Genomic DNA, 452,717 nt, shown 5'->3' on the forward strand with positions numbered 1-452,717 from the left:
CAGCCGCGAGCTTTGAGGGTGATGGCGCGAAGAGCTCGCGGCTGAAGCCGCTCCTACAGCACCGACAGCCGCGGCTGGGACATCGGCTGAAATAGTGTCCGCCCGCGCCCGATGGCAGCATGCCGCCCCATGCACGGCCACTCCCATTCGCATGCCCATGGCTCCTCGACGCGCGCGTTCGCGGCGATCACGCTGATCAATCTCGCGTACACGGCGCTGGAAGCCGGCTATGGCTTCGCCACCGACTCGCTGGCGCTGCTGTCGGATGCGCTGCACAACTTCGGCGACGTGCTCGGGCTCGGCCTGGCCTGGGGGGCGGCGGCGCTGGCCAAACGCCGGCCCACCGAACGCCACACCTATGGCTGGCGGCGCGCGACGCTGCTGTCGCCGCTGGCCAATGCCACCCTGCTGATCGCCTTTTCCGGCGCGCTGACCTGGGAGGCGCTGCGTCGGCTCGGCGCACCGCCGCAGATCCCGGGAATGCCGGTGATCGTGGTCGCGGCGATCGGCATCGCCGTCAACCTCGGCGCGGCCTGGTTCGTGCGCGACGGCCACGCCAACGACCTCAACCGCCGCGGCGCCTTCCTGCACCTGGTGGCCGATGCCGCGGTGTCGCTTGCCGCGGTGCTGGCCGGCATGGGCATGTTGTGGCTGGGCTGGTCCTGGCTCGACCCGGTGACCGCGCTGCTGGTCGGCGCGGTGGTCGCCATCGGCGCCTTCGCCCTGCTGCGCGACAGTTTCAACGCGACGATGGACGCGGTGCCCGACAGCATCGACCGGGCCGCGGTGCAGGCCTTCCTTGCCGGACAGCCGGGGGTGGCGGCGGTTCATCACCTGCACATCTGGGCGCTGGGGTCGGACGAGATCGCGATGACCGCGCACCTGGTCCGGGAAGAAGGCGACGACCACGATGCATTCCTCGCCGGTGTCGTGCACGAACTCGACCAGCGCTTCGGCATCCAGCACCCGACCCTGCAGATCGAGCGCGGCGGAGCGTGTGGGCAAGGTGTGCATGCGGAGGCTGGGCATCGTCATTGAGAGCGCCCACCCGCCTGTCTCCGCGCGGTGGCTTTTGCAGGAGCGGCTTCAGCCGCGAGTTCTTGCCTTTGTCCGGGGATATGCCTGAAAGCTCGCGGCTGAAGCCGCTCCTGCAAGAGCTTCTCCGACAAATTGCCGGAATGCGCGGGAACCAAGGATAGGAGGCGAGGGTTCGCCACGCTGCGAATCGGAATTTCGTTGCCGCCATCCATGGCGCAACAACGTTGGCCCCTGATCGCCCCTCCCGGCCCTCCTTGGCCGGGCGCCCAGCAGCGCACGAACCAATGGTTCGTGGGCGCGCCGCTTCACCCCTTATAATCCCGCGATTAAGCAATCGACCCGGAGCCGGCCATGATCGACGACATCAAGAAGGATGCGCAGACCCGCATGCACAAGAGCGTGGAGGCGCTGCGCCACGACCTGACCAAGGTCCGCACCGGCCGCGCGTCCACCGCCCTGGTCGACCACCTGAAGGTCAATTACTACGGCTCGGACATGCCACTGACCCAGGTGGCCAGCGTCGCCGTCGCCGATGCGCGCTCGCTGGTCATCACGCCGTGGGAGAAGCAGATGGTCGGCCCGGTCGAGAAGGCCATCCTGGCTTCCGACCTCGGCCTGAACCCGACCACCGCCGGCACTGTCATCCGCATCAACCTGCCCGCCCTCACCGAGGAGCGCCGCAGGGAACTGAGCAAACTGGTCCACAACGAGGGCGAGAACGCCAAGATCGCGATCCGCAACATCCGCCGCGACGCGATCCAGCAGGTCAAGGACCTGCTCAAGGAAAAGCTCATTTCCGAGGACGACGAGCGCCGCGGCGGCGACGAGATCCAGAAGCTCACCGACAAGGGCATCAAGGACGTCGACGACGTGGTCAAGGCCAAGGAACAGGAATTGATGGCGGTATGAGGACCCGGGATTCGGGATTCCCGGCCTCCCCATGACCACCCCCCGCCACCTCGCCGTCATCATGGACGGCAACGGCCGCTGGGCGGCGCGGCGCAGGCGGCCGCGCATCATCGGCCACCGCGCCGGCGCGCGCGCGGTCAACCTGTGCATCGATTTCTGCCTTGAGCGCGGCATCGCGGCGCTGACCCTGTTCGCCTTCTCCAGCGAGAACTGGGGTCGGCCGGAGGAGGAAGTCGGCGCACTCATGAAGCTGTTCCTCAATGCGCTCGAACGCGAGGTGGTCGAACTGCACCGCCGCGGCGTGCGCGTGCGTTTCATCGGCGAGCGCGAGCGCTTCAACGCGCAGATCCGCGAGCGCATGCAGGCCGCCGAGGCGCAGACCGCGGGCAACACGCGCCTGGCGCTCAACATCGCCGCCAGCTACGGCGGCCGCCAGGACATCGCCGCCGCCGCGCGGGCGCTGGCGCGCGACGTCGCCGAAGGCCGGCTGAAGCCCGAGGACATCGACGAGGCCGCCTTCGCGTCGCGCGTGGCCCTGGCCGATCTGCCGCCGCCGGACCTGTTCATCCGCACCGGCGGCGACATGCGGATCAGCAATTTCCTGTTGTGGCAGCTCGCCTATACCGAGCTGTGGTTCACCGATACCCTGTGGCCGGAGCTCGACGCCGCCACCCTTGCACGCGCGCTCGACGATTTCGCCCGGCGCGAGCGCCGCTTCGGCCTGACCGGCGAACAGGCCGCCGCACTGGAGACGTCAGAATGACCCGCACCCGAGTGATCGCCGCCCTGCTGATGGCACCGCTGGCGATCCTGGCGATCCTGTTCCTGCCCACGCCGTGGATGGCGGCGCTCGCGGCGGTGGTGTTCCTGACCGGGCTGTGGGAATGGTTGAAACTGGCCGAGGTCGACGACACCCTGCATCGCACCATCCTGCTGCTGCTGAACCTGCTGCTGATGGTGCTGATGGTGTGGGCGGCACAGGGATCGTTCGTGCTGCTGCAGATCATCGCGGTGCTCGGCGTCGGCTGGTGGCTGCTGGCGCTGCTGTGGCTGCGCTTCTACGGTTTCGCGTCCGACCACGACACCCATGCCCGCGCGTTCAAGATCGCCGCGGGCACGCTGGCGACGCTGGCGGCGTGGTGCGCGCTGGTGCTGATCCACGGCGACCAGCCCGTGCAGGCCGACCCGCCGATGGGCCACCGCTGGCTGCTGACCGCGCTGGCAATTGTCTGGGCCGCCGATTCCGGTGCCTATTTCGCCGGCCGCCGCTTCGGCGGCAAGCTGTTCAAGGGCCGCAAGCTGGCGCCGCGGATCAGCCCCAACAAGACGGTCGAAGGCCTGCTGGGCGGCCTGGTCGCCGGCGTCGCCACCGGCCTGCTGTTCGGCTGGCTGGCCGGCGCCGCGACAGCCCAACTGCCGGCGGTGGCGCTGGTCGCGGTGGCGACCGTGCTGTTCTCGGTGGTCGGCGACCTGTTCGAGAGCCTGCTCAAGCGCCACGTCGGCGCCAAGGATTCGGGCAACGTGATCCCCGGGCACGGCGGCGTGCTCGACCGTCTCGACGGCGTGCTCGCGGCTTTGCCGGTGTTCCTGCTCGGCAAGGAACTGTTGGGCTTCTGACATGCCCAGCCTGCAATCCGTCACCGTCCTCGGAGCCACCGGTTCGATCGGCACGTCAGCGCTGGACGTGATCGCCCGCCACCCGGGCCGCCTGCGCGCCTCGGTGCTGGCCGCCGGCCGCAACGTCGATGCGCTGCTCGCGCTGTGCCGCGCGCACCGCCCCGATCACGCCGCCATCGCCGATCCGGACGGCTATCCGGCGCTGCGCGACGGCCTCGCCGCCGCCGGCCTGCCCACGCAGGCCCACGCCGGCATGGACGCCATCACCGACCTCGCCGCTGGCGACGCCTGCCAGACCGTGGTCGCGGCCATCGTCGGCGCGGCCGGGCTGGATTCGACCCTGGCCGCGGCGCGCGCGGGCAAGCGCCTGCTGCTGGCCAACAAGGAATCGCTGGTGCTGGCCGGCGAACTGCTGATGGCGGCCGCCCGCGACGGCGGCGCCTGCATCGTCCCGATCGACAGCGAGCACAACGCGATCTTCCAGTGTTTGCCGGCGGAAGCCACCGCCGACCTGCGCCGCATCGTGCTGACCGCTTCCGGCGGCCCGTTCCGCGGCCACGACCGCACGCAGTTGGCCGACGTCACCCCGGCCCAGGCGATCGCGCATCCCAAGTGGTCGATGGGGCCGAAGATCTCGGTCGATTCGGCCACGCTGATGAACAAGGGCCTGGAAGTCATCGAGGCCCACCACCTGTTCGGCCTGCCGGGCGAGCGCATCGACGTGCTGGTGCACCCGCAGAGCCTGGTGCATTCGCTGGTGGAGTTCATCGACGGCTCGACCCTGGCCCAGCTGGGCCTGCCGGACATGCGCACCGCGCTGGCGGTGGGCTTCGGCTGGCCGCGGCGGATCGAGTCCGGGGTCGCGGGGCTCGACCTGCTGGCGCACGGGCGGCTGGACTTCGAGCCACCGGACACCGTCGCCTTCCCCTGCCTGCGCCTGGCGTATGCGGCGCTGGAAGCCGGCGGGACCGCGCCGGCGACCCTCAACGCCGCCAATGAAGTCGCGGTTTCATCGTTTCTTCAGGGACGGATCGGTTTCCTGTCCATTCCGGCGCTCGTCGAACAGACGCTTGCGGCGCTGCCGGCGGCGCCGGCGGCTTCGCTCGACGCGCTGCGCGACGCGGACATCCGCGCCCGCGAGTGCGCCACCCAGCTGTCTTCCCGCATCACTGCCACATGACCCAGCCCGCATGAGCCCACCCGCATGAGCACCCTTGTTGGATCCCTGTGGTGGTTCGTCATCAGCCTGGGCCTGCTGGTGACCTTCCACGAGTTCGGCCACTACTGGGTCGCGCGCCGCAACGGGGTCAAGGTGCTGCGCTTCTCGGTCGGCTTCGGCAGGCCGCTGTGGTCGCGCCGCGGCCGCGACGGCACCGAATACGTGATCGCCGCGATCCCGCTGGGCGGCTACGTCAAGATGCTCGACGAACGCGAGGCTGATGTCGACCCGGCGGAACTCGACCAGGCGTTCAACCGCAAGTCGGTCTGGCGCCGGATCGCGATCGTCGTCGCCGGCCCGGCCGCCAACCTGCTGCTGTGCGTGCTGCTGCTGTGGGCGATGTTCGTGGTCGGCCGCCCCGGCTACGCACCGGTGATCGGCCATGTCGACGGCATTGCCGCGGCCGCCGGCCTGCAGCGCGACGACACCGTGCTGGCGGTCGGCGAACGCGTCACCCAGACCTGGGATGGCGTGCAGATGGCATTGCTGCCGCACGCGCTGGACCGCCAGGACGTGGTCGTGCGCGTGCGCGATGCCGGCGGCCATGAACGCGTCCGCGACCTGAAGCTGTCCGCCCTGCCCGAGGGCCTGGACGAGCGCAGCGTGCTGCCGGGCATCGGCCTGACCGCGCGCCAGGCGCTGCTGCCGCCGGTGGTGGGCAAGGTTCGGCCCGACACCCCGGCCTGGGGCATGCTGGCCGAAAACGACCGCATCACCGCCATTGACGGCGAGCCGGTGCGCGCCTTCGACGACATCGGCCCGATGATCCAGGCCCTCGGCCGCCAGGGCGGGGAGGCGATGGTCGAGGTCGAGCGCGAAGGCCAGCGCCTGGCCCTGCCGATCACGCCCCGGCTGGCGTCGGAAGCCGGTCGCGGCGACTTCTGGATGCTCGGCATCGAACCGGTCCGGCGCAGCGAGCTGCCGCCGAAGGATGCGGTCGAGCATTACGGCCCGCTGGCGGCAGTTCCGGCCGCCCTGCGCGAGATGCGCTACCAGACCGTGCAGCTGTTCGAAATGGTCGGCCGCGTGTTCTCCGGCCGCGTTTCGGTGCAAAACTCGGTGGCCGGGCCGATCACCATCGCCCGCGCGGCGAATGCCTACGCCCAGCAGGGCGTCGCCTGGTACCTGACCATCCTCGCGCTGCTGTCGCTGAGCCTCGGCATCCTCAACCTGCTGCCGATCCCGCTCTTGGACGGGGGTCACCTGTTGTATTACCTTATCGAGTTGGTCAAGGGCAGCCCGTTAAGCGAGCGTGCGATGGCCGCAGGGCAGTATGTCGGCCTCGCCCTGCTGGCAGGACTCATGGGTCTGGCGTTCTACAACGACATCCTGAACAACTTCGTGCGGTAGCTGTCCAACCCGGCCTTGCCCTGCTTTCGCGGGGCGCCGACCCCCACCTGGATCCGATTTGATGACGCGTACCCCTACCCGCCGCCTGCTTGTCCTTGCCCTCGCCACGGCCGTCACCGCGCCTGCCGCCTGGGCCCAGCAGGCGGTCGATCCGCAGGCCGCCTTCGGTATCGCGCCCCCGCCCGCCCCCCCCACCAGCGACCTCGCACCGGCGTCCAGGCCAGACAGCAGCTTCACCGTCAGTGACATCCGCGTCGACGGCCTGCAGCGCATCGGCGCAGGCACCGTCTTCACCTACCTGCCGATCGAGCGCGGCGACAACATCGACCAGTCGCGCATCGCGCAGGCGATCCGCGCGCTGTACAAGACCGGCTTCTTCGAAGACGTGCGGATGGGGCGCCAGGGCGACATCCTGGTGATCACCGTGGTCGAGCGCCCGGCGATCAACAAGCTCACCGTCACCGGCAACAAGGACATCAAGAGCGAGGAACTGCTCAAGGGCCTGTCCGACATCGGCCTGTCCGAGGGCCAGACCTTCGACCGCCTCAGCCTGGACCGGGTCACCCAGGAGCTCACCAAGCAGTACAACAACCGCGGCAAGTACAACGTCGAGATCGCCCCCACGGTCACCAAGCTCGACCGCAACCGCGTCGACGTCACCCTGGCGATCAAGGAAGGCAAGGCGGCCAAGATCCGCCACATCAACCTGATCGGCAACGAGAAGTTCGAACAGGAAGACCTCACCGATTCGTGGGAATCGGCCGAGAGCAACTGGCTGAGCTGGTACCGGCGCGACGACCAGTACTCGCGCGAGAAGCTGTCCGGCGACCTGGAGAAGCTCAACAACTACTACCTCGACCGCGGCTACGTCGATTTCAGCGTCGACAGCACCCAGGTCGCGATCAGCCCCGACAAGAGCGACATGTTCCTGACCATGGGCCTCACCGAGGGCGACATCTACAAGGTGTCCACGGTGGAGGTCACCGGCGACACCGTGCTGCCGAAGGAAAGCATCGAGCGCATGGTGATGGTCAAGGAGGGCCAGACCTTCTCCCGCGCGTTGCTCGAAATCACGTCCAACGCAATCGTCGCCACCCTGGGCAACATCGGCTACGCCTTCGCGCAGGTGAACCCGATCCCCGACATCGACCGCGAGAACCGCACCGTCGCGATCAAGCTGCAGGTGGTGCCCGGCCCGCGCGTCAACGTGCGCCGCATCGTCTTCAAGGGCAACACCCGCACCTCCGACGAGGTCATGCGCCGCGAGATGCGCCAGTTCGAAGGCGCCTGGTACTCGCAGGTCGCGATCGACCGCTCCAAGGTGCGCCTGCAGCGCCTGGGCTTCTTCGAGCCGGGCAGCGTCGATGTCCAGACCGAACCGGTCGCGGGCACCGCCGATCAGGTCGACGTGGTCTTCAACGTCAAGGAAACCACGTCCGGCAGCTTCGTCTTCGGCCTGGGCTATTCACAGCTCTCCGGCGTCACCACCTCGATCCAGCTGTCGCAGAACAACTTCCTCGGCAGCGGCAACCGGGTCTCGGTGGAAGCCCAGCGCAACGTCTACCTGCAGCGCTACTCGTTCTCGTTCCTCAACCCCTACTTCACCGACGGCGGCCTGTCGCTGGGCTACAACCTGTGGTGGCGCGAGTTCGATAACTCCGAGTTCAACACCGCGCAGTACTCGTCGACCAGCGCCGCCGGGCAGATGGTGCTCGGCATCCCGATCACCGAATCGGACACCGTCAGCGCGGTGATCGGCATCGACCGCAACCAGATCAACACCTTCCGCGGTTCGACCCCGGACAGCATCGTCGACTACATCGACGCGCTGGACACCCGGACGTTCCACTCCTGGCGCAGCGAGCTGGCGTGGGCGCGCGATACCCGCAACGACTACCTGCAGCCGACCCGCGGCACGCTGCAACGCGTATCGCTGGAAACCACGCTGCCCGGCTCGACGGTGCAGTTCTACAAGCTCAACTACGAGTTCTCGAAGTACTGGCCGATCTCGCGGGCGCTGGTGCTCAACACCCGCATCGACCTGGGCTATGGCGACAGCTACGGCTCCGACGCGGTGCGCGTGTTCTGCCAGACCAATCCGGGCCAGCCGCCCGTCCCGTCCGCCGACGGCGTGAACATGGCAGCCGCGCAGGCCGACTGCGCGCCGGGTTCGACCTACGACAAGACCCTGGTCGCCACCGGCCTGCCATTCTTCGAGAACTTCTACGCCGGCGGCGCGCGCTCGGTGCGCGGCTTCCGCGACAACACCCTCGGCCCGCGCGAAGCGGCGTCCGGCAGCACCTACCTGCAGCCCCTGGGCGGCGCGGTGAAGACGGTCGGTTCGCTGGAAATGTTCTTCCCCACCCTGTTCGACAGCCCGGCGGCGCGCATTTCCGCGTTCGTCGACTTCGGCAACGTGTTCAAGAACGTCGACAGCGTGGAAGCCAGCGAGATGCGCGTCTCCACGGGCGTTGCGTTGATGTGGCGCGCGCCGGTGGGCCCGATCTCGATCAGCTACGCCTTCCCGCTGCGCAAGGGCGACGACGACGAGCTCGAGCGCCTGCAGTTCACCTTCGGCGGCGCGTTCTAGCGCCGCGCGGGGGCTACTGCCCATGACCGGCCCGTCCTACTCGGTGGCCGAGATCGCCGCGCGCTTCGGGCTCGAACTGCACGGCGAAGGCGACACCCGGATTTCCTCCGTGGCCACGCTCGCCCTTGCCGGCGCGGGCCAGCTCGCGTTCCTGGCCAACCCGCGCTATCGCAGCCAGCTGGCCGACTCGGCGGCATCGGCCGTGGTCATGCGCGCGGCCGACGCCGAAGGCCATGACGGCACGGCGCTGATCGCCGCCGACCCCTACGTCGCGTTCGCGAAGATCGCGGCGCTTTTCGATCCGCCACCGCCGCTGCAGCCGGGCATCCATGCCAGCGCCGTGGTCGACGCCAGCGCCCGGATCGACCCGCAGGCGCAGGTCGGCCCGTTCACCAGCATCGGTGCGCGTTCGCGCATCGCCGCCGGCGCGGTGATCGGCCCGGGCTGCGTGATCGGCGACGATTGCGTGGTCGGCGAGGGCAGCGTGCTGGTCGCGCGCGTGACCCTGGTGCGCCGCGTGCGCCTGGGCCAGCGCGTGCTGATCCACCCCGGCGCGGTGCTCGGCGCCGACGGCTTTGGCCTGGCGATGGACGCCGGCCACTGGATCAAGGTGCCGCAGCAGGGCGGCGTGGTGGTCGGCGACGACTGCGAGATCGGCGCCAACACCACCATCGACCGCGGTGCGATCGAGGACACTGTGCTTGGCGAGGACGTGCGCCTCGACAACCAGATCCAGATCGGACACAACGTGCGCATCGGCGCGCATACCGCGATGGCCGGCTGCGCGGCGGTGGCCGGCAGCGCCACCATCGGCAGCTACTGCCTGGTCGGCGGCGCCGCCGGCATCCTCGGTCATCTCGAAGTCTGCGACCGGGTGATGATCACCGCGATGAGCCTGGTTACCAGCTCGATCCGCGAGCCGGGGGAGTATTCTTCCGGCACCCCGTTGATGCCCAACCGCGAGTGGCGCAAGAACGCCGCGCGCTTCAGGCAACTCGATACCCTGGCGCGCAGGGTCAACACCCAGGGCAAACCTGCGCGCGACAAGGAGGATTGATGTCCGCACCCGTGACCATGCCGATCGACATCGCCGAAATCTGGCGCATGTTGCCGCACCGCTACCCGTTCCTGCTGATCGACCGCGTGGTCGAGTTCGAATCGGGCAAGCGCGTGCTCGGCTACAAGAACGTCAGCGCCAACGAGGCCTTTTTCCAGGGCCACTTCCCCGACAAGCCGGTCATGCCCGGCGTGCTGGTGATCGAGGCGCTGGCGCAGGCCGGCGGCATCCTGACCCAGCTCACCCGTGGTACCAGTGCCGAAGGACGGCTGTCTTACCTGGTCAAGATCGACAACGCCAAGTTCTCGCGCATGGTGGTGCCCGGCGATCGCCTCGACCTGGAAGTGACGATCAGGCGCGAGATCCGCAACATGACCCAGTATTGCGGCATCGCCAGCGTCGACGGCCAGCAGGTCGCCAGCGCCGACATCCTCTGCGCCGAGGTCCAGACCTGACATGGCCGACGCATCCATCCACGCCAGCGCGGTAGTCGATCCGTCGGCGCGGATCGGCAGCGACGTCGAGATCGGCGCCTTCACCATCATCGGCGCCGACGTCGAGATCGGCGACGGCACCCGCATCGGCCCGCATTGCAGCATCCACGGCCCCACCCGCATCGGCCGCGACAACCGCATCCACGGCCACGCCGCGATCGGCGGCGACCCGCAGGACAAGAAGTACGCCGGCGAACGCGTCGAACTGGTGATCGGCGATGGCAATGTGATCCGCGAGTTCGTTACCATCAATCGCGGCACCGGCGGCGGCGGCGGGGTGACCCGGATCGGCGACGACAACTGGCTGCTGGCCTATACCCATGTCGCCCACGACTGCCAGATCGGCAGCCACTGCGTGTTCTCCAACAACTCCACGCTTGCCGGGCACGTGGAGATCGGCGACTGGGTGATCATGAGCGGCTTCGCCGGCATCCACCAGTTCTGCCGCATCGGCGCGCACGCCTTCATCGGCATGGGCGCGTTGGTCAACGGCGACGTGCCGCCCTACCTGCTGGTCGCGTCCGACGACTACGGTCGCCCGCGCGGGATCAACAGCGAGGGCCTGAAGCGACGTGGCTTCGACGGCGACCGCATTGCGGCGATCAAGCGCGCCTACCGTGCCGTGTACGTGGCCGGTGGCAGCCTCGCCGATGCCAGGCAACGGCTCGCGGAGATGGCCGCCGAAAGCACCGACGTGCGCGACTTCCTCGATTTCATCGAGCGCGGCGAGCGGCCGTTGGCGCGGTGAGAAACCGTGGTGCGTGATTCGCCATCGACGGAAAGAGATCGCGGTGAAACAACCGCCGCTGCTGTTCCGAACCCCCAATCGCCAGGCACCGATCCCGGCTCCCCGCGTTTTGCACTGTGCGCCGGCGAGGCGTCCGGCGACCTGCTCGGCGCAGGCCTGATCGAACAACTTCGCGCACGTTTCCCGGACGCGCAGTTCGCCGGCATCGGCGGCGACGCGATGCGCGCGGCCGGCTTCGAGGCCTGGCACGACGCGCAGGAACTGGCGGTGATGGGCTTCGCCGAAGTCCTGGCGCACCTGCCGCGGCTGTTGAAGCTGCGCCGTCGTTTCCGCCAGCAGGTGCTGGACTGGAAGCCGGATGCGTTCATCGGCATCGACGCGCCGGACTTCAACCTCGGCGTCGAGAAGTGGCTCAAACAGCGCGGCGTGCGCACCGTGCACTACGTCAGTCCATCGGTCTGGGCCTGGCGCGAGAAGCGTGCGGAAAAGATCGGCCAGAGTGCGGATCGCGTGCTGTGCCTGTTCCCGATGGAGCCGCCGATCTACGCCCGCCACGGCGTCGACGCGCGTTTCGTTGGCCACCCGCTCGCCGACACGATGCCGCTGGATCCCGATTGCGCAGCCGCACGCGCCGAACTCGATCTGCCCGCAGACGCACCGGTGCTGGCGCTGCTGCCCGGTTCGCGACTGGGCGAGATCGCACGCCTGGGCGAACCGTTCCTCGAAGCCGCCGCCCGCGTCGCGCGGGAGATCCCGACGCTGCAGGTGCTGGTGCCCGCGGCCAATGCCGCCTGCCGGCAGGCGATCGAGCGCCTGCTCGCCGACCCACGCCTGTCCGCGGCCCGGTTCCGTCTCCTCGACGGCCGCGCACGCACGGCCATGGCCGCCGCCGACGTGGTGCTGCTCGCTTCGGGTACCGCGACGCTCGAGGCGATGCTGGCCAAGCGCCCGATGGTGGTCGGCTACCGCATCGCCCCGCTCACCTACGCGATCGTCAAGGGGCTGGGGATGTTGAAGGTCGATCGCTACGCATTGCCGAACGTGCTAGCCGGCGCCGACCTGGCGCCGGAACTGATGCAGGCCGACTGCACGCCCGACAAGCTCGCCGAGGCCGTGCTGGGCTGGTTCCGCAATCCGGATTCGGTGGCTTCGCTGCAGGCACGCTACCGGGAGATCCACCAGGAACTGCGGCAGGATGCCTCGTCCCGCGCCGCCGATGCGGTGGCGGAGTTGATCGGGGGCGTGCCGCGCGCCGGGCATGCCGCTGCGACAACTCCAACGCCCCGGTAACGCAGCAGCGCTGCGGACCGTGCCGCGCGGGCCCACGCGCGTTTGTGGGAGCGGCCATGGCCGCTCGCACCGGTGCCATGGATTGCCAGTGCACCCGCATTTCACTTGCGCGGCTGAAACCGGTGCCGTGCCCGCGGCATAATCGCGCCATGCTCGCGCCACCCGACTGCAACCCCGCCTCTGACCGCGCTGCCCTGCCCGGGCCGCACATCGCCGGCGTCGACGAGGCCGGCCGCGGCCCGCTCGCCGGTCCGGTGGTGGTCGCGGCCGTCGTGTTCGCACCCGGGCGCACGCCGGTCAACGGGCTGGACGACTCCAAGCAGCTCACCGCCGCACGCCGTGAAGCGCTGTATCCGCGCATCGTCGAACGCGCGCTGGCATGGAAGATCGTCTTCGTCGAAGTCGATGAGATCGACCGGGTCAACATCTTCCAGGCCACGATGCTCGGCATGCAGCGCGCGCTCGAAGGCGTGCTGCCGGCGCTGGGCGGCCAGGACTGCCTGGCCCGCATCGACGGCAATCACCTGCCGCGCCCGCTGCCCTGCCCGGCCGAGGCCTGGATCGGCGGCGACGCGCGCGACCGTTCGATCATGGCCGCGTCGATCCTCGCCAAGGTCGCGCGCGACCGCTTCATGCGCGAGTTGCACGACGCCTGGCCGCACTACGGCTTCGACCTGCACAAGGGCTACTCGACGCCGGCGCACCTGGCGGCGCTGCGCAGCCATGGCCCCTGCCCGCAGCACCGGCGCAGCTTCGCTCCGGTTCGCGATTGCGCCCAAGGCATGCTGCTTCCCGATCCGGCCTGAACGCCGGCGCGCGCGACTGCCCGGGGGCGAGCCACGCCATGTCAAGCCTTGTCCCTGCCCGGCCCGCAGCCTAACCTGCTGTTCTCATTCGCATGAATGCCGTCCATGGCGCAACGCAGCCTGCTCCGGTTCGACCGGCCCGTCCATCCATGGCCAGGCGTTCGTGGGCGCAGCAGACGCCTTGATGGCGTCCGCTAGCAGCGTCCACCCACAGATGTCCTCCCGCTTCGTCCATCTCCACCTGCACAGCGAGTATTCGCTCGCCGACTCGACGATCCGCATCCCGGAGCTCGTCGCGCGTTGCGTTGCGCTCGGGCAACCCGCAGTGGCGATCACCGACCGCAACAACCTGTTCGCGCTGGTCAAGTTCTACCGCGCCGCGGAGGCCGCCGGAATCAAGCCGATCGCCGGTGCAGACGTGTTCATCGCCGAAGGCGACGAAGCGCCCTCGCGGCTGACCCTCCTGTGCCGCGACCACGCCGGCTACCTGACCTTGTCGCGACTGCTGACGCAGGCGTGGATGGAGGGCCAGCGCCACGACGGCGTGGTGCTGCGCCCGCAGTGGCTGGCGGCGAACAACGGCGGCCTGTTCGCCATCGCCGGGCGGCACGCGCAGCCGGGGCAGCTCGCCGGCGGCGGCCGCCACGACCTCGCCGAGCAGGCGCTGACGGATCTGCAGCGCCAGTTTGGCGACCGCATGCACCTCGAGCTCACCCGCTGCGGACTCGATGGCGAAGATGCGTTCAACGATTTCGCCCTGCACGCATCGAGCAAGCTCGGCATCCCGGTGGTAGCCAGCAACGACGTGCGCTTCCTCGCGTCGGAAGGCTTTGATGCGCACGAGGCGCGCGTGTGCATCGCCTCCGGGCGCGTGCTCGACGACCCGCGCCGGCCGCACGACTACGGCAACCAGCAATACCTGAAGTCCAGCGACGAGATGGCGGCGCTATTCGACGACTCGCCCGACGCGATCGGCAATGCGCTGGCGCTGGCGCAGCGCTGCAACCTCGAACTGCGGCTGGGCACCTACTACCTGCCGGCGTTCCCGGTGCCGTCGGACCACACGCTCGACTCGTGGATCCGCAGCGAGGCGCGCGATGGCCTGGCCAAACGGCTGGAAACGCAGCCGCTGGCCGAGGGACACGACCGCGCCAGCTATGCCGCGCGCCTGGAAACCGAGCTCGACGTCATCATCAAGATGGGCTTCCCGGGCTACTTCCTGATCGTCGCCGACTTCATCAACTGGGCGAAGGACCACGGTATCCCCGTCGGGCCCGGCCGCGGTTCCGGCGCCGGTTCGCTGGTGGCCTGGGCGCTGGGCATCACCGACCTCGACCCGCTGCCGTACGACCTGCTGTTCGAGCGCTTCCTCAATCCCGAACGCGTGTCGATGCCCGACTTCGACATCGACTTCTGCATGGATCGCCGCGACGAGGTAATCGACTACGTCGCCGCCAAGTACGGCCGCGACCGCGTCAGCCAGATCATCACCTACGGCACCATGGCGGCGAAGGCGGTGGTGCGCGACACGGGCCGCGTGCTGGGCTTCCCGTACGGCTTCGTCGACGGCATCGCCAAGCTGATCCCGCTGACCCTCGGCATTTCGCTCGACGACGCGCTCGGGCGCTCGGAGGCGGCACGCAAGAATTCCGAACTCGCCAGCAGCGAGCTGATCGCGCGCTACAACGACGAGGACGACGTCCGCGACCTGCTCGACCTCGCCCTGCAGCTCGAGGACCTCACCCGCAACGCCGGCAAGCACGCCGGCGGCGTGGTGATCGCGCCCACCCCGCTCAGCGATTTCTGCCCGCTGTTCGCCGAACACGACGGCGAGGGCCACGGCCGCAACCCGGTCACCCAGTTCGACAAGGACGACGTGGAAGCGGTGGGCCTGGTGAAGTTCGACTTCCTCGGCCTGCGCACGCTGACGATCATCGACTGGGCGGTGAAGGCCATCAACCACCGGGCGGCGGGCGCCGGGAGCCGGGAGCCGGAAAAACCGGCGCTGCTCGACATCGCAACGATCCCGCTCGACGACGCCAGGACCTATGAGCTGTTCGCCCGCGGCGACACCGTGGCGGTATTCCAGTTCGAATCGCGCGGCATGCGCGAACTGCTCAAGCGCGCCAAGCCCGACCGCTTCGACGACCTGATCGCCCTGGTCTCGCTGTACCGCCCGGGACCGATGGACCTGATCCCCGACTTCATCGAGCGCAAGCACGGCCGCGCCGAGGTGCAATACCCGCACCCGCTGCTCGAACCCGTGCTGGCACCCACCTACGGCGTGGTGGTGTACCAGGAACAGGTGATGCAGACCGCGCAGATCCTGGCGGGCTATTCGCTCGGCGGCGCCGACCTGCTGCGCCGCGCGATGGGCAAGAAGAAAGTCGAGGAGATGGCCAAGGAGCGCGCCAAGTTCGAGGCCGGCGCGCTCGAGCACCACGGCATCGAGCCGCGCGTGGCCGGGCCGATCTTCGACCTGCTGGAAAAGTTCGCCGGCTACGGCTTCAACAAGTCGCACGCCGCCGCCTACGCGCTGGTGTCCTACCAGACCGCGTGGCTGAAGGCGCACCACCCGGCCGACTTCCTCGCCGCGGTGCTGTCGTCCGACATGGACAACACCGACAAGGTCGTGATGTTCCTCGACGAGGCGCGCGCGCTCGGGCTGACCGTGCTGCCGCCGGACGTCAACGCGTCGAACTACATGTTCGAGGCGATCGACGGAAGCACGATCCGTTACGGCCTGGGCGCGGTGAAGGGCGTGGGCCGCGGCGCCTGCGAGGCGATCGCCGGCGAACGCAGCGCGAACGGCACCTACGAGGACCTGCTCGACTTCTGCCAGCGCGTGGAAACGACCAAGTTGAACCGGCGCACGCTCGAGGCCCTGGTCAACGCGGGCGCACTCGACGCCCTCGGCACCAACCGGGCCACGCTGATGCTGCAGCTGCCGGAGGTGCTCAAGGCGACCGAGCAGATGGCACGCGAGCGCGAGGCCGGGCAGGTGTCGCTGTTCGGCGGCTTCGCCGAGCCGGCCTCGCCGGGCCGCATCGAACTGCCCGAGGCCAACGAATGGCCGCTGGCGCAGAAACTCGCCGGCGAGCGCGACACGCTCGGCCACTATCTCAGCGGCCATCCGCTCGACCCCTACCGCGACGAACTGGTCGCGCTGGTCGGCAGCGACCTCGGCCAGCTCGACGCGCTGTGGGCCGCGGGCCAGGGCAATGGCCCGCAGAAGGAAGGCCGCAGCTGGCGCCCGGAGACCACCGCGATCATCGCCGGCCAGGTGACGGGCATGCGCAAGCGCGGCGATTCGCAGGCGTTCGTGCAGCTCGAGGACGGGCGCGGGCGCATCGAGTGCGCGTTCTTCGCCGAGGCGTATTTCGAGTACGCGCAGTTGCTGACCCGCGACCGGATCCTGGTCGTCGAGGGCGGCCTGCGCGAGGACGAATTCAGCGGTGGCTTCTCGCTGCGCGCGCGGCGCTGCTGGGACTTCCAGCAGGCCTGCCAGCAAAGCGCGAAACGCCTCGCCCTGCGCCTGGACCTGCGCGTGCCCGGCGTGCTCGATCGCGTCGACGCATTGCTGGCGCTGCACCGCCCCGGCGGCACGCCGCTGCGCTTCGACCTGCTGCTGCCCGACGGCGCCGCCGGCACGCTCGACCTCAACGGCGGCCAGTCCGTGCGCGTCGACGCCGACCTGCCCGGCAACCTGCGCGCGCAACCCGGCGTGCGCACGGTGAAAGTGGCGATGGGCAGCCGGCCCTGGACCAACTGACGCGCGATTCGCGGCGACGTCAGTACGCGGTTTGCAGCGCGCCGGTTTCCACGGCGCAACGCCCGGCCTCCGGCACGACCCGCGCGGCGCCTGCCGCGGCGTCGAGTTCAGCGCGCGCCGCCTCCATCGCGGCGCGGAACTCCGGCGATCCATGCAACGCAGCGACCAGCGAAGCCGCATTCGCCAGCCCGGCATCGATCGCGCTCTGGTTGTGCGCGCCGCAGACCACGCGACTCTCGGCGTAACCCCGCGCGCGTGCCAGGATCTGCGTCGAGCGCGCGGGCGCCAACTCCGCCAGCAGCAGACCGATCGTCCATCCCCACGTCGCATGGCCCGAGGGATAGTCGAAGCTCGTCAACGCCTCCTTCGGCTGGCAAAGCGGCCCTTCGTCGAGGGCAAACGGCCGCGGATGGCGGTTCGCGGCCTTGGCCGGCTCGATGGCCCGCTCCGCGTCGGCCGAGACACGGACGAGCATCCCGGCCAACATCGGCGTCTTCACCGGGGTCAGCGCAACCCCCGCGGCACAGCTGAAATTCCCGAGCATCGCCGGCACTGCCATGTCGACATCGCGCTTGGCCAGCGTCCAGCGCGGCGTGTCCTGCAGGGCACGGGTTTCGCGGAAAACCCGTCGATCGGCTTCGTGTCGCCATGTCCCCGGCGCCGGCGCCGACGGCAGGATATCCACCGCCTGCGGGCGGCTTGCCGGATCGAGCAGGAACGGCACCGGCTCCTCGGCCCGCGACAGGTCGGGTTCGCGGTATCCGTCCGCGGCCCTGGCGGGGGTCGCACAGGCGATGGCGGCCACGCAGGCCATCAGCGTCATCGTTCGCATCACGTGCTCCTGCAGGGGACGGTTCGACCTTAGCCACCATGACGGCGTCGATCCATTGCAAATTCCGCCGCCCATGGCCTCGGATTTCGAACGATCCGCGCGCGCCGTCGCCGGACGCCACCGTACGGCCGGAAACGTCCATTCGGCTAGACTGGCGCCCTCTCGCGGGCCACAGACCACCGATGAACCCGAACTACCTCGATTTCGAACAACCCATCGCCGACCTTGAGGCGAAGATCCAGGACCTGCGCCACGCCAGCACCGGGCCGGCGGTCAACATCGACGCCGAACTGCATACGCTGCAGGACAAGCTGCGCCTGCGCACCGCGCAGATCTTCCGCGACCTCTCGCCCTGGCAGGTCTCGCAGCTGGCGCGCCATCCCGCGCGGCCCTACACCAACGACTACATCCGGGTGATCTGCGACGAGTTCCAGGAACTGGCCGGCGACCGCGCCTATTCCGACGACGCCGCCATCGTCGGCGGCCTCGGCCGCATCAACGGCCGCGCCGTGATGATCATCGGCCACCAGAAGGGCCGCGACACCAAGGCCAAGGTGCGCCGCAACTTCGGCATGCCGCGCCCCGAGGGCTACCGCAAGGCGCTGCGCCTGATGAAGATGGCCGAGCGCTTCAGGCTGCCGCTGCTGACCTTCATCGACACCCCCGGCGCATATCCGGGCATCGGGGCCGAGGAGCGCGGCCAGTCCGAGGCGATCGCGCGCAACCTGATGGAAATGTCGGAGCTGAAGATCCCGATCGTGTGCACGGTGATCGGCGAAGGCGGCTCCGGTGGCGCGCTGGCGATCGGCGTTGGCGACCGCACGGTGATGCTCGAATACAGCACCTACTCCGTCATCTCGCCCGAAGGCTGCGCCTCGATCCTGTGGAAGGACGCGGCCAAGGCGCGCGACGCCGCAGAGCAGCTGGGCCTGACCGCCAAGCGCCTGCTGGAACTGGGCCTGATCGACAAGCTGGTACGCGAGCCGATCGGCGGCGCGCACCGCAACCCGAAGCAGACCGCCACGCGACTGAAGGCCGTACTGCTCAACGAACTAGACGCGCTCGAGGCGCTGCCGGTGCAGGACCTGCTGGAAAAACGCTACCAGCGTCTGCGCGGATACGGAGCCTACGAGGCGGCCTGAGCCTCGCCCGCAGGAGCGCCCATGGGAGGAGCTCCTGCAGATCGTGGATCGGGACTAGCTTCCCCACGCTCGCAGGTACTGCGCAGGCGCCTGCAGCGACACGCCGAGTTTCGCCGCCGCACGCACCGGGAAATACGGATCGCGCAGGAACTCCCGCGCCAGCAGCACCACGTCCGCATCACCGCCGGCGACGATGGCCTCGGCCTGCGCCGGCTCGGTGATCAACCCGACCGCGCCGGTGGCGACACCGGCCTCGCGGCGGATGCGCGCGGCAAACGGCACCTGGTAACCGGGGCCGGTCGCGATGGCCTGTCGCGGGTCGAGCCCGCCGCTGGAGACATCGACGAGGTCGACGCCTAGCTGCCCGGCGAGGCGCGCCAGCTCGACGCTCTGCGCCACGTCCCAGCCGCCGTCAACCCAGTCGGTCGCTGAAATGCGCAGCCACAGCGGAAGCTCCTCCGGCCATGCACCGCGCACCGCGGCGATCACTTCGCGCACCAGGCGCGTGCGGCCTTCGAAATCGCCGCCGTAGCCGTCGTCGCGCCGGTTCGACAGCGGCGACAGGAATTCATGCAGCAGGTAGCCGTGCGCGGCGTGGATCTCGATGATGCGGAAACCCGCCGCATGCGCGCGCATCGCGGCGGCGCGATAGTCGGCAATGACCTTGGCGATGCCATCCGCGTCCAGCGCGACCGGCAGCGGATAGGCCTCGTCGAACCGCAGCGCCGACGGCGCTACCGTCTCCCAGCCACCGGCCCGCACCGGCACCTCGCCCGAACCGCGCCAGGGCGCGAACGTGCTGGCCTTGCGCCCGGCATGCGCCAACTGCATCGCCGGAATTGCGCCCTGCGAGGCAATGAAAGCGGCGATGCGCGCCCACGCTTCGGCCTGCGCGTCGTTCCAGATGCCCGCGTCCTCCGGCGAGATGCGCCCTTCCGGCGACACCGCACTGGCTTCGGTGAACACCACCGCAGCACCACCGACCGCGCGGCTGCCCAGGTGCACCAGGTGCCAGTCGTCCGGCATGCCATCGACGCAGGAGTACTGGCACATCGGCGACACCACGATGCGGTTGCGCAGCTGCAGGCCGCGCTGCTGCAGGAGCTGGAACAGTTGGCTCATGGGATCGCGCCGTCCGGGAGGGCGCCCCACTCTAGCCGCCAATGCCGCGCAGCCAAGCCACGCCGGCGGATCACTGCATTGCGGCGACGTGGCACCATCGCGCCATGAGCGACGTCCTGCCGGCCGGTTTCATCGCGATGCCATGTGCGGACGGCGCAGCGCGCGCGGTGCTGGTCGGCCTCAGCGGCGGGCTCGATTCGGTCGTGCTGCTGCACCTGCTCGCGGCGCAACCGTCGATCCGCGCGGCGGGATTGCGCGCGATCCACGTCCATCACGGCCTGCAGGCCGCCGCCGGCGAATGGGCGGCGCATTGCCGCGCGTTGTGCGATGCGCTTGGCATCCCATTGCAGGCGGTGCAGGTGGAAGTCGTGCGCGATGCGGGCAGCGGCTTGGAAGCCGCAGCCCGCGAAGCCCGGCGGCATGCGTTCGCCGAAGCGCTGGGCGACGACGAAGTGCTGGCTCTCGCCCATCACCGCGACGACCAGGCCGAAACCTTCCTGCTGCGAGCGCTGCGCGCGTCCGGCCCGGACGGGCTTGCGGCAATGCAGCCCTGGCAGCGGTTCGCCACCGGCTGGCTGTGGCGGCCGCTGCTTGGCGTGCCACGCACACAGCTGCTGGCCCACGCGCACGAACACGACCTGCGCTGGATCGACGATCCGAGCAACGACGACACCGCGCACGACCGCAACTTCCTGCGCCACCGCGTGCTGCCGCTGCTGCGCGAACGCTGGCCGGCAGCGGATGCCGCGCTGGCACGCAGCGCAGCGCTCGCCGCCGAGGCCAGCATGCTGCTTGCCGACGGCGACGACGACGCGCTCGCCACAGTGCGCACGCTCGATCCGCAGGTGCTTTCGGTCGCTGCACTCGCCTCCTTGCCACGCGCCCGCCGCGCGCGCGCGCTGCGGCGCTGGGTCGCAACACTCGGGCTGCCGCCATTGCCTGCCCAGGGCATCGAGCGGATCGAGGCGGACCTGATGGCCGCGGCCGCGGACAGCGATGCATCGTTCGAATGGCACGGTGCGGTCGTACGCCGCTGGCGCGACCTGCTGCACGCGGGTCCGCGCCGCGAGCCGATGCCGTCGTCGTGGCGGGCGCACTGGAATGGCCGCGGGCCACTGATGTTGCCCACCGGCATGCAGCTGCGGCTGGAAGGCACCGATGCCTTCGATGCCCCGCTGCAGGTGCACGCGCGCCAGGGGGGCGAGCGCATCCGCCTGCCCGGCCGCACCCATTCGCATGCGCTCAAGCACGTGCTGCAGGCCCTCGGCGTGCCGCCGTGGCAGCGCGAGCAGTTGCCGTTGCTGTCCGACGCCGCGGGGACTCTTCTGGCCGCGGGCGACCTCGTCCTCTCCGCGCAACTGGACGCCTGGCTGCGCACGCATGGCGCGCGGCTGACCTGGCAATCCGCGCCGGCGTCAGACCGTGCCCGGGCCGTCGACGATGCCGGCCCGGCGCCGCACCATCGCCCTTGAAACCGGCCTTGTCGTAAACTCCACACATGCCCCGAAAAGCCACCCCCGAAGCCGCCGCCGACACCTCGCCCGTCGCCAATTTCGAGGCCTCGCTCGACGCCCTCGAGCAACTGGTCGAAAAGATGGAGCACGGCGAGCTCAGCCTCGAGGAATCGCTGGCCGCCTACGAGCGCGGCGTCGGCCTGTACCGGCGCTGCCAGCAGGCGCTGGAACAGGCCGAGCTGCGGGTCAAGCTGCTCAGCGACCCGGACAACCCGGCCGCGGCCGAACCGTTCGGCCCTGCGCCCGACGCCTAGCGCGTGGACCGCATTCCAACGCAGGCGCCGGTGACCTCGCAGTGGCGCCTGCGCATCGACACCGCGCTCGAACGCACCCTGCCCCCGGCCAACGAAGCGCCGCAGCGACTGCACGCCGCGATGCGCCACGCCGTACTGCTCGGCGGCAAGCGCATGCGGCCACTGCTGGTTTACGCCACCGGCGCCGCGTTCGGCGCCGAGACCGCGCTACTCGATGCGCCCGCGCTGGCGGTCGAACTGATCCACGCCTACTCGCTGGTGCACGACGACCTGCCGGCGATGGACGACGATGCCCTGCGCCGCGGCCAGCCCACCGTGCATGTCGCCTTCGACGAAGCCACCGCGATCCTCGCCGGCGACGCGCTGCAGTCGCTGGCCTTCGCCACGCTCGCTCAGGCGCCCGGCGGCGCGGAGGCGCGCATCGCCATGCTGCAGGAGCTCGCCCTTGCCGCCGGCTCGCGCGGCATGTGCGGCGGGCAGGCGCTGGATATCGACGCCACCGGCGCCGCGCAGCGCCTGCACGTCGACGAACTCGAACGCCTGCACGCCCTCAAGACCGGCGCACTGCTGCGTGCATCGGTGCGCCTGGGCGCGATCGCGGCGGACATCGACGCGGCTGCCCGCACATCGCTCGACCGCTTCGCCGATGCGCTCGGGCTCGCCTTCCAGGTCCGCGACGACCTGCTCGACGTCGAAGGCGACAGCGCCACGCTGGGCAAGACCGCGGGCAAGGACGCGGCACAGGACAAGGCCACGTTCCCGGCGCTGATCGGCGTGGCGGCTTCGCGCGCGCGGCTGGAATCCCTGCGCGCGGAGATGCACGATGCACTGGCGCCATTCGGGGATCGCGCCGCCGTGCTCGCGGAACTGGGAAGGCAGGCGATCGAACGCAACCGCTAGGGAAAGGTCTGAACAACCCGGATTTTGCCCGCCATGGATGCGGCCGCGTGACGAGGCACCAGGAACAGGCGTAGCGGGGCTAGGGTGACGGCGGGCGGCGCAGGATCGGGGACAAAGACCAAGCGGGTCCGGCAAGTGGCTTGCAGGACGCCACACCAGGGGAGCGGCGGCATTGGGGAAGCGGATGCCTTGGCACAAACGCGTCGAGCGCTGGTTCGAGGCCACGATGGCCGCGGCGAGTTACACCTTCATCACCCGCTGGGGCGCGCTCGAGCGCGGTTACCGGCGGCCGTACGCGAAGGTGGCGCTGCGGCTGAAGTTCGCCTTCTATCCGCTGCTCGCGGTGGCCGCGCTGGGCTGGCTGGCCTGGGACTGGCACGACGACCGTGACCTCGCCGCCGCCGAGGACGCGATCTTCGACACCGTGATCGGGCTGCGCCCGGCCGAGCCCCGGCCGTCGGGCAAGGTGGTGGTGGTCGAGATCGATGATTGTTCGATCGAGTTCTACCGCAACCTCGGCCAGGGCGGCTGGCCGTGGAGCCGGCAGCGCCATGCCGACCTGCTCGATGCGCTGGACCGCAGCGGCGTGGGCACGGTCGGCTACGACATCCAGTTCATCGAACGCGCGCAGGCCGACCCGGCCGGCGACATGGTGCTGGAGGCCATGGCCGAGGGCGGCGATGGCCGCTTCGTGTTCGGATCGGCGCGGGTGCCCGCGGCATTCGCCAATGCCGGCAACACCACGCCGGTGCCGGAAGCGCCCAACGCGTTCGCGCTTTCGCCGCAGGCGGCAACGCCGGGGCCGGGGGTCGTGCTGCTGCTGCCGTATGGCAAGGCCATGCAGCGCCACAGCGCGCTGCTCGACATCCAGCGCAGCAGCGACGGCGTGCTGCGCGATGTCCGGCTGCGGCAGGCGTTCGGCGACTGGGCCCTGCCCTCGCTTGCGCTGCAGGTCGCCAGCCAGGCCAGCGGCAAGCCGGCCGCCAGCTTCCCGGCGTCGGTGCGCGTGAACTGGCGCGAGCATTCCAGGCTGCCCTATGCCAGTGCGGCCGACCTGATCGAAGGCCGCCCCGTCTGCGGCGACGGCCCGCTGCCGGCGCTTGCCGGCACTGCCGTGCTGGTCGGCTACACCGCGTCCGGGCTCAACGACGCCAAGCCCACGCCGGTCAACCCCGCCACGCCAGGCGTGGAGGTGCACGCGGAAGCGGTCGAAGCGCTGCTGGCCGGCACCGCGATCTGGATGCCACCGGCGGGCTTCAAGTACCTGTTCGCCGCGTTCCTGGTCGTGTTCAGCTGCTTCGTGTTCTGGCGCGGCGAACCGTCGTGGGACATGGACGCGGTGTTCTTCGCCAGCAACCTCGCGCTGCTCGGTGCCGCCTTCGTCGGGCTGAGCCTGTACGGCGTGTTCTTCGACATCTTCGCGGCGCTGGCCTTCGTCAGCCTGGTCTTCGGCCTGTGCCGCAGCTACGCCGCCACCCTGCGCGGACGCGCGGTGGGCAACGACGACTACCGCCCGCAGTTCGACCCCGCGCGGGACCGCTGGCTCGCCATGGTGCGCCTGCGTTTCGTGCCGCACGACGACGACATCGACCGCAGGGAAACCAAGCGCCGCGTGCGCGAGTACCGCCGCCGCCTGCGCGGCTGGCTCTACCGCGGCCCGCGGGCGGTGGCCATCGAGGGCATCGTCGAATACAAGCACTTCCTGTACGAGTCGCTGATGGACATCACCGTGCTGATGTGGGGCGGGCCGGACCGCGAAACCGTGGCCGCCACCGCACGACGCGAACTGCAGGCGCTGTGCGACCACCTCGCCGGGCACGACGACGTGCTGTCCGACGACGGCAGCGTCCGGGTGGCCAGCCTGGTGAGCGTGGCGGCCGCACAGGACGAGCCGATCGCGCAGACCCGCGCCCGCGTGTGCTCGGTGCTCGGCCAGCTGCTGGCCAGCACCGACGAACGCGCGCTGTCGGCGCGGCACACGTTCTTTCCCGGCGACGTCCCGGACGAACCTGCCGGCATCGCGCCAGCCCCTCTCCCGCCAGGCTGAACGGGGCCGCCATCGCCTTGCCCGCGCACCGCCGGCGCGATCGGGGCAACGGTGGCATTTCCCGGGCAGGAATCTCGTTGTATCGGGCTACCGACCTCGTTTCTGTCCGGAGCATCCGCATGCACTCCACCGCCCTTCGCCTTGCTGCCCTGCTGCTGATGCTTGCCGTGTCAGCCGGCGCTTCGCAGTCCGCGTTCGCCGCGACCATGTCGGCCGTGGTCCACAAGGCTTCCGTGGACGTGCGCGGAGCGCCCGACTTCAAGGCGCCCACCGTGGCCACCCTCAAGCGCAACGCGGCCGTCACCGTCGCGGGCCAGCAGGGGATGTGGTTCCGGATCGAACTCCCCGCGGGCCAGCCCGGTTTCGTGCGCGTCAACGACGTGCGCGTGTCCCATGCCGGCAAGCAGGCATCCTCGTCCGGCGTGCGCGCCCTGTTCGGCGGCAAGGCCGGCAAGGGCCGCACCACCGAGACCGCGGGCGTGCGCGGCCTGGACGAAAGCACGTTGCGATCAGCCAGCTACAACGCCGCGCAGATGGCGAAACTGGCGTCGTACCAGGCCACCCCGGAAGCCGCCGCCAGGCAGGCGCGCAGCCACGGCTGGAGCGCCACCCGCGTGGCATTCGCTTCCGAAGCCCGTCCCGGCGAGCGCGGCGGAAGCACCCAGGCGCAGAAGCGCGGTGCCCTGTCGGGCGCGCGCGGCTTGCTGTCGCAGATCGGTGGCGGCCTGCTGGGCGGCCGGGCCGGCGATGCAATGGAGGTCGCCGATGCCGCCGCCGGCAAGTCCGAGGACGAACTGTCCGCGGAGGAGCTGGCGCTCGGCCCGGAGATCACCGGCCGGATCCTCGGCGCCGCGCCGCTGGTCGACGACCCGGACGCGCAGCGCCGGGTCAACCTCATCGGGCGCTGGATGGCGTCGCAGACCACTCGCCCGGAGCTGCCCTGGAGCTTCGGCGTGATCGAGTCGGACGACGTCAACGCCTTCGCCGCGCCCGGCGGCTACGTGCTGGTGACCCGCGGCCTGTACGAACTGCTGGCCGACGACACCGAAGTGGCCGCCGTGCTGGGCCATGAGATCAGCCACGTCGTGCAGCGTGACCACTACAACGTCATCCGCAAGCAGGCGATCACCGAAACCGCCCAGGACATCGCCGCCGGGCAGATCCGCGTCGGCGGCGACATCGCGGTCGGCATGGCCAAAGACTACGTGCGTCGCCACGGCGCGACGGTAATGCTGACGCGGCTGGACCGCGACGCGGAATTCCAGGCCGACGAGGCGTCCGAGATCTACCTCGCGCGCTCCGGGTTCAACCCGCTGGGGCTTTACGCCGTGCTGCAGAAGATGACCGCGCTCGGCACGCAGTCGCCCAGCCTCGAGCAGTTGTACAAGACCCATCCGGCGCTGGACGACCGCCTCGACCGGATCGATCGCCGCAGCCTCGCCGGCCTGCAGCAGTACACGCAGCGCAACTGAGCGGTGCGGACGATCCAACCGGCCACGCGGCATCGGGCCGCGTGGCCGGGTCGTCCGTGATGCATGTGCTCAGCCGAACAGACGCAGCGTCAGCGGATAGCGGTAGCGCTCGCCGTTCCACGCCTTGACGGTGGCGATGATGCTGCACACCAGCCAGGTCACCGCGATCGCACCGATCGCCAGCACGAGCACCAGGCCGGCGGGAATGGTGACGAGCAGGCCGATGCCCAGCGTCAGCACGGTGACGCCGACCAGCGCGATGCCGATCGCGAACGCCACGCAGGCGTAGATGAACATGCTGAGGTTGAAGTTGATCGCCTCGCGCGCGTGCTCGCTGGCGAACGGCGAGTCGTTGCGCTTGATCAGGTAGACCACGGCCGCGGCAAGCACGCCGGCGGCGCCGGCGATCCAGCTGGTCATCAACGCCAGCACCAGGGCGGACAGGTGCGCCAGCGCGGCCCATTGGCGCTCGCTGGCGGTCGGGGACAGGGTCTGCGGCAGGCTGCCGTCGGCGGTGTGTTCCATCGTGCGCTCCCGGCCGGAAAACAGGTCCGGCACGGAACAGAGAATGGGGCCTGGTGCGGCGCGCGCAACCCAACCGATGGCCTATGCGCGCGGCGTATGCGCGCGACCTATGCGCGGGGCCAGCCCCCTCGGAAAGGCGCGGGAGAAGTGGCACGCCTTCCCGGTCGCGGCCATGGCCGCTCCCGCATGCCCGCCGCCTCCCCGCGCTTGCCGGTGGCCTACTTCACCAGCCGCAGCGTGAACGGATAGCGGTAGGCAACGCCTTCGTTGGCCTTGATCGCCGCGATGATGGTGAACACCAGCCAGGCGATGCCGATGACGATCCACAGCGGCACCGCGACCACCAGCCCGATGCCAAAGGTGAACAGCGCCAGCAGGAACAGGGCGAAGAACGCGATCCCCACCGTGATGTTGAAGTTGAGTGCTTCCTTGGCCTGGTCGTCGACGAAGGGCATGGCGTCCTTCTTCAGCAGCCAGATGACCAGCGGGCCGATGAAGCAGCCGATGCTGCCGGCCCAGCCCGACGTGAGGATGCCGCCGACCAGCGCCGACAGGTGCGCGAACATGGCCCACTGGCGCTCTTCCGCGCCCGGCACGCCCGGAGGCGGGGGTGGAGGCGTTACGGCTTCATTGAAATCGGTCATCGTCATTCCCCGTGAGGCCGGCTGAACCGGCGATTTCCCGAGGATACGTCAACCCGCGCCGGCGGAGGTCAGCCACGCCGTCTCGCACCCGAGTGGCGGGCCTCTGCTCTCCGGGTATCGTCATTTTTCCAACCGCGCCACGCCGGACCCGACCTGCCGCAGCGCGCCGCGATGGCGAACTGACGGTGCTTCTACTGCCCTCCAGCCACCGTCATCTTCCCGACGAGGATCGAACCCGTATGCACATGCGAACGCGGATCGACATCGCTGCCCACCGCTTCGATCGCCCGGAAGATGGCCCGCAGGTTACCGGCTATCGTGATGCCATCCACCGCATGCGAGATCGCGCCGTCCTCGATCCAGAACCCGGCGGCGCCGCGCGAATAATCGCCGGTGATGTTGTTCACGCCCTGCCCCATCAGTTCGGTGACCAGCAGGCCGCGGCCCATACCGCGCAGCATCGCGTCGAGATCGCCGGCGTTGGCCGCGACTTCGAGGTTGTGCACGCCGCCTGCATTGGCGGTCGTCGCCAGGCCGAGCTTGCGCGCCGAGTAGCTGCCGAGCACGTAGCGTTGCAGCACGCCGGCCTCGACCAGCGCCGACTCGCGGGTGGCCACCCCTTCGGCATCGAACGCCGCCGAGCGCAGGCCGCGCGGCAGGAACGGCCGTTCGTGGATCGAGAACCAGTCCGGAAACAGCTGCGTGCCGGCGCTGTCGACCAGGAAACTCGCGCGCCGGTATAGCGCGCCGCCGGAGACCGCACCGAGCAGGTGGCCGATGAGCGAACGCGCCATCTCGCTGGCGAACAGCACCGGATATTCGCCGGTGGCGACCTGCCGCGGCGCCAGCCGCGACAACGCGCGCTGCGCCGCGTGGCGGCCGATCGCAGCCGGTGATTCGAGGTCGGACTCGGCGAGCGCCAGGCTGTACCAGCCGTCGCGCTGCATGTCCGCGCCCTGCCCGGCGATCAGCGCGCAGCCGATGCTGTGCTGGGTGCTGCGGTCGCGGCCGAAGAAGCCGTGCGAGTTGGCGTACACGCTCAGCGATTCGCCGCTGCCGACCGAGGCGCCGTCGGAGTTCGCGATCCGCGCGTCGGACTCGCGGCCGGCGGTTTCGCAGGCCAGCGCGAGGTCGACCGCACGATCGGCGTCCAGCACCCAGGGATGCCAGCCGTCGAACTCGCGCAGGTCGGTCGCCATGAGGCCCGCGTCCGCGAGGCCGGCGGCCGGGTCGTCCTCGGTGAACTTCGCGATGGCGCAGGCCTGGTCGACCGTGGCCTGCAGGCTCTCCTCGCGCAGGTCGGCGGTGCTGGCGCTGCCCTTGCGCTGGCCGAAGTAGACGGTCACGGCGATGCCGCGGTCGCGCGTGGACTCGACCGTTTCGACGCTGCCCATGCGCACGTTGACGTTGAGGCCGCGTTCCTCCGAGCACGAGACCTCGGCCTGGCTGGCGCCAGCGGCGCGGCAGCGCTCGATCAGTCGCGCGGAGATGGCTTCGAGGTGGTCGAGCCGCTGCAGGCTGTCGTCGCCGGCTGCCGGATTCGGGGAGAGATCGGTGGTCAATGGACTATCCTAGCGGTGGAATTTCGGGTGGAGCGGCCGTGGCCGCGGCAAGCATCATCCGCGTGATCCGCGGCAGAAAACACCAGATCCCATCCATCACGCAGCAAAGCGACAACCACCATGCGCGGCAGAGACGAAGACACCGGCGAATTCCTCGGCACCAGCCGCAGCCAGCAGCGGCGCGAGGCGCTGGACGTGCTCGCGCTGGCCCAGCAGCTGGCCGCGCTGAGCGCGACCCAGCTGTCGAAGCTGCCGATCCCCGAGGCCCTGCACCCGCACATCGTCGATGTGCAGCGCATCGGGTCGCACATCGCGCGCAAGCGGCAGATGGCGTTCCTGGCCAAGCAGATGCGGCGCGAGGACGACGAGGTGCTGGATGCGATCCGCGACGCGCTCGACGCCGGCGGCGAAGCCGCGCGCCAGGAAACCGCGCTGCTGCACCGCGCCGAACACTGGCGCGAACGGCTGCTGGAAGAGGGCGACGCCGCGCTGGCCGAACTGATCGAATCGCATCCGTCGGCCGATCGCCAGCAACTGCGCCAGCTGGTCCGCAACACGCTCGACGAACGCAAGCGCAACAAGCCGCCGCACGCGTTCCGCGAGCTGTTCCGTGCGGTGAAGGAGTTGCTGGCAGCGGGCGAAACCCACCCGGGCGACATCGCCTGACCCTACCGCTCTTGCAGGAGCGGCTTCAGCCGTGAGCTTTTGCGCTTGCATCGCCGCGGGGAAGAACTCGCGGCTGAAGCCGCTCCTACAGGGGCGCATCGCAAGCATCAGGCCTGCGTGCCGCCGACGGTCAATCCCTCGATCAGCAGCGAAGGCTGGCCGACGCCCACCGGCACGCTCTGGCCATCCTTGCCGCACACGCCGACGCCGTCGTCGAGTGCGAGGTCGTGGCCAATCATCTTCACCTTCTGCATCGTCTCCGGACCGTTGCCGATCAGGGTCGCGCCCTTCACCGGCGCGGTGATCTTGCCGTCCTCGATCAGGTAGGCCTCGGTGGCCGAGAACACGTACTTGCCGTTGGTGATGTCGACCTGGCCGCCGCCGAAATTGACCGCGTACAGGCCACGTTTGACCGAACGGATCATGTCTTCCGGGTCGTGCGTGCCGGCGAGCATGTAGGTGTTGGTCATGCGCGGCATCACCAGGTGAGCGAAGGACTCGCGGCGACCGTTGCCGGTCGGCTTCGCTCCCATCAGGCGCGCGTTGAGCGTGTCCTGCATGTAGCCGGTGAGCACGCCGTCCTCGATCAGCGGGGTGCACTGGGTCGGCGTGCCCTCGTCGTCGATGTTGAGCGAGCCGCGGCGACCGTCGAGGGTGCCGTCGTCGACGATGGTCACGCCGGGCGATGCGACGCGCTGGCCCATGCGGCCGGCGTAGGTGGACGTGCCCTTGCGGTTGAAATCGCCTTCCAGGCCGTGGCCGACCGCCTCATGCAGCAGCACGCCGGGCCAGCCGGCGCCGAGCACTACCGGCATCACGCCGGCTGGCGCATCGACTGCTTCAAGATTGACCAGCGCCTGTCGCAGCGCCTCGCGCGCGAATTTCTCGGGCTTGCCGTCGCCCAGCAGTTCGGCATACGAGTAGCGCCCGCCGTAACCGGCGAAGCCCGACTCGCGGCGCCCACCCTGCTCCACGATCACCTGGATGTTCATGCGCACCAGCGGGCGCACGTCGCCGGCGAGCACGCCGTCGCTGCGCGCCACCAGGATCGTGTCGACCCCGCCGGTCAGGCCCACCATCACCTGCTTCACCCGCGGGTCGGCGGCGCGCAGCAACTGGTCGACACGGCGCAGCGCCTCGACCTTGGCTTCGTTGCCCATCGCGTCGATCGGATCGTGCGGCGCGTACAGCTGCCGGCCGTGACCCGCGACCAGCGTGCGCGCAACGTGGCCGTCGCCATCGCGGGCGATCGCGCGCGCCGATTGCGCCGAAGCCAGCAGCGCATCGGCATTGATGTCGTCGGAATAGGCGAAGCCGGTCTTCTCGCCGGAGATCGCGCGCACGCCCACGCCCTGTTCGATCGAATGCGCGCCGTCCTTGACGATGCCGTCCTCCACCGTCCAGCCCTCGCGCCGCGCGTGCTGGAAGTACAGGTCGCCGAAATCGATGCCGGGGCCCAGCAGCGCGCCGAAAGTACGTTCGAGCTCCCCGGGATCGAGGCCGGCGGGCGTCAGCAGGCGGGCCTGGGCGAGTGCGAGCGGTGAATCCGCTGGATCTGAACCGGTTGTCGTCGTCATGGCTTCGAGTTTGGGGCTGCGGTGTCGTTTGGCAAGCCGGGCGCGGGCTGCGCGGCGCTGGTCGCCTCTGGAGCCACCGGCGCGGCGCCCTGCGCTTCCCGCGTATCGCCCGGCGGCGGTGCCGGTGCGGTCGGTGTGGGCGGCTGCGCGGGAGCCTGCTCGCGCCCGGACACTTCCACCTTGGGATCCTTCCACGGCCCGGTCACGCGGTAGCTCTTCGCACCCATCTCGCCGAGCGGCTTTCTCAGCACCGCGTTGGTCAACGCGCCGACCGCGGCGCCGACCGGGCCGCCTGCAAGCGCGCCCGCCACCGTCAGCAGGTTGCCGGACCTGGGCAGCACCTCGATGTGCTGGTCGAAGGTCTGCGCGCGCAGGTCGGCGCTGCCGCGGATGCGGATCTCGGCGGCCGGGCCGTCGATGTTCATGTCGTCGCTGCGCGCCTGCCCGTTGCCGAACTCGACGCTGCCGCCGATGCGGTTGAAGGCGAAACCCTTGGAGAAGAAGTCGCGGAAATCCAGCATCAGCCGGCGCGGCAGCTCGGCCACGCTGAGCAGGCCGAGCACGCGCCCGGCGCCGGGCTCGACTTCCACCAGCCGCCCGTCCTTGGCCGCAAGCGTGAGCCTGCCCTGCAGGTCGGCCAGCCGGAATCCGGCGGGACTGCCCGGCCATGTCGCATCGAGGTGCGCATCGCCGTCGCCGCCGGCCACCCGGCCGCCGTATCCGAACCCGGCGAGCAATGCGCCGAAATCCTCGCTGTGCACGTCGACCTTCAGGCGCGTGCGCGCACTGGCGCCGCGGCCCAGCCAGTCGCCGCTGACGTCGATGCGCTGCTCCGGCGAGCGCGTCTGCAGGCGTTCGATGCGCAACCCGCCCGCCACCGGACGCGTGTGCACCTCGGCCTTGCCGAGCACCGCGTCGCCGAAGCGCAGTTCATCGATGCCGATGTCCAGCGGCGGCACGCTGGCCGGATCGATCTCGTCGCTGCCCGCGGGCGCTGCGGCCTGCGCGCGTGCCACCACAGTGGGCGGCGCAGTCCCGTCCGACGCGCCGGCCGCGGATGCCGCGCGGGATGCCGAACGCCAGAACACGCGCGCGAAATTGCCGCTGATCGCCGCGCGTTCGCCACGCGGGATCGACAGGCTGCCGGCAAGGCGCGGACCGTCGACGTGGACCTCGGTGCCGGTCGTCGATGGCTGCGCGCGCAGGCGCGTATCGGGAAAACTGCCGCCGAGCAGCAGCAGGCGATCGGCAACGATATCGATGCGGCGCAACGGCAGCGACTGCCCGCTGCCGCCGGTGGTCAGCGCCATCCAGTCGATCGCATCCAGCGTTGGGGTCCGCCCGGTGGCGACCAGCCCCGATGCGGGCGGTGCTTGGTCGACCCGGCCGCTGCCGAGCGCCACGCGCACGCCGGTCTGGCCACCGGCACTGCGCGCGCGCAGTGCAAGGCGCTGGCCGAAGGCCACCGCGATGTCCCCGCTTCCCAGCGGCAGCATCGTTTCGACCGTTGTCGGCAGCGCGGTCGCCGCCGGTTTGTCCATGGGCTCCGGCAACCCGAGCCGGGTGCCTTCCAGGTTCGACTGCAGGCGCAGGCGCATCGGCGGCTCGGCGCCCGGCGCGGCCGCTGCGCTGGCAATCGACAGCGCCACCGTCCACGGCGAACGGCCGCTGACGTACGGCTTGAGCCAGGCCATTTCCGGCGCATGGTCGAGCAGTTCGTGCGCATCGAGCGAGGCCGCGACCTCGGCCTCGAACGCCTGGTTGCGGTCGCGCACGTGGCCCTCGCCGGCGCGCAGCGCCAGCCGACCCGGTTGGCCGAGGTGGGTGGCGCGAAGTTCGCCGGCGGTGAATCCTTCGTGGTCGTAAGTCGCGGCGCCGCGCACGTCGTCGAAGGACAGCTTCCAGCGCTTCTCGCCGAGGCTGACGCCCGCCAGTTCCACGCGGCCATCGATCTTCGGCGCGGGCGCATCGTGGTGCAGCGGCAGGTCGAGCGCGAGGCTGGCCATGGTCGGCCCGCTCGCAGTGAGGTTGTCGAGCGTCTCCGCGTGCTGCTGGTGCAGCGGGCTGCGCTGCAGCAGCGCGAGCAGCTTCGCCGCATCGGTCTTCGCATCCGCCCCGACCTTGAGATCGGCGGCGTGGAAATCGGCGATGCCGGCTTCCAGCCGCGGGATGGCGACGCCGGCGATCGCGCCGCGTCCCTTCACGGTGAAGCCGTTGCCGATGAAGCTCACGTCGCCGTCCAGATGGTCGGCCGCGGGCCAGTCGGGCTGGAACTTCACCACCGCGCCCGCGAGCCGCGCGGTGGCCTCGAAGCGTCCCTTCGCCGCCTGCCCCTGCGTGCCGGCCTGGAACGGCCAGTCGTCGAGGTCGCCGGACACCACCGCGCGCCCGTCGAGCACGCGGCCGCCCACCAGTGCGGTGTCGAGCCAGTGCAGCGTGCCCGGCGACATCAGGTGGCGCACCCAGAAGCGCTTGGCGACAGGTACCTGGGTGTCGTCCAGCCGCGCCACCACATCGATTCGCGGACGCGTGCCATCGCCTTCGAACGTCATCCCGCCGCGCACGTCGGCGCCGTAGCCGGTGCCGTCGATGCGCAGTGCAGGAGTCTCCACGCGCCAGTCGCCACCATCGCGCCAGCCCGCGACACGCCCGGCCAGGTGCACGTCGTGCGGCGCGCCGAACCCGCTCGGCCAGTCGAAGCGCAGCGTGGCGGCCGGATCGAAGTCGAACACCAGCCCGTCGGCGTCGCCGTCGAGGGTGCCGCCCAGGCCGCTGATCCCGGGCGCATCGCCATGGGTCGAGAACCGCAGGCCTTCGACGCGCACATGCGCACTGAGCGCGCCGCCGCGAACGCCGGCCAGCGCCACGTCATGCAGTACCGCATCGGGCTTGCCATCGAGCAGCCATTGCCGCAGGCCCGGCGCTACCCGATCGCTGAGCGCAACCAGCGCCAGCAGCGGGCCCGCATCGATGCGCGAGGCCAGCAGCGCCTGCCGCCTTCCACCGGCGACGACCAGCCCGTCCAGCGCCTGCGCGTCGTCGCCATCGCCGATGCGCAGGCGCAGGGCATCGAAACGCCAACCGCCGTCGACCACCTGCCAGCGGCCGCGCAGCTGCACGCGGCCGAAAGCCGCCTGCGGCGGGGCGTCGGACGGCGCCATCCGCGTTCCGCGCAGTTGCAGCGCCTGCAGGTCGGCGTCGACCGTGGCTACCGCGATCCGGTTTCCGCGCAGCGTGGTCCACGCCTCGATCTTGCCGTTGCCGTCGGCGACGGTGACGCCCGCGGCGTGCAGCAGCGGCGACCACGCCGAGAGCCTGGCCTGCTTCGCGGCGACGTAGCCATGGCCGTTGCCATCGTCGCGGCGGAAGTCGGCGCGCGCCTCCACGGGCGCGGCATCGGCGCGCATCCACGCCCGCGCGCCGATGCGCACGCGCTGCCCGTCCACGCGCAGGCGCAGGTCGATCCGCGGCACCTGCGCATCGATGCCGAGCCCGGGCGCCTGGATGCGCAGCTTGCCGCCGATCACCTGCAGCTCGCCCAGGCCTTCCAGCGAAGAGAACGGATCGCCTTTCGATCGCTGGTCGCCGGGCAGGCCGCGCACCTGCCAGCGGCCGTCGTCGTCGCGCTGCAGGGTCAGTTCCAGCCCCCGCAGCCGCAGTTCGGTGAACGAGCTGCCCGGCAGCAGGCCCGCGTACTGCGACACCAGCACTTCCGCCGCGCCGATCGGGACCGCGTCGGCACCGTCGCCGATGCGCAGGCCGTCGAGGCGCAGCAGCGGGCCGCGCCGGGTCCATTGCGTTTGCACGCGGTCGAAACGCACGCTGCGGTTGGCCTGCGCGCTGAGCCAGCTTTCGATCCGTTCGGGATGCTGCTCGGCCCAGGGCAGCAGCACCTGGCTGACGATGCCGGCCACCAGCGCCATCACCACCAGCACGACGGCGACCGCGTACCAGGCACCGCGACGCACGCGGCGCAGGTGCCGATGCAGGGTCGGCGACATCAGCGGTGCGCTCCGCGCCTGGAAGGCAGGGGCCGGGAGCTGGCGACGGTGGACTGGAGGCCGGAAGCGAAGCGAGGATCACCCTTGTGGGAGCGCCGATGGCCGCGATTCGCCGCGGGAGATCGCGGCCATGGCCGCTCCCTCAACCCTTCCCAGCCTCCGGTCCCTGGCCCGCGGTCCCCGGTCCGTGCCTCAAAGCAGCACGACATCGAACTGCTCCTGCAGGTACTGCTCGTCGGCCTGGAAGCGGATCGATTTGCCGAGGAACTCCTCCAGCTCCGCCACCGCCGCCGATTCCTCGTCGGTGATGCGCCCGACCACCTTGGGCGATGCGATCACCAGCAACCGCGCGGCCTCGAACTGGCGCACGGCACGGACGATCTCGCGGAAGATCTCGTAGGTCACCGTTTCCGCGGTCTTGAGCATGCCGCGGCCGCCGCACTCGTGGCAGGGCTCGCTGAGCTGCCGCTGCAGGCTCTCGACCGTGCGCTTGCGGGTCATCTCCACCAGGCCCAGCGGCGAGAAGTCGTACACGGTGGTCTTTGCGTGGTCGCGCGCCAGGGATTTTTCCAGCGTGCGCAGCACCTGGCGCCGGTGCTCGGCGTCGGTCATGTCGATGAAGTCGATGATGATGATGCCGCCGAGGTTGCGCAGCCGCAGCTGCCGCGCCACCGCCTGCGCGGCCTCGAGGTTGGTGCGGTACACCGTCTCCTCGAGGTTGCGCTGGCCGAGGAACGACCCGGTGTTCACGTCGACCGTCGTCATCGCCTCGGTCTGGTCGATGACGAGGTATCCGCCTGACTTGAGCGGCACTTCCTTCTCCAGCGCGCGCTGGATCTCGTCCTCGACGCCATACAGGTCGAACACCGGGCGCGTGCCGGAATAATGCTCGATCTTCTCGGCCAGCCCCGGCATGTACTGCGCGGCGAACGTGCGCAGGCGGTCGCAGGTCTCGCGCGAATCGACCTTCACCTTTTCCACGTCGCGCCGCATCAGGTCGCGCACCGCGCGCATCGGCAGGGTCAGGTCCTCGTAGATGCGTGCGCCCACGGGCGCCTCGCGCACCTGTCGTTCGATCAGCGCCCAGGCGCGGCCGAGGTAGGCGATGTCCTCGGCCAGCGCTTCGGAGGGCTGGCCTTCGGCGTTGGTGCGCACGATGTAGCCGTGCTGGTGGCCATCGGCGACCAGTTCGCCGACCAGCGACTTCAAGCGCGCGCGCTCGGCCTCGTCCTCGATCCGCGCCGACACGCCGACGGTGCGCGACTGCGGCAGCAGCACCAGGTAGCGCGACGGGATACTGATCTGCGTGGTCAGGCGCGCGCCCTTGGTGCCGATCGGGTCCTTGACCACCTGCACCACGATGTCCTGGCCGTCGCGCAGCAGTTCGCTGATCGGCGGCACCGGCAGCGGCGGTTGCGGCGCGGCGGCCGCATCGCCGGCGATTTCCGGCGTCGGCAGCGAACGCATCACGTCGCTGGCGTGCAGGAACGCGGCGCGATCCAGGCCGATCTCGACGAATGCCGCCTGCATGCCCGGCATCACCCGCTGCACCCGGCCCTTGTAGATGTTGCCGACCACGCCGCGCGACCAGCCGCGCTCGATGTGCAGCTCCTGCAGCATGCCGTTCTCGACCACGGCCACGCGGGTCTCGCGCGGCGTGACGTTGACCAGGATCTCTTCAGTCATGGCGCCACCGCGCGCGGCCGATCAGCGCCTGCGCCGCGACCCGGGCCAGCGCTCGAAACACATCCATGCATGTTCATCCCTGGGTTTCCATGGCGGCCACGGTCCTGTCGCCGATGCCGAATCCTGCCAGCAATCGCGCGGTCTCGTACATCGGCAATCCCATCACCCCGGAATGGCTGCCGGACAGGTGCGTGATGAACGCTTCGGCCCCACCCTGGATCGCATAGGCGCCGGCCTTTCCCATCGGCTCGCCGGTAGCGACATAGGCGGCGATCCGGTCGTCGGAAAGCTCGGCGAACGTCACCTGCGACAGCGACACCGCCTGCGCCTCGCGCCCGGCCGAGACCAGCGATACCGCCGAGATCACCTCGTGCGTGCGGCCGGACAGCCGGCGCAGCATCGCCGCGGCATCGCGTTCGTCGCGCGGCTTGCCGAAGACTTCGTCCCCCAGCACCACTTCGGTATCGGCCCCGAGCACCACCGCGCCCGGCACCCCGACCACCCGCAGCAGGCCGGCACCGGCCTTCTCGCGCGCCACCCGGCGCACGTAGTCGGCAGGCGCTTCACCGGGGCCGCGCCGCTCGGGGATGTCGATGTCGAGTACGCCGAATTCGAGGCCGAGACGGCCCAGGAGTTCGCGGCGGCGGGGGGATTGCGAGGCAAGATGCAGCATCGTGAAAGGATAACCTGCAGGCCCCGATCGACTCCGTTCCAGCGAGCGCCAACCCCATTCAGGCTCACGGCCCGTTCACTGGACGGTACCGACCCTGACCCACATCCACGATGGAGATCACCATGCTTCGCACCCCCCTCCGCCCCCTCGCGCTCGCCAGCGCCCTTGCCCTGAGCTGCCTGACCATGACCGCCTGTGCCCAGAACGCCGCCCCCGCCTCCGCCGCGACCAGCGACGGCACCCTGCTCTCGGTCTCCGCACAGGCCGAGGCCAGCCGCGTACCGGACGTGGCCTCGCTGTCGACCGGCGTGGTGACCCAAGCCGTCGACGCCAACGCCGCGCTGGCGGCCAACGCCAAGCAGATGAACCAGGTGATGGCGGCGATCAAGGCCGCCGGCATCGCCGAGAAGGACATCCAGACCAGCGGCATCAACGTCAACCCGCAATACAAGTACACCGACAACCAGCCGCCGACGATCACCGGCTACCAGGCCAGCAACACGGTCAGCATCAAGGTGCGCGAGATCGGCAAGCTGGGCGAAGTGCTCGACGCGCTGGTCGCCAGCGGCGCCAACCAGGTCAACGGCCCCAGCTTCGAGATCGACCAGCCCGAAGCCGTCTACGACGAGGCCCGCCGCGCCGCGCTGGAGAAGGCGCAGCAGCGCGCGCAGATGTATGCCAAGTCGCTGGGCATGAAGGTCCACCGCATCGTCAGCATCAGCGAGGGCGGCGGCTTCCAGCCCCCGCGCCCGATGATGATGGCCAAGGCCTCTTTCGACCGTGCCGAATCCTCGCCCGTGTCGCCGGGCGAGACCACGCTGACGGCGAACCTCGACGTGGTGTTCGAACTCGGGCGCTGAACCGCAGGTCCGGCCATTGCATGCGCGAAGAAGGCGGGCCCAAGGGCCCGCCTTCTTCATGTCCGGCTACCGCATGTCCGGCTACTGGAAGCTGTACTTCACGCCCAGGGTATAGAAGCGTCCGAGCGCGCCGCTGAAGTGCAGCGGGTTGTAGTTCAGTGCGCCGTAGGTGGTCGGGTCGAGCGGCGCCACCCGGTCGGTCGCGTTCTGCACCGAGCCGAAGATCTCCCACGCGTCGCTGGGCTGCCAGGTGGCCGACAGGTCGACGGTGTAGAACGAAGGGATCTCGCAGCCATCGGGCGCGGGCTCGCCGGTCTCCGGGTCGGGGCCAAACCAGGCCGCGCAGTCGCCGCCTTCCTCGAACGTGTTGTCCATCGCGCCGATGTAATTCACCACGCCGCTCACGCTCCAGCGGTCCATCTCCCAGGTCGCGCCGAAGTTGATCCGGTCCTTGGGGGTGCCGATGCAGTTGGTGACGTTGCAGTTGCCGTGGGTGCCGGCGTATTCGGTGGTGACGCCGTCGGTTTCCTCCAGTTCGTACGAATCCATCCGGCTCCACTGCAGGTCGAAGCGCAGCTTGCCCCACGCCTCCAGGTCCACCGACTGGCGTACGTCGAGGTCGAGCCCACGCACGGTGGTCGAGGTCGCGTTGATGTACGGCGTATAGGCCAGCAGCAGCGTGCCGGTGCCGGGCTGGCCGTCGACCAGGTCGTCGCCGCGCACGACGTTGCCCTTCTCGATCGCGGTATCCAGCGACTCGGTGGTGATCTCGTTGCTGCGCTTGATCTCCCACGCGTCGAGGGTCAGCGTGGTCGAATCGGTCGGCTGCAGCACCAGGCCCAGCGTGTAGCTCTTCGATTCCTCGGCCTCGAGGTCCGGGTTGGGCTGGTTGATGAAGCCGACGGTGAGCGAGCAGTTGGTGGCGTTCAACGCGCAGCGCACCGGGTCCTGCGTCGTCGCGAAGCCGACCGATGACCCCGCCGTCTCGGCTGGATTCGGCGCGCGGAAACCCTCCGCATAGGTGCCGCGGATCGCGATCCAGTCGGCAGGCTTGAGCTTGAAGCCGACCTTCGGCGTGGTCGCGGTCTCGCCGCCTTCATAGCTGTCCACGCGCACCGCGCCCGACAGTTCCAGCCAGGTCGCCACCGGCGCAAGCAGCTCGGCATAGGCCGCGGCCACGTTCTGGTCACCGTCGTAGGCCGAATAGCCCAGGCCGATGATGTCGCCGGCGTCGGTGTAGGTCACCGGCTTGAGCTCGGCGCTCTGGCGGCGGTACTCCGCTCCCAGCGCCAGCCCCAGCGAACCGCCTGGCAGGTCCATCAGTGAACGCGACGCCTTCATGTCGATCGCGTCGAGCTTGGAGCTGGCCGATGCGCTGATCGTCGGCGAGATGAAGTCGTACAGCGCCTGGCTGTTGGCCTCGGCGCCCTGGCCGATGTTCCAGTAGCCCACCGGGCTGTCCGGATCGGAAAGCACGGTCTGCACCGCGCTGTAGCGCAGGAAGCCGTTGCGATCCTGGACCAGGTCGGTCTGCGAGTGCAGGTAGCCGATGTCGTAGTCCCATTCGCCGAGCTGGCCCTTGACGCCCGCCAGGAAGCGGAAGAATTCGTTGTCCGTATCCACGGTGCGCGGGCCGACGTCGCCGGCGACGTAGCGGATCCGGCTGGGGACGCCATAGGGGTTGTCCGGATGACCCACGCCGAGGCGGATGGCGCCCTCGCCGGTGCGCGAATTGACCGCACCTCCGGGATATCCCCAGCTGCTGTCGATGCGGGTTGGCGTGGTCTGGAAGAAGCTGCTCTTCTTCGCGAACCCGAACTCGGTGTACAGCTCGGAGGCATCCGACAGCGCGAACGTGCCGCGGGCGAAGAAGTTGAGCGACTGGTCCTCGGGCGTCAGGGTGGTGAAATCCGAGGTGTCGTAGAAGCAGCCCCCGTTGGCATCCTGCGCGCCGCCGCCGGGCAGTGGCGCACACCCGGGCAGCGAGGTGAAGGTGCCGTCGGGGCGTTCGATGTTGCCGACCAGCGAACCGGTCGCGCCTCCACTGCCGTCGATGCCGCCGGCCAGGCCGCCGAACGTGTACGGGTCGTAGCCCCAGCGGCGGATGTCGCCGGTGCCGATCCACTTGCGGTTCCTGCGGTCGCTGACCGCAACGCGGTCGGACTTGCTGCCTTCGATGTTGACGAAGAAGTTGAAGCCGTCCTCGGCGAGGTCGCCGGTGCCCAGCGTCAGCGAAGCCTTGCGGGTGTCGCCGTCGCTGTCGCCGGAAATGCCATAGGACGCCTTGGCCACCGCGCCGGTGAAATCCTTGCGCAGGATGATGTTGACCACGCCGGCGATGGCATCGGAGCCGTAGATCGACGATGCCCCGTCCTTGAGCACCTCGACCCGCTCCACCGCCTCCATCGGGATCGTGCTCAGGTCGGTGAAGACCTTCTGGCCATCGTCGGCCAGGCCGAACGGCGCCATCCGCCGGCCATTGAGCAGCACCAGGGTGGAGCCGGCGCCGAGCCCACGCAGCGAGATCGCCGCGCTGCCACCAGCGAAACCGGCGCCGAAGGTCTTCGGCACCGAGCCGGACCCGTCGGCGGTGAGCGTCTGCAGGTACTCGGCGACCGTCGCCTTGCCGGTGCGCTCGATCTCTTGGCGGGTGACGACCTGCACCGGCGATGCGGTTTCGGTATCGGTCCGGCGGATGTTGGAGCCGGTGACCTCGATGCGGTCTAGGGTGGTGGTGGTCGGCTGTTGCCCGGGCGCCTGGGGCTCGGGCTCGGGTTCAGCGGGCGGAGCCTGCTGTGCCAGTGCGAAAGGCGCTGTGCCGGCCAGGGCAACGGCGAGCAGGACACGCCGGATGGCGTGGCAGAGGGGGGAGCGGGACATGGTTCGGGGTCCTCTTCGTCAGTGACGGATCCCCCAGCGCCGCGTTGCTAGTCGTACCCAAATAGAACAGAAACAACCAAATGACAACGGCTCTTCAAGTATCCCGTGACTTTCATCGCAGTCAGTAACTCAAGGGCCTGCGACGTGAAGAAACGTGTGAACACGGCCCGGGTCTTCACCAGACTGAACCACCCGCCGGCGCCAGCCTTGGCAAGCCCGCACGAAATCCTGTGCATGGATTGCGCTTTAGAAATTAATTCTTTTTTTACATCCAAAGCCGTGATTTACTCGGAAGTGGCGGTTTCATGACGGGGGGCCAACGTGCAACCGCCATCACCCCCGGCCCATGCCGGCCGGGCACTTCCACTGCTTTACCGAGGGGAGAGAGACCTTGAAGCAGCATCGCTATCGCAAGAGCTACCAACGCACCGCGCTGTGCGCAGCACTGGGGCTGTGCTTCAGCACCGCGGCCTTCGCGCAATCGAATACGTCCGGCGCCATTTTCGGCCAGGCCGATGCCGGATCCACGGTGCAGATCACCAACCCGGCCACCGGGTTTTCCCGTTCCGTGGTCGTCGGCAATGACGGCGCCTATCGTTTCTCGTCGCTGGCAACCGGTACGTATACCGTCACCCTGAAGGGAGCAGACGGTTCCGCGGCTTCGGTAAGGGAAGGCGTCAACGTCAACGTGGGCACCGGTACCCCGGTGAACTTCGCCGCCGCGAGCAGCAGCGGTACGGCCACGCTGAGTACCGTGCAGGTCGTCGGCAGCCGCGTCGTCAATCCGATCGACGTGTCGTCCGTGGAATCGACATCCATCCTGACTGCCGAACAACTCGCGAAGATTCCGGTCGCGCGCGACACCACGTCCGTGGCGCTGCTCGCGCCCGGCACGGTCCGCGGCGACAGCGCGTTCGGCAACCTGGCTTCGTTCGGCGGTTCGTCCGTGGCCGAAAACCAGTATTACGTCAACGGCTTCAACATCACCAACACGTTCCGCAACCTCAACTTCTCGAAGATCCCGTTCGAAGCCATCGCCGAACAGCAGATCAAGACCGGCGGCTACGGCGCCGAGTTCGGCCGCTCCACCGGCGGCGTGGTCAACCAGATCACCAAGCGCGGCACCAACGAGTTCCATGCCGGCGCCAACGTCTTCTGGCTTCCGGATCAGCTGCGCGCGAAGGAACGCGACATCTACTACGCCAACCCGCTGACGGACGAATACAAGCAACTGCGGGAAGACAATTCCAACGATTCGCGCGATGAGCTGATCGGCTCGATCTGGGCCAGCGGTGCGCTGATCCAGGACACGCTGTTCGCCTACGGCCTGGTGTCGTACGGCAAGCGCGACGAGGACACCTGGTTCGACACGGAGTCGAGCAGCAACAGCGCCAGCACGATCAAGAACCCGACCTGGCTCTTGAAGATGGACTGGAACATCAACGACAGCAACAAGCTCGAATTCACCGCCTTCAGCGACAAGCAGAAGACCGAGGACTCGACCTACCTGAACACCGCCGGCGAAACCAACCGCACCGACCTCGTGGGCACCCAGTTCTCCGAGACCGGCGGCGAAAACTACATCGCCAAGTACACCGGTTACTTCACCGACAACTTCACCCTGTCGGCGTTGTATGGCCATGGCGAGTATTCGCGTTCCACCTACCTGAAGACCGCGGACGGCCAGCGGGTGGAATACGGCGGCGACCTCTCCGAGCCCGCGACCGGCTGCCCGATCATCACCGATGCACGCACGGCGTTCCGCAAGGACATCACCGGCCTGTATTCGAGCAACTGCAACATCACCGGCGGCAACATCGATCGCAAGGACTCCAAGGACACCCGCGACCAGTACCGCATCGATGCCGAATGGTCGCTCGGCGATCACCTGATCCGCTTCGGCTACGACCGCGACGATTATTCATCGGTGGCCGGCACGGCGCCCGAAGGCGGCCGCATCTGGCGCTACTCCACCAGCGTGGGCCCTGACGGCATCCGCGACACCGCCGACGACTTCGACACCGTCCGCGAGCAGATCACGCAGCAGGGTTCGGTCGTCGAACTCGAGCAGTCCGCGTATTACATCGAGGACAGCTGGAACATCACCGACCGTTTCATGGCCTACATCGGCGGCCGCTGGGATACCTTCAAGAACCTCAACGGCGACGGCGACGCCTACGTCGAGATCAAGAACCAGTTCGGCCCCCGCCTGGGCTTCTCCTGGGACGTCAACGGCGACTCCACGCTGAAGATCTACGGCAACGCGGGCCGCTATGCGCTGCCGCTGACCCCGAGCGTGGCCGTGCGTGGCGCGAGCGCCTCGATCTTCACCCGCCAGACGTTCGACTTCATCAGCGTCGATCCCGACACCGGCGCCCCGATCGGCCTGACGCCGAGGGGCCCGTTGACGTACATCAACGCGGAAACCGGCGAATCCAAGAACCCGGCCACCATCGCGGCGACCAACCTCGACCCGATGTATCAGGACGAGTACATCCTCGGCTTCCAGAAGCAGATCACCGACCAGCAGGCCATCGGTGCGCGCGCCATCTACCGCAAGCTGAAGGCGGCCATCGACGACAACTGCGACTACACGCCGATCTTCAACCAGGCCATCGCGGACGGTTTCGACCCGGTGCTGCCCAGCACCGGCTTCCCGTACTGCCGCATGTTCAACCCGGGCGAGGACGCGACGTTCCTGACCGATATCGAGGACAACGGCACGCTGACCAAGTACACGGTCGACGGCGACCTGCTCTCGCCGGCGGCCAAGCGCACCTACAAGGCGCTGGAACTGTTCTGGGACGGCAGCTGGGACAAGTTCTTCTTCCAGGCCTCGTGGACCATCGCCTGGAACAAGGGCAACACCGAGGGCGGCGTGAAGTCCGACATCGGCCAGGGCGACACCAGCGTCACCCAGGACTTCGACTACAAGGAACTGATGGTCGACTCCTATGGCTACCTGCCCAACGACCGCCGCCACAGCCTCAAGGTGTTCGGCAACTACGAGCTGACCGACGAATGGTCGATCGGCGCCAACCTGCTGGTGCAGTCCGGCCGTCCGAAGAACTGCTTCGGCGACCTCGACACGGATCCTTTGCCGCCGGAAGCAGGCGACGACCACTTCAGCCCGCATCCGTATGGCTCCAGCTTCTTCCGCTGCGGCACGACGGAACTGGGCGCCTCGGGACCGGTCGCCGTCACGCCACGCGGCAAGGCCGGACGCCTGCCGTGGACGAACTCCATCGACCTGAACATCGCCTACTTCCCCAACTGGGCGGAAGGACTGCAGTTCAAGATGGACGTGTTTAACATCCTCAACAACCAGAAGCCGACGTCCGTGGTCGAGGTTGCCGAGAACGGGGCTGGTACCACCGGCCTGCCGCTGGCGACGTACGGCCTCGTGCGTGCCTACCAGGCACCGCGCAGCGTGCGGTTCCTGGTGCAGTACGACTTCTAGTTCGCAACCGCAACACGTCTCTCTCCATTGCCGGCCACCGCGAGGTGGCCGGCATTTTATTTGGCCCCGACACGGGTGGCGGCAGCCGCTATGCTTGATCATCGGAAACCCGCCATCGGCATACCCCGCATGCAGCAGCAACTCGAACACCACTGGAAACGCGGCCAGCAGTTCGAGGCGGCGCGTGACCTGAACGCCGCGCGCAGCGAGTACGAAGCACTGATCGGAGTGGAAGCGCAGCACGTACCCGCCCTGCTGCGGCTTTCACGTTTCGCGCAGATTGATGGCCGCTACGGTGCCGCGCACCGGTACGCATTGCGCGCCGCCGATGCCATCCGGCTGGGCGCCAGCACGCGCAACCTCGGCTATGTCACGCTCCGCCTGCTCGATTTTTCCGAGGATGTCGAAGTCGCATCCGTGATCCTGTCGGCAGACTGGCAGGATCCGGCCGTCCTCTCGCAATCGGCGGTGCTCGCGCAGCATCTATGGCTGGTGGGCCGTTACGAAGATGCGCTCCGCTTCCTCGACGCCGTCGGCGCGCACGTGCCCGCCAACCACCTGCTGTCGTTCACCCGCGCAAACGTACTGCGCTACCTCGGCCAGCTCGAAGCGGCCAGCGCGGGCTACGAGCAATGCCTCCGGCTCCGGCCCGATTTCGCCGACGCCCACTGGGCGATCGCGACGCTGCGACAGCCCGATCCCGCAGCGCGCCTTGCGCGGCTGCGTGCTGCCCGCGACCACCATCCCGACGGGAGCCTCGAACAGGCGCACATCGAGTACGCGCTGTTCCATGAGCTCGATGCACTGGGTGATACGGACGATGCATGGGAGGCGCTGGCCCGGGGCGCGGCCATCATGCATGCGGGCATCCGCCACGACGTGGCTGCGCGACAGGCGCGGATCTCGAACCTGATGCACCCAGGCTGGCATCCCGCGGATGCGGGAGAGGCGGCCGAGTCACAGCCGTTGCCGGTGTTCCTGGTGGGACTGCCACGCACTGGCACCACATTGCTCGACCGCATCATCGGCAACCATGGCTGGGTGACCTCGGTCGGCGAACGCAACGACCTGGCCGCGTCGGTCAGCGAGGCCTGCGACCGTTTCTTCACCGGCATGCCGGACGAAACCGATCCGGAGTGGATCAAGGACATCGATCATCGTCGCGTGGGCCAGCTGTACCTGGAAAGGTTGCGACGCCACTCTTCGGCGACCGCGCTTGCCGTCGACAAGAACCCGTCCAACCTCTTCAACATCCCGCTCATCCTGCGCAGCCTGCCGCAGGCGAAGATCCTGGTGATGCGGCGCGACGCAATGGACAGCGCGTTTTCCAACCTGAAGGAACTCTTCCAGGGCAACGCCTATCCCTACAGCTATGGATTCGCTGACCTCGCCGCCCACGTCGGCATGGCGCAACAATGGATCCGGTACTGGGCCGAAGCGGCGCCGGCGAACATCAGGGTGGTGGATTACGAGTCGCTGGTCGGCGACACCGAAGCGACGATGGCTTCGGTGCTCGATTTCCTCGGCATTCCCGGGCAACCGGGCCTTGCTGACATCACACGTAACGAAGCGCCGGTCGCCACCGCAAGCAGTGCCCAGGTCCGCGCCCCCATTCACGGGCGAGGCATCGGCGCATGGAAGCGTTACGCGCGGCAGCTCGAACCGCTGCGCGCGGCGCTGGAAGGGCAGCTCAGGTGAAGGCTGCGAGCCCGGGCGCCGCGGGCTTCGAGGCGTTGCTGGCGTCCGCCCAGGCGCACGCCAGCCGGCGTGAGTTCCCGCAGGCGATTGCCGCCTGCGAGGCCGCGCTGAAGTTGCGCCCCAACGACGCCGACTCGCTCGTGCAATTGTCCTACCTGCACTCGCTGTCCGGGCATTACCGGCTGGGGCGTGACTGCGCCCTGCAGGCCTCGCGCTCGGGCACCACGTCGCCGAAGGTCCTGGCCGAGCTCGTGCAGCGGCTGCGCACGTTCAACGCGCTTCCGGAACTGCAGGAGTGCATCGCAAGGCTGCGGCCCCTTTCGAACATCCCCATTCCCCTGCTGATCGCGATCGCAGCGCAACTGAGCTACGTGAACATGTCCGGGCAGGCGATCGAGTATCTCGACGAAGCACGGCGCGGCGACCCGGACTACCCGGCCACCCTGCTGGCTCGCGCCCAGGTCCTGATCTACCTCGGCCGTTTCGACGAAGCGGCGCGGGATATCGATCGTGCGCTTCGGCGTGCCCCGCAGATCGCGCATGGCTACTGGCTGCGTTCGATGCTGGGTGCCGGCTTCGCGCGGCCCGGGGATGCGGCGGCGATTCGCTCGCAGCTCGCTCGCCCGGACAGGACGCCAGCGGATGTCGCCCTGCTCGGGTTCGCGCTGCACAGGACGCTCGACGAGCGCGGCGAACATGCCGAGGCCTGGCAGGCTTTGTCGCTGGCATGTCGAGCCAAGCGTTCTTCAATGCAATACGGCATTGCCGAAACCATCGCGCTCGCCGACGCCCTCGTCTCCTTGCCGACGCACCCGGGCACGGCATGCGCCGTTCCCGACGGCACGGCCACTCCGATTTTCATCGTCGGGATGCATCGATCGGGCACGACGCTGCTGGAACAATTGCTCGACGGCTCGCCGCAGGTGCGCGGCATCGGGGAACTCTACGACTTCACCAGCGCGATGCGCGAAGCAACGGACCACCATTGCCGTGGCGTCATCGACGCAACCATCGTGGAACGCGCGGCCGGCGCAGACCTGGCGGATGCCGGGCGACGCTACCTGCAGGGCATCGCGTGGCGACTGGAAGGCGAACCGTTCTTCACCGACAAGCTGCCCTCCAACTTCCTCAACCTCGACTTCATCTGCCGCGCCCTGCCGCAGGCGCGGATCCTGCACATGGTGCGCGACCCGGTGGAGACGTGCTTCTCCAACCTGCGCGAGCTGTTCTCCGACGCCAATCCCTGGTCCTACGACCAGCTCGAGCTGGCGGCCTATTACCGCCAGTACCGGCGGCTGATGGCGCACTGGCATACCGTCTGGCCGGGGCGGATCCTCGACGTGGACTATGCGCGCCTGACCCGCGAACCGGAGGCCGTGATGCGCGAGGTCGCCGCGTTCTGCGGCATCGCCTTCGACCCGGCCATGCTCGAGCACCGGTCGCGGTCGCGCGGCGTGGCCACCGCCAGCGCGGTGCAGGTGCGCGACCGGGTCACGGTGCGCGGACAACCCAAGTGGGCGCCCTATCGCGAGTACCTGCAGCCGCTGATCGGGGCGCTCGCGGACTGACCCGGCGCCACGACGGCGCCTTGTCCGTCGCGTTCCACCTGCGTGGATTGCGGGCCAGGCGACCAACGATCGGATCGCCGCCGGTCCCGTTGCCGGTACCGCCCATCCCTTCCTCACTTGTCGTGCACGCGTGTGGGGCGCAGTTTTGAAGTCGCTGTCGAGTCGGGTGCCGTGTGCGCCGGTTGGCTCAACCCCGCACCCGTTGCCCGCGCGTTATGGATCGTGTCACGCAACCGATGGAGGTGGGTCATGGTGCTGCAACACGCGCATTCGTTCTCTGGTGCTTCCTTCCCGCGGCTGGACGTCGCCCGCATCGCCGCCGGTGCCGGCGCCATCGCGCTGAACGTCACTGTTCTCCTGTTGCTGCTGGTCCCGGCGGGCATGCCGGCGCTGGCGCCGCCGTCCAATCCCGGGATCGTCGTGGTCCCGATCATCGACAGGATCGTCCCGCCGACCCCGCCGGTGCCGGTGCCGGTCACAAGACCCGTCACGCCCGTGGCGCCGGCCGTCCCGACGCCTGTGCATCGCGACGTGCGTCCGGTGATCGACCAGGTCGTCGTCGACCAGGGCACGCTGCCTGCGGACGACGTCGTGGTGCCGTCGACCGATACCGCCGTCAATGACATCGCGCCGCCGTCCGGCCCCGTCACCGGCATGCGCCTGGAATACGCGAAGGCCCCTTCGCCGCCCTATCCGCGCGATGCGCTGATCGCCGGGCTGCAGGGCACCGTGCTGCTGCAGGTGCTGGTGGATGTCGACGGCCGGCCATTGCAGGTCGATGTGGAGCGCAGCAGCGGCCATCGCGTGCTTGACGACGCCGCGCGCAGGTACGTGCTCCGGCACTGGACGTTCCGGCCGGCGACGAAGGACGGCCGGCCGGTGCAGGCGGTGGGACTGGTGCCGATCGCCTACAGCCTCGACTGAGGCCGTCGCGGTCGCCGATGGACAAAGCCCGCGTCGCGAGGCGCGGGCTTTGGTTTCTGGGTGAGCACGTAGCCCGCGCAATCCGGGGTTATCCGAACCCTGCATAAGCGGCTTCAGCCGCGAGCTCTTGTGCTCGCCAGACAATCCCCGAAAGCTCGCGGCTGAAGCCGCTCCTACAGATCCTGCCCTTGCTTTTGACTGCTGCCCTTGACCTTCAGGGCCCCTCCGAAGCGGCGGGGGCGGCGGGCCAAACCCCGCAGGGGCGACGCGCATGGATGCGCGGCGTGCTTTCTTTGCGCCAGGTTTCTTTGCACAAGCATGAAAGGTAGCTCGCGCCGTCACGGCGCGAAACGCTTTTGATCTCCCGCAAGCAGGAGAAAGGCTTGCAGGAGATCGCCCCCCTAGGCGCGGTGATAGGGGTGGTTGGCCAGCAGCGCGCAGGCACGGTAGAGCTGTTCGGCCAGCACCAGCCGCACCAGCATGTGCGGCAGCGTCAATGGCCCCAGCGACCACTGTTCGTCGGCGCGCGCGATCACATCAACGGCGTGGCCTTCGGGGCCGCCGACCAGAAAGGCCAGGTCGCGGCCAAGGCCGCGCCAGTGTTCCATGCGCACGGCGAGCTGTTCGGAAGAATGCTGCCGGCCGCGGCCGTCGAGCGCGATGACGTGGGCGTTCTTCGGCAGCGCCGCGAGCACGCGCGCGCCTTCATCCTGGGTGGCGCGCGCGGCGTCGCGGTGCTTGCCGCGCAGGCCCGGCGCGATTTCCACCAGCTCCAGCGGCAGCCAGTGCGACAGGCGCTTTTCGTATTCGGCGTAGCCTTCGGCGACCCAGTGCGGGGCGCGCTCGCCGACGGCGACCAACCTGGCTTTCATCGTTGCGTGATCCACGGCTGCGGAGCCGATGCCGGTGCACGTCGCGGCACGACGCCACATGTAGGAGCGGCTTCAGCCGCGCGCTCTTGGAGTTGCCGTGCAGATGCCTGGAAGCGCTCGCGGCTGAAGCCGCTCCTGCAAAAACTGTGGACGGGCAATCTCAGCGACGCTCGTCGGCGTCGGCCTCGAGTTCATGCTCGGCCGGCGGCTCGTCGCCGACCGTCCACAGGCGCTCGAGCGCATAGAACTCGCGCACGCGCGGCAGCATCACGTGGACGACGACGTCGCCCAGGTCCACCAGCACCCACTCGGCCTCGCGCTCGCCTTCCACGCCCAGCGGCTGGCAGTCGAGTTTCTTGGCGAAACGCACGACCTCGTCGGCGATCGCCTTGACGTGCCGGGTCGAGGTGCCCGAGGCGATGACCATGTAGTCGCAGACGCTGGTCTTGCCGCGGACGTCGATCTCGACGACATCGTTGGCTTTCAGTTCGGTGACCGCTGCGCGGACGGTTTCAAGCAGGGCGTCGACGGACGGCGGCGGATTGGGGAGGCGGGTCTTGATGACTTGCGCGGTACTGGTCAAGTGGGCGTGGCTCTGGGTGCGTGCGTGGGTCGATTATAGGGGAGGTCGCGGGGCTGGCCCGGGACGCTCGCCCCCATTCAGGTACAAGCCGTGGCGCTGGATGTAGTCGGCGACGGGCTCGGACACCTCGTCGCGCCAGGGCAGGCCGGCGGCGATGCGCTGGCGGATCGTGGTCGCAGACTCGCCGTGCAACGCCTGGTGCAGCCGAAAGACGAGGCCGGCCGGCGCGTCCCGCAGCGCCTGCGGCGCGTGGCACCAGCGCCCGGCGAGCATGGTGGCCAGTTCCGGGCGCAGGCCCTGATCGAGCGGGCTGCCCGGGCGCTCGGCGACGATGAAGTGGGTCTGGTCAAAGAGCTCGCGCCAGCGGTGCCAGTCCGGCAGGTCGACGAAGCTGTCGGCGCCGACCAGCAGCGCGATTGGCGCCTCGATGCCGTACTCGGCGCGCAGCGCGTGCAGGGTGTCGATGCTGTAGCTGCGGCCTTCGCGGCGCAATTCGCGCCGGTCCACGCACAAGCCATCCTCGTCGGCGACTGCCAGGTCGAGCATCTCCGCGCGCTGCGCCGCGGTCGCGCCCGGCGCGCTGCGGTGCGGCGGATCCGCGGCCGGCATCATCCGGATCGTGGTGTCCAGCGCGTCGCGCGCCGCGCGTGCAATGGCGAGGTGGCCGTCGTGGACGGGGTCGAAGGTGCCACCGTAGTAGACGCGCAGGCCGGTCACGCCGTCAGGCCAGCAGCGGCCGGGCCTTGGCATCGGCGACCACCAGCAGCAGCCGTTCCAGCACCTGCCAGGCGTCGCCCTGCCCGCGACCCTTGGCGATCCGGTCGACCCGGCCGGCCTCGGCGACGAAGCGTTCCCAGTACGGCGCCGCGTGGCGCTGCAGCGCGCGGCGATAGGTCGCCTGCTTCGAATCCCACACCCGCTGCGCCTTGAATTCGGCCGCGAGGTTGCCGCCGCGGGCCTGCACCCGCGCCAGCGCCGCGACCGTGAGCAGTTCCTTGACCACCATGCCCATCAGCGCGTGGATCGCCTCGCCCTCGGCGCGCAGCCCGGCGAGCATGCGCGAGGCGCGCGCGCCCTGCCCGTTCATCGCCGCGTCGAGCATCCGGAACACGTCGAAGCGCGCCGCATCAGCCACCAGCGATTCCATCCGCGCGGCGTCGATCGGCTTGCCGTCGGCGAGCAGCACCAGCTTGTCGATTTCCTGTGCGGCGGCGAGCAGGTTGCCTTCGACCCGCTCGACCAGCCGCTGCACTGCGCCGCGATCGGCCTGCACGCCGCGCTTGCGCAGCCGGGCCTCCACCCAGCCGGGCATCTGGTCGGGCCGGATCTGCTTGGCCACGGCCAGGCAGCCGGTGCGGGCGATGGCCTCGCTCCACTTGCCGCCGTGCTTCTTGCTCCACTCGCCACCGGTGACCAGCAGCGCGATGTCGCCGGGAGGCTGGCTGCAGTAGTCGACGATGAGCTCGCCGCCCTCCTTGCCCGGCCTGGCGGTGGGCAGGCGCAATTCGATCAACCGCCTGGCCGAGAACAGGCTGGGTGCGCGGAAGGTCATCGCCAGCGCGTTCCAGTCGAAGTCGCGGCCGTCGGCGTCGAAGACCTCGCGCTCGGCGTACCCCTGCTCGCGCGCATGGGCGCGGACGGCGTCGGCAGCCTCGAGCACCAGTAGCGGCTCCGGGCCCGTGATCATGTAGACCGGACGCAGCGGCTCGCCGGCAAGCCGCGAAACCAGGCTTTCCGGGGTCAGTTCCATGGCGAATTCACCGCTGGCCGCTGCGACACGCCGCTCAGGGCGTGGGCGCCTGCTCTACGGCGGGATGCTCCGCGGCGGGCTCTTCGAACAACACGGGCTCGTCGGCCGGTGCAGTTTCGTCGACCGGTGCCGGCGACTCCTCGGCCGGCATCCCGATCGGCTGCGGCGCGCGCGACGCGGCGTCGATGCGGCGCAGGATCGACGCGGTCATTTCCTTCTGCATCTCGCGGGCCAGCACTTCGCGCTCACCCTCGGTACCGGTCGAACGCGTCGGCACCGACACGTAGTCGCGCGCCAGCTCCACCGTCTGCTGCGGCACCACATTGGTGCCGTCGGCCTTGTCGAGGCTGAACATCACCGCGTAGCGCAGCGTGTACTCCTGCGCGCGGCCGAACTGGTCGATGCTGATCGGCGTCGAGCCCCACTTCTCGAGGCGGATGCGCAGCGTGGCCACGTCGCCGGGCGCGTCCTCGGGCGCCGGGGTTGCGCCGGCCTGCTCCAGGGCCACGGCCAGCGACTCGGCCAGCGGGCTGTAGGGATCCTTGGCCACCACGCGCACCGGACCCAGGTCCGGCGGCAGGGTCAGCGCGCTGCGCAGGTGGAAGCCGCAGGCGGTCAGGCCCAGTGCCAGGACGAGGAGCGCGATCAGTCGGGTCATGCGCGCAAGTCTGTACGACGGGACAAGGCCCGGCAAGCGGAACGTCCGCACCGTTCAGCCAGCAACGACGATATTCACGATCTTGCCGGGCACCACGATCACCTTGCGCACCTGGCTGTCGCCGATGAACTTCGCCACGTGCGGCTCGGCCAGCGCGGCGGCCTCGACCGCCTCCCGCGGCAGGTCGGGCGCCACCTCGATGGTGCCGCGCAGCTTGCCGTTGACCTGCACCGCCAGCGTGACCATGTCGCGCACCAGTGCGGAGGGGTCCAGCTGCGGGAACGCCTGGTCCTCGAGCAGCATCTCCGGGTGCCCCAGCGCCTGCCACAGCGCGTGGCAGACGTGCGGCGTGACCGGGTTGAGCAGCAGCACCATCGCCTGCAGCACCTCGTGGCGCACCGCGCGGCCCTGGTCGGACATGTCGTCGAACTTCGCGACATGGTTGAGCAGTTCCATCAGCGCGGCAATCGCGGTGTTGAAGCTGTGGCGGCGGCCGTAGTCGTCGCCGACCTTCTGGATCGTCTCGTGCAGCTGCCGGCGCAGCGCCTTCTGCCCGGCATCGAGCGTGGCGCCGGCTTCGAGCAACTCGCGCACTTCCGGATGATCCGGCTGGCCGGCGTGCTGCTGCACTTCGCGCCAGAAACGGCGCAGGAAGCGCGCCATGCCCTCGACCCCGGCCTCGTTCCATTCCAGCGACAGCGTCGGCGGCGAGGCGAACATCGAGAACAGGCGCACCGTGTCGGCGCCGTAGCGGTCAACCATGGCCTGCGGGTCGACGCCGTTGTTCTTCGACTTCGACATCTTCTCGGTGCCGCCGATCTTCACCGGCTTGCCGTCGGCCTTGAGCGTCGCGCCGGTGACGTGGCCGCGCTCGTCGCGCTGCACGTGCACGTCGGCCGGATTGATCCACTCGCGCCGGCCGTCACCGGACTCGCGGTAGTAGGTCTCGGCCACCACCATGCCCTGGGTGAGCAGGTTCACCGCCGGCTCGTCGCTCTTCACCAGCCCTTCGTCGCGCAGCAGCTTGTGGAAGAAACGGAAGTACAGCAGGTGCAGGATCGCGTGTTCGATGCCGCCGATGTACTGGTCGACCGGCAGCCAGTGGTCGGCGCGCGCGTCGACTATGTCCTTCGCGCCCGGCGAGGTGTAGCGGGCGTAGTACCAGCTCGACTCCATGAAGGTGTCGAAGGTGTCGGTCTCGCGTTCGGCCGCGCCACCGCACTGCGGGCAGGTCGTCTTGCGCCACTCGGGATCGGACTTGATCGGCGAATGCACCACGCCGGCCTTCGAGAAGGCGTCGGCGACGTCCTCGGGCAGCACCACCGGCAACTGGTCCTCGGGCACCGGCACTGCGCCGCACTTGCCGCAGTAGATCACCGGGATCGGGCAGCCCCAGTAGCGCTGGCGGCTCACGCCCCAGTCGCGCAGGCGGAAGTTGACCCGGCGCGCGCCACGGCCGTCGGCCTCGAACTTTGCAGCCAGGGCATCGAACGACTGCTGGAAGTCCATGCCGTCGAACTCGTCGGAGTTCACCAGCCAGCCGCGTTCGGTGTATGCGGATTCCTCGGCGATGCGACGCTCGAACTCCTGCACCACCTGCACCGCCGCGCCGGTGTCGTAGACGTCGATCGCGCCGCTGCCGCCGAGCGCGGCCTGCATCGGGTCGCTGGGCTTTCCGGCGTCGGCACCGATTTCGCGCAGCGCGTCGCGCACCGGCGCCGGCACCACCACCATGCGGATCGGCAGGTCGTACTTCTGCGCAAACTCCCAGTCGCGCTGGTCGTGCCCGGGCACCGCCATCACCGCGCCGGTGCCGTAGCCCATCAGCACGAAGTTGGCGACCCACACCGGGATCTCGTCCCCGCTGATGGGATGCACCGCGCGCAGCCCGGTATCGATGCCGCGCTTCTCCTGCGTCTCCAGCTCGGCTTCCGAAGTGCCGCCCTGTCGCAGCGATGCGATCCGTGCGGCCAGGTCCGGATCGTCGGCACCGGCCTTCAGCGCCAGCGGATGCTCGGCCGCGATCGACAGGAAGGTCACGCCCATCAGCGTGTCCGGGCGGGTGGTGAATACCGTCAGCGGCGCGTCTTCGCCTTCGACCCGGAACTGGATTTCCAGCCCCTCGCTGCGGCCGATCCAGTTGCGCTGCATGGTCTTGACCGAATCCGGCCAACCCGGCAGGCGGTCGAGGCCGTCGAGCAGTTCCTGCGCGTAGTCGGTGATCTTCAGGAACCACTGCGGGATCTCGCGCTTTTCCACCAGCGCGCCGGTGCGCCAGCCGCGGCCATCGATGACCTGTTCGTTGGCCAGCACGGTCTGGTCGACCGGATCCCAGTTCACCACCGAGTTGCGGCGGTAGGCCATGCCCTTCTTCATCAGGTGCACGAACATGCGCTGCTCGTGCACGTAGTAGTCCGGCGAACAGGTGGCGAATTCGCGCGACCAGTCGATCGCGTAGCCCATGGTCCGCAGCTGCGTGCGCATGTGCTCGATGTTGGCGTAGGTCCACTTCGCCGGCGCGGTGGCGTTCTTGATCGCGGCGTTCTCGGCCGGCAGGCCGAAGGCATCCCAGCCCATCGGCTGCAGCACGTTCTTGCCGGTCATCCGCTGGTAGCGGCTGATGACGTCGCCGATGGTGTAGTTGCGCACGTGGCCGACGTGCAGCGCCCCTGACGGATACGGCAGCATCGACAGGCAGTAGAAGGTCGGCTTCGACGAATCCTCGGTCACCTCGAATGCGCGGGTGTCGTTCCAGTAACGCTGGGCGGCGGATTCGACGGTTCTGGGATCGTAGCTGGCGGGGTCGGCGGACACGGCGGGCGCATTTCAGGGGCGGCCAGCAAGCCTACCGCAGTGCACAATTTGCCGCCATCGACCCGGAATATGATGGCTTCGGCTTCCGGGGAACCCACGATGAAACGACTCGCGCCCACCGCGCTGATCGCGCTCGCCTGCACCGCCGCAGCTGTCGCCGACGAACCGGCGCCCGCGGCCCCGGCCGCTGCGGCGGCCGTCCAGGTCCTGCACTGCGGCCGGATGTTCGACGCCCCCGCCGGCCGCATGCGCGGCGAAACCAGCATCGTGGTGCGCGGTGACCGGATCGAATCGCTGCAGGCCGGCACCATCGCCACGCCCGCCGGCGCCGCCACCATCGATCTTGGCGACGCCACCTGCCTGCCGGGTCTGATCGACACCCACACCCACCTGACCTTCGAGACCAGCCCCACCGGCTATACCGACCAGTTCCGCTGGAACGTCGCCGACTACGCGCTGCGCTCCACCGTCTACGCGCGGCGCACGCTGCAGGCAGGCTTCACCACGGTGCGCAACCTCGGCGACGGCTCTGGCGAATCGATCGCGCTGCGCAACGCGATCAACGCCGGTATCGTGCCCGGCCCGCGCATCTTCACCGCCGGCACGGCCATCGGTTCCACCGGCGGCCACGCCGACGGCAGCGACGGCTACCGCAAGGACCTCGCCGGCGATCCCGGGCCGAAGGACGGCATCATCAACGGCCCCGACGACGCCTGGAAGGCGGTGCGCCAGCATTACAAGGACGGCGTCGACGCGATCAAGATCATGCCGTCGGGCGGCGTGCTCGACGAAAGCGCGAGCGCCGACAACCCGCAGATGACGCTCGAGGAAATCGAAGCCATGGTCGCCGCCGCGCACGACTACGGCTATACCGTGGCCGCGCACGCGCATGGCGCCGAGGGCATCCGCCGCGCGGTGGTGGGCGGGGTCGACTCGATCGAGCACGGCACCTTCATGGACGACGCCGACATGAAGCTGATGAAGCAGCACGGCACCTGGTACGTGCCCACCATCATCGCCGGCCGCTACGTGGCCGAGAAGGCGGCCGTGCCTGGCTACTACCCGCCTCAGATCGCGGCGAAGGCGCGCCAGGTCGGGCCGGTGATCCAGGGCACCGCCGGCCGCGCCTACAAGGCCGGGGTGAAGATCGCCTTCGGCACCGACGCCGCAGTGTATCCGCACGGGCAGAACGCGAAGGAGTTCGCCTACATGGTCGAAGCCGGCATGCCGCCCGCCTACACCCTGCAGGCCGCGACCACGCACGCGGCCGAACTGCTGAAACAGGCGAAGGACCTGGGCAGCATCGAGGCCGGCAAGTTCGCCGACATCGTCGCGGTTGCCGGCAACCCGCTCGAGGACATCACCGTGATGCAGAAGGTCGGATTCGTGATGAAGGCCGGGCAGGTCTGGCGCCGCGACGACCATGAAGTCGCGCCGTGAATTCCGGATGCCCTGGTGCCCACTTCGCCAACCTCTCGCAATTGTCCAAAAGCTCGCGGCTGAAGCCGCTCCTACAATGGATACGCGATCTGTAGGAGCGGCTTCAGCCGCGAGCTTTGCCTGACGCAACACCCCTTGCCGCCGGAGCCGCACCATGACTGAGCCGACGAACCCACCCGCCGCGCCGGACTGGACCGTCTCGCGCTGGTTCAACACCGATGGCGCGCCGTCGCTGGAGTCACTGCGCGGGCGCGTGGTGTTCCTGCACGCCTTCCAGATGCTGTGCCCGGCCTGCGTGCAGCATGCGGTACCGCAGAGCCTGAAAGTCGCAGCCGCGTTCGCCTCCACCGACCTGGCCGTGGTCGGCCTGCACACGGTGTTCGAGCACCACCACGCGATGGGGCCGGAGGCGCTGCAGGTCTACCTGCACGAAAACCGGATCGCCTATCCGGTTGGCGTCGACGCGTATCGCGACGACGACCCCACGCGGGCTCCCCTGCCGCTGACCATGCAGGCCTACGCAATGCGGGGCACGCCGACATTGCTGCTGATCGATCGCAAGGGCCGGCTACGGCAACAGCATTTCGGCCTGCTCGACGACCTGCGCCTGGGCGCCGGAATCGCCACGCTGCTCGCCGAACCGGCGTAAGCCGGGGCGACGCACCGACGGGCCTTCTCTGCCCCAAAGAACTCGCGCTTGAAGCCGCTCCTGCAAGGGCGGTTCGATAACGTCGGAGCATCTCCGGCGCGTGGGAAATCCCGGGGAATATCGCTCGAAATCGTCGGGGACGTCGCCCCGACCTACGGCGTTCCGGCTTTGCCGTGTCCGCTTGCCGCCATCAGTGTCCACGCCAGCCACGCCGCGAACACCACCCGCTGCGCCGCCGCCGGCGCCAGCAGGTCCAGCGGCAACATCGCCAGGGCCACCACGACCACGGCGGCGGCGACGCTCGCCAGCAGCAGCGCACGCGAAGCCGGCTCGCCCCGCAACCCGATCGCCAGCAGCAGCGTCGCCGGCAGCAGTGCCACCCACCACAGCGTCCACGCGGTCGCATGCGCCCGGCTGGCGCTGGATTCCAGGTCGCCCGGATCCAGCGGCAACAGTCCCTGCGCCGCGAACGCGATCGCCGACAGCAACGCCAGCCAAGCCCCGATGCGCGCGGCCCACGGAGCCTCGTCGCCCACGGCTGAGCGCAGGCGCCAGGCGACGAACGCGGCGAGCACGCCGGGCAGCACGAAACCGATCACGTTGAACGCCAGCGCATGCGGCACGCCGCTCGCCCCCAGCAGCCCGACCGGATGCCTCGCCTGCGAATAGCCATCCAGCGCGGCGCCAAAGCCGGCGACCGCCGCCACGAACAGGAGTGCGGCGGCGATCGCGGCAATCCACGGCAAACGCTTCATGCCGATTTCCATCGAAACACCTCCTCCACCCCGACCCCGAACGCGCGCGCAATCCGGAACGCCAGCTCCAGCGACGGCGCGTAGCGGCCCGCCTCCAGCGCGATGATCGTCTGCCGCGTCACGCTGCAGGCCTGCGCCAGCGCTTCCTGGGTCATCTCCCCATGCTCGAAGCGCAGGCGGCGGATCTCGTTGGCGATCGGCGTGCCGCTCACCTGCGTTCGGCCCGGTAACCGGCGATCTCGAACGCGTACCCGCACAACGCGGCCGCAATCACGAGCAGCACCAGGACGCCGGGCAGGACCAGTTCGCCTGCCGACAAGGCCTGCCTCGCGGCCGGGATGCACAGGGCCACGGCCAGCACGCCCACGCCGGCGACCAGCACCGTACGCGCCCGCGACGCCGCACGCAGGCGGATGTCCCGGTCCCGCTCGTCATCCATCACTTCATTGCGGCGCTGCTCGTCGTACATGTGCCGCTTGCGGAACCATGGCAGGCAGGCCAGCACGAACACCGACGCGAAGAACAGCGTTCGGCTCGGTGAATGGCCGAACGCCGCCATCGCGACCACCAGCGCCAGCAATGCCAGCATCACGCACGTGCGGCGGGCATGGCGCTCGCCGAAAGACATGGTTGCGCGCGCCAACGCTCCCTGGTCGCGCCGCGGTCGCGACGCGTTCAATGCCGGTCTCTCCAGTACGCCACCGCGGTAGCGGCGTACTCGAACAGGCAGCCCCACATCAGCGCGAGCACCAGCAGGTTGGCGATCATCATGTGGCTCGCCCACAGCAGCCGATCCGGCGGCGAGAACGCCAGCGTCACCGCCATGCCGATCACGCATGCGATCAGCGCACCGCGGCCCCAGCCGCTGGCCTGCCGTGCGATTTCGCGGTCGCGCTCGTCCTCCTGCACCTCGTCCTTCCAGCGCGACGCGACCACGCGCGACAGCACCGACCACGCCACCAGCAACAGCACCAGATTGCGGCCCACCGCCGTGGCTTCGGGATTGAACGGCACCCCGGCGCCCTGGAAGACCTCCACCTTTGCCAGGAAATAGGCGACGGCGACGGCCATGAACACCACCCCGATCCAGGCCTTCCATTCGCCCGGCGAGGCCGTGCGCTCCAGTTCGCCACGCGGCAGCGAGTGCACCGCGAACAGCGAGACCCAGGCCGCCGTGATCAGCAGCGCCATCCCGGCCTTGCCTGTGTCAAAGCCCAGCAGCCGCGACGGGCCGGCGAGCAGCAGCCACAGCGCCAGGCCTGCCAGCAGCAGCAGGGCCGGAAATCCCCAGCGAGGCAACTTCGTCATGTAATACCCTTCTTACGAAATGTAAGCTACAAGTTACATTCGCCCAGCTCGATGTCAAGTTCTTTTTACATCCGGTTGGAAACGGAGCCAGCTGGCACAATCTCCGGCTGAACACGCTAAGGAAGTCCCCATGTCCCCCGACCCTGCCGCCCGGCCACACGTTTTCGACGCCACCACCGCCACGTTCGAGGCCGAGGTCCTGCAAAAATCGCTGCAGACGCCGGTCCTGGTCGATTTCTGGGCCGAATGGTGCGGGCCGTGCAAGGCGCTGGGGCCGATCCTCGAGAAGCTGGCGGCCGAGTACCACGGCGCCTTCGAACTGGCCAAGGTCGATACCGAAGCCGAGCCGCAGATCGCGCAGGCCTTCCAGATCCGCTCCATCCCCACCGTGTTCCTGGTCAAGGACGGGCAGATCGTCGATGGCTTCCAGGGCGCGCTGCCCGAGGGCCAGGTGCGCGAGTTCCTGACCCACCACGGCGTCGCGCCGGCCGAGGCGGCCGCGGAAGAAGCACCCCTCGAACAGCCTGCGCCGCCCGCCGACCCGCATGCCGACGTGATGCGGCTGCGCAAGGAGATCGAGGCCGAGCCCGACAAGGCCGAACTGAAGCTCGACCTCGCCCTGGCGCTGCTGCAGACGGGCGCCGCCGCCGAGGCCGGGCAACTGCTCGACGCCCTGCCCGCGAACCTGTCCACCGACGACCGCGCGATCCGCGCACGCGCGCGGCTGGGTTTCGCGACCCTGCTCAAGGACGCGCCGCCACCGCAGGTGCTCGAGGCGGCCATCGCGGCCAACCCCGACGACCTCAAGGCGCGCCACCTGCTGGGCGTGCACCACATCGTCGCCGGCGACGCCGAGGCCGGGTTCGAGCAGTTCCTCGAGATGCTGCGCCGCAATCGCGATTTCGAGGACGCGTTGCCGAAGAAGGCGTTGATCGACGCCTTCCGCGTGGTCGAGGACGAGGACATGGTCGGCCGCTATCGGCGGAAGATGTCGTCGCTGTTGCTGGTGTGAGCGCCCGCAAGATCACCGCATCCTCGCTGCGCCGCGTCCTCAACATCTGGCCGCCGTTCCTGTTCGCCGGCATCCGCGTGCGCACGCTGTCCGCCGACTTCCGCCACGCCCGCGTGGAGCTGCGGCAGCACTGGTACAACCGCAACTTCGTCGGCACCCACTTCGGCGGCAGCCTGTTCGCGATGACCGATCCGTTCTGGATGATCATGACGATGCAGGCACTGGGCGGCGGCTACATCGTCTGGGACAAGGCGGCGGAAATCGAATTCGTCAAACCCGGGCGCGGTGCGGTGGCGGCGGAGTTCCAGCTCGACGACAGCGTGCTCGAGCGCATCCGCGACGCCACCGCCGACGGCGGGAAATATCTGCACTGGTTCGAAACCGACGTCGTCGACGATGAGGGCGACGTCGTCGCACGCGTGCGCAAGCAGGTCTACGTGCGCCGCAAGCGGCCGCGCGACGCGACGGCCTGACCCGACCCCGGCCGCACCTCGGCGCAGCCGGCACCGCTGCAGCGGCAATCGTCCCGGGCCGGTGAAACAGCGCCCGCGATCACGGTTGCAGGTCACCACAACGCATCTGTTCCACTCATTCATCCCTTGCCCGCGCGCAGGACGTATCCTTGGGCCGCCACGGGGGGAACCATGCGCAACACGCTGTCTGACGAGAGCGGAAAGGCATCATTGCCGGAGATCACCGGTTACGCGCTGTTGCGCGCGATCGGTCACGGCGGGATGTCGACCGTTTACCTGGGGGAACAGGTGTCGCTGTCGCGCCAGGTCGCGATCAAGGTGATGCTGCCCGAGGCGCTGGCCGACGAAGTCAGCCGCCGCCGATTCGAGAACGAGGCCCGCACCATCGCCCGGCTCGAGCACCCGCACATCGTGGGCATCTACGACGTCGGCCGTACCCGCGACGGCCTGCCCTACTACTCGATGCCCTACCTCACCCGCGGCCACCTGGGCCAGCGCATCGCCGAAAGCAACGGCGGCATGGAGCAGGCGCGCGTGCGCGAGATCCTGCACGCGTTGCTGTCCGCGCTGGGCTACGCCCACGCGCGCGGCACCATCCATCGCGACGTCAAGGCCGAGAACGTGCTGTTCGACGAAACCGAGCGGCCGCTGCTGGCCGACTTCGGCATCGCCCTGCGCCGCGGTTACGGCACCCGCGTCACCACCGCCGGGCTCGCGGTCGGCAGCACCGCCTACATGGCGCCGGAACAGGCGCGCGGCGAGGAAGTCGACCATCGCACCGACCTGTACGCGGTCGGCGTACTGGCCTGGGAAATGCTGACCGGCAAGCTGCCCTACGAGGCCGGCGATGCGGTGTCGATGGCGATCATGCACGTCAAGGATCCGATCCCGCGCCTGCCGCCGCGGCTGCGCCACTGGCAGCGCTTCATGGACCGCGCGCTGGCCAAGGGCCCGATCAAGCGCTTCCACGACGCGGCGCACATGCTCGCCGCGCTCGACCGCGTGCCGCAACGCAGCGGCACGCACGAGATGCTGGCGCTGCCGGCGCTGCGCGAGCAGGTGGCGAAGGTGGGCAGGATGCCGGTGTGGGCCTGGCTGGGCGTGGTGCTCGTGGTGGCTGCCGGCATCGGCCTGTTCCTGCGCCAGGGCAACGGCGGCGACGACTACTTCCGCGCGGCGAGGCCGCCGGTGGTCGCCATGACGGACAGCGAAGCCACGTTCGCGCTGCCGGCCCCGCCGGACCCGAACGGCCAGCCGGTCGCGGGCGATCCCGCCAGCGCATTGCTGCGCGCCGCCCCAACCTCCGATGCCGAGCAATGGGTCGCCAGGGCCGATGCGCAGATCCGGCGCGGACGCCTCGGCGCGCCGGCCAACGACAACGCCCGCGACAGCCTGCTCGCCGCGCAACACAGCGATGCCAGCTACCTCGGCCTGGCGGCGGCCGTCGACAGGTTCGTCAATGCCAGCGCGGACGCGGCCGTGCGCGGCATCCGCGAGGGGGATGACAAGCAGGCCGCCGCGCGGGTCGGCGACGCGGTCAAGGTCGCCGAAGCGACGCGACAGGTCGACGGCGACGCCGTCGGCAAGCTGCGCAAGCGCGTGATGCAGGCGCTGCTGGCACGCGTCGACGTGGCGGCCGCCGCATTCGATCGTGGCAGCGCGCAGCAGGTGGTGGAAAGCGCGCGCGCCTTCGGCCTGTCGCGTGCGCAGCTGCGGCAGCTGTCCGCCCGCGCCAATGACATCCCGCAGCCGGGCGAGCGCCTGGACAAGATCGCCGGGGACATGGTGCTGGTGCGCAACGACGGCACCGTGTTCGCCGCATCACGGCGCCCGGTCACGCGCGACGAATATGCGCGCTTCGCCAACGCCACCGGCCGCCAGCCCGCGCGATGCCGCGCCAGTGCATCGCTGCTGCGCGTGCTCGCGCCGCGGGACTGGACGTCGCCCGGGTTCGAGCAGTCCGGCGACCAGCCGGTGGTCTGCGTGTCATGGGACGACGCCAATGCCTATGCGCGCTGGCTCGGCCAGCGCAACGGCCATGCCTATCGCCTGCCGCATGCGCGCGAAGCGGCGCTGCTGCCGGCAGCCGGTGCGGGCAAGCAGGTGTCGGAGTGGAACAGCGACTGCAGCGGCAACTGCAGCCAACGGATCGGAAGCGGTGCCAGCTGGCGCGGCGGCAGCGGCGCACGGGCACTGGAATCCACGCGCGGCTACGACGACGTCGGCATCCGCCTGGTCAGCGACCTGCCACACGCGGTCGCGAAGCGCTGACAACCCCGACGCGCGGTTCGCGTCCCGGTAGAATCGCGCCATGTCCACGCCCCCGCAGCGCACGCCTCCACAGAGCACGCCTTCCCAGGGCGTGCCTCCACAAAGCACGCCGCCCCGGCACGGCTTCAAGAAGACCCTGCTCACCGGCCTGCTCACCCTGCTGCCGATCTGGCTGACCTGGGTGGTGGTGAAGTTCGTGTTCGTGCTGCTGTCCGACACCAGCCGCCCGCTGGTGCAGCCGCTGCTGCACAACGCGGCACTGGCCGATCCGCGCACGCTGGGTTGGCTCGAGGACCCGTGGGTGCAGACCGCCATCGCGCTGGTCGCGACGCTGCTGGTGATCCTGCTGTCGGGGATGATGGCGCGGCGGATGTTCGGGCAGCGCATGCTGCGGTGGTTCGAGGCGCTGATCGGGCGCATTCCGTTCGCCAGCACCATCTACGGCAGCGCGCGACAGCTGCTGGACATCCTGCAGACCAAGCCCGACGGCACCCAGCGCGTGGTCCTGATCGACTTCCCGCACAGCCAGATGAAGTCGGTGGGTTTCGTCACCCGCGTGATCCGCGAGCAGGGCACGGGGCGCGAACTGGCGGCGGTTTACGTGCCGACCACGCCGAACCCGACGTCCGGTTATCTCGAGATCGTGCCGGTGGAAAAGATCACGCCCACCGACTGGACCGTCGACCAGGCGATGAGCTTCATCATCTCCGGCGGCGCGGTGTCGCCGGACACGATCCCGTTCTCGCCGCCCGGCGCGGCCACGCCGACGCCGCACGGGTGAGCGCGCGCGACCCGGCACCAGCCGCATTGCGCCTGGTCGACGACCGCACCACGCGGTTGTTCATCGCGCTGGCCGCGTTTTTCTGCGTCAACGCGGTGCTGGCCGAGTTCATCGGCGTCAAGATCTTCGCGCTCGAGGACACGCTCGGCATCCGGCCGCTGGAATGGAACCTGTTCGGCCAGACCGGATCGCTGAACTTCACCGCCGGCACCCTGTTGTGGCCGATCGTGTTCATCATGACCGACACGATCAACGAGTACTTCGGACGCCGCGGTGTGCGCTTCATCAGCTGGCTGGCGGCGGCGCTGATCGTCTACGGCTTCGCGTTCGCGTTCATCGCCATCCACCTCGCGCCGGCATCGTGGTGGATGGGCGTGGCTGCCGACCAGGGCGTGCCCGATTACCAGGCCGCGTTCGCCGCGGTGTTCGGGCAGGGACTGTGGACGATCTGGGGCTCGCTGGTGGCCTTCATGCTCGGCCAGCTGATCGACGTGAACATCTACCACCGCATCCGCCGCCGCACCGGCGATCGCCAGGCGTGGCTGCGTGCGACCGGTTCGACCGCGGTGTCGCAGCTGATCGACAGCTTCGTGGTGCTGTACATCGCGTTCGTGCTCGGGCCGCAGCACTGGGAGATGTCGCTGTTCCTCGCCGTCGGCACGCTTAACTACCTCTACAAGATGCTTGCCGCGATCGCCCTGATCCCGCTGCTGTACCTCGCCCGCGCCGGAATCCGTCGCTATCTCGGCGATGCCCGCGCAACCGAACTGCAGGTGCACGCGGCCGAGGGCTGACCGAGCTGCCCTCCTGTCGCAATGGCTCCTGTGGCGCTGTTGTGGAAGCGGCGGCCATGGCCACGATGGACTCCCCAGCAAGGCCATCGCGGCCATGGCCGCTCCCACAGACAGTCGACAGGCAATCGGGTTACCGCGGTGACCTTTGGCCCATGCCCGCACCCCGTTGGCCGGCGACAGTGCACGATTGCCGCATTCCACCCGGGGAAACCGCCATGACCGCACGCCCGCTGCTGCTCAGCCTCGCCATCGCCGCCACGATTACCGGCGGGCTGGCCCTGCCCTCGCCCGCCTTCGCGCAGGACACCGCGGCCACGGCCGCCCCGGCCAGCGACAAGGCCGCCAGGCTTAACGCGCTGTACGACGAATACTGGGAAGAGCTGCTCAAGCTCAATCCGCTGCAGGCTACCTTCCAGGGCGACAACCGCTACAACGACCAGTTGCCCGACTTCTACAGCGCGCAATTCCGCGAGAAGTCGCATGACCTCACCGATAAATGGCTCAAGCGCATCGAAGCGGTCGGTTCCGACGGCCTCGCCGGCCAGGACCTGCTGAGCTACGAGATCTTCGTGCGCGACGCGAAGGATGAGCTCGAGTCGGAGAAGTATCCGGGCTGGATGCTGCCGGTGAACCAGATGGGCAGCATCGCCAGCTACGCCATCATGCTGGGGTCGGGTACCGGCGCGCAGCCATTCAAGACGGTGAAGGACTACGACAACTGGCTGGCGCGCGGCAACCGCCTGCCGGTGCTGTTCGACAGCGCGATCGACAACATGCGACAGGGCATGCAGGCCGGCGTGGTGCAACCGCGTGCGCTGATGGAGAAAGTAGGGCCGCAGCTCGACGCGCTGATCAAGGACAAGCCCGAGGACACGCTGCTGTGGGGGCCGATCACGTCGATGCCCAAGGACTTCAGCGAAGCCGACAAGGCGCGCCTGACCGCGGCCTACCGCGAGATGATCGGCACGCAGGTCATGCCGGCGTTCCGCAAGCTGCGCAGCTTCATCGCCGACGAGTACCTGCCCGCCACCCGCAACAGCGTGGGCCTGGACAAGCTGCCCAACGGCGCGCAGTGGTATGCCTTCAACGCGCACCAGTCGACCACCACCGACATGACGCCGGCGGAAATCCACCAGCTGGGCCTGGATGAGGTCGCGCGCATCCATGGTGAGATCCGCAAGGTGATGGCCGAGGCCGGTTTCAAGGGCTCGCTGCAGGAATTCTTCGAATTCATGAAGACCGATCCGCAGTTCAGCTTCAAGAGCGAGGATGCGTTGCTGGCCTACTACCGTTCGCTCGAGGACCGCATCAACAAGCGCATCCCGGAACAGTTCTCGCTGTTGCCGAAGGCGCCGTTCGAGATCCGCCCGGTCGAGCCGTATCGCGCCAAGTCCGCCGCCGGCGGCAGCTACATGACGCCCAGCGAGGATGGTTCGCGCCCGGGCATCTTCTACGTCAACACCTACGACCTGCCCACGCGCAAAACGTGGGATGCCGAGGACTTGTTCCTGCACGAGGCGATCCCCGGCCACCACTTCCAGCTGGCGCTGCAGCAGGAGCTGACCGACCTGCCGAAGTTCCGCCGCTTCGGCGGCGAAACCGCCTTCATCGAAGGCTGGGGCCTGTACGCCGAGTCGCTGGGCAAGTCGCTGGGCGTGTACGAGACGCCGTATGACTACTTCGGCTACCTGCAAAATGAACTGTGGCGCGCGATCCGCCTGGTCACCGACACCGGCCTGCACAGCAAGGGCTGGACCCGCGAGCAGGTGATCAGGTACATGCTCGACAACTCCGCCGAAAGCGAAACCCAGTCGACCGCCGAGGCCGAGCGCTACATCGCATGGCCCGGACAGGCGCTGGCCTACAAGATCGGCGCGCTGAAGATCCAGTCGCTGCGCAGCAAGGCGGAAAAGGCGCTGGGATCTAAATTCGACGTGCGCGAATTCCATGCCGAGGTGCTCAAGGACGGCGCCGTGCCGCTGCAGATCCTCGAAGACAAGATCGACCGCTGGATCGCGGAAAAGCAGCAGGGCTGATCCACCGCGTGCCCTTGTGGGAGCGGCCGTGGCCGCTCCCACAACACTCACGGCCCGTGACTTCCGGCGCGGTACACGCGCCGGTGCAGCGTTTAGGATGTCCGCTGCACTCAGGGGACCGAAACCATGCTCAAGATCCGAGATCTTTCGAAGACCTATGCCAACGGCGTGCAGGCGCTGAAGGGCATCACCCTCGACATCCCGACCGGCATGTTCGGCCTGCTCGGCCCCAACGGCGCCGGCAAGTCCACGCTGATGCGCACCATCGCCACCTTGCAGGACGCCGACGGCGGCAGCGTGCACCTGGGCGACCTCGACGTGCTCGCCGACAAGACCGAGGCGCGGCGCAGGCTCGGCTACCTGCCACAGGAATTCGGCGTCTATCCGAAGGTCTCGGCAATGGCGATGCTCGACCACTTCGCGATCCTCAAGGGCGTGGTCGACGGCCGCCAGCGCAAGGACCTGGTCAAGGCGCTGCTGCAGCAGGTCAACCTGTGGCCGGTGCGGCACCGCAAGCTCGGCACCTTCTCCGGCGGCATGCGCCAGCGCTTCGGCATCGCCCAGGCGCTGATCGGGCAACCGCAGCTGATCATCGTCGACGAGCCCACCGCGGGCCTCGACCCTCAGGAGCGCAACCGTTTCCTCAACCTGCTGGCCGAGGTCGGCGAGCAGGTGGTGGTGATCCTGTCGACGCACATCGTCGAGGATGTCACCGACCTGTGCCCGCGCATGGCGATCATCGCCCAGGGCGAACTGCGCCTGACCGGCGAGCCGCGCGAGGTGATCGCCTCGCTCGACGGCCGGGTCTGGAAGAAGACCGTGGACAAGGCCGCGCTGGACGAGCACCTCAAGGCACACAACGTGCTGTCGACGCGGCTGGTCGCCGGGCAACCGGTGATCCACGTGCTTAGCGACGGCAACCCGGGCGAAGGCTTCGGCGCGGTGGCGCCGGACCTGGAGGACGTGTACTTCGGTGAACTGCGGCGCGCCGCAGCCACCGACGCCGCCACCGCGAAGGCGGCCTGACCATGCTGCGCCACCTGTTGGGTTTCGAGCTCGGCCAACTACTGAAGAACGGGGTGTTCTGGATCGTCGTCGCGGTGTACGCGCTGATGGGATTCGGCACCATGGCATCGGACAACGTCAGCATCGGCGGCGGTGTCGGCAACACCATGCGCAACGCGCCGGCGGTGGTCATTTCGATCCTCGGCTCGTTCAGCGTCATCAGCGTGCTGCTGGCGACCATCTTCGTGGCCGGCATCGCGATCCGCGACTTCGAGCAGCGCACCGCCGAGCTGTTCTTCGCCACGCCGATGAAGAAGCGCGACTACCTGCTCGGTCGCTTCGGTGGCGGGCTGATCGCCACCTTCGCGATCATGCTGGCGATGGCGATCGGCCTGTATGCCGGCAGCCTGATGCCATGGCTCGACAGCTCACGCCTGGGACCGACGCCGTGGCTGGCCTACGCCTGGGCGTTCGGGGTCCTGGTGCTGCCAAACCTGCTGTTCGTGGCGTCGCTGATGTTCCTGCTGGCCACGCTCACCCGGTCGATGCTCTACACGTACCTGGGCGTGATCGCGTTCTTCGTGCTGTGGTCGATGTCCGGCTCGTTCACCAGCGACCTCGACAACCGCTGGATCGGCGCCCTGGTCGATCCGTCCGGCGGCGCCGCCATCGGCGAGCACATCCGCTACTGGTCCAGTGCCCAGCTCAACAGCCAGCTGCCGGAACTCACCGGCCTGTTGCTGGGCAACCGCGCGCTGTGGCTGGCCATCGCCATCGTGATGCTGGTGGCCGCCTTCAGCCTGTTCCGCGCCGACCGCGAAGGCATCGTGCTGCGCCGGCGCAGGGCGGTTGCCGAAGCCGCCGACGATGAAGCGGGCACCGCATCGGCGCTGCCGCAGGTCGCGCTGCGCAGCGACTGGCGCGCGCAGTGGCGCCAGTACCTGCACCAGTCCTGGTTCGACCTGCGCAACACCCTGCGCGGCGCGCCGTTCATCGTGATGGTGCTGCTGGGGCTGCTGCTGACCTTCACCGTGGTCAAGTTCAGCGGCCTGATCTACGGCACCGAGACCTGGCCGGTGACCGCGCAGATGCTGGACATGATCGGCGGCGGCATGAGCCTGTTCCTGATCATCATCGTCACCTTCTACGCCGGCGAGATGGTCTGGCGCGAGCGCAGCATGCGCGTGGCCGAGGCGACCGACGCCTACGCCGCGCCCGACTGGGTGCCGCTGGCGGCGAAGATGACCGCGCTGTCTGGCGTCGTCGCGGTGGTGCTGGCCGCCTGCGCGGTGTTCACCATCGGCTACCAGCTGGTCGACGGCTATACCCACATCGAGCCGCTGCTGTATGCCAAGGGCCTGGGGATACAGCTGGTCTCGTTCGTGCTGATGGCCGCGCTGGCGGTGTTCTTCCAGGTCATCACCGGCAACATGTTCGTCGGCTACGTGCTGATGATTGCCTACCTGGTCGTGCGCGTCGTGATCCGCATGTACGACTTCGACCACCTGCTCTACAACTACGGCGCCGCGTCGCGGACGCCGTACTCGGACATGAACGGCTACGGCCATTTCATCGGTCCGTGGCTGTGGTCGCGCGCCTACTGGGGCGCGTTCGCGCTGCTGCTGCTCGGCATCGCCACCGCGCTGTGGCCGCGAGGCACCTCGCTGGCGTGGAAGGACCGCCTGAAAACCGCGAAGCTGCGCCTGCGCAGCATACCGCTGCGTGCGACGCTGGCGGCGGCCCTGCTGGCCTTCGTCGGCACGGGTGGCTGGATCTTCTACAACACCAACGTGCTCAACGAGTACGTCCCCGGCGACCTGGCCAAGCAGCGCCAGGCCGACTACGAGAAGGCGTACCGCAAGTACATCGACCTGCCGCAACCACGCATCACCGACATCCGCGCCGACGTGGACATCTTCCCAGAAGCGCGCAACGTCAGGATCAACGGCCATTACCGCTTGAAGAACATCACCTCCAAGCCGATCGCCGACCTGCACGTCACCCTCAACCCGGAGCTGGACGACATCCGGTACGACTTCCCCGCGCACACGCTGGTCCAGTCCGATCCCGTGTCCGGCTACCGCATCTACCGGCTCGAAGCGCCGCTGGCGCCCGGCGCGGCGATGGACTTCAACTTCAGCTACACATCCCGACCACACGGGTTTCCGCTCAACGGCGGCGACACCTCGGTGGTCTACAACGGGACGTTCTTCAACAACGGCGCGGCGCTGCCGCAGCTTGGCTACCAGGCCGGCTACCAGCTGCAGGACCGCAACGACCGCAAGAAGTACGGCCTGCCCGAACTGCCGCGGATGCCGCCGATCGACGACCGCGCCGAGTGGAACAACAACTACATCTCGGGCAACGCAGACTGGGTGAACTTCGAGACCACGATCTCGACCTCGTCCGGGCAGGTCGCGCTGGCTCCCGGCTACCTGCAGCGCGAGTGGACCAAGGACGGCCGCCGCTACTTCCACTACAAGTCCGAGACCCGGCTGCTGCCCTTCTTCTCGTGGCTGTCGGCGGACTGGAAGGTGAAGCGCGACCGCTGGAACGACGTCGCGCTCGAGGTCTACTACGACGCCAAGCACCCGTACAACGTCGACCGCATGGTCGAATCGGCGAAGAAGTCGCTGGACTACTACACGCGCGAGTTCTCGCCCTACCAGTTCCGCCAGCTGCGCATCCTGGAGTTCCCGGGCTACTCCACGTTCGCCCAGGCCTTCGCCGGCACCGTGCCGTACTCCGAGTCGATCGGCTTCATCGCCGACCTGCGCGACGCGAAGAAAATCGACTACGTGTTCTACGTCACCGCGCACGAGGTCGCGCACCAGTGGTGGGCGCACCAGGTGGTGGGCGCCAACGTGCAGGGCGCGACCATGCTGTCCGAATCGCTGGCGCAGTATTCGGCGCTGATGGTGATGGAACACGAGTACGGGCCGCAGAAGATGCGCAAGTTCCTCAAGCACGAGCTCGACAGCTACCTGATGAGCCGCGCCACCGAGCGGGTGCAGGAGCTGCCGCTGGCACTCAACGAGAACCAGCAGTACATCCACTACAACAAGGGCTCGGTGGTGTTCTACGCGCTCAGGGACGCGATCGGCGAAGACACGCTCAACCACATCCTGGCCGGCTTCCTCGACAAGTGGGCGTTCAAGGGCCCGCCCTACCCGACCACGCGCGACTTCATGGCGGACCTGTACGCGGGCACGGACGAGAAGTTCCATCCGCTGATCCGCGACCTGTTCGAGCGCATCGTGTTCTTCGACAACCGCGCGGTCGAGGCAACCGCGAAGAAGCGGCCCGACGGCAAGTACGCGCTGACGCTGAAGGTGCATTCGGCCAAGCTGGTCGCCGGCGGCAAGGGCAAGGAGACCAAGGAGAAGATGGACGAACTGGTCGACATCGGCGTGTTCACGCGCCCGCCGGGCGGCGAGGAGGCCGACGAAAAGGTGCTGTACCTGCAAAAGCACCACATCACCGGCACCGACAACACCATCGAACTGGTGGTGGACGAGGAGCCCTACGAGGCTGGCATCGATCCCTACAACAAGCTGGTCGACCGCAGTTCCGGGGACAACCGCAAGCGGGTGACGGTGCAGTAGCCACCGACGCTCGTGGGAGCGGATTCAGCCGCGAGCTTTTGATCCATTTTTGCCGCCGGATGGCTTAAGAACTCGCGGCTGAAGCCGCTCCCACAAAAGCTGTTTCCGTGTCGCACCGATGTTCTCCCATGAAAAAGGGCCGGCAATGCCGGCCCTTTCTATTTCCATTTCCGCGACGCGTCGCTTATCCGGCGCGCGTATCGCGGCGACCCGCATACGCACCCTGCCCGCCCTTGCGCTTCGGACCGGCGTGCGCCGGCGCGCCGCTGCGGGCGCCCGGCTTGCCATGCGCGCGATGCGCCGGCTTGCCCGGCGGACGCTGGCCGCCCTGGCGCTGGCCGCCACCGTTCTTCGGGATCGGCGTATCGAGGCGGATCGGCTTGCTCGGCGCATAGCCTTCGACCGTCTCCATCACGATCTCCGCATTGAGCATGCGCTGGATCTGCCGCAGCAGCCCGCCCTCTTCCGGCGACACCAGCGACAGCGCCTCGCCCGTGGCGCCGTTGCGGCCGGTGCGGCCGATGCGGTGCACGTAGTCCTCGGCCACCATCGGCAGGTCGTGGTTGATCACCAGCGGCAGGTCGGGGATGTCGAGCCCGCGCGCGGCCACGTCGGTGGCCACCAGCACGCGTGCCTTGCCGGCCTTGAACAGGTTCAGCGCCTTCTGCCGCTGCGCCTGGCTCTTGTTGCCGTGGATCGCGACGGCCTTCAGGCCGGCGGTCTCCAGCTGTTCGGCCAGGCGGTTGCAGCCGTGCTTGGTCTTGCCGAACACCAGCACCTGGTCGGTGTGGCGGCGGGTGAGGATGTCGATCAGCAGGTCGCGCTTGCGCGAGCCGTCGACCGGATGCGCGCGGTGGGTGATGGTCTCGACGATGGTGTTGTTCGCCGCCACCTGCACCTGCTGCGGGTTGCGCATGAACTCCATCGCCAGCCCCTTGATGCGCGTCTCGAACGTGGCCGAGAACAGCAGCGTCTGGCGCTCCTTCGGCACCCGGTTGACGATGCGCTTGATCGCCGGCAGGAAGCCCATGTCGAGCATCCGGTCGGCTTCGTCGAGCACCAGGATCTCGATCGCGTCGAGCTTGGCGCTGCCGCGCTCGAGGTGGTCGATCAGGCGGCCCGGGGTGGCGACGAGGATGTCGACGCCGCGGCGCAGGTTGTCGACCTGCGGCCCCATGCCGGCGCCACCGAAGATGGTGGTGACATTCATGCGCAGGTGGCGGCCGTAGGTCTTGATGCTGTCGGCGACCTGCACGGCGAGCTCGCGCGTGGGCACCAGCACCAGTGCACGCGGCTTGCGCGCGCCGTTGGGCGGGGTGAGCTTGGACAGGCGCTGCAGCAGCGGCAGGCCGAAGGCGGCGGTCTTGCCGGTGCCGGTCTGTGCGCCGCCCAGCAGGTCGTGGCCGGCGAGCGCCAGCGGGATGGCTTCGAGCTGGATAGCGGTCGGCGTGGTGTAGCCGGTTTCGGACAGCGCGCGCAGCAGTGCGGGCGAAAGCCCGAGGGTTTCAAACGTCATTGGTGTGTTGCTCCTGGGAATCGACGCCCGCCGGCAACGAGTCCGCGCATGGCGCGCGGGCTCCCGGTCAGGAGATCGATGGTTTGCCCGGAGCTATCCGTAAGCCGCGCTGCGGGCAAGGGTTTGACGGTTGCCGGATGTTCCGGACCGTGTCTGCGCGACGAAAGACGTGCGGGATAAGACCGCGGGGAGCCGAAGTTTCGGCCGTCGCGGAGGCGTACCAGGATCGTATCTGTCCGGGAAGACCAGTCTTGAGAACCAGCCCGGGACAGGGGCAGCCGTGTTGCAGGACCGGGCAAGTCTACGTGAATGCGGCCGGCGCGAACAGCCGGCACGGGCCGCCGTTCAGGCTCGAAGGCGCGGCGGGATCATTTCGCGGCCAGCACGTCCACGCTGGTGACCTGCGGCGGTCGCGCCAGAAGTGCCTTCGTCCGTGCCAGCAGCGCATCGGCCACCGCGCCTTGCAGATAGGCGCGCCGGCCGGCTTCGTCGTCGAAGGTGCCGAAGATGCCGAACGTCGATGGCCCCGACTTGAAGGCCTGCCAATCGCGCGTGCCCGCCCCGGCCCGCGCCAGCGGCAGGGCGTCGCGCAGCAGCGCCTCCACCTCGGCCTCCTTGCCGGACCTGGCCTCGATGTTCACCAGGATCGCCAGCTTCGCCATCGCTTCGTCTCCTCGACCATGCTTCATGCACCATGGCAGCCGCGCGGTGAGCATGGGGTGTGCGGCCGAGGTGATGGCCTCATGGAGGTGCTTTCGGGGAAATGCTCCCGGGAGTGAGCGGCCCTGGCCACGATGCCGCACCGGCGCCCCATCGCGGCCAGGACCGCCCCGCAAGTGCCCGCTCCTGCATGGATCGCCCCGGGCGCCGCCATGACCTTCGACACCCCCGAGCCACCGGGCGCGCGAGTATCGTGCTCCGGTGCCCGGAACCGCCCGGCGGGACGGCATGCTTCTTTCCATCCAACGCCCGATCCGGGCCGGAGATCCAAGTGACCGTGAACAATCCGAAAGTCCTGCTTCTTTCGCTGGCCGTGACCCTGGCGCTGACCGCATGCAACGGCGACAAGGCCAACACCGCCGCCGGCGATGCTGCTGCCCCGAATGCCGACGCGACGGCCGCCAAGGCGCTGACGCTGGACGAGAGCAAGCTGCCCCCGGTCAACCGTTTCCTGAAGTCCGACATCGACGACAGCAAGAATGCCTGCGTGGACCTCAACGCCTACGCCAACGGCAAGTGGCTGGCCGCCAACCCGGTGCCGGGCGACCGCACCAGCTGGGGCGCGTTCGAGATGCTCGACGAGCGCTCGGTCGGCGTGCAGCACCAACTCGCCGAACAGGCCGCCGCCGACGCCAACGCCACCGGCGTGGAAAAGATCGTCGGCGACTTCTGGTCCACCGGCATGGACGAGGCGAAGATCAACGCGCAGGGCATCGCGCCGATCCAGGACCGCCTCGATGCGATCGCCAAGCTCGACGGCAAGGACGCCATCGCCGACTACCTGCGCACCACCGCCGCGAAGGGCGAGAACTTCCTGTTCGGCTTCGGCGCCGAGGCCGACTTCAAGGATTCGGCGATGAACATGGCCTATGCCATGCAGGGCGGCCTGGGCCTGCCCGACAAGGGCTACTACCTCGACAAGGACAAGAAGGACAAGCTCGACGCCTACGAGAAGCACGTGGCGAAGACGCTGGAGCTGTCCGGCGTGCCCGCCGCGGACGCCGCGGAGCAGGCCAAGTCCGTGATCGCGTTCGAGACCCGCCTGGCGAAGGCGTCGAAGTCGAGCGAGGAAATGTCGCGCGACGTGTCGCTGTACTACAACCCCGTCACCCCGGCCGAAGCCGACAAGCTCACGCCCAACTTCCCGTGGACCAAGTTCTTCGAGTCGCAGGGCATCGCGCCGCAGGAGAAGTTCTCGCTGGCCATCCCCGCCTTCCACGAGGAAGTCAGCAAGGCGCTGGAAGACACCGCGCCTGCCACGTGGCAGGCCTACCTGCGCTTCCATACCGTCGACGGCGCCGCGCCCTACCTGAGCGATGCCTTCGTCGAGGAGAACTACAACTTCTACGGCAAGGCGCTGCGCGGCCAGCAGGAAATCAAGCCGCGCTGGAAGCGCGTGCTCGGCACGATCGAGAACGGCGCCGGCGAAGCCTTCGGCCAGATGTACGTCAAGGTCGCGTTCTCGCCCGAGTCCAAGGCCAAGATGGAGACGCTGGTCAAGAACCTCAGCGCCGCGCTCAAGACCCGCATCGAGAACCTCGAGTGGATGAGCGACGAGACCAAGCAGAAGGCCATCGCCAAGTGGGAGACCTTCACGCCCAAGATCGGCTACCCCGACAAGTGGCGCGACTGGAGCGGCCTGACCACCAGCCGCGACAGCTACATCGGCAACGTGCTGGCGGCCAACGAGTTCAACTACAAGTGGAACCTGTCGAAGATCGGCAAGCCGGTCGACAAGACCGAGTGGGGCATGACCCCGCAGACGGTCAACGCCTACTACAACCCGCTGCAGAACGAGATCGTGTTCCCGGCCGCGATCCTGCAGCCGCCGTTCTTCGACGCCAATGCCGACGACGCCACCAACTACGGCGGCATCGGCGCGGTGATCGGCCATGAAATGACCCACGGCTACGACGACCAGGGCGCGCGCTTCGGGCCCACCGGCAACTTCGAGCAGTGGTGGACCGACGCCGACGGCAAGGCCTTCGCCTCGCGCACCGGCAAGCTGGTCGACCAGTTCAACGGCTACACCACCGCCGACGGCGGCAAGGTCAACGGCAAGCTGACGCTGGGCGAGAACATCGCCGACCTCGGCGGCCTGGCCACCGCCTACGACGCGATGAAGAAGGCCGTCGGCGATACCCCGGACCCGATGACCGACGGCCTGAGCCGCGACCAGCGCTTCTTCCTCAACTGGGCCACGGTGTGGCGCCGCAACTTCACGCCCGACGAGCTGAAGGTGCGCCTGACCACCGATCCGCACGCGCCGGCCAACTTCCGCGCGATCGGCACGCCGTCGAACATGCCGGCGTTCGCCGCGGCATTCCAGTGCAAGGCTGGCGATCCGATGGTGCGCGGCGACGACAAGAAGGTCGTGATCTGGTGATGCCCGCCGCGCGCGGTCGAATACGATCGCGCGCGGCCTAAAGCCGCTGTACGAACGGCCGTCGGGGTTCGCCGCGACGGCCGCTTTTATTTCCGCCTCCTGCTTCCACTTCCGTCACCGCAAGGAAAACCCCATGCCCGCTTCCGCGCTCAAGCCGCTCGTCCTCGCCACCGCGTTCGCGCTGGCCGCAACGCAGTCGCCGCTGCACGCCGCCCAGCCGTCGGCGGAATCGTCGGCGCGACCTGCGCCGGTATTCGACGTGGGTGAACTCGACCCGTCTATCTCCGCCTGCCAGGATTTCAACGCCTACGCCAACGGCAAGTGGGTCGCGGCCAACCCGATTCCCGCCGACCGTACGCGCTGGGGCGCGTTCGACCAGCTGCGCGAGCAGAGCCTGGAAGCGCAGCACCGGATCGTCGACGCTGCAGACGCGGGTGCCGACAAGGCCGCCGCCGGTTCGATCGGGCAGAAGATTGGCTGGCTGTACCGTTCGGGCATGGACGAGGCCGCGATCGACACGGCCGGCTTCGATCCGATCAAGCCGGACCTTGCGGCGATCGCGAAGCTCGACGGCACCGCCGACATCGTCGCCTGGCTGGGCCAGGCGTTTGCCGCGGGCGAAGGCCAGGGCTTTCGCTTCCGCTCCGGTGCCGATTTCAGGGACGCATCGCAACAGATCGCCTTCGCCGGACAGGGCGGCCTCGGCCTGCCGACGCCGGACTACTACACCAGGGACGAACACAAGGACCTCCGCGCCGCCTACCTGGCCCACATCACCAAAGTGTTCGAGCTGACCGGCGTGCCGGCAGCTGATGCGGCGAAGAAGGCCGATGGCATCCTCGCCTTCGAGACCCGGCTGGCCGAGGCCTCGCTGTCGCGCGTGGAACTGCGCGACCCGAAGAACCAGTACCACTTCATGACCATCGACGAGGCCAACCGGGTCACGCCGCACTTCGATTGGGCCGCGTTCTTCAAGGCCATCGACGTACCGGTGGGCAAGGGCTTCTCGCTGTCGCAGCCGAAGTTCTTCGCCCGATTCGACGCCATGCTGGCCGATGTGCCGGCAGCGCAGTGGCGCGATTACCTCGCCTTCCACACCATCGATGATGCATCGCAGTTCCTGTCCAGGCCGTTCCAGGATGCGAACTTCGCCTTCTATGGCCAGACCCTCAACGGCCAGCCCGAGCAGCGCGCGCGCTGGAAGCGCGTGCTCGAGGCGGTCAATGGCGGCATGGGCCAGGCGCTGGGCCAGCTGTACGTGAAGGATCATTTCCCGCCCGAGGCAAAGGCGCGCGCGCAGCAGCTGGTCGACAACGTGCGCAACGCACTCAAAGCGCGCATCGAAGGCCTGGCCTGGATGAGCGACGAAACCAAGGCCAAGGCCCTGGAGAAGTGGAGCACCTTCCTGCCCAAGATCGGCTACCCGGACAAGTGGCGCAGCTGGGACGGGCTCACGATCGTGGCGGACGACTACTTCGCCAACGTGCGCGCGGCCAACGCGTTCAACGCACGCTACGACCTCGCCAAGATCGGCACCCCCACCGATCGCTACGAATGGAGCATGACGCCGCAGACGGTGAACGCGTACTACAGTTCCGGCACCAACACGATCAACTTCCCGGCCGCGATCCTGCAGCCGCCGTTCTTCTACGCCGACGGCGACGACGCGATCAACTACGGCGGCATCGGCGCGGTGATCGGCCACGAGGCCGGGCACGGTTTCGACGACAAGGGCAGCCAGTTCGACGGTGCCGGCAACAACGTCAACTGGTGGACCAAGGCCGACCGCGACCGCTTCGACGAACGCACCGCCAGGCTCGCCGCGCAGTTCGACGCCTACGTGCCGCTGCCCAGCCATCCGGACAACCACGTCAACGGCAAGCTGACGATGGGCGAGAACATCGGCGACCTCGGCGGCCTGAGCTTCGCCTACGACGCGTTGCAGGCGGCCGACGGCGACAAGCCCGACCCGATGATCGACGGCCTCAGCCGCGACCAGCGCTTCTTCCTGAGCTGGGCGCGGGTCTGGCGCGGCAACATCCGCGACAAGGCGCAGCTGGTGCTGCTCAACACCGATCCGCACGCGCCGGCGAAGTTCCGCGCGATCGGCGCGCCGTCGAACATGCCTGCGTTCGCCGAAGCGTTCCAGTGCAAGGCGGGCGATCCGATGGTGCGGCCAGACGACCAGCGAGTGCAGATCTGGTAGAAGAGAGCCTCGCAAGCAGGCATCCCTGCGCGCTGCGGCGCGTTCGACACCCCGGTTTGCGCGTGCCACGGTGGCGCGGTGCGGCCAGACGACCAGCGGGTGCAGATCTGGTAAGCCCGGGACGGACAAGCCCGCTACCCTCGCTGGCAGGATCGCCGGCCAGGTCCAGCGGGGTGCCGGTGGGAGCGGCCATGCCCGCTCCCACCGGACATCCGCCGATCCCGTGATGCCGGTTCAGAGAGCCACCAGCGCGCCTTGATAAACTCGCGCGGACTTTTCGCCTGGAATCCGCAATGCCCAACGCACGCTCCGTCTTCCTCAGGCCTTCGGCCCTGGCCCTCGCCCTAGTCCTGGTCAGCGGGCTGTCCGTGCATGACGCCGACGCAGCCAAAAAGAAGCGCGCGTCGAAGAAGGCCGCCCCGGCCGTCACCGCCTGCACCGACTTCTACAGCTTCACCAACAAGGACTGGCTGGCCGCCAACCTGCTGGTCGATGGCTCGGGAACAGTGTCCTCGCTCGGCCAGCTGCGCGACCGCGCGCAGCAGCAGCAGCGCGACCTGCTCGCCGCGGCGATGCAGTCGCCGCAGAACAACGTGCAGAAGCTGCTCGGCGACTTCTGGGCCAGCGGTCTGGACGTGGCCGCGGTGGAGGCCGACGGCGCGCAGCCGATCGCGCCGCTGCTGTCGCGCATCGACGGCATCCGCCGCAGCAAGGACATCCCGCCGGCGATCGCCGCGCTGCACCAGGTCGGTATTCCGGTGCTGTTCCAGTTCACGCCCGACGTCGACCTGGCCAACCTCGAGCGCCACATCGGCTACTTCACCCAGGGCGGCCTCGGCCTCACCGATCCCACCTACTACACCCGCGCCGATGCCGACACCCTGGCCCTGCTCGGCCGCTACAAGGACTACGTGCAGAAGATCCTCGTGCTGACCGGCACCCCGGCCGACAAGGCCGCGGCGCAGGCGCAACAGGTCATCGACATCGAGACCCGCATCGCGAAGGCCTCCAAGCCGATGTCGCTGATGCGTGACCCGCGCACCAATTACGCGCTGGTCCAGTCGGCGACGCTCGGCAAGTCGTACAAGCACCTGCAGCTCGATGACTTCCTCACCGCGCAGGGCGTGAAGGACGACGTGGTCTCGCTCGCCAACCCCACGCTGTTCGCCGAGCTCGATGCCATGGTCGACAAGATCAAGGCCGACCAGTGGAAGGCCTACCTGCGCTTCCAGGTCGGCAACGCAATGGCGCCCTACCTGTCGAAGAGTTTCCGCGACGCCGATTTCGAGTTCCGCGGCCGCGTGCTGCGCGGCGAGACCACGCCGCCGCCGCGCGACCAGCTGGTGCTCGACGCGATCAACCTCGCTGCCGGGCCGATGCTCGCACGCGAGTACGTCGCCAGCCATCTGCCGGCGACGACCGCGTCGCGCGCCGAGGCGATCGCCGGCGAGGTGCGCGACGCGCTCGGCCGCGCCGTCGACCGCAACACCTGGATGAGCGAGCCGACCAAGGCCGAGGCCAAGGCCAAGCTGGCGAAGCTGAAGATCGAGATCGGCGCGCCGAAGCGCGACCTCGACTACAGCGTGCAGCCGATGGGGCGCGGCAGCTTTGGCGGCAACATGCTGATCGCCTCCACCTGGCGCCACCGCGAGGAGATGAAGCGCATCGGCAACGCCAACGCGAACCGGCGCTGGGACGTGCTGCCGCAGCAGCCGGCACTGGCCTACGACATGGCCCAGAACCGCCTGATCGTCAGCGCCGCGGTGCTGCAGCCGCCGGTGCTGGACATGACCAGGAACGCCGCCAGCCATTACGGCAGCTTCGGCGCGCTGGTCGGGCACGAGCTTGGCCGCAGCATCGACGCCAAGGGCAAGTTCGTCGACGCCGCCGGCGAGCTGAAGACCTGGTGGACGCCCGCCGACGACACCGCCTGGGGCCTGCGCACCGCACCGCTGGTGGCGCAGTACTCGGCGTACCCCTATCCGGGGCTGCGCGAGGTCAAGGTCAACGGCAACCAGACGCTCGAGGAGAACGCCGCGGACCTGGCCGGCGTCGAGCTCGCCTGGGATGCGCTGGCGACTTCGCAGCCCGAACTGCCGAAGGAATCGAAGCAGGCCTTCTTCGAAGGCTGGGCGCAGCTGTGGCCGCAGCAGATGTCGAGCGACGAGGCCACCCGCCGCGCCGCCGTCGACGTGCACGCGCCGGGCCAGTGGCGCGCCAACGGGCCGCTGGTCAACCTGCCGGCCTTCGGCGACGCCTACGGCTGCAAGGCCGGCACGGCGATGCAGGCCAAGCCGGAGCAGCAGGTGTCGATCTGGCGGTAGCCATCGCCGTCGCTCGGCGGTAGCCGGATACGGAGCAGGCGCGGGAAACCGCGCCTGTTTTCGTTTCATGGGCCAGTGCCGCCAGCCCTTCCTCCGCTTGCGGGGTGAGGAGAACGCTTGCAAGCCACAGTCTCGCGTCCCGATGAACGCCCTCGCGGCCGGGACGCGCATCGAGGTACCCGAAGAGCCTGTCCCCGAATGCTTTAGTCGGGGCGGATGGGGAAGCGAGCATCGCGAGCTGCTTTCCTCGCCGACATCAGGATCAAAAGCTTTCGCGCCGTGACGGCGCGAGCCACCTTTCTTTGCTTGTGCAAAGAAACCTGGCGCAAAGAAACACACCCCGCCTGCGCGCCCGGCGCGTTGCACCGGGTTCGCGGAGCCGGCGGGAATTTTTCGAAGGGGCATCCTGCCCCTGCGAAAAACGCCGCACATCCCTGTGCGGCGCCCTGCGGGTTTTGCCCGCCGCCTCCGCCGCTTCGGAGGGGCCCCAAAGATCAAAAGCGGGAGCAACAGCACCGCGCAAGGGCAAGGACACCCTTGTAGGAGCGGCGGAAGCCGCGAGCTTTGATCATCGGGATTCCGGCGTCGCGGCGATCCCCGCTCCCACTGGTTTTCGGCACCGGTCTAGAACGACGCCAACCCTGTCCTAGAACCGCCGCACCCGCGACCCGCTGCGGCTGAAAGGCGGCTTGCCGCGCCAGTAATTGATCAGCAGCCAGCCGAACAGCATCCCGCCCAGGTGCGCGAAGTGGGCCACGCCCGGCTGCAGGCCCGTGAAGCCCAGCAGCAGCTCGATCGCGCCGTAGATGATCACCAGCGTGCGCGCCTTCATCGGGATCGGCGGGATCAGCAGCATCACCCGCTGGTTCGGGAACAGCATGCCGTACGCCAGCAGCAGGCCGAACACGCCACCCGACGCACCCAGCGTCGGTCCCACCGGCGCGCCCTGCGACGCCATCCATGTGGTGACCACCAGCTGGCACAGCCCGGCACCGGCCACGCAGACCAGGTAGTAGGCCAGGAAACGGCGGTTGCCCCAGGTGTATTCGAGCGGCGCGCCGAACATCAGCAGCGCCAGCATGTTGAACAGTAGGTGGGCGAAGTTGGTGGGGTCGTGCAGGAAGCCGTAGGTCAGCAGCTGCCACGGCATGAAGCCAATGCCGGACGAGAACACGTCGCCGCCGGCCTGCAGCGGCCAGAGCATGAAGATCGACAGCGCGGGTGCGCCCACGACCATTTCGAGCAGGAACACCAGGCCGTTGGCGATCAGCAGGGCCTTGGTGACGGGAGGAAGATTGGTGAACATCGGGATCCTTGTGCTTGCCGGCACATGATAACGGCAGCCCGGCCGATCCCCGGCAGCCCCCTTGCGGGAGCGGTTATCCCGGCCCCCAGATCATCGCGTCGAGGCTGGTATCCGCGGCCGGCATGCGCACCCGGCCGCGCTCGACCACCACGCCCTCGGCGCGCAACCGCTGCGACTGCTCGCGCCAGCCGCGCGAGCCCTCGGGAAAGGCGATGCGCCCGTCGCTGCGCAGGATGCGGTGCCAGGGCAGGCCGGGATCCTCGTTGCCGGCCAGGATCCTCGCAACAAGCCTGGCGCGGCCCGGCAGGCCGGCGCGGCGGGCGATATGGCCGTAGCCGGCCACCTGCCCGCGCGGCACGGCGCGGATCACGGCGAGGATGCGCTCTTCGGCGGAGGCGTCGGCCATTGGGCTAGCATAGCCTCCAGACCGCGAACGGGCACCACGACCATGCAGAACTTCGAGCAGATCCGCCGTCACGTCAACGCCGGCGATTACCGCGTCACCATGCAGGAGCCGTACGTGATGTGCGTGGAGCTCTCGCTCGACAGCGGCCGCCGCCACCAGGCGATCTTCCTGTCCGAGCTGCACGACGACGACGGCCGCAACTACCTGCGCGTGAACACCGTGATCGCACCGACCACCGGCGTCGACTGCCGCCGCGCGCTGGCGTTCAACTGGCAGAGCCGGATCGGCTACCTGGCCATCGACGACCTCGACGGCGTGCCCTACCTGCAACTGTGCGAGAACCGTCCCTACGAGGCGCTGACCGCTTCCGAAGTCGATCGCCTGTTGCTGGAGATCGGCGGCATGGGCGACAACCTCGAGCGCGCCCTTTCCGCGGAAGGCGACCTGCTTTAGGAGCCGGATTTCCACAGGTCGGGGGCTTAGCCCCGACCTGCGGCACTCACGCCCAGCCCATCAGCTCGAACAGCCGGAACATTCCGTAGGCGACGCCGGCGGCGGCCGGGATGGTGAGGATCCACGCCCACACGATGCGTTCGATCACGCCGAACCGCAGCGCGCGCGGGTTCTTGGCGAAACCCACGCCCATGATCGCGGTGGAGATGCTGTGCGTGGTCGACACCGGCATGCCGAAGTGGGCAGCGAGGGTGAGGATGGTGGCCGAGCTGGTTTCTGCCGCGAAGCCGTGGATCGGATGCAGCTTGACCATCTTGTGGCCCATCGTCTTGATGATCTTCCAGCCGCCCGAGGCGGTCCCGAGCGCCATCACCACGGCGCAGGAAATCACGATCCAGGTCGCGATGTCCTGGTCGCCTGCGCTCGCCGGATGCAGGAAGCCCGCCCACGCCGGCAGGTCGTTGAGCGCCCCGGACGCTTCGGCGCCGAACAGCGTCAGCGCAATGATGCCCATGGTCTTCTGTGCGTCGTTGTGGCCGTGCGCGTAGCCCATGTAGGCCGCAGAGAACAGCTGCGCCTTGCCGAAGAACGCATTGACCCAGCGCGGCCGCGCCAGGCGCCGCAGCACGCCGCCCGCGCGCACCATCGCGGTGATGATCCCCCACAGCAGCAGCATCACCAGGATGCCGAGCAGGAAGCCCGCCAGCGGCGAGGTGATCATCGGCAGCAGCACCTTCCACAGCAGGCCCTTGTTCTGCGCCCAGTTGCCGACCGGCTCGGACCAGACCAGCGCGGCCCAGTCGTTGTGCGCGGCGGCGAACGCGGCGCCGCACAGGCCACCGATCAATGCGTGCGAAGACGACGACGGCAACCCGCGCCACCAGGTGATCAGGTTCCAGATGATGCCGCCGCCCAGCGCGCACAGGATCACCTGCGAGGTGACCACGACCACATCGGTGTCGATCAGGCCCGAGGCGATGGTCTTGGCCACCGCGGTGCCGGTCAGCGCACCGAACAGGTTGGTCACCGCGGCCAGGATCACCGCCTGCCCGGGGGTCAGCACCTTGGTGGCGACGACGGTGGCGATGGAGTTGGCGGTATCGTGGAAACCGTTGATGAACTCGAACACGAGCGCGGCGAAGATCACCACCAGCACGAGGGTCAGCATCAGGCGTCCCCGGGTCAGCTGTTCTTGAGCACGATCTGGTAGGCGACCACGCCGGCCTCCCGGCAGCGATCGATGGCCTTCTCCAGGATCTCGAAGAACTCCTTGAGCAGGAACATCTGCAGGTGGTCGAGCTTGCCCGAGTAGATGTCGCGGTACAGCTCGAGCATCAGCCGGTCGGCCTCGTTCTCGATCGAGCGCAGCTTCTCGTTCAGCGCGGTCATGCGGTCGATGTGCATGTTCTTCAGGTCGTGGACCATCTCCACGACCACGCCCGCGGCCTGCTCCAGCATCGCCGCGCGCGGCGCGAAATCGATGCCTTCCAGGTGCTGCAGGGCCAGCGAGTAACGGTCGGCGAACTTCTCGATCTGCTTGGGGATCTTGTACAGCGCCGAGCCGAGCGCCTCGATGTCCTCGCGCTCGATCGGGGTCATGAAGCTGTCGACCAGGGCCTGGCTGATCTTGTCGGACGCGCTGCGCTCGCGCAGGCGCGCCAGCTTGAAGGCATCCAGCGCAGGCTCGCGATCGGCAGGCTCGCGCATCATCGTGTGGAGGGCCTTGGCGGCCTCGTAGGCCGCGTCCGCCGACTCGTCGAGCAGCTGGAAGAACTGCTTGCCGGAGCCGAAGATCGTCTGCAGTGAGAACATCGTGTGGAGTCCCGTCGCGGGCTTGCGATCGAAGCGAAGGCGCGATTATGACCGGAAAATGACATCTTCCGAAGCCGCGCGTGCCGGGATTGCATGCCGGCGCGCGAAATGATTCCCGCGCGGCATCTGCCCTGCCCCGCCCACGAGCAGGGAGTCCGGGAACAGAGCCACCGCCGCCATGCGACCCCGCAGCCCGCCGGCGCGGCCCTGCTATCATGCCGCGGCGCCCCGGGCGCCCCTATGGACGAACCACCGCCTCCCCCGCGCACTCTGCTCCCAGGCACCGGCAAACCGGCTGCCGCGCGTCGCCTTGCCTCCGGCGAGGTGGGATCGTGATCGAGCTGCTGGTCGTCGCCGCACTGATCGTCCTGAATGCCTTCTTCGCACTGTCGGAGATGGCGCTGATGACCTCGCGCAAGATCCGCCTGAAGCAGATGGGCGAAGCTCCCGGCACGCTCGGCCGCGGTGCGCTCAAGGCGCTGGCGCTGGCCGAGCAACCCGACAACCTGCTGTCGACCGTGCAGGTCGGCATCACCCTGATCGGGGTGCTCACCGGCCTGGTCGGCGGCGACGCCATCGGCTTGGCCATCGCCGCGTGGCTCCATGGCACGCTGCCCGCGGCCGCGGACTACGCGCGCCCGATCGGCATCAGCACCGCGGTCGGCCTGATCACCGCCGGCCAGGTGATTTTCGGCGAGCTGATCCCCAAGCGGTTGGCCCTGACCAATGCCGAGGGCATCGCCGCGGTGGTCGCGTTCCCGCTGGACATGCTGGCCCGCGCCGCCAAGCCGGTGGTCTTCACACTGGGCGCGATCAACCGCCTGGTGCTGCGCGTGCTCGGCATCCGCGACGACGCCCGCAACGCGATCACCGAGGAGGAGATCCGCCTGCTGGTCAGCGAGGGCCACGAGCAGGGCGTGATCGACGCCGACGAACGCAACATGATGAACCGGGTGATGCGCCTGGGCGACCGCGACGCCGAGAGCCTGATGACGCCGCGCACCCGCGTCGCCTGGCTCGACGCCTCCGAGAGCTACGAGGAGAACCTGGCGACCATGCGCGCCACGCCGTTCTCGCGCTATCCCGTCTACCGCAACAGCGACGAGGAAGTGCTCGGCGTGCTCGAGGTCAAGTCGCTGCTCGACCGCCTCGACCAGCGCGAGCAGGACCTGTTCCGCGACCTGCGCGAGGCGCTGTTCGTCTCCGAGTCGACGCCGGCGCTGAAGCTGCTGGAGATCCTGCGCGAGGACCAGCAGTCGCTGGCGCTGGTGGTCGACGAATACGGCGACATCACCGGTCTGGTCACGATCAACGACGTGGTCGAAGCCGTGATCGGCCGCACCCAGGCCAGCGGCGGCGGCGATGCCGCGCCGTTGGTGGTGGCCCGCGACGACGGCTCGCTGCTGGTCGATGGCGGACTCACGGTCGACAACCTGCGGGAGATCCTCGGCAGCGGCCAGCTTCCGCTGGAGGACGAGTACGACTACCACACCGCCGCCGGCATGGTCATCGCCCAGTTCGGCCGCATTCCCAACGTCGGCGAACACTTCGAATGGAGCGGCTGGCGGATCGAGATCGTCGACCTCGACGGCCCGCGCGTCGACAAGCTCCTGCTGCAGCGACTCGCCACGGGCGGCGGGCATGATGTCGCCGACTGACAGGCCCGGGGGCGACGACGACGGGCGCCATCATGCGCCTCGCCCGCCCGGGACACGCGCACTGCTGGCCGCGCTCGCCGTCGGCGACCCCGAAGAGACGATCCGCTTCAGCGACGTGTTCGCCGGGCTCGGCGAACGCGCCTTCGGCATGCTGCTGTTCGTAGCCACATTGCCGGCCTTCATTCCGATTCCGGGCGTCGGCGGCGCGGTCAGCGGGCCGCTGGCGATCCTGATCGGCCTGCAGTTGCTGGTCGGCCGGCACACGCCGTGGCTGCCGCGGTTCATCGCCCGCCGCGGCCCGCGCCGGCATGCCATGTCGCGCTTCGAGCAGCGGCTTTCGCCCTGGCTCGGGCGCCTGGAGCACCTGGTCAAGCCGCGGCTCGCGGTCCTGCTCGACCACCGCATCGCCGGCATGTTCAGCGGCCTGCTGCTGGTGTTGCTCGGCCTGCTGCTGGCACTGCCGATACCCTTCACCAACTACGTCTTCGGCGGCCTGCTGCTGCTGTTCGCGCTGGCGCTGCTCGAGCGCGATGGCGCGCTGATGTGCGTGGCCTGGGGGCTGGGCGCGGTGGCGGTGGCGGTGTTCGGCGTGCTCAGCGGCACCCTGGCGGCGGCAGCGGCGCAGTGGCTCGACCGCCTGACGTGACGCGCTGCCCGGGGCCGGCGCGGGTCAGTCCAGCAACGCCATGAAATCCTGGATCACCATCGGGTACCCCAGCCAGTAGCCCTGGGCGAGGTCGCAACCGCGCTCGCGCAGGATGTCGTACTGGCCTTCCTTCTCCACGCCTTCGGCGACCACCGTGATCCCCAGCGAATGCGCCATCGCGATGATCGCGGTGGTCAGGGCCAGGTCGTCCGGGTCGCGCAGCACGTCGGCGACGAAGCTGCGATCGATCTTCACCCCGTCCACCGGCACCCGGCGCAGATGGCTCAGGCCCGAGAAGCCGGTGCCGAAATCGTCGAGCCAGACCTTGACGCCGGTGCTGCGCAGGCGCCCCAACAGGGTGCTGGCGCGGATCTCGTCGCCGATCACCGCGGTCTCGGTGAGTTCGACGTGGAGCCGCGACGGCGACAGGCCGGTGTCCGCCAGCGCCTGCGCGACCTGTTCGGAAAGATCGCCATTGCGCAGCTGCCGCGGCGACACGTTGACCGCGACGAACAGGTCCTCAGCGCCCTTGCGTTCGCGGGTCCAGCGCATCGCGTCGAAGCAGGCCGCGCGCAGCACCGCCGGGCCGATGGTCTCGATCAGGCCGCTCTGCTCGGCAACGTCGATGAACACCGACGGCGCGATCGGGCCGTGTTCGGGATGCTGCCAGCGCAACAGTGCCTCGGCGCCGGTGAGCGCGTTGTCCGAGAGCCGGTAGACGGGCTGGTAGACCAGGCTCAGCTCGCCGCGCTCCCACGCGCCGCGCAGGTCCTGCTCCATGTGCACGCGCCGCTCCACCGCCTGGTCCATGGCACGGCTGTAGAAGCGGTGGCAGTTCTTGCCGGCGACCTTGGCCTGGTACATGGCGATGTCGCCGTTCTTCATCAGCATCGCGGCGTTGGACGCATCGTCCGGGAACAGCGTGATGCCGATCGAGGTGCCGAGGAACACCTGGCGCCCGCGCACCATGATCGGCCTGCCCAGCTCCTCCACGAGGGCATCGGCCAGGCGGCTGGCCCGGGTCCGGATGTCGACGCCGCCGATCTCGGAAAATTCGAGCAGGATCACGAACTCGTCGCCGCCGAAGCGCGCCAGCATGGTGTGCCCGTCCCTGTCGCGCTCGATCACCTCGCGGATGCGGTTGGAGAACTGCACCAGCACTTCGTCGCCGGCATCGTGGCCAAGGGTGTCGTTGACGCGCTTGAAGTCGTCGATGTCTGCGAACAGCAGCGCCATCTGCCGCGCCGCGCCGCGCACCAGCATCAGCCGCTGGTCGAGGTGTTCGCGGAACGCCAGCCGGTTCGACAGCCCGGTCAGCGCGTCGGTATAGGCCATGCGGCGGATGTCGCGGTCGTGGCGCACGATGCTGTCGCCCATCCGCGAGAACGCGCGCGTCAGGTCGCCGACCTCGTCGTCGCGCGGCGTCGCCGGCACCTCGGCCGCGAAGTTGCCGGCCTCGATTTCGCGCGCGGCATTGGCCAGCTGCCGGATCGGGCGCACCAGCGACCGCTGCACCACCAGGCTCACCATCACCCCGATCGCCATCAGCACCAGCATCATCAGCAGCACCCACAGCGCATGCTGGTAACCGATCTCGTCCATCCGCTCGCGCATCGCGGCGGTGGCCCGGTGCTCGTCGGCAACGACCGAGTCGAGCGAATAACCGATGCGCACGCCGCCGATGCGCTGGCCACCGATCCGCACCGGCGCCGACACGTCCAGGACCTTGTCGGTCACCTGTACGTGCATGTCCTGTGCGGTGACCACCTCGTAGGCCAGCGGGTCGTGCATCGCCTGGCCGTAGGTGGCGATGTCGTCGGAGCCGTCGTGGATCACCGCGCCGCTGTTGTCGTAGACGATGACGTAGCTGACATCGGACTGCCGCAGCACGTTGCGCAGCACCTCGCCGATCGCGTCAAGATCGAAGTAGTACAGCGGGTTGACCAGGGAATCGGCAAGCTGGCCGGCCACCGCCTTGCCGCGCTCGCGCACGCGGTCGAACAGCAGCGCATGGATCGACTCCTGGCTGAGCTTGACGACTTCGCGCTGCATCGTCGCCTGCCGGTGCAGCATCACTCCGACCACCGCCAGCACCACCACCAGCACGCCGGTGGCGAGCAGCAGGAAGCGCGGGTAGAGGCCGTGGCGCAACTTCATTCGATCTCTTTCCCGACCCGCGCGATGCCCTCGCCCAGCGCCTCGAGCGCCTGCCTGCCCTCGGCATCGATCGGCAGGAACCGGGTGGTCTTGAAGAAGCGCAGCAGCGGCTCGCGTGCATCGGGGTCGGAGGCGGCCTCGGCCAGCACCTGCTGCAGGCGCTCGCGCACGCGCGCATCCAAGTCGCCACGCACCATTTCAAGCGCACGCGGATATTCCCCGGTCTGGTAGAAGATCTTCATGTCGCGGCGGTAGGCGGGCGGCATCCGCTTCGGGTTGTCCCAGTCCAGGTTGCTCATCGCCCCGGCATCGACCAGGCGCTTGTCCACCCAGGTCGAGATGTTGAGCTCCGAGCGCGCGAACAGGTAGCCCACCGACCCGGCCGCCGGGCGGTCCATCGGCGACAGCAGGATCTCCATCGGAAGGTCGCGTTGCAGCAGTTCGGTCGCCGGCACGAAGTAGGCGCTGGTCGAAGCGGCGTTCTGGAACGCGATGCTGTGCCCGCGCAGGTCGGGCAGCGAGCCGATGTTGCTGTCGCGGCGGGCGAAGAACACCGTGTGGTAATGGCTGACGCCGTCGCGTTCGGTGATCAGCAGGGGCTGGGCGTGGGCCTGCCGCTGCAGCTGAACCGCGGTCGCCGCGGTTTCGGTGACCCAGTCGACGCGGCCCCGGCGCAGGTAGCTGGCCATCTGGCGGGCGTCGCGCGCCATCAGGATCCGGCCCTCGGTGATGCCGACGTCGTGCATCCGCGGCACCACGTAGTCGAGCAGCGGCTTGAGCTGTTCGTAATGCGCCTGCGGGTTGTCGCTGATGCGGCCGAGGACCAGGATGTGCGCATCGTCGTCGGCCAGCACGCCCGACGGGAACGCAAGCGCGAGCAGGCCGATCGCCAGCACCTTGCCAATACGATGAAGCATTTCGATCAACGTCGCCGCGCCGGAGTGCAGGGTTGGGCGAGCCTAGCGGAAATGCCACCCGCTGGCACGCACGTCTGGTGGCCCGGCATCCTCACTGCCGTTCGGCCGCCAACCGCGCCATGCGCTGTGCGTCGGCGAGGATCCCGCGCAGCAGCCGCACCTCACGCTCCCCCAGCTCGCTGCGCAGGAACAGCCGCCGCAGCTTGCGCATCGCCGACGCCGGCGCCCTGCCCTTGTGGAAGTCGATGTCGTCCAGGGTCTGCGCCAGCTGCGCGAACAGGCCCTCCATCTGGGCGTGGCTCGCGGGCCGGTCCGAAGGATGGCCGCCCTCGTGCGCCGGTCCATCGGCGGCCTGCGCGGTGCCGGCCGCCAGCAACACCATGCGCAGTTCATAGCTCAGCACCTGCACCGCCGCGGCGAGGTTGAGCGAGCTGTAGTCCGGGTTGGCCGGGATGTGGACCGCGGCGTGGCACAGCTGCAGTTCCTCGTTTTCCAGCCCGGTGCGCTCGCGGCCGAACACCACCGCCACCTCGCCACCGGCCAGCGCCATGTCGCACGCCCGCGCCGCGGCGACCCGCGGCGACAGTTCTTCCAGCTGCACCCGGCGGCTGCGCGCGGTGCAGCCCAGCACCAGCCGGCAGTCGGCCACGGCCTCGGCCAGGGTGTCCACGCACACCGCGGAGGCGAGCACGTCGTCGGCGCCGGCGGCCATCATGTCGGCCTCGTTGTGCGGATAGCGCTGCGGCGCGACCAGCACCAGGCGGTCCAGCCCCATGGTCTTGATCGCCCGTGCCGCCGAGCCGATGTTGCCGGGATGCTGGGTGCCGACCAGCACGATGCGGATGCGGTCGGCGGTGGAAACGTCGTGGTTCATTCGCGAATGGTAAACTCCGCGCCCGGCCTTGGCGCCGGAACGTTCTTTTCCCCTTACGATCACTGCCTGCGCCCGGAGCTGTCCGCGATGCAACAACCCGCTGTCAATGTCATGGTCAAGGCGGCGCGCGCCGGCGGCAACATCCTGCTGCGCCACATGCACCGGCTCGATGCCCTGAACGTGGTCGAGAAGGAACGGATGGATTACGCCAGCGAGGTCGACGGCCTCGCCGAAGAGGCGATCGTCAAGGAGCTGCGCCGGGCCAACCCCGACTACGCCATCCTCGGCGAGGAAGGCGGTCCGCAGAAGGGCAACCGCGGCCCCAGCCGCCATACCTGGGTGATCGATCCGCTCGACGGGACCAGCAACTACCTGCGCGGCCTGCCGCACTGGTGCGTGTCGATCGCGCTGTGCGAGGGCCCCGAGCCGATCCACGCGGTGATCTTCGACCCGCTGCGCAACGAACTGTTCACCGCCAGCCGAGGCAGCGGCATGCAGGTCAACGAGCGCCGGATCCGCGTCGCCGAGCGCAAGGAACTGGCCGGCGCATTGCTCGCCACCGGCTTCCCGCCGCGCGAGCGCAAGCGCGCCGGCGCCCAGCTCAAATGCGTCGGCGAGTTGCTGGCCACGGCCGAGGACATCCGCCGCACCGGTTCGGCCGCGCTCGACCTGGCCTACGTCGCCTGCGGCCGCACCGATGCCTACTTCGAGGCCGGGGTGCAGCCCTGGGACATCGCCGCGGGCATCCTGATGGTGCGCGAAGCCGGCGGCCGGGTCTGCGATTTCCGCGGCGCCGCCACCGGGCCGGTGCACATCGAGACCGGCCCGCGCCACCTCGTCGCCGGCAACGTCAGGATCGTCGACCCGCTGTTGAAGACCATCGTCTCCTCGGGTTACCTGCAGGCGTTTTCCTGACATCTGCCTTATAAGCCCTTGCGGGAGCGGCCATGGCCGCTCCCGCAACAGGGATCCGGACAAAAAAAGGCCGCGCATTGCGCGGCCTTTTCGCATCCGGCGAAACCGGGCCTTACGGCCGGCGCGCCAGCGCCTCCAGGTCCTTGGCCTTCGGCATCAGGTCCTGCTTGCTCACCTTGAGCGCGCCGATGGTCAGCAGCGGGCAGGCGATGAAGATCGACGAGATCGTGCCGATCACGATGCCCATCATCTGCGACAGCGCCATGCCCTCCAGCGAGCCGCCGCCATAGAGGTACAGCGCCAGCGCGCTGAGGAAGGCGACGAAGGAGGTGATGATCGTGCGCGACAGGGTCTGGTTGATCGAGCGGTTGAGCAGCTCGACCGGCTCCACCCGCAGGTTGCGGAAGTTCTCGCGCACGCGGTCGAACACCACGATGGTGTCGTTGATCGAGAAGCCCATCACCGACAGCAGGCCGGCCAGCACGGTCAGGTCGAACTCGCGCCCGGTGAAGGCGAAGAAGCCGGCGACGATCAGCACGTCGTGCAGCGTGGTCAGGATCGCGGCGATCGCGAACTTCCATTCGAAGCGGAACGCGATGTAGATCAGGAAGCCGATGATCACGAACAGCAGCGCCCAGACCGCGTTGCGCGCCAGGTCCTTGCCCACCTGCGGGCCGACGAACTCGGAACGGGTGATGTGCGCCGGGTTGGCAGTCGAATCGACCGCGGCCAGCACGGCCTTGGCTGCGGCGGCGCTGGCCGCGGCGTTGTCCTGCCCGCTTTCGTTCTGCAGCCGCACCAGCAGGTCGCTGCCGCTGCCGTAGGTCTGCACTTGCGCGCCTTCGTAGCCGGCGGTCGCCAGCTGCTCGCGGACGTGGTCGACATCCGCAGGACGATCGAACCGCAGCTCGACCAGGGTGCCACCGGTGAAGTCGAGCGCGTAGTTGAAGCCCTTGATGCCCATCGCGGCGGACGCGGCCACGGCCAGCAGGATGGCCACGCCGATGGAGATCCAGCGCAGGCGCATGAAGTTGACGTTCGGGCTGGCCGGGATGAGATGCAGCGGGAAAAGTTTCATGGCGTTATGCGTCCGGTCAGATGGCGATCGTCTTGAGCTTCTTGCGCCGCGCGTAGATCAAAGTGGCCAGGCCACGCGAGACGGTGACCGCGGTGTACAGCGAGGCCAGGATGCCGACGATCATGGTGATCGCGAAGCCCTTGAGCGGCCCGGTACCGAAGGCGAACAGCGCCACGCCGGCCAGCAGCGCGGTCATGTTGGAGTCGAAGATGGTGCCCGACGCGCGGTCGTAGCCGGTGGCGATCGCGGCCTTGGCCGGCATGCCCGCGCGCAATTCCTCGCGGATGCGCTCGTTGATCAGCACGTTGGCGTCGACCGACATGCCCACCGACAGCGCCAGGCCGGCGAAGCCGGGCAGCGTCATCGTGGCGGTGAACAGCGACATCACCGCGATCACGATCAGCAGGTTCAGCAGCAGCGCAACGCAGGTGAGGATGCCGAACATCCGGTAGTAGATGAGGAAGAACGCCAGCGCGAACAGGAACGAGTACAGCACCGCGCGGGTACCACGCTCGACGTTGTCCTTGCCCAGGCTCGGGCCGACCACGCGTTCCTCGACGAAGTCCATGGGCGCGGCCAGCGAGCCGGCACGCAGCTGCAGCGCGAGGTCCTGGGCGAACTGCGGGCTCTCGAGGCCCGTGGTCTGGAAGTTCTTGCCGAACACGCCCTGGATGGTGGCGACGTTGATCACCTGCTCGGTGGTACGCGTGCTACGCACTTCCTTGCCGTCGACTTCCTTCACTTCCTGGATCCGCTCGATGTACACCACCGCCATCGGCTTGCCGACGTTCTGGCTGGTGAAGTCGAACATGCGCTGGCCGCCGGGGCCGTTAAGCGTCACCGACACCGCCGGCGTGCCGCTCTGCGGGTCGGGCTGGTACTTGGCGTCGACCAGCTGCTCGCCGGTCGCGATCACGCGCTTGCTCAGCAGGATCGGCGTCGGCTTGCCGTCCGGGCCGAGTTCCTTGCGGTAGTACACGCGCGCATCGGGCGGCACGCTGCCGCTGGCGACCGCGTCGTAGGCGTTGCCCTCGACCACGGCGCGGTATTCGAGCGTCGCGGTGGCGCCGATGATGCGCTTGGCCTGGGCGGTGTCCTGCACGCCCGGCAGCTCCACCACCACGCGGTCGGTGCCCTGGCGCTGGATGATCGGCTCGGCCACGCCGAGCTCGTTGATGCGGTTGCGCAGCGTGCCGACGTTCTGCTCGATCGCGCCGGTCACGATCTGGTTGACCTCGGCTTCCGGCACCGTGATGGTGACGACGTTGCGATCGGCCGACAGTTGCATCGTCGGCATCGCCTTGAGGATCGCGCTGGTGGCCTTGTCGGCATCGACGCCCTCGCCAAGGGTCGCGCGAATGACACCGCCGCTGCCCTGGCGTTCGACCGACTCATAGCCGACGCGGGCGTCGCGCAGCGCCACGCGGACGTCTTCCGCGTACGCCTCGAAGCGCTTTTCCAGCGCCGCCTTCTGGTCGACCTGGAGCAGGAAGTGCACGCCACCCTGCAGGTCGAGGCCGAGCAGCATCGGGCGCGCACGCAGCGCCTCCAGCCACGAGGGCACCGTCGAGGCCAGGTTCAGCGCCACCACGTAGTTGTCGCCCAGCTCCGGGCGCAGCGTGTCGGCCGCGCGGGTCTGCTCGTCCAGGCCCGGCAGGCGGACCAGCATGTTGCCGTTGTCGATCTCGACCGACTTGGTCGCGATGCCCTCCTTGGACAGCGTCGCCTCGATCTTCTGGCGCAGCGCGTCGTCGATCGCGGCACCGCGGTTGGCGGTGATCTGCACGGAGGGATCCTGCGGATAGATGTTGGGCAGCGCGTACAGCGTGCTCAGCAGCACCACCAGCAGGATGACGACGTACTTCCAGCGCGGGAATTCAAGCATCGTTGCGTTTCCAGGGCATCACGCGGTCCGTCCGGAAAGCCCGGGGCACGACGTGGCTGTCGAGTCCGGGCGCGGCAGGCGCCGCGCCGGACGGGAGGCGGGGGGTCAGGCGGACTTGAGCGTGCCCTTGGGCAGCACGTTGCCGATGGCGGCCTTCTGCACGCGCACGCGGACGTTGTCGGCGATCTCGATGGTGATGAAGCTGTCGCCGATCTCGCGCACCACGCCGGCGATGCCGCCGTTGGTGATGACCTCGTCGCCGTTGCCGAGCTTCTCCAGCATCGAACGGTGTTCCTTGGCGCGCTTCATCTGCGGGCGGATCATCAGGAAGTACATCACCGCGATCAGCACGATCGGCATGATCAGGAAGCTCAGGCCACCGCCCGCGGGCGCTTGCCCGGCGGCTTGGGCATAGGCGGGAGAAATCAGCAGGTCGAGCGGATTGAACGAGTTCATCGGGAAGGGTTCCACGGGCAAAATAGCGGGGAATTATGCCACGGCCACGCCCCGGGGGCCGCCGGGGCGGCGTCCGGGCCGGGTTGTCGCCGTGAATCCGGCCGCGAAGCGCCGCCGGGGCCAGCAATGGACTCCGGCCGGTCGGGAAGGTTCCTTCGGCGCCATGACCGGGTGGCTCGGGCCACGTCCACCGGACTTTGCGGATCCCGCAGGGTGCCGGGTCGTAGCCCCGGCCTAGCGCGTGGCGTGGAAGGACTCGCGGAAGCTGGCGAAGCTGCCCTGCTCGATCGCCCGGCGCATCCCCGCCATCAGCCACTGGTAGTACCAGAGGTTGTGCAGGGTGCCCAGGATCGGGGCCAGCATCTCGTTGCAGCGGTCGAGGTGGCGCAGGTAGGCGCGGCTGAAGCCATTGCTGCAGGAGTAGCAGCCGCAGCCCTCCTCGATCGGCCGGGTATCGTTCTCGTACTTCGCATTGCGGATCCGCACGGTGCCGGTACGGGTGAAGTAGTGGCCGTTGCGCGCGTTGCGGGTGGGCATCACGCAGTCGAACATGTCGACGCCGCGCGCCACCGACTCCACCAGGTCCTCCGGCCGCCCCACGCCCATCAGGTAGCGCGGGCGGTCTCCGGGCAGCTGCGGGCAGGTGTGGTCGAGCATGGCGTTGCGCTCGGCTTCGGTCTCGCCCACCGCGAGTCCGCCGATGGCGTAGCCGTCGAAGCCGATCTGCTTCAGGCCCTCGGCCGAGCGCGTGCGCAGGTCATGGTGCACGCCGCCCTGGACGATGCCGAACAGCGCCGCGTCGTTGCCTTCGTGCGCGCGCTTCGACCGCTCCGCCCAGCGCAGCGAGAGCTGCATCGAGCGATCCACCACGTCCACGCCGACCGGCTTGCCGTCGACATGCACCGGCGGGCATTCGTCGAAGATCATCACGATGTCCGAATCCAGCACCTTCTGGATCCGCATGCTCTCCTCGGGGCCGAGGAACACCGTCGAACCATCCGTCGGCGCCTGGAAGGTGACGCCCTGCTCGGTGATCTTGCGGCGGTGCGCCAGCGAGAACACCTGGAAGCCGCCCGAGTCGGTGAGGATCGGCCCATCCCAGCGCGCGAAACCGTGCAGCCCGCCGTGGGCCTCGATCACCTCCAGGCCCGGCCGCAGGTACAGGTGGAAGGTGTTGCCGAGGATGATCTGCGCGCCCAGCGCGCGCACCTGGTCGGGCAGCACGCCCTTCACCGAACCATAGGTGCCCACCGGCATGAACGCCGGCGTTTCAACCGTGCCACGGGGAAACACCAGGCGACCGCGGCGGGCGGCGCCGTCGCGGGCGGACAACTCGAACTGCATGCGTGACATCGGCAAGGGCTGCGCTTGGCGGGCCGGCCATTGTCGCGGAACGCGTGGCCGCGCGCAGGCCGTGTGCACCTCAGCGGTCGAACACCACCAGGTCGCGCGTGTCCAGGCGCAGGCGCAGGCGCTCGCCCGGCGCATGCCGGTGGCCGTCCAGGTCGATCTCGACCACGGACCCGTCCGCGAGGCGCAGGCGGCCGACGTGGCCCGGGCCGCTGAAGGCCAGCGCCAGCAGTTCGCCTTCGACGCTGCCCGCGGGGTCGGGTACCAGCGCATGCGGGCGCAGCAGCACCTCGCCCTGCCCTACCAGGCCCAGCGCCGCCGCCGGCACCAGCGCGCCACGGCCGATGAAGCCGGCGACGAAGCGGTGCGCGGGCCGCGCGTACAGCCCGGCCGGCGTGTCCCACTGCAGGATGCGCCCGCCGTCCATGACCCCGACGTGGTCGGCCATCGCGAAGGCCTCGCCCTGGTCGTGGGTCACCATCAGCACCGTGGCGCCGCTGGCCTTGAGCAGGTCGCGCAGTTCGCCGGCCAGGTGCTGGCGGGTTTCGGTGTCGAGATTGGAGAACGGCTCGTCGAGCAGCAGCAGTGCCGGTCCCGGCGCCAGCGCGCGCGCCAGCGCCACGCGCTGCTGCTGGCCGCCGGAGAGCTCGTGCGGAAAGGCGCGCGCCGAGCCTTCCAGTCCGACCAGCGCCAGCATCTCCGCCACCCGGGCGTCGCGCGTCGCGCGCGGCTGCCCGCGCAGGCCGAAGGCGACGTTGTCGCCGGCGTCGAGGTGCGGGAACAGCGCGTAATCCTGGAACATCATGCCGACGCTGCGCTTCTCCGGCGGTAGCGAGAAGCCCGCTTCTGCCACCCGCCGGCCCTGCACCTCGATGCGGCCGGCCTGCACCGGCTCGAAGCCGGCGACCGCGCGCAGCGCCGTGGTCTTGCCGCAGCCCGAGGCACCGAGCAGGCAGCCGATTCCGCCTTCTTCCAGCGCCAGCGACAGCGCGTCGACCACCACGCGCATGCCCCCGCGCGCCGGGTAGCCGACGCAGATGCCGTCGATGTCGAGCAGCGTCGCGCTCACGCCGCCGGCTCCCCGCCATATCGCAGCCCGGTGCGTGCCAGCAGCACCACCGGCAGCAAGCCCACCAGCACGATCATCAGCGCGGCCACCGCGCCCTCCTCATAGGTGCCGCGCGAAGCCTCGGCGTACAGCCAGGTCGCCAGCGTCTCGAAATTCAGCGGCCGCAGCAGCAGGGTCGCCGGCAGCTCCTTCATCGTATCGACGAACACCAGCAACGCGGCCGCCGCCAACGCCGGGCGCAGCAGCGGCAGGTGCACGCGGCGCAAGGTGGCGCCCGGGGCGTGGCCGAGGCTGGCTGCGGCCTGGTCCAGGCTCGGCGCGATGCGCGCGAGCCCGGCTTCGATGCCGCCAGTGGCGATCGCCAGGAAGCGCAGCAGGTAGGCCAGCACCAGCGCCGTGGCCGAGCCCATCAGCAACAGCCGCGGCTCGAGGCCGAACGCGCCGCGCAGGGCGTTGCCACCTGCGTCGAACCACGCCAGCGGCAGCAGCAGCCCGACCGCCAGCACCGTCCCCGGCACCGCGTAGCCCAGGCTGGCCAGGCGCAGCGCCAGGGTCGCGCCTGCGGCGCGGCGGCGGACCTGCGCCAGCCGCAGCGCCCAGGCCAGCACCAGGCCCACGGCCACGGTCGCGACGGTGGCGGCCAGCGCCACCACCACGGTGTTGCCGGCGCTGGCCAGCAACCGCGGCGACACGCCGGCGCCCACCAGGCGCTCGACCGTCTCCCAGGCCAGGTACGACGCCGGCACCACGAAGCCCACCAGCACCGGCAACACGCCCAGTGCGAGCGCCAGCGCCGCGGCCAAGCCCTGCAGCCGCTGCGCACGCATCGGCCGCGGCCGCTCGCCGGTGGCATAGCGCTGGCGTCGCCGCGCGTAACGTTCCACGGCCAGCAGCGCGACCACGATCGTCAGCATCGACAGCGCAATCTGCGCAGCGCCAGCCAGGTCGGCGCGCGTCACCCAGGTCGTGTAGATCGCGACGGTCAGGGTCTGCACGCCGAGGAATTCCGAAGCGCCGATGTCGTTCAGGGTTTCCATCAGCGCCAGCGCCGCGCCAACGGCGATCGCCGGCCGCGCCAGCGGCAGCGCCACGCGCCGAAACACCACCGCCGGCGAGGCGCCGAGCGTGCGCGCCGCCTCCAGCAGCCCCGCGGCTTGGGTCATGAACATCGCCCGCGTGGTCAGATAGACATAGGGATAGAGCACGAAACCGAGCAGCACGATGCAGCCGGCGAGGCCGCGGATGTCGGGCAGGCGGAAGTCGCGCGGGCTGTCGTAGCCGAGCAGTTCGCGCACCACGCCCTGCACCGGGCCGAGCGGATGCAGCAGGTCGAGGTAAGCGAAGGCGACGATGTAGGTCGGCACCGCCAGCGGCAGCAGCAGCGCCCAGGCCAGCACGCGCCGCGCGGGAAAGTCGTACGCGGTGACCAGCCAGGCTGCGCCGGTGCCGATCGCGACCACCAGCACGCCGACGCCGGCCAGCAGCAGCGCGGTGTTGCGTGCCGCCGGCGGCAGCACGTAGCGCGCCATGTGCGTCCACAGCCCGTCCTGCCCGCCCTGCAGCGCCGTCCACGCCAGCGCCAGCAGCGGCGCCAGCACCAGCGCGGCGATCACGACCGCCGCCCACTGCCACGGCCCTTCCGGCAGCAGCGACGACAGGCGCATGCGCACGCCGCCGGACAAGGGCGCGCGCATGCCGGCGACCCGCGCGTCCGGCATCATCGCCAAGGCGGCATCAGTGGTCGAAGCCGACCTTGTCGACCAGGACGCTGGCCTCGCGGCGATGGCGCACCACCTCCGTCAAGGGCAGCGGGTCGACCTTCAGGTCGCCGAAGCTTGCGACCACCGGATCGAGCTCGACCCCGGCCTTCACCGGGTACTCGTAGTTGGCGCGCGCATACAGGCTCTGCGCCTGGTCCGACACCAGGTACTCCATCAGCGCCACCGCGTTGTCGCGGTTCGGCGCATGGCGCGCGACCGCCGCGCCGCTGATGTTGACGTGGGTGCCGCCGTCGGCGGCGCTGGCGAACACCGGTCGGATGACCTTGATCGCCTCGCCCCACTGGTGCTGCTCGGAGCCGGGTTCGGCGTTCTTCATCCGCCCGACGTAGTAGGCGTTGGCGATGCCGATGTCGCAGATGCCGGCGAGGATGTCGCGGGCCACGTCGCGGTCGCCACCGGCGGCCTTGCGCGCCAGGTTGGCCTTGACCCCGCGCAGCCACTGCTCGGTGGCCTCGGCGCCGCCGTGCGCGATCATCGCCGCGAACAAGCTGGTGTTGTACGGATGCTGGCCGGAGCGGATGCAGACCCTGCCCTTCCACTTCGGGTCGGCGAGGTCCTCGTAGGCGAACGATTCCAGCGCGAGGTCCTTGTGCGCGTACAGCACGCGATCGCGCAGCGACAGCGCGAACCACTGGCCGTCGGCGCCGCGCAGGTGGGCCGGGATCGCAGCCTCCAGCACGTCGGAATCCACCGCCTGGGTGTACCCGGCCTCGACCACGTCGAGCAGGTTGCCGGTGTCGACCGTCATCAGCACGTCGGCCCGGGAGTTCGCGCCTTCGGCGCCCAGGCGTTCCATCAGCCCGTCCTTGAGGAACACCGTGTTGACCTCGATGCCGCTCTGCGCGGTGAACGCGTCGAGCAGCGGCTGGATCAGGCCGGGCTCGCGCGTGGTGTAGAGGTTGACCTCGCCGGCGGCGGCAGGTGCGGTGCCGGCGTCGGCAGCGGCCGGATCGGCGGGCGTCTGTTCGCTGCCGCAGGCGGCAAGCAGCAGGGCGGCGCAGGCGGCCAGGACGGCGCGCGGCGCGCGGAAGGCGGGGGACATGCGGAACTCCTCGGGAAGCGGTGTGCCGTTGCGATGCAACGCCGTTGCAAATGAGAATTGTATGCGTTTGCAACCACCGCCTCCAGCCGGGATTCGATCCTCAGCGTTGCGGATACAGCAACATCGCGTCCCCGTAGGAGAAGAACCGGTAGCGCTCGCGCACCGCGTGCCGATAGGCATCGAACATCCTGTCCTTGCCCGCGAACGCCGAGACCAGCATCAGCAGGGTCGATTCCGGCAGGTGGAAGTTGGTCAGCAACGCATCCACCGAGCGGATCCGGTAGCCGGGGAAGATGAAAATCCGCGTATCGCCGGCGAACGGCTGCAGTTCGCCATCGACCAGCGCACTCTCCAGCGCGCGCACCACCGTGGTGCCCACCGCCACCACGCGCCCGCCGGCGGCGCGCGTGCGCCGTACCTGTTCGACCAGCCCGGCGCCGACGTTGAGCCATTCGCTGTGCATGCGGTGCTCGGCGATGTCGTCCACGCGCACCGGCTGGAAGGTGCCGGCGCCCACGTGCAGGGTGACGTGGCCGAACTGCACGCCACCCGCGCGCAGCGCTTCGAGCAGCGCCTCGTCGAAATGCAGGCCCGCGGTCGGCGCGGCGACAGCACCGACGCGCCGCGCGAACACGGTCTGGTAGCGCTCGTCGTCGTCGGCCCCGGGCTCGCGGCGGATGTACGGCGGCAACGGCAGACGGCCGGCGTGCAGCAGCCAGGATTCCAACGCGCCGTCGACCGCGAACCGCAGGTGGTAGAACTCGCCATCGCGGCCGAGCACCTCGGCTTCGCCGCCGGCATCGAGTTCGATGCGCCCACCCGGCTTCAGCGGTTTGCTGGCGCCGACCTGCGCCCGCGCCTCGTTGCCGGGCAGCAGCCGCTCGATCAGGATCTCCACCCGCCCGCCGCTGCCGGCCTTGTGGCCGAACAATCGCGCCGGGATCACCCGGGTGTCGTTGAACACCAGCAGGTCGCCGGCGCGCAGCAGGCCCGGCAGGTCGCGCACGTGCCGGTCTTCGAACGTCGCCTCGCCCGGCGGCACCACCAGCAGGCGGCTGGCCGAGCGCTCGGGCAGCGGCGCCTGCGCGATCAGCTCCGCGGGCAGTTCGTAATGGAAGTCGGATTTCTTCAAGGCCGGATGTTCAAGGACGGTACGCGCTGCAACGAGGCGCGCATTGTAAGCGGCGCGATTCCGGAGACCCGGGAGGGACTGTCGAAGAAAGCGTGGGAGCGGCCATGACCACGATCCGGGATACCCGATGGCTGGGAGCATCGCGGTCATGGCCGCTCCCACAAGGCTTCCGCGACTGGTCAGCGCTCGAACTTGGTCGACAGGATGATCGAGGAGGTGGTCCGCTCGACGCCGTCGATCGCGCCGATCCGGTCGGTCAGCACGTCCATGTCCTGCACGCTGGCGGCCACGCCCATCGCCACCAGGTCGTGGGTGCCGCTGACCGAATGCAGGCTGCGCACCTCGGGCATCTCGTGCAGCGCCTTGACCACGGCCGCCATCTGCTTGGGCAACACCGTGACCAGGATGTGCGCGCGGATCCGGCCCTGCTCTACCTCGTCGCCCACGCGCACGGTGTAGCCGCGGATCACGCCTTCGCGTTCCAGCCGCTCGATCCGGCTCTGCACGGTGGTGCGCGACAGCTGCAGCCGGCGCGCGATCTCGGCGGTGGAGGCACGCGCGTTCTCGCGCAGGATGGACAGCAGCAGCTCATCGGCCTGGGTCAGCTTCATTCGGATCACCCGCTTCGTCTAATCGACGAAATTATCTGTTGAATTGCGCAAATCGACCCTACCAATCGCCGATATTATCGCGATAATAGAGGATTGCCGCAGGAAAGCGCGGGCCACGCGCCCGATCCGGACCGCCTTTCCGCCCGCACCGGGCCTGGCAACGCACCCAGGAGGAAACCGCCGATGTCCACGACCAATCCGCTTGCCGACAAGCTCGCCCCGCTCCGCGCCCACAAGGGGCAGCGCCGTACCCCCGGCCTGGACGATGCGACCATCGCGCAGTTCGCCGCCACCCATCCCGAACTCGAAGCCGCGATCGATGCCGCCGTCGCCGAGTACGCCAACGTCAAGGACACCTTCGCCGACCTGCTCGACCTCGACGAGGACGCGCAGTTGCAGGCAGTGCAGGCCGGCTTCGTCAATTTCTACCCCGCCGATGGCGTGAACCCCTACGTCGCGCTGGCCGCGCGGGGCCCGTGGATCGTCACCCTCAACGGCGCGGTGCTGTACGACACCGGCGGCTACGGCATGCTCGGCTTCGGCCACGCGCCGCAGGCGATCATCGACGCGATGGCCAAGCCGCAGGCGATGGCCAACATCATGACCCCGAGCCTGTCGCAGCTGCGCGCCGAGCGCGCCCTGCGCAAGGAAATCGGCCACAGCATCGGCGGTTGCCCGTTCGCCAGCTTCATGTGCCTGAACTCCGGCTCCGAGTCGGTGTCGCTGGCCGCGCGCATCGCCGACACCAACGCCAAGACCATGACCGATGCCGGCGCCCGCCACGCCGGGCGCACGATCAAGCGCCTGGTGGTCAAGGGCGCCTTCCACGGCCGCACCGAGGCCCCGGCGCTGTATTCCAACTCCACCCGCAAGGCCTACGAGAACGCGCTGGCCAGCTATCGCCACGAGGACAGCGTGCTGGTGGTGGCCCCCTACGACCTGGCCGCGCTGAAGCAGGTCTTCACTGACGCCGATGCCAACGGCTGGTTCATCGAGGCGATGTTCCTGGAGCCGGTGATGGGCGAAGGCGACCCGGGCCGCGCGGTGCCGGTGGACTTCTACGCCGCCGCGCGCGAACTCACCAAGACGCACGGTTCGCTGCTGCTGGTCGACTCGATCCAGGCCGGCCTGCGCGCCACCGGCACGCTGTCGATCGTCGACTACCCCGGCTTCGAGGGCCAGGAAGCGCCGGACATGGAGACCTACTCCAAGGCGCTCAACGCCGGCCAGTACCCGCTGTCGGTGCTCGCCGTGAACGAACGCGCCGCCGGCATCTACAAGCGCGGCACCTACGGCAACACCATGACCGCCAACCCGCGCGCGCTCGACGTCGCCTGCGCGGTGCTGGGCATGCTCACCCCCGAACTGCGCACGAACATCCGCAAGCGCGGCGAGCAGGCCGTGGCATCGCTGGAGAAGCTCAAGGGCGAACTCGGCGGCCTGATCACCAAGGTCCAGGGCACCGGGCTGCTGTTCTCGTGCGAACTCGACCCGCGCTTCAAGGGTTACGGCGCGGGTTCCACCGAGGAATGGCTGCGCGAGCGCGGCCTGGGCGTGATCCACGGCGGCGAGAACTCGCTGCGCTTCACCCCGCGCTTCGAGGCCGACAGCGACGAGATCGAGCTGATCGTGTCGATGGTCAAGCGCGCGCTGCTCGAAGGCCCGCGGCAGAAGCAGGCCGACGCGGCCTGATCGCTCGCGTCGCGCCGCGGGGCTCAGCCCTGCGGCGCGACGAACCGGCGCGCGGCTGCGCGCGTCACTCCCAGCATCGGTCCTTGCGTCCCTTGAGCGTCGCCGCCCGGATGCAGTCGCGCTGGCTGATGCGGCCTTCGGTCTGCTCGACGATGCGGCGGCCGCCGCTGCCGTCGGGCTGCAGCGAGAACGCGTCGTACAGCCGACCGGTGGCGGTGCGCGCTTCATAACGCAGCGTGTCACCGTCGATGCGCACCACCTGGAACAGCTGCGTGTCCTCGGCCACCGGCGCCATCGTCCGGCGCGCCTCGTCCGAAAGCCGGTACTGCTTGGCGCCCGCCACCGACACCACGTACTGCGGCGTTCCATGCCCCGCCTCCGGACCGCCGCGACGGCCGTAGACGTGATCGTGCCCCTGCAACACCAGGTCGACACGGTGGCGCTCCAGCACCGGCAGCACGTGCTCGCGCAGCAGCGCGTTGTCGCGGTCCTGGCGCGGCGAGAACATCGGCTGGTGGATCACTACAAGCGACCAGGCGCGCGGGCTGCCGGCAAGCACGCCGTCCAGCCACTGCGCCTGCGCGCGCGCAGTACCGAGGTCGAGCGCCGAGGTGCCATCGAGCACCACCACGCGCGCGTCCTGCACGTCGAACCAGTAGCTGGTCCGTTCGGCGCCCGGCGCACCATTGCGGGGCAGCGCGAAACTCACCGGCCAATGCGCGCCAAGCACGCGCCGTTCGCGCGGCGTGTCCTCGAATTCCTCGAAGTACTCGTGGTTGCCCGCCGCCGGTGCGACCAGCATCCCCGATGCCACGGGCCGCGCGGCGTCGAACCACTCGCCCCACTCGTTGTCGTCCTCGCCATCGCCGCCACTGACCAGGTCGCCGGCGTACAGCGCCAGGCGCGCGTCCGGCGCGTGGCGCAGGGCCTCGCGCGCGACGCGCGAGGTGAGGCTGGCGTTCTTGTTCTGGGTGTCGCCGAAGTACAGCAGCGTCAGCGGCGTGCCGGGCGGTGCGGCGGTGCGCAGCTGCCGCCACGGGCTCCACCAGCCACCAGCGCCCTGCACGCGCCAGGCGTAAAGGGTGTCGGGCGCGAGGCCGTCGATGTCGACGCGATGATGATGGGCGAGGCCGTTCTCCGTGCGCAGCGCCTGCGTCGCGGCCTGCATCCGGCGCGGCGCGCCCACGTCCGGCGAATCGCCGGCGACCACGATCTCCAGCAGCGGCGCCTCGATCGCGGCATCGGTGCGCCACGACACCGAAAACCCGGTGGCAGCGTCCTGCGCGGGCGTGGCCACGATCCGGTCCGGGAACGCGGTCACCACGTAGTGCGTATCGCCGGCCGGCACCAGCGTGTTCGGCTCGGGCACGCGGGATGCGTCCAGCGCGAACGCGGGCAGCGCGACAATCGTGCCCAGCAGCGCAGCGGCCGCCAACGCCAGCCGTGCCTCACGCGAGGCGTGCATTCCGGCCCTCACTTGCGCGGGCACGCGTGCAGCGACAGCGTGCCGGCGATGTCGCGCCAGTCGAGTGCCACCACGCCCTGGTCGTCGTGCACCGCGTACAGCGCGCCTTCGGGGAAGCGCTGCGAGGACACGTCGTGCAACCAGATGCCATCGGTGTTGGCGACCGTCTTGCCCGCCACGGCGCCGACGTGCGCCAGCGTCGCGCGGTCGAACAGATGGAACACGGTGCGACCCTTGCCCTGCTCGGTGGTCAGCCACCAGCCGCTGCCGTCGGCGCAGGCCTTGAGTGCGATGCCTTCGGCCTGGGCCTTGAACACGTCGCGGCCAACGGTGCGGCCGGCAAAGCGCCCTTCGAGGTCGTAGACCTTGAGCTCGTTGGCGTAGGCCTCGTCCTCTTCGGCCACCAGCAGGCGGTCGTTGGCCGGGTCGCCCCAGACCGACTCGACCACGCGCAGCGCGCCATCGGCCGTGGTGTCGCCGAACGCCGCGACATGGCGCGTGGAATAGCCATCCGCAGCGGCGGAAACCGCGTAGCGATGCACGCGGTGGTCGAGTTCGGCCAGCGGCGGCAGGATGTCCTCGCCCGCGGCATCCTCGCCGGCCATGTAGGCGTCGGTGACGTAGACGTCGAAACCGGCGTCGGTACGGTTCACCCAGAGGCCGTAAGGCTGCCTGAGCTCGCCGGCGCCGAAGGTCGCCAGCGGCGTGAACCCGGGCAGGCGCATCAGTTGCACGCGCCGGTTGTCGCGCTCGACCACGAACAACAGGTCGTCGACCACGGCCACGCCGTTGGGACGGTCGAACTCGCCCTCGGCCTTGCCCGGCTTGCCCACGCGCTGCAGTGTTTTACCGGTGGTGCCGTCGTAAACCAGCAGCTGGTCGGTGGACTTCGCGGTCGCGATCACCCACACCTTGCCGTCGGGCGCGGTCCAGGCGGTCGGCGAATCGATGTTGTCCGCCGGAATCATCGCCGACAGCCATGCCTCGGCAACGGTCGTCGCCTCGGAGCCGGCCCCGGTCCGTGCGGCTTCGCGGCTGCGATCGGCGCGGTCCTCGGCATCCTCGATGGCGGGCACGCCGGCGCAGGCGGCGAGCAGCAACGCGATGGCGGCGGCGGGGATCAGATGTTTCGGGCTTTTCGGCATCACGGGTCGGCCCTCGGGCTGGCGACGGGGTGTCGTCAAACCGAAAGATCATCCGCCCGCTTTGTGACCATCAAGTTGCACGCCAACGCACGGCAGCGTGGCACATGACGCGTGCACGACGTTGCGCGCGGCGACGGTCACATTCCTGCCATGCGGGTGCCATCCAATGCCCGGATCACTTCGCACCGGGATCCACCTCGCATGAACCACGTCTTCAAGGCCACCGTCCTGTCACGGGCATTGCTGCTCGCGCTGGTGGCGCCGACCGCCTTCGCCCAGGTCGCCACGCCCGACGGCTCGGCCGATGCGTTGCCCGAACCGAAGCAGCTCGACACCGTCGTCGTGCAGGCCGAGATCGCCTACCGCAACCGCACCCCCGACATCGCGCCGGTACTGAGCTACGACCTGGAATACTTCCAGCGCTTCGAGCCGGCCACCGTCGGCGACATGGTCAAGCGCCTGCCTGGCGCCGCTTTCGTCGGCTCCGACATCATGGAGTACGACGGCGTGCAGCTGCGCGGCCTCGGCGGCGGCTATACCCAGGTGCTGATCAACGGCAAGCAGGTGCCGGGCGCAGGCGACGACCGCTCGTTCTGGGTGGACCGCATCCCGGCGGAGATGGTCGACCGCATCGAAGTCCTGCGCAGCAACAGCGCAAACCGCTCGGGCGATGCCGTCGCCGGCGCGATCAACATCATCCTGCGCGACGCCTACGAGTTCGACGGCGGCTATCTGCGCATCGGCGCGAACCGCTGGGACGACGGCGAGGTGAACCCGACCCTGGGCGCCGTGGCCAGCGGCGAAGCGCTGGGTGGCCGCATCCTCGGCGGCATCAACGTGCAGGACCGCTACCGCGGCAAGACCAAGCGCTCGGACCGCTTCTCGGATCCGTCGATGGAAGAGCTGGTCAGCTGGGAGGACCAGGCCGAAGTGAAGGACGGCCGCGACTACTCGGGCAATGTCTCCTGGACCGCCGACGTCGGCGAGACCGGGCGCCTGAGCATCGACGGCTTCTACGTCAAGACCGACCGCGACGTCACCGAAGTCTCCTTCGAGGAGGAGTACGACGACGGCGAGGTGATCACCGCCAACGTCCCGGGCCTGGCCACCGTCGACCAGCAGAACTGGGGCATCGGCGTCGAGTACAAATTCGACATGGCCGGTGGCACCACCGAGATCGACCTCGACCATGCCCGCTTCGAGGACAAGAGCATGGAGTCCGAGGAAGCGCACGCCTACGTCGACGGCGCGTGGGACGAGTCCGAGGCCGAGCGCCTGGACATCGACGCCAGCGACGCCGAAAGCAGCCTGAAGCTGGCGCACAAGCGCTCGCTCGGCGCCGCCGAAATGGAGTTGGGCATCGACTACCGCAGCAAGAAGCGCGAGATCGACCACGCCTACTACGAGTTCGCGGCCGAAAACGAGGGCGACCCGGTGGTGTACGAACCCGACACCATGGTTGGCAGCCTGATCGAGGAAACCCGCATCGATCCCTACCTGATGTTCTCCGGCGGCGCCGGCGCGCTGGCCTGGGAAGCCGGCCTGCGCTACGAGACCACCGACTCGGACATCGAATCCAGCCAGGACGGCGACACCATCCGCGTGTCCAAGGACTACGGCGAGCTGCTGCCGTCGCTGCACCTGAAGTGGGACCTGACCGACGCCGACCGCATCAGCCTGTCGCTGGCCAGGAGCATCAAGCGCCCGAACTTCAACGAACTGATCCCGGCCCTGCTCGACGGCGAATACGGCGACAACGACTACATCGGCAACCCGGAGCTCGACCCGGAAACCGCGAACGGCCTCGACCTGGGCTACGAGCGCCGCCTCGGCAAGCGCGGCGTGGTCGGCATCAACTTCTTCTACCGCGATGTCAAAAGCCTGATCGAACTGGTCAACACCGGCGAACCCAGCGAGGAGATGCAGGACGCCTGGGAGGACATGGTCGAGGACGGCGAGTACGCCACCGTCGAGGAAGCCATGGCCGCGGAACCGGCCGACAGCTGGCTGTTCACCTCGGCCAACGTCGGCGACGGCAAGGTCTACGGGGTCGAGTTCGACCTGTCCACCCCGCTGACCGCCTTCGGCATGGACAACACCGGCGTGTTCATGAACTACGCCTACATCAAGTCCGACGTCGACGACTTCATGGGCGAGCGCCGCTTCAACAACCAGGCCAGGTCGGCCTTCAACGTCGGCTTCATCCAGGACCTGCCGACGCTGGCCGCCAGCTTCGGCGTGTCGTACCGCAAGCAGGGCGACGCGTATGAGCGCATCGTCGGCGAGGAAGTCACCATCAGGTACGGCAAGGACCTGGAGGCCTTCGTCGAGAAGCGCTTCGGCGACAACGTGTCGCTGCGCCTGACGGCGTCCAACCTGCTGGACGCCTCGAAGGACGAGGTCTTCCACAAGTTCGACACCATCGACGATCAGCTCGCGCGCAACCACGACGAGTACGAGCTGGAGACCGAAGAGGCCGGCCCGAGCTACCAGCTGGTCATGCGCTGGGCGTTCTGACCGCGTCGCATGCCAGGGAGCAGCAGGAGAAGCCGGCACAAGCCGGCTTCTTCTTTGTGGGACCCGTGGGTTTGATGCAGACTTCCGGCAACTTCCCGCCTCGGCCCGCCATGAAAATCGTCGAAGTCCGCCACCCGCTGGTGCAGCACAAGCTTGGCCTGATGCGCCGCGCCGACAACAGCACCAAGACCTTCCGCGAACTCGCCGCCGAGGTCGCCACGCTGCTGACCTACGAAGCCACGTCGGACCTGGAGACCGAGGACGCGGACGTCGAAGGCTGGGCCGGCACCGTGCGCGTGCGCCGGATCAAGGGCCGCAAGATCACCCTGGTGCCGATCCTCCGGGCCGGCATCGGCATGCTGCCCGGGGTGCTGGAACTGATCCCGGCGGCGAAAGTGAGCGTGGTCGGGATCAAGCGCGACGAGGCCTCGCTGGCCGCGATGCCCTATTACGAAAACCTTGTCGGCGACATGGCCGACCGCACCGCGCTGATCCTCGACCCGATGCTCGCCACCGGCGGCACCCTGGTCGCCACCGTCGACATGCTCAAGGCCGCGGGCGCGGCGCGCATCAAGGGCCTGTTTCTCGTCGCGGCGCCGGAAGGGCTCAAGGCGCTGGAAGCCGCGCACCCGGACGTCGAGGTCTATACCGCCTCGATCGACGAGCGCCTCAACGAGAAGGGCTACATCCTGCCCGGCCTCGGCGACGCCGGCGACAAGATCTTCGGCACCCGCGTCGGCTAACCATGGCCCACGGGTCGGGGCTGCGCTCCGACGGCTCGCGGAGGATCCGATCGCGCGTCGCTACGCCTGCGACCTGCGGCGTCGCACCACGACGGCCACCACCAGCAACACGATGAAGATCGGCGCGACGACGAACGGCCAGCGTGGCCGGTCGCGGGCTTCGTCGCGCTGCGATGTTTTCCCACCGGCCGCCGCGTCCGCGGCAACGGGTTCAACCGCAGGCGTCCGCAATGTCCACTTGCCGTCGCGCAGCGCCAGCCGGTCGGCCAGCGGCGGCAACACCAGGGCCCGCCAGGTCACGCGCAGGTCGCCGACCCGCGGCGCCAGCGGGTTTTCGGCGCTGCCCAGGCCATCGCCCTCGGGCTGGAAGGTCGCCGACATGTTGCCGGGCAATGCGGAAAAACCCGGCCGGAACGGCTGCCACTTGCCGAGCGCAGCAACGACGTCCTCCGGCACCGGCAGTCCGTCGACGCTGACCGGCGCGCGCCACTCGCGCTCGCGCAGCGGCATCTCGCGCGGATTCTCGTGCCCCGGCGCGAAACCGGACGAATCCACGCGCGCCCCGCGCCATTCCAGCGCGTAGCCGCCGCCGGCGCGCGTCCACTGGTACATCTCGACGTGGCGCTGCAGGCCGGCATGACGCGTGGTGACGCCGAAGTCCGCGTCGCGCAGCGCCTTGCCCACCTGTGCTTCGCCTTGCGGCGCAGCACCCTCGCCCGCCGGCTTTACCTGCGCGGGAACCGCCGCCGGCAACCAGGCCAGTGCACATGCGAGCAGCGCCGCGCATCGCAGCCGCGCACGTGCGTGGCCATCGGTCGGCATGCGCATGCAGCCACCACGCGCCTGCATCAGCCCAGCACCCTCGCCTGCAGTTCCGCGGTCTCGTGGGTGGTGCCGAAGCGGCCCTTGTCGTCGCGCACCAGCTGCGCCAGCGCGACCGCCGGGTCGTGGGTGAAGAACAGATGCACGTTGCGCGCGAACTTGTCTTCGAGGAACGCCCGCTTCTCGTCGATCAGCAGCTCGGGGTTGCGGTCGTAGCCCATCGTGATCGGCACATGCACCCACGGCTTGCCCGGCACCAGGTCGGCGCAGAACACGACGCCGCCGTGGGCCTGCCCGTCGACGCGTTCCGGGCCGATGATCTCGGCCAGCATCAGGCCCGGCGTATGCCCATCGCTGTAGTGGAAGCGCACCGCGTCGCCCAGCGTGCGCGAGCGGTCGCCCTCGACGATCTCCAGCCGGCCGCTGTCTTCGAGCAGCTGCGGCAGCTCCGGGATGTAGCTGGCGCGGTCGCGCGGATGCGGGTGCCGCGCGCGTTGCCACTGCTCGGCGCCGACCAGGAACGTGGCGTTGGGGAACAGCAGCTCCGGCGCCCGGCCTTCCGACCACGCCGCCAGCAGGCCGCCGGCATGGTCGAAGTGCAGGTGCGACAGCACCACCACGTCGATGTCGCCATGTTCGAAGCCGGCCGCGCGCAGCGATTCGAGCAGCACGTGGCGGTCCTCCACCACGCCGTAGCGCTCGCGCAGCTTCGGTTCGAAGAACGCGCCGATGCCGGTCTCGAACAGCACGGTCTTCCCCGCCAGCGGGCTGGCGAGCAGCGCGCGGCAGGCCAGCGGGATGCGGTTCGCATCGTCGGGCGCCATCCACTTGGCCCACATCGCGCGCGGCGCGTTGCCGAACATCGCGCCGCCGTCGAGTTGCTGGCTGTTACCGAGGATTGACCAGAGTTTCATGGCTACTGCGCCCGTGATCGCATGCCGGCATGTTACCGCGCCGTTGCTTAAACGGATGTCAGCCGCGCTCATCGAGCTGTGGGAGCGGCCATGGCCGCGATTGTTTTCGTCGGCAGCCCGATCGTGGTCATGGTCGCTCCGACGAGCGACCCTGGCCTATTCGGAAGCCGCCGAAAAATACAGGACGAACGCGCCCTTCTCCGGCTTCGTCGCGGCCACGGCCAGCGGCGCAAGTGCACCGGTGCCTGCCAGCATTCCCTCGCCCTGCGCATCGGGTTCGCCTTCCACCAGGCGCAGGCGGCTGCCGCGCCAGGCCTTGACGACGAGGCGGGCCGGCTTGCCGGGCGCGATGTCGACGTTGCTGCCAACGTCCTTCGGCAGCACCACGTTGCGCCCGCCGGTATCGTCCAGGCCATCTTGCTGGAACACGAACAGCGGCTGGTCGTCGAGTTCGACCGCGAAGCGCCAGTCGGTGGTGCCCATCGAACCATCGTGCTGCACGGCGATGCGGTCCAGGCGCAGGTGTGCGGTGCGCGGCACCGACGCCGCCGCGGCAAGCGCAGGCGCGGAAGCGACCACCTGCGGCGCCGACGATGCCGAAACCTGCTGCGGCGCGGCTTGCCGGTCACCGCGCGTGTTGACGTAAACCGCGGTCAACGACGCAATCAACGCCGCGGCCCCGGTCAGGATCGCCGGCAGCACGTGCAACAGGGGCTTCTTCTCTTGGTCCGGCATGCGGATGCTCGTTGTTCGGTTGCGCGTGCTGTCAGCGTTGGGGCGACGACAGCTCCACCTTCGCGGCGCCTACCGGATTGCGCGGGTCGGTTCCGCCGGACAGCTTGCCGGTGGCCTTGTCCCATTCCACGGTCTGCAGGTTGCCCCAGACGTGGCTGGAACGGCGTCCGTCGTCGCCGGCTTCCTCGTCCGGCACATCCACCGTGTGTCCCATCGCACGCAGTCCCTTCACCACGTCCGGCGTGAATGCATCGGACTCCGCCTCGATCACGTCCGGCATCCACTGGTGGTGGTAGCGCGGCAGCGCGGCGACCTGCTGCGCGTCCAGGCCGTCGTCGTAGCCGAGGATGCCCAGCAGCACCATGGTGATGATGCGGCTGCCGCCGGGCGTGCCGAGCACGGCGACCTTGTTGTCCGATTCCATGAAGGTCGGCGTCATCGAACTGAGCATGCGCTTGCCGGGCTTCGGCGCGTTGGCGTCATAGCCCATCACGCCGAAGGCGTTGGGCGTGCCGGGCTTGAGCGCGAAGTCGTCCATCTCGTCGTTGAGCAGCACGCCGGTGCCCGGCGGGATCAGCCCCGAGCCATACAGCAGGTTGACCGTCTGCGTGGCGGCCACGCGGTTGCCGTCGGCGTCGATGATCGAGAAGTGCGTGGTCTCGTCGTCCTCCAGCGGCGTCTGCTTGCCCGAGAGCATGTCGCTGGGGGTGGCCTTGTCGGGATTGATCGTCGCGCGCAGGCCGGCGGCGTAGTCGCGGCTTGTCAGCGTGCGCTGCGGGATCTTCACGAAATCCGGGTCGCCCAGGTAGAAGGTGCGGTCGCGGTAGGCGCGGCGCATCGCCTCGACGACCAGGTGGGCGCGCTGCGTCTGGTCGAGCTTGGCGAGGTTCCAGCCCTCGAGGATCTGCAGCATTTCGGCCAGCGCGATGCCGCCCGAGGACGGCGGCGGCGCGGTGGTGATCTTCCAGCCGTGGTAGTCGAACACGATCGGCGCGCGTTCGCGCACCCGGTAGCCGGCCAGTTCCTCGGCCGTCCACTTGCCGCCTTCGTCGTTGACGCCCTTGAGCAGCAGGTCCGCGGTTTCGCCGCGATAGAAGCCGTCGAAGCCCTGCTCGGCCAGCCGTTCCAGCGTGCGCGCGAGATCCGGCTGCCGGAAGGTGTCGCCTTCCGCGATCGGCTTGCCGCTGGCCAGGTACACCGCGCGGGTACCGGGATAGCGGTCCATCACGTCGCGGCGCGACGCATAACCCCGGGCCATGCGCGCGTACACCGGGAAGCCCTCGTTGGCGATCCGGATCGCAGGCGCCAGCGTGGTTTTCAGCGGCAGCTTCCCGTACTTCTCGGCCAGGTGCACGAACGCCGCCGGCAGGCCCGGGATACCGGCCGACCATGGGCCGTTCATCGCCCGGTCGCGGTTGAAGTCACCGTTCTCCAGCAGGTATTCGGCCTCGGTCGCCGCGGCGGGCGCGGTCTCGCGCGCGTCGATGAAGACGTCCTGGCCGGTCTTCGCATCGTGCAGCAGGAAGAAGCCACCGCCGCCGAGGCCGGAACTGATCGGCTCGACCACCGACAGCGTCGACGACACCGCCACCGCAGCGTCGAACGCGTTGCCGCCTTCGCGCAGGATCTGCAGCCCGGCATCGGTGGCCAGGGCATGGCCGGAAGCAATGGCGGCGCCGGGCGGATGCGCTGCTGGCGTTGTCGGCGTTGCGGCATCCCGCGGCGCGGCCATGGCCGGCGCCAGGGCGAAGAGCGAGACGAACAGCAGGCGGATGATGGATTTCATGCGAACTCCGGTCAGACGGTTTCTGGTGTGCATTCCGATGCCTCCCTGGCGCAGTTGGAGCGGCTCCGGATCATGCGGCTAATCCGATCATGGCCGTTCGTCCCGTGCCATGGCGATTGCCGACGGGCCGCCGCTCACGCACCGGCCTCGCCAAGCTGCAGCCGCTGCATCTTGGCCAGCAGGCTTTCGCGGCTTTCCGGATGATCCGGGTCCGGGTCGATGCATTCGACCGGGCAGACCACCACGCACTGCGGTTCGTCGAAATGGCCGACGCACTCGGTGCAGCGTGCCGGATCGATCACGTAGATCGCTTCGCCCTGCGAGATCGCCTGGTTGGGACAGGCCGGCTCGCAGACATCGCAGTTGACGCAGAGTTCGTTGATCTTGAGGGACATGACCGGCGTCGGGGGATCTGCTGAGCAAAGCTGGCTTTGCTCTTCTCCTTCCCCATCAAGGGCAAGGCCGGGATGGGGATGGTGTTGTTGCCGGCATCTGGTTGCCCGCACCACCATCCCCACCCGAACCCTCCCCTTGAAGGGGAGGGCTTCAGTGCATCACTTCGCTTCGATGAAGACGTAGGTCACGCCAGCAGGGCTCACCGCGGCCTTGACCCGTTCGTTGTCGGCGGCGTCGCCGATGAACAACACGCGCACGCCTTTCATGGTGTCCGCCGGCACGTCCTTGAACGAGGCGACCACGATGTCGGCCATCTTGGCCGAGGCCGGCGAAGCGTAGGCCAGCATGTTGCCGCCGATGATGCCGCGGGCAACGTCGGTCTCGGCCTTTTCGGCGAGGCGCTCGTACGAGCCCTCGAAGCCCTCGGAGTTCTCGCCCGGCAGCAGGTAGACATAGGGCTGGTTGCTGATGCCGCCCATGTTGCGGGTCACCGCGTCGGACACGTACGCACGCCAGGCGTTGATGTCGTCGTCGGCCGGGGCGGTCAGTGGCGCCGCCACGGCTTCCTTCGGCGCCTCCTCCTTCTTGCATGCCGCGAACGGCACCACGAGACAGGCGACGAGGAAGACTTGCAGCGCGCGGTGGCTGAGGATGTTCATGGAGAAGGTTTTCATGGTGGTCCCCTGGACGGGTGGTTGGAGGGTGGTGCTCATGCGCGGGTCCGCTTCCATTCGGCCTGCAGCGCACGCGCCACGGCCGGTGGAACGAAATCGGTGACGTCGCCGCCCAGTCGCGAGATCTCGCGCACCAGCGAGGACGAGATGAAGCCGTACTGCTCGGCGGGGGTCAGGAACAGGGTCTCGACCTCGGGGATCAGGTGGCGGTTCATGCTGGCCAGCTGGAACTCGTATTCGAAATCCGACACCGCGCGCAGGCCGCGCAGCAGCACACCGCCGCCGACTTCCTTGACGAAGTGCGCCAGCAGCGAGTCGAAGCCGCGCACCTCGACGTTGTCGTGGCGTGCCAGCGCCTCGCGCGCCAAGTCCACGCGCAGCGCCAGCGGCAGCGCCGGGCCCTTGCCGGGACTCTCGGCCACGCCGACGATCAGGCGCTCGAACAGCGGCGCGGCGCGATCGACCAGGTCGACATGGCCGCTGGTGATCGGATCGAAGGTGCCGGGATAGACCGCGATGCGGTTGCGGGCCACGCTCATGGGGTGCTCGTCGCGCTGTCGTCGGGAACCTGCTCCAGTGTAGCAGCGCCCCCGCCGGATCGACGGTACAGGGCGTGGCGCGCGTCGCGGCTGCGGCCCTCACGGTGCAGGCGCCAGCCGGCGCCGGGTTCGACCGGGCGGTCGGCGGGCGATTCCAAGTAAAGCCATGCGTCGTCGGACAGCCACGGCGGCAACGCCGCCAGCACCGCGCCCCAGAGCCCGTCGTCGAACGGCGGATCGACGAACACGATGTCGAACCGTCCCTGCAGCGGCGCGCGTAGCAGCGACAGCGCATCGGCGCGCACCGGTTTGGCCTCGTCGCCGGCGTGCAGGCGTTCGATCGTGGCCCGCAGCGATTCGGCCAGCCCCGGATCGCGCTCCACCAGCAGCGCCTCGCGGGCGCCGCGCGACAGCGCTTCCAGCCCGAGCGCGCCACTGCCGGCGAACAGGTCCAGCACCCGCGCGCCCGGCAGCGCGGGCTGCAGCCAGTTGAACAGGGTTTCTCGCGCGCGGTCGGACGTGGGCCGCAGCCCGGGCAGGTCGGGAACCGGCAGGCGGGTGCCGCGCCAGCGTCCACCGATGATGCGCACGCTGCCTTCGCGGCCGCGCGGCGCGGCTTTCGCACTGCGTTGTTTCATGCGGTTGCCTGGATGCCGGGTGCTACCATGATCGGCCATTTTTCCGCGCTTGCGCGGACAAAACCATTCCCCCACGGCATTGGCGACACATGGTCAGTTTTTTCCGCCGCAGGAAGGACAAGGATGCGGCCGCCGGCGCGACCGGCGAACCCCGCAAAAGCGGCCTCGACATCGACGCGCTGGCCGCGGCATTCCCGAAGCCCGCCGGCACCATGGAATCCGGCGACCACGCCAGGCCCGATGCCGATACCACAACCGCCACCGATGAGGCGAACGCCGCGCCGGCGCTTCCGCCCCCATCCGACGCCCGGCCCGAATCCGTGGAACTGGTTGCACCCGCACGGGCTGCAACGCCGGTTCCGGCACTGCCCGACGCCCCTGCCCCGGCGCAGGTGCAGGAAAAACCCGCCGCCGCGCCCGGCAAGCCCGGCTGGCGCGAGCGCCTGCGCGGCAGCGGCATCGCCCGCGGGCTCGGCGGCCTGTTCTCGCGCAACCCGAAACTCGACGACGACCTGCTCGACGAGATCGAGACGGCCCTGATCACCGCCGACGTCGGCGTCACCGCCACCACGCAACTGGTCGAACACCTGCGCAAGCGCATGAAGGCGCGCGAGTTCGCCGATGCGCGCGCGTTGCTCGTGGCGCTGCGGGCGGAACTGGTGGCGCTGCTCGAACCGGTCGCCAGGCCACTGGTGATCGACGAGGGCGCCAGGCCGTTCGTCATCCTCACTGTCGGCGTCAACGGCGTCGGCAAGACCACCACCATCGGCAAGCTGGCGCGGCGCTACAAGGACGAGGGCCGCAGCCTGATGCTGGCCGCAGGCGACACGTTCCGCGCTGCTGCCGTGGCCCAGTTGCAAGCCTGGGGCGAGCGCAACGGCGTGCCCGTGGTGGCGCAGGGCCAGAACGCGGACGCCGCCTCGGTGGCGTTCGACGCGTTGCAGGCGGCGAAGGCGCGCGGCGTTGGCGTGCTGATCGCCGACACTGCCGGCCGCCTGCACACCCAGCAGGGGCTGATGGCCGAACTGGGCAAGATCAAGCGCGTGCTCGGCAAGCTCGACCCCGCGGCGCCGCACGAAGTGCTGATGGTGATCGACGGCACCACGGGCCAGAACGCGCTGTCGCAGCTGCGCCAGTTCCACGCCGCGGCCGGCGTCACCGGGCTGGTGGTGACCAAGCTCGACGGCAGCGCCAAGGGCGGCGTGGTGTTCGCGCTGGCGCGCGAGTTCGGCATCCCGATCCGCTACGCCGGCATCGGTGAACGCCCCGAGGACCTGCGCGTGTTCGACGCCGAGGCCTTTGTCGACGCGCTGCTGCCCGGTGAACTGGGCAACGCCTAGCACGGCAGCGGCGCGTCGTTCGCGGACGCCGCCACCGGAGCCTTGCAGGAGCGGCTTCAGCCGCGAGCTTCTGGTTTCGCCGGGCGCCCTTGCAAAAAGCTCGCGGCTGAAGCCGCTCCCACGAGATTCGGGTTCGGGCTTTGCTGTTGACCTTGACCTACCGGGGCCCCTCCGTAGCGGCGGAGACGGCGGGCCAAACCCCGCAGGGGCGACATGCATGGATGCATGGCGTTTTCGGCAGGGGCAGGATGCCCCTTCCGAAAATTCCCGCCGGCGCCGCGAACCCGATGCGCAGCATCGGGCGCGCAGGCGGGGTGTGCTTTCTTTGCGCCAGGTTTCTTTGCACAAGCAAAGAAAGGTGGCTCGCGCCGTCACGGCGCGAAACGCTTCTTCCTTGATGCCATGGCAGGCCATGCATCGAGCGCAAAGACCGACCCCGGCGATGCCATCGGACGCCACCGATGCGTAACCGCCCTATCATTCTCCTCGCCGCCGCAGCCGTGCTCCTGGTGCTGCTTGCGCTGGGCCTGTACCTGCTCCTGCAACCACAACGCGTCGCCGGCTTCGTGCTCGACACGCTCGGCAAGTCGCTTGGACTGGAGATCACCGCCACCGGCACCAGCGAATACCGCCTGCGCGGCACGCCGCTGCTGGTCGTTCGCAACGTGGTCGCGCGCGAACCCGGTGCAGCCACCCCACTGCTGCGCGCGCAGCGCATGTATGTCTCGGTGCCCTGGTCGACGGTCCGCAGTCGCGGCGCGCAACTCGACATCACCCGCGTCGAACTCGATGCGCCGGTGCTCGACCTGCCGGCGCTGCAGCACTGGCTGGCAACCCGTCCGCCCGGCAAGACGCGCATGCCGACGCTCAGCGACGGCCTGCAGGTCAGCGACGGGCGCATCGACGGCGACGGCTGGCGCGTCGACGGTCTCTCGATTTCGCTGCCACGACTGCATCGGGACCAACGCATCGACGGACGCGCCGCGGGGCGTTTTGCATCGGGCGAGCTTGCGTTGCACTTTGACTTGGCGCTGGCCATGTCGCGACCGGCCAACGACGCCGGCATCGCCATCGTCGGCCCGCTGACAGCGTCCTCCGGCAACTGGCGCCTGCCGGCAAGGCTGCAGCTGTCGGCACCCCTGCACTTCGGCGACAACGGCATCCGCAGCGCACGCCTGCGCGCGCGCATGAGCGGCCGCTACGAATCCGGCGACACCCGGCTGCCGTTCGCCTTCGCCATCACTTCGCCGCTGCTGGTTCGCGACGGCACCCTCGCGCTCGCCCCGGCCGGCATCGCGCTGCGCGGCGACGGCACGGTCCCGAACCTCGACGCCGGCGGCGCGCTGGCCTACGGCAAGCGCCTGCTGCTCGACCTGGAAGGCAGACTCGCCGACTGGCCCGACGCCTGGCCGGCATTGCCGCCGCCGATCGGGGAATCGCACGCACCGCTGCCATTCGCCCTGGGCTACCTCGGCCGCGGCGATCTCGACGACGTGGTGGCCCTCGGAATCCAGCGCGGCGCGGCGCGTTTCGATGCAAGCTTCCGCATGCCCGCCATCGCCAAATGGATAACGTCGCCGGCCGGGGGCTCGCCGCTGCCTCCGCTCACGGGGCACCTGGTGGTGCCGCAACTGGACGTTTCGGGTGCCCGTCTGGAAGGGGTCGAAGTGGAATTCCAGGACGTGCCGGCACCCCGGGCCATGCAGGATCGCTAGCACCGCAGCAAGCCGTCTTATCCACGCGGCGCGGCAAGCGGCCGCCGGCTGGCGCACCATCCACTGGCTAGAATCATCCGGTCGCCGGCAATCGCGCCGCCCGCAGCGAGACACTTGGATCCATGCAAGCGAACACCGATCTGACCCGGCAAGCGTATGACAACCAGCCATACCTGTCGCTTCCGTTCCCGCACTGCGCGCCGGAGCGCATCGCAGCCATCGCGCACCTGTTCGGCCTGTCCACCCCGGACCCGGCGACAGCCAGGGTGCTGGAACTCGGGTGTGCGGCAGGCGGCAACCTGATTCCCTACGCCGCGCGCAACCGCGGCGCGACGGCGTTGGGCGTGGACCTGTCCGGGCGCCAGGTCGCCGACGGCCAACGCATGGTCCAGGCGCTCGGGCTGGACAACATCCAGCTCAAGCAGGGCGACATTGCCAGGCTCGCCGACTCTCCCGGCACGTTCGACTACGTGATCTGCCACGGCGTCTACAGCTGGGTGCCGGCGCATGTGCGCGACGCCATCATGCATATCTGCGAGCGCCAGCTGAGTTCCAATGGGGTCGCCTACATCAGCTACAACACCTACCCCGGCTGGAAAGCCAAGGAAGTCATTCGCGACGCGATGCTGTTCCGGAGCGTCCGCCAGCAGGATCCGCAGCTGCGCCTGCAGGCAGGGAGGTCGATGATCGATTTCCTTGGTCGGAGCGTCGCCCCCGACAGCGTCATTGCGCGGATCGTCGGCCAGTACGCGCCCACCGTGCGGGATGGCCGCGACGACTACGTGGCGCACGAATTCCTCGAGCCCAACAACCTGCCCTGCTATTTCCACGATTTCCTTGCCCACGCTGCGGACCATGGGCTGGCCTACCTCGCCGATGCCGAGGTCGCAACAATGTTCGCCACGAACCTGCCGCCCGACGTGGCCGAGCCGCTCCTGAAGGAGTACGGCGGCGACCAACGCCAGCTCGAACAGTGCATGGACTTCATCGGCAATCGCGAGTTCCGGCAGACACTGCTGTTTCGCGAAGGCCTGAAACGCAGTGCAGGCTACCGGCTCGACGACCAGCGGCTGCGCGGATTGCACTACACGGCTGACCTGCCGTGCCTGGACGGAGCGGTCAGCTACGACACGCGCCCCCAGCGATTCGGCAGCATGTCCGCGCATGTGGCAACCCTCGCCACCCCGGTCTTCAAAGCCGCCGCCGTCCTGCTGACGGAGGCCTGGCCGGGAACGCTGTCAGTCAAGGCGATGGCCGCCGGCATCCAGGACAGGATCGGCGCGCCCGAGCAGGTCGAGCCGCAGTTGTTGCAGTTCCTCGCCATGCTGGTCAGGCGCGGGATCGGTACTTTCCGGCTCCAGCCCGTCGCAGGATCCCGCAAGGCCAGCCCACGACCGTTGGTTCCCGCCATCACGCGGCGACACGCTGCGCTCCTGGCCGCTTCCGGCAACGGCGGCCATGTCTTCAACGACTGGCACGAACCCATCATGCTCGACGCCGCGTCGATGGAAATCCTGGCGCTGCTCGACGGCGCGCATGGCATCGACGACATGCTCGCCGTGCTGCGGCAGGCAGCAGGAACGGGCGGCCTCCCCGGTCCGGCCGCCCCCGCGCCGGCAGCCGCGGCATCGGATGCCGAACTGCGACGCCGAATCGACGACTTCCTCGTCCGGCTCGAGGACATGAAGTTGCTGCAATGACTCGCCGGACTTCGCCGTCCACCCGCAAGCAGCCGCCGGCCGCGTCGGCTGCGGCTTCGCCGGTGGACGATGGTTTCGCCTCGCGGCTGCTCGCGTGGTTCAGTGTCTCCGGCCGCCACGACCTGCCCTGGCAGCACCCGCGCTCGCCGTACCGCGTGTGGCTGTCGGAAATCATGTTGCAGCAGACCCAGGTGCGGGTGGTGGTGCCCTACTTCGAGCGTTTCGTCGCCGCGCTGCCGGATGTCGCATCGCTGGCCGCGGCGCCACTCGACGAAGTGCTCGCGCTCTGGTCGGGGCTGGGCTACTACGCCCGCGCACGCAACCTGCATGCCGCTGCGCGCGCCTGCGTCGAACTCCATGGCAGTGAGCTGCCGCGCGATTTCGATGCGCTGCTTGCCCTGCCCGGCATCGGCCGCAGCACCGCGGGCGCGATCCTGTCGCAGGCCTGGGGCGACCGCTTCGCGATCCTCGACGGCAACGTCAAGCGCGTGCTGTGCCGCTACCACGGCGTCGAGGGCTGGCCCGGCCTGCCGAAGGTGGAGAAGGCGCTGTGGGAGGTCGCGCAATCGCACCTGCCGGCAGGGCGGATGGCCGACTACACCCAGGCGCAGATGGATTTCGGCGCCACCCTGTGCACCCGCCACGACCCCGCATGCGTGCTGTGCCCGCTGCAGGGCGATTGCGCCGCGCTGGCGGCCGGCCGCGTCGCCATGCTACCCACGCCCAAGCCCGGCAAGCCGCTGCCCGAGCGCAGCGCCCACGTGCTGCTGCTGCGCGACGCGGGCGGACGCGTGCTGCTGCAACGGCGCCCGCCCACCGGCATATGGGCCGCGCTGTGGTCGCTGCCCGAGACCGAAACGCACGAGGCCGCGCGCGACTGGTTCGGCGCGCATGTCAGCGGCGACTACGACCATGGCGAACCGCTCGACGCGATCGCCCACGGCTTCACCCATTACCGGCTCACACTGCAGCCGCTGCGATGGCGCGAAGTCGCGATGCGCGACGCGGTGGGCGACAATGACGACCTGCGCTGGGTGGCACGCGACGAACTCCCGGCGCTTGGCATCCCGGCCCCGATCAGGACGCTGCTCGAAACGCAGCTCCACCCCGACCACGAGGATCCACCGACATGACGCGCATGGTGCACTGCCAGTACGAGAACAAGGACGCCGAGGGCCTGGATTTCGTGCCGTGGCCCGGTGAACTGGGCAAGCGCGTGTTCGCCAACATCGGCAAGGCCGGCTGGGCGGCGTGGCTCGCGCACCAGACCATGCTCATCAACGAGAACCGGCTCTCGCCGCTGGACCCGAAGCACCGCGCCTTCCTCGAGGTCGAGATGGAGAAATTCCTGTTCGGCGGCGGCGCCGAGAAGCCGGCCGGCTACGTGCCGTCGGACTCCCCGGCCGGCTGATCGCGCGCGGTCTTCTCAGCCTGCTTGATCGCCTTGACGTCGAGCGGACGGATCTCGCTGATCTGGCACGGGATGGCCATCGCGTTCGAACCGCGCGCCACGACCTTGTCGAACTTGGCGCTGACCCGGTTGAACTGGCTGGTCACGGTGATCACGGGCGCGTACTCGATGTCCGGGCAACGGCCGGACAGTTCGAGCAGCCAGGCTTCGTTGGGCTTGGTCCATACCGCGACGGCGCTGTCGCCCAGCGACGTCCAGCCGTTGATCTGGCCGAAGTACTGGAAACTGCGCACCGGCGCGCCGGCGTGCGCGCGATAGGTGGCCAGCTTGTCGGCGTCGCTCATGCCGGTGCTGGCACAGGACGCGGTCGCGGCAGCCAGCAACAGCGATGCAATGGCAGGGAAGGTTTTCATCGCGGCTCCTTTTCGCAGTGCGATTATCTAGTGGACCCCGATCATGCGCCCCGCCCGCGAGGAGCCGGGTCAAGCCGGCGCCACCCATTCAGCCCCGATGCGGATTGGCTTGCCGCCCGCCGCCCGGGCCCGTATCATCTCGCCCTCGCACGGCCCAGCGCCGAAGCGTTCCGGCCGGGTAGCTCAGTTGGTAGAGCAGGGGATTGAAAATCCCCGTGTCGGGGGTTCGATTCCCTCCCCGGCCACCACAAATCATGTGGTTTTTGCAAAAGGGCCCTCGCGGCCCTTTTTCGTGGCCAGTGGATGGCTACCCGGGGACACGCGACGCCACGCTACCGCGCCAGCCCCTTGCGATAGTCCAGCGACGGCGCGTCGCGTTCAAGCAACGGGACATAGTGGAAGCTGGCGCCACGGCGCCTGTCGAACTCCGCCTTCGCCTGCAGGATCGTGTCCGGCGACTCGTACAGCGCGATCGCCGACAACGCCAGCGCGCTGGCGGCATTGAGCGCGCCCTTGTTGCCGATCGCATGGCCGGATGCCGCGACCGCCTGCCAGCTGTGCGCGGGCGTGCCGGGAACCCAGGTCGCGGTACTCAACCCCGCGGTCGGCACGGTCCAGCTGACGTCGCCGACGTCGGTGGACGCAAAACCCGGGCCGTCCACGCCATAGGCCTGTACCTGTTGCGCATCGGCCAGCGGCGGACGCCGGTCGAGGCTCTCCTGCAGGCGGGTGGCGAATGCGATGTCCCGTGCGTCGTAGGGCACGCCACCGACGCGCCGCAGCGCGGCATCGACCACCTGGCCGAGGGCGTCGTTGGGCAACAGCGAGTAGACGCCGCCGGTGGGCTCGAATTCGACCGTGGTGCCGGTGCCGGCCGCGGCGCCGTCGGCGGCCTTGCGCAGCCGGGCGAACACGTCGCGCACGACGGCCGGATCGGCGTGGCGCACGTAGTAGTAGACCTCGGCGGTTTCCGGCACCACGTTCGGCGCTTCGCCGCCGTCGGTGATGACGTAATGGATGCGGGTGCCGTGGGGCACGTGCTCGCGCATCATGTTGGCCATGAAGTCCAGCGCTTCCACGCCATCGAGCGCGGAACGGCCGCGGTCTGGCGCAAGTGCGGCGTGCGCGGCGATGCCGTGGAAGCGGAACTTGCCGCTGATGTTGGCGAGGCTGCCGTCCTGGCGTGCCGAGTTCGTGGATGCAGGATGCCAGTGCAGCGCAAGGTCGACGTCGTCGAACAGACCGGCCTTGACCATGAACACCTTGCCCGAGCCGCCCTCCTCCGCCGGCGTGCCGTACACGCGGATCTCGCCATCGTGGCCGCTGGTATCGAGCCAGGCCTTGATCGCACGCGCGGCGACCACTGCCGCCGGGCCAAACAGGTTGTGGCCGCAGGCCTGGCCGGCATCCTGTCCCGGAATCGGCTGGCGGACTGGAACCGCCGCCTGCGACATGCCCGGCAATGCATCCATTTCCGCGAGCAGCGCGATGACCGGGCCGTTGCCGCGCCGGCCGGCGCGGGCAACGAAGGCGGTCGGCATGCCGGCCACGCCGGCCTGCACGTCAAAGCCCGCTTGCCGCAACTCGTCCTGCAGCCGTCGCGACGATTCGACTTCGAGATAGCCAAGCTCGGGATGCGCCCACAGCGCATGCGCCAGCCCATCGAGCCGCGACGCGTCGCGCTGCACGGCTTGCAGGACCTGGTCTTCGGCAGCGCCGGCCTGCTGCGCGATTGCAGGCGTGGCGATGCAGGCCAACAACATCCACGGCAGCCAGCGATGAGACAACAAGGCCTTCCTGTTCATTAGTCCTGGTCCAGGTGCGGGCGGATGGTCAATAGAACCGGATGTTGTCCAGTTCGAACCATACCTTGCTGCCAAGCTCGCCCCTGGCCATGAAGCCGACCTGGAGCACGTCGTCGCCGGACCATGCGGGCACCGGCCCTTCACGCCGGTACGGCGGCAGGCCCTGCAGCTGCGAGAACGGCACTTCGACCGTCGTCCATCGCGGCCCTGCCGCGATGTCGCGCGCCCAGCGTGCATCGGACAGGCCGCGGTACTCGACCTGCAGCGCACCGCGGCCGCGGATCTCGAAGCGCAGGCCGCGGTATCCACGCAGGTCGACCGGCGCCACCGCGCCGAGGCTGAGCGGAAACAACACGCCCGCGCGGGCCCAGTCCTGGTGCGACAGCCACGCCTGCATCGACAACGCATGGCCCTGGTCCTCGCGCGCGACGACTTCGGTGACCTGCACGGTGCGGTCGTTGCCGCCGTCGGCCTCGTCGGTGCGCAGCGTGTCCAGCGCGGTGCGCCCGGAGACCTGCTCGAAATCGTCGACCAGCGGCGCGATGCGCAGCGCCGGCAGCACGGTGCGCGCGTTGCCTGGCGGAAGCCGGGTGCCGGGGCCGGCAACTTGGCGACCGGCGATGAAGACGCGCTCGACATGATGGATATCGCCGATCGTCTCCCACGGCCGGCCCGAGACGAGGACCAGGTCGGCGCGCTTGCCCACGGCGACGGTGCCGCGGTCGTCGAGGCCTAGCGCCGCGGCGCTGGCGGACGTGCCGGCGCGCAGCGCGTCGGCGGGCGACAGCCCGGCGCGCACCAGCAATTCGAGTTCGTGCAGGGTCGCGGCGCCGTGCGGCGTCCCCGGCATGCCTGCATCCGTGCCCACTACGACCGGAACCCCGGCCTCGTGCAGCACGCGCACGTTGGCGAGCGCGTTGTCGAAGTTCCGTGCGCGCTGCGCGACCACCTTGTCCGCGGGATCGGCGGGGCGCTTGCTCCCCATCTTCACCGGCTCGTAGACCGCCAGCGTCGGCGCGTAGCGGGTGCCGTGCTCGCGCATGAGGTCGATCAGTTCCTGGTCAACGGGCTGGTCCTGCAGGCTGTGCGCGATCACGTCCACGCCGGCGCGCGCGGCCTGCTTGCCCCGTTCGACGGTGACGGTGTGGGTCAGGACTTCGAGTCCCTTGGCATGCGCCTCCTGCACCAGCGCCGCGAGCGTGTCCTCGCCCATGCTGGTGTTGTCCGCCGCGTTGGCGTAACGCCAGCCGTCGGTGAAGGCCTTGATGAAGTCCGGCTTGTAGGCGGCGACGCCGTCGACCGCCGCGCGCGCGGACTCCGCCGAGTTGACCCAGCGCGTGGTGGCCTGGTCGGCCCAGTCGGCGCCGTGGCCCAACGGCGTACTGATGCGCGCGGCGAAACGCACGTCTGGCGCGGCCAGGGTCTGCAGCCATGCCCGCCGCGGCGCGTAGGATTCCGGCGCCTCGTGGAAGTCGTTCACCGTGGTCACGCCGGCTGCGATGTAGGCGTTGGCGATTTCCGGAAACGTCGCCGGGCTGCCATTGGGCGTCCAGTGCGTGTGCACGTCGAACAGGCCCGGCAGCAGCGCCTTCCCCTGCGCATCGATCAGGGTCGCGCCAGCCGGTACCGGCAGCTCCGGCCCAAGGGACGCAATCCGGCCATCCACGATCAACACGTCCGCGCCGAATGGCGGCCGATCGGTGCCATCGAAGACAGTCGCGTCCCGGATCAGCGTCGCGGCCGGTTGCGCCGCAACGGACAATGCCGGCGAGGCGCACAACGCCAGCAGCAGGCATGCGGCGACCGCATGCATCCTCACACCGTTTCGAACAGCCATCGTTGCCATGAAGCTCCTCATTCCTTGCGACGCGCGAAAGCGCCGGATCCGGTTCCGCCATCCCGATCTTGCCTGCCCTTCACCGGCGAGGCGACCTCCGGCTTCGCCCTCGACCCCATACGCCGTGGTATTTTCCGGTCCTCTGCGCACATCAAGGGGGTCAGGCATGCATCGTCGCTGGTTGTCGTTCCTGTTTCTCGCTGCAGCCACGGCATTGCTGCTCGGCGCCTGCGGCGGCGGCCCGGTGCGGCGCGTGTCCGAGCCCAGTGCCAGCATCCAGCAACTGACCGTGCGCGCCGACGGCAGCTGGTCGGTGGACCTGCGCCTGCAGAACTACAGCAGCATCCCGATGCGCTTCGACGCGATCAGCCTGGCAATGACACTCGGCGACCAGCCGGCCGGCACGCTGCAGGGCAACGCAGGCATCTCGATCGGGCCGGAATCGGCCGACGTGGTGACCCTGACCCACGCGCCGACATCGGCCGCGCGCATCGCGATCGCCGACGCGCTCGGCGGCAACCACGGCATCGGTTACGCGCTCGAAGGCACGCTGCAGGTGGTGCCCGAAGACAAGGGCGCGCGCAGTTTCGACATCAAGCGCACCAGCGGCCTGAACCCGGTCCCCGGGCTGCCCGGCGTGCTGCGGTAGAACCAGCCCGGCCGCTTCGCTGCGGCCGCGCGCGCGAACTCCCCCGACCCGAACCTGGAACACGATCCCCGCATGAGCACCTACAAGGCACCGCTGCACGACATCCGCTTCGCCCTCCACGACGTCCTCGGCGCCGAGGCGCTGTTCGCGCGACTGGGGTTCGCCGAGGCCACCGGCGACATCATCGACGCGGTCCTCGACGAGTCCGCGCGCTTCACCGAAACCGTGCTGGCGCCGCTCAACCGGGTCGGCGACGAAGTGGGTTGCGGCTACGACAAGGCCACCGGCGCGGTCACCACGCCGCCGGGCTTCAAGGAAGCGTACGCGCAGTTCGTCGACGGCGGCTGGTCGGGGCTGGCGTCGCCGGCCGAGTTCGGCGGACAGGGCATGCCGCACCTCGCCGCGGTGCCGATGAAGGAAATGATCGACGCCGCCAACCTGGCCTGGGGCAACTTCCCGCTGCTCTCGCACGGCGCCACCGAGGCGCTGCTGCACCACGGCGAAGCCTGGCAGCAGGAGGTGTTCCTCAAGCCGCTGGTGGACGGCCGCTGGACCGGCACCATGTGCCTGACCGAGCCGCATTGCGGCACCGATCTGGGCCTGCTCAAGACGCGCGCCGTGCCGCAGGCGGACGGCAGCCACGCGATCACCGGCACCAAGATCTTCATCACCGCCGGCGACCACGACTTCACCGACAACATCGTGCACCTGGTGCTCGCGCGGCTGCCGGACGCCCCCGCCGGCAGCAAGGGCATCTCGCTGTTCATCGTGCCCAAGCTGCGCGTGGACCGCGACGGCAACATCGGCGAGCGCAACGCGGTGCGCTGCGGCGCGCTCGAACACAAGATGGGCATCCACGGCTCGGCGACCTGTGTGATCAATTTCGACGACGCGCAGGGCTGGCTGATCGGCGAGCCGAACAAGGGCCTGATGGCGATGTTCACCATGATGAACACCGCGCGCCTGGCGGTGGGGCTGCAGGGGCTGGGGCTGGCGGATCGCGCGTACCAGAACGCGCTGCGCTATGCCCGCGAACGGTTGCAGATGCGCTCGCTCACCGGGCCGAAGTTCCCCGACAAACCGGCCGATCCGATCATCGTCCACCCCGACGTGCGCCGCATGCTGCTGACGCAGAAGGCGCTGGTCGAAGGCGGTCGCGTGCTCGGCTACCACGCCGCGTCGCTGGTGGACATCGTCGGCCATGGCGACGATGCCGGCGAACGCGAGCGCGCCGACGCCCTGCTCGGCTTCCTCACCCCGATCGTCAAGGCCTGCCTGACCGAATGGGGCGTGGAGTGCACCTACCACGCGCTGCAGTGCTTCGGCGGCCACGGTTACATCGCCGAGCACGGCATGGAGCAGCTCGCGCGTGATGCCCGCATCACCACGCTGTACGAGGGCACCACCGGCATCCAGGCGCTGGACCTGATGGGGCGCAAGACGATGCAGCTGCAGGGCGCCGGGCTGCGCGTATTCCTCGGCATGGTGGAGGAGTTCTGCAAGGCGCATGAAGGCGACGAGGCGTTGCGCGAGTTCGTCGAACCGCTGCGCGCCAGGGCCGGCGAGTGGCAGGCGCTGACGCTGGCGATCGGCAAGCGCGCGATGGCGGACGCCGACGAGGTGGGCGCGGCGGCATACGACTACCTGTTCTATTCGGGTTACATGGCGCTGGCCTACTGGTGGGCGCGCAGCGTGGCCGCCGCGGATGCCTCGTCGCAGTCGCAGGCGTTCAAGGATGCCAAGCGCGAGACCGCGCGCTTCTACTTCGCCCGCATCCTGCCGCGCACGCTCGCGCACAAGGCTGCGATCGACAGCGGCGCGGCGCCGCTGATGGCGATGGACGCCGACCGGTTCGACGCGTAGGCCGGACTGCGCCCGCGACACCCCGCACTCTGCGAACGCCGCAGGTCGGGGCCATGTCTCCGACGTTCCGTGGCAACCCGGCAGCCCTGCGAAAGGCATCGCGCAAGGCGTCGGGGGCGTTGCCTCGACCTGCGGTTGCAGCGGTCGCCGGTTACCAAAACGTAAACAATTGGGTATAAGCTGGGTGCCCGATGGAGACCGACAGAGCGAACCTTCGCCTGATCCGGACCGGGGACCTCGCGGACCCGGCTGCCGCCGCTTCGACCCATCGCATCCCGGACACACGCCCCGCACGACTCGATGCCGTGCGCCTGCTCTCGCTCGACGCGCACGGCCGCGTGCTCGACTGGATGAGCTGGCAGGACGCCACCTGCCTGTATGCGCGCGACGCGGTGGCATGGACACTCGGCGAGCCCTGCCTGGTCGTGCACGGCGGCACCAACCGCTTCAGCGGTGAACGCAGCGTCCAGCCATTGCACCCGATCATCGCAGCGCGCGGCCACGCCCGTTCACACGCCCTCGCCCCCACCCCGGCACTTACCAACACCGCATTGTTCGCGCGCGACCAGCACCTGTGCCTGTACTGTGGACGCGACTGCGGCCGGCAGCAGCTCACGCGCGACCACGTCAAGCCGCTGTCGCAGGGCGGGCGCGACATCTGGGAGAACGTCGTCTCCGCCTGCTTCCACTGCAACTCCCGCAAGGGCGGGCGCACGCCGCAGCAGGCGTCGATGCCGCTGCTCGCGGTGCCGTACCGGCCAAGCTGGATCGAGCACCTGATCCTGAGCAACCGCAACATCCTCGCCGACCAGATGGCTTTCCTGAAGAACCATCTCCCCAGGCGCTCGCGCCGCTTCAGCGCCTGACGACACCACGCCCGGATGCCCGGCGCCGGCCACCCCGGCCCGCAGAGGTCGCCAGACCCATGTCCGGTGCGGGCCTGCGTCTCATTTTTTTCGGCTGCCGAGCCGATTCGGCCACACCCGCGGCAGCAACTGACGCGCACGGGCAACAAGTTGCCGCTGCACGCGCGTTGACGCGCGCCGCGCACTTGGCAACACTCGTGGGCTGCTAAACGCCGGACTGCGACGATGCCACTGACCCTTGGCCTGACCGGGATGGATCCGGCCACCGAAACCGCATTGAAGGCCTCCTTCATCCACGCCAACGCGCGGGTCGGCGGACTGTGGCAACTGGTGCCGGAGACCGAGGCCGAGCACATCATGGTCGACATGGACAGTATGTATGGCCCGATGAGCTGGCTGCGCCTGCATGCCGCCGGCAAGCATGTGATCGGGCTGACCACGGCGCAGCGCACGCAAACCGATTTCCGGCTCGGACGCCCCTTCGACAGCGATTCGTTCTCGGCGCTGTTGCGCGATATCGCGATCCAGCGTGGCGTCTCCGTCCCCGAGTCCGCTGCCGAAACCGCGCCTGCCGTGGCACCGCCTCCCGCGCCCGCCGAAATCGCGCTGGTCGCGACGCCCGTTGCCACGGCGCCGGCGGAGCACGCCGCCAATGCGCCCGCGCTTGCCGAGCCCGAACCGGTCGTGGCTGCCGAACCCGCCCCGAAGCCCGCCACGCCGGAGGCGGTCGCAGTCGCGGCGCAGGCCACGCCGCACGAACAGCGCCTGGGCGATTGGCTCGCCCCTGGCGCCCTCGATCGCCGCGTGCGCTATCGCAGTGGCGGCGGCGCCGCCCTGTTGATCGACCCGTCCGCACGCAGCTACCACGGCCCGGCGGCACTCAAGTCCTTGGCCGCGGCCTTCAAGGCGACGGTACGGCGCGAAGACTTCGAGGACGTCGACGACGCAACCTGGAGTCGCGAAAGCGCCGCCGCCGGCGCCGCGCAACCGCTGCAGCGCCTGCAATGGCTCGATGCCCTGCTGGCCGGCAAGGGCGCGCTGCTGCCCGGCCATGACCCCGAGGGCCGCTACCGGCTCAACAAGTGGCCGCAGACCGAACGCGAGTACCCGAAGCATTTCCGCATCGCCACCGCGATGATGAAAGGGCCTGCGACGCTGCCGGAGATCGCCGAGGCCAGCGGCATGCCGGTGGCCGACGTGGCCGACTTCGTCAACGCCAGCCTCGCCACCGGGTTCGCCGACCTCGCTCCCGACGTGCCTGCCGAACCGGTCGAACCGGCCAGGCCGACCGGCCTGTTCGGGCGCCTGCGCGGCAAATAGGGCCGCGCAATCGCCCCGGCGGCCGCTTCCGGGACGCCGGTTCATGCTTTCCACGGCGCGGCCTTTCCGCGCAATTCCGACGCGCCCGCCGCCCGGGCCGCGACGCCGACACACACCATTGCGCGCCGCAGCCTGCGCAAAAGCCGGTTTGCCTTGCCCGTCACGACGGTGGAGGGGAAAATGACGCACATGATCGACTCTTCGCGCTATCCGCGCCTTTCGCGCATCGACTCCCCCACCGACCTGCGCCAGTTCGACGAAGCCGAGCTGCCCGCGATCGCCGATGAACTGCGCGCCTACCTGATCGAGTCGGTCGGCAAGTCCGGGGGCCACTTCGGCGCCGGCCTCGGCGTGATCGAACTGACCGTCGCCCTGCACGCGCTGTACGACACGCCCGACGACCGCATCGTCTGGGACGTCGGCCACCAGACCTATCCGCACAAGATCCTGACCGGGCGACGCGACGCGATCCACACCGTCAAACAATCGGGCGGCGTGGCGCCGTTCCCGAAGCGCGAGGAAAGCAAATACGACACCTTCGGCGTCGGCCATTCCTCGACCTCGATCTCCGCCGCGCTCGGCATGGCCATCGCCAATGCGCGCGCCGGCAACGACCGCAAGGTGGTGGCGGTGATCGGCGACGGCGCGATGACCGCGGGCATGGCCTTCGAGGCGCTGAATCATGCCGGCGGCATGGACCCGGAACCGGACCTGCTGGTGGTCCTCAACGACAACCGCATGTCGATCAGCGAGAACGTCGGCGGCCTGACCAAGATGCTCGGCCGCGCCACCGGCAGCCACACCCTCAACGCGCTGCGCGAAGGCGGCAAGAAGCTGCTCGGCGACAAGCGCAAGCCGGCGGCCAAGTTCGTGCGCCGCTGGGAAGAGCACTGGAAGGGCATGTTCGTGCCGTCCACGCTGTTCGAGGAAATGGGCTTCCACTACACCGGCCCGATCGACGGCCACGACGTCAAGGCGCTGGTCGCTGCGCTGAAGATGCTGAAGAAGCTCAAGGGCCCGCAGCTGCTGCACGTGATCACCACCAAGGGCAAGGGCTACGAGCTCGCCGAGGGCGACCAGATCGGTTACCACGCGGTGTCGCCGTTCGATCCCGACAAGGGCGTGGTTGCGAAGGCCGGCGCGAAGAAGCCGAGCTACACCGACGTATTCGGCGACTGGCTGTGCGACATGGCAGCCGCCGATGACACGCTGATGGGCATCACCCCGGCGATGCGCGAAGGCTCCGGCCTGGTGCGTTTCAGCAAGGAGTATCCCGATCGCTACTTCGACGTCGCCATCGCCGAGCAGCACGCGGTGACGCTCGCCGCGGGCATGGCCTGCGAGGGCGCCAAGCCGGTGGTGGCGATCTATTCGACGTTCCTGCAGCGCGGCTACGACCAGCTGGTGCACGACGTCGCGATCCAGAATCTCGACGTGCTGTTCGCGATCGACCGCGGCGGCGTGGTCGGCCCGGACGGCGCGACCCATGCCGGCAACCTCGACCTGTCGTACCTGCGCTGCGTGCCGAACATGGTGGTGATGGCGCCCGCCGACGAGAACGAATGCCGGCAGATGCTCTCCACCGGCTTCCGCTTCGACGGCCCGGCCGCCGTGCGCTACCCGCGCGGCAGCGGCCCTGGCGTCGCGGTGCAGCCGGCGCTCGACACCCTGCCGATCGGCAAGGCGCAGCTGCGTCGCCGCGGCTCGCGCATCGCCTTACTCGCGTTCGGCGCGATGGTCCCGGCCGCGGAACAGCTCGGCGAGGAACTCGACCTGACGGTCGTCAACATGCGCTTCGTCAAGCCGCTCGACCGCGAGCTGGTGCTCGAACTCGCGCAGTCGCACGACGGCTTCGCGACGCTCGAGGACAACGTGGTCGCCGGCGGCGCGGGCAGCGGCGTGGCCGAATTGCTCGCGGCCGAAGGCGCCACCCTGCCGATCCTGCATCTCGGCCTGCCCGATGCATTCCAGCACCACGCCAGCCGCGAGGACCTGCTGGCCGAAGCCGGGCTCGACGTCGCCGGCATCCGCGCCTCGCTGCTCGCGCGTTGGCCTGGACTCGCCAAACCAGCGGCATCGGCGCGCGCGATCGGCTGATCGGCAGCGCCACGTTCCGGCGCCTGGGACTCAGGGCGCCTGTACCTCGTAGCCCATTGCGCGCAGCCGTTCGAGGAAGCCGTCCGGTGCCATGATCCCGGCCACTGGCAGCATCGCGAAGGTCGTCTGGTTGTCCGCCAGCGCGCGCTCTGCCGCGGCGATCCAGGCGTCGCCCGCACGTTTTGGCAGATCGGCGATGCCGAGCCGTTTCGCCAGCCCGGTTTCGGTGATCGCATCGACGCAGGCAGCGTACTGGTTGTGGGACGGCAACGTGCGCAGCGCCTCAATGTCCCCCGTGGCCCAGGCGTTGGCCCTGGCGCGCATGTTGTCCAGATCCGTCTCGATCCGCGCCATCGTGCGCGCGAAGCATTCGGTGTCGTCGAGCGTGCTCTTGTTGAATTCCTTGAGCGCTGCTTTCGGATCATCGATCACCAGCGTCGCCTCGACCGGCACCACCGGCACGTCGGCGAGCTTCGCCGCCTTCCTTGCCGCCTTGCCCACGACATCGTCGAGCGTCAGTCCGGACTTGCGCATGGCCGCCTCGTAGAGCTCCTGCGCGGCCAGGATCGGGCGCCGCTTCTCGACGCCGCGGTCACGCCCCATGTAGCGCGCCTTGAGCACCTCCCAGCGCATGTACAGTTTCGGCGACACCACCTCCCGCAGTTTCTTCCCGTCCGGGTTGTTGCGCGCCCTGAGCAACGCCGGCACCAGCATCAGACCGCGGAAGAAACCGACGTCGGCCTTCATCACCACCGACGGCGGCGCGATCACCGCCTGCGATCGGGCGATGGTGTCCTCGACCTCGCGCGACATCCACTCCATGCGCTTTGGCAGCGGTGACAGCGTGCCGAGGATGTAGAGCACATGGTCGCCCTTCGACACTTTCCACATGCTTGGCCCGGGCTGCGCGCCGGAGACGACGACGGTGTCCATGTCGACGATCGCTGCCGGATCCTGCGCAGCGGCTGCCGGCGACGTCGCTTTGCCATCGGGCTCGGGGGACGTGGCCTGCAGCGGGCTTGCGGACTGCGCATGCGCCGGCCACACCGCAAGGCAGGCGAGCAATGCGAGATGGCGAAAGATCAAACGCATGGCAGCTCCCGCGGCGGAATGCGTCATTGTATGAACGTAACCGGCTGGCGTCGTTTGACGGGACCCAGGGAAGAAAGATTGTTCTCCCGACTGATGGGAGCGGCTCATGCTTCTTGTTCGATTGCACGCTCTGCCGCCATCTGATGGGCCCCGACGCGGCCGGCAGGCCTTCGGAGCGAATGTCCTCCGGCATCCGCCTGACGGCGAACGCCTCCTCCTTGATTTAGCCCCGAAGGCCTGCCGGCACAACGGGCCTACCGAATCGCAGGCATGCCGAAAAAGGCCAAGTTCCTGCCTTGCGCTTGTGAAACCACCGGCCAAGTCGGAACGCCGGGTGCGAATGCCCTTGGGTGCGAAATCAAGGAGGAGGCGTCGGCCGCAGGCCGAGGCCGGAGGACATTCGCACCCAAGGGCAGTCGCACACGGCGCCCAGCCAGCTTGCGAACCCAGCGCTTTTCCCCAATAGGGTGGCGATAGGGTGTAAACAAGAAACGGCCTGCGAGGGATGCTCACAAGCCGCTGATTTCAAAACCAGATTTGGTCGGGGTAGCCGGATTCGAACCGACGACCACTTGTCCCCCAGACAAGTGCGCTACCAGGCTGCGCTATACCCCGGTTGGGTGCGGATTATACCGGCTTCGCGGACTGCGCCGCGCGTTCCGGGTTCAGCGGCGCAGCAGCTGCAGGATTTCCTCCAGCTCCATCCGCACCTGCTTGATGATCTGGGTGCTCAGCGCCGATTCCTGCTTGGCGCCCTCGCCTTCCAGGCGCTGGCGGGCGCCGCCGATGGTGTAGCCCTGCTCGTACAGCAGGCCGCGGATCTGGCGCACCATCAGCACGTCGTGACGCTGGTAGTAGCGGCGGTTGCCGCGGCGTTTGACCGGGCTCAGGCTCGGGAATTCGGTCTCCCAGTAGCGCAGCACGTGCGGCTTGACGTCGCACAGCTCGCTAACTTCACCGATGGTGAAGTAGCGCTTGGCCGGGATCGGCGGCAGTTCGCGGTTGCTGCCCGGGTCAAGCATGGGCACCTCCCGCATACGCTTCCACGCGCTCTTTGAGCTTCTGCCCGGGGCGGAAGGTGACCACGGTGCGCGCGGAGATCGGGATCTCCTCGCCGGTCTTGGGATTGCGGCCGGGGCGCTGGTTCTTGCGGCGCAGGTCGAAGTTGCCAAAACCCGACAGCTTGACCTGGCGGCCGGCCTGCAGGCCCTCGCGCAGGGCGTCGAAGAACGCATCGACGAATTCCTTGGCCTCGCGCTTGTTCAGCCCGACTTCCTCGTACAACCGCTCGGCCATTTCCGCCTTGGTCAACGCCATTTCAGCTCCCCAAAACCTGACCGGTGCTCATCCACGTATCCGTGCCCCGTGGGCGGACTCGAGTGCGGCCGTGACATCGGCTACCACCGCATCCACCTCGGGGTCGGTCAGAGTGCGTGAATCCTCCTGCAGAATCAAGCCCATGGCGAGACTCTTGAAACCCGATTCGACCCCCTTGCCCACGTAGCGGTCGAATAGCTGCAGGTCGCGCAGAGCCGCGCCCGCGGCGCCGCGCACGGTGCCCGCGACCGCCTCCCACGGCACCTCCTGGGCGACGACGAACGCGAGATCGCGGCGGACGGACGGGAACCTGGACAAGCCCCGCGCGGCGGGCACGGCGCGCTGGCGCAGCGGCGCCAGGTCGACCTCGAACGCCACCACCGCATGGTCGAGTCCCAGCGCCTGCTGCAGGCGGGGATGCAGTTCGCCGATCGCGCCGACGACCACGCCATCGCGCAGCACTTGGGCCGCACGTCCCGGATGCGCCCACGCCGGCTGCGCCGCCCGGTACTCGAGCTTCGCCCCGGACAACGCGGCCAGGCTGTCGAGATCGCCCTTCAGATCATGGAAATCCACCCGCCGCGCCGGCACGCCCCACTGTTCCGCCGAGGCGTCGCCGCAGGCCACCGCAGCTATCCGCAAGGTTTCCGCCGGTGCCTGCCCTGCCCGCGCTTCGAAGACCTTGCCAAGCTCGAACAGTCGCACCCGCGCCTGTTGGCGCGCTTCGTTGCGCGCCAGCGCGTCGACCAGCCCCGGCAGCAGTTGCGTGCGCATCACGCCCAACTCGGCGCTGAGCGGGTTGGCCAGCGGCACGGCGCCGGCGTTCGCCTGCCAGGCATCGAGCAGGCCGGCGTCGACGAAGGCGTAGTTGATCGCCTCCAGGTAATCGCGCGCGACCACCTGGCGGCGCACGTCCTGCTCGGCCACCTGAGTTTCGGTGGGTGCGGCGAGGCGCGTGGCGCCGCCGGGGAGCGTGGTCGGGATTGCGTCATAGCCGTGGATGCGCGCGACCTCTTCGACCAGGTCCTCCTCGATCGCCAGGTCGAAGCGGCGCGTCGGCGCGGTGACGTTCCAGCCCTCCGCGCTCGCCGCGACCTCCAGGCCGAGCGCGCTCAGGATCCGTTCGACCTCGGCGTCGGCAATGTCCAGGCCCAGCACGCGCGCCAGCCGCGCACGGCGCAGCGGAATCGGATGCGGCTGCGGCAGGTGCTCGGGCAGCACGGCCTCGGTTACCGGACCCGGTGTGCCGCCGGCGATGTCGATGACCAGGCGCGTGGCGACCTCGATCGCGGTCCGTGGCAGCTCGGGGTCGACGCCACGTTCGAAACGGTGCCCGGCATCGGTGTGCAGGCCGAGCTTGCGGCCGCGGCCGATGATCGCCGCCGGCGCGAAGTGCGCGGCTTCGAGGAAGATGTTCTTCGTCGCCCCGGTGACGCGGGTATCGAAGCCACCCATCACGCCGGCCAGCGCGACCGCGCGATCGGCGTCGGTGATGACGAGGAAGCCGGGATCGGCGACGACGTCGCGTCCATCGAGCAGCTTCAGCGCTTCTCCGGCGCGCGCGTGACGCACCCCGACTGGGCCGTGCAGGAGGTCGCGGTCGAAGGCGTGCATCGGCTGGCCGAGTTCGAGCATCACGTACTGGGTCACGTCGACCAGCAGCGACACTGGGCGGATGCCGCTGCGGCGCAGGCGCTCGGCCATCCAGACCGGCGTGGGCCGGCTGGCGTCGACGCCGCTGATGACGCGGCCGACATAGCGCGGCGCGTCGGCGCCGGCGCCGGCGTCGAGCCGCACTTCGAGCGCGGCGTCGCCTTGCGCAGGCACTGGCGCGGCGTCGAACGCCGTAACTTCGCTGCCGCAGGCCGCGGCCACGTCGAAGGCGATCCCGCGCACGCTGAAGCAGTCGGCGCGATTGGGCGTGAGCTTGAGTTCGATGCTGGCGTCGGGCAGGCCGAGGTAGCCGGCCAGCGGCGCGCCAATCGGGGCGTCGTCGGGGAGTTCGAGCAGGCCCGAGGCGTCGGCGTCGATGCCCAGTTCCTTCGCCGAGCACAGCATGCCGTTGGATTCGACGCCACGCAGTTTCGCGGCCTTGATGGTGATGTCGCCGACCTGCGTACCGATGGTGGCCAGCGGCGCCAGCAGGCCTGCACGCGCATTCGGCGCGCCGCAGACGATCTGCAGCATCGCGCCGGTGCCGGCATCGACCTGGCAGACCTGCAGGCGATCCGCCTCGGGATGCTTCTCCGCGGACACGATGCGTGCGACCACGACGCCGTCGAGAGCTTCGCCCAGCGGCGTCAGCTCCTCGACCTCCAGGCCGATCGCGGTCAGCGTCGCGGCGAGTTCGTCGCGCGTGGCATCGGTATTGACGTGCTGGCGAAGCCAGTTTTCTGAGAATTTCATGTCAACTATCCCGTGTCATCCCGAGCGCAGCGAGGGATCTGCTCCTCGATCAGCGACAACAGATCCCTCGCTGCGCTCGGGATGACAGCTTGTGGTTACGCGAACTGTTTAAGGAATCGCACGTTGTTGTCGAAGAAGCTGCGCAGGTCGTCGACGCCGTAGCGCAGCATCGCGAAGCGCTCCACGCCCAAGCCGAAGGCGAAGCCGGTGTAGCGCTCCGGATCGATGCCGACGCTGCGCAGCACGTTCGGATGCACCATGCCGCAGCCGAGCACTTCCAGCCAGCGCGTCGAACCGTCCGGTTGCTGCCAGGCGATGTCGACCTCGGCCGACGGCTCGGTGAAGGGGAAGTAGCTGGGGCGGAAGCGCATCTCGAAATCGCGCTCGAAAAACGCGCGCACGAATTCGGACAACGTGCCCTTGAGGTCGGCGAAGCTGGCGTGCTCGTCGACCAGCAGGCCCTCGCACTGGTGGAACATCGGCGTGTGGGTCTGGTCGGAATCGCTGCGGTAGACCTTGCCCAGCGCGATCATCCGCAACGGCGGCGCACCACCGCCCTCCAGCAGGTCCTGCATGTAGCGCACCTGCACGCCGGAGGTGTGGGTGCGCAGCAGGCGGGCGACGCCGCTGCCGTCCGGGCGCATGTAGAAAGTGTCGTGCATCGCACGCGCCGGATGGTGCGGCGGGAAGTTCAGCGCTTCGAAGTTGTGCCAGTCGTCCTCGATCTCCGGGCCATCGGACAGCTCGTAGCCCAGGCGCCCGAAGATGTCGGCGATACGTTCCATCGTGCGGCTGACCGGGTGCAGGCCGCCGCGCGCGGCATCGCGCCCCGGCAACGTGATGTCGATGGTCTCGGTCGCCAGCCGCGCGTCGAGCGCCGCCTCGTCGAGCGCCGCCTTGCGTGCCGAAAGCGCGGCACCGATCGCATCGCGCGCGCGGTTGATCGCCTCGCCGGCGGCCTTGCGCTGGTCGCCGGGCAGCGCGCCCAGCGACTTGAGCTGCGCGGTGATGCTGCCGCTCTTGCCCAGCAGCGCGACGCGCAGTGCCTCCAGCGCGTCAGGAGTATCGGCCGCGGCGATGTCGGCGATGGCCTTGGAACTGAGTTGGTCGATGTCACTCATCGAAATGGATCCCCGGAACTACATGACGTCATCCGCGGCTTTCGACAGACGCATGTCTGGTCAAGCCGGGATCCAGCGACTTTAGCTCATGCACTCCAGACACCATCCGGCGAACACGAGGCCACTGGATTCCCGCCTTCGCGGGAATGACGGGCGAGAACAACCGTCCAGAACGAAACATGGGGAAGGACTTGCGCCCTTCCCCATGCGTGTACCGTGTTTGTCCGTGGGAGCGGCCATGGCGGCTCCCACGAAACCAACTTACGCTGCGAGCGCGCCCTTCGCCTTCTCCGCCAGGGCGGTAAAGCCGGCCGCGTCGTGCACGGCGATGTCTGCCAGCACCTTGCGGTCGAGGGTGATGCCGGCCTTCATCAGGCCGTTCATGAAGCGGCTGTAGCTGATGCCGTTCGCGCGGGACGCCGCGTTGATGCGGGCGATCCACAGCGAGCGGAAATTGCGCTTCTTCTGCTTGCGGCCGATGTAGGCGTACTGCAGCGCCTTCGTCACCGCCTGCTTGGCGACGCGGAAGACCTTGCGGCGGGCGTGGTAGTAGCCCTTGGCCTGCTTCAGGATTTTCTTGTGCCGACGGCGGGCCGTCACACCACGTTTGACTCGTGCCATTGTTCAGCCCTCCTCAGAGATATGGAAGCATGCGATCGAGACGGCCTGCGTCCTCGGCACGAACGTGGTTCGTCTGCCGGAGGTTGCGCTTCCGCTTGGTCGCTTTCTTGGTGAGGATGTGGCTGCGGTTGGCGTGGCCTGCCTTGTACTTGCCGGAAGCGGTCTTCCGAAAGCGCTTGGCCGCGCCCCGATGCGTCTTGATCTTGGGCATTGCGTTGTCCTTGAGGGTTTTCTTCGACTGGCCCGGGCGGTGGCGATGGCACCCGGAGGTACCGCCACGCTTTCCATCCTGCCCTTGCCGGCTTGTAAGTCCTTGATCCAGAAGCGGATCCGGACGGGTCCTGTTGCCGCACACACAACCCGGAAAACCGGGCCGCACATTATGCAGGGTCCGGGATTGCCTTGCAAATCATCTGGTTAGGGGCTTGCGAAGGTCGCCCCGTGGCCCGCCCGCAGGAACGGCGGAAGCCGCTACCGCGAACCCGATGGCAGGGCGGTCGCGGCTTCCGCCGCTCCTACACGGCCGGATCAGGCGCAAGGACCAAGAAGCCCCTCACCCTTTGCCCCGCTCCGCCCCCCGGCCCTGGGCAGCGCGCAGGGCGTTCATCGGCACGTGGGCCAATGGCCCACAAGCATGCCTCTCTACCCCGCTTCGCAGGAGAGGGGAACGGTTGGCGTCTGCGGCCTGTGGCCGCCGACATCATTTCTTCTTGGGGGCAATCATCATGACCATCTGCCGGCCTTCCAGGCGCGGGCGCGATTCGATCACGATGTCTTCGCCAAGGTCGGCCTCGATCCGGTTGGCCATCTCGCGGCCGAGCTCCTGGTGGCTCATCTCGCGGCCACGGAAACGGATGTTGACCTTGATCTTGTCGCCTTCCTCAAGGAAACGGCGCATGTTGCGCAGCTTGATCTGGTAGTCGCCCTCGTCGGTGACCGGCCGGAACTTCATTTCCTTGATTTCGACCTGCTTGGTCTTCTTCTTGGCTTCGTTGGCCTTCTTCTGCTGCTCGAAGCGGAACTTGCCGAAGTCCATAACCTTGCAGACCGGCGGATCGGCGTTGGGCTGGATCTCGACCAGGTCGAGCCCGGCGTCCTCGGCCAATTGCAGCGCTTCTTCGCGCGAGAGCACGCCGACCATTTCGCCGTCCGCACCGATCACGCGCACCCGCGGTACGCGGATGTCCTGGTTCCTGCGATTTTGCTTGTTGTCAGGGATACTGATATGTGGATCTCCAAGGAAACTCGTGCCGGACACCATGGTGTCCGGGCCTGCCGATGCACGGCTGCGAGCCATGCATCGGGTACAACCTCACGCTGCTGCGTGCCCGTCATCCAGGCGCGCGGCAAAGTCTGCGACGGACATCGTCCCCAGATCTTCCCCTGACCGCGTGCGCACTGCGACAGCCCCGTTTTCCTTCTCGCGGTCCCCCACCACGAGCAGGTACGGCACGCGCTGCAGCGTATGTTCGCGGATCTTATAGCCGATTTTCTCGTTCCGCAAATCCTCCGTGACCCGGAAGCCTTGATTTGCAAGGGTTTTCCGGACCTCGCGGACCCAGTCGGCCTGGGCGTCGGTAATGTTCATCACCACCGCCTGCACCGGCGCCAGCCAGACCGGCAAATTGCCGGCGTGGTGCTCGATCAGGATGCCGATGAAACGCTCCATCGAGCCCACGATGGCGCGGTGCAGCATGACCGGGTGCCGCTTCTGGCTGTGTTCGTCCACGTACTCGGCGCCGAGACGGCCGGGCATCATGAAATCGACCTGCATCGTGCCCAACTGCCAGGTCCGGCCGATGGCGTCGCGCAGGTGATATTCGATCTTGGGGCCGTAGAAGGCGCCCTCGCCCGGCAGCTCGGTCCACTCCACCCCGGCGGCGCGCAGGGCGCCGCGCAGGGCTTCCTCGGCCTTGTCCCAGGTGGCGTCGTCGCCCAGTCGCGGTTCGGGGCGCAGGGCCAGCTTGACCTGGACGTCGCTGAAGCCGAAGTCTTCGTAGACCCGCATGGCCTGGGCGTGGAAGTCGGTGACCTCGGCCTCGATCTGGTCCTCGGTGCAGAACACGTGGCCGTCGTCCTGGGTGAAACCGCGCACGCGCAGGATGCCGTGCAGCGCGCCGGACGGCTCGTTGCGATGGCAACTGCCGAACTCGCCGTAGCGGATCGGCAGGTCGCGGTAGCTGTGCAGGCCCTGGTTGAACACCTGCACGTGGCCGGGGCAATTCATGGGCTTCACCGCGTAGGTCCGCTTCTCGGACTCGGTGAAGAACATGTTGTCCTTGTAGTTGTCCCAGTGGCCGGACTTCTTCCACAGCTCGACGTCGAGGATCTGCGGGCAACGGACCTCGCCGTAACCGGTGTCGCGGTACACCTTGCGCATGTGCTGTTCGACCGCCTGCCACACGCTCCAGCCCTTCGGGTGCCAGAACACCAGCCCCGGCGCTTCTTCCTGCAGGTGGAACAGGTCCTGCTGCTTGCCGATGCGGCGGTGGTCGCGCTTCTCGGCTTCCTCGATGCGCTGGATGTAGGCGGCCAACTGCTTCTTGTCGGCCCACGCGGTGCCATAGATGCGCTGCAGCTGCTCGTTCTTCGAGTCGCCGCGCCAGTACGCGCCGGAAATTCGGGTGAGCTTGAACGCCTTGAGGAAGCGCGTGTTCGGCACGTGCGGGCCGCGGCACATGTCGACGTATTCCTGGTGGTGGTACAAGCCCATCTGGGTGACGTCGTCGTCCATGTCGGCGATCAGGCGCAGCTTGTAGTCCTCGCCTCGGGCCTTGAACGTCTCGATCACCTCCGCGCGCGGCGTCATCTTCTTGACCACGTCGTACTCGGTGCCGATCAGCTCGGCCATGCGCTGCTCGATCGCGGCCAGGTCCTCGGGCGTGAACGGGCGCTCGTGCCAGATGTCGTAGTAGAAGCCCTCGTCGATCACCGGGCCGATCACCATCTTAGCGTCCGGGTACAGCTGCTTGACCGCGTGGCCGACGAGGTGCGCGGTGGAGTGGCGGATGATCTCGACGCCGTCGTCGTCCTTCGGCGTGATGATCTGCAGCGTGGCGTCGTGGTCGATGACGTCACTGGCGTCGACCAGGCGCCCGTCGACCCTGCCGGCCACGGTGGCCTTGGCCAGGCCTGCGCCAATGGACTGCGCGACATCCATGACAGAGACGGGGTGGTCGAACTCGCGGCGGCTGCCGTCGGGAAGGGTGATGTTGATCATGTCGGTTTCTTGGGAAACACCGCGGCGGGCGCGGCTGCTGGTTCGGGTCGGATGCGGGACAACAAAAAAGGCGCCAAGGCGCCTGTCGTCATCGTGGCGATGATGGCCTTGGGTCAGTCAACGATGATCGCGGGTAGTGTCCATGTCGCACGCTCGGCCGGCGTTTCCGCGGGCCACCCTTGCATCGGCTCGGTCCGTGATTCTAGACGAAAAACGCACGCACCGGCGCGGGACCGGCGGGCGTCGGACAAGGTACGCGCACCCCCGCCGGCCGCGGGAAGGTGCTGGCGATCGGCGGCGAACCGGCCTCCCGCCCACGGCGCCGGTTGCGCGGTCCTTACGGGCAGACAACGCAACGCTGGCGCCCGGGCGTGGCCCGCCCTGCGCACCGATTGCCGACGCAGGACGGCGACGGCTCGCCAGCAATGCACTCCGGCATGCCGGCACGACCCGTTCGAAACATTCATGCGTGGATCTGACAGCAGGTAGCGCCAGTCGGCTGCGACCGTTGCACCTGCGGTAGCCGATAAATTAGAATCATTCTCATCCACAAAGACGACCGTCCCCGCGACCATGGAGGGCGCCAGGCCGATGCCAGGCGCCCTTTTCGCGTGCGGAACCGGCACCTCGCCCCTCCTTCCACCTGCAAGAGCCGTTCGATGTCCCGCGAGCCGCGATTCCTTCCCCGCCTTCCCCTCACCGCGCGCCACCCGATGGCCCTGGCGCTGCAAGTCGCCCTGCTCGCCTGCCTCGCGGCGCCAGCCGGCGCCCAGGACCTGGCCGCCGCAGAAGCCGACACCGACGCCACCACCCTCGACACCATCGAGGTCACCGCACCGATCGTGAAGAACACCGGGACGGCGACCAAGACCGACACGCCGCTGATCGAGATCCCGCAGTCGATCTCGGTGATCACCGACCGGCAGATGCGCGACCGCGGCATCCACGGCGTCGAGGAGGCGCTGTGGTACACCGCCGGCACCCAGGGCGGGCAGTACGGCGACGACTCGCGCAGCGACTGGACCCTGATCCGTGGCTTCAAGCCCGCGCGCTACCTCGACGGGCTGGCGGTGGTGGACGGTGCATGGACCGGCGATTCGCGCATCGAACCCTACGGGCTGGAGCGCATGGACGTGCTCAAGGGCCCCGCGTCGGTGAACTACGGCGCGATGCCGCCCGGCGGCATGCTCAACTTCGTCAGCAAGCGGCCCACTGTCGATCCGCTGCGCGAGGTTGAGCTGCAGGTCGGCAGCTACGACCTGCGCCAGGCCGCGTTCGACCTCGGCGGCCCGCTCAACGACAGCGGCACCCTGCTCTACCGCCTCACCGGCCTGGCGCGCAACAGCGACAACGTCGTCGACCACGTGCACGACGACCGCTACTACTTCGCCCCGGCGATCACGTGGACGCCGGACGAGCGCAACTCGCTCACCGTGCTGGCGCGCTGGCAGAAGGCCGACACGGTGGAGGGCGGCGGCTTCCTGCCGGCGGAAGGCTCGCTGTACCCGGGTCCCAACGGCAGCATCCCGCGCAGTTTCTTCGCCGGCGAGCCGGGCGGCAACGATTACATCAAGACCAACAAGTCGCTGGGCTACGAGTTCAGCCACGACTTCGGCGACGGCACCCGCTTCCGCCAGAACCTGCGCTACATGCGCGCCGACGTCGACGCCACCGCCGGCGGTATCGGTGCGTTCGGGCTGCAGGACGATTTCATCCCCGGCAGCGATCCGGGCCGCACGCTGCTGACGCGCTACTACTATCCGCGGCTGGACGAATCGTCGAGCTTCACCGTCGACAACAGCCTTGCGTTTGCATTCGAGACCGGACGCGTGCATCACGAAATGCTGGCCGGCGTGGACTACCGCCGCAGCCGCGACGACATGGCGCAGGCATTCGCGTTCGGCGTGCCGCCGCTGGACATCTACAACCCGGTCTACGGCGCCGAGCTCACCGTGCCGGACTTCACCTCGCACACGCTGCAGACCCAGGGCCAGGTCGGCATGTACGTGCAGGACCAGGCGAAGTTCGACCGCTGGGTGTTCACGCTCGGCGGGCGCCACGACTGGGTTGGTACCGACACCCATGACCGCATCGGCGGCGGCCGCCAGCACCAGAGCGACGCGCGCTTCTCCGGGCGCGTGGGCGTGAACTACCTGTTCGACAACGGGCTGGCGCCGTACGTGGGCTATTCGCAGTCGTTCCAGCCCACGGTGGGAACGGACTTCGACGGCCATGCGTTCGTGCCGACCACTGGCGAGCAAGTCGAGGCCGGCCTGAAGTACCAGCCGGCCGGCGGCCACCTGCTGGCGACGCTGGCTGTCTACGAGCTGACCCAGCAGAACACCCTCACCGTCGATCCCGATCACACATTGTTCTCGGTGCAGCAGGGCGAGACGCGGGTGCGTGGCGTCGAGCTGGAGGGCCGCTGGAACGTCGGCCCGGGCTTCAGCGTCTACGGCGCCTACACCCACACCGATTCGGAAGTGACCAAAAGCACCGCGCTGGAGACGCTGGGCAAGGAACTGGCGCTGCAGCCGCGCAACCAGGCCTCGCTGGGCACCGATTACACCATCACCACCGGGTCGCTGGCCGGGCTCGGGTTCTCTGCCGGCGTGCGCTACACCGGCGGTTTGTACGGCGACATCAACAACCTCTGGCACACGCCGTCGTACACGCTCTACGATGCCGCCGTGCACTACGACGTCGGCCATTGGCGCCTGCAGCTCAACGCCGCCAACCTCACCGACGAAAAGTACATCGCGGTCTGCAACAGCGGCACGTGGTGCTACTACGGCTATCCGCGCACGGTAACCGCGACCGCGCGCTTCCAGTGGTGAACGTAGCGATCGCGACCATTCCCGCATTCGACCGGCGAGGCCGCGCGTGACGCTCATCGGCGTGCTCACTGCCCTGCTGTCGGCATTGGCGCTGTTCGCGGGCTCGGGGCACTGCCGCTGGCGACTGCCGGCGGCGTTGCGCCGGTACGGCAACGTGGCAGGTGCATTGCTTGCGCTCGCGTCGCTTGCGGCATGGATCGCCGCGCTTGGCGTCGGCGCAGGACTGTGCGCGATGCTCGGCTGCTGGATGCTGGCGATGGTGGCGCTGCCGTACCTGGCCGTGCTCACGCAGACTTCGCCGCGATGATGTGGAGCCGCGCCAGCGCCGGCCTCGTCGCCGGGTTCTTCCTCGCGGCCGCGCTGGTCGGGCTGGTGGGTTGGGCATTGCCGGGCCCTTGGCAATCGACCATCGTGCCGGGGCTAGTCGTGTTCTTCCCGCTGTGGATCGGCGCTGCCGGTGTGGCATTCGGCTTCTCCAGCGGTCGCCGCGCATGGGGCTGGCTGGGCGGCCTGGCGCTGGTCGGTTTCGGCGCGCTGTGGGCGCTGCGCGCGCTCGGCTGGGTGCAATGACATGAAGCTGAAATCCACGACCCTGCGCACCTTCACCGCCGTGCACACCTGGACCGGGCTGGTCGCCGGTTTCGCCCTGTTCGTCGCCTTCTACGCCGGTGCGATCACCGTGTTCCACCACGACCTGCCGGCGTGGCAGTCGCGCGCCGCGGCCGAACAGCCGCTGCAGTCGCTGGACGAAGCGCAGCGGTTGCTCGACGGCGTGCTGCAGCGCCATCCCGCGGCACGCGTACACGTGGGCATGCTGTTTCCCGGCGCGGAGTGGCCGCAGTCGTCGGCCTACTGGCAGGACGCGCGGGGCACGTGGTTGTTCGCCACCCTCGAAAACCTCGATGGCAGCCCGAAGCCGCCGCAGGCCGGGCTGCCCGAGCTGCTCAACGAACTGCACTACTCGCTCGGCCTGCCGATCGTGGGCACCTGGCTGATGGGCATCGTCAGCCTGCTCTACGGGCTGGCGCTGGTGTCGGGCGTCGTGATCCACCTGCCGAAGCTGGTGCAGAACCTGTTCGCGCTGCGCCCGGGGCGCAACCTCAAGCAGTTCTGGCAGGACGCGCACAACGTCATCGGCGTGCTCAGCCTGCCGATGCACGTGATGTTCGCGATCACAGGCGCGCTGCTGTGCCTGCTGATGGTGCTGATGATGGCGCTCAACCCGCTGGTGTACGGCGGCAAGTTGATGGAAGCGCTGCCGATGGCGATGGACACCGCTCCGGTGCGCGCGGCGGCAGGCGTCGACGCGCCGGCGGGTTCGTCGCTGGCGATGTGGCGCGCGCGTTCGATCGAGGTCGCACGCGCGCAGGGCATCGATGATTTCGAGCCCGCCTACCTGAAGCTTGCCAACGCCGGGGACCGCAATGCGGTGGTGGAAGTCACCGGCGAATCGTCGCGCTCGCTCGGGCCGCTGGGCTCGGTGGCGCTGGACGCCAACACCGGCGAACTGCTGGCCACGCAACTGCCCGGCCGCCGCGACGCCAACCACGCCACGCTGGCGGCCACCTACGCACTGCACTTCGGCGAATACGGCAACGCGCTGGTGGCGTGGCTGTACTTCGTGCTCGGCGTCGGCGGCGCGTTCCTGTTCTACTCCGGCAACCTGCTGTGGATCGAGGCGCGCCGCAAGCGACGCCAGCAGGCCCAGGGCCGCGCGCAGGTGAACATGGCGCGGGCGACGGTGGGCATCTGCATCGGGTTCTGCGTGGCGGTGTCGGCGGCGTTCGTGGCCGCGCAGGCGTTCGAGGCGTGGGCGCCGGCACGGGTGGACGCCGGCATCCGCTGGACCTGCTTCCTCGCGTGGGCCGGCTGCGCCGCGTGGGCCGCGCTGCGCACGCCTGCCAGGGCAGCGCGCGAACTGCTCTGGCTGGCCGCGATCGTGACCGCAGCGGTACCCGTGGCGCACGGCTTGGCCAGCGGCCTGTGGCCTTGGCGCAGCGCGGCGTCGGGATACTGGGCGCCGTTCTGGGTCGACGGCGTGGCGATGGCGATGGCGTTCGCCTTCGCGATGCTGGCGCGCGCGACCGCGCGCCGCGCGCGTAGCGGCGACCCCAACAGCGTGTGGGCGGATTCCACCGCGGCCGGATAATCGTCGAGCGCCCAAGGGAGCGCCCTCAGTCGCGGGCCTCTTCCGGCCGATCATCCAGGCGCCCCGAGACAGGTTCCGCTTGTCTGGAGCAGGCCCAGCCGCTAGAATTCGCGTCCCTTCGGGCGGTTAGCTCAGCGGTAGAGCACTACCTTGACATGGTAGGGGTCACAGGTTCGAACCCTGTACCGCCCACCACTCGCGAGAGTGGACCTGATCACGGCGCGGCCAGATGGCTGCGCCGTTTGTGTTTTTGGGCGGCGGATTCCGGGCCGGACCCTGATTCGTGTAGGTGCGGCTTCAGGCGCGAGCTTTGCTCTCCGGTCAGGCAAGAAAGGCAGAAGCTCGCGGCTGAAGCCGCTCCTACAAGGTTTCTGTGGCGTCAGCCCGCCAGCATGGCGTCCTTCAGCCGCCGGATCTGGTCGCGTACCTGCGCGGCCTGCTCGAACTCCAGGTCGCGGGCGTGCTGGTACATCTGCTGCTCCAGCGCCTTGAGCTTCGCCGTGGCCTGGGCGGGATCGAGCGCGGCGTAATCCTCGCTCGCCTCGGCGACCTGGCGCTGCCGGCCACGACCCTTCTTCTCCATCGAAGGATCGGGGCGCGCGCCCTCCATGATGTCGACGATGTTCTTTTGCACCGACTGCGGGGTGATGCCGTGCTCGGTGTTGTACTCGACCTGCTTGGCGCGGCGCCGGTCGGTCTCGTCGATCGCGCGCTTCATCGAATCGGTGACCCGATCGGCATACAGGATCGCCTTGCCGCGCAGGTTGCGCGCGGCACGGCCGATGGTCTGGATCAGCGAGCCGGTCGAACGCAGGAAGCCTTCCTTGTCGGCGTCGAGGATCGCCACCAGCGAGACCTCGGGCATGTCCAGGCCCTCGCGCAGCAGGTTGATGCCGACCAGCACGTCGAACTTGCCCAGCCGCAGGTCGCGGATGATCTCCACGCGCTCAACCGTATCGATGTCTGAATGCAGGTAACGCACGCGGATATCGTGCTCGGCAAGATACTCGGTGAGGTTCTCGGCCATGCGCTTGGTCAGCGTGGTGATCAGCACGCGGTCGCCCATCGCCACGCGCAGGTTGATCTCGCCGAGCACGTCGTCGACCTGGGTCGCGACCGGTCGGATCTCGACCTCCGGATCGATCAGCCCGGTCGGCCGCACCACCAGTTCGACCACCTGCCCCTGCGATTTCTCCAGCTCGTACTCGCGCGGCGTGGCCGAGACGAAGATCGTGCGCGGCGAGCGGCCTTCCCACTCCATGAACTGCAGCGGCCGGTTGTCCAGCGCCGACGGCAGCCGGAAGCCGAATTCCACCAGCGTTTCCTTGCGCGAACGGTCGCCCTTGTACATCGCGCCGATCTGCGGGACGGTGACGTGCGACTCGTCGACCACCAGCAGCGCATCGGGCGGCAGGTAGTCGAACAGGCACGGCGGCGCCTCGCCCTGCATGCGCCCGGTCAGGTGCCGCGAGTAGTTCTCGATGCCGTTGCAGTAGCCGACCTCGGCCATCATCTCCAGGTCGAACTGGGTGCGCTGTTGCAGGCGCTGCGCCTCGACCAGCTTGTTCTGCGCGTAGAACTGCTCGAGCCGCTGCGGCAGCTCTTCCTTGATCGCGTTGATCGCGTCGAGCACGGTGCGGCGCGTGGTGACGTAGTGCGATTTCGGATAGATCGTGTAGCGCGGCAGCGTGCGCAGGGTTTCGCCGGTGAGCGGATCGAACAGGGTCAGCTTCTCGATCTCGCCGTCGAACAGCTCCATGCGCAGCGCCTCGGAATCCGATTCCGCCGGATGCACGTCGATCACCTCGCCGCGCACGCGATAGGTGCCGCGGCGCAGCTCGGTGTCGTTGCGGCTGTACTGCATCTCGGTCAGGCGCCGGATCAGCTCGCGCTGGTCGATACGCTCGCCGCGCACCATGTGCAGCACCATCTTGAAGTATTCGTTGGGATCGCCAAGGCCATAGATCGCCGACACCGTGCAGACGATGATCGCATCACGGCGTTCCAGCAGCGCCTTGGTCGCCGACAGCCGCATCTGCTCGATGTGCTCGTTGATCGAACTGTCCTTGTCGATGAACGTGTCCGACGACGGGATATAGGCTTCCGGCTGGTAGTAGTCGTAATAGCTGACGAAGTACTCGACCGCGTTGTGCGGGAAGAACGCCTTGAACTCGCCGTACAGCTGCGCCGCCAGGGTCTTGTTCGGCGCCATTACCAGGGTCGGCTTCTGCACCTGCTGGATGACGTTGGCGATGGTGTAGGTCTTGCCGGACCCGGTGACGCCCAGCAGCGTCTGCTTCGCCAGCCCGCTCTCGAAACCCTCGACCAGCTTCTCGATCGCCTGCGGCTGGTCGCCCGCCGGTTCGTAGGGGGCGACGAGCTGGAAGCTTGCGGGGTGGACGGTGTCGGACATGGGATCGGGGGATGGGAAGCGGATCGGTCAGTCTAGCGAACCCCGGAGATGGGGCCGCGCAGCCCGATGGGCAACCGCCTTTGCCAACTGTCGCGCCCCATGCTGCGGAGTGGGAGCGGCCATGGCCCCAATGCCCTTGAAAAGGGTCGGCGCATCACTTCGCGGAAGGTGAATTGCTCATCAAGTGCCAGGGTCGAGCGATCGCGGCCATGACCGCTCCCACAGGAGCCGGCTCGCTGGAACATCGAACCAGCCACCCGGCAACAGGGAATTCCGACGCGAATTCCGGAATTCTCCGACAGAAGCCCACCAGCGATACCGATACCCGGCCTTCGACACGCCCCCTAACCTGTCCCTTCCACTGGCATGGAGCCGAACATGAACCGCAAGGAAGCGGGCTTTTCCCTCGTCGAACTGGTTATCACGCTGGCCGTGCTGGCCATCATCATGGCCATCGCGCTGCCCGCCTTCGGCGGGATGCTGCAGCGGACGCGGGAGGCGAGCACCTACCACCTGCTCACCGCATCGCTCGCCACCGCGCGGCTGCGGGCAGTCAAGGACGGCGCCCCCGTGACCGTCTGCCCGAGCCGGGACGGGCGTACCTGCCGCGGCGACGAGGTCTGGAGCGACGGCTGGATCCTCTACCGGGATCCCGACCGCGACGATCAGCCGCAAGCGGACGACGCGGTGCTGCAGCACCTCGACGGCGTTCGCGGGAACCTGGCGCTCAGGAGCACGACCGGCCGCCGGCGCGTGCGCTTCCTGCCCAGCGGCTGGGCCTCCGGCAACAACCTCAGCATCCGCCTGTGTCGCCCTGGCGAGGACGGATTCCTCGGCAGCGTGATCGTCAACAACGCCGGAAGGCCGCGGACGGAGCGCTATTCCACTCCCAAGCGCTGCCCTTTCCAACCCTGACCCCAAAAAAAGGCCCGCAGCGAGGCGGGCCTTCTTCCTGGAGTGTCTGGCGCCCGAAGTTGGACTCGAACCAACGACCCCCTGATTAACAGTCAAGTGCTCTAACCAGCTGAGCTATTCGGGCAGGGATGCGCATTGTAATGCGCATGCCCTCCGGGTCAAGTCGGGCCGCCGGCTCACCAGCACTCGGCTGCGCTGGCTGCCGACCCCATCTCGCCCTTGGTCCCCGCCTGGTTGATCGACAGCGTCTTGCACTTGGTATCACGCGAAGCCTGGGAACCCTTCGGCACGGCCTGGATGGTATAGGCAGACGCAGTTGCCGCTCCTGAGAGCTGGATCGTGTAGTGGTCGCCGACCTCGTTCATGCATTGGGTATTCGGAAGCGCTGCGTTGAGATAGGTCAGGTGGGTCGTGTAATAACGCTCCATGAACTGAGCCGCCTCCATCGCACACGCCGCTCCAGCCGCACGCCGGGTCTTGGTGATGTGGTTCGTATAGCTCGGATAGGCGATCGCGGCGAGAATCGCCACGATCGCGACCACGATCATCAGTTCGATGAGGGTAAAGCCGGAAATCCGTCGCTGAATAGTCATCGTCAATTCCTGTTGTACAACTCGCGCCAGCCCAAGCGCCTGGCACCGGAGCCATCCGGCGGAGTCTTGACGAGCCCGCACTCGGCTTCGCTGCCGCATGCGTAGATCGCACCACCGACGCCAGTTCCCTGCCCGACCATGCCAACGCCCAGATCGACTGACGTAATGAACCCGTCCTCGCCATCTTCTCCGGCGTTTGTCAGCTTGTCCGTCCCTTCTCCGTCGCCATCAACGTCGATGTAGCTTCCACTGCCTCCATTTCGTTTCGGGTTGGTTCCGGTAAAGGCGTCGAGTGCATTCAAATATCCGGTACCACCCGAATCACAACCAGTTCCGGCCTGCGGAATGATGCTGGAGAACCACAGAGCGCGCCCGCGCATGAAGGGCGCTGTCACCACTCGCTCGCCTGCAGTGGGAATGCCCAAGTCCACGAACCAGCCCTTTGCGTCATCCGGAAGCGTCGAGTACTTCTCCCAGGAACGCGCGGCGCGCCCCAGCTCATCCACCCCCGTGAAAGGAATCGTCCGCTTATGCAGTGCACTGCGTCCAGAGATCGCTGAGCCAGCATCGATCAGCGCGTACAGCGTCTGCGTCGTCTTGCTTTCCAAGTCACCACTGGAGATGTACTTGCCGGTGCCGAACATGACGAAAATGCGTTCGGTGACCGGTTCACGCGCAATCGATACCGCAGCAGTGATGGGTTGAACGCCATCGGGACCAACCGCGGTGAAGAACTTTACGAAGCTCCACTTAGAAGGGTCCTTGTTACGAATGTCGAACTTCCAAAGATTACCCTTGAGATCACCCGCATACAGGAAGTCAGCCACGCCATCCACATTGGTATCTGCTGCACGGGGGGGCGCCAGACCGTTGCCTCCGGCGGTCCCCAGCGGGAACTTGCGGACCACGGCACCCGTTTCCGCGTTGTACACATACAGCACTGCGCTACCGGTATCGCTATCGACTCCGTTGCCCACGAATGCGAGCGTCATGCCGTTTTGACCCTTGCGGACGAGCGGCGCACCAAGTACATACCCCATGTCGGAATCGACGACGGTGCTGCCGTTGAAGGTGTGATCCCACAGCACCTTCGTCTCATCGAAGGTGGCCGGATCGGTCACATCCAGCGCAAAGACGCCTTTGCCACCCCGGCCCAACGATCCAACCAGAATGTTCTTCGTGTTCCCTTGCGCACGGGTAGTTACGTCGATACCACCATCGACGAAGAACTTGTGCTGATATTCCGGGTCACTCAGGGTTGCCAGCGCTGAGAAATTCAACCCTGCCGGAACGTATGAGAACTCAACATGTCCATCGGCGCTATTGATGGCATGCAACATGCCGTCGTTTGCACCAATGAACAGCGCCGCGGTTTCTTCGGAATAGAAGGGGGAAGAATTGACGATGTCGCCGATCGGTGTGGTTCGCTGACGCAGGTCGCCGAGGCTACCGCCTTCGCCTGAGCGCTCGCCCTTGATATAGGCGGCGTTGTCCGCACCGCTCACGGGTGCATCGCCTCCCGTGCGTTCAAGCTTTGCCTGCTGCGCGCTGGTTGGAAACGCAACTCCGTCCAGAATAGAACTGTTCCAGGTGTAAACGCCGCGCGCCAGAAAATTGGCAGGCTCTTCCTTCGCAACTTCCGCCGCGCTCCAGCTGGACGAACCAGCAATATCGCCACCCGCGATGCTGATGCTCTCGACGTCGCCGGACCAGTCACCCGAGGTAAACGTCGCCTGGAAGATCTTGGAGCCCGCGTTCAACTGGGGGCCGTTGGAGGTAACGTTGGAACCGGAGGCCCTGCGCTTGGTAATGTTCCCCAGCGCACCTTTGAGTGCCCTGGCGAAGTCTTCGGCATTGGCAGCTGCGATGAAGTTGCCGTGGCCGTTGACCGCTGCATGCCACAAGTCGTCGATACGTTCAGCATCCTCCCGGTCCATCGGATCGGGCCAGATGGAGGAATTGGATGCCGGTGGCTGATCGGTCTGGGGCAGCGTACCGCTAAGGCCAATCGAGATGCCAAAGGTCACCATGTGCTGCCAACTGGCCTTGTCGGAAGCTGAGTTCGGCACGTTGTCGGTCAGATCGCGGAGATCAGAGTTGTAGTAATGCGCGGCAATGTCGGCGAGCGTGACCGAATAACCATCACCATCCTCGTCTCCCAGCCCGAACCTCGAATCCTTGCTGTCGTTCCAGTAGCCATCTGTCGTCAGAATCGCGAAGTTCTGCCTGCAGGACAACTGATCCTCGTCCGACTGCGGGCCCCAAGGACCGTTGGCATCCGAACGCGTGTAGTACCTGCCTACATCGTTAAGAGCCCCGCGCAATGGCGTCGAACCAGCTGCAGTTTGCGCTCTATGGATACTGTCAAACCAAGAGGTCTTGTTCGTACCGGAAAACAAGCCGTCGTTGGTGCCAACTGGAATGACCTGGTTGGTGCCAGTAGCGCTGAGATCCGACGAACGTCCATTGATGGGCGTATAGCCTACGCGGTTGTTCTCGCTCAAGGCAGCAAAAGCTTCCGAAGCACCTGCCTTAGCCGTTTTCATTCGGCTACGGAAGTAGGAGTACCAAGTGGCGATATTCTTGAGTTCCTCTGCTTGCAAACGCCCAGTGGGAGTCCCTTCGATTTCTAGAGTGGAGTAGGCATCAAGCGTCACATTGGAGAAGTCGCCGTTGTCTCGATAGACCTGAACTGTCCAGCTCCCGGCCCGCGGATTGCTCACCGAGCAAGCCTCACCGCCATTCCCGCCATTGGACTGGCATTGCCTATTGCCGCTGGGATCGACAAGGTTCAGCTCAACGTTCCTACCGCCGCCGCTGGTAGAAATTCCGAGACTGCCGGTGCCCGCGGACACAGCAATGCTGAAAGTGCGTTGCGTGTCGTAAGGCATGGACGAGTCCAGCGGACCTTTCGGAAATCCCGATACCCGCACCGGAGATCCGGTCACGACCTTTCCAGAGGCATTGACCCAATAACGGACAAAGTCCGACGGGTCAGTAGAGGCCGTAACACCACTCTTCGGCATGTAGAAGATTGATTCACTACTGCCACGCAGATCGCGCGTACCGGACGCGGCATCGGCAAGGTTCCAGTTGCTGTATGCGGCATCTACCGTGATACCACCGCTGAGGCGGGTAACCCCATCAGCTGTCAGCCAGGGGCGATAGTCAATATTGGGGTTGTAATAAACCCCATTGTTCAGATAAGAACGGTCATGCGGGTTGTCGCGCAGCCCAACCTGAGTTCGCCCAGTGCTAGTTCCGGAGTAGTCAACCGGCTCGGCATCGAAGGCCTCGTCCGTAGTCGGCATGGAAATCAGGCCCATTGACCCCGAGTTGTCGAGGATGAACATGATGTTCGGCGGTATCGAACCCACTCCCGTCTGCAGCGGGTAGTCCGGGAAACTCGTCGCCGCGCTGGCCGGAAACGCCAGCATGGTTACCGCAAAGCCGGCGAGGATCGCGCGCAAACCGGACGCACGGCTGAAAGATGGTTGGTGCTTCATGGAAAGTGTCCTCATGGCACTGGCACTGCATAAGTGGATTGCAGCATTACCTTGGCCCCGTTCTGTGGCGCCTGGCTCAGCACGGTGATGCGATAGACCTGCTTGGCATTAGTGCAGGGCGAAGAGGACATGTCCACGCTTGCAGTACAGTCCTCAGACTCGGACTGCCCATAATCCTCGACAACATACTTGAGCTCGGAATCAGTGCTGCTTCCGCTGGCGGCTCGGTAGTTCGCCGCGTTGTTCCAGAATCCATTTGCCTGCCATACCGGCGCAGCGCCTGCCTTGGGCATAGCACATACTCCGTCTACACAGCCGGAGCCCGGGGGGATTGGCTTCGTTGCAGCATATATTTCCGCTTCACGCAGCGCCGCTTCCGCCGCCTGAAAGACCTGACCACGCGCGAGCACGTTGCCCGCCATGCGCTCCTGCAGCAACGTCCCCCGCATAGCGGCCAAGCCAAGCAGTGTCACCACTAGCAACAGGAGAAGCACGACCACGAGCGAAACACCGCGCTGGGTACGCGACCGACCAGAAATCGCGATCTGTCGACTCACAGCACACCTTCCTTGTTGCGAATGGCGACGATATGGGTCAGCTGACGATTCAGAACATCGCCGTCAGTATTCTCGATATAGCTGCCCCGCAACGCACCCTCAGCACCCTCTACAGTCAGGCCAACCTGCACTGCGTTCACGTCGCCCCAGCTGCCTGCGGCGGTAATAGTAGATGCATCAACAAAATTGGCGGTGCCACTGGTGCGATACCGAAGATTCATGCCGCTGACACCTTCCGCGATCTCGACCACCTCTTCTGCGGTGGGAACCACCCCGCCGGCCTCATTGACCAACGTCGCACGATACAGCGACCGCCCACCCGGCCGGCCATTATTGCCGATGAACCATCTGAAGCTCTGTACCTGCACCACAGTGGCCGGCGAGCGGCTGTGCTTGGCACAGTTGGGGTTGACCGACTTTCCGTCCGGCACCAGGAAGCAATAACCCTTGTCACCACTGGCCCCACCGGTGCAGTTGCGCTCGTACTGGAACTCGTTGCCGCAGTTTCCCGCAGTACCACTGCCGCTACCGCCGTTGTGCCCGATCTTCACGCCGCTACCGGTGATGCCTGTGGCCTGGAAGACGAACGCGAAGGAATTATTGCAGACCATCAGGATGTCGTTGTCCGAGATGCCCGTGGTACTGGTGACATCCAGAACGGCGGCCGGATTGTCATGCTGCGTCACCCGGATATCGCCATTGTTCGCCATGTGCAAATCGATGGCATCGGTACCAGCGACGCGCTGCGCCGCGGCAGATCCCGTCGTGGTGCCTGGCGCGACTTCACTGCCGGCATAGCCGTGCAGGCCATCGGCATACTGCCCCCACCAGCCGTTATCGCCCGACTTCAGCTGGCTGACGATGGGAAGCGCACCGCCGCATGGATTGCCACCTGCCTCGCGCAGATCCCGGGACATGATCTCGAACGCCACCCGGGTGTTTTCCTGGATGCGATTGAGAGTCTCTGTCGACGCGTAGACCCGCTTGTTGGCAAGGAACATCCCGCCGGCGGCGGCAGTCACCACCAAGCCGAGAAGCAGTGCAATCATCAGCTCGATCAGTGAAAGACCACGGACTAGATGGGGATTAACGTGTCCGGAGCGTCGTTGGTTTCGGATAGCCGCCATGTCACAGTCCAGTGGTGGTTTCGATTTCGAGGGGCTCGGTGTCTTCCACGTCTCCCGTCGCGCGAGTGTCATCCCAGCGCACTCCAACGGTGCATTGGTTCGCACCACATTGAATGCGACCGCAGGCGTCGGCACCGAGAACGCCCTGCACATTGGCAAGCCAGCCATTGAACGCCGAGTAATCCGTGTGGTCGTCGTCATCAGCGGCGACGGCGGCGGTGCAGGTCCACGTGCCGACATTGAAGCCACCCTTCATGGCCAGATCACGATTCAGGCGCAGCCGATCAAGCATCGAATAGGTCTGCATCACTGCCTGCGAGCGCGCAGCCGAACTGTTGCTGTTCTTCAGCGTGACAGCCTGCAGCGCCGCCATGCCGAGCATGCCGATCCCCAGCACCAGCACGGCGATCAGCACCTCCAGCAGTGAACTACCCGATTGTTTCCACGCGCTGGTGGGACTCATGTTTCGAGGTTTCATGGAATTCCTCAGTTCGCTCTGGCGGTGCATGCCGACGATCCATCCCTTGAGGACACGCTGATGCGACTCACGGCAACAGCGACATCCCTCGTATTCGTGGCGCTCGGCAGTTTGGCGTTGCACACAGAAAGCGCGCCCTCGCGTGCGCTTCCGCTTCCGATCCGCGCAAGGCCATCGGCCGAAAAGCGGATTCGGTTATTCGTCGCGACATTGGCGCTCGGCTTGACTTGCGTGTTGCCAGTCGAAACCGCGATATCGCGAATGATCGCGTCAACTCCCGCATCGACGGCGTTGTCTCCGTCCGCGTCAGAGAACACGATCAATCGCTTCCAATCGCCGCCGGAGCACGTAGCCCCATCGACGCTGGGGCACAGCACGACGCTGCTGTTCCGGCGGATCGCTTCCATCCTCGCCGTCTGCAGCGCGGCCACGACTTCGTTTGCCGATGCGGTCAGGCGATTGCTGTTGATGAGGTTCGAGAAGCTTGGTGCCGCGATGGCAGACAGGATGGCCAGAACCGCAACCGTCACCATCAGCTCCACCAACGTGAAGCCGGCCGACAGGCGCTGGCACCCGGGTCGTCGCCCAGATCGATCTCGTACGGACTGCATCTCCCCTCCCCGGGAAATCGACGCCTGAACACCCTAGTGCCGGCAGTCTCCACGTGCCAGCCGCGCCCGACCAACGGCCGCGGGGACAGCGCGAGTGGCATCCAGAGCCTGCCGGCGCCTAGCCTGGGCATCGCAAGCACGTCATCATCGGATTTTCCCTTGCGCACCCCATGGCCAAGACCGACCCACATCCGCTGGACGCCCTGTGGCAGCCGCAGGCCCTTATCTGGGTTCTCCTGGCGGGGGAATGCCTGGCTGCCGTGCTGGCCTTGGCGCCCGGGGACAACGGCGGCCGCTGGATCTATTTCGGACTCGCCTCTTTCCTGATCCAGTGGGTTGCGCTGTTGACGCTCGGCACGCTTTACATGTTCCGGCGCCTTCTTGCGGGAATGCGCCCACCGCGCGTGGCATGGCTGGCGCTGGCGTTGCTCCTGGCCAACACCTGGCTTGTCACGGGCCTGGCGTGGCTCCTGCTCGGGGCATCATGGCCGGCTGCCGAAGACGGCTGGCTGACACTGATGCTGCAGCTGACGGGCGTCGTCATTGCGGTGGGCCTCCTCGGCCTGGCCGCCTTCCAGAACCACTGGCGTGCCCGCCAGCTCGCGGTGCGGGCGAAGCAATCGGAGCTGGAGGCGCTGCAGGCGCGGGTTCGGCCGCACTTCCTGTTCAACACGTTGAACAGCGGGGTGGCGCTGGTGCGGCAGCGGCCGGAGCAGGCGGAGGAACTGCTGCTGGGGTTGTCGGACCTGTTCCGCGCGGCGTTGGCGCGGCCGCATGACGTGCCGTTGGCCGAGGAACTGGCCCTGGTGCGGCGCTACCTGGAGATCGAGGCGGTGCGGTTCGGGCCGCGGTTGCGGGTGGCGTGGCGGTTGCCGGAATCCCTGCCCGAGGTCGCGGTGCCGGCGCTGTCGGTGCAGGCGCTGGTGGAGAACGCGGTGCGGCACGGGATCGAGCGGCTGCCGGAAGGCGGGGAAGTCAGCATCGAAGTCGTCCCGGATGACGATTGGGTGGTGGTGGCGATCCGCAACGCGGTGCCCGCGGGGGCGGACGACGGCAACGGCGGGCATTCGATCGGGCTTGAGGCGACGCGGGCGCGGCTGCAGGCCAGCACCGCGGGGCGTGGCAGCCTTGAGTCGGGACGCGAAAGTGGGGGATTCGTGGCGCGGATGCGTTTGCCGCTGGGGTGAGTCATCTCAACCGCATGACAGTTGCCTGCGGCGCTGTCGAAGGAGATATGTCAGGGGCGTAGCCCCGGCCTACGACGGAATTGACCCGAGGCTTAGTCGATCAAGGCCGCGATGGGGTTGCCGGACCTGGCCGCACCGGAATCGTCGGGAGTGTAGCCCCCACCCGCGACGGTCGGGGCGGATGGGCGTGCTCACGAACCCGGCGTGGGCCCTACGCGATGACTTCGTAGCAGGGCTTGTAGTCGCCGGCGATCTTCATGCGGCGCTGCTCGACGAACGCGCGCAGCAGCGCGTCGAGCGATTCCATCATGTCCTTGTCGCCGTGGATCTGGAACGGGCCATGCTGCTCGATCCGGCGCATGCCGTCTTCCTTGACGTTGCCGGCGACGATGCCGGAGAACGCGCGGCGCAGGTCGGCAGCCAGCTCGTGCGGCTTGCGGCCGTGGTGGAGATCGAGCGCGGCCATGGCCTCATGCGTGGGCTGGAACGGCTGCTGGAATTCGAGCGGCACGTCCAGCGACCAGTTGAAATAGAACGAGTCCTTCTGCTCCAGTCGATACTCGCGCACCTTGTGGATGCCAGCAGTCATTCGCTTGGCCACCTTCGTGGGCTCGCCAATGATGATTTCGTAGCGCCCGGTCGCCGCCTCGCCCAGGGTGAGACGGATGAACTTGTCGATCTGCTCGAAGTACGGCGCCGAAGCCACCGGGCCGGTGAGGATCAGCGGGAACGGCAACTGCGCGTTCTCCTCGCGCAACAGGATGCCGAGCAGATAGAGGATCTCCTCGGCGGTGCCGACGCCGCCGGGAAACACGACGATGCCGTGGCCGAGCCGAACGAAGGACTCGAGACGCTTCTCGATGTCCGGCATGATCACCAGCTGGTTGACGATCGGGTTGGGAGACTCGGCGGCGATGATGCCCGGCTCGGTGATGCCGATGTAGCGCGGGCGGCGCTGGCGCTGCTTGGCGTGGGCGATGTTGGCGCCCTTCATCGGGCCCTTCATCGCACCCGGGCCGCAGCCGGTGCAGATGTCCAGGCCACGCAGGCCGAGTTCGTAGCCTACGTCCTTGGTGTACTCGTACTCGTCGCGGCCGATGGAGTGGCCGCCCCAGCACACGACGAGGTTGGGGTCGGCCGGCTGCAGCACGCTGGCGTTGCGCAGCAGGCGGAACACGGCGTCGGTGACGCCCGCCGAGGTGCCGAGCTCGTCGGCGTATTCGGGCGCCAGCTCGATCGCGGTGTAGACCAGGTCGCGCACCACTGCGGCCAGCAGTTCAGCGACGCCGCGGATGATCTCGCCGTCGACGAAGGCGATGGCGGGCGCATTCTTCAGGTCGATGCGTACGCCACGGTCCTGCTGGCGCACTTCGATGTCGAAATCCGGATACAGCTCCTGCGCCGCGCGCGGATCGTCCGACGTGCTGCCGGTGGTCAACACGGCCAGGGTGCAGCGCCGCAGCAAGCCGTGCATGCCGCCGCGCGAGGCATCGCGCAGGCGCGCGACTTCCTCGCGGGACAGGATATCGAGGCCGCCGCGCGGATAGATGCGGGCGTTGACGGTGGGCAGGGCGATGGCCCGGGCGGATGCGTGATCGGAGTTGTTTTTATTCATGGGGAGACTTTAGCGCAGCAGCGGGGTTTGCAGGAGCCGGCAAGTCGGGCCACACCCCTGGAATACGGGGATGGCAGCAGAAAGAATGTCGCGGGCCCGGCCCCGACTTGCGAGGCTGCCCACGAACGAAAACGGCCGGGTTGCCCCGGCCGTTTCCGATATTGCATCGGGACTGCGATCAGAAGCGGTACTTGAAGCTCGCCATGACCGACCAGCGGGACACGCCGGTGTTGCCCTTGTCGTTGTTGTTTTCCTGAATCCCGGGCTTGTCGGTGCTGCCGGAGAAGTTGTAGACGTACTTGCCGGTGGTCGGGTCGATGCCCGCGTAGTTGGCAACGCGCGCGGTGGAGAAGAAGCCGTAGTCGTCGATCAGGCCCCACTCCTTGTTCAGCAGGTTGCCGATATTCATGATGTCCAGTGCCAGCTCGGCCTTGTGGCCCTTCATGAAGCCCGGGATCTCCTGGCTGATGCGCACGTCGAAGCTGTTGACCCACTTGGCGTTGAACTCGTTGGCCGGGGCGATCTGGCCCTGGTAGCGCTTCAACTCCGGGTGATCCTCGAGCCACGCGAAGAACGACTGCTCCATCGCCGCGCCGCCGGTGAACAGCACGTCGCCAGGACCATTGGGGACATAGAACAGGTCGTTGGTGCCTGCGCCGTCGCCGTTGACGTCGTTGTAGAAGATGTAGCTGTACGGACGGCCCGAACGACCTTCGTAGAACACGCCGATGCTGGTCTTGTTGTCGCCGAAGAAGTTGTGCTGCCAATTCAGGGTCGCGGTGAGGCGGTCCTGGATCGCGTAACGCGAGTTGTAGGAGATCTCTTCGTTCGAGGTGCCGATCAGCGTGTTGCCCCAGTTCGAGGTGTTCTGCGAGCTGGTGAGCGGGCTGACTTCCTTCGCGGACGTATGGGTATAGGCGGCCGACCACGCCCAGTTGTTGATCATCGGCTTGCTCAGGCTGACGGTCAGCTGGTTGGTCTTGCCCTTGCTGGTGTTGCGCAGCAGGATCACGTCGCCGATGCCGTTGGGGCGGTAGTTCTTCGGCTGCACGGCGCCACCGGCCGACATGCCGAACCTGCCTGCGTTCGCCGGGTCGAGGCCTTCCGGCGTCCAGAAGATCGGACGGCCGTCCTGGCCGATCGCGGTGGCGGCGTTGCCGTTGCCGTCGGACAGGTCGAGACGCTCGAAGTAGAACGCGTCGTTGACGTCCGTCAGCAGCAGTTCGGCCGACGCAACGATGCCGTACCACGGCAGTTCATGGTCGATGGCCAGGTTGGCCTTCCACACCGACGGCAGCTTGGTGCCGGGCTCGACGAGGTCGACGTTCGCTCGCGGGCAGCTGTCGAGGGTCGGCACCGGGGTGCATGCCGGGTTCGCGCCGGTCGGCGGAATGTACGGCGGATTGACGTTGGGGGTGAAGATACCTGCCAGCTCGGCCGGGTCGCGCACGGTGTACTCGACGTAGTTCAGGCCGGTGTTCTGGTAGGCGCCAGCCAGCCAGACGTTGGGAGCCGCGCCGCCGAACAGGCCGATGCCGCCGCGCAGCTGGGTCGGGCGATCGCTGTCGAAGGTGTAGTTGAAGCCGAAGCGCGGCTGCACGAGCTTGTCGTCGATCAGCTGCGTGTTGTCATAGCCGTAGGTCTGCTCGATCAGCGGGTTGTACAGCGTCTGGTCGCTGAAGTCGGGCATGTCGACGCGGACGCCGAACGTCAGGTTGAGGTTGTAGTTGACCGCCCAGGTGTCCTGCAGGAACAGGCCGGTGTTCTTCAGCGTGTACTCGGCGGGAATGTCGCTGTAGCTGCCGCCATCGGGACGCGGTGCGCGCACCTGGTATTCGGCCGGCGCGTTGTTCTCGAAATCCTCGATGCTGTCGAAGGTGTAGACGCCGTTGAGGTTGCGGCCGTAGTAATTGAGGATGTCCTGCTTGGAGTAGTCGACGCCACCCTTGATGGTGTGGTTGCCGACGTACCAGGTCGCGGCGCCGAAGAAGCTGTCTTCCTTGGTGCCGATGATGTTGACATGGGTGTTCTGCTCGGTGCCGAGATAGACCGAATCATTGTTCGGGCCGTAACCCTCGATCTCGATCTGCGGCAGGTTGGAGAACGGGCTGCGAACCGCGTCGTATTCCTTGTGCGCCACCTTGAACTCGGTGGAGAAGTTGTCGCTCCAGTCGCTGAACAGTTCGCCGACCACGGTTTCGTAGGTCTTCGGCAAGGCATACCACGACGAGCTCAGCGACACGCGGCCACTGCCGATCAGCGGGAAGCGCAGCACGCTCTGCTCGAACTTGTTGTAGCGCAACGCGGCGCGATGATTCTCGCTGATGTTCCAGTCGAGCTTGATCGCCTTTTCCTCGGTCTCCGTCTTGCTCGCTGCGGGCAACTGGAACGAACCTGCGTCGAAACCATAAAGGTTGGTCGCGGCATCCTGGATGCGGGCGATGTCGGCGTCGGTCACGGTGCCGTTGCCGTACGGCGTTCCGGTCAGGCTGGTGCCCGGCGCAGTGCGCTCGTACTTCTCGTAGTTGGCGAAGAAGAACAGCTTGTCCTTGATGATCGGGCCGCCGAGGGTGGCGCCGTAGGTCTGCTCGTCGTCGAAGCCGTTGAACTCGACGTCGCGCAGGTCCTTGCGCACCATGTCCTTGTCGCGGTAGCTGTAATACACGCTGCCGTGGAATTCGTTGGTGCCGGACTTGGTCACCGCGTCGATGACCGCGCCGGTGCCGCCGGTGATGGTGGTGTCGTAGTTGGCCAGGTCGATGTTGATCGCCTCGATGGCGTCCATCGACACCGGCTGGCGCTCGGTCGGCAGGTTGTTCGGCTCCAGGCCAAACGGGTCGCCGGCGCTGACGCCGTCGATGCGGATGGCGTTGTAGCGGGTGTTCTGGCCGCCGGCGGAGATCGCGCCGTCAGCCTTGCTGACCTGCGAGATGCGGGGATCGAGACGGATGTAATCCTGGATGTTGCGGTTGGCCGACGGCAGGGCCTCGATGGTCTGGCGGTCGACGTTGGTGCCGGTACCCATCTTGTTGGCGCTGAACACCTCGGAGCCGGCGACGCCGATCGCCTCGACGGTGCCCAGCGTGGTCACGTCGTTCTGCAACTCGGCATTGACCGTGTTGACCTGGTTCAACGCCAGGTAGACGTTCTCTTCGGTATCCGTGCCGGCACCGGCCTTGTTGATCGTGATGCTGTACGGACCGCCGACGCGCAGGCCGCGGGCGTTGTAGCGGCCGCTGGCATCGGTGGTGGCGCGGCTGACCGTGCCCGATTCGACGTGGGTGATCGTCACTTCCGCGCCCGCGACCGGCTGGCCATCGGCGCTGGTGACGAGACCGCCGACACCGGCGGATGTGCTCTGCGCGAATGCGGGCGCAGCAGCGAGTGCGACGATCAGCCCGAGCGACAGCTTGGAAAGTCGAAGACGGGATTGGTTCATGTCTGGTTGGCCTCGATACGATTGACGGTGTTGCGCACGCGTGCGCAAGTCCTTGGGAAGTGCAAAAACCGGGAGATCCCCACCCCACGCGAGCTCGTCGCCCGTCTTCGGGGTTAACAACAGATTAACACGATAGGGTGCACGGATGACAGCGGGATGACAGTTCCCGGCGCGCGCGTTCCGACCGTAATTTCGGCCAAAATCGCCTGATTCCGGCGTACTTCAGCAATCCGCGCTAAGTGCTTGTCGCCCCGTCCGGTTCAGGCCGTGGAAGCGATTCCAAGATAGGCACCGATGCCGTCGAGGAACATCTGCACCGAGATCGCCACCAGCAGCATGCCCATCAGCCGCTCGACCGCGGTCAGCGCGCGGGCGCCGAGCAGCTTGTACAGGATCGTGGCCGACATCAGGATCACCGCGGTCGCGACCCAGGCGATCATCAGCGCCAGGCTCCAGGTGCCGAGGCGGTCGGGCTCCTGGCTGCCCATCAGCATCACCGCGGCCATTCCGGACGGGCCGGCGATCATCGGGATCGCGATCGGCACGATGAATGGCTCGCCGCCCGGCAGCGCGCCCATCAGGCCTTCCGGCGGCGGGAAGATCATGCGGATGCCGATCAGGAACAGCACGATGCCGCCGGCGATCGACACCGATTCCTGGCGCAGGTGCATCAGTTCCAGGGCGTATTTGCCGAACCACAGGAATGCCAGCAGTACCACCAGCGCGATCAGCAACTCGCGGATCATGACGATGCGTTGACGCTTTGGTGTCAGCGGGCGCAGCAGGCTCAGCACCACCGGCACGTTGCCGAGCGGGTCGAGGATGAGGAACAGCAGCAGGGCGGCGGAGACGATGGTCATGGGCGTGGCCGCAACTTCAAATCGTCATTCCCGCGCAAGCGGGAACCCAGTGATTTTGCATCCTCGGGATCGACGCTCTCAAGCAAACCCAAAGTCGCTGAGTTCCCGTCTGCGCGGGAATGACGACGAGAGTTCGACATGGCATCGAGCGCCCAGATCCCGCTCACGCCAGCGGATTCCACACCTGCCCGCGGTGGGCGGCGCCCGCCGCCGACAGCAGCGTCACGCAGTCGTCCGCGTAGCGCGCGGGCTCGACGGCTTCGCGATCATCTTCCTCGACATAGGCCTGCGCGCGCAGGCCGGTGCGCATCGGGCCCGGCTGCAGCCCGCTCACGCGCACCGGCGAGTTGGCCAACTCCGCATGCAGCATGCCGACCAGTGCCACGCTGGCGTGCTGGGCCAGGCCATAGCCGCCCCAGTAGGCGCCACCGACACGCTGCGGATCGTCGACCACGAACACCACTGCGCTGTCCTGCGCCTTGCGCAGCAGCGGCAGGCAGGCCTGGGTGAGCCACGCGCGGGCGGTGAGGTTGACGTGGACGGCGCGCGCGAATGTCGCGGGGTCGCTGCGTTCGAGCGAAGTCAGACCCTTGAAGTCGGCCGCGCAGTGCAGCATGCCGTCCAGGCGCCCGAAGCTGTCGCTGATGCGGCTTGCAAGTTCGGCGTGGTCGTCGGGCGATGCGCCTTCGAGGTCGAACGGGTAGTTCACCGGTTCCGGCAGCGCTTCGCCGGACTTGGCGATGGCGTCGTAGACGCGATTCAACTTCGGCACCTTGCGGCCGAGCAGGACCACGGTCGCGCCCGCGCGCGCGCAGGCGATCGACGCCGCGCGCCCGAGCCCGCCATGCGCGCCGCTGACCAGGATTACCCGGTCGCGCAGGGCGCCGGGCTGCACGCCCGACTCCGTCGCCGCCACACTCACGCCTTCTGCACTTCCGCGATCATGCGTGCCAGTTCGCCGGATTCGTACAGTTCCATGGTGATGTCGCAGCCGCCGATCAGTTCACCGTGGATGAACAGCTGCGGGAAGGTCGGCCAGTTGGAGTAACGCGGCAGGTTGGCGCGGATCTCCGGCTCCTCCAGCACGTTGACGCTGTGCAGCTCGCCGACGCCGGCGGCCTTGAGCGCCTGCACGGTGCGGCTGGAAAAACCGCACATCGGGAACTGTGGCGTGCCCTTCATGAAAAGGACGATGGGATGGCCTTCGACTTCGGCCTTGATCCGCTCGAGAACGGGCATTGCACTCTCCTGCATGGCACGGCGCCGCGACGGACAATGCCGCGGCCGTGCGTGGGGTTTCGGAAGGCCGTATTGTAAGCCCACGCACGGCGCCGGCACCCGGGCCGCGCCTTCCCGACCGCCCCAGGACTCCATGGCCATCGAACTGCCCCCCCTGCCCTACGAGCACAGCGCGCTGGAACCGCATATTTCCGCGGAAACCGTCGACTTCCACCACGGCAAGCACCAGCGCGCCTACGTGGAGCGGCTCAACGCCCTGGTTGCCGGCACCGGGTTCGCCGAGGCCACGCTGGAGGAGATCGTCCGCAAGGCCCAGGGCGAGATGTTCAACAACGCCGCCCAGGCCTGGAACCACGCCTTCTACTGGCAATGCCTGCGGCCGTCGGCGGGCGGTGGCGGGGGCGCGCCGTCCGGGGCGCTGGCCGAGGCGGTCGACCGGGCGTTCGGCGGCTTCGAGGCGTTCCGCAAGCAGTTCGACGCACTGGCCCTGAGGACCTTCGGTTCGGGCTGGGTCTGGCTGGTGCAGCGCGCCGACGGTGGCCTTGCGCTGGCGGCGACCGCGAACGCGGCCACGCCGCTGACCGGCAGCGACACCCCGCTGCTCACCTGCGACGTGTGGGAGCACGCGTATTACATCGACTACCGCAACGCGCGGGCAAAGTACCTCGAGGCGTTCTGGAATGTCGTCAACTGGGACTTCGTGGCTGCGAACCTGAAATAGCGCGACGCGCCGCCCGCGCCGCCGGCCCGTGCGACTCCTCGCCGAATGCCGACGGCCCGCTATTCGTGCGCGGCCACCGCGTCCATGACCCGCGCCGAATACACCAAAGCGGCGCCGGCGTTGAGTGCGACTGCGACACCCAGCGCCTCGGCGATCTCGTCGCGGGTGGCACCGTTTCGCAACGCCGCGTCGACGTGCACGGTGATGCAGCCATCGCAGCGCGTGGTCACCGCCACCGCGAGCGCGATCAGCTCGCGCGTCTTGGCATCGAGATGCCCGGTGCGCTCGCCGGCGTTGCTGAGCGTCGCGTAACCCCGGACCGTGTCCGGCGACAGCTGATGCACCCCTTGAGTTCCTCGCGATACTGGTTCCAGTCGAGCATGATCGTCTCCGACGCAGTGGGAAATCGAGGGTATCGCTCAGGAAACCGCGCCCGCCAGTGCTTCGACGACCGGCGCCACCTGCGCCTCGCGGCCCAGCGCCTCGCCCACCCGCCGCAGCGCCTGCGCCAGCCCGGTGGGCGAATCGGCGCGCACGGTGGCATGGCCGACCTTGCGCCCGGGTCGCGGCGACTTGCCGTAGTCGTGCCAGTGCGCGCCGGCCACGCGCAGCACGGCGTCGGCATCGGGCAACTCGCCGATCCAGTTGAGCATGCAGGCGTGCCCGCGCATCGTCGTCGCGCCCAGCGGGCGACCGAGCACGGCGCGCAGGTGGTTCTGGAACTGCGAGGTCTCGGCGCCCTCGAAACTCCAGTGGCCGGAGTTGTGCACGCGCGGCGCGAGCTCGTTGGCCAGCAGCGCGCCGTCGCGGCAGAACAGCTCCAGCGCGAACACGCCGACGTAATCCAGTTCCTCGGCAAGCCGCCGGGCATGATCGAACGCGGTTGCGACCAGCGCATCGTCGGCGCGGGCCGGCGCAAGGCTGGCCGAGAGCACGCCGTCGACATGCCAGTTTTCGGTCAGCGGCCAGGTGCGGAACTCGCCGTCGCGGCCGCGCACGGCCACCACGCTGAGCTCGCGCTCGAACGGCACGAAGGCCTCGAGGATCAGCCCCACCGTCTGCGCCTGCGCGCCGAGCGCATCCCACGCCGCATCCGCCGCGGCCCTTGCATCCGTTTCCCCGCTTCCCGGCTTGATCCGGAACTGCCCCTTGCCGTCGTAGCCCAGCCGCCGGGTCTTGAGGATGCACGGCATGCCGATCTTCGCGATCGCCGCATCGAGGTCTTCGCGCGAGCCGACATCGGCGAACTCCGGCACCGGCACGCCGACCTCGCGGAACAGCGTCTTCTCCGCCAGCCGGTCCTGGATCACCGCCAGTGCGCGCGGATTCGGGAACACCGGCACGCGTTCGCTAAGCCACTGCGCGGACTCGGCCGGCACGTTCTCGAAATCGAACGTGGCCACGTCGATCTTCGAGGCGAACTCGGCCAATGCGCCCTGGTCGCGGTAGTCGCCGACCAGCAGCGGCGCGAACTGCCCGGCGCAGGCGTCGGGTTCGGTGTCCATGACCAGGAAGCGCAAGCCCAGCGGCGCGCCCGACAGGGCAAGCATGCGGGCGAGCTGGCCGCCGCCAAGTATTCCGACGGTGGTCATGTCAGCCCTGAATCGGGACGCGCGGGTCGTCATTGCCGGCAACCTCGTCGCTCTGGCGCTGGCGGAACGCGGCGAGCGCGTCCGCGACGTCGGCATGGTCGGCCGCGAGCATCGCGGCGGCGAACAGCGCCGCATTCGCAGCGCCGGCGTTGCCGATCGCGAACGTCGCCACCGGAATGCCCGCGGGCATCTGCACGATCGACAGCAACGAGTCCATGCCGTTGAGCGCCTTCGACTGCACCGGCACGCCCAGCACCGGCACCACGGTCTTCGCCGCCAGCATGCCCGGCAGGTGCGCGGCGCCGCCGGCACCGGCGATGATCGCGCGCAGGCCGCGCGACTGCGCCGTGGCGGCGTAGTCGAACAGCACGTCCGGCGTACGGTGCGCGGACACCACGCGGATCTCGTGCGGCACGCCGAGCGCTTCCAGCCTCGAAGCGGCGTGCTGCATCGTCTCCCAGTCGGAACGCGAACCCATCACGATGCCGACCAGCGCTTGCTTCGGATTGGCTGACATGGCCGCCCCCGGTGACAAAGACGTATTCTAGGGCCTGCCGGGCAAGTCCCGCGAATCCCATCCCCACGGTACCGCCATGGATCGCAAGCTGCTCGATCTCCTCGTCTGTCCCGCCAGCCGCCAGCCGCTGGCCCTGCTCGAAAAGGCCGGCCTTGATGCGTTGAACGGCGCCATCGCCGCAGGCACCGTCAAGCGCGGCGATGACACGCCGCAATCCGAACCGCTGCGCGAGGCACTGGTCACGCGCGACCGCAAGACCGTCTACCGCATCGACGACGGCATCCCGGTGCTGCTGGTCGAGGAAGGCCTGGCCACCGCGCAGGTCCCGGGCTTCCCGCAGGCATGAACGCGGTGGACCGGGCCCCGCCGCAGGACGTGGTCGAATCCGACGTCGCGCGCGCGCTGGCCGAGGACATCGGCAGCGGCGACGTGACCGCGATGCTGCTGCCCGACCACGACGACATCGCCTACCTGCTGTGCAAGGAGCCGGCGGTGGTCTGCGGGCGCCCCTGGTTCGACGCCTGCCACCGCGCGCTGGACCCCGGCGTGGACATCGACTGGCGGGTGGCCGAAGGCGACCGCGTCGAAGCGGGCACCGTGCTGGCCACCCTGGCCGGAAGCGCACGCGCGCTGGTCAGCGCCGAACGCACGGCGCTGAATTTCATGCAGACGCTCAGCGGCACCGCCACCATCACCGCGGCGCATGTCGACGCGGTGCGCGGCGCCCGCGCGCCCGCACCCGATCCGCAGATCCTCGATACCCGCAAGACCATTCCCGGCATGCGCGTGGCGCAGAAGTACGCGGTGCGCATCGGGGGCGGCGTCAACCACCGCATGGGTCTGTTCGACGCGGTGATGCTGAAGGAAAACCACGTCCGCGCCGCCGGCTCGCTCACCGCGGCGATCCGCGCCGCGCGCACGCAGCAGCCGGCGCTGCCGCTGATCGTGGAGGTCGAAACGCTGGCCCAACTCCAAGAGGCGCTGGCCGAGGGCTGCGAGCGGATCCTGATCGACGACTTCGACGCGGAAACCCGGCGCGAGGCAGTGCGCATCGCCGCTGGCAGGATCCCGCTGGAAGTCTCCGGCGGCGTCGACCTGCCCGGCCTGCGCGCGATCGCCGAGGACGGCGTCGATTGCATCTCGATCGGTGCGCTGACCAAGCACGTGCACGCGATCGACCTGTCGATGAAGCTGGGACCGCCGCCGGACGACTCGAAGGCAAGACTTAAGGAATAGGGCAGCCTACGCCTGCGGCGCCTCCACCGTGGGCACAAGGCCCTGCTCCCGCCTGCGGGAGAAGGGCTGGATCGGTCGCAAGCGCGATTGCCTGGCCGGCCTCGACCTACCCGGACGCATTGCGAACCTAGCGCCGGCCCGCCACCATTGGTGCCATGCCCAGTCTCGTGATCCTGATGATCGTCGGCGCCATCGCCGCGGCCCTGTGGAGTTCGGCGCGCGCGGCCGCGGAGCGCGCCGAAGTCGTCGGCCGCAATGCCTGCCGCGCCGCCAACGTGCAGTTGCTCGACCAGACCGTGCACGCGACCGGCGTGCGCCTGCATCGCGGCGCGGACGGGCGGCTGGGCTTCGAGCGCGCCTTCCGCTTCGAATACTCGGAGGGCGGCGACGACCGCAACGTCGGCCGGCTGGTGCTGCGCGGCGACGAACTGGTCTACTTCAGCGGGCCGGCGCAGGCAGCGAGCGTGGTGCAATTGCATTGATGCGCGACCGCCTCCTGTCTCGCCTGCAGGAAGCTGTCGGCACATGCTTCGTGGCTTCGGGCGATCCGGCTGGAGGAATTTGATCGACCCCAGCGCTTCCGTGACTGCACGGCAGTCGGGACGGCTACTTGACCACGCGCAGGTGCCCGCCGCGGCGAGGCGGCGTGGGATCGTCGTCCGGCCCTTCATCCGGTGAAGAAGCATCCGCCCCCGCTTCCGCGTCGGTACCCGCGGGCTCGCCGCTGGCGCCGATGTCGTCCGGCAGCGCCATGCCCTGCCCGGTTTCGCGGGCGTAGATCGCCAGCACCGCCGCGATCGGCACGACCACCGGCTGGCTGACCCCGCCGAAGCGCGCCGTGAACCGGATGCTGTCGTTGTCCATCTCCAGCTTGGCCACCGCGCGGTCGGCGATGTTGAGCACCACGCGACCGTCCTTGACCGTGTGCGGCGGCACGCGGACGCCGCCGTGCGTGGCATCGACCAGCACGTGCGGGGTCATGCCGTTGTCGGCGATCCATTCGTAAAGCGCCCGCAGCAGATACGGGCGATGGCTGGTCATGGCATGCGGCGCGTCGCTCATCGCTGCAGTTTAAAGCAAGCCATGCGAAGGAATGGCCGTGCGTGCGCGCAACGAATGCAGGCCAGCCCGCGGCGCCGGCCGGAAACGCTGAACCGCCACACGCCGGCCGGCACCAGGCCTAGACCGGCATTTCGCGCAGGTTCTTTTCCTGCGTGGTCAGGCTGCGCACGAAGCCGGGATTGCGGAAGATGCGGTTGCCGTAGTCCTCGATCGCCTTGCCGTCCTTCGGCAGCGACACCTCGAGCGCATCGAGGCGCCACACGATCGGCGCCATGGCGCAATCGGCCAGGCTCATCTCGGGGTTGAGGAAGAACTTGCTGGCCTTGAACAGTGGCACCGAGGCGGTCAGCAGTTCCTTGAGCCGCTTGCGGGCGGCATCGGCCTGCTGCTTGGTGCCGAACTGGATCGCCTGCACCTGCGGCACCCAGTCGTGTTCGATGCGCAGCATCGCCAGACGCAGCCGGGCCCTGGACAGCGGGTCGACCGGCATCAGCGGCGGGTGCGGATAGCGCTCGTCGAGGTATTCGCTGACCACGCTGGCCGCGTACAGCACCAGGTCGCGCTCGACCAGCGTCGGCACCGAGTGGTACGGGTTGAGGTCGATCAGGTCCTCGGGCGGATTCTGCGGGTCGACCGCGATCAGGTCGTATGTCACGCCCTTGGCCGCCAACACCAGGCGGACGCGATGGCACAGGACGTCGTCGACGGAGGAAAACAGGGTCAGTGCATTTCGCATACGCGGACTCGCAGCCATCATGGGCTTCTCCAACGACCGGAATCCGCCGGTCGCATCGACGCCGCCCGCGCATCGCGGACGGTCGCCCGGTTCCCCCGAGCCATTCCTCCTGCGCAGGCATGGCCGGCGCGAAACCGGGCCACGCCGGGGATCGCACGTGCGTGCGGTCCCGCGGTCGCCTGCGTGGAATTACTTCACGTCGCGCCAGTATTCCTTCTTCAGGAGGAAGGCGAGGAACGTGAAGAACGCCAGGAACAGGATCACCCAGACGCCAAGGCTCTGGCGCTTGAGCGCGGCCGGTTCACCGGCGTACTCCAGGAAAGTGGTGATATCACGGACGGTCTGGTCGAACTCGACCTTGTTCTGGGTGCCCGGTTGCGCGATCTCGAGGCGCTCCACGGGCGCTTCGCCCGTGCCCGGGTCCTTCTTGCCGTAGACCGGACGCTGCAGCCCCTGCATTTCCCACAACGGATTGGGCATCGAGGCGTTGGCGAACAGCGTGTTGTTCCAGCCCAGCGGGCGCGACTCGTCCTGATAGAAGGACGTGAGGTAGGTGAAGATCCAGTCGCTGGTGCGGACGCGCGAGATCACGCTCAGGTCCGGCGGCATCTTGCCGAACCACTGCGTGCCGTGCTCCGCGGTCATGGCGACCTGGATCTGCTCGCCGAACTTGGCGCCGGTGAAGTTGAGGTTGTCCATCACCTCTTCCTCGCTCAGGCCAAGGTCCTCGGCCATGCGCGAGTAGCGCAGGTACTTGAGCGAATGGCAGCCGGAGCAGTAGTTCATGTACAGCTTGGCGCCGCGTTGCAGCGAGGCGATGTCGCCGATATCGGTGCCCGATTGCCGCAGGTTGCCGCCGCCGGCGGCAACCGCCGACAGCGAAAGAAGCAGTCCGCCGGCAAACAGGGCCGCACGCGTGGCCAGGCCAGGCATCTTGAAGATCTTAGTCATGCATCGTCACCCGTTCCGGCACCGGCTTGGTCTTGTCGAACTTGGTCCACAGCGGCATCGTGATGAAGAACACGAAGTAGAGGAAGGTCAGCACGCGGCCGATGATGGTCTCCACCGGGTCGGTGCCCGGGCCGGCGCCGATCTTGCCCAGCCACAGGAAGCACACCGTGAACATCGCCAGCATCGCCCACGACAGCTTGCCACGGTAGCGGTACGACTTGACCGGGCTCTTGTCCAGCCATGGCACCAGGAACAGCACCACGATCGCGCCGAACATCACCAGCACGCCCCACAGCTTGATCGCGAAGAACGACGGCACCACGCGCAACATCGCGTAGTACGGGGTGAAGTACCACACCGGCTTGATGTGCTCCGGCGTCACCAGGCGGTTGGCCTCGGTGAAGTTGTCGTGCTCGAGGAACCAGCCGCCGAAAGTCGGGGCGAAGAAGATGATGAAGGCGGCCAGCATCAGGAAGAAGCCGACGCCGACCAGGTCCTTGACCGTGTAGTACGGGTGGAACGGGATGCCGTCGGCCGGCTTGTTCGCATCCCAGCGGTTGCCCTTCGGGCCATGCTTGATGTCGACGCCGTCGGGGTTGTTGGAACCCACTTCATGCAGCGCGCCCAGGTGCAGCACTACCAGCAGCAGCAATACCAGCGGCAGCGCGATCACGTGCAGAGCGAAGAAGCGGTTGAGGGTGGCGTCGGCGGGCAGGTAGTCGCCCATGATCCACTCGGTCAGGCCGTTGCCGATCACCGGGATCGCGCCGAACAGCGAGATGATCACCTTGGCGCCCCAGAACGACATCTGGCCCCACGGCAGCACGTAGCCCATGAAGGCCTCGGCCATCAGCACCAGGTAGATCAGCATGCCCAGGATCCACACCAGTTCGCGCGGCTTCTGGTACGAGCCGTACATCAGGCCGCGGAACATGTGCAGGTAGACGACGATGAAGAACAGCGAGGCGCCGGTGCTGTGCATGTAGCGGATCAGCCAGCCCCACTCCACGTCGCGCATGATGTACTCGACCGACGAGAACGCTTCGGCCGCGGACGGCTTGAAGTGCATCGTCAGGAAGATGCCGGTCAGGATCTGGTTGACCAGCACCAGCAGGGCCAGCGAGCCCATGTAGTACCAGAAGTTGAAGTTCTTCGGCGCGTAGTACTCGGTCATGTGCTTGCGGTAGACCGGCATCATGCCGGGCGCGCGCTGGTTGACCCAGTCCCACAGGTTGTTGGCGGTTCGCGAGATCACGTTCGACATGGCTTACGCAGCTCCCTTGCCGTTCGTCGGATCGACACCGATGACGAGGGTGGCGTCGTTCTCGTAGTGGTGCGGCGGCACCAGCAGGTTGATCGGTGCGGGCACGCCCTGGAAGACGCGGCCGGCCATGTCGAAGCGCGACTTGTGGCAGGGGCAGAAGTAGCCACCCTTCCACTCCGGGTCGAACGGCTCGGGCTTGATCTCGGCGACCATCTCCGGCGCGCAGCCCAGGTGGGTGCACAGGCCGACCAGCACGGAAATCTCCGGCTTGATCGAGCGCAGTTCGTTTCGGGCGTAATCGGGCTGCTGGTCGGTGGTCGACTCGGGGTCGGCCAGCCGCGGGTCGAGCGTCGGCAGGATGTCGAGCATCTGCTTGGTGCGCTTGACGATCCAGATCGGCTGGCCGCGCCATTCGTCGACCAGGCGTTGCCCTTCGGCAAGCGCGCTGATGTCGACGGTCACCGGCGCGCCGGCCAGCTTGGCGCGGGCGCTGGGGTTCCACGACTTGATGAAGGGCACCGCGGCGAATCCCGCGCCGACCGCACCGACCACGGCCGTGGTGGCGGTCAGGAAGCGGCGGCGGCCGAGATCGACCGTTCCTCCGCCTTCGACAGGATCAAGCACTCGTTCATTGGCCATCCGGCACTCCGCAAATCTTTCGGTCGCTAGTCATTGGCTGCCACGACCGTCCCGAGGGGATCGGCCGCAAAAGACGACAAAGTGTAACGGAACGCTGAATCGCCCGACAATGCTCAAAAGCGGGAGATTCCATCGGCGGGCCGCCGGGCCCCTGCCAAAACCCCGGAAAATCGCCGCGCCAGAGTTAGTTTGCGGCCGCCAGCGAGCTGCGGTAACGCGCAGCCAGGACGCCCACGCGCTGCACGTAGCGCTGGGTTTCGCTGTAGGGCGGCACGCCCTTGTACTTGTCGACGGCCCCTTCGCCGGCGTTGTAGCCGGCCGCGGCCAGGGTCAGGTCGCCGTTGAAGCGCTTCAGCAGCCAGGCCAGGTATTGCACCCCGCCCTGGATGTTCTGGCCCGCGTCGAACGGGTTGCCGACCCCGAAACGGCGCGCGGTGGCCGGCATCAGCTGCATCAGGCCCTGGGCACCGACGCGCGACAGCGCATTGGGGTTGAAGGCCGATTCGGCGTGGATGATCGCGCGCACCACGGCCTCGTCCACGCCGTACTGCTTCGCCGCCCTGCTGATTTCCGAAGAATAGGCGGAAGTGTTGAGGCGCAGCGTGCCGAAGTTCACGCCCGGGGCGCTGGCACAAGCGAAACAGGTTTCGAGGAAGCTGTAGCGGATCGTGCGCAGCGCAGTGGCGCCGGCCACGCCCTTGGGCGGCTTGCTGGCGTAGTGGCGCACGCCGTCCTTGATGTAGGAATAGACCTGCCCCTGCACCAGCCGCGTCGGCTTGCGCGCGGGCGCGACAGAGGCCACCACGGGTGTCGCCGGCGTCGCCGAACCAGAATCAGGGCTGGAGCCGGAGCCGGAGCCGGAATCAGAACCAGACCCCATGAAAGTGGCCGGCGCATTGGCATTCACGCTGGCCGTCGCGGCGGATGGCGTCGACCGGCGCTGCGGTGCCGCGCTGGAGTGGGCGATCGCGACGCACTTGGCGCCCGCGACCCGCTTGCTGACGTAGCTGCGGGCGCCGTCGGGGCTGTCGCAGCGATAGAGCGTGCCAGCCACGGCCGGGGCGGCCAGCAGCAGGCAGGCTATCGTCAGTAGTCCCCTCACCCCCTTCATCGCGCGGAGTGTCACCTGTACGTTCCTTCTTGCCAAGTCCTTGATTGGCAAACGCGGGCCGGTGCCGTGGCAGGACGTGACCGATTACACTAATTGGCCCTGAAGCCAGCCATCCGGCGCGGATTAACCACCGCCCTCCGGACCCGCCATGACCGAACACCAGCTCCCGGCCGACGCCCTCCCTGTCCCGACTTCCACCAGCCCCGTCCGCGGCAAGCCCGCGGCAGGTTTGCCGGCCGGGAAGCTCTACATCCAGACCCACGGCTGCCAGATGAACGAGTACGACTCGGCGCGCATGGCCGACGTGCTGGCCGCCGCCGACGGCCTGGAACTCACCGACGACGTGACCGAGGCCGACGTGGTCCTGGTCAACACCTGCTCGATCCGCGAAAAGGCGCAGGAGAAGGTGTTCAGCCAGCTCGGCCGCTGGAAGTCGCTCAAGGCCGACGGCAAGCCGGTGATCATCGGCGTCGGCGGCTGCGTGGCGTCGCAGGAGGGCGCAGCGATCGTCAAGCGCGCACCCTACGTGGACCTGGTGTTCGGCCCGCAGACCCTGCACCGCCTGCCGGAACTGATTCGCGCCCGCCGCGAGACCGGCACACCGCAGGTCGACATCAGCTTCCCGGAGATCGAGAAGTTCGACCGCCTGCCCGAACCGCGCGCCGAAGGCCCCAGCGCCTTCGTCTCGATCATGGAAGGCTGCTCGAAGTACTGCTCGTTCTGCGTGGTGCCCTACACCCGCGGCGAGGAGGTGAGCCGGCCGTTCGAGGACGTACTGGTGGAAGTCGCGCAGCTCGCCGCGCAGGGCGTGCGCGAGGTCAACCTGCTGGGCCAGAACGTCAACGCGTATCGCGGACCGATGGCTTCGGCCGAAGGTGGCGCGGCGGACGAGTTCGCCGACCTCGGCCTGCTGATCCGCACCATCGCCGAAATCGACGGCATCGACCGCATCCGCTTCACCACCTCGCACCCGCTGGAGTTCTCGGATTCGCTGATCGAGGCCTACCGCGATGTGCCCCAGCTGGCCAACTACCTGCACCTGCCGGTGCAGTCGGGCTCCGACCGCATCCTGGCGGCGATGAAGCGCGGCTACACCGCGCTGGAGTTCAAGCAGAAGATCCGCAGGCTGCGCGCGGTGCGGCCGGACATCTCGATCTCGTCCGACTTCATCGTCGGCTTCCCCGGCGAGACCGATGCCGACTTCGAGAAGACCATGAAGCTGATCGAGGACGTCGGCTTCGACCAGTCGTTCTCCTTCATCTACTCGCGCCGCCCCGGCACGCCGGCCGCGGATCTCGAGGACCACGTGTCCAGCGAGGAAAAGCACGCGCGGCTGTCGCGGCTGCAGGCGCACATCAACGCCCACTCGGCCGGCATCTCGCAGGCGATGGTCGGCAGCGTGCAGTCGGTGCTGGTCGAAGGGCCGTCGAGAAAGGACGCCAGCGAGTTGACCGGCAAGACCGAGAACATGCGCTCGGTGAACTTCGCCGGCCATCCGCGCCTGGTCGGCCAGTTCGTCGACGTGGTGATCACCGAGGCGCGCACCAACTCGCTGCGGGGGCGCGTCGTGCTTGCCAGCGACGAAGTGGCGGCTTGAGCCGCGCGCTGGATAGCCGGCTTTCGAGGCGGAAGACACGATGAGCAGGCGATTGCCCGACGAAGCCGACCAGCCGGCGGCCCCTGCGCCGCCCTCCTTGCTGCGTCGCTGCGCACTGGGCATCTGGCTGTGCGGGATCGCGTTGCTGGGCGTGGTCGAGTTCCGCCGCTACGCGCTGGCAGGCGAAGACCTGTCGATGACACCCGTCGCGTGGATGTGGCTGGTCGGGTCGACCGTTACCGGCGTGGTCGGCGTCGTCTTGTTGCTGCGCGAACTGCGTCGCAATCGGCAGCCATAGCCCGGCTTCCGGCAGACGGCCGGCTCAATCCAGCCGCTTGCGGAAGCGCAGGATCGCCGCGGCCATCATCACCGTGGTGAACGCGAGCAGCGCTGCCACTTCGGGCCACAGCTCCATCAGTCCGGCACCGCGCAGCATCACGCCGCGGATCAGGCGCAGGAAATGGGTGAGCGGCAACACCTCGGCCAGCCACTGCACCACGCGCGGCATGCCGGCGAACGGGAACATGAAGCCCGATAGCAGGATCGACGGCAGGAACACGAAGAAGGTCATCTGCATCGCCTGGAACTGCGATTGCGCGCGGGTGCTGATCAGCAGGCCGAGGGTCAGGTTGGCGACGATCAGCAGCGACGCGGCCACATAGACATCCAGCACGCTGCCGCGCACCGGCACGTCGAACAGCCACATCCCCAGCGCAAGCACCACCGTGGTCTGCAACAGCCCGATCGCGATGTAGGGCAGCACCTTGCCGATCATCAGTTCCGAGCGGCTGAGCGGCGTGGCGATCAGCAGTTCCATGTTGCCACGCTCGCGCTCGCGCACGATCGCAACCGCGGTGAACAGCACCATCGTCATGGTCAGGATCACGCCGATCAGGCCGGGCACGATGTTGACCGCCGAGCGACGCTCCGGGTTGTAGAAACTGACCACGCTGACCTGGCCGATGCCGCCGCGTTCACTCTTCGCGTTGCTGGTCGGCCGGGTGTCGAGCGGCAACTGCGCGAGCTGGATCGCCGCGCTCTGCACCACCGTGTCGCTGCCGTCCACCAGCACCTGCACCGCTTCGCGGCCATCGAAGCGGCGGCGCTCGAAGTCCGGCGGGATCACCACGCCAACGCTGATCTCGCCGCGTCGCAGCGCCTCCATCAACTGCTGCGGCGACGTCGCGCTCAAGGTTGGGGTGATGACGCCCGTGGCCACCATGTCCATGACCAGTGCGCGCGAGGCGGCGGTGTTGGCCTGGTCGGAAATGCCGGTGTCCAGGCCGCGCAGATTGAGGTTGATCGCGTAGCCGAACAGCACCAGCTGCATCACCGGGATGCCGAGGATCATCGCCAGGGTGACGCGGTCGCGGCGCAGCTGGCGCAGTTCCTTGACCACGATCGCGAGCATGCGGCGCAGGTTCATGGCGCTGGCCGCCCATACAGGACGCCGCCGCGCGCATGGCTGCGCGACATCGGCGCCACGAGCATCCCTGCGTGCGGGCGGCAGGAACGGTTCACGCGGCTGCCTCCTTCCTCTCCCGATCTTCGTCCGACTTGCCTCCAGTGGCGGAGACGAACACGTCCTCGAGGTTCGGTTCCGAGGCCGACACGCCGGCCTGCAGGCCCGCCTTCCCGAGCACGTCGCGGATCCGCGCCGCCGCATCGCCGTTGCGATCGGTCAGCACCCGCAGGCTGTTGCCGATCTGCGCGACGCTGAGCACGCCGGGCACGTCGACCAGCGCCTTCTGCGCCCGCCGCGGCTCGCCGGCGTCGACCAGCACCGTGCGCCCTTCGAGCGCGGCGGTCAGTTCGCCCGGCGTGCCGTCGGCTACCAGCGCGCCGTGGTCGAGGATCGCGATGCGGTGGCAGCGTTCGGCCTCGTCCATGTAGTGCGTGGACACGAGCAGCGTGGTGCCGGCGTCGGCAAGGTCGAAGAGCTTTTCCCAGAAGTCGCGGCGCGATTCGGGATCGACCGCGCTGGTGGGTTCGTCGAGGAACAGCAGTTCGGGTTCCTGGATCACCGCACCGGCCAGCGCGAGGCGCTGTTTCTGGCCGCCGCTCAGGGTACCCGCCAGCTGTTTTTCGCGACCACCGAAATGGTACTGCTCGACCAGCGTGTCGATGCGCGCGCGCGCCTTCGCCTTCGGCACGTCCTGCACGGCGGCGAGGAACTCGAGGTTCTCGCGCACCGTCAGGTCGTCGAACAGCGAAAACTTCTGGGTCATGTAGCCGATGCGGCTGCGCAGCTGTTCCGATTGCTCGGGGATGCGCAGGCCCAGCACCTCGATCTCGCCCTCGGTCGGCGTCAACAGGCCGCAGAGCATGCGGATGGTGGTGGACTTGCCGGAGCCGTTCGGGCCGAGGAAACCGTACACGCAGGCCTTCGGCACCGACAGGTCGACATGGTCCACCGCGAGCAGGTCGCCGAAGCGCTTGCTCAGGCCACGGGCGCGTATGGCGAGGTCGGCGGCGGCTCGCGGGACGGCATTCATGGGATGAGGTGGTCGCGCTCCGCTGCAACCCTTTCCGCGACTCTTTCCGCGGTCATTCCCGCAAAAGCGGGGTTTTCAACAGACGAACGTCTGGTCACCCAGTGACTTCGGCGAAAGGCTCCGGATACGTTCGTTGCCTGACAACGAAAAGTCACTGGGTTCCCGCTTTTGCGGGAATGACGACGCTTGTTGTCTCGGGCAACCGGCAGGCGGGCGCTCATTGCCCGTCTCCAGCCTCGAATTCCACCCTCACGGGCAAACCCGCCGGCAGCGTGCCGGCCGCCGCGTCCAGCTGGATCTCGGCCAGGTAGCTCAGTCGCGCGGCGTCCTCGCCGGTCAGCGCGTAGTACGGGGTGAAACTGGGCTCGCTGCGGATCATGCGCACCGCGCCCGCCAGCGCCGCTTCACGGCCATCGACGAACACCTGCGCGCGCTGGCCGACGGCAACGCCGGCGCGGATCGGTTCGGGCACGTACACCCGCGCATACGGCGCGTCGCCGACCAGCATCACCACCAGCGGCGCGCCGACCGGCGCCTGGTCACCGAGCTTGTAGGGAATGCTGTCGATGCGGCCGGCGCGCGGCGCCACCAGGTCCAGCTTCTGCAGGGTGGCCTGTTCGGCTTCGGCCTGGGCCTGCGCGGCCTGCAATGCCGCCTCGCCCTGGGCGACCTGCTCCCGGCGGGTACCGTGCTCGAGTTCGTCCAGCGCGGCCTGCGCGGCACGCACCTGCGCTTGCGCATTGCCGGCTGCCGCTCGCGCGCGATCGACCTCGGCCGCGGCGACAAGCTGGCGCTTTCCCAGCGGCTGCAGGCGTGCGTAGTACGCGCTGGCGTCGCGGGCCTGCGCCTGCGCAGCGTTGAGGTTGGCGCGCGCCTGGGCGATGTCCTCGCTGCGCGGGCCGGCCTGCAGCTCGGCCAGCACCTCGCGCTGCCGCTGCACTTCGGCCAATGCCGCCTGGGCCTGCGCACCGGTGCGGGTGCGCTCCAGCGTCAACAGCTTCGTACCGACCTCGACCTGCTGCCCTTCGCGCACGTCGATCGAAACGATGCGTTCGGCCACCGGTGCCGGCAGGGTGACGCGGTCGAATTCCAGCGTGCCCAGCGCCTGCGGCGCGTCGTCGCGGCAGCCCGGCAGCAGCGCAAGCCACAGCATCAGCATCAGCGGGACGAATCGGTTGCGCATGGCCGTCATGGGAACCTCGGGGCGTCAGAGCATGCAGGTGTCGCCGCAGTTGCCGGCGACATCACGTTCGATCGCGCGGCGCACTGCGGGGATCACCATCAGCGGCAGCAACGGCCAGTACGCCGGGACCTGCCGCGCCAGGAGGGCGATGCCGTCGGCACCCGCGTGCAGGCAGCCGTCGCGCAGGTCGCGCACCGCCACCTCGCCCATCCGCATCGGCCGCTCGAACGGCGACTGCGCGGAGTCCTCGACCCGGCCCAGCCAGTCCAGGCGCTGGTGCATGCGCGCGTAGCGCGCGCAGCGGCGGCAGCCGGGATTGCGGTGGACGCGCACGGTCTTCATTTTCCTGGGCCTTTCAGTTCGAGGCCACGATCCAGCAGCGCGATGGCATGTCGGCGCACGTCGTCGAGGCCGAGGTCATCGGCTTCGAACAGCGCGCGCCAGATCGGCGCGCCGGCCGCGGGCAGCAGGGTCAGGCCGACCAGCGAGGTCATGAGCAGGCGCGGGTCGAGGTCGGCGTTGAGTTCGCCGCGCGCCTGCGCCGCGGCGAAACGGCCCGCGATCGTGCGCGCAAGCTCAGGCGCGATCCGCGTCAGCAGCAGGTCGCGCAACGCCCCGCCCTCGCACAGCACTTCGCGTACCCAGAGCTGCGGCCACCAGGGATGGGCCTTCATCGCCTCGGTCAGGCCGCAGACGAAGGCGGCCACGGTGTCGGCGATGTCGTCGCCGGCCGCGGCCACGCGATCGCGCACGACGCCGAACGCCGGCAGCATCCGGTCTTCCACCAGCGCCTCGACCAGCTGCGCCTTGTCGCCGTAGTAGTAGTGCAGCAGCGCCGGGGTGACATGCGCCTGGGTGGCGATTTCCCGCAGCGATGCCGCGGCGATGCCCTTGGTGGTGAAGCAGACGATGGCGGCATCCAGCAGCGCCTCGCGGACGTCGCCATGCCCCTGCTTGCGCACCGGCCGCCCCGGTGCGCGCCTCGCGGCGGGTTGCGCGGCACGAGCGGGCTTGGCGGGCGGTACAGGCGGAGCGCCCGCCGCACCGGTGCCCTTGCGTGGCGACCTGGGCCTGCTTGCGGAAGCGGGGACCGCTTCCGGCTTCGCTGCTCGTTTCGCGGGGGCGACGGGCGCCCTGGATTTCGTTCCAACTGGCATGGCGCCAGAATTTAATTTCTTGATTAATTAATTGCAAGTGGCCTGGATGCTGCCCCGCCTCGTGGCCACGCCCGCCTGCGGGGCGCTACCCTTGCCCTCCCCCGTCGACTGCCGCTTTCCGCGCGCCCGCATGCCCAACCCCCACCAGCGCGACTTCACCCTCGAACCCGACAACGCCGAACGCCTGGCCAACCTGGCTGGCCCGTTCGACGGCCACCTGCGCCAGATCGAACTGCGGCTCGGGGTGGAGATCGCCAATCGCGGCAACGTCTTCCGCGTCACCGGGCCGGAAGAGGCACCGGTCGCGCAGGCCGAACGCCTGCTGCGCACGCTGTACGCCGAGGCCGCGGAGGAGACGTTCGATGGCCAGTCGATCAATCTGCGCATGAACGCAGCCGGCGTGGACGCCGGCATCGATGCACGCATCGACGACGACGGCTATGTTCCGCAGGACGTCGCGATCCGCGTGCGCCGCGGCACCATCCGCGGGCGCGGGCCGAACCAGCAGAAATACCTGCACGCGATCGCCACCCACGACATCAACTTCGGCGTCGGCCCCGCCGGCACCGGCAAGACCTTCCTCGCCGTGGCCAGCGCGGTCGAGGCCCTGAACGAATCGCGGGTGCAGCGGCTCGTGCTGGTGCGCCCGGCGGTGGAGGCCGGCGAGAAGCTCGGCTTCCTGCCCGGCGACCTGTCGCAGAAGGTCGACCCGTACCTGCGGCCCCTGTACGACGCGCTGTACGAGATGCTGGGCGTGGAGAAGGTGCTCAAGCTGCTGGAGAAGAACGTCATCGAGATCGCGCCGCTGGCCTACATGCGCGGGCGCACGCTCAACGACGCCTACGTGATCCTGGACGAGGCGCAGAACACCACGATCGAGCAGATGAAGATGTTCCTGACCCGACTGGGGTTCGGCAGCACCGCGGTGGTGACCGGCGACCTGACCCAGATCGACCTGCCCAAGCACGTGAAGTCCGGGTTGCGCGACGCGGTCGAGGTGCTGCACGAAGTGGAGGGCGTGAGCTTTACCTTCTTCGAGGCCCGCGACGTGGTCCGGCACCCGCTGGTGGCGCGCATCGTCGGCGCCTACGAGCGCCGCGACGCACAGGATGCGTCGACCGGACCGGCGTAGACTGCGCGCATGACCCGTGGCCCGGTCCGCCTCGATGTTTCCGTCGGTTACGCCCTGCCCCGCGCCGGCCTGCCGGCGGCGGTGAGTTTCCGCAAGTGGGTGGCCGCGGCGCTGGCCGGGCGCATCCGCGAAGCCGATCTGGCCGTCCGTCTGGTGGATGCACGCGAAGGCCGCGCCCTCAACCGCCACTACCGCGGCAAGGACTACGCCACCAACGTGCTCAGCTTCCCGGCCGACATGGCCGAGGGCGTCAAGCTGCCCAAGGGCGTGAAGATGCCGCTGCTCGGCGACCTGGTGCTGTGCGCGCCGGTGATCGCCCGCGAAGCGCGCGAGCAGAAGAAGCCGCTGGCCGCGCACTACGCGCATCTCACCGTGCACGGCGCCCTGCACCTGCTGGGCTGGAACCACGAGGACGCGCGCGAGGCCGACTGCATGGAGGCCCTGGAGCGCGAAATCCTCGCCGGCCTCGGCATCGCGGATCCATACCGGGACGATCTGGACGCCTGAAGCGGGCGGTCGCGGCAATTGACATGTGACCCGATCAAGCGCGTAATTACGTTCGTAATAACACCCGGAGCCAGCCATGACCTCCCTCAAGCTCACCCGCATCGGCAATTCCGTCGGCGTCGTCCTGCCCAAGGACGTGCTCGCCCGGCTGCGGCTGGGCGAAGGCGATGCGGTGTACCTGACCGAATCGCCCGACGGGTATCGGCTGACGCCCTATGACGCCGAGTTCGAGCGGCAGATGGAAGCCGCGCGCCGGGTCATGAAACGTCGCCGCGCTGCCCTGCGCGAACTGGCCAGGTGAGGTAACGCCAAGTGGGCCAATGGACCTGGCTCGGCGAAGCCGTCGTGCTCGCCATGCACGAAGACCAGTTGAGCGAGCACGGCGGGGGCGTCGGCATCCGCGATAGGGCCTTGCTGCAGACCGCGCTCGCCAAACCGATGCAGGCTGCCAGCTATGGCGACCCTTCTCCGGATCTCGCGGCGTTGGCTGCGGCATACGCATATGGCATCGCCCACCTGCATCCGTTCATCGATGGCAACAAGCGCACTTCTCTGGTCGCCGCAGAAACCTTCATCGACCTGCATGGATTCCGGCTGGACGCGACGGACATCGAGTGCGTGCCGGTCTGGCTTGCCCTCGCCGCCGGCGAACTCGACGAAGCCGCGCTCGCAGCCTGGTTGCGCGCGCGCCTGCAGCCGGCTGACTGATCGGCGCCAGCCGCCCGGCTCGCCGGCTCGGCCCGCTCCGTTTCACCAGCCCGCCGCCGGGCCGCGCTAGACTCCCCCCGTGGCCCATCCGGGCGCTGACAAGACTGCAATGCCAGAGGACGACAGTAGTACCCCCCACGCCACCGAGATCCCGGAAAAACGGCGTTCTTGGCTGGACCGCATCGGCTCGATGCTGTCCGGCGAACCTTCCACCCGCGATGACCTGATCGAACTCCTGCGCGACGTGCAGGCCGACGGCCTGATCGCCGCGGACACGCTGAAGATGATGGAGGGCGCGCTGACCGTGTCCGAACTCAGCGTGGGCGACGTGATGATCCCGCGCTCGCAGATGGTGATGCTGTCGGCCGACGAGAAGTTCATCGACCTGATGAAGCACGTCGTCGAGTCGGGGCATTCGCGCTTCCCTGTGCACGGCGACGACAAGGACGAAATCCTCGGCGTGCTGCTGGCCAAGGACCTGCTGCGCGGCGTGGTCGCCGACAACGGCCCGGGCACCATCCACGAACTGCTGCGGCCGGCGGTGCTGATCCCCGAGTCCAAGCGCCTGGACGTGCTGCTGCGCGAGTTCCGCCAGTCGCGCAACCACATGGCGATCGTCATCGACGAATACGGCGGCGTTGCCGGGCTGCTCACGATCGAGGACGTGCTCGAGCAGATCGTCGGCGAGATCGACGACGAGCACGACGACGCCGAGGACCCCGGCGCGCTGATCGCCGCCCAGGCCGACGGCCAGTACGTGGTCGATGCGCTGACGCCGATTTCCGATTTCAACGAACGCTTCGGCGCCGACTTCGACGACGACGAGTACGACACCATCGGCGGCCTGATCACCGCGGCGATCGGCCACCTGCCCGAGGCCGGCGAGGAACTGGTCCTGGACCGCTTCGGCTTCCGGGTTGCGCGGGCGGACTCGCGACGCCTGCACGCGCTGCTGGTGAGCATCCACGGCAATGACGGCTGACCAGCGACGGTTGAAGCCGGTGGGCCGCTTTCCCGCGTCCCGCATTCCCGCGGCGGCAGGCAACGGTTGCCGCCTGTTGCTCGCGCTGATGCTGTGGATGCTGGCCTGCGGCGTCGCATTGGCTGCCCCCGCGCCGCGCATCGGCGTGGCGACGATGCAGCCGGGCACGGTGTTCTTCGAGCGCTTTGGCCACGACGCGATCGTGGTCGTCGATCCGGCGACGGGCGCGGCCACTTCGTACAACTTCGGTTTCTTCGATCCCGACGAATCGGACTTCATCTCGAACTTCGTCTACGGCCGCATGCGCTACCGGCTGCAGGCGCTGCCGTTTGCCGACGACATGGCCTACTACCGCGACGTCGGCCGCGGCGTCTCGATCCAGTGGCTGAACCTCAACGAGGGCGAAGCCAATCGCCTGGCCGCAGCGCTGGCCGAGAACGCAAAGCCCGAGAACGCGCGCTACGGCTACGACTATTTCACCGACAACTGCGCCTCCCGCGTGCGCGACGCCGTCGACCGGGCCCTGGGCGGATCGCTCAGGCGCCAGATCGAAGGCCGTTCGCATGGCAGCACCTATCGCAGCGAGTCGGTGCGCCTGGCCTCGCCGGCATTGTGGATGTGGCTGGGTTTCGACATCGGCCTCGGGCCGGCCGCGGACCAGCCGCTGTCGGTGTGGCAGGAATCCTTCGTGCCGATGCGCCTGGCCGATGCGCTGCGCGAGGCCGACGGCAGCAACGGCCAGCCACTGGTGCTGGCCGAGGAACGGATCCTGCCGCACCACATCGCCCCCGAACCCGCCGAAGCACCGCGGCCGTGGTGGCCGTGGGCGCTGGCCGGCCTCGCGATTGCTGCGGTTACCGTGCTGGCCGCGCGTCGCGCGCCGCGTGCCGTCGCCGCGTGCGCGTTGCCGTTTTGGAGCCTGTGCGTCGTGCTCGGCGCATTGATGCTGTTCCTGTGGATCTTCACCGCGCACCGCTTCGCCTGGGCCAACCACAACCTGCTGCTGTTCAATCCGCTGTGCCTGCTGCTGCTCCCGGGCGGCTGGCGCATCGTGCGGGGACGCGCGGCGGGGCCGTGGTTCGGGCGCTGGCTGGTGGTGGTCGCGGCCTGCACCGTCGTCGCGCTGTTCCTGCTGTGGCTGCCGGTGGTTCCGCAGCGCAACGCGCCCTGGATCGCGCTGCTGCTGCCGGTGCATGCCGGGTTGTGGCTGGCGTTGGGCCGGATAGAGCCATTTCTCCAGCGCGAATCCGGCGCGTCGGGGACGTAGCCCCGACCTGCGCCGGCGCTGACTTGTCGGCCCGGCGCCCCGGGGGCAGGATGCCCGGATGAAACCCACCGCCCCTGCCAGCAACGCGGCCTCGCGCCCCGACGTTCCCGCCTGCGTGGTCAACGCGGCCGTCTACAACACCAGCGGCAAGCTGCGCGACATCTCGCTCGACGAGATCAGCGACGTGCTGGCCGACGACGACGGCAGCTTCGTCTGGGTCGGCGTCTACGAGCCGGAAGACAGCGTGCTCGACAAGCTGCAGGAAGAGTTCGACCTGCACGACCTGGCGATCGAGGACGCACGCAACGCGCACCAGCGGCCGAAGCTCGAGGCCTACGGCGACTGCCTGTTCATCGTGGTCAACACCGCACAGGTGGTGGACGAACGCATCCGCTACGGCGAGACCCATGCCTTCCTCGGCCCGCGCTACCTGGTGACCGTGCGCCACGGCGCTTCGCTGTCATATGCACCGGTGCGGGCGCGGGTCGAACGCGAGCCGGAACTGCTGGAACTCGGCCCGTCGTACGCGCTGTATGCAGTGCTCGACGCGGTGGTCGACAACTACCTGCCAATCGTCGACGAATTCAAGCAGACGCTGCTGGTGCTGGAGAAGGACATCTTTACCGAGGATTTCCATCGCGGCACCGTGGTGCGCCTGTACGACCTCAAGCGCGAGCTCACCTACATGCGGCTGGCGGTGACGCCGCTGCAGGACGTGCTGTCGCAGCTGGTGCGCTCGCCCAGCACATTGCTCGTGCCCGAGGTGCGGCTGTACTTCCGCGACGTGCTGGACCACTCGGTGCGCAGCAACGAGACCGTCGACGCGCTGCGCGACATGCTCAGCACCGCGCTGGGCGTGAACCAGGCACTGGTCACCCTGTCGCAGGGCGAAGTGGTCAAGCGCCTGGCCGGCTGGGCCGCCCTGCTGGCCGCACCCACCCTGGTCACCAGCTGGTACGGCATGAACTTCAGGCACATGCCCGAACTGGCCGGGCGCTACAGCTACCCCATCCTGATCGGCGCCCTGGCATTGGGCTGCTTCGGCCTGTACCGCTACCTGAAAAAGGTGCGCTGGCTGTAGGTCGGGGCTACGTCCCCCGACCTACAGACCATTCCGGCGACGCCCTGGAGTGGCCGTGTCCGCTCCACATGGGCCCCGGATTGACCCGCGTCAAGGCGCGCGCCCCCACCTGCGCCTACCTTGGCCCCATGCTCGCCAACCCCACTTTCGACGCCAACCTGCTGCGCCGCTACGACCGGCCCGGCCCGCGCTACACCTCGTATCCGACCGCGCCGCAGTTCGCGCCCGGCTTCGGCGAGGCCGAACTGCGCGAGGCGGCGCTGGCCAGCAACGGCGACCCGATTCCGCGCCGGCTGTCGCTGTACGTGCACGTGCCGTTCTGCCTGAGCCCCTGCTTCTACTGCGGCTGCAACCGCATCATCACCCGCGACAAGTCGCGCGCCGGCACCTATCTCGCGCGCCTGTACCGCGAGATCGGCCTGATGGCAGAACTGTTCGACCGCGATCGCGAGGTGATCCAGGTGCACCTGGGCGGCGGCACGCCCAACTTCCTCGACGCCGGGCAGTTGCAGGAGCTGATGGAAACGCTGGCCAGCCAGTTCCGGTTCTCGCATTCGCCGGCACGCGACATCTCGATCGAGCTCGACCCGCGCTTCGTCTCGCCCGCCGACATCGCCGGCATGGCGCAACTCGGCTTCAACCGCGCCAGCTTCGGCGTGCAGGATTTCGACCCGGCGGTGCAGGAAGCTGTCAACCGCATCCAGTCGGTGGAGGAAACCCGCGCGGTGGTCGATGCCTGCCGCACGAACGGCTTCCGCTCGGTCAACATCGATTTGATCTACGGATTGCCGAAGCAGAACCTCGAAGGCTTCGCGCGCACGATCGATACCGTGCTGGAGATGCGCCCGGACCGGCTCGCGGTCTACGGCTATGCGCACCTGCCGGAGATATTCAAGGCGCAGCGGCAGATCCACGCCGAGGACCTGCCCTCGCCGCAGGACAAGCTCGGCCTGCTGCAGCTGGCAATCGGGAAGCTCACCGCCGCCGGCTACGCCTACATCGGCATGGACCACTTCGCCCTGCCCGACGACGACCTGGCGCAGGCGCAGGCGCGCGGTGGCCTGCACCGCAACTTCATGGGCTACACCACCCACGCCGACAGCGACCTGGTGGGCCTGGGCGTCAGCGCGATCAGCCATATCGGCGACAGCTTCAGCCAGAATCCGCGCGATCTGCCGTCCTGGCAGTTCGCGATCGACGAAGGCCGGCTGCCGGTGTTCCGCGGCATGCGGCTGAGCGAGGACGACCTGCTGCGCGCGGACCTGATCCAGCAGCTGATGTGCCAGGCGCAGATCCCGATCGGCGCGCTGGAACGGCGCTACGCGATCGATTTCCAGGACTACTTCGCCGACGCGCTCGAGCGGCTGCGCCCGCTGCAGGACGACGGGCTGGTGCGGATCGAGCCCGGTCGCATCGTTGCAACCACGCAAGGCCGGCTGTTGTTGCGTAATATTGCCATGTGCTTCGACCACTACCTGCCCCCCGCCGACGCCGCCAGCGCCACGCCGCGCTTCTCCCGCGCCATCTGATCGCGCAAGGAGTCCGCGCGTGAGCGATACCGCGTTTCCGCGGGTGGACCCCAGCATCCTCGCCGACGACGGCGATGCGCTGACCTTCTGTTCCACCTGCGCGTTCTCCCAGGCCTGCCTGTCGCAGGGCATGGACAAGGCCTCGTTGCAGGACCTGCACATGCTGGTCGAACACGTCGGCCCGCTGCACGCGGGCGAACACGTGTTCCGCGTCGGCGATCCGTTCGAGGCGATCGCCGCGGTGCGCGCCGGCACGGTCAAGACCTACGTCATCGACCGCGAAGGGCGCGAGCACGTGCTGGGCTTCCACTTCCCGGGCGAGGTGATCGGCCTGGACGCGATCGACGGCGACACCTACCCATGCAACGCGATTGCACTGGACACGGTGATGCTGTGCCGGTTCTCGTTCCCGAAGATCTCGGTGCTGGCCGCGCGCCTGCCGGGGCTGCAGCAGCACCTGTTCCGGCTGCTGAGCCGCAGCATCGGCCGCGCCGCGCTGCTGGCAGGCGACTTCAGCGCCGACGAGCGCATGGCGGCGTTCCTGATCGGCATGTCCGAGCGCCTCGCCGCGCGCGGCTTCTCGCCCAACCGCTTCGCGTTGACCATGCCGCGCACCGACATCGCCAACTACCTGCGGCTGGCGCCGGAAACGGTCAGCCGCGTGCTCAAGCGCTTCCAGGACGACGGCCTGCTGCAGGTCGACCGACGCGAGCTGGAACTGGTCGACCGCGATCGGCTCGAAGCGCTGGCCGCGCCGGTGCTGCGGCACTAGGCGCACGCGGCCGGGAACCCTCACCAGGGCGGCTGTGGGAGCGGCTTCAGCCGCGAGCCCTTGATCCTTTCCGATGGTGCGAAAAGCCCGCGGTTGAAGCCGCTCCCACGGGGAATGCGCGGCGGGACGTGCCCGCTTGATTCAAGTCAACGTGCCACTACCGGCAACTGGCGAAGATGGCGCCCATCTGTCCGGGAGTACGAAACATGGAATCGAAAAGCGTGCAAATCACCAGGCGACTCTGGCTGGGGCTGGGGGCCCTGCTGATCGCCAGCTTCGGCATCATGCTGTGGCTCGGCAAGGACATCTACCAGACCGCGCCGCCGATGCCTGAGCAGGTGGTGACGCAAAGCGGGCAGGTGGTGTACTCGCGCGCCGACATCGAGACCGGGCGGCACGTCTGGCAGAGCATCGGCGGCCAGCAAAACGGTTCGATCTGGGGCCACGGTGCGCTGATCGCGCCGGACTGGTCGGCCGAATGGCTGCATCGTGAGGTGATGGCGCTGCTGGAGTTGCGCGCGCGCGCGGAGTACGGCATGGCCTACGACGCGCTGGACGCCAGCGAGCAGGCCAAGCTCCAGGCCGAGATCCGGCCGGAGATCCGACGCAACTCCTACGATCCCGACACCGGTTCGATCGTCATTTCCGACGAACGCGCGCAGGCGATCTCGCAGGTGGCCGCGCACTACATGAGCGTGTTCTCCAACGATCCGGCGACCGCCGAGCTGCGCGAGGCCTACGCGCTGCGCGAGAACCCGGTGCCTGACCTGGAGCATCGCCGGATGATGACCGGCTTCTTCTTCTGGGCGTCATGGGCAACGGTGACCAACCGGCCCGATGACGTGAAGTCGTACACCAACAACTTCCCGCACGAGCCGCTGGTGGGCAACGTGCCGACGTCCAGCAGCTTCATGTGGTCGATGTTCTCGATCCTGTTCATGATCGCCGGCATCGCGCTGCTGGCCTGGCACTACGCGGTCTACCACGGCAAGGAAAAACCGCTGGTGCCGCCCACGCGGGACCCGGGACGCGCGATCGTGGTGACGCCATCGATGCGCGCCACCGGCAAGTACTTCTGGCTGGTGATGGCGCTGTTCCTGGTGCAGATCCTGCTCGGCGCGACCACCGCGCACTACCAGATCGAAGGCCAGGAGGCCTACGGCTTCGCGCTTGCCGACTACCTGCCGTATGCGGTGACCCGCAGCTGGCACACCCAACTGGCCATCCTCTGGATCGCGACCGCATGGCTGGCGACCGGCCTGTACCTGGGTCCGGCGATTTCCGGGCATGAGCCGAAGTACCAGAAGCTCGGCGTCAACTTCCTGTTCATCAGCCTGATCGTCATCGTGGTCGGTTCGTTCGCCGGCCAGTGGTTCGCGGTGATGCAGAAGCTGGGCCTGGCCAAGAACTTCTGGTTCGGCCACCAGGGCTGGGAATACACCGACATCGGCCGCTTCTGGCAGATCTACCTGTTCATCGGCCTGATGCTGTGGCTGACGCTGGTCGGCCGCGCGCTGTGGCCGGCGATGCGCCGCCGCGACCAGACCTCGTCGATCGCGGGCCTGCTGTTCCTGTCCACGGTGGCGATCGGGCTGCTGTACGCGGCTGGCCTGATGTGGCGCGAGGACACCCACATCTCGATCATCACCTACTGGCGCTTCTGGATCGTGCACCTGTGGGTGGAAGGCTTCTTCGAGGTGTTCGCGGTCGCGGTGATCAGCTTCATCTTCGTCAAGCTCGGGCTGGTGCGCGGCAAGTCGGCGACGATCAACGTGCTGTTCGCCACCATCGTGTTCATGGCCGGCGGCGTGCTGGGCATGTTCCACCACCTGTACTTCGCCGGCGTCACCACCGGCGTGGTCGCGCTGGGCGCGAGCATCTCGGCGCTGGAAGTGGTGCCGTTGGCGCTGATCGGGCTGGAGGCCCATGAAACCTGGAAGAGCAGCCGCGCCACGCCATGGATGGACCGCTACAAGTGGCCGATCATGTTCTTCCTCGCGGTCAGCTTCTGGAACCTGGTCGGCGCGGGCCTGCTCGGCTTCCTGATCAACACCCCGCTGGCGCTGTTCTACATGCAGGGCACCAACATCACCGCGGCCCACGGCCACACCGCGCTGTTCGGCGTGTACGGGATGCTCGGCATCGGCCTGATGCTGTACTGCCTGCGCGGCCTGCGGCCGGACGTGGTGTGGAAGGAAGGCCTGCTGCGCAGCGGCTTCTGGACCTTGAACATCGGCCTTGGGCTGATGGCGATCCTGACCCTGCTGCCGATGGGCGTGCTGCAGCTGGAAGCGAACCTGGAGCGCGGCTACTGGTTCGCGCGGTCGGCGGAGTTCATGAACCGCCCGATCATCGACCTGCTGGTGTGGATGCGCGTGCCGGGCGACACGGTGTTCGCGGTCGGCGCGCTGCTGGTGGCGCTGTTCGTGCTCCGGCTCTGGATCGCGCCCAAGCGCGCACGGGTGCCGGCGGGCGCGGCGGAAGCCGCGGGCGCCGAGTAGCGGAGACCACCCCGGGCCGCAGCGAATGCGGCGGCCCGGGCGATACCCGATCCGCCCCGGGATCCCTTCGCGGAGATCCCGGGGCGGTTCACGTTTCCGGGCCGGCAAATGCGCGGCCGGCGACGCCAACGCAGGGGTTGGGGCATGCCGGCTGGCGCCCGTGCAACCCGCGGACGCCGCTGACCTGGATCAAGGCAGCGGCGTCGCCGTCCGCGCACACTGCGCGCCATGGACAAGCATTCCGCATCTTCCCCGCAGCACGCCCTCTCGCCGGCGATGCTCGCCCGCGCGCCGCATCGGCTGCTGTTCTTCATCGGTGCGGCCAACGTGCTGCTGGCGATGGCGTGGTGGACGCTGTGGCTGGTGGCCGCCCGCTGGCCCGCGGTCGGCCTGCCGCAGCCGCAGGTCTACGGCGGCTGGATCCACGCGATCGTGATGCAGTACCACGTGCTCGCGCCCTTCATGTTCGGCTTCCTGCTGACCGTGTTCCCGCGCTGGATGGGCCAGGACGAACTTACCCGCTGGCACTACGTGCCGGTCGGGCTGGGCCTGTTCGGCGGCCAGCTGCTGACCCTGGCCGGCGCGCTGGGGCCGGCGCACCTGCTGCACCTGGGCGCGATCTTCACCCTCGTGGGCTGGGGCACGGGCCTGTTCTACCTGCTGCGCCTGCTGTGGCGCGACGGCGCCAAGACCTGGCACGCGGTGTCGTGCGGGGCCGCGATCTTCCTTGGCTTCGTGGGCCTGCTGGCGTACGCGGCGTTCCTGCACGTGGAGGACGCTCGGCTGATGTTCGCGGCGATCAAGATCGGCACGTTCGGGCTGCTGCTGCCGGTGTACTTCACCGTCGCGCACCGGATGTTCCCGTTCTTCGCCGGCAACGTGGTGCCGGGCTACAAGCCGTGGCGGCCGATGTGGCTGCTGGGCGCGTTCTGGCCGCTGGTGCTCGCCCACCTGGCGCTGGAGCTGGTGCATGGCTACCAGTGGCTGTGGCTGGCGGACGCGCCGCTGCTGGCGCTCGCGGGCAGCTGGCTGTGGCGCAACTGGCCGCGCGGACCGGCGCCGGCGCTGCTGCGGGTGCTGTTCCTCGGCTACGCCTGGCTGCCGATCGCGCTGGCGCTGTTCATCGTGCAGAGCCTGACGTATGCGCTCGACGGCGATTTCATCCTCGGCCGCGCCCCGGCGCACGCGCTGTTCATCGGCTTCTTCGGCAGCCTGCTGGTGGCGATGGTGACGCGGGTGACCCAGGGCCACTCCGGGCGGCCGCTGGTGTTCGGCGGCGTGGCGACGTTCGCCTTCGTGGTGATCCAGCTGGTGAGCCTGACCCGCATCGCCGCCGAACTGGTGCCCGACCAGATGACCTGGCACACGATGGCGGCGATTGGCTGGTTGCTGGCGTTCGCGCCGTGGGTGCTGCGCTCGCTGTGGATCTACCTGGCACCGCGCACCGACGGCAAGCCTGGCTGAAGGCCACGGACGAAACGACATGATCGAGTTCTATCCCGAGATCCGGAACGTCCACATCCTGACGGTGATCCTCAGCGGCAGCCTGTTCGCGCTGCGCGGGCTGTTCGCGCTGGCCGGCGCACGCTGGCCGCACGCCGCGCCGGTGCGCTACCTGAGCTACACCATCGACACCACGCTGCTGACCGCGGCGCTGATGCTGGTGTCGATCCTGCCCGGTGCGATGTTCGCCAACGGCTGGCTGGCGACGAAGCTGGTGCTGGTGGTGGTGTACGTGGTGCTCGGCGTGCTGGCGATGAAGCGCGGGCGCACGCGCGGCATCCGTGGCGGCTGCTATGTCGCGGCGCTGCTGGTGTTCGCCGCGATCTTCGGCATCGCGCGCATGCACCATCCGCTGGGATGGCTGTTTCCGTGGCTGGGCTGATGGCCGCCACGCGGCACGACACGGCTGCCATCGGCGAAGACCGCGACTGGGCCGCGCAGGCCGTCGCCGCGCTGCAACGCGAAGCTGCGCGTTCGGCCGATACCCACCTGCTCCATGCGACCTTCCCCGGGCTGCCGGGCATCGATTTCTACTTCAAGGACGAGGCCGCGCATCCCACCGGCAGCCTGAAGCACCGCCTCGCCCGCTCGCTGTTCCTGTACGCGTTGTGCAACGGCCGGCTGCGACCGGGACAGGCGGTGGTGGACGCGTCGTCAGGCAGCACCGCGATCTCCGAAGCCTGGTTCGCGCGCCTGCTGGGGCTGTCGTTCACCGCGGTGATGCCGGCGGCCACCGCCCCGGCAAAGATCGAGGCGGTCCATGCGCTGGGCGGGCACTGCGAGCTCACCGGCGCAGGGACGTGCCCGCAGGCGCGGGCCGGCGAAATCGCCGCGCGCGGCGCCTGCTTCCTCGACCAGTTCGGCCTGGCCGAACGCGCCACCGACTGGCGCGGCAACAACAACATCGCCGAATCGATCATCGGGCAGATGCGGCAGGAACGCTTCCCCGAGCCGGCATGGATCGTCTGCGGCGCAGGCACCGGCGGCACTTCGGCCACGATCGGGCGCTACCTGCGCTACCGCGGCCTGCGCACGCGGCTTTGCGTGGCCGAACCGACCGGCATGGCCTTCGCACAGGCATGGCGATTGCGCGACCACGACGCACGCGCAACGCATGCGACCTGCATCGAAGGCATCGGCCGGCCCAGCGCCGAACCGGGGTTCCTGTTCGAAGTCGTGGATGACGTCATCGAAGTGCCCGACGCGGCGTCGGTTGCGGGGATGCAGCTGCTTGAACGAAACCTGGGGCGCCGTTACGGCGGTTCGTCCGGCACCAACCTCGTCGCCTGCCTGCAACTGGCCGAACGCATGCACGCGCGCGGCGAGCCCGGCAGCATCGTCAGCCTGTTGTGCGACCGCGGCGAACGCTACGACCGCACCCTGTTCGATCCGCAGTGGCTGTCGCGCAGTGGCATCGATCCGACGCCGTGGACGCAACGCCTGCGTGCCACCACCGAAGGCGATGGCGCGCAGACGCCGGTCGCCGCTCAGTCGGCAGCGGCATCGCTTGCAGATGCCGCAACGCCTGGATCGTCGAACAGCCGGCCATAGTCGGCAAGCGCCTCGCGCATCGACGCGATCGGGGCGGGATCGCCCGGGTTCGACTTCAGCGCGGCGGCATTCGCGGCGAGCTTGCCGATGATCGGGTGCAATGCGGCGTCCGCGTCGGGCGCCAGCTCGCAATGGCTGACGATCCAGTTGACGTCGCCACCAATGCCATCGGCCAACGCCACCGTGCGTTCGTCGCCCATGTGCCCCATCTCGCGATGGCGCAGTTCGTCCACCGCCGCGCGGATGCGGCCCATGCCCGCACGCAGGTTGGCATCGGTCGCCCAGCGCTGGCCCTGCACCGGTTGTGCGGGGGCCGGCGGGGCGTGATCGCGATGGGTGGCAGCGTGATCGTGCTGCGCCAGGGCGGGAAGGCCGGCGAACGCCAGCAGCAGCGGCAGCGCATGGCGGATATCAAAGGTGGACATGGCGTGAGCCTCGCAGAACGGTGATGTTCGGAGCCATGTTGCGCGCGGCGTGCCGGTGCCGCGCTGATGCAGATCAATGAACCTCGCCTGCGCAAGCGCCACCGGCCCGGACCTGGCAGCGCGAGAGCACCGGCCAGGTCCGAATGCGCGCCTACAGGGTGCGGAACACCAGCGTGCCGTTGGTGCCGCCGAAGCCGAAGCTGTTCGACATCACGGTGCGGAGCTTCACGTCGGTCGTCTCACGCAGGATCGGAAAGCCTTCGGCGCGCGGATCGAGTTCGGCGATGTTGGCCGAGCCGGCCATGAAGCCGCCCTGCATCATGAGCAGGCAGTAGATCGCCTCGTGCACGCTGGCCGCGCCGAGCGAGTGGCCGGACAGGCCCTTGGTCGACGACAGCGGCGGCAGCTTGCCGTCGAAGGCCTCGCGCACGGCCTCGAGTTCGACGATGTCGCCCAGCGGCGTCGAGGTGCCGTGGGTGTTGAGGTAGTCGATCGGCGTGTCGACGCCATCCATCGCCATGCGCATGCAGCGCACCGCGCCCTCGCCCGAAGGCGCGACCATGTCGACGCCGTCGGAGGTCACGCCGTAGCCGACCAGCTCGGCATGGATGCGCGCGCCGCGCGCCTTGGCGTGCTCGTATTCCTCCAGCACCAGCATGCCGCCGCCACCGGCGATGACGAAGCCATCGCGGCCGGTGTCGTAGGGGCGCGAGGCGCTTTCGGGCGTGTCGTTGTGGTGGGTGGACAGCGCGCCCATCGCGTCGAACTGCGCGGTCATGCCCCAGTGCAGCTCCTCGCCGCCGCCAGCGAACATCACGTCCTTGGCGCCATGCCGGATCATGTTCGCGGCCGCGCCGATGCAGTGCGCGGAAGTCGCGCAGGCCGCGGAAATCGAATAGCTGATGCCGCGGATGCCGAACGCCGTCGACAGCGCGGCCGATACGGTCGAGCCCATCGTGCGCGGCACCATGTACGGCCCAACCTTGCGCACACCACGGTTGCGCAGCAGGTCGCCGGTCTCGATCTGCCACTGCGGCGAGCCGCCGCCGGAGCCCGCGATCAGGCCGGTGCGGGTATCACGGACGCTCTCATCGGCCAGCCCCGCATCGGCGATCGCATCGCGCATCGACACATAGGCATACGCCGCGGCGTCGCCCATGAAACGCTTGAGCTTGCGGTCGATCTGCGCGTCGAGGTCGATCTCCGGCGCGCCGGCCACCTGGCTGCGCAGCCCCAGCTCGGCGTACTCCGGGACGAAGCGGATGCCGGCCTTGAGCTCGCGCAGCGAGGTCGCAACGCTGGCCTGGTCGTTGCCCAGGCACGAGACGATGCCCATGCCGGTGACGACGACGCGGCGGTTGCCATCGGGACCGTTCATCAGAAGCCCTCCGTACTGCGGAACAGGCCCACGCGCAGGCCTTCGGCGACATAGATCTCGTTGCCGTCGACCAGCGTGCGGCCGTCGGCGATCACCAGCGCGAGCTTGCCGCGCATGACGCGGCGGATGTCGATTTCGTAGCTGACCAGCTTCGCGTCCGGCAGCACCTGGCCGCTGAACTTCACCTGGCCCACGCCCAGCGCGCGGCCGCGCCCGGGTTCGCCCAGCCACGGCAGGAAGAAGCCGGTGAGCTGCCACATCGCATCCATGCCCAGGCAGCCGGGCATCACCGGGTCGCCCTCGAAGTGGCAGCTGAAGAACCACAGGTCCGGATGGATGTCGAGTTCGGCGCGGATCAGGCCCTTGCCGAACGCGCCGCCCTCGCTGGCGATCTGCGTGATGCGGTCGAACATCAGCATCGGCGGCAGCGGCAGGCGCGCGTTGCCGGGGCCGAACATTTCGCCACGCCCGCAGGCGAGAAGCTGTTCGCGGTCCAGCGAAGAAGGTCTCGTCATTGAATCGATCCGCTCTGGGGGAAAGGGCGAATTATGTCAGCAGCGCGGTGAAACCACGCCATCCGGGCCATCGTGCCCGCCATACGGCGAAGTAGGTCCCGGTGAGCGGGGTCCGGCGCGCAGGGCGCGGGCAAATCAGTCGCGTGATGGCTCGCCGTCGTCCCGGCCGTGGCACGGGATGCCGCCATCGATCCCGGCCGCGTCGAGCGATTCGGCCATGGCATGGGGCGCCTGCAGCGCGAAATCCACCCATTCGAACTCGTTGCCCATGTCCGGGGCTCCAGTGCGGAAACGTTGGTGCCATCGGGCTCGTCCGCGCCCCGCGGCGCATTGATCCGGATCAAGAACACCGGTTCCGGCTTCCGCACAATCACGTCCGGAGCAGCGGCCTGGAACTTGACGCAGGTCATGGGCATCCACCGGGGAAAAGGCACCATACGTACACGGATGGCGGCGGCCGTATCTGCCGCATCGTCAACGCCGCAGGTCCGCTGGCCGCCAGGAATGACACATGCCCGCAACCCCGGAGCCAACACGTGCCACCGCAACAGCACCGCAAGGCAACCGCACCATCACCCTCGCAATGACACGCTGACCCCCTGACGGGAAAAGGGACACAGACCATGAAACACCTCATCGCCTGCCTCGCCATCGCAACCCTGCTGGCCGCGGCCGGCTGCAAGAAGGACGCGGCGTCCGACACGCTGGCCAAACAGGCGGCCGCGACCGCCGACTCCGGTGGCTCGATCAAGGGCGACTTCGGCCCGCCGCAGGGCAAGCCGATCGACGCGATCCTGACCTCGCCGCCGCACGTGCCGCCGCCGACCGGTCGCGACTACCCGGCCAAGGTGATCGTCGAGCTCGACGTGGTCGAGAAGGAGATGGAGATCTCCGAGGGCACCACCTACACGTTCTGGACCTTCGGCGGCACCGTGCCGGGCAGCTTCATCCGCGTGCGCCAGGGCGACACGGTCCAGTTCCACCTGCGCAACATGCCCGACAGCAAGATGCCCCACAACATCGACCTGCATGGGGTCACCGGCCCCGGCGGCGGCGCGGCGTCGAGCTTCACAGCGCCCGGCCACGTCACCCGCTTCACGTTCAAGGCGCTCAACGCGGGCCTGTTCGTCTACCACTGCGCCACGGCGCCGGTGGGCATGCACATCGCCAATGGCATGTACGGCCTGATCCTGGTCGAGCCGCCGGCAGGCATGCCGCCGGTGGACAAGGAGTACTACGTGATGCAGGGCGACTTCTACACTTCGGGCAAGTACCGCGAGAAGGGCCACCAGGACTTCGACATGCAGAAGGGCATCGACGAGAACCCGACCTATGTCCTGTTCAACGGCAGCGAAGGCTCGCTGACCGGCGACAAGGCACTGACCGCCAATACCGGCGAGAACGTGCGCCTGTACGTGGGCAACGGCGGCCCGAACCTGGTGTCGAGCTTCCACGTGATCGGCGAGATCTTCGACAAGGTCTGGTTCGAGGGCGGCACGCGCTACAACGAGAACGTGCAGACCACGCTGATCCCGTCTGGCGGCGCGGCAATCATGGACTTCCATGTCGAGGTGCCGGGCAGCTACGTGCTGGTCGACCACTCGATCTTCCGCGCCTTCAACAAGGGCGCGCTGGCGATCCTCAAGGCCGACGGCGCCGAACGCCCCGACATCTATTCGGGCAAGGAGGTCGATGCGATGTATATCGGCGACCAGGCCAACGCCAGCCTCGCCGCGGTCGGTGTCGCAGCCAAGTCGGCCAAGGCGGGCGAACTGACGGTGGAGGAACAGGTCGCCGCCGGCCAGGCGCTGTTCGCCGGCACCTGCTCCACTTGCCACCAGGGCAACGGCGAAGGCATGCCGGGTGTATTCCCGCCGCTGGCCAAGTCCGACTACATCGCCGCCGATCCAAAGCACGTGCCACAGGTGATCCTGCATGGCCTGCAGGGCCCGGTGAAGGTCAACGGCACCGACTACAACTCGATCATGCCGCCGATGAACCAGCTGACGGACGACGAGGTGGCCAACATCTCCACCTACGTGCTCAACAGCTGGGGCAACCCGGGCGGCCACGTGACCAAGGCCGAGGCGGCGGAGATCCGCAAGCTCAAGCCCGCGAACGCGTCCGAAGGCCACTGAGGCAACCGCCATGCGCCGCATCGCCGCCCTGCTCTGCCTGCTGCCCGCCGCCGTGGCCATCGCGGCCGGCGGCGCGGCATGGGTGAAACTGCCGGGTGGCAGCTTCCGCTCGGCGCTCAAGTACGAGGACGCGCGCGAGGTGAAACTCGCGCCGTTCGAACTGCAGAAGCGCCCGGTGACGAACGCCGAGTTCCTGGCCTTCGTGAAGTCGCACCCGCAGTGGCGGCGCGACAAGGTCGCCTCCGTGCTGGCCGAACCGCGCTACCTCTCGCACTGGGCCGGTGCGCAGGCGCTCGGCGACGACGCGCTGCCGCAGCAGCCGGTGGTGCAGGTCAGCTGGTTCGCCGCATCGGCCTACTGCGAGGCGCAGGGCGCGCGGCTGCCGACCTGGTCGGAGTGGGAGTACGCCGCCGCGGCCGACGAAACCCGCCGCGATGCGCGCAAGGACCCGATCTGGCGCGAGCGCATCCTGGCCTGGTACTCGAAGCCGTCCAATCACGCGCTGCCACGCGCCGGCCTGCAGACGCCGAACGCCTGGGGCGTGCAGGACCTGCACGGGCTGGTGTGGGAGTGGACGGACGACTTCTCGTCGCTGCTGGTCTCCGGCGACAACCGCATGCAGGGCGACGCCGACAAGTTCAAGTTCTGCGGCGCCGGTGCGTTGTCGATGGACGACCGTGAAAACTACGCGGTGCTGATGCGGGTGGCGATGCTGTCTTCGCTGGAGGCCCGCGATACCACCGCAAACCTTGGATTCCGCTGTGCGAGGGACGTGAAATGAAACGTTTCGGCAATCTCGTCGCATGCGTGCTGCCGGCGCTCATGCTGCTGGCCACGGCCGCCCTTGCGGCGCCGGCACAGGCACCACTGCCGCGCGACTCGGTCTACCAGTTGCCGGCCACGCTCACCGACCAGGACGGCAAGACCTGGGACTGGCGCAGCAAGCGCGGCACACCGCAGGTGGTGGCGATGTTCTACACCTCCTGCCAGTACGTGTGCCCGTTGATCGTCGACAGCGGCAAGGCGGTCGAGCATGCCCTGTCCGAGGGCGAGCGTGCGAAGCTCGGCATCCTGCTGATCAGCATGGATCCGGCCCGCGACGACCCCGAGGCGCTGCTGTCGGTAGCACGCAAGCGCAAGCTCGACGGCGCCCGCTGGTCGCTGGCCAGCCCCGCGCCCGACAACGTCCGCGGCGTCGCCGGGGTGCTGGGCGTGCGCTACCGCGAGCTTGCCGACGGCGAGTTCAACCACACCAGCGCGCTGGTGCTGCTCGACCGCGATGGCCGCATTGTGGCCCGGACCGAGCAGATCGGCAGCCAGCTCGACCCGGAGTTCGTTGCCGAAGTACGGCGCGTGCTGGCCCACTGAACGGCCCGGACCCGGCACGGATGCTCTGCAGGAGCGGCTCCAGCCGCGAGCTTTCCCGATTTCGCCCAAGCGGCGAATAGCTCGCCGCTCCGACAGGAAGCCCGCCTTGCGGTACTCCCCTCGCCCCTGCCTACGACCAATGTCGTAGACCGTTTTTGCATCGCAGCATCGTTTGCGCATTGACCGCCCGCGACGCAGGCGCGACCCTGCCGGTTCCGGATGGAGGGCGGCACATGAACGATGGCTTGGTGAAGAAATTTGCATGGGCGGCGCTGGCGATCCTCGGCGCGTTCTGCCTGGGCACCATCGCGCTGCGACGCGGCGAGACGATCAACGCGCTGTGGATCGTGGCGGCCGCGGTTTCGATCTACCTGGTCGCCTACCGTTTCTATGCGAAGTTCATCGCCGACAAGGTGATGGGGCTTGATCCCTCGCGCGCCACCCCGGCCGTGCTCAACAACGACGGCCTGGATTTCGTGCCCACCAACCGGCATGTGCTGTTCGGCCACCATTTCGCGGCGATCGCCGGTGCCGGCCCGCTGGTCGGCCCGGTGCTTGCGGCACAGATGGGCTACCTGCCCGGCACGCTGTGGCTGATCGCGGGCGTGGTCCTCGCCGGTGCGGTGCAGGACTTCATGGTGCTGGTGATTTCCAGCCGCCGCGACGGCCGCTCGCTCGGCGACCTGGTGCGCGAGGAGATGGGACAGACGCCCGGCACCATCGCGCTGTTCGGCGCCTTCCTGATCATGATCATCATCCTCGCGGTGCTGGCGATGATCGTGGTGAAGGCATTGCAGGGCAGCCCGTGGGGCATGTTCACGGTGATCGCGACGATGCCGATCGCGATCTTCATGGGCATCTACATGCGCTACATCCGGCCCGGGAAGATCGGCGAGATCTCGGTGGTGGGCCTGGTGCTGTTGCTGGCCGCGATCTGGTTCGGCGGGCAGGTCGCCGCCAGCCCGACCTGGGGCCCGGCATTCACCTTCACCGGCACCCAGATCACCTGGATGCTGATCGGCTACGGCTTCGTCGCCGCGGTGCTGCCGGTGTGGCTGCTGCTCGCGCCGCGCGACTACCTGTCGACCTTCCTCAAGATCGGCACCATCGTGGCCCTGGCGATCGGCATCGTGATCGTGATGCCGGAACTGCGCATGCCGGCGCTGACCCAGTTCACCGACGGCACCGGCCCGGTGTGGAAGGGCAGCATGTTCCCGTTCCTGTTCATCACCATCGCCTGCGGCGCGGTGTCGGGCTTCCACGCGCTGATCGCATCGGGCACCACGCCCAAGCTGCTGGCCAACGAGCGCGACGCACGCTACATCGGCTACGGCGGCATGCTGATGGAGTCGTTCGTGGCGATCATGGCGATGGTCGCCGCCTCGATCATCGACCCGGGCATCTACTTCGCAATGAACGCCCCGGCCGCACTCATCGGCACTGATGCCGTGACCGTCGCGCAGACCGTGTCGAGCTGGGGTTTCGTGGTCTCGCCCGACCTGCTCACCGCGACCGCGAAGGAGATCGGCGAGAGCAGCATCCTTTCACGCGCCGGCGGCGCGCCGACGCTGGCGGTCGGCATCGCGCAGATCCTGCACAGCGTGCTGCCGAGCGCCAACATGATGGCGTTCTGGTACCACTTCGCGATCCTGTTCGAGGCGCTGTTCATCCTCACCGCGGTCGATGCAGGTACCCGCGCGGGTCGCTTCATGCTGCAGGACCTGCTGGGCAACTTCGTGCCGGTGATGCGCCGCACCGAGGCCTGGGGCCCGAACCTCATCGCCACCGGTGGCTGCGTGGCGCTGTGGGGCTACTTCCTCTACCAGGGCGTGACCGACCCGCTGGGCGGCATCAACATGCTGTGGCCGCTGTTCGGCATCGCCAACCAGATGCTCGCCGGCATCGCGTTGCTGCTGTGCACCGTGGTGCTGTTCAAGATGAAGAAGGAGCGTTATGCGTGGGTCTCGATCGTACCGACGGCATGGCTGCTGATCTGCACGACCGCGGCCGGCTGGATCAAGATCTTCGACGCCGATCCGGGCGTGGGCTTCCTGGCGCAGGCCAACAAGTACCGCGACGCGATCGCAGCCGGTGAACTGATCGCCCCGTCCAAGGATTTCGGCGGCATGCAGCAGATCATGATCAACAACTACGTCAACGCCGGGCTCACCGCGCTGTTCCTGTTCGTGGTGCTTGCGGTGCTGTTCTACTCGGTCAAGGCGATCGCCAAGGCGCGCGCCAGCACCGCGCGCACCGACCGCGAGCAGCCCTACGTCGCTCTGACGCCCGAACAGCAGGCCGCGCAACCCTGATGGGGACCGCGCTCGTCCCGCTCGACCACTACCAGACGCACAAGCGCGTCTGGCGGCGGCTGGTGCAGACCGCGCGACTATGCTGCGGCGTGCCGGACTACGACAACTACGTCCGGCATATGCTGGACAAGCATCCGGACCGCGAAGTCATGGATTACCCCACCTTCTTCCGCGAGCGGCAGGAAGCGCGTTTCGGCGGCAGGGGTGGATTCCGCTGCTGCTGAGCGCCCACTTCTCGATGCCTAGTGGGAGCGAGACTTCAGCCACGAGCGCTTGATGCTCAGGTAACCGCGGAAATGGCTCGCGACTGAAGCCGCTCCTATGGGTGAATGCGCAGGTGTTTATCCGCTGGCCATCGACCTGAGGATGATCCCCAGCAGGTACGCCAGTCCGGTCCCCGTCGCGTAGCCGAGGGTGCCCAGCAGCGCGCCGACCGGCGCCAGCGAGGGATGGAAGACCGATGCCACCACAGGCGCAGACGCGGGGCCGCCGATGTTGCTCTGCGAGCCGATCGCGAAATAGAAGAACGGCACCCGCAACAGCTTGCCCACTACCCACAGCAGGCCGATGTGGATCAGGATCCACACCACGCCGAGCAGGAACAACTCGGGGCGCTGCAGCAGCGCCATGATGTCCATCTGCATGCCGATGCAGGCGATCAGGAAGTACAACAGCAGGGTGCCGATCTTCGATGCGCCCGCGCCTTCGTAGGTACGCGCGCGGGTGAAGCTGAGCCCCAGGCCGATGAACGTCGACAGCGCGACCACCCAGACGAAGGGCTCGTGCAGGCTGACCGTCTTCGCCCAGGAGACATTGGCGCCGAACCAGGTCGCCAGCGGCGTCGCGATCGCATGTGCCAGGCCAACCGCACCGAAGGCGATGCCGATGATGATCATCAGGTCGGCAAGGCTGGCGATGCGCGCGTGCTGGGCCTGGAAGCTGGCCATCCGCTGCTTGAGGTCATCGAGCGCCCGGGTGTCTGCGCCGCTGCGCTTGTCGATCGCCTCTGCGCGGCCGGCGAGGAAGATCAGGATCGCCATCCACACGTAGCCCACGCCCACGTCGACCACCGCGAACTGGCCGAACGTGGTGGCGTTGACGTCGAAGATCTCCTTCATCGCCATCATGTTGGCACCGCCGCCGATCCAGCTGCCGGCCAGCGCGGTCATCCCGCCCCAGGTGTCACCGGCTACCGTCGCCGGGTGCACCGCGGCGAACAGCGCGAACGCGGCCACTGCACCGATCATCACGCTGATCGACGAGGCGGCATACATCGCCAACAGTTTCCATCCGAGCCCGAGGATGCCCTTGATGTCGATCGTGAGTGTGAGCAGCACCAGCGCCGCCGGCAGCAGCACGCGGCTGGCGACCGGGTTGTAGAGGCTGGTGTTGTTGCCATCGATCAGGCCGACGCTGTTGTAAATGCCGGGGATGAAATAGCACAGCAGCAGCGCCGGCACGTAGGTATAGAACTTCTTCCAGATCCCGGTTTCGCGCGATTCGGTCCAGAAGATCACGCCAAGGGTGGCGGCAATCAGGCCGAGGACGACGATGTCGTTGGTGATCAGGGCGTGGCTGGTTACGGCTTCTGGCATGTCGTTTCCACTGTTGCTTCGTTGTTCCTTCTCCCTCCGGGAGAAGGTGCCGAAGGCGGATGAGGGAAAGCGGCATCAGATCGCAGGCAGTTGTCGCTCCTGGAAACCCCTGCCCCCGCCGCTGCGCGCCACCTTCCCCCGGAGGGAGAAGGCAGTGCACAAGCAGTCCTACTGGCCGAGATGCTGCTTGAGCCAGCCGTTCACGGTGTCGTGCCAGAGGATGCTGTTCTGCGGCTTCAGCACCCAGTGGTTCTCGTCGGGGAAGTACAGGAACTTCGACTCGATGCCCTGGCGCTGCAGTGCGGTGAACGCGCCGATGCCTTGCGAAACGGGAATGCGGTAGTCGAGCTGGCCGTGGATCACCAGCATCGGCACGCGCCAGTCCTTGACGTGGTTGACCGGGTTGAACTGCTCGTAGCCCTTCGGGTTGTCGTACGGCGTGCCGCCGTTCTCCCACTCGCTGAACCACAGTTCCTCGGTGGCGTAGCCCATGATGCGGTTGTCGAACACGCCGTCGTGGTCGACCAGGCACTTCCACGCGCCGGACTTCGGCGTGTGCCAGTTTCCGGCCATCCAATACACCATGTAGCCGCCGTAACTGGCGCCCAGCGCGCAGGCATTGGCGCCGTCGAGGAAGTCGTATTGCTGCTGCGCCGCGGCCCAGCCCTTCTGCAGGTCTTCCAGCGGGCGATCGCCCCAGTGCTGGCTGATCGCGTCGGTGAAGGCCTGGCCGTAACCGGTGGAACCGTGGAAGTCGATCATCACCACCGCATAGCCCTGGCCGGCGTAGGTCTGCGGATTCCAACGATAGCTCCAGCCGTTGCCGAAGCTGCCCTGCGGACCGCCGTGGACCAGGAACGCAACCGGGTACTTCTTGCCTTCCTGGTAGTTCCACGGCTTGACCACGTAGCCGTGCACGGTCTCGTTGTTCCAGCCCTTGAAGCTGAACTGTTCGAAATCGGCGAACGTGGCGTCCGGCACCATCTCGCCGGCGCTCGGCGTGATCGCGCGCAGCGGCGCGCCGTCGACGCTGGTGGTGAACAGCTGGTCGCCGGACTTCATGCTGTTGCGCGAGAACGCGAGCGTCGGGCCGGCGATCTCGAACGACGAGATCGTGCCGTCGCCGACCACCTTCTTCGCCTCGCCCGTGGCCATGTCGATCGCGAACAGCGGATGCTCGCCCACGTCCTGCGCGGTGGTGTAGAGCGTGGCGCCGTCCTCGGACACGACGATGCCGTCAGCCGAACGGTCCCACTTCGGCGCGATCTCGCGGGTGTCGCCGCTGGCCAGATCCATCACCATCAGCGCAAAGCGGTCGGCCTCGAAGCCCGGGCGCTTCATCGCGCGGTAGTAGAGCGTCTTGCCGTCGCTTCCGAAAACAGGACCGGTGTCCCAGGCCTTGTTGGCTTCGGTCAGGTTCTTCGCCGCGCCGCTGCCGTCGGCGCTGACCTGGTAGAGGTCGAAATTGGTCGACCACGGCTCGGTGCGGTCGGACTTGCGCGCGCTTAGCACCAGCGACTTGCCGTCGGGCGCCCAGGCGTATTCGCCGCTGTCGCCGAAGGGCTTGGACGGCACGTCGCCGATCACGTCGGCACCGACGAGGGTGGCGCTGGCAATAGCCTTCGTTTCCGACGCCGGGAGGTCGGTGACGAACACACGATTGAGGCGGCCGTCGTTCCAGGTGTCCCAGTGGCGGATGAACATGCGGTCGAAGACCATGCCGGTGGCCTTCTCCTTGCCGGCCTCGTCCAGCTTCGCCTTGGTGCAGGCCAGCACGCCCTGCCCTGCATCGGCCTTGCAGTCAGGGAACGCACCGGCGCTGAAAGCCACGCGCTTGCCGTCCGGCGAGAGCTTGAACGAATCGACGTCGACCGGGAACGCGGTCAACTGCACCGGCGTGCCGCCCGCGGCCGGCATCGCGTACAGCTGCGACGAGTCGCCCTTCGCACTGAGGAAGTACACGGTGGCGCCATCGGGCGAGAACGTCGGGCTGTTGACGTTCCAGCCCTCCGGCGTGAGCTGCGTCGGCGGCGCGGCATCGCGCGCGAACAGGTCTTCGATCCACAGCGAGGTGCTGGCCTTTCCGCTTTTGTCATCGAGCACGCGCTTGGCGAACACCAGCTTTCGCCCATCTGGCGACAGCGTCGGCGACGAGTAGCGATCGAGCTTGACCATGTCGCGCACATCGAAGCCGCGCATGGCGGCCAGCGACGGCATCGCGACCAGGAGGGCGAGGGGCAGGACGAGGTAGCGGGATTTCATGACGACTCCTGGAATTGCGGGTGCGGCAAGGATTTTCTTCCCACCCAAGGGGGCAGGCGTTGCGTTTCCCCTTCCCCTATCAAGGGGAAGGCCATTGCTTTCTCCTTCCCCTTCAAGGGGAAGGCCGGGATGGGGATGGGTTTGCCGTGGACTCGAACGAAACCCATCCCCGCCCAACCCTCCCCTTGAAGGGGAGGGCCGGAAGCGAATTACATCGGGCCGGGCTCGGCGTCGCCCAGCGCCTTCTTCGCGCCGCTGCGATACAGCAGCCAGCCGACCACGACCAGCACCGCCAGGCCGACCAGCTGGCCGAACTGGAACTGCTCCGGCAACGCCAGCACGTCGGCGCGCTCGGACACCACGATCGGGATCGCGATCGCGATGCCCATCAGCGCCTCGCCGGTGATCAGGCCGGCGGAGAACAGGGTACCGGGGCGATGGATGCGGTCGCGCTCCTCCTCGTCGTGGGGCTTCAGGCCCTTCTTGCGCTCGACGAAGTACGACAGCAGACCACCGATGAAGATCGGCACCATCAGTTCCAGCGGCAGGTAGATGCCGATCGCCGCGGCCAGCACCGGCACCCGGAAGGTCGACTTGCGCGACTTGAGCCATTCGTCCAATGCAATCACCACCGCGCCGATGCCGACACCGATGCCGATCATCGTCCACGGCAGTTCGCCACCGAACATGCCCTTGGCCACCGACGCCATCAGCGTGGCCTGCGGCGCGGACAGCGAATTGGGATGTTCCGCGGTGGGCGCGCCGATGCCGTACGCGGCCGCCAGCAGGTTCAGCACAGGTGCCATGATCAGCGCGCAGGAGAACGCACCGATGGCGAGCATGAGCTGCTGTTTCCACGGCGTGGCGCCGACGATGTAGCCGGCCTTGAGGTCCTGCAGGTTGTCGCCGCCGACCGCGGCCGCGCAGCACACCACCGCGCCGATCATGATCGCGGCGACTGCGCCGATCGGCGAGTCGCGCCCGAGCAGGAACATCAGCACCACCGATGCGAACAGGATGGTGGCGATGGTGATGCCGGACACGGGATTGTTGGACGAGCCAACGAGACCCGCGAGATAGGCCGATACCGACACGAACAGGAAGCCGGCGACGATCATGATGATCGTCATCGGAATGCTCACCATCCACTGGTCGACGATGGCCTGGTACAGCAGGCCCAGCGGGACCACGAAGGCCACCAGCGCCACCAGCATCCACTTCATCGGCAGGTCACGGTCGGTTTCGGCGACCATTGCACCAGTGCCCTTGCGCGCAGCGGCAAAGCCGCTCTTGATGCCGGACGCCAGCGACTTGCGCAGCGAGAACAGCGTCCACACGCCACCGATGAGCATGGTGCCGACGCCGAGGTAGCGGATCTTGGCCGACCAGATCGCGCCGGCGATGTCCGCCGCGCCCGCCCCGGCCACCGAGGCCGCGAGCGCCGGGTCGCTGCCCATGAAGAACGACTGGTAGATCGGGATCGCGATGTTGAACGACAGGATGCTGCCCGACACGACCACGATGCCGACGTTCAGGCCGACGATGTAGCCCACGCCCAGCAGCGCCGGCGACAGGCCGGTGCCCATGTAGCCCAGGTACTTGCCGAGGAAGCCGGCGCCGATCGCGCTGTCGGGAATCATGCGCAGGCCGCTGGCCGCGGCCAGCTTGACCACCGCGCCGATCACGCCGGACAGCGCCAGGATCTTCAGCCCGGGCCCCGGGTTGTCGCCGGCCTTGAGCACTTCGGCCGCCGCCTTGCCTTCCGGGAACGGCAGCGGATCCTCGACTATCATCGTGCGCCGCAGCGGCACCGAGAACAGCACGCCGAGCAGGCCGCCGAGGCCGGCGATCGCCAGCACCCACGAGTAGCGGAAGTCCTGCCAGTAGCCGAGGATGATCAGCGCCGGGATGGTGAAGATCACGCCCGCCGCGATCGACGAGCCGGCCGAGGCGCCGGTCTGGACGATGTTGTTCTCGAGGATCGTGCCGCCGCCGAGCAGCCGCAGCACGCCCATCGACACGACGGCGGCGGGGATCGCAGTGGCGATGGTCAGGCCGGCGAACAGGCCGAGGTAGGCATTGGCCGCGGCCAGGATCATCGCCAGGATGACCGCGAGCAGGACCGCCCGGACCGTGAGTTGCCGTGTCGCCGGCTTGTTCATCTTCTACCCCTGTCCACGAAAGCCCCACACGCTAATCGCTGCCCCCGGGCAAGTCCAGTGCGCCCGGGCGTGCCCGCTATACTCGCGCGGATTCCGTACGGAGCAGCATGTGGCCGCCAGCATCGTGAGTCCGGTCCCCGCCGGCGAGGATTTCCTCGGCCACCCCAAAGGCGTCTACGTCTGCTTCTTCACCGAAATGTGGGAGCGCTTCTCGTTCTACGGAATGAAGGCGCTGCTGCTGCTGTACCTGACCAAGTACCACCTGTTCGGCGACGGCCCCGGGCTCGACCTGCTCGGCGCCTATGGCGGCCTCGTCTACTGCATTCCCGTGATCGGCGGCGTGCTCGCCGACCGCTGGCTGGGCATGCGCAAGGCGGTGGTGTTCGGCGGCATCCTGCTGTGCCTAGGCCACCTGGGCATGGCGTTCGAGGGCCATGCGGCGGTGAACGTCGGCGGTCAGGTCGTCCGCGACGAGGGCGCGCTGCGCATCACCTACCTCTCGCTGGCGCTGATCATCATGGGTGTCGGCTTCCTCAAGCCGAACATCTCCACCATCGTCGGTAAGCTCTACGCGGACAACGACCCGCGCCGCGACTCGGGCTTCTCGCTGTTCTACGCCGGCATCAACCTGGGCGCGCTGTTCGCCTCGCTGGTGTGCGGTTTCCTGGGTGAGGTCTACGGCTGGAAGTACGGTTTCGGCGCGGCCGGCATCGGCATGCTGGTCGGCCTGGGCATGTTCCTGTGGGGACAGAAGTACCTGCATGGTCATGCCGAACCATCCGCGCCGCACACCCTGCGCGAGCGCGTCGCCGGCGTGCCGCGCGAATGGCTGATCTACGCGCTCGCCATCGCCGGCGTGTTGCCGGTCGCGTGGCTGATGTGGGCCGCGGGGTCGGGCGCGTTCGCACTCGGTGGCCAGGTCTCGCTGGCGCTGATGCTGATGATCGTGGTGCTCGGCGCGGTGCTGCTGTGGTTCGCCTGGTTCACCGGCACCCAGTGCACGCAGGTGCAACGCCAGCAGATGATCGCGCTGATGACGCTGATCTTCATGGCGCTGGTGTTCTTCACCCTGTACGAGCAGACCTACGGCTCATGGGTGACGTTCACCGACCGCATGCTGACCAAGGACATCGTGCCGTCGCTGGTGGTGCGCGACGGCACGCCGCTGCCGTGGTCGATCGCATCCTTGCTGCTGGCACCGCTGTCGTTCGTGGTGGCCGCGCGGATGTCGGACCGCAATCCATCGTCCAACGCACCGCGTGCCTTGTTCATCACGGTGGTCGCGCTGATGCTGGTCCTGCTGGTACGCGACTGCGTGGTGCTGCCGCAGACCGCCGGCTCGCTGACCTATCTCGGCGCGCTCTTCCTGGTGCTGCTGGCGCCGATCTTCGCCGCGCTGTGGGCCTGGCTGGATCGGCGCGGACTGGACCCGTCGAAGCCGGTGAAGTCGGCCTGGGGCCTGGTGTTCGCGGGCCTGTCCTTCATCCCGCTGGCGTGGGCAGCGCAGCAGGTCGGCATGACCGGGCAGATGGCCAGCGTGTGGTGGCTGGTGCTGGCCTATCTGGTGCTGGAGATCGGCGAGATGTGCCTGTCGCCGGTCGGGCTGTCCGCGGTCACCCAGCTCGCGGTACCGCGCGTGGTCAGCCTGATGATGGGCACCTGGTTCCTGGCCACGGCGTTCTCGGAAACGCTGGCCGCACTGTTCGGCAAGCTCGCTGCGATCGATGTCCCCGAAGGCGAGGTGATGGACATCGCCCAGGCGTCGGCGAAATACGCGCACCTGTTCTGGCTGATGATGTGGATTGGTTTGGGCTGCGCGGTGGTTGCCTTCATCGCTGCGCCGCTGCTGCGAAGGATGATGCACGGGGTGAAATAGGGCGCCGTGCAGCGGCAATTGCATCGGGGAGGCCGGCCCGGTCATCGACGCGGCCAGCCTGATCCCCGGTGGCTCAGTCCGTCGCTGCCGAAGCCGTCGAGCGCCCCGCCCCGATGTTCCGATCGAGGAAAGCCAGCAGGCGCTGGTAGAACTCGATGCGATGGGCCTGGACATAGAAGCCGTGCCCTTCCTTGGAGTAGTAGAGCGACTCGACCGGCGTGTCGCCGGCCTTCAGCGCCGCCTCCATCTTGCGGCTGTGCTCGATGGGCGCTGTCTCGTCCTCGCCGCCAGCCGCAAGGAACACGGGGATGCGGATCCTGTCGGCCAGCCGATTCGGCGAGGTGGCGGCCAAGGCGGCCGTATCCGTGCCGACCCATTCGTCATTGAAGGTGGCCAGCGACTTGCTTTTGCGGCGATCGGTCGCTGTCATCATCGGCAAGTCGTAGACGCCCACGTAACCGGCGGCGCAGCGATACAGCGCCGGCTCCCGGGCCGCGCCCATCAAGGCCGCATAGCCGCCATAGCTCGCGCCGTAGATGCAGATCCGGTCCGCGTCGGCGATGCCCTGCGCGATCGCCCAACGCGTAGCGTCGGTCAGGTCGTCCTGCATCTTTCCGCCCCATTCAAGCGCACCGGCCTGCCGGAACGCGCGCCCATGGTTCCCCGAGCCGCGAAAGTTCAGGCGCAGTACCGCGTAACCGGCCTTCGCCAGCAGTTGCGCCTCGGTATTGAAGGCATTGGTCTCGAAAATGCCGAAGGGGCCACCGTGCGGCAACACCACCATCGGCAGCGCCTTCGGTGCGGCACCCGCGGGGATCGTCAGGAAGCCGTGCAGCTGGACGCCGTCGCGCGCGGCGACTTTGATACCGCTAGTTGGCGCCATCTGGTCCCGGTCGAACCAGTCCCCGCGGCTGAGCAGGTACGCGGCCTTCCCGGCCCGGGTATCGAAGACGTAGAAATCCCCCGGATTGCGATCGCTGGCAACCTCGACCAGTGCCAGCCCGCCATCGTCTGTGCGCGAGGTGATGGAGACCTCCTGCCCCGGGAATGCGGCCTCGAGTTTGCGGTGCAGCAGTGCGTCGGTGGAATCCTCGTCGAAGAAGGCGGTGCGACTGCGCGCGCCACGGTACACCACGCCGATCGGCGAACCGTCCGTGGCGTACAGCACGACCGAAGGGTCGACCACCTCGTCCCGCAGCACGGACTTGCGCTTGCCGCTGGCCGGGTCGAACACGACGATCTCGTCGGGCCCTTGCGACTGCTCGGACTGCAGATAGGCAAGCTTCCCATCGCTGGAGAACCCCAGTGGCCATTCGCGGCGATGCTTCAGGCTTTCATCGTTGATGAGCTGCCACTCGCTGCCGCGCCCGTCGCGGTAGTACAGCTTGTTGGAGTTGTCGCTGCCCGCGCCGTACGCAAACCGGACGTCGCCGGTGGCATCGGTAACGAACTCGGCGTTCTGCACCGGCGCACGCGCCACCACCGTCCGCCGCCCGGAATAGACATCGAGCCGTTCTGCGCGCGTGTACGGATCCGCGCTGAATGGCCATACCGAAACGATCACGCCCTTGTCGTCGTTGCGCAGCTCGTCGACCATGAACGCGGCGACATCCTCCTGCTTCTTGCTGTTGATGCGGGTCCCCGGCCCCGCCCCGGTCACGCGCTGGCCCACGAGGATCTCCGGGTCGCTGCCATCGGCATTGATCGCATAGAGTTCGCCGGTCGGTTGCGGCTTGGCCAGCAGGCCGAACTTCTCGGAAATGCTGATCAGCAGGCGCTCCGGGTTCACCCACCAGACGCGGTCGACATGGCTGTTCTTGCCGAGCGCAAAGCTCGCCGTGACTTTCAGGTCGCTGCGCTGGAGGACCACGACACCAGTCCTGTCCTCCTTCGGCACCGTCGCCGCGAGGTACCTGCCATCCGGGGATATCTCGATGGTTTGGAAGTTGTCCTTCCGCACATAGGGCCCCACGTCCACCTGCGCGGATGCCGTCATCGTCCATGCCGCGAACAGCAGCACCAACCAGTTTGCCTTCCCCATGATGTCCCCTGTCTGCTTGTCGCCATTCCGGCAGGTCGCTCCCCAGCGACCTGCCCCACGGCATTTCCCGGAAGCCGGATCCGGTCGGTCCACGCCTCAATCGCGCTATTGAAGCGCGCCATGCGCCGCGTTCAAACCCGGTTGCAGCTTGCTCCACCGCGCCACGCGCGCGCTCCGATAATACCCGACCGCCCGCGCCCCGGGAGCAAGCCCCCGCGCGCCGCTGCCGCCTGCGGCGCGGCGCGCCTGGTTCGTGCACGAGTCAGGATTCGACGTCGCCGGCCAGCGTGTCCAGCACCTGCGTCAGCGCATCCCGCCAATCCGGCCCATGCAAGCCGAAATCACTTTGCAGGCGGCCGTTGTCGAGCACCGAGAACGCAGGACGCGCAGCGGGTGTCGGATAGTCGCTGGTGGAAATCGGGAGCACCCGCGGCGCCTTGTCGAGCAGTCCGCGCTCGACCGCGCCGGCCATGATCGCTTCGGCAAAACCGTGCCAGCTGGTCTGACCGGTACAGGTCAGGTGCCACAAGCCGCCGGAGCGCGCGTGCTGCGCCAGGATCGCCGCGGTCGCATCCGCGATGTGCGCAGCCGACGTCGGACTGCCCACCTGGTCGGCGACCACGCGCAACTCGTCGCGCTCGGCGGCCAGGCGCAGCATGGTCAGCAGGAAGTTGCGTCCATGCGCTGCGTAGACCCAGGACGTGCGGAAGATCATGTGGCGCGCGCCGCTGTCGCGGATGGCCACTTCGCCGGCAAGTTTGCTCGCGCCGTATACGCCGAGTGGCGAGGTCGGATCCTCCTCGCGATATGGCTGCGTCGAAGTCCCGTCGAAGACATAATCCGTCGAGTAATGGACGAGCAATGCATCGCGCGATGCGCAGGCGGCGGCGATCGCAGCAGGGGCCATGGCATTGGCGCGCAAGGCCGCTTCCGGCTCGGTTTCCGCACGGTCGACGGCGGTGTAGGCGGCGGCATTGACGACCACATCGGGCGCAACGCGATCGACCAGCGCCGGCAAACCCTCTGGGCGATCGAAGTCCGCAATCTCGCACGCGGAGCCGTCTGCGAGCAGGCCATTTCGCGTTGCGACAACGACTTTACCGAGCGAAGCCAGGCTGCGCCGCAACTCGGTGCCGACCTGGCCGTTGCCGCCGAGCAACAGGATCCTCAAGGTGCGTATACCGGCAATCGGTCCGGTGCGACATCCGCAAGCAGCGGTGCACGCGTGTCCTTGTCCGACAGTACCGGCTCGGCGACCGGCCAGTCGATCGCCAGCGCGGGATCGTTCCAGCGGATGCCGGCGTCCGCTTCGCGAGCGTAGGTCCGCGTGCACAGGTAGGTGAAGGTTGCGCGTTCGCTGAGCACCGCGAAGCCGTGCGCGAAGCCTTCCGGGATCCAGAAGTGCCGCCTGTTCTCGCCACTGAGCAGCACCGCTTCCCACTTGCCGAACGTCGGCGATCCGCGGCGGATGTCCACCGCGACATCCCAGACCTCGCCGTCGAGCACCGACACGTACTTGCCCTGCGGCTTCGGCCACTGGTAGTGCAGCCCGCGCAGCACGCCGCGCGTCGAGGTGGAGACGTTGCCCTGCACGAAATCCGGTTCGAGCCCGTGTGCAGCTAGCTTGTCGCGGTTGAACGATTCGAAGAACTGGCCGCGGGCGTCGCCGAACACCTGCGGTTCGATCACCACGCAACCCGGCAGACTGGTCTTGATCAGCTTCATGCCACGTATCCGCGATCGATCAGGTCCAGCAGGTAACGTCCGTAGCCGTTCTTGACCAGCGGCTTGGCCAGCGCCTTGAGTTGCGTTTCGTCGATCCAGCCGCTGTGGAAGGCGATCTCTTCCGGACAGCACACACGCAAGCCCTGGCGCGCCTCGATGGTCTCGATGTAGTTCGAGGCCTCCAGCAGCGAGCGATGCGTACCGGTGTCGAGCCAGGCATAACCGCGCCCGAGCTGCTCCAGGTGCAGGTCGCCTTCCTCGAGATAGCACCGGTTGAGGTCGGTGATCTCGAGCTCGCCGCGCGGCGACGGTTTGAGCGCGGCGGCGAAATCACTGGCGCGCCCGTCGTAGAAATACAGTCCGGTCACCGCGTAGTTCGAGCGCGGCTGCACCGGCTTCTCTTCGAGGCCGACCACCTTGCCGTTGCCGTCGAACTCGGCGACGCCATAGCGCTCCGGGTCGCGGACCCAGTAACCGAACACCGTCGCGCCATCCTCGCGCTGGTCGGCGCGTTTGAGCAGCGCCGTCAGTCCCGGGCCATGGAAGATGTTGTCGCCCAGCACCAGGCAACTGGGCTTGCCATCGACGAACTCGCGTCCGATCAGGTAGGCCTGAGCCAGCCCGTCCGGGCTCGGCTGCACCGCGTATTCGATCCGCATGCCCCACTGCGAACCGTCGCCCAGCAAGGCCTTGAACAGCGCCTGCTCGTGCGGCGTGTTGATGATCAGCACTTCGCGGATGCCCGCCAGCATCAGCACGCTCAGCGGGTAGTAGATCATCGGCTTGTCGTAAACCGGCAGCAGTTGCTTGCTGATCGCCTGGGTGATCGGATACAGCCGGGTGCCGGACCCGCCGGCGAGGATGATGCCGCGCCGCGCGGTCATGCCGCGCTCCCGATGCGTTCGAGCCGGTAGCTGCCGTCGAGCACGCGCTGCACCCAGGGCTGGTTGCCGAGGTACCAGTCGACCGTATCGGCGATGCCCTGCTCGAAGCTGTGCGCGGGCGCCCAGCCCAGCTCCGATTTCAGCTTCGAGGCGTCGATCGCGTAGCGGCGGTCGTGGCCGGGTCGGTCCTTGACATAGGTAATTTGCGAATTGCGCGGCTTGCCGTCCTCGCGCGGGCGGCGTTCGTCGAGCAGTGCGCAGATGACATTCACCACTTCGATGTTCGGGCGCTCGGCGTCGCCGCCGACGTTGTAGGTTTCGCCGACGCGGCCGCGTTCGAGCACGGCGCGGATCGCGGTGCAATGGTCGCCGACATAGAGCCAGTCGCGCACGTTCATGCCGTCGCCATAGATCGGCAGCGGCTCGCCGGCGATCGCCTTGGCGATCACCAGCGGGATGAGCTTCTCCGGGAACTGGTACGGACCATAGTTGTTGGAGCAGTTGGTGGTCACCACCGGCAACCCGTAGGTGTGGTGGAAGGCGCGCACCAGATGGTCGGACGCGGCCTTGGAGGCCGAGTACGGTGAATTCGGCGCATACGGCGTGGTTTCGACGAACTTGCCGCTGTCGCCGAGCGAACCGTAGACCTCGTCGGTGGACACGTGCAGGAAGCGGAACGCGTCCCTGGCGCCGCCTTCCAGCGACTTCCAGTAATCGCGGGAGGCCTCCAGCAACGCCAAGGTGCCCACGACGTTGGTCTGGATGAACTCGCCCGGGCCATCGATCGAGCGGTCGACATGGCTCTCGGCGGCGAAGTTGACCACCGCATCGGGCCGGTGCTCGGCCAGCAGGTTCGCGACCAGCTCGCGGTCGCCGATGTCGCCCTGGACGAAGCGATGGGCCGGGTTGCCCTGCAGGGAGGAAAGGGTGTCGAGGTTACCGGCGTAGGTCAGGGCATCGAGGTTGACCACGCGGACGCCGTTGGCAACCGCTTCGAGCACGAAGTTACCGCCGATGAAGCCGGCTCCGCCGGTTACAAGCCATGTTGGCACGCAGGAACTCCTTACTTTTGCTGTGTTGGGTGATCGGCCACGCCATGACGATCGGAATCGTGCGAACAGCCGCAAACGAGTAAAGACGCGATGAGAGCGGCTCGCGTGCATCGCGGATTGTAGGACAGGTCCCGGCCGTCGCCCCGGCATTGGGAATTACCGTTGTAATCGCATTTAGCAGGCAATCACCGCCATTTTCCCTGGGATATCGAGCGCCCGGCCCCCATGCGCTGTTGGAGCCGCCTCCGTCGATGGATCACCGGCTGGCGGAAATCGGGCCGAAAGCGTCATCCCCCGCCCCGAATGACGCTGATATCGAGTGACGCGCCGCCACAGGCAGCATCTCGATTATCGACCGCGTGCCGACTTGCCCCGGCACCCGCCTGGAAGCCAGGCATGGAAAGGCCCGCCTGAAGCGGGCCTCCCTGAGCCGCAAACCGCCGTGCTGACCTAGAACGGAATGTCATCATCCGAAAAGTCGTCCGCCGGGGGCGGTGCCGACTGGCGTTGCGGTGCCTGCCGCTGCGGCGGGGCGGACGACTCCTGGCGCGGGCGCGACATGCGTTCACCACCACCGCCTCCGCCACCGCCTTCCCCGCGACCACCGAGCATCTGCATCTCGTTGCCGATGATGTCGGTGTAATAGCGTTTCTGGCCGTCGTCGCCGGTGTGTTCGCTGTAACGGATCTCGCCCTCGACATACACCTGCGAACCCTTGCGCAGGTATTCGCCGGCGATCTCCCCGAGCTTGCCGAAGAAGGTCACCCGGTGCCACTGCGTGCTTTCCTGCTGGTTGCCGTCGCGGTCCTTGCGGACGCTGGTCGTCGCCAGGCTGACCTTGGTGATGGCCATGCCACCTTGCGTGTACTTGATTTCCGGGTCGTTGCCGAGATTGCCGACCAGGATGGCCTTGTTGATGCCGCGTGCCATGGATGACCTCTTCTGCGTTCTGTTTGGTGGCTTGCACGCCGTCGCCTGCGTCCCGGCGCGGGACCTGCGGGCGGGCGCCAGATGATTGCCCGTGCATGATACCGGGCTGGCCCGATCCTCGCGCCAAAGCCACCCTACGGCCCCGCCAGGACGCGGGCAACCTGAAAATGTGGTCAGGAAACCCCCACTGCCCCGCCCGGACGCCGTGTTATCCTCGCCGCCCCTTTGGGGAGTAGCCTGCTTCCGGCCACGCCGGAAGCGCCCGCGTCAACATGCTCGGCATCGCAACGTGCCGTGGCGCGGGCAACCAGTCCAGGTTGGCGAGACCATCGGCCTCCGGCGCAACGAAGGTTGGGCGCGCCGGCGTGCCGTCGTCGCCAAGCCCGATCCCGAACCGGTCTGCATGTCCCTCCTTTCGATTTTCCTGATCGGCATCGCCATGTCGACGGACGCGTTTGCTGCCGCGGTTGGCAAGGGCGCGACGATGCGCAACCCGCGCCTGCCCGAAGCGCTGCGCGCAGGGCTGATCTTCGGCACCATCGAAGGCCTGACCCCGGTCATCGGCTGGGCGCTGGGCAGCGCGGCTTCGCGCTACATCACCGCCTGGGACCACTGGATCGCGTTCACGCTGCTGGCCGCGCTCGGCGCGCACATGATCCACGCCGGGTTGCAGCCGCAGAACGACGACGACGACGACGCACCGCGCCGCTATGGCTTCTGGGCTCTGGCCACCACCGGTTTCGCCACCAGCATCGATGCGATGGCGGTCGGCGTGGGCCTGGCGTTCCTGGATGCGGAAATCGCGGTCGTCGCGATCGTGATCGGCCTGACCACGCTGGTGATGGTCACCCTGGGCATCATGGTCGGCCACAGGCTAGGCGGGCTGGCCGGCAAGCGGGCGGAAATCGGCGGCGGCGTGCTGCTGATCCTGATCGGGCTGGCGATCCTGTACGAGCACCTCGGCGGCGCAGCCGGCATCCCGGGCCTGTGAGCGTGCCGGCGACATCTGCATACAGCCATTGCTCCCTATAATCGCGCCTTTCCCCCGCCGGACCCGGCATGTCTGCCTCCGCAAGCCTGCAAATCCCCACCCTGCCCGCCATCCAGGACTTCACGGCCGCCGACATGGCGTCTGTCGACGCGCTGATCCGCCGCCGCCTGGCCTCGGATGTGGTGCTGATCAACCAGGTCGCCGAGCACATCGTCGCCGCCGGCGGCAAGCGCCTGCGCCCGATGCTGCTGCTGTTGGCTGCGCGCGCGCTCGGCCACCAGGGCGCCGATGCGCATCAACTCGCCGCCGTGGTCGAGTTCATCCACACCTCCACCCTGCTCCACGACGACGTGGTCGACGAATCCGACCTGCGCCGCGGCCGCCAGACCGCCAACGCGGTGTGGGGCAACGCGGCCAGTGTGCTGGTCGGCGACTTCCTGTACTCGCGCAGCTTCCAGCTGATGGTCGAACTCGATTCGATGGACGTGCAGCGGATCCTCGCTGACACCACCAACCGCATCGCCGAGGGCGAGGTGCTGCAGCTGCTGCACGTGCGCAACCCGGACGTGGACGAAGCGGCCTACCTGCGCGTGATCGAGCGCAAGACCGCGGTGCTGTTCGCCGCCGCCACGCAGCTCGGCGCGCTGCTCGCCGGCGCGGACGCGGCCACCCGGCAGCGGATGCACGATTACGGGCTGGCGCTGGGCCACGCCTTCCAGATCGCCGACGACGTGCTCGACTACAGCGCCGACGAGGCCGCGCTCGGCAAGCACCTGGGCGACGACCTCGCTGAGGGCAAGGCGACACTGCCGCTGATCCACGCGATGGCGCACTCGGACACCGCCACCCGTGATCGGCTGCGCGCGATCATCGAGCAAGGCGACATCGACGCGCTGCCCGAGGCCGTTGCCGCGATCCGCGCGCAGGGCAGCCTGGACTACAGCCGTGCGCGCGCCGCGGAATACGCCGAAGCCGCCGAACGCGCGCTCGACGGGCTGGAAGACAACGAAGCGGTGGCCGCGCTGCGCGGGCTGGCGCGCTACGCGACCGAGCGCGATCACTGAGCACACCCCGATTGTCGGGGTCGCCCTTCAATCCTCGCCGAAGAGCTCGTCGAAGAAGTCTTCCATCATCCGGTACGCGCGTTTCGCCGCGCGCGGGTTGTAGACGCAGCCCGGCGGGCTGTTCGCGGTCTTCAGTGCGAAGCAGTGCACCGCGCCGCTGAAGTTGACGAACGTCCAGTCGGCGCCGCCCGCGTCCATTTCCTTCTCGAAACCGTCGATGTCCGGCGCCGTGCCGCGGTCATCGGCGCCGTTGAGCACCAGCAGCGGTGTCTTCACCGCCTCTGGCTTCGCGGGTGTCGTCGTGCCCAGGCCGCCGTGGAAGGTGACGATGCCGGCCAGCTGCGCACCGCTGCGCGCCAATTCCAGTACAGACGAACCGCCGAAGCAGTAACCGAACGCGCCGACCCTGGCCGCATCGAGCGGCGCCTTGCCCGCTTGCGCCTTCAACACCTCCACCGCTTTCGCCGTGCGTGCGCGCATTGCCGGCACGTCTGCGTAGAGCGTCTTCACCTGCGCCTGGGCCTCATCGGCGTTCTTCGGCCGTACGCCCTTGCCATACATGTCGGCGACGAGGATCACGTAGTCGTCGCCGGCCACGTCCCTGGCCTGCGCGACCGCATCGTCCGTCACGCCCATCCAGTCCGGCACCATCACCAGGCCAGGACGCTTGTCCGACGATTCGTCGTCGTACACCAGCACGCCGCTGAAGGCCTGGTCGCCGACTTTCCATTCCACGGGTTTGGCCTGCATCGCGGCGAAGACCGATGCGGACAGCGGCAACAGCGCCAGCAGCAGGGCAGCGCGGCGCAGGGTGCGGCGGCGGAACGGTTCCATGGCTCTCTCCGGTGGGTGGCGATGCCGGCAAGCGTACGCCGGCAGCATTCAACCGCGGTGAATTGGCGGGAGTCGTCGCCCCACGGGAGCCGCGTCAGCCGCGAGCTATTGCCCCGATTCGAACGCGCCAGTCAGGAACTCGCGGCTGAAGCCGTTCCCACATGGAATCCGCCCATCTCGGCTCAGGCGATTCCGAGTCCCGGAATGCCGCTGATCGCCTTCGGGTCGAACCCCGCAAGTTCGGCGAAATGCCGCCCGCGCTCGGTGTAGTCGCGATAAGGACCGAAACTCGGCGCGCCGGGCGAAAGCAGGATCACGCCCTCGTCGCCCAACACCGCGCGCGCCCTGCCGATCGCATCGGCCATGTCCGTCGCATCGGCCAGCACAAAGCCGCCCGCGCGGGCGACCGGTGCAAGCAGGTCGTGGATCCGCCGGCCGTTCTGCCCCATCGTCACGATCGCCACTGGCGCGCGGAGCTTCATCGCCTCGGCGAATCCGGACCAGTCCAGGCCGCGGTCGTGTCCGCCGGCAAGCAGCGCGACACGGCGGTCGCGGAACACGTCGAGCGCCGCCAGGCTGGCGTGCGGGGTGGTGCTGATCGAGTCGTTGACGTAGGTGATGCCATCCCGCACGCCAAGCGTCTGCAGGCGATGCGGCAGCGGCCGGAACGAGACCGCATGCGATGCCAGCGCCGCGCCGTCGAAGCCGAGCGCATCGATCGCGGTGAGCACCGCGCACAGGTTGCCGCGGTTGTGGCGGCCCGGCACCGGGACGTCGCGGGTGTCGAGGACGAAATCGTCGCCGCGATGCAGCGCGTCGCCGCGCATGTGCCAACCATCGGCGCGGCCGAACCAGCGCACGTCGCTGTCCGGCAGCGGAAGCGCCGCCAGCCGTGGATCATCGGCATTGAGCACGGCGATGCGCGGCCTGGCGTCGGTGAGCAACGCCAGCTTGTCCTCGACGTAGCGCTGCTCGCTGCCGTGCCAGTCCAGGTGTTCCGGGAACACATTGGTGACCACGGCGATTTCGGGGCGCACGCCGCTGGCTGCAACGTCCCGCGTCTGGTAGCTCGACAGCTCGATCGCCCAAAGCTCCGCTTCGCCGTCGAGCAGTTCCAGCAGCGGCAGGCCGATGTTGCCGCACAGCGCGGTGCGGTGGCCGCCTGCGCGCAGCAGATGGGCCAGCAGCGCCGTGGTGGTGCTCTTGCCCTTGGTGCCGGTGACGCACACCGTGCGCGCGTCGGGCCGCTCGGCGAACCACAGCGAGGTGCCGCCGATGAAGGCCGTGCCGCGTTCGCGCGCCGCCATGGCCTCGGGCCGGTACGGGCTGATGCCCGGCGACTTGATCACCACGTCGAAGGCCGCCAAGCGTTCGGCGGTGGCCTCGGTTTCCACTTGCAGCGCCGGATCACCAAGTGCGTTCGCCTGCTCTACCTCATCTTCGCCGCAGAACAGGGTCAGGGGCAGTGCGCCACCCGCTTTCGAATCCCGGATCCCGGATCCCGAATCCCGCGCGCGCAGCGCGCGATACGCCGCACGCCCCTCGCGGCCCCAGCCCCAGAGCGCGACGCGCCGGCCTTCAAGCTGCGAAATGCGCACGCAACCGTTCCCAGAGCTGCGCCGGGATCCGATGCTCCTCGTCGATCACCAGCAACGATCCGATATCGAGTTCCGAAGCGTCCAGCTGCGGCAGGATCTCGCGCGCAAAGCGCTTCACGACCGCGTCCTCGCGCCACTCCGGGCGCTGCGCCAGCGTCGCCATCGCGGCGCGCGACTCGCGGCCCTCGCCGACGCATTCGAACGGCTTGTGGTCCTGGTATTCGAGCAGCGCATCGAAGCCGGGGACCTGCTCCGGGTCGTCGAGCAGGTTGCGGCCGAAGATGCCCATCAGCCGCGGCTTGGGCATGAACGGCGCCAGCGCCAGGAACACGAAGTGACACTTGGGGCAGACACCGCACCAGCGGCCGACCGGGCGTTCGCCCAGCAGGTGGAAGTTGCGGTTGCAGCTGGAAAAATGGGCGTCGTAGCGATCGATCCTTGCGAACTGCCGCGCCACCGCCAGCTCGCTGAGCGGGCGCAGCAACGAGTAGTAATGCAGCGCCTGCCCCGGACCCGATCCAGGGTCGGCTGCGATCTCGCGCTGCACGTACGCGCCGAAATCGCGCTCGAACGCCCAGCCCTTCGACCACTGGTGGTTCACCTCGCGGGCGTCCCTGCCGTCATCGGACACGATCAGGCTGCCGTAGCTGGCCGAACGCTCGTTGGAAAACACGACCTGGTTGGCGCCCAGCAGCACCGCGGCGAACACCATGATCGCCGAGTTGATCGCAGTCACCGGGATGTGGCCGTTCCACGCGCCCTGGCGGTTGTACTCGAACAATTCGGGTGCGAGCTGGCGGCCGATGTTGAGCGTCGGCAGCCCGGTGCGCTCCGCGCACGCGCGGATCAGCTGCGACCCTCCGATCCAGGTGACGGTCTGTTCGACGCCCGCCGCGCGCAGGGCTTCGATTGAGACCAACGAATCCTTGCCGCCGCCGATCGCGACGAGGGCGTGGTGGCGCAGCGCCAGCTTTGCCCCCTCCGGCTTGTCTCCCTCCCCTTCAAGGGGAGGGCCGGGGTGGGGATGGGTTTCAACTGGAAGGGCAACAACCCCATCCCCACCCAACCCTCCCCTTGAAGGTGAGGGCTTCGAAGTGGGGAACCTGATCTTGCCGTGCAGGTCCAGCCCGTTGCGATAGGCGAACTCGCCCAGCCCGTTGAGGTAGACCTCCTCGAGCAGCGCCGCCGTATCGGCGTCGATCGCATACGAATCGATCCGGATGTCCTGCGGCACCGCCGCCTTGTAGTAGCTCACGCCGGCGATCAGGTGCAGCAGCTGCAGCGCACGTTCCGCGGCTTGCGCACGCGCGTCATCGAGCGCGAAGGGGGCGCCGGGCACGGTGATCGTCTCGACCAGCTCCGGGCCGTCGTCGAAGGCATACACCAGTTCCGCAACGCCGGTGCCGGCGTCGAATCCACAGCGCACGAAGCGGAAACTGCGCACTGCCTCCCTGTCGAACGGCGTCATCGCGCCCCCTCCGAATCCAGGCCACGCGCCTGCCGCAGGAAGCGGCGGCACAGGAAATACTCGATGCACAGCGCCGGCATCGCGCCCAGCAGCAGCCCGAACAGCACCGCGTACACCGCGATCGCCGGTACCCAGGCCAGCGCCTCGCCGAGGTGGCCGGACGCGCCGGAAAGCAGGTGGCTGGCGCTTTCCATCACTCCCATCCACAGCGTCGCCAGCGGCGCGAACATCAGGAACGCCAGCACCACCGTGCGCAGCGCCAGGCCGAACGCCGTCCACTTGCGCGCGTCGCGATCCACGTTCTGCCACCACGCCGTGATCCACCAAGACGCCAGCCCAGCCGCCATGCCGGCCGCCGGCGCCACGCTCAGCGACGCGCGGGCATTCTGGTGCCAGGACGCCAACCCGGCGCCGCTGAGCGTGCCGATGGCGATGTAGGCGAACAGCGCCAGCGCCGCCGCGACGGCCGCGCTGGTCCAAGCCAGGCGCTTGCGCAGCGTCATTCGAGCACGTCCTCGCGCGGCAGCGCGCGCAGGTTGTAGCGGTTGGCCATGACGAAACCGTAGGCGCCGGCGTCGGCCACCAGCACCGCGTCGCCCTCGCGCGTGGCCGCCGGCAACATGCGCTGCGCGCCGAGCACGTCGCCCGATTCGCAGATCGGCCCGACGACGTCGAACGCGATATCCCCACCCTCGTCGAGCCGGGAGAGGTTGTGGATGCCGTGGTAGGCCTCGTACAGCGCCGGGCGCATCAGCGCGTTCATGCCGGCATCGAGGCCGACGCGACGAATCCCCTGCTTCTCCACCACCTGGGTCACGTGCGCCAGCAATACGCCACATTCGGCGACCAGGTAGCGCCCCGGCTCCACCGCCAGCGCGTAGCGCGGGTATGCCGCCTTGATCTCGGCGAGCCCGGCCGCCCAGGCCGCGATGTCGAACGGATGCGCGTCGGGCTTGTACGGGATCGGCAGGCCGCCGCCGATGTCGATGGTGTCGACCGTGCCGACGCTGTCGGCGAAACCGGCCAGCTCCGCGTAGACCTCGCGCCAGTGCGCCGGGGTCACGATGCCGCTGCCCAGGTGCGCATGGATGCCAGCGATGCGCACGTCGAGCTTCTGCGCCTCGGCCACGAAGGCGTCGAAAGCCGCCAGCGGCAGACCAAACTTCGACGCCGCGCCGCCAGTGACCACTTTTGCGTGATGGCCGTCGCCGCGGCCCAGGTCGATGCGCAGCCACAGGGCGCGGCCGCGGAAGGTCTCCGGCCAGTTGTGCAGCGCCTCGACGTTGTCCAGCGTCACCGTCACGCCAAGCGCGAACGCGGCCTCGTACTCGGCGCGCGGGGCGAAGCTGGGAGTAAACAGCACCCGCGCCGGGTCGAGGTCCGGCAGGGTCGCGAACACGTGCTCCAGTTCGCCCAGCGACACGCATTCCAGGCCGAAGCCCTCGGCCACCAGCGCGCGCAGCAGTGCCGGGTGCGGATTGGCCTTGATCGCGAAGTAGCGGCGGTCGATCGCCTCGACATCGAGCAGCGATCGCGCGCGTTCGCGCAGCGTTGGCAGGTGGTAGACGTACACCGGCGTGCCTTCGGCGGCGCGTTCGAGCAGCCGTTCGCGCTCGCCCTGCCACCACGGCGCGGCGCGCTGCGGGCGGCCGTGCTCGATCTCGTGCCAGCTCGGGCCGAACACGCTGGCGTCGCGCACCGGCATCGCCTCGCTTTCGATCAGCTCCGCGTGCAGCACCGGCAGCAGGCCGTCGGCATCGGCCTCGTCGATCACGAAGGTCAAGTTGAGGTCGTTGGACGACTGCGAGATCAGGTGCACGCGCTCCTGGCCGAACGTGGCCCACACATCGGACAGCTTGTGCAGCAGCGAGCGCATGCCGCGCCCGACCAGGGTGATCGCCGCGCACGGCGCGATCACCTTGACCCGGCAGACCTTGGCCAGGTCCGCGGACAGTTCGGCCAGCACGTCGGTGGTGACCAGGTTCTCGCTCGGGTCGAGCGACACGGTGACGTTGGTTTCCGACGAGCCGATCAGGTCGACCGACAGGCCGTGGCGCCGGAACAGCTCGAAGATCTCGGCCAGGAAGCCGACCTGCTGCCACATGCCGACGCTTTCCATCGACACCAGCACGATGCCGTTGCGGCGGCTCACGACCTTGACGCCCGGCACGGTCACACCATTGCCGTCGATGCGGGTCCCCGGCCGTTCCGGATGCTCGGTGTCGAGGATCGCCATCGCCACGCCAGCGTCGCGGCAGGGCTTGATCGAACGCGGGTGCAGCACCTTGGCGCCGGTGGTGGCGATTTCCTGCGCCTCGGCGTAGTCCAGCCGGGTCAGCAGACGCGCGTCCGGCACCACCCGCGGGTTGGCGCTGAACAGGCCGGGCACGTCGGTCCAGATCTCGACCCGCTGCGCGCCGAGCAGTGCACCGAAGTACGCCGCCGAGGTGTCGGAACCGCCGCGCCCGAGGATCGCGGTGCCGCCGTCGGCATGGCGGGCGATGAAGCCTTGCGTGAGCAGCATCCGCGCCGGCTGCGCGCGGAAACGCTCATGGAAGCCGTCCGCGGGTTCGCGCCGGCACGACACCGACAGCCGCGTCGACCAGGCGTTCTGGTTCGGCAGCGCGACCGCATCGAGCCAGTCGCGCGCGTCGCACCAGCCGAAGTCGAGGCCCTGTGCGTGCAGGTAGGCGGCGCCGAGCGCGGAGGACAGCAGTTCGCCCTGCCCCAGCACGTCGGCCTGCCAGTCCAGCGGGTGTTGCGCGGCGCGGGGATCGGCACCCAGCGCGCGCAGCGTGGCCAAGTGCTCGCCGATCACGGCATCCGGATCGAGGCCGAGTTCCCGCGCGAAGGTTTCGTGGCGTTCGACCAGCGCGGCGATCCGGGCATCGCGGTCCTGCGCGCCTTCGGCGATCGCCTGCAGCTCGTTGGTGACGCCCGACAGCGCGGACACCACTACCAGCACGCGCGCGTCGTTGTCGTCGGCACGCTGTTTCGCCAGCCGGCCGATGGTGTCCCAGCGGTGGCGGCGCGACACCGAGGTGCCGCCGAACTTGAGCACGATCCAGGGATGGGAAGTGGGCATGGAAGACATGGCGGGCGCGATCGCCCGGAAGTCGGGCATGAACGCGCAATTCTAGGGCCTGCGGTCGCCGACGCCCACCGCCATGGAGGATGCCCATGTGGGAGCGGCTTCAGCCGCGAGCTTTTGATTCGCCGCCAGACTCTTGCGAAGAGCTCGCGGCGGAACCCGATTGCGCTTCTCCGCAAGCCGGCGATGCCGCCTACACTTCCGGGTTGTAAAGCGTCGACGCCACGCGTGCGCGTGGAAACGACAAAGGCACGTCTTGTCGATATGCGCCCTCCCTCCTCCCCCAGGACCCTTCATGCCCACCCGTCCCTACCTCCAGCTCGACGTCTTCGCCGACCGCCCCGGCGCCGGCAATCCCCTCGCGGTGGTGCTCGACGCGCAGGGCCTCGACGACGACGCCATGCAGGCCATCGCGCGCTGGACGCGCTTGCCCGAGACCACCTTCGTCTTTCCCGCGACCACGCCGGACGCCGACTACCGGCTGCGCATCTTCAGCCCGCGCCGCGAGGTGCCGTTCGCCGGCCACCCCAGCGTCGGCACCGCGCACGCAGTGCTGGACGCCGGGCTGGCGACGCCGCGCGACGGCCTGCTGGTGCAGGAAGGCATCGCCGGCAACCTGCCGCTGCGGGTGGAAGGCACCGGGCACGCGCAGACCATCGCGGTGCGCACGCCGAAGGCACGGGTGATGGAGATCGCCGACGCCGCCGACCCGCGCCTGCGCGACGCCCTGGCATCGCTGCCGCTGGGCGCGCTGCCGCCAGCCCTGATGGACGGCGGCCGCCGCTGGTGGCTGGCGGAACTGCGCGACGAGGCGACGCTGCGTTCGGCGCAACCCGACTGGGATGCGATCGGCAAGCTCGCGCAGGCCACCGACAGCATGGGCCTGTGCGTGTTCGCACGCAGCGACGACCCGGTCTACTACCTCGCGGTGCGCGCCTTCGTCGGCGCGCCGGGGCAGTTCGAGGACGCCGCCTCGGGCGCGGCGAACGCGACGCTCGCCGCATGGCTGGCCTCGCAGGATGCCCTGCCCAGCCCCGACGGCCACTACCGCATCAGCCAGGGCCGCGAAGTCGGCCACGACGCGATCATCGAGCTGTTCGTGGATGGGGATGGCGAGGTGTGGTCTGGCGGACGCGTGCAGACCGTGGTGCGCGGCCAGATCGATTGGTGATCGAAACGCTTTTGTAGGAGCGGCTTCAGCCGCGAGCTCTTCGGGATCTTCCGAAAATCAAAAGCTCGCGGCTGAAGCCGCCCCCTACACGAGCACCGGCGAGAGCTGTGGCTACTGCTTCGCGGGCTTGCCTGCCTCGTACACCGGCTTGCCGTCGACCCAGGTCGATTCGATCTCCAGATCGTCGAGCTGCGACGCCGGTACCTCCAACGGATCCTCGGCGAGGATCACGAAATCCGCGCGCAGCCCCGGCGCCAGCTTGCCGACTTGTTTTTCGTCGAAACCGGCATACGCGGCATCGGCCGTGAACCCACGCAGCGCCTCGGCCGCGCTCAGGCGCTGGTCGGGCAACCAGCCGCCCGGCGGCTGGCCGTCGCGATCCTGGCGCGTCACCGCCGCATACAGGCCCAGGCGCGGATCAGGCGATTCCACCGGGAAATCCGAACCCAGCGCCAGGTGCGCGCCGCTGTGCAGGAAACGCTGCCAGGCGTAGGCGCCGAACAGGCGCTCCTTGCCCAGGCGCTCCTCGGCCCACGGCATGTCGGACGTGGCATGGGTCGGCTGCATCGAGGCGATCACGCCCAGCGGCGCGAAACGCGGGATGTCCTCGGGCGACACGATCTGTGCGTGTTCGACGCGCCAGCGGTGGTCACTCTTCGCATCGTCGCCCAGCACGCGCTCGTAGGTGTCGAGCACGATTCGATTGCCGCGATCGCCAATGGCGTGCGTCGCAACCTGCACGCCGCAGCCCTTGGCCTTGCGCACGCTGCCCTCGTAGGTGGCCGGATCGGTCACCAGCAACCCGCGGTTGCCGGGCTCGTCGCTGTAGTCGGTCAGCAGCGCGGCGCCGCGGCTGCCGAGCGCGCCGTCGATGAACAGCTTCACGCCGCGCATCTCCAGTCGCCCGCCCGGGTGGCGATAGGCGCCGTGTTCGCACAGGTCGGCCAGCGCCTGGCCGTCGCCGTTGGCGTAGGCGTCGATGCGCAGGCTCAGCTTGCCGGCATCGGCGAAGCGCTTGTACAGCGCCAGGTCCGTGCTCGACACGCCCATGTCGTGCACGCCGGTCAGGCCGTCGCGCGCGGCGGCGGCCAGCGCGCGCTCCAGCGCTTGGGTGCGGTACGCCTCGTCCGGCGCGGGCAACACCTCGCTGACGAGGCCCATCGCGCCGTCGACGAACACGCCGGTGGCCTTGTCACCGTCGCGCAGGATGCGGCCGCCATCGGGCTGCCAGTCGCCGGCCAGGGTGCGGCCGGACATCGCCTTCTCCACCGCCTTCATCGCGGCGCTGTTGGCCCAGCCTGCGTGTCCGTCCACGCGATCGAGCCAGACCGGGCGGTCGGGGAAGGCCGCGTCCAGGTCGGCCGCGGTGGGGAATGCCTTTTCCGGCCAGTCGTTCTGGTCCCAGCCTCCGCCGAGCAGCCAGGCGCCTTCCGGCAGCGTCTTTTCGTAGGCCTTGAGCCGCGCGATCACGTCGGCCTTGTCACGCGCGCCGGTGAGGTCGGCCTGCATCAATGCATAGCCCAGCCCCATCACGTGCCCGTGGGCATCGATCAGGCCGGGTACGACGGTCGCGTCGCCGGCATCGACGCGCTCGGCGTCCGGATAGCGCGCCAGCAGCGCCTTGGCATCGCCCACGGCGAGCACGCGCCCGGATGCGTCCCAAACCATCGCTTCGACCTGCGGCTGTGCGGGATCGGAAGTGTGGATGCGTGCCGCGGTCAGCAGGTGGACATCGGCCGCCTGCGCGGTGGCGGCAAGGCAGCACAGCGTGGCGATCCAGGTGATGCGGCGCATGCGGGCGACTCCGTGTGGAATCGCCCCACTATGCCGCCCCACGCCGGATGCGGCAACGGCGCGGTAGCGCATGCACGTCCGGATCCCGTGGGGGCGACTTCAGCCCCGAGCTTCCGCTCCCGTTCGTCCAGGCACGAAAACCTGTCGTCTGGAATTCCACAAACGAAGGGCTGGGCGCCTGTTCCCACGCGCCTGCCCCAGCACATTCGAACCCTATTCCGCTGCCTGCACGTCGACGCGCACGCGGATCGTGTCGCCGGGGTGGTGGTTGGTACGGGTGGTGTAGGTGCGCCCGGCGTACTCGTAGGTCACGTCGTAGGCACCGACGCGGCCGTCGTCGACCGTGTAACCGTCGCCGTTCGCCGGCACCGGGTCGCAGACGGTGACCACGCGATCGCGTTCCGGGCGTTGGCTGTTCTCGTAGACCTTCCGGCCAGCCATGCCGCCGACCATCGACCCCACAGCGGCGGTCGCATAGCGTGCCGAGCCGCCACCGACCTTGCTGCCGAGCACCGCCCCGACCACGCCGCCGACCACCGTGGCAACGTTGCGCCCGGTTTCGCTGCCACCGCTGCGATAACCATCGTTTCGATAACCATCGTTTCGATAGCCATCGTTTCGATAGCCGTCATCGCGGTAGCGATCGTCACGATAACCATCGTTGCGATAGTCGCGGTCAGCATAGGGATCGCGATAGCCGTCGTAGCCGACATAGCCATCGTTGCGCTGCGAACGGCAGCGCTGCGCCTGCGACCCGTAGCCCTCGTTCCCGTAGCCGGACACGATCACCGGATCGACGCGGACCACGCGTGCCTGGTCGTACTGCACGCCGGTGGAACCTGCGTAAGCGTCATCGCGGACTGGCGGATAGGCATCCGCCGGATAACCGGACTGCGCGAAGGCGCTGCCGGCGGTGGCCGCCAGTCCGAGGACCAGCAGTGAGGCGGCGATTCGATGCATGACAGGCTCCCAGGCACCCGGATCGGGCGCGGGAGACACGCTAGCGCCGATCCGGTAACGCACGCCTGAATCGAATCCGCCCGCGGCCCGCCCCGTCGTTCCCGTTTAGCGCGCCGACAGCCACGCCAGTGCCTGCGCGGCGACCTTGGCCGCGTCGCGCCCGAGCAGCGGCCCGGCGTGGCTGAGGGCGTCGACGCGCAGCAGATCGGCGTTCCAGGCGAGCGCGAGCGCGGCGGTCAGCGCCGGCGGCACGTCCTCGTCGAGCTGCGAGGCGATGCACAGCACGCGGCACGGGGGGCGCTCGATGTCCACGCCGGCATAGGCCGCGCGCATCACCGCGCCGCTTTCGTCGCGCCAGTGGCGGAACGCGAACAACGCGCTGGCGTCGTCGGCGTCGGGCACGGCGCGGCGGGTCGATTCAAGCCGCGCATCGCGCCGCCAGGGCACGATGTCCGGCCATTCGCGCTCCGGCAATTGCGCATGCCACGGCACCGGCGGCAGCGGGTTGACCAGCACCAGCGCATCGGCATCGCCGGCGGCCATCGCGGCCAGCAGGCCGCCGAGGCTGGCGCCCACCAGCGCGCGCGGACGCGGCAGGCCGCGCAATGCGTCGCGCACCTGTTGCAGGTAGTCCTCGAGGGCAGTGTGTTCCAGCCCCGCGGCCGACGGTGCCAGGTCGGGCGCCACGACCCGCACCCCGGCAGCGCCGAACACGCCGCGCCAGGCATTCCATTCCCAGCCGCCCGCACCCGCGCCGTGGACGAACAGCGCGGACGCGAAACCCTCAGCCAAGCAGCTCCGCCTTCAGCGTGATCGGCACCGCCGACAGCGCCTTCGAGACCGGGCAGTTCTGCTTGGCATCGTCGGCGATGGCGCGGAACTTCGCGTCGTCGATGCCCGGCACCTTGGCCTTCGTTTCCAGCCGGATCGCGCTGATGGTGGGCCCGCCGTCCATCGACAGGTCGACCTCGGCGCGCGTGTCCACCGCGTCGGGCGCGTGCCCGGCCTGCGCCAGCGCGTTCGACAGCGCCATGGTGAAGCACGATGCGTGCGCGGCGGCGATGAGCTCCTCGGGGTTGGTTCCTTTCTTGTCGCCGAATCGGGTGTTGAAACCGTACGCGGTCTCCGCCATCAGCCCGCTCTGCGGCGTGCTGATCGTGCCGCCTCCGGTCTTGAGGTCGCCGGACCAGTGGGCGGTGGCGTGGCGGGTGGTGGCCATGGGGATGTCTCCGATGTTGTCGCGGGGTGGGAACGGCAGGTTAGCCACGACGGCGTTACGCGCGCGTTCGCTTTGCTGCGCTGCAACGGGACGCTGCGTTCGCCGCCGCGCTATCGTCCCCGTCCCGCCATGACCGCCCGCCGAGCGCACCGCTCGGTCGACGCGCTTCCCCAGCGGACAGCCATGACGTCGTACGCGGATCGTTCGCGGCCATCCGGCCTTCATTGCCGGTTTCGCGAATGGATCCCTCCATGGGAGCCCGGCCAGGCGGCCGGACTCTCCCAGCAGCACGACGGGAGGAACTGGCTCATGCCGTACTCGACTCCGGACATCCGCAACGTGGCCCTCGCAGGCCATCCTGGCGCCGGCAAGACCACGCTCTTCGAAGCCCTGCTGCATGCCGGCGGCGCCATCCAGGCGGCAGGCACGGTCGAACGGGGCAACACGGTGTCCGATTTCGACCCGATGGAGAAGGAGCGCGGCCACTCGATCGACGCCGCCATCGCCAGCATCGACCACGTGGCGGCTTCGAACCGCCCGGTCCACGTCAACCTGGTCGACACTCCCGGCTACCCGGATTTCCGCGGCCCTACCTTGTCCGCGCTGGCGGCAGTGGAGACCGTGGCGATCGTGGTCGATGCCGACAAGGGCGTCGAGTACGGCACCCGCCGGATGATGGCCCGCGCAAAAGAGCGTGGGCTGTGCCGCGTTGTCGTGGTCAACAAGATCGACCACGACACGGCCGACTGCGCGCGCGTGCTCGAGGAATTGCGCAACGAGTTCGGTACCGAAGTGCTGCCGCTGAACCTGCCGGCCGACGGCGGCAAGGCGGTGGTCGACTGCTTCGGGCCATCGTCCGCCAGCGGGGCCGATGCAAGCAGCGATCTGGGCCCGGTCGCCGACTGGCACCGGAAGATTATCGACCAGGTGGTCGAGGTCAACGAGACGGTGATGGACCACTTCCTCGATCTCGGCGAGGGCGGCCTGGCGGGCGACGAGCTGCACGATGCATTCGAACAGTGCCTGCGCGAGGGCCACCTGGTGCCGGTGTGCTTCGTTTCGGCGCGCAGCGGCGCCGGGGTGGAGGCACTGCTCGACATCGCCGGGCGCCTGTTCCCGCATCCGGGCGAGGCCAACCCGCCGCCATTCGTGAAGGGCGCCGGGCCCGATGCGCAGGCGGTCGAAGCCACGCCCGATCCGGAAGCGCACGTGATCGCGGACGTGTTCCGCATCGTCAACGACCCGTTCGTCGGCAAGCTCGGTGTGTTCCGCGTCTACCAGGGCACGGTGCGCAAGGATTCGCAGCTGTTCGTCGACGACGGCAAGAAGCCGTTCAAGGTCGCGCACCTGTTCCGGCTGCAGGGCAAGGACCATGTCGAGATCGCGCAGGCGATCCCAGGCGACATCGCCGCGGTGGCCAAGGTCGACGAGCTGCACTTCGATGCGGTGCTGCACGACTCGCACGCCGACGACCACATCCACCTGGCGCCGCTGGACTTCCCCAGGCCGATGTTCGGCCTCGCCATCGAGGCCGGCAGCAAAGGCCAGGAGCAGAAGCTGGCCACCGCGCTGCACAAGCTGGCCGAGGAGGATCCCTGCTTCCAGGTCGAGCACCTGGCGGACACCAACGAGACCGTGATCCGGGGCCTGTCCGACCTGCACCTGCGCATCCACCTCGACCGGCTGAAGGACCGCCATGGCGTCGAGGTCACCACCCGTCCGCCGCGCATCGCCTATCGCGAGACCGTGTCGGGCAAGGCCGAGGGCCACCACCGCCACAAGAAGCAGACCGGCGGCGCCGGCCAGTTCGGCGAGGTGTTCCTGCGCATCGAGCCGCTGCCGCGAGGCGGCGGGTTCGAGTTCGTCGACGAGGTCAAGGGCGGCACGATTCCCGGCCAGTTCCTGCCCGCGGTGGAGAAGGGTGTGCGCCAGGTCCTGAGCGGCGGCGCCATCGCCGGCTATCCGATGCAGGACGTGCGCGTGATCGTCTACGACGGCAAGCACCATCCGGTCGACAGCAAGGAGGTCGCGTTCGTCGCCGCGGGCAAGAAGGCGTTCCTCGATGCGATCGCCAAGGCGCGCCCGCAGGTGCTCGAGCCGATCGTCGACCTCGACGTGAATGCGCCCGAGCAGCACATGGGCGACATCAGCGGCGGCCTGGCGGGCAAGCGGGCGCGCATCAACGGCACCGACTCGGTGCGCGGTGGCGAGATCATGGTCAAGGCGCAGGTGCCGCTGTCGGAGCTCGAAGGCTATGCCGCGGAACTGAAGTCGGTCACCGCCGGGCGCGGGCGCTATTCGCTCGATTTCAGCCACTACGAACCGGTGCCCGCGCAGGTGCAGCAGAAACTGGTCGAGGCCTGGAAGCCGAAGCACGAGGACGAATAGGCGGTCGCCAGGGCGCGCTTCCGATGGCGCCCACGCCCGCGGGCAGGCTGCATGCGCCCTCGCTGGAAGCTCACGCACTTCATCAACATCGCGGCGCTCATCGCTGCCTGGAAAGGATGCATGCCGTCCGGCACGGGTGCTTCCGGGTCGCGCCCGGCATCGGTTTGAAACGGCGTTCCACGTCCCGACCGGTGCCGGATCGGAGCGCTCCTGGTGCCGCCCGCTCCACGCGCGGCCCTGAAAAAAAGCATCTTTATCGCCGCAAAGTACTTGGCGGCACGTATTTCTTGCCCTACATTGCGCTTGCCGACGGGTTCGGCCCATCAATCAACCAACGAATACGGAAACACACACACATGGCGAAGAAAGCGAAAAAGGCAGTCAAGAAGGCTGCACCGAAGAAGGCCGCTGCAAAGCCGGCCGCGCCGAAGCCGATCAAGGAAGCCCTCAGCAAGTCGGGCCTGGTCGCCCACATCGCCAACGCCACCGGCGTTGCCGCCAAGGACGTGCGCGCCGTGATGTCCGCGCTCGAAGGTGCCGTGCACGGCTCGGTCAGCAAGAAGGGCGCCGGTTCGTTCACCCTGCCCGGCCTGCTGAAGATCACCGCCGTGAGCGTGCCCGCCAAGCCGAAGCGCAAGGGCATCAACCCCTTCACCAAGGAAGAGCAGTGGTTCGCCGCCAAGCCCGCCTCGGTCAAGGTCAAGGTGCGCCCGCTGAAGAAGCTCAAGGACGCCGCCGCCTGATCCAGGCGAGCGCGTGACGGTGGGGCGGCACGCCGCTCCACCCGCAAAACGGGCCGGATGCCTTTCCCTCGGGAAATGCTCCGGCCTTTTTGTTTTCCCTCGTCCTTGTGTCCCCTCGTCCGCGCATGGAACGCAGCGTCTGCGCATCCCCGTCCACGACGGACGGGTGCGGGCATAGACTCCGTTTTTCCCCGAAGCCAGGCTGGCGGAAACAGGCGCGCCAGCCCGCTGCGCATCGCCGGCCTGGTCCGCCCCCTGCCCCGTGGAGCAATACCGTGACGTCACTGTTCGATGCAACGACCCTGCTCGCCTATCTCGCTGCCGCAACGGTGCTGGTACTGATCCCCGGGCCGGGCACCGCGTGGATCGTCGCGCAAACGGTCGCGGGCGGGACGCGCCGCGGATTGCAGGCCGGGCTGGGACTCGAAACCGCAACCCTGATCCACGCCACCGCGGCGGGATTCGGGCTGTCGGCGCTGCTGGCCACTTCCGCGCTGGCGTTCGAACTGCTCAAGTACGCCGGCGCCGCCTACCTGGTGTGGCTAGGCATCATGGCCTGGCGCGCCAAGGCCGAAGCGCCGGCAGCGGTCGCCGCGCCGCCGGCGAAGGCGCATGTCTATCGCCGCTCGGTGCTCACCGGCGTGCTCAACCCGAAGGTCGCGCTGTTCTTCCTGGCCTTCCTGCCGCAGTTCGTGCATCCCGAACGCGGCATGGCCTGGCTGCAGTTCCTGGTGCTGGGTGCGCTGCTGTCGACGATCGGCTTCGCCAACAGCGCGACCCTGGCCTTCGTGATCGGCCGGTTCGGCCGGCGACTGTCGGCCAGTCCGCGCCTGGCACGCTGGCGGCAACGGGCGATCGGCACCATCTTCCTCGGCATCGGCGTGCGGCTCGCGCTGCAACCGCGAGGCTGACATGGCCAAGGCACGCACCGCGGGCGAAGCCCGGCAACTGGCCGACATCCCCAACATCGGCCCGGCGATGGTCGAGGATTTCCGCAACCTCGGCATCGAGCGGCCCGCGCAGCTGGCCGGCAAGGATCCCTACGTGCTGTACGAGCGCCTGTGCGCGGTCACCGGCGTGCGCCACGATCCCTGCGTCATCGATACCTTCATCAGCGCGGTGCGCTTCATGGAAGGCGCACCGCCGCATCCGTGGTGGCATTACACGCCGGAGCGCAAGCGCCATCTGGCGGCGACCCGGCGCTGATCGAACGGCTCGCATCCGGTCATCGCCTCCGTCGACGCAGTCCGGCGCGCGGAGTAGCATCGCCGCGACATCGGCGCAGCCCGCGCGATGCGTTGCCTGCAAGGGAGCACGCCATGGACAAGCGGTTCTGGGTTTGCGGACTGGTCATGTCGATCGCCGCGTTGCTGCTCGGCTTCATCGTGCACGGCCTGCTGCTGGCGCCCGACTACGCCGCCCTGGGCGCGATGTTCCGCAGCGACGACGAGAGCCAGCACTACGCGCACTGGATGGTGCTGGCGCACGTGCTGATCGGTTTCGCGATGACCTGGATCTACGCGCAGGGCTTCTCCAGCGGCCGCTCCTCGTCGATGCAGGGCCTGCGCTTCGGCCTGGCGATGGCGCTGTTCTCGACAGTCCCTGGCTACCTGATCTACTACGCGGTGCAGCCCCTGCCTGCGGCACTAGTGGTCAAGCAGTTGCTGTTCGGCGTGGCGACCACGTTGCTGCTCGGCCTGCTCGTTGCCTGGCTGCAGCCGCGGCGCAAGGTGCTGGCCGATCTGGCGTGAGGCGTGGCATCGCTCGTGGTTTGCCGGCCGCCATCCATGATGCGACCTTCCCTCCCCGGAAGTCCGGCCCGGCCATCCCCGGTCGGGCGTTCGCGATCGCAGCTGATGCCGACAGGGCATCAGACGGACGCGCCCGCCCACCCCTAATGCCGCGTTCACCTCGTTCGCGTAAGGTGCGCGCCATCGCTTCGCCACGTGGACTTCCCATGCGCAACGCCACGCGCCCCCTGCTCATCGCCGCCGCCGTCGCACTGCTCGCCGCATGCTCGACGATCGGCGCGCTGTCGGCCTGGCTCAACGACCAGGTCGCGTTCACGCCGACACAGCTGCAGCACTCGCTGGACAAGCGTTTCCCGCGCACGTTCGACAAGCTCGGCGGGCTGGTCGAGGTGACGCTGGCCAACCCGCGGCTGTCGATCCCGCCGGGCGATACGCGGCTGCGGCTGGAGTTCGACGTCGGCATGGGTGCGCTCGGCGGCGAGGGCGCACCGACCGGCCACCTCGCGCTGGCCAGCGGCCTGCGCTACGACCCGTCCACCCAGGGCCTGCACCTGGTCGACCCGGACCTGCAGCAGTTCGACCTGCCCGGTTCCGGCACCCTGCTCAAGGGCGGCGCGCGCGGCGTGGTCAACAGCCTGCTCGCCGAATACGCCCGCACCGAGCCGGTGTATCGCCTCGATCCCGACCTGCTCGCCAAGCTGCCCGCCGGCAAGCGCATCGGCAACGTCGGCATCGAGCAAGGGGTCGTCGTCGTCCACCTGGATCGCTGAGGTCGTGCATGTCCATTGCTTCGAAGCTCTCCCTCGCCTGTCTCCTGGCCTGCGCCATTGCGCTGCCCGCATGCGACAACCGCTCCGCGACCGACGCGCAGCAGGCTGCCGGCCAGGACGACGCGCTGCCGGCACCGGACCAGCCCGGCGACTCGATCACCGGCATGTCCTCGCGGCCCGGCCCGGGCGAAGTGCCGCTGTCCGGTGAGCCGCCACCGCCGGTGGTGGCAGCTGAACCGGCGGACCAGGTGGACCTGCTGAATCCCGAAACCGGATTGCTGCCGGGCGCTGCAACGGAGCCGATCGACGGTACCGCTTCGACCGGCATGCCGGCAGAACCCACGCCGCAGGACGCAGTCGCGGTGATCCGCGAGTACTACGCCGCGATCGACGCCGGCAGCCATGCGCGCGCCTATGCGCTGTGGTCGGACGGCGGCAGGGCCAGCAAGCAGACACCGCAGCAGTTCGTCGACGGTTTCGCCGATACCGCGCACGTGGTCGCCACGACCGGCGAACCGACCAACGCCGACGCCGGCGCCGGACAGCGCTACATCCAGGTCCCGGTGGCGCTGACCGCGACCCGCATCGACGGCAACGTCCACCGCTACGCCGGTACCTATACGTTGCACCGCACCGTCGTCGACGGTGCCACCGACGAGCAGCGCGCGTGGCGCATCGCGTCGGCGGACCTGCGGGAAGTGAAGGCCGCGGAGTAAGGCGGCCGCAGGTGCCGATCGCCCCGGTCAGATCTCGAACCGGTAGCTCAGCTTCACCAGCAACTGCTCGTCGTCGCGCAGGTCGAAGCTGTCGCGCAGGCCATCGAACGGATCTTCCGAGAACCGGTCCTCGCGGTAGCCGCCGCGGCCGTAGACCACGTACAGGTACGACAGCGGCGCCAGTTCGTAGCGATAGCGGATCTGGAAGCCGAGGTTGCGCACGCTGAAGTCGTCGATCGGCTCGTCGCTGGGTATCGCGTTGCCCGAGCCGTCCACGCGCCACGCCTGGAGCGCGCGCGCATCGATCGCCAGCGTCTGCAGCTTCACCCGCAGTTCCTGGCGGCTGCCGATGCTCCAGTCGAGCCCGGCGTTGAAATGCCACTCGCGGCCCTCGAAGCTGCCGATCAGGTTGTCGTGCTGCCAGACCAGCCAGTCGGGCGAGCGGTCGGCATAGAAGCCGGCGTTGAGGCTGAGCGCATCGCTGACGAAATAGGTCGGCTCGAACTCGATCGCGTAGCCGATCTTGTCGTTGCCCGCGAGCCCGCCGCTGACCGCATCCACCTCGAAGTCGTAGGCCCAGTTGCCCTTGCGTGGCCTGTCGTACTCGAACGCGGCGTTGAAGTTCGCCGGCAGATTCACCACGCCGTGGCCACGGGTGAGCAGGTCGTCCACGCCGGAACTGTTGACGTTGATCTGCGCGTACTCGCTGCTGCCGTTGCGCAGCTCGCTGCGGCGGCTCATCCGGAACTGGTCGTTGAGCAGCTGGCCGTGGTCGTTGGTCACCCGGCTGATGCGCCAGCGCCAGTCCTTGGACGCGTAGCGCGACTCCTCCGGCAGGCCGGTGAAGCGGCGCGACACTTCCCAGTGGCCGTAGTTGAGGTCGTTCTGCGACAGGTAGCCCAGGTCGTTGATCTGCAGTTCGTCGCCGAAGTGCATCGCGATCCACTGCTGGCGCCAGCCACCGTCCATCTCGTAGTCGGCCCAGATCGTGGCACCGAGGTCATCCGAGTCCTGGCCCGGCTGGCGGATCTGGCTGCCGAACAGGCGGGTGCGGATGTTCCAGCGGGGGCTCGGCCGCCAGTTATGGTCGACGCCCAGCACAGTCGCTTCGCGGTCCAGGTACGGCCGGTCGACGCGGGTCAGCATCAGGCCCACGTTCTGGCTGCTGAAATCGCGCACCAGCCGCAGCGCGCCGAATGTCCGGCCCACCGTGCCCGATTCGTCGGCGGCGAACACGCCGTACTTGGTCGCGCCGAGGCTGCCGTTGAGCTTGACCGCCGCGGTGATGTCGCCGGAGCCCTCGCCGTCGTCGGCCGGGCCGCCCACCCGCCGCGTGTACAGCAGCTGGCTGTAATCGGACGGCGTGGTGTATTCGAAGATGCCCTGGTTCTCGGTGAAGAACGGGCGCTTGTCGCTGATGAAGGTTTCGGTGGCATCGAAGCTGACCACCAGGTCGTCGCTTTCGACCTGGCCGAAATCCGGGTTGAGCGTGGCGGTGAGCTGAAACTGGCCATTGGGCTTCCAGAAGATGTCCGCACCGCCGTCGAAGTCGCTGCCGCCGCCGACGTTGTCGTACAGGCCCGACACGTACGGCGTGACCGCCAGCAGCGACTGGCTGTATACCGGCACCTCGAGCGGTTCGAACCCCGACAGGAAGCGCGACTGCATGAAGCTCACCGCCGGCCACGCCACGCGCTCGCCGGTGGAACCGACAACGCGGTCGACATACACCTTGAGCGTGCGTTTGCCGTCACTGCCCTTGCGCATCGGCGCGATGTACCAGGGGATCAGCATCTCGGCCGACCAGCCGTCGGCATCGTTGCTGGCCGCATGCTTCCAGTTGCCGTCCCAGTCCTTGTTGAACTGGGTTTCGTTGGTGACCACGGCGTCGAACACGCCATCGGTGGAGCTCACGGTGAAGTTGTAGCCGGTGCGGCCGTCGCCGTCGAAGTCGACCATCAGGTTGACCCGGTCGACCTGCTCCTCGAAGTCGCGCTGCACCCGCTGGTTGGTGCGCGGCACCGACGCCGGCTGGGTGTTGCGGAACGCGACCGCCAGCCCCTCGGGCGTGGCCAGGATCCAGGCTTCGGTCGGCTGCGAGGCCGGCTGGCCGGACAGCGGCTGCACCTTGCGGAAATCGGTGACGTGGCGCGCGCCCTGCCACTCGGCCGGGTCGATGCGGCCATCGATTTCCACCGCGAACGCGGGTGCGGACAGCAACGTCGAAAGCGCAAGGGCAAGGCGTGCAACGCGCATCGGAATTCCATCTCGTACGGGGCGTCGCCCCGGGGTGCGTGCAAGTTACCCGCCCGGTTCGGCGCGACCGACTGGCACAAGTCATGCAAACCTTTCGCCCACCGGCTGCATCCGCAACGCGGAAGCCCGCCGAGGCGGGCTTCCTGATCGATGAATGCGACTGGTTTCGCAGGCCTGCATCCCGCAGGCCCGCGCCACGCCTCAGCGCTTGGGCTGGAGCATCGTCCCGGTGCAGTTCTTCGCCCCGCACTTGCACGCCCACAGCTTCTTGAGCTTGGCGGTATGCGGCTCGTCGAGGGTGATGCCGTAGTTGTAGGTCAGCTCCTCGCCCGGCTTGATCTTGCGAATCGCCTCGATGAACACCTTGTCCTTGTGGCGCTTGCCGTTCTGGTTTTCCTCGATCACCGCTTCGCAGTTGGGCTTGCAGCTGTGATTGATCCAGCGCGCGATGTTGCCGCCGGCGTTGGCGTCGACCACGTAATCGTCGTTGAGCGTGAACAGGAAGGTATGGCCGTCTTCCTCCAGCTCGCCGTATTCCTCGTCGACTTCGTCGTGGCTGCGCAGCGTGCCCTTGTAGCGAACGACGCGCTCGCCCTTCTCGATGGTCTCGGTGGCGAACACGCCGTTGCCGTGGATGGGCGACAGGCGGGCGGCGATTTTCTTCTTTGGCATTGCGCGGTTCCAGGCGACGGCAGGAGGGGCTGATTATGGCCCATCGGCTGCGCGCAACGCGGGCATCGCGGCTGCCGCGCCGCGACGGATCAGAAGACGACCCGCCACATCCCGGTCCAGAACAATGCCATGCCCAGGCCGAACGCGATCCAGAACAGACCCTTGAGCCCGCGCCACATGCGCCAGGCGATGAAGATCGCGCCGATCGCCAGCAGCCAGCGCAGCAACTGCGGGCGGGCGGCCTTTTCCGGCAACGTCGCAACGCGTTCGACCAGCTGGCCGGCGACGTTGTGCAGGGCGGTTTCGAAGCTGCTGCGAGGATCGGTGCGCACGTTCATGGCGGGCTTCTTCCTTTCGTCGGGAGACGCCATTCATTGTCCGCGCGACCACGACCGGCGCCATGCGCGCCCGTCAGGCATCGGGGGTGACAGCCGTCATCCCTCCACGCGGTACGGGGCACGCGCCCGGCAGGCTTGAACCCTCGATTGTCGAAAGAGTACAATTTCGGTCCTGATTGAAAGACAGCCAGAGGCGGCCCGACCGCTTCGAGCCAGCCGCCATGCTCCGAGTCACCAAACTCACCGATTACGCGACCGTCGTACTGACAGTACTGGCGAGCGAACCCGACGTCGTCGCCAGCGCCACCGGCCTGGCCGAACGCGCCGGGCTGGAAGCGCCCACGGTGGCCAAGCTGCTCAAGCCGCTGGCCCAGGCCGGCCTGGTCGAGGCCTTCCGCGGCGCCAACGGCGGCTATCGGCTGTCGCGGCCGGCCGAGGCCATCTCGCTGTTCGAGATCGTCGAGGCGATGGAAGGCCCGCTCGGCATGACCGAATGCAGCGTCCATGCCGGCAGCTGCGGGATCGAGGATTCCTGCGGCGTGCGCGCCAACTGGCGCCGGATCAACGACGTCGTCGCCGACGCGCTGCGCGGCGTGTCGCTGGCGCAGATGCTGTCGCCGCAATTCATTCCAACTTCCGGCAAGCCGTCGAGTGGCCGCGCGATCCCCGCGCGCCTGACCGCCAGCTGAGGCAAAGAACCCGATATGTCCGTCGAAAACGCAGAAATCATCGAACAGCTCGGCCGCCGCTATTCGGCCGGCTTCATCACCGACATCGAGTCGGACAGCTTCGCGCCCGGCCTGTCGGAGGACGTGGTGCGCGCGCTGTCGGCGAAGAAGGAAGAGCCCGAGTGGATGGCGGAATGGCGCGTCGCCGCCTACCGCCACTGGCTGACCATGCCGGTGCCGCACTGGGCGAAGCTGAAGATCGCGCCGATCGATTTCCAGTCGATCAGCTACTACTCCGCGCCCAAGGGCCCGAAATACAAGTCGCTCGACGAGGTGCCCAAGGAGCTGCTCGACACCTACGACAAGCTCGGCGTGCCGCTGCACGAACGGGCGAAGCTCGCCGGCGTGGCGGTGGACGCGGTGTTCGACTCGGTCTCGGTCGGCACCACGTTCCGCAAGGAACTCGCCGAGAAGGGCGTCATCTTCTGCTCGATGTCCGAGGCCATCAAGGACCATCCGGACCTGGTGAAACAGTACCTGGGCAGCGTGGTGCCCACCGGTGACAACTACTTCGCCGCGCTCAACTCGGCGGTGTTCTCCGACGGCTCGTTCGTGTTCATCCCCGCCGGCGTGCGCTGCCCGATGGAGCTGTCCACCTACTTCCGCATCAATGCCGGCCACACCGGCCAGTTCGAGCGCACCCTGATCATCTGCGAGGACCGGGGCCACGTTTCGTACCTCGAAGGCTGCACCGCGCCGATGCGCGACGAGAACCAGCTGCACGCGGCGGTGGTGGAACTGGTGGCGCTGGAAGACGCCGAAATCAAGTACTCGACCGTGCAGAACTGGTATCCGGGCGACGAGGAAGGCCGCGGCGGCATCTACAACTTCGTCACCAAGCGCGCCGAATGCCGCGGCGACCGCAGCAAGGTCACCTGGACCCAGGTCGAGACCGGCTCGGCGATCACCTGGAAGTATCCGTCCTGCGTGCTGCTGGGCGACGACTCGGTGGGCGAATTCCACTCGGTGGCGCTCACCCACCACCGCCAGCAGGCCGACACCGGCACCAAGATGATCCACCTGGGCAAGCGCACCAAGAGCAAGATCATCAGCAAGGGCATCAGCGCCGGCCGCGGCCAGAACACCTACCGCGGCCTGGTCAAGGTGGCCGCCTCGGCCGACGGCGCGCGCAACTACACCCAGTGCGATTCGCTGCTGATCGGCAAGAAGTGTGGCGCGCACACCTTCCCCTACATCGAGGTGAAGAACCCCGGCGCCACCGTCGAGCACGAGGCCACCACCTCGAAGATCTCCGACGACCAGATGTTCTATTGCCGCTCGCGCGGCATCTCGCAGGAAGACGCGGTGAGCCTGATCGTCGACGGTTTCTGCAAGCAGGTGTTCCGCGAGCTGCCGATGGAGTTCGCGGTGGAGGCGAAGAAATTGCTGGAAGTGAGCCTGGAAGGCTCGGTCGGCTGATGCGATACCTGCTGCGCCCCTGCTGGCTGATTGGCTTGTGCTTGATTGTCGCTGCAGCCTGCGACGCCGGCACCCCGGAAGCGCCCCCCGTCGCCGCCCAGGCACAGAGGCCATCTGCGGCACAGGGCGAACCCACTGCCGCCCCGCCAGTGCTGGTCGCCATTGGCTCGATGCCGTCGCCGCGCGCAGCGCACTCCGCGACTCGGCTTCGCGACGGACGCGTCCTGATCGCTGGCGGTTGCGTTGCCGATGGTTGCGAAGAAGGCATCGCCGACGACGCGATCCTGTTCGATCCCGTGTCCGCCGGATTCTCGCCAGCGGGCAAGCTGGTGCAGCCGCGGGTGGGGCATCGCGCCATCGCACTCGCCGACGGCTCGATCCTGCTGTTTGGCGGCTGGACGCGCACAGGCGTCACCGACCTCGTCGAACGTTACGCGCCGGAAACCGGGCGATTCGAAGCACAGGGGCGGATGCTCGAACCGCGTGACGGCTTCAGTGCGACGCTGCTCGCCGACGGCACCATCCTGATTGCCGGTGGTTACGGCGACGGGATGCGCAGGCTCGCCTCGGCCGAACGTTACGAACCTGCGACCGGACGCTCGCGCAGCGCCGGTTCGATGTCGGAGCCGCGGATGTCGCACACCGCGACCCTGCTGGCGGACGGCCGCGTCCTCGTTGCCGGCGGTTCGCGCTCCGGCAATGAGGTTCTCGCAACGCTCGAGGTCTTCGACCCGACGACCAATGCATTCACCCCCGCCGGGTCATTGGCGCGTGCTCGCCACAAGCATGCCGCGATCGCCATGGGTGACCGCGTATTGCTGCTCGGCGGCGCATCAATCCCGGAAGCCGACGGCCATTTCGCCGACAGTGAATGGTGGAGCGCCGACGGTATCGCGACGGGTCCGCGCATGGCCGCCGGACGCTACAAGTTTCTCGACTCGCTGGTGAGGCTCGCCGACGGTAGCGTGCTGGTCGCCGGTGGCGGCGCGCGCGCCGGAGTGCTCGCAGCCGATGGCAGCAAGTTCACCCCTGTTGGCGAACGCATCGGCCAGCAACTCGCGTTCGCGACGGCCACGGCGCTCGACGACGGTCGAATCCTCGTCGCAGGCGGGTACGACCCCGATATCCGCGTCAGCCGGGAGGCTTGGCTGTTCTCCCCTGCTACGCGCACCGACAACGCACACCCCACGTCAACGAACTGAATACCCGACATGCTCAAGATCGAAAACCTCCATGCGTCCGTTGCCGGCCGCGAAATCCTCAAGGGCCTGTCACTCGAGGTGAAGCCCGGCGAAGTGCACGCCATCATGGGTCCCAACGGCGCCGGCAAGTCGACGCTCGGCAACATCCTCGCCGGCCGCGAGGGCTACGACATCACCGAAGGCAGCGTGCAGTACGACGGCCGCGACCTGCTCGAACTCGAACCCGAGGAGCGCGCCGCAGCCGGCGTGTTCCTGGCGTTCCAGTACCCGGTGGAAATCCCCGGCGTGAACAACACCTACTTCCTGCGCAGCGCGCTCAACGCGCAGCGCAAGACCCGTGGCGATCCGGAACTGGATTCGATGCAGTTCCTGAAGATCGTGCGCGAGAAACTCGCCGTGCTGCACCTGGACGACCAGCTGCTGCATCGCGGCGTCAACGAGGGGTTCTCGGGCGGCGAGAAGAAGCGCAACGAGATCTTCCAGCTCGCGGTGCTGGAGCCGCGCCTGGCGATCCTCGACGAGACCGACTCGGGCCTCGACATCGACGCGCTGAAGACCGTGGCCGAGGGCGTCAACGCGCTGCGCTCGCCGGAGCGCGCGTTCCTCGTCATCACCCACTACCAGCGCCTGCTGGACTACATCAAGCCGGACGTCGTGCACGTGCTGGCCGATGGCCGCATCGTCGAGAGCGGCGGGCCGGAACTGGCGCTGGAACTCGAAGCGCACGGCTATGCGTGGGTCAAGGACCGCATCGCGCCGGGGGCGACCGCCTGATGAGCGCCCTGCTCGACTCGTTGGTTTCCGGTTTCGCGGGCGACGCAGCTCGCAAACCGGTGCTCGATGCGATCGTGCGCGACGGCCTGCCCGGCCCCCGCAGCGAGGCATGGAAGTACACCCCGCTGCGCGCACTGGAACGTCGTGCATTCGCGCCCGTCGAGGCCGCCGTCGCGGCGTTCGATCCGACGTTGCTCGCGGGCATCCCGGCGCCGCGGCTGGTCTTCGTCAACGGCGTCCACGATCCCGCGCACTCGGACCTCGGCGCGCTGCCCCACGGCGTCACGCTGGCGCCCGGCAGCGCCGGCGGATCGATGCCCGAGGCCGGCACCGACGCGCACGGCCCCGGCGACGAGGTGTTCGCCAATCTCAACGCCGCACTCGCGCGGACTGGCGCCATGCTCCGCGTCGAGGCCGGCGCGCAGATCGAAACCCCGCTGCACCTGGTCTTCATTGGCGCACCGTCCGACACCGACCGCGCCTGGCACCTGCGCCACGCCGTCGAAGTCGGCGAAGACGCCTCGCTGGTGCTCGCCGAGCACCACCTGGCCGCAGGCGCGCACCGCCACCTTGACACCGCGACGCTCTCGCTGCGCCTGGCCGCGCGCGCGCGCCTGCGCCACGCCCGGATCCACGACGCCGCCGAAGGCGCGACCACCTTCCTGCGCACAGACGCCATCGTCGCCGAGGACGCCGAATACCGGCGCCTTGACCTGGAACTGGGCGCCGCGTTGTCGCGCCATGAACTCAACGTGCGCCTCGAGGGCGACCGCGCGCGCCTGGTCGCCAACGGCGTGCTGCTGGCCACCGGCAAGCGCCACCTCGACACCCGCCTTGGCGTCGAGCACGTCGCCCGCGACACCGCCTGCGAACTGACCTGGCGCGGAATCGGCGCCGGTCGCGGTCGCGCGGTGTTCCACGGCGGCATCACCATCCATGAAGGCGCGGACGGCAGCGACGCCAACCTGTCGAACAAGAACCTGTTGCTGTCCGAGGGCGCGGAGATCGACACCCAGCCGGTGCTGGTGATCCACGCCGACGAGGTCAAGGCCGCGCACGGCGCGACCGTAGGCCAGCTCGACCCGACCGCGATGTTCTACCTGCGCTCGCGCGGCCTGCCGGAAACCGATGCGCGCCGCCTGCTGACCGTCGCCTTCGTGCGCGAACCGCTGGGCGTGGTCGCCTCCGACTCGCTGCGCGCTGCGCTGGAAGCCCGACTCGATGCGGCGCTGGCGTCGCTGGTGGGCGACGCATGACGCCCGCACCCGCCACCGGCTCCCGAGCGGCGGACAGCAGCCCGATCGACTGGGCGCGCGTGCGCGGCGACTTCCCGCTGCTGCGGCGCGAGGTCAACGGCAAGCCGCTGGTCTACTTCGATTCGGCCAACACCGGGCAGAAGCCGGCGGCGGTGATCGAGGCGGTCGATGATTTCTACCGCCAGCACAACGCCAACGTCAGCCGCGCCGTGCACACCCTTGGCGGCGAGGCGACCGAGCTCTACGAAAATGCGCGGCGCAAGCTGGCGCGCTTCATCAACGTCCGCCCCGACGAGTTGGTGCTGTGCAGCGGCACCACCTTCGCGATCAACCTGGTCGCGTATTCGTGGGCGCTGCCACGGCTCAAGGCCGGCGACACGATCCTGCTCACGCGCATGGAGCACCACGCCAACATCGTGCCGTGGCAGCTGGTGGCGCAGCGCACCGGCGCGCGCATCGAGGTCGTGGAGCTGTTGCCCGACGGCGCGCTCGACATGGACATGCTGCGGGCCAGGATGACCGCGGACGTGAAGCTGCTCGCCGTCGCCCACGTCAGCAACGTACTGGGCACGGTCAATCCCGTGCGCGAGATCTGCCACGAGGCACGCCGGCGCGGCATCGTCACCGTCGTCGACGGCTCGCAGGCGCTGCCGCACCGACCGGTCGATGTCGCCGCGATCGGCTGCGACTTCTACGCCCTCACCGGCCACAAGATGTGCGGCCCCACCGGCACCGGCGCGCTATGGGCGCGGCGTGAGCACCTGGAGGCGATGCCGCCGTTCATCGGCGGCGGCGAGATGATCAAGGAGGTGCGCTTCGACGGCACCGTGTTCAACGACGCGCCGCGGAAGTTCGAGGCCGGCACGCCCAACATCGCCGGCTTCGCCGGGCTGGGCGCGGCGGTCGACTACCTCGATGCACTGGGCATGACCCACGTCGAGGCGCGCGAACAGGAACTGCTGGCGCACCTCGATGAGGAACTGGCCAGGGTCGATGGCCTGCGCGTCTATGGCACCGCCCCTGGCAAGGCCGCGGTGGTCTCGTTCCTGGTCGAGGGCGCGCACGCGCACGACCTGGCCACCCTGCTCGACATCGAAGGCGTGGCGATCCGCTCGGGCCAGCACTGCGCGCATCCGCTGCTCCAGTGGTTCGGCATCGGCGCCACCTGCCGCGCGTCGCTGGCGTTCTACAACACCCACGAGGAGATCGAGGCCTTCGTCGCCGCGCTGAGCAAGGTGCGCGGCCTGCTGGCCTGAAGCGCCTGCCGTCCATTCCGCGTCCCGCGCGACCTGCAGGAGCGGCGGAAGCCGGGGGCGTCTTTCCGATGGCGGAGGTCGCGGCTTCCGCCGCTCCTGCAATTTCCGAAACCGGATCACACATGACCGAACTCAGCTTCCGCGACGCCACTGCGACCGACGTCGACGCCATCGTCGCCCTCGTCACCTCCGCCTACCGCGGCGATGCCAGCCGCGCTGGCTGGACCACCGAGGCCGACTTCCTCGACGGCAACCGCATCGATCCCGACGTGCTGCGGGTGGACATTGAGCGCCCACGCAGCCGCGTCGTGCTCGCCGAGCGCGACGGCGCGCTGCTGGCCTGCGCGCACGTCGCCGACGAGGGTGGCCACGGTTATTTCGGCATGTTCTCGGTGGTGCCCGGCCTGCAGGGCGGCGGGATCGGCAAGGCGCTGCTGGCGCAATGCGAACGCATCGCGCGCGACGAATGGCAGCTGCCCGACATGCGCATGACCGTGATCGACATCCGCGACGAGCTGATCGCCTTCTACGAGCGCCGGGGCTACCGCCGCACTGGCGTGTACAAGCCCTTCCCGCATGGAGACGAGCGCTTCGGCATTGCCAAACGCGACGATCTGCGTTTCGAGGTCCTCGAAAAGCCCCTGTAGGAGCGCCCCATGGGCGCGATGCCTTCGAGGCATGCCATCGCGCCCATCGGGCGCTCCTACAATGACCGTATCCGACACGAGTGCCTGCCATGTCCGACTGGATCCGCGTCTGCGCCACCTCCGAACTGCTACCGGGCGAGACCGCAGTAGCCTGGGACGGCGACACGCCGATCATCGTGTTCAACGTCGACGGCGACTTCTATGCGCTGGAGGACCGCTGCAGCCATGAGGACTTCGAGCTGTCGGCCGGCAACTTCGACGGCGCCGATGCGACGATCGAATGCACCCTGCACGGCGCGAAGTTCGACGTCCGCGACGGGCGGGCGCTGTGCGCACCGGCCTACGCGCCGGTGGCGAAGTTCCCGGTGAAGGTCGAGGACGGCGCGGTCTGGACGCGCGACGACCGCTAGGGTTCACCGCCACCTTTCCCCCCTGCGGCAACAGCTTTCTCTGGCGGGAGCGACTTCAGCCGCGCGCTTTTGGGTGATGGAATCCGGTGAATTCCATCCCGCTCGGATCATCAGGAAAAGCTCGCGGCTGAAGCCGATCCCACAAGAGCCAGGCACCGCGACAACCGCGCAGGGGCACGCCCCACGCCGCCGCCAGATGCGAAAAGCATTGCGAATCATTATCGTTTGCGGTTGAATACGCGCACCCCGCCGCCCTCTCCGGCGCCAACGCCCACGACAGACCTGGGCCCTTGGCTTCCGCGGATCGCGTCGACCCCAAGCCGCCCCCAGCCCGCCCACAGGCCCGCTACGAGGTTCCGGTCGCCCGTTGCCTCCCGCCCGCGTGCGCGGAGCCCTGGCGCCTCCCACATCGCAACGAAGACACCATGGCCCACATCAAGAGTCGCAAGCACGCCGTTCCGGCGAAGTCGCCCCAGTCCCTGACCGCCGCCACCCTGCTGACCAGCCTGGCGCTGGGGCTGCCGGCCAGCGCCGTTGCCCAGGAGGTCGATTCCGGCCCCAGCCCGGAGCCGCAGGCCAAGACTCTCGACAAGGTCGAAGTGCACGGCCTGAACAGCTTCGTGGTGTCGCCCAAGTTCACCCAGACGCTGCAGGACACGCCGCAAACCATCGAGGTATTCGGCAAGGAGCTGCTCCAGCAGCAAGGCGCCACCACCCTGACTGAGGCGCTGCGCAACAGCCCCGGCGTGGGCACGTTCTATGCCGGTGAAAACGGCAACACCACCACCGGCGACGCGCTGTACATGCGTGGCTTCGACACCTCCAACAGCATCTTCGTCGACGGCACGCGCGACCTCGGCGCGGTGTCGCGCGACCTGTTCAACATCGACCAGGTTGAAGTGGTGAAGGGCCCGGCGGGCACGGACACCGGCCGTTCGGCGCCGACCGGTGCGATCAACCTGGTGTCCAAGCAGGCCAACCTGCGCGACGCGATCTCCGGCGGCGTCTCCGTCGGCAACGACGGCCAGCAGCGCGCCACCGCCGACTGGAACGCCCGCCTGGGCGACACCAGCGCACTGCGCCTGAACGCGATGTGGCAGGACAGCGATGTCGCCGGCCGCGACCACGTCAACAATTCGCGCTGGGGCATCGCGCCGTCGCTCGGCTTCGGGCTGGGTACCGATACCCGCGCGTTCCTCAACCTGCTGTACGTGAAGCAGGACAACGTACCGGACGGGCTCGTGCCGACCATTGGCCTGCCGAGCTGGGTGCCGCAGCCGGGCCTGGAACAATTGGCCGGGCATACGGTCGATCCGGAAAACTTCTACGGCAGCGCGTTCGACCACGACGACGTGACCGCGCAGATGGCCACGCTGCGGTTCGAGCATGATTTCTCCGACACGCTGAAACTGACCAACACGCTGCGCTGGGGCAAGACCGAGCAGGACTACCTGATCACGGCGTTCATGAGCACCGGCGGCACTGTCGACGACGAACAGGCCGGCAACATCCGCTGGACGGACAAGGACGACCTATCCACCTACACCCTGGTGCGCGGCACTTTCAGCTCCCGCGACCAGGAGAACAGGATCCTCACCGACCAACTGAACCTGCGCGCGGATTTCAGCACCGGCGCGGTCGACCACTTCCTCAGCGCCGGCCTGGAGCTGACGCGCGAAGAGCAGACCGCCCACGGCATCGCCATCGACAGCGACCTCGAGCCGGCCAACCTGTACAACCCCGACTGGCGCGATGCCGGCGCGCTGGTCCATGGTCGCAATGGCACGGTTGCCAACGGCAAGACCGACACCGCCGCGCTGTATGCGTTCGACACACTGAAGTTCGGCGAACGCTTCCTGCTCACCGCCGGTATCCGCGCCGATCGCTACACCACGAACTATGACGCCACGGGCATCTGCACCACGGTCGTCCCGCTGCCACGCCGCGGCATCGCCTGCCCGAGCGGCGTCGCCGACGGCAGCATCATCCCCACCGCCGACCTGAAGTCCTCCGACACCCTGCTCAACTACAAGGTCGGTGCGGTGTACAAGCCGGTCGAAGCGCTGAGCCTCTACGCCAACGCCGCGCTGTCGCAGCAGCCGCCGGGCGGCGCCAACTTCAGCCTGAGCACCGCCGCCAACAGCGCCGACAACGTCAACAACGATCCGCAGAAGGCCAGGACCTACGAGGTCGGCGCCAAGTGGGTGACGCCCGGAAGCGGCCTGGCGCTGAACCTGGCGCTGTTCCAGACCAACGTGACCAACGAGATCACCGTCGACGACACCGCACCCGGCGGCTATTCGCAGACCGGCGAGAAGCGCGTGCAGGGCGTCGAAATCTCCGCGGTCGGCAACATCACCGACAACTGGAACCTCTCGCTGGGCTACCTGTACCAGGACGCCACGGTCAAGGAAGGTGCCGGCGTGACCGAGGATGGCAGCAACCAGCTGACCTACACACCGGACGAGGCGGTCACCAGCTGGACGACCTACCAGTTCCCGTTCGGCCTGACCGTCGGCGGCGGCGTCCGCTACACCGGTGGCCTGCACAAGGGCACCGACGGCGCCGTGGGCACGCCGGAGTACACCAAGTCGTGGACGGTGTATGACGCGGTGGTGTCATACGCGATCAACGACAGCATCAGCCTGCGCCTGAACGGCTACAACCTGTTCGACAAGCAGTACGTCGCCGCGATCAACAAGAGCGGCTACCGCTACACTCCGGGCGCGCCGCGCACCTTCGTGCTCAGCGCCGACATCCGCTTCTGATCCTGCACCGGCCGGGGCGTCCGCGCCCCGGCCAAGGCCCGGAGGAAACACTGCCATGCTGCTGCACATTCCCGCCATCCTCGACGCCGCGCAGGTCGCGCGTTTTCGCAAGGCGCTCGACGGCGGCGAGTGGATCGACGGCAAGGCGACGGTCGGTGCGCAGGGGGCGCAGGTCAAGCGCAACCAGCAGCTGGCCGACGGCTCGCCGCTGGCGCGCGAACTGGGCGCCGCGGTGCTCGCGGCACTGGCCGCCAGCCCGCTCTACCACGCCGCGGTGCTGCCGCTGCGCACGCTGCCGCCACGCTTCAACCGCTACCAGGGCGACGGCCAGTACGGGCTGCATGTCGACGGTTCGGTGATGCACGTCGCCATCCCGGGACAACCGACCGGGACATTGCGTACCGACGTGTCGTGCACGCTGTTCCTGTGCGAGCCGGAGGAATACGACGGCGGCGAACTGGTCGTCCATGACACCTATGGCGAACACGAGGTCAAGCTGCCGGCCGGCGACCTGATCATCTATCCGTCGAGCAGCCTGCACCGGGTCGAGCCGGTTACGCGTGGCGCACGGCTGGCGTCGTTCTTCTGGGTACAGAGCCTGGTCCGCGACGACGGCCAGCGGCGGATGCTGTTCGAACTCGATGCCTCGATCCAGAGCCTGACCCAATCCGGCGCCGATCGCGCGGCGTTGCTGCAGCTGACCGGCGTGTACCACAACCTGCTGCGGCGCTGGGCGGAGACCTGAAGGAGTAAGAGGCAAGCGTTTCTTCGCGCCCTGACGCCGCGTCACGGCGAGAGATACTGGCACCTTCACCGTGAGAATGATTCTCATCCATGCCGTATACTCGCGCCCTTCCACGCCTCGAAAACCACTGCCTTGCCACCCGCCTCTCCTTCCACCGACCCCGGCTTCGGCCAGCAGCGCCGCGGTTTCTGGCTGCGCACGCTGCACCAGTGGCACTGGATCAGTTCGGCGGTGTGCCTGGTGGGCATGCTGCTGTTCGCGGTCACCGGCATCACCCTCAACCACGCGGCGAAGATCGAGGGCAGCCCCGAGGTCGCCAATCGGACACTCACCCTGCCCGCACCGCTGCTGCCATCGCTCGGCGATCGCGACGAAGGCAATGCGCCGTTGCCGTCTCCGGTCGCCGACTGGCTGGACGATGAGCTCGACACTGCGATCGGCACGCGCGAAGCCGAATGGTCGGAAGACGAGGTCTACCTGTCGATGCCCGGTCCCGGCGCCGATGCCTGGCTGAGCATCCAGCGCGCGGACGGCGCGGTCGAATACGAACGCACCGAGCGCGGGTGGATTTCCTATTTCAACGACCTGCACAAGGGCCGCAATTCCGGGCCGGCGTGGGGCTGGTTCATCGACGTGTTCGCGATCGCCTGCGTGGTGTTCACGGTGACCGGCTTGTTCCTGCTGCAGATGCACGCGCGCCAGCGCCGCATGACCTGGCCCTACGTCGGGCTCGGGTTGCTGGTGCCGGTGCTGCTCGCCCTGCTCTTCATCCACTGATCCAACTCCAAGGACCGACGAGGTTTCCATGCGCGTCACGCTCACCATCGCCCTCAGCGGCTTGCTTGCCATGCCGGCCTATGCCGCGCAGTTCGACGTCGACGTCCAGATCCCGCAGCTCAAGGTCGCCGAGTACCACCGGCCCTACGTCGCGGTCTGGATCGAGGGCGCCGGCAACAAGACCGTCGCCGACCTCGCCGTCTGGTACCAGAACAAGGACACCAAGGAAGGCCACGGCACCAAGTGGCTACCCGACCTGCGCCAGTGGTGGCGTCGCTCCGGCCGAACCCTCGACCTGCCCGTGGACGGCATCACCGGGCCGACGCGCCCGGCCGGCAAGCACGCGCTGGGCTTCGACACCTCCGATCCGCGGCTGGCGAAGCTGGCTCCCGGCAGCTACACGCTGGTGGTCGAGGCGGTGCGCGAAGTCGGCGGCCGCGAGTTGCTGAAGATTCCCTTCACCTGGCCGGCGGCATCGCCGCAATCCGGCAAGGCGCAGGGCAAGACCGAACTCGGCGCCGTCGCGCTGTCGATCAAGCCCTGAGCGCCCCTCCCTCTTCCCATTGCATCCGGAGCACACCATGAAGCGTTCCTTCGCCCCCACCTTCGCACTCGCACTCGCCCTGGCCGCCGCGCTGCCGATCACCGCGTCCGCGCACAAGGCCTGGCTGATGCCGTCGCAGACCGTCATCGCCGGCGAGAATCCGTGGATCACGGTGGACGCGGCGGTGTCCAACGACCTGTTCTACTTCAACCACGTGCCGCTGCGGCTGGACAACGTCGCCGTCGTCGCGCCCGACGGCAGCAAGGTCGAAACGCAAAACGGCGCCACCGGCAAGTACCGCAGCGTGTTCGATGTCGAACTCAAGCAGCAGGGCACGTACCGGATCGGCGTCACCAACCATTCCCTCACCGGCCGCTGGGAGCAGGACGGCAAGCCCAGGCGCTGGCGCGGCACGGCGGAGACGTTCGCCAGCGAAGTGCCGAAGGACGCGAAGAACCTCGAGGTCGGCGAATCGGTCAGCCGGGTGGAGACGTTCGTCACCAACGGCTCGCCGAACGACACCGCGCTCAAGCCCGGCGGCGTCGGCCTCGAACTGGTACCGGTGACGCATCCCAACGACCTGTTCGCAGGCGAGGAAGCGACGTTCCGCTTCCAGATCGATGGCAAGCCGGCGGCGGGCCTGGAGGTCGAAATCACCCGCGGCGGCACCCGCTATCGCAACGCGCAGGACGAAATCAAGGTCACCACCGATGCCAGCGGCGAATTCAGCGTCACCTGGCCGGAAGCCGGCATGTACTGGCTCGATGCGTCGACCGAAGACGACAAGGTCTCGATGCCGCAGGCAAAGCAGCGTCGGCTCGGTTACGTGGCCACGCTGGAAGTGCTGCCGCAATAAGCCATGCATCGTCGTGCCGCTGCAATGGCGGCATGGCCAGCGACTTCGTACTTGAACCAGATCACCACCCCGGACGCCCGTGTCGTGCACCTGCTCCATGGCGACACCATGGGCACGCGCTGGCGCGTGTGCGTGGTCGCCGGTGCGCGTCTGGCGCTGCCGCCGCTGCATGACGCGGTGCAGGCGACGCTCGACCGCATCGTCGCGCAGATGAGCACCTGGGAAACGGATTCGGACATCAGCCGCTACAACCGCGCCGAGGCCGGCAGCTGGCAGGCGTTGCCGCGGCCTTTCGACAAGGTGCTGCGTGGCGCACTCGACATCGCCGAGGCCAGCGGCGGCGCCTATGACCCGACGGTCGGCCCGCTGGTGGATCTGTGGGGATTCGGTGCCGGCGGGCAAGACCTGTGTGTCCCAAGTGCCGCCGAAATCGACGACGCCCGCACACGCATCGGCTGGCAGCGGATCACGCTGCGCGACAACCCGCCTGCGGTCCTGCAGCCCGGTGGCGTCGCGCTCGACCTCTCGGCGATCGCCAAGGGGCACGGCGTGGATGCGGTGGCCGCTTGCCTGCGCGAACGCGGGATCACCGCCGCGCTGGTCGATGTCGGCGGCGAGCTGTTCGGCTACGGCCGCAAGCCCGACGGTACGCCGTGGCGGGTCTTGGTCGAGGCCGCTCCCGATACCGACGATGCGGCGTCGTGCGTGTTGTCGCTGGATGGCTTCGCCGTGGCCACGTCCGGCGTCCACTGGCACCACTTCGAACACGACGGCCGGACCTATGCGCACACCCTGGACCCGCGCAGCGGCGCGCCCGTCGAACGCGCTCCTGCCGCGGTGACGGTGATTGCCGACGACGCGATGCGCGCCGACGCGTGGGCGACCGCGCTGACGGTGATGGGATTCGACGACGGTTTCGCCTTCGCCCGGGCGCATGGGCTGGCCGCCCGCTTCGTCGCCGCGGACGCGGACAGCGACGGCATCCGGATGACACCGGCGTTCGCAGACCGGCTCGCATCATGAGCACGGTTGCCCTCGGTGCGCAGCGCTCCTCGCGCGCGGCGATCGGCAACGGCCTTGCGCTGCTGGGCCTGATCGCGCTTGCCCTCGCCTTCCTGCCGCTGCACGACGATGCGTGGTGGCCGGCGTCGCCGCAGCGCATGCGTTTGGCGTGGGCGGTGGCGGCGATCGCAGCGTACGCTGCCTTCAGCGGCTGGCTGCTGTGGCGCGCACGCCGCCCCCGCCGCACGCGTGATGCCGTGGCAAGCGGCGCGCAGTTGCTGGTGGCCTGGGCCAGCCAGACCGGCTTCGCCCAGCAGCTCGCCGAACGCTCTGCCGCCACGCTCGCCGAAGCAGGCATGGCCGTGGAGCTGCGCGAACTGGCCGAGGTCGACACGGCCATGCTGTCGAGCACGCCACGCGTGCTGTTCGTGGTCAGCACCACCGGCGAGGGCGACCCGCCCGACCCCGCGCTGGCGTTCGTCCGCGACATGCTCACCGCACCGGGCGCGCTGCCGGCGCTGCAATTCGCGGTGCTGGCACTGGGCGACCGCGAGTACGACCACTTCTGCGGCTTCGGCCACCGCCTCGACCAGTGGCTGCGCCAGGCAGGTGCGACGCCGCTGTTCGACCTGGTGGAGGTCGACAATGGCGACGCCGGTGCGCTGCGCCATTGGCAGCACCACCTGGGCCTGCTCGCGCAGGCGCCGGAGCTGCCCGACTGGTCGCCGGTGGCCTACGAACCATGGCGATTGCACGAACGCGCCGAACTCAATCCCGGCAGCGCGGGCGGGCCGGTGTTCCAGCTCGCCCTCACGCCACCGACCGGCATGCAACCCGCGTGGCAGGCGGGCGACATTGCCGAGATCGGGCCGCGCAACCCGCGTGCGGCGGTCGATGCGCTGCTCTCGACACTCGGACTGGCGGCAGGAACGGAAGTCCGGTTCGAAGACAGATTGCTTGCGCTCGGCGATGCGCTGTCGCGCGCGCACCTTCCCGATCCCGCCGCATTTGCCGATGCGAACGCGCAGGCGCTGGCCGATACCCTCAGGCCACTGCCGCACCGCGAATATTCGATCGCCTCGCTGCCATCGGAGGGCAGGCTGCAATTGCTGGTCCGGCACATGCGGCGGCCCGATGGCCGCAGCGGCCTGGGCAGCGGCTGGCTGTGCGAACACGCATCATCGGGCGCGACGATCGACTTGCGCATCCGCGTCAACGCCAACTTTCACTCGCCTGCGCCAGAACGTCCTTTGATCCTCATCGGCAATGGCACCGGTATCGCCGGCCTGCGCGCACACCTTGCGGCGCGCGCCGCCGCCGGGGCACGCCGCAACTGGCTGCTGTTCGGCGAACGCAACCGCAACCGCGACTTCCATTGCCGCGCCGACATCGAGCGCTGGCAGGCCGACGGCCTCCTCGAGCGCCTCGACCTCGCCTTCTCGCGTGACGACGCGCAACGCCGCTACGTGCAGGACGCACTGCGCGACGCGGCCGACACCTTGCGCGCATGGGTGAACGACGGCGCCGCGATCTACGTCTGCGGCAGCCTGCAGGGCATGGCCCCGGGTGTGGACGCCGTGCTGCGCGAAGCCCTGGGCGACGCCCTGGTCGAGCAACTGCTGCTCGACGGACGCTATCGCCGCGACGTGTACTGATCAGCAGCGGCCTACAGCCTGTTCGAACGCCTGGAGCCACTGGATCCCCGCCTTCGCGGAGATGACGATTCAGGCATAGCGGGATGACGATTCGTTCAAACGTCTCCAGCCGACCCGGTGGAAGCCTCCAGCCGGATCACCAGCAATTCGCCGCCGCCATCGAGCAGATGCCGCGTCCGCTGCGGCTCCGCCAGCAATGCGGTATCGCCAGCGTGCAGCGGCGGCAGCCCGGACCCGGCATCGAAGCGCGCCTCGCCCGCGAGCAGGTGCAGCGCCCACGTCGTCCCCGGCTCGGCGAAGAACACCATCGGCCCGACCAGCGGCCGGTGCAGCAACTCGGCGGCAATCGCGTCGCGCCGCCACATCAGGTTGAAATCGTGCGTGGGGCCATCGACCAGCTCGCCGGTCAACGCCCGCTCGCCGGCGAAGCGCAGCCGGCCGTGCGGCGGTTCGAGCAGGTGCGCCTCGCCATCATCGAAACGCAGCCGCAGGCCATTGCCGCGCAGCAGCACCAGCTCGCGATCGACGCCGGGGAACGCGGAGAACGGCGCGTCCTGTTCGATCTCCGCGATCGACAACCGCCAGGTCCAGTCGCCGGACGGATCCGGCCGCTCGGCGTGGATCTCGCGGGTCCAGCCGAAGCCGTTGCGCCAGCGTTCGCGGCGATACTCGTTGGCGGGAATCACCCGCGATTGCTGTGTGGGGGCCATGCGGCGAGTGTAGCCGGCGGGCCGCGCGGGCTGAATCAGGCGGGACCGGGGGCCCGCGCGCTCGTAGCGGCCTCCGGGACAGTCCATCCAGCCAGTACCCGCGTGTGGGGCAAAAAAAGCCACCCGCGCCGCGCAATCCGCGCGACCCGGGTGGCAAACGTCCCTGTAGGGCGTCATGCCCGTTCCAGCGGAGCGTCCTGCTCCCGACCGCCGATGCCTGCCTTCCTTGGCTGGCACCGGTGACGATCAACGCATCAGCGGTTCGCGGCGCCCATGTTCGCCCCTGCCACTGACCTGGCCGGCTTGGCCTTTCTTTCCGTACCGAAGGAAATCCGGTCGCGATTCTTCTCGACCGTCTTCAGGCCGATGCCCTTGACCATCGCCAGCTGCTCGATGCTCTTGAATGCGCCGTGCTGCTTGCGGTAGGCGACGATGGCCTCGGCCTTGGACGGCCCAACGTTGACCAGCACCCGGTCGATGGTGGCCACGTCGGCCGTGTTGATGTTGATGCGCTCGCCGGCGAGCGCGGCTCCGGCCAGCAGCAGCGACAGCAGCAGCGAGGCGAAGATGGTCTTGATGGATGTCATGGCTGAACTCCCGTGTATGAGGTGGATTCCGTTCCCCGGCGACCCATTGCGCCGGTGGAGACAGTCTCGCCCGCCGCATCGATCCCGCCTATCGCCGCAACCCGCGGCGTGATGCAGGGATTTGCCGCGGCGTGGGGTAGGAAAACTCCTACACGGGGGGGCGTAGAATCAGGGCATTCATTCCACCGAGGCCCCTCCATGGATGCCAGCAAGATCGAAAGCTTCGTCGCCGGGAAGTGGGACGACGAAATCGTTCCCCAGCTCGTCGAATACATCCGCATCCCCAACAAGTCGCCGATGTTCGACGCCGACTGGGTGAAGAACGGCTACATGGCCGATGCGGTCAAGCTGATGGAGGCCTGGGCCCGCGCGCAGTCGATCCCGGGCATGGAACTCGAGGTGGTGCAGCTGGAAGGCCGCACGCCGCTGATCTTCATCGACATCCCGGCCTCGGGCCCCGAGACGGGCGACGACTGCGTGCTGCTCTACGGCCACCTCGACAAGCAGCCGGAGATGACCGGCTGGGACGACGACCTCGGCCCGTGGAAGCCGGTGCTCCGCGGCGACAAGCTCTACGGTCGCGGCGGCGCCGACGACGGCTACGCGATCTTCGGCTCGCTGGCCGCGATCCAGGCGCTGCAGGACCAGGGCGCGCCGCACGCGCGCTGCGTGGTGCTGATCGAGGCCTGCGAGGAGTCGGGCAGCTACGACCTGCCGGCCTATGTCGACCACCTCGCCGACCGCATCGGCAAGCCGTCGCTGGTGGTGTGCCTGGACTCGGGCTGCGGCAACTACGAGCAGCTGTGGTGCACCACCTCGCTGCGCGGCCTGGCCGGCGGCAACTTCACCGTCAAGGTGCTGGAAGAAGGCGTGCACTCGGGCGATGCCTCCGGCGTGGTGCCGTCGAGCTTCCGCCTGCTGCGGCAGCTGCTCTCGCGCATCGAGGACGCCGACACCGGCCGGATCCTGCTCGAAGGGCTACACGCCGAAGTCCCCGCGGACCGGCTGGCGCAGGCGAACAAGTGCGCGGAGGTGCTGGGCACCGCCGTGTTCGACAAGTTCCCGTTCCTGCCGGGCATGACGCCGATGGCCGAGGACCTCACCGAGTTGGTGCTCAACCGCACCTGGCGCCCGGCGCTGTCGGTGACTGGCGTCGACGGCATGCCGCCGCTGGCTTCGGCCGGCAACGTGCTGCGGCCGCAGACCGCGGTGAAGCTCTCGCTGCGCCTGCCGCCCACCCTGGACGGCAAGGTTGCCGGCGACCTGCTCAAGGACGCGCTGCTGCGCGACCCGCCCAACGGCGCCCAGATCACGCTCGAACTGGAAAAGGCCTCCACCGGCTGGAACGCGCCGGCGATGTCGTCATGGCTGGAGAAGGCGATCGACAACGCCAGCCAGGAGTTCTACGGCCGGCCGGCGATGTACATGGGCGAAGGCGGCTCGATTCCCTTCATGGGCATGCTCGGCGAGAAGTTCCCCGGCGCCCAGTTCATGATCACCGGCGTCCTCGGGCCGCATTCCAACGCGCACGGGCCGAATGAATTCCTGCACATCCCGATGGGCAAGAAGGTCACCGCCTCGGTGGCCAGGGTGATCGCCGAGCATCACGCCGCCAGCCTGCGCGGGGAAACCACGGGCGCCGCGGTCGCCGCCGACAGCGGATCCCGGCACGGCGACCACGGCTGCTGCTGACCATCGACACTGGTGGCCGGGCCGCTGGCTGTTAAGCTTCGACCCGGTCCTCCACCACGAAGGGGTTTGGAATGGAAGGTCTGTTCGGCAGCGGCAACTGGCTCTACATCATCCTGATCGGATTCATCGTCGGCGTGCTGGCGCGCCTGCTCAAGCCCGGCAAGGACAGCATGGGCATCATCCTGACGACCCTCCTGGGTATCGCCGGCGCACTGCTGGCGGGCTGGATCGGACAGGCAACCGGCTATTACGAGGCGGGCGAACCGGCGGGATTCATCGCCGCGCTGGCCGGGGCGATCGTGATCCTGATCGTCGCGGGCCTGTTCCGACGCAAGCGCACCACCCTGCCACCGCGCTGAGCGCGACGGCATGCATTGAAGAGCCGGGCGATGCCCGGCTTTTTTTGCCCAGGAAAGTGCGGCCGCGCGCCCAAACCCTTGCAGGAGCCGCTTCAGCCACTCCTTCAACCGCGGGCGTTCGTCCCCTGCGCGGGTCAATCCAGCAGGCGGTCGACCACGCGCTCGGCAAGGCGCTCCGGCGGCTCCGCCATCGTGTCGAGCACCATGTCCGGCCGTTCCGGGACCTCGTAGGCCGAATCGATGCCGGTGAAGTTGGGCAGGTCGCCACGCCGGGCCTTGGCATAGAGCCCCTTGACGTCGCGCCGCTCGGCCTCCGCCAGCGGCGTGTCGACGAACACTTCCAGGAAATCGCCGTCGGCGAACAGTGCGCGCGCCGCGGCACGCTCGGCGCGGAACGGCGAGATGAAACTCACCAGCACGATCAGCCCGGCCTCGGTCATCAGCTTGGCCACTTCGGCCACCCGGCGCAGGTTCTCGACCCGGTCCTCATCGGTAAAGCCCAGGTCGCGGTTGAGGCCGTGACGGACGTTGTCGCCGTCGAGCAGGTAGGTGTGGCAACCGCGCGCCAGCAGGCCGCGTTCGACCAGGTTGGCGATGGTCGATTTGCCTGCACCGGACAACCCCGTGAACCACACGCAGCGCGGCTGCTGGCCCTTGAGCGCGGCGCGCGTTGCGCGGTCGACGTCCAGCGCCTGCCAGTGGAGGTTGTCGGCGCGGCGCAGGCCGTGGCGGATCATGCCGCAGCCCACGGTCGCGCGTGACAGCGGGTCGACCAGGATGAAACCGCCGAGCGCCGGGCTCTCGGCGAACGGCGCGAACGCGACAACCGCATCGAGCGACAAGGTGACCTCGCCGATGTCGTTGGGCCCCAGGTGCCGGGCCGCGAGCGGCTGCAGGCTTTCCGGGTCGCGCTTGTGCTTGAGCTCGCTGATGCGTGCGCCCACCTGGCGCGTGCCGAGCTTGAGCTGGTAGCGCCGGCCGGGCAGCAGGGGGGCCTCGTCGAACCACAGCACGTCGGCGGCGAACTGGTCGCTGGCGGCCAGCGGCGCGGCGGCGTGGGTGAGCACGTCGCCGCGCCCGGCATCGACCTCGTCGGCCAGGCGCACGGCGATCGCATCGCCGGCACGGGCTGCGTGCGTCTCCACACCGGCCACGGTGAGCGCGGCGATCGCGGTGACTACGCCGGCTGGTTCCACGCGAACCGCGTCGCCCACTGCCAGCGTGCCCGACGCCAGGGTGCCCGCCAGCCAGCGCTCGCCGTCGGCGCCGCGCAGCAGCATCTGCACCGGCAGCCGTGCCGGCAGCGCCGGTACACGGCACATGATCTCCACGGCCTCGAGGTGCTGGAGGACATCGGGACCGTCATACCAGGGGAAATTGGGCGACGGCGCCGTGACGTTCTCGCCAGTCGCGGCTGCCAGTGGAATCGCAACGACATCCTCGATGCCAAGCCGCGCAGCATGCGTGCGATAGGCGTCGGCGATGCCGTCGAACACCGCGCGGTCGTAACCGGCGCAGTCCATCTTGTTCACCGCCAGCAGCACGTGGCGCACGCCGAACAGCGACGCGATCGCGGTATGGCGGAAGGTCTGCGGCAACAGGCCCTTGGTCGCATCGACCAGCACGATCGCAACGTCCGCCACCGACGCGCCGGTGGCCATGTTGCGCGTGTACTGCGCGTGGCCGGGGCAATCGGCGATCAGGAACCGCCGGTGCGGCGTCTGCAGGTGGCGCCAGGCCACGTCGATGGTGATGCCCTGCTCGCGCTCGGCTTCCAGGCCATCGAGCAGCAGCGCGTAGTCCACTTCCGCGCCGCGCGTGCCGTGCACGGCGCTGGCGCGCACGAGCGCCGCGCGCTCGTCGTCGGGCACGCGGCCGGCCTCGAACAGCAGGCGCCCGATCAGCGTGCTCTTGCCGTCGTCGACGCTGCCGCAGGCGACGATTCGCAGGAAATCGGACTGCACGCTGCTCATGCCCGCCCCCCGTCAAGTCCACGCCGCTTCTGGCGGTCCCTCCCGCGAACGCGGGTACCCGGCGGCTTTGGTGGCCAGGAAAGCAGCCCACTGGGCGGGACTGGCAACTTGGGGCGAGCGAACGCGACGCGCATCAGAAATACCCCTCGCGCTTCTTCTTCTCCATCGAGTCGCCGTCGGCCTGGTCGATCAGCCGGCCGGCGCGCTCGGACTGCGTCCCCGCTTCCATCTCGGCGATCACCGCATCCAGGTCGGTAGCCTCCGACTCCACCGCCCCGGTCAGCGGATAGCAGCCCAGGGTGCGGAACCGCACCTGGCGCATCACCGGCGATTCGCCGGGCTCGAGCCGGAACCGCTCATCGTCCACCATGATCAGCGCCCCTTCGCGCTCCACCACCGGGCGCGGCGCGGCGAAATACAGCCCCACCACCGGAATGCCTTCGCGGCGGATGTAGTGCCACACGTCCAGCTCGGTCCAGTTCGACAGCGGGAACACCCGCACGCTCTCGCCCGGCGCCACCCGCGCGTTGTACAGGTTCCACAGCTCCGGCCGCTGCCGGCGCGGATCCCAGCGGTGGCGGGCATCGCGGAACGAGAACACCCGCTCCTTGGCCCGCGACTTCTCCTCGTCGCGGCGCGCCCCGCCGATCGCGGCATCGAAGCCGCCGGCCTCCAGCGCCTGCTTCAGCGCCAGCGTCTTCATGATCTCGGTGTGCACGCTGGCACCGTGCGTCTGCGGGCCGACCCCGTCGCGCACGCCGTCGGCGTTGATGTGCACGCGCAGCTCCACCCCGGTTTCGGCGGCGCGGCGGTCGCGGAACGCGATCATCTCGCTGAACTTCCAGGTGGTGTCGACGTGCAGCAGCGGGATCGGTGGCCTGGCGGGCGCGAACGCCTTGAGCAGCAGGTGCAGCAGCACCGAACTGTCCTTGCCGATCGAATACAGCAGCACCGGGGTGCGGCACTCGGCCGCCACCTCGCGCAGGATGTGCAGGCTCTCGGCTTCCAGGCGGTCGAGGTCGCTGTCGTAATCTGAGGCGCTCATTGGCGGCATTGTAGCCAGTCGACCGCGGATTCCAGCGCCGCCTGGAGGCGGCCTGGCTCTTGCAGGAGCGGCTTCCGCCGCGCGCTTTTCCAGATATCGACTCACGAACATAAGCCGCGGCTGAAGCCGCTCCTGCAGGTTCTTCAGGCTACGAGCGGCCGTACACGTCCTCGTAGCGGACGATGTCGTCCTCGCCGAGGTAACCCCCGGACTGCACCTCGATCAGCTCCAGCATCTCCGTGCCGGGGTTCTCCAGCCGGTGCTTCGCGCCCAGCGGGATATAGGTCGACTGGTTGGCGTGCAGTTCGAACACGTCGTTGTCACGCGTCACCCGCGCGGTGCCGCGGACCACGATCCAGTGTTCTGCGCGATGCCGGTGCGACTGCAGCGACAGGCGCGCGCCGGGCTTGACCTTGATCCGCTTGACCTGGAAACCGTCGTCCTGGTCGACCGAATCGTAGCTGCCCCATGGCCGGTGCACCTCGCGGTGCAGGATGGCGTGGCTGCGCTGTTCGGCCTTGAGCCGGGCGACTACCTCCTTGACCTGCTGCACCTTGTCCTTGTGCGCCACCAGCACCGCGTCGTCGGTCTCGACCACGACCAGGTCGTCCACGCCCACCAGCGCCACCAGTCGCCGCGCGTAGGCATAGCTGTTGTGGCTGTCGACCGCGATCACGTCGCCGTGGCGGGCGTTGCCGTCCGCGTCCTGTTCGCTGACGTCCCACAGCGCCGACCACGAGCCGACATCATTCCAGCCGATATCGACCGGCAGCACCATCGCGCGGTCGGTCTTCTCCATCACCGCATAGTCGATCGAATCCGAGGGGCTGGCGGCGAATGCGGCCTTGTCCAGACGGATGAAATCGCCGTCGCGCTGCGCGGCTTCGAACGCGGCGCGCACGGCAGCCAGGATGTCGGGGCGGAAGCGTTCCAGTTCGGCCAGGTAGCTCGACGCACGGAACAGGAACATGCCGCTGTTCCAGTAATAGCCGCCGGCATCGAGGTACTGCTGCGCGGTCGCGGCGTCGGGCTTCTCGACGAAGCGCAGCACGCGACGCACGCCGTCGCCGCCGGCTTTGGACTGACCCGCTTCGGACTGGCCGGCTTCAGACTGGCGGACTTCAGACTGAATGTAGCCGAAGCCGGTCTCCGCCGACTCCGGCACGATGCCGAACGTCACCAGCGCGCCGTCCGCCGCCGCCGGCATGGCCATGCGCACGGCATCCTGGAAGGCCGGCACGTCGCGGACGACGTGGTCCGATGGCAGCACCAGCAGCAGCGGATCGCCGCCCTGCACTGCCGCCTGCAGCGCCGCCGCCGCGATCGCCGGCGCGGTGTTGCGGCCGACCGGCTCGAGCATGATCGCGGCGTGCCCAACGCCGACCTGGCGCAGCTGCTCGGCCGCGAGGAAGCGGTGCTCCTCGTTGGCGACCACGATCGGCGTTGCGTCGCCGGCCAACTTCGCGACCCGCTGCCAGGTGTCCTGCAGCATGGTGCGCTCGCCGGCCAGCGCCAGGAACTGCTTGGGATAGGCCTCGCGCGAGAGCGGCCACAGGCGCGTCCCGGAGCCGCCCGAGAGCAGGACCGGTTGCAGGCGCGCGGCTTGGTCGGACATCGTCGATGCTCGTCGGGGAAGGCGCCGGGAGTTTACCCTGTGCCCCGAATGCTTCCGTTGCCCGGAGACCGGATGCCCGCGCCAGCCCCCAACCCGCCACGCGAAACGCAGCGCCTGCAATGGGCGCGCAGCGCCAGCGGCCAGCCAGCCTTGGGCCTGCAGCGCGCTTCCGTCGACGCAGGCTTCCGCAGCTACTGGCGCACCGTCGGCGAAACGCCGTCGCGCATCGTCATGGATGCGCCACCCGGAGTCGAGGATGCCGGCCCGTGGCTGCGCGTCCGCGACCTGCTCGAAGCCGGTGGCGTGCGCGTACCGCAGGTGCTGACGCGCGACCTCGACCTGGGTTTCCTGCTGCTGGAGGACCTCGGCGGCCCGACCCTCGCGCAGGTCATCGACGCCGACAGCGCCGATGCGCATTTCGACGCTGCCATCGGGCAGCTGCTGCGGCTGCAGGCGATCGTGCCACCGTCGGAACTGGGCACGTTCGGCGAGGCGCTGCTGCAGCGCGACGCCGGCCTGTTCGAGGAATGGTTCCTGCGCCGTCACCTGGGATTGCAGCTCGACTGCGACGATTCGGATCGACTCGAACTCGCGCAGCGCCGGCTGATGGACAACGCGCTGGCGCAACCCAAGGTGCTGGTGCACCGCGACTTCATGCCGCGCAACCTGATGCCGGTGGTGCCCGGCCCGGCGGTGCTCGACTTCCAGGACTGCGTGCGCGGCCCGATTGCCTACGACCCGGTCAGCCTGTTCAAGGACGCGTTCCTCGGCTGGCCGCTGGCGCGCGTCGACGGCTGGCTGCGCCGCTATCACCAGCGCGCGTCCGATGCCGGGCTGCCGGTTCCGCCGCTCGACACCTTCCTCCGCGACGCCGACTGGATGGGGGTGCAGCGCCACCTCAAGATCCTTGGCATCTTCGCCCGCCTGCACCATCGCGACGGCAAGTCGCACTACCTCGCCGATGCGCCGCGTTTCATCGGTTACCTCGATGAAGTGCTGCCGCGGCATCCACGGCTGCAGCCGCTGGCCGAACTGCTCGAGCAGCGGGTGAAGCCGGCGATGCAGGCGCTGGCCGCGGTATGAAGGCGCTGATCTTCGCCGCCGGCCTCGGCGAACGCATGCGGCCGCTGACCGACACCACGCCCAAGCCGCTGCTGGAAGTCGGCGGCAAACCGCTGATCGCATGGCACCTGCAAAAGCTCGCCGCGATCGGCGTACGCGAGGTCGTGGTCAATATCTCCTGGCTGGCCGACCGCTTTCCGCAAGTCCTGGGCGACGGCTCGCACTGGGGGCTGCGCATCACCTATTCGCAAGAAGGCCCGCTGCCGCTGGAGACCGGCGGCGGCATGCATCACGCCCTGCCGCTGCTGAGCGACGACACCAACGCACCATTCATCGCCATCAACGGCGACATCTGGACCGACCACGACTTCGCCCGCCTGCCACGCGAGCCGGCCGGCGATGCGCACCTGGTGCTGGTCGACAACCCGCAACACAACCCGCGCGGCGACTTCGCCCTCACCGCAACCGGACACGTCGCCAGCGACGGCGACGAGCGCCTGACCTTCGCCGGCATCGGGGTCTATCGCCCCGCACTGTTCGACGGCTGGCGCGGCGTGATCGGCGATGCTCCGGGCGTCGACGCGTCACCGCCACGCTTCAGGCTCACCCCGCTGCTGCGCGCCGCGATGGCCCGGGGGCGCGTCAGCGGCGAGCGCCACGGCGGACGCTGGACCGATGTCGGCACCCCGGCGCGGCTGGCGGAACTCGACGCCACGCTCGCCTGAGCCGCGATGCGGACGTCCACGACCCACCCGCTGCGACGGTTGCCCACCTTGGCGCGTACCTTGATGCAATGCCAGATCCCATCGAAGCCACGGATGACGAAGCGCAACTGGTCCGCCGCGCGCGCTGGGGACAGGAGGCGGCGTTCGCCGAACTCTATCGCCGGCATGCGCGCGCGATCCATGCGCTCGCGCTGCGGCTGACCGGCAATCCATCGACCGCCGAGGACATCACCCAGGAATGCTTCCTGAAGATGCTGCAGTTCCTCGGCGACCTGCGCGATGGCACGCCGCTTCGGCCGTGGCTGAAGCGGGTGGCGGCCAATGCCGCGATCGACCGGATCCGCCGCGACGGACGCCTGGTCGCCGCCGAGGACGACGATGCACATCCCGCGAACGGGCCCGACCCGCTCCTGCACGCCGAATCCCTCGGCCTGCTGCGACGGTTGAGCCCCATCGAACGTACCGTGGTATGGCTGCATGCGATGGAGGGCTGGTCGCATCCGGAACTGGGGCGACGCTTCGGACGCAGCGAGAGCTGGTCGAAGTCGATCGTCTCGCGCAGCCTGTCGCGCCTGCGACTCGAACTGGACGAACCCCACACCCATGACGATCCCTGACGACCTCCTGCAAGAACGCCTGCAACAGCTGCCGGACGCACCGCTGCCGGACGGCCTGTGGCAACGCGTCAATGGCGCACGCCGACGCAAGCAGCGGCGGCGCATCGGCATCGCCGCCACGACCGTGGCGGTGGCCACGGTCGCCGCACTGTCGCCGCTGATGCGGCCAGCCCCCGTCATCTCGCAACCCGCACCCGTCGTGGCGGCGGCGCCTTCGTTGCCCCCCGGCGTGGACGCCGAACTGCGCGCGCTGGACCGTGCCCTGCAGGCCGGCTACGCCCGCAACGCCACCGATGCGGAGCTCGAACCGCTCTGGGCGCAGCGCCGCCAGTTGCTGGCCGGCAGCGACGCCCACCCGAACACCCCGCTGCCCCGCAGCCTGCGCATCTGATCCGAGGATTCCCCCCATGTCCGCCATCCGTGGTTTCACACTGCTTGCCTGCCTCGCCTTCCCCGGCCTGCTGCTTGCCGGCGACAAGGACGGCCAGGTCGAAGCAGAGATGGACGCCACCCTGCTGTACCTGGCAGAGCGCGACGCGCTGGGCAGTTTCGACCAGCCGCTCACCATCTCCCGGCCGGCGCAGGTGCGGTACGAACTGGGCGCAGTGGTGGACGTGCGCAAGCCCGATCCGCGCGGCCTCGAAGTGCTCGCCATCACCCCCGACGGCGCCGCAGCGCGCATGGGGCTAAAGACCGGCGACCGGCTGGTGGCCATCAACGACCGTCGCCTTGATGGCCAGGCCGCGCCCGCGCCGCTGCTGCTGGATGCCGTGCGCAAGGGCCACGGCGCGGTGCGGCTGCTGGCGGCGCGCGGCAAGTCACGCATCCAGCTCACGGGCCAGGCGGATACCACGGCGATCCCCGCCTACCAGCTCACCGTCGGCGACGCCGCATCGCGCCACGCGTCCGGCTGCGGTTACGTGTCCTATTCCGCGATGCCGCCTGCCAGCGAAGGCCTGTTCGAATCCTTCATCACCCGGATCGACGGCCGCAGCACGCCTGCGCGCATCAATCTCTTGCGCGTGCCCGCCGGACGCCACGTCCTGACGGTGCAGGAGCTGATCCCAGAGCACCGCCTGAGCGCCTCGCAGAACCTGCAGCGCAGGCTGATGCAGCGCCAATCGATGGCCCGCGCCTACAAAACGCTGGTCGTGGACATCAAGCCGGACACCGATTACCGGGTCGCCACGCGCCTGCACAAGGACAGGCTGGACCGCGGCAGCATCCGCGCCAACGAATACTGGGAGCCGGTGGTGTGGGAGCAGCGCGCAATCAGGTGCCGGTGACCCACCGCCAGCTACGCAAAGGAAGTTTCCCGAACAGGAGAGCGCCAGCATGTCGGGGCCATCGATCGTATCCGGGCATGCCCTGCAAGCACTGCATGCCGCACGGCACACTGAATCATTGCAAGGAGCACACGCATGAAGAAGATGCCAGCTGTCCTGATCGTCCTCGCAACGCTGCCGTGGACGGCCCAGGCGGCCGCCCAGGACACGACGGGGCGGAAGCCGACGGCGTCCTTCGCCGCGCCGGAAACCCCGGTGAAAGGCCGGATGGTGCTGCGCAATTCGACCAGCGATGAACTGGCCACGCAAACCGAGGGCCTGCTCGTCGTGCGTCCCGACATTCGCTGGCGCCTGGCGGGCGAGCAGGCTCGGTCCGAGGGTCGCCATGAAGAGGCCTACCTGCGCTTCCGGCGTGCGGCCCGTTATGGCGACAAGCAGGCGCAATCGATCCTCGCACGCATGCACAACGACGGCTCCGGCGCTGCGCGCGACCCCGCACTGGCATTCGCATGGATGGCGATCGCGGCCGAACGCGGGGACGGCACCTACGTCCAGCTTCGCGATCGTTACTGGCGGCAACTCGATGCGATGCAGCGCGCGGAGGCAGGGCGCCGCTTGCAGGAGTTGCAGGCCGAGTACGGCGATGCAAAGGCCGCCCCGAGGTTGCAACGGAGCATCCGCATGGCCCGTCACCAGGCGACCGGCAGCCGGCTCGGCTACGCCGGTGCACTGGAAGTCACCGCGACCAACGGCGCTCGCGATGCTACCGGCACTTCCATGACCGGGCCGGAGTATTACGACAAGAAATACTGGGGCACCTCGCAGCGTGCAACGGACCAATCGGCGCCCCCGTCGGCCGATGGCCACCAAGGAGGAATCAAGAATGGACAATGAAATCCGCGGCATTGGACGCGGCCCTTCCGGTCGCCGACGCGACGATCCCTGCGTCCGACTCGCCATTTCCGGAGCCCCGCGCCGTTGCGCGACAACCGGATTCGTCTCTGCATTTCTGCTATGCCTGTCGTTCGCGGCCACGGCGCAGGTATCGTCCAACGCACGCGTGCTGACCGCGCAACCGCCGCCCGAGCGTGCCGTGTACGGCAACTACATCGGCGAGCCCGGCATTCCGCCGGAAATGCTCACTTCCGGATTCCTGTCGGCGCATCCCGACATCCGCTGGCGGCGCGAGGGTTCGTACTCCTACAACCGCAAGGAATACGACCTGGCGATGGACCAGTTCACGCGCGCCGCGCGCTACGCCGACAAGCCCTCGCAGGCGATGATCGCCGAGATGTACTGGAAGGGACTGGGCGTGCCGCAGGACCGCGAACTCGGTTATGCGTGGATGGACCTGGCCGCCGAGCGCATGTATCCCAACTTCGTGATCAAGCGCGAGCGCTACTGGGGACTGCTCGACGCCGGGCAGCAGCGCAACGCCATCGAGCGCGGGCAGCAGTTGCTCGCCGAATATGGCGACGACGTGGCCAAGCCGCGGCTGGCGAAGCTCATGCAGCGCGCCAAGCGCGAGACCACCGGCAGCCACATGGGATTCGTCAGCGGCGGCCTGAAGATCACGCCGATGACCGGCCCTCTGGCCGGCACCGGGATCACGATGTCGCCGGAGGAGTACTACAAGCCCGAATTCTGGAATCCGCAGGAATACTTCGCATCCCAGGATGCCGAATGGGGTTCGCCGGAACGCGGGCAGGTCAATGTCGGCGAACTCGAGAACGTGGCGCCGGCACAGGATGAAACCGCGCCCGCGCCCGAGACAACGCCCGAACCTTGATCGGTCATCTACTGCGCCGGCGTGCTGGTTTCCTGACAACATCGCGGCCTACCGTCTCTCCCGCGCGCGCATGCCGGAGCGAGGCGCCGCGACCACGGCCGCGGCGCTATTGCGATCCCTGCCCCGGTTCGCCACCCAGCACTTGGCGCAGGAACGGCACCGTGATCCGCCGCTGCTCGGCGAGCGAAGCGCGGTCGAGCTGGTCGAGCAGCTTGGCCAGGCTCGACAGGTCGCGATCGACGCGGCGCAGCAGCCAGTCGATCGCGGCTTCGTCGATCGCCAGGCCGCGCCGGCGCGCACGCAGCCGCAGTACGTCGCGACGGCCGTCGTCGTCGAGCGGCAACAGCGCGATGCGCGTGCAATGCGACAGCCGCGAACGCAGGTCGGGCAGCACCAGTGGCAGGGCGTCGGGTGCGACGCACGCGGTGTAGAGCACGGCGATGCCGGCATCACGCGCGCGATTGTGGAAGTCGAACAGCGCGACTTCGTCTTCGCTCCTGCCGGCGATAAGGTCGAGCCCATCAAGCGCGATGAAAGGATTGTCGTGCAGCGCGTCGAGCGCCTCGCGCATCCGTCCCACCGCGGCCGCGAGCGGCAGGTATGCGCTGCGGCGCCCGGCCGACTCGGCCGCGGCACAGGCGGACAGCGCGAGATGGGTCTTGCCGGAAGCGGGCGCACCGACCAGGTAAAGCCAGTCGGGAGCCTTGCCCGTAGCCAGCGCCTCGATCTGCGCCAGCGCGCCGGTCGGCGCGGCGACGAAGCCGTCGAAACGCTGGTCGGGTGGGTAGCGCAGCGCCAGCGGCAGCTGCCCGGCCGTCCGGGCGCCGGGCCGGCTCACGCCTTGTCTTCGCCTTCGTCGTCTTCGCCGCCATTGCCGGGAACGATGATGCCCCCGTCACTGATCCGCTCGGCCGGGACGACGATCGCCGGGGACTGCCCCGCATACAGCCGGCTGTGGGTGTAGCGCGCGTGCGCGTAGCGCAGCAGCACGTTGGCCACCGCCGCCACCGGCAACGCCAGCAGCATGCCGAGGAAGCCGAACAGCTGGCCACCGGCAAGCACGGCGAAGATCACCGCCACCGGGTGCAGGCCGATCCGGTCGCCGACCAGCTTCGGTGTCAGCCAGTAGCTCTCGATCACCTGGCCGACGCCGAACACCGCCAGCACCCCGGCCACGTGTTTCCAGTCGCCGTGCTGCACCAGCGCGGCGACCACGCCGAACACCACGCCGCTGGTCGGCCCCAGGTAAGGCACGAACGTCAGCAAGCCGGCGACGATGCCGATCAGCAGGCCCAGGTCGAGGCCGATCGCCCACAGGCCGATGCCGTACATCGCGCCGAGGATCAGCATCACCGTGAACTGCCCGCGCAGGAAGCCGCCGAGCATTTCGCTGGATTCCTTCGCCAGCTGCGACACGGTGCCGAGATGGTCGCGCGGCACCAGCGACGCGGCGCGTTCGACGAACACGTCCCAGTCGCGCAGGAAGAAGAACGTCAGTACCGGAATCAGCACGACGTTGGCGATCATCGCGAACACCGCGAAGCCCGAGCGCGACAGGTAGCCCAGCGCGGTGGTGGCGATGCCGCCGGCGCGCTCCCAGTGCACCCGCAGCTGCTCGATCAGGTATTCCGGGTCCAGCCACGTCGACAGCTGCAGGCGCGTGCGCTGTTCCAGCCACGGGATCGCGGTGTCGGCGAACCAGTCGCGGTAGCGCGGCAACGACTCGACCAGGATGACGATCTGGCGCTGCAGCGTCGGCACCAGGATCAGCAGCGCCAGCGCCAGCAGCAGCGCCATCAGCGCGAACACCAGGATCACGGCGGTATTGCGCGAACGTCCGGCGCGTTCCAGGCGGTCGACCAGCGGGTCGCCCAGCCAGCCCAGCAGCGCGGCAACCACGAACGGCGTCAGGATCGGCCCCAGCAGCCACACCAGCCAGCCCGCGGCCAGCGCAACCAGCGCCCACTGCAGGCGCTTGAGGAAGCGGGCGATGTCGCCCGCGGCGGTATCGTCCATCGGCGGCGGTCTCAGAGCAGGCGGAAGACAGCGGGGGCGACCACTTCGCCCGGCGTGGGTTCTTCACCGGTGGCGCCGACTTCCACCAGCACCTTGTCGTCCACCATGCGGCGGAAGCCCGGCAGCCCGGTCAGCAGCTCGAGGTCGACCTCCAATCCTTCCGGCGTCGCCCGCAGCGGCGTCATGCCGCGCACGACCGACATGCCCTGGAGCAGCGCGGACAGGCGCACGTAGTCGGCGCCGTCGTCGATCCCGGTGAAGGTGACGCGATACTTGCCCGCCGGACCGGCCGGGCTGTGCTTGGCGTAACGCTTGGTCAGCGCGTCGGCAGCGCCATCGGCGCCCGTGGCCATCGCCCGGCGCGCATCGCCTTCGCTGCCGCTCCACCTCGACAGCACGCGGCCGTTGTCGACGAAGATCCAGTCGGCGGTCCAGCCCCCCTTGTTGCGGTAGAGCTTGCCGATCAGCTGCATCGGCGGGCTGTAGCGCGACGACAGCCGCGCGACCGCCGCGGCGTCGCCGCGCCAGATCGCGCCCACGGCGGCCTGCTCGGCGGCGCTGCCGGACGGCAGGCCGAGACTGTAGCCACGCTGCTTGGCCCGCTGCAGCACCGAGCGGGCGACGTTGTTCTGCGCCAGCGCCACCAGGCGCGGGCCGGAACCGTCGTCGATCGCCAGCCACAGCACCGGCTTGGGTCGCGGTGCCGGCCAGACCGGCAGCCCCAGCGCGGCCGCGAGGCCTTCGACATCGTCTTCGCGGAAGCGCACCACCAGCTTGGTCGTGAAGCTGGGCGCCCCGCTGGCCGACACGCCTTCGTCCTGGCGGTAGTCGTAGCCGTCCACGTAATCCTTCGCGCGGCGCAGCTCCCTGCCGACGCCCGGCCTGGACGCCGCTGCGCGGTCGCCCGACAGCTTCGCCAGCACCTCGGCAAGCGCGCGCGCGAAACCGGCGTTGCGCTCGGTCTCGTTCTGGCTGTTGACCGGTACTTCGGCGGCATAAAGCCCCTGCGCGACGGCGCGGTCACCCTCGACGCGCTGCGCCTGGGCACCGGTGGCGACCAGCATCGTGGCCAGCAACAGCCCCGTCGCCCACGCCCACTGGTTGCGGATTGATCCCTGCATCGTTCCTTCCTGCCTGCACGCCAGTGGAAATGGTGCCACAAAGGCGTCCTTCCGATTTCGGACCGTCCGATCCACGCCGCCCCGACGAAACGGGCCGCAGCTGAACGCCCCAGCCGCCGATCAGGCGCGGTTTGGCCTGCCCCCGGCTGCTAAAATCGACGCTTTCCCTAGCCCAGCGAGTCATCGTGACCGGCCCGAACCCCTCCGCACCCGCCCCGATGACCTACCGCGACGCCGGCGTCGACATCGATGCCGGCAACCAGGTCGTCGAACGCATCAAGCCGCTGGTCCGGCGCAGCTTCCGCCCCGAGGTGATGGGCGGGCTGGGCGGGTTCGGCGCGCTGTTCGACCTGTCGGGCAAGTACCGCGAACCGGTCCTGGTCTCCGGCACCGACGGCGTCGGCACCAAGCTCAAGCTCGCCCAGCAGCTCGGCCGCCACGACACCATCGGCATCGACCTGGTCGGCATGTGCGTCAACGACGTGCTGGTGCAGGGCGCCGAACCGCTGTTCTTCCTCGACTACTTCGCCACCGGCAAGCTCGACGTCGACACCACCGTGGCCGTGGTCGGCGGCATCGCGAAGGGCTGCGAACTGGCCGGGTGCGCGCTGATCGGCGGCGAAACCGCGGAGATGCCGGACATGTATGCGCCCGGCGAATACGACCTGGCCGGCTTCACCGTCGGCGCGGTGGAAAAGTCGCAGCTGCTGGACGGCTCGAACGTGCGTGCCGGCGACGTGCTGCTCGGCATCGCCTCCAGCGGCCCGCATTCGAACGGCTATTCGCTGGTCCGGCGCATCTTCGACCGCGCCGGCCGGCCCGGCGACCTCGACCTTGGCGGCGTCCGCCTCGAGGACGCGCTGATGGCGCCGACCACGCTGTACGTCAAACCCATCCTTGAACTACTGCGCGGCGACAACGGCGCCTCGATCCACGCCATGGCCCACATTACTGGCGGCGGCCTGACCGAGAACATCATCCGCGTCGTCCCCGACGGCCTGGGCCTCGACATCGAGGCATCGGCCATCGTGCTGCCGCCGGTGTTCGACTGGCTGCAGCGCGAAGGCGCGGTGGCGAACGAGGAAATGTGGCGCACCTTCAACTGCGGCATCGGCTTCGTGCTGGTCGTCCCCGCCTCGGCGGTGGCCGCGGTCGAAAGCGACCTCGGGCGCCTGGCTTTGCCGCACCGTCGTATCGGCCAGGTCGTCGCGGCCAACCGTGGTGGTGAACGTGTCCGCATCGGCTGACTGGCCCCGCGACTCCCGCCTCCCGACTCCCGATTCCCGGCCTCCCTATCGCATCGCCGTGCTCGCTTCCGGGCGCGGCAGCAACCTGCAGGCGCTGCTCGATGCGATTGCCGACGGCAGCCTCCCGGCCCGGATCGTGGGCGTGTTTTCCGACAAGCCCGCGGCCGTGGCCCTGCAGCGCGCGCGCGACGCCGGGATCCCCGCGGGGGCGCTGAGCCCGAAAGCGTTCGCCAGCCGCGCCGACTTCGACGCCGCCCTGTTCGCGGCCGTGGACGAGGTCCGGCCTGACCTGATCGTCTGCGCCGGCTACATGCGCCTGATCGACGGCGCGGTCGTCGACGCCCGCCGCGGCCGGGTCATCAACATCCATCCCTCCCTGCTGCCGGCGTTCAAGGGTCTGCACACCCACCAGCAGGCGCTGGATGCGGCCGCTGGCGAGCACGGCGCCAGCATCCATTTCGTCACCCCGGACCTCGACGGTGGCCCCGTGATCGCGCAGGCGCGCGTGCCGGTGCACGCGGGAGACGACGCCGACACGCTCGCCGCGCGCGTGCTCGAACGCGAGCACCCGCTGCTGGTGGAGACCGTGCGCTGGTTCGCCGCCGGCCGCATCGCCCTGGCTGAAGACGGTGTTCATATCGACGGGGCGATGCGCGCGCCGCTTCAGCTGGCAGCCAACCAGCGCTTTGCATGATGGCCGCCCGATGAAGCCACTTTTCTCCCTTGCCCTGCTCGCCCTGTTCGCGTGGCAGTCCGCGCACGCGCAGGATGCCGCCGTGCCGCAGCCTGCGCCGGTGGAGGACGTGCAGCCCGCCGTGCTCGAACCTTTCGTCGCCACCTACGAGGCGTACAACAAGGGTGACCTCGCCGGCAACGCCACCATGCAGGTCGTGCACAACGGCGGCGCGCAGTGGCGCGTGGACCTGGGCATCAAGGGCAACCGCGGCTTCGCCGGCATCCTCGGGCTCAACATCCAGCAAAGCACCGTGTTCGACGATATCGACGGCCAGTTCCGTCCACTGACCCAGAGCACGATCCGCAAGGGCCTGTTCATGGGCAAGAAAATCAACGGCGTCTACGACTGGAATGCCCACAGCGCCCGCTGGCAGGGCAGCATCAAGGACGAGCGCAGCAAGCCGGTCGCGCTGCGCGATGGCGACATGAGCGGCCTGCTGATCAACCTCGCCGTGATCCGCGACGCGCGCCCCGGCGCACGCCTGCAGTACCGGTTCGTCGACGGCGGCCGCGTCCGCGACCACATCTACCAGGTCGCCGACGACACCGAAACGATCAAGGTCGGCGAACTGAGCTACAACGCCATGCGGGTTTCACGCGTCAACGGCGGCAACGATGAGACCATCTTCTGGGTCGTCAACGGCGTGCCGACGCCGGTGCGCATGCTGCAGCGGGAAGACGGCCGGGATGGCATCGACCTGCGCCTGATCGAATACCAGGGAATCCAATGATGAAGATCCTCCGCACGAACAAGAAGTCCGTCCTGTCGGCCGCCGCACTGCTGCTCCTGGCCAGCGCGCCGGCCCTGGCGGTCGAACCGTTCACCGCCGACTACCAGGCCAGCTACATGGGCCTGCAGGGCAAGGGCAGGATGACCCTCGAGCCGCAGGGCGACAACCGGTGGAAGTACACCCTCAGCATCGGCAGCGGCGGCATCAAGCTCGACCAGAGCACGGTGTTCGAGGACCGCGACGGCAAGTGGCGGCCGCTGTCGGGCACCGACTCGTCGCTGCTGCTGATCAAGAAGACCGACAAGCAGGCGACCTACGACTGGGACAAAGGCGTGGCCACGTGGAGCGGCGACGTCAAGGCCGAACGCGCCGGCCCGGTGAAACTGCAGGCCGGCGATGTCGACGCGCTGCTGCTCAACCTCGAACTCGCCCGCGACGTCCCCGCGGGCAAGCCGCTCTCGTACCGGATGGTCGAGGACGGACGGGTCAAGAAGCTGACCTACAAGATCGTCGGCAAGGACACCGTCACCGTCGGCGGCAAGTCGCGCCCTGCGACCAAGGTCTCCCACGCGAGCGGCAACAAGGAAACCGTCGCCTGGGTCGTCGAGGGCCTGCCGGTACCGGCGCGCATCCTGCAGCGCAAGGATGGCAAGGACGAGATCGACCTGCGGATCCAGTCGGTGCAGTAGGCGCGTTCCCTGGCTGGGCGGCGCGCCGCTTGGCCAGGAACTGGGCCGCAATACGTAACCTCCGGGTCTGCGGAGATGCGGCGTGGATTCATTTGTGTAGAAGACCAAAGCCAAAACAACAGCAGAGGCAGAGCGAGGCGACTACCGCTGGCAATCCAGTGCGCGGGGTCGTGTGTCAGTCGTCCTGCCCGGAGAACGTCGTCCGGCAGTCCACCCGGATCGGCTGGCCATCCTCCTGTCCACGCCAGTAGAAACTGTGGCACTCGCGCTTGCCCTCACGGGTGCTGCGCACGGTCACCGCATACCAGGACTGCAGCGCTTCCTGCGTCGAGACGCTGCCATCGCCATTCCAGTCCATGGCCTGCGTTTCGATGCCCGCGGTGAACGCGAGGCCGGCATGCCACGCATATCCCGAGTACAGGACCAGCAGCGCCAGCGCACCGAACAGCAGCTTGCGCCGCAGGGGAATGCCCGATTGGCGGCCGGTGCGATACATGCTCAGCCGACGCGGCGGATCTTCGCACCCAGTCCCGACAGCTTGCGCTCGATGTTCTCGTAGCCGCGGTCGAGGTGGTAGATGCGGTCGATGGTGGTCTCGCCCTCGGCGACCAGGCCGGCGAGGATCAGCGACGCAGAGGCGCGCAGGTCGGTCGCCATCACCGGGGCGCCACTGAGCGCCTGCACGCCGGTCACGGTGGCGCGGTTGCCTTCGACGTGGATCTCGGCGCCCAGGCGCACCAGCTCCTGCACGTGCATGAAGCGATTCTCGAAGATCGTCTCGTCGATGGTGCCGACGCCTTCGGCGATGCAATTCATCGCCATGAACTGCGCCTGCATGTCGGTGGGGAAACCGGGGTGCGGCGCGGTAACGAGGTCGACCGCCTTCGGCCTGCGCCCGCGCATGTCGACGGTGATGCTGTCGTCGCGGGTGCCGACGTCTGCACCGGCCTCGACCAGCTTGTCGAGCACCGTGTCGAGCGTTCCGGGACGGGCATGGGTCGCCGTGACGCAACCGCCGGTCATCGCCGCGGCCACCAGGAAGGTGCCGGTTTCGATGCGGTCAGCGACGACGCGGTGGCTGCCGCCGTGCAGCCGTTCGACGCCACGCACCACGATGCGGTCGGTTCCGGCGCCTTCGATGTCAGCGCCCATCGCCACCAGGCAGTCGGCCAGGTCGACGATCTCCGGCTCCTTTGCGGCGTTGTCGATCACCGTGGTGCCGTCGGCGAGGGTCGCGGCCATCAGCACGTTCTCGGTCGCGCCGACGCTGACGATGTCGAACACCACCTTGCCGCCGCGCAGCCGCGCGGCGCTGGCCTTGATGAAGCCGTGTTCGAGGGTGATCTGCGCGCCGAGCGCCTCCAGCGCCCTGATATGCAGGTCGACCGGCCGCGAGCCGATCGCGCAGCCGCCGGGCAGCGAGACTTCAGCCGCGCCGTGCTTCGCCAGCAGTGGGCCGAGCACGAGTACCGAAGCGCGCATGGTCTTGACCAGTTCGTACGGGGCGACGTGGCTGCGCACGGTGCGCGGGTCGATCTGCAGATCGGCGCCGTCCTGGACGATGATGCCGGCGCCGAGTTCGGCCAGCAGGCGCAGCGTGGTCTTGACGTCGTGCAGGTCCGGCACGTTGCCGATCGAGACCGGCTCGTCGGCCAGCAAGGTGGCGCACAGGATCGGCAGGACGGCGTTCTTGGCGCCCGACACGGCTACCTCGCCGTTGAGCGCAATGCCGCCGCTGACGATGATCTTCTGCATTCGGGGCCTGCTGGCTGGGTGGACGGGCCGCGCCAGCCTCGGGGACATGCGCGGCAGCGGGAGTGGAAAGTGTATGTCGATACGGGCCGGGCGACGGCGTCACCGGCCCCGTGAGGCCGGCGCTACTGCGCGCCGTGCTCTTCCGGGGTCAACGTGCGCAGCGCCAGGGCGTGGATTTCGCCGCCCATGAGATCGCCGAGCGTGGCGTAGACCAGCCGGTGCCGCGCCAGCGGCAGCTTGCCGCGGAACGCGTCGGAGACGACCAGCGCCTCGAAGTGCACGCCGTCATCGCCCTGCACCGCGACACGCGCGCCGGGCAGGCCCTGTTCGATCAACTTGCGGATGGTGTTCGTGTCCAAGCCTGGAATCCTCGTGAAGCCTGCATGAGCAGGAGGCGGCCCGCGGCAGGCCAAGCGGGCTTTTGGGCCGCGAAGCGCATAAAATGAACCGATTAGCCTAACGGAAAGGCCCCGGCTTCGATATGGCCGATCACACGGCACCCCTCGCAACACCGCCCATCGACGATGCAACGCTGGCCGCCAGCGGCCGCCGCGTCCTCGAAACCGAGGCCCGCGGGCTGGAAGCCGTCAGCGAACGGATCAACGGTGACTTCTCCCGCGCCTGCCGCCTCCTGCTCGCCGGCCGCGGCCGCGTGGTCTGCATCGGCATGGGCAAGTCCGGGCACGTGGCGCGCAAGATCGCCGCCACGTTCGCCTCCACCGGCACCCCGGCGTTCTACGTGCATCCCGGCGAGGCCGGCCACGGCGACCTGGGCATGATCACCGACGCCGACGTGGTGCTGGCGCTGTCGTACTCGGGCGAATCCGACGAGATCCTGATGCTGCTGCCGGTACTCAAGCGCCAGGGCAACCCGCTGGTGGCGATGACCGGGCGCACGCAGTCGACGCTGGCGCGCGAGGCCGACGTGCACCTGGACGTGAGCGTGCCGGCCGAAGCCTGCCCGCTGCACCTGGCGCCGACGTCCAGCACCACCGCATCGATGGCGATGGGCGATGCGCTGGCGGTGGCGCTGCTGGAAGCGCGCGGTTTCACCGCCGACGACTTCGCCCGCTCGCATCCCGCCGGCGCGCTGGGCCGGCGCCTGCTGCTGCACATCCGCGACGTGATGCACGCCGGCGACGAAGTGCCCGTCGTTGCCGCAGACGCCTCGCTGGCCGATGCGCTGATGGAAATGAGCCGCAAGCGCCTGGGCATGACCGCGATCGCCGACGGCGACGGCCGCCTGCTCGGCCTCTACACCGACGGCGACCTGCGCCGCACGCTCGCCGATCCCTCGATCGACGTCCACGCCGCGCGCATCGCCGACGTGATGACGCGCGCACCGGTGGCGATCGGCGCCAATGCGCTGGCAAGCGAGGCTGCGCGGCTGATGGAAGACCGCAAGATCACCATGCTGGTGGTGCTCGACGACGAGCGCCGCGTGGTGGGTGCACTCAATATTCACGACCTGTTGCGCGCCCGGGTGGTTTAAAAACCGGGATTGGCGATTCGGATCCGGCACGCACGGGTTCCCGGCCCGCTCCCCCGGCCACCGCAGCACGCGCATCCATTGCCTGGAAAACCGAATGCCGAACCAAGCTGTCCCCGCCGACCTCCTCGAACGCGCAGCGAAGATCCGCCTGGCGTGCTTCGACGTCGATGGCACGCTGACCGACGGGCGGCTGTGGTTCGATGCCGACGGCCGCGAGTCCAAGGCCTTCAGCGTGGTCGACGGCCAGGGCCTGTCGCTGCTGCGCAAGTCGGGGATCGAAGTCGCCTTCGTCACCGCACGCAACAGCGCCGCGGCCGCCCACCGGGCACGCGACCTGGGGGTGCGCTCGCACGTCGGCGTCGGCGACAAGTTCGCCTGCGTCGAAGGGCTGGCGGCCGAACTGGGCATCGGCCTGGCACAGGTGGCCTTCATGGGCGACGACCTGCCCGACATCCGGATCATGCGTGCCGTCGGCCTGGCCGTGGCTCCGGCCAGCGCGCACGCCTGGACGCGCGAGCGCGCGCACTGGTGCACCGCCGCGCGCGGCGGCGAAGGCGCGGCGCGCGAACTGTGCGACCTGCTGCTCTCGGCGCAGGGCCACGTGGATACGCTGCTGGCCGCGGTGGACGCGCCATGAGCTGGCGCGGCGTGCTCACCCTCGTCCTGCTGGTCGCCGCCCTTATGACCGGCTGGGCGGTGTGGCGCCAGCGCGCGCCCGAACCGGTGGCAACCGCCCCCAACGCGCGTCCCGACTACGTGCTGCACGACTTCGAACTGGTCGCGCTCGACAAGCAGGGCAAGGAGGCCTTCCTCCTGCGCGCGCCGGAACTGGCACGCAACCCCGACGACAGGACCCTGTCGATCGCCACGCCGCTGTTCCTGATCCCGGACAAGGAAGGCAAGCGCTGGGAGGTCCGCTCGAAGACCGGCTGGGTGGCCGCCGACAACAGCGAGATCCGGCTACGCGGGAAGGTGGAGGCCAACAGCCCCCCCGGCGATTCGCGCCCAAGCGTGATGAAGACCGAGCAACTGAACGTGTTCCCGGACACGAACAAGGCATCCTCGCCCGTTCTGGTGACCGTCACCAGCCCCGCCTCTACAATGCGGGGCACTGGAATGCGGGCCGACCTGGCCACCAATCGCATCGAACTCCTTTCCAAGGTCAGCATGAGCTATGAACCCACGCGCCACTAGTTTTCCGACGATCCTCGTCGCGCTGCTGTGCCTGTGCGTGGGCAGCGCTTGGGCGAAATCCTCCGACCGCAACCAGCGGATGAATGTCAGCTCCGACAGCAGCGACTGCTCGGTCAATGAATCCGGGCCCTGCATCCTGCGCGGCAACGTGCACATCGTGCAGGGCACGCTCGACATCCAGTCGTCGAAGGCCGACATCCGCCGCGGCGGCAACCAGCAGGTCATCAAGCTCACCGGCGCGCCGGTGAAGATGAAGCAGCAGATGGACGACGGCGGCTGGATGAACGCCACTGCCGCGCAGATCGACTACGACCAGAACCGGGACACCGTGGTGTTCAGTGGCAAGGCCGTGGTGCAGCAGCCCGGCCGGGGCAGCATCTCCGGCGAGCGCATCGTCTACAACATGGCCACCGGCCAGGTGCAGAGCGGCGCGGCCGCCGGCACCGGTGGCCGCGTCAACATGACCTTCGAACCGAAGAACAAGGCCCCTGCCCAGGACTCGAAGACCGAGCCGCAGGCCGAGCCGCCGAAACAGGACGACAACTAGTGCTCGTCGCCAAGGGACTGCGCAAGCGCTACCGCTCGCGCGAGGTCGTGCGCGACTTCGGGCTGACGCTCGACGCCGGAGAGGTCGTGGGCCTGCTCGGCCCCAACGGCGCCGGCAAGACCACCTGCTTCTACATGATCGTCGGCCTGGTGCCGGCCGACGAGGGCGAAATCGTGCTCGACGGCCGCGACATCACCGCCGAGCCGATGTACACCCGCGCGCGCCTCGGCGTCGGCTACCTGCCGCAGGAACCATCGGTGTTCCGCAAGCTCAGCGTCGCCGACAACATCCGGCTGGTGCTGGAACTGCGCGACGACCTCGACCGCAACGCCCGCGAGCGCGAGCTGGCCAGCCTGATGGACGAGTTGCAAGTCGGCCACGTCGCCGAGCAGATCGGCGCGAGCCTGTCCGGTGGCGAGCGGCGCCGGGTCGAAATCGCGCGCGCGCTGGCCGCCAACCCGCGGCTGATGCTGCTCGACGAACCCTTCGCAGGCGTCGACCCGATCTCCGTCGGCGAGATCCAGCGCATCGTCCGCCACCTCAAGAACCGCGGCATCGGCGTGCTGATCACCGACCACAACGTCCGCGAGACCTTGGGCATTTGCGACCGGGCGTATATCCTCAGCGAAGGCGGCGTGCTCGCGCAGGGGGCTCCGGACGCGCTGCTGGCCAATCCGGACGTGCGTCGCGTCTACCTGGGGGATTCCTTCCGCCTGTAGCCGCGCGCCGTCGCCAACGGTCGCAGGAAGCGCCTGCAGGGGAAGATGAAACCACGCCTCCAGACATCGCTGGGACAACACCTCGTCCTGACGCCGCAACTGCGCCAGGCGCTGCACCTGTTGCAGCTCTCGGCGCTGGAACTCGAGGCCGAGATCAACGCCGCGGTCGAGAGCAACCCGCTGCTCGACTGGGACGAATCCGAGCCGCTGCGCGTCGGCGACGACAGCGCCGATGCGCCGGCCGCCGAAGCCGTGGGCGACGGCGAAGCGAAGGACGCCGAATTCCGCGATGACGACTGGGGCCAGTCCGGCGAGGCGTGGCAGGAATCGCGCGGCTGGCAAGGCGACGACGACGGCGACCCGGTCGATCGCATGGTGCAGACCGATTCGCTGCACGACCATCTGGCGTGGCAACTGAACCTGGGCCAGTTGTCCGTGCGCGACCTGCGCATCGGCCTGATGCTGATCGACGCGATCGACGACGACGGCTACCTGCGCGAATCGCTGGACGCGATCGCGCAATCGCTGTTGCCGGAGATCCAGTGCACGCCCGATGAAATCCTGGCCGTGCTGCGCCATGTGCAGCGCCTCGACCCGGTGGGCGTCGGCGCGCGCGACCTCGGCGAATGCCTGGTGCTGCAGCTCGACAACCTGCCCGACGACACCCCCGGGCGAACGCTGGCGCGGCGCATCGCCACCGACCACATCGACCGCCTGCCCAGGATCGGCATCGAGGGCGTGGCCGCCGAGCTGTGCTGCGAACTGGAGCGGGCGGAGCAGGCGCTGGCACTGCTGCGTTCGCTCGATCCGCGCCCCGGTGCACAGATCGGCGACCTGCCGGCCAACACCTACGTCACGCCCGACTGCGTGATCACCCGCCAGCAGGGCATGTGGCGGGTCACGCTGGCCAACGAGCGGCAACCGCGGCTGACCATCCATCGCGGCTACGAGCAGATGATCCAGCACGCCGGCAGCAGCGATGCCGGCTACCTGCGCGGCCGCCTGCAGGAAGCGCGCTGGCTGCTGAAGAACCTGGCCCAGCGCGGCGAAACCCTGCTCAAGGTGGTGCAGTGCCTGGTCCGCGAACAATCCGGGTTCCTCGAGTTCGGCCCCCAGGCCCTGCGGCCGCTGACGCTGCGCGAGGTCGCGGCCGAAGTGGGCCTGCACGAATCGACGATTTCCCGCTCGATCTCGCGCAAGTACGTGCGCACGCCGCGCGGGACGATCCCGCTGCGCGCCTTCTTCGCCTCCGGCATCGGCACCGAGGGCGGCGGCGAGGCATCGAGCATCGCCATCCAGGAAATGATCAAGCGCCTGGTCGAAGCCGAGAACCCGCGCAAGCCGCTGTCCGACGCGCGCCTGGCCGAGATGCTGAAGGCCACCGGCGTGCCCGTGGCCCGGCGCACCGTGGCCAAGTACCGCGAACTGCTCAGCATCCCCTCCTCGCACGAGCGCGTCCGGGTGGCGTGAATGCGCCGCGGCAGGTCCTGAACCTTCCCGCCGCCGGCACGCTGGGTTAACCTGTTTTTATCCCTTGCGCGCCCGCTTCGGGCGATGCTGGATCCCCGGCCAGTCCGGCCGGAAAACCAGGAGGTGGCGAATGCGTATCGATATCCACGGCCATGAGATCAAGGTGACCTCCGCGCTGCGCGACTACGTCGAAAGCAAGTTCGAGCGCCTCGGGCGCCATTTCGAACAGCCCTTCGAGATCCGCACCCAGCTCAGCCTCGACAAGCCCAACCACTGCGCCGAGGCCACGATCAATCTGTCGGGCCAGAACCTGCACGCCGATGCCAGCGCCATCGACATGTACGCGGCGATCGACCTGCTGGCCGACAAGCTCGACCGGCTGCTGCTCAAGCACAAGCAGAAGATGGTGGACAACTACCGCCGCGGCGAGAGCATCGCGCGCAGCGGCGAATTCACCTGACACGCACGGGCGGCCCCGTCCCATGCCGATTGCCGACCTGCTCACCGCCTCGCGCGTCGTGATGCTGACCGAAGCGGGCAATCGCGACCGGGTCCTGGACGCCGCCGCCCGCCTGCTGGCGGATGCTTCGCCCACCATGACCCCGGTCATCGGCGCTGCCCTGCGCGAGCGCGAGGCGCTGGGCAGCACCGCCATCGGCCACGGCGTGGCCATCCCGCACGCCCGCAGCAAGGCCTTCAGCGCCGCGCGCGGCACCTTCCTCCGGCTCGACCACCCGGTCGACTTCGGCGCCCGCGACCATGCGCCGGTCGACCTGGTGTTCGCGATGAGCGTGCCGGAGCACTCGCCGCAGCAATACCTGGAAATCCTCTCGGAACTGGCCGAGCGGTTTTCCAGCCGAGACTTCCGCGACGCACTGCGCGACGCCCGCGACGTGCGCACGCTGCACGGGATCCTGCTGGGCCTGCCGCAGCCGACCATGGCGGTGCTGCATTGAACGCCAGCATCACCGCCGCCGACCTGTTCGAACAGATGCGCGAACGCCTGGACCTGCACTGGATCGCGGGCCAGCGCGGCGAGCCGCGTGTGCTGGAGGCGGTTGACACCGTCGCCCGCCGGCCATCGCTCGCCGGCTACCTCAACACCATCTATCCCAACAAGGTGCAGATCCTCGGCACCGAGGAACTGGCCTGGCTGGATTCGCTCGATTCGCGGCTGCGCTGGGAGATCATCGAAAAGCTGATGCGCTACCGGCCGCTGGCGCTGGTGATCAGCAAGGACCAGCGCTGTCCCGAGGACCTGGCCGAGGCCGCCGAGGAATCGGACACGCCGCTGTGGGGCTCGCCCCGGCGTGGCCATGAACTGCTCAACCACCTCCAGTACCACCTGGCGCGCAAGCTGGCGCCGCGGATCACCCTGCACGGGGTGTTCATGGAGATTTACTCGATCGGCGTGCTGATCACCGGCGAATCGGGTTCGGGCAAGAGCGAGCTGGCGCTCGAACTGCTCTCGCGCGGCCATCGCCTGGTGGCCGACGATGCGCCCGAGTTCACCCAGATCGCGCCCGACGTGCTCGACGGCACCTGTCCAGAGCTGCTGCAGGACCTACTGGAACTGCGCGGCCTGGGCGTGCTCAACATCCGCGAGATGTTCGGCGACACCGCGGTGAAACGGAACAAGTACCTGCGCCTGGTCGTCCACCTGACCCGGCCGCGGCTGGAACCGCAGCCGAGCACCAGCGACGGCATGGAGCGCCTGACCGGCGACCTCGGCCTGCGCCGCGTCCTCGACCTGGACGTGCCACTGATCACCTTGGAGGTGATGCCGGGCCGCAACCTCGCCGTGCTGACCGAGGCAGCCACGCGCATGCACATCCTGCGGGCCAAGGGCGTGGACCCGGCGGCGGCGTTCATGGCCCGGCATTCGCATTTCCTGGAGCGCGGCGTGCCATGAGCGAATCCGTCAACGACCCGGCGACGAACGACGGCAAGCCGGTCCTGCTGGTCGTCAGCGGGATGTCGGGCAGCGGCAAGTCGGTCGCGCTCAAGACCTTCGAGGACCTCGAGTTCTACTGCGTCGACAACCTGCCGGCCGAATTGCTGGCCAGCTTCGTGCGCAGCGTCGCCGATGGCGACAGCGCGCCGCGCAAGCTCGCGGTCGGGATCGACGTGCGCAACCGCCACGGCGACCTCGCCAGCCTGCCGCAGTGGCTGTCGGAAGTCGGCGCGATGGGGCTCGACCCGAAGCTGGTGTTCTTCGACACCCGCGACGAGGTGCTGCTCAAGCGCTACGCCGATACCCGCCGGCGACACCCGCTCAGCCACCTCGGCCTCGCGCTGGCCGATTCGATCGCGCTGGAACGCCAGGTGCTCAAGCCGCTGCGCGCACTGGCCGACGTGATCATCGACACCAGCGACCTCAACGTCCACCAGCTGCGGCGCCGGGTCACCACCGACCTCAACCTCGGCCTGGACTCGTCGCTGTCGCTGCTGTTCGAATCGTTCGCCTACCGCCGTGGCGTGCCGTCGGACGCGGACTTCGTGTTCGACGCCCGGGTGCTGCCCAACCCGCACTGGGACCCCCGGCTGCGACCGCTGTCCGGGCGCGACCACGACGTCGCCGAATACCTCGCCGCGCAGCCGGACGTGCGCGACTACGTCGCCCAGGTGACCGGTTTTCTCGACCACTGGCTGCCGCGGATGCGCTCGGACACGCGCAGCTACGTCACCATCGCCTTCGGCTGCACCGGTGGCCGCCACCGCTCGGTCTACCTGACCGAGACCCTGGCCGAACACGCCCGCGCCCAGGGCTGGCCGGACGTGGCCACCTACCACCGCGAACTGGACTGAGTCGCCCCCGGCGCCATGTGGGAGCGGCCATGGCCGCTCCCACAAAACCGGCATCCCGCATCTCCAAGCTTCCGGCCCGTCACCCGCGTCTGCTAAGTTTGACGGCATGGCCGTCGGCATCCTTCTCGTCACCCACACCGGCATCGGCAGCGCACTGGTTGCGGTGGCGTCGTCGCTGCTGCGCAACCTGCCGCTCAAGGTCGAGGCGTTCGAGGTGCCGTTCGACGGCGACCCCGACACGTTGCTGCCGCAGGCCAGTGCGGCATTGCGCAAGGTGGACTCGGGCACCGGCGTGCTGGTGCTCACCGACCTGTACGGCGCCACGCCCAGCAACCTGGCCGCGAAGCTTGCACACCTAGGCACGCCGGTGCGGCGGGTGTCGGCGCTGAACCTGCCGATGCTGCTGCGGGTGCTGAACTATCCCGAGCTCACGCTCGACGAACTGCCCGCGGTGGCCACGGCCGGCGCCCGCAACGGCGTGGTGCTCGACGATGCCTGAGTCCGCCAGCCCTGTTGATACTGATCCGCACGCCACCCTTCCTGCCCCGCCCTCCCCCGCGCTTGCCCGTCGATGCGACGCGCAGGCAGAGACAACCCGATGATCGAACGCGAACTCCTGATCGGCAACAAGCTCGGCCTGCACGCCCGCGCCACCGCAAAACTGGTGCAGGCGCTGGCGCCGTATCGCTGCAATGCCACGCTCACCGCCAAGGGCCGCGAGGTCAATGCCAAGAGCATCATGGGGGTGATGCTGCTGGCTGCCGGACACGGCACGCCGGTGGTGCTGCGGGTCGAAGGCGAGGACGAGACCGCCGCCGCCGATGCCGTTTCGGCGCTGTTCGAGCGACGATTCGACGAGGAGAGCTGATGCGGCAGGTCCTGTCCGGTCATGGCGCATCGAAGGGCAACGCGCTGGGCCGGGCTCGCCTGCGCCTGCCGCACGTACTGGATGTCGCCGAAGACCGGATCGATGCCGCGGCGGTCGATGCCGAACTGGCGCGCCTGCATGCGGCGGTGGACACCGTGCGCTCGGAGATGCTGGCGCTGCGCGACCGCCTGCACGGCGCACTCGCGCATGAGGTCGGCGAGTTCATCGACATGCACACCCTGCTGCTCGACGACCCCGAACTGCTGCACGGGATCGAAGAGCTGATCCGCAAGGGCCTGTATGGCGCCAACTACGCGCTGCGCCTGCAGCGCGACCGGCTCGCGACCCTGTTCGCGGGCATGGACGACACCTACTTCCGCAACCGCATCGACGACATCGACCACGTCATCGGCCGCCTGCACGCCGCCCTGCACAAGCGCGACGTGAACATGCGTGGCGTGGCCGGCGAGGTCCTGGTCACCGACAACGTCGCGCCATCGGAGCTGGCGCAGCTGCAGTCGCAGGGCGTGGTGGCGATCGTCACCACCGGCGGCAGCGCGCTTTCGCACAGCGCGATCCTCGCGCGCAGCCTGCACCTGCCGCTGGTGGTGGGCGCGGCGCAGGCGCTGCAATTGGTGAACGACGGCGACGTGCTGGCGGTCGACGGCAGCGGCGGACTGGTGGTTATCGAGCCCAGCGCAACGGACCTGCGCGAGTATCGCACCCGCGTGCGCGACGAGAAGCGGGAGCGCAAGCAGCTGCACCGGCTGCGGCGCGAACCCTCGCGCACGCTCGACGGCGTCGACATCCGCGTCTACGCCAATGCCGAATCGCGCACGGATGTCGCCGAGGCGCATGCGCTGGGCGCGGCCGGCATCGGCCTGTACCGCACCGAGTTCCTATTCATGGGCGAGGAACTGCCGGACGAGGAATCGCAGTTCCGCGCCTATCGCGATGTCGCGCTCGGCATGACCGGCCGCACGGTGACGATCCGCACCCTCGACATCGGCGCCGACAAGGCCGACCGCACCGGGCTGGCGTTGAGCGACGAACCCAATCCCGCGCTCGGCCTGCGCGGCGTGCGCCTGTCGCTGGCGCGTGCGGACATCTTCGAAACGCAGATGCGGGCGATCGTACGCGCCTCGGGCTACGGCCCGATCCGCGTGCTGGTGCCGATGATCAGCAGCCGCGACGAGGTCGTCGCGGTGGCGGCGTTGCTCAAGCGCGTGCGCCGCGACCTGGTGAGCGGGGGCCACGAGATCGCCGAGCACATCCCGCTCGGGGCGATGATCGAGGTGCCGGCAGCGGCGATCGCGCTGCCCGGGTTCATCGACATGGTCGACTTCCTGTCGATCGGCACCAACGACCTGGTCCAGTACCTGCTGGCCGCGGACCGCAACAACGAGGCCCTGGGCGAGCTGTACACGCCGCTGCATCCCGCGCTGCTGCGCCTGCTGGAGAGCGTGATCCGCATCGCCCGGCGCCGCGCCAAGCCGGTGGCCGTGTGCGGCGAGATGGCCGGCGACGCCCGCTTCGCGCCGCTGCTGCTGGCACTGGGGCTGGAGGAATTCAGCCTCCATCCGGGCACGCTGCTGGAATTGCGCCACGCGATCCGCGCCTGCGACCTGGGCGTCCTGCGCGGCCGCGCACCCGCCCTGCTGCGCGCGCGCGACCGCGCGGGCATCGAGAAGTGGATGCAGGCCAACGCGCCCACCCCCGGATAGCCCACGCTCTTGTGGGAGCGGCTTCAGCCGCGAGCGCTTTCATCCGCCTCTTCACCCAAGGCAAAGCTCGCGGCTGAAGCCGCTCCCGCAGGGTGGGCAGATGTATCCCCACAAGCGATAATGCGCGCATGAACGCCTGATCCCTGTCGCGCGCACACGTGTCGCGACGCAGCCACGGAAGTTCCCGCATGGCAGAACCCGTCCGCCACGACAAGACCGCGCGCCAGCTGCGTCTGCTTTCGGACGCGCTCGACAGCGGTCGCCTCGGGCCCGTGCGGCGGCTGGTCAACACCCTCGCCCCCGCCGAGATCGGCAACCTGCTCGAATCGCTGCCGCCGGCCAAGCGCCAGGTGGTTTGGGGACTGGTCGACCCGGAAGACGACGGCGAGGTGCTGGTCCACGTCGGCGACGAGGTGCGCGAGAGCCTGCTCGCCGACATGGATCCGGACGAGATCGTGGCCGCGGTCGAGGATCTCGACATCGATGACCTCGCCGACCTGGTCGAGGACCTGCCGGACACGGTCATCGACGAAGTGCTCAAGTCGATGGACCGCGAGAACCGCGAGCGCCTCGAACAGGTGCTGTCGTACCAGGAAGACACCGCCGGCCGCCTGATGAACCCAGACGTGGTGACGGTGCGCGCCGACACCACGGTCGACGTGGTGCTGCGCTACCTGCGCCTGCGCGGCGAGCTGCCCGAGCACACCGACCACCTGTACGTAGTCAGCCGCCGCCACCAGTACCTGGGCCGCATCGCATTGCAGGTGCTGCTCACGCACGAGGCCAACACCCCGATCAACCAGCTGATCGACGACGAGCAGCCGGCGATCGACGTGCAGGAACCCGCCGACGAGGTCGCGCGCCAGTTCTCCGACCACGACTGGATCAGCGCACCGGTGGTCGACGACGGCAACATCCTGCTCGGCCGCATCACCATCGACGACGTGGTCGACATCATCCGCGACCAGGCCGAGCACCAGGCGCTGTCCGCCGCCGGCCTGGACGAGGACGAGGACATGTTCAGCCCGGTGCCGCGCGCATTCCGGCGTCGCGTGGTCTGGCTGGGCGTGAACCTGTGCACCGCGTTCCTCGCCGCCAGCGTGGTCGGCCGCTTCGAGGGTACGATCCAGCAGATCGTCGCGCTGGCGGTGCTGATGCCGATCGTCGCCGGCATGGGAGGCAACGCCGGCACCCAGGTACTGACGCTGATGGTGCGCGGCCTGGCACTCGGCCAGATCGGCAGCTCCAACTCGCGCACGCTGCTGTGGAAGGAAGTGCGCGTGGCGCTGATGAACGGGCTGACGCTGGGCACCGGGCTCGGCCTGATCGTGTGGGTCTGGTATCGCGACGTCTCGCTGTCGCTGGTGATCGCCTCGGCGCTGACGATCAACCTCGCGTCGGCCGCGCTCGGCGGCGTGCTGGTGCCGCTGGCCCTCAAGCGCATGGGCTTCGACCCGGCGCTGGCCGGCGGCGTGATCCTGACCACGATCACTGACGTGATGGGATTCCTGAGCTTCCTCGGCCTGGCGACGCTGATCCTGTTGCGTTGATCCTGCTGCGCCGCGCGTGCCGCGCTGCCCTGCTTGTCGCACCCGCCGCACACCCAACCGCAGCGCGCGTCAACGCACGTTCACTGCCACTGCCCTAGATTTTCGGGGCCGGGCTGCCGGCCACACAAGGAGAGCAAGGATGAGGATCAGCATCGCCGCCTGCCTCATGGCCGGCCTGTTCGCGATCACGGGGATGGCCCTCGCCGGGGACGGCGCCAGCCGCGTGTACCAGGACGCGAAGGTCGCCAACTTCGCCATTCCGGGCCACGACTACAGTTCGCCCGGATTCGAGAGCCTGTCGTTCTGGAGCGGCCCGCGCGGGCAGGTGGTCGATTACGAATACGGCGCAAACCACAAGCGCGTGCGGCTGCGGACGCTGGGTTCCAGCGCCGACGGCAAGGGTTTCGCCGTGCGCTTCCCGAACGGATTCGTGCTCGACGTGGTGCCGCAGGACAAGGCGCTGCAGGTCAGCGACCGCGCCGGCAAGTACAGCAAGACCTTCGAATGGCAATACGAAGGGCCGGTCGATGGCCGCGGCACGTTCTGCCAGCCATGCGTCGATGAGCCCGATGCGATCGGCTTCGTGCGCGAACACTTCATGAAGTGATGCCGCGACTGCCGTGGCGATTCGCGGCCCTGCCGGAGGTCCGGCTCCGCGCAATCCGCCTGCGTCAGCCGAGCAACGCCTCCAGCACCGCCATCCGCGCCGCGACGCCGTTGGCGACCTGGCGCAGCACCAGCGACTGCGAGCCGTCGGCCACGTCGCCGTCGATCTCGACGCCGCGGTTCATCGGCCCCGGATGCATCACCACCGCGTCCGTCGCGGCGCGGCACAGCCGTTCCGCGGTCAGGCCGTAGTCGCGGTGGTAGTCGTCGAGCGACGACACCAGCCCTTCGGCCATGCGCTCGCGCTGCAGGCGCAGCATCATCACCGCGTCGACACCTTCGAGCGCCGCGTCGAAGTCGTGCCCGACCTCGCAGCCGTCGAGCATGGCGTCGTCGGGTAACAGCGACCCCGGCCCGCAGATCCGGATTTCGCCGACGCCCAGCGTGCGCAGCGCCTGCAGGTCCGAGCGGGCGACGCGCGAATGGCGGATGTCGCCGACGATCAGCACCTTGAGCCGGGAGAAATCCGCCCCCTTGGCCTGGCGCAGCGTGAGCATGTCGAGCAGGCCCTGGGTGGGATGCGCTGTGCGGCCGTCACCGGCGTTGACCAGCGCGGTGCCCGGTCGCGCCTGCGCCGCCAGCGCGGCGACGCCACCGTCCTCGGAGTGCCGCACCACGAACCCGCGCACACCCATCGCCTCGATGTTCTTCATCGTGTCGAGCGCGGTCTCGCCCTTGCTGGTCGACGAGGTCGAGGCGTCGAAGTTGAGCACGTCCGCGCCGAGCCGCTGCGCGGCGCGCTGGAAGCTCAGCCGCGTGCGCGTCGATGGCTCGAAGAACAGCGTGCAGACCGCAGTGCCGGCCAGCGACCGCCCGGCCTCGCCGTCGGCGAAGGCCTGCGCACGGTCGAGCAGCGCGACGAGGTGTTCGCGCGGCAGGCCTTCCAGGGTGAGCAGGTGGCGCAGGTGGCCGTTGGTGTCGAGTTGCGGTGTCATGTGGTGCCCAGGTGCATAAAACCGTTCCGATCATTCGGCTTGCAGGCGCGCCTCATGGACACGATGACCCTGCCAGGTGCAGCCCGATCGCGCCCATGGAGCGCGCCTACAAAACCGTGGCGTCTCCGGGTGCGGCGATCCAGCGTTCGACGATCACCGCCGCCGCCACCGCGTCCAGGGCCGCGGCATCACGCCGCCGGCGCCGGCCTTCGGACCGGTCGAGCGCGAACCGCTGCGCCGCCTCGATCGAGCTGGCGCGCTCGTCCATCAGCACCACCGGCAGCTGGTAGCGCGCCTGCAGTTCGCGCGCGAAGGCGTGGGCGCGCTGGCGGATCGGCTGGTCGCCGCCGTCGAGCGTCATCGGATCGCCGACCACCAGCCCGTCCGGGCGCCATTCCTTGTGCAGGCGGTCGATTGTTGGCCAATCGATGTGGTCGGCATGCACATCGATCACTGCCAGCGCGCGTGCGCCGTGGCCGAAGGCGCTGCCGACCGCGACTCCGATCCGGCGCGCGCCGACGTCGAAGCCGAGCACGGTGCCGTCCGGCTTGATCGCCGTGGTGTTCATGCGTGGCCGCTGTAGTCGGCCATCCGCGCCATGTCGACGCCGATGCGCCCGGCGGCCGCCTGCCAGCGCGCGTCCAGTGGCGTTGCGAACAGCAGTTCGGCGTCGGCGGGTACGGTGAGCCAGCTGTTCTCGGTCAGTTCATACTCGAGCTGTCCCGCGCCCCAGCCCGCGCAGCCGAGCGCAACGGTCGCGCGTTCCGGGCCTTCCCCGCGCGCGATCGCCTCAAGCACGTCGCGCGAGGTGGTGACGAACAGGCCGTCGCTGATCGCCAGGCTCGAATCCCAGGCCCGCTCGCCGTCGTGCAGGACGAAGCCGCGCTCCGGATGCACCGGGCCGCCGGCGAGCACCGGCTGTTCGCCCAGCGCGGCGTCGCCGGTTTCGATTCCCATCTGCTCGAACACGTCGCCCAGGGTGTATTCCGATGGGCGGTTCACCACCACGCCCATCGCGCCGTCCTCGTCGTGCTGGCAGATCAGCGCCACCGAGCGCGCGAAATTCGGGTCGGCGAGCGACGGCAGCGCGATCAGCAGCTGGTTGGCCAGCGGTGTGGATGTGGCAGGCATGGGGGCATTCTACCGGGCAGGCCGCGATGCGTCGCCGCTCAGCCGATGCCGAACTGGATCTCTTCGGGCGACGCCAGGCGCACGTCGACCACCTCGACCTGGGCCCGGAACGGGCGCCCGGCCAGCGGGTGGTTGCCGTCGACCGTGACCGTGTCGGCATCGACCGCGGTCACCACCACGTCCAGCGGGCCACGCGCGGTCTGCGCCTTCAGCCGCGCCCCGACCTGCGGCTGGCTGTCGGCACCGAGCAGGCTGCGCGGCAGGGTCTGCACCAGCCCCTCGTGGCGCTTGCCGAAGCCCTGTTCGGGCGCGACTTCCACCTCGAACTTGTCGCCGGCCTTGCGCCCCGCCAGCGCCTCCTCGAGCCCGCGCACGATGCCGCCGGTGCCGTGCACGTAGACCAACGGGTCGTGGCCGTGCGTGGTGGTGACCTGCCCGCCCTGCTGGTCGAGCAGGGTGAAGTGGATGGTGGCGACGCGCCGATCGGCGATTTCCATGGCGAACCTGTCGTAGTCGGGGAATGCCGGGCATGGTCGCGCAGCGGCGAATCCCGGCGCAACCCCGGGCCGGCCCGCATTCGCGCCCCTGCGTTCGCTATGCTGGCGCGCATGAGCGGTTACTGCGACATCGCGCCCGGGCATCCCCTGCACGGCCCTTACCACGACCACGAGTACGGTTTCCCGCAGCGCGACGAGCACGTGCTGTTCGAGCGCCTGCTGCTGGAGATCAACCAGGCCGGCCTGAGCTGGGAAACGATCCTGCGCAAGCGCGACGGTTTCCGCCGCGCCTACGACGGTTTCGACGTCGACACCGTCGCCGGCTACGGCGAGACCGACCGCACGCGCCTGCTGGCCGACGCCGGCATCATCCGCAACCGGTTGAAGGTGGACGCCGCGATCCACAACGCCCAGGTGATCCGCGGCCTGCGCGGCACCCATGGCGACTTCGCGCAGTGGCTCGACGCCCACGCCAGCGAGAACGGCCAGCCGCGCGACAAGGCCTCATGGGTGAAGCTGTTCAAGCGGACATTCAAGTTCACCGGAGGCGAGATCACCGGCGAATTCCTGATGAGTCTGGGCTACCTGCCGGGCGCGCACCGGGCCGGGTGCCCGGCGCTCAAGCGGATCGCGGCGGCGCGCAAGGCGCTTGGCATTTGAGCGGCCGCTTCGGCTTCGGCTCTGGCCTTGGCCTTGGCCTTGGCGCTGGAACCTGGTCTTGGCTTCTGTTCCGAGTCAGGAGGCCAGAGGTCAAAATCGATGGCGAAAGTCAGAAGCTTCCGCCTTCGGCGGCTTCATTTCTTTTGATAAGCGTCACTGCGCGCGCAGGAGCGCGCGCGAACAGCGAAGCTGGCCCCGAAGGGGCGAGCGCCACGGATGGCGCGAGTCAAAGAAACAAAGCAAAGAAAAACGCTTCCTCGTACAGAGCTAACCGGGTGATTCATTGGCGCAGGGATTCTTCTAATCGGCATCCTGCCTCATAGAAAAACGTCGCACATCCATGTGCGCCGCCCTCCAGGTCTGCCCGATGACGCCGGTGATTCATTGGCAAAGCAACAACAGCGGCAGCGGCAGCGTCATTCTGCGAGGCGCCGGACGCGAACGAGTCGCCATGAATGAAAAAGGCCCGGCATTGCCGGGCCTTTTCGGAACCATCACGCAGGCAGCCGACTACGCGGCGCCTCGCCAAGCTCAACCCTTGACGGCTTCCTGGTAACGACGCTCGACCTCGTTCCAGTCGACCACGTTGTAGAACGCGCCAATGTATTCCGGGCGGCGGTTCTGGTACTTCAGGTAATAGGCGTGTTCCCACACGTCGAGACCCAGGACCGGGGTGTTGCCCGAGCCGATGCCCTTCATCAGGGGGTTGTCCTGGTTGGCGCTGCTCTCGACCGACAGCTTTCCGGACTTGTCGACGCTGAGCCACGCCCAGCCGCTGCCGAAGCGGGTCAGCGCCGCCTGGGTGAAGGCTTCCTTGAACTTCTCGAAACCGCCCAGGTCGCTGTCGATGTGCTTGGCGACATCGCCGACCGGCTGGCCGCCGCCCTTGGGCGACATCACGGTCCAGAACAGGGAGTGGTTGGCGTGGCCGCCACCGTTGTTGCGCACCGCGCCGCGGATCTTCTCGGGCAGCGCGTCGAGGTCGCGGATCAGGTCCTCGGCCGGCTTGTCGGCCAGGTCGCTGTCTTCCAGCGCCTTGTCAAGATTGTTGATGTAGGCCTGGTGATGCTTGGAGTGATGGATCTCCATCGTCTGCGCGTCGATATGCGGCTCGAGCGCGTCGTAGGCGTAGGGCAATGCGGGGAGGGTATGGGCCACGTCGATCTCCTGTCTGGAAAGCTGAATGGGTATTGTCCTACGGATGGGGTAAAGAAGGCGAAAAGAAAAGGGCGCCTGCGCGCCCTTTTCTCCGGTTTCGCCACAACGATGTGTTTCAGTCCGGCAGGCTCAGTTCGCCTCCGCGACCTCCACCCCGTCCAGCCCCTGCGACAGCGTGCGCGCATCGCCGCCCTGGGCCAGCTTGATCCGCAGGCGCACCTCGTTGGCGGAGTCGGCGTAACGCAGGGCGTCCTCGTAGCTGATCTCGCCGGCCTGGTAGAGCTCGAACAGGCTCTGGTCGAAGGTCTTCATGCCGAGGTTGGTCGACTCCTTCATGATTTCCTTGAGCTTGTGGATCTCGCCGTCGCGGATGTAGTCCTGCACCAGCGGCGTGCCGAGCATGATCTCCATCGCCACGCGCCGGCTCTTGCCGTCCGGGGTCGGGATCAGCTGCTGCGCCACCACGCCCTTGAGGTTGAGCGACAGGTCCATCAGCAGCTGGCCGCGGCGATCCTCGGGGAAGAAGTTGATGATCCGGTCCATCGCCTGGTTGGCGTTGTTGGCGTGCAGCGTACACAGCACCAGGTGGCCGGTTTCGGCGAAGGCGATGGCGTGGTCCATGCCCTCGCGGGTGCGCACCTCGCCGATCATGATCACGTCGGGCGCCTGGCGCAGGGTGTTCTTCAGCGCCGCATCCCAGCTGTCGGTGTCGATGCCGACCTCGCGCTGGGTAATGATGCAGCCCTCGTGCTTGTGCACGAACTCGATCGGGTCCTCGATGGTGATGATGTGGCCGGTCGAGTTCTGGTTGCGATAGCCGATCATCGAGGCCAGCGAGGTGGATTTACCCGTGCCGGTGGCGCCGACGAAGATGATGATGCCGCGCTTGGTCATCGCCAGGGTCTTGATGATCGCCGGCAGGTTGAGCTCTTCGATCGTCGGGATCCGGGTCTCGATCCGGCGCAGCACCATGCCCACCTGGTTGCGCTGGTAGAAGCACGACACGCGGAAGCGGCCCACGCCCGACACGCCGATGGCGAAGTTGCACTCGTGGGTGCGCTCGAACTCCTCGCGCTGCGGCGGCGACATCACGTTGAGCACCAGCTCGCGCGCCTGCTGCGGCGTCAGCGGGTTCTGGGTGATCGGCGAGATCTTGCCGTTGACCTTCATCGACGGCGGCATGCCCGCGGTGATGAACAGGTCCGACGCCTTCTGGTGCGCCATCAGCTTGAGGAACGAAGTGAAATCAATGCTGCTCATGGTGGAACTCCGGCGACTTCTGGAGGTGTCATTCCGGGCGCAGCGAGGAACCTGTCCCGGATGGTTCCCGGCGAGGCAGGATCCCCCGCTTCGCCCGGGACATTCGAAACGTTACTCGAACAAGCGCTTGTCCTTGGCGTAATCCTTCGCCTGCGCGCGCGTGACCAGGCCGCGCTTGACCAGGTCCTGCAGGTGCTGGTCGAGGGTCATCATGCCGTGCTGCTGGCCGGTCTGGATCGACGAGTACATCTGCGCCACCTTGTCCTCGCGGATCAGGTTGCGGATGGCGGGGATGCCCACCATGATTTCCCACGCCGCGGTGCGGCCGCCGCCGACCTTCTTCAGCAGCGCCTGCGAGATCACCGCGCGCAAGCTTTCGGACAGCATCGAGCGCACCATCGGCTTTTCGCCGGCGGGGAACACGTCGATGATGCGGTCGATGGTCTTGGCCGCGCTCGACGTATGCAGCGTGCCGAACACCAGGTGGCCGGTCTCCGCGGCGGTCAGCGCCAGGCGGATGGTTTCCAGGTCGCGCAGCTCGCCGACCAGGATGTAGTCCGGGTCCTCGCGCAGCGCCGAGCGCAGCGCCTCGTTGAAGCCGTGCGTGTCGCGGTGCACCTCGCGCTGGTTGATCAGGCACTTCTGCGCGGTGTGCACGAACTCGATCGGGTCCTCGATGGTGAGGATGTGGCCGTACTCGCTCTTGTTGACGTGGTCGACCATCGCCGCGAGCGTGGTCGACTTGCCCGAACCGGTCGGGCCGGTGACCAGGATCAGGCCCTGCGGCTGGTCGATCAGCTCCTTGAAGATCCGCGGCGTCGCCAGGTCCTCGAGCGTCAGCACCTCGGACGGAATCGTGCGGAACACCGCGCCGGCGCCGCGGTTCTGGTTGAACGCGTTGACGCGGAAGCGCGCCAGCCCGGCGATCTCGAACGAGAAGTCGACCTCGAGGAATTCCTCGTAGTCGCGGCGCTGCTTGTCCGACATGATGTCGTACACCAGCGCGTGCACCTGCTTGTGGTCCAGCGCCGGGATGTTGATGCGACGCACATCGCCATCGACGCGGATCATCGGCGGCAGGCCTGCCGACAGATGCAGGTCCGATGCCTTGTTCTTGACAGAAAACGCCAACAGTTCGGCGATATCCATGCATGCTCCCCTGGCATTGCGACTGGAAATGAACAACCCCTGCGCGGCAGTATAGCCCCGGACCCGCGCCAGAAATCCAGCCCGTCCCCCGCCGGAACCGCATGTACGCGCAAGCCCTGAACGCCGTCCTCGAACGCCTCGCCGCGGCTGCACGCGATGTAGGCCGCCCGCAGCCGCGCCTGCTCGCGGTGTCCAAGACGCAACCTGCGACGGCCGTCGCGGAAATGGCCGCCGCCCTGCGTGCGTCCTCCGCATCGAACGCAACCGTGACCGGCGTCGCGCATGCCCCGGCATTCGGCGAGAACTACGTCCAGGAAGCGCTGGCGAAACAGGCCGCGATTTCCCACGAAACGCTGGAATGGCACCTGATCGGCCACCTGCAGTCGAACAAGGCCCGCGAGGCGGCAGCCGCGTTCGACTGGGTGCAGACGGTGGACCGCGACAAGCTGGTCGCCGCCCTCGCCCGCCACCGCCCCGACGACCTGCCGCCGCTGAACGTGCTGGTGCAGGTGAACATCGACGACGAAGCCAGCAAGCACGGCTGCGCGCCGGAACAGGTGTCGGCGCTTGCCGCCGCGATCGCCGCGCAGCCGCGGCTGCTGCTGCGCGGACTGATGGCGATCCCCGCACCGCATCCGGACGTCGCCCGGCGACGCGCCGCATTCGGCCGCATGAAAACGCTGTTCGATACGCTGGCCACGCAGTACCCGCACGTCGACACCCTGTCGATGGGCATGAGCGACGACCTCGAACTGGCGGTGGCCGAGGGTGCAACGATGGTGCGGGTGGGGACCGCGCTGTTCGGGAAACGAGCGTGACGCTTGAAGACAGCGCGTTGGCGCCGGGCGCTGGGTGGGTGTCGGGATTGAGCTCCCGCATGCAGTAGGCTTGATGCTCGCCTGGACGGCCTGCGAGAACCCTGGCCATGCTGTCATCCCGAGCGCAGCGAGGGATCTGGCATTCCGGCAAGCGGATCCCTCGCTACGCTGGGAATGGCACCCGCCAATGCCTGGGGATTCCCGGCGCCCAAAGCACCACCGGATTCGAATGCAGCCATGCGCGCGATCAAACTGTCCGTCGCATTGGCCAGTCTCCAGGATCCAACCCTCACCAACTCCTTCCGATGACCATGAACTCTCCCAGTCCCCAGCCCCCAGCTCCCACCCCCATCGCCTTCATCGGCGGCGGCAACATGGCCCGCAGCCTGATCGGCGGACTGGTGGCGCGCGGCGTGCAGGGAGACTCGATCCGCGTCGCCGAACCGGTCGAGGCGGCGCGCACGGCCCTGGCGGCGGATTTCGGCATCACCACGTTCGCGACCGGGGCCGAGGCCGTGGACGGCGCCGGCGTATGGGTGCTGGCGGTCAAGCCGCAGGTCCTGCGTCAGGTATGCGAAACGCTGGCGCCGCAGGCGCGGGAGCAGCGACCACTGGTGATTTCGATCGCCGCCGGCATCACCTCGGCGCAGATCGCGCGCTGGCTCGGCGGCGATGACGGAACCGCAACTTCCATCGTGCGCTGCATGCCCAACACCCCGGCCATGCTCGGCGCCGGTGTCACCGGCCTGTTCGCCACGCCCGGGGTCGACGTACCGGGCCGGGCGCAGGCGGAGGAACTGCTGTCGAGCGCCGGCAAGACAGTATGGATCGACGACGAGGCGAAGATGGACGCGGTCACCGCGGTGTCCGGCAGCGGGCCGGCCTACGTCTTCCTGCTCGCCGAGGCGATGGAGGAGGCGGCGAAACACCAGGGCCTGCCCGACGATGCCGCCCGCTCCCTGGTGCTGCAGACCGTGCTCGGCGCCGCACGCATGCTCACCGAATCGGACGAACCTCCGGCCGAACTGCGCCGCCGCGTCACCTCGCCCGGCGGCACCACCCAGGCAGCGATCGAAACCTTCGAGACCGGTGGCCTGCGCGAACTGGTGGACCAGGCGATCGCCAACGCCACTGAGCGCGGCCGGCAGCTGTCGGCGGCCAATGACTGACGCGGTGTTCCGTGTCGCGACGGCGCTGCTGTTCGGCATCGCGCTCGCCGGATGCGGCAGCGGTGCGCCCGTCCCGACCGACGGCCAGGCGCAGATGCAACAGGAGGCCAGCACGCGGGTCGGCAACGTCGTCGTGCGCGCCAACGCCATCCCCACTGCGGGCCTGGGCGAAGCGGTTGCCCGCCAGTACGGCATCGAGCGCGACGCCGGCACGGTGATGCTGCTGGTCGGCGTGCGCCGCGACGACGGCAACGGTGGCGAGACCGCCCTGCCGGCGCGCGTGACCGCCGTGGCCATCGACCTGCTCGGCAAGCGCCAGCAACTGGCGATGCGCGAGGTGCGCAGCGGCAACTCCGGATCAGGTCCCGGGCAAGATTTCATCGACTACGTGGGCACCGCCCGCGTGATTACGCCGGATACGCTGCGCTTCGATGTCGAAGTAGTGCCCGAGGACGGCCCCGCGATGGAACTACACTTCAACCGCGACTTCTTCCCGCGCTGACGCAGCGGCGAATTCGAACTTGTCCCTGTAGGAGCGGCTTCAGCCGCGAGCTTTTCGGCTCTTGCCCCGGCCTTCGCAGGCGAGAAGGTAAAAGCTCGCGGCTGAAGCCGCTCCTACAAGGATGGCATGCCGTCGGGTGCTAGCGCTGGTTGATCGCGTAGCGCCCCGGGCCGAGCAGCGTGATCGCCACCGCCGTGAACAGGAACATGCCCTGCAGCTCCAGCGCCCAGCCGCCCTGGTCGTTGAGCTGGCCAAGCTGGCCCATGTGCGCCAGCGCGAACGCGAACAGCATGTTGATGACGACGATGACGGCGCCGATCCGCGCGTAGAAGCCGAACAGCAGCATCAGCGGCGCCAGCACTTCGCCGACCAGGACGCCGTAGGCGAAGAAACCCGGCAACCCGTAACCCACCACCATGCCCTCGATGGGGCCGAGTCCGTTTTTCAGTTTCGAAATGCCGTGCAGCAGGATCAGTGCGCCCAGCACGATGCGCAACACCAGCTTGCCGAAGTCCTGCATTGCCGCCTGGTTCATGGCCGTGTCCCCGTTGGTTGGAGCCGCATCATCGCAGGGCCGGGGGAATTTGTGTGTGGATGCGCAGCTGGTTCCCCCCGGCAGGAGCGGCCATGGGCGCAAGCTTTGCCGGCAATGCCTGATCGCGCCCACGGGGCGCTCCTGCGGGGATTCCGCCTCTGCGACCAGCCCCCGACGCCCGGACGGCCCCGATTCCTGACACCCCGAGACTTTCCACGCGTCGGCCGCACGGTACGTGGCTTCGACACGGGCAAATCGAAAGCCGTCGGGGGCGTAACCCCGACCTACGCGTGGCGGTTCGACCAGTCGCGGATGACGCGGGCGATCTCGCGGACGCCGTCGGTCAGCGCGGCAGGGCCGGGCTGCAGGATGATCGGCGACTTGATTTCGTGCAGTTCGCCGTCGCGCACCGCGGGGATCGCCTCCCAGCCGGGGCGCGCGGCCACTTTCTCGGGGCGGAATTTCTTGCCGCACCACGAGCCGAAGATGATGTCCGGCGCGCGCCGCGCCACCTCCAGCGGGTCGGCGAGGATGCGCTGCTTCGCCAGCGGCTCGGCCGCGCGCTCCGGGAACACGTCGTCGCCGCCGGCGATGCGCATCAGCTCGGCGACCCAGCGGATGCCGGTGATCAATGGCTCGTCCCATTCCTCGAAGTACACCCGCGGGCGCCGCGGCAGGCGCGCGGCGTCAGCGGCGATGGCATCGAGCCCGCGCTGCAGCCCGTCGGCGTAGTCGTTGGCAGGCCCGGCCGCGCCGACCAGCGCGCCGAGCCGGCGCACGTAGTCGACGATGCCATCGACGCTGCGATGGTTGCTGATCCACACCTCGACGCCGCGACGCACGAGCTCGGCCGCGATGTCGGCTTGGATGTCGGAGAACCCGACCACGAAGTCCGGCGCGAGCTTCAGGATCTCGTCGATCTTCGCGCTGGTGAATGCGCTGACCTTGGGCTTCTCCCTGCGCGCCCGCGGCGGTCGCACGGTGAAGCCGCTGATGCCGACGATCCGGTCCTGCTCGCCGAGCGCGTACAGCACCTCGGTCGGCTCCTCGGTCAGGCAGACGATGCGTTGCGGGCCGGAAGGCCGGCTGTTCACGGATACAGCATCCGCTTGGTCCAGGTACCCGTCACGTCGCCCTCGTACAGCCAGCGCTCGTGCAGGCGCGCATCGCCGGCGTACCAGAACTCGATGCCGTGCGGCCGTACGCGCAGGCCGGTCCAGCGCGGCGGGCGCGGCACGTCGCGTCCTTCGAATTCGCGTTCGGCGGCTTCCAGCGCGCGTTCGAACTGTTCGTGCGATTCCAGCGTCTCGGACTGCTTCGACACCCACGCGCCGACCTGGCTGCCGCGCGGCCGCGTGGCGAAGTAGGCGTCGGCTTCGGCGTCGCTCACCAGTTCCACGTCGCCTTCGATGCGCACCTGCACGCCGCTGCGCACGCGTGGCCAGTGGAACAGCAGCGCGGCGCGATGGTTGGCCTGCAGCTCGCGGCCCTTGCGGCCATCAAGATGGGTGTAGAACACGAAACCGCGCGCGTCATGCGCCTTGAGCAGCACCGTGCGCGCCGAAGGACAGGCATCGAGCGATGCGGTGGCGACCACCATCGCGGTGCGGTCAGGTTCGCCGGCGGCCAGGGCTTCGTCGAACAGTTGCTCGAACGTGGCGAGGGCTTCGGTGTAGAGGTCGGGCTGGTTCATTGCGGTATTGTGGCCCGATGTCCACCGGCACGCATCCCGGCGCCACGCAGGGCTTTGCAGGCGATTTCGTCGCATCCTGCCTCGACGCCGCGCTCGCCACCGGCGACCGCATCCATGGCATCACCGGCCTGCAGGGCACGGGCAAATCCACCCTGGCCGCGCAGATGGCCGCGCTGGCCGCGCAGCGCGGCCTGGCGGTCGCGGTGCTGTCGGTGGACGACGCCTATCTCGACCGGGATCAACGCGCCGCGCTCGCACGCGAGGTGCATCCGTTGCTCGCCACCCGCGGGCCGCCCGGCACGCACGACGTAGGCCTGGCCTGCCGCACGCTCGACGCCCTGCGCGCGGGCGGAACGGTCGCGCTGCCGCGTTTCGACAAGCTCGGCGACCGCCGTCTGCCGGAACCCGAATGGCCCCGTGTCGGGCCGGTCGACCTGGTGTTGTTCGAAGGCTGGTTCCTCGGCACCTCGGCAGAGCCGGGAGCAGCGCTGGCCGAGCCGGTCAACGCGCTCGAGCGCGACGAGGATCCCGACGGCCGCTGGCGCCGTTACTGCAACGACGCGCTGGCGCGCGACTACCCGGCGCTGTGGCGGCGCATCGACCACCTGCTGTTCCTGCAGGGCCCGGGCTTCGACATCGTGCCGCGCTGGCGCTGGCAGCAGGAACAGGCTCTGCAGGCCAGGCACCCGCACCGCAAGGCCATGACGCGCGAACAGGTCGAACGCTTCGTGCAGTTCTTCGAGCGCACCAGCCGCCAGGCCATGCGCACCCTGCCCGGCATCGCGGATCGCACCGTGCGGCTCGATGCGGAACGGCGGCCGCTGTAGCGCGGCGACACCATGCCGCCGCCAACGCAACACTGCAGGAGCGGCTTCAGCCGCGAGCTTTTCCGCTTCCTGGCCAGGAGAAAACAAAAGCTCGCGGCTGAAGCCGCTCCTGCAAGGGGTATCCCGATGGCGCCGTTCCGGGCTACGCCACCACGAAGGTGATGCGCAGGTTGACGCGCCACTCGGTGATGTCGCCGGTATCGTTGGTGACGGCCTTGATCTCGTTCACCCACACGCCCTTGATGCCCTTGACCGTTTCCGAAGTCTTCTTCAGGCCGTGCCGGACGGCATCCTCCACGCTGGTGGTCGACGACGCATTGACTTCGATGACCTTGGCGACTGCCATTGCACTTCTCCTGTCAGGGCGGCAGCGCCGCCGGAACACGCAGGCTAGACCGGGCCGCGTTAAGGCCGCGCCACGCGGTGCTAGCATCCGGCCATGAATCCGGCACCCAATCTCGTCCTCGTCGGCCCGATGGGCTCGGGCAAGTCGTCGATCGGCCGGCGCCTGGCGGAACGTTTCGGGCTGGCGTTCTTCGACGCCGACCGCGAGATCGAGGCGCAGGCCGGCGCCAGCGTCGCCACCATCTTCGAATGCGCCGGCGAGGCCGATTTCCGCGCCCGTGAACAGGTCGTCCTCGCCGGACTGCTGGCCAACGAAGGCGTGGTGATCGCCACCGGGGGCGGCGCCGTGCTCGACCCGCGCCTGCGCCAGCGCCTGCATGAACGCGGCTTCGTGGTGCACCTGCACGTCGATATCCCGCAGCAGCTCGCAAGGCTGGCGCGCGACCGCAGCCGCCCGCTGCTGGCCAGCGACGACCGCGAAGCCGTCCTGCGCCGCCTCGCCGAGGTCCGCGAACCGCTCTACGCGGAAATCGCCGACCTGCGCTTCGACACCGCGGCGATGGGCGCCGCCGAAACCGCTGCGAAACTCGGGCACCTGCTCGACGCGCGCTGGCGGGTTGCCGCGCCCACGGCTGCCGGCGGCACGCGCCCATGAGCGTGCGCCAGGTCGAAGTCGGCGGCGCCGAGCCCTACCGCATCACCATCGGTGCCGGCCTGTTGCGCGACGGCGGGCTGCTCGCGCAACCGCTGCGCGGTCGCCACGCGCTGGTGGTCAGCGACGCCAACGTCGCCCCGCTTCATGCATCTACCGTCATCGACGCCCTGCGCTCCGCGCGGCCGGATGCGCGCATCGCCAGCCACGTGATGCCGGCGGGCGAACAGGAAAAGACGCTGTCCCGCTTCGGCGACGCCGTCGACGCGCTGGCCGCGCTCGGCGCCACCCGCGACGCCTGCGTCTACGCGCTGGGTGGCGGCGTGGTCGGCGACCTCGCCGGTTTTGCCGCCGCGTGCTGGATGCGCGGCATCGACTGCGTGCAGCTGCCGACCACGCTGCTGGCCATGGTCGACTCCTCGGTCGGCGGCAAGACCGCGGTCGACCTGCCGCAGGGCAAGAACCTGGTCGGCGCCTTCCATCCGCCGATTGCGGTCGTGGCCGACACCGGCACGCTGCGGACACTGCCCGCGCGCGAACTGCGCGCCGGCCTTGCCGAAGTGGTGAAGTACGGCGCAATCGTCGATGCATCCTTCCTCGACTGGCTCGCCGCGCATTCCGACACCCTGCTCGGCGGCGATGCGGATGCGCTGTCGGAAGCCATCGCCCGCAGCTGCACGCACAAGGCCGCGATCGTCGAACGCGACCCGTTCGAGCACGGCGAACGCGCCCTGCTCAACTTCGGCCACACCTTCGGCCACGCCATCGAGACCGCGCAGGACTACGGCACGCTCAACCATGGCGAAGCGGTGGCAGTCGGCATGGTCCTCGCGGCGCGGCTGTCCACCGCCCTGGGGCTGGCCACCGACACCGACGCGATGATCCTGCAGGCGCTGCTGCAGCGTTTCGGCCTGCCGACCGCGCTGCCCGCCGGGCTGGACCCCGACGTCCTGCTCGCCCACATGCGCCTGGACAAGAAGGCCCAGGCCAGCGGCCTGCGCTTCGTGCTCTGGGAGGGCCTGGGCCGCGCCCGCGTGGTGCCGGATGTGCCCGAAGAAGCGGTGCTGGGAATCCTGCGCAACGCATAAAAGCAACATGCTTTCGTAGGAGCGGCGGCAGCCGCGAACTCTTGCTTTTGCGCCGCAACGCAAGAGCCCGCGGCTGCCGCCGCTCCTACGGACACCCCCGCGGATTGCCGCCCTCCGAAATTTCGCCGCTGAAGCCGCTCCCACAACAGTCGGTTCTAGAGGCCGACCCGGCCGCTCGCCCCGCCCGCACCGTACAATGCCCGGCCCATGCGCCTGTTCCTGCAACAACGCTCCGATGGCCGCGACGCCCCGCGCTTCGTGCAACTGATGCTGCAGCCCGACCTGCTCGGCGGCTGGGAGCTGGTGCGCGAAACCGGACAGCTCGGCGGCCGCAGCACCGTGCGCCGCGAACAGTTCCTCGACCAGGCCAGCGCGGTTGCCGCGCTGGAGCACGCGCGGGACCAGCAGCTCAAGCGCGGCTTCCAGCTGACGTTCGCGCAGGGCTCGGACGCCCCAAGATCCAGCAATCCGTAGGTCGGGGTTACATCCCCGACGCCCACGATTGCCTGGATCCCGAACGTCGGGGTGCAACCCCGGCCTGCATCACGCCCGCTTGCACCCGCAGGCGGGGCGAACATCTTCAAACCCGAGTGAGCACCACCATGTCCGACACCCCCGCCAACGACCGTTTCCTCCGTGCCCTGCGCCGCGAGCCCGTGGACCGCACGCCCGTCTGGCTGATGCGCCAGGCCGGCCGCTACCTGCCCGAGTACCGCGCCACCCGCAAAAGCGCCGGCAGCTTCCTGGCGATGGCGAAGAATCCCGAGATCGCCTGCGAAGTCACCCTGCAGCCGCTGACGCGTTTTCCGCTCGACGCCGCGATCCTGTTCTCCGACATCCTCACCATTCCCGACGCGATGGGCCTGGAGCTGTACTTCGTCGAAGGCGAAGGCCCCAAGTTCCGCCACCCCGTGCGCGATGCCGCCGCGATCGCCAGGCTCGGCGTGCCCGACATGGAAACCGAGCTGCGCTACGTGATGGACGCGGTGCGCACCATCCGCCGCGAACTGGGCAACAAGGTGCCGCTGATCGGCTTCTCCGGCAGCCCGTGGACGCTGGCCTGCTACATGGTCGAAGGCGGCGGCAGCAAGGACTACGCGCGCATCAAGGCGATGGCGCACAACAATCCGAAGGCGCTGCACGCGCTGCTGTCGGTCAACACCGATGCGGTGATCGCCTACCTGTCGGCGCAACGCGCGACCGGGGCGCAGGCGCTGCAGGTGTTCGACACCTGGGGCGGCGTGCTGTCACCTGCGATGTACCGCGAGTTCTCGCTGCCCTACCTCACCCGCATCGCGCGCGAACTCGAGCGTGGCGAAGGCAGCGAACGCACGCCATTGATCCTGTTCGGCAAGGGCAACGCCACGCATCTCGAGGCGCTGGCCGAGTGCGGCACCGAAGGCGTCGGCGTCGACTGGCTGGTGGAACTGGGCGAAGCGGCGCGCCGCACCCAGGGCAAGGTCGCGCTGCAGGGCAACCTCGACCCGGCCACGCTGTACGGTTCGCCCGACGCGATCCGCAGCGAAGTACGCCGCGCCCTCGACAGCTACCGCGACGGCAACGGCGGCTCGCGCGAGGGCCACGTGTTCAACCTCGGCCATGGCATGTCGCCGGACATGGACCCGGACCACGTCGCCGTACTGGTCGACGAAGTCCACGCCTACAGCGCGCGCTGACGCCACCCTTCGAAGCCCTCCCCTTCAAGGGGAGGGTTGGGCGGGGATGGGTTTCCCCCCCAGCCCGCTGCCTTCATGCTGTCACGCAGCAGGCATTGAATCGTCGCAATCGCCACACCCCCATCGGCAAATGGCCCCGACGCCCACGCCCCACCTCCCGCGACTCCCGGCCGCGCAACACGGCATCGTCGTGCGGCCAGCCTGCGTGCTGCTGCTGTTGGCCGCGCTTTCCGGCATCGCCCACGCCCGGGAGCCGGCATGGCGAACGGTATCCACCCGCGACGGCCTGCTGCTGGAAACCAGGCCCGTTGCCGGCGAGCGCTTCGACGAACTGCGCGTCAGCACCACGCTGGTCGCATCGCCGGACGCCGTGGCGGACTACCTGTTCGGCAAGTATCTCGACGCGGAAAACAGGAACATCCGCCGCACCTTCATCAAGCGCGACCCTGCGGTCACGGTCTGGTCGGACATTCTCGATACGCCGGTGATCAGCGAACGCTGCTATTCCATGCGTTTCGAGCGCGAGGCCCTTGCGGCCGGCGGCGTGCGCGTGGCGTTCACGTCGCTGGCCTACGCCGGAAAGGAGCCGATGCCCGGTTGCATCGCCCTGCGCGCCCGCGGCGAATGGCGCATGACCCCGACCGCCACCGGCACGCGCCTGTCCTATACCTCGCTGACGGACCTCGGCGGCCGCGTTCCGGCGCTCCTGGCCCGCCGCTCGCTGTCGGCCGCCGCTGTCTCGAGCGTCAGCAAGGTCGCCGCCGGCGTGTCCGGCCTGCCGCTGCCCCGCGGTATCGGGGACTGAGCCGCCCGCTACTGCGCCGACTCCTCCGGAGGCGGCTGCAGCTTCACCGCCAGTTCCTCGAAGTCGGCGATCACGCTTTCCAGCGCATCGTGCAGCTCGCCCTGGCGGACCATCAGGTTGTCGATCTTCGCGGTCTGGCCCAGCTTCGACAGTTCACCGTCGAACAGCAGCCACGCCGCCGTGAGTACCTCGACGTTGTTCTTGGAGTAATGCCGCATCTCCTTGAGCTGGGTCAGGGTGTCGTGCACGTGGTCGAGGTCGGTCTTGGCGTCGTCGGACATCGCTCGCTCCTTCCGGGTGGCGGTTTCGCCGAAGGTATCCATGTCGCCCGGAGAACGATGTCACGACGCGGCCAGCGACGGTGAAAACGTTCATCTTCGTGCTCGTGCGCGGCATTCCGGGCGCTTCCGTCGCCGGGCGCGGCGATGGCACGGCCGACACGCAGCGGCGGGCGCGCACGTCGATAATGGCCGTCGCCATGCCCGGACCCACGATGCCGCCCACCACGCCACCGCCCGCCCTGCTGTCCCGGGTGCTGGAGGGACTGCTCGAAATGCGGCCGGCGCCGCCACGGCGCTGGCTGTTCGCGCTGCGCGCGGCGGGGTGCATGGGCGCGCCGATCCTCGCCGGATGGCTGGCCGGCGACGTGCCGGCCGGGCTGATGGCATCGATCGGCGGATTCACCGCGCTGTATGGCAGCGGCCGTCCCTACCTGAATCGCGCGCGGCAGCTTGCGCTGATCGCGCTCGCGTTCGCGCTGGCGGTGGGACTGGGGCTCTGGGTGGCTGCGAACACGTGGGCGGTGATCGTGGCGATGGCGGCGATCGCCATGCTCTCGACTTGGCTGGCGAACGCGCTGCAGATCGGGCCGCCAGGCGCCTACATGTTCATGCTCGCCTGCGCGGCCGGCACCGCGATGCCGGCATCGCACCTCGGCCCGGGGCATGCCGCGACGCTGGTGCTGGGCGGCGGCGCATTCGCATGGCTGGTGCACATGGGCGGCGCGCTGGCCTGGCCCCGCGGGCCGGAACGCAACGCGGTCACGGCCGCCGGCAAGGCCGTCGCCGCCTATATCGAAGCGATGGGCAGCACGCATGAGAATGCCGCGCGGCACCGCGCGGCCTTCCTGCTGCACGAGGCCTGGACCACGCTGGTCAGCCGGCAGCCCGCACGCGCGCATCCGGATGGCAGGCTCAGCCGCCTGCGCACGCTCAACCGCGAACTGCACCTGCGCTTCGCCGATGCGATGGCGGCGGCGGGCCGGGGACTTCCCGCGCCATCCACGCTGCTCGACGACGCCAATCGACTGATCGCCCAGATCGGCACCCTGCAGGGCCTGCCCGGCACCGCCGGCAACGACGTGCCACTGGGCCATCCCGGTGCGCTCGCCGCGCTGCGCGACGCCCTGCAGCCGGGTTCCAGTGCACGCCGCGTGCTGCTGCGCGTGGGCGTGGCGGCGCTGGTGGCCGGCACGCTCGGCGCCGCGGTCCACCTCGAACGCGCGTACTGGGCTGTCGCCGCGGCGGTGCTGATGCTGCACCAGGGATTCGACTGGCTGCGCATGCTCCAGCGCAGCGTGCAGCGCCTGCTCGGCACCTGGGTCGGGCTGCTGCTCGCCGGCGCGATCATCGTCGTGCATCCGCAGGGCCCGTGGCTGGTGCTGGTGGTGATGGCGCTGCAGTTCACCATCGAGATGGTGGTCATGCGCAACTACACGCTGGCAGTGGTGTTCATCACCGGCGCGGCGCTGACCATCGCCGCCGGCGGGCAGCCGGTCGAGTCGCCGGGCGCGTACCTGCTGGCGCGCGGGGTCGATACCCTGGCCGGCTGCGCGGTGGCACTGCTGGTGTTCCGCCTGATCCCGCCGCGCACGGCGCAGGCGAGGATCCCGGAACAACTGGTGCGGATGCTGCGCGCGGTCGACGCCGTGGTCGTCCACCTTGCCGGCGGCGCCGTCACCACGCCGGCGGCGAAGGCCGCACGCCAGCGGCTGCAGCATGCCAGCTTCGCCCTCGCCCAGGCGCACGAGGACGGCCTGTCCGCGTCGCGAACCCAGCGCCGCGCCGCCGAACAGGCCTGGCCCGCGATCGCCGCCACCGAACAGCTCGCATATCGCACCCTGTCCGCCTGCTGGGCGCTGGAACGCCTCGATGGCGACGCCGCGCGCGCCTCGGCCGCCTCGATGTTCGGCGACCACGGCCAAGCCCGCGTGCAGCGCGCGCTCGATCTCCTCGCCAACGCCGTCCGTGACGGCCAGCCGCCGGCGCCGATCGGTGCAATGCCGTCATTGCTCGCGACCGAACTCGACCAGCTGCATGGGTGCCTGTCGCGCGAAACGTCGGCGACAGCTTGGCCCTGATCGCGTCCCCGCGTCCCGCTTCAGCCTTCGCCGGCCTCCGCGGCCGGCGCGCACAGCCACGCCGACGCCGCGCCCAGCATCGCCTGCAAACCCACCTTCAGGGTCGGCTCGAGCACCGGCGCGAAGCGCGGCGAATGGTTGCTCGGGATCGCGTTGAGCGTCCCCGCCTGCTTCGCGTCCGCATACGCCTGCGGATCGGTGCCGCCCACGAACCAGAACACGTACGGCAGGTCCCAGCTGCGGCCGAACACGCTGAAATCCTCGCTGGCGGCGGCCGGCTTGCCTTCGTACGCGTCGTCGCCGAACTGGATGCGGAACGCCTCGACCACGCGCGCGGTGGCCGCACGGTCGTTGTCGGTCGGCGGATAGCTGCTCAGGGTGGTGAACTCCGGCGGCCGCGGCGCGGCGGACGCCTCGCACTCGGCGCAGCAGATGCGTCGCACCGCCTTGAGCATGTGCTCGCGCACGCCTTCGTCGTAGGTGCGCATGTTGAGCTTGATGGTGGCGTCGTCGGGGATGATGTTTTCCTTGCTGCCGGCCTGGAGCGCGCCGATGGTCAGCACCGCGCTGTCCAGCGGCGAGATCTCGCGCGAGACGATGGTCTGCAGGCGCAGCACGGTCGACGCCGCCATCACCACCGGGTCGATCGAGGTCTGCGGCTGCGAGCCGTGCGAACCGCGGCCGAACAGCTTCACCTGCAGGCTGTCGCCCGCCGACAGGATCACGCCGGCGCGATAGCTCACGGTGCCGGCCGGGCCCACCATCACGTGCTGGCCGAGGATGACATCCGGCCGCGGCAACCCCGCGCCTTCCCAGTCGACCACCATCGCATTCGCGCCCTGCGCCGTTTCCTCGCCGGGCTGGAACACCACCAGCACCGTGCCGCGCCATGCATCGCGCGACCCGGCCAGCACGCGCGCGGCGCCCATCAGCCAGGTGACATGCAGGTCGTGCCCGCACGAATGCGCGACCGCCACCTGCCGCCCCTCCGCATCGGTGGCGGTGGCCTGGCTGGCATAGGGCAAGCCGGTGTCCTCGGCCATCGGCAGCGCGTCCATGTCGCCGCGCAGCATCACCGTGGGGCCGTCGCCGTTGCGCAGCACGCCGACGACGCCGGTGACGCCGACTTCCCGCGTCACCGCGTAGCCGAGCCGCTCGATGTAATCGGCGGCGATGCCCGCAGTGCGATGTTCCTGCATCGAGAGCTCCGGATTCCGGTGCAGGTCCCGGTAGATCTCAAGCAGCTCCGGCGCCATGGCGTCGAAGGTCGATTCAAGGGCATCGGCCAATGGGTTCATGTCGTGTCGTTGTCTCTCGCAGGAGCCGCATGCGTCCGCTCGTACCGGAACGCGTGCGCGATGGCGCGATTCTCGCCCCGTCGGATTCAGGCCCGGTGAAGGCACGGCGATCCACCGCATCATGCCGCGCGTCGGCAGGCATGCGGCCGCGCCCGGGTATGCCCAACGGGGCCCGAAAGTGTTGCCGGGCGCACGCTCCTGCCCGGGAATGTCTGCAACGATGGCCCGGTCGCCATCGTGATGCCTTGCCGCGTCGCGCCCGCCAGCGCCGAGTCCGGGTGCACGGCTGGTGTAAGGTATCCAGGCTTGCCGTACGGCAGAAGGGGACCGGTATCAACGGTGCCAACAGCGGGCAGGAAGGGGATTTCCGGCAGCGTGCCACGTGCTCCGCAATCGGCGCGCGGTGCGCACCGGTCCCGGCGACAGTGGCGGCCGCCGCCGTTCCGGATCCGATGCCGTGCGTCGCAGGCCTGTTTCCGCCCACGCCCATGCCTGCCCCTCATCCACGCACGACAGCGGTATGCCCATGACCAAGTCCCGGCTGCATCCGATCGTCCGGCTCGACTACATCGTCCGGATCTCGTGTTTCCCGCCGCTGATCGCGATCTTCTACTCGGTGTTCCATGCCTCCGGGCGAGCGAGCAACACGGTGATCGCGCTGCTCCTGCTCTGGGGACTGGTGTGGCCGCAGCTGGCCTGGCTCCACGCGCGCTTCAGCCGCGACTCCAAGCGTGCCGAGCACTACAACATGATCATCGATTCGGTGATGGTCGGCGCGTGGATTGCCGGCATGCACTTCAGCCTGTGGCCGGGCGTGATGTTCCTGACCGCGGTCAACCTCGGCAACCTCGGGGTCGGTGGCCTGACCCTCGGGCGCAAGGGATGGATCGCCATCGCGGTGGGCGTCATCGGCTGCGGCTGGTTCACCGGATTCGCATATAGCTTCGACGCGCCGGCGCTGCCGACCGCGGCGAGCATCATCGGCGTGTTCCTCACCAGCTCGATCTTCGCCCTGCACTCGTACCTGCAGAGCAAGCGCTTCGTGCGCAGCCGCAAGCTGCTCGAGGAGCAGAACCTCAAGATCGAGGAAAAGAGCACCCAGCTGGCGCATGCCAAGGAAGAAGCCGACGCGGCCAACAGATCCAAGAGCCTGTTCCTGGCCAACATGAGCCACGAACTGCGCACCCCGCTCAACGCGATCATCGGCTACAGCGAACTGCTGGTCGAAGAGGCCGAGGACACCGGCGACGACGCGCTGATCCCCGACCTGCAGAAGATCCACAGCGCCGGCAAGCACCTGCTCGGCCTGATCAACGAAGTGCTCGACCTGTCCAAGATCGAAGCCGGCAAGATGGAAATGCACCTGGAAGACGTCGAGCTCGGGCCGGTGCTCGACGACGTGATGGACACGGTGCGGCCGCTGGCCGAGAAGAAGGGCAACCGGCTGATCATCGAGGCCGCCGACCTCGGCCGCATGCACACGGACATCACCAAGCTGCGGCAGATGCTGTTCAACCTGCTCGGCAACGCGGCGAAGTTCACCGAACAGGGCGAGATCCGCCTGCGCGCACGCCGCGAGCACCAGGCGTCGCGGGAGTGGATGGTGTTCGAGGTCGAGGACACCGGCATCGGCATGACGCCCGAGCAGCAGTCGCGCCTGTTCCAGCCGTTCTCGCAGGCCGACGCATCGACCACGCGCAAATACGGCGGGACCGGCCTTGGCCTGGCCCTGTCGCGCCATTTCGCCGAAATGCTAGGCGGCGAGATCGACATGCGCAGCGCCATCGGTGCCGGCACGACGTTCACCATCCGCCTTCCGGCCAGCGCCGGCGACGCGCCGCAGGCGGCCGTCGACAGCGCGCCGATGGCCGTCGAACCGGCAACGATGTCCGCGAACACGCAAACCGTGCTCATCATCGACGACGACGCCGCGGGCTGCGAGGTGATCGGCCGCATGCTCGTGCGCCAGGGCCTGCGCGTCGAATCGGCCACCAACGGCAACGACGGCATCCGCCGCGCCCGCGAGTTGCAGCCGGACCTGATCCTGCTCGACGTGCTGATGCCGAGCGCCGATGGCTGGAGCGTGCTGGCGCGGCTGAAGGCCGATGCGCAGCTGGCATCGATCCCGGTGGTCATGATCTCGGTGACCGAACAGCAGACCCTCGGCTTCGCGCTCGGCGCAGCGGACTACCTGGTCAAGCCGGTGCAGAACGACACCCTGGCGCGCGCGATCGGCAAGCACCTCGGTGCGCCGGCGCCGACGCAGCCGATCCTCGTGGTCGACGACGACGCCAACACCCGCAACATGCTGCGCCGGCTGCTGGAGCGGCAGGGCTGGAGCGTGGTCGAGGCCGCGAACGGCATCGAAGGGCTGGCCTGCATCGAAGACGCGCTGCCGGCGCTGGTGCTGCTCGACCTGATGATGCCGGGCATGGACGGCTTCGCCTTCCTCGACGCACTGCGCACGAAAGGCAGCGCCGGCGCCGTTCCCGTCGTCGTCCTCACCGCGAAGGAACTGACCCGGAATGAACAGCAGGCGCTTGCCAGCCGCGCCAGCAAGGTGATTGCCAAGGGCAGTTACAGTAGCAGCGAGCTGGAACAGGAAGTGCGGCGCGCCCTCGCTGCCGCGCCGACCGCCCACCAGGCATGAGGCCGCCATCCGGAACCACGATGAAGATCCTGCTGGTCGAAGACAACGAAATGAACCGCGACATGCTCTCGCGGCGGCTGATCCGGCGCGGCCACACGGTGGTCATGGCAACCGACGGCCAGACGGCCGTGGACGCGACGCTCCGCGAGATGCCCGACCTGGTGCTGATGGACATGGGCCTGCCGGTAATGGACGGCTGGGAAGCGGCGAGCCGGATCAAGGCCGATGCGCGCACCGCATCCATCCCGGTCATCGCGCTGACCGCGCACGCGATGGCGGAGGACCGCGAGCGCGCCCTGGCCGCGGGCTGCGACGATTTCGACACCAAGCCCGTGGACCTGGAGCGTTTGAGCAGGAAGATCGCGGCCCTCACGAACGGCAACGCGTCGTCATGACCCTGCGCCCGGCGCACGCCGGCACCGAGTTCCACGCCACGACGATGCGGGACCTGCCCGCGCTGGCGACGTTTCTCGCCGGTGCCTGCGCGCAGGCCAACGCCGATGCCGACGCCGCGTCCGCCGTCCGCCTGGCGACGGAGGAAGTGTTCTCCAACATCCTCCACCACGGCTACGGCAACCGGCCCGGGCCGGTCACGATCCGCGTCGAAGCCACGCCGGAACGGATCACCGTCACCCTCATCGATGCGGCGCCCGCCTTCGATCCCGGCACCGTCGCCACGCCCGGCCTCGACACCGGCTGGGCGGAGCGCGGGATCGGCGGCCTGGGCTGGCACCTCGTCCATCAGGTGATGGACGAGGTCCGGCGCGAACCCGGTGCGCAGGGCGGCAACGTGTACACGCTGGTCAAGAAACTTGCAGCGCACCCATCGAACATCCTGGACACCTAGAGGGGAACACACGCATGGAGATCGAAATCCAACCCGGCGAATACGCGGCCGTCGTCGTCATCGCCGGAAGCGTTGACGGACTGACCGCCGAAACGCTGCTCACCACCCTGCAGGGTTATGTCGACGCGGGCCACACGCGCCTGGTCGCCGACCTCGAGCGGGTCGACTACACCAGCAGCGCCGGACTGCGCGCGCTGCTGGCCACGGTGAAGCAGACCCGCCAGCGCGGCGGCGACCTGCGCCTGGCGAACATCAATCCGCAGGTGCTGAAGGTGCTCGAACTGAGCGGCTTCACCACCATCCTGAAGTGCTACGACGATGTGGCCGGCGCCATGGACAGCTACGCCGCCTGACACCGCCACGCCCAACATTCCAGGGAGGATGCAAGATGGATGCAGTCACCACGCCCCAGCCGAAGCGCAAGCGGGTCGCCCTCGTCATCGGCGCCGGCAGCGTGAAGTGCGCCGCCGCGCTCGGCATGTGGAAAGTGTTGCAGCGCGAAGGCATCGACATCGACATGGTGGTCGGCTGCAGCGGCGGCAGCCTGTACGCCTCGGTGATGGCGCTGGGCTACGACCCGGCCACATGCGAGCGCCTGACCGCGGAGTTGTGGACGCCCGAACTGACCCGCCGCCGCAACCTGCGCTCGATGCTCGCCGCCGTGCTGCCGCGCGTGTTCGGTTTCGACGGCTCGCTCAGCATGGTCGACGACCGCGCGCTGCTGCGGGCGCTCGACACGCCGTTCGGCGGGCGCCGTTTCGAGGAAGCCGCCATCCCGCTGCACATCGTCGCCACCGACCTCAACGACGGCCAGAAGGTGGTGCTGAGCAAAGGCAGCGTGCGCGACGCGGTGCGCGCAAGCGTCGCGATCCCGTATGTCTGGAAGCCGTGGGAGATCGACGGCCGCCAGCTGCTCGACGGCTGCGTATCCGACCCGCTGCCGGTCGACGTCGCGATCCGCGAGGGCGCCGACGTCATCCTCGCGATGGGCTTCGAGAGCCCGTACCCGAGCAGGATCCGTTCCGCCACGCGCTACGCCTTCCAGGTCAACAGCATCTATACCAACAACCTGCTGCGCGCCAACTACGCCTTCCACAACCTCGCCCACCACGCCGAGATCATCCCGATCCTGCCGGACTTCGACCGCCCGGTGCGGCTGTTCGACACCCACCTGATCCCGTATGTCATCGAAGAGGGCGAGCGCGCGACCGAAGCGCAACTGCCCCACCTGCACCGGGCGCTCGAGGCCGCGCATGCCTGAGACCGGACCCACGCAGGCGCAAGCCACCGCCGCGCCGCGGCGGCGCCCGCGGCTGGCGCTGGTGGTCGGCTCCGGCGGCATCAAGTGCGTCGCCGCGGTGGGCATGTGGAAGGTGCTGCAGCGCGAGGGCATCCGGCCCGACCTCGTCGTGGGCTGCAGCGGCGGCAGCCTCTACACCGCATCGATGGCACTCGGCATGGATGCCAACGAGGCCGAACGGGTCAGCCACCACATGTGGGACGGGCTGTTCAAGCGCGTACACTACCGCTCGGTATTGCGCGGGCTGCTGCCGAGCCGCTTCGGCGGCAGCGAACGCATCGGCCTGATCGACGACCGCGCCGTCGCCGCCAACATGCGCGGCCTCTACGGCGATGCGACCTTCGCCGAGACCCGCATCCCCTTGCACATCGCGGCCACCGACCTGCATTCGGGCGAAAAAGTGGACATCGTTTCCGGCCGCGTGGCCGACGCGGTGCGCGCCAGCATCGCCATGCCGCTGCTGCTGCGGCCCTGGCCGGTCGGCGGGCGACTGTTGATCGATGGCGGCGCCTCCGATCCGCTGCCGATCAGCGTGGCGATCCGCGAAGGCGCCGACATCATCCTGGCCATGGGTTTCGAGACTCCGCCGGTCGAACGACTGGATTCGCTGATCGGGGTCGCCGGGCAATCGATCTCCACCACCATCAACCATCTGCTGCGGGCGACCTACGCCTTCTACAGCGCCGTGCACCACGCCGAGATCATCCCGATCATGCCGACCTTCGACCAGCCGATCGGCGTCAGCGACACCCACCTCATCCCGCACATCATCGAACAGGGCGAGCGCGCCACGCTGGAGGCATTGCCGTACCTGCGTCGCCTCGGCCTCGCCGCCAGCGCGGAGGGCACGGTGTGACGGTCATCCAGGACGACACAACGGCCGCGCGCATCCTGGTGGTCGACGACAACGAGGCGAACCGCGACCTGCTGGTGCGCCGCCTGCGCCGCGAAGGCCACGCCACGCAGGTCGCCGTCAACGGACGCGAGGCGCTGTCGCTGCTGCAGGGCAGCGCGTTCGACCTGATCCTGCTCGACATCATGATGCCGGAGATGAACGGCTACGAATTGCTGGAACACATGCGCGGCGACGACACGCTGCGCCACGTGCCGGTGATCCTGATCTCGGCGCTCGACGACACCGACAGCATCATCAAGGGCATCGAGCTCGGCGCCGACGATTACCTGCCCAAACCCTTCAACCCGCATATCCTGCGCGCGCGCGTCGGCGCCAGCCTGGCCAGGAAGCGGCTGCGCGACCACGAGCAGCTGTACGCACGCAGCCTCGAACGCGAAATGGACATCGCGCGCGAGATCCAGGCCGGCTTCCTGCCCGACGAACTGCCGGTCGCCGCCGGTTGGGACCTGGCCGCCTGGTTCCAGCCCGCGCGACGCGTCGGCGGCGACTTCTACGATGCCTTCCCGTTGCACGACGGGCGACGCATCGGGCTGGTGGTGGCCGACGTCTGCGACAAGGGCGTCGGCGCCGCGCTGTTCATGGCGCTGTTCCGCAGCCTGGTCCGCGCCCTGGCCGAGCGCATGCTCACCGCAGATGGCGACAGCGCGGCGGAGGCGCGGCAGCTGATCAGCAGCGTGAACGACTACATCGCGCGCACGCACAGCCGCGCCAACATGTTCGCGACCCTGTTCTTCGCCATCCTCGACCCCGCCACCGGCGCGCTTGTCTACGTCAACGGCGGGCACGAAGCGCCTGTGGTCAGCGGCCGCGACGGCGTGCGCACGCGGCTGGCCCCGACCGGCCCCGCGGTCGGCATGCTGCCCGGGATGGCATTCGCGGCGGCGTCGGAAACGATTGCCGCGGGCGAGACATTGGTGGTGTTCACCGATGGCGTCACCGATGCCGTCGACGCGGATGGCGCACGCTACACGGAGCAGCGCTTGCTGGACCAGCTGGCACGCCCCGCCGGCGCGGCCGGCGACACCCTGCGGCGCATCCAGGCCGAGGTGCAGGCCCACGCCGGCCACGCCACGCCCTTCGACGACATCACCCTGTTCGTGGCCCATCGACAGCCCGGCTGATCCCGAAGTCCTCGTAGGAGCGGCGTCAGCCGCGAGCTCTTGATCTCCACGACATGCACCGGAAAGCTCGCGGCTGAAGCCGCTCCTGCATGCATCCGTGTGCATGCATGCGGGCTTCTCGCGCTCAGCGCCCCAATCCGGCCTCGATCGACAGGTTCTCCAGATCACGCCCCACCGACGCCGCGGCCACCAGCTTTCCACCTTTGTAATAGCGCGCAGTGAAGTCGCGCGCGGACAGCTCGCCGTCGATCCGGATCTCCTCCCAGCCGGCCATGTAGCCGCTGCAGCGCAGCTCGACGCCCTGGTGGTGGGTCCAGAAGAACGGCACGTCGGTGAACGCCTGCGCGGCACCCAGCATGTTCGCGGCCACGGCCTGCCCCTGGCGCTGCGCGTGCACCCAGTGCTCCACCCGCGCCCGCTCGCCGCCATGCAGGTAACGCGCCACGTCGCCGGCGGCAAAGATGCCGGCGGCCGACGCCTGCAACTGCGCATCGACCAGGATCCCGTCCTCCACCTCCAGCCCGGCCGCGGCGGCGAGCTGCGTGCGCGGGGCGACGCCCACGCCCACGACCAGCATGTCGGCGGCGATCGTGGTGCCGTCGGCCAGCGTGAGCACCTGGCCGTCGAAGCCCGTGGCGGTGGAACGCAGGTGGAACACGACGCCCTGCGCGCGATGCAGGTCGGCGAGGAAGCCGCCCAGTTCGGGCCCGAGCGCGCGCGCCATCGGCACCTCGCCCGGCGCCACCACGTGCACCTCCAGGCCGCGCGTGCGCAGCGCCCCCGCGGCTTCCATGCCGATGAACCCGGCGCCGATGAAAGCGACCGAGCGCGCGTTCGCGCACGCGGCGATGATCGCGCGCGCATCGGCCAGCGAGCGCAGCGCGAACACGTTGGGCTGGTCGAAGCCGGGCAGCGACAACCGGCGCGGCTCGGCGCCGGTGGCGATCAGCAGCGCATCAAAGCCGAAGCGTTCGCCCGAATCGATGTGCACCTGCCGCGCGGCGGTATCGATCGCGGTGACCTCGCAGCCCAGGCGCAGGTCGATCTCGTGCCCGGCATAGAACTCCGGGCCCTGCAGCGGAATCCAGTCCTCGTCCGCGGTCCCGGCCAGGTAATCCTTCGACAGGTTGGGCCGGTCGCACGGCGCATCCGCATCGGCGCTCAGCATCGACAGGCGGCCGCTGAAACCAAGCTCGCGCAGCCGCTGTGCCGCCGCGAATCCCGCAGCGCCACCGCCGACGATGACGATGGCGCCGGGATCGACGCGCGGGCGCGGCGGCGACGCAGGCGCCGCATCCTCCTGCGCGCGCACGAACACGGCGTCGCCGACAGTTTCGACATGCCACGTCGCCAGCGCCGCGAACGCAGGCGCCCGCAACGCCGCGCCGCTGCGCAGGCTGAAACAGGCGTGATGCCACGGGCAGTGGACCTCGCCGTCGACCACCAGGCCCTCGCCCAGCGGCGCACCGTAATGCGTGCAGGTGCCGCTGACGGCGTGGCAACCGTCGTCCAGCCGGGCAAGCAGCACCGCCTCGCCATCGACGTGGCCTGCGAGCACGCCGCCGTGCGGCACGCTCGCCAACGGCACGCCCTGTCCCAGGTCCGGGCCGGGAGGAACGGAATCGGAATGTGCCATGGCCAAACTCCTCGAATGCACTGGGTCAGCACTTGTGGGTGAGCACTTGTGGGAGCACCCATAAGCGCGATTCGACTGCAATGAAGCATCGCGCCCACGGGCGCTCCCACAGTCGGGTCCCGCAGCGATGCGGTGATGATTCGAACCCGGATGATTCGAACCTACGCCGCATTGGATGACGCAGGCGTCATCAGGTTCCCGACTGCCGCCGGCGGGAACCTCGCGCGCACTGGCGCATCTGGTTGGATATCCCCACCCGAAGGCCGCGCCATGCTCGAAGACCGCCAGACCGCCACCGAAAACATCCAGGCGCTGCCGGACAGCCCGCCGCACACCCTGCGCCCCAGCCGCCAGGAAGCCGAAGCCGCCGTGCGCACGCTGATCCGCTGGGCCGGCGACCAGCCCGCGCGCGCAGGCCTGCTCGATACCCCGGCGCGCGTCGTGCGCGCCTGCGAGGAATGGTTCGGCGGCTACGCCCTCGACCCCGACCAGATCCTCGGCCGCAGCTTCGACGGCGCCGGCTACGACGACATCGTGCTGCTGCGCGACATCCCGCTGCGTTCCACCTGCGAACACCACATGGCCCCGATCCGCGGCGTCGCCCACGTCGCCTACCTGCCCCGCGAACGCGTGGTCGGCATCTCCAAGCTCGCCCGCCTGGTGGACGCCTACGCCCGGCGCCTGCAGATCCAGGAACGCCTGACCACCGAGATCGCCGACACCCTCGACCGCGTCCTGCAGCCGCGCGGCGTCGCCGTCGTCATCAGCGCCACCCACGACTGCATCGCCTCGCGCGGCATCGGCATGCACGGCGTGGCGATGGTGACGCGGCGGCTGACGGGGCAGTTCGAACGCGAGCCATGGCGGCGGGACATCCTCGACGCATTGGCGATTTGAGAGCGCGGCCCTGGTCACCAAAGGCTCCAACGACCCCTGTAGGAGCGGCTTCAGCCGCGAGCTTTTTGCCCTGATCCCGTTGGCCGAGAGCTCGCGGCTGAAGCCGCTCCTGCAACAGCAGGCTGCGGTCAGGTCCCGCTATCCGTCGCTGCCGCACCCCGCGCCGACTCCGGCCCGAGCTTGAACCGGCAGACATGGCCGCCGCGGACCATGCATTCCATGTGGTGGATGCGGCGCCCGGTCGCGGCTTCCATGTAGGCGATGTCGAACTTGCAGACCTGCGGATACTGGCTGGCCAGGCCATGGAACACGCAGTTGAACGCTTCCACCTGCCAATCGTCTCCATGCTGCGCCGGGACCGCCTCGTAGCCGAGCGCATCGAGCCTCTGCGCCAGCGCACGCGCCAGCGCCTCGCTGCCGTCGGCCTGCAGCGGGACCTGCGTGGCCGCCACCGTCGCGCCGAGTTCCTGCAGCAGCACGCCCACGTCCGCCTCGCCCATGCGCGCAAGCAGTTGCGAAATGAGCGCCGCCGAAATCGCACCGTAATTGCGCGGGAACAGCTCGCGGCCCTGCTCTGTCAGCGCATAGCGCGCCTGCGGCCGGCCGCCGGTGGGGCGCGGCCTGATTCGCTGCACCAGGCCGCTGACGATCAGCGTGGTCAGGTGCTGGCGCACCGCGTTGTGGCTGAGATGCAGGCACTCGCACAGCTCCTCGACACCGGCCCCGTCGCGGGCCATCAGCAGCTGCCTGAGCAGCCGCTGCCGGGTGTCTCCGAACTGCGCGAGCCCTTGCGCCATCGCGTCCTCAGCTGGCCTTGTCCGGGAACTGCTTGGCGATGGCCGCTGCCAGCGCGTCGGCAATCATGTCCATGTGCGTCTGCATCGCGGCCCACTCTTCCGCCTCGCCCGCGGTGTCGTCCGCCAGGATCAGGTTGACCTGCTGCGAATGGTGCGCACCGTGCGCCAGCATCAGGCCGTGCACCGTGTCTTCGGGCAGGTTGGGATTGGCGCCGGCGAGGAACTTGGCGATCGCGGCGGCATTGGCGTTGAGGTCGTCCATCGCCTTGGTCGCGCCGGCTTCGTCCTTGGCGGCGCGGGCATCGGTCATCGCCTTGACCGCGCCCCAGTGGCCGCCGAGCAGGGTCAGCATCTGGTCGCCGCCGGCCTGGCCATAGAAGCCGCCGACCGCACCGCTGATCTGCTTCGCGTTCTCCACCACCGCATCGGCCGCGGCGGTGGCGCCGGCCGCGTTGCCCGCGTGCACGGCCAGCGCGTAATCGCGGGCGTGGACGATATGGCCGTGCCACAGGTCGCGCATCGCCGCGTGCAACTGCGGCGCGGGGACGGCGGCGGCTTCGGCGGCCGGCGCGGCGTCGGCTGCAGCGGCCGGGGCTTCGGCCATGGTGTCGGTCGGCGTCGCCACGTCGGCGGTATCGGCCGGCGGAGCGGCCTGGTTGCAGCCGGCCAGCGCCAGCGCGATGGCGAGGCCAAGGGGTTTGAATGAGGTGGACATGGGAGGGCTCCCGGAGACGTCGCGGGTTGCGACGGCCCATCCTGCGTCTCCGCAAACTATTCCACCAAAAGATATGTGTAAAGCATGTACAGCAAGGACTGCCGCGACTAACCCGGACCCGTAAACGGAAGCCCCGGCGAGCGGCTTCAGCCGCGACAGGCGCAGGAGCGCGCGACTGAAGCCGCCCCCGCAAGGGCTGGCGGCGCCAGGGCGTCGGCACCAGCCGCCGGCGGGCGCCGGCGCTAGACTGCGTGCGCCCCTCGCGTTGCGGCCCGTCATGCCGGAATTCAAAGTCGACCGCCTGTTCGACGCCGCCACCGTCTCGGTGAGCCGCGTGCTGTGCAGTGGCACCTGCCGCCACCGCAGTGCGGAGGAGTGCGCATCCTCGACGCACCTGGTGTTCCCGTACCGCGGCCTGTTCCTGCGTCACGTCGGCAGCGACCAGTCGGTGGCCGACGCCAACCACGTGCTGTTCTTCAACGCCGGCGAGGGCTACCAGGTCAGCCATCCGGCGGCCGGCGGCGACGCCTGCCTGTCCCTTGGAATTTCACAACCGCTGCTGCGCGAACTCGCGCCGGCCGCCCTGCTGCAGCCGCGCGACGAACCCGGCTTTCGCATGCAATCGCTGCGTATCGACGCGCGCGCTCAGGTGCTGGTCGCGTTGCTGCGCCACAGCCTGCAGCACGGCACGATCGAATCGCTGGAAGCCGAAAGCCTGGTGCTGACCCTGGTGTGCCGCAGCCTTGGCCCGCGCACCACGCATGCGCCCGGCGCGACGCATGCCCGGCGACGCCTCGTCGACCGCGTGAAGATGCTGCTCGCCAGCGACCTCGGCCGGCGCTGGACCCTGGCGCAGATCGCCGCCGAGGTCGGGGGCTCGCCGGTCTACCTCACCCAGGTGTTTCGCCAGGTCGAAGGCATGCCGCTTTACCGCTACCACCTCCACCTGCGGCTGGCGCGCGCGCTCGACCTCGTCGCGCAGTGCGAAGACGTTTCGGCGCTGGCGCAGGACCTGGGGTTCTCCAGCCACAGCCACTTCACCGCGGCGTTCAGTCGGGCCTACGGGCGCACGCCGACGGAGTTCCGCCAGGCCGCACTATCCAGGCACGCGTGAGCACGCCTGTCGGTCCGCTGCCGGCGATAAACAGCTAAAGATTCCGACAGCCACGCTGGCCCCCCGGTGGTCTCCTGTCCCTGCCCCGCGCCGGGGCATCACCGGAGACTTTCCATGAAAGAGAACACGTGCGCCGTCTGCGACTACGCGCTCGACGACAACGCCATCCAGGTCACCGTCGGCGGCCGCACCGTCGAAGTGTGCTGCGAGGAATGCGCACAGAAACTGCGCGAGGCGGAAGCGCGCGCATGAAGCGCCGTGCATTCCTGGGCGCATCGACGGGCCTGCTCGCAGCCTGTACGTCCGGCTTGCCGCATTGGGGAGGTGCCGGCCATGCCGGCACCTCCGGTGCAGCCTGGTTCCATGCGGCCCGCCGCCACGTTGCCACCCCGTTCGGCCGCATCGCCTGCGTCGAGCGCGGCAGCGGGCCGGCGGCATTGTTCCTGCACGGATTCCCGCTCAACGGCTTCCAGTGGCGCGGCGCGATGGCGCGATTGGCGCCGTACCGGCGCTGCCTCGCACCGGACTTCCTCGGCATGGGTTACACCGAAGTCGCCCACGGCCAGGACTGCGCGCCCGACGCACAGGTAGCGATGCTGGTGGCGCTGCTCGACGCATTGTCGATCGAGCGCGTGGACGTGGTCGCAAACGACAGCGGCGGCGCGGTCGCGCAGTTGCTGGTCGCGCGCCATCCCCACCGGGTACGCACCCTGCTGCTGAGCAACTGCGACACCGAGGTCGACTGCCCACCGCCGGCGTTGCTGCCGGTGATCGAGTTGGCGAAGCAGGGCCGCTTCGTCGACGACTGGCTCGGCGCATGGCATGCCGACCACGCCCTGGCGCGTTCGTCGGAAGGCATCGGTGGCATGTGCTACGCCGATCCCGCGCATCCCACCGACGAAGCCATCGATACCTATTTCGGCCCACTGCTGTCCACCCGGCGGCGCAAGGCCAACGCGCACGCCTATGCCATCGCACTGGAACGCAACGCACTGGCCGGCATCGGGCCCGCGCTGCGGCGTTCCCCTGTGCCCACGCGCATCGTGTGGGGCACAGCCGACACGATCTTCTCCACTGCCAGCCCCACGTTCCTCGACAACGCCTTCGGCGCCTCGCGCGGCGTGCGCCTGCTGGCGGGAAGCAAGCTGTTCTGGCCGGAGGAACGGCCGGACGTGATCGAAGAGGAAGCGCTGCGGCTGTGGCACGCGTCCGCCGCTGCATCCAGACAAGGCGAGCCACGATGAACACGCAACACCGCATTGCCGTGTACGGCGCGTACGGCCATACCGGCCGCTTCGTCATCGCCGAACTGCGCCGCCGCGGCTTCGTCCCGGTGGCCTGCGGCCGCGACGCCACCAGGCTGCGGGAGCTGGCCGCTGCGGCCGGCGTGGAAACACGGGTGGCTGCGATCGACGACGCCGGCGCGCTCGACGCCGCGCTCACCGGCACGGTCGCCGTCCTCCACTGCGCCGGGCCGTTCCTCGACACCGCGCCGGCGCTGCTGGACGCCGCCCTGCACGCACGCATCCATTACTTGGACATCGCGGCGGAACAACGCGCGGTGATGGACACATTCGCACGCGACGCGGACGCCAGGCGTGCCGGCATCACCGTGATCCCGGCGATGGCGTTCTACGGCGGGCTGGCCGACCTGCTCGCCACCGTCGCCCTCGACGGAGCGACCGACGCCGACGCAGTAGAGGTGTCTGTAGCGCTCGACGGCTGGCATCCCACGCGCGGCACCCGCATCACCGGCGAGCGCAACCATCATCCGCGCGTATACCGCGACGAAGGGCGCGCGTGCACGGTTCCCGATCCGGCACCCACGCGCACGATCGACTTCCCCGCCCCGTTCGGGCGCCAGGAGGCGATGCTGCTCCCGCTGTCCGAGGCGATCGTCCTTCCCCGGCATCTCGCCTGCCGCAGCCTGCACACATGGATCAACCTCGCGCCGCTGCAGGACCTGCGTGATCCGGACACCCCACCGCCGGTCGCCATCGACGACAGCGGCCGCTCCGCACAGCGCTTCGCGATGGCCGTCGACGTGCGGCGCCGCGGCGATCGCGTACACCGCGCCGTCGCAGCCGGCCGTGACATCTACGCCATCACCGCACCGCTGCTGGTGGAAGCGCTGGAACGCATCCTGGATGGTCGTGCCAGCGGGCATGGCGCAATCGCGCCGGGACAGGCATTCGATGCGCGGGATTTCCTCGCGGCGTTGTCAGCCGGGCCGATGCAGGTGACGGTCGACGGCATTCGACTTTGGTAACCCTGCGAGGTGACGGCTGCGAGATCCGCTATTGGCGCCAGATCCGTCCGCACCGTTCCCCGGACGTGCCCATTCGCGGCGGGCAATCGAGGTCAAGCGCGCCGCATGGAGCGAAAACAATTCAGCTTGAACGAATTGTCAGCCCACACCCTGGCGGGCTGGCGAACCCGCACAACCAGTGTCTGCGAAAACAAAACGAGCGACATCGCCAACGCGACGTCGAGGAGCCGCTGCAGCAGGCCTCTCCAGGGGGCCAGGTCAGGCTGGACCATGAGGGCGAACACGACCGGGAAGGCGATGCCGGTCAGGAGCATGAAGGCGCGCCGCAGCTTGAACGGGGTGAACCCGGATGCGAAGGACACCAACGCAATACTCACGCCCACCCCCAGGTACAGGATGATGGCAAGACCATTGTGCAGGTCCTGACTGAGCGAACCCTCGACAGGGCAGCCGGCATCGCAGGGCGCAATGACTGCAAATGCATAGGAAGCAGGCACCGACCACAAGAGCCAGAAGCCCAGACGGCTGATGCCGGACACCCGGGCAAGCGGCGTGGCGGAGACCAGGAAGGCCGACAACAGCACGGAAGTGGCAAGAAAGCCCGCGTAAGTGAGCGGGGTGGCCCAGGGCGTACCCGTCGCGTTGTATTCGCTCACGAAGTTGGACAACTGCGAATAACCGGGCTTTACGGCGCTTCCAATGAAGTAGAAGCCAGCCACATACACGATGGCGATGACCAGCAGCAGGCGGGTGAGGCGAGCTCTATCCATGGCTTCGACATCACTCATTCTGGCGAAGGTGTGTCCGGCACGTTCCGCTGCCGCGGCGACGCGTTCAAGTTGTCCATGTCCGAGAAGATCAGCCACGGCTCGCCGGGCGCACGACGCAAAGTGAGGGTGAACTTTCCTGTATCGCCTGGCGTACTGCCGTAACCGTACGCACCGATGATGTAGCCGACCGTGTCAGTCGTGGAAAAAGCGAGTGCACGCAACCGTAACGGGCCGCCCTCTCCTTGGCCTTCATAGGCGGCCTGGATCGCCGGGCGTCCACGGACTGGCGGACGGTTGCCTTGCAGCACGAACCCATCCTCCGCAAACAGCGAGGCAAGGGCCGCCGCGTCGCCCGCGCGCCACGCACGCTCATAGTCGCGGAGCACTCGATCCAGCTGAGGTGGCAATGCGACATCTGGAAGCTCTGTGCCTGCTGCTGGTTTGAAGGCGTCCTGCGCAGCAAGTGGGCCCGCCACCAGCATGAGGCCAACGGCGACAAAAGCGAGGATGGAATGGCGCATACGTCTCTGAATCCCATTAGCCAACAAGAATGCGAAGAACCTGATTACCGCCACGACGAAGCTTTCGATGTCGTGGGCAAGCTTGGATATCGACCTAACGCCTGAACCAAGCCGCTGCGCGAATCAGGTTCGACTTGAATGAATGGTTGGCTGCCACTCTACGGACCATGGTTCCAGGTGTCATAGACACACTTCCATTGCCCGTCGCTGTTGCGACGCCAGATGGCGACACCTCGACCCGTTTGGGTTTGAAGCTTTCCATCAGGCCCTTGGAACGTGAAGGAACTCTCGGCAGTGGTATAGCCCATGCTCCCGTCCGAACTGACAGAGGCATCCAGCGTCTTCCAGCTGATCTTGAACCCCGGCGTCTCAAAGCTCTGTTTGACGTAGTCCCGGATCGCGGCCTTGCCCGAGATGATGGGCGCGCCGGAAGGGACGATGACCGCATCGTCGGTCCAGTAAGCGACAACCTTCTCGACGTCCTTTCCTTCCGCGGCCGCCTGTGACCAGGCCTGGTCGGTCTCCATGAGGAGTTGCCGATCATCCTTTCCCTGGCCTGCCGCAACACCGCTCAGGAAGAGCGCAAGGAGCAATAGCATGGTGCTTTTCATGAATCCTCCACTGGCAGCTGACACCTGAATCAAGCCGCGCTGCGAAGTGGACTCGGCTTGAACGACTTGTCAGGCCGCAGCTGGTCGATGCCACCCTCTGCTGCCTGGACTGCCTTGGCCTATCCCCGAGGCGAACACTACCGCAGATGCGGGCGGGTCGCGATGCGCTACCACAACCACCGGGCCAGGCGCATCAAGAGGTCGCAGAGCCAGCCGAATACATTCGGGGCGAAACGAGGGAAGGCAAAGGACAGGATGGCGAACCCAACGATTGCCCCGACCAGACAGGAGAGCGGGAGTGCGCTGTCCGAGATTGGGGCAATCTGGCTATTGAGGAGCAGCCAGAGAAGGCCCATGAGAGGCACGGCGAACAAGAGCGATGCAAACGCAGCGGCCAAGCGCCCGCCAAACGTAAGGTCCGAATCGATACTTTGACGTGCCCTGCTACGTGACATGTGATCCGGCGCCCGAGTCAAGCCGACTTGCGAAGCGGGTTCGGCTTGAATGAATCGGCCGCTGTCTCCACGCGACCCCGCAAGACATACACAAGCGCTGCAAGTGGAACAGCCACTGCCGCCGATGTGGAGGCGATGTCTGCAACTGTGTGGTACTGCTGATGGAGCATGAGCAGGAAGTACGCCAGTACAGTCGCCGCCACGGGAAGCCGCAGCCCAGGAGAGCTGGCGCCAATGGCGGCTGCCAAGGCGAGCGCAACCGCAGAGTGGGTGCTGTAATCAAGCCCGGCCGAAGGCCACCACAGGAACGCGTTGTCGGCCCACATGAAGGAATAGGCGATTACAAGTGCGGACAAGCCGAGGACAAATCGCCAGAACGCCTGGCGCCATTGCCGAAAGATCGCAGACTGGCCAATGAGCGCGAGCCATGCCACGCCGAGCAAGGGCGTGTAAGCGTCAGCCACCTTGTCTAGAAGTTCGAATGAAGGCACGGAATACTCTCGAGGCAGCTAACGCCTGCCTAAGTCGGGCGGCGAAGCGAGTTCGGATTGAATGAATTCTTGGGCGTCACTTGGCTTGTCCGATCCACAGGCGATTACCGTCCGGGTCTTCAATGCGGAACTCGGTCATGTCGTAGAACGTTTTGTCCACCTCCGGAACGTCCAAGCCGTTTTCCCGGGCACGCCTGTGGAAGTCATGCAAGTTTTCCGGATAGAGATAGAGGACCGAAATCCTGGGAATGCCCGGATGAAGATTGATGGATTCATCGACCATAAGCCGGCAGTCGCCACAGCGAAGCATGGCCCAGCCCCATTCGTCGTTCCGGTTCTCAACCGAAAATCCGAGCTTCTCGTAGAACTCGACGCTGGCCGGCATGCTTGCAACGGGCTGCATTGGAACGAGACGCTCGAGACTCATGTGAAATCTCCTCGCGACGCCTGACGCCTGAGATCAGCCGCCGCGTGAAGCGGCTTCGGCTTGAATGAACTGTCAGCCACCGGGCCCGGAAGGAGGAAGCGGACAAACCTCCATTGCCTGTATCAAGCCATCCTTGATGGTGAAACGATGACCCACATGCTCGTCCGCAAGCACGGAACCAGCCAGGTCGCGCACGAGCTGATGCACGTCAACCAGAACCTGCGAAGCATCTTGAGGGTAGAAGGCACTGGGCTCAACGCGCGGATCAATCTCGCTCCACTGTTCGGTCCAGTAGGCGCGAATCTCTTCAGGCCCATGGACAAAACCGCCTTTGAACGCTTTCGGCCACTTCACGTCGGCCGTCATGAGGGTGAGAGCTGCATCGATGTCACGCGCGTTGAACGCCGCATACGCTGCGCGTAGCAAATGGAGCTCTTGGGCAGATTGATTTGGCATGAGTGTTAACCAGGAAATGTGGAGGCCCAACGCCTGAATTACGCTGTCCCGCGAAGCGGGTGTGGCTCGAATAAAGTGTCAGACCGCAGCCAGCGCACTGACCATGACGTAGTACCCGTCAGGATCGCGCAGCGCGAACTCGCTTGTGCCCGTGTTTGGATTGACATTAGGCTCCTCCTCAAGCTCCGCGACAAGGCCGCGTGCGCGATCAAGTGCTTGGTTAAAGTCATCTACGCGAAAGAAGAGAAGCAGCCCATTTCCAGGCTCTGCATGATCCGGGCTGGCGAGGGACGGATGCTCGTGGTCGCCCCACCGATGAAGGCAAAGCAGGACGGTCCCATCCGTATCGAGGATCTGCCCGAAATAGTCATGGGCGGGCTGCGTGGCAGCTTGCCCCAAGAGCGACTGATACCACGCCAAGCTGCGGGTAACGTCCGTGACGCCAATAATTGTCCACAAGCGCTGCATAGCTGCTCCTGCGACCTGACACCTTTACTAATCCGACCCGAGAAGCGGCTTCGGCTTGAATGAATTGTCAGGCCCCACCGTGACGGGTGTACCAGACAGAGATAAGCCAGAGAGCCGGTCCAAAGCTCCCGCCACAAGCCGACTGCTTTATATGATGAATTTCGCAGTCGGAATTCTGCACCAACCATTCATTGACCTTCTTCTCGAACTCCACGCCATTGCCGCCGCTATCACGAGCAACAAAGCCCTTGTCTCGCATTGGCGCTTGAATCCAAAACAGTTTGACTTGCACTGAAACCTCCTTTTGGGGCCTGGCACCTGAATCAAGCCGACCCGCGAAGCGGCTTCGGCTTGAATGAACTTCCAGGGGACATGCCGCGGCGCACGAGAGCAAAGAGCAGTAGCGTTGTGATTGCTGCCGACAAGAGAGCGGAAAGAAGCGGTGTGCCACCGAATTCCAGTAAGTTAAAGAGATCGCTTGGACGCAGGAAGATGCGGAAGAACGGTGAGAACAGGATCACCAGAGCCAAGCAGGCTTGAAGACAGAAGCAAGCCGCCATCCAACGGATGCGCCAACGTCGCCCGGTGAGCAATAGCCACTGAAGAATGAAAGCGACTGCGAATACGGGTAGCCACCACATGGCAAGTTGTGCCACGAGATCTATAGATGATGTATGGAATTCCATTCTTGCCTCCTGGCACCTGAATTAAGCCGACCCGCGAAGCGGCTTCGGCTTGAATGAATTGTTAGAGCGCACGGAACACATTGGCAAGCTCCCTGTCGGTGTTGGCTGTCTCCCACTTGGAAAGCCAGCATAACGCTATGCCGGAGCGCTCCGCGGTCTTTTTGAACAGTTCCAGTTGACCCTGTGTCGGCCGATAGTGCTCTGGGATGAAATGCAACAGCGCGGTCGGCTTGCGAAGCGAGAAGCCGGGCGCCAGTTCCTTGACCAAGGAACTCAATGTCTCGCGGACCCGAGAGAAATCTGGATCTCCGCGCGAGTTGTCGAGTGCGTAGCAATCACGCCGCGCCCTTTTGTCCTCACCGACCACGCGGCCCATGAAGTGATCCGGGAAAACTTGGATATAGAGGATCCGTTTACGAAACACTTTGGGTGCGCTCTAACACCAGAATTAAGCCGACCCGCGAAGCGGGTTCGGCTTGAATGAATTGTTAGCCCGCTACTCTGAACTTGGCGGCGGCGGTGCTTCGATAATTGTCAACTTGTACGACCCTGAGGATGCACCAATTGCGTAAGAAGTTGGTTCAAATGCAAGCTGACGCTCTTCCACAATAGTGTTATTGACAAACGAACGTATATTTTTGCCGGAAATCACAATTTTAAGTGTGTTCTCCGATGAAATGGAAAATAACCCTTGGTGCGTATTACTGGATAACTCACTATTATCTTTTGTGCCGATTACGCGGGTGTGCACATATTGTTTTTGAAGATTAGCGTTTGTGGTTATTTCGACCCCATATGTAATTTCTGAATCGTCGCCGTGCAATGCGACAAAGGCTGTTGGTGCCCATTTTTGAGATGGGTTCTGATTAATCATGGCGACACCTAGCTCTATGACTCCATTGTCAGGAATGTTTAGCGATAGAGTCTGTATGTAGCCTGGTGCTACATCAAGAAGCACAACTGTAGGAATAGACTTCCGGAAGTCAGCTTTTGGCATCGTCACGCAACTGCTCAAAAATGACAGTGATGCCAGTACCAGGAGCGATATTGTTTTCATGCGGGCTAACACCTGTTTGCCACCGACAATACCGGATAACACCGCCAGCCAGCAGGATGCAGCCCCGCCCGCCAGAGCGATGCACCCGGGCCGCACGGGTCGCGGGTTCGAATCCCGCCATCCCCGCCCCCGGCCGGACACTTGACCGCCCACACAAAAAAGGCCCCGCGATGCGGGGCCTTTCGTGCATGGATCGCGTTGTCGGAAGAGGAACGTCGCGATCACGCGGCAGGGGGTTGCGGGGCCGGCGCGGGCGGGGTTGCGGCGGCGCGCGGGCTGCGGGAGAAGCGGGCGGACAGCATCTGCCGCAGGCTGTCCAGGCCCGCGCCCTTGCCGGACACCTTGAGCACCGCGTAGCCCTCCAGCGAGTTCGACATCAAGTCGCTGCCCACCGCCGTCTCGGTGTCCTGCATGCGCTCGAACAGCCGGCCCATCTTCGACAGGCGCGGGCGCAAAGTGTCGAGCATGGCCAGGTCGCGGCGGTAGGCGTCCAGGTCGAAGTTGCGCGGCAGCACGTCCGGGTTCTCGGTGAAGGCGACCACCGCCTGCCGGCAGAACGCCTCGGACTTGTCGCCCATCCGGCTCATCCCCTTGCGCTCGTCCGGGCTCAGGCCGACCAGCACGGCCAGGTGTTCTTCCAGCACGGCCAGCGCGCCGTCGATGGCGGCCAGGGCCTCGGTGGAAAGTTCGATATCGATGCGGTTCTGACTCATGTGCATTCCTTTGTCCTTGTCGGACCAGTTGGTGTGGTTGAACCGGCCTGCCTGGCCGGCGCGGACAGTTGACCGCAAACCGCCCGGCCCCGGCATCGGCGGACCGCCCGCCTCCGTGTAGGAAAACACCCCGTCGCAGGGTCGGAACTCCCCGCCCCCGCTCCGAACGCAGGCCGGCGCGACGCCTCCGACGCCGCCAAACCCTTGGCCGCAAGCCCCGAACCCTAGCGCGCACGCCTCCGACCCTTGCGGGCAAGCCCGAAAGCCCCGACCGCCGACCGATTCGCCCCGCGTCCCGACCGCCAGGCTTGCGCGCAGGCCCGACGACCGCCCATCCGCAAGCCCCGCACCCTTGCGCGCAACGCCCGAAGCCCCGCGCCCCGACCAGAACACCTTGCGCACAAGCCCGCCGGCCTGCGCGCAAGCCCGCGAACCTGCGATCGGCAAGCCTCGAACCCTTGCGTGCAAGCGTCGAAGGCTTGCGCGCAAGGCGGCGCGCCCGGAAGCCGGCACTTTTGGGTTCGCGCGCGAGGCTTTCACGTTGGCGCGCGGCACTTCCGCCATCGCGCGCGGGGCGAACCGGTTGGAACGCGGCGTCCGCTCGTTCGCGGGCCGGATTGTTTCGTCGGCATTGCGCGGTGCCCTGCCCGCTTGTGGCGGTGGCCGGGCGGCGTCTGGCGGGTTGCGGCTGGCGTTTGCCGCGTGGCGCATGGTGCGCGGCGTTCTTCGTCGCGACGTTCGACGGGTATCGCCTGCGGCTCGGCCCATCGCGCGTACCGACCGATCCTCCGTGCGCGCAGCCCTGGTTTAGGATGGGCCCCAGGCATCGAGGTTGTCCCCAATGAGCCAGGATATCGAAGCACTGCAGACGGCCCTGCGGCAATTCGCCGCCGACCGGGAGTGGGAGCAGTTCCACTCCCCCAAGAACCTCGCCGCGGCGCTTTCGGTGGAATCGGCCGAGCTGTTGGAACATTTCCAATGGCTGACGGAAGAACAAAGCCGCAACCTGCCCCCCGGCAAGCGGGAAAAGGTCGCCGAAGAACTGGCCGACGTCCTGCTGTACCTGCTGCAGATTGCCGACAAGCTCGGCATCGATCCGCTCGATGCCGCCAGGAAAAAGATGCAGCTCAATGCGGCGAAGTACCCGGTGGAGCGCGCCAAAGGCAATATGCGCAAGTACACCGAGCTTTAGCGATAGGGGCCACGGGGGGGCACCGTCTTTGATCATCTACCAGGGCACCAGGTCGGGATTCCTGCACGACACCGACAACCGTGACATCGAGGATGTCGTCTCCCAGGCCTACCTCGCCACCACCGGCAAGTACGTGCCGCATGCGGAAATCCGCGCCTGGCGCGAGTCGCTAGGCCAGATGGCCAAGGTCCTGCGTGACGAGGAAATGCCCGACGACATGGGCGTCGGCATCGAGTACGGCATTCCGCAGACCTCAAAGCGGATCGATTTCATCCTCTCCGGGCGCGGCGCGGATGATCGCCCGCACCTGATCGTGGTCGAGCTCAAGCAATGGTCCTCGTCGAAGCTCTCCGACAAGGACGGCATCGTGATCGCGCAACGCGGCGGCGTGCGCGAACGCGAGGGCGCGCATCCCTGCTATCAGGCCTGGTCGTACGCGGCCCTGCTGGAGGGCTTCAACGAGGCCGTCTACGAAGGCAACGTCGGCCTGCGCCCCTGCGCCTACCTGCACAACTACATCGACGACGGCATCATCAGCCATCCGCATTACGCGCCCTACATGGACAAGGCGCCGCTGTTCCTGCGTGGCGACACCGAGCGCCAGCGCCTGCGCGACTTCATCAAGCAACACGTCAGGCATGGCGACAACGCCGAGTTGCTCTACCGGATCGAGAGCGGCCGCATCCGGCCTTCGAAGATGCTGGCCGACAGCCTCGGCAAGATGCTGCGCGGCAACCGGGAATTCGTGCTGATCGACGACCAGAAGGTCGTCCATGAAACCGCCCTCGCCCTCGCCCGCACCGCCAGCGAAGACGCCAAGCAGGTCGTCATCGTCCAGGGCGGCCCCGGCACCGGCAAGTCCGTGGTCGCGATCAACCTGCTGGCCGCGCTGACCAAGCTCGGGCTGCTGACCAAGTACGTGTCCAAGAACGCCGCGCCGCGCAGCGTCTACAAGGCCAGGCTGATGGGCGAGCGCTTCCGGCAGGTGGAGATCTCCAACCTGTTCAGTGGCTCGGGCGCGTTCATCGAGACACCGCCCAACACCTTCGATGCACTGGTCGTCGACGAAGCGCACCGGCTCAACCGCTTCTCCGGCCTGTACGGCAACCTTGGCGAGAACCAGGTCAAGGAAGTCATCGACAGCGCCAAATGCACGATCCTGTTCGTCGACGACGACCAGATGGTCACCCTCAGCGACATCGGGCACTCGACCGAACTGGAACGCTGGGCGACCCGCCTCGGCGCACAGGTCACCCGGCTCGAACTCGCCTCGCAATTCCGCTGCAACGGCTCCGATGGCTACCTCGCCTGGCTCGACCGCACGCTCGGCATCCGCGACACTGCCAATGCCGACTTCGACCCAGACGCCTTCGACTTCCGCGTCGTCGACTCTCCCGTCGAACTGCACGCGCTGATCGCACAACGCAACCAGGCCAACAACAAGTCACGAGTGGTGGCCGGCTACTGCTGGGATTGGAAAAGCAGGAAGGACCCCGAGGCCTACGACATCGTCCTCGACGAGCATGACTACCGGAAGCAGTGGAACCTCGACCGCGACGGCAGCCTCTGGCTGATCGCCCCGGACTCGATCGACGAAGTCGGCTGCATCCACACCTGCCAGGGCCTGGAACTGGACTACGTCGGCGTGATCATCGGCCCGGACCTGCTGGTCCGCGACGGACAACTGGTGACGTCGCCGGAGAACCGGTCGAAACAGGACCGGTCGATCCGCGGCTACAAGAAGCGGATGAAGTCGGAGCCGGAAGAAACCCGCACCCGGCTCGACAGGATCATCCGGAACACCTACCGCACGCTGATGACCCGCGGGATGAAGGGGTGTTACGTGTTCTGCACGGATGCTGATACGAAGCAGTACTTTCGTCGGGCGATTGGCATCGCCGCCAGTGCGCCGGAATGACGGCTTCCGGCCAGAAGCGGACACTGGAATCCGATTCCATGCAAGCCAGCTGAGCGATCCCTGCCCCTAGCAACACGCCCTCACGGCTTTGTTAGTGGACTCCAGTCGCAACGATGAATGGTGAGGGATCAGATTGCCAAACATCACCCCAAGGCATTACCCGTTGCCTTGGGTATGACAGATACAGCAGGCGCTTGGACCGCGTCGCCGCCACGAAGGCGTTCCGGCGTTCCTCGTCCTGCTGCTTCCGAGTCGTCGCGCGATAGTCGGGGAACACTCCCTTGGCCATGCCCACGACAAAGACCACATCGAACTCCAGACCCTTCGACGAGTGGACCGTCAGCAGAGCCACTCCCTCACGGCCGGCTTGGCCGGAGGTTCCTAACGCAATGTTGCTAAGGAAACCTTGCAGCGTACGCGCGCGCGCGCCCTCTGAGCGCAGGAAGTGATCCCACTCTTGACGAAGCACTGCGACGTCTTCGCGGATGGGGCGTTTGTCAGTTTCGGCGAGCTTGTCGGCATAGTCTTCGAGCGCCTTGAAAGCCGGCATGAAGTCCAAGCGGCGCTGACTGGTCTCGTGAACGGCCGCAATCGCATCGGCAACCGCCGTGCAGGCAGGAGAGCCCTTCGAGCTGGCCATCGAGCGAACAAGCTCGAGGACTTGTTCGGCACTATCCAGAACCGCTGCGGGCTTAGGGAAGTTCCAACGCTTACAGATCGCAGCCAGGTGCAAACCGTCCTTCGGATTGCTCAGGATCCTAAGCACTAGCTGAAAATCGTCCGTCACGCTCGACTCATTCTCGTGGGTGACGCTCAGTCGCTTGTAATAGGGCAGTCCACGGTCTGTCATCTGTCGCTCCACGTTGAGCAAGGCAAAGCGGGTGCGACCGAGGATGGCGAAGCTATTTGGGGTAAGCGGCCCTTCAACGTCGGGATGCCCAGCGCTCATTAAGCGAACCAACTCATTGACTACTTGCTCCGCTTCGTTGACTTCGTCGGCGCCAACGATGAGCCGTGCGGACCCCTCCACTGCCAGTTGGCCCGCGACCTTGTAGGTTGGATCGAGCGCTTGAGCGACCCGCACCACGGATCGCGAGGATCGATAGTTCTCATCGAGGCGAATTTCTGTGGCGTTGAAGTCGGACTTAAAATCGACCGTTAAATACTTCGGGCTCGACGTGTTAAATCCATAGATCGACTGATTCGGATCGCCGACCAACACGATGTTGCGGAGGGAGTCTCCAGCCAAAGCGCGGATGACCGCGTACTGCGCTTCGTTGAGGTCCTGCGCTTCGTCCACGCAGACGTAGCCATAGACGCGCCGATACAAATCAGCAACCTGCGGGAGTTCAGAGAAGAGTTGGTAGGTATACAAAAGCAGGTCATCAAAGTCGCAGGCGTTACACGCTTGCAGGCCCGAGTTGTAGCCTTCGTAGACGCGCTGAACAACTGGGTCGTCGATGCTGCTGGCGGACATCGTCAGCGGGTGTGCCTTGATGTGCGCGATGCCCTTCAACCACGCATCTATCTGTTGGCCCTGGTCCTTGGGTGGCAGGTGCGACAGCTCATTCCTGAGGTAGGGATCCTGCTCCACGACCTGCGCGAGAATTTGTTTGCGATCAGCGTAATGCTCAAAGATCTGGGGCATTGTCGTAAGCCCGATGTGCTTGCCGCGATCGGCCAGAACGTCCACGCAGAATCCGTGCAAGGTGCCGATGAAGGCGCGTTTGCGAGCTTCCGCCAAGTCACTCAACCGGTCCGTCATCTCCTTTGCCGCTTTGTTGGTGAAGGTTAGTGCCAGCACACGGAAGTGGCCCGGCACCTGAGTGAGCAGACGTCGGATGCGTTCGGTGAGAACCCGGGTCTTGCCCGAGCCCGGACCGGCGATCACGGCGAGCGCACCATCGCCAAAGTCGACAACCTGACGCTGCCGCTGAGAAAGGCGTACCGTTGACATCAGACTCTCCACTAATGAAGGCCAAGCTTGGTTACGTCGACCGCCTTGAGGCCGAACTTCTTGCCGACAACATCGAGAAGCTTCGCGACCAGTTTGGGGACCCGGCGTTCCGGCTCCGCGAGCGTCAAGATCGCGCTCGCCAAGGGTGTAGCGTAGCGCGTCTTCTTGTCACTGATCATGTCAAGCGCCGCGCGCTTCCGGCCTTCCGCCCCCGAGTAGTTACGAATCTGCACGATGTTGTCGACTTTCTTGCCTTCCTTACCATGCAGCCTGGCGATGTAATCGTCCAAGGCAGTCGGGCCCGCATAGCTCGAGATTGCAGTCTCGAACGCGTCCAAGTAGCCCTCGCTGATCAGGTGCGCTTCGAGATCCAGCTTGTTGGGGATGACCACCAGGTTGTCGTATGCGGTGATATCGTCGATGCCAGCGCGCTTGGCGTCTGCTTTGAGCTTCGCAACGGGCTTGTCCTCCCCGTCGGAGAAGACATACCAAGGGATGCCGAAGCTCTGCGCCAGCCAGATGAAGGGGAAGTAGTCCGTCCCTCCCACGCCGACGAAGCTGAAACCCAACTCGTGCGCCGATGCTCCCAAGTACGCATGGGCCCACAGAGGAAACGCCTGTTCTTCGGTGTCGCCCTCGAACAGAATCACCGCGCGAGCAAATAACAGATCTCCGCGCGAGGCGATTACCGTGCGTTCAAGTTTGCGCACATCGTCTGCCGTCAGAGCTTGAATTTGGAGACGTTCGGCTCGGGTCACGCCGGCGTGCTTGGTAAACAATCGCAGCTCGCTCAGCTTGGCTTGACCGGCGAAGTAGGGCGAATGGGTACTGACGATGCGCTGGCCCGGAATCGACTTTATCTGTGCGAAGAGTGCCCGTTGAGCCTGGGGGTGCAGGTGCGATTCGGGCTCCTCCAGGGCGAGCAGCGAATGCGTCTGATCCCCTTCCTGCTCGGCCAAGGCGTACCGCCACGACATGAAGGCTCGGAACACGAGCAGAGAGGCCAAACTCCGCGTGCCCATGCCGTGCTTCGACAGCGGGAATGCCTGTGCACCAGTGGTGGCGAAGGTAACATCCACCCCCTTGGAGAGATCGCGCAAACGACGCGCCACCGGCGTGATGTCCACGGCGGCGCTGTCGGCACTGACTACGGACGACATGTCCGATAGATTGGACCGCAAGTGCTGCAGCACCGGGCTCTTGGCCACCATGCCGTCATTGAGATCCGACAAGATCTTCTCGAAGGCTTGAATGTCGGGGTCGGCCAAGCCCAAGTTGTCGGTCAGTCGCCGCCAGAAAGAGCCTTGGCGGCGCAGATCGTCCTCCAGATCGCGCTTCGCGTCGATGTAATGGAGGGCGACGTGTTCCAGTTGCTCGCCGCCAACTCCTTCTGTAGATGCCTTAGCCGTCAGCCAGTCTGCAGGCGTCTTCCATTCAGTCAGGAACTTGCGCTCCAGCACGTAGTCCCCCTTGGCGGGGTTCCACGCAAGCGTTGTGCGGAACGCCATGAAATCATGGAAGTCGATGTCTTGCGAGATGCCAGTTCCCCACAGCGACGTCCAGTAACTTCCGGCCGGGAATGTATCCATCCGCTTGCCGTCGGCGTCGAAGGGGCGAACGAGGATGTCTATCGTGGCCACGCGATGTTGCGGGGCGACGGCTTCGCTCGGGCCGATATGGATATCGTCTTGTCCTAAGCTCTTTCGACCAGCGCCTACCGCCGCATAGATCGCCTCCAGAAAGCTGGTCTTTCCGGCATTGTTGGCGCCTACCAGAACGGTCAGATCATCCAACTCCACGGCGACGTTGGTTAACGAACGAAAGTTCGACACCCGGACCTCCGTCACGCGTACGCCACTTGGCTTAGGGGCACTAGCCGAAGCAGTCACTCGAGCTCCTCCAAAGTTGAGCGGTGATCTTCAAACCGCAGGGCGAGGCTTCATTACCTGTCGCCCGCGTGGATGTTGAGTATGCCTCCGGCTTGATGCTGGAAACAGATCAGTCGAATGTGCCAAATCCGGATTTCACTGCGGGCAAATGTCCGCTTTGGGTCGTTTGCAGACATCCGTTAGCACATCGAAACACCACAAACTCAACCCCCCTGCGCGACAAATTCTCGAAAACGAAGCACTCCCCGGCCGCGCATTGTTGATCGTGTGCAACGCGATCTTGCAGGCCTCGCCGCTGGCGCTGGTGTACGCAATGGCTTCGCCGGTGTTGAGGTTCTTGCGCACCGAGGTGTCGCTGTCGCGGGAGGTGAGGTTGACGATGACGTAACCGACGTTGGCGCTGTCCAGGCCGAGCAAGGTTTCGGGGTCGATCTGCCAGGCGCTGGACGTCAATGGCAACCCATGGCGCGCGCCCGTTCGATGTCTTCCGGCAACCGCAGTGGCATGCGCGGCGTGTGGCCGGCCAGTTCGTGCATGCGCCCGACGGCGGTGTCGAATTCGGTGGCGACGACGACGTTGCGGGTGGCGAAGACGTGGGCGAGCGACTGGTAATAGCCCAGCGTGCCTTCGCGGCCGCCGTTGAAGCGGTCGAACACGGCCTGCCCGATCGCGGGGTTTTCGAGGTCCTGCACGATGGCGCGGGCGTTGTGGAGTTTTTCGCAGGCGCTGACGAGCAGGACATTGTCGTCGGCGTCGATGGTGTTGGCGAGGTGGGCGCGCTTGCGGTCGTACCAGTTGCTGCGGGCGACCTCGGGGTTGGCGTCGGCGGCGCGGGCTTCGGCGGAGACGTCGGTGCAGGCGATGACGATGTCGACGACGGCCTCGCCGAACAGGGCGCGGATCATGGCTTCGTGGGCCTGGCCGCAGTCTTCGATGGTGTCGTGCAGCAGCGCGGCGATGGCCTGGTCTTCGTTGCCGCCGAATTCGATCACCAGCGCGGCGACGCCGAGCACGTGGCTCAGGTACGGGACGTAGGTGCCCTTGCGCAGCTGGCGCGCGTGGGCGATGCGGGCGTAGTCGACGGCGCGGCTGAAGCGGTCGGACAGTGTGGTCATGCGTTCCCCCCTGGTCTTGCGCTTGGCGTGCGGTGGGCCTGGCGATCCCGCAAGGGCGCGGGCGGCCGGCGCAACGCTCGACAAGAGGGCGAATGGTAGTCGCGGGAGGCGGGGAATCGGGGGTGGGGGAGAAGTTTTCCTAGATGGGGGCTTGGTGATCCTTGTGGGAGTGGCTTTGGGCGCGTGCTTCTGGTTTGGCCCCTCCTCCTGCGACGGCAGGGGGAGGTGGGGAGGGGGCCACGGATTGCGGTGCTGCTGAAGGCACCCCTCCCCAACCCGCCCGGCCATCGAGCACAGCTCGATGGCGTTCGTCAGGCCGCGAGCCAATGGCTCGCAAGCGGCCTTCCTCACCCCCTGCCTTCGCAGGGGAGGGAGTTGAAGCTCGCGGCTTCCGCCGCTCCTACGGGAGCGGGAGGCGGGGCGTCATGCGGGGGTGGCGGCGGACGCTGTGGGCAGCAGTGCGGTGATGGCGTCAGCGAGGATGTCGCCGGTGACGGGTTTGCGCAGGAAGCCGTCGAAGCCGGCGGCGGTGGCCTGGGGCTCGGCGTCGGGGTCGGCGCGGGCGGTGACGGCCAGTAGCGGTTGGGTGAAGCCGCCGGCGCGCAGTTGCCGGGCCAGGGCGAGGCCGTCGAGGCCGGGCAGGTCGAGGTCGAGCAGGGCGAGGTCGAAGCGGTGAGCGGCCACTTCCGACAGCGCGGCCAGGCCGTGGGCGGCGTGGACCACGGTGTGGCCCTGGGCGCGCAGCAGGCCGGTGACCACTTCGGCCACGGTGGGGTCGTCTTCGACCAGCAGCAGGTGCAGGGGGCCGGGCGCGGTGCTGCCGCTGGCGGCGCGGGTGGCGGCGACCGTTGCCGGGGCGGCGGTGGCGGGCAGTGGCAGGTCGACGGTGAAGCGGGTGCCCTGCCCCGGCGCGCTGTCGACGACGATCCGGCCGCCCATGGCGTCGGCCAGTTCCTGGCAGATCGCCAGGCCCAGTCCGCTTCCGCCGTAGCGGGCGGCGGTGCGGGCGCCTTCGGCCTGTTCGAAGCGGCGGAACAGGCGCTGCTTCTGTTCGTCGTTGAGGCCGGGGCCGGTGTCGCCGACCACCACGCGCAGGCCGTCGGCGTGCGGCTGCACGCGCAGCGCGACTTCGCCGTGGTCGGTGAACTTGATCGCGTTGCCGAGCAGGTTGAGCAGGATCTGGCGCAGGCGCACGGCGTCGCCGCGCACCCAGCGCGGGGTGTCGGCGGCCAGCGACTGTTCGAAGCGCAGGCCGCGCTTGCGTGCGACCGGTGCCATCAGCGCAACCACGTCGCCGACCAGGGCATGCAGGTCGAACGGGCGGGTATCGAGTTCGAGCTTGCCCGCTTCGATCCGGGCCAGGTCGAGGGCGTCGTTGACCAGCCGCATCAGGTGGTCACCGGCGTTGCGGATCGACTCGGTATAGCCGCGCTGGCGGGGATCGAGTTCGGTGCCCAGCAGCAGTTCGCTCATGCCGAGCACGCCGGTCATCGGCGTGCGCACTTCGTGGCCGAGGGTGGCGAGGAAGCGGCTCTTGGCCAGCGAGGCCTGTTCGGCGACTTCGCGCTGGTGCTTGGCCATCTGCCAGGCGTTGCGGCGGCGCAGGCGATGGCGGTAGTCGGTGGCGCTCTTCCACAGCAGCAACAGCGCGGCCAGCACGAAGGCCGTGCGCGCCCAGGCGGTGCGCCACCAGGGCGGCCGCACGGTGAGCTTGAGCACCTGCTCGCGCGCGGCGCCGCCGGCGGCGTCGGCCGCACGCATGCGCAGCGTGTACTTGCCGGCGGGCAGGCCGCTGAAGCTGCGTTCGCCGCTGGCGCCCTGCTGCACCCAGTCGCTGTCGAAGCCTTCGAGCTTCGACCAGTAGTGGTTGGACTCGGGGTCGTCGTAGGCCAGCAGGCGCGCGCGCACGGTGAACTCGTGTTCGCTCGGCGACAGCGACATCGCCGGCTGCAACGGCACCGGCTGCCAGCGGCCGTCGCGACGCACCGCGAACGAATCCAGGCGCAGCGTCGGCGTGGTCGGTGCGGGCTCGGTGGCCAGGGTGTCGACCAGCACCACGCCGCCGTCGGCGGTGGCGGCGGCGAGCATGCCCTCCTCGGTGATGGCGATGGCGCGGTCGAGGAATTCCTGGCTGCCGATGCCCTGCTGCACGCCGTACTGACGCAGCCGCCGGGTCGAGGGCGTCCAGCGGAACAGGCCGCGAGTGGTGGACATCCAGACCCGGTGCTGCGCGTCGACGCGCAGGCCGGCGGCGCCGACCGATGGCAGGCCGGCCTCGACGCCTACGCTGGCGGTGCGCTGCCACTGGCCTTTGCTGCGCTCGTAGCGCTCCAGGCCGGACAAGCGCTGCAGCCACAGCGCGTCGGGGCCGTCGAAGGCGAAGGCGAACACCTTCGCGCCCGCCATGGCCGGCACCGGCGCGAAGCGGCCGCTGGCGGCATCCAGGCGCGCCAGTCCCTGCGCGCCGGCAATCCAGGGTTCGCCGCTGCCGGGCGCGAACGCCAGCTCCTCGGTTTCGCCGTTGCCGACGCCATCGCCTTGGCCGGCCGGCCAGGCATGGATCACCGCGCCGTTGGCCGGGTTGCGCTGCTGGATGCCGCCGCCCTGATTGGACAGCCAGAGGCTGCCGTCGGGGGCGACGCGCAGCAGGTCGACGTAGCCGGGCAGGATGCGGTCGCTTTCGCGCCTGCGGTTCCATTCGTCGATGGCGCCGTCCGACGACAGCCGCAGCAGGCTCCCGCTGGCGCCGAGCCACAGGTGGCCGTCCAGGTCCTGGGCGATCGCGTACATGCGCACGTTGCGCAGGCGGTCGTGCACGTCGTCGCCGAAGCCGGAGATCTCGCCCTCGGCATCGATGTGCTCGACCAGGCCGTTGTAGGCGCCGAGCCACACGCCGCCGCCGTGCGCGGGCGCCACGGCGCGGTAGAACTCGCCCTCGAGCACGCCGCCGGCGCGCGAGAACTGGGCGACCGAGCGCCAGTCCGAACGCAGGTAGCCCAGGCCCGCACCGGCGATCGGTACCCACAACGCACCGTCGTCGGTGCGCAACAGCGCCGAGATCGTCTTGACGATGCCCGGCCCGCCCAGCGGCACCGGCACCGGCACCTGCCCGGGCAAGACGCGCCACAGGCCGCGCTGGCTGCCGAGCCAGTACGCGCCGTCGTCATCGCGCGCGATCTGGATCAGGGCGTTGGGGCGCTCGAACATCGGCGTCCATTCGGGCTGCGACCAGCGGCCATCGGCGCCGAGCACGTACACGCCCTGCGCGGTGCCGACCCACAGGTCGTCACCGACCAGCGTTGCCGAATACAGCAGCGGCGTTTCGTCCATCGGCATCGCGACGCGATGGACGCGGCCGCCTTCGAACTTCGCCACGCCGGCGCGGCTGCCGATCCACAGCGTGCCATCGCGCGCGAACGCCAGCGACATGATGGTGTTCGACGGCAGGCTGTCGGGATCGTTGTCGTCGTGTGCGTAGCGAGTGATGCGGCCATCGGGCGCGAGGTGGTGCAGGCCGCCCTCGTAATTGCCGAACCAGATGTCGTCGCCATGGCTGGCGATGGCGAACACGTCGTCGCTACCCATCTGCGGGTGGTCGGCCTTGCGGATGTGGCGGAAGCCGGTGCGGTCGCGGCCGAGCACGCTCAGGCCACCGTTCTCGGTGGCCACCCAGACACGGTCGCGTCCGTCGATGTGGACGAACTGGACGTTGTTGCCGGGCAGCGACTGCGGGTCGCCGGGCTCGTGGCGCCAGACGCGCATTTCCAGCCCGTCGTAGCGCGCCAGGCCGTCGCCGGTGGCGATCCAGATGTAGCCGTCGCGGTCGCGGGCGATCCCGAAGAAGTCGGTGGACGGCAGGCCCTGGGCGGCGCCGATAATGCGGAAGCGCGGCGTTTCGGGCACGGCGGCGCGGGCGGTGCCGGCGGCGGACAGCAGTGCGAGCAGCAATACGAGCGGCAGCACGATCAATGTGCGCAGCATGGTTCCCTCCCCCGGCGCGCGCTCCCCGCGCCCGGGGAATCCTCGCAACGCAGCGTTGCGCATGCAAGGCCGACCTGGCGCAAGGTGAACGGCCACGGCGGGCCGCATGCCCCTAGAATCCCCCCATGCTCCTGCCAATCGCCGCCATGGCCCCTGTTTTCCGGTTCGCGTCCCGGTTTGCGTCCTGCCTCGCGCCGCACGCCGGTCGCCTGCAGGTCGCGCTGCTGCTGGTGCTGCTCGCCGCGCCGGCAACGGTGTTTGCACAGGCCGGACGTTACGCGATCGATCCGGTGCACACGCGGGTGATGTTCGAGCTTTCGCACGCGGGTTATTCGCAGGCGATCGGCACGGTGTCGGGCAGCACCGGGACGCTGGTGTTCGATCCCGAGGACTGGAACAGCGCGCGGGTCGAGGTCAGCGTGCCGCTGGCGCGGCTCGACCTGGGCGACGACAAGTGGAACCGGGCGGCGCTCGGGCGCAACCTGCTCGATGGCGAAGACCATCCGGTCGCCAGCTTCACCTCGACACGGGTCGACCCGATCGACGCCACCCACGCCAGCGTGTTCGGCACGCTGACCCTGCGCGGGGTGGCGCGCGAGGTGAAACTCGACGTCGCGTTCAACCAGGTCAAGCGTTATCCGCTGCCGCCGTTCCGCCGCACCATCGGGTTCTCGGCGACCACCACGATCAGCCGCAAGGCCTTCGGCATCGATGCATGGCCGACGGTGATCGGAGACAGCGTCGCGTTGCGCATCGAGGCCGAAGCGCAGCTGCTGCGCGACGGCGACGCGGAAACGATGCCCGACGCGCCCGCACCGGTGCCAGTACCCGAAGACCCTGCCGCCGAAGACGCTTCCAGCAAAGCACCCACGACGCCGACACAGGACCCGACGCCATGACCTGGAAGAACTCCGCCGACCGCTGGGGCCCCGTCAGCCAGCTGTTGCACTGGCTGATCGTGCTGCTGGTCCTGATGCTGGCGATCGTCGGCCTGACGATGGGCGAACTGCCGAAGACGCCGAAGTATTTCTGGGTGTACACGATGCACAAGTCGGTGGGCATCACCGTGCTGGCGCTGGTGCTGGTGCGCATCGGCTGGCGGCTGTACGCCGGCGCGCCGCGGCCGGTGCCGGGCACGCCCACCTGGCAGGCGCGCATCGCCTCGCTGACTCACTTCCTGCTGTACGCGCTGCTGCTGGCGATGCCGCTGTCGGGCTGGCTGTACGACTCGGCCAGCGGGTTGCGCCCGTTCCGGTGGTTCGGCCTGGTGCTGGTGCCGAAGCTGTCGGGGCCGAACGAAGGACTCAGCGAGCTGTCGCACGACGCCCACGAGCTGCTGTTCTGGGTGCTGGTGGCGCTGGTCGCGCTGCACGCGGCGGCGGCTTTCTACCACCACATCTTCCAGAACGACGCCACGCTGTCGCGCATGCTGCCGAGGCGGCGCGCGCGCAGCGGTTCCAGCGCGGGTTAAGCCGCCCCGCAACATCATCCAACCATCTTGTGGGAGCGGCCATGCCGCTCCCACGGTGCCTGCCCCAGGAGTCCCCCATGTCGCACAAGCTCACCACGCCCGCCGCCGTCGCCGCCACCCTCGTCGCGCTGATGGCCGCCGCGCCCGCGTCCGCCGCCGACTACGTGCAGGACGCCGGTTCGACCCTCGTGTTCGCCACCAAGTACGACGGCGAGGTGTTCACCGGCACGTTCCCCGGCTTCTCGACGAAGCTGAGCTTCGACCCGGCCGACCTGCCCGCCGGCAAGCTCGACGTCACCATTCCGCTGGCCGGCGCGAACACCGGCAACAACGACCGCGACACCACCCTGCGCGGCGCCGACTTCTTCAACGTCGCGAAATTCGCGCAGGCGCGTTACCGCGCGGCCGGATTCCGCAGCCTCGGCGGCGACAAGTACGCCGCCGACGGCACGCTGGAACTGCGCGGCGTGAGCAAGCCGGTCACGCTGACCTTCACCTGGACCCCGGGCGCCGCTCCAGTGCTGGCGGGCAAGGCGACGGTGAAGCGGCTGGACTTCGGCGTCGGCGGTGGCGACTGGTCGGATACGGCGACCATTCCCAACGAAGTCGCGGTGAGCACGAAGGTGGTGTTCAAGCCGGTGCAATAGCGGCGCCAGGGTCGCGGCGGCAAGGCGGCGAAGCCAGGCCGCGCAGGCTGCGACAGCGAAAGGGCAAGAGCCGATCGAAAACACGCTTCGCCGCAGCCGGGCCATCCACCGTGATGGCGTTTCCGGTCGCGATTCGTGACGGCAGGCGGTGTCCATCTGGCCCACATCAATGCTCAACCCGGGAGCGACCCTAGGTAGGGCACGCCCCGGATGGCCGGCGCGATGGCGCGGTGTTGCAATCGGTCCAGCTCGAGCACGGGGGGAGCTCAAGCCTCACATTCCGCGAGCGCAAGGAGCATCGATGAGCATTTCGCCCGTCTCTTCCCAGTCAAACGCCGCCCTGCCCAGCACGCAGGCCAGCCACACCGTCCAGCACGGCGACACGCTGTCGGCCATCGCCAAGCAAAACGGCGTTTCGGTGTCGGCACTGCTGGCGGCCAATCCGCAGATCCACAACGCCAACCTGATCTATCCCGGCGACCGGATCGACATCCCGGGCGGCGGCAACACGGGGGCCGGTTCGACCAGCGGCACCGACAGCAGCGCGCCGGCCACCGATACGCCTTCCACCAGTGGCGGCAAGTTCGACTACAACCGCATCTCCGGCGTGCAGGGCAATCCCAACGTGACCCCGGCCTTCATCAAGGGCGTCGAGGACATGGCCGGGCGCCTGGGCACCAAGCCCGAGTACCTGCTGGCGGTGATGAGCTTCGAGACCGGCGGCAGCTTCTCGCCGGGGCAGAAGAACAACGCAGGCAGCGGCGCGACCGGCCTGATCCAGTTCATGCCGAACACGGCCTCCGAGCTGGGCACGAGCACTTCCGCGCTGTCGAAGATGAGCTCGGTCGACCAGCTGCAGTACGTCGAGAAGTACTTCATGCAGCGCGCCGGCGCGCACAACGGCAAGCTGTCCACGCTCGAGGGCGTGTACACCTCGGTGCTGTACGGCTCGCCCAAGTCCGATCCCAACTCCACGCTGTGGTCCAGCGGCAGCAGCGCCTACAAGTGGAACAGCGGGCTGGACCGCAACAACGATGGCCGCATCACCGCAGGCGAAGCCGCGAACGCGGTGCGCGGGCGCGTGGACGGCAACATCGATGAAGGCGGTTCGGCGATCCCGGACAAGTCCGGCCCGACCGATCCAGGCAAGGGTGGCGGTGACAAGGGCGGTGGCAACACCAGCAGCAGCTACACCGTGCAAAGCGGCGACACGCTGTCGCAGATCGCCGCGAGCCACAGCATGTCGCTCGATGCCCTGCTCTCGGCCAACCCGCAGATCAGCAATCCGAACCTGATCTACCCGGGCCAGGCCATCAAGGTCTCCGGCGACGGTGGCGGCACCTACACCGTGCAAAGTGGCGACAACATGTCCGGCATCGCCGCGCGCAACGGCGTCACGCTGTCGTCGCTGATCAATGCCAACCCGCAGGTCAGCAACCCGAACCTGATCTACCCGGGCCAGCAGCTGAGCATCCCGGGCGGCAGCTCCACCGGCCCGGCCGACCCGAGCGGACCTTCCGGCCCGTCGGGCCCCTCCGGACCGTCAGGTCCTTCGGGCGACGGCAACGGCGACGTGGTCGACATCGCCCAGAAATTCCTCGGCCGCAATGCCTCGGACCTGAAGCGCAGCGGCGAGCTGCCGATGGAATCGTGGGTGCCCAACAACGTCAACTGCGCCAACTTCGTCACCGCCGTGCTGCAGAAGGCCGGCATGATCAACTGGCACGACAACACCGTGGCCGGCACCGCCAGCAGGCTCAAGGCGGAGGGCTGGAAGGTCGTCCCGGCGTCGCAGGCCAAGCCCGGCGACGTGTGCATCCTCAACTACGGCGGCCACGTGGAACTGGTGGCCAGCAACAACAACGGCAACGTCAAGCTGATCGGGTCGAACAACATCAACCCCGACGGCTCGCAGCAGGTCAGCTACGGCAACCCGTACGGCAACGCCTACTACCTGTCGCCTCCCTGATCCCCCCAGGGATGGCAGGCGACGACGCCCCCAATCGTCGTTGCCTGTCGGCCCGGCCCCCCGGGCCATGGACGAACGGCCGCGCAAGCGGCCGTTCGTTCGTTCCGGCATGCACGATGGGCCGCGCAGGTGATCACCCGTTCGCTTTCCTGTGGGAGCGGCTTCAGCCGCAAACTCCTGAACGACAGGACGCAAAAGCCGCCTGCGGCAAGTCCATCTTCATCCGCGCGCTTTCGCGGCTGGCGGATCGGCGACTTCTCGAAGGAATGGCCCGGGCGTCGGGGAAAGCTCGCGGCTGAAGCCGCTCCTACATGGGCCTACACGGGCAACGGCAATGACCCGGGAGGAGGCGCATCGCGGAACATGCGAACGGCCGCGTGCGCGGCCGTTCCTGGTGCGTCACCGGGCCTGCCGGTGCGACGTCATTCCTCGAACAGCGCGTGCGGTGCGCCGTACTTCTCCGGCCACGCCAGCCACACCATGTCGGTCGGGCCGATCGCGTCGGCGCGCAGTTCCCAATGGCCGTCCACGCGCTGCAGCAGGGCCACGTAGTCGGGCGAGACGTAGCCTTGCTTGGCGGCGTCCGCGAGCGGGGTGCCGGCGTAGTCGATCACGGTGCCGTTTTCGTCCTGCATCCGCGCATACACGAACCCCCAGCCCTCGCCGATGCGGATCTGCTCGACGGCGAAGCGCACGTCGCGCCCGAGCTTCTGCTTCACCGGCGCGCGCGCCGTATCGAGGAGCTGCTGGCGTTCGCTGCTGCCCTTTTCCGGAGTGTGGATGCCATCTGCGGCTTGGCTGCTGTTCATGAAAATTGTGCCCAAGAAGAGAAGGGAAAGGAGGCTCGGCATCAGTCTGCTTCGCATCGGGGTGCTCCTGGCGCGGCGCTGTGTTGCCGCGAACCCGGCCAGTATCGCCACCACGGCGTTAACGATGCGACTAGGGCGTGCCCCTATTCGAGCGTGCCCCTATTTCGGCGCGCCCTGTTGCGCTTGCGACAACCAGGCGCGGACACGGTCGGCATCGAATGGCCAGTCCAGTTCAGCGCCATTGACCGTATCACGCAGCACCGGGACGCGCACCCCGTAGGCGGCTTCCAGCGCGTCGACGCCGTCGATCCAGACGCTGTCGAACTCCGGCGCGTGGGCGGCGGCGAGCACGGCCAGGGCCTGGTCGCACAGCGGGCAATCGTCCCGCTGGATCAGCTGCAGGCCGGGAACGGCGTTCGAGGCGGGAACGTTCATGGCAGGAAGCGGCAGCCCGGACGGTTGGCGGCATAGAATACCCGCATGGCTGTCAGCACCTTCGACCTCTACAAGATCGGCATCGGGCCGAGTTCCTCGCACACCGTCGGGCCGATGCGCGCCGCGGCGCGATTCGTCGAGCACTGGCTGCAGGACGCCGGGCGGCTGCAGGACGTGGCGCGCATCCGCGCCGAAGTCTTCGGTTCGCTGGCCCTGACCGGCCGCGGCCACGGCACTGACAAGGCGGTGCTGATGGGCCTGGAAGGCCATTGGCCGAACCGGATCGACCCCGACGTCATCCCCACCGCGCTCGAACGCATCCGCGGCGAGAAGCGGGTGCTGCTCGGCGGCACGCACGCCATCGCCTTCGACGAGAAGCGCGACCTGGTGATGAACAAGCGCCAGAAGCTGCCGTACCACACCAACGGCATGCGCTTCACCGCGTTCGACGCCAACGACGAGGTCGTGGCAACGCGCGACTACTACTCGGTCGGCGGCGGCTTCGTGGTCAACCAGGACGAAGCGGCGGAAGACCGCATCGTCGCCGACACCACGCCGGTGCCCTACCCGTTCCACAGCGGCGACGAACTGCTGGCCCAGGCACGCGAGCACGGCCTGAGCATCGCGCAGCTGATGATGGCCAACGAAAAATCCTGGCGCAGCGAGGACGAAGTCCGGGCCGGCCTGCGCGAGATCTGGGAAGCGATGCAGTCGTGCATCAACCGCGGCATCGCCCAGGGCGGCACCCTGCCCGGCGGTCTGCACGTGTCGCGCCGCGCGCCGGCGCTGTACGCGGAACTGTCGGCCAAGCCCGAGGCGGCGATGCGCGACCCGCTGACCACGCTCGACTGGGTCAACCTCTACGCACTCGCCGTCAACGAGGAGAACGCCGCCGGCGGACGCGTCGTCACCGCACCCACCAACGGCGCGGCCGGCATCCTGCCCGCGGTGCTGCGCTACTACGATCGCTTCATCCCGGGTTCGAACGAACAGGGCGTGTTCGACTTCCTGCTCACCGCCTCGGCCGTGGGCATCCTCTACAAGGAAAACGCCAGCATTTCCGGCGCCGAAGTCGGCTGCCAGGGCGAGGTGGGCGTCGCGTGTTCGATGGCGGCTGCAGGACTCACCGCGGCGCTGGGCGGCAATCCCAGCCAGATCGAGAACGCCGCCGAGATCGGCATGGAACACAACCTGGGACTCACCTGCGACCCGATCGGCGGCCTGGTGCAGATCCCGTGCATCGAGCGCAACGCGATGGGCGCGGTGAAGGCGATCAACGCCTCGCGCATGGCGCTGCGCGGAGACGGCAAGCACAAGGTCAGCCTGGACAAGGTCATCAAGACCATGCGCGACACCGGCCGCGACATGCAGGACAAGTACAAGGAAACCTCGCGCGGCGGCCTGGCGGTGAACGTCATCGAGTGCTGAGAGGTCGGTCGATTCCGCCTTTCACGGCCCCACGGCGCCGTCGTCCCTATCCTCGACGCGGTCCGCTCCCGGAATCCATCATGCGCTACACGCCCCTTCTCGCATCGGCCATCGCCATGGCCCTGGCCGCTGCGCCCGCCATTGCCGCGGAACCGCCCTTCTACGGTCCGCAGCTCGAAGGCTTCGACTACCCGCACCCGGTGAAGCGCTTCGAATTCGAGTCGCAGCAGCAGAAGCTGTCGATGGCTTACATGGACGTCGCGCCCACCGCCGAGCCCAACGGGCGCACGGCGGTGCTTCTGCACGGCAAGAACTTCTGCGCCGCGACCTGGGAATCGGCGATCGCCGCGCTCACCGGCGCCGGTTTTCGCGTCATCGCACCCGACCAGGTCGGCTTCTGCAAGTCGAGCAAGCCGCGCCGCTACCAGTTCAGTCTCGGCCAGCTGGCGGACAACACCCACGCGCTGCTGCAGTCGCTGGGGATCACGCGCGCGGTGGTGGTGGGTCATTCGATGGGCGGCATGCTCGCCGCGCGCTACGCGCTGCAGTATCCGGACGGCACCGGGCAACTGGTACTGGTCAACCCGATCGGGCTCGAGGACTGGCGCGCCGAAGGCGTGCCGTGGCGCAACGTCGACGCCTGGTACGCGGGCGAGCTCAAGACCAGCTTCGACGGCATCAAGGCCTACCAGCAGAAGGTCTATTACGGCGGTAAGTGGAAACCGGAATACGACCGCTGGGTCACGATGCTCGCCGGCATGTACGCCGGTCCCGGCAAGGCGGCGGTGGCCTGGGACCAGGCGCTGGCATCGGACATGATCTTCAACCAGCCCGTGGTCTACGAATTCCCGCGCATCCGCGTGCCGACCACGCTGCTGATCGGCCAGCGCGACCGCACGGCGATCGGCCGCGACCTCGCCCCGCCGGAGCTCGCCGAACAACTCGGCGACTATCCCGAACTCGGCAAGCGCGCGGCGCGGCTGATCCGCAACTCGCGGCTGGTGGAGTTCAAGGATCTCGGACACTCGCCGCAGGTCGAGGCGCCTGCGCGCTTCAACGCGGCATTGCTTGAAGCGCTGGAATAAAGCGGCGCGGATGGCTGCTGGCTCTCATGCGTCCCGCAACGGCCCGCCCGCGATGCGCAACACGTCGTCCAGCAGGGCGGCGGCGGTGATGCCGGCGCCGGCACCCGGCCCCTGCACCACCAGCGGCTGGCCGCGGTAGCGGTCGGACCAGATCGCGACCCGGTTGTCGGTGCCCGCGCCGGCAGCCAGCGGATCGCCCGCATCCAGCGCCTCCAGGCCCACGGAGGCGTGGATGCGGGCGTCGTCGCCGCATTGCAGGCGGGCGATGAAACGCAGCTTCGCACCCGCCTTGCTGGCCCGCGCATGGCGCGTGCGCAGCGGCGCATCGAGGCCGAACAGGGCGTCGTCGACATCGTCGCGCGCGGCCGCGGCCAGCGCCGGCGTGAGCAGCGATTCCACCGCCACGTCATGCGCTTCGATCGCGACACCGGCCGCGCGCGCCAGGATCAGCAGCTTGCGGCGCACGTCCTCGCCGGACAGGTCTTCGCGCGGATCGGGCTCGGTGTAGCCGGCGTCGCGCGCCTCGCGCACGAAACCGGAGAACGGCTGGCGCCCGTCGTAGCGATCGAACAGCCATGCCAGCGAGCCCGAGAGCACGCCGGCGATCGCATGGATGCGGTCGCCGCCGGCGCGCAGTTCGCGGATCGAACGCAGCAGCGGCAGCCCGGCGCCGACGGTGGCGGCGTCGCCGTAGCGGGCATCGCCGTCGCGCTGCGCGCGCACGACGGCCCGGGCGCGGTCGCCATCGGTACCGGCGCCGAGCTTGTTGGCGGTGACCACGTGGATGCCGCGCGCCAGCCATTCGCCGTGCCAGCCGGCGACCAGGTCGCTGGTGCTGGCATCGACGAGGATGTCGCCGCGGCGCAGCGCTTCGGCCTCCACCCACGGCGACCACGGGCCCTGGCGTTCCGGTGCGGCGCGCAGGCGTTCGAGCGCGCCTCCGGGCGTGCCATCGGCGCAGGCTTCGAGCGCGCGGGAATTCGACAGCCACGCGAACGCCGGCAGCGCCACGCCGGCCGCACGCAGCGCGTCGCAGCGCGCGACGAAGGCGCCGCCGACGTTGCCGGTGCCCAGCAGCGCGATGCGCGGCGATCGCACCGGACGGGCGGCGACGGCCGACAGCGGCAGATTGACGACGTTGTTCACGCGTCCACCTGCACGGCCCGCTTGCGCGTGGCACCGTCGATCGCCGCCTGTGCGCGCGCCAGCGCGGCGGCGAGATCCGCCTGCAGGTCGTCCAGCGCCTCGATGCCGACCGACAGCCGCAGCAGGCCGTCGGAAATCCCGGCTTCGGCGCGCGCCTCGGGCGACATCGCCGCGTGCGTCATCGTCGCCGGGTGCGCAACCAGGCTTTCCACTCCGCCCAGCGATTCGGCCAGGGTGAAGCACTGCAGGCCGTCGAGGAAGGCGCGCACCGCGAGTTCCTGCACCTCATCGTCGTCGCCACCGAGTTCGACGCCGAGCATCGCGCCGAATCCCTTCTGCTGGCGCGATGCCAGCGCGTGGCCCGGATGCGTGGCCAGGCCTGGGTAGTAAACCGTCGCCACCGCCGGGTGCGCGTCGAGCTGCGCGGCGATCGCGGCGGCGTTTTCCTGGTGCACGCGCAGGCGTGCGTCCAGGGTGCGCAGGCCGCGCAGGGTGAGGAAACTGTCGAACGGCGATCCGGTGATGCCGAGACAGTTCGCCCACCACGTGAAGCGTTCGTGCAGTTCCGGCGTGCGCGCGACCACTGCGCCGCCGACCACGTCGCTGTGGCCGTTGATGTACTTGGTGGTCGAATGCACCACCGCGTCGGCGCCGAAGTCGGTGATCGGCGCCTGCAATGCCGGCGACAGGAACGTGTTGTCGACCACCGCCAGCGCGCCGGCGCGGTGCGCGGCATCGATGACGAAGCGCAGGTCGGTCACGCGCAGCAGCGGGTTGGACGGCGTCTCGATCCACACCACTTTCGGTGCAGGCTCGAGTGCCGCGGCCAGCGCGCGCGGATCGGTCAGGTCGGCGAGCACCAGTTCGAACGCTCCCTTGGCCGCCAGCGCCTTGAACAATCGCCAGCTGCCGCCGTAGCCGTCGTGCGGCACGACCAGGCGGTCGCCCGGCTGCAGCAGCGCATGCAGCACCAGGGTGATCGCGGCCATCCCCGTGGCGGTGATGGTGCCGCCGGCGCCGCCTTCGAGTTCGGCCAGCGCCTCGCCCAGCAGGTCGCGGGTGGGATTGCCGCTGCGCGTGTAGTCGTACCGGCGCTTGTCGTTGAAGCCGGCGAAGCTGAAGTTGCTCGACAGCACCAGCGGCGGCGTGACCGCGCCGAAGGCCTCGTCGCGGTCGATGCCGGCGCGCACCGCGCGGGTGGCGGGAGCGAGGCAGGTGCTGTCGGTGGAAGCGTCGTGGAAGCTCATGCGATGTCTCCGTTGTCGCGCAGCGCGGCCGCCAGGATGGCGTCGATGCGGTCGGTTTCCTTGAGGAAGGCGTCGTGGCCGTAAGGCGAACGCAGCAGGCGCAGCTTGCCCAGCGTGCCCAGGCCCTCGACCAGTGCCACGGCGTCGGACAGCGGCACCAGCCGATCGCCCTCCACCGCCACCACCACGGTGGGAATGCGCACCTGCGCCGGATCCACGCGGTGCAGGTCGATCGATTCGGACAGGCGCCGGAAGGCGGTGGCCGGCGTGCGCCCGACGTAGCGGGCACCAACCGCATCGAGATAATCCTCGGCGGCAACGCGCACGCGGCCGTGGACGAGCTCGGGCGCGGCATCGAAGCGCTGCTCGAACTCCTCCGGCGTGCGGTACGACAGCATGGCGAACTGTCGCGCCAGCGACAGCCCCTGCCCGTCCGCGCACTGCAGCTGGCCCAGGTCCACTGCCTTGCGCTGCAGCGCGCGCCAGGCCGCCGCATACGGATGCGGCCGGTGTGCGCCGCTGACCGCAACCAGCTTGCGGATGCGCAGCGGATGCCGCGCCGCCAGCTGCAATCCCACCAGCGCCCCGTACGAATAACCAACGACGGCGTCCAGCGCATCGATGTCGAGCGCATCGAGCAGGCCACGGATCGCATCGGCCTGGTCGGACGGATCGATCGGCGCATCGAGCGTGCCGTCGGCGCCGATGTAGTCGAACGAGAGGATGCGCCGGCGTGCCGGATCCAGCGCGCGCCCGGGACCGACCAGGTCATTCGCCCAGCCGGCCTCGGGGAACTGCACGCCGGCCGCGACGTGGCGGTGCGCCGAGATGCCGCCGGCCACCAGCACCACCGGCGCATTGGCCGCGCCGACGACCTCGAAGGCGACGCGCACGCTGCGCACGCCGGCGTGGCGCATCGGCAGCACGAGGTCGACGTGGCCGCGCAACGCGGGTGCGGCGACACGATCTTCGGCCGGCGGTGCGAAACAGGGCTGGAAGTGCGGGACGGGGGTTTGCCCGGCAGGGCTTTCGACGAGGCTCATTGGCGCGTTCCGATGGCAGGAAAGGGCCATCGAAATACGCGGGGCATGCCGGAAGTGGCCGCAAGGCGGCGCGTGCGCATCCACCGCGAGGGAGGATCCACAACCATCTTCCGGTGGACGCACAGGTCCCCGCAGGATTTGGCACCGCGACCGAGCGCACCCGCAAGGGAAGCGCTCCATCAGGTTGCCCCGGCGTCGTCGGGCCTGTCCCTCAGCCGGTCTCGATGGAGTGCACAGGTTGCCCGCAGGATTCGCCCTTGTCAATCGCTTTATCGGCATGAAGCGATGGAACTCTCAAAAAGGGGATGACCGCCTGTCGACCCGCTTCCGTTGCCTCCCGCATACTTCGCCGATGTCGAAAACCGCCCTGTTCAGCATTGCCGCAACCCTGTTTCTTGCGGCCTGCACCACGCCTGCACCGAGGGCGCTTCCACCCGCTCCTGTCGCGACCGCCGACTCCGCCGTGGTGGTGCCGGAGCGCTACGTGTCTTCCGAGGATCCGCGCGACGAACTCGATTCGCTGGCCACCTGGCCGACCGAGGATGGCCGCACCTGGCTGATCGCCACCGCCAAGGCGACCCATTCGCTGGTGGTGTTCGACGCCGACACCGGCGAGCGCCTGCACAGCGTCGGCCGCAAGGGTCCGGCGCCGGGTGAGTTCCTGCGCCCCAACGGCATCGCGGTCCAGGGCAACCACCTGTTCGTCGCCGAACGCGACAACCATCGCGTGCAGGTGCTTTCGCTGCCCGATTTCACGCCGCAGGGCACATTCGGCAGCGACCAGCTGCGCAGCCCCTATGGGCTATGGCTCCACGAAAGCGCGCCGGGCGAGTACGAGGTCTACGTGACCGACAGCTTCATGGAGGGCGAACAGCACGACGTGGTGCCGCCGTTCGACCAGCTCGACCGGCGCATACGCCGCTACCGCGTCGCGTTCGACGACGACGACACCCGTTTCAGCGCGCGCGACGAAGGTGCCTTCGGCGACACCAGCGAGTCCAGGGCGCTGCGGATCGTCGAATCGATCGCCGGCGACCCGGCGCAGCAGCGGCTGCTGGTCGCCGACGAATTCATGTCCGGCGAGGGCGATCGCCGTGCTTCCAACCTGCGCGAGTACACCTTCGAAGGCGAACCGACCGGGCGCGAGTTGCCCGCCGGCACGTTCGAGGCCGAGGCCGAAGGCGTGGCGCTGTGGAGCTGCACGCCGGACACCGGCTACTGGGTCGCGGCCGACCAGCGCTACCCGCAGACCCACTTCCTGCTGTTCGACCGCGACACCCTGGCGCCGCGCGGCAGCTTCATGGGCGAGGTCACCGCGCACACCGATGGCATCGCCCTGCATGCCGCGACGACGGCCAACTTCCCCGCCGGCGCGCTGTTCGCGGTGCACGACGACAAGGCGGTGGCGGCGTTCGACCTGGGCGAAATCGCGCGCGCTCTCGACCTGGATCCGCGCTGCACCGAGTGACGACGCAAACGAAATCGCCGGCCCAAGGGCCGGCGATCCGAATGCGGTGCTGTCGATGCGGAGACGTCAGGCGCGCCCGACCGTGATGTTGACCTTGAGGTCCGTCTCGAACGGCAGCGGCAGTGCGATGCGCTCGGGCTCGTCGCTGCCGGAGTCAAGGGACACCGACAGGAACTGGCCCGAGAACGATACCGACAGCAACCCGCTGAACTCGCGGAACATGCTGCCCAGCTGCGCGACCATCGAACTGCCCTGCAGCTTGACCTCGTCGGTCGCGTTGATGAACGCCTGGTCGACGCCGCGCAGCTTGCCCTCGCTGTCGACCGCGACGAAGCCGCGACCGTTCTCGTTCTCCTGCAGGACGTTGCCCTCGCGCGCATTGCTCGTGAGCCTGCCGGTGCCGCCTGCGACGTCGATGTCGACAAAGCCGAGGTCGCCGCGGGTATTGGAGTCGACGCCCTCAATGTGCGCGCCGTACTGGCCGCCGCCGTCGAGGATGGTGACCTGCGAGGCGACCGTGGCGCCGTTGTGGCCTTCGTTCCACGGCGTGGTGGCGATGGTGACGCGGGTGCCATCATCGAGCACGAAGGTCGTCTGCCCCCAGAAATCGAAGGCATGCTTGCCGTCGATCTCGACGTGCGGGTCGCCCCAGATCCGGTAGTTCTCGCCGGTCGCCTTGTTCTGGATCATCACCTCGTTGTTGTCGTCGGCGGTGATGCGATAGTTCTCGTTCTCGAACTGGACCTTGCCGTCGGCGGTCCTGCTGGTGGTGGGACCTTCGCCGCGTCCGATGCAGCCACCCGCGGCGATCTGCTGGCTGGCGCCGAGGTTGATGTTGCCGGTAATGAAGTCGCCCATCACTGTCCTCCCGGGATGCATATCCGTGCATGATTCGTTCATGTATTGGAACGCCAACGCGGCCCGCCGGCCATCTAGGGCCGACCCCACTGGGGGAAACCCGAGTGCGCGGGCGCGACCCTTTCGCCTGCACCTCCGGGATTGGGGCCTGCGTGGCCTGCTGCCGGCGCTGGTCATGCTGCTCGGACTCGCCACGTGCTTCGGCGCGGCCGCCGCGGAGCCCGCCGGCGACGTGCGCCTTCGCGTCGAGGCCGACGACGGCGCCTACCTGGCCTGGGCAGACAACATGCTTCCGGGCCCGGTGGAAGTGATGCTGCACACCGACCGCGGCGACGTGGCGGGCGAACCGGCGCTGCCCGCGCGCGCCACCGTGCCGGCCAACACCAGCGTGCTGGTCGCGCGCGTGCATCGCGGCAACGCGGCGCGCGGCGGTGGCCTCGGCCTGCGCCTGGACACCGTGCCGGGCAGCGTCAACGCCCGTCCGCGCGACTACGAATACCTGTTCCCGCTGCAGCTGCCCGAACCGCGAGTCGAGCAGGCCTGGGGCGGGCGCTACAGCCACGCCGATGCGGAGAACCGCCATGCCGTGGATTTCGCCGCACCGCCGGGCACGACCGTGTTCGCGGCGCGCGACGGCGTGGTCATGCAGGTCGAGGTGTCGGCCATCACGGCCAATGGCCACCACGGCGATGCGAACCTGATCCGCATCCTCCACGACGACGGCAGCATGGCGGTCTACGCCCACCTGGCGCCGGACGGCGCGCTGGTCCGGCCGGGCCAGCGGGTCCGTCGCGGCCAGCCGATCGGCGTCTCCGGCAACAGCGGCCTGAGCGCCGGGCCGCACCTGCACTTCGCGGTCCAGGCCAACCGCGGCATGCATCTGGCATCGATTCCGTTCCGGATGTTCGGGCCTGGCGGGATCCTGCGCTTCAGCGAACCGACAACGGGCGAAAACTGACGTTGGTTCTTTAGCCCTTTCGCCGCGTACAGGAGAAGGAGGCGCGCAGCGCCAGGTGAGGGTCCGGCTTTTCGCAGCGATCTGACACACCCTCACCCCAACCCCTCTCCCGCACGCGGGAGAGGGGCTCGACTGCGCTCCCGCAGGCCCCCAGCCCGTATAATTCGCCCTTCCCCGCACTACTGCCGCGCCATGCAGGCGCCTTTCGCCATGCCTGACGTCGCCGCCGAAGCCGCCCGCCGCCGTACCTTCGCGATCATTTCGCACCCGGACGCCGGCAAGACCACGCTGACCGAGAAGCTGCTGCTGTTCGGCGGCGCGATCCAGATGGCCGGCTCGGTGAAGTCGCGCAAGACCACGCGCCACGCCACGTCCGACTGGATGGCACTGGAGCAGGAGCGCGGGATCTCGGTGACCAGCTCGGTGATGCAGTTCCCCTACGAGGGCCGCATCGTCAACCTGCTCGACACCCCCGGCCACGCCGACTTCGGCGAGGACACCTACCGCGTGCTGACCGCGGTGGACTCGGCGCTGATGGTCATCGACGTCGCCAAGGGCGTCGAGGAGCGCACGATCAAGCTGATGGAGGTGTGCCGGATGCGCGACACGCCGATCATGACCTTCATCAACAAGCTCGACCGCGAGGGCCGCGACCCGATCGACCTGCTGGACGAAGTCGAAAGCGTGCTCGACATCCAGTGCGCGCCGGTGACCTGGCCGATCGGCATGGGCAAGCGGCTCAAGGGCGTCGTGCATCTGGTCACCGGCGAGGTGCACCTGTACGAACCGGGCCGCAACTTCACCCGCCAGGATTCCACCATCTTCGCCTCGATCGACGACCCGCAGCTCGAGGCGCGGATCGGCGCCGACATGCTGCGCGAGCTGCGCGACGAGCTGGAACTGGTGCAGGGCGCCTCGCACCCGTTCGACCTCGAGGCCTACCTCGCCGGCCGGCAGACGCCGGTGTTCTTCGGTTCGGCGGTGAACAACTTCGGCGTGCAGCTGCTGCTGGACTTCTTCGTCCGCCACGCACCGTCGCCGCGGCCGCGGGAGACCACGACCCGCGCGGTCGATCCGGCCGAAGCGAAGCTCAGCGGCTTCGTCTTCAAGATCCAGGCCAACATGGACCCGATGCACCGCGACCGCGTCGCGTTCATGCGCGTATGTTCGGGCCGCTTCGTGGCCGGCATGAAGGCCCTGCACGTGCGCAGCGGCAAGGAGGTCAAGCTCGCCAACGCGCTGACCTTCATGGCCAGCGACCGCGAGATCGCCGTAGAGGCGTTCCCGGGCGACGTGATCGGCATCCACAACCACGGCACGATTTCGATCGGCGACACCTTCACCGAGGGCGAGCCGATCTCGTTCACCGGCATCCCCAACTTCGCCCCGGAACTGTTCCGCCGCGCACGCCTGCGCGACCCGCTCCGGCTGAAGCAGCTGCAGAAGGGGCTGGCGCAGCTCAGCGAGGAAGGCGCCACCCAGTTCTTCCGCCCGCTGATGAGCAACGACCTGATCCTCGGCGCGGTGGGTGTGCTGCAGTTCGACGTCGCCGCGTACCGGCTCAAGGACGAGTACGGAGTCGAGGCGGGGTTCGAGCAGGTGCAGGTGGCCACGGCACGCTGGATCAAGTGCAGCGACGAGAAGAAGCTGGAAGAGTTCCGCGAGAAGAACGCGATGAACCTGGCCATCGACGGCGCCGGCGAGCTGGTCTACCTGGCGCCGACCCGGATCAACCTGCAGCTGGCGCAGGAGCGTGCGCCGGGCGTGGAGTTCATGGCCACGCGCGAGCAGGCGCACATCGTGGCGGCGCGCTGACGCGCCGGAACATCGGCCCGCAACGCCCGACCGCTCTCCGACCGCGCCCGGGCGCGTAGGTCGGGGCTGCGCCCCCAACGGCTTTCCAACCACGCCGACCTGCGGCTTAGGGGGATTTCATGGATCGGGCAGAATCGTGGCTCCCCCGCCTGGAGCCCGGTCATGTCGCGCCTCCTGTTTCCCGCAATTGCCGCCGCCCTGCTGGCCTGCAGCGCCTGCGGCCCTGCTGAACCGCCCGTCGATCCCGCGCGCCACGCAGCGATGCCGGCCACGCGAACGCCCGATCCCGCACCGCCGGCCGCCGCGACTGCGCCCGATCCCGCCGCAGGCGACACGCCGGTGCGCTACGCATGCAGCGACGCAAGCACGATCTCCGTGACCTGGGGCAACGACCAGGCCCGCATCGAACTCCCCGATGGCAGCCTGGCGACGTTGCCCAAGGCCCAGTCGGCTTCGAAGGGCGGCGGCGAGGTCTTCGTCGGCGACACCGTGTCGCTGCAGCGCGACGGCGACGACATCGAGTTGTTCGCCGGCGACGGCCCGGCAAGGCAATGCAGCGCTCAGCCAACGACCGATTGATTGCTCGATGCGCACGGCGCATGGTGTATCGATGACTGCCTCCCAGGCCATCGCCCACGACCCGCGCGAGGAATTCGCCAGCGCGCTGACCCACGGCGTCGGCGCGGCCGCGGCGCTGGCCGGCGGCGCGGTGCTGATCGCGCTGGCCGCGCTGCACGGCGATGGCTGGCAGCTGACCGCCGCGATCGTGTTCGGCATCTGCCTGCTGCTGCTCTACGTCGCCTCCACGCTGTACCACGCCATCTCGCACCCGGTCGCCAAGACCCGGCTGAAGGTGTTCGACCACTGCGCGATCTACCTGCTGATCGCCGGCACCTACACCCCGTTCACCCTGATCGGCCTGCGCGGCACGCTGGGCTGGTCGCTGTTCGCGGCGATCTGGACCCTGGCCCTCGCCGGGGTGGTGTTCAAACTGTTCTTCACCGGCCGCTTCAAGCTGCTGTCCACCGCGATCTACGTGGCGATGGGCTGGCTGGTGATCGTGGCGATCAAGCCGGTGATGGCGGCGCTCGACGGGTGGACGCTGGGCTGGCTGCTGGCCGGCGGCCTGTTCTACACGCTCGGCACGGTGTTCTACCACCGCGAATCGATCCGCTATTCGCACGCCATCTGGCACCTGTTCTGCATCGCCGGCAGCGTCTGCCACTACGTCGCCGTGATGGCGCAAGTGCTGCCGCCGCGATGAACCGCGACTGAGCGCATTCACCACTGCTTGATGGCCATGCGGGGAAGGTGTGCGCGTGCCCACCCCCACCCGTCCAACCGCAGGCAAGCGCATGCGCGATGCCGTCACCGGGCATCCCTGGCGCACCGTGGCCGCAGCGCTCGCACTGGCGGTCGTCGTGCTTGTGCTGCTGTGGGACTGGAACTGGTTCAAGGGCCCGGTGGAACGCGCGGTGGAAGCGCGCACCGGGCGCAGCTTCGAAATCGGCGGCGATCTGGACGTCGACCTTGGCCGCGTCACCACGATCCGCGCCGGCGAGCTGCGCCTGGGTAACGCGCCGTGGTCGAAGCAGCCGACGATGGCGAGCACCGACCAGCTCGAACTGCGCATCGAACCATTTGCACTGCTGTTCCAGCGCGAACTGCGCATCCCCCTGATCCGCCTCGCCAGCCCGGACGTGCGCCTGGAAACCGGGCCGGAAGGTGGCGGCAACTGGGACTTCGGCATGGCGTCCGACGGTGGCAAACCACCCCGGTTGCAGCGGATCTGGATCGAAAACGGCCACCTGCAGTTCACCGATGCGGCGAAGAAGACCGACATCGACATCAAGGTCGCCAGTCGCAAACCGAAGAAGCCGGGCAACGCGCCACCGGTCGCGCTGGACGGCGGCGGCCACTGGGCGGGCAACCGCTTCACTCTCGAAGGCGTCGCCGAATCGCCGCTGGAACTGCAGGCCACCGACAAGCCCTACCGCATCGACCTGCGCGCGGCGGCCGGCGCGACCCGCGCGCATGCGCGCGGCACACTGGTCAATCCATTCCGGCTGCGCGACTTCGACCTGCGCATGGCGCTGTCGGGAAAGAACCTCGAAGACCTGTATCCGCTGCTCGGCCTGGCGCTGCCGCCCACGCCGCCCTACGCCCTGGACGGGCGCTTCACCCGCGACGACGACACCTGGCACTACGACGGCTTCACCGGCAAGGTCGGCGACAGCGACCTGTCCGGCTCGGCCAGCGTCAAGACCGGCGGCAAGCGACCGTTCCTGCGGGCGAACCTCGTATCGAAGCGGCTGGACTTCGACGACCTCGCCGGCTTCATCGGCGACGCGCCGCAGGCAGGCGGCGCCGAATCGACCAATCCCGAGCTGGCCGCGCTGGCCGCGCAGCGCAAAGCCAGCCCCAGGCTGCTCCCCGACACGCCCTACGCGCTCGAAAAGCTGCGCGCGATGGACGCCGACGTGCGCCTGAAGGCGCAGCGCATCAACGCGCCGTCGCTGCCGCTCGACGACATGGACGCGCACCTGACGCTCGACGCCGGCCTGCTGCGGCTGGATCCGCTCAACTTCGGCGTCGCCGGCGGCGACATCCGCTCCAACATCCGCATGGATGCGCGCGAGAAGACCATCCGCACACGCGCGGACATCACCGCAAGGGGGCTCAACCTGGGCGAACTGTTCCCGGACGCGAAGCTGACCGACGACGCGATCGGCAGGATCGGCGGCCACGTCGCGATCACCGGCACCGGCAACTCGATCGCCAGGATGCTCGGCAGCGCCAATGGCGACATCGCGCTGGGAATGGGCCGTGGCCAGATCAGCAACCTGCTGATGGAACTGGCTGGCATCGACATCTACGAGTCGCTGAAATTCCTGATCGGCAAGGACCACAAGGTGCCGATCCGTTGCGCGTTCGGCGACTTCGGCGTCAAGGGCGGGCTGATGACCTCGCGCGCGCTGGCCTTCGACACCACCGACACGATCATCGTCGGCGAAGGCACGGTGAACCTGCGCGACGAGACGCTCGACCTGCTGCTCAAGCCACGCCCCAAGGACCGCAGCATCCTGACCCTGCGCTCGCCACTCGTCGTCGGCGGCACGTTCAAGGATCCGTCGTTCCGTCCCGACTTCAAACGCCTGGGCCTGCGCGGCGCACTCGCAGTGGCGCTGGGCAGCATCGCGCCGCCCGCGGCGCTGCTGGCGACCATCGAGCTGGGTGGCGGCGAGGACAGCAACTGCGGTGGCCAGTACGCGAAGTGAGCGCCGGGCGCGGGGCAATCACCGGCGCTTGATCGCGTGGCGTCGATAATCCACGTCCCACCCTGGAGAACAACGCCATGGGCAAGCTGTCCGCCATCACGCCAGTCCTGCTGCTGGCCTGCCTCACCGGCTGCGGCGACCGCAGCACGGTGACTACCGATACCGGCACCGGCACCGACACTGCCGCTGCCCCTGCCAAGGCCGAAGCAGCACCAGCGGCAGCGGGCGAAGACGACAACGTCACCGCCCGCTATGCCTGCCAGGCCGATACCGGCGTGGTCGTGCTCGATAACCGCTCGGCCCGCGTGTCGTTGCCCGGCGGCGAACGCCACACTCTGCAACACGTCGCCGACAGCGACCCGCAGGTCTATGCCGGCGACTCTCTGTACTTCACGATCCAGGCTGACTCCGCGCACCTGTCGCAGCAGGACGGTGCGCGCGAACTGGCTTGTACCAAGGCCAACTGACCGCGTCAGGTCACCGCGGAAAGCCGAGCCCTCACTCGTCGCTACGCCCTCTTCTCCCATACGCGGGAGATAGGCTGAGCAGTCGGCATCAGGACGCGATGTAACGCTGCAGCTGGTCCAGCTCGTGCTGCTGGTCCTCGATCACGGCCTTCACCAGGTCGCCGATCGAGACCACGCCGAGCACCGCGTCGCGATCGAGCACTGGCAGGTGGCGGATGCGGCGCTCGGTGACGATCTGCATGCAATGCTCGGCGGTGTCGTCGAGGCCGACGCTGACCACTTGCGCAGTCATGATGTCGCGCACCGGCGTATTGGAGGACGCCCGGCCCTGCAACACCACCTTGCGCGCGTAGTCGCGTTCGGAAAGGATGCCGGCCAAGCGGCCGCCCTGCATCACCAGCACCGCGCCGATGCCCTTCTCCGCCATCAGGCGGACTGCCTCGATCACCGGTGCGTCCGGGCCGATCGCGAAGACTTCAGGGGCCTTGCCTTCCAGCAGGTGTCGTACGGTCCGCATGGGACTCTCCCTCGCCATGGACACGGCCCGAGGATACCCCCAACGCCGGACGCCAGCTATCGACCAGGTACAACGGCCGCTGCTTGGATTCCTCGTACAGGCGGCCGAGGTATTCGCCGATCATGCCCAGCGCGACCAGCTGCACGCCGCCAAGGAACAGGATCACCGCCATCATGCTCGGATAGCCGGCCACCGCGTCGCCCCACAGCAGCGCCTTGGACACGATCCACAGCGCATAGACGAAGGCCAGCAGCGCGGTCAGCACGCCCAGGTAGGTGGCCAGGCGCAGCGGCGCGGTGGAGAAACTGGTGATGCCTTCGAGCGCGAAGTTCCACAGCCGCCAAAGGCTGAACTTGCTCTTCCCGGCCAGCCGCGGTTCGCGCTGGTAGGCGATCGACACCTGGTCGAACCCGACCCAGCCGAACAGTCCCTTCATGAACCGGTGCCGCTCGCGCAGTTGCCGCAGCGCCGCCAGCGCACGCGGCGACAGCAGGCGGAAGTCGCCGGTGTCGGTCGGGATCGGCGTCTTCGACAGCCGCTGCATCACCCGGTAGAAGGCGTGCGCCGTGGCCTTCTTCAGCCAGGTCTCGCCCTCGCGGCCGGTGCGCGTGCCGTGCACGTCGTCGTAACCCTCGCGCCACCGGGCCACGAACTGCGGAATCAGCTCCGGCGGATCCTGGCCGTCGGCGTCGAGGATCATGGCCGCGCCCTGCTCGACCCGGTCCAGGCCGGCGGTCAGCGCCGCCTCCTTGCCGAAGTTGCGCGACAGCCGCAGCAGCGACACCCGTGCGTCGCCGTTGGCGATCCCTCGCAGCACGTCCCAGGTGCCGTCTCGGCTGCCGTCGTCGACGTACAGCACGCGGCCGTCGATCGCGCTTTCCAGCGCATCGAGCACCTCGGCGATGCGCGGATGCAACGACGGCAGGGCCTCGGCTTCGTTGAAGGCGGCGACGACGATGGTGAGTTGGTCACGGTGCATGGGCGCATCGTAGCGCGGTGTCAGCATGGTTTGCCGATGGATGCGGCCGCCAGTTCGCCGAGGCAGTCGCAGGTCGCCGCCATGTCCCCCGACTTGCACGTCGGGCCGTCGGGGGCTTAGCCCCGGCCTGCGCTTCAATCCAGCGTGTCGAGATACCCCGTACCCCCAAATCGGCGCACGTTGCGCTCGATCCAGCGCGCGCGTCGCTGCACGTACGGGCCAGGCCGCGCCGCGCTGTAGTGCTTCGGGTTGGGCAGCACCGCCGCCAGCGTCGCGCTCTGCGTCGGCGAGAGCCGCGCAGCATCCTTGCGCCAGAAACTACGTGCCGCGGCTTGCGCACCATAGATGCCGTCGCCGAACTCGGCGACGTTGGCGTACACCTCGAGGATCCGCGACTTCGGCCACAGCGCCTCGATCAACAGCGTGTACCAGGCCTCGATGCCCTTGCGCACCCAGCGCGACGCCCTGCTCTGGCCGCTCCACAGGAACAGGTTCTTGGCCAGCTGCTGGCTGATCGTGCTGGCGCCGCGCACCTTGCGCCCGCGCGCATTGCTCGCGCGCGCCTTCTCGATCGCCGCGAAATCGAAACCGCCATGGCGGGCAAAGTTCTGGTCCTCGGCGGCGACCAGCGACACCGGCACGCTGGCGGCGATCTGGTCCAGGTCGCGCCAGTCGTAGGTAATGCGGAACCCCCAGTCGCCCGAGCCCCAGGCCTGCAGCTGGCGCGCCGCCATGAACGCGGTGAACGGCGGATCGACGAAACGCAGCGCCAGCACCTGCAGCACGCTCAGCGCGAGCAGCAGCAGCGGCAATTTCCACAGCCAGCGCAGCCAGCGGCGACGTCGGGGTTCGGCAGTCATGAAGGGTTTTCCGCGCCCCGGCAGCGGCCGGGGTCAACCCGCCAAATGGTAACCTTGAACACTCCACGACCGCATGGCTTCGCCCTTGGACGCGCCCGCCCAAACACGCATCACCGAACTGGTCGCGCAGGCCGAACAGCTGTCGCAGCGCGGCCAGCCCGATGCGGCCCTGTCGTGCTGGCGCCAGGTCCTGGCGCTGCAACCCGGGCACGCACTGGCATCGAACCACCTGGGCGCGCACGCCATGGCGCACAACGACGTCGCGGCGGCGAAGCGGCATTTCGAGGACGCCATCGCGACGGAACCGGGACTCGCGATCGCACGCGCCAACCTGTCCCGCCTGCACTCGGCGCAGGGAAACGCCGGCGCGGCGCTCGAACAGATCGAACTCGCCATCCGCGCCGACCCGCTGGCCTGGGGCGCGCACATGGAACGGGCACGCTTGTTGCAGGCAGCCGGGCGCACGCGCGAGGCTGCGATGTCGTGGAGCAATGCGCTGAACTACATGCCCGAACCGGTATCGCGCGCGCCGCACATGCAACCCTGGATCGAGCAGGCCCGCGCGGCGATCCGCGAGAACCAGGAACAACTGCACGCGCACCTGCGCGAACGCATGCAACCGCTCATGGGCAACAGCGAGCGGCGCGAACTCCAGCGCTTCGAGCACTGCCTGGACATCGTCACCGGCCGGCGCCCGTTCGTGACCGCACGGCCGCTGATGCTGCCGTTCCCGCGGCTGCCGGCGATCCCGTTCTTCGAACGCGAGGACGCTCCGTGGGTCGCGGAAGTGGAAGCGGCGTTCCCGGCGATGCTGGAAGAACTGCAGGGCGTACTCGCCACCCAGCAGGCCTTCGAGCCCTACGTGAAAACCACGCCGGGCGAGCCTCCGGCGCAGTTCGCCGCGCTCGACCACAACCTCGACTGGGGCGCCTATTTCCTGTGGAAGGACGGCCAGCGGATCGACGCGCATGCCGACCGGTGCCCACGCACCGAGGCCGCACTCGCGCGTGCGCCGCAGAACATGGTGCCGGGACGAGCGCCGGTGGCGTTCTTCTCGGCGCTGAAGCCCGGCGTCCACATCCCACCGCACAACGGCGCGACCAACACCCGCCTGACCGTGCACATGCCGCTGATCATCCCGCCCGATTGCGCGCTGCGCGTGGGCGACGAGACCCGCGTCTGGGAACCGGGCAAGCTGCTGATGTTCGACGACACCATCCGCCATGAAGCCTGGAATTTCAGCGACCGGCTGCGGGTGGTGCTGATCTTCGACGTCTGGCACCCGATGCTGTCCGAGCTCGAACGCGAACTCGTGTCGCAGACCGTGCAGGGGATGCTGGCCTTCTACGGCAGCGACGCCGACCTGGGCGAGCTTTGAAGACGGCATGGCCAACGACAGCGACCACCTGACCCGTTTCCTGCTCGATCGCGCCGGCGTGCGCGGCGTGCGCGTGCACCTGGGCGACAGCTGGACTCGGATCCGCGCCCACGGCGACTACCCGCTGGCGGTAGCAGAGCTGCTGGGCGAAGCCACGGCGGCCGCGGCCCTGTTCACCGGCCACGCCAAGATCGACGGCCGCCTGTCGGTGCAGCTCCGCGGCCAGGGGCGGCTGCGCACCCTGTTCGCCGAATGCACGGCCGCCGGCACCCTGCGCGGCATCGCCCAACTGGCCGAAGACGACACCTCCCCGGTTTCGCGCGACCTGCGCGAGCTCGGCCCGGGCGCGATGCTGGCGATCACCATCGAAAGCCGCGGCGCACCGGGGCGCGAGCCCATGCGCTACCAGGGCGTCGTGGCGCTGGAGACCGATTCCCTGGCCGCCGCTTTCGAACAGTATTTCCGGCAGTCGGAGCAGCTTCCGACCCGCCTGCTGCTGGCTGCCGACGAGCACCACGCGGCGGGCCTGATGCTGCAGAAACTGCCGGGCGACGAGGGCGACGAGGACGGCTGGAACCGTGCCAGCGTGCTGTTCGACACGCTCAAGCCACACGAACTGCTGCAGTGGCCGGCCGAAACCCTGCTGTCGCGTTTGTTCCAGGAAGACGGGGTTCGCCTGCTCGGCGACAAGCCGTTGCGCTTCGCCTGCTCCTGCTCGCGAGAACGGGTGGCGGCGATGCTGGAATCGCTGGGCCCCGACGAGGCCCGGGCGGCGGTCATCGGCGGCAGCGCCAACATCCGCTGCGAGTTCTGCGGCCAGGCCTACCGGTTCGGCGCCGACGAGGTCGAAGCCCTGTTCAGCCGCCCGGGCCCGGAAGTCCGGGCGCCCGGGGCACTTCAGTGAACCGGGAGAGATGAACCGGTCAGGGATGAACCCGTCAAATCCGGGGGATTGTTAAAGAAACATAAACCGGATAGAGTCAAGAGCCCCGCCCAGCGGGAACTTCGATCAGGGAAAAAGGGTCGATTCCAAGCTCATGCGACTGCGCCTCCTCCAATCGTCGATTGTCGTCCTGCTCGCCCTTGGCGCAGCACCGGGCGCGTTCGCGCAGTCGAAGGCCAGCTCGACCAATGCTTCGGCCAACACCGCGGTCCTGCCGGTCATCTATAGCGATTCGGGCAACGGCAACAAGGTCGGCGCCTACCTGCTGCTGGAGCCGACTGATCACCCCAAGACGGGTGCGCGCTGGCGTTTCGGCGGCAAGAACGAACTCGACGCCGCATTCGGCCTCGATGCCGGTGATTCGCTGGCCCTGCTGTGCAGCGGCAAGAGCGGCATCGGCAGCGCGCTTTCCAGCCTGGTCAACAACTGCAAGCTCGGTTCGATCAGCGACGATGGCGACGACGACAGCCACCACGCCAGCGCCACGGCCGCGCTGAGCAGGCCCGGCGGCAGCGTCGGCATCACCGCCGGCAAAGGCAAGGCACGGCTTCCTGCCTGGCTCACGCCCAACACCGGCCGCGCCGGCGACATCAACATCAACGACCTCACCGTCTTCGCCCAGAAGAACATCGGCCGCGAAGGCACGGTATCGATCGCCGGCACGATGGCCAAGGCGCAACTGATCCCCAGCGGCGACATCCCCGCCGGCCTCGCCGACAACTGGGACAGCAAGACCCTGTCGGTCGGCGGCGCCTACGGCGCGTTCGGCGCCAGCATCATCGGCCAGGTCGTCAGCACGCCCGGCCAACAGCAGTGGGAAGGCCTCGGCATCGGCCTGACCTGGCGCACCCCCTGGAGCGGGCAGCTCACCATCGGCGCCGACAACTTGGTCACGCGTGGCAAGAACCCGTTCTCGCCGAGCTCCGACGCCAAGCAGGACGAGGGTGCGATTCCCTACGTCCGCTACGAGCAGGATCTGTAGATCCGCAGGCAACTGCCCGGATTACGGGCATGATCGCTGCGCTCTGGCCTGCAGTCGATATCGCCCGATAGGCATCGCGATTGCGGACGGCTACCCTTTCGGGATGACCTCACCGCACTCCTCCCTGCCCGCCCGCGAGGCGGCGACTGCCCTGGAACTCGGCCGCCAGCAGGCCGCGAGGGGTGACTTCGACAACGCGCGACGCAGCTTCGAGCACGCAACACGGCTCGACCCCGACCTGTTCGATGCCTGGTTCCTGCTCGGCATTACTTATATGCGCGACGAACGCCGGCTCGAGGCCCTGCCCGCCCTGCGCCAGGCGCACCGGCTGCAGTCGGGACAGGTCGACGCAACGCGCGCGCTGGCCGACGCGGAGTTCCACGCCGGCACGCCCGGCGACGCATTGCCCCTGTGGCAGGCGGTGGTCGCGGCACGACCGGGCGATGTCGATGCAAGGCTGAAGCTCGGCGAGACGCTCAACCGCCTCGGCCTGCTCGACAAGGAGATCGCCAACTACCAGGACGCGCTGGCGCTGCTGCCGGAATCGGCGGACCTGTGGATGGCGCTCGCCCAGTCGCGCGAGGACGGCGGCGACCGGGAGGACGCGATCCAGGCCTACCGCCAGGCGCTGCGGTTCCGGCCCGGCTGGGTCACGCCCCTGGCCGGGCTGCTGGCCCTGCAGCGCAAGGCCCCGCCCGCCGAACTGGTCGAGCAGGCCGTGGCATTGCAAGCACGGCCTGACCTTCCGGACCGCGACCGGGCGCTGCTCGGCTACGCGCTGGGCAAGATCCAGGACAGCCGCGGTGAGCACCTCGCGGCCATGGCCAGCTGGCACGACGCCAACGCCGCCCGGCGACGGACCAACGGCACGTACGACCTCGCCCGGACGGAAGCCAGGCTCCGGCGCCTGATGACGTTGTACGACGCACGCTTCTTCGCGCGCCCCCTGCAGACCGTCGGCAGCCAGGACACGCGCCCGGTGTTCGTGGTCGGGATGCCGCGCAGCGGCACCACGCTCACCGAGCAGATCATCTCGATGCATTCGCAGGCCCACGGCTGCGGCGAACTGCCGGACCTGCCGCTGATTGTCCAGGCGCTGGGCAACCGCTGGCCGGAAAACGCAGCGGGCCTCGAACGCGAATTCCTCGAATACGAAGCCGCGCGATACCTCGCCGCGGCATCGAGGCACGCGCCCGAATCCGCGCTGCGCCTGGTCGACAAGTCGCCGCTGAACTATTTCAACCTCGGCCTGGCCGCACAGCTGTTTCCACGCGCGCGCGTCATCTGGTGCCGACGCGATCCGCGCGATATTGCCCTGTCCATCTACAGCGAGAATTTCGCGCTCGACGCGCAATTCGCCACCGGGCTCGACGCCATCGCCCATTCCATCGCGCTGCAGACGCGGCTGATGCGCCACTGGCAATCGGCGCTGCCGCTGCCGATCCACGAACTGCGCTACGAATCGCTGGTCGAATCCCCGGAACCCGAGGCGCAGCGCCTGTTCGCGTTCCTTGACCTGCCGTGGGAGCCCGCCTGCCTGGAATTCCACCGCAGCAACCGCATCGTGCAGACACCGAGCCGCTGGCAGGTCCGCGAACCGATCCACGGTCGCTCTGCGGGGCGCTGGCGCCGCTATGCCGACAGCCTGCCGGAGTTCGATCCGGACGCGTTCCCCGGCCCTGCCGCAGATCGCAACGTCTGATTCCCGACCCGGCCTCGACCACGGACAGCCTGGACACTCGTCGTCATTCCCCTCTGGCGGGAAGCGCTTTACCCCAGCCGAAGGGCTGGCCATCCATGGCCCCTCATTCAACCAGTCAACGACTGGATCCCCGTCTGCGCGGGGATGACGATCGGAAGCGTCGCTGTTCAGCCCCTTATTCAACTGATCGCGGGCCGTCCGGCTGCCCGGATTCGATTGATTGAAAAGGAAATATCCTTCTTCACAAGCGATTGCATACGGTCACGTACTGAACGGAAGCCCCCGCCTGCACACCAATTTTCCTATTTGTTAACGACACTTTAATTTTCCAGCGAGCGGGGCTACTATCGGCGACAGCCTTGCCGGCCTTGGTGTCTTTTTTGACGTCACCGGGAAGGTTCCCATGGGTTTTCCCGAGCACTCTACGTTTGGAGAGAGAGATGACGTTCAAGACCACCAAGCTCCGCGACGCGATCACCTTCGCGCTCGTTGCGGGCGCCACCGGTATCGCCGGCACCGGTGTTGCGTTCGCGCAGGACCAGGACCAGGGCAGCACCACTGCTGCTTCCGACACCACCACCCTCGACCGCATCGAGGTCACCGGTTCGCGCCTGAAGCGTGCCGAAATCGAAGGCGCCATGCCGGTCACGGTCATCGACCGCGCCCAGATCGACGCCAGCGGCGAAGTGTCCGTCGCCGACTACCTGCGTACCACCAACTTCAACTCGGTCGGCCAGTTCCGCCCGCAGTCGGGTAGCTCGGCCCAGGCCGGCGCGTTCGCCGACCTGCGCGGCCTCGGCGGCCAGCGTACCCTCGTCCTGATCGACGGCCACCGCGCACCGAAGGCGCCGTTCGCCGCCGGTTCGGGTACCGACCTCAACGCCATCCCGCTGGCGGCCGTGGAGCGCATCGAAGTGCTCACCGACGGCGCATCGGCCGTGTACGGCGCCGACGCGGTCGGCGGCGTGATCAACCTGATCCTGCGCAAGGACTACAACGGCGCGCAGGTCACCGTCGGCAAGTCGAGCCCGAAGTGGGGCCCGACCGACGAAGCCTCGATCCTGTTCGGTGTCAGCGGCGACCGCGGCCACATCGTCGGCGGCTTCTCGCACAACCGCCGCGCGATGATCTTCACCAACAGCCGTCCGTGGGGCGGCGAGCCCGGTGCCAGCACCTTCGGCAACAACTACCTGTCGGTCGACGCCAACGGCAACCTCGTCAACTCCAACTTCGTCAACGGCATCGACACCTTCAACCCGGTCCCGGGCGGCTGCACCAACGATAACTTCTACATCCTGCCGGCCAATGGCCGCTGCGTGTACGACTTCAACGCCACCGCGGCGGACGAGGCCAGCTACGGCAACAAGGCGTTTTTCCTCAACGGTGAAGTGCAGATCAACGACGACTGGTCGACCTACTTCAGCACCAACGTCACCAATGCCAAGAGCTTCGGCCGCTACGCGCCGACGCCGGGCGTGGTGGTCGTCGCCCCGAACACCGTGCAGAACCTGGGCCCGGCCGACTCCACCATGTACCTGTACCACCGCTTCGCGGCCGCGGGTAACCGCGACAACGAGACCAACGCCAACGTCTACGACATCATGCTCGGCTTCCGCGGTGCGATCAGCGACACCGTCGACGCCGACTTCGGCATCCGCTACAACACCTATCGCTACGACGAGTTCGGCCGCAACTACATCGTCGGCTCGCTGGCCGCGCAGGCGATCAACGACGGCAGCTACAACATCTTCGATCCGGGCGCGACGCCGATCGACGTGCTGAACTCGATCAAGGCCACGATCACCCGCAACAGCACCTTCACCACCAAGGAAGCGTTCGGCAACGTCACCTTCAACGACCTGTTCGAAATGGGCGGCGGCAGCGCCGGCCTGGTCGTCGGTGGCGAGTTCCGCAAGGAAGACTACGCCGACATCTACGACTCGCTGTCCTCGGCGGGCGTGATCCTCGGCAGCGCCGGCGCCTCCTCGGGCGGCGGTCGCGAGGTCAGCTCGATCTACGCGGAAATGCTGCTGCCGTTCACGTCCACCCTCGAGGCCGACATCGCCGGCCGCTACGAGAAGTATTCGGACTACGGCACCAACTTCGCCCCGAAGGTGGCCCTGCGCTGGCATCCGATCGACAGCCTGACCCTGCGTGGCTCGGTAGGCCAGGGTTTCGTCGCCCCGACCCTGGACATCATCACCCAGGAAACGGCGTTCTCGGCCGACCCGGTGGTCGACGCCGCCACTTGCGCCTTCTACGGCCAGCCTGATGTCAACAAGTGTTCCAAGGCCGGCGGTAACCAGGTCGACGCCTTCCGCGAGAAGGCCGAAGGCCTGGGCGCCGAAGAGTCGACCCAGTTCTCGTTCGGCGTGGTCTGGGATGCCACCGACTGGCTGAACTTCACCGTCGACTACTGGAACATCAAGATCGAGGAGCGCATCGCCTACTTCGGCTCGCAGAAGCTGATCAACATCGACAACGGCGACGATCCGACCCCGATGCCGGGCGCACCGTGCTCGCTGACCCGCGATCCGAACCGTGGCAACGCGGTCGTTGAGATCCACAACTGCTACTTCAACCAGGGTGAGGTCAAGACCGACGGCGTGGACTTCGCGGCCCGCACCAACTTTGACCTCGGCGGCGCCGGCAAGCTGACCAACTCGCTGCAGGCCAGCTGGATCCACGAGCAGACGATCGACGGCGGCGAAAACCAGGTCCTGCTGCAGGGCTTCCCGGGCGTTCGTGCCACGCTGAACAACCAGTGGACGCGCGGCGACTGGGGCGTGGGCTACATCGCACGCTACACCGGTCCCAATGGCCACGGTGCGTCCACCACGGAGAGCTACCTCACGCACGACCTGCAGGCCAGCGTGGAACTGCCGTGGAACGCGAAGTTCACGATCGGCGTCAACAACCTCACCGACAAGATGCCCGAGCTGGTTGGTTACGACGGTCGTCCGTTCAACTTCTACCTGTACGACGCCTACGGCCGTACGCCGTACGCCCGTTACGAACAGCGCTTCTGATCTGTTCGCAACATTGCAATGATTGGAGGGGCCTTCGGGCCCCTCTTTTTTTGCCCGCTATACTCCGCCGATGCCGGATCACAGCACCCCGAACGACCAGCGCCGGACCGCGTGGTCGCGCTACTGGAAGCGCGACGTCCTGCATTCGCTGCCCGGCTCGTTCACCGGCAACTACGAAGGCCTGATCGGCCGGTTCTGGCAGCAACAGTTCGAGTCGCTTGACGCGTCGCGTAGCGTTCTCGACATCGCCACCGGCAATGGCGCCATCCCGCAACTGGTGTGCCTGGCCTGTTCCACCGACATGCCGCGGGTCGACGCGATCGACCTCGCCGAGGTTTCGCCGGACTGGCTGGCGTCACAACCCCTGCCGTGCCGGGAGGCGCTGCATTTCCATGCCGGCGTATCCGCCGAGGCATTGCCCTTCGCGGACGAATCGTTCGACCTGGCCACCAGCCAGTACGGCATCGAATACTGCGATGTCGCGCGCGCGGTGCCGGAACTCGCGCGAGTGCTCAAGCCGGGCGGCCACCTCGCATTGCTGCTCCACCACCGCGACTCGCGACTGGCGGAGGTGGCACGCGAAGAGTTGCGCCTGACGGACTGGCTGCTGCAGGCAGCCGGCTTCCTCGACCGCCTGGACGCCATCGTTCCCTGGGTCGCGCAGGCCGCCTCGGCGGAAGGCCGCGAGCGGCTGCGCGTCGATCCTGCCGCCAATCGCGCCCGCGAGGACTTCAACCACGCAATGCAGGCGTTGGCCGGCGAAGCCGCGGCGAGCCCGTTCCCGGACCTGCTGGAAGAAGCCCGTGCGTTTTCCGCGCAGGCGCTGGGCGCGCTGCAAGGCGCGTCGGCCGCGGACATCCTGTCGCGCTGCCGCGACTATCGCGAATCGCTGCGCGACGCCAGGCTGCGCTATGCGGAGCTCTGCGAATGCGCGATGGACGAGGACATGATGGCGTCGTTCGCCGAACGCCTCGCCGCCAACGGGCTGGCCGATATCATCCACGTGCCAATCCGCCACGAGAACGGCATGCTCATGGGCTGGACCCTGACTGCAAGGGCTTGATCGCGAGACTGGCAGCGGCGTCGGGGCGTAGCCCCGACCCACCAGTGGGTCGGGGCTACGCCAGCGTCGGTGCTATCCACCGATTCACATGCTTCGCAGCCCGGGGTTACGCCTCCGACTCGAGAAAGGGTCGCAGCCCAGAACAACGGACCCCGGGCGTGCTGCGCTTGCCCGAGGTCGACGCGCTGCCGTGACGCGTGCGCGACTCAGCCCCGCAATGCGGCGGCGATGCGTTGCTGCTCGGCGTGCAGCGCGTCGGGCATCCGCGAGCCGAAGCCGGCCAGGAATTCGCCGATCCCGCCGAACTCCTCCTGCCAGCCGTCGCGATGGAACCCGAACAGCTTCTCGACCGCTTCTTCGGAAAGCTCCACCCCGGCGAGGTCGAGGTCTTCCGGCCGCGGCAACGCCCCGATGGGGGTATCGACCGCACCGGCTTCGTCCTTCACGCGCCCGATCATCCACTCCAGCACGCGCAGGTTGTCGCCGAAGCCCGGCCACAGGAACTTGCCGTCGTCGCCCTTGCGGAACCAGTTGACGTGGAACACCTTCGGCAGCTTCGCGCCGGGCTTGTCGAACGACAGCCAGTGGCCGAAGTAGTCGCCGAAGTTGTAGCCGCAGAACGGCTTCATCGCCATCGGGTCGCGGCGCATCACGCCGACCTGGCCGGTGGCCGCGGCGGTGGTTTCCGAGCCCATCGAGGCGCCGACCAGCACGCCGTGGGTCCAGTCGCGCGCTTCGAACACCAGCGGCACCAGCGACGCGCGGCGGCCGCCGAAGACGATCGCCGAGATCGGCACGCCCTGCGCGGCCTCGGCCTGCGGCGAGTACGACGGGCACTGCTTCGCGCTGACGGTGAAGCGTGAGTTGGGGTGCGCCGCCGGGCCGTTGCCCGGCTGGAAATCACGGCCCTGCCAGTCCTTGACCGGCACGCGATCGTCGAGGCCTTCCCACCACGGCTGGTTGTCGTCGGTGACCGCGACGTTGGTGAAGATGGTGTCGTGCTGGATCGAGGCCAGTGCGTTCGGGTTCGACTTGTCCGACGTCCCCGGCGCCACGCCGAAATAGCCGGCCTCCGGATTGATCGCGTACAGCCGGCCATCCTCGCCGGGGCGCATCCAGCAGATGTCGTCGCCCACTGTCCACACCTTCCAGCCCTTTTCGCGATAGGCGTCCGGCGGGATCAGCATCGACAGGTTGGTCTTCCCGCAGGCGCTGGGGAACGCCGCGGCGATGTAGTGCGTCTCGCCCTGCGGGTTCTCGATGCCGACGATCAGCATGTGCTCGGCCAGCCAGCCTTCGCTGCGGGCCTGGTGCGAGGCGATGCGCAGTGCGTGGCACTTCTTGCCCAGCAGCGCGTTGCCGCCGTAGCCGGAGCCGTAGGACTTGATGCTCAGCTCGTCGGGGAAATGCATGATGTAGCGGCGGTTCGGGTCGAGTTCGCCGGTCGAATGCAGGCCGCGCACGAACACGCCGTCCTGGAGCCGGCCCTCGCGCTCGATCCGCGCAAGCGCCGGTGCGCCCATGCGCGTCATCAGGCGCATGTTGGCGACCACGTACGGCGAGTCGGTGATCTCCACTCCGCAGCGCGACAACGGCGAATCGATCGGGCCCATGCAGTACGGGATCACGTACATCGTGCGCCCGCGCATGCAGCCGTCGAACAGTGCGTCGATCTTCGCGTGCGCCTCGGGCGGTGCCATCCAGTGGTTGTTCGGGCCGGCATCTTCCTGCTTCTCATGGCAGACGAAGGTCAGGTGCTCGACGCGCGCGACGTCGTCGGGATCGGAGCGATGCAGCCAGCTGCCCGGGTGGGTGGTGTCGTTGAGCGGCAGCAGGGTGCCGTCGGCCTGCATCCGGGCGACCAGGGCATCGAACTCGGCGTCGCTGCCGTCGCACCAGTGCACCTGGTCGGGCCGGGTGAGCGCCGCGACTTCCGCGACCCAGTCGTTCAGGACCTCCAGTGAACTGGGAGACGGGGAAGGAAGGGGATTCGCATTCATCAGTGGGTCTCATGCCTTGGAAGGGGTGGAATCAGGGTCGCCATCATGTGTTCGACGTAGGCCTCGAACTCCTCGCGCGGCGGGCGCGACTGTTGCAGTTGCAACTGCAGCTGCAGGAAACCGACATAGGCCGCGTAGGCCAGCCGGGCGCGATGCTGGGCGTCGTTGCGGCCGAGGCCGGCCTGGCGAAACGAGGCGGTCAGGTACTCGAGCCGGCGCTGCGACACGCGCTCCATCACCGGCTGCACCGCCGGGTGGTCGAGGGCCTTGAGCATCGCGCTGTAGATCACGTGCGACTTGGCTTCGTGCGCGACCAGCTGGAACAGGTTGCGCAGGCGCTCGCGCGGATCGGGGATCGCTTCCAGGGTGCCGAACACGGCTTCCTGCTCGAAGCTCTCCCAGCGCTCCAGCGCGGCCTGCAGCAGGGCGTCGCGCGAGGGGAAGTGCCAGTAGAAGCTGCCCTTGGTGACGCCGAGCCGGCGCGCGAGCGGTTCGACCGCCACCGCCGCCACGCCCTGCTCGGCAATCAGGTCGAGTGCGGCCTGGGCCCAGTCCTCGGCGCTCAGGCGCCCCTTGCGTTCCGGCTTGTCGGATGCCGGTGCCGATTCGGTCGACGTCATGCCGACAGTGTATCCATACGCCTCCGCCCGGAACAGTATCGTCCGGGGCCGATCGTCGCTGCGGCGCAGCATCGGTTGCGCCATTTGCGTAACTCCGTACTTATGCGTATGGTATTCGGATCGCGCGATGGCAACATCGCGCAGGCTACCCTTCTCCTGTTCAGGCAGCTCACCGGAGTCCAGAGATGAGCATCTTGCTTCCCTTCGTCGCCTTCCTCCTCGCCGGGGCATTCGCCGCCTATCACCGCATGCGGCTGGCCTACTGGGCAGTCATGACGGCCACCCTGCTGGTCGCGTGCTGGCTGCTCGGCGCCCACCCTGTCGCCGTGGCCGCCGCCGCCGCGCTGGTGGCCCTGATCGCCGTGCCGCTGCTGATCCCCGCCCTCCGCAAGCCGCTGATCACCGCGCCGCTGCTGAAGTTCTACCGCAAGATCCTGCCGCCGCTGTCGCAGACCGAGCGCATCGCGCTGGAGTCGGGTTCGGTCGGCTTCGAGGGCGAACTGTTCTCGGGCGATCCCGACTGGAACCAGCTGCTGTCGCAGCCCGCGCCGAAACTGACCGACGAAGAACAGGCCTTCCTCGACGGCCCGGTCGAGGAGCTGTGCAGGCGGACCAACGACTGGGAAATCACCCACGTCCACGCCGACCTGCCGCCGGACCTGTGGGATTTCATCAAGCAGCACAAGTTCTTCGGCATGATCATCCCGAAGGAGTACGGCGGCCTCGGGTTCTCGGCGCTGGCGCACCACAAGGTGATCCAGAAGATCTCCTCGGTGTCGAGCGTGGTCAGCTCCACCGTCGGCGTCCCCAATTCGCTCGGCCCGGGCGAGCTGCTGGTGCACTACGGCACCCGGGAGCAGAAGGACTACTACCTGCCGCGCCTGGCCGCGGGCATCGAGGTGCCCTGCTTCGGCCTCACCGGGCCGTTCGCAGGTTCCGATGCGACCTCCATCCCCGACTACGGCATCGTCTGCCAGGGCGAGTGGAACGGCGCCAGCGTGCTCGGCGTCAAGCTCACCTTCGACAAGCGCTACATCACCCTGGCGCCGGTGGCGACGCTCATCGGCCTGGCCTTCCGCCTGTACGACCCGGATGGGCTGATCGGCGATACCCGCGACATCGGCATCACCATCGCGCTGGTGCCGCGCGACACCGACGGCGTGGACATCGGTCGCCGCCACTTCCCGCTCAACTCGCCGTTCCAGAACGGCCCGATCCACGGCCGCGAAGTCTTCATCCCGCTGAGCCAGCTGCTGGGCGGCGAGGACTACGCCGGCAAGGGCTGGCAGATGCTCAACGAGCAGCTGTCGATCGGCCGCTCGATCACCCTGCCCTCGACCGCCAGTGGCGGCGCCAAGATGGGCGCGATCGCGACCGGCGCCTACGCCCGCATCCGCAAGCAGTTCGGCCTGTCGATCGGCCGCTTCGAGGGCGTCGAGGAAGCGCTGGCACGCATCGCCGGCAAGGCCTATGCGATCAGCGCGCTGTCGCAGGCCACGGCGATGGCGGTGGATCGCGGCGAGACCCCGGCGGTGCCGTCGGCGATCGCCAAGTACCACTGCACGACGATGGCCCGCGAAGTGTCGAGCGACGTAATGGACGTGCTCGGCGGCAAGGGCATCATCCTCGGCCCGCGCAACTTCGCCGGCCGCAGCTGGCAGGCCGCGCCGATCGCGATCACGGTCGAGGGCGCCAACATCATGACCCGCAGCCTGCTGATCTTCGGCCAGGGCGCGATCCTGTGCCATCCGTGGGTGCTCAAGGAAATGAAGGCGGCGCAAAACCCGGACGAACAGGCGGGCCTGGAGGAGTTCGACCGCAACCTGTTCGGCCACATCGGTTTCGCGATCTCCAACGCCGTGCGTTCGATCTGGTTCGGCCTGACCGGCGCGAAGATCGGCAAGGCGCCGGGCGACGACTACACCCGCCGCTATTTCCGCAAGCTCGACCGCTATTCGGCGAACCTGGCGCTGATCGCCGATGCCTCGATGCTGCTGCTCGGCGGCAAGCTCAAGTTCAAGGAATCGCTGTCCGGGCGCCTGGGCGACGTGCTGAGCCATCTGTACCTGACCAGCGCGATGCTCAAGCGCTACAAGGACGAGGGCTGCCCGGTGGGCGACCAGCCGCTGCTGGCGTGGGCGTTCCACGACTCGGTGCACCGGATCGAGCTCGCGCTGTCTGCGGCGCTGCGCAACTACCCGATCCGCCCGGTGGGCTGGCTGCTGTGGCTGCTGGTGTTCCCGTGGGGCCGCCGCGCGCAGGCGCCGAGCGACCGCCTCGGCCACCGCGCCGCCGCCCTGCTGATGGCGCCGAACGAGGCCCGCGACCGGCTCGCCAACGGCGTGTTCACCACCCCGTGCGAGAACAACCCGGCCGGCCGCATCGACAGCTACCTGGCCAAGGCGATCCTCGCCGAACCGGTGGAGCGCAAGTTCCTCAAGGCGCTGAAGAACAGCGACATCGAGGCGCTGGACTTCGCTTCGCAGCTCGACGAAGGCGTGCGCGAGGGCTGGATCACGGCCGAGGAACGCGTCCAGCTCGAGGAACTGCGCGCGCTGACGCTCGACGCGATCACGGTCGACGACTTCGATACCCACGAACTGCGTGCGGCGTCGTACTACGACCTGCCGCAGCACAAGCGCAAGCCACGCGAGGCGGCCTGACGCGCCGCCTGGCCTTGTGGGAGCGGCCAATCCCGCTCCCACCGGATCATGCATCTCTGAGGGAATGACGTGCAGACCGGCGCGGACTCCCCGGTTCACCGGACACTGCCATGACTGCTTCCGTCCTCGCCCTCTACCGCCGCATCACCCGCTGGCCCGCCGGCCACTGGCTGTTCTCGAGCGCGGTCTGTCTCAAGGCACCCTACTTCGCCAGCATCGCGCCGCGCATCGAAGTGCTGGAGCCGGGCCGCTGCGTCGCGAGCCTGCGCCACCGGCGCAAGGTCACCAACCACATCGGCACGGTGCATGCGATCGCGCTGTGCAACCTGGCCGAACTCAGCGGCGGCCTGGCGATCGACGCGAGCCTACCGACGTCGATGCGCTGGATCCCCAAGGGCATGACGGTCGAATACCTGCGCAAGGCCGTCGGCACCATGCGCGCGGTCGCGACCCCGGCGCAGCCGGCGATCGAGGCGGATACGGGCTATGAACTGCCGGTCGACGTGGAAGTCACCGATCCGGCCGGCGAAGCGGTATTCCGCGCCCGCATCTCGATGTGGATTTCACCGCGCCGCTGAAACGCGACCGCGGGCGAGCTTCTGGTCGTCGGGCGCCGAGCCGCGGCAGGCCGGGACTACGCCCTCGACGGCTCCCGATGTTCCGATCCCCGGGCATTCGGATTCAACGCTGCGACGCGGATCGGGATCGCGCTCCGACGTCGCGGGAAAAAGGCCGACGGGGATGTCACCCCGGCCTACGCAAGGCACAGCGCCGCGATCGCAGCCAATGCCGGCACGGCCTGCACGTAGAAGATGCGCCGGCTGACCGTCGCCGCACCATACAGCCCGGCGACCACCACGCAGCCCAGGAAGAACAGCGCGACGCCGCGCTGCGAGGTCGCGAGCGCCCACAACAGTCCGGCGGCAAGAAAGCCGTTGTACAAGCCCTGGTTGGCCGCCAGCACGCGCGTGATGGCAGCCTTCTCGGGCGTGTTGCGGAACACCTTCATCCCGGTCGGGCGCGTCCACAGGAACATCTCGAGCACCAGGAAGTACAGGTGCAGCAGCGCGACCAGGACGATCAGGACAACGGCAACGATCGGCATTTCCAGCTCCTGTGCGGATGACGGGCGCGGGTGCCCGAAAGGCATTGCGAACGGGTTGCGCCCTGCCCGGCGTGCCGCTGCAACGGGCAGGGCCGTTGCTCAGAGTTCGACGCCATCCGCGATCCCGTTGCGGGTTCGGGCATCGTAACGCCGATCCCGGAATTCGTACTTCAGGATGGTCCGGCGCAGCCGCCGGCTGGCCATGTCCCGGGCCGTCTTGCAGTCGGGCTGCAGGCCAATCGCGAGGATCCGGGCCCGGGCTTCCTCTGCCGCCGCGCGCGCATTCGCGCGATGCGTGGCCTCGTGCCGTTCCAGCGCGGCCAGCGTCCGCTCCCATCGCGCCAGTTCCTGGGCCGGCACCGCTTTCCCGGGATCCCATTCGGGCAACGTCACCACGATGTCGAGCTGCACCTCGAGATTGCGCAGGCGGCACCCTGCGGCAGACCGGTCGAATTCATAAGCGATCGCGATGTCGCTGCTGGTGCGGCCGTGCGTTCCTTCCGCGCCTTGCAGCGAAGGAATGTCGTGCTGCAGTTGTGCCCGCAACTCCTCGATCGACCGGGCCGCCAGCCGGTAGTGGGTGATCGTCTCCTTGATCCGGACCGACGAGGGATCCGTCGACCCGGCCTGCATCGCCCGAAGCGAACCGGAGAACATCGACAACAACATGAAGACGGTCCATGCGACCAGAGGCACGAAACGGGTATCCGCACTCGCATGGCTGCGATGCACCGTCATCTCCGGCCTGGACGGGCAGCTCCCGCCCTGAGATGAAGCGGATCGGTCACGCTCCCGCGCGAACCGTGTCACCGCTTTCCACCCGCCGGGCCAGCCGCCAGCCGATGGCCGCTGCCGCGACCGCCGCCACCGCGCTCAGGCTCGCGAACCCGCCCGTGGTCATGCCAAGCGTCCGCAGTCCGTTCATGCCCGAGGCGATGGCCACGTCGCCGAAGCGCCACACCGCGGTGTCGACCGCGTTCTGGCCCTTGTAGCGCACGCTGCGCGGCACCCGCGTGTACAGGCTGTGGCGGGCCGGCTCGGCCATGCCATAAGCCAGGCCGCGACTGACGATCAGCGCAATCGCCACCGCCGGCATCCCGGCCAGCAGCGGTGCATGCGGATCCGGCGAGAACACCACCACCATCAGCACCACCATGCTGGCCAACGCCCAGATCAAGATCACGAAGCCCGGCCCGTTGCGCGGCAACAGCCAACGAGTCACGAACAGCTGCGTGGCCATCGTCAGCAGGTTGCCTGCAAGATCGACGTTGGCGGCGAAGCGCGTGCGCGCCACCGCATCGGTGAAGGTCGCGCCGGAATAATCCGTCACCAACGCGTAGTTGACCGTGCCGATGCCATCGGCCAACAGCAACAGGATGGCCATGCCACGCATGAATGGATCGGCGAAGATCTGCTTCAACCCGTCCCACATGCCGCCGCCAACGGCGGCTTCGTGCCCCACCTCGTTCCGGCGCGCGCCATGCACCCGCGCCCATTGTCCGAGCAGCACGACGCAGACCAGGGCCACGCCGAGCAGGCTGGCTGAAACGATCAGCAGCGGTCCCACCCCGATCACGCCCACCAGCGTGCGGGTCAGCGTCGGCCCGGCGACCGCGCCCAGCGTGCCGGCCACGGCGATGATCGGAAACAGCCGGCGCGCCTGTTCGGTGCTCCAGATGTCCGACATGAAACTCCAGAACACCGACACCACGAACAGGTTGAAGACGCTCACCCAGACGAAGAACGCGATCCCCAGCATCCGTGGACTGAGCAGCCCCTGGTGGGTGAACAGGGGCACGAACGCCAGCAGGCAGGCGATGAAGAATGCGTAGACCACCGGCACCACGATGCGCCGCGGCCAGCGCGAGATCAGCGCGGCGAAAACCGGGCTCAGCGCCAGGGTGACGACGAACGTGGCCCCGTAGAACCAGGGCAATTGGGTAGACCCCACCGCGGCCGACAGCTGTTCGCGCACCGGCCGAATCACGTAGTAAGCCGCCAGCACGCAGAAGAAATACACGAATGACAGCACCACCGCGCGCCATTCGCCGCCCTGCACCCTGCCGCTTGCGTTGCTCATCCAGGTTCCATCGTGCCGGCAGGCGCCGCCTGCGCGCACGTTAGCCGAAGACCGCCCCGCTCTGCCACCGCGCGCAGAGCATATGCTCTAGTCCCGCTCCCTAACTTGGCCGGATGACCGACTCCCAGAACAACGCGCAGGCCGCCTACGACTACATCATCGTCGGCGCCGGTTCGGCCGGCTGCGTGCTCGCCAACCGCCTGTCCGAAGACCCCGGTTGCAAGGTGCTGTTGCTGGAAGCCGGCGGGCGCGACTGGCATCCCTTCATCCACATGCCGGCGGGCCTTGCCAAGATCGCCGGCAACCGGCGCATCAACTGGGACTACAGCACCGTCCCGGAGCCGCAGCTCGGCAACCGGGTGATCTGGTGGCCGCGCGGCAAGGTGCTCGGTGGCTCCAGCTCGATCAACGCGATGTGCTACATCCGCGGCGTCGCCGGCGACTACGACGACTGGGCGGCACAGGGCGCGAGCGGCTGGGACTGGGCGAACGTGCTGCCCTACTTCAGGCGTTCCGAAGGCAACACCCGTGGCGCCGACGCGCTGCACGGCGGCGATGGCCCGTTGACGGTCTCGGACCTGCGCAACGTCAATCCGCTCTCGCAGGTGTTCATCGAAGCCGGGCAGCAGGCGGGCCTGGCGCGCAACGACGACTTCAACGGCGCTTCGCAGCTCGGCGTCGGCCTGTACCAGGTTACCCAGCGCGACGGCGCGCGCTGCTCCACCGCGGTCGCCTACCTCGACCCGGCAAAACCGCGACCGAACCTGACCGTGCAGACCGGCGCCATGGTCGAACGCATCCTCTTCGACAAACAGCGCGCGATCGGCGTGGCCTGCTCACAGCGCGGCAAGGCGCTCCATTACCGGGCGTCGCGCGAGGTGATTCTCAGCGGCGGCGCGATCAACTCGCCGCAGCTGTTGATGCTGTCGGGCATCGGCCCGGAGGCGGAACTGCGCCGGCACGGGATCGAAGTCGTCGTCGCGAGCAACGGCGTCGGCGCCAACCTGCAGGACCATCTCGATGTCTGCACCCTGCAGCACGAGACCCGGCGCACCAGCTACGACCGCGCCAACGAACTGAAGCTGGCCTTCGACTACTTCCTGCGCGGCCGTCGCGGCCCGGGCACCAGCAACATCGCCGAGGGCGGCGCGTTCCTGCGTTCGTCGCTGGCCGAAGACGATCGCGCCGACATCCAGCTGCATTTCATCCCGGCGATGATCGACGACCACGGCCGCAACCGGCTGCCCGGCGATGGCTACACCATGCACGCCTGCAACCTGCACCCGCGCAGCCGCGGCCGGATTTCACTGGCCAGTACGCGCGCCACCGACAAGCCCCGGATCGAAGCCAACTACCTGGGCGATCCGGAGGGCTTCGACCTGAAGGTGATGGTCGAGTGCGCGCGCATCTCGCTGGACATCCTCGCGCAGAAGGCATTCGACGATTACCGCGGCGCGCCGATCTTCCCGGCCCGCATCCCGCGCTCGGACATCGAGCTGGTCGAGTTCGTCCGTGCCAAGGCCGAGACCGTCTACCACCCGATCGGCACCTGCCGCATGGGCAGCGACGACGCGGCGGTGGTCGACCCGCAGCTGCGCGTGCGTGGCATCGAGGGGCTGCGCGTGGTCGACGCCTCGGTGATGCCGAGCCTGCCGACCGGCAACACCAACGCACCGACGATCATGATCGCCGAGCGCGCCGCGGACCTGGTCCGGGCCGGCACCTAGCGGGCCGGGCCAGGGTCGCGGGCCGGGAAGTAGCTCAGGTCTTCGCGATAGCTCCAGCTCTCCGATTCCACCGTTGCCACCGACGCCGCGTACTCGTCGAGCAGCCTGCGTGCGTCCGGCGCCGCGGCAAGCAGCGCCTCCACGTCGTCGCCGCCAGTGTCGTAGCTGCGCCAGTCGTCGCGCGCAACCATCAGCAGGTAGCCCGGCGACGGCCCGCCCGATACGAGTTCGTACCAGGTGTGGACGGGGGCACCGTCGTCCTGCATCAGCAGCTCGCGCACGGCCCGCAGCACGGCCTCGAAACGCCTGCCGGCGCCGGGATGGAGCGTGTAGTGGAAGACCTGCACGCTCCCGGTCGGTTGCCACTGTTCCAGCGGAAATCCCATGCTGAACTCGCGGCGCAGCCGATAGCTGGCGCGGAACGCCGCTTTCGCGAAGGGCGCGACGTTGCGCGCGGCATCGGCGGCATCGCCGGCCGGATCCACCCGCTGGTCGAAGGCGGCGAACGGCGCGCCGAAACTGCCGTCGATGAACATGCCGGTGCGATCGCCGCTGGCCACGTACCAGCCATACCAGGGCAGCGGATCGCGCCGGTCGCGATGCCACGCCAGGTGCCTGCGATAGCCCTCGTCGAAGCGCGCCGCCTGGCCTTGCGTCGGGTAGTAGCCGAACAGGTGCGCGGCATCGCCGCGATCGTGGCCGACTGCCGCCAGCGCTGCCGATGGAATGGCCGCCAGCATCGCCAAACCAAGCAGGAAACGGATCCGGAACCGCATCGTCATCCTCCGCAGGAACGAATTGGCAGCGTAGCCACACTGCCTCGCGGCGACTATTTCAAATACCCTCGCTGGTGTTCGAATTCCAGGAACGACCCATGCAGCCCGATTTCAAGCGCCTGGCGATCTTCCGCACCGTGGTGGCCAGCGGTGGCGTCAACGCCGCCGCGCGCGTGCTGCACAAGTCGCCTTCGGCGGTCACCTACGACCTGCAGCAGCTCGAGCGCCAGCTGGGCACGCCGCTGTTCCGCAAGTCCGGTCGCCGTCTTGCGCTGACGCCGCGCGGCCGCGTGCTGGCGGCGTCGATCGAGCGCGCCTATCTCGACCTGCAGCAAGCCTGGGAAACCATCGACGATGGCCACGGCCAGGAACCGTTGCGCATCGCCTGCGTGTCCGGCTTCGGCCGCTACCGGCTGCTGCCGCGGCTGCTGTCGCTGTTGCCACGCGAACGGCCGCTGGAGGTGCTGTTTCGTACCGCCAGCGGCGTGCTGGCCCTGCTGGAGAGTGGCCGCGTCGCGCTCGGCGTCAGCTATCGCCCACTGGTGACCGCCGGGGTCGCATCGGCGCCGCTGGGCGAAGAAGAGTTGGTGCTGGTCGGTCCCGCATCCCGGCGCGCTCCGCCGACCGCGGCGCAGGTGCCCGCGCTGCCGTTCGTCACCTGGGAGGAGTTCGACTACGTGTTCTTCCGCTGGTTCGAGGCCAACGGCATCCCGCTGCCACGGCCATGGCATCGCAGCGATCACTTCGACGAACTGGAAGAAGCGCTGGAAAGCGTCGCCAACGGACGCGGCTGGTCGATCGTCCCGCTCGACTCCGCCCTGGGGCGTGCCTATCGCGCGCGGGTGCGCGTGCACCGGTTGCAACCACGGGCCTGCAGCAACGAGATCCATTTGCTGGGCGGCGAACGGGAACTGGCGGGCGCGGATGCCGCGCTGCTGCGGCTGGCGGCGGCGCCATAGGGCGGCGCCGGGGTGCGGTCAGGCCCGCTCGAGCATCGGCGGGAGCGGGCAATGCAGCACGCCGCAGATCGTGCGCAGCAACTCCGCCTCGGCGACGGAGATGCGACCGTCGTGGCTGGCAGCGGCGGTGATCGCCTCGACCATCACCTGCTTGGCCAACGGGTCGAGCGCGTCGAGCGGTTCCCACACGGCTTCGAGCGCAAGTACGCCGTTGGCCGGCGGCGCGTACGGCACATGGTCGCGCGGCAGCACCCGCTGCATGCCGGCCAGGTACGCCCGCTGCGCTTCGGCCGGGTCGTCCGGGTTGCCGGTCCTGGCCACCACCGCCAGCAGCGTCGCGAACTCCTGCTTCACGTTGCCCGGCTTGCGCCGGCCGAAGCGCGCGTAGCGCGCCGGGTCGAGCGACTCGCGCACCTGCACCTGCAGCAACCGGCCCAGGCAGTACTCGAACAGCGACACCTCGCCGTCGGCGTTGACCACCGCGAACACCGTGTCGATGAACACGTCGAGCTCCGGCCGCGGCCGCAGGCGCAGCACCGGGAATGCCAGCGCCGCCAGCGGCAGGCGCTGCATCGGGTGCAGGCCGGCGGCTACCGCCTGCCGGGATGCGAAAGCCTCGTCGGCCGCCGCGGCGCCCAGGCGCGCGGTGATCTCGCTGCGCTGCTTGTCGAGCACTGCCTCGTCGTCGCCGAGCAACAGCGCCAGCAGCAGCGGCATCACGCGCTCGCGCTGGCGCGCCAGTTCACGCAGGTCATCGGGGATCGTGTTGACGATCGCATCGGCGCGGCGGTAGTCGTCCGCTTCGGGCAGGGCCACCTGCGAGGCCACCATCGCCGGCGTGACGTTGATCTGCGACGATGCCGCCGGCAGCGCATCGTGCGCGCCGGCCAGCCCCATGCGCGCGTCTTCCTGCAGGCCGTTGGGCGGCGCGCTGCGCCACTGTGCCTGCAGCTGCTCGAGGTTCTCGGCACGGAAGCCCGGCTCCAGCGCCTGGATGCGCTTGAGGATTGGCGGATGGGTGGCGAACAGGCCGCTGAACCCGATCCCGTCACCGAACAGCATGTGGCTGATCTCTTCGGTCTCGGCGCGCGCACCCAGCCGCGAACCCTCGTGGACGCCCGCGATCTTCTTCAGCGCGCCGGCCAGGCCCGCGGTCTGGCGGGTGAACTGCACCGCCGAGGCATCGGCCAGCGATTCGCGCGTACGACTGATGCCGGCCTTGATCATGCGTCCGAAGAGCAGCCCGATGTAGCCGATCACGATCGCCAGCAGCGCCATCACCAGGAACATGGCCACGCCATCGCGGCTGTTGCGGCTCATGCCGCCGTGCAGCATCAGCCTGCGGCCGATGATGCCCATCACCATGATCCCGAACAGCACCCCGATCAGGCGGATGTTCAGGCGCATGTCGCCGTTGAGGATGTGGCTGAACTCGTGCGCGATCACGCCCTGCAATTCATCGCGGTTGAGCTTCTCCAGCGCCCCGCGCGTGACCGCGATGGCCGCATCCGAAGGCGAGTAGCCCGCGGCGAAGGCGTTGATGGCCGACTCGTGCTCGAGCACGTACAGCCCCGGCATCGGCACGCCCGAGGCGATCGCGATCTCCTCGACCACGTTGCGCAGCCGCCGCAGGTAGCGGTCGGTGGTGTCCTCCGGCACCGGCGTGCCGCCGAACTGTAGCGCCACCGACTCGCCGCCGCCGCGCAGCGAAGCGATGCGGTACATCGACGCCCCGCCGATCACCGCCAGCGTCACCAGCGTGGTGAACAGCAGGATGCCGCCAGCCCCGTCGCCGCGGCCGAACACCAGCATCACCGCCAGGTCGACCGCGACCACGATGGCGATCACCGCCAGCGCGAACAGCACCACCAGCCGTGTCGACGTGCGCCGCGCCGCGGCCTGGTGTTCGAAGAAGTTCATCGGGGAGCCTGGATTGGAGATTCGGAATTCGGGATTCGGACAATCAGGCTGACGGCGCCCGAAAAGGCACGGGGGCGTTCACAGGCGGCGACGCGACACGGCCTTTTCGAATCCCCGTTTTCAACAGCCGAACGGCTGGTCATCCCCGATCCCGAATCCCTGCCCGTCAGAACTCGACCTTCGGCGCCGCCCGCACCTGCGCCTGCTGGTCGGCCGGGATCTCCAGCAACGCGGCCGGGGCGAAGTTGAACATGCCCGCGACGATGCTCGAGGGGAACACTTCACGCTTGTTGTTGTAGGCCATCACCGAGTCGTTGAACGCCTGCCGCGCGAACGCGACCTTGTTCTCGGTGCTCGTCAGCTCTTCGGTCAGCTGCATCATGTTCTGGCTGGCCTTGAGCTCCGGATAGGCCTCGACCGTCACCAGCAGCCGGCCCAGCGCACCGTCGAGCATGCCCTGGCTGCGGGTGAGCTCGGCCATCGCCGCCGGATCGCCCGGCGCGGCCTTGGCCGCGGCCAGTCCGGCCTGGGCGGCGTTGCGGGCGGAGGTCACCGCCTCCAGCGTGCCGCGTTCGTGCTCGAGGTAGCCCTTGGCGGTCTCGACCAGGTTGGGGATCAGGTCGAAGCGACGCTGCAGCTGCACGTCGATCTGGGCAAAGGCGTTCTTGTAGGCGTTGCGCGCGGTGACCAGACCGTTGTAGATACCGACGGCCCAAAGTGCGAACACCACCACAATTGCGAGCAGGATCAACATCGTAACCATCAAAGCTCCCCTTGTTCATGCAATTTGGGAATCAGGCGTTATGATCGCCCCTGTTGCAGCATACGCAGGGGGCAGGCCCGATGAAAGACAACAAGAGGCGGCATCGGCTCACCTGGCGAAGCGGTCTCACCGGCGTGCTGCTGCCGATGGCCCTGGCCACCTCTGCGCAGACACCCTTGCGCTGGAATACCCACCCTGCCCCAGCCGCGCCCGCGACCCCGCAACCCGTGTCGCGGACGCTCCCGACCCAAGCGGCCTCCATCCCGGCCTACCTGCCGCCGGTCGAGGAGGTCATGCCGCCCTCCTCTGATTTCAACGTGCGCCAGTTCGAGGCGATCGCGCAGGAGCTGGTCGCCAACCAGCGCGTGCCCGGCCTGGCCATGACCATCGTCCAGGGCGGCCGCGTGCTCAGCGCGCGCGGCTACGGCATCACCGATGTCAACAATGCCGAGCCGGTCGACGCGCACACCGTGTTCCGCCTCGCCTCGCTGTCGAAGGCCTTCGCCGGCACCGTCACCGGGCTGCTGGTCAACGAAGGTTCGCTGCGCTGGGACAGCCATGTCGCCGACTATATGCCTTCGCTGCAGTTCTCCGATCCCGGCGCCGCGCAGCAGCTCACCGTCGCCGAGGTCCTGAGCCAGCGCGTCGGCCTGACCCACAACGCCTACGACCGCGACCTCGAGCGCAACATTGACTACAACACCCTGGTGCAGAAGCTGGCCTACGCGCCGATGAAGTGCGCGCCGGGCGAGTGCTACAGCTACCAGAACGTCGCCTTCAGCCTGGTCGGCAACGTGGTGTACGGCGCGAGCGGGCAGTTCTTCAGCGAAGCGGTGAGCCGCCGCATCTTCAAGCCGCTGGGCATGAACGATGCCAGCTACGGGCTCGAGGGCATCGAAGCCAGTCCGAGCTGGGCACGTCCGCACGTGCGCGCCGGCGGCGGTTGGCGCTCGCTCACACCCAAGCCCACCTACTACCGCGTGGCGCCGGCCGCCGGCGTCAATGCCAGCGCCAGCGACATGGCGCAGTGGCTGCTCGCGCAGAGCGGCCATCGCCCGGACGTGCTGCCGGCACCGTTGCTGGCGACGCTGCACGCGCCGGTCGTCGCCACGCCCGGCGAAACCCGCGGCTCGTCGTGGCGCCGCCAGCGGTTGAACGCCGCCGGTTACGGGATCGGCTGGCGCATCTACGACTATGCCGGCCACCGCGTGATCTTCCACGGCGGCGCCGTGCAGGGATATCGCGGCGCGATCGCCCTGCTCCCGCAGCGCGACCTGGGCGTGGCGATCCTGTGGAACGGCGAAAGCAGCCTGCCCTCGGGACTGCTGCCGACCATTCTCGACCGCGCGATCGGACTGCCGGCACAGCGCTGGCTCGACGTCGATCCATTCCCGGACGTGCTCTACGCCGACGACGACAGCGAGCAGCCGAGCCGGCCGAACCTGCCGCGCACCGACAAGCACGGCGGCGCGCAGGCCTCGTCGGCCAACGCCAACCCGCGCTGATTCCATCGGCCTTCCGGGCCGCTTGCTTGCACATGCCGCGCAAGCCCGCAAAGCCCCACGCAGTGGTTCGCCAGCGATCAAACCCCTGAACCAGGCGCGTTGCCGCCGCGTCCGGTCGCTTCGCCATGAATCGGCTTCGGCCGGTCCGCGCCGAGCGGGCGCTTTCAACCCGGCATGAAAACTCCCCAGGGCTGTCGAGAGGGAGACCGCAGGCCGGGGCGACGCGCCCGACGCCTTGCGCACTCATGCCCAAGCGAACCGACCGATCCGTTTCGAACGGACGCTTTCAATCCCGCATAAAAAAACTCCCTCTCCGCCTGGGCATGCGGAGAGAGAGTCCTGATGACGGCTAATCGGGTTTCTTCTTCTTACATCATCGGTGCAGGTGCGGACGGGATCGCCACGGAGGCGGCCTTCTTCGCACGCTTCGCCGGTCGCTTGGCCTTCTTGGCAGGCTTCTTCTTTGCCGCCTTCTTGGCGGTCTTCTTGGCAGCCTTCTTGACTGTCTTCTTGGCAGCCTTCTTCGCCGGACGCTTCTTCGCCGCCTTCTTGGCGGTCTTCTTGGCAGCCTTCTTGGCGGTCTTCTTCGCCGGGCGCTTGGCGGCCTTCTTGGCTACTTTCTTCTTGGCGACCTTTTTCTTGGCAACCTTCTTCTTTGCGACCTTCTTCTTGGCAGCCTTCTTCGTTACCTTCTTGGCGACCTTCTTCTTCGCTACCTTCCTGGTGGCCTTCTTCGCCGGCCGCTTCGCAGCCTTCTTGGCGACCTTGCGGGCGGACGACTTGCGAACTGCCTTCTTCGCGGTCTTACGGACCGCCTTCTTCGCCGCCTTCTTGGCGGGACGTTTCTTTGCAGCTTTCTTCGTGGCCATGAGATGGCTCTCCTCGTCAGTGGAACTATCGGGTGTAGCAGCCCAGTTCAAAACAGCGCCGCGGGTATCGGACCCGCGACCAACCGCCAACGCGCGAAGCGCGCCGGTACGGATTCGGATGCAGCCCGCGCCCCATGGCGTGGACCGTTCGCGTGGAAGCCACGCATGCCGGCTTGCCGGCGACACAAAAAACCCGCATCGCATGGCGACGCGGGTGGTGGTTCGGGAGACGTTGCGCTTTCGCAGCGGAGACGATGCCTGATTCCACCTTGAGGAATTTCCGGGCAGAGGTCTTGGTTGTGCTGCGCGTTTTCGCTTTGGTTCGACTCACTCTCTTCTGCGGCGACGTCTGTTGCAGCGAAACCTAATCACGGTTTTTTCAACTGTCAACACCCCCACAAGGTTTTTTTTCGCCACCCGCCCCGGCGCCGGTCGCCCGTTCGCACCTGGCGCCTCGCCACTGCATGCCGTCGTTGCACGGCGTTGCACTCGCAACGCGCAACGCGTGATTGAAAAAGTGCATGAAACAAGCTGTTTTCTTCAAACACGCCAACGTGCATGCACGCCGGCGAAGATGCGCGCCGTGCACGACGCAAGCGTCACGCGCGGCGTGACGAAGGTGTATGCAGACTGTCGGAGCGCTTCCTCCGGGCAACGCGTTTCCGGCACCGCACAAGCCCGAATGCGCAAAACTGCGCAAGAAGAACGACCGCTTCGCCGACCTTCCGGGAAGCAGTCCGAACCGGTTTGCAGACCTGTCGACGGACAACGACGCATCGATTGCATGGCGTCCGAAACGGTTCGCGCCCATGCAGCGACATGCCTTCGCCCTCACCCGAAACGCATGTTCGGAACATGCGACGACGACTGACCGCGCGCACTTTTTCCCGCGAATGCAATCGGGCGGGCCGGCGATGAATGCGATCCCCTCGTCCACTGCGTCGGAGTCGACTGGCTCCCCGCAAACGATCAGCGAGGCATCGTGGAGGCACCATGTCTGTGTCGGCAGCTGCCCACCGGCCTGCGGCCACGCGGACATTCCGCATGCCGTGCCGGGCGCGCGGCATGTCCCGCCGGCGTACCGCCCTGCAGTGCCAGGTCGTCCGGGGATGCTTCGTTCGGGAAGACAGGCCGCGAACCGACGCAGCGATCACCACGACGCCAGGGTCACGACATGCGTTGCCGCCGTCGGCATGCGGAGGGGAAGCCGCCGGCCACGGGCCGCACGCGCGTGAAGCGCCCGGCCTGCATTCGCGCAGGGGGCGCCAGGATCGGAATCGGTTTCATGAACGAGGCGCGGAGCCGTTGGCTCCGCGCCGGGGACGTGCGCGCCTGCGCGGCGCGACCGTCAACGACCAGTCAGTGGTCTTCTTCTTCCAGCAGTTCGGCGTAGTCGTCCGGATCGAGCAGCTCGTTGAGCTGGTCCGGCTCGTCGATCTCGACGACGAAGATCCAGCCTTCGCCGAAGGCGTCCTCGTTGATGGTCTCGGGCTTGTCGGCCAGCGCGGTGTTGACCGCGGCGATGGTGCCCGACACCGGCGAGTACACGTCGGACGCGGCCTTGACCGACTCCACCACCGCGCAGGCGGTACCGGCTTCGGCGCGCTCGCCTACCGTCGGCAGGTCGACGTAGACCAGGTCGCCGAGCAACCCCTGTGCATGGTCGGAGATGCCGATGGTGACCTTGCCGTCGCCTTCGACGCGGGCCCACTCGTGGGATTTCATGAACTTCAGGTCGCCTGGGATCTCGCTCATGGGGTCGTGCTCCGGATGTGCTGCGGTCGGTGGAAGGGGACGGTAGTTTAGCGAAGGAAAGACATGGTGGCAGGTCGGTCGTGCGGCCGTTCGGCGACAGCCGGGTCAGATGCCGTCCTGCGGCTTGCCGTCGCGCACGAACGGGAACCTGACCACGCGCACGGGGACCTCGCGGCCGCGGATGTCGACCCGCACGCCCGCATCGTCCGCCGCGTCGCCGGCCGGCACGCGGGCGAAGGCGATGGCCTTGCCCAGCGTCGGCGAGAACGTGCCCGAGAGGATCTCGCCCTCGCCGTTGGCGGTCAGCACTTTCTGGCCGTGGCGCAGCACGCCCTTGTCGTCCATCACCAGGCCGATCATGCGGCGCGCGGTGCCGGCCGCCTTCTGCGCCTCGAGCGCATCACGGCCGATGAAGTCGCGCCCTTCGTCCAGGGACACGGTCCAGCCCAGCGCGGCCTCCCAGGGCGAGACGGTCTCGTCCATGTCCTGCCCGTAGAGGTTCAGCCCTGCCTCCAGGCGCAGCGTGTCGCGCGCACCGAGGCCGGCCGGCTTCACGCCGGCGGCCAGCAACGCGTTCCACAGGACGACGGCGTCGGCTTCGGGCACGACGATCTCGAAACCATCCTCACCGGTGTAGCCGGTGCGGGCGACGAACAGCGAGGCGCCATCGATCGAACTCACCTCGATGCCGGCGAACTTGCCGAGCTTGCCGACGCGGGCGCGGTCGCCCTCGGCGATCAGGCCGAGCGCCTTGTCGCGCGCGTTCGGTCCCTGCACGGCGATCATCGACAGGTCGGAGCGTTCGCGGACTTCGATGCCGAATCCCGCCGCCTGCTGGTTGATCCACGCCATGTCCTTGTCACGGGTGGAGGCGTTGACCACGAGGCGGAACCAGTCGTCGGCCAGGTAATAGATGATCAGGTCATCGATCACGCCGCCCTGCGCATTGAGCATGCAGGTGTAGAGCGCCTTGCCCGGCTTGACCAGCTTGTCGACCGAGTTGGCGACCAGCCTGCGCAGGAACTCACGCACACGCGCGCCGTGCAGGTCGACCACGGTCATGTGCGAGACGTCGAACATGCCGGCATCGCGGCGCACCTGGTGGTGTTCCTCGATCTGCGAGCCATAGTTGAGCGGCATGTCCCAGCCGCCGAAATCGACCATCTTCGCGCCGAGGGCGCGGTGGGCGTCGTTGAGGATCGTCTTCTGGGTCATGGCGGGCTCGTCCGGGGGCAAAGGATGCCATTATCCCAGACCAACGCTCGCGGGGTGCCGGCTCTTGTGGAAGCGGCTTCAGCCGCGAGCCCTTGCCCCCATCGCACCACATGTGGGATGCGCGAACCGGTCCACCCCGGCAGACCGCCACAGCCTGCTCCGGCGACGCGCTATTTCACCAGCACCATCACGCCGCCCAGCGGCGCGCTGAGCGTGACCTCCGCGTTGCGCCACTCCGGCTTCCAGGGCAGTTCGATGCCGTTGTAGCCGCCCTTGGCGACCGCCTGCCAACGCTTGCTGGTGCCATCGGCGAACCGGATCGTGAGCACCTGCAGCGGCCCCGGCCGAAACCGGATGTCCAGCGCATCGGGCTTCGGCGCAACGAAGCTCAGCAGCCCCGCCTCGGCCTTGATCCCGCGCGCCATCACTTCCGCCGACTCGGCCAGCTGCGAATAGCGCATGCGGGTCCCGGCCGGCGTGCGTGCGCGGAAGTTGTAGTTCACCGCCAGCTTCCCCTTGGGCTGGTTGAGGCGCAGCTTGGCACCGGCATCGATCCAGTCCTGGCGGATGGGCAAATGCATGCGCCCGCCGGGCTCGACCCGCACCGCGACCGCCTTCCCCCCGACCAGGACCTCCACCCGCAGGTCGGCGGGCAGGCCCTGCTTCGCGTCGACGGGCGCCACCGAGAAATCGCTGCTGAAGACGTGGTCGGTATCCACCTTCTCCAGCATCACCTGCATGCGCGCCAGGTCCTTGTAGGGAATTTCGCGCCATTCCTCCGCGCCCGCGCCGCCCGCGACGAGAACCAGCAACAGGAGCGACCAGGCGACCATGCGTTGCATCCGATTCCCTCCGGTCATGGTGCGTCAGCCCGCGGCTTCCACCTGCAGGGTCATGCCCTCGGCACCGACGATGCGCACCGGCGTCCCCGCCGGCAGTTCGGGCCCGCTCACGTCCCAATAGGCATCGGCGATCTGCACCCGGCCATGCCCCTGCACGATGGCGCTCTCCAGCGGCACCACCCGCCCCACCAGCGCCGCGGCACGGCGATTGAGCGCGGGTTGGTCGCTCTGCGGTTCACGGCTGCGGAACCACTTCCGGTAGACCTGGATCGAGATGAAGCTCAGCACGATGAAGGCCGTGACCTGCGCCAGCACCGGGATGCCGGGCACCAGCAGCACGCCGGCGAACACCACCACCGCGGCGAAGCCGAGCCAGAGCATGAACGCGCCCGGCGCCATCGTCTCGGCCGCGAACAGCAGCAGCGCGACCGCGGCCCAGGTAAAGACGTCCCAGCGCATGGCTCAGCCTCCCGAACGCGGCATCGCCGGCGGCGCCACGCGGCCGGCCTGCTGCCCGAACGTTTCCTTCGCCAGCTCCGCGATGCCGCCGAGCGAGCCGATCACGCCGGCCGACTCCATCGGCATCAGCACGAACTTCTGGTTCGGCCCCGTCGCCAGCGCCTTGAACGCCTCGATGTACTTCTGCGCGACGAAGTAGTTGATCGCCTGCACGTTGCCGCCGGCGATCGCCTCGGACACCATCTGCGTCGCCTTGGCCTCGGCTTCGGCCTGGCGCTCGCGCGCCTCGGCGGCGAGGAACGCGGCCTGGCGGTCGCCCTCGGCGTCGAGGATCACCGACTGCTTCGCGCCCTCGGCCTTGAGGATCGCCGCCTGGCGGAAACCCTCGGCCTCGAGGATGTTGGCGCGCTTCTCGCGCTCGGCCTTCATCTGCTTGGCCATCGCGTCGATCAGGTCGCGCGGCGGGGCGATGTCCTTGAGCTCGATGCGGTTGACCTTGATGCCCCAGGGATGGGTCGCCTGGTCGACCGCCACCAGCACCTTGGTGTTGATCTCGTCGCGCTTGGACAGCGATTCGTCCAGGTCCATCGAGCCGATCGCGGTGCGGATGTTGGTCATCACCAGGTTCAGGATCGCGATCTCCAGCGTCGCCACCTCGTACGCCGCCTTGGCCGCGTCCAGCACCTGGAAGAACACGATGCCGTCGACCTTGACCACCGCGTTGTCCTTGGTGATGACATCCTGCGACGGCACTTCGAGCACCTGCTCCATCATGTTGATCTTGCGCCCGACGCTGTACATGATCGGGATCAGGAAATGGAGGCCCGGCGACATCGTGTGGGTGTAGCGGCCGAAGCGCTCCACGGTCCACTCGTAGCCCTGCGGCACCACGCGCACGGTCTTGAACAGGATGACCACGCCCGCGATGAGCAGGACGATGGCAAGCAACGATCCATTGAACATGACGATCCCCTCCGTTTGATGGCCCCAGTATAGGGTGGCCCGGGCGCCGCCGGCGCCACTGCGACGCTTTCGCCCACCGCGGCATCCATGCAGGGGAATGCTGATCGAAACCGCCCCGGCTCCGACCCCATCCGCCCTGCCGCACGGCCGCGCCTCGAGCTTCGCGATCGAGATCCCGGATGTGCTGCTGGCACGCGCACGGGCCGGCGAACGCGCGGCCTTCGAGCAGGTCTACCGCCGCTTCGAGCGGCCGGTGTTCACCCTGGCGCTGCGCATCTGCGGCGAGCGCGAGGCCGCCGCCGACGTGCTGCAGGAGACGATGCTGAAGGTGATCGCGCGGATCGGCGACTTCCGCGGCCACGGCAGCCCGTTCTGGGGCTGGCTGCGGCAGATCGCGGTCAACGAGGCGCTGATGCACCTGCGCCGTGGTCGCCGCCAGGCGGGCGAACTGCCGGTGGACGGACACGAGCCGGCCGACGACCAGGCCCTGCCGCCGCCGGCCGCCGCCGACGCCTTGCTGCTGCAGCGCGCGCTGGCGCAGCTGCCGGCCAACACCCGCGGCGTGCTGTGGCTGTACCACGCCGAGGGCTATACCCACGAGGAGATCGCCGCGCTGATGCAGCGCACGCCGAGCTTCTCGAAATCACAGCTGGCACGCGGCACGCGGCGATTGCGCGCGCTGCTGCAGATCGAGGAAAACGACCATGCCTGACTTCACTTCCCGTCCTGCCGATCCACTCGCGGGCTGGCACGAGGCGTTCGCCGCGCTGCCGCTGGAGGGTGCGCCCGCCGATGGCTGGGCCACGCTTTCGCGGCGGCTCGATGCGCGTCGCCGGCGCCTTGCGAAGTGGCCCCTGCCGCTGGCCGCCGCGGCGGTGCTTGCGCTGGCCGTCGTGCCAGCGTGGTTGCCGCGGACAGCTGATGAAACGCCCTCGAACGTTTCAACACGTCCGGCCGTGGCCGCACAGACATCCGATGCCGCACCGGCGGATACCGGGGCCACACTCGAGCAGCTTTACGTCGAGTCCGCGCGCCTGGAATCCCTGCTGCAGTACGCCCGCGACAGCCGCGTGGCCAGCGGCACGGCTGCTGTGATGGCAGTCGAACTCGATGCGCGGCTCGGCGCGATCGATGCCGCACTGATGCAGCCGGGGCTCGACCGCCCGCGGCAGCGGCAACTCTGGGGCGAACGCGTGCAGCTGCTGCGCGCCTTCGCGGGCTTCGAAAGTACCCGTCGCTGGCTGGCCGCCAACGGCGAACGCTATGACGGCGCGCTGGTGCGCGTCGACTGAAATCACTTCCGGTTTCCACGCCTTTTTCCAGAGGTCACGATGAACACCTTCCTGCATGCATCCCTGACAGTGGCAATCGCGCTCGCACTTGCCGGCCACTCCAGTCCCACCTCAGCCCAGGCATCCGCGCCCAGCGCAACCGTGGACGCCGACAAGTCCCTGGCCGAAGCCAGGGCCGAACTCGCGCGCGCCGCGCGTAAGGTGGCCGAACTGTCGCACGACCGAGCCGTGCCAGCGGCCCGGGCTGCGCACCGCATCGCATCGCGACCTGTGCTGGGCGTGCTGCTGGCGCCGGATGAGGGCAACGGCGTGCGTGTGGCTGGCGTCACCCCGGACGGCGGTGCAGCGAAGGCCGGCATCAAGTCCGGCGACCGCATCGTCAGCGTCGATGGCCGCCAGGTGCTGGGGGGTAGTGGCGAACTGCGCGCACAGAATCTGCGCACGCTGCTTGGCAAGCTCGATTCCGGCAAGAAGACGCGCATCGGCTATGTCCGCGACGGCCGCGCGGCCACGGTCGACGTGACGCCATCGGCTGGCCGCAACCTCGTTGTGTTCTCCCCCGGGGACGCCGCCAGCGGCGACTTCGACTTCGACTTCGATTTCCCCGACATGCGCGCGATCGCATCCGACGTGCGTCGCGAGATCATCCGCATCGGCCCCGGCATCGCGTGCAAGGGCAACGACTGCGACATGCCGGCGCTGATGTCTGCGTTCCGCTGGAACGGCTTGAACCTGGCTTCGATGGACAAACAGCTGGGCCGCTACTTCGGCACCGACCACGGTGTGCTGGTGCTGTCGAACGGCGAGCTATCCGGGCTGCAGGCCGGCGACGTGATCCAGCGCATCGACGGCAAGGCCGTGGCCAGCCCGCGCGAGGCGATGGCGGCGATGGGCAACAAGCCCGGCGGCACGAAGGTGGCGGTGGATTACCTGCGCGATCGCAAGCCAGGGAAGGCGCAGGTCACGGTGCCGAAGCTGGCGCCACTGCCGCTGCCGCCGGCGCCGCCTGCCCCGCCCGCACCGCCGACCGCACCGAAAGCGCCGCCGCCTCCGCCCGTGCCATCGGCACCGCAGGCCATGGCGCCGGTTGTTCCTCCCGCTCCACCGACGGCGCCGCTCCCGCCCGCCGTGCCGGACGGCGCCGGCACGTTCACCTTCATCGCGGACGACGGGCGGTCGGTTTCGTTCGCATGGCAGGCCAACGACGCCACATCGGTGGACACGGACTGATCGGGGCAGGCTGGCAGCGTTCCCCGGCGAAATCGGGTGGAGGCCGGCCTTCTCCCGGTTGGGAATGTGCGCCGGCGTCCGGTTTCGGCTGTGGGAGCGGCCTTAGCCGCGCCCACAGGGTGGCGTCGACTGTTCGTGCACCAGGCCTGCATCACGACGACCGGCAAGCCAACCCCCGGTCGGAAGGTTCCGATGTCAGCGCCCCGCCACGGCTGGCGCTGGCGCCACCTCGACCCACTGCGCGAACACCTCGCCGATCGCGGCATCGTCGACGGGCTTGCCGCCCTGGATCGCTTCGGCCTGCTCGAACAGCGGGATGATCATCGCCATGCCGTCGATCTTCGTCTTCAGGTGCACGCCCGGCGGCTGCGACAGGAAACCATCCCAATGCGCGCGCACCCTGGCCCAGAAGCCGCTGGTGGCGTTCCAGTAGTCATAGGCGGGGGTGAAGTCGATGTCGGTGGTCTTCTGGTAGTCGTTGAAGCCGAACTCGCGCGCCAGTTCGACCCGGCTGCCGTCAGGCTCGCGCAGGGCCTTGGTGTTGAACTGCTCGTGGGTCCAGCCATTGGGCGTGAGGGTGTGGCGGTTGATGCCGATCACCACGTTGTAGTCGTCGCGCTTGGTGTATTCGCGCCGCGGCAACGGGCGCGCGGTGGAATCGCTGGTCCAGGTGGCGATGCCGTTGTCGTAACTCCACTTGCCCGTGCCGCAGTAGCGCGGCGCGTCGCTGACCTCGTACACGCACTGTGTCCATGCGCCGCGGGTTTCTTCCGGCGACAGCGCGCGTACCGTCCAGGTCTGGTCGGCGCTGAACTCGAAACGCGTCGGCGCTTCATAGGTCCAGTCCTGGCGCCAATGCTTGGTGACGTGGCCGCTCTTCGCATCCACCAGGATGTGCTGCAGCACCACGCGCGTGGGCGTGGCCTCGACCACGATCACCACCTCGTCACCACCGCTGCGCATCGCCGGATGGCGCTCGTAGCCCGGCTGCAGCAGCACGGTCTCGTCGAAGGCGAAGTCGACCATGTGCTCGCCCTGCATGGCGAGGATCGAGGCTCGATCGCGCGCCGGATCGGGCGTGGTCCCGACCGGGCGCGGGGCCTGCGCGCCCGCGATGCCGGTGGCGAACGCCGAAAGTGCCAGCGCGGCTGCCAGTGTGGATTTCATGAGGGTCCTCCGGGGTGGATCGAACATGGATGGGATGAAGCCGGGTTGCCGGATCACCAGGCGAAAGCGACGCTGAGCGAGAGGTTGCGGCCGGCGGCCGTGTAGCGGTCGAGGGTATCGCTGTCGCGGTTCACCAGCCCCATGCCGCCGAGATCGAAGTAGCGGCGGTCGGTGAGGTTGAAAATGCCGGCGTTGAGCTTCGCGCCGGGCGCGAACTCCCAGTGCGCCAGCAGGTCGAGCGCCGCGTAGCCGGGCGTTTCGAAGTATTCACCGCCCCCGGCCGGTGGCGGCGGCAGGCGGTCGTTGCGGCCCGCGAAACGGCCGGCCAGCTCGGCGCCCCAAGTGTCGTTGCCGTAGGCCACGCCGAGCGTCGCGGTGAGCGGGTCGACCGATTCCAGCGGCACGTCGTCGGTGCGGTTGTCGCCGCGCGCCCAGGCCGCGGCCGCGCGCAGCGACCAGCCGGCCATCGCGTCGGACAGGGCACCGAAGTCGATCCCGCCGCGGAACTCCACGCCTCGGATGCGCGCATCGGAGACGTTGCGCGACTGGAACACCATCAGCCCTTCGTCGTTGAAGCCGGCGAAGGCGAACGACTCGATGAAGTCGTGGTAGCTGTTGTCATAGCCGGACAGGCTGGCGTACACCGCATCGCCGACGTAGCGCACGCCCAGCTCCACGCCATCGCTGGTTTCCGGCTTCAGGTCCGGGTTGGCGATCGCGGTATAGCCGAACATCACGTTGGTGAAACCGATGTTGACGTCGCCATAGGGCGGCGAGCGGAAGCCGCGCGCGTAGCCGCCGAACAACGACCAGTCCGGGGCGAAGCGCCAGATTGCACCCAGCTTCGGCGAGACGCTGGTCTTGTCCAGGTCGGCCACCGCCACGCCCGGATTGTCCTCGGCGAAGATCGCGTCCACTTCCGGTCGCAGCTGGTAGCGGTCCATGCGCACGGCGGGGATCAGGCGGAAAGCATCGTCGGCGAAGCTGATCTCGTCCTGCAGGTACAGCGCCGTGGTGGTGGTGCGGCTGACCGGGAAATCGCGCACCGGGAACACGTCCGGCAGCATCGCGTTGCTGACCGTGCCGGTGTCGAGGTTGTGCACGCGCCCGTCGCGCTTCTGCCGCGTGTCGGCGCGAGCGACATCGAGCCCATAGGCCAGCGCGTGGCGCACGGAACCGGTCTCGAACTCCTTGCGCAGGTTGAGCTGCAGCCCGTACAACCGCTGGTCGAAGTTGAACTCGCGCTCGCGGCGTTCGTTGACGTTGCGCTCGGTTTGCCGCACCTCGACCGTGTCCTGCGTGGTCTCGCTGTCCTGGCGATAGACCTGCCAGTCGAGGCTGTCGGCGAAGCCGGCATCGAGCGCGTCCATCTCGTGGCCGAACGACACCCGCGCGCGGGTCTGGTGGTCGTCGCCGGTCACCAGCAAATTGGTCGCCCGGGTCAGCGACTGGAAGCCATGGGAGGTCAGCATCTGCGTCTCCGCGCTGTCCTCGCTGCCTTCCACGGTGAGGCGGAAGCGCTGGTCGGCCGAAGGCGCTAACACCAGTTTCGCCAGCAGGCTGCGGCCGTCGCGATCTTGCGGATTGGGCTGGGTACGGTCACTGCCCTCGCCGCCCACCGAACCCTGGTTCTCCGGCTCCTGCCCCTGGCGATGGTTGACCACCGCCATTCCCGACCAGCGCTCGCCGCCGAACGCGGCGGTGGCGCCGGCCGACAGTCCGTCCCAGCTGCCTTCATGGCCGAAGCGCAGGCCAAAGTAGGCATCCTTGCCGTCCTCCAGGTAATCCGAAGGATCCTTGGTGATGAACGACACCACGCCGCCGAGGGCGTCGGAGCCGTAGAGCGAACTGGTCGGCCCACGCACGACTTCGACCCGCTTGAGCGTGTCGAGGTCGACGAAGTTGCGGTTGGCGTCGGAGAAGCTGCCGATCAGGAAGGCGTCCGACACCGGGATGCCGTCGGTCTGGATCCGCACGCGATTGCCGTCGAGGCCACGGATGCGGATGCCGCCGATGCCGAAGCGGCCAAAGCCCGAGGTGACGGTGATGCCCGGCTCGTAGCGAAACAGGTCCTTGAGGTCGCGCGCGAGGAGTTCGTCCATGCGCTCGCGGTCGATGACGTCGACGGTGCTGGCCACGTCTTCGATGGCGCGCTCTGTACGCGTGGCGGTGACCACCACGCGATCGAATTCGGTGACCGCGGGGCTGGCCGCAGCGTCTGCCGGGGTGGCGGGCAGCGGCTCCGGGGTGGGCGATTCGCCATGGGCGAGGGCCATGCCCGGCAACGCCAGGCACAGCGCGAACGACAACAGGTTGGGACGCATGGATGGACTCGACGAAGGTGAAAACACATTCGGCGGGCTGGCGTCCGGTAGTGCCGGGGGCGGGCGGCCTGGAGAGAAACATTGGGCTCCGGCGCGGGCCGGATGCGGAAGAGCTGGGCGGAGGACCCCGACCGGGTCTCCGCTGCCTACTTGGTCAGGATGAGCTTGTCGTTGCGGGTATGGCGCAGGCGATAGCACTCGTTGCCATGGCGGATCAGCAGTTCGCGCTGTCCTTTCAGCAGGCGGGTGCTGTCGACCTCGATGGCCTCGACGACGGCGGACCGTTCATTGGCGTGGTGCGGGGCGGGACGGGACGGGGTGTGTGCGTGCGGCTGGGCGACGAACATCGATCGGCTCCCTCTATAGGAGCCATCAATGCTAATGATTCTCATTTGCCTGTCAAGCGATTTCGCCGCAACGCCGTGCTCAGGCCATGGCCGCTTCAACCTGCGCCCACTCCGCCTCACCCAGGCGCGCGGCCACGTCCAGCGCTTCGAGGTTCTGCAGCAATTGCGCCACCCGGCTGGCGCCGAGGATCACGCTCGACACGTGCGGATTGCGCAGGCACCAGGCGATCGCCAGCGCCGCCGGCGCCACGCCCAGTCCGGCGGCGAGCGCGGTGAAAGCGCGCGCACGCGGCAGGCGCCGCGACGCCTCGTCGCCGAGCACGTCGCGCTGCAGCCACGCGTAATCGTCGCTGGCCAGGCGCGAATCGGCCGGCACGCCGTCGTTGTACTTGCCGGTCAGCAGGCCGGAGGCCAGCGGCGACCAGATGGTCGTGCCCATGCCGAAATCGGCGTAGAGCGATGCGTACTCGGCCTCGACACGCTCGCGGTGCAGCAGGTTGTACTGCGGCTGTTCCATCGTCGGCGCCTGGAAACCGCCCGCGCGTGCGACCTCGTGCGCCTCGCGGATGCGTTCGGCCGGCCATTCCGACGTCCCCCAGTACAAGACCTTTCCCTGGCGGATCAGCACGTCCATGGCCGCGACGGTTTCCGCCACCGGCGTATCCGGGTCGGGTCGGTGGCAGTAGTACAGGTCGAGGTAATCGACGCGCAGCCGCTTGAGCGCGGCGTGGCAGGCATCGTGCACGTGCTTGCGCGACAGTCCTTTCTGCGTCGGCCGCGGATCGTCGACCGCGCCGAAGAACACCTTGCTCGAGACCACGAAACCGTCGCGCGGCAGCCGCAGGTCGGTGATCACGTCGCCCATCACCTGCTCGGCGACGCCGTTGGCGTAGGTCTCGGCGTTGTCGAAGAAGTTGACGCCGTGGTCCCACGCGGCGGCCACCAGGTTGCGCGCCTCGCTGCGCGGAACCCGGCCCCCGAACGTGGCCCAGGCCCCGAACGACAGCGCGGACAGTTGCAGGCCGGAAGAACCGAGGCGGCGGTATTGCATGGCAAGTCTCCTGCCGCGGGCCGTGGACCGCAGCGTTGGAATGGGGGGCCACAGTCTAGTGGGATGCCGCGCAAGGGGCTTTCATTCCTCCTTCCGCGCAGGAGGAATTACATCCGCGGCAATGCCAGGCCATTGACGATGCGCCCCTCAAAAGGAGCTGCACAAATTCATGCGTCGGATGGGGATGCAAGGACGTGATCGCGGCCGGGGCCTCTGCGACTTCGCGGAATCAGCGAACCGGTGATCGGCACGCCGCCCGCGGTATGCTGCGCCCCCGGGGGAAACACATGCACGGATCAATCCAGGGCATCAAGGATCTGGTGGCACGCCTGCTGGCACGACCGGACGAGATCATGCTCTCGCTCGGCGCCGGTGGCGAGCTGCTGGTCGCACGCCTGCGCGCGCTGCTGTCGCTACTCATCCTCGCCATGCCGCTGGTTGCCGCGCTCGGTGGTGCGAAATCCAGCGAGGTGCTGATCGGGCTCGGGCTGGCGGTGTTCGTCAACCTCATGGCCCAGATCTGGCTCTCGCTCGCGCGCAGGCCGCTGCGCTACGGCTGGCTGCCCTACGCCACCGGCACCTACGACATCACCCTGACCACGCTGGTGCTGGTGCTGCTCGCGCTGGGCGACCCGGTGGCGGCGACCAACTCCATCGTGGTCTGGTGCTTCTACCTGATCGCCATCGCCATCACCGCGCTGCGCAACGACGGTCGCCTCACCCTGTACGTCACCGCGCTGGCGCTGGTGCAGTACGCGATTCTCGTCGCCGTGGTGTTCTCGCTCGCGCCCGCGCAGGAAAGCCTGGTCTCGATCGACTACGGCACCGCCGCCGTCTCCACCCAGGTCGAACGCCTGATCCTGGTCCTGATGATGGGCGTGCTGACCTCGGCCATCGTCTATCGCATGCAGCGGCTGGTGGAGATGTCGGGCAACGACGGCCTCACCGGGCTGCCCAACCGCGCCTGGCTGCTGCAGGGCATGCCGCGGATGTTCGAGACGATCCGCAACGACGGCGGCTCGCTGACACTGGCCCTGCTCGACCTCGACCGCTTCAAGCGCATCAATGACGAGATCGGCCCGCGCGACGGCGACCGCGCGCTGCGCCACTTCGTGGCCGCTGTCAACGAGATCCTGCTGGAGAAGGAGCGCCTGGTGCGGATCGGTGGCCAGGAGTTCGTGGTGCTGATGCATTGCCCGATCGGCAGCGCGTGGGAGCGGCTGGACCGGCTGCGTCGATCGATGGGCGACCGACCGTTCCTGCCCGAGTCCGGCCGCGACCCGCAGGTGATCACCTTCAGCGGCGGGCTGGCCGCCTATCCGCAGGATGGCGGCGACGTCTCCGCCCTGCTCGGCAGCGCCGATCGGCGCCTGCAGCTGGCCAAGCGCGACGGCCGCAACCGGGTCGTCGCGCGCGACGCCTAGGGCCTGGTAGCGCACCGAGCTTCACTCGCCCGCGGTTTCCCCTTACCCTGCCGCAGCGATTGCCGCACGGTGCGGCCTGCGCAAACGGGGAGAATGCCGGGTGAGCCTGAAGCTGCGTCTGATCGTGATGAACTTCCTCCAGTTCTTCGTCTGGGGGGCGTGGCTGCTGACCATCGGCGCGTACTGGTTCCAGAACAAGCAGTGGTCGGGGACCAACTTCGGACTGGTGTTCTCGACCATGGGCTTCGCCTCCTTGTTCATGCCGGCGCTGATGGGCGTCGTGGCGGACAAGTGGATCAACGCTGAAAAGCTTTACGGGGCACTGCACATCTGCGGCGCGGTGATGTTGTTCTGCGTTCCGATGGTCGACGATCCGATCGTCATGATCGCGGTCATGATGCTGACCATGATGTGTTACATGCCGACGATCGCGCTGGCGATCACGGTGGCCTACAACGCGCTCAAGCGCGATGGCATGGATGTGGTGCGCGATTACCCGCCGATCCGGGTCTGGGGCACGATCGGCTTCATCGCCGCGCTGTGGACTACCAGCCTGCTGCGCCTGGAGACCTCGTCCGGGCAGTTCTACGTGGCCTCGGCCGCGGCGCTGGTGCTGGGCCTGTATGCCTTCACCCTGCCGCCGGCGCCGCCGCAGATGGGTCACAGCAAAAGCCGCGCGCTGGTCGATGTGCTCGGGCTGACCTCATTCCGCCTGTTCAAGGACCGCAACATGGCGGTGTTCTTCGTCTTCGCGATGCTGCTGGGCGCGGCGCTGCAGCTGACGAATGCCTACGGCGACACCTTCCTGCACGACTTCGCCAACGTGCCCGCGTTCAAGGACGCGATCGCGGTGAAGTACCCCGCGATCATCATGTCGATCTCGCAGATCTCCGAAACCCTGTTCATCCTCACCATCCCGTTCTTCCTGCGCCGCTTCGGGATCAAGGCGGTGATGACGATGAGCATGCTGGCGTGGTTCCTGCGCTTCGGCCTGTTCGCCTATGGCGATCCCGGCGACCGGCTGTGGATGATCGTGCTGTCGTGCATCGTCTACGGCATGGCGTTCGACTTCTTCAACATCTCCGGCTCGCTGTTCGTCGAGCAGCAGAGCGACTCGCGCATCCGCGCCAGCGCGCAGGGGCTGTTCATGGTGATGACCAACGGCGTCGGCGCGGTGTTCGGCAGCCTGGCCTCGGGTTTCCTGATCGAGCACTTCTTCACCGCCGCCGACGGCAGCAAGGACTGGCACGGCATCTGGGTGACGTTCGCGCTGTATGCGCTGGTGATGGCGGTGGTGTTCGTGCCGCTGTTCAAGCACAAGCACGATCCGGACGCCGCGCGCCGGATCCGGGCGCCGGAAGGCGACCTGGTGCCCTGAGCGTGGCGTGGCAGGGAGCCCGCCGATGAGTCGCGTCGTCGTCGTCGGCTCGTTCAACGTCGACCACGTCTGGGCGACGGCCACGCTGCCGCGCCCGGGCGAAACGCTCAGCGGCCGCTACAGCACCGGGCCCGGCGGCAAGGGCTTCAACCAGGCCATCGCCAGCGCCCGCGCCGGTGCGCCCACGGGTTTCGTCTGCGCGCTCGGCGACGATCCCGGGGGAGAGCTGGCGCGTTCGCTCGCCGCCGCCGACCGCATCGACCTGCGCGCGCTGCGCAGCGACGAACCCACCGGCACCGCCGGCATCTACGTCGACGCCGAGGGCCGCAACAGCATCGTGATCGGCCCCGGCGCCAACGGCGCGCTGTCGACGGCTCATGTCGACGGCCAGGCGGACGCCTTCGGCAGTGCCGGCGTCGTGCTCGCGCAGCTCGAATCCCCGACCGAGGCCATCGCCGCGGCCTTGCGGGCCGCGCGCGCGCACGGCGCCATCGCCATGCTCAATCCCGCGCCGGCCAACGCCCTGACCACATGCGAACTGCTGGCGCTGGCCGACATCATCACCCCCAACGAAACCGAGTTCGCCGGCATGGTCGCGCGCCACGTCGGCGAGCGCATCGACGGCGACGCCATCGCCACGCTCGACGAGGCCCGCCTGCATGCGCTGTGCCGCGAGCTCCTGCCCGCGGGAACGGTTGTCGTGACCCTCGGCGCGAGCGGCTGTTTCGTGTCGCACGCCGAGGGCGCGCTGCGCGGCGACGACAAACCCTTCTACCGCCTGGCCGCCGAGCAGGTGCATGCGATCGACACCACCGGCGCGGGCGATGCCTTCAACGGCGCACTGGCGGCATCGCTGGCGATGGCGCCGGACGACGCGTTCGCCTTGCACCTGCAGTTCGCCTCGCGTTATGCAGCGCTGTCGACCGAACGCGAAGGCGCGGCGCTGGCGATGCCACACCGGGGCGACATCGTCACCCGCTTCGCGTAGATCGGCGGCGTAGCCCCGACCTACGGGTGCCGCGGCAGGCCACCGGTACAATGCGCGCATGCGCATCGGTCCCCATGACATCGCCCCGAACGTGATCCTCGCCCCGATGGCGGGGGTCACCGACAAGCCGTTCCGGCTGCTGTGCAAGCGGCTGGGGGCGGGACTGGCGATGTCGGAGATGACCACCAGCGACCCGCGCTTCTGGCGTACCGAGAAGTCGCTGCGGCGGATGGACCATGTCGACGAACCGGCGCCGGTCGGCGTGCAGATCGCGGGCACCGTGCCGGAGATCATGGCCGAAGCGGCGCGCTACAACGTCGACCACGGCGCGCAGGTCATTGACATCAACATGGGCTGCCCGGCGAAGAAGGTCTGCAACGCCTGGGCCGGATCGGCGCTGATGCGCGACGAGGACCTGGTCGCGCGGATCTGCACGGCGGTGGTCCGGGTCGTCGACGTGCCGGTGACGCTGAAGATCCGCACCGGCTGGGATGCCACGCACCGCAACGCCCCCGCCATCGCGCGCATCGCGCAGGATTGCGGCATCGCCGCGCTCGCGGTGCACGGCCGCACCCGCGACCAGCAGTACACCGGCCTGGCCGAGTACGACACCATCGCCGGGATCAAGTCGCAGCTGTCGATTCCGGTGATCGCCAACGGCGACATCGATTCGCCGCAGCGCGCCGCGTTCGTGCTGCGCCATACCGGCGCCGATGCGGTGATGGTCGGGCGCGCGGCGCAGGGCCGGCCGTGGATCTTCGGCGAGATCGCGCACTACCTGGCCACCGGCGAATTGCTGCCACCGCCGTCGCTGGCCGGGATCCGCGACATCCTGCTCGGCCACTTGGATGCGCTGCATGATTTCTATGGCGAGCCGGCCGGCGTGCGCATCGCGCGCAAGCACCTGGGCTGGTACGCGAAGGACCGGCCGGAGAACGGGCCGTTCCGCGCCGTGGTCAACCGCGCCGAGAGCGCGGCGATGCAGGTGGCGCTGACGCGCGATTACTTCGATGCACTGATTGCCGGAGAACCGCTGTCGCAGGCAGCCTGAACCGCGAAGCCCGCAAGCGATCCCATCGTCATTCCGGGCGCAGCGAGGAACCTGATTCCGCAGTTTTCACGCCGGGGACAAACGCCCCCGCTACGCTCGGGATAACAGCCATGATGCTGCCGGCACTTCACGGGAACGACGCCATGAGTGACACCTGCACCGCCACCGAATTCCCCTACCTGCACGGCTTCTCCGCCACCGAGCAGGTCCGGCTGATGAAGCAGGCGCGGCTGGCGGAATCGACGGTCTTCCGCAACGTCGACTACGCCGACGCGCGCAGGCTGCTGGAAGTCGGCAGCGGCGTCGGCGCGCAGACCGAGATCCTGCTGCGACGGTTCCCGGACCTGCACGTCACCTGCGTCGACCTCAACGGCCAGCAGGTGGAAGCCGCGCGCCGCAACCTCGGCGCGATGCCCTGGTTCGATGGCCGCTACGCCCTGCAGCAGGCCGACGCCACCGACCTGCCGTTCGAGCCGCGCAGCTTCGACGCCGCCTTCCTGTGCTGGGTGCTGGAACACGTGCCGACACCGGCGCGGGTGCTCAGCGAGGTGCGCCGCGTGCTGATGCCGGGTGCGCCGGTGTACATCACCGAGGTGATGAACGCCTCGTTCCTGCTCGATCCATATTCGCCGAACGTCTGGCGCTACTGGATGGCGTTCAACGATTTCCAGATCGAAAGCGGCGGCGATCCGTTCGTCGGCGCCAAGCTCGGCAACCTGCTGCTGGCCGGCGGCTTCCGCGACGTGTCCACCGAGATCAAGACCTTCCACTTCGACAACCGCGAGCCGGCACGGCGCAAGACCATGATCGCGTTCTGGGAGGAGCTGCTGCTGTCGGCCGCCGAGCAGCTGGTCGCGGCCGGCAAGGTCACGCCCGAGGTCGTCGATGGCGTGCGCGACGAGATGCGCCAGGTGCAGAACGATCCGAACGCGGTGTTCTTCTATTCGTTCGTGCAGGCGCGGGCGACGGTGTACTGAGCGGGCGGCTTGACCGCTGGCGGGGAGATTCGCAGGCTGCCGGTTCTCGGATAAAGTCCACAGGCCATTCGCAGGAAGCACCGCCATGATGGATCCGGATCCAACCGCACCGAAGCCCGGCAACCGGCGCCCGATCGCCGCGCGCAGCAATTCGCTGGTGCAGCGCTTCAGCGCCTGGCTGGCGCGCACCGGCGTGTCGCCGAACGGGATCTCGCTGGCGAGCATCGTGTTCGCCGCGCTCGGCGCCGCCGCGCTGCTCGAGATCGATGCGCCCTGGGGTGCCTGGCTGTGCGCACTCGCGATCGTGCTGCGACTGCTGTGCAACCTGTTCGACGGGCTGGTTGCGGTGGAGCATGGTCGCAAGACGCCGACCGGCGTGCTCTACAACGAGGTGCCGGACCGCATCGCCGACAGCCTGTTCCTGGTCGCGCTGGGCTATGCAGCCGGGCTGCCCTGGTGCGGCTGGCTGGCGGCGCTGCTGGCGGCGTTGACCGCCTATATCCGCACCCTCGGCGGCACCGTGCTGGGCTCGCAGGATTTCCGCGGGCCGATGGCCAAGCCGCACCGGATGTGGCTGATGGTCGCGGCCTGCGTGCTGGCGCCGCTGGAGACCCGGTTCGCTGGCACCGGTTACACGCTGCGCGTGGCGGTGGTGGTGATCGCGGCCGGCTCGGCCCTGACCTGCTGGACGCGGCTGCGCGTGATCGCGCAGCGCCTGCAGGAGGCAGCGTGATCGAACGCGCCGCCGCGGCGGCGCTGGTCGGCACCACCCGGCTGCTGGTGGGCGCACGCGCGCAGTGGCGCGCGGCGCCGCCAGCCGGGCAGTGCCTCTACTTCGCCAACCACAGCAGCCACCTCGACACGATGGCGATCTGGTCCGCGCTGTCGCCGGCGCAGCGCGCGCACACCCGGCCGGTGGCTGCGCGCGACTACTGGGACAAGCCGGGCCTGCGCGGATACGTAGCCGGCAAGGTGCTGCACGCGGTGCTGATCGAGCGCCGCCGCGAGGAACGCGATGGCGACCCGCTCGAACCGGTGATCGAGGCGCTGCATCGCGGCGATTCGCTGATCCTGTTCCCCGAGGGCACGCGCACCGCCGAACGCCTGCCGCAGCGTTTCCGCGGCGGCCTGTTCCGCCTCGCCGAAGCCTTTCCGGCGCTGCAGCTGGTGCCGGCCTACCTCGACACCCTGCACCGCAGCATGCCCAAGGGCGCGCACATCCCGTTGCCGCTGTACTGCACCGTGCGCTTCGGCGAGGCGATCTCGCGCATCGATGGCGAAGCGCGCGAAGTCTTCCTCGAACGCGCGCGCGACGCGGTGGTGGCACTGGCATGAACGCACAACAGAAACTGCTCTGGGTCTTTGGCGGCATCATCGCCCTGCTGGCGCTGGCCTCGCTTGTCGGCTGGACGCTGCAGCGACGCACCGGCCCGACCGAAGTTATCCGCAACCTCAACGCCCGCGTGCGCGCGTGGTGGGGCATGGTCGCGGTGCTGGCGGTGTGCTTCTGGCTCGGCCCGGTGGCGAACCTGGTGGTGTTCGCCTTCATCTCGTTCTTCGCGCTGCGCGAGTTCATCACCCTCACCCCGACCCGGCCCGGCGACCACCTGCCGCTGGTGGTGGCGTTCTACGTGCTGATCCCGGTGCAGTACTGGCTGATCGGGATCGACTGGTACGGCATGTTCTCGATCTTCCTTCCGGTCTACGCCTTTCTCGCACTGCCCGCGCTGGCGGTGTTCGGTGGCGACACGGAGCAGTTCCTCGAGCGCACGACCAAGATCCAGTGGGGCGTGATGATCGCGATCTACTGCATCAGCCACGCGCCGGCGCTGCTGATCCTCGACCTGCGCGGCTACGAAGGCCAGGGACCGCTGCTTCTGCTGTACCTGATGCTGGTGGTGCAGATCAGCGACGTGATGCAGTACGTGTTCGGCAAGCTGTTCGGGAAACGGAAGCTGGCACCCACCGTCAGCCCGTCGAAGACAGTCGAAGGCCTGATCGGCGGTGGCCTGGCCGCGGTCGCGATCGGTACTGCGCTGTGGTGGATCACCCCGTTCACGCCGCTGCAGTCGGCGCTGATGTCGGCGCTGATCGTGGTCTGCGGGGTGTTCGGGGGGCTGGCGCTGTCGGCGGTCAAGCGCAGCCTCGGCGCCAAGGACTGGGGCCACATGATCGAAGGCCATGGCGGGATGATGGACCGGATGGATTCGGTGGTTTTCGCCGCGCCGATCTTCTTCCACGTCACCCGGTATTACTTCTCGGGATGATCCCTCTGGGGGCGGCTTCAGCCGCGAGCTTTTGCTTTTCTGGCCCGCGTTCCGAAAACGCTCGCGACTGAAGCCTCTCCCGCAAATGCAGCCTTGGTCTCCCGGGCGTCGGGGATGCAATCCCGACCCCGGTCAAGCCAGGGCAGGCTCTACGGCTCGTGCCAGATGCGATACCAGGTCGCGCGCCACACCGGGCCGAAGTCGCGGCGCGGGTCGAGCTTGTGCGGCGGCGCGAGCGCCTGCCAGCCGTCGCCTTCGCGGTGCGCCACCGCGTAGCTGAAGAAGTAGTCCGGGTCGCTCCCCATCCGCAGGTCGCTGAGCACCAGCTCGTCGTCGACCACCTGCGCGCGCATGAAGCCGTGGTTGAACCAGGCCAGCTCGCGCACGGCGGGGATGTCGCGTGCCCGGGCCAGCGCCTGGGTGTTCGAGCGATGGCCCTGGAAGACCATGGGCCCGGTATCCGCCGCCAGCGAGCGGAAGCCTTCCACGTAGCCGTCCGGCGTCATCGCCACCACCCGCCACAGCAGGGTATTGAGCGGCGTCGGCACCGAGAACCGCGGCGCGTCGGCAAGTCCCATGGCGGCCAATGCGCGGTCGGCGTCGCGCTCGACCATGGCCTTGGCCCCCAGCGACCAGCCGAGATAGGCCGTGCCCAGTACCAGGCCCGCCACCAGCAAACGTTGTGCGGCTATCCGCTCGCGCAGGAAGAACGCGGCGATGCAGGCCGCCAGCAGCCAGATCGTGTACAGCGGGTCGATGATGAACACGCTGGACCACATCACCGGCGGCAGCGGCAGCGGCCACAGCAGCTGGGTGCCGTAGACGGTGAGCGCGTCGAGCAGCGGATGGGTCAGCAGCACCAGCTGGATCGCCCAGAACCAGCGCTTCGGCGACTCCGCCACGCGACCGCCGCGGCGACGGAAGAAGGCCCAGATCAGCCAGCCCAGCAGCGGAAGCACGAACAGCGAGTGGCTTGCGCTGCGATGCAGGACCATCAGTGCGACCGGGTCGTCGGTCAGCAGCGCGATGGGCAGCGAATCCAGGTCGGGCAGCGTGCCCAGCGCGGCGCCGGCCAGCAGGGCCGCGCGACGATGACGCGGCGGCGCGATCGCGGCGGCCAGCGCGCCGCCCAGGACGATCTGGGTCAGTGAATCCATGCGCGGATGCTAACAGCGCGGATGGCGCATCAAGGGGGCATGTGGGAGCGGTCATGGCCGCTCCCATAACGATCTACGCGGCGCGCGGATAGGCTTCTTCATGCACCAGGCGCAGGCGCGGCGGCAGTTCGGCCAGTGTTTCTCCGCGGTGCGACAGCAGCCGCAGGGTGCCGTCCATGTCCTCGGCCAGCGCGGTCAGGCTTTCCACCCAGTCGCCATCGTTTGCGTAGACCAGGCCATCGCGCTGCACCAGGCCGGCGCGATGGATGTGGCCGCAGACGATGCCGTCGAGCCCGCGCCGGCGCACGTCGTCGAGACCGGCCTGCACGAAGCGTTCGATGTAGCGCTCGGCCGCCGTGCTCTTGCTCTTGAGGAATTCCGACAGCGACCAGTAGCGCAGGCCGAAGCGGCGGCGGATCCGGTTCAGCCACTGGTTGCCGGTCAGGATCCGGTAGTACAGCCAGTCGCCGAAGCGTTCCTGCAGGCCGCCGAAATGGGTCACCGCATCGTAGTCGTCACCGTGCACGACCAGCAGCCGACGACCGTCGGCGGTGGTGTGCACGCAGCGCCGGCGCACCTGCATCGCCGGCAGTGCAAGGCCGCAGCAGCGCCGGATCGGGCGGTCGTGGTTGCCGGGGATGTAGATGATCTCGGTGCCGGTGCGACGCAGCGCATGCAGCGCCTCGACCACGCGGTTGTGCGCCTGCCCCCAGGTCGCGCGGCGTTGCGCCAGCCACCACAGGTCGACGATGTCGCCGACCAGGTAGAGCCTGTCGCACCGCAGTCCGGCGAGGAAATCCGCCAGCTCCGCCGCATGGCAGTGGCGGGCGCCGAGGTGCACGTCGGAGATGAACACCGCGCGCCGACGCCGGCCGGTGGCGGTGGCCGGGCTCATGCCGGCACGTCGCCCGCCGGCTGCAGATAGCGCCGGCGCTTCTTCGGGCGGATGCGATGCAGGTCGACCTCGATCAGGCCGTCGATGGAATCGCTGAAAGCCGGATCGACCCCGAACGCGAGGAAGCGCGCGCCGCCCGGCTCGCACAGGTCGGTGTACTGCTTGTACAGCGTCGGCACCGTGGCGCCGAGCGCCGACAGGTTGGCCTTCAGCACGTCGAAGGCGGTGGCGGCGTCCAGCCCGTCGAACGAGGGCGGCGCGGCGAAGTAGCGGAACGGCCGCGTCGATGCGGCCAGCGGTTCGTCGCTGCCGTAGTAGCGCTGGTAATAGGCGACCAGCTGCTCCCGCGCCGCCTGCGGCAGCGCTGCGCTGATCGACACCGCGCCGAACAGGTAGCGCACGCGCGGGAAGCGCCGCAGGTAAGGCACCGATGCCCTGCCACAGGTAGTCGAGGCTGCGGCTGCCCCAGTACTCGGGCACGACGAAGCTGCGCCCCAGTTCCATGCCTTCGGCCAGGCGCGGGATGGCGTCGTCGGCGTAGCGGAACAGCGAGGCGGTGTAGAACCCGGCGAGCCCCGCCCGCGCCAGCACCTGCGCACCGCGGGCAACCCGATAGGCGCCGGCGATGCGCATCGCGCCGGCATCCCAGACCAGGATGTGCTGGTAATGGGCGTCGTATCCGTCGATATCCCGGCAGCGGCCGGTGCCCTCGCCCACCTGCCGGAACGTCAGTTCGCGCAATCGTCCGATTTCCTGCAGCAGCAGCGAATCCGCCGCGCACTGCGCCAGCCGGATCTGCTTGCCGTCGCTGGTCTCGCCCAGCAGTTCGGTTGCCTCGACCGCCATCCACAGCGCCTTGGGATCGACGGCCGGCGCCAGCGGTTCGGGTCCGGCCAGGGCAGCGCCGCGGCGCCTGCCCAGCGCGTACAGCGCCCGCCGCACATCGCGCAGCGCGGTGGCGTCGTCGCCGGCGTCCACCAGGTCCAGCGGCTGGCCGACGCGCAACTTCAGCGGGCGGCGACTGCGCGCATACATCTCCCGCGCCAGCAGCGCAGTCGACGCCGGCCGGCACAGCGCCGACACGCCGTAGAACAGCGACGAATTGCGCGCAGCGATGCGGATCGGCAGGATCGGCGCCCCGGTCCTGCGGGCGAAGCGCAGGAAACCACGCCGCCAGCGCGAGTCGCGCACGCCGCGCGGGCCGAGCCGCGAGACTTCGCCGGCCGGGAACACGATCACGCACTCCTCGTTCTCCAGCGCGCGCTCGATCGCGCGCAGGCTGTCGGCGCCGGCATTGCCGCCGAGGATCCGCAACGGCAGCAGCAGGTCCGACAGCGGTTCGACCAGCGACAGCACGTCGTTGGCGACGATGCGCACGTCGCGCCGTACCTTGCCCACCAGGTCCAGCAGCGCCAGCGCGTCGAGCGCGCCCGATGGATGGTTGGCGACGATCAGCAGCCGCCCCTTCGCGGGAATGCGGGCCGCACCGTCGTCCTCGACCTCGTACTTCAGCTGCAGGTGGTGCAGCGCGGCGTCGACGAAGTCGAATCCGCGCAGGTGCCCGCTCTGCGCGAGGAAACCATCCATGGCATCGAAGCGCGACCAGCGCGCCACCCCGCGCAGCAGTGGCACCGCCACGCGGCCACGACGGCCCCGGAACCAGTCCGGATAGCGTTGCTGCAGACGTTCTTCCAGTTTGAGCATGGGAGCTTGCGGCGGCCCGGTTGGCGGCAGACTGCCGTCCCGACGCGACCGGAAGATGGCGGATTTGCGGCAGGACGGTGACAGCCGCGGCCCCTGCCCGGTGCCGGCGCGGGCGCTCCGCTTAACCCCTGCCCAACCCGCCCGGCGGCACAATGCACGCCCGGCTGCGCCCGTGTATCATGCGCACCCATCTTTCCATCCGAATCAAGGGATATAAGGCCGATGTCCAGCTACCTCTTCACTTCCGAATCGGTCTCCGAAGGCCATCCGGACAAGGTTGCCGACCAGATTTCCGATGCCGTGCTGGATGCGATCCTGAGCCAGGACAAGCGCGCCCGCGTGGCCTGCGAAACCATGGTCAAGACCGGCGTGGCGATCGTCGCCGGCGAGGTCACCACCTCGGCCTGGATCGACCTGGAAGCGCTGACCCGCAAGGTGATCGTGGACATCGGCTACGACTCCTCCGAAGTCGGTTTCGACGGCGCCACCTGCGGCGTGCTGAACCTGATCGGCAAGCAGTCGCCGGACATCGCCGCCGGCGTCGACGGCACGAAGAAGAAGCAGAAGAAGCCGGAGGAACAGGGCGCTGGCGACCAGGGCCTGATGTTCGGCTACGCCTGCAACGAGGCGCCCGAGTTCATGCCGGCGCCGATCTACTACTCGCACCGCCTGGTCGAGCAGCAGGCCAAGGTGCGCAAGAACGGCAAGCTGAAGTGGCTGCGCCCGGATGCGAAGTCGCAGGTCACCCTGCGCTACGACGCCAACCACAACGTGGCCGGCCTCGACGCCGTGGTGCTGTCGACCCAGCACGATCCGGGCATCAAGCAGAAGGACCTGGTCGAGGGCGTGTACGAGCACATCCTCAAGCCGGTGCTGCCCAAGGCGATGCTTGAGAAGCTGCCGAAGAACAAGATCCACATCAACCCGACCGGGATCTTCGTGATCGGCGGCCCGGTCGGCGACTGCGGCCTGACCGGCCGCAAGATCATCGTGGACACCTACGGCGGCATGGCCCGCCATGGCGGCGGCGCGTTCTCGGGCAAGGATCCGTCGAAGGTCGATCGCTCGGCCGCCTACGCCGCGCGCTACGTGGCCAAGAACATCGTCGCCGCCGGCATCGCCGCGAAGTGCGAGGTGCAGGTCTCGTACGCGATCGGCGTGGCCGAGCCCACCAGCATTTCGGTCACCACCTTCGGTACCGGCAAGATCAGCGACGACAAGATCGAGAAGCTGATTCGCAAGCATTTCGACCTGCGCCCGTACGGCATCGTCAAGATGCTCGACCTGATCCATCCGGTCTACCAGCTCACCGCCGCCTACGGCCACTTCGGCCGCAAGCCGAAGGAAGTCAGCTACACCGACGCCGCCGGCAAGACCCACAAGGCCACGGCGTTCTCGTGGGAGAAGACCGACAAGGCCGAGGAACTGCGCAAGGCGGCCGGGTTGAAGTAAGCCGCACTGCCGGTCTTTCCGGAATCTGGATCACGACAACGGGCCGCCAGCGGCCCGTTGTTGTTTTCGCCGTCATCAGGCAGCGGGCCGGAAGCATGCAGCCCGACGTGCCGATGCGGGAGCTCACGCACGCCTCCCCCGGCCTCGCTTTTTCATCGAGGGAAAGCGCACACCCGCCACACCAATACCGATTACCCTCCTTTCCCCACCAAGCCGCCTGTCTCCATGGATACACCCGACCCCTCCCTGCCCGATCGCCTGCGCGCCGCGCTCGAACTGCTCGAATCCGTCGCTGCCGATCACTCGCTGCTCGACGCGCTGCCCGCGGACGAACGCAGGCGCCTGCACCAGGCCGTGGCCGCGGTCTACCACCCCGACCCGCGCGCGCGCCGGCAGCGGTTGAAGACGCGCGAGCGCGAGCGCAACGCGGAGAACGTCCGCCGCGCCGAAGCCGTGCTCGAACAGACCGGGATCCGCGCCCTGCGCCGGAAACCGGTGTTCACCACGCCCAACTATTTCGTGCCCGACGGTTCCGCGGCGCCGGCGCTGGCGCACGACGGCCCGGACCGCGGCGCGACGCCGGAATCGCCGGAATTCCAGGATTCCCCCGAGCTGCGGCACTGCTACGTCTGCAAGCAGAAGTACACCCGGATCCACCACTTCTACGACCAGCTGTGCCCCACCTGCGCGGAATTCAACTTCGCCAAGCGCACCGAGCTGGCCGACCTCAGCGGCCGCGTCGCATTGCTGACTGGCGGCCGCGTCAAGATCGGCTATCAGGCCGGCCTGAAGCTGCTGCGCGCCGGCGCGCACCTGGTCGTGACCACGCGCTTCCCGCGCGATTCCGCCGCGCGCTATGCGCAAGAGCCGGATTTCGCGCAATGGGGGCATCGCCTCGAGGTCTTCGGGCTCGACCTGCGGCACACGCCCAGCGTCGAAGCGTTCTGCCGCGAACTCTCGGCGCGGCTGCCGCGGCTGGACTTCATCATCAACAACGCCTGCCAGACCGTGCGCCGCCCGCCCGAGTTCTACGCGCACATGATGGAGGCCGAAACCGCGGCGCTGCACGACGCACCGGACGCCGTGCGCAAGCTGCTCGGCAGCTACGAGGGTCTGCGCGGGTACAGCATGTTGCCCGAAGGCAGGCTGCCGGAAGCCGACGCCGCGACGATGCAGGTCGCGATCGGCCAGGGCATTTCCGGAACCGCGGGCCTCACCCGCCCCGCCGAACTGTCGCAGGTGCCGTTGCTGGCAGAGGAACTGCTCGGTCAGAAGCACTTGTTCCCCGAGGGCCGCCTCGACCAGGACCTGCAGCAGGTGGACCTGCGCGGGCGCAACTCATGGCGGTTGCTGATGGCCGAAGTGCCGTCGGTGGAACTGCTGGAGACGCAGCTGGTCAACGCAATCGCACCGTTCATCATCAACGCAAGATTGAAGCCGCTGATGCTGCGCACGGGCAACCGGGACAAGCACATCGTCAACGTGTCGGCGGTCGAGGGCCAGTTCTACCGCAACTTCAAGACCACCCGCCATCCGCACACCAACATGGCCAAGGCCGCGCTCAACATGATGACCCGCACGTCCGCGGCCGATTACCACGGCGACGGCATCCACATGAACAGCGTCGACACCGGCTGGGTCACCGACGAGGATCCGGCCGATCTCGCCGCGCGCAAGGTCGTCGAGGAACGCTTCCACCCACCTCTGGACATCGTCGACGGCGCCGCGCGCATCGTCGACCCGATCATCGCCGGCCTGAACACGGGCGAGCACGTCTGGGGGCAGTTCCTGAAGGACTACAAGCCGACGGACTGGTGATCCCCCGGCGCATCGCATCGAGCGCGCCTGAGCCGGGCCTGACGCCGCCGCTGGCCGCCCCGCGACCCAAGCATCGTTTCAGCGCGAAGAAGCAATATAATCCCGACCCTCTGCCGAGGGGCGCTGCATGCCATCCGTCCACCGCGACGTGAAAGGGCTCAGGCTCGGCGAGCTGACATAGCGACAACGGCGCCCGTTCAATGCGAGTCCCCCCTTTGTGCCGGGACTCACAAACAACGGAGCAACACCATGAATGCCGTAGCCAAGACCTTCTCCACCGAAGGCGACTACAAGATCGCCGACATCACCCTGGCCGACTGGGGCCGCAAGGAACTCGACATCGCCGAGCACGAGATGCCGGGCCTGATGTCGATCCGCAAGAAGCACGCTGCCGAAGCACCGCTCAAGGGCGTGCGCGTGACCGGCTCGCTACACATGACCATCCAGACCGCGGTGCTGATCGAGACGCTGAAGGACATCGGCGCCGACGTGCGCTGGGCCTCGTGCAACATCTTCTCGACCCAGGACCACGCCGCCGCCGCGATCGCCGTGACCGGCACGCCGGTGTTCGCCTGGAAGGGCGAGACGCTGGAGGAATACTGGGACTGCACGCTCGAAGCGCTGAGCTTCCCCGACGGCAAGGGCGGCTTCCTCGGCCCGCAGCTGGTCGTGGACGACGGCGGCGACGTGACCCTGCTGATCCACAAGGGCTACGAACTCGAGCAGGGCGACAGCAGCTGGGTCGACAGCCCCGGCGCCAGCCACGAGGAACAGGTGATCAAGAACCTGCTCAAGCGCGTCGCCAACGAGCGCCCGGGCTTCTGGACCATCGTGGTCCGCGACTGGAAGGGCGTCTCGGAAGAGACCACCACCGGCGTGCACCGCCTGTACCAGCTGGCCGAAGCCGGCAAGCTGCTGATCCCGGCAATCAACGTCAACGACTCGGTCACCAAGAGCAAGTTCGACAACCTCTACGGCTGCCGCGAGTCGCTGGCCGACGGCCTCAAGCGCGCGATGGACGTGATGCTGGCCGGCAAGGTGGCAGTGGTGTGTGGTTACGGCGACGTCGGCAAGGGCTGCGCGCATTCGCTGCGTGCCTACGGTTCGCGCGTGGTGGTCACCGAGATCGATCCGATCAACGCGCTGCAGGCTGCGATGGAAGGCTTCGAGGTCAACACCGTCGAAAGCACGCTCGGCCGCGGCGACATCTACGTCACCACCACCGGCAACAAGGACGTGCTGACGCTTGAGCACCTGAAGGGCATGAAGGACCAGGCGATCGTCTGCAACATCGGCCACTTCGACAACGAGATCCAAGTCGATGCGCTCAATGCGATGGCCGGCGTGACGAAGATCAACATCAAGCCGCAGGTCGACAAGTACGTGTTCCCGGACGGCCACGCGATGTTCCTGCTGGCCGAAGGCCGCCTGGTCAACCTCGGCTGCGCCACCGGCCACCCGAGCTTCGTGATGTCCAACTCGTTCTCCAACCAGACGCTCGCGCAGATCGACCTGTGGGCGAACAAGGACAGCTACGAGAACAAGGTCTACATCCTGCCGAAGAAGCTCGACGAGGAAGTCGCGCGCCTGCACCTGGAGAAGATCGGCGTGAAGCTGACCACGCTGACCGGCGAACAGGCCGCCTACCTCGGCGTGCCGGTCGAAGGGCCGTACAAGCCGGAGCATTACCGGTACTGAGCGGCCACGGCAGCAGGACAGGAAACGGGCGCCTTCGGGCGCCCGTTTTCGTAGCGGTCCCGGAACTCCTGCCAGCAGCTGGGAGCAGCGATGCGGTTCACGCCATCCCGCCCAGTTCGCGGGTCACGACCTCGGCCGTGCCGCGGTCGCGGCAGGGCGTGGTCCCACTCCACAGTGGCGAGAAATCGTCGCACCCTGCCGCCTCGGCGCGCGTCCGCAGCTGCGCCAGTTCCTGCGCGGCCCATGGGAATGCAGGCGGGAGATCGGACAAGGAACCGAGTTCGCGCATCAGCCGGTTGACGATGCCGCGCGCCGGCCGGCCACTGAACAGGTTGGTAACCGCAGTGGCGCGCGACGATTCGCGCAAGGCCGCGCGATGCACTGCCGAAGTGGTCGCCTCCGGACACAGCAGGTAGGCGGTGCCGACCTGGACCGCGCTCGCACCGGCTTCCAGCATCGCCACCACGTCGCCGCGATCGCCGATGCCGCCCGCGGCCACGACTGGGACATCGAGCGCCTTGCGCAATCGCACGACCAGCGTGCGTGTGTCCGGCTGCAGCGACAGGTCCGGCGACAGGAAATGCCCGCGATGCCCGCCGGCCTCGATGCCCTGCGCGATCACGATGTCGGCGCCGTGCTGCTCCAGCCAGCGCCCTTCCTCGGGCGTGGTCGCCGATGCCAGCACCGTCGCGCCCCAGACCTTGATCCGGCGCAGCAGTGGCGCCGCGGGCAGGCCGAAGTGGAAGCTCAATACCGCTGGGCGGTAACGCTCGAGCAGGTCCACCGTAGCCGCGTCGATCGGGCGCCGGGTGCCCTGCGCGGCCGATGCGTCCGGTGGCGCGACCTCCCATTCGCGGCGATACGGCGCCAATGCTTCGCGCCAGCGCTGCGCCCGGGCCGGATCCGGCTCGCGCATGCGGTGGCAAAAGAAGTTGAGGTTGATCGGCAACTCCAGCGGCGCGAGTCGTTCCAGCAAGTGCTGCAGTGCATCCACGTCGAGCATCGCGCACGGCACCGAGCCAAGCCCGCCAGCGCGCGCAACCGCCAGCGCCAGCACGTCGTCCTGCACGCCGGCCATCGGCGCCTGGATCACCGGTACGCCGAGGCAGCCAAGCGGGCCAGTTAGCGTCATCGCGTCGTCCCGGGAAGGAGATGCGTCAGTGCAGGTCCCGCGCCCCTCACCTCACGCCCCGTGCCGATGGCCGCCAGTTCGCGTTGCGCTCCCAGAAGTCGACGCTGCGCCGGTACGCCCCGCGATCCAGCGGCACGCCCGAGCCGCCCTCCCCCACGCCCAGCGCGTTGCGCATCATCGTGATCGGCGCCATCGGGATCTCCTCGGGCTCCGCGGTGTACAGGCAGCCCACCACGCCCCATTCGGCGTCGATGGCCACGCCCTCCTTCGCCAGCTGTCCACGGCTGTAGAGGATCACGACGAAGTACCCGGCGACGGGTGGCTCCACGCCCTCGAACCAGCGCACCAGCACCGGCAGTTCGTCGCGCGTGCGCGCCTCGTAGGCCGAGCGCAGCAGGTGCCGGTTGTCGTCGGTGATCGGCACGGTCAGGCAACGGGTGGACGTCCAGTTGCGATGCACGTGCAGCTTGCAGAACGGCGCATAGCCATCGAGCACCTTCAGCGGCGGCGACTGGTTGAGGCGTTGTTCGAACGCCTCGGGCGTGCAGTCCTGGATGGTGTTCGCCCGGCGCTCCCCCGGGAACAGGCGCGCGCGGGCGAAGGCGGTCAGGACGATCGACATCAGGTGTTTCCGGGAATCGGCACGGACCGCGAGTCTAGCCAACCGGCGCCGGAGGGACTGCCGGCACCCGGCCCGTGGCCGGCATGGGGCGAAGCCGCCGTTTCCCAAGCCATGTCGCGTGATTAATAACATTCATCGCGATAAAGAGATATTATCCAGCTTCACTACCGCGCCAGGCCCACCGCGATGCTCCCGGTTTCCTTCGAGTTCTACCCGCCCAAGACCGACGAGCAGCGCGCGCAGCTCGACCGCACCGCGAAGAAGCTCAAGGCGCACGCGCCCGAGTACGTGTCCTGCACGTTCGGCGCCGGCGGCTCGACGCTGGACTACACGCCGGAAACCATCAACCGCCTGCACGACGACCACGGCCTCGACGCCGCGCCGCACATCTCCTGCGTGGGCGGCACGCGCGCCGAGCTGGCGGCGCTGCTGCAGCGCTACAGGGCCATGGGCTGCCGGCGCATCGTCGCGCTGCGCGGCGACCTGCCGTCTGGCATGGGCCATCCCGGCGAGTTCCGCTACGCCACCGACCTTGTTGATTTCATCCGCCGCGAATACGACGGCGATTTCCACATCGAGGTCGGCTGCTATCCCGAGACGCACCCGCAGTCGGAACACGCACTGTCCGACCTGAAGCACTTCAAGGCCAAGGTCGACGCCGGCGCCGACGGCGCGATCACGCAGTACTTCTACAACGCCGATGCCTACTTCCACTTCGTCGATTCGGTGCGCAAGCTGGGCGTGACCATCCCGATCGTGCCCGGGATCATGCCGATCTCGAACTTCAGCCAGCTGCGGCGCTTCTCGGAGGCCTGCGGCGCGGAGATTCCGCGCTGGATCGCCAAGCGCATGCAGGCGCACGGCGACGACGTGGACGCCGTCCGCGAGTTCGGCGCCGACATCGTCAGCGCCCTGTGCCGCCGCCTGGTCGACGGCGGGGCGCCTGCGCTGCACTTCTACACGCTCAACCTGGCGAAGCCGACCGAGGCCATCCTCGCGCGGCTCGGCTGATCCCCACGCGGGGATACCCTCACTTCACGCGGGCCGCGCGCGCGGCTAGTCTTTGCAGGATGCGCTGTTCCCGTGTGTCCCTTTTAGCCGCTGCCGCACTTGTCGCCTGCATGCTCTGGCCGCAGCGCGGCGATGCGCAGATCCGACGCTGCACGCGGCCCGATGGCGAGGTGGTGTTCACCGACCGCGCCTGCACCGATGTCGGCGGTGCCGACCGGCCGGCGCCCGCCGTGCACTCGCCGGTCTACGGCGGCAAGGCCTATGCACGCGGCTGTTCGCGCAGCCTGCGCGACCTGATCTTCGAGGTGACCGCGGCGATCGACAGCCGCGACGTCAACCGCCTGGCCGGGGTCTACAACTGGACCGGCATGTCGAACCGCAACGGCTACGCCGTGCTCGGACGGCTGGATGCGATCGCCAACCGGCCACTGGTGGACGTGAGCGCGATCCTGCCCGCGCCGCAGCTCAGCGTCGACGCCGACGGCGACATGACGGTCAGCGGCGCCGTCGATGCCCAGGCCTATCCGGGGGCGACGGTCGTCCGGCGCAGCCCCGTCGCGCTGCGCGTCGAGCAAACCCTCGCCAACGGCTCCACGCCCTCGCGCACCGTGTTCGGGCTGCGTCGCCACATGGGCTGCTGGTGGGTCGTGCTGTAAGCGGCTACGGCACGCGGAAGCAGGGCAGCAGCGGGCGATGACGGCAAGCGCCTACCGCCATCCCCGCTTCGCGCGGATGACAAGCAAAGGCATCGGCGGCGGTCTGTCCCGTCCTCCCTTCCCCCATCTGGCAAAATGACGGTTTCCACCGCGAGCCGCCGACATGCAATACCCCGAATGGATCTGGCAGAACGGCACCATCAAGCCATGGGCCGAGGCGACCACGCACGTCATGTCGCATGCCCTGCACTACGGCTCCTCGGTGTTTGAAGGCATCCGCAGCTACGAGACCCCGCAGGGCCCGGCCATCTTCCGCCTGTCCGACCACAACCGGCGGCTGTTGGCCTCGGCGCGGATCTACGACATGGCGATCCCGTATTCGCTGGACGAGATCAACGCCGCCTGCCGCGCGGTGCTGCAGAAGAACGCGCTGGGCAAGGCCTACTTGCGGCCGGTGGCGTGGCGCGGGCTGGGCGGTTTCGGGCTGTCGGCCGAAACGCCCATCGACGTGGCGGTCGCGGCCTGGCAGATGGGCGCCTATCTCGGTGACGGCGTGCTCGAACAGGGCATCGATGCCTGCGTGTCGAGTTGGCAGCGCTTCGCGCCCAATACGATTCCCGCGGGCGCCAAGGCCGGCGGCAACTATCTTTCGGGCCAGCTGATCGCCCGCGAGGCGCGCCGGCTCGGCTTCGGCGAGGGCATCGCGCTGGCATCGACCGGCCTGCTCAGCGAGGGCGCCGGTGAGAACATCTTTCTGGTCTTCGACGGCGCGCTGCACACCACGCCGGTCAGCGCGGCGCTGCTCAACGGCATCACCCGCAACAGCCTGATCACGCTGGCGCGCGACGCCGGCATCGAGGTGGTCGAGCGCGACATGCCGCGCGAATACCTGTACCTGTGCGACGAGCTGTTCATGTGCGGCACCGCAGCCGAGGTCACGCCGATCCGTTCGATCGACGGCCGCCAGATCGGCGCAGGCAAGGCCGGGCCGGTAACGCGGCAGATGCAGGCGCTGTTCTTTGGCTTGTTCGACGGCAGCACGCCCGACAAGCATGGATGGCTGGAGCCGGCACAGGCCTAGGTTTGTTTCGGCTCTCGCGGTTCGCGGTGCTGCTGAAGGCACCCCTTCTCAACCCTCCCCTGCCTTCGCAGGGGAGGGTGCAGAAAAGCAAAAGCTCGCGGCTGAAGCCGCTCCTACAAGAGTGAAGCTCGCTCCTACGAGGCCGCGTTTGCCGCGGAGAACGTCAGCGTCGCCACGACGCCGCGCTCCTCGCCCGGCACCACGCGCACCTGCCACTCGTACAGCGCGCACAGGCGGCGCACGATCGACAGGCCAATGCCGCCGCCAAGCGAGTGCTCGGCGTGGGTGCCGCGGTAACCGCGCTCGAACAGGCGCGCCGCGTCTTCGGCGGACAGGCCGGGGCCGGAGTCGATGACCTCCACCGCGTCGTCGAGCAGGCGCACGATCACCTCGCCCTGGGTGGTGTACTTGACCGCGTTGCCGATCAGGTTGCCCAGCGCAACGTTGACCGCCGACTCGGGCGCATCGACCACCAGTTCGCGTCCGCCTTCCAGGCGTAGCGCCAGCGGCTTGCCGCCGAGCTGGGTGCGGTGGGCGTCGAGCAGCTGTTCGGCGATGCGCTGGACGTCGGTGGCGCCGTGGCCGCGTTCGTTGCGCGACAGCAGCAGCAGCGCGCTGATCAGGTCCGTGCACTGCTGTTCGGCGCGCTGGATGCGCAGTAGCCGGGCCTGCGTCTTCTCGTCCAGATCCGGTTTCGACAACAGCAGTTCAACCGCCCCCTTCACCACCGCCAGCGGCGTGCGCAGTTCGTGGCTGACGTCGGCGTTGAACTCGCGGTCGCGCTGCACCACATCGGTCAGGCGCGCGGCGTAATCGTCCAGCGCAGACGCGAGCTGGCCGACCTCGTCTTCCGGGAAGTGCAGGGCCAGGGGCTCGGGCTGGGTGCTGTCGCCGGAGGCCTGCAGGCGCCGGGCAAGTTCGGAAACCGGGCTCATGACGCGGGATGCCGCCCACCAGCCAACCAGCAAGGACAACAGCGTGAACACGATCACCGACCCATACAGCGCGCGATTGAACTGCTCCTCGCCGCGCACGGTCTGCGTCATGTCATAAGCGAGAAAGAACCATTCATCCGGCGTCTTGCGCACCGCAAGCTTGTAAGCGAACGAGTTGCCCTCCTCGTCCACGCCGCTGAGATTGTGGATACCGTCCCCGAGTTCGTACCAGTCCGGTTGCTGGACACGCAGCGCCTCGAACCGGTCGCGCTTGACCACGCGTGCGCGAATCTGCTCGACCGGCACCGCAGGATTCTCGCCCGGATTGCTGTAAAAGCGACGCGCGTACTCGTTGATGTTCTTGTTCATCACGTCTTCGACGAGCGCATTCTCGACCCGATTCCGGGTCCAGTTGGTCGCGAACGCGAAAAGCGTCGTCAGCCCGAATCCAAGCAGAACGAATGACAAGATGATGCGGCTGCGCAGCCGCCGTCGATACCGACGCTTGCGCGCCAGGCGCTCAGGCACTCGCATCGGGTGCGGCGATGCGGTATCCGATGCCATGGCGGGTCTGGATCAGCAACACGGGGAATGGCTTGTCGACCACCGCGCGCAGGCCGTGGATGTGGACGCGCAGGGAATCCGAATCCGGCAGTTCCTCGCCCCAGACCCGGGTTTCCAGCTCCTGCCGCGTGACCACCGCCGGCGAAGCCTCCATCAGCGCCTGAAGGATCTTCAGCGCGGTGGGATTGAGCTGCAGCAGCTTGCCGCCGCGACGCACTTCCAGGGTGTCGAGGTTGTACTCGAGGTCGGCCACTTCCAGCACCCGCGTCTGCACGCCGCGGCCGCGCCGCGACAGCGCGTTGAGGCGCACCTCGACTTCCTGCAGCGCGAACGGCTTGATCAGGTAGTCGTCGGCGCCAGAGTCGAAGCCGGCCAGCTTGTTGTCGAGGCTGTCGCGCGCGGTCAGCATCAGCACGGGGGTCTGCTTGCGCGCCTCGTTGCGCAGCTTGCGGCAGACCTCCAGGCCGTCGATGCCCGGCAGGTTGAGGTCGAGCACGATCGCATCGAAGTCGTGCACCACGGCCAGGTGCAGCCCGGTCACGCCGTCGGCGGCGAAGTCCACGGTGTGGCCGCGGTCTTCGAGATAATCGCCGAGGTTGGCGGCGATGTCCTGGTTGTCTTCGATGACGAGGATGCGCATGCGTTTATCTAGAAGCCTTCTTTGGGCAGCTGGTGGGCCGGTGTACGCCTGAGTTCTTCCTGTGCGTGCTCCATCGCGCGACTGCGCGCGGCAACCGTCATGCACTGGTTGCTGGTCATGTGCGAGCCGGTCTTCTTCACCCGCTTGCAGACCAGGCGGCTGTCTTCGCCAGCCTTGGTCAGGATGTTGTTGACCAGTTCCTGGTCGTTGAAGACATCGACCTTCTGCTGTTCCTTGAGCTGGTCCACGCCACCGGACTGGTCAAGCGCCGTGGTGATCCGCGCCAGCGCCGCCTTCACCTTCTCGCGGTCCGCGGGGGCGATCTCGCTGTAGGTTTCGCCGTCGCCAAGTTCCTTGAGGATGTTCTCGCGCTGCGCCTGGAACCCGTTGTCGACATCCACGCGCGTACCCGTGTCGGCCGCCGCCGCGCTACCGGCAGACAGCATCAGCGCCGCAAGCAATATCCCCCTGAACATAGATTGTGTCCTTTGTCTGGTTTGGCGCGTGGCCGTTGGGTGGCTTCGGAGTCTGGCACAAAACAAAAGGCCCAAGCGAGATGGTCGCTTGGGCCGAAAAGGTACTGCCCCGATAACCGTAATCCGCCGACTGACCTGATGGAGTGCTGGAGAGAGCGCGCGATTCCGGTCCGGGAAACGTTACGACCGGAACGGTTAGTCGGTCGTTAAACGAGAGGTTATTTTTTCATTAAGGCGGCACGAGGGCGCGATTTCGCCCTTCGCGCGGGCAGTGCGGGGGCCCCGGCCGCGACGTGGTCGATGATGCGACCGGCGATGTCCACGCCGGTGGCCTGCTCGATCCCCTCCAGGCCCGGCGACGAGTTGACCTCCAGCACCAGCGGCCCCCGGTGGGAGCGGATCAAGTCCACCCCGGCGATTCCCAACCCCAGCACCTGCGCGGCGCGCACGGCCACCGCCTGCTCGGCGGCGCTTGCGCGGACGGCCTTGCCGATGCCGCCACGGTGCAGGTTGGAACGGAAATCCCCCTGCGGCGCCTGCCGGCGCATCGCCGCGACCACCCGGTCGCCGACCACGAAGCAGCGCAGGTCCGCGCCCTTCGCTTCCTCGATGAATTCCTGCACCAGGAAAGTGGCGTAGAGCCCGCGCAGGGTCTCGATCACGCTGCGCGAGGCCGAGAGCTTCTCGGTCAGCATCACCCCGCTACCCTGGGTGCCTTCGTTGAGCTTGATCACGTGCGGCGGCGGGCCGAGCATCGCCAGCAGGTCGCCGGTGTCGTCCGGGTTGTCGCCGAACACCGTCACCGGCAGGCCGATGCCCTGCGCCGCCAGCACCTGGTGGCAGCGCAGCTTGTCGCGCGCCCGCGCGATCGCCACCGATGGATTGGGCGTGAAGCTGCCCATCAGCTCGAACTGGTGCAGCACCGCGTTGCCGTAGCGCGTGATCGAGGCACCGATGCGCGGAATGACGGCGTTGTAGCCGGCAATCGGCCGGCCCTTGTAGCGCATGTCGAAGCCTTCGACGCTGATGCGCATGTAGCAGCGCAGCGGATCGAGCACGCGCACGCTGTGGTGGCGCTCGCGCGCGGCCTCGACCAGACGCCGGGTCGAATACAGCTTGCTGTTGCGCGAAAGGATGGCGAGCTTCATGCGGGGGGCCCGGGTTGGTATCGCGGCGGCTTGCCGTGGAGCGAGGATCGTGCGGGGTCGACCGTGAACGCACCTGCGATGGCAGTGCGGCCGAGCAGCATCGGGAACAGCATGTTGCGGCGATCTGTCAGGTTGATTTCAATCTCGCGCTCCATCCCGGCCAGCCACAGCCGGGTGGCGAGGAAGACCCGCCTTGTGCGCCGCCCGCCGGAGTCGACCACGTCGCGCTCGTCCAGGATCGGTGCGCAGGCCTCCACGACCGCGTGGCTCGCGCGTGCCGGGGTGATGCGGAAGCCCACCCACGGCGCCCCGGCCTCGCTGAACCGCCATTGCGCGTCCACGTGCAGCGCCGAGGTGCGGGCGCCGGTGTCCACCTTGGCCCGCAACCGCGCGATGCCGAGCGTTGGCAAGGCCACCCACTCGCGCCAGCCCAGCTCGACCATCGTTCGCCCTTCCCGCGCGCCAATGCACGCCATCAAGACATGCCATCAAAAAACGGCGGCCCGCCCATTGGGCGCGCCGCCGTCGGAACCTGGAGCGGGTGAAGGGAATCGAACCCTCGTCAGTAGCTTGGGAAGCTACAGCTCTACCATTGAGCTACACCCGCAGGGGCGCCAGTCTATGCCCGCCGCGCGCGCCGTGGCAATCCATGCCGCGCAAGCCGGCCCGGCAAAACGAAGGGCCCGCGTGGGGCCCTTCGACATACCACATGACGCCGTTGCGTCAGAAGCTGCTGCCCACCGTGGCGAACACGGTGGCGTTGTTGCCGCCGCCCTGCTGCACGGTGGCGATGGCGCCGACGTTGGCATCCAGGCCGAGCAGGCGGGTGCGCGCACCGATCACGATGGAGGTGTAGTTGCGGTCGTACGACAGCCCCGGCACCGCGTATTCCAGCGAGCCCGGCAGCGACTGCGCACTGGCGAAGACCTGCTTGTCGCCTTCCTCGAACTCGTGGTCGTAGGTGAGCTTCGCGTACGGCACGAGGTGGTCGTTGATCGCGTAGCTGGCCTGCCAGCCGACGCTGCCGATCAGCGAGTCGAAGCTCTGGTCGGCGTAGGCCAGCGACGAGGACAGCGCAGACTGGCTTTCCTTGTAGCCGTCGACGTCGATCTGCTGCGAGACCACGCTCAGCACCGGGCCGTGCTGCAGCGCGCCGCTGCCGAAGTTCCAGCCGGCGTTGATCGCGGCGGTGATGTTGTCGCCGTCCGCCGAGCCGGTGTGCACGCGGGTGGCCTGGCCGAGCTGGAGCTTGCGGTCCACGTCGAAGCTCAGCTGCGAATAGCTCAGCTGGCCGTTGACCCAGGCGCCGCCTTCGCCGTACCAGCCGATGAAGCCGCCGAGGGTGGCGTCGGACTGCTCGAACTTGCCGGTGTTGCGACCGAAGTCGATGCGACCGCGGCCGTAGCCGGCGAAACCGCCGAACACCAGGTTGCCGCTGGTCCAGTCGACGCCACCGGCCAGCGCCGGGATCACGCCGTCGTAGTGGTCGCCGCTGCCGTAGCGCTGGAAGTCGCCGCGCAGATTGGTCCACCAGCGCATGCCGTCGGATTCCGATGCGCCGGACACGTGCGAGCCGACGATGTCGGCGCGCGCGCGGCCAGTGGTCGCGGCCGAACGCGGCAGCACCGCGATCTGGCGCGGCGCCTCGAGCATGTTGACTGCGAGCTGGCTGATGATCTGGTGCGCGCCCGCGCTCGGGTGCACGCCGTCGGCGAACAGGTAGCTGCCCTGCACGTTTGGATCCACGTACGACGCCGGGTTGCAGAACAGCGACGAATCGCCCGCCGGGGCCGGCTGCATGCCGCAACCGGCGTCGGTCACGTTGACCAGGCCATAGGCGGATGGATCGGCAACGACTTCCTGCAGGAAGTGGAAGGTGTCGACCGGGATCACCTTCAGGCCGTTGCTTGCCAGGCCGCCGAACAACGCGTTGTTGTAGGCCGTCGCCAGCGCGGTGCCCTGGCCCATCGCGGCCGCGCCACCGGCGCGCGAGGCCGGGGTCAGGCCGATGTCGGGAATGGTCGGCACCAGCACGTACTGTGCACCGGCCGCCTGCAGCGTGCCGACGATGCCGATCTGCGCGGTGACCGCGCCGCCGATGATCGCCTGCGCCTGCGAAGGATCCGCCGCCACGGCGAACAGGTCGTTGGCGCCGCCCCACACGGTGTACAGCGCATTCGGATCGGCCTTGCCGCCGTTGGAAGCCAGGTAACGGTTCATCTGCGTGGCCAGCGACGGGATCGGGCCGAGGCCGCCGTTGACGTCGATGCCCACGCGTGCGCCGCCGGCTGCATAGTTGTCGCCGGTCTGGCCGTTGCCGTTGGGCGAGGCATCGGTGCCGTAATAGTCGGCCAGGTATTCCGACCAGACCAGGCCGGGATTGGTGGTGAACTTGCCGATCAGCGCGCCGGAGGGGCCGACCACCTGCAGCAGCACGGGACGGAAATAGCCGCTGTCGGTGAGGCTGTCACCGAAGAACACGGTGTTGCTGTAAGGGCTGCTGCCCTGCGCGAAGACCGGCGCGGCGGCGAGCGCCAGCGCGGCGGCAAGGGTGTGACGGACGGGACGGGACAGCAACGCCATGTGCGGAATCTCCTTGGGAACGGGGCCGCCGGCGGCATACGCAGGCGGATGGTGGCGCATGGTTCCACGAACGCCGGATGCGCTCAAGGTGCGCCGCCGCATCGCGGGTGCAGGCACCGCGGCAAGCGGCCACAATACGCGCATGGACATCCTGCTCAATGGCGAACCCCTGCCCCTGCCCGAACACACCACCCTGGCCGCCCTGCTCGAAGCCCAGCACTTGGCGCAGCGACGCGTCGCGGTCGAGATCAACGGCGAGATCGTGCCCCGCAGCCGTCACGCCGATCATGTGCTGAACGCGGGCGACCAGGTGGAGATCGTGCATGCGTTGGGGGGTGGGTAAGCGGTGCGGGGATGACGACGACAGTGTCCCTTTCCTTTCGCCATCTGCCGCGTTCGCGAACCCCCACCCCGCGCTGACTCGCCCGCCGCGAAAATCCTGAATCGCCCACGCACTTGCGCGATAATCCGGCGATGGATACCCAAGCGCACCACGGCGACGCACTGGTCGTTGCCGGCAAGACCTATCGCTCACGCCTGCTGACCGGCACCGGCAAGTTCAAGGATCTCGACGAAACCCGCGCCGCCACCGAGGCCGCGGGCTCCGAGATCGTCACCGTCGCCATCCGTCGCAGCAACATCGGCCAGAACCCGGGCGAGCCCAACCTGCTCGACGTGCTGCCGCCGGATCGCTACACCATCCTGCCCAATACCGCCGGCTGCTACACCGCCGACGACGCGGTGCGTACCTGCCGCCTGGCGCGCGAACTGCTCGACGGCCACACGCTGGTCAAGCTCGAGGTGCTGGGCGACCAGAAGACGCTGTTCCCGGACGTGGTGCAGACGCTGAAGGCCGCCGAACAACTGGTCGCCGACGGCTTCGACGTGATGGTCTACACCTCCGACGACCCGATCCTGTGCAAGCGGCTGGAAGAGATCGGCTGCGTGGCGGTGATGCCACTGGCCGCACCGATCGGCTCGGGCCTGGGCATCCAGAACAAGTGGAACCTGGTCGAGATCGTCGAGAACGCGAAGGTGCCGATCATCGTCGATGCCGGCGTCGGTACCGCCTCCGACGCCGCGATCGCGATGGAGCTGGGCTGCGACGGCGTGTTGATGAACACCGCTATCGCCGGGGCGAAGGATCCGGTGCTGATGGCCCACGCGATGAAGCTGGCGATCGAGGCCGGGCGCGCGGCGTTCCGCGCCGGGCGCATCCCGCGCAAGCGCTACGCCAGCGCGTCGAGTCCCGTGGAAGGATTGATCGGATGACGGTCGCGGTGGGAGCGGCCGCGGCCGCGATGGCAGGCCGGGGCTGGTCCATCGCGGCCATGGCCGCCCCCACCAGGGAGACCGGGGCACGATGACCGACCCGTTCTCCAGCGACGGCGCCAAGGCCCCGCCAAAACCGTTCACCGTCGAGGAAGGCCGCCGCCGCGTACGCAGCTTTGTGCTGCGGCAGGGCCGGTTCACGCCGGCGCAGCAGCGCGCGTTCGACGCGCTGTGGCCGCGCTTCGGCCTCGACTTCATGCCGCCCGGAAGCAGCGACCCGCCGCGCGATTTCGACGCGGTGTTCGGCCGCAAGGCCAGGCGCGTGCTGGAAATCGGTTTCGGCAATGGCGAGGCGCTGCGCTTCGCGGCGGCGCGCGACCGCGAGCGCGACTACATCGGCATCGAGGTCCACGCCCCGGGCGTCGGCCGCCTGCTCAACGCGCTGGCCGAGGACGGCAGCGACCACGTGCGCCTCTATCACCACGACGCGGTCGAGGTGCTGGAACACGAGATCGCCGACGGCGCGCTGGACGAAATCCGCATCTACTTCCCCGATCCGTGGCACAAGAAGCGCCACAACAAGCGTCGCCTGCTGCAGCCGGCATTCGCCGCGCTGCTGGTGAAGAAGCTCGCCGCCGACGGCCGCCTGCACCTGGCCACCGACTGGCAGGACTACGCCGAGCAGATGTGGGACGTGCTCGACGCCACCCCGGGGCTGCGCAACCGCGCCGGCCCGCGCGGCCACGTGCCGCGGCCCGACTGGCGACCGCAAACCCACTTCGAAACCCGCGGCCAGCGGCTGGGACACGGCGTGTGGGATCTGTTGTATGACAGGATCGGTGATGCGTGACCCAAAGAGGAGCACGGCCACGACCACGGATGTCATCCCAAGCGAACGGTTGTCATCCCGAGCGAAGCGAGGGATCTTCATTGCGCAGGTGACAGATCCCTCGCTTCGCTCGGGATGACATCCAGAAAACACCGGGGCTTTCGAATCACCCGTCCCCACCCATCCACCAGCCAATCCCGAAGACCGAACCTCCGATCCCGCCCCTGAATGGACACTGCCCTCACCCTCACCACCGACATGGCCCTCGTGCTGGGCCTGGTCGTGCTGACGATGGTGCTGTTCCTGTTCGAGCGCGTGCGCGCCGACGTGGTGGCGCTGGTGGTGCTGGTGATGCTCGGCCTGACCGGGCTGGTCGCGCCGGAGGACATCTTCAACGGCTTCTCGTCGGACGCGGTGATGAACGTGATCGCGACGATGATCCTGGGCATGGGCCTGGACCGCACCGGCGCGCTCAACCGCCTTGCGAGCTGGCTGCTGCGGCGCTCCAACGGCGTCGAGCAGCGCCTGCTGCTGCTGTCGTCGGCGATCGCCGGCCTCAATTCGTCGATCATGCAGAACACGTCGGTGACGGCGCTGTACCTGCCGATCGTCTCGCGCCTGTCGGCGCGCACCGGCGTGAGCCTGTCGCGGCTGCTGATGCCGGTCTCGGCCGCGATCATCATGGGCGGCGGCCTGACCATGGTCGGCAACTCGCCGCTGATCCTGCTCAACGACCTGCTGGTCGCGGCCAACGCCAACCTGCCCTCCGGCGTGGGCACGCTGGAACCGCTGCGCATGTTCGCACCCGCACCGATCGGCCTTGTGCTGCTGCTTGCGGCGCTGGCCTACTTCCACTTCTTCGGCAACCGGCAGCTGCGCGACGACACCGACAAGGGCGTGACCCCGGCGCGCACGCAGAGCTATTTCGCCAAGTCCTACGGGATCGAGGGCGAGGTGTTCGAGCTCACCGTCAGCGCCGACAGCCCGCTGGTGGGCATGGCGCTGGGCGAGGCCGAGGCGCTGCACGGCGCACCGCTGCTGCTGGCGCTGAAGACCGGCAACGAGTCGCGGCTGGCGCCGCCGGGCGACGCGCGGATCTGGGTGGGCAGCGTGCTCGGCGCGATGGGCGCGCGGCAGCAGGTCGCGGATTTCGCCCAGAACCAGTTCCTGCGCATGAGTACGCGGCTGCGCGAGTTCGGCGACCTGTTCAACCCCAGCCGCGCCGGCATCTCCGAGGCGGTGGTGCCGCCGACCTCCAAGTTCATCGGCAAGACCCCGGCCGACCTGCACCTGCGCAAGAGCTACGGCATCAGCCTGCTGGCGATCAACCGCGACAAGGACGTGCTGCGCGAGAATGCGCGCAACGTGCCGCTGCGCGCCGGCGACATGCTGGTGCTGCACAGCATCTGGCAGGACCTGGCGCAGACCGCGGCCAACCGCGACTTCGTCGTGGTCACCGACTATCCCAAGGGCGAACAGCGCCCGCACAAGTTCAAGATCGCGATGGTGATCTTCGCGGTGACGATGCTGATCGCGCTGTCGTCCAAGATCCCGACCTCGATCGCATTGATGGCCGGCGTCGCCGGCATGCTGGTCAGCGGCGTGCTGAAGATGGACGAGGCCTACGCGGCGATCAACTGGAAGACGGTGTTCCTGATGGCCTGCCTGATCCCGCTGGGCTGGGCGATGGATTCGAGCGGCGCGGCGGCGTGGGTGGCCGGGCACAGCATCGAGCGTCTGCCCGACGGCCTGCCGGTGTGGCTGATCCAGCTGGCGCTGGCGCTGCTGACCACGCTGTTCTCGCTGGTGATCAGCCATGTCGGCGCGACCATCGTGATGGTGCCGCTGGCGATCAACCTGGCGTTGGCGGTCGGTGGCAACCCGACGGCGTTCGCGCTGATCGTGGCGCTGTCGGCCTCCAACAACTTCATGACCGCGTCGAATCCGTCGATCTCGATGATCACCGGCCCCGCCGGCTACACCGCGCGCGACATGTGGCGCGTGGGCGGACCGCTGTCGCTGATCTACACCACGATCGTCGTGCTGATGGTCAACCTGATGTTCTAGCGTCGCGTCGGCTTTGTGGGAGCGGCTCCAGCCGCGCGCTTTTGATCCTGGCAGGCGCAGGTGTCGGGGGCGTCGCCCCGACCTACGGGGAGTCGAGGACGACGTCGCCGTCGCGCACCGCCACCGCGACCGGGCGCAGCGACTCGCCTCGGCAGGGGCCGGCCACGCAGACGCCGCCGGACAGTTCGAACGTCGCCCCGTGCACGGCGCAGACCAGGTGGCCTTCGCGGCTCTTGAGGAACTGGCCCGGCGCCCAGTCCAGCCGGCGTCCGGCGTGCGGACAGATGTTGAGCCAGGCGCGGATGCTGTCGCCGTCGCGATGGAGGATCAGCGATTCGGCATCGCCTTCGATCATGGCTTCGGCTTCCGCGAACCCGCCGTCTTCGATCTGCGAGAACGCGGCGAGCCGGGGGCTGTCTTCACCCATGCTTAACAAACTCCTTACATCTTCACGCATTGCCCGGCCGATACTCCGTCACCTGTTCACCATCGTAACGTCACGACCGCATCATGTCCGACCGCCTGTTCCGCTCCTTCCAGACCCGTTTCTCCAGTGTCGGCCTGTCGGCGATGTTCGCGCCGCGCAAGCCGCGGCATCCGCTGCTGCGCGTGCTGCTGGGCGTGATTGGCGTGCTGCTGCTGGCAGTGCTGCTTGTGGTCGGCCTGGTGGTGGGCACGGCGATGCTGGCCGGCGGCTTGCTGGTGCGGTTGTTGCGCCAGCGCGGCAAGCCGATGACCACGCCCAGCCGCGTGGTCGACGGCGAATACCACGTCGTGAAGCCCGGCCAGCCACTGCTGCGCTGAACACGTCCGTGGCCGCGGCGACGTGCCGCAGGCCTGCCACATCCGTTTCGGAACACCCATGACCGACGCTTCCCGCGATGTCGTCCCCGCCCTGCCGTGTCCGCGCGTGCCGGTCCGCGGCGGCGGCAGCTTCCCGGTGCACCGGATCTACTGCGTCGGCCGCAACTTCGCCGACCACGCCCGCGAGATGGGCGCAGCCGCGCCCGCGTCGAAGGCCGAGCGCGGGCAGCCGGTGTTCTTCCTCAAGCCGGCCGATGCCATCGTCACCGGCGGCGAGGCCGCCTATCCGCCCGGTACCGCCGACCTGCAGCACGAGATCGAACTGGTCGTCGCGCTGGGCCGTGACGCACCGCCGGGTGTGCTCGACCGCGACGCGGCCCAGTCCCTCGTCTTCGGCTATGGCCTCGGCCTGGACCTGACCCGCCGCGACCTGCAGTCCGCGGCCAAGGCCAAGAGCCTGCCCTGGGACACCGGCAAGGCCTTCGACCAGTCGGCCCCGGTCAGCGAACTGTTGCCAGCCGGCATGGTCGGCGAACTGGCTCCGCGCACGCTGTCGCTCACCGTCAATGGCGCGCTGCGGCAGCAGTCGCGCCTGGACCAGTTGATCTGGGATGTCCCCGACATCCTGAATGCGCTTTCCACGCTCTACGCCCTGCGCGCCGGCGACCTGGTCTTCATGGGCACGCCGGCCGGCGTCGCCCCGCTGCAGCCCGGCGATACCTGCGTGGGCCGGCTCGACGACCTGCTCGAACTGCATTGCCGCATCGCCCCACCGCGCGTGTAGGCTAGGGCTCCCACCACTGCAAGCGAGGGAAGAGCACATGGGCATGATGAGTGAGTTCAAGGAATTCGCGATGCGCGGCAGCGTCGTCGACCTCGCGGTCGGTGTCGTGATCGGCGCGGCCTTCGGCAAGATCGTCACCGCGCTGGTCGACAAGGTCATCATGCCGCCGATCGGGCTGCTGATCGGGGGTGTCGACTTCTCGAAGTGGGTCATCACGCTGAAGCAGGCCACGGTGGATGCGGCCGGCGAGGCGGTGCCTGCGGTGGTCATCGGCATCGGCGAGTTCCTCAACGCGGTGATCCAGTTCGCCATCCTCGCGTTCGCGATCTTCCTGGTGGTCAAGGCGATCAACCGCATGAACAAGAAGGAAGAGGCGGCCCCGGCCGCGCCGGCGGAAGACGTGCTGCTGCTGCGCGAGATCCGCGATTCGCTGAAGCGCTAGGGCTGTCAACGCCTTGATGCGACCGCCGCCACGCGCGGCATGACTTGTGCCACAGGCCACGAAGCCGCGAGGGCTGCCACCCTCGCGGCTTCGCCTTTTTCTGGCGCATGCCGGCGCTTGCCGCACGATGCGCCGCTTCCGGAGACATCCATGCGCCTCGCCCCGCTGCTGCTCGCCCTTGCCCTCGTGCTTCCCGCCGCCACGGTGCAGGCCGAAACCCGCATCCCCGACCGGGCGATCGAACAGGCCGCGCAGCTGCGCCAGCAGGCACTGGCCAGCAACCTGGGCTGGAAGATCACCGAATCGCTGACCACCGAAGTCGGTCCGCGCCTGGCCGGCAGCGAGGCCGACGCGCGCGCGGTGGCGTGGGCCAAGGCCAAGTTCGAGCAGCTCGGCTATGACAAGGTCTGGACCGAGCCGGTCACGTTCCCGAAATGGGTGCGCCGCAGCGAGCATGCCCAGGTGCTGGGCGAGCATGCGCAGCCGCTGCTGCTGACCGCGCTGGGCGGCAGCCCGGGCGGCATGGTCGAGGGCGAGGTGGTGCGCTTCGCCGACCTTGACGCGCTCAAGGCAGCGCCGGACGGTTCGCTGGCCGGCAAGATCGCCTTCGTCGATTACCAGATGAAGAAGCAGCGCGACGGCGGCGACTATCGCAACGGCGGCGGCATCCGCGGCCGCGGGCCATCGGTCGCGATCCGCAAGGGCGCGGCTGCATTCCTGATGCGCTCGGCCGGCACCGACTCCTCGCGGGCGCCGCATACCGGCAATACCCGGTTCGAGGAGGGGCTCGAGCCGATCCCGTCGGCGGCGCTGTCGATCATCGACGCCGACCAGCTCGCGCGCCTGGTCGCGCTGGGCCCGACCCGCGTGCGCGTCGCGCTCGACTGCGGCTGGGACGGCGAATACACCTCGCAGAACGTGATCGGCGAGATCACCGGCAGCCAACGGCCCGACGAGATCGTGCTGATCGGCGGCCACCTGGATTCGTGGGACCACGGCACCGGCGCGATCGACGACGCCGCGGGCATCGCCATCACCATGGCAACCGGCGCGCTGCTCGAGCCGCTGAAGCCGAAGCGCACGATCCGCGTGGTCGCCTTCGCCAACGAGGAACAGGGCCTGCACGGCGGCTTCGCCTATCGCGACGCGCACGCGAAGGACGTCGCGAAGCATGTCATCGCCGCCGAAAGCGACTTCGGCGCCGGCCGCATCTACGGTTTCGACAGCAGTGCGCGCGACAGCGAAAAGGCGGCGTTCGAACAGATCGCGGCATCGCTCGCACCGCTGGGCATCGAGGCGATGCCCGGCAAGGGCGATCCGGAATCCGATATCGGCCCCCTCACCGAACGCGGCATGGCCTGGGCCTGGCTGGGGCACGACGGCACCGACTACTTCGACCTGCACCACAACGCCGAAGACACGCTGGACAAGATCGACCCGAAGGTGCTGGCGCAGAACGTCGCCGCGTACACGGTGTTCACCTGGCTGGCGGCACAGGCCGACGGCGGCTTCGGCAGCGCGCCGAAGGCGGCGCAGCCCGCGCACTGAGGGCGGCGAAGCACCGCATCCAGCGGACGATCATTCCGTGCCCCGCACCCCCGTGCCTCCCGCGTCCTTCTCCATCCGCGCGCTCGGTCCCCAGGACGATGCAACGATGCGCGCCATGCTGGCGATGTTCGGCACGGCATTCGATGACGTGGCGACCTTCAGCCAGGCGCCACCCGGCAGGGCCTATCTCGGGCGCCTGCTGGGAAGCGATACGTTCATCGCGCTCGCCGCGCTGAATGGCGACGCGGTGGTCGGTGGGCTCGCCGCCTACGTGCTGCCCAAGTTCGAACAGGAACGCAGCGAGATCTATATCTACGACCTGGCGGTGTCGGACGCGCACAGGCGGCAGGGCATCGCGACCGCCCTGATCATGGAACTGCGGAGGATGGCCGTCACGCGCGGCGCGTATGTGATCTTCGTGCAGGCCGACCTCGGCGACGACCCCGCCATCGCGCTGTACACGAAACTTGGAATCCGCGAGGACGTCCTGCACTTCGACATCGCGGTGCCGGGCGATGCGCCGTCCACATCGAAGCCGCGCGGCACGGCCTAGAGCGCGGCCGCCTGGAAACAACCTGTAGGCTTGCGGCTACCGGTCGGCGGCAACGGCGACGCGCGGCGCGATGCCATCAGCCACCGCGGTTCCCTGCATCCAGCCGATCCAGCGCCCACGCTCGCGGTCGCACATCGCCAGGCCGCGCACGGTGCCGTCGCCGTCGAGCAGCAGGACGCGATCGCCCGGCGCATCGTCGAGCCGGAAGCGGACCCGGCGGCCACGCGCCTGCGGGTCGATGCGGTTGTCGACGGCCACCACCTCGACCTCACCCGCATCGAGCATGCGCAGCGCATCCGCCGCGGGCCGGCGGCCGAGCCATTGCGTTTCCGGCCACGCGAACACGGCCACCCGCGCAGCGCGCATGGGTGGCAGCGCGGCGGCCAGTTCTCCCGGCACGGTTTCGCCCAGCGGCAGCGACGGATCGACGACGCCCACCGCCGCGGCCAGCCCCGTCTGCTCGGCAACCGCGCGCATGCCGCCGCCGAGCTTCGCCATCCACAGCTGGCTGGGCAGCAGCGCGATGGCCACCAGCACGGCCAGCACCAGCACGCGCGCCGGTCGACGGGCCTGCGCGGCCGTCGCCAGCAGCAGGCCGGCCCAGAACAGGCTCGACCAGACCACGTAGCGCAGCGCCAGCAACTGGTCCGGGTGCGTGCCGAAATATTCCAGGCGCACCAGGGTGATCATCGCGCCGACCGCGGCCGCGAAGCATGCCAGTCCGATCCCGACCAGCGCGACAGGCGCACGGTCGCGCCAGGCCCGCCAACCCAGCACGGCGAGCCAGGCCAGCCCTGCCAGGCCGAACAGCAAGTGCGGCCAGCGAGCGAGCAACACCGGCCCGAACGCGCCTTCGTAGGCCTGCGCGACCGCCTGCGCCGGCACCCGCGCGGCGGCCACCGGGACCTGCGCAGCCAGCTGCGGATCGAGCAGCGGCCAAGCGGCATAGGCGAACGGGCCGGCCAGCCAGCGCAGCAGCATGTCGCCCTGTCGCAGCGGCGCGAAGCCGGGCGACCCGCCGGTGCCACCATCCAGGTGCAGCAGCGCCAGCGTGAGCACGAGCCCGGCAATGAGCACCGCCCACTGCGGCCATGGCGCCCGTCGCAGTGCCAGCACCGCGGCGAACCCGGCGAAACAGGCGATGCCGCTGCCGAAGGAGAACGCCGCGGCAAGTCCACATGCGGCCGCAAGCGCGACGTCGACGAGGCCACCACGCCCGACGCTCGACCGCAACAGCACGTGCAGCCCGATCGCGAGGAACAGCGTGACGCAGTACGCATGCACCGATTCGTTGCCGTGCGCCAGCGCGCGGATGTTGCCCAGCCAGAAAACGCCCAGTACCACGGCCAGCAATGCCGCGCTCCGCGCCGGCGCCCCGGCAAGCCCGCGGATGCCGCGCCAGAACACCAGCACCGTAGCCAGCGCCAACACAATGCCGACGCCGACCTGCAGCCACTGCTGCGCCGCGAACGCGTGCAGCTCGAGTACCCGCACCGCGTTGGGGAACAGCTCGTGGTGGCCGTTGTCGGGCGCGAGGATGTCCCACGGGAACGGCGCCTGCAGGAAGTGGCCGAGGAAGCGCCAGCCATCCGCGTAGGGCACGCGCGGCGCCAGCCACCACATCGCCGCGACGCCGGCGAGCAGGTAGAGCAGCGCGAGTGCACGCGCCAGCGGAACCAGGTGGCGCCGGGCGGCGTCCGGCGGCTGTGCGATCAAGAGTGCACTCCTTGCACCATCATCACCGCGATGGCTGCGCCGCTCTCAAGAGCAACCTTCTGTAGGAGCGGCTTCAGCCGCGAGCTTCCGGCCTCTGCAATTCCATCGAAAAGCTCGCGGCTGAAGCCGCTCCTACGGGCTCCGCAGATCATCGCGCGCGCATCCACTGCGCCAGCAATACCGCGGTGGCGGCGGCGACGTTGAGGCTCTCGACCGCACCGCTGCCGGGAATCGACAGGCGCAGGTCGCAGGCGGCGGCCAGCGCGGTGTCCATGCCCTCGCCTTCGGCGCCGAGCACGTACACCAGCCGCTCCGGCAGGCGCGCGGAGAACAGGTCCTGGCCGCCGCGCACCACGGTCGCCGCCAGCGCGAAGCCGGCGCCGTGCAGCTGCGCGATCGCGTTGTCCTCGCGCCCCAGGCGCACGAACGGCACCGCCTCGGCGCCGCCTTCGGCCACGCGCGCGGCGGCGCCCGACAGCGCCAGCGGCGAATGCTTCGGCAGCAGCAGCGCCGAGACCCCGAAGTGGGCGGCCGAACGCAGGATCGCGCCAAGGTTGTGCGGGTTGCCGACGCCATCGAGCCACAGCGCGCAGCGCGGCCCGGCCGGCAATGCCTCCAGCCACGCGGTCAGCGATTGCGGCGGCTCGCGCAGCACCTCGGCCACCACGCCCTCGTGGTGCTTGCTGGCGGCGAGCTTGTGCAGGTCGGCCTCGTCGACCACGCGGTAGCCGACCCGGTTGGCCACGCACCATTTCAGCAGCGGTTGCAGCTGCCCGATGCGCACCTCGGACAGGTACAGCTTGCGGATCGCCGACGGCCGGCGCGCGAACACCGCCTGCACGGCATTGAGTCCGTACAGCCGCAGTTCCTCGTCGCGCTGGCGACGCGGCGGCGCGGCATCTTCCGCACTTGCCTGCGGCGGGCGCCGCTTCCACGGCGACGGCGGGTGGTCAGTCGGCATCGAGCGTGTCCCGGGTCCTGGCGAAGCTGCGCAGGTCGTGCAGCTTGCCACGGGTGAACACGGCGCGGCGCTGGGTGCCTTCCTCGACGAACCCGTTCTTCAGCAGCACCCGCGCCGAGGCGGTGTTGAAGTCGAGCACCGTCGCGTGCAACCGGTACAGCGACAGCGTGCGCATCACCCAGGGCGCGAAGAAGCCGACGACGCGGGTCATATGCCCGTGCCCCCAGTGACGCCGCCCCAGCCAGTAGCCGAGCTCGGCGCCGTGGCGGCGTTCGCCCTGCCCGGCGCGCACGCCGATGCCGCCACAGGCCTGGCCGTCGATCTCGATCGCGAACACCGGCGCGCTGAAGTCGACCACGCGCCCGGCGAGGAAGGCTTCGCCGTCGGCGCGCGTGTATGGGCTTGGGAACCGGTCGCTGGTGCCGCGCGAAACCTGCTCGTCGTCGGCGTGCAGCAGCAGCGAATCGAGGTCGTCGCCGCGCCACGCGCGCAGGCGCACGGCATCGCCAACCATGATCGTCGTCGTCTTCCAGTCCGTGTCCGTCATCGTGCGAAGGATACGCGAGCGGGCAGCGTGGCCCGTGGATCCCGGCGGGAGCAGCCGCTTCGCAATGCCGCATCGAATCTCGCGCGATGTGGAATTCCGGGCGCCGGGACGTCGCCCCGGTCTACGCGTGGCCGCCCACCGACGGGGTCTGCTTCTCCTGCAGTTCCAGCTCCTGCGCCACCGCATCGGGCGACCGCGTGTACGGGGCCAGCAGGGCATAGAACGCCGGCACCACGAACAGCGACAGCAAGGTGGAGAACGACACGCCGAAAATCACCACCACGCCGATCGTCGCGCGGCTGGCCGAACCCGGGCCGCCGGCGGCCACCAGCGGAATCGCGCCCACCGCGGTGGCGATCGAGGTCATCAGGATCGGGCGCAGGCGCACCACCGACGATTCCACGATCGCCTCGCCCACGCTGCGGCCCGCGTCGCGCAGCTGGTTGGCGAACTCGACGATCAGGATGCCGTTCTTCGCCGCCAGCCCCACCAGCATCACGATGCCGATCTGGCTGAACAGGTTGAGCGTGCCGCCGGTGATCGCCAGGCCGATCAGCGCGCCGAGCACGCCCAGCGGCACCGTCAGCATGATCACGAACGGATGGATGAAGCTCTCGAACTGCGCCGCCAGCACCAGGTACACCACCAGCAGCGCCAGGGTGAAGGTCAGCAGCACGGCGCCGCCCGCCTTCTGGTACTCGCGCGATTCGCCCTTCCAGTCGACCTGCGCGTAGTCGGGCAGCTCGCTGCGCGTGACCCCGTCGAGGAACGCCAGCGCCTCGCCCATGCTGTAGCCCGGGGCCAGGCCGGCGCTGATGGTGATCGCACGCAGGCGGTTGAAGCGATTGAGGCTGCCCGGCTCGGCAAGCTCACCGAGCGTGACCAGGTTGGACAGCGGCACCAGGTCGCCGTTGCGTGCACGCACGCGGATCGCGTCGAGGTCGGCCGGGGCTGCGCGCCCGGCGCGCCCGGCCTGCACCAGCACGTCGTACTCCTCGCCTTCCTGCACGAAGGTGGTGACCTGGCGGCTGCCCATCATCGTTTCCAGCGCGCGGCCGATGTCGGTGACGCTCACGCCCAGATCCGAGGCGCGCGCGCGATCGATCTGCACGCGCATCTGCGGCCGCGTTTCCTTGTAGTCGGAGTCGACCGAGAAGAACCCGGGATTGGCTTCCATGCGCTGCATCAGGATGTCGCGCCAGCCGGCGATTTCCCTGTACTCCGGCCCGCCGAGCACGATCTGGATCGGCTGCCCGCGGCTGCCGACCAGGCCGCCGCCCACGCGCGGCTGCGCGCGCACGCCGCTGAGCGCGCCGAGTTCCTTGCGCAGCGATTCGGCGACCTCCGCGGTGGACTGGTCGCGCTTCTGCCAGTCCTCGAGGAACACGATCACGTTGCCGGTGTGCATCTCCTCGCTCGCGCCCCAGCCGCCAGGCACGCGGGTGTTGTAGCGGCGGATCACCGGGCCGTCGCCCTTCACCCGTTCGGCAAAGATCGATTCGACCTGCTTGATCTGGTTGACCGTGTAATCGAAGCCGGCGCCCTCGGGGCCGACGATCGAGACGAAGAACGCACCGCGGTCCTCGGCCGGGGCCAGTTCGGAAGGCACGAACCTGGCCAGCCCGTAGATCGCCGCGATGCAGGCCAGCATCGTCAGCGCCACGCCGCCGACGATCCGCGGCGGCCGCGCCGCCACCAGCCGCGCCAGCGCGCCGCGATAGCCGCGCGCGACCCGGTCCAGGCCGCGGTTGAACCAGCGGTTGACCGGATTGGACTTCTCCTGCGCGTGCGGGCGCACCATCTTCGACGCCATCATCGGGGTCAGGGTCAACGCCACGAACGCCGACAGCGCCACCGCGCCGGCCAGCGCCACCGACAGCTCGCGGAACAGCCGCCCGGTGTTGCCCTCCATGAAGCCCACCGGCAGGAACACCGCCACCAGCACGGTGGTGGTGGCGATCACCGCGAACGCCACCTGCCGGGTGCCGCGCACCGAGGCCACCAGCCGCGGCTCGCCCAGGTCGACGCGGCGCTGGATGTTCTCCAGCACCACGATCGCGTCGTCCACCACCAGGCCGATCGACAACACCAGCGCCAGCAGCGTGAGCAGGTTGATCGAGTAGCCGAACAGGTACAGCGGGATGAACGCCGCCAGCAGGCACACCGGCACCGTCACCGCCGGGATCAGCGCCGCGCGCAGGCTGCCCAGGAACAGCCAGATCACCAGCAGCACCAGCGCGATCGCCTCGGCGAGGGTGGCGTAGACGCGCTCGATCGAGGCCTCGATGAAGACCGTGTCGTCGAAGGCCACGAAGATGTTGGTGCCCTCGGGCAGCGACTTCTGGACTTCCACCGCCATCGCCCGCGCCGCGCGGGTGACGTCGAGCGCGTTGGCGGTGGAGGTCTTGATGATGCCCAGGCCGATGTTGGGCTGGCCGTTGCTCTGGTAGTACGCGCGGCGCTCGGCCGAGGCCAGCTCCACCTGCGCCACGTCGCCCAGCCGCACCACGTAGCCGTCGTCGCCCTTGCGCAGCGGGATCGCGGCGAAGTCGGCCGGGGTGGTGTAACCACGCGCCACGCGCAGGGTGAAGTCGCGGGTCTCCGACTCGATCCGGCCGGCCGGCAGCTCGACGTTCTCGGCGCGCAGCGCGGCCTCGACGTCGTTGGCGGTGATGTCGCGCGCGGCCATCGCCTCGGCGTCGAGCCAGATGCGCATCGCATAGCGCTGGCGCCCGCCGATGCGCACCTGGGCCACGCCGTCCAGGCTCGACAGCCGGTCGACGATGTAGCGGTCGGCATAGTCCGACAGCTCCAGCGTGTCCATCGTGGTCGAGCTCATGTTGAGCCAGATGATGGTGTCCGAATCGCTGTCGGCCTTCTCCACCTCGGGCGGGTCGGCTTCGTCGGGCAGGCGGTCGGCGACGCCGCTGATCGCGTCGCGCACGTCGTTGGCCGCGGCCTCGATGTCGCGCTTGAGGGTGAACTCCAGGGTCACCGCGGAGCGCCCGTTGACGCTGCGCGACTGGATCGTCTCGATGCCCTCGATGCCCGACAGCGCGTCCTCGAGCACCTGGGTGATGCGGGTCTCGACCACGGCCGCCGAAGCGCCCGGATAGTTGACGTCGACCGAAACGATCGGCGGGTCGATCGCCGGCAGCTCGCGCAACGTCAGGCGCGAGAACGCCATCACGCCGAGCACCATCAGCAGCAGGCTCACCACGGTGGCGAACACCGGGCGGCGGATGGAGACGTCGGACAGCAGCATCGATCAGCCCTCCGTGGCGGGCACGGCGTCGGCCGCGTCGGCCGGCGGGTCGTCCGTGCTGCTGCGAGGCTTGCCGGCCGCAGGCGCCGCGGCGACCTCGCGGATCTTCGATCCGGCGCGCAACTTGCCGGTGCCGTCGACGACGATGCGGTCGCCCGGCGCCAGGCCTTCGAGCACTTCGGCCTGCCCGCCGGCGCGCGCGCCGATCTTCACCGGCGCCTGCTCGACGGTGCTGTCGCCGCCCACGCGGTACACGAACGAATCGCGGCCGACCTGGACGATGGAAATCTCGGGCACCAGCAGCGCCTGCCGCTCGGGCCGCTCCAGCTCGACCTGCAGCAGCATGCCCGGCCGCAGGGCGCGGTCGGGGTTGGGGAAATCGCCGCGCACCATGACCGCGCGCGTGGCCGGATCCAGGCGCACGTCGACCACCGACACCGTGCCCTCGAAGACACGCTCGGGAAACGCGACGGTGGTGCCGGCGAGCCGCTGGCCCACGTCGGCCAGCTCCATCTGCACCTCGGGCACGGGGAAGTCGACGTGCACGCGGGCGATGTCGTCGAGCGATGCGATCACCGTGCCCGGCGTGACCAGCGCGCCGGGGCTGACCTGGCGGATGCCCAGCCGGCCGGCGAACGGCGCGCGGATCACCCGGTCATGCAGGTTGGCCTGGATCTGCGCCATCTGGGCGCGCGCGGCATCGCGGGTGGCGCGCTGGGTATCGAGCGCGGCGCGGGCGATCAGCTGCTGCGCGGCCAGTTCCTGCTGGCGCTTGTACAGCCGTTCGGCCTCGGTCGCCGCGGCCTGCGCCGCCGCAAGCGCGGCGTGCTGCTGCTGGCCGCTCAGCGTCACCAGCGGCGTGCCCTTGGCGACCTCGTCGCCGCTGTCGAAGTGCACCTGCTGCACCGTCTCGCTGACCTTGGCGGTGACATCCACCGACTCGCGCGCCTTGACCGTTCCCAGCGCGCGGATGCGATCGTGCCAGGACTGCATCGCCACCGTCGTGGTGGTCACCACCTCCACCGGCGCGGCGCCCTGTTCACCGGCCTTCTCTCCGCCACAGGCGGCGAGGTACAGGCACAACAGGGCGGACAGGAGCAGGCGTGGCGTCGTGGGGGCGCTGAGTCCGGGCATCATGCATACAAGGGCAAAGGGAAACCGCTCGATTCTATCGACTCGATGCGACGGCCACGTGTGCCATCAGGCCCGGCGCCGCGAACGCGATCGGCGTCAACCGCAGGCCCGTTTGCGCGTTACGCGTGCCGGGACATGGAGCGGTAATCGCCGGGTGCGCGGCGTTCCGGCGACCGGCGTCCCATTGGCCGGTTCCCTGTGTGTCATCCGTAGGCGTGCGCGCCGGCGCGAGCGGGCGTAACGTCGGCCCTTCCCCCCGACACGCAGGGCTTCCCCATGATCCACGACAGCATCCTCGGCACCATCGGCCGCACGCCGGTCGTGCGCCTGAACCGCATCGCGCCGGCCAACGTCACCCTTTACGCCAAGGTCGAAGCGTTCAACCCCGGCGGCTCGGTCAAGGACCGGCTTGCGATCGCCATCATCCTCGATGCCGAGGCCCGCGGCCTGCTCAAGCCCGGCGACACCGTGATCGAGGCCACGTCCGGCAACACCGGCGTGGC

411 protein-coding genes, 5 tRNA genes, 3 pseudogenes and 2 riboswitches (1 of these 421 only partly in view) are annotated in these 452,717 nt (G+C 68.4%); of the genes and pseudogenes, 217 read left to right on the plus strand and 202 right to left on the minus strand.

Annotated features, from left to right (window positions below; genetic code table 11):
* The first annotated feature begins 129 nt into the window (after positions 1–129).
* From ACTJIL_RS08055 to dnaE, 13 genes are all read left to right on the plus strand, one after another.
* A complete protein-coding gene (locus tag ACTJIL_RS08055; protein ID WP_440755009.1) occupies positions 130–1,038 on the plus strand; it encodes a cation diffusion facilitator family transporter in 909 nt (302 codons plus the stop codon).
* 351 nt (positions 1,039–1,389) lie between these two features.
* The gene (gene frr, locus ACTJIL_RS08060) at positions 1,390–1,947 is read left to right on the plus strand and encodes a ribosome recycling factor (protein ID WP_440755010.1); all 558 of its coding nucleotides are present in this window, start codon (positions 1,390–1,392) and stop codon (positions 1,945–1,947) included.
* A gap of 31 nt (positions 1,948–1,978) precedes the next feature.
* The gene (gene uppS, locus ACTJIL_RS08065; RefSeq protein ID WP_440755011.1) at positions 1,979–2,710 is read left to right on the plus strand and encodes a polyprenyl diphosphate synthase; all 732 of its coding nucleotides are present in this window, start codon (positions 1,979–1,981) and stop codon (positions 2,708–2,710) included.
* Positions 2,707–3,564 (plus strand): phosphatidate cytidylyltransferase, encoded by an 858-nt coding sequence (locus tag ACTJIL_RS08070; RefSeq protein WP_440755012.1) that lies wholly within the window; start codon positions 2,707–2,709, stop codon positions 3,562–3,564. The genes uppS and ACTJIL_RS08070 overlap by 4 nt, the downstream gene beginning before the upstream one ends.
* 1 nt (position 3,565) lies before the next feature.
* The gene (locus ACTJIL_RS08075; RefSeq protein WP_440755013.1) at positions 3,566–4,744 is read left to right on the plus strand and encodes a 1-deoxy-D-xylulose-5-phosphate reductoisomerase; all 1,179 of its coding nucleotides are present in this window, start codon (positions 3,566–3,568) and stop codon (positions 4,742–4,744) included.
* 24 nt (positions 4,745–4,768) lie between these two features.
* Positions 4,769–6,133 (plus strand): RIP metalloprotease RseP, encoded by a 1,365-nt coding sequence (rseP, locus tag ACTJIL_RS08080; RefSeq protein WP_440755014.1) that lies wholly within the window; start codon positions 4,769–4,771, stop codon positions 6,131–6,133.
* A 61-nt stretch (positions 6,134–6,194) separates the two neighbouring features.
* A complete protein-coding gene (gene bamA / locus ACTJIL_RS08085; RefSeq protein WP_440755015.1) occupies positions 6,195–8,723 on the plus strand; it encodes an outer membrane protein assembly factor BamA in 2,529 nt (842 codons plus the stop codon).
* A 22-nt stretch (positions 8,724–8,745) separates the two neighbouring features.
* Complete coding sequence (lpxD, locus tag ACTJIL_RS08090; protein WP_440755016.1) at positions 8,746–9,780, plus strand: UDP-3-O-(3-hydroxymyristoyl)glucosamine N-acyltransferase; 1,035 nt, start codon at positions 8,746–8,748, stop codon at positions 9,778–9,780.
* Entirely contained in the window at positions 9,780–10,235 is a 456-nt protein-coding gene (gene fabZ, locus ACTJIL_RS08095; RefSeq protein ID WP_440755017.1) for a 3-hydroxyacyl-ACP dehydratase FabZ, read from the plus strand. Before lpxD ends, fabZ begins: the two co-directional genes overlap by 1 nt.
* A gap of 1 nt (position 10,236) precedes the next feature.
* Positions 10,237–11,022, plus strand: coding sequence for an acyl-ACP--UDP-N-acetylglucosamine O-acyltransferase (gene lpxA, locus ACTJIL_RS08100; RefSeq protein ID WP_440755018.1), 786 nt, complete (start codon positions 10,237–10,239; stop codon positions 11,020–11,022).
* A 9-nt stretch (positions 11,023–11,031) separates the two neighbouring features.
* The gene (gene lpxB / locus ACTJIL_RS08105) at positions 11,032–12,312 is read left to right on the plus strand and encodes a lipid-A-disaccharide synthase (protein WP_440755019.1); all 1,281 of its coding nucleotides are present in this window, start codon (positions 11,032–11,034) and stop codon (positions 12,310–12,312) included.
* Positions 12,313–12,461: 149 nt separating this feature from the next.
* Complete coding sequence (locus ACTJIL_RS08110) at positions 12,462–13,118, plus strand: ribonuclease HII (RefSeq protein WP_440755020.1); 657 nt, start codon at positions 12,462–12,464, stop codon at positions 13,116–13,118.
* Positions 13,119–13,332: 214 nt separating this feature from the next.
* Positions 13,333–16,890 carry a DNA polymerase III subunit alpha gene (dnaE, locus tag ACTJIL_RS08115; RefSeq protein ID WP_440755021.1) on the plus strand — a complete coding sequence of 1,186 codons (3,558 nt, stop codon included), beginning with the start codon at positions 13,333–13,335 and terminating at the stop codon, positions 16,888–16,890.
* Between the two features lie 19 nt (positions 16,891–16,909).
* Here the strand turns inward: dnaE and ACTJIL_RS08120 are convergent, their stop codons facing one another.
* A complete protein-coding gene (locus ACTJIL_RS08120; RefSeq protein WP_440755022.1) occupies positions 16,910–17,695 on the minus strand; it encodes an acid phosphatase in 786 nt (261 codons plus the stop codon).
* A 209-nt stretch (positions 17,696–17,904) separates the two neighbouring features.
* On the opposite strand from ACTJIL_RS08120, the gene ACTJIL_RS08125 reads away from it, so the two are divergent.
* A complete protein-coding gene (locus ACTJIL_RS08125; RefSeq protein ID WP_440755023.1) occupies positions 17,905–18,864 on the plus strand; it encodes an acetyl-CoA carboxylase carboxyltransferase subunit alpha in 960 nt (319 codons plus the stop codon).
* A gap of 54 nt (positions 18,865–18,918) precedes the next feature.
* Here ACTJIL_RS08125 and ACTJIL_RS08130 read toward each other — a convergent pair whose 3' ends face one another.
* Positions 18,919–19,986, minus strand: coding sequence for an NADH:flavin oxidoreductase/NADH oxidase (locus ACTJIL_RS08130; protein ID WP_440755024.1), 1,068 nt, complete (start codon positions 19,984–19,986; stop codon positions 18,919–18,921).
* 137 nt (positions 19,987–20,123) lie between these two features.
* On the opposite strand from ACTJIL_RS08130, the gene tilS reads away from it, so the two are divergent.
* From tilS to ACTJIL_RS08155, 5 genes are all read left to right on the plus strand, one after another.
* The gene (gene tilS, locus ACTJIL_RS08135; protein WP_440755878.1) at positions 20,124–21,458 is read left to right on the plus strand and encodes a tRNA lysidine(34) synthetase TilS; all 1,335 of its coding nucleotides are present in this window, start codon (positions 20,124–20,126) and stop codon (positions 21,456–21,458) included.
* 26 nt (positions 21,459–21,484) lie between these two features.
* Entirely contained in the window at positions 21,485–21,754 is a 270-nt protein-coding gene (locus ACTJIL_RS08140) for an exodeoxyribonuclease VII small subunit (protein WP_440755025.1), read from the plus strand.
* A gap of 30 nt (positions 21,755–21,784) precedes the next feature.
* The gene (locus tag ACTJIL_RS08145) at positions 21,785–22,654 is read left to right on the plus strand and encodes a farnesyl diphosphate synthase (RefSeq protein WP_440755879.1); all 870 of its coding nucleotides are present in this window, start codon (positions 21,785–21,787) and stop codon (positions 22,652–22,654) included.
* Between the two features lie 184 nt (positions 22,655–22,838).
* On the plus strand, positions 22,839–24,701 hold the full coding sequence (locus ACTJIL_RS08150; protein ID WP_440755026.1) for a CHASE2 domain-containing protein: 1,863 nt from the start codon (positions 22,839–22,841) through the stop codon (positions 24,699–24,701).
* A gap of 119 nt (positions 24,702–24,820) precedes the next feature.
* Positions 24,821–26,173: a M48 family metalloprotease gene (locus ACTJIL_RS08155; RefSeq protein WP_440755027.1), complete on the plus strand. Its 1,353-nt coding sequence runs from the start codon at positions 24,821–24,823 to the stop codon at positions 26,171–26,173.
* Between the two features lie 69 nt (positions 26,174–26,242).
* Here ACTJIL_RS08155 and ACTJIL_RS08160 read toward each other — a convergent pair whose 3' ends face one another.
* The 3 genes from ACTJIL_RS08160 to pmbA all read right to left on the minus strand — a co-directional run bounded on the left by ACTJIL_RS08160 (position 26,243) and on the right by pmbA (position 28,904).
* The gene (locus tag ACTJIL_RS08160; RefSeq protein ID WP_440755028.1) at positions 26,243–26,698 is read right to left on the minus strand and encodes a DUF4870 domain-containing protein; all 456 of its coding nucleotides are present in this window, start codon (positions 26,696–26,698) and stop codon (positions 26,243–26,245) included.
* A gap of 218 nt (positions 26,699–26,916) precedes the next feature.
* On the minus strand, positions 26,917–27,342 hold the full coding sequence (locus ACTJIL_RS08165) for a DUF4870 domain-containing protein (RefSeq protein ID WP_440755029.1): 426 nt from the start codon (positions 27,340–27,342) through the stop codon (positions 26,917–26,919).
* A 191-nt stretch (positions 27,343–27,533) separates the two neighbouring features.
* Positions 27,534–28,904, minus strand: a complete 1,371-nt coding sequence (gene pmbA / locus ACTJIL_RS08170) for a metalloprotease PmbA (RefSeq protein ID WP_440755030.1) — start codon at positions 28,902–28,904, stop codon at positions 27,534–27,536.
* 120 nt (positions 28,905–29,024) lie between these two features.
* Here pmbA and yjgA point away from each other — a divergent pair, with 120 nt between their 5' ends.
* Positions 29,025–29,570, plus strand: coding sequence for a ribosome biogenesis factor YjgA (gene yjgA, locus ACTJIL_RS08175; protein ID WP_440755031.1), 546 nt, complete (start codon positions 29,025–29,027; stop codon positions 29,568–29,570).
* 107 nt (positions 29,571–29,677) lie between these two features.
* Here yjgA and tldD read toward each other — a convergent pair whose 3' ends face one another.
* The 4 genes from tldD to ACTJIL_RS08195 all read right to left on the minus strand — a co-directional run bounded on the left by tldD (position 29,678) and on the right by ACTJIL_RS08195 (position 37,507).
* Positions 29,678–31,147: a metalloprotease TldD gene (tldD, locus tag ACTJIL_RS08180; protein WP_440755032.1), complete on the minus strand. Its 1,470-nt coding sequence runs from the start codon at positions 31,145–31,147 to the stop codon at positions 29,678–29,680.
* Entirely contained in the window at positions 31,144–35,148 is a 4,005-nt protein-coding gene (locus ACTJIL_RS08185) for a YhdP family protein (protein ID WP_440755033.1), read from the minus strand. The genes tldD and ACTJIL_RS08185 overlap by 4 nt, the downstream gene beginning before the upstream one ends.
* A 192-nt stretch (positions 35,149–35,340) precedes the next feature.
* Entirely contained in the window at positions 35,341–36,834 is a 1,494-nt protein-coding gene (gene rng, locus ACTJIL_RS08190) for a ribonuclease G (protein ID WP_440755034.1), read from the minus strand.
* 73 nt (positions 36,835–36,907) lie between these two features.
* On the minus strand, positions 36,908–37,507 hold the full coding sequence (locus ACTJIL_RS08195; protein WP_440755035.1) for a Maf family protein: 600 nt from the start codon (positions 37,505–37,507) through the stop codon (positions 36,908–36,910).
* A 122-nt stretch (positions 37,508–37,629) separates the two neighbouring features.
* Between ACTJIL_RS08195 and ACTJIL_RS08200 the strand changes: the two genes are divergently transcribed.
* Entirely contained in the window at positions 37,630–38,367 is a 738-nt protein-coding gene (locus tag ACTJIL_RS08200) for an SIMPL domain-containing protein (RefSeq protein ID WP_440755036.1), read from the plus strand.
* Between the two features lie 81 nt (positions 38,368–38,448).
* Here ACTJIL_RS08200 and ACTJIL_RS08205 read toward each other — a convergent pair whose 3' ends face one another.
* The gene (locus ACTJIL_RS08205; protein WP_440755037.1) at positions 38,449–41,247 is read right to left on the minus strand and encodes a TonB-dependent receptor; all 2,799 of its coding nucleotides are present in this window, start codon (positions 41,245–41,247) and stop codon (positions 38,449–38,451) included.
* Between the two features lie 391 nt (positions 41,248–41,638).
* Between ACTJIL_RS08205 and ACTJIL_RS08210 the strand changes: the two genes are divergently transcribed.
* The 4 genes from ACTJIL_RS08210 to ACTJIL_RS08225 all read left to right on the plus strand — a co-directional run bounded on the left by ACTJIL_RS08210 (position 41,639) and on the right by ACTJIL_RS08225 (position 48,897).
* The gene (locus tag ACTJIL_RS08210) at positions 41,639–44,707 is read left to right on the plus strand and encodes a TonB-dependent receptor (protein ID WP_440755038.1); all 3,069 of its coding nucleotides are present in this window, start codon (positions 41,639–41,641) and stop codon (positions 44,705–44,707) included.
* Between the two features lie 129 nt (positions 44,708–44,836).
* Positions 44,837–46,405: a sulfotransferase gene (locus tag ACTJIL_RS08215; protein WP_440755039.1), complete on the plus strand. Its 1,569-nt coding sequence runs from the start codon at positions 44,837–44,839 to the stop codon at positions 46,403–46,405.
* A complete protein-coding gene (locus ACTJIL_RS08220) occupies positions 46,402–47,973 on the plus strand; it encodes a tetratricopeptide repeat-containing sulfotransferase family protein (protein WP_440755040.1) in 1,572 nt (523 codons plus the stop codon). Before ACTJIL_RS08215 ends, ACTJIL_RS08220 begins: the two co-directional genes overlap by 4 nt.
* A 249-nt stretch (positions 47,974–48,222) precedes the next feature.
* Entirely contained in the window at positions 48,223–48,897 is a 675-nt protein-coding gene (locus ACTJIL_RS08225; protein WP_440755041.1) for an energy transducer TonB, read from the plus strand.
* Positions 48,898–49,298: 401 nt separating this feature from the next.
* Here the strand turns inward: ACTJIL_RS08225 and rlmH are convergent, their stop codons facing one another.
* The 6 genes from rlmH to leuS form a co-directional block, all read right to left on the minus strand.
* The gene (gene rlmH / locus ACTJIL_RS08230; RefSeq protein ID WP_440755042.1) at positions 49,299–49,769 is read right to left on the minus strand and encodes a 23S rRNA (pseudouridine(1915)-N(3))-methyltransferase RlmH; all 471 of its coding nucleotides are present in this window, start codon (positions 49,767–49,769) and stop codon (positions 49,299–49,301) included.
* A 160-nt stretch (positions 49,770–49,929) separates the two neighbouring features.
* Positions 49,930–50,352, minus strand: a complete 423-nt coding sequence (gene rsfS, locus ACTJIL_RS08235; protein ID WP_440755043.1) for a ribosome silencing factor — start codon at positions 50,350–50,352, stop codon at positions 49,930–49,932.
* 33 nt (positions 50,353–50,385) lie between these two features.
* Positions 50,386–51,069, minus strand: a complete 684-nt coding sequence (gene nadD / locus ACTJIL_RS08240) for a nicotinate-nucleotide adenylyltransferase (protein WP_440755044.1) — start codon at positions 51,067–51,069, stop codon at positions 50,386–50,388.
* A 4-nt stretch (positions 51,070–51,073) separates the two neighbouring features.
* A complete protein-coding gene (gene holA, locus ACTJIL_RS08245) occupies positions 51,074–52,102 on the minus strand; it encodes a DNA polymerase III subunit delta (RefSeq protein ID WP_440755045.1) in 1,029 nt (342 codons plus the stop codon).
* A 34-nt stretch (positions 52,103–52,136) separates the two neighbouring features.
* Positions 52,137–52,760 carry an LPS-assembly lipoprotein LptE gene (locus ACTJIL_RS08250; RefSeq protein ID WP_440755046.1) on the minus strand — a complete coding sequence of 208 codons (624 nt, stop codon included), beginning with the start codon at positions 52,758–52,760 and terminating at the stop codon, positions 52,137–52,139.
* A gap of 54 nt (positions 52,761–52,814) precedes the next feature.
* The gene (gene leuS / locus ACTJIL_RS08255; RefSeq protein WP_440755047.1) at positions 52,815–55,574 is read right to left on the minus strand and encodes a leucine--tRNA ligase; all 2,760 of its coding nucleotides are present in this window, start codon (positions 55,572–55,574) and stop codon (positions 52,815–52,817) included.
* Between the two features lie 99 nt (positions 55,575–55,673).
* Here leuS and ACTJIL_RS08260 point away from each other — a divergent pair, with 99 nt between their 5' ends.
* Together ACTJIL_RS08260 and ACTJIL_RS08265 are read left to right on the plus strand one after the other, a co-directional pair.
* Positions 55,674–57,014, plus strand: a complete 1,341-nt coding sequence (locus ACTJIL_RS08260; RefSeq protein WP_440755048.1) for an amidohydrolase family protein — start codon at positions 55,674–55,676, stop codon at positions 57,012–57,014.
* A gap of 154 nt (positions 57,015–57,168) precedes the next feature.
* Positions 57,169–57,663 carry a TlpA family protein disulfide reductase gene (locus tag ACTJIL_RS08265; protein WP_440755049.1) on the plus strand — a complete coding sequence of 165 codons (495 nt, stop codon included), beginning with the start codon at positions 57,169–57,171 and terminating at the stop codon, positions 57,661–57,663.
* 152 nt (positions 57,664–57,815) lie between these two features.
* Here the strand turns inward: ACTJIL_RS08265 and ACTJIL_RS08270 are convergent, their stop codons facing one another.
* Genes ACTJIL_RS08270 through ACTJIL_RS08285 form a run of 4 tightly spaced genes read right to left on the minus strand, consistent with a single transcriptional unit; the run spans position 57,816 to position 59,726 of the window.
* Complete coding sequence (locus ACTJIL_RS08270; protein WP_440755050.1) at positions 57,816–58,418, minus strand: DUF998 domain-containing protein; 603 nt, start codon at positions 58,416–58,418, stop codon at positions 57,816–57,818.
* Positions 58,415–58,630 (minus strand): helix-turn-helix transcriptional regulator, encoded by a 216-nt coding sequence (locus ACTJIL_RS08275; RefSeq protein WP_440755051.1) that lies wholly within the window; start codon positions 58,628–58,630, stop codon positions 58,415–58,417. Before ACTJIL_RS08275 ends, ACTJIL_RS08270 begins: the two co-directional genes overlap by 4 nt.
* The gene (locus ACTJIL_RS08280; RefSeq protein WP_440755052.1) at positions 58,627–59,046 is read right to left on the minus strand and encodes a DUF2178 domain-containing protein; all 420 of its coding nucleotides are present in this window, start codon (positions 59,044–59,046) and stop codon (positions 58,627–58,629) included. Before ACTJIL_RS08280 ends, ACTJIL_RS08275 begins: the two co-directional genes overlap by 4 nt.
* Before the next feature lie 47 nt (positions 59,047–59,093).
* Complete coding sequence (locus ACTJIL_RS08285) at positions 59,094–59,726, minus strand: hypothetical protein (protein ID WP_440755053.1); 633 nt, start codon at positions 59,724–59,726, stop codon at positions 59,094–59,096.
* A 130-nt stretch (positions 59,727–59,856) separates the two neighbouring features.
* Here ACTJIL_RS08285 and trxA point away from each other — a divergent pair, with 130 nt between their 5' ends.
* The 8 genes from trxA to ACTJIL_RS08325 all read left to right on the plus strand — a co-directional run bounded on the left by trxA (position 59,857) and on the right by ACTJIL_RS08325 (position 71,703).
* On the plus strand, positions 59,857–60,738 hold the full coding sequence (gene trxA / locus ACTJIL_RS08290; RefSeq protein WP_440755054.1) for a thioredoxin: 882 nt from the start codon (positions 59,857–59,859) through the stop codon (positions 60,736–60,738).
* Positions 60,739–60,749: 11 nt separating this feature from the next.
* Positions 60,750–61,211 carry a DUF4442 domain-containing protein gene (locus ACTJIL_RS08295; RefSeq protein ID WP_440755880.1) on the plus strand — a complete coding sequence of 154 codons (462 nt, stop codon included), beginning with the start codon at positions 60,750–60,752 and terminating at the stop codon, positions 61,209–61,211.
* 171 nt (positions 61,212–61,382) lie between these two features.
* Positions 61,383–63,482 (plus strand): protein kinase domain-containing protein, encoded by a 2,100-nt coding sequence (locus ACTJIL_RS08300; protein WP_440755055.1) that lies wholly within the window; start codon positions 61,383–61,385, stop codon positions 63,480–63,482.
* Between the two features lie 40 nt (positions 63,483–63,522).
* A complete protein-coding gene (locus tag ACTJIL_RS08305) occupies positions 63,523–64,263 on the plus strand; it encodes a DUF502 domain-containing protein (protein ID WP_440755056.1) in 741 nt (246 codons plus the stop codon).
* A 26-nt stretch (positions 64,264–64,289) separates the two neighbouring features.
* Positions 64,290–65,057, plus strand: coding sequence for a queuosine precursor transporter (locus ACTJIL_RS08310; RefSeq protein ID WP_440755881.1), 768 nt, complete (start codon positions 64,290–64,292; stop codon positions 65,055–65,057).
* Positions 65,058–65,272: 215 nt separating this feature from the next.
* Positions 65,273–67,093, plus strand: coding sequence for a DUF885 domain-containing protein (locus ACTJIL_RS08315; RefSeq protein ID WP_440755057.1), 1,821 nt, complete (start codon positions 65,273–65,275; stop codon positions 67,091–67,093).
* Positions 67,094–67,219: 126 nt separating this feature from the next.
* Positions 67,220–68,119, plus strand: a complete 900-nt coding sequence (locus ACTJIL_RS08320) for an ABC transporter ATP-binding protein (protein ID WP_440755058.1) — start codon at positions 67,220–67,222, stop codon at positions 68,117–68,119.
* 2 nt (positions 68,120–68,121) lie between these two features.
* Positions 68,122–71,703 carry an ABC transporter permease/M1 family aminopeptidase gene (locus ACTJIL_RS08325; RefSeq protein ID WP_440755059.1) on the plus strand — a complete coding sequence of 1,194 codons (3,582 nt, stop codon included), beginning with the start codon at positions 68,122–68,124 and terminating at the stop codon, positions 71,701–71,703.
* 184 nt (positions 71,704–71,887) lie between these two features.
* On the opposite strand, the gene ACTJIL_RS08330 is transcribed toward ACTJIL_RS08325, so the two are convergent.
* Complete coding sequence (locus ACTJIL_RS08330; RefSeq protein WP_440755060.1) at positions 71,888–73,219, minus strand: DEAD/DEAH box helicase; 1,332 nt, start codon at positions 73,217–73,219, stop codon at positions 71,888–71,890.
* Between the two features lie 368 nt (positions 73,220–73,587).
* A complete protein-coding gene (locus tag ACTJIL_RS08335) occupies positions 73,588–73,881 on the minus strand; it encodes a putative quinol monooxygenase (protein ID WP_440755061.1) in 294 nt (97 codons plus the stop codon).
* Positions 73,882–74,210: 329 nt separating this feature from the next.
* On the opposite strand from ACTJIL_RS08335, the gene ACTJIL_RS08340 reads away from it, so the two are divergent.
* From ACTJIL_RS08340 to ACTJIL_RS08350, 3 genes are all read left to right on the plus strand, one after another.
* On the plus strand, positions 74,211–76,325 hold the full coding sequence (locus ACTJIL_RS08340) for a M13 family metallopeptidase (RefSeq protein WP_440755062.1): 2,115 nt from the start codon (positions 74,211–74,213) through the stop codon (positions 76,323–76,325).
* A 133-nt stretch (positions 76,326–76,458) separates the two neighbouring features.
* Positions 76,459–78,531 (plus strand): M13 family metallopeptidase, encoded by a 2,073-nt coding sequence (locus ACTJIL_RS08345; protein ID WP_440755063.1) that lies wholly within the window; start codon positions 76,459–76,461, stop codon positions 78,529–78,531.
* 293 nt (positions 78,532–78,824) lie between these two features.
* Complete coding sequence (locus ACTJIL_RS08350; RefSeq protein WP_440755064.1) at positions 78,825–80,855, plus strand: M13 family metallopeptidase; 2,031 nt, start codon at positions 78,825–78,827, stop codon at positions 80,853–80,855.
* Between the two features lie 646 nt (positions 80,856–81,501).
* Here the strand turns inward: ACTJIL_RS08350 and ACTJIL_RS08355 are convergent.
* Entirely contained in the window at positions 81,502–82,161 is a 660-nt protein-coding gene (locus ACTJIL_RS08355; protein WP_440755065.1) for a rhomboid family intramembrane serine protease, read from the minus strand.
* A gap of 73 nt (positions 82,162–82,234) precedes the next feature.
* Positions 82,235–82,567 carry an MGMT family protein gene (locus tag ACTJIL_RS08360; protein WP_440755066.1) on the minus strand — a complete coding sequence of 111 codons (333 nt, stop codon included), beginning with the start codon at positions 82,565–82,567 and terminating at the stop codon, positions 82,235–82,237.
* 42 nt (positions 82,568–82,609) lie between these two features.
* Here ACTJIL_RS08360 and ACTJIL_RS08365 point away from each other — a divergent pair, with 42 nt between their 5' ends.
* On the plus strand, positions 82,610–83,020 hold the full coding sequence (locus tag ACTJIL_RS08365; RefSeq protein WP_440755067.1) for a hypothetical protein: 411 nt from the start codon (positions 82,610–82,612) through the stop codon (positions 83,018–83,020).
* 46 nt (positions 83,021–83,066) lie between these two features.
* Here ACTJIL_RS08365 and ACTJIL_RS08370 read toward each other — a convergent pair whose 3' ends face one another.
* Entirely contained in the window at positions 83,067–84,188 is a 1,122-nt protein-coding gene (locus ACTJIL_RS08370) for an anion permease (protein WP_440755068.1), read from the minus strand.
* A gap of 14 nt (positions 84,189–84,202) precedes the next feature.
* Entirely contained in the window at positions 84,203–84,832 is a 630-nt protein-coding gene (locus ACTJIL_RS08375) for a DUF47 domain-containing protein (protein WP_440755069.1), read from the minus strand.
* 332 nt (positions 84,833–85,164) lie between these two features.
* Between ACTJIL_RS08375 and ACTJIL_RS08380 the strand changes: the two genes are divergently transcribed.
* The gene (locus ACTJIL_RS08380) at positions 85,165–86,490 is read left to right on the plus strand and encodes a hemolysin family protein (RefSeq protein WP_440755070.1); all 1,326 of its coding nucleotides are present in this window, start codon (positions 85,165–85,167) and stop codon (positions 86,488–86,490) included.
* Entirely contained in the window at positions 86,474–87,136 is a 663-nt protein-coding gene (locus ACTJIL_RS08385) for an exopolysaccharide biosynthesis protein (RefSeq protein WP_440755071.1), read from the plus strand. Before ACTJIL_RS08380 ends, ACTJIL_RS08385 begins: the two co-directional genes overlap by 17 nt.
* Before the next feature lie 24 nt (positions 87,137–87,160).
* Here ACTJIL_RS08385 and ACTJIL_RS08390 read toward each other — a convergent pair whose 3' ends face one another.
* The 3 genes from ACTJIL_RS08390 to ACTJIL_RS08400 all read right to left on the minus strand — a co-directional run bounded on the left by ACTJIL_RS08390 (position 87,161) and on the right by ACTJIL_RS08400 (position 91,084).
* Positions 87,161–89,293, minus strand: a complete 2,133-nt coding sequence (locus ACTJIL_RS08390) for a putative bifunctional diguanylate cyclase/phosphodiesterase (RefSeq protein ID WP_440755072.1) — start codon at positions 89,291–89,293, stop codon at positions 87,161–87,163.
* Entirely contained in the window at positions 89,290–90,210 is a 921-nt protein-coding gene (locus tag ACTJIL_RS08395) for a phosphate/phosphite/phosphonate ABC transporter substrate-binding protein (protein WP_440755073.1), read from the minus strand. The genes ACTJIL_RS08390 and ACTJIL_RS08395 overlap by 4 nt, the downstream gene beginning before the upstream one ends.
* A gap of 91 nt (positions 90,211–90,301) precedes the next feature.
* Complete coding sequence (locus ACTJIL_RS08400) at positions 90,302–91,084, minus strand: RNA methyltransferase (RefSeq protein WP_440755074.1); 783 nt, start codon at positions 91,082–91,084, stop codon at positions 90,302–90,304.
* 87 nt (positions 91,085–91,171) lie between these two features.
* Between ACTJIL_RS08400 and ACTJIL_RS08405 the strand changes: the two genes are divergently transcribed.
* On the plus strand, positions 91,172–91,999 hold the full coding sequence (locus ACTJIL_RS08405; protein WP_440755075.1) for an inositol monophosphatase family protein: 828 nt from the start codon (positions 91,172–91,174) through the stop codon (positions 91,997–91,999).
* A 112-nt stretch (positions 92,000–92,111) separates the two neighbouring features.
* Here the strand turns inward: ACTJIL_RS08405 and secF are convergent, their stop codons facing one another.
* The 9 genes from secF to ACTJIL_RS08450 form a co-directional block, all read right to left on the minus strand.
* Positions 92,112–93,077, minus strand: a complete 966-nt coding sequence (gene secF, locus ACTJIL_RS08410) for a protein translocase subunit SecF (protein ID WP_440755076.1) — start codon at positions 93,075–93,077, stop codon at positions 92,112–92,114.
* A gap of 16 nt (positions 93,078–93,093) precedes the next feature.
* Entirely contained in the window at positions 93,094–94,962 is a 1,869-nt protein-coding gene (gene secD / locus ACTJIL_RS08415; protein ID WP_440755077.1) for a protein translocase subunit SecD, read from the minus strand.
* A gap of 105 nt (positions 94,963–95,067) precedes the next feature.
* Entirely contained in the window at positions 95,068–95,418 is a 351-nt protein-coding gene (gene yajC / locus ACTJIL_RS08420; RefSeq protein ID WP_440755078.1) for a preprotein translocase subunit YajC, read from the minus strand.
* Between the two features lie 234 nt (positions 95,419–95,652).
* Positions 95,653–96,771 carry a tRNA guanosine(34) transglycosylase Tgt gene (tgt, locus tag ACTJIL_RS08425; RefSeq protein ID WP_440755079.1) on the minus strand — a complete coding sequence of 373 codons (1,119 nt, stop codon included), beginning with the start codon at positions 96,769–96,771 and terminating at the stop codon, positions 95,653–95,655.
* A 70-nt stretch (positions 96,772–96,841) separates the two neighbouring features.
* Positions 96,842–97,837 carry an ABC transporter ATP-binding protein gene (locus ACTJIL_RS08430; protein WP_440755080.1) on the minus strand — a complete coding sequence of 332 codons (996 nt, stop codon included), beginning with the start codon at positions 97,835–97,837 and terminating at the stop codon, positions 96,842–96,844.
* The gene (locus ACTJIL_RS08435; protein WP_440755882.1) at positions 97,834–99,558 is read right to left on the minus strand and encodes an ABC transporter permease; all 1,725 of its coding nucleotides are present in this window, start codon (positions 99,556–99,558) and stop codon (positions 97,834–97,836) included. The genes ACTJIL_RS08430 and ACTJIL_RS08435 overlap by 4 nt, the downstream gene beginning before the upstream one ends.
* Positions 99,559–99,571: 13 nt before the next feature.
* The gene (locus tag ACTJIL_RS08440; protein WP_440755081.1) at positions 99,572–100,660 is read right to left on the minus strand and encodes a Fe(3+) ABC transporter substrate-binding protein; all 1,089 of its coding nucleotides are present in this window, start codon (positions 100,658–100,660) and stop codon (positions 99,572–99,574) included.
* 100 nt (positions 100,661–100,760) lie between these two features.
* Positions 100,761–101,792: a tRNA preQ1(34) S-adenosylmethionine ribosyltransferase-isomerase QueA gene (gene queA / locus ACTJIL_RS08445; RefSeq protein WP_440755082.1), complete on the minus strand. Its 1,032-nt coding sequence runs from the start codon at positions 101,790–101,792 to the stop codon at positions 100,761–100,763.
* Between the two features lie 179 nt (positions 101,793–101,971).
* Positions 101,972–102,403 carry an Lrp/AsnC family transcriptional regulator gene (locus ACTJIL_RS08450; RefSeq protein ID WP_440755083.1) on the minus strand — a complete coding sequence of 144 codons (432 nt, stop codon included), beginning with the start codon at positions 102,401–102,403 and terminating at the stop codon, positions 101,972–101,974.
* 183 nt (positions 102,404–102,586) lie between these two features.
* Here ACTJIL_RS08450 and ACTJIL_RS08455 point away from each other — a divergent pair, with 183 nt between their 5' ends.
* Positions 102,587–104,095 (plus strand): aminotransferase class III-fold pyridoxal phosphate-dependent enzyme, encoded by a 1,509-nt coding sequence (locus tag ACTJIL_RS08455; RefSeq protein WP_440755084.1) that lies wholly within the window; start codon positions 102,587–102,589, stop codon positions 104,093–104,095.
* 64 nt (positions 104,096–104,159) lie between these two features.
* On the opposite strand, the gene ACTJIL_RS08460 is transcribed toward ACTJIL_RS08455, so the two are convergent.
* Together ACTJIL_RS08460 and ACTJIL_RS08465 are read right to left on the minus strand one after the other, a co-directional pair.
* A complete protein-coding gene (locus ACTJIL_RS08460; protein WP_440755085.1) occupies positions 104,160–105,560 on the minus strand; it encodes a fibronectin type III domain-containing protein in 1,401 nt (466 codons plus the stop codon).
* An 8-nt stretch (positions 105,561–105,568) separates the two neighbouring features.
* On the minus strand, positions 105,569–106,705 hold the full coding sequence (locus ACTJIL_RS08465) for a phytase (protein ID WP_440755086.1): 1,137 nt from the start codon (positions 106,703–106,705) through the stop codon (positions 105,569–105,571).
* A gap of 201 nt (positions 106,706–106,906) precedes the next feature.
* On the opposite strand from ACTJIL_RS08465, the gene ACTJIL_RS08470 reads away from it, so the two are divergent.
* Entirely contained in the window at positions 106,907–109,222 is a 2,316-nt protein-coding gene (locus tag ACTJIL_RS08470) for a TonB-dependent receptor plug domain-containing protein (RefSeq protein WP_440755087.1), read from the plus strand.
* Positions 109,223–109,332: 110 nt separating this feature from the next.
* Positions 109,333–109,965 carry a uracil phosphoribosyltransferase gene (upp, locus tag ACTJIL_RS08475; protein WP_440755088.1) on the plus strand — a complete coding sequence of 211 codons (633 nt, stop codon included), beginning with the start codon at positions 109,333–109,335 and terminating at the stop codon, positions 109,963–109,965.
* A 60-nt stretch (positions 109,966–110,025) separates the two neighbouring features.
* Here upp and ACTJIL_RS08480 read toward each other — a convergent pair whose 3' ends face one another.
* The 8 genes from ACTJIL_RS08480 to rsmD form a co-directional block, all read right to left on the minus strand.
* A complete protein-coding gene (locus tag ACTJIL_RS08480) occupies positions 110,026–110,793 on the minus strand; it encodes a TMEM43 family protein (protein WP_440755089.1) in 768 nt (255 codons plus the stop codon).
* Between the two features lie 20 nt (positions 110,794–110,813).
* Complete coding sequence (locus tag ACTJIL_RS08485; RefSeq protein ID WP_440755090.1) at positions 110,814–111,701, minus strand: MBL fold metallo-hydrolase; 888 nt, start codon at positions 111,699–111,701, stop codon at positions 110,814–110,816.
* Between the two features lie 156 nt (positions 111,702–111,857).
* Positions 111,858–112,436 (minus strand): hypothetical protein, encoded by a 579-nt coding sequence (locus tag ACTJIL_RS08490; protein ID WP_440755091.1) that lies wholly within the window; start codon positions 112,434–112,436, stop codon positions 111,858–111,860.
* 31 nt (positions 112,437–112,467) lie between these two features.
* Positions 112,468–114,222, minus strand: a complete 1,755-nt coding sequence (gene ggt, locus ACTJIL_RS08495) for a gamma-glutamyltransferase (protein ID WP_440755092.1) — start codon at positions 114,220–114,222, stop codon at positions 112,468–112,470.
* A 134-nt stretch (positions 114,223–114,356) separates the two neighbouring features.
* Entirely contained in the window at positions 114,357–114,617 is a 261-nt protein-coding gene (locus ACTJIL_RS08500) for a YfhL family 4Fe-4S dicluster ferredoxin (RefSeq protein WP_440755093.1), read from the minus strand.
* Between the two features lie 159 nt (positions 114,618–114,776).
* The gene (locus ACTJIL_RS08505; protein WP_440755094.1) at positions 114,777–115,292 is read right to left on the minus strand and encodes a hypothetical protein; all 516 of its coding nucleotides are present in this window, start codon (positions 115,290–115,292) and stop codon (positions 114,777–114,779) included.
* Positions 115,293–115,327: 35 nt separating this feature from the next.
* Positions 115,328–115,831, minus strand: coding sequence for a pantetheine-phosphate adenylyltransferase (coaD, locus tag ACTJIL_RS08510; RefSeq protein ID WP_440755095.1), 504 nt, complete (start codon positions 115,829–115,831; stop codon positions 115,328–115,330).
* Positions 115,828–116,469 carry a 16S rRNA (guanine(966)-N(2))-methyltransferase RsmD gene (gene rsmD, locus ACTJIL_RS08515; protein ID WP_440755096.1) on the minus strand — a complete coding sequence of 214 codons (642 nt, stop codon included), beginning with the start codon at positions 116,467–116,469 and terminating at the stop codon, positions 115,828–115,830. Before rsmD ends, coaD begins: the two co-directional genes overlap by 4 nt.
* Before the next feature lie 89 nt (positions 116,470–116,558).
* Here rsmD and ftsY point away from each other — a divergent pair, with 89 nt between their 5' ends.
* From ftsY to ACTJIL_RS08540, 5 genes are all read left to right on the plus strand, one after another.
* Complete coding sequence (ftsY, locus tag ACTJIL_RS08520; RefSeq protein ID WP_440755097.1) at positions 116,559–117,809, plus strand: signal recognition particle-docking protein FtsY; 1,251 nt, start codon at positions 116,559–116,561, stop codon at positions 117,807–117,809.
* Positions 117,810–118,270: 461 nt separating this feature from the next.
* A complete protein-coding gene (locus ACTJIL_RS08525) occupies positions 118,271–119,524 on the plus strand; it encodes a hypothetical protein (RefSeq protein WP_440755098.1) in 1,254 nt (417 codons plus the stop codon).
* A 122-nt stretch (positions 119,525–119,646) separates the two neighbouring features.
* A complete protein-coding gene (locus tag ACTJIL_RS08530) occupies positions 119,647–121,224 on the plus strand; it encodes a methyltransferase regulatory domain-containing protein (protein ID WP_440755099.1) in 1,578 nt (525 codons plus the stop codon).
* On the plus strand, positions 121,221–122,357 hold the full coding sequence (gene mutY, locus ACTJIL_RS08535; RefSeq protein WP_440755100.1) for an A/G-specific adenine glycosylase: 1,137 nt from the start codon (positions 121,221–121,223) through the stop codon (positions 122,355–122,357). Before ACTJIL_RS08530 ends, mutY begins: the two co-directional genes overlap by 4 nt.
* Positions 122,354–122,635, plus strand: a complete 282-nt coding sequence (locus ACTJIL_RS08540) for an oxidative damage protection protein (RefSeq protein WP_440755101.1) — start codon at positions 122,354–122,356, stop codon at positions 122,633–122,635. Before mutY ends, ACTJIL_RS08540 begins: the two co-directional genes overlap by 4 nt.
* Here ACTJIL_RS08540 and ACTJIL_RS08545 read toward each other — a convergent pair.
* On the minus strand, positions 122,605–123,048 hold the full coding sequence (locus ACTJIL_RS08545) for a DUF6491 family protein (RefSeq protein WP_440755102.1): 444 nt from the start codon (positions 123,046–123,048) through the stop codon (positions 122,605–122,607). The two genes, ACTJIL_RS08540 and ACTJIL_RS08545, sit on opposite strands and share 31 nt — an antisense overlap.
* 172 nt (positions 123,049–123,220) lie before the next feature.
* Here ACTJIL_RS08545 and ACTJIL_RS08550 point away from each other — a divergent pair.
* A tRNA-Phe gene (locus ACTJIL_RS08550) sits at positions 123,221–123,296 on the plus strand.
* Positions 123,297–123,380: 84 nt separating this feature from the next.
* Here the strand turns inward: ACTJIL_RS08550 and ACTJIL_RS08555 are convergent.
* Together ACTJIL_RS08555 and ACTJIL_RS08560 are read right to left on the minus strand one after the other, a co-directional pair.
* Entirely contained in the window at positions 123,381–124,853 is a 1,473-nt protein-coding gene (locus ACTJIL_RS08555; RefSeq protein ID WP_440755103.1) for an amidohydrolase, read from the minus strand.
* A 28-nt stretch (positions 124,854–124,881) separates the two neighbouring features.
* On the minus strand, positions 124,882–126,666 hold the full coding sequence (locus ACTJIL_RS08560) for an amidohydrolase family protein (protein WP_440755104.1): 1,785 nt from the start codon (positions 126,664–126,666) through the stop codon (positions 124,882–124,884).
* Positions 126,667–126,856: 190 nt separating this feature from the next.
* On the opposite strand from ACTJIL_RS08560, the gene ACTJIL_RS08565 reads away from it, so the two are divergent.
* From ACTJIL_RS08565 to dxs, 5 genes are all read left to right on the plus strand, one after another.
* Entirely contained in the window at positions 126,857–127,339 is a 483-nt protein-coding gene (locus tag ACTJIL_RS08565; protein WP_440755105.1) for an LEA type 2 family protein, read from the plus strand.
* A gap of 72 nt (positions 127,340–127,411) precedes the next feature.
* Positions 127,412–129,202: an acyl-CoA dehydrogenase C-terminal domain-containing protein gene (locus tag ACTJIL_RS08570; RefSeq protein ID WP_440755106.1), complete on the plus strand. Its 1,791-nt coding sequence runs from the start codon at positions 127,412–127,414 to the stop codon at positions 129,200–129,202.
* Between the two features lie 191 nt (positions 129,203–129,393).
* Positions 129,394–130,068, plus strand: a complete 675-nt coding sequence (locus ACTJIL_RS08575; protein WP_440755107.1) for an HNH endonuclease — start codon at positions 129,394–129,396, stop codon at positions 130,066–130,068.
* A 225-nt stretch (positions 130,069–130,293) separates the two neighbouring features.
* Positions 130,294–131,388, plus strand: coding sequence for a hypothetical protein (locus tag ACTJIL_RS08580; RefSeq protein ID WP_440755108.1), 1,095 nt, complete (start codon positions 130,294–130,296; stop codon positions 131,386–131,388).
* Positions 131,389–131,577: 189 nt separating this feature from the next.
* Positions 131,578–133,485: a 1-deoxy-D-xylulose-5-phosphate synthase gene (gene dxs / locus ACTJIL_RS08585; protein ID WP_440755109.1), complete on the plus strand. Its 1,908-nt coding sequence runs from the start codon at positions 131,578–131,580 to the stop codon at positions 133,483–133,485.
* A 30-nt stretch (positions 133,486–133,515) separates the two neighbouring features.
* Here dxs and ACTJIL_RS08590 read toward each other — a convergent pair whose 3' ends face one another.
* From ACTJIL_RS08590 to thrS, 10 genes are all read right to left on the minus strand, one after another.
* On the minus strand, positions 133,516–134,577 hold the full coding sequence (locus tag ACTJIL_RS08590; protein ID WP_440755110.1) for a TraB/GumN family protein: 1,062 nt from the start codon (positions 134,575–134,577) through the stop codon (positions 133,516–133,518).
* A gap of 538 nt (positions 134,578–135,115) precedes the next feature.
* Positions 135,116–135,192 (minus strand) — tRNA-Pro (locus tag ACTJIL_RS08595).
* Positions 135,193–135,242: 50 nt separating this feature from the next.
* The gene (locus tag ACTJIL_RS08600) at positions 135,243–135,599 is read right to left on the minus strand and encodes a MerR family transcriptional regulator (protein WP_440755111.1); all 357 of its coding nucleotides are present in this window, start codon (positions 135,597–135,599) and stop codon (positions 135,243–135,245) included.
* Positions 135,592–135,894 (minus strand): integration host factor subunit alpha, encoded by a 303-nt coding sequence (locus tag ACTJIL_RS08605; protein ID WP_027080542.1) that lies wholly within the window; start codon positions 135,892–135,894, stop codon positions 135,592–135,594. Before ACTJIL_RS08605 ends, ACTJIL_RS08600 begins: the two co-directional genes overlap by 8 nt.
* Before the next feature lie 27 nt (positions 135,895–135,921).
* Positions 135,922–138,300, minus strand: a complete 2,379-nt coding sequence (gene pheT / locus ACTJIL_RS08610; protein ID WP_440755112.1) for a phenylalanine--tRNA ligase subunit beta — start codon at positions 138,298–138,300, stop codon at positions 135,922–135,924.
* Positions 138,301–138,395: 95 nt separating this feature from the next.
* Positions 138,396–139,421: a phenylalanine--tRNA ligase subunit alpha gene (pheS, locus tag ACTJIL_RS08615; RefSeq protein WP_440755113.1), complete on the minus strand. Its 1,026-nt coding sequence runs from the start codon at positions 139,419–139,421 to the stop codon at positions 138,396–138,398.
* 261 nt (positions 139,422–139,682) lie between these two features.
* Complete coding sequence (gene rplT, locus ACTJIL_RS08620) at positions 139,683–140,042, minus strand: 50S ribosomal protein L20 (RefSeq protein WP_440755114.1); 360 nt, start codon at positions 140,040–140,042, stop codon at positions 139,683–139,685.
* Between the two features lie 13 nt (positions 140,043–140,055).
* On the minus strand, positions 140,056–140,253 hold the full coding sequence (rpmI, locus tag ACTJIL_RS08625; protein WP_024889803.1) for a 50S ribosomal protein L35: 198 nt from the start codon (positions 140,251–140,253) through the stop codon (positions 140,056–140,058).
* 489 nt (positions 140,254–140,742) lie between these two features.
* Positions 140,743–141,339 (minus strand): translation initiation factor IF-3, encoded by a 597-nt coding sequence (infC, locus tag ACTJIL_RS08630; RefSeq protein WP_440755115.1) that lies wholly within the window; start codon positions 141,337–141,339, stop codon positions 140,743–140,745.
* A gap of 15 nt (positions 141,340–141,354) precedes the next feature.
* Positions 141,355–143,262, minus strand: coding sequence for a threonine--tRNA ligase (gene thrS, locus ACTJIL_RS08635; RefSeq protein ID WP_440755116.1), 1,908 nt, complete (start codon positions 143,260–143,262; stop codon positions 141,355–141,357).
* A 713-nt stretch (positions 143,263–143,975) separates the two neighbouring features.
* On the opposite strand from thrS, the gene ACTJIL_RS08640 reads away from it, so the two are divergent.
* The 5 genes from ACTJIL_RS08640 (at position 143,976) to ACTJIL_RS08660 (ending at position 148,443) form a co-directional block, all read left to right on the plus strand.
* Positions 143,976–146,099 carry a TonB-dependent siderophore receptor gene (locus ACTJIL_RS08640; RefSeq protein WP_440755117.1) on the plus strand — a complete coding sequence of 708 codons (2,124 nt, stop codon included), beginning with the start codon at positions 143,976–143,978 and terminating at the stop codon, positions 146,097–146,099.
* Between the two features lie 46 nt (positions 146,100–146,145).
* Positions 146,146–146,406, plus strand: a complete 261-nt coding sequence (locus tag ACTJIL_RS08645) for a hypothetical protein (protein WP_440755118.1) — start codon at positions 146,146–146,148, stop codon at positions 146,404–146,406.
* Positions 146,403–146,669 (plus strand): hypothetical protein, encoded by a 267-nt coding sequence (locus tag ACTJIL_RS08650; protein WP_440755119.1) that lies wholly within the window; start codon positions 146,403–146,405, stop codon positions 146,667–146,669. The genes ACTJIL_RS08645 and ACTJIL_RS08650 overlap by 4 nt, the downstream gene beginning before the upstream one ends.
* 1 nt (position 146,670) lies before the next feature.
* Entirely contained in the window at positions 146,671–148,248 is a 1,578-nt protein-coding gene (locus ACTJIL_RS08655) for a PepSY-associated TM helix domain-containing protein (RefSeq protein ID WP_440755120.1), read from the plus strand.
* 120 nt (positions 148,249–148,368) lie between these two features.
* A tRNA-Val gene (locus ACTJIL_RS08660) sits at positions 148,369–148,443 on the plus strand.
* A gap of 184 nt (positions 148,444–148,627) precedes the next feature.
* Here ACTJIL_RS08660 and uvrB read toward each other — a convergent pair.
* Entirely contained in the window at positions 148,628–150,661 is a 2,034-nt protein-coding gene (gene uvrB / locus ACTJIL_RS08665) for an excinuclease ABC subunit UvrB (protein WP_440755121.1), read from the minus strand.
* Between the two features lie 378 nt (positions 150,662–151,039).
* Between uvrB and ACTJIL_RS08670 the strand changes: the two genes are divergently transcribed.
* Positions 151,040–151,576 (plus strand): GspH/FimT family pseudopilin, encoded by a 537-nt coding sequence (locus tag ACTJIL_RS08670; protein WP_440755122.1) that lies wholly within the window; start codon positions 151,040–151,042, stop codon positions 151,574–151,576.
* 47 nt (positions 151,577–151,623) lie between these two features.
* On the opposite strand, the gene ACTJIL_RS08675 is transcribed toward ACTJIL_RS08670, so the two are convergent.
* The 7 genes from ACTJIL_RS08675 to ACTJIL_RS08705 form a co-directional block, all read right to left on the minus strand.
* Positions 151,624–151,700, minus strand: a tRNA-Asn gene (locus tag ACTJIL_RS08675).
* 52 nt (positions 151,701–151,752) lie between these two features.
* A complete protein-coding gene (locus tag ACTJIL_RS08680) occupies positions 151,753–152,169 on the minus strand; it encodes a type IV pilin protein (RefSeq protein WP_440755123.1) in 417 nt (138 codons plus the stop codon).
* A 2-nt stretch (positions 152,170–152,171) separates the two neighbouring features.
* Positions 152,172–155,675, minus strand: coding sequence for a pilus assembly protein (locus ACTJIL_RS08685; protein ID WP_440755124.1), 3,504 nt, complete (start codon positions 155,673–155,675; stop codon positions 152,172–152,174).
* A gap of 11 nt (positions 155,676–155,686) precedes the next feature.
* Positions 155,687–156,232: a pilus assembly PilX family protein gene (locus ACTJIL_RS08690; protein ID WP_440755125.1), complete on the minus strand. Its 546-nt coding sequence runs from the start codon at positions 156,230–156,232 to the stop codon at positions 155,687–155,689.
* A complete protein-coding gene (locus ACTJIL_RS08695) occupies positions 156,229–157,281 on the minus strand; it encodes a PilW family protein (protein WP_440755126.1) in 1,053 nt (350 codons plus the stop codon). Before ACTJIL_RS08695 ends, ACTJIL_RS08690 begins: the two co-directional genes overlap by 4 nt.
* A 79-nt stretch (positions 157,282–157,360) precedes the next feature.
* On the minus strand, positions 157,361–157,822 hold the full coding sequence (gene pilV, locus ACTJIL_RS08700; protein WP_440755127.1) for a type IV pilus modification protein PilV: 462 nt from the start codon (positions 157,820–157,822) through the stop codon (positions 157,361–157,363).
* Between the two features lie 23 nt (positions 157,823–157,845).
* Entirely contained in the window at positions 157,846–158,448 is a 603-nt protein-coding gene (locus ACTJIL_RS08705) for a GspH/FimT family pseudopilin (RefSeq protein ID WP_440755128.1), read from the minus strand.
* 170 nt (positions 158,449–158,618) lie between these two features.
* On the opposite strand from ACTJIL_RS08705, the gene ACTJIL_RS08710 reads away from it, so the two are divergent.
* The gene (locus tag ACTJIL_RS08710) at positions 158,619–159,635 is read left to right on the plus strand and encodes a sensor histidine kinase (protein ID WP_440755129.1); all 1,017 of its coding nucleotides are present in this window, start codon (positions 158,619–158,621) and stop codon (positions 159,633–159,635) included.
* Between the two features lie 211 nt (positions 159,636–159,846).
* On the opposite strand, the gene ppnN is transcribed toward ACTJIL_RS08710, so the two are convergent.
* The 5 genes from ppnN to grxD form a co-directional block, all read right to left on the minus strand.
* A complete protein-coding gene (gene ppnN / locus ACTJIL_RS08715) occupies positions 159,847–161,250 on the minus strand; it encodes a nucleotide 5'-monophosphate nucleosidase PpnN (RefSeq protein WP_440755130.1) in 1,404 nt (467 codons plus the stop codon).
* Between the two features lie 178 nt (positions 161,251–161,428).
* The gene (locus ACTJIL_RS08720; RefSeq protein WP_440755131.1) at positions 161,429–164,689 is read right to left on the minus strand and encodes a TonB-dependent receptor; all 3,261 of its coding nucleotides are present in this window, start codon (positions 164,687–164,689) and stop codon (positions 161,429–161,431) included.
* Positions 164,690–164,949: 260 nt separating this feature from the next.
* Complete coding sequence (locus ACTJIL_RS08725; RefSeq protein ID WP_440755132.1) at positions 164,950–165,549, minus strand: YhgN family NAAT transporter; 600 nt, start codon at positions 165,547–165,549, stop codon at positions 164,950–164,952.
* 163 nt (positions 165,550–165,712) lie between these two features.
* Positions 165,713–166,465: an SDR family NAD(P)-dependent oxidoreductase gene (locus tag ACTJIL_RS08730; protein WP_440755883.1), complete on the minus strand. Its 753-nt coding sequence runs from the start codon at positions 166,463–166,465 to the stop codon at positions 165,713–165,715.
* 2 nt (positions 166,466–166,467) lie between these two features.
* The gene (grxD, locus tag ACTJIL_RS08735; RefSeq protein ID WP_440755133.1) at positions 166,468–166,788 is read right to left on the minus strand and encodes a Grx4 family monothiol glutaredoxin; all 321 of its coding nucleotides are present in this window, start codon (positions 166,786–166,788) and stop codon (positions 166,468–166,470) included.
* Positions 166,789–166,921: 133 nt separating this feature from the next.
* Between grxD and ACTJIL_RS08740 the strand changes: the two genes are divergently transcribed.
* Positions 166,922–167,509, plus strand: a complete 588-nt coding sequence (locus ACTJIL_RS08740) for a superoxide dismutase (RefSeq protein WP_440755134.1) — start codon at positions 166,922–166,924, stop codon at positions 167,507–167,509.
* 59 nt (positions 167,510–167,568) lie between these two features.
* Here ACTJIL_RS08740 and ACTJIL_RS08745 read toward each other — a convergent pair.
* The 3 genes and pseudogenes from ACTJIL_RS08745 to purE all read right to left on the minus strand — a co-directional run bounded on the left by ACTJIL_RS08745 (position 167,569) and on the right by purE (position 169,618).
* Positions 167,569–167,891: pseudogene (locus ACTJIL_RS08745) on the minus strand (carboxymuconolactone decarboxylase family protein).
* 37 nt (positions 167,892–167,928) lie between these two features.
* Entirely contained in the window at positions 167,929–169,101 is a 1,173-nt protein-coding gene (locus ACTJIL_RS08750) for a 5-(carboxyamino)imidazole ribonucleotide synthase (RefSeq protein ID WP_440755135.1), read from the minus strand.
* A gap of 1 nt (position 169,102) precedes the next feature.
* A complete protein-coding gene (purE, locus tag ACTJIL_RS08755) occupies positions 169,103–169,618 on the minus strand; it encodes a 5-(carboxyamino)imidazole ribonucleotide mutase (RefSeq protein WP_440755136.1) in 516 nt (171 codons plus the stop codon).
* A 76-nt stretch (positions 169,619–169,694) separates the two neighbouring features.
* Here purE and ACTJIL_RS08760 point away from each other — a divergent pair, with 76 nt between their 5' ends.
* The 3 genes from ACTJIL_RS08760 (at position 169,695) to ACTJIL_RS08770 (ending at position 171,336) form a co-directional block, all read left to right on the plus strand.
* Positions 169,695–169,964, plus strand: coding sequence for a Trm112 family protein (locus ACTJIL_RS08760; RefSeq protein WP_440755137.1), 270 nt, complete (start codon positions 169,695–169,697; stop codon positions 169,962–169,964).
* The gene (gene nadC, locus ACTJIL_RS08765; RefSeq protein ID WP_440755138.1) at positions 169,961–170,854 is read left to right on the plus strand and encodes a carboxylating nicotinate-nucleotide diphosphorylase; all 894 of its coding nucleotides are present in this window, start codon (positions 169,961–169,963) and stop codon (positions 170,852–170,854) included. The genes ACTJIL_RS08760 and nadC overlap by 4 nt, the downstream gene beginning before the upstream one ends.
* A gap of 155 nt (positions 170,855–171,009) precedes the next feature.
* Positions 171,010–171,336, plus strand: coding sequence for a DUF3301 domain-containing protein (locus ACTJIL_RS08770; protein ID WP_440755139.1), 327 nt, complete (start codon positions 171,010–171,012; stop codon positions 171,334–171,336).
* Between the two features lie 124 nt (positions 171,337–171,460).
* Here ACTJIL_RS08770 and ACTJIL_RS08775 read toward each other — a convergent pair whose 3' ends face one another.
* The 6 genes from ACTJIL_RS08775 to ACTJIL_RS08800 all read right to left on the minus strand — a co-directional run bounded on the left by ACTJIL_RS08775 (position 171,461) and on the right by ACTJIL_RS08800 (position 176,617).
* Positions 171,461–171,916 (minus strand): ClpXP protease specificity-enhancing factor, encoded by a 456-nt coding sequence (locus ACTJIL_RS08775; protein WP_440755140.1) that lies wholly within the window; start codon positions 171,914–171,916, stop codon positions 171,461–171,463.
* Between the two features lie 118 nt (positions 171,917–172,034).
* Positions 172,035–172,670 (minus strand): glutathione S-transferase N-terminal domain-containing protein, encoded by a 636-nt coding sequence (locus ACTJIL_RS08780; RefSeq protein WP_440755884.1) that lies wholly within the window; start codon positions 172,668–172,670, stop codon positions 172,035–172,037.
* A gap of 171 nt (positions 172,671–172,841) precedes the next feature.
* On the minus strand, positions 172,842–173,585 hold the full coding sequence (locus tag ACTJIL_RS08785; protein ID WP_440755885.1) for a cytochrome c1: 744 nt from the start codon (positions 173,583–173,585) through the stop codon (positions 172,842–172,844).
* Positions 173,586–173,595: 10 nt separating this feature from the next.
* Positions 173,596–174,867, minus strand: coding sequence for a cytochrome b (locus ACTJIL_RS08790; RefSeq protein WP_440755141.1), 1,272 nt, complete (start codon positions 174,865–174,867; stop codon positions 173,596–173,598).
* Between the two features lie 3 nt (positions 174,868–174,870).
* Entirely contained in the window at positions 174,871–175,506 is a 636-nt protein-coding gene (petA, locus tag ACTJIL_RS08795; RefSeq protein WP_440755142.1) for a ubiquinol-cytochrome c reductase iron-sulfur subunit, read from the minus strand.
* A 184-nt stretch (positions 175,507–175,690) separates the two neighbouring features.
* Positions 175,691–176,617: a lytic transglycosylase domain-containing protein gene (locus ACTJIL_RS08800; protein WP_440755886.1), complete on the minus strand. Its 927-nt coding sequence runs from the start codon at positions 176,615–176,617 to the stop codon at positions 175,691–175,693.
* Between the two features lie 271 nt (positions 176,618–176,888).
* Between ACTJIL_RS08800 and miaB the strand changes: the two genes are divergently transcribed.
* Both miaB and ACTJIL_RS08810 read left to right on the plus strand, forming a co-directional pair.
* Positions 176,889–178,214: a tRNA (N6-isopentenyl adenosine(37)-C2)-methylthiotransferase MiaB gene (miaB, locus tag ACTJIL_RS08805; protein WP_440755887.1), complete on the plus strand. Its 1,326-nt coding sequence runs from the start codon at positions 176,889–176,891 to the stop codon at positions 178,212–178,214.
* 40 nt (positions 178,215–178,254) lie between these two features.
* Positions 178,255–178,512, plus strand: a complete 258-nt coding sequence (locus ACTJIL_RS08810) for a hypothetical protein (RefSeq protein ID WP_440755143.1) — start codon at positions 178,255–178,257, stop codon at positions 178,510–178,512.
* Positions 178,513–178,536: 24 nt separating this feature from the next.
* Here the strand turns inward: ACTJIL_RS08810 and ACTJIL_RS08815 are convergent, their stop codons facing one another.
* The 5 genes from ACTJIL_RS08815 to ACTJIL_RS08835 all read right to left on the minus strand — a co-directional run bounded on the left by ACTJIL_RS08815 (position 178,537) and on the right by ACTJIL_RS08835 (position 182,854).
* Complete coding sequence (locus ACTJIL_RS08815; protein WP_440755144.1) at positions 178,537–179,640, minus strand: ABC transporter permease; 1,104 nt, start codon at positions 179,638–179,640, stop codon at positions 178,537–178,539.
* 91 nt (positions 179,641–179,731) lie between these two features.
* Positions 179,732–180,673, minus strand: a complete 942-nt coding sequence (locus ACTJIL_RS08820) for an ATP-binding cassette domain-containing protein (protein WP_440755888.1) — start codon at positions 180,671–180,673, stop codon at positions 179,732–179,734.
* Between the two features lie 253 nt (positions 180,674–180,926).
* Positions 180,927–181,892 (minus strand): HlyD family secretion protein, encoded by a 966-nt coding sequence (locus ACTJIL_RS08825; protein WP_440755145.1) that lies wholly within the window; start codon positions 181,890–181,892, stop codon positions 180,927–180,929.
* 24 nt (positions 181,893–181,916) lie between these two features.
* On the minus strand, positions 181,917–182,234 hold the full coding sequence (locus tag ACTJIL_RS08830) for a hypothetical protein (RefSeq protein WP_440755146.1): 318 nt from the start codon (positions 182,232–182,234) through the stop codon (positions 181,917–181,919).
* A complete protein-coding gene (locus ACTJIL_RS08835; RefSeq protein ID WP_440755147.1) occupies positions 182,231–182,854 on the minus strand; it encodes a TetR/AcrR family transcriptional regulator in 624 nt (207 codons plus the stop codon). The genes ACTJIL_RS08830 and ACTJIL_RS08835 overlap by 4 nt, the downstream gene beginning before the upstream one ends.
* Before the next feature lie 325 nt (positions 182,855–183,179).
* On the opposite strand from ACTJIL_RS08835, the gene ACTJIL_RS08840 reads away from it, so the two are divergent.
* The 13 genes from ACTJIL_RS08840 to ACTJIL_RS08900 all read left to right on the plus strand — a co-directional run bounded on the left by ACTJIL_RS08840 (position 183,180) and on the right by ACTJIL_RS08900 (position 196,582).
* Positions 183,180–184,181, plus strand: coding sequence for a PhoH family protein (locus ACTJIL_RS08840; RefSeq protein WP_440755148.1), 1,002 nt, complete (start codon positions 183,180–183,182; stop codon positions 184,179–184,181).
* Positions 184,182–184,190: 9 nt separating this feature from the next.
* The gene (gene ybeY, locus ACTJIL_RS08845) at positions 184,191–184,688 is read left to right on the plus strand and encodes an rRNA maturation RNase YbeY (protein ID WP_440755149.1); all 498 of its coding nucleotides are present in this window, start codon (positions 184,191–184,193) and stop codon (positions 184,686–184,688) included.
* Positions 184,689–184,764: 76 nt separating this feature from the next.
* Positions 184,765–184,989 (plus strand): AbrB/MazE/SpoVT family DNA-binding domain-containing protein, encoded by a 225-nt coding sequence (locus ACTJIL_RS08850; protein ID WP_440755150.1) that lies wholly within the window; start codon positions 184,765–184,767, stop codon positions 184,987–184,989.
* An 11-nt stretch (positions 184,990–185,000) separates the two neighbouring features.
* Positions 185,001–185,396 carry a type II toxin-antitoxin system death-on-curing family toxin gene (locus ACTJIL_RS08855; RefSeq protein ID WP_440755151.1) on the plus strand — a complete coding sequence of 132 codons (396 nt, stop codon included), beginning with the start codon at positions 185,001–185,003 and terminating at the stop codon, positions 185,394–185,396.
* A 109-nt stretch (positions 185,397–185,505) separates the two neighbouring features.
* Positions 185,506–186,378 (plus strand): HlyC/CorC family transporter, encoded by an 873-nt coding sequence (locus tag ACTJIL_RS08860; protein WP_440755152.1) that lies wholly within the window; start codon positions 185,506–185,508, stop codon positions 186,376–186,378.
* Positions 186,379–186,466: 88 nt separating this feature from the next.
* Positions 186,467–187,645 carry a lipoprotein N-acyltransferase Lnb domain-containing protein gene (locus ACTJIL_RS08865; protein WP_440755889.1) on the plus strand — a complete coding sequence of 393 codons (1,179 nt, stop codon included), beginning with the start codon at positions 186,467–186,469 and terminating at the stop codon, positions 187,643–187,645.
* Between the two features lie 58 nt (positions 187,646–187,703).
* On the plus strand, positions 187,704–188,726 hold the full coding sequence (locus ACTJIL_RS08870) for a magnesium and cobalt transport protein CorA (protein WP_440755153.1): 1,023 nt from the start codon (positions 187,704–187,706) through the stop codon (positions 188,724–188,726).
* 128 nt (positions 188,727–188,854) lie between these two features.
* Positions 188,855–190,255, plus strand: a complete 1,401-nt coding sequence (gene hemN / locus ACTJIL_RS08875; protein WP_440755154.1) for an oxygen-independent coproporphyrinogen III oxidase — start codon at positions 188,855–188,857, stop codon at positions 190,253–190,255.
* Positions 190,256–190,274: 19 nt separating this feature from the next.
* The gene (locus tag ACTJIL_RS08880; protein ID WP_440755155.1) at positions 190,275–191,027 is read left to right on the plus strand and encodes a helix-turn-helix domain-containing protein; all 753 of its coding nucleotides are present in this window, start codon (positions 190,275–190,277) and stop codon (positions 191,025–191,027) included.
* A gap of 221 nt (positions 191,028–191,248) precedes the next feature.
* Positions 191,249–193,528, plus strand: a complete 2,280-nt coding sequence (locus ACTJIL_RS08885; RefSeq protein ID WP_440755890.1) for a nitric-oxide reductase large subunit — start codon at positions 191,249–191,251, stop codon at positions 193,526–193,528.
* Between the two features lie 228 nt (positions 193,529–193,756).
* Complete coding sequence (locus ACTJIL_RS08890; protein WP_440755156.1) at positions 193,757–194,992, plus strand: NnrS family protein; 1,236 nt, start codon at positions 193,757–193,759, stop codon at positions 194,990–194,992.
* Between the two features lie 19 nt (positions 194,993–195,011).
* Positions 195,012–195,413 (plus strand): SirB2 family protein, encoded by a 402-nt coding sequence (locus tag ACTJIL_RS08895; protein ID WP_440755157.1) that lies wholly within the window; start codon positions 195,012–195,014, stop codon positions 195,411–195,413.
* A complete protein-coding gene (locus ACTJIL_RS08900; RefSeq protein WP_440755891.1) occupies positions 195,413–196,582 on the plus strand; it encodes a PLP-dependent cysteine synthase family protein in 1,170 nt (389 codons plus the stop codon). The genes ACTJIL_RS08895 and ACTJIL_RS08900 overlap by 1 nt, the downstream gene beginning before the upstream one ends.
* On the opposite strand, the gene ACTJIL_RS08905 is transcribed toward ACTJIL_RS08900, so the two are convergent.
* From ACTJIL_RS08905 to ACTJIL_RS08920, 4 genes are all read right to left on the minus strand, one after another.
* Entirely contained in the window at positions 196,519–197,007 is a 489-nt protein-coding gene (locus ACTJIL_RS08905) for a DnrO protein (protein ID WP_440755158.1), read from the minus strand. The genes ACTJIL_RS08900 and ACTJIL_RS08905 overlap by 64 nt on opposite strands.
* A gap of 151 nt (positions 197,008–197,158) precedes the next feature.
* The gene (gene fabB / locus ACTJIL_RS08910) at positions 197,159–198,385 is read right to left on the minus strand and encodes a beta-ketoacyl-ACP synthase I (RefSeq protein WP_440755159.1); all 1,227 of its coding nucleotides are present in this window, start codon (positions 198,383–198,385) and stop codon (positions 197,159–197,161) included.
* Positions 198,385–198,900, minus strand: coding sequence for a 3-hydroxyacyl-[acyl-carrier-protein] dehydratase FabA (gene fabA / locus ACTJIL_RS08915; protein WP_440755160.1), 516 nt, complete (start codon positions 198,898–198,900; stop codon positions 198,385–198,387). The genes fabB and fabA overlap by 1 nt, the downstream gene beginning before the upstream one ends.
* A gap of 135 nt (positions 198,901–199,035) precedes the next feature.
* Positions 199,036–199,170 carry a hypothetical protein gene (locus tag ACTJIL_RS08920; RefSeq protein ID WP_440755161.1) on the minus strand — a complete coding sequence of 45 codons (135 nt, stop codon included), beginning with the start codon at positions 199,168–199,170 and terminating at the stop codon, positions 199,036–199,038.
* 353 nt (positions 199,171–199,523) lie between these two features.
* Between ACTJIL_RS08920 and nirK the strand changes: the two genes are divergently transcribed.
* From nirK to ACTJIL_RS08945, 5 genes are all read left to right on the plus strand, one after another.
* The gene (gene nirK, locus ACTJIL_RS08925; protein ID WP_440755162.1) at positions 199,524–201,038 is read left to right on the plus strand and encodes a copper-containing nitrite reductase; all 1,515 of its coding nucleotides are present in this window, start codon (positions 199,524–199,526) and stop codon (positions 201,036–201,038) included.
* A gap of 10 nt (positions 201,039–201,048) precedes the next feature.
* Complete coding sequence (locus ACTJIL_RS08930; protein WP_440755163.1) at positions 201,049–201,819, plus strand: formylglycine-generating enzyme family protein; 771 nt, start codon at positions 201,049–201,051, stop codon at positions 201,817–201,819.
* Positions 201,816–202,406, plus strand: coding sequence for an SCO family protein (locus ACTJIL_RS08935; RefSeq protein WP_440755164.1), 591 nt, complete (start codon positions 201,816–201,818; stop codon positions 202,404–202,406). Before ACTJIL_RS08930 ends, ACTJIL_RS08935 begins: the two co-directional genes overlap by 4 nt.
* Before the next feature lie 233 nt (positions 202,407–202,639).
* Positions 202,640–204,718 (plus strand): carbon starvation CstA family protein, encoded by a 2,079-nt coding sequence (locus ACTJIL_RS08940; protein ID WP_440755165.1) that lies wholly within the window; start codon positions 202,640–202,642, stop codon positions 204,716–204,718.
* Entirely contained in the window at positions 204,718–204,942 is a 225-nt protein-coding gene (locus ACTJIL_RS08945; protein WP_440755166.1) for a YbdD/YjiX family protein, read from the plus strand. Before ACTJIL_RS08940 ends, ACTJIL_RS08945 begins: the two co-directional genes overlap by 1 nt.
* Before the next feature lie 117 nt (positions 204,943–205,059).
* Here ACTJIL_RS08945 and ACTJIL_RS08950 read toward each other — a convergent pair whose 3' ends face one another.
* From ACTJIL_RS08950 to ACTJIL_RS08960, 3 genes are all read right to left on the minus strand, one after another.
* The gene (locus tag ACTJIL_RS08950; RefSeq protein WP_440755167.1) at positions 205,060–206,313 is read right to left on the minus strand and encodes a DUF819 family protein; all 1,254 of its coding nucleotides are present in this window, start codon (positions 206,311–206,313) and stop codon (positions 205,060–205,062) included.
* A 168-nt stretch (positions 206,314–206,481) separates the two neighbouring features.
* Positions 206,482–208,575 (minus strand): prolyl oligopeptidase family serine peptidase, encoded by a 2,094-nt coding sequence (locus tag ACTJIL_RS08955; RefSeq protein ID WP_440755168.1) that lies wholly within the window; start codon positions 208,573–208,575, stop codon positions 206,482–206,484.
* Between the two features lie 209 nt (positions 208,576–208,784).
* The gene (locus tag ACTJIL_RS08960) at positions 208,785–210,737 is read right to left on the minus strand and encodes an OPT family oligopeptide transporter (RefSeq protein WP_440755169.1); all 1,953 of its coding nucleotides are present in this window, start codon (positions 210,735–210,737) and stop codon (positions 208,785–208,787) included.
* A gap of 124 nt (positions 210,738–210,861) precedes the next feature.
* On the opposite strand from ACTJIL_RS08960, the gene ACTJIL_RS08965 reads away from it, so the two are divergent.
* Complete coding sequence (locus tag ACTJIL_RS08965) at positions 210,862–212,613, plus strand: peptide MFS transporter (RefSeq protein WP_440755170.1); 1,752 nt, start codon at positions 210,862–210,864, stop codon at positions 212,611–212,613.
* 73 nt (positions 212,614–212,686) lie between these two features.
* Here ACTJIL_RS08965 and ACTJIL_RS08970 read toward each other — a convergent pair whose 3' ends face one another.
* The 6 genes from ACTJIL_RS08970 to ssb all read right to left on the minus strand — a co-directional run bounded on the left by ACTJIL_RS08970 (position 212,687) and on the right by ssb (position 219,245).
* Positions 212,687–214,654, minus strand: coding sequence for an alpha/beta hydrolase family protein (locus ACTJIL_RS08970; RefSeq protein WP_440755171.1), 1,968 nt, complete (start codon positions 214,652–214,654; stop codon positions 212,687–212,689).
* 262 nt (positions 214,655–214,916) lie between these two features.
* Positions 214,917–215,825 carry a dTDP-4-dehydrorhamnose reductase gene (gene rfbD / locus ACTJIL_RS08975; RefSeq protein WP_440755172.1) on the minus strand — a complete coding sequence of 303 codons (909 nt, stop codon included), beginning with the start codon at positions 215,823–215,825 and terminating at the stop codon, positions 214,917–214,919.
* Complete coding sequence (gene rfbC / locus ACTJIL_RS08980) at positions 215,822–216,379, minus strand: dTDP-4-dehydrorhamnose 3,5-epimerase (protein WP_440755173.1); 558 nt, start codon at positions 216,377–216,379, stop codon at positions 215,822–215,824. Before rfbC ends, rfbD begins: the two co-directional genes overlap by 4 nt.
* Entirely contained in the window at positions 216,376–217,263 is an 888-nt protein-coding gene (gene rfbA, locus ACTJIL_RS08985; RefSeq protein WP_440755174.1) for a glucose-1-phosphate thymidylyltransferase RfbA, read from the minus strand. Before rfbA ends, rfbC begins: the two co-directional genes overlap by 4 nt.
* Positions 217,260–218,315 carry a dTDP-glucose 4,6-dehydratase gene (gene rfbB, locus ACTJIL_RS08990; RefSeq protein ID WP_440755175.1) on the minus strand — a complete coding sequence of 352 codons (1,056 nt, stop codon included), beginning with the start codon at positions 218,313–218,315 and terminating at the stop codon, positions 217,260–217,262. The genes rfbA and rfbB overlap by 4 nt, the downstream gene beginning before the upstream one ends.
* Positions 218,316–218,765: 450 nt before the next feature.
* Positions 218,766–219,245, minus strand: a complete 480-nt coding sequence (gene ssb, locus ACTJIL_RS08995; RefSeq protein WP_440755176.1) for a single-stranded DNA-binding protein — start codon at positions 219,243–219,245, stop codon at positions 218,766–218,768.
* 403 nt (positions 219,246–219,648) lie between these two features.
* Here ssb and mntP point away from each other — a divergent pair, with 403 nt between their 5' ends.
* Both mntP and ACTJIL_RS09005 read left to right on the plus strand, forming a co-directional pair.
* Positions 219,649–220,236 (plus strand): manganese efflux pump MntP, encoded by a 588-nt coding sequence (gene mntP, locus ACTJIL_RS09000; RefSeq protein WP_440755177.1) that lies wholly within the window; start codon positions 219,649–219,651, stop codon positions 220,234–220,236.
* A 68-nt stretch (positions 220,237–220,304) separates the two neighbouring features.
* On the plus strand, positions 220,305–221,300 hold the full coding sequence (locus ACTJIL_RS09005; RefSeq protein ID WP_440755178.1) for a polyprenyl synthetase family protein: 996 nt from the start codon (positions 220,305–220,307) through the stop codon (positions 221,298–221,300).
* A 27-nt stretch (positions 221,301–221,327) separates the two neighbouring features.
* Here the strand turns inward: ACTJIL_RS09005 and ACTJIL_RS09010 are convergent, their stop codons facing one another.
* The 5 genes from ACTJIL_RS09010 to ACTJIL_RS09030 all read right to left on the minus strand — a co-directional run bounded on the left by ACTJIL_RS09010 (position 221,328) and on the right by ACTJIL_RS09030 (position 228,294).
* Positions 221,328–222,134 (minus strand): dienelactone hydrolase family protein, encoded by an 807-nt coding sequence (locus ACTJIL_RS09010; protein WP_440755179.1) that lies wholly within the window; start codon positions 222,132–222,134, stop codon positions 221,328–221,330.
* A gap of 182 nt (positions 222,135–222,316) precedes the next feature.
* Positions 222,317–223,732, minus strand: coding sequence for a UDP-N-acetylmuramoyl-L-alanine--D-glutamate ligase (gene murD, locus ACTJIL_RS09015; protein ID WP_440755180.1), 1,416 nt, complete (start codon positions 223,730–223,732; stop codon positions 222,317–222,319).
* Complete coding sequence (murL, locus tag ACTJIL_RS09020) at positions 223,713–225,200, minus strand: UDP-N-acetyl-alpha-D-muramoyl-L-alanyl-L-glutamate epimerase (RefSeq protein WP_440755181.1); 1,488 nt, start codon at positions 225,198–225,200, stop codon at positions 223,713–223,715. The genes murD and murL overlap by 20 nt, the downstream gene beginning before the upstream one ends.
* Positions 225,197–225,703 carry a hypothetical protein gene (locus ACTJIL_RS09025; RefSeq protein WP_440755182.1) on the minus strand — a complete coding sequence of 169 codons (507 nt, stop codon included), beginning with the start codon at positions 225,701–225,703 and terminating at the stop codon, positions 225,197–225,199. The genes murL and ACTJIL_RS09025 overlap by 4 nt, the downstream gene beginning before the upstream one ends.
* Complete coding sequence (locus ACTJIL_RS09030) at positions 225,700–228,294, minus strand: bifunctional aspartate kinase/diaminopimelate decarboxylase (RefSeq protein ID WP_440755892.1); 2,595 nt, start codon at positions 228,292–228,294, stop codon at positions 225,700–225,702. The genes ACTJIL_RS09025 and ACTJIL_RS09030 overlap by 4 nt, the downstream gene beginning before the upstream one ends.
* 292 nt (positions 228,295–228,586) lie before the next feature.
* Between ACTJIL_RS09030 and ACTJIL_RS09035 the strand changes: the two genes are divergently transcribed.
* The gene (locus ACTJIL_RS09035) at positions 228,587–229,462 is read left to right on the plus strand and encodes a PhzF family phenazine biosynthesis protein (RefSeq protein WP_440755183.1); all 876 of its coding nucleotides are present in this window, start codon (positions 228,587–228,589) and stop codon (positions 229,460–229,462) included.
* Positions 229,463–229,573: 111 nt separating this feature from the next.
* Here ACTJIL_RS09035 and ACTJIL_RS09040 read toward each other — a convergent pair whose 3' ends face one another.
* From ACTJIL_RS09040 to ACTJIL_RS09055, 4 genes are all read right to left on the minus strand, one after another.
* Positions 229,574–231,256 (minus strand): amidohydrolase, encoded by a 1,683-nt coding sequence (locus ACTJIL_RS09040; RefSeq protein ID WP_440755184.1) that lies wholly within the window; start codon positions 231,254–231,256, stop codon positions 229,574–229,576.
* A gap of 213 nt (positions 231,257–231,469) precedes the next feature.
* On the minus strand, positions 231,470–232,216 hold the full coding sequence (locus tag ACTJIL_RS09045; RefSeq protein WP_440755185.1) for a glycine zipper 2TM domain-containing protein: 747 nt from the start codon (positions 232,214–232,216) through the stop codon (positions 231,470–231,472).
* A gap of 105 nt (positions 232,217–232,321) precedes the next feature.
* Entirely contained in the window at positions 232,322–233,008 is a 687-nt protein-coding gene (locus ACTJIL_RS09050) for an alpha/beta fold hydrolase (RefSeq protein WP_440755186.1), read from the minus strand.
* Positions 233,001–233,435 carry an OsmC family protein gene (locus ACTJIL_RS09055; protein WP_440755187.1) on the minus strand — a complete coding sequence of 145 codons (435 nt, stop codon included), beginning with the start codon at positions 233,433–233,435 and terminating at the stop codon, positions 233,001–233,003. Before ACTJIL_RS09055 ends, ACTJIL_RS09050 begins: the two co-directional genes overlap by 8 nt.
* A 309-nt stretch (positions 233,436–233,744) precedes the next feature.
* Here ACTJIL_RS09055 and fusA point away from each other — a divergent pair, with 309 nt between their 5' ends.
* From fusA to ACTJIL_RS09090, 7 genes are all read left to right on the plus strand, one after another.
* On the plus strand, positions 233,745–235,823 hold the full coding sequence (gene fusA, locus ACTJIL_RS09060) for an elongation factor G (RefSeq protein WP_440755188.1): 2,079 nt from the start codon (positions 233,745–233,747) through the stop codon (positions 235,821–235,823).
* 356 nt (positions 235,824–236,179) lie between these two features.
* A complete protein-coding gene (locus ACTJIL_RS09065; RefSeq protein ID WP_440755893.1) occupies positions 236,180–236,566 on the plus strand; it encodes an HU family DNA-binding protein in 387 nt (128 codons plus the stop codon).
* Positions 236,567–236,841: 275 nt separating this feature from the next.
* Entirely contained in the window at positions 236,842–237,477 is a 636-nt protein-coding gene (locus ACTJIL_RS09070) for a LysE family translocator (protein ID WP_440755189.1), read from the plus strand.
* Between the two features lies 1 nt (position 237,478).
* Positions 237,479–237,772 carry a helix-hairpin-helix domain-containing protein gene (locus ACTJIL_RS09075; RefSeq protein WP_440755190.1) on the plus strand — a complete coding sequence of 98 codons (294 nt, stop codon included), beginning with the start codon at positions 237,479–237,481 and terminating at the stop codon, positions 237,770–237,772.
* 113 nt (positions 237,773–237,885) lie between these two features.
* Positions 237,886–238,317: a hypothetical protein gene (locus tag ACTJIL_RS09080; protein ID WP_440755191.1), complete on the plus strand. Its 432-nt coding sequence runs from the start codon at positions 237,886–237,888 to the stop codon at positions 238,315–238,317.
* Between the two features lie 206 nt (positions 238,318–238,523).
* Positions 238,524–239,087 carry a DUF1439 domain-containing protein gene (locus ACTJIL_RS09085; RefSeq protein WP_440755192.1) on the plus strand — a complete coding sequence of 188 codons (564 nt, stop codon included), beginning with the start codon at positions 238,524–238,526 and terminating at the stop codon, positions 239,085–239,087.
* A gap of 8 nt (positions 239,088–239,095) precedes the next feature.
* Complete coding sequence (locus tag ACTJIL_RS09090) at positions 239,096–239,803, plus strand: hypothetical protein (protein WP_440755193.1); 708 nt, start codon at positions 239,096–239,098, stop codon at positions 239,801–239,803.
* A gap of 27 nt (positions 239,804–239,830) precedes the next feature.
* Here the strand turns inward: ACTJIL_RS09090 and ACTJIL_RS09095 are convergent, their stop codons facing one another.
* From ACTJIL_RS09095 to ACTJIL_RS09105, 3 genes are all read right to left on the minus strand, one after another.
* Positions 239,831–242,059 (minus strand): DUF5916 domain-containing protein, encoded by a 2,229-nt coding sequence (locus ACTJIL_RS09095; RefSeq protein ID WP_440755194.1) that lies wholly within the window; start codon positions 242,057–242,059, stop codon positions 239,831–239,833.
* Between the two features lie 201 nt (positions 242,060–242,260).
* Complete coding sequence (locus tag ACTJIL_RS09100) at positions 242,261–242,731, minus strand: SET domain-containing protein (RefSeq protein ID WP_440755195.1); 471 nt, start codon at positions 242,729–242,731, stop codon at positions 242,261–242,263.
* Between the two features lie 89 nt (positions 242,732–242,820).
* Positions 242,821–243,069 (minus strand): hypothetical protein, encoded by a 249-nt coding sequence (locus ACTJIL_RS09105; RefSeq protein WP_440755196.1) that lies wholly within the window; start codon positions 243,067–243,069, stop codon positions 242,821–242,823.
* A gap of 221 nt (positions 243,070–243,290) precedes the next feature.
* On the opposite strand from ACTJIL_RS09105, the gene ACTJIL_RS09110 reads away from it, so the two are divergent.
* From ACTJIL_RS09110 to ACTJIL_RS09180, 15 genes are all read left to right on the plus strand, one after another.
* Positions 243,291–243,758 carry an SUF system Fe-S cluster assembly regulator gene (locus ACTJIL_RS09110; RefSeq protein WP_440755197.1) on the plus strand — a complete coding sequence of 156 codons (468 nt, stop codon included), beginning with the start codon at positions 243,291–243,293 and terminating at the stop codon, positions 243,756–243,758.
* 15 nt (positions 243,759–243,773) lie between these two features.
* Positions 243,774–245,216, plus strand: coding sequence for a Fe-S cluster assembly protein SufB (sufB, locus tag ACTJIL_RS09115; RefSeq protein ID WP_440755198.1), 1,443 nt, complete (start codon positions 243,774–243,776; stop codon positions 245,214–245,216).
* Positions 245,216–246,418, plus strand: a complete 1,203-nt coding sequence (locus ACTJIL_RS09120) for a kelch repeat-containing protein (protein WP_440755199.1) — start codon at positions 245,216–245,218, stop codon at positions 246,416–246,418. The genes sufB and ACTJIL_RS09120 overlap by 1 nt, the downstream gene beginning before the upstream one ends.
* A gap of 9 nt (positions 246,419–246,427) precedes the next feature.
* Entirely contained in the window at positions 246,428–247,192 is a 765-nt protein-coding gene (gene sufC / locus ACTJIL_RS09125; protein WP_440755200.1) for a Fe-S cluster assembly ATPase SufC, read from the plus strand.
* Positions 247,192–248,448: a Fe-S cluster assembly protein SufD gene (gene sufD, locus ACTJIL_RS09130; protein WP_440755201.1), complete on the plus strand. Its 1,257-nt coding sequence runs from the start codon at positions 247,192–247,194 to the stop codon at positions 248,446–248,448. The genes sufC and sufD overlap by 1 nt, the downstream gene beginning before the upstream one ends.
* Complete coding sequence (locus tag ACTJIL_RS09135) at positions 248,445–249,704, plus strand: cysteine desulfurase (RefSeq protein WP_440755202.1); 1,260 nt, start codon at positions 248,445–248,447, stop codon at positions 249,702–249,704. Before sufD ends, ACTJIL_RS09135 begins: the two co-directional genes overlap by 4 nt.
* Before the next feature lie 122 nt (positions 249,705–249,826).
* Positions 249,827–250,351 (plus strand): GNAT family N-acetyltransferase, encoded by a 525-nt coding sequence (locus tag ACTJIL_RS09140; protein ID WP_440755203.1) that lies wholly within the window; start codon positions 249,827–249,829, stop codon positions 250,349–250,351.
* An 89-nt stretch (positions 250,352–250,440) separates the two neighbouring features.
* A complete protein-coding gene (locus tag ACTJIL_RS09145) occupies positions 250,441–250,761 on the plus strand; it encodes a non-heme iron oxygenase ferredoxin subunit (protein WP_440755204.1) in 321 nt (106 codons plus the stop codon).
* Between the two features lie 425 nt (positions 250,762–251,186).
* On the plus strand, positions 251,187–253,529 hold the full coding sequence (locus ACTJIL_RS09150; protein WP_440755205.1) for a catecholate siderophore receptor Fiu: 2,343 nt from the start codon (positions 251,187–251,189) through the stop codon (positions 253,527–253,529).
* A gap of 55 nt (positions 253,530–253,584) precedes the next feature.
* Positions 253,585–254,274, plus strand: a complete 690-nt coding sequence (locus tag ACTJIL_RS09155; RefSeq protein ID WP_440755206.1) for a Fe2+-dependent dioxygenase — start codon at positions 253,585–253,587, stop codon at positions 254,272–254,274.
* A gap of 132 nt (positions 254,275–254,406) precedes the next feature.
* Entirely contained in the window at positions 254,407–255,051 is a 645-nt protein-coding gene (locus ACTJIL_RS09160) for a PepSY-associated TM helix domain-containing protein (RefSeq protein WP_440755207.1), read from the plus strand.
* A gap of 28 nt (positions 255,052–255,079) precedes the next feature.
* Positions 255,080–255,595, plus strand: coding sequence for a DUF2271 domain-containing protein (locus tag ACTJIL_RS09165; protein ID WP_440755208.1), 516 nt, complete (start codon positions 255,080–255,082; stop codon positions 255,593–255,595).
* Between the two features lie 37 nt (positions 255,596–255,632).
* Positions 255,633–256,451 carry a DUF4198 domain-containing protein gene (locus ACTJIL_RS09170; RefSeq protein WP_440755209.1) on the plus strand — a complete coding sequence of 273 codons (819 nt, stop codon included), beginning with the start codon at positions 255,633–255,635 and terminating at the stop codon, positions 256,449–256,451.
* A 24-nt stretch (positions 256,452–256,475) separates the two neighbouring features.
* On the plus strand, positions 256,476–257,474 hold the full coding sequence (locus tag ACTJIL_RS09175) for an FAD:protein FMN transferase (RefSeq protein WP_440755894.1): 999 nt from the start codon (positions 256,476–256,478) through the stop codon (positions 257,472–257,474).
* Positions 257,471–259,108 carry a sulfite reductase subunit alpha gene (locus ACTJIL_RS09180; RefSeq protein WP_440755210.1) on the plus strand — a complete coding sequence of 546 codons (1,638 nt, stop codon included), beginning with the start codon at positions 257,471–257,473 and terminating at the stop codon, positions 259,106–259,108. The genes ACTJIL_RS09175 and ACTJIL_RS09180 overlap by 4 nt, the downstream gene beginning before the upstream one ends.
* 95 nt (positions 259,109–259,203) lie before the next feature.
* Here ACTJIL_RS09180 and ACTJIL_RS09185 read toward each other — a convergent pair whose 3' ends face one another.
* Together ACTJIL_RS09185 and ACTJIL_RS09190 are read right to left on the minus strand one after the other, a co-directional pair.
* Positions 259,204–259,818, minus strand: coding sequence for a HutD/Ves family protein (locus ACTJIL_RS09185; protein WP_440755211.1), 615 nt, complete (start codon positions 259,816–259,818; stop codon positions 259,204–259,206).
* Between the two features lie 254 nt (positions 259,819–260,072).
* On the minus strand, positions 260,073–260,405 hold the full coding sequence (locus ACTJIL_RS09190) for a ComEA family DNA-binding protein (protein ID WP_440755212.1): 333 nt from the start codon (positions 260,403–260,405) through the stop codon (positions 260,073–260,075).
* Between the two features lie 198 nt (positions 260,406–260,603).
* On the opposite strand from ACTJIL_RS09190, the gene ACTJIL_RS09195 reads away from it, so the two are divergent.
* Positions 260,604–262,097 carry a M20 family metallopeptidase gene (locus ACTJIL_RS09195; RefSeq protein ID WP_440755213.1) on the plus strand — a complete coding sequence of 498 codons (1,494 nt, stop codon included), beginning with the start codon at positions 260,604–260,606 and terminating at the stop codon, positions 262,095–262,097.
* Positions 262,098–262,168: 71 nt separating this feature from the next.
* Positions 262,169–262,456 (plus strand): GlsB/YeaQ/YmgE family stress response membrane protein, encoded by a 288-nt coding sequence (locus ACTJIL_RS09200; RefSeq protein WP_440755214.1) that lies wholly within the window; start codon positions 262,169–262,171, stop codon positions 262,454–262,456.
* A 134-nt stretch (positions 262,457–262,590) separates the two neighbouring features.
* Here the strand turns inward: ACTJIL_RS09200 and cysC are convergent, their stop codons facing one another.
* The 3 genes from cysC to ACTJIL_RS09215 form a co-directional block, all read right to left on the minus strand.
* Positions 262,591–264,429 carry an adenylyl-sulfate kinase gene (cysC, locus tag ACTJIL_RS09205; RefSeq protein WP_440755215.1) on the minus strand — a complete coding sequence of 613 codons (1,839 nt, stop codon included), beginning with the start codon at positions 264,427–264,429 and terminating at the stop codon, positions 262,591–262,593.
* Positions 264,430–264,562: 133 nt separating this feature from the next.
* Positions 264,563–265,474, minus strand: coding sequence for a sulfate adenylyltransferase subunit CysD (gene cysD / locus ACTJIL_RS09210; RefSeq protein ID WP_440755216.1), 912 nt, complete (start codon positions 265,472–265,474; stop codon positions 264,563–264,565).
* Between the two features lie 148 nt (positions 265,475–265,622).
* Positions 265,623–267,089 carry a mannose-1-phosphate guanylyltransferase/mannose-6-phosphate isomerase gene (locus ACTJIL_RS09215; RefSeq protein WP_440755217.1) on the minus strand — a complete coding sequence of 489 codons (1,467 nt, stop codon included), beginning with the start codon at positions 267,087–267,089 and terminating at the stop codon, positions 265,623–265,625.
* 72 nt (positions 267,090–267,161) lie between these two features.
* Between ACTJIL_RS09215 and ACTJIL_RS09220 the strand changes: the two genes are divergently transcribed.
* From ACTJIL_RS09220 to ACTJIL_RS09250, 7 genes are all read left to right on the plus strand, one after another.
* The gene (locus tag ACTJIL_RS09220) at positions 267,162–268,172 is read left to right on the plus strand and encodes an aminoglycoside phosphotransferase family protein (protein WP_440755218.1); all 1,011 of its coding nucleotides are present in this window, start codon (positions 267,162–267,164) and stop codon (positions 268,170–268,172) included.
* A complete protein-coding gene (gene murU, locus ACTJIL_RS09225) occupies positions 268,169–268,876 on the plus strand; it encodes an N-acetylmuramate alpha-1-phosphate uridylyltransferase MurU (RefSeq protein WP_440755219.1) in 708 nt (235 codons plus the stop codon). The genes ACTJIL_RS09220 and murU overlap by 4 nt, the downstream gene beginning before the upstream one ends.
* Before the next feature lie 68 nt (positions 268,877–268,944).
* Positions 268,945–269,493, plus strand: coding sequence for an RNA polymerase sigma factor (locus ACTJIL_RS09230; RefSeq protein WP_440755220.1), 549 nt, complete (start codon positions 268,945–268,947; stop codon positions 269,491–269,493).
* Entirely contained in the window at positions 269,480–269,884 is a 405-nt protein-coding gene (locus tag ACTJIL_RS09235; RefSeq protein WP_440755221.1) for a hypothetical protein, read from the plus strand. The genes ACTJIL_RS09230 and ACTJIL_RS09235 overlap by 14 nt, the downstream gene beginning before the upstream one ends.
* Positions 269,885–269,900: 16 nt before the next feature.
* Positions 269,901–270,779 carry a PDZ domain-containing protein gene (locus ACTJIL_RS09240; protein ID WP_440755222.1) on the plus strand — a complete coding sequence of 293 codons (879 nt, stop codon included), beginning with the start codon at positions 269,901–269,903 and terminating at the stop codon, positions 270,777–270,779.
* 135 nt (positions 270,780–270,914) lie between these two features.
* Entirely contained in the window at positions 270,915–271,673 is a 759-nt protein-coding gene (locus ACTJIL_RS09245) for a hypothetical protein (protein ID WP_440755223.1), read from the plus strand.
* Positions 271,674–271,839: 166 nt separating this feature from the next.
* Positions 271,840–272,568, plus strand: coding sequence for a sel1 repeat family protein (locus tag ACTJIL_RS09250; RefSeq protein WP_440755224.1), 729 nt, complete (start codon positions 271,840–271,842; stop codon positions 272,566–272,568).
* Between the two features lie 106 nt (positions 272,569–272,674).
* Here the strand turns inward: ACTJIL_RS09250 and hda are convergent, their stop codons facing one another.
* Genes hda through ACTJIL_RS09265 form a run of 3 tightly spaced genes read right to left on the minus strand, consistent with a single transcriptional unit; the run spans position 272,675 to position 275,705 of the window.
* The gene (hda, locus tag ACTJIL_RS09255) at positions 272,675–273,406 is read right to left on the minus strand and encodes a DnaA regulatory inactivator Hda (RefSeq protein WP_440755225.1); all 732 of its coding nucleotides are present in this window, start codon (positions 273,404–273,406) and stop codon (positions 272,675–272,677) included.
* The gene (locus ACTJIL_RS09260; protein ID WP_440755226.1) at positions 273,403–274,584 is read right to left on the minus strand and encodes an AI-2E family transporter; all 1,182 of its coding nucleotides are present in this window, start codon (positions 274,582–274,584) and stop codon (positions 273,403–273,405) included. Before ACTJIL_RS09260 ends, hda begins: the two co-directional genes overlap by 4 nt.
* An 11-nt stretch (positions 274,585–274,595) precedes the next feature.
* On the minus strand, positions 274,596–275,705 hold the full coding sequence (locus ACTJIL_RS09265; RefSeq protein ID WP_440755227.1) for a DUF2066 domain-containing protein: 1,110 nt from the start codon (positions 275,703–275,705) through the stop codon (positions 274,596–274,598).
* A 218-nt stretch (positions 275,706–275,923) separates the two neighbouring features.
* Between ACTJIL_RS09265 and purM the strand changes: the two genes are divergently transcribed.
* From purM to ACTJIL_RS09285, 4 genes are read left to right on the plus strand one after another with little or no spacing between them, the layout of a single operon-like run.
* Positions 275,924–276,952, plus strand: coding sequence for a phosphoribosylformylglycinamidine cyclo-ligase (purM, locus tag ACTJIL_RS09270; protein WP_440755228.1), 1,029 nt, complete (start codon positions 275,924–275,926; stop codon positions 276,950–276,952).
* A 52-nt stretch (positions 276,953–277,004) separates the two neighbouring features.
* Positions 277,005–277,646 carry a phosphoribosylglycinamide formyltransferase gene (gene purN / locus ACTJIL_RS09275; RefSeq protein WP_440755895.1) on the plus strand — a complete coding sequence of 214 codons (642 nt, stop codon included), beginning with the start codon at positions 277,005–277,007 and terminating at the stop codon, positions 277,644–277,646.
* Between the two features lie 10 nt (positions 277,647–277,656).
* Positions 277,657–278,418 (plus strand): DUF3108 domain-containing protein, encoded by a 762-nt coding sequence (locus ACTJIL_RS09280; protein ID WP_440755229.1) that lies wholly within the window; start codon positions 277,657–277,659, stop codon positions 278,416–278,418.
* On the plus strand, positions 278,418–279,107 hold the full coding sequence (locus tag ACTJIL_RS09285; RefSeq protein ID WP_440755230.1) for a DUF3108 domain-containing protein: 690 nt from the start codon (positions 278,418–278,420) through the stop codon (positions 279,105–279,107). The genes ACTJIL_RS09280 and ACTJIL_RS09285 overlap by 1 nt, the downstream gene beginning before the upstream one ends.
* 175 nt (positions 279,108–279,282) lie before the next feature.
* Here ACTJIL_RS09285 and ACTJIL_RS09290 read toward each other — a convergent pair whose 3' ends face one another.
* The 3 genes from ACTJIL_RS09290 to ACTJIL_RS09300 all read right to left on the minus strand — a co-directional run bounded on the left by ACTJIL_RS09290 (position 279,283) and on the right by ACTJIL_RS09300 (position 281,221).
* On the minus strand, positions 279,283–279,603 hold the full coding sequence (locus ACTJIL_RS09290; RefSeq protein WP_440755231.1) for an EF-hand domain-containing protein: 321 nt from the start codon (positions 279,601–279,603) through the stop codon (positions 279,283–279,285).
* Between the two features lie 2 nt (positions 279,604–279,605).
* Positions 279,606–280,862: a UDP-N-acetylglucosamine 1-carboxyvinyltransferase gene (murA, locus tag ACTJIL_RS09295; protein WP_440755232.1), complete on the minus strand. Its 1,257-nt coding sequence runs from the start codon at positions 280,860–280,862 to the stop codon at positions 279,606–279,608.
* Positions 280,863–280,984: 122 nt separating this feature from the next.
* A complete protein-coding gene (locus ACTJIL_RS09300; RefSeq protein ID WP_440755233.1) occupies positions 280,985–281,221 on the minus strand; it encodes a BolA family protein in 237 nt (78 codons plus the stop codon).
* A gap of 122 nt (positions 281,222–281,343) precedes the next feature.
* Between ACTJIL_RS09300 and ACTJIL_RS09305 the strand changes: the two genes are divergently transcribed.
* From ACTJIL_RS09305 to ACTJIL_RS09375, 15 genes are all read left to right on the plus strand, one after another.
* Positions 281,344–282,354: a KpsF/GutQ family sugar-phosphate isomerase gene (locus ACTJIL_RS09305; protein WP_440755234.1), complete on the plus strand. Its 1,011-nt coding sequence runs from the start codon at positions 281,344–281,346 to the stop codon at positions 282,352–282,354.
* A gap of 94 nt (positions 282,355–282,448) precedes the next feature.
* Positions 282,449–282,991 (plus strand): KdsC family phosphatase, encoded by a 543-nt coding sequence (locus tag ACTJIL_RS09310; RefSeq protein ID WP_440755235.1) that lies wholly within the window; start codon positions 282,449–282,451, stop codon positions 282,989–282,991.
* Positions 282,988–283,548: an LPS export ABC transporter periplasmic protein LptC gene (gene lptC / locus ACTJIL_RS09315; protein WP_440755236.1), complete on the plus strand. Its 561-nt coding sequence runs from the start codon at positions 282,988–282,990 to the stop codon at positions 283,546–283,548. Before ACTJIL_RS09310 ends, lptC begins: the two co-directional genes overlap by 4 nt.
* Positions 283,529–284,095, plus strand: coding sequence for a lipopolysaccharide transport periplasmic protein LptA (gene lptA / locus ACTJIL_RS09320; protein WP_440755237.1), 567 nt, complete (start codon positions 283,529–283,531; stop codon positions 284,093–284,095). Before lptC ends, lptA begins: the two co-directional genes overlap by 20 nt.
* Entirely contained in the window at positions 284,095–284,814 is a 720-nt protein-coding gene (gene lptB, locus ACTJIL_RS09325) for an LPS export ABC transporter ATP-binding protein (protein ID WP_440755238.1), read from the plus strand. The genes lptA and lptB overlap by 1 nt, the downstream gene beginning before the upstream one ends.
* A gap of 45 nt (positions 284,815–284,859) precedes the next feature.
* Positions 284,860–286,284, plus strand: coding sequence for an RNA polymerase factor sigma-54 (locus ACTJIL_RS09330; protein WP_440755239.1), 1,425 nt, complete (start codon positions 284,860–284,862; stop codon positions 286,282–286,284).
* Positions 286,285–286,414: 130 nt separating this feature from the next.
* Positions 286,415–286,744, plus strand: coding sequence for a ribosome hibernation-promoting factor, HPF/YfiA family (hpf, locus tag ACTJIL_RS09335; protein WP_440755240.1), 330 nt, complete (start codon positions 286,415–286,417; stop codon positions 286,742–286,744).
* A 22-nt stretch (positions 286,745–286,766) separates the two neighbouring features.
* Entirely contained in the window at positions 286,767–287,240 is a 474-nt protein-coding gene (locus ACTJIL_RS09340; protein ID WP_440755241.1) for a PTS sugar transporter subunit IIA, read from the plus strand.
* Positions 287,237–288,196 carry an HPr(Ser) kinase/phosphatase gene (hprK, locus tag ACTJIL_RS09345; RefSeq protein WP_440755242.1) on the plus strand — a complete coding sequence of 320 codons (960 nt, stop codon included), beginning with the start codon at positions 287,237–287,239 and terminating at the stop codon, positions 288,194–288,196. Before ACTJIL_RS09340 ends, hprK begins: the two co-directional genes overlap by 4 nt.
* Complete coding sequence (gene rapZ, locus ACTJIL_RS09350; RefSeq protein ID WP_440755243.1) at positions 288,193–289,092, plus strand: RNase adapter RapZ; 900 nt, start codon at positions 288,193–288,195, stop codon at positions 289,090–289,092. The genes hprK and rapZ overlap by 4 nt, the downstream gene beginning before the upstream one ends.
* A 106-nt stretch (positions 289,093–289,198) precedes the next feature.
* On the plus strand, positions 289,199–289,591 hold the full coding sequence (locus ACTJIL_RS09355; protein WP_440755244.1) for a PTS sugar transporter subunit IIA: 393 nt from the start codon (positions 289,199–289,201) through the stop codon (positions 289,589–289,591).
* Between the two features lie 99 nt (positions 289,592–289,690).
* The gene (locus ACTJIL_RS09360; RefSeq protein WP_440755245.1) at positions 289,691–289,960 is read left to right on the plus strand and encodes an HPr family phosphocarrier protein; all 270 of its coding nucleotides are present in this window, start codon (positions 289,691–289,693) and stop codon (positions 289,958–289,960) included.
* Positions 289,960–291,684 (plus strand): phosphoenolpyruvate--protein phosphotransferase, encoded by a 1,725-nt coding sequence (ptsP, locus tag ACTJIL_RS09365; RefSeq protein WP_440755246.1) that lies wholly within the window; start codon positions 289,960–289,962, stop codon positions 291,682–291,684. The genes ACTJIL_RS09360 and ptsP overlap by 1 nt, the downstream gene beginning before the upstream one ends.
* A 188-nt stretch (positions 291,685–291,872) precedes the next feature.
* Positions 291,873–293,234, plus strand: coding sequence for a magnesium transporter (mgtE, locus tag ACTJIL_RS09370; RefSeq protein ID WP_440755247.1), 1,362 nt, complete (start codon positions 291,873–291,875; stop codon positions 293,232–293,234).
* Positions 293,235–293,373: 139 nt separating this feature from the next.
* Positions 293,374–293,841 (plus strand): hypothetical protein, encoded by a 468-nt coding sequence (locus ACTJIL_RS09375; RefSeq protein WP_440755248.1) that lies wholly within the window; start codon positions 293,374–293,376, stop codon positions 293,839–293,841.
* A 64-nt stretch (positions 293,842–293,905) separates the two neighbouring features.
* Here the strand turns inward: ACTJIL_RS09375 and ACTJIL_RS09380 are convergent, their stop codons facing one another.
* The 4 genes from ACTJIL_RS09380 to ACTJIL_RS09395 all read right to left on the minus strand — a co-directional run bounded on the left by ACTJIL_RS09380 (position 293,906) and on the right by ACTJIL_RS09395 (position 296,463).
* Entirely contained in the window at positions 293,906–294,835 is a 930-nt protein-coding gene (locus ACTJIL_RS09380; RefSeq protein ID WP_440755249.1) for an aspartate carbamoyltransferase catalytic subunit, read from the minus strand.
* Between the two features lie 106 nt (positions 294,836–294,941).
* A complete protein-coding gene (ruvX, locus tag ACTJIL_RS09385) occupies positions 294,942–295,403 on the minus strand; it encodes a Holliday junction resolvase RuvX (protein ID WP_440755250.1) in 462 nt (153 codons plus the stop codon).
* Complete coding sequence (locus ACTJIL_RS09390; RefSeq protein ID WP_440755251.1) at positions 295,400–295,966, minus strand: YqgE/AlgH family protein; 567 nt, start codon at positions 295,964–295,966, stop codon at positions 295,400–295,402. Before ACTJIL_RS09390 ends, ruvX begins: the two co-directional genes overlap by 4 nt.
* Positions 295,967–296,004: 38 nt before the next feature.
* Complete coding sequence (locus tag ACTJIL_RS09395) at positions 296,005–296,463, minus strand: FKBP-type peptidyl-prolyl cis-trans isomerase (RefSeq protein WP_440755252.1); 459 nt, start codon at positions 296,461–296,463, stop codon at positions 296,005–296,007.
* A 111-nt stretch (positions 296,464–296,574) separates the two neighbouring features.
* Between ACTJIL_RS09395 and ACTJIL_RS09400 the strand changes: the two genes are divergently transcribed.
* Positions 296,575–297,123: a DNA-3-methyladenine glycosylase I gene (locus ACTJIL_RS09400; RefSeq protein ID WP_440755253.1), complete on the plus strand. Its 549-nt coding sequence runs from the start codon at positions 296,575–296,577 to the stop codon at positions 297,121–297,123.
* A gap of 531 nt (positions 297,124–297,654) precedes the next feature.
* On the opposite strand, the gene ACTJIL_RS09405 is transcribed toward ACTJIL_RS09400, so the two are convergent.
* From ACTJIL_RS09405 to ACTJIL_RS09415, 3 genes are all read right to left on the minus strand, one after another.
* Positions 297,655–298,281: a superoxide dismutase gene (locus ACTJIL_RS09405; RefSeq protein ID WP_440755254.1), complete on the minus strand. Its 627-nt coding sequence runs from the start codon at positions 298,279–298,281 to the stop codon at positions 297,655–297,657.
* A gap of 129 nt (positions 298,282–298,410) precedes the next feature.
* Positions 298,411–299,541 carry a PilT/PilU family type 4a pilus ATPase gene (locus ACTJIL_RS09410; protein ID WP_386705617.1) on the minus strand — a complete coding sequence of 377 codons (1,131 nt, stop codon included), beginning with the start codon at positions 299,539–299,541 and terminating at the stop codon, positions 298,411–298,413.
* 111 nt (positions 299,542–299,652) lie between these two features.
* Positions 299,653–300,690 (minus strand): type IV pilus twitching motility protein PilT, encoded by a 1,038-nt coding sequence (locus ACTJIL_RS09415; protein WP_440755255.1) that lies wholly within the window; start codon positions 300,688–300,690, stop codon positions 299,653–299,655.
* Positions 300,691–300,791: 101 nt separating this feature from the next.
* Between ACTJIL_RS09415 and ACTJIL_RS09420 the strand changes: the two genes are divergently transcribed.
* The 3 genes from ACTJIL_RS09420 (at position 300,792) to ACTJIL_RS09430 (ending at position 303,179) form a co-directional block, all read left to right on the plus strand.
* Positions 300,792–301,508 (plus strand): YggS family pyridoxal phosphate-dependent enzyme, encoded by a 717-nt coding sequence (locus ACTJIL_RS09420; protein WP_440755256.1) that lies wholly within the window; start codon positions 300,792–300,794, stop codon positions 301,506–301,508.
* A gap of 311 nt (positions 301,509–301,819) precedes the next feature.
* A complete protein-coding gene (gene proC / locus ACTJIL_RS09425; protein ID WP_440755896.1) occupies positions 301,820–302,677 on the plus strand; it encodes a pyrroline-5-carboxylate reductase in 858 nt (285 codons plus the stop codon).
* Complete coding sequence (locus ACTJIL_RS09430; RefSeq protein WP_440755257.1) at positions 302,670–303,179, plus strand: DUF4426 domain-containing protein; 510 nt, start codon at positions 302,670–302,672, stop codon at positions 303,177–303,179. Before proC ends, ACTJIL_RS09430 begins: the two co-directional genes overlap by 8 nt.
* A gap of 139 nt (positions 303,180–303,318) precedes the next feature.
* Here the strand turns inward: ACTJIL_RS09430 and ACTJIL_RS09435 are convergent, their stop codons facing one another.
* The 3 genes from ACTJIL_RS09435 to pdxH form a co-directional block, all read right to left on the minus strand.
* Positions 303,319–303,714 (minus strand): DoxX family protein, encoded by a 396-nt coding sequence (locus ACTJIL_RS09435; protein ID WP_440755258.1) that lies wholly within the window; start codon positions 303,712–303,714, stop codon positions 303,319–303,321.
* 284 nt (positions 303,715–303,998) lie between these two features.
* Positions 303,999–304,808: a cobalamin-binding protein gene (locus tag ACTJIL_RS09440; RefSeq protein ID WP_440755259.1), complete on the minus strand. Its 810-nt coding sequence runs from the start codon at positions 304,806–304,808 to the stop codon at positions 303,999–304,001.
* Entirely contained in the window at positions 304,805–305,407 is a 603-nt protein-coding gene (pdxH, locus tag ACTJIL_RS09445; RefSeq protein WP_440755260.1) for a pyridoxamine 5'-phosphate oxidase, read from the minus strand. Before pdxH ends, ACTJIL_RS09440 begins: the two co-directional genes overlap by 4 nt.
* Positions 305,408–305,424: 17 nt before the next feature.
* Here pdxH and ACTJIL_RS09450 point away from each other — a divergent pair, with 17 nt between their 5' ends.
* A complete protein-coding gene (locus ACTJIL_RS09450; RefSeq protein ID WP_440755261.1) occupies positions 305,425–306,234 on the plus strand; it encodes a kinase in 810 nt (269 codons plus the stop codon).
* 142 nt (positions 306,235–306,376) lie between these two features.
* Here the strand turns inward: ACTJIL_RS09450 and ACTJIL_RS09455 are convergent, their stop codons facing one another.
* Complete coding sequence (locus ACTJIL_RS09455) at positions 306,377–306,580, minus strand: dodecin family protein (RefSeq protein WP_440755262.1); 204 nt, start codon at positions 306,578–306,580, stop codon at positions 306,377–306,379.
* A gap of 93 nt (positions 306,581–306,673) precedes the next feature.
* Here ACTJIL_RS09455 and ACTJIL_RS09460 point away from each other — a divergent pair, with 93 nt between their 5' ends.
* The 5 genes from ACTJIL_RS09460 to ACTJIL_RS09480 all read left to right on the plus strand — a co-directional run bounded on the left by ACTJIL_RS09460 (position 306,674) and on the right by ACTJIL_RS09480 (position 310,800).
* Positions 306,674–307,234, plus strand: a complete 561-nt coding sequence (locus ACTJIL_RS09460) for a shikimate kinase (RefSeq protein ID WP_440755263.1) — start codon at positions 306,674–306,676, stop codon at positions 307,232–307,234.
* Positions 307,231–308,319, plus strand: a complete 1,089-nt coding sequence (aroB, locus tag ACTJIL_RS09465; protein ID WP_440755264.1) for a 3-dehydroquinate synthase — start codon at positions 307,231–307,233, stop codon at positions 308,317–308,319. The genes ACTJIL_RS09460 and aroB overlap by 4 nt, the downstream gene beginning before the upstream one ends.
* Positions 308,320–308,526: 207 nt before the next feature.
* On the plus strand, positions 308,527–308,793 hold the full coding sequence (locus tag ACTJIL_RS09470; protein WP_440755265.1) for a WGR domain-containing protein: 267 nt from the start codon (positions 308,527–308,529) through the stop codon (positions 308,791–308,793).
* A 128-nt stretch (positions 308,794–308,921) separates the two neighbouring features.
* Positions 308,922–309,995 carry a uroporphyrinogen decarboxylase gene (hemE, locus tag ACTJIL_RS09475; protein WP_440755266.1) on the plus strand — a complete coding sequence of 358 codons (1,074 nt, stop codon included), beginning with the start codon at positions 308,922–308,924 and terminating at the stop codon, positions 309,993–309,995.
* 130 nt (positions 309,996–310,125) lie between these two features.
* Positions 310,126–310,800, plus strand: a complete 675-nt coding sequence (locus ACTJIL_RS09480; RefSeq protein WP_440755267.1) for a hypothetical protein — start codon at positions 310,126–310,128, stop codon at positions 310,798–310,800.
* 8 nt (positions 310,801–310,808) lie between these two features.
* Here ACTJIL_RS09480 and ACTJIL_RS09485 read toward each other — a convergent pair whose 3' ends face one another.
* Complete coding sequence (locus ACTJIL_RS09485; RefSeq protein ID WP_440755268.1) at positions 310,809–311,081, minus strand: hypothetical protein; 273 nt, start codon at positions 311,079–311,081, stop codon at positions 310,809–310,811.
* Between the two features lie 197 nt (positions 311,082–311,278).
* Between ACTJIL_RS09485 and ACTJIL_RS09490 the strand changes: the two genes are divergently transcribed.
* Positions 311,279–313,159 carry an FUSC family protein gene (locus ACTJIL_RS09490; RefSeq protein WP_440755269.1) on the plus strand — a complete coding sequence of 627 codons (1,881 nt, stop codon included), beginning with the start codon at positions 311,279–311,281 and terminating at the stop codon, positions 313,157–313,159.
* Between the two features lie 20 nt (positions 313,160–313,179).
* Here the strand turns inward: ACTJIL_RS09490 and ACTJIL_RS09495 are convergent, their stop codons facing one another.
* Complete coding sequence (locus tag ACTJIL_RS09495) at positions 313,180–314,457, minus strand: amidohydrolase (protein ID WP_440755270.1); 1,278 nt, start codon at positions 314,455–314,457, stop codon at positions 313,180–313,182.
* Between the two features lie 526 nt (positions 314,458–314,983).
* Between ACTJIL_RS09495 and ACTJIL_RS09500 the strand changes: the two genes are divergently transcribed.
* Genes ACTJIL_RS09500 through ACTJIL_RS09530 form a run of 7 tightly spaced genes read left to right on the plus strand, consistent with a single transcriptional unit; the run spans position 314,984 to position 321,291 of the window.
* Positions 314,984–317,107: a response regulator gene (locus ACTJIL_RS09500; protein ID WP_440755271.1), complete on the plus strand. Its 2,124-nt coding sequence runs from the start codon at positions 314,984–314,986 to the stop codon at positions 317,105–317,107.
* A 20-nt stretch (positions 317,108–317,127) separates the two neighbouring features.
* Positions 317,128–317,502, plus strand: coding sequence for a response regulator (locus tag ACTJIL_RS09505; protein ID WP_440755272.1), 375 nt, complete (start codon positions 317,128–317,130; stop codon positions 317,500–317,502).
* The gene (locus ACTJIL_RS09510; protein WP_440755273.1) at positions 317,499–317,954 is read left to right on the plus strand and encodes an ATP-binding protein; all 456 of its coding nucleotides are present in this window, start codon (positions 317,499–317,501) and stop codon (positions 317,952–317,954) included. Before ACTJIL_RS09505 ends, ACTJIL_RS09510 begins: the two co-directional genes overlap by 4 nt.
* Positions 317,955–317,968: 14 nt before the next feature.
* Positions 317,969–318,307 (plus strand): STAS domain-containing protein, encoded by a 339-nt coding sequence (locus ACTJIL_RS09515; RefSeq protein ID WP_440755274.1) that lies wholly within the window; start codon positions 317,969–317,971, stop codon positions 318,305–318,307.
* Positions 318,308–318,342: 35 nt separating this feature from the next.
* On the plus strand, positions 318,343–319,215 hold the full coding sequence (locus tag ACTJIL_RS09520) for a patatin-like phospholipase family protein (RefSeq protein ID WP_440755275.1): 873 nt from the start codon (positions 318,343–318,345) through the stop codon (positions 319,213–319,215).
* Positions 319,208–320,110 carry a patatin-like phospholipase family protein gene (locus ACTJIL_RS09525; protein WP_440755276.1) on the plus strand — a complete coding sequence of 301 codons (903 nt, stop codon included), beginning with the start codon at positions 319,208–319,210 and terminating at the stop codon, positions 320,108–320,110. Before ACTJIL_RS09520 ends, ACTJIL_RS09525 begins: the two co-directional genes overlap by 8 nt.
* The gene (locus ACTJIL_RS09530; protein WP_440755277.1) at positions 320,107–321,291 is read left to right on the plus strand and encodes a PP2C family protein-serine/threonine phosphatase; all 1,185 of its coding nucleotides are present in this window, start codon (positions 320,107–320,109) and stop codon (positions 321,289–321,291) included. The genes ACTJIL_RS09525 and ACTJIL_RS09530 overlap by 4 nt, the downstream gene beginning before the upstream one ends.
* 124 nt (positions 321,292–321,415) lie before the next feature.
* On the opposite strand, the gene ACTJIL_RS09535 is transcribed toward ACTJIL_RS09530, so the two are convergent.
* Entirely contained in the window at positions 321,416–322,927 is a 1,512-nt protein-coding gene (locus ACTJIL_RS09535; RefSeq protein WP_440755278.1) for an FAD-dependent oxidoreductase, read from the minus strand.
* A 270-nt stretch (positions 322,928–323,197) separates the two neighbouring features.
* On the opposite strand from ACTJIL_RS09535, the gene folE reads away from it, so the two are divergent.
* The gene (gene folE / locus ACTJIL_RS09540; protein WP_440755279.1) at positions 323,198–323,824 is read left to right on the plus strand and encodes a GTP cyclohydrolase I; all 627 of its coding nucleotides are present in this window, start codon (positions 323,198–323,200) and stop codon (positions 323,822–323,824) included.
* Positions 323,825–323,952: 128 nt separating this feature from the next.
* Here folE and ACTJIL_RS09545 read toward each other — a convergent pair whose 3' ends face one another.
* The gene (locus tag ACTJIL_RS09545) at positions 323,953–324,621 is read right to left on the minus strand and encodes a helix-turn-helix transcriptional regulator (protein ID WP_440755280.1); all 669 of its coding nucleotides are present in this window, start codon (positions 324,619–324,621) and stop codon (positions 323,953–323,955) included.
* Positions 324,622–324,628: 7 nt separating this feature from the next.
* Positions 324,629–325,336, minus strand: coding sequence for a hypothetical protein (locus ACTJIL_RS09550; protein ID WP_440755281.1), 708 nt, complete (start codon positions 325,334–325,336; stop codon positions 324,629–324,631).
* A gap of 277 nt (positions 325,337–325,613) precedes the next feature.
* Here ACTJIL_RS09550 and ACTJIL_RS09555 point away from each other — a divergent pair, with 277 nt between their 5' ends.
* From ACTJIL_RS09555 to ACTJIL_RS09570, 4 genes are all read left to right on the plus strand, one after another.
* Positions 325,614–326,450 (plus strand): helix-turn-helix transcriptional regulator, encoded by an 837-nt coding sequence (locus ACTJIL_RS09555; protein WP_440755282.1) that lies wholly within the window; start codon positions 325,614–325,616, stop codon positions 326,448–326,450.
* A 114-nt stretch (positions 326,451–326,564) separates the two neighbouring features.
* Entirely contained in the window at positions 326,565–326,702 is a 138-nt protein-coding gene (locus tag ACTJIL_RS09560; RefSeq protein ID WP_440755283.1) for a hypothetical protein, read from the plus strand.
* Complete coding sequence (locus ACTJIL_RS09565; protein ID WP_440755284.1) at positions 326,699–327,694, plus strand: alpha/beta fold hydrolase; 996 nt, start codon at positions 326,699–326,701, stop codon at positions 327,692–327,694. Before ACTJIL_RS09560 ends, ACTJIL_RS09565 begins: the two co-directional genes overlap by 4 nt.
* Positions 327,691–328,719: a saccharopine dehydrogenase family protein gene (locus tag ACTJIL_RS09570; RefSeq protein ID WP_440755285.1), complete on the plus strand. Its 1,029-nt coding sequence runs from the start codon at positions 327,691–327,693 to the stop codon at positions 328,717–328,719. The genes ACTJIL_RS09565 and ACTJIL_RS09570 overlap by 4 nt, the downstream gene beginning before the upstream one ends.
* 92 nt (positions 328,720–328,811) lie before the next feature.
* On the opposite strand, the gene ACTJIL_RS09575 is transcribed toward ACTJIL_RS09570, so the two are convergent.
* The 12 genes from ACTJIL_RS09575 to ACTJIL_RS09630 form a co-directional block, all read right to left on the minus strand.
* Positions 328,812–329,507 (minus strand): DUF998 domain-containing protein, encoded by a 696-nt coding sequence (locus ACTJIL_RS09575; RefSeq protein WP_440755286.1) that lies wholly within the window; start codon positions 329,505–329,507, stop codon positions 328,812–328,814.
* Complete coding sequence (locus ACTJIL_RS09580; protein WP_440755287.1) at positions 329,504–330,010, minus strand: YybH family protein; 507 nt, start codon at positions 330,008–330,010, stop codon at positions 329,504–329,506. Before ACTJIL_RS09580 ends, ACTJIL_RS09575 begins: the two co-directional genes overlap by 4 nt.
* Positions 330,011–330,168: 158 nt before the next feature.
* The gene (locus ACTJIL_RS09585; protein WP_440755288.1) at positions 330,169–330,621 is read right to left on the minus strand and encodes a YybH family protein; all 453 of its coding nucleotides are present in this window, start codon (positions 330,619–330,621) and stop codon (positions 330,169–330,171) included.
* Positions 330,622–331,093: 472 nt separating this feature from the next.
* Positions 331,094–331,567 carry a hypothetical protein gene (locus tag ACTJIL_RS09590; protein WP_440755289.1) on the minus strand — a complete coding sequence of 158 codons (474 nt, stop codon included), beginning with the start codon at positions 331,565–331,567 and terminating at the stop codon, positions 331,094–331,096.
* Between the two features lie 76 nt (positions 331,568–331,643).
* Positions 331,644–331,994, minus strand: a complete 351-nt coding sequence (locus ACTJIL_RS09595; protein WP_440755290.1) for a VOC family protein — start codon at positions 331,992–331,994, stop codon at positions 331,644–331,646.
* 72 nt (positions 331,995–332,066) lie between these two features.
* Positions 332,067–332,450 carry a nuclear transport factor 2 family protein gene (locus ACTJIL_RS09600; protein ID WP_440755291.1) on the minus strand — a complete coding sequence of 128 codons (384 nt, stop codon included), beginning with the start codon at positions 332,448–332,450 and terminating at the stop codon, positions 332,067–332,069.
* 78 nt (positions 332,451–332,528) lie between these two features.
* Positions 332,529–332,918, minus strand: coding sequence for a VOC family protein (locus ACTJIL_RS09605; protein WP_440755292.1), 390 nt, complete (start codon positions 332,916–332,918; stop codon positions 332,529–332,531).
* A gap of 67 nt (positions 332,919–332,985) precedes the next feature.
* On the minus strand, positions 332,986–333,210 hold the full coding sequence (locus ACTJIL_RS09610) for a hypothetical protein (protein ID WP_440755293.1): 225 nt from the start codon (positions 333,208–333,210) through the stop codon (positions 332,986–332,988).
* 31 nt (positions 333,211–333,241) lie between these two features.
* Positions 333,242–333,604, minus strand: coding sequence for a hypothetical protein (locus tag ACTJIL_RS09615; protein WP_440755294.1), 363 nt, complete (start codon positions 333,602–333,604; stop codon positions 333,242–333,244).
* Between the two features lie 61 nt (positions 333,605–333,665).
* Positions 333,666–333,980 carry a hypothetical protein gene (locus tag ACTJIL_RS09620; RefSeq protein ID WP_440755295.1) on the minus strand — a complete coding sequence of 105 codons (315 nt, stop codon included), beginning with the start codon at positions 333,978–333,980 and terminating at the stop codon, positions 333,666–333,668.
* Positions 333,981–334,100: 120 nt separating this feature from the next.
* The gene (locus ACTJIL_RS09625) at positions 334,101–334,661 is read right to left on the minus strand and encodes a hypothetical protein (protein ID WP_440755296.1); all 561 of its coding nucleotides are present in this window, start codon (positions 334,659–334,661) and stop codon (positions 334,101–334,103) included.
* A gap of 221 nt (positions 334,662–334,882) precedes the next feature.
* Positions 334,883–335,374 (minus strand): hypothetical protein, encoded by a 492-nt coding sequence (locus ACTJIL_RS09630; protein WP_440755297.1) that lies wholly within the window; start codon positions 335,372–335,374, stop codon positions 334,883–334,885.
* An 841-nt stretch (positions 335,375–336,215) separates the two neighbouring features.
* On the opposite strand from ACTJIL_RS09630, the gene ACTJIL_RS09635 reads away from it, so the two are divergent.
* Positions 336,216–336,566 carry a nucleotide pyrophosphohydrolase gene (locus tag ACTJIL_RS09635; RefSeq protein WP_440755298.1) on the plus strand — a complete coding sequence of 117 codons (351 nt, stop codon included), beginning with the start codon at positions 336,216–336,218 and terminating at the stop codon, positions 336,564–336,566.
* A gap of 28 nt (positions 336,567–336,594) precedes the next feature.
* The gene (locus ACTJIL_RS09640; RefSeq protein WP_440755299.1) at positions 336,595–338,484 is read left to right on the plus strand and encodes a DNA/RNA helicase domain-containing protein; all 1,890 of its coding nucleotides are present in this window, start codon (positions 336,595–336,597) and stop codon (positions 338,482–338,484) included.
* Positions 338,485–338,575: 91 nt separating this feature from the next.
* Here ACTJIL_RS09640 and ACTJIL_RS09645 read toward each other — a convergent pair whose 3' ends face one another.
* From ACTJIL_RS09645 to ACTJIL_RS09665, 5 genes are all read right to left on the minus strand, one after another.
* Complete coding sequence (locus ACTJIL_RS09645; RefSeq protein ID WP_440755300.1) at positions 338,576–340,441, minus strand: ATP-dependent helicase; 1,866 nt, start codon at positions 340,439–340,441, stop codon at positions 338,576–338,578.
* Positions 340,442–340,452: 11 nt separating this feature from the next.
* Positions 340,453–342,273, minus strand: coding sequence for an ATP-dependent nuclease (locus ACTJIL_RS09650; protein WP_440755301.1), 1,821 nt, complete (start codon positions 342,271–342,273; stop codon positions 340,453–340,455).
* 192 nt (positions 342,274–342,465) lie between these two features.
* Complete coding sequence (locus tag ACTJIL_RS09655) at positions 342,466–342,783, minus strand: hypothetical protein (protein ID WP_440755302.1); 318 nt, start codon at positions 342,781–342,783, stop codon at positions 342,466–342,468.
* Complete coding sequence (locus ACTJIL_RS09660) at positions 342,780–343,445, minus strand: HD domain-containing protein (protein WP_440755303.1); 666 nt, start codon at positions 343,443–343,445, stop codon at positions 342,780–342,782. The genes ACTJIL_RS09655 and ACTJIL_RS09660 overlap by 4 nt, the downstream gene beginning before the upstream one ends.
* A 423-nt stretch (positions 343,446–343,868) precedes the next feature.
* Positions 343,869–347,426 (minus strand): ATP-binding protein, encoded by a 3,558-nt coding sequence (locus tag ACTJIL_RS09665; RefSeq protein ID WP_440755304.1) that lies wholly within the window; start codon positions 347,424–347,426, stop codon positions 343,869–343,871.
* A gap of 224 nt (positions 347,427–347,650) precedes the next feature.
* Here ACTJIL_RS09665 and ACTJIL_RS09670 point away from each other — a divergent pair, with 224 nt between their 5' ends.
* From ACTJIL_RS09670 to ACTJIL_RS09685, 4 genes are all read left to right on the plus strand, one after another.
* Positions 347,651–348,325 carry a YceI family protein gene (locus tag ACTJIL_RS09670; RefSeq protein WP_440755897.1) on the plus strand — a complete coding sequence of 225 codons (675 nt, stop codon included), beginning with the start codon at positions 347,651–347,653 and terminating at the stop codon, positions 348,323–348,325.
* Entirely contained in the window at positions 348,322–348,897 is a 576-nt protein-coding gene (locus ACTJIL_RS09675) for a cytochrome b (RefSeq protein ID WP_440755305.1), read from the plus strand. Before ACTJIL_RS09670 ends, ACTJIL_RS09675 begins: the two co-directional genes overlap by 4 nt.
* 77 nt (positions 348,898–348,974) lie before the next feature.
* Complete coding sequence (locus tag ACTJIL_RS09680; protein ID WP_440755306.1) at positions 348,975–349,544, plus strand: YceI family protein; 570 nt, start codon at positions 348,975–348,977, stop codon at positions 349,542–349,544.
* A gap of 301 nt (positions 349,545–349,845) precedes the next feature.
* Positions 349,846–351,513 carry a LysM peptidoglycan-binding domain-containing protein gene (locus ACTJIL_RS09685; RefSeq protein WP_440755307.1) on the plus strand — a complete coding sequence of 556 codons (1,668 nt, stop codon included), beginning with the start codon at positions 349,846–349,848 and terminating at the stop codon, positions 351,511–351,513.
* 422 nt (positions 351,514–351,935) lie between these two features.
* Here the strand turns inward: ACTJIL_RS09685 and ACTJIL_RS09690 are convergent, their stop codons facing one another.
* Both ACTJIL_RS09690 and ACTJIL_RS09695 read right to left on the minus strand, forming a co-directional pair.
* Entirely contained in the window at positions 351,936–352,322 is a 387-nt protein-coding gene (locus ACTJIL_RS09690) for a hypothetical protein (protein WP_440755308.1), read from the minus strand.
* 159 nt (positions 352,323–352,481) lie between these two features.
* The gene (locus ACTJIL_RS09695; protein ID WP_440755309.1) at positions 352,482–352,757 is read right to left on the minus strand and encodes a glutaredoxin family protein; all 276 of its coding nucleotides are present in this window, start codon (positions 352,755–352,757) and stop codon (positions 352,482–352,484) included.
* Between the two features lie 45 nt (positions 352,758–352,802).
* Here ACTJIL_RS09695 and ACTJIL_RS09700 point away from each other — a divergent pair, with 45 nt between their 5' ends.
* Together ACTJIL_RS09700 and ACTJIL_RS09705 are read left to right on the plus strand one after the other, a co-directional pair.
* The gene (locus ACTJIL_RS09700) at positions 352,803–354,185 is read left to right on the plus strand and encodes an L-serine ammonia-lyase (protein WP_440755310.1); all 1,383 of its coding nucleotides are present in this window, start codon (positions 352,803–352,805) and stop codon (positions 354,183–354,185) included.
* A gap of 80 nt (positions 354,186–354,265) precedes the next feature.
* Entirely contained in the window at positions 354,266–355,270 is a 1,005-nt protein-coding gene (locus ACTJIL_RS09705; RefSeq protein ID WP_440755311.1) for an alpha/beta fold hydrolase, read from the plus strand.
* A 24-nt stretch (positions 355,271–355,294) separates the two neighbouring features.
* Here the strand turns inward: ACTJIL_RS09705 and ACTJIL_RS09710 are convergent, their stop codons facing one another.
* The 3 genes from ACTJIL_RS09710 to metX are packed head-to-tail and all read right to left on the minus strand — an operon-like array spanning position 355,295 to position 358,706.
* Entirely contained in the window at positions 355,295–356,416 is a 1,122-nt protein-coding gene (locus tag ACTJIL_RS09710; RefSeq protein ID WP_440755312.1) for a homoserine dehydrogenase, read from the minus strand.
* Positions 356,413–357,663 carry a cystathionine gamma-synthase gene (metB, locus tag ACTJIL_RS09715; RefSeq protein ID WP_440755313.1) on the minus strand — a complete coding sequence of 417 codons (1,251 nt, stop codon included), beginning with the start codon at positions 357,661–357,663 and terminating at the stop codon, positions 356,413–356,415. Before metB ends, ACTJIL_RS09710 begins: the two co-directional genes overlap by 4 nt.
* On the minus strand, positions 357,660–358,706 hold the full coding sequence (metX, locus tag ACTJIL_RS09720) for a homoserine O-succinyltransferase MetX (RefSeq protein WP_440755314.1): 1,047 nt from the start codon (positions 358,704–358,706) through the stop codon (positions 357,660–357,662). Before metX ends, metB begins: the two co-directional genes overlap by 4 nt.
* Positions 358,707–358,806: 100 nt before the next feature.
* Positions 358,807–358,937, minus strand: a riboswitch (SAM riboswitch).
* Between the two features lie 121 nt (positions 358,938–359,058).
* On the opposite strand from metX, the gene ACTJIL_RS09725 reads away from it, so the two are divergent.
* Complete coding sequence (locus tag ACTJIL_RS09725) at positions 359,059–360,174, plus strand: phytase (RefSeq protein ID WP_440755315.1); 1,116 nt, start codon at positions 359,059–359,061, stop codon at positions 360,172–360,174.
* Between the two features lie 66 nt (positions 360,175–360,240).
* On the opposite strand, the gene ACTJIL_RS09730 is transcribed toward ACTJIL_RS09725, so the two are convergent.
* On the minus strand, positions 360,241–361,032 hold the full coding sequence (locus ACTJIL_RS09730) for a DUF1521 domain-containing protein (protein ID WP_440755316.1): 792 nt from the start codon (positions 361,030–361,032) through the stop codon (positions 360,241–360,243).
* 175 nt (positions 361,033–361,207) lie between these two features.
* Between ACTJIL_RS09730 and ACTJIL_RS09735 the strand changes: the two genes are divergently transcribed.
* The 6 genes from ACTJIL_RS09735 (at position 361,208) to ACTJIL_RS09760 (ending at position 367,550) form a co-directional block, all read left to right on the plus strand.
* Entirely contained in the window at positions 361,208–361,990 is a 783-nt protein-coding gene (locus ACTJIL_RS09735) for a M23 family metallopeptidase (RefSeq protein WP_440755317.1), read from the plus strand.
* Positions 361,991–362,200: 210 nt separating this feature from the next.
* Positions 362,201–363,805, plus strand: coding sequence for a peptide chain release factor 3 (locus ACTJIL_RS09740; protein ID WP_440755318.1), 1,605 nt, complete (start codon positions 362,201–362,203; stop codon positions 363,803–363,805).
* A gap of 162 nt (positions 363,806–363,967) precedes the next feature.
* Complete coding sequence (locus ACTJIL_RS09745; RefSeq protein ID WP_440755319.1) at positions 363,968–364,384, plus strand: hypothetical protein; 417 nt, start codon at positions 363,968–363,970, stop codon at positions 364,382–364,384.
* A gap of 31 nt (positions 364,385–364,415) precedes the next feature.
* Positions 364,416–365,069 carry a PAQR family membrane homeostasis protein TrhA gene (gene trhA, locus ACTJIL_RS09750; RefSeq protein WP_440755320.1) on the plus strand — a complete coding sequence of 218 codons (654 nt, stop codon included), beginning with the start codon at positions 364,416–364,418 and terminating at the stop codon, positions 365,067–365,069.
* Between the two features lie 91 nt (positions 365,070–365,160).
* On the plus strand, positions 365,161–367,083 hold the full coding sequence (locus ACTJIL_RS09755; protein WP_440755898.1) for an AsmA family protein: 1,923 nt from the start codon (positions 365,161–365,163) through the stop codon (positions 367,081–367,083).
* Between the two features lie 77 nt (positions 367,084–367,160).
* Positions 367,161–367,550, plus strand: coding sequence for a hypothetical protein (locus tag ACTJIL_RS09760; protein ID WP_440755321.1), 390 nt, complete (start codon positions 367,161–367,163; stop codon positions 367,548–367,550).
* Positions 367,551–367,638: 88 nt separating this feature from the next.
* On the opposite strand, the gene ACTJIL_RS09765 is transcribed toward ACTJIL_RS09760, so the two are convergent.
* From ACTJIL_RS09765 to mtgA, 3 genes are all read right to left on the minus strand, one after another.
* Positions 367,639–368,067, minus strand: coding sequence for a CBS domain-containing protein (locus ACTJIL_RS09765; RefSeq protein ID WP_440755322.1), 429 nt, complete (start codon positions 368,065–368,067; stop codon positions 367,639–367,641).
* Entirely contained in the window at positions 368,027–369,046 is a 1,020-nt protein-coding gene (locus tag ACTJIL_RS09770) for a glycosyltransferase family 2 protein (protein WP_440755323.1), read from the minus strand. The genes ACTJIL_RS09765 and ACTJIL_RS09770 overlap by 41 nt, the downstream gene beginning before the upstream one ends.
* Before the next feature lie 134 nt (positions 369,047–369,180).
* The gene (gene mtgA / locus ACTJIL_RS09775) at positions 369,181–369,906 is read right to left on the minus strand and encodes a monofunctional biosynthetic peptidoglycan transglycosylase (RefSeq protein ID WP_440755324.1); all 726 of its coding nucleotides are present in this window, start codon (positions 369,904–369,906) and stop codon (positions 369,181–369,183) included.
* 73 nt (positions 369,907–369,979) lie between these two features.
* Here mtgA and ACTJIL_RS09780 point away from each other — a divergent pair, with 73 nt between their 5' ends.
* The 6 genes from ACTJIL_RS09780 to ACTJIL_RS09805 all read left to right on the plus strand — a co-directional run bounded on the left by ACTJIL_RS09780 (position 369,980) and on the right by ACTJIL_RS09805 (position 379,003).
* Positions 369,980–371,284 (plus strand): aspartyl/asparaginyl beta-hydroxylase domain-containing protein, encoded by a 1,305-nt coding sequence (locus ACTJIL_RS09780; protein WP_440755325.1) that lies wholly within the window; start codon positions 369,980–369,982, stop codon positions 371,282–371,284.
* A gap of 7 nt (positions 371,285–371,291) precedes the next feature.
* Positions 371,292–372,188, plus strand: a complete 897-nt coding sequence (gene hslO, locus ACTJIL_RS09785) for an Hsp33 family molecular chaperone HslO (protein ID WP_440755326.1) — start codon at positions 371,292–371,294, stop codon at positions 372,186–372,188.
* Positions 372,189–372,321: 133 nt separating this feature from the next.
* Positions 372,322–373,209 carry an XOO1806 family protein gene (locus tag ACTJIL_RS09790; protein ID WP_440755327.1) on the plus strand — a complete coding sequence of 296 codons (888 nt, stop codon included), beginning with the start codon at positions 372,322–372,324 and terminating at the stop codon, positions 373,207–373,209.
* Between the two features lie 103 nt (positions 373,210–373,312).
* Positions 373,313–374,911: a tetratricopeptide repeat-containing sulfotransferase family protein gene (locus ACTJIL_RS09795; RefSeq protein WP_440755328.1), complete on the plus strand. Its 1,599-nt coding sequence runs from the start codon at positions 373,313–373,315 to the stop codon at positions 374,909–374,911.
* 440 nt (positions 374,912–375,351) lie between these two features.
* Positions 375,352–377,940, plus strand: a complete 2,589-nt coding sequence (locus ACTJIL_RS09800) for a TonB-dependent receptor (protein WP_440755329.1) — start codon at positions 375,352–375,354, stop codon at positions 377,938–377,940.
* Between the two features lie 70 nt (positions 377,941–378,010).
* Positions 378,011–379,003 carry a class I SAM-dependent methyltransferase gene (locus ACTJIL_RS09805; protein ID WP_440755330.1) on the plus strand — a complete coding sequence of 331 codons (993 nt, stop codon included), beginning with the start codon at positions 378,011–378,013 and terminating at the stop codon, positions 379,001–379,003.
* A gap of 206 nt (positions 379,004–379,209) precedes the next feature.
* Here the strand turns inward: ACTJIL_RS09805 and ACTJIL_RS09810 are convergent, their stop codons facing one another.
* Together ACTJIL_RS09810 and ACTJIL_RS09815 are read right to left on the minus strand one after the other, a co-directional pair.
* The gene (locus ACTJIL_RS09810; RefSeq protein WP_440755331.1) at positions 379,210–381,003 is read right to left on the minus strand and encodes a phosphoenolpyruvate carboxykinase (GTP); all 1,794 of its coding nucleotides are present in this window, start codon (positions 381,001–381,003) and stop codon (positions 379,210–379,212) included.
* On the minus strand, positions 381,003–381,623 hold the full coding sequence (locus tag ACTJIL_RS09815) for a TetR/AcrR family transcriptional regulator (RefSeq protein WP_440755332.1): 621 nt from the start codon (positions 381,621–381,623) through the stop codon (positions 381,003–381,005). The genes ACTJIL_RS09810 and ACTJIL_RS09815 overlap by 1 nt, the downstream gene beginning before the upstream one ends.
* A gap of 185 nt (positions 381,624–381,808) precedes the next feature.
* On the opposite strand from ACTJIL_RS09815, the gene ACTJIL_RS09820 reads away from it, so the two are divergent.
* Positions 381,809–384,286 (plus strand): acyl-CoA dehydrogenase, encoded by a 2,478-nt coding sequence (locus ACTJIL_RS09820; RefSeq protein ID WP_440755333.1) that lies wholly within the window; start codon positions 381,809–381,811, stop codon positions 384,284–384,286.
* A 110-nt stretch (positions 384,287–384,396) separates the two neighbouring features.
* Entirely contained in the window at positions 384,397–384,864 is a 468-nt protein-coding gene (locus ACTJIL_RS09825; protein ID WP_440755334.1) for a hotdog fold domain-containing protein, read from the plus strand.
* A gap of 176 nt (positions 384,865–385,040) precedes the next feature.
* Here ACTJIL_RS09825 and ACTJIL_RS09830 read toward each other — a convergent pair whose 3' ends face one another.
* From ACTJIL_RS09830 to ACTJIL_RS09840, 3 genes are all read right to left on the minus strand, one after another.
* Positions 385,041–385,391, minus strand: coding sequence for a DUF1304 domain-containing protein (locus tag ACTJIL_RS09830; protein WP_440755335.1), 351 nt, complete (start codon positions 385,389–385,391; stop codon positions 385,041–385,043).
* Positions 385,392–385,490: 99 nt separating this feature from the next.
* Positions 385,491–386,123: a DUF922 domain-containing protein gene (locus tag ACTJIL_RS09835; protein ID WP_440755336.1), complete on the minus strand. Its 633-nt coding sequence runs from the start codon at positions 386,121–386,123 to the stop codon at positions 385,491–385,493.
* Positions 386,124–386,175: 52 nt separating this feature from the next.
* Positions 386,176–387,471: an NTP/NDP exchange transporter gene (locus tag ACTJIL_RS09840; protein ID WP_440755337.1), complete on the minus strand. Its 1,296-nt coding sequence runs from the start codon at positions 387,469–387,471 to the stop codon at positions 386,176–386,178.
* A 113-nt stretch (positions 387,472–387,584) separates the two neighbouring features.
* On the opposite strand from ACTJIL_RS09840, the gene ACTJIL_RS09845 reads away from it, so the two are divergent.
* Positions 387,585–389,198 (plus strand): GMC family oxidoreductase, encoded by a 1,614-nt coding sequence (locus ACTJIL_RS09845; protein ID WP_440755338.1) that lies wholly within the window; start codon positions 387,585–387,587, stop codon positions 389,196–389,198.
* Here ACTJIL_RS09845 and ACTJIL_RS09850 read toward each other — a convergent pair.
* Positions 389,195–389,974 (minus strand): hypothetical protein, encoded by a 780-nt coding sequence (locus ACTJIL_RS09850; protein WP_440755339.1) that lies wholly within the window; start codon positions 389,972–389,974, stop codon positions 389,195–389,197. The two genes, ACTJIL_RS09845 and ACTJIL_RS09850, sit on opposite strands and share 4 nt — an antisense overlap.
* A gap of 98 nt (positions 389,975–390,072) precedes the next feature.
* Between ACTJIL_RS09850 and ACTJIL_RS09855 the strand changes: the two genes are divergently transcribed.
* Positions 390,073–390,933 (plus strand): LysR family transcriptional regulator, encoded by an 861-nt coding sequence (locus ACTJIL_RS09855; RefSeq protein ID WP_440755340.1) that lies wholly within the window; start codon positions 390,073–390,075, stop codon positions 390,931–390,933.
* Positions 390,934–390,951: 18 nt separating this feature from the next.
* Here ACTJIL_RS09855 and ACTJIL_RS09860 read toward each other — a convergent pair whose 3' ends face one another.
* Together ACTJIL_RS09860 and ACTJIL_RS09865 are read right to left on the minus strand one after the other, a co-directional pair.
* Complete coding sequence (locus ACTJIL_RS09860) at positions 390,952–392,853, minus strand: M48 family metallopeptidase (RefSeq protein ID WP_440755341.1); 1,902 nt, start codon at positions 392,851–392,853, stop codon at positions 390,952–390,954.
* A 166-nt stretch (positions 392,854–393,019) separates the two neighbouring features.
* Positions 393,020–393,616, minus strand: coding sequence for a LemA family protein (locus ACTJIL_RS09865; RefSeq protein ID WP_440755342.1), 597 nt, complete (start codon positions 393,614–393,616; stop codon positions 393,020–393,022).
* An 80-nt stretch (positions 393,617–393,696) separates the two neighbouring features.
* Here ACTJIL_RS09865 and ACTJIL_RS09870 point away from each other — a divergent pair, with 80 nt between their 5' ends.
* A complete protein-coding gene (locus tag ACTJIL_RS09870; protein ID WP_440755343.1) occupies positions 393,697–395,121 on the plus strand; it encodes a serine hydrolase domain-containing protein in 1,425 nt (474 codons plus the stop codon).
* Between the two features lie 368 nt (positions 395,122–395,489).
* Here the strand turns inward: ACTJIL_RS09870 and ACTJIL_RS09875 are convergent, their stop codons facing one another.
* From ACTJIL_RS09875 to ACTJIL_RS09900, 6 genes are all read right to left on the minus strand, one after another.
* Positions 395,490–395,990 carry a hypothetical protein gene (locus ACTJIL_RS09875; protein ID WP_440755919.1) on the minus strand — a complete coding sequence of 167 codons (501 nt, stop codon included), beginning with the start codon at positions 395,988–395,990 and terminating at the stop codon, positions 395,490–395,492.
* A 1,359-nt stretch (positions 395,991–397,349) separates the two neighbouring features.
* Positions 397,350–397,745, minus strand: a complete 396-nt coding sequence (gene gcvH, locus ACTJIL_RS09880) for a glycine cleavage system protein GcvH (RefSeq protein ID WP_440755344.1) — start codon at positions 397,743–397,745, stop codon at positions 397,350–397,352.
* A gap of 105 nt (positions 397,746–397,850) precedes the next feature.
* Positions 397,851–398,960, minus strand: coding sequence for a glycine cleavage system aminomethyltransferase GcvT (gcvT, locus tag ACTJIL_RS09885; RefSeq protein WP_440755345.1), 1,110 nt, complete (start codon positions 398,958–398,960; stop codon positions 397,851–397,853).
* Between the two features lie 170 nt (positions 398,961–399,130).
* Positions 399,131–399,802, minus strand: coding sequence for a hypothetical protein (locus ACTJIL_RS09890; protein ID WP_440755346.1), 672 nt, complete (start codon positions 399,800–399,802; stop codon positions 399,131–399,133).
* A gap of 24 nt (positions 399,803–399,826) precedes the next feature.
* Positions 399,827–400,261: an NfeD family protein gene (locus ACTJIL_RS09895; RefSeq protein ID WP_440755347.1), complete on the minus strand. Its 435-nt coding sequence runs from the start codon at positions 400,259–400,261 to the stop codon at positions 399,827–399,829.
* Between the two features lie 3 nt (positions 400,262–400,264).
* The gene (locus ACTJIL_RS09900; protein WP_440755348.1) at positions 400,265–401,224 is read right to left on the minus strand and encodes an SPFH domain-containing protein; all 960 of its coding nucleotides are present in this window, start codon (positions 401,222–401,224) and stop codon (positions 400,265–400,267) included.
* A 97-nt stretch (positions 401,225–401,321) separates the two neighbouring features.
* Here ACTJIL_RS09900 and ACTJIL_RS09905 point away from each other — a divergent pair, with 97 nt between their 5' ends.
* From ACTJIL_RS09905 to ACTJIL_RS09915, 3 genes are read left to right on the plus strand one after another with little or no spacing between them, the layout of a single operon-like run.
* Positions 401,322–401,936, plus strand: a complete 615-nt coding sequence (locus ACTJIL_RS09905; protein ID WP_440755349.1) for an RNA polymerase sigma factor — start codon at positions 401,322–401,324, stop codon at positions 401,934–401,936.
* Positions 401,929–402,516, plus strand: a complete 588-nt coding sequence (locus ACTJIL_RS09910) for a hypothetical protein (RefSeq protein WP_440755350.1) — start codon at positions 401,929–401,931, stop codon at positions 402,514–402,516. The genes ACTJIL_RS09905 and ACTJIL_RS09910 overlap by 8 nt, the downstream gene beginning before the upstream one ends.
* A 39-nt stretch (positions 402,517–402,555) precedes the next feature.
* Positions 402,556–403,746, plus strand: coding sequence for a PDZ domain-containing protein (locus tag ACTJIL_RS09915; RefSeq protein WP_440755351.1), 1,191 nt, complete (start codon positions 402,556–402,558; stop codon positions 403,744–403,746).
* Between the two features lie 195 nt (positions 403,747–403,941).
* On the opposite strand, the gene ACTJIL_RS09920 is transcribed toward ACTJIL_RS09915, so the two are convergent.
* The 4 genes from ACTJIL_RS09920 to ACTJIL_RS09935 all read right to left on the minus strand — a co-directional run bounded on the left by ACTJIL_RS09920 (position 403,942) and on the right by ACTJIL_RS09935 (position 408,635).
* A complete protein-coding gene (locus tag ACTJIL_RS09920) occupies positions 403,942–404,913 on the minus strand; it encodes a DUF6607 family protein (protein ID WP_440755352.1) in 972 nt (323 codons plus the stop codon).
* Between the two features lie 53 nt (positions 404,914–404,966).
* Positions 404,967–407,237 (minus strand): TonB-dependent hemoglobin/transferrin/lactoferrin family receptor, encoded by a 2,271-nt coding sequence (locus ACTJIL_RS09925; RefSeq protein WP_440755353.1) that lies wholly within the window; start codon positions 407,235–407,237, stop codon positions 404,967–404,969.
* A 146-nt stretch (positions 407,238–407,383) separates the two neighbouring features.
* The gene (hemP, locus tag ACTJIL_RS09930; RefSeq protein ID WP_440755354.1) at positions 407,384–407,584 is read right to left on the minus strand and encodes a hemin uptake protein HemP; all 201 of its coding nucleotides are present in this window, start codon (positions 407,582–407,584) and stop codon (positions 407,384–407,386) included.
* Between the two features lie 79 nt (positions 407,585–407,663).
* Positions 407,664–408,635, minus strand: a complete 972-nt coding sequence (locus ACTJIL_RS09935) for an aldo/keto reductase (RefSeq protein ID WP_440755355.1) — start codon at positions 408,633–408,635, stop codon at positions 407,664–407,666.
* Positions 408,636–408,922: 287 nt separating this feature from the next.
* Between ACTJIL_RS09935 and ACTJIL_RS09940 the strand changes: the two genes are divergently transcribed.
* From ACTJIL_RS09940 to ACTJIL_RS09975, 8 genes are all read left to right on the plus strand, one after another.
* Positions 408,923–410,059, plus strand: a complete 1,137-nt coding sequence (locus ACTJIL_RS09940; protein WP_440755356.1) for a GGDEF domain-containing protein — start codon at positions 408,923–408,925, stop codon at positions 410,057–410,059.
* 100 nt (positions 410,060–410,159) lie between these two features.
* A complete protein-coding gene (locus tag ACTJIL_RS09945) occupies positions 410,160–411,437 on the plus strand; it encodes a nucleoside permease (protein WP_440755357.1) in 1,278 nt (425 codons plus the stop codon).
* A gap of 25 nt (positions 411,438–411,462) precedes the next feature.
* Positions 411,463–412,425: a ribokinase gene (locus ACTJIL_RS09950; RefSeq protein ID WP_440755358.1), complete on the plus strand. Its 963-nt coding sequence runs from the start codon at positions 411,463–411,465 to the stop codon at positions 412,423–412,425.
* A gap of 58 nt (positions 412,426–412,483) precedes the next feature.
* Positions 412,484–413,476, plus strand: coding sequence for a tRNA dihydrouridine synthase DusB (gene dusB / locus ACTJIL_RS09955; protein WP_440755359.1), 993 nt, complete (start codon positions 412,484–412,486; stop codon positions 413,474–413,476).
* Positions 413,477–413,619: 143 nt separating this feature from the next.
* A complete protein-coding gene (locus ACTJIL_RS09960) occupies positions 413,620–414,453 on the plus strand; it encodes a class I SAM-dependent methyltransferase (RefSeq protein ID WP_440755360.1) in 834 nt (277 codons plus the stop codon).
* Between the two features lie 88 nt (positions 414,454–414,541).
* On the plus strand, positions 414,542–415,186 hold the full coding sequence (locus ACTJIL_RS09965) for a CDP-alcohol phosphatidyltransferase family protein (RefSeq protein WP_440755361.1): 645 nt from the start codon (positions 414,542–414,544) through the stop codon (positions 415,184–415,186).
* A complete protein-coding gene (locus tag ACTJIL_RS09970; protein WP_440755362.1) occupies positions 415,183–415,788 on the plus strand; it encodes a lysophospholipid acyltransferase family protein in 606 nt (201 codons plus the stop codon). The genes ACTJIL_RS09965 and ACTJIL_RS09970 overlap by 4 nt, the downstream gene beginning before the upstream one ends.
* Positions 415,785–416,720, plus strand: coding sequence for a phosphatidate cytidylyltransferase (locus ACTJIL_RS09975; protein WP_440755363.1), 936 nt, complete (start codon positions 415,785–415,787; stop codon positions 416,718–416,720). Before ACTJIL_RS09970 ends, ACTJIL_RS09975 begins: the two co-directional genes overlap by 4 nt.
* 149 nt (positions 416,721–416,869) lie before the next feature.
* On the opposite strand, the gene ACTJIL_RS09980 is transcribed toward ACTJIL_RS09975, so the two are convergent.
* The 3 genes and pseudogenes from ACTJIL_RS09980 to ACTJIL_RS09990 all read right to left on the minus strand — a co-directional run bounded on the left by ACTJIL_RS09980 (position 416,870) and on the right by ACTJIL_RS09990 (position 420,476).
* On the minus strand, positions 416,870–417,877 hold the full coding sequence (locus tag ACTJIL_RS09980; RefSeq protein ID WP_440755364.1) for a metal-dependent hydrolase: 1,008 nt from the start codon (positions 417,875–417,877) through the stop codon (positions 416,870–416,872).
* Between the two features lie 73 nt (positions 417,878–417,950).
* The gene (locus ACTJIL_RS09985; protein WP_440755365.1) at positions 417,951–418,772 is read right to left on the minus strand and encodes a UDP-2,3-diacylglucosamine diphosphatase; all 822 of its coding nucleotides are present in this window, start codon (positions 418,770–418,772) and stop codon (positions 417,951–417,953) included.
* Positions 418,769–420,476, minus strand: a pseudogene (locus ACTJIL_RS09990) (lysophospholipid acyltransferase family protein). The gene ACTJIL_RS09985 and the pseudogene ACTJIL_RS09990 overlap by 4 nt, the downstream one beginning before the upstream one ends.
* Positions 420,477–420,698: 222 nt before the next feature.
* Here ACTJIL_RS09990 and metK point away from each other — a divergent pair.
* The 3 genes and pseudogenes from metK to ahcY all read left to right on the plus strand — a co-directional run bounded on the left by metK (position 420,699) and on the right by ahcY (position 425,444).
* Positions 420,699–421,928 carry a methionine adenosyltransferase gene (gene metK, locus ACTJIL_RS09995; RefSeq protein WP_440755366.1) on the plus strand — a complete coding sequence of 410 codons (1,230 nt, stop codon included), beginning with the start codon at positions 420,699–420,701 and terminating at the stop codon, positions 421,926–421,928.
* Between the two features lie 609 nt (positions 421,929–422,537).
* Positions 422,538–423,746 (plus strand): annotated as a pseudogene (locus ACTJIL_RS10000) (SDR family NAD(P)-dependent oxidoreductase); the annotation flags it as partial.
* A gap of 109 nt (positions 423,747–423,855) precedes the next feature.
* Positions 423,856–423,948, plus strand: a riboswitch (S-adenosyl-L-homocysteine riboswitch).
* Positions 423,949–423,995: 47 nt separating this feature from the next.
* Entirely contained in the window at positions 423,996–425,444 is a 1,449-nt protein-coding gene (ahcY, locus tag ACTJIL_RS10005) for an adenosylhomocysteinase (protein ID WP_440755367.1), read from the plus strand.
* Between the two features lie 97 nt (positions 425,445–425,541).
* On the opposite strand, the gene ACTJIL_RS10010 is transcribed toward ahcY, so the two are convergent.
* Together ACTJIL_RS10010 and ACTJIL_RS10015 are read right to left on the minus strand one after the other, a co-directional pair.
* Positions 425,542–426,576: an NAD(P)H-dependent flavin oxidoreductase gene (locus tag ACTJIL_RS10010; protein WP_440755368.1), complete on the minus strand. Its 1,035-nt coding sequence runs from the start codon at positions 426,574–426,576 to the stop codon at positions 425,542–425,544.
* A 46-nt stretch (positions 426,577–426,622) separates the two neighbouring features.
* The gene (locus ACTJIL_RS10015; RefSeq protein ID WP_440755369.1) at positions 426,623–427,198 is read right to left on the minus strand and encodes a DUF3228 family protein; all 576 of its coding nucleotides are present in this window, start codon (positions 427,196–427,198) and stop codon (positions 426,623–426,625) included.
* Positions 427,199–427,384: 186 nt separating this feature from the next.
* On the opposite strand from ACTJIL_RS10015, the gene metF reads away from it, so the two are divergent.
* The 3 genes from metF (at position 427,385) to ACTJIL_RS10030 (ending at position 429,946) form a co-directional block, all read left to right on the plus strand.
* A complete protein-coding gene (gene metF / locus ACTJIL_RS10020) occupies positions 427,385–428,209 on the plus strand; it encodes a methylenetetrahydrofolate reductase [NAD(P)H] (protein ID WP_440755370.1) in 825 nt (274 codons plus the stop codon).
* Between the two features lie 110 nt (positions 428,210–428,319).
* Complete coding sequence (locus ACTJIL_RS10025) at positions 428,320–428,865, plus strand: hypothetical protein (RefSeq protein WP_440755371.1); 546 nt, start codon at positions 428,320–428,322, stop codon at positions 428,863–428,865.
* Positions 428,866–429,028: 163 nt separating this feature from the next.
* Positions 429,029–429,946: a branched-chain amino acid transaminase gene (locus ACTJIL_RS10030; RefSeq protein ID WP_440755372.1), complete on the plus strand. Its 918-nt coding sequence runs from the start codon at positions 429,029–429,031 to the stop codon at positions 429,944–429,946.
* A gap of 134 nt (positions 429,947–430,080) precedes the next feature.
* Here the strand turns inward: ACTJIL_RS10030 and ACTJIL_RS10035 are convergent, their stop codons facing one another.
* From ACTJIL_RS10035 to ACTJIL_RS10065, 7 genes are all read right to left on the minus strand, one after another.
* Positions 430,081–431,415: a sensor histidine kinase gene (locus ACTJIL_RS10035; RefSeq protein WP_440755899.1), complete on the minus strand. Its 1,335-nt coding sequence runs from the start codon at positions 431,413–431,415 to the stop codon at positions 430,081–430,083.
* Complete coding sequence (locus tag ACTJIL_RS10040) at positions 431,402–432,085, minus strand: response regulator transcription factor (RefSeq protein WP_440755373.1); 684 nt, start codon at positions 432,083–432,085, stop codon at positions 431,402–431,404. Before ACTJIL_RS10040 ends, ACTJIL_RS10035 begins: the two co-directional genes overlap by 14 nt.
* Before the next feature lie 8 nt (positions 432,086–432,093).
* Positions 432,094–432,561 carry a hypothetical protein gene (locus tag ACTJIL_RS10045; RefSeq protein WP_440755374.1) on the minus strand — a complete coding sequence of 156 codons (468 nt, stop codon included), beginning with the start codon at positions 432,559–432,561 and terminating at the stop codon, positions 432,094–432,096.
* Between the two features lie 218 nt (positions 432,562–432,779).
* Positions 432,780–433,709: a 30S ribosomal protein S6--L-glutamate ligase gene (gene rimK / locus ACTJIL_RS10050; protein ID WP_440755375.1), complete on the minus strand. Its 930-nt coding sequence runs from the start codon at positions 433,707–433,709 to the stop codon at positions 432,780–432,782.
* Positions 433,706–434,152, minus strand: coding sequence for an ATP-dependent zinc protease family protein (locus tag ACTJIL_RS10055; protein WP_440755376.1), 447 nt, complete (start codon positions 434,150–434,152; stop codon positions 433,706–433,708). Before ACTJIL_RS10055 ends, rimK begins: the two co-directional genes overlap by 4 nt.
* 90 nt (positions 434,153–434,242) lie before the next feature.
* Positions 434,243–434,316, minus strand: a tRNA-Gly gene (locus tag ACTJIL_RS10060).
* Positions 434,317–434,432: 116 nt separating this feature from the next.
* Positions 434,433–436,292, minus strand: coding sequence for an autotransporter domain-containing protein (locus tag ACTJIL_RS10065; protein WP_440755377.1), 1,860 nt, complete (start codon positions 436,290–436,292; stop codon positions 434,433–434,435).
* Between the two features lie 142 nt (positions 436,293–436,434).
* Here ACTJIL_RS10065 and thiS point away from each other — a divergent pair, with 142 nt between their 5' ends.
* The 4 genes from thiS to ACTJIL_RS10085 all read left to right on the plus strand — a co-directional run bounded on the left by thiS (position 436,435) and on the right by ACTJIL_RS10085 (position 440,460).
* Positions 436,435–436,635 (plus strand): sulfur carrier protein ThiS, encoded by a 201-nt coding sequence (gene thiS / locus ACTJIL_RS10070; protein ID WP_440755378.1) that lies wholly within the window; start codon positions 436,435–436,437, stop codon positions 436,633–436,635.
* Positions 436,636–436,766: 131 nt separating this feature from the next.
* Positions 436,767–437,564: a thiazole synthase gene (locus tag ACTJIL_RS10075; protein WP_440755379.1), complete on the plus strand. Its 798-nt coding sequence runs from the start codon at positions 436,767–436,769 to the stop codon at positions 437,562–437,564.
* A 91-nt stretch (positions 437,565–437,655) separates the two neighbouring features.
* Positions 437,656–438,414: a tRNA (guanosine(46)-N7)-methyltransferase TrmB gene (gene trmB, locus ACTJIL_RS10080; RefSeq protein WP_440755380.1), complete on the plus strand. Its 759-nt coding sequence runs from the start codon at positions 437,656–437,658 to the stop codon at positions 438,412–438,414.
* A gap of 207 nt (positions 438,415–438,621) precedes the next feature.
* Complete coding sequence (locus tag ACTJIL_RS10085; RefSeq protein ID WP_440755381.1) at positions 438,622–440,460, plus strand: SLC13 family permease; 1,839 nt, start codon at positions 438,622–438,624, stop codon at positions 440,458–440,460.
* A gap of 82 nt (positions 440,461–440,542) precedes the next feature.
* Here the strand turns inward: ACTJIL_RS10085 and ACTJIL_RS10090 are convergent, their stop codons facing one another.
* On the minus strand, positions 440,543–440,887 hold the full coding sequence (locus ACTJIL_RS10090) for a Rieske (2Fe-2S) protein (protein ID WP_440755382.1): 345 nt from the start codon (positions 440,885–440,887) through the stop codon (positions 440,543–440,545).
* An 83-nt stretch (positions 440,888–440,970) separates the two neighbouring features.
* Here ACTJIL_RS10090 and ACTJIL_RS10095 point away from each other — a divergent pair, with 83 nt between their 5' ends.
* The 5 genes from ACTJIL_RS10095 to ACTJIL_RS10115 all read left to right on the plus strand — a co-directional run bounded on the left by ACTJIL_RS10095 (position 440,971) and on the right by ACTJIL_RS10115 (position 444,591).
* Positions 440,971–441,264 carry a hypothetical protein gene (locus ACTJIL_RS10095; protein WP_440755383.1) on the plus strand — a complete coding sequence of 98 codons (294 nt, stop codon included), beginning with the start codon at positions 440,971–440,973 and terminating at the stop codon, positions 441,262–441,264.
* A 58-nt stretch (positions 441,265–441,322) separates the two neighbouring features.
* Positions 441,323–442,048, plus strand: a complete 726-nt coding sequence (locus ACTJIL_RS10100; protein WP_440755384.1) for a fumarylacetoacetate hydrolase family protein — start codon at positions 441,323–441,325, stop codon at positions 442,046–442,048.
* 37 nt (positions 442,049–442,085) lie between these two features.
* The gene (gene mscL / locus ACTJIL_RS10105) at positions 442,086–442,490 is read left to right on the plus strand and encodes a large-conductance mechanosensitive channel protein MscL (RefSeq protein WP_440755385.1); all 405 of its coding nucleotides are present in this window, start codon (positions 442,086–442,088) and stop codon (positions 442,488–442,490) included.
* Positions 442,491–442,640: 150 nt separating this feature from the next.
* Positions 442,641–444,038, plus strand: coding sequence for a M28 family peptidase (locus tag ACTJIL_RS10110; protein ID WP_440755386.1), 1,398 nt, complete (start codon positions 442,641–442,643; stop codon positions 444,036–444,038).
* Positions 444,039–444,111: 73 nt separating this feature from the next.
* The gene (locus ACTJIL_RS10115; protein WP_440755900.1) at positions 444,112–444,591 is read left to right on the plus strand and encodes an AAC(3)-I family aminoglycoside N-acetyltransferase; all 480 of its coding nucleotides are present in this window, start codon (positions 444,112–444,114) and stop codon (positions 444,589–444,591) included.
* 36 nt (positions 444,592–444,627) lie between these two features.
* Here ACTJIL_RS10115 and ACTJIL_RS10120 read toward each other — a convergent pair whose 3' ends face one another.
* From ACTJIL_RS10120 to ACTJIL_RS10140, 5 genes are all read right to left on the minus strand, one after another.
* A complete protein-coding gene (locus ACTJIL_RS10120) occupies positions 444,628–446,307 on the minus strand; it encodes a hypothetical protein (protein WP_440755387.1) in 1,680 nt (559 codons plus the stop codon).
* Between the two features lie 148 nt (positions 446,308–446,455).
* Complete coding sequence (locus ACTJIL_RS10125) at positions 446,456–447,268, minus strand: TrmH family RNA methyltransferase (protein WP_440755388.1); 813 nt, start codon at positions 447,266–447,268, stop codon at positions 446,456–446,458.
* Positions 447,258–447,815, minus strand: coding sequence for a GNAT family N-acetyltransferase (locus ACTJIL_RS10130; protein WP_440755389.1), 558 nt, complete (start codon positions 447,813–447,815; stop codon positions 447,258–447,260). The genes ACTJIL_RS10125 and ACTJIL_RS10130 overlap by 11 nt, the downstream gene beginning before the upstream one ends.
* Before the next feature lie 121 nt (positions 447,816–447,936).
* Positions 447,937–451,080: an efflux RND transporter permease subunit gene (locus ACTJIL_RS10135; protein ID WP_440755390.1), complete on the minus strand. Its 3,144-nt coding sequence runs from the start codon at positions 451,078–451,080 to the stop codon at positions 447,937–447,939.
* Between the two features lie 3 nt (positions 451,081–451,083).
* The gene (locus tag ACTJIL_RS10140; protein ID WP_440755391.1) at positions 451,084–452,217 is read right to left on the minus strand and encodes an efflux RND transporter periplasmic adaptor subunit; all 1,134 of its coding nucleotides are present in this window, start codon (positions 452,215–452,217) and stop codon (positions 451,084–451,086) included.
* A gap of 273 nt (positions 452,218–452,490) precedes the next feature.
* Between ACTJIL_RS10140 and cysK the strand changes: the two genes are divergently transcribed.
* Positions 452,491–452,717 carry the 5' portion of a cysteine synthase A gene (cysK, locus tag ACTJIL_RS10145; protein WP_440755392.1) on the plus strand. It continues 730 nt past the right edge of the window, so the window shows 227 of its 957 coding nt (coding positions 1–227); it begins with the start codon at positions 452,491–452,493; its stop codon lies beyond the right edge, outside the window.

It is taken from the genome of Luteimonas sp. 22616 (assembly GCF_052044325.1).
Taxonomy (GTDB): domain Bacteria; phylum Pseudomonadota; class Gammaproteobacteria; order Xanthomonadales; family Xanthomonadaceae; genus Luteimonas.

Coding starts and splice junctions, on each gene's coding strand:
- ACTJIL_RS08055 (WP_440755009.1), top strand. CDS start 130: ATGCACGGCCACTCCCATTCGCATGCCCATGGCTCCTCGACGCGCGCG.
- frr (WP_440755010.1), top strand. CDS start 1,390: ATGATCGACGACATCAAGAAGGATGCGCAGACCCGCATGCACAAGAGC.
- uppS (WP_440755011.1), top strand. CDS start 1,979: ATGACCACCCCCCGCCACCTCGCCGTCATCATGGACGGCAACGGCCGC.
- ACTJIL_RS08070 (WP_440755012.1), top strand. CDS start 2,707: ATGACCCGCACCCGAGTGATCGCCGCCCTGCTGATGGCACCGCTGGCG.
- ACTJIL_RS08075 (WP_440755013.1), top strand. CDS start 3,566: ATGCCCAGCCTGCAATCCGTCACCGTCCTCGGAGCCACCGGTTCGATC.
- rseP (WP_440755014.1), top strand. CDS start 4,769: ATGAGCACCCTTGTTGGATCCCTGTGGTGGTTCGTCATCAGCCTGGGC.
- bamA (WP_440755015.1), top strand. CDS start 6,195: ATGACGCGTACCCCTACCCGCCGCCTGCTTGTCCTTGCCCTCGCCACG.
- lpxD (WP_440755016.1), top strand. CDS start 8,746: ATGACCGGCCCGTCCTACTCGGTGGCCGAGATCGCCGCGCGCTTCGGG.
- fabZ (WP_440755017.1), top strand. CDS start 9,780: ATGTCCGCACCCGTGACCATGCCGATCGACATCGCCGAAATCTGGCGC.
- lpxA (WP_440755018.1), top strand. CDS start 10,237: ATGGCCGACGCATCCATCCACGCCAGCGCGGTAGTCGATCCGTCGGCG.
- ACTJIL_RS08110 (WP_440755020.1), top strand. CDS start 12,462: ATGCTCGCGCCACCCGACTGCAACCCCGCCTCTGACCGCGCTGCCCTG.
- dnaE (WP_440755021.1), top strand. CDS start 13,333: ATGTCCTCCCGCTTCGTCCATCTCCACCTGCACAGCGAGTATTCGCTC.
- ACTJIL_RS08125 (WP_440755023.1), top strand. CDS start 17,905: ATGAACCCGAACTACCTCGATTTCGAACAACCCATCGCCGACCTTGAG.
- ACTJIL_RS08130 (WP_440755024.1), bottom strand. CDS start 19,986: ATGAGCCAACTGTTCCAGCTCCTGCAGCAGCGCGGCCTGCAGCTGCGC.
- tilS (WP_440755878.1), top strand. CDS start 20,124: ATGCCATGTGCGGACGGCGCAGCGCGCGCGGTGCTGGTCGGCCTCAGC.
- ACTJIL_RS08140 (WP_440755025.1), top strand. CDS start 21,485: ATGCCCCGAAAAGCCACCCCCGAAGCCGCCGCCGACACCTCGCCCGTC.
- ACTJIL_RS08150 (WP_440755026.1), top strand. CDS start 22,839: ATGCCTTGGCACAAACGCGTCGAGCGCTGGTTCGAGGCCACGATGGCC.
- ACTJIL_RS08155 (WP_440755027.1), top strand. CDS start 24,821: ATGCACTCCACCGCCCTTCGCCTTGCTGCCCTGCTGCTGATGCTTGCC.
- ACTJIL_RS08160 (WP_440755028.1), bottom strand. CDS start 26,698: ATGGAACACACCGCCGACGGCAGCCTGCCGCAGACCCTGTCCCCGACC.
- ACTJIL_RS08165 (WP_440755029.1), bottom strand. CDS start 27,342: ATGACCGATTTCAATGAAGCCGTAACGCCTCCACCCCCGCCTCCGGGC.
- yjgA (WP_440755031.1), top strand. CDS start 29,025: ATGCGCGGCAGAGACGAAGACACCGGCGAATTCCTCGGCACCAGCCGC.
- tldD (WP_440755032.1), bottom strand. CDS start 31,147: ATGACGACGACAACCGGTTCAGATCCAGCGGATTCACCGCTCGCACTC.
- ACTJIL_RS08185 (WP_440755033.1), bottom strand. CDS start 35,148: ATGTCGCCGACCCTGCATCGGCACCTGCGCCGCGTGCGTCGCGGTGCC.
- rng (WP_440755034.1), bottom strand. CDS start 36,834: ATGACTGAAGAGATCCTGGTCAACGTCACGCCGCGCGAGACCCGCGTG.
- ACTJIL_RS08195 (WP_440755035.1), bottom strand. CDS start 37,507: ATGCTGCATCTTGCCTCGCAATCCCCCCGCCGCCGCGAACTCCTGGGC.
- ACTJIL_RS08200 (WP_440755036.1), top strand. CDS start 37,630: ATGCTTCGCACCCCCCTCCGCCCCCTCGCGCTCGCCAGCGCCCTTGCC.
- ACTJIL_RS08205 (WP_440755037.1), bottom strand. CDS start 41,247: ATGTCCCGCTCCCCCCTCTGCCACGCCATCCGGCGTGTCCTGCTCGCC.
- ACTJIL_RS08215 (WP_440755039.1), top strand. CDS start 44,837: ATGCAGCAGCAACTCGAACACCACTGGAAACGCGGCCAGCAGTTCGAG.
- ACTJIL_RS08225 (WP_440755041.1), top strand. CDS start 48,223: ATGGTGCTGCAACACGCGCATTCGTTCTCTGGTGCTTCCTTCCCGCGG.
- rlmH (WP_440755042.1), bottom strand. CDS start 49,769: ATGAAAGCCAGGTTGGTCGCCGTCGGCGAGCGCGCCCCGCACTGGGTC.
- holA (WP_440755045.1), bottom strand. CDS start 52,102: ATGGAACTGACCCCGGAAAGCCTGGTTTCGCGGCTTGCCGGCGAGCCG.
- ACTJIL_RS08250 (WP_440755046.1), bottom strand. CDS start 52,760: ATGACCCGACTGATCGCGCTCCTCGTCCTGGCACTGGGCCTGACCGCC.
- ACTJIL_RS08260 (WP_440755048.1), top strand. CDS start 55,674: ATGAAACGACTCGCGCCCACCGCGCTGATCGCGCTCGCCTGCACCGCC.
- ACTJIL_RS08265 (WP_440755049.1), top strand. CDS start 57,169: ATGACTGAGCCGACGAACCCACCCGCCGCGCCGGACTGGACCGTCTCG.
- ACTJIL_RS08270 (WP_440755050.1), bottom strand. CDS start 58,418: ATGAAGCGTTTGCCGTGGATTGCCGCGATCGCCGCCGCACTCCTGTTC.
- ACTJIL_RS08280 (WP_440755052.1), bottom strand. CDS start 59,046: ATGTCTTTCGGCGAGCGCCATGCCCGCCGCACGTGCGTGATGCTGGCA.
- ACTJIL_RS08285 (WP_440755053.1), bottom strand. CDS start 59,726: ATGACGAAGTTGCCTCGCTGGGGATTTCCGGCCCTGCTGCTGCTGGCA.
- trxA (WP_440755054.1), top strand. CDS start 59,857: ATGTCCCCCGACCCTGCCGCCCGGCCACACGTTTTCGACGCCACCACC.
- ACTJIL_RS08300 (WP_440755055.1), top strand. CDS start 61,383: ATGCGCAACACGCTGTCTGACGAGAGCGGAAAGGCATCATTGCCGGAG.
- ACTJIL_RS08305 (WP_440755056.1), top strand. CDS start 63,523: ATGTCCACGCCCCCGCAGCGCACGCCTCCACAGAGCACGCCTTCCCAG.
- ACTJIL_RS08315 (WP_440755057.1), top strand. CDS start 65,273: ATGACCGCACGCCCGCTGCTGCTCAGCCTCGCCATCGCCGCCACGATT.
- ACTJIL_RS08320 (WP_440755058.1), top strand. CDS start 67,220: ATGCTCAAGATCCGAGATCTTTCGAAGACCTATGCCAACGGCGTGCAG.
- ACTJIL_RS08325 (WP_440755059.1), top strand. CDS start 68,122: ATGCTGCGCCACCTGTTGGGTTTCGAGCTCGGCCAACTACTGAAGAAC.
- ACTJIL_RS08330 (WP_440755060.1), bottom strand. CDS start 73,219: ATGACGTTTGAAACCCTCGGGCTTTCGCCCGCACTGCTGCGCGCGCTG.
- ACTJIL_RS08335 (WP_440755061.1), bottom strand. CDS start 73,881: ATGGCGAAGCTGGCGATCCTGGTGAACATCGAGGCCAGGTCCGGCAAG.
- ACTJIL_RS08345 (WP_440755063.1), top strand. CDS start 76,459: ATGCCCGCTTCCGCGCTCAAGCCGCTCGTCCTCGCCACCGCGTTCGCG.
- ACTJIL_RS08350 (WP_440755064.1), top strand. CDS start 78,825: ATGCCCAACGCACGCTCCGTCTTCCTCAGGCCTTCGGCCCTGGCCCTC.
- ACTJIL_RS08355 (WP_440755065.1), bottom strand. CDS start 82,161: ATGTTCACCAATCTTCCTCCCGTCACCAAGGCCCTGCTGATCGCCAAC.
- ACTJIL_RS08360 (WP_440755066.1), bottom strand. CDS start 82,567: ATGGCCGACGCCTCCGCCGAAGAGCGCATCCTCGCCGTGATCCGCGCC.
- ACTJIL_RS08365 (WP_440755067.1), top strand. CDS start 82,610: ATGCAGAACTTCGAGCAGATCCGCCGTCACGTCAACGCCGGCGATTAC.
- ACTJIL_RS08370 (WP_440755068.1), bottom strand. CDS start 84,188: ATGCTGACCCTCGTGCTGGTGGTGATCTTCGCCGCGCTCGTGTTCGAG.
- ACTJIL_RS08375 (WP_440755069.1), bottom strand. CDS start 84,832: ATGTTCTCACTGCAGACGATCTTCGGCTCCGGCAAGCAGTTCTTCCAG.
- ACTJIL_RS08385 (WP_440755071.1), top strand. CDS start 86,474: ATGATGTCGCCGACTGACAGGCCCGGGGGCGACGACGACGGGCGCCAT.
- ACTJIL_RS08390 (WP_440755072.1), bottom strand. CDS start 89,293: ATGAAGTTGCGCCACGGCCTCTACCCGCGCTTCCTGCTGCTCGCCACC.
- ACTJIL_RS08395 (WP_440755073.1), bottom strand. CDS start 90,210: ATGCTTCATCGTATTGGCAAGGTGCTGGCGATCGGCCTGCTCGCGCTT.
- ACTJIL_RS08400 (WP_440755074.1), bottom strand. CDS start 91,084: ATGAACCACGACGTTTCCACCGCCGACCGCATCCGCATCGTGCTGGTC.
- ACTJIL_RS08405 (WP_440755075.1), top strand. CDS start 91,172: ATGCAACAACCCGCTGTCAATGTCATGGTCAAGGCGGCGCGCGCCGGC.
- secF (WP_440755076.1), bottom strand. CDS start 93,077: ATGAAACTTTTCCCGCTGCATCTCATCCCGGCCAGCCCGAACGTCAAC.
- secD (WP_440755077.1), bottom strand. CDS start 94,962: ATGCTTGAATTCCCGCGCTGGAAGTACGTCGTCATCCTGCTGGTGGTG.
- yajC (WP_440755078.1), bottom strand. CDS start 95,418: ATGAACTCGTTCAATCCGCTCGACCTGCTGATTTCTCCCGCCTATGCC.
- tgt (WP_440755079.1), bottom strand. CDS start 96,771: ATGTCACGCATGCAGTTCGAGTTGTCCGCCCGCGACGGCGCCGCCCGC.
- ACTJIL_RS08435 (WP_440755882.1), bottom strand. CDS start 99,558: ATGATGCCGGACGCGCGGGTCGCCGGCATGCGCGCGCCCTTGTCCGGC.
- ACTJIL_RS08440 (WP_440755081.1), bottom strand. CDS start 100,660: ATGTCCCCCGCCTTCCGCGCGCCGCGCGCCGTCCTGGCCGCCTGCGCC.
- ACTJIL_RS08450 (WP_440755083.1), bottom strand. CDS start 102,403: ATGAAGCTGACCCAGGCCGATGAGCTGCTGCTGTCCATCCTGCGCGAG.
- ACTJIL_RS08455 (WP_440755084.1), top strand. CDS start 102,587: ATGTCCACGACCAATCCGCTTGCCGACAAGCTCGCCCCGCTCCGCGCC.
- ACTJIL_RS08460 (WP_440755085.1), bottom strand. CDS start 105,560: ATGCACGCCTCGCGTGAGGCACGGCTGGCGTTGGCGGCCGCTGCGCTG.
- ACTJIL_RS08465 (WP_440755086.1), bottom strand. CDS start 106,705: ATGCCGAAAAGCCCGAAACATCTGATCCCCGCCGCCGCCATCGCGTTG.
- ACTJIL_RS08470 (WP_440755087.1), top strand. CDS start 106,907: ATGAACCACGTCTTCAAGGCCACCGTCCTGTCACGGGCATTGCTGCTC.
- upp (WP_440755088.1), top strand. CDS start 109,333: ATGAAAATCGTCGAAGTCCGCCACCCGCTGGTGCAGCACAAGCTTGGC.
- ACTJIL_RS08480 (WP_440755089.1), bottom strand. CDS start 110,793: ATGCGCATGCCGACCGATGGCCACGCACGTGCGCGGCTGCGATGCGCG.
- ACTJIL_RS08485 (WP_440755090.1), bottom strand. CDS start 111,701: ATGAAACTCTGGTCAATCCTCGGTAACAGCCAGCAACTCGACGGCGGC.
- ACTJIL_RS08490 (WP_440755091.1), bottom strand. CDS start 112,436: ATGCCGGACCAAGAGAAGAAGCCCCTGTTGCACGTGCTGCCGGCGATC.
- ggt (WP_440755092.1), bottom strand. CDS start 114,222: ATGAAATCCATCATCCGCCTGCTGTTCGTCTCGCTCTTCGCCCTGGCG.
- ACTJIL_RS08500 (WP_440755093.1), bottom strand. CDS start 114,617: ATGTCCCTCAAGATCAACGAACTCTGCGTCAACTGCGATGTCTGCGAG.
- ACTJIL_RS08505 (WP_440755094.1), bottom strand. CDS start 115,292: ATGAAAACCTTCTCCATGAACATCCTCAGCCACCGCGCGCTGCAAGTC.
- coaD (WP_440755095.1), bottom strand. CDS start 115,831: ATGAGCGTGGCCCGCAACCGCATCGCGGTCTATCCCGGCACCTTCGAT.
- rsmD (WP_440755096.1), bottom strand. CDS start 116,469: ATGAAACAACGCAGTGCGAAAGCCGCGCCGCGCGGCCGCGAAGGCAGC.
- ftsY (WP_440755097.1), top strand. CDS start 116,559: ATGGTCAGTTTTTTCCGCCGCAGGAAGGACAAGGATGCGGCCGCCGGC.
- ACTJIL_RS08525 (WP_440755098.1), top strand. CDS start 118,271: ATGCGTAACCGCCCTATCATTCTCCTCGCCGCCGCAGCCGTGCTCCTG.
- ACTJIL_RS08530 (WP_440755099.1), top strand. CDS start 119,647: ATGCAAGCGAACACCGATCTGACCCGGCAAGCGTATGACAACCAGCCA.
- mutY (WP_440755100.1), top strand. CDS start 121,221: ATGACTCGCCGGACTTCGCCGTCCACCCGCAAGCAGCCGCCGGCCGCG.
- ACTJIL_RS08540 (WP_440755101.1), top strand. CDS start 122,354: ATGACGCGCATGGTGCACTGCCAGTACGAGAACAAGGACGCCGAGGGC.
- ACTJIL_RS08545 (WP_440755102.1), bottom strand. CDS start 123,048: ATGAAAACCTTCCCTGCCATTGCATCGCTGTTGCTGGCTGCCGCGACC.
- ACTJIL_RS08555 (WP_440755103.1), bottom strand. CDS start 124,853: ATGAACAGGAAGGCCTTGTTGTCTCATCGCTGGCTGCCGTGGATGTTG.
- ACTJIL_RS08560 (WP_440755104.1), bottom strand. CDS start 126,666: ATGCATGCGGTCGCCGCATGCCTGCTGCTGGCGTTGTGCGCCTCGCCG.
- ACTJIL_RS08565 (WP_440755105.1), top strand. CDS start 126,857: ATGCATCGTCGCTGGTTGTCGTTCCTGTTTCTCGCTGCAGCCACGGCA.
- ACTJIL_RS08570 (WP_440755106.1), top strand. CDS start 127,412: ATGAGCACCTACAAGGCACCGCTGCACGACATCCGCTTCGCCCTCCAC.
- ACTJIL_RS08575 (WP_440755107.1), top strand. CDS start 129,394: ATGGAGACCGACAGAGCGAACCTTCGCCTGATCCGGACCGGGGACCTC.
- ACTJIL_RS08580 (WP_440755108.1), top strand. CDS start 130,294: ATGCCACTGACCCTTGGCCTGACCGGGATGGATCCGGCCACCGAAACC.
- dxs (WP_440755109.1), top strand. CDS start 131,578: ATGATCGACTCTTCGCGCTATCCGCGCCTTTCGCGCATCGACTCCCCC.
- ACTJIL_RS08590 (WP_440755110.1), bottom strand. CDS start 134,577: ATGCGTTTGATCTTTCGCCATCTCGCATTGCTCGCCTGCCTTGCGGTG.
- ACTJIL_RS08600 (WP_440755111.1), bottom strand. CDS start 135,599: ATGCTTGACCCGGGCAGCAACCGCGAACTGCCGCCGATCCCGGCCAAG.
- ACTJIL_RS08605 (WP_027080542.1), bottom strand. CDS start 135,894: ATGGCGTTGACCAAGGCGGAAATGGCCGAGCGGTTGTACGAGGAAGTC.
- pheT (WP_440755112.1), bottom strand. CDS start 138,300: ATGAAATTCTCAGAAAACTGGCTTCGCCAGCACGTCAATACCGATGCC.
- pheS (WP_440755113.1), bottom strand. CDS start 139,421: ATGAGTGACATCGACCAACTCAGTTCCAAGGCCATCGCCGACATCGCC.
- rplT (WP_440755114.1), bottom strand. CDS start 140,042: ATGGCACGAGTCAAACGTGGTGTGACGGCCCGCCGTCGGCACAAGAAA.
- rpmI (WP_024889803.1), bottom strand. CDS start 140,253: ATGCCCAAGATCAAGACGCATCGGGGCGCGGCCAAGCGCTTTCGGAAG.
- infC (WP_440755115.1), bottom strand. CDS start 141,339: ATGGCTCGCAGCCGTGCATCGGCAGGCCCGGACACCATGGTGTCCGGC.
- thrS (WP_440755116.1), bottom strand. CDS start 143,262: ATGATCAACATCACCCTTCCCGACGGCAGCCGCCGCGAGTTCGACCAC.
- ACTJIL_RS08640 (WP_440755117.1), top strand. CDS start 143,976: ATGGCCCTGGCGCTGCAAGTCGCCCTGCTCGCCTGCCTCGCGGCGCCA.
- ACTJIL_RS08650 (WP_440755119.1), top strand. CDS start 146,403: ATGATGTGGAGCCGCGCCAGCGCCGGCCTCGTCGCCGGGTTCTTCCTC.
- ACTJIL_RS08655 (WP_440755120.1), top strand. CDS start 146,671: ATGAAGCTGAAATCCACGACCCTGCGCACCTTCACCGCCGTGCACACC.
- uvrB (WP_440755121.1), bottom strand. CDS start 150,661: ATGTCCGACACCGTCCACCCCGCAAGCTTCCAGCTCGTCGCCCCCTAC.
- ACTJIL_RS08670 (WP_440755122.1), top strand. CDS start 151,040: ATGAACCGCAAGGAAGCGGGCTTTTCCCTCGTCGAACTGGTTATCACG.
- ACTJIL_RS08680 (WP_440755123.1), bottom strand. CDS start 152,169: ATGACTATTCAGCGACGGATTTCCGGCTTTACCCTCATCGAACTGATG.
- ACTJIL_RS08685 (WP_440755124.1), bottom strand. CDS start 155,675: ATGAAGCACCAACCATCTTTCAGCCGTGCGTCCGGTTTGCGCGCGATC.
- ACTJIL_RS08695 (WP_440755126.1), bottom strand. CDS start 157,281: ATGATTGCACTGCTTCTCGGCTTGGTGGTGACTGCCGCCGCCGGCGGG.
- pilV (WP_440755127.1), bottom strand. CDS start 157,822: ATGAGTCCCACCAGCGCGTGGAAACAATCGGGTAGTTCACTGCTGGAG.
- ACTJIL_RS08705 (WP_440755128.1), bottom strand. CDS start 158,448: ATGCAGTCCGTACGAGATCGATCTGGGCGACGACCCGGGTGCCAGCGC.
- ACTJIL_RS08710 (WP_440755129.1), top strand. CDS start 158,619: ATGGCCAAGACCGACCCACATCCGCTGGACGCCCTGTGGCAGCCGCAG.
- ppnN (WP_440755130.1), bottom strand. CDS start 161,250: ATGAATAAAAACAACTCCGATCACGCATCCGCCCGGGCCATCGCCCTG.
- ACTJIL_RS08720 (WP_440755131.1), bottom strand. CDS start 164,689: ATGAACCAATCCCGTCTTCGACTTTCCAAGCTGTCGCTCGGGCTGATC.
- ACTJIL_RS08725 (WP_440755132.1), bottom strand. CDS start 165,549: ATGACCATCGTCTCCGCCGCCCTGCTGCTGTTCCTCATCCTCGACCCG.
- grxD (WP_440755133.1), bottom strand. CDS start 166,788: ATGCCCGTTCTCGAGCGGATCAAGGCCGAAGTCGAAGGCCATCCCATC.
- ACTJIL_RS08740 (WP_440755134.1), top strand. CDS start 166,922: ATGGCCATCGAACTGCCCCCCCTGCCCTACGAGCACAGCGCGCTGGAA.
- ACTJIL_RS08750 (WP_440755135.1), bottom strand. CDS start 169,101: ATGACCACCGTCGGAATACTTGGCGGCGGCCAGCTCGCCCGCATGCTT.
- purE (WP_440755136.1), bottom strand. CDS start 169,618: ATGTCAGCCAATCCGAAGCAAGCGCTGGTCGGCATCGTGATGGGTTCG.
- ACTJIL_RS08760 (WP_440755137.1), top strand. CDS start 169,695: ATGGATCGCAAGCTGCTCGATCTCCTCGTCTGTCCCGCCAGCCGCCAG.
- nadC (WP_440755138.1), top strand. CDS start 169,961: ATGAACGCGGTGGACCGGGCCCCGCCGCAGGACGTGGTCGAATCCGAC.
- ACTJIL_RS08770 (WP_440755139.1), top strand. CDS start 171,010: ATGCCCAGTCTCGTGATCCTGATGATCGTCGGCGCCATCGCCGCGGCC.
- ACTJIL_RS08775 (WP_440755140.1), bottom strand. CDS start 171,916: ATGAGCGACGCGCCGCATGCCATGACCAGCCATCGCCCGTATCTGCTG.
- ACTJIL_RS08780 (WP_440755884.1), bottom strand. CDS start 172,670: ATGGCTGCGAGTCCGCGTATGCGAAATGCACTGACCCTGTTTTCCTCC.
- ACTJIL_RS08785 (WP_440755885.1), bottom strand. CDS start 173,585: ATGCCTGGCCTGGCCACGCGTGCGGCCCTGTTTGCCGGCGGACTGCTT.
- ACTJIL_RS08790 (WP_440755141.1), bottom strand. CDS start 174,867: ATGTCGAACGTGATCTCGCGAACCGCCAACAACCTGTGGGACTGGGTC.
- petA (WP_440755142.1), bottom strand. CDS start 175,506: ATGGCCAATGAACGAGTGCTTGATCCTGTCGAAGGCGGAGGAACGGTC.
- ACTJIL_RS08800 (WP_440755886.1), bottom strand. CDS start 176,617: ATGAAGGGGGTGAGGGGACTACTGACGATAGCCTGCCTGCTGCTGGCC.
- miaB (WP_440755887.1), top strand. CDS start 176,889: ATGAACGAGTACGACTCGGCGCGCATGGCCGACGTGCTGGCCGCCGCC.
- ACTJIL_RS08810 (WP_440755143.1), top strand. CDS start 178,255: ATGAGCAGGCGATTGCCCGACGAAGCCGACCAGCCGGCGGCCCCTGCG.
- ACTJIL_RS08815 (WP_440755144.1), bottom strand. CDS start 179,640: ATGAACCTGCGCCGCATGCTCGCGATCGTGGTCAAGGAACTGCGCCAG.
- ACTJIL_RS08825 (WP_440755145.1), bottom strand. CDS start 181,892: ATGCGCAACCGATTCGTCCCGCTGATGCTGATGCTGTGGCTTGCGCTG.
- ACTJIL_RS08830 (WP_440755146.1), bottom strand. CDS start 182,234: ATGAAGACCGTGCGCGTCCACCGCAATCCCGGCTGCCGCCGCTGCGCG.
- ACTJIL_RS08840 (WP_440755148.1), top strand. CDS start 183,180: ATGCCCAACCCCCACCAGCGCGACTTCACCCTCGAACCCGACAACGCC.
- ybeY (WP_440755149.1), top strand. CDS start 184,191: ATGACCCGTGGCCCGGTCCGCCTCGATGTTTCCGTCGGTTACGCCCTG.
- ACTJIL_RS08850 (WP_440755150.1), top strand. CDS start 184,765: ATGACCTCCCTCAAGCTCACCCGCATCGGCAATTCCGTCGGCGTCGTC.
- ACTJIL_RS08860 (WP_440755152.1), top strand. CDS start 185,506: ATGCCAGAGGACGACAGTAGTACCCCCCACGCCACCGAGATCCCGGAA.
- ACTJIL_RS08865 (WP_440755889.1), top strand. CDS start 186,467: ATGCTGTGGATGCTGGCCTGCGGCGTCGCATTGGCTGCCCCCGCGCCG.
- ACTJIL_RS08870 (WP_440755153.1), top strand. CDS start 187,704: ATGAAACCCACCGCCCCTGCCAGCAACGCGGCCTCGCGCCCCGACGTT.
- hemN (WP_440755154.1), top strand. CDS start 188,855: ATGCTCGCCAACCCCACTTTCGACGCCAACCTGCTGCGCCGCTACGAC.
- ACTJIL_RS08890 (WP_440755156.1), top strand. CDS start 193,757: ATGGACAAGCATTCCGCATCTTCCCCGCAGCACGCCCTCTCGCCGGCG.
- ACTJIL_RS08895 (WP_440755157.1), top strand. CDS start 195,012: ATGATCGAGTTCTATCCCGAGATCCGGAACGTCCACATCCTGACGGTG.
- ACTJIL_RS08900 (WP_440755891.1), top strand. CDS start 195,413: ATGGCCGCCACGCGGCACGACACGGCTGCCATCGGCGAAGACCGCGAC.
- ACTJIL_RS08905 (WP_440755158.1), bottom strand. CDS start 197,007: ATGTCCACCTTTGATATCCGCCATGCGCTGCCGCTGCTGCTGGCGTTC.
- fabB (WP_440755159.1), bottom strand. CDS start 198,385: ATGAACGGTCCCGATGGCAACCGCCGCGTCGTCGTCACCGGCATGGGC.
- fabA (WP_440755160.1), bottom strand. CDS start 198,900: ATGACGAGACCTTCTTCGCTGGACCGCGAACAGCTTCTCGCCTGCGGG.
- ACTJIL_RS08920 (WP_440755161.1), bottom strand. CDS start 199,170: ATGGGCAACGAGTTCGAATGGGTGGATTTCGCGCTGCAGGCGCCCCAT.
- nirK (WP_440755162.1), top strand. CDS start 199,524: ATGAAACACCTCATCGCCTGCCTCGCCATCGCAACCCTGCTGGCCGCG.
- ACTJIL_RS08930 (WP_440755163.1), top strand. CDS start 201,049: ATGCGCCGCATCGCCGCCCTGCTCTGCCTGCTGCCCGCCGCCGTGGCC.
- ACTJIL_RS08935 (WP_440755164.1), top strand. CDS start 201,816: ATGAAACGTTTCGGCAATCTCGTCGCATGCGTGCTGCCGGCGCTCATG.
- ACTJIL_RS08940 (WP_440755165.1), top strand. CDS start 202,640: ATGAACGATGGCTTGGTGAAGAAATTTGCATGGGCGGCGCTGGCGATC.
- ACTJIL_RS08945 (WP_440755166.1), top strand. CDS start 204,718: ATGGGGACCGCGCTCGTCCCGCTCGACCACTACCAGACGCACAAGCGC.
- ACTJIL_RS08950 (WP_440755167.1), bottom strand. CDS start 206,313: ATGCCAGAAGCCGTAACCAGCCACGCCCTGATCACCAACGACATCGTC.
- ACTJIL_RS08955 (WP_440755168.1), bottom strand. CDS start 208,575: ATGAAATCCCGCTACCTCGTCCTGCCCCTCGCCCTCCTGGTCGCGATG.
- ACTJIL_RS08960 (WP_440755169.1), bottom strand. CDS start 210,737: ATGAACAAGCCGGCGACACGGCAACTCACGGTCCGGGCGGTCCTGCTC.
- ACTJIL_RS08970 (WP_440755171.1), bottom strand. CDS start 214,654: ATGGGGAAGGCAAACTGGTTGGTGCTGCTGTTCGCGGCATGGACGATG.
- rfbC (WP_440755173.1), bottom strand. CDS start 216,379: ATGAAGCTGATCAAGACCAGTCTGCCGGGTTGCGTGGTGATCGAACCG.
- rfbA (WP_440755174.1), bottom strand. CDS start 217,263: ATGACCGCGCGGCGCGGCATCATCCTCGCCGGCGGGTCCGGCACCCGG.
- ssb (WP_440755176.1), bottom strand. CDS start 219,245: ATGGCACGCGGCATCAACAAGGCCATCCTGGTCGGCAATCTCGGCAAC.
- mntP (WP_440755177.1), top strand. CDS start 219,649: ATGTCCCTCCTTTCGATTTTCCTGATCGGCATCGCCATGTCGACGGAC.
- ACTJIL_RS09005 (WP_440755178.1), top strand. CDS start 220,305: ATGTCTGCCTCCGCAAGCCTGCAAATCCCCACCCTGCCCGCCATCCAG.
- ACTJIL_RS09010 (WP_440755179.1), bottom strand. CDS start 222,134: ATGGAACCGTTCCGCCGCCGCACCCTGCGCCGCGCTGCCCTGCTGCTG.
- murL (WP_440755181.1), bottom strand. CDS start 225,200: ATGACGCCGTTCGACAGGGAGGCAGTGCGCAGTTTCCGCTTCGTGCGC.
- ACTJIL_RS09025 (WP_440755182.1), bottom strand. CDS start 225,703: ATGACGCTGCGCAAGCGCCTGGCTTGGACCAGCGCGGCCGTCGCGGCG.
- ACTJIL_RS09030 (WP_440755892.1), bottom strand. CDS start 228,294: ATGTCTTCCATGCCCACTTCCCATCCCTGGATCGTGCTCAAGTTCGGC.
- ACTJIL_RS09035 (WP_440755183.1), top strand. CDS start 228,587: ATGCCCACCCGTCCCTACCTCCAGCTCGACGTCTTCGCCGACCGCCCC.
- ACTJIL_RS09040 (WP_440755184.1), bottom strand. CDS start 231,256: ATGCGCCGCATCACCTGGATCGCCACGCTGTGCTGCCTTGCCGCCACC.
- ACTJIL_RS09045 (WP_440755185.1), bottom strand. CDS start 232,216: ATGCATCGAATCGCCGCCTCACTGCTGGTCCTCGGACTGGCGGCCACC.
- ACTJIL_RS09055 (WP_440755187.1), bottom strand. CDS start 233,435: ATGGCCACCACCCGCCACGCCACCGCCCACTGGTCCGGCGACCTCAAG.
- fusA (WP_440755188.1), top strand. CDS start 233,745: ATGCCGTACTCGACTCCGGACATCCGCAACGTGGCCCTCGCAGGCCAT.
- ACTJIL_RS09065 (WP_440755893.1), top strand. CDS start 236,180: ATGGCGAAGAAAGCGAAAAAGGCAGTCAAGAAGGCTGCACCGAAGAAG.
- ACTJIL_RS09075 (WP_440755190.1), top strand. CDS start 237,479: ATGGCCAAGGCACGCACCGCGGGCGAAGCCCGGCAACTGGCCGACATC.
- ACTJIL_RS09080 (WP_440755191.1), top strand. CDS start 237,886: ATGGACAAGCGGTTCTGGGTTTGCGGACTGGTCATGTCGATCGCCGCG.
- ACTJIL_RS09085 (WP_440755192.1), top strand. CDS start 238,524: ATGCGCAACGCCACGCGCCCCCTGCTCATCGCCGCCGCCGTCGCACTG.
- ACTJIL_RS09090 (WP_440755193.1), top strand. CDS start 239,096: ATGTCCATTGCTTCGAAGCTCTCCCTCGCCTGTCTCCTGGCCTGCGCC.
- ACTJIL_RS09095 (WP_440755194.1), bottom strand. CDS start 242,059: ATGCGCGTTGCACGCCTTGCCCTTGCGCTTTCGACGTTGCTGTCCGCA.
- ACTJIL_RS09100 (WP_440755195.1), bottom strand. CDS start 242,731: ATGCCAAAGAAGAAAATCGCCGCCCGCCTGTCGCCCATCCACGGCAAC.
- ACTJIL_RS09105 (WP_440755196.1), bottom strand. CDS start 243,069: ATGAACGTGCGCACCGATCCTCGCAGCAGCTTCGAAACCGCCCTGCAC.
- ACTJIL_RS09110 (WP_440755197.1), top strand. CDS start 243,291: ATGCTCCGAGTCACCAAACTCACCGATTACGCGACCGTCGTACTGACA.
- sufB (WP_440755198.1), top strand. CDS start 243,774: ATGTCCGTCGAAAACGCAGAAATCATCGAACAGCTCGGCCGCCGCTAT.
- ACTJIL_RS09120 (WP_440755199.1), top strand. CDS start 245,216: ATGCGATACCTGCTGCGCCCCTGCTGGCTGATTGGCTTGTGCTTGATT.
- sufC (WP_440755200.1), top strand. CDS start 246,428: ATGCTCAAGATCGAAAACCTCCATGCGTCCGTTGCCGGCCGCGAAATC.
- sufD (WP_440755201.1), top strand. CDS start 247,192: ATGAGCGCCCTGCTCGACTCGTTGGTTTCCGGTTTCGCGGGCGACGCA.
- ACTJIL_RS09135 (WP_440755202.1), top strand. CDS start 248,445: ATGACGCCCGCACCCGCCACCGGCTCCCGAGCGGCGGACAGCAGCCCG.
- ACTJIL_RS09140 (WP_440755203.1), top strand. CDS start 249,827: ATGACCGAACTCAGCTTCCGCGACGCCACTGCGACCGACGTCGACGCC.
- ACTJIL_RS09145 (WP_440755204.1), top strand. CDS start 250,441: ATGTCCGACTGGATCCGCGTCTGCGCCACCTCCGAACTGCTACCGGGC.
- ACTJIL_RS09150 (WP_440755205.1), top strand. CDS start 251,187: ATGGCCCACATCAAGAGTCGCAAGCACGCCGTTCCGGCGAAGTCGCCC.
- ACTJIL_RS09155 (WP_440755206.1), top strand. CDS start 253,585: ATGCTGCTGCACATTCCCGCCATCCTCGACGCCGCGCAGGTCGCGCGT.
- ACTJIL_RS09165 (WP_440755208.1), top strand. CDS start 255,080: ATGCGCGTCACGCTCACCATCGCCCTCAGCGGCTTGCTTGCCATGCCG.
- ACTJIL_RS09170 (WP_440755209.1), top strand. CDS start 255,633: ATGAAGCGTTCCTTCGCCCCCACCTTCGCACTCGCACTCGCCCTGGCC.
- ACTJIL_RS09175 (WP_440755894.1), top strand. CDS start 256,476: ATGGCGGCATGGCCAGCGACTTCGTACTTGAACCAGATCACCACCCCG.
- ACTJIL_RS09180 (WP_440755210.1), top strand. CDS start 257,471: ATGAGCACGGTTGCCCTCGGTGCGCAGCGCTCCTCGCGCGCGGCGATC.
- ACTJIL_RS09185 (WP_440755211.1), bottom strand. CDS start 259,818: ATGGCCCCCACACAGCAATCGCGGGTGATTCCCGCCAACGAGTATCGC.
- ACTJIL_RS09190 (WP_440755212.1), bottom strand. CDS start 260,405: ATGACATCCATCAAGACCATCTTCGCCTCGCTGCTGCTGTCGCTGCTG.
- ACTJIL_RS09195 (WP_440755213.1), top strand. CDS start 260,604: ATGGATGCCAGCAAGATCGAAAGCTTCGTCGCCGGGAAGTGGGACGAC.
- ACTJIL_RS09200 (WP_440755214.1), top strand. CDS start 262,169: ATGGAAGGTCTGTTCGGCAGCGGCAACTGGCTCTACATCATCCTGATC.
- cysC (WP_440755215.1), bottom strand. CDS start 264,429: ATGAGCAGCGTGCAGTCCGATTTCCTGCGAATCGTCGCCTGCGGCAGC.
- cysD (WP_440755216.1), bottom strand. CDS start 265,474: ATGAGCGCCTCAGATTACGACAGCGACCTCGACCGCCTGGAAGCCGAG.
- ACTJIL_RS09215 (WP_440755217.1), bottom strand. CDS start 267,089: ATGTCCGACCAAGCCGCGCGCCTGCAACCGGTCCTGCTCTCGGGCGGC.
- ACTJIL_RS09220 (WP_440755218.1), top strand. CDS start 267,162: ATGCCCGCGCCAGCCCCCAACCCGCCACGCGAAACGCAGCGCCTGCAA.
- murU (WP_440755219.1), top strand. CDS start 268,169: ATGAAGGCGCTGATCTTCGCCGCCGGCCTCGGCGAACGCATGCGGCCG.
- ACTJIL_RS09230 (WP_440755220.1), top strand. CDS start 268,945: ATGCCAGATCCCATCGAAGCCACGGATGACGAAGCGCAACTGGTCCGC.
- ACTJIL_RS09235 (WP_440755221.1), top strand. CDS start 269,480: ATGACGATCCCTGACGACCTCCTGCAAGAACGCCTGCAACAGCTGCCG.
- ACTJIL_RS09240 (WP_440755222.1), top strand. CDS start 269,901: ATGTCCGCCATCCGTGGTTTCACACTGCTTGCCTGCCTCGCCTTCCCC.
- ACTJIL_RS09245 (WP_440755223.1), top strand. CDS start 270,915: ATGAAGAAGATGCCAGCTGTCCTGATCGTCCTCGCAACGCTGCCGTGG.
- ACTJIL_RS09260 (WP_440755226.1), bottom strand. CDS start 274,584: ATGGACGATACCGCCGCGGGCGACATCGCCCGCTTCCTCAAGCGCCTG.
- ACTJIL_RS09265 (WP_440755227.1), bottom strand. CDS start 275,705: ATGCAGGGATCAATCCGCAACCAGTGGGCGTGGGCGACGGGGCTGTTG.
- purM (WP_440755228.1), top strand. CDS start 275,924: ATGACCTACCGCGACGCCGGCGTCGACATCGATGCCGGCAACCAGGTC.
- ACTJIL_RS09280 (WP_440755229.1), top strand. CDS start 277,657: ATGAAGCCACTTTTCTCCCTTGCCCTGCTCGCCCTGTTCGCGTGGCAG.
- ACTJIL_RS09285 (WP_440755230.1), top strand. CDS start 278,418: ATGAAGATCCTCCGCACGAACAAGAAGTCCGTCCTGTCGGCCGCCGCA.
- ACTJIL_RS09290 (WP_440755231.1), bottom strand. CDS start 279,603: ATGTATCGCACCGGCCGCCAATCGGGCATTCCCCTGCGGCGCAAGCTG.
- murA (WP_440755232.1), bottom strand. CDS start 280,862: ATGCAGAAGATCATCGTCAGCGGCGGCATTGCGCTCAACGGCGAGGTA.
- ACTJIL_RS09305 (WP_440755234.1), top strand. CDS start 281,344: ATGGCCGATCACACGGCACCCCTCGCAACACCGCCCATCGACGATGCA.
- ACTJIL_RS09310 (WP_440755235.1), top strand. CDS start 282,449: ATGCCGAACCAAGCTGTCCCCGCCGACCTCCTCGAACGCGCAGCGAAG.
- lptC (WP_440755236.1), top strand. CDS start 282,988: ATGAGCTGGCGCGGCGTGCTCACCCTCGTCCTGCTGGTCGCCGCCCTT.
- lptA (WP_440755237.1), top strand. CDS start 283,529: ATGAACCCACGCGCCACTAGTTTTCCGACGATCCTCGTCGCGCTGCTG.
- ACTJIL_RS09330 (WP_440755239.1), top strand. CDS start 284,860: ATGAAACCACGCCTCCAGACATCGCTGGGACAACACCTCGTCCTGACG.
- hpf (WP_440755240.1), top strand. CDS start 286,415: ATGCGTATCGATATCCACGGCCATGAGATCAAGGTGACCTCCGCGCTG.
- ACTJIL_RS09340 (WP_440755241.1), top strand. CDS start 286,767: ATGCCGATTGCCGACCTGCTCACCGCCTCGCGCGTCGTGATGCTGACC.
- rapZ (WP_440755243.1), top strand. CDS start 288,193: ATGAGCGAATCCGTCAACGACCCGGCGACGAACGACGGCAAGCCGGTC.
- ACTJIL_RS09355 (WP_440755244.1), top strand. CDS start 289,199: ATGGCCGTCGGCATCCTTCTCGTCACCCACACCGGCATCGGCAGCGCA.
- ACTJIL_RS09360 (WP_440755245.1), top strand. CDS start 289,691: ATGATCGAACGCGAACTCCTGATCGGCAACAAGCTCGGCCTGCACGCC.
- ptsP (WP_440755246.1), top strand. CDS start 289,960: ATGCGGCAGGTCCTGTCCGGTCATGGCGCATCGAAGGGCAACGCGCTG.
- mgtE (WP_440755247.1), top strand. CDS start 291,873: ATGGCAGAACCCGTCCGCCACGACAAGACCGCGCGCCAGCTGCGTCTG.
- ACTJIL_RS09375 (WP_440755248.1), top strand. CDS start 293,374: ATGAGGATCAGCATCGCCGCCTGCCTCATGGCCGGCCTGTTCGCGATC.
- ACTJIL_RS09380 (WP_440755249.1), bottom strand. CDS start 294,835: ATGACACCGCAACTCGACACCAACGGCCACCTGCGCCACCTGCTCACC.
- ruvX (WP_440755250.1), bottom strand. CDS start 295,403: ATGAACACCACGGCGATCAAGCCGGACGGCACCGTGCTCGGCTTCGAC.
- ACTJIL_RS09390 (WP_440755251.1), bottom strand. CDS start 295,966: ATGCCTGCCACATCCACACCGCTGGCCAACCAGCTGCTGATCGCGCTG.
- ACTJIL_RS09395 (WP_440755252.1), bottom strand. CDS start 296,463: ATGGAAATCGCCGATCGGCGCGTCGCCACCATCCACTTCACCCTGCTC.
- ACTJIL_RS09400 (WP_440755253.1), top strand. CDS start 296,575: ATGAGCGGTTACTGCGACATCGCGCCCGGGCATCCCCTGCACGGCCCT.
- ACTJIL_RS09410 (WP_386705617.1), bottom strand. CDS start 299,541: ATGAGCAGCATTGATTTCACTTCGTTCCTCAAGCTGATGGCGCACCAG.
- ACTJIL_RS09415 (WP_440755255.1), bottom strand. CDS start 300,690: ATGGATATCGCCGAACTGTTGGCGTTTTCTGTCAAGAACAAGGCATCG.
- ACTJIL_RS09420 (WP_440755256.1), top strand. CDS start 300,792: ATGTACGCGCAAGCCCTGAACGCCGTCCTCGAACGCCTCGCCGCGGCT.
- proC (WP_440755896.1), top strand. CDS start 301,820: ATGAACTCTCCCAGTCCCCAGCCCCCAGCTCCCACCCCCATCGCCTTC.
- ACTJIL_RS09430 (WP_440755257.1), top strand. CDS start 302,670: ATGACTGACGCGGTGTTCCGTGTCGCGACGGCGCTGCTGTTCGGCATC.
- ACTJIL_RS09435 (WP_440755258.1), bottom strand. CDS start 303,714: ATGAACCAGGCGGCAATGCAGGACTTCGGCAAGCTGGTGTTGCGCATC.
- pdxH (WP_440755260.1), bottom strand. CDS start 305,407: ATGAACCAGCCCGACCTCTACACCGAAGCCCTCGCCACGTTCGAGCAA.
- ACTJIL_RS09450 (WP_440755261.1), top strand. CDS start 305,425: ATGTCCACCGGCACGCATCCCGGCGCCACGCAGGGCTTTGCAGGCGAT.
- ACTJIL_RS09455 (WP_440755262.1), bottom strand. CDS start 306,580: ATGGCAGTCGCCAAGGTCATCGAAGTCAATGCGTCGTCGACCACCAGC.
- ACTJIL_RS09460 (WP_440755263.1), top strand. CDS start 306,674: ATGAATCCGGCACCCAATCTCGTCCTCGTCGGCCCGATGGGCTCGGGC.
- aroB (WP_440755264.1), top strand. CDS start 307,231: ATGAGCGTGCGCCAGGTCGAAGTCGGCGGCGCCGAGCCCTACCGCATC.
- ACTJIL_RS09470 (WP_440755265.1), top strand. CDS start 308,527: ATGCGCCTGTTCCTGCAACAACGCTCCGATGGCCGCGACGCCCCGCGC.
- hemE (WP_440755266.1), top strand. CDS start 308,922: ATGTCCGACACCCCCGCCAACGACCGTTTCCTCCGTGCCCTGCGCCGC.
- ACTJIL_RS09480 (WP_440755267.1), top strand. CDS start 310,126: ATGGCCCCGACGCCCACGCCCCACCTCCCGCGACTCCCGGCCGCGCAA.
- ACTJIL_RS09485 (WP_440755268.1), bottom strand. CDS start 311,081: ATGTCCGACGACGCCAAGACCGACCTCGACCACGTGCACGACACCCTG.
- ACTJIL_RS09490 (WP_440755269.1), top strand. CDS start 311,279: ATGCCCGGACCCACGATGCCGCCCACCACGCCACCGCCCGCCCTGCTG.
- ACTJIL_RS09495 (WP_440755270.1), bottom strand. CDS start 314,457: ATGAACCCATTGGCCGATGCCCTTGAATCGACCTTCGACGCCATGGCG.
- ACTJIL_RS09500 (WP_440755271.1), top strand. CDS start 314,984: ATGACCAAGTCCCGGCTGCATCCGATCGTCCGGCTCGACTACATCGTC.
- ACTJIL_RS09505 (WP_440755272.1), top strand. CDS start 317,128: ATGAAGATCCTGCTGGTCGAAGACAACGAAATGAACCGCGACATGCTC.
- ACTJIL_RS09510 (WP_440755273.1), top strand. CDS start 317,499: ATGACCCTGCGCCCGGCGCACGCCGGCACCGAGTTCCACGCCACGACG.
- ACTJIL_RS09515 (WP_440755274.1), top strand. CDS start 317,969: ATGGAGATCGAAATCCAACCCGGCGAATACGCGGCCGTCGTCGTCATC.
- ACTJIL_RS09520 (WP_440755275.1), top strand. CDS start 318,343: ATGGATGCAGTCACCACGCCCCAGCCGAAGCGCAAGCGGGTCGCCCTC.
- ACTJIL_RS09525 (WP_440755276.1), top strand. CDS start 319,208: ATGCCTGAGACCGGACCCACGCAGGCGCAAGCCACCGCCGCGCCGCGG.
- ACTJIL_RS09535 (WP_440755278.1), bottom strand. CDS start 322,927: ATGGCACATTCCGATTCCGTTCCTCCCGGCCCGGACCTGGGACAGGGC.
- folE (WP_440755279.1), top strand. CDS start 323,198: ATGCTCGAAGACCGCCAGACCGCCACCGAAAACATCCAGGCGCTGCCG.
- ACTJIL_RS09545 (WP_440755280.1), bottom strand. CDS start 324,621: ATGGCGCAAGGGCTCGCGCAGTTCGGAGACACCCGGCAGCGGCTGCTC.
- ACTJIL_RS09550 (WP_440755281.1), bottom strand. CDS start 325,336: ATGTCCACCTCATTCAAACCCCTTGGCCTCGCCATCGCGCTGGCGCTG.
- ACTJIL_RS09555 (WP_440755282.1), top strand. CDS start 325,614: ATGCCGGAATTCAAAGTCGACCGCCTGTTCGACGCCGCCACCGTCTCG.
- ACTJIL_RS09560 (WP_440755283.1), top strand. CDS start 326,565: ATGAAAGAGAACACGTGCGCCGTCTGCGACTACGCGCTCGACGACAAC.
- ACTJIL_RS09565 (WP_440755284.1), top strand. CDS start 326,699: ATGAAGCGCCGTGCATTCCTGGGCGCATCGACGGGCCTGCTCGCAGCC.
- ACTJIL_RS09570 (WP_440755285.1), top strand. CDS start 327,691: ATGAACACGCAACACCGCATTGCCGTGTACGGCGCGTACGGCCATACC.
- ACTJIL_RS09575 (WP_440755286.1), bottom strand. CDS start 329,507: ATGAGTGATGTCGAAGCCATGGATAGAGCTCGCCTCACCCGCCTGCTG.
- ACTJIL_RS09580 (WP_440755287.1), bottom strand. CDS start 330,010: ATGCGCCATTCCATCCTCGCTTTTGTCGCCGTTGGCCTCATGCTGGTG.
- ACTJIL_RS09585 (WP_440755288.1), bottom strand. CDS start 330,621: ATGAAAAGCACCATGCTATTGCTCCTTGCGCTCTTCCTGAGCGGTGTT.
- ACTJIL_RS09595 (WP_440755290.1), bottom strand. CDS start 331,994: ATGAGTCTCGAGCGTCTCGTTCCAATGCAGCCCGTTGCAAGCATGCCG.
- ACTJIL_RS09600 (WP_440755291.1), bottom strand. CDS start 332,450: ATGCCAAATCAATCTGCCCAAGAGCTCCATTTGCTACGCGCAGCGTAT.
- ACTJIL_RS09605 (WP_440755292.1), bottom strand. CDS start 332,918: ATGCAGCGCTTGTGGACAATTATTGGCGTCACGGACGTTACCCGCAGC.
- ACTJIL_RS09615 (WP_440755294.1), bottom strand. CDS start 333,604: ATGGAATTCCATACATCATCTATAGATCTCGTGGCACAACTTGCCATG.
- ACTJIL_RS09620 (WP_440755295.1), bottom strand. CDS start 333,980: ATGGGCCGCGTGGTCGGTGAGGACAAAAGGGCGCGGCGTGATTGCTAC.
- ACTJIL_RS09625 (WP_440755296.1), bottom strand. CDS start 334,661: ATGAAAACAATATCGCTCCTGGTACTGGCATCACTGTCATTTTTGAGC.
- ACTJIL_RS09630 (WP_440755297.1), bottom strand. CDS start 335,374: ATGAGTCAGAACCGCATCGATATCGAACTTTCCACCGAGGCCCTGGCC.
- ACTJIL_RS09635 (WP_440755298.1), top strand. CDS start 336,216: ATGAGCCAGGATATCGAAGCACTGCAGACGGCCCTGCGGCAATTCGCC.
- ACTJIL_RS09645 (WP_440755300.1), bottom strand. CDS start 340,441: ATGTCAACGGTACGCCTTTCTCAGCGGCAGCGTCAGGTTGTCGACTTT.
- ACTJIL_RS09660 (WP_440755303.1), bottom strand. CDS start 343,445: ATGACCACACTGTCCGACCGCTTCAGCCGCGCCGTCGACTACGCCCGC.
- ACTJIL_RS09665 (WP_440755304.1), bottom strand. CDS start 347,426: ATGCTGCGCACATTGATCGTGCTGCCGCTCGTATTGCTGCTCGCACTG.
- ACTJIL_RS09675 (WP_440755305.1), top strand. CDS start 348,322: ATGACCTGGAAGAACTCCGCCGACCGCTGGGGCCCCGTCAGCCAGCTG.
- ACTJIL_RS09680 (WP_440755306.1), top strand. CDS start 348,975: ATGTCGCACAAGCTCACCACGCCCGCCGCCGTCGCCGCCACCCTCGTC.
- ACTJIL_RS09685 (WP_440755307.1), top strand. CDS start 349,846: ATGAGCATTTCGCCCGTCTCTTCCCAGTCAAACGCCGCCCTGCCCAGC.
- ACTJIL_RS09690 (WP_440755308.1), bottom strand. CDS start 352,322: ATGAACAGCAGCCAAGCCGCAGATGGCATCCACACTCCGGAAAAGGGC.
- ACTJIL_RS09695 (WP_440755309.1), bottom strand. CDS start 352,757: ATGAACGTTCCCGCCTCGAACGCCGTTCCCGGCCTGCAGCTGATCCAG.
- ACTJIL_RS09700 (WP_440755310.1), top strand. CDS start 352,803: ATGGCTGTCAGCACCTTCGACCTCTACAAGATCGGCATCGGGCCGAGT.
- ACTJIL_RS09705 (WP_440755311.1), top strand. CDS start 354,266: ATGCGCTACACGCCCCTTCTCGCATCGGCCATCGCCATGGCCCTGGCC.
- metB (WP_440755313.1), bottom strand. CDS start 357,663: ATGAGCTTCCACGACGCTTCCACCGACAGCACCTGCCTCGCTCCCGCC.
- metX (WP_440755314.1), bottom strand. CDS start 358,706: ATGAGCCTCGTCGAAAGCCCTGCCGGGCAAACCCCCGTCCCGCACTTC.
- ACTJIL_RS09725 (WP_440755315.1), top strand. CDS start 359,059: ATGTCGAAAACCGCCCTGTTCAGCATTGCCGCAACCCTGTTTCTTGCG.
- ACTJIL_RS09730 (WP_440755316.1), bottom strand. CDS start 361,032: ATGGGCGACTTCATTACCGGCAACATCAACCTCGGCGCCAGCCAGCAG.
- ACTJIL_RS09735 (WP_440755317.1), top strand. CDS start 361,208: ATGCTGCTCGGACTCGCCACGTGCTTCGGCGCGGCCGCCGCGGAGCCC.
- ACTJIL_RS09740 (WP_440755318.1), top strand. CDS start 362,201: ATGCCTGACGTCGCCGCCGAAGCCGCCCGCCGCCGTACCTTCGCGATC.
- ACTJIL_RS09745 (WP_440755319.1), top strand. CDS start 363,968: ATGTCGCGCCTCCTGTTTCCCGCAATTGCCGCCGCCCTGCTGGCCTGC.
- trhA (WP_440755320.1), top strand. CDS start 364,416: ATGACTGCCTCCCAGGCCATCGCCCACGACCCGCGCGAGGAATTCGCC.
- ACTJIL_RS09755 (WP_440755898.1), top strand. CDS start 365,161: ATGCGCGATGCCGTCACCGGGCATCCCTGGCGCACCGTGGCCGCAGCG.
- ACTJIL_RS09760 (WP_440755321.1), top strand. CDS start 367,161: ATGGGCAAGCTGTCCGCCATCACGCCAGTCCTGCTGCTGGCCTGCCTC.
- ACTJIL_RS09765 (WP_440755322.1), bottom strand. CDS start 368,067: ATGCGGACCGTACGACACCTGCTGGAAGGCAAGGCCCCTGAAGTCTTC.
- ACTJIL_RS09770 (WP_440755323.1), bottom strand. CDS start 369,046: ATGCACCGTGACCAACTCACCATCGTCGTCGCCGCCTTCAACGAAGCC.
- mtgA (WP_440755324.1), bottom strand. CDS start 369,906: ATGACTGCCGAACCCCGACGTCGCCGCTGGCTGCGCTGGCTGTGGAAA.
- ACTJIL_RS09780 (WP_440755325.1), top strand. CDS start 369,980: ATGGCTTCGCCCTTGGACGCGCCCGCCCAAACACGCATCACCGAACTG.
- hslO (WP_440755326.1), top strand. CDS start 371,292: ATGGCCAACGACAGCGACCACCTGACCCGTTTCCTGCTCGATCGCGCC.
- ACTJIL_RS09790 (WP_440755327.1), top strand. CDS start 372,322: ATGCGACTGCGCCTCCTCCAATCGTCGATTGTCGTCCTGCTCGCCCTT.
- ACTJIL_RS09795 (WP_440755328.1), top strand. CDS start 373,313: ATGACCTCACCGCACTCCTCCCTGCCCGCCCGCGAGGCGGCGACTGCC.
- ACTJIL_RS09800 (WP_440755329.1), top strand. CDS start 375,352: ATGACGTTCAAGACCACCAAGCTCCGCGACGCGATCACCTTCGCGCTC.
- ACTJIL_RS09805 (WP_440755330.1), top strand. CDS start 378,011: ATGCCGGATCACAGCACCCCGAACGACCAGCGCCGGACCGCGTGGTCG.
- ACTJIL_RS09810 (WP_440755331.1), bottom strand. CDS start 381,003: ATGAATGCGAATCCCCTTCCTTCCCCGTCTCCCAGTTCACTGGAGGTC.
- ACTJIL_RS09815 (WP_440755332.1), bottom strand. CDS start 381,623: ATGACGTCGACCGAATCGGCACCGGCATCCGACAAGCCGGAACGCAAG.
- ACTJIL_RS09820 (WP_440755333.1), top strand. CDS start 381,809: ATGAGCATCTTGCTTCCCTTCGTCGCCTTCCTCCTCGCCGGGGCATTC.
- ACTJIL_RS09825 (WP_440755334.1), top strand. CDS start 384,397: ATGACTGCTTCCGTCCTCGCCCTCTACCGCCGCATCACCCGCTGGCCC.
- ACTJIL_RS09830 (WP_440755335.1), bottom strand. CDS start 385,391: ATGCCGATCGTTGCCGTTGTCCTGATCGTCCTGGTCGCGCTGCTGCAC.
- ACTJIL_RS09840 (WP_440755337.1), bottom strand. CDS start 387,471: ATGAGCAACGCAAGCGGCAGGGTGCAGGGCGGCGAATGGCGCGCGGTG.
- ACTJIL_RS09845 (WP_440755338.1), top strand. CDS start 387,585: ATGACCGACTCCCAGAACAACGCGCAGGCCGCCTACGACTACATCATC.
- ACTJIL_RS09850 (WP_440755339.1), bottom strand. CDS start 389,974: ATGCGGTTCCGGATCCGTTTCCTGCTTGGTTTGGCGATGCTGGCGGCC.
- ACTJIL_RS09855 (WP_440755340.1), top strand. CDS start 390,073: ATGCAGCCCGATTTCAAGCGCCTGGCGATCTTCCGCACCGTGGTGGCC.
- ACTJIL_RS09860 (WP_440755341.1), bottom strand. CDS start 392,853: ATGAACTTCTTCGAACACCAGGCCGCGGCGCGGCGCACGTCGACACGG.
- ACTJIL_RS09865 (WP_440755342.1), bottom strand. CDS start 393,616: ATGGTTACGATGTTGATCCTGCTCGCAATTGTGGTGGTGTTCGCACTT.
- ACTJIL_RS09870 (WP_440755343.1), top strand. CDS start 393,697: ATGAAAGACAACAAGAGGCGGCATCGGCTCACCTGGCGAAGCGGTCTC.
- ACTJIL_RS09875 (WP_440755919.1), bottom strand. CDS start 395,990: ATGGCCACGAAGAAAGCTGCAAAGAAACGTCCCGCCAAGAAGGCGGCG.
- gcvH (WP_440755344.1), bottom strand. CDS start 397,745: ATGAGCGAGATCCCAGGCGACCTGAAGTTCATGAAATCCCACGAGTGG.
- gcvT (WP_440755345.1), bottom strand. CDS start 398,960: ATGACCCAGAAGACGATCCTCAACGACGCCCACCGCGCCCTCGGCGCG.
- ACTJIL_RS09890 (WP_440755346.1), bottom strand. CDS start 399,802: ATGCAACGCATGGTCGCCTGGTCGCTCCTGTTGCTGGTTCTCGTCGCG.
- ACTJIL_RS09895 (WP_440755347.1), bottom strand. CDS start 400,261: ATGCGCTGGGACGTCTTTACCTGGGCCGCGGTCGCGCTGCTGCTGTTC.
- ACTJIL_RS09900 (WP_440755348.1), bottom strand. CDS start 401,224: ATGTTCAATGGATCGTTGCTTGCCATCGTCCTGCTCATCGCGGGCGTG.
- ACTJIL_RS09905 (WP_440755349.1), top strand. CDS start 401,322: ATGCTGATCGAAACCGCCCCGGCTCCGACCCCATCCGCCCTGCCGCAC.
- ACTJIL_RS09910 (WP_440755350.1), top strand. CDS start 401,929: ATGCCTGACTTCACTTCCCGTCCTGCCGATCCACTCGCGGGCTGGCAC.
- ACTJIL_RS09915 (WP_440755351.1), top strand. CDS start 402,556: ATGAACACCTTCCTGCATGCATCCCTGACAGTGGCAATCGCGCTCGCA.
- ACTJIL_RS09920 (WP_440755352.1), bottom strand. CDS start 404,913: ATGAAATCCACACTGGCAGCCGCGCTGGCACTTTCGGCGTTCGCCACC.
- ACTJIL_RS09925 (WP_440755353.1), bottom strand. CDS start 407,237: ATGCGTCCCAACCTGTTGTCGTTCGCGCTGTGCCTGGCGTTGCCGGGC.
- hemP (WP_440755354.1), bottom strand. CDS start 407,584: ATGTTCGTCGCCCAGCCGCACGCACACACCCCGTCCCGTCCCGCCCCG.
- ACTJIL_RS09935 (WP_440755355.1), bottom strand. CDS start 408,635: ATGCAATACCGCCGCCTCGGTTCTTCCGGCCTGCAACTGTCCGCGCTG.
- ACTJIL_RS09940 (WP_440755356.1), top strand. CDS start 408,923: ATGCACGGATCAATCCAGGGCATCAAGGATCTGGTGGCACGCCTGCTG.
- ACTJIL_RS09950 (WP_440755358.1), top strand. CDS start 411,463: ATGAGTCGCGTCGTCGTCGTCGGCTCGTTCAACGTCGACCACGTCTGG.
- dusB (WP_440755359.1), top strand. CDS start 412,484: ATGCGCATCGGTCCCCATGACATCGCCCCGAACGTGATCCTCGCCCCG.
- ACTJIL_RS09960 (WP_440755360.1), top strand. CDS start 413,620: ATGAGTGACACCTGCACCGCCACCGAATTCCCCTACCTGCACGGCTTC.
- ACTJIL_RS09965 (WP_440755361.1), top strand. CDS start 414,542: ATGGATCCGGATCCAACCGCACCGAAGCCCGGCAACCGGCGCCCGATC.
- ACTJIL_RS09975 (WP_440755363.1), top strand. CDS start 415,785: ATGAACGCACAACAGAAACTGCTCTGGGTCTTTGGCGGCATCATCGCC.
- ACTJIL_RS09980 (WP_440755364.1), bottom strand. CDS start 417,877: ATGGATTCACTGACCCAGATCGTCCTGGGCGGCGCGCTGGCCGCCGCG.
- ACTJIL_RS09985 (WP_440755365.1), bottom strand. CDS start 418,772: ATGAGCCCGGCCACCGCCACCGGCCGGCGTCGGCGCGCGGTGTTCATC.
- metK (WP_440755366.1), top strand. CDS start 420,699: ATGTCCAGCTACCTCTTCACTTCCGAATCGGTCTCCGAAGGCCATCCG.
- ahcY (WP_440755367.1), top strand. CDS start 423,996: ATGAATGCCGTAGCCAAGACCTTCTCCACCGAAGGCGACTACAAGATC.
- ACTJIL_RS10010 (WP_440755368.1), bottom strand. CDS start 426,576: ATGACGCTAACTGGCCCGCTTGGCTGCCTCGGCGTACCGGTGATCCAG.
- ACTJIL_RS10015 (WP_440755369.1), bottom strand. CDS start 427,198: ATGTCGATCGTCCTGACCGCCTTCGCCCGCGCGCGCCTGTTCCCGGGG.
- metF (WP_440755370.1), top strand. CDS start 427,385: ATGCTCCCGGTTTCCTTCGAGTTCTACCCGCCCAAGACCGACGAGCAG.
- ACTJIL_RS10025 (WP_440755371.1), top strand. CDS start 428,320: ATGCTCTGGCCGCAGCGCGGCGATGCGCAGATCCGACGCTGCACGCGG.
- ACTJIL_RS10030 (WP_440755372.1), top strand. CDS start 429,029: ATGCAATACCCCGAATGGATCTGGCAGAACGGCACCATCAAGCCATGG.
- ACTJIL_RS10035 (WP_440755899.1), bottom strand. CDS start 431,415: ATGCGAGTGCCTGAGCGCCTGGCGCGCAAGCGTCGGTATCGACGGCGG.
- ACTJIL_RS10040 (WP_440755373.1), bottom strand. CDS start 432,085: ATGCGCATCCTCGTCATCGAAGACAACCAGGACATCGCCGCCAACCTC.
- ACTJIL_RS10045 (WP_440755374.1), bottom strand. CDS start 432,561: ATGTTCAGGGGGATATTGCTTGCGGCGCTGATGCTGTCTGCCGGTAGC.
- rimK (WP_440755375.1), bottom strand. CDS start 433,709: ATGAAGCTCGCCATCCTTTCGCGCAACAGCAAGCTGTATTCGACCCGG.
- ACTJIL_RS10055 (WP_440755376.1), bottom strand. CDS start 434,152: ATGGTCGAGCTGGGCTGGCGCGAGTGGGTGGCCTTGCCAACGCTCGGC.
- ACTJIL_RS10065 (WP_440755377.1), bottom strand. CDS start 436,292: ATGGCGTTGCTGTCCCGTCCCGTCCGTCACACCCTTGCCGCCGCGCTG.
- thiS (WP_440755378.1), top strand. CDS start 436,435: ATGGACATCCTGCTCAATGGCGAACCCCTGCCCCTGCCCGAACACACC.
- ACTJIL_RS10075 (WP_440755379.1), top strand. CDS start 436,767: ATGGATACCCAAGCGCACCACGGCGACGCACTGGTCGTTGCCGGCAAG.
- trmB (WP_440755380.1), top strand. CDS start 437,656: ATGACCGACCCGTTCTCCAGCGACGGCGCCAAGGCCCCGCCAAAACCG.
- ACTJIL_RS10085 (WP_440755381.1), top strand. CDS start 438,622: ATGGACACTGCCCTCACCCTCACCACCGACATGGCCCTCGTGCTGGGC.
- ACTJIL_RS10090 (WP_440755382.1), bottom strand. CDS start 440,887: ATGGGTGAAGACAGCCCCCGGCTCGCCGCGTTCTCGCAGATCGAAGAC.
- ACTJIL_RS10095 (WP_440755383.1), top strand. CDS start 440,971: ATGTCCGACCGCCTGTTCCGCTCCTTCCAGACCCGTTTCTCCAGTGTC.
- ACTJIL_RS10100 (WP_440755384.1), top strand. CDS start 441,323: ATGACCGACGCTTCCCGCGATGTCGTCCCCGCCCTGCCGTGTCCGCGC.
- mscL (WP_440755385.1), top strand. CDS start 442,086: ATGGGCATGATGAGTGAGTTCAAGGAATTCGCGATGCGCGGCAGCGTC.
- ACTJIL_RS10110 (WP_440755386.1), top strand. CDS start 442,641: ATGCGCCTCGCCCCGCTGCTGCTCGCCCTTGCCCTCGTGCTTCCCGCC.
- ACTJIL_RS10125 (WP_440755388.1), bottom strand. CDS start 447,268: ATGCCGACTGACCACCCGCCGTCGCCGTGGAAGCGGCGCCCGCCGCAG.
- ACTJIL_RS10130 (WP_440755389.1), bottom strand. CDS start 447,815: ATGACGGACACGGACTGGAAGACGACGACGATCATGGTTGGCGATGCC.
- ACTJIL_RS10135 (WP_440755390.1), bottom strand. CDS start 451,080: ATGCTGCTGTCCGACGTCTCCATCCGCCGCCCGGTGTTCGCCACCGTG.
- ACTJIL_RS10140 (WP_440755391.1), bottom strand. CDS start 452,217: ATGATGCCCGGACTCAGCGCCCCCACGACGCCACGCCTGCTCCTGTCC.